Genomic DNA, 416,125 nt, shown 5'->3' with positions numbered 1-416,125 from the left:
CTGAAGGTCACAGGTTCAAATCCTGTCCCCGCAACCACCATTACAGAACTCGACCTCACGCCGGCTCCTGGGGCGGCGTTGTCGTTTGTGGCCCAGGCCAGCAGGTCCGATACTTTGGCGACAACCTCCGCCTCCGGGCCGCCGGGTTCGTCGGGGCAGATCGTCACGCTTTCGATGAGCGTCGCCATCACTGCCGCAGCCTCGGTCCGGATCGCTTCGTCGTCGAGCGACTGGCGGAGTGCCGCAACCTTGCTGCGGAAGCGGTCCACAAGCACCGGGTGGGGCAGGGAGACTACGATCGGTTTCCCGGTAGTTGTTGCAACTCTTTGTGCCTCCAGCCGCTCCTTCTCCGCCTCTCGCTCCGCGATCATCGCCAGGAGCATGCGCTGTCAGCTAGCCCGGCCCGCCGTCATCCTCGATACGCGCCATGAGCTTGGGCATCCGTATACGGGTGTTGGCCAGATTGGTTTCGGTGCGGCTTCTTCATTTGCAGGTCGTGATCGGGCCGTTGGCGCACTGGCCCTTACGGTGACCGTTGCAGCGCTGGCGTGCCCTACTGTCGCGAGGAGCGGCGCGCCGCACCCTCGCACCTCACCAGCCTGCAAGCAGATGCCTGAGCGGTTTGGCACCGCCGGTTAGCAGATTGCCCGTCTGCTTGAACTTCGTGTCGCGTGTGGTGCGGGATCCGATATGTTAAAGCTTCACGCTGCGCTACCGAGCATCGTCGACAAGCAGTCCTTTCCATTCTTCTTATCGTTTCAATTCGGAGCCCAAGTGAGCCGCATGGGCTAACTGTTCGATGTGCATTCGGGTCATGAATGGAATTGCTGTTTGGGCCAGAGAGCGACATTAGTCATGAGACGGCGCGTCATTGGAATAGGTTCGGCTTAGTATGCGTCAAATGCATCCGGTAGCCCCGGGTATCGTGTAGAGGGGCGGGTGAAGCAAAGGGCGGATTCAAATTTTCAACCTTAGTCTTTGCTTTTGAGTTCCGTGGCGAACGCTACTGAGGTGCGTAGCCGAGTGAGAAATGCGGCCGCGCGGTGACAACGTGGACGGACAGGGCGGCAAAGACTTGTCTGGTATCATCCGCCTGCTGCGATAGGACAAAATAATGCTGAAATACGATGTGCTGATCGTCGGGGCTGGCCACGGCGGCGCGCAGGCCGCGATCGCTCTCCGCCAAGCGAAATTCATCGGTAGCATCGCAATCGTCGGCGCCGAACCGGACTTGCCTTATGAGCGACCGCCGTTGTCGAAAGACTATCTTTCCAGGGAGAAATTCTTCGAACGTCTTTTGATTCGTCCGCCCGCATTCTGGGACGAGCGCGACGTGACGATGCTGCTCGGCCGCGAAGTCGTGTCCGTCAATCCCACCGAGCATCTTGTCGAGACGGATCGCAGGGAGAAACTTGGCTATGGCATCCTGATCTGGGCGGCTGGCGGCGACGCCCGACGGCTTGGCTGCGGTGGAGATGATCTGGCCGGCGTTCATACCCTGCGAACCCGCGCCGATGCCGATCGGCTGATTGCCGAGTTGCCGAACGTATCTCGGGCAGTCGTTATCGGAGGTGGCTATATCGGGTTGGAGGCGGCGGCGACACTGACCAAGCTCGGTAAGCGTGTCGTGGTGATAGAAGCGCTGGATCGCGTCTTGGCGCGGGTCGCGGGCGAACCGCTATCGCGCTTCTTTGAAAACGAACACCGCGCGCACGACGTCGATCTCCGATTGAACACCGCGGTTGACTGCATCGAGGGAGTCGGAACTGTATCCGGTGTGCGGTTGGCAAACGGAGAGGTCGTGTCTGCGCAGATGGTGATCGTCGGCATCGGCATCGTGCCTTCGGTTGGTCCGCTGATTGAGGCTGGCGCTGAAGGAGGAAACGGCGTCGCGGTCGACGCACAATGCCGCACGAGCCTGATAGATGTCTTCGCAATTGGCGATTGCGCACTGCACACGAACCGTTTTGCCGACAATTTACCGATACGGCTTGAATCGGTGCAGAACGCTAACGATCAGGCGACGGTAGTGGCAAAGGCGATTGTCGGTAACGGCGCTCCCTATGATACGGTGCCGTGGTTCTGGTCCAATCAATACGACCTTAAACTTCAGACTGTCGGTCTATCTATGGGATATGACGACTTGGTAGTGCGTGGCGACATGACGACGCGCAGCTTCTCGATCGTTTATCTGCACAAAGGTCGCGTCATCGCCCTCGATTGCGTCAACGCAGTGCGCGATTACGTGCAGGGCAGGCGCTTGGTCACGGAGGGATTGGTAATCGATCGCTGCCTGTTGGCCGACACTGCCATTCCACTGAAGGATTTGATCGCTTTGTAAGGTAAGGCGTCGCGAGATAAGCCTCGGTGCCGGTCTTGTAGCCAGCTGCATTGGATGACGCCAATTTAAGCTGTATCCCGCGACTGAAGTGGCGCCCCTAAACGCTATGAAGGGTGCCCGCCCTTGTATAAGAGCGCGGCATCTGATAAATGCCGTAAGGCGAAAGGACTATATCGATTTCGGATAGGACTATATAGATTTCGGAAGTAAACCGGATGAAGGTGCTGGTGCCTGTCAAGCACGTGCCTGACTACAACTGGAAGTCCCGCGTGAACGCGAACGGAACAGGCGTCGATCTGGCTTCATCTGGGCGTGTGTTCGACCTTGCACCCGCAAGATCGTCGGCTGGGCAATCCACGATCATATACGGACCGAGCCGCCGCTTGCGGCGCTGATGATGACAGCCCAAGGGCAGCGACCAGCGCCCAGTCTCATCTGCCCCCCGGATTGCCGGTTCCAGTGAGGCTCGCGTTTATGTCAATTACCTCGCCGTGATTGGTGCCACATCGTCGATGGGTCGTACCAATAATTGCTCTGATAACACCCCGATGAAAAGCTTCTTCCCTACCTGAAGGTCGAACTGATCCATCGATGCCGATGGGCGTCACAGGCGAGGCACGACAGGCGCTGTTCGAATATATCGAAGGCTACACGGCGCCGTATGCATTCAGTTTTCTCGCGTCTCATGCCCGAGCAAGCCGAACGAAGCATGGCGGCTAACTCAAACGTGTTCACCGATCCGGCGACGATCAGGACGGCTGTAAACCTTCCTACTTTTCAGCAAGACCGGTCGGTCCATGCTTCTGCTGCGGTCAGAAGGTGTTAGCGGAACCCCGCCAACGAGCATGCGAGCTCCTTCTCGGAAGTGCCCGAGACGTTCGCGGTACCGTCTCGGCTATAGCTATTCCAGTCGGCAGTGTTGTTCGTCAGGTAAACGCGACTGTGCCCGCTTCGACGTGCGGTCGAGCACAGCGATGCAGCAATTTGTCGCCGGCATTACCTTGCGTTGGTGCAGAGTGAGATGCCGGCATGAACGGTCCGGTCCATCGGCGCTCACTCGCCGCACGGTCGATAATGAGTTCACCGTCTTCCGAAGTGAGCACCATCGTCTATATCAGCGGGGGTATGCTTTAGGGTGGGGACAGCGGTGCCTTGGTTTTGGCGAGGCGTCGATTTGCGTCGCGGGCGAGGTTGTCGCGGTTTTGTTGGAGGGTGTTGCGCGACACGGCTGCGAGGTCGAAGCGGAGTTCGTGCATGTCCATGCCCGAGCGGTAGCCGCCGGGCCAGACGCTGGTCAGCTCGAAGTCGCAATGCTGGAAGAACGGCGAGACTTGCGGCGAGGTGTCGACGGTGACGTAGCGGGTGGGCGGTTCGGCTGAGGTGGCGACGTGGAGCAGGCGTTCGAACAGCAGCAGCTTGCCGAGGCCGGTGCCGTGATAGGCGCGCGCGGCCATGCCCCAGAAGAGCAGCGCCTTGTTGTAATGCTCCCAGATCTCGTAGCCGCCGAACGCGCCGGGGACGCCGTCGACGTCGACCACGAATGCCGGGCCGTCGGGCTCGTCGAGTGTTTCCTCGAGCCATTCGCGGTCACCCGCCCCGAAATACTCGGGGAGGTTTGAGTCAAAGATGGCAAGGACGTCGGCGCGGTCTTTCTCTTCGTAGCGGCGGGTCAGGATTCTGGTCATGGCTGGCTCCACTGCGCGACGGTTTCGATCGCGTCGGTGTTGGAACGGCTCCAGCAGCGCGAAGTGCCTTCGAAGGTCGCGGTCGCGTGGGTCGGATTGTTCACGACGGTTTCGATCGCTTCGGGGCGGATGCGGCGCGGTTCGCCGATGAGTTTCGCGTGCGCTTCCTTTATCGTCCAGCGTCGGAGCCAGGCTTGGGGCTGGGCGGGGGCGGGCAAGCGGTGGAGCGCATCGGCTTCGGTCGGGGTGAGCATGTCCCAGAGCGGCGGGTGGTCGTCGGCGACCTCGCGGTCGACCGCGATCGGTGCGCGCGCAACGCCGATCAGGGCGTGTGCACCGCGGCTCGACAGGCTGAGATACCAGCCGCTGGGGGCGGATACGATTGGCGCGCCGGCCGGGCTGCGTGTCAGTCGAACATCGGCTGAGTCGCCGGCGAGTTTGCGGATCAGGGCGGCGGCCAGACCGTGTCGGATCGCGCGCCCATCGCCTTGCAGGCCGGCGGCGTACGGTCCGATCTCGGCAACGCTCCACGCGACTGGCGACTGCCCGTCCCAAGCAAGGTCGGAGAGCGGACCGTCGTGCCAGATCGGCGTCACGTCGCGACGGCGATCCGCGCCGGGCTGCCGTCCCAGCTGGTGCCATCGGGGAGCGTTTCACCCTTCATCACCACGGACAGGTCGCCGAGCTGTGCGTCCGCGCCGATCTCCGCGTCGTACAGCACGATCGCGAGCGAGCCGATCGTCGCGCGGTCGCCGACGCGGATCGCGCCGACCTTCATCACGCGGTCCTCGAACAGGTGCGTCTGCAAGCCGGCGAAATCGTTGAGCGCGACGTCGTCGCCGATGTCGACGAGGTCGTGCTCGGTCAGGTCGGTGGTGTCGATGTAGCAGCGCTTGCCGATCCGCGCGCCCATCAGCCGCAGGTACAGCCCGATCCACGGCGTGCCGCGGAGTGGTTCGAGCAGGTTGGCGACCGCGAGATTCTCGTACGTCGCAGTGACGAGTTCGGTGCGCCAGACGAACGTGCTCCAGAGCGGCGCAGTCGTGACCTTGTAGCGGCCGACGACGAGCCATTTGAGCGCGAGGACGAAAATCCCGCAGGCGAGGCAGAAGCCGACGTACAGGAAGGGGAAGGTCGTCGCGATCAGCAACCCGCCATTGTCGAGGTCGTCGAGGTCGCCGACTACCGACAGCAGCAGGCTGAAGAACACCAGGAACGCGGTCAGTGACAGCGTGGTGCGGACCGCCTCGATCGACAGGCGCGTGGCAATCAGCGCGCGCGACGGATTGAACCGCGCGCCTTCGTCGAACATCGTGTTGACCTGTCGTACCGGCAGCTTGATCGCGGGCGAGCCGAACCAGGTGCTGCCAGCCTCGGTGGCGAGCGCGGGATCGCTCGGTGGCTTCGAGAGGACGCCGACGAGCACCTCGTCGCCGATCTGCGTGCCGCTCGGCAGAAGCGCGGAATTGCCGATGAAGCTGCGGCGGCCGATCTTGGTATGCGCGAGTTCGATCGTGCCGTGGCCGATCCGCGCGGCGCCGAAGATCACCGAGTCGGCGATGAAGCTCTCCTCGCCGATCTCGACCAGATCCGGCACGATTGCGCTGGCGGTCGAGATTTCCGCGCGACGGCCCACCTTCACGCCAAGCGCGCGGTACCACGGCACCACGTACAGCGTCGCGAAGATCGGGTGGAGCAGGCGCAGCGCGAGGTCGTTGATCTGCTGGACGAACCAGTAGCGGACGTAGAACCCGCTGTTCAGCGCGTAGACCGCGGGCGCGACGCGGCCGAGGATCAGGCGCTTGGCCGCCACCGTCAGCACGCACATCATCACGACATAGGTGACCGCGAGCAGCGGCGCGACCGCGACATAGGCATAGCCGCTGGTCGCCCAGTCGAGCTCGATCAGCGCGATCAGGCCCGGCGCGATCGGCAGGATCGCGACCAGCGGCAGGATCAGCGCGCACAGGAACAGGCCGATCGCCGGGCCGGCGTTGCGCGGGGCTGCGGTGGCCGGGCGGCGGGGCGCATCGCCGTCATGCGCGGCGGGCGAACCGGCCCAGCGCTGGCCGGCGGGGATCGTCGTATCCGCGGGCAGCGCGGACAGATCGTCGATCATCGCATCGTCGCCGAGCGCGGCGTTGCGGCCGACCACAGCCATCGACCCGACGAACGCGCCCTTGCCGAGCTTTACCGTGCCGAGACGCAGCAATCCGCGCTCGACCGAGCTGGTCGACAGCACCGACTGGTCGCTGATGATCGCATCGTCCTCGGCGTGGAGCAGGTCGGCGGTGTCGATGATCCCGGTGCCGATATGGACGCGCTGGCCGATCTTCGCGCCCATCATCCGGTAATAACCGCGGATCATCGGCGTGCCCGCGAGATACGGCGTCGCGGTGACGCCGATGATCCGCCGGACCAGCCACCAGCGGAAATAATAGCTGCCCCAGAGCGGGTAATCACCCGCCTTGAAGCGCCCGACGATCAGCCATTTGAGCGCGATCGAGAGGAACATCGACGCGATCGGGACGACCGTGAAGAACAGCCCGCTGAGGATCAGCGCGTCGACCCGCGGCATGTTGCCGGCGAGATGCGTGTAGGCGAGATAGGGCGAGAACCACTGGAGCCCCGCCAGCGTGTAGATCGGCAGCAGCGCGAGCGTCTGCGCGGCGACGCACAGCCGACGCTTCCACGGCGCGATATGATGGAAGCTGCTCTCGTCGAGGATCGCGACGGGCGTGGTGCCGCCGATGCGGAGCGCCAGAGCGCGGATCGTCGGCGCGGCGTAGACGTCCTCGAGCGACAGCCCTTCTAGGCCGCGCACCTTTCGTGCTGCCGAAACGAGCCGTGCGGCCTTCAGCGAATGGCCGCCGAGATCCTCGAACAGGTCGTCGAGCACCGACACCGGCTGCGGCGCGAACGCCTCGGCCCAGACGCGGTGCAGGCTTTCCTCCATTGGGGTGGCAGGCGCGACCATCTCGCGGTCCGACGTCACGGTGATCTCGGGCTTGACCAGCGCCTTGCGGTCGACCTTTCCTGAGGCGGGGAGCGTCGGCATGTGCGAGAGGATCTGGTAGCCCGCGGGGCGCATGTAATTGGGGAGCCGCTCGGCGACGCGGGCCTTGAGGCCGACCATGTCGATCTCCTCCGCCGGACGCGCGATCAGGAAGGCGGCGAGGAATTCGGAGCCGTCGCCGTCGGTGAAGAGCTGGACGACGGTCTGCGCGACGCCCGGCCATTCGCCGATCACCGCCTCGATCTCGGCGAGCTCGACGCGGAAGCCTCGGATCTTCACCTGCGTGTCGATCCGGCCGACGAAATCGATGTTGCCCGCCGCGTCGAGCTTCACCAGGTCGCCCGACCGGTAGATGCGTTCGGGGGCACCGGAAGGCCCATCGAACGGCGTCATGATGAACTTTTCGGCGGTCAGGTCGGGGCGGTTGACGTAGCCGACGCCGACGCCGGGGCCGCCGATGACGAGTTCGCCTTCCTGGCCGTCGGCGACCGGCTGCATGTGCTCGTCGACCACCCAGGCGGTGTAGCCGGGGAGCGGCTTGCCGATCGTGATGCGCTGGCCGGGGAACACTTCGGTCCAGGTCGCGGTCACCGACGTCTCGGTCGGGCCGTAGGTGTTGAGCAGGCGGAGGCCCGGACGCGCGAGCCGGCGTGGCAGGTCTGCCGGGCATGCCTCGCCGCCCATGTTGAGCAGGCGCAGCGTCGGCACCGGATGCTCGACGAGCGCGATCAGCGAGGGGACGACGTGCCAGATCGTCGTGTTCGCCTCGGCCAGCGCGATCGCCACGTCCGGGCCGCTGGTCGCCAGCGCCTCGGTGGCGACCAGTACGACCGCACCGACGAAGAACGCGCTCCACATCGTCTCGACCGACATGTCGAACGCGAGGCTGAAGCCGCCGAAGACGACGTCGGCAGGGGTCAGATCGAGGATCGCGCTTTCCGAGCGGACCAGGTGGCAGGCGTTGCCGTGCGAGATCATCACGCCCTTGGGGCGGCCGGTCGTGCCCGAGGTGTAGATGATATAGGCGAGGTCCTGCGGATCGCTGAGCGTCACGTCGCGGCCGATTGGTTCGGACGGCTCCGCCGCGAGATCGCCCAGCGCAGCGTCGAGCGCGAGGGTTTTGCCCTTGAGGTTGGCGACGCGGCTGGCGACGGTGATCGTCAGTGCGGCTTCGCTGTCCTCGACGATGAAGTCGATGCGGTCCTGCGGATAGCCCCAGTCGACGGGAACATAGGCCGCGCCGGCGCGCAGCACGCCGAGGATCGCCATATACTGGTCGAGCCCGCGCGGCAGGCACAGCACGACGCGGTCGCCGCGGCCGATCCCCATCGCCCGCAAGCGGTGCGCAAGCGCGAGGCTGCGCGTGGCCAGATCGGTATAGCTCCACTCGGTCTTGCGGTCGTATTCCTCGTCCGCGCCGATCAGCCGCAGCGCGGGCGCGTCGGGATGCGCCGCGCGCGTGGCGTCGAAAATTTCGTGCAGCAGCTCGTCGCGCGCGTAGGGTTCGGCCGCCCGCAGCGCCGGCGCGGGGGCGATCGACGCTGTCCTCGCTCTTGGCATTAGCGTGATATCCGAGGCGCTTGGCGAGGTGTCTGGATGCATCGAAGAGCCTTAGCCTATGTCCCGCGCGGTTTGCTATATGTCAGACACGCCGCGGGGCGTGTCGGGTATCCACGAGGTCCGCTTATGCCGTCGCGGCCGGGACTGCGGCGAGCGCGGGGGACGGGAGCGCCTCCACCGTGGGCCGCGCGAGCAGATAGCCCTGGCAGAGGCGGACGCCGATCTCCCGCAGCGTCTGCAATTCCGCCGCGGTCTCGATCCCCTCGGCGATACAGCGGATGCCGAGGTCCGCGGCCATGCGGACGACGCTCGCGACGATCGTCCGGCGCGAGGCCGAGCGGTCGATCCCGCGGATCAGCGCCATGTCGATCTTCAGCATGTCGGGGCGCAGGTCGGCGAGCAGCCCGAGCCCCGCATAGCCGGCGCCGAAATCGTCGATCGCGGTGGTGAAGCCGCGCGCCTGATATGCCTCGATGATGTGGCGGACATGCGCGACGTCGACCATCTGCTCGTTCTCGGTGAATTCGAACATCAGCCGGCCGGGGTCGAACCCGACGCGGCGGGCCGCCGACAGCGACGCGCGGATGCAGGCGTTCGGCTCGTAGACGGCGTTGGGCATGAAGTTGATCGACAGCTTCGCGTCGCCATCGGCGGCGAAGAGCGAACCCGCGAGTTCGATCGCCTTGACCCGGCACGCCTGGTCGAACTTGTAGATCATGTCGGGCTCGATGCCGGACAATACCTCGCCCGCCGACTGGCCTTCCGTCCCGCGGACCAGCGCCTCATAGGCGAAGATCGACCCGGTCCGGATATCGACGATCGGCTGGAACGCCATCGTGATCGCGGTCCTGAGCGGCGCGCCCGTCCGGCATCCCTGGCAGGTGGCAAGTGCGGCGACGGGGGCGACGGCGGGCGCGGGGACGGGGGTGGCGGTCGCGGCATCGGCCGGCGTGATCGGTGAATGCATCATGCCCAGTCTTCCAGTTTTCCCATCGCGTTGCGCGGCAGGGCGGGGCCGAAGCGCAAGCTCTTCGGGCGTTCGGGATCGGTCAGGCGAGGCGTCACCAGCTGATCGATGCGGGCCGCGAGCAGCGCGGTATCCTGGTGCTCGGTCGGCACGACGAACGCCTTCAGTCGTCCGTTGACGTGCAGCCGCACCGCGGCGTCGGCGATTCCGTCGACCGACCGCAGCACCCGTGCGATGCGCGCCGGCCAGACATTGTGGCCGGCGACCTGGACCGCACCGTCACGCCGGCCGATCGGCCGCAGCGTGCGTTCGCCGATCCGCTCGATATGGTCGGGCAGGTCGAAACGGCGGCCGGTGCGGTCGACGAGCCGCCAATCGCCATCGCCGTCGGGGAGCAACTGCCAGCGCGGCAGCAGATCGTACGCGGGCGCGGTCGCCGTGGTGGGGGCGTCGCGCAGCGCGATGCCGCCCGTCTCCGAGGCGCCATAGATATCGACCAGTCGCGACAGTCCCGCCACCAGCAGTCCCGTCGCGACGTCGTCATCGAGCGATCCGCCCGAGCTGACGCCGACGATATCCTCGGGAAACCGGCGGATCAGACGCCGCAACGCCTGCCACTGGTCGGGTACCGCGACGACGAGATCCCCCGCGGCGAGGCCCAGCGGCGTGCCCATCGTGCGCACGACGACGGGTACGCCCAGCGCGTCGGGAAGCAAGCCGGTCCAGACGATCCCGTACAGATGATGCGCCGGCACCAGCGCGACCACCCGACGGCGCCCTGCGAACCGGCCTGCGAAAAACGCGGCTTCGTCGAGCAGGTCGGCGACGGCATGGACGCAGGGGCGTGGGTGGCCGGTCGACCCCGACGTGACGACCGTCATCCGGCCATCGCCCGCGGCGTGCGCGTGCAGGACCCAGTCGACCCAGGCACCGACGGTGCGCGGCGGATCGTCGCTCAGGACGCTGTCGTCGAGGTCGAACGCCTCCGCCAGCGCCCCGAGCGCGCCGAGCTGTTCCATCGAATCCAGTCCGAGCCCCGCGTCGTCGATCGGCGTCGAGTCGAGCCAGTCCTCGGGCGCGGTCGGCCGGGAGTCGGTATCGCGCAGGCGGCGCAGTTCGGCGGCGACGATCGCACAGGCGATCCGGCGCGCCCCAGCGCGCTGCAACCCGCGCTGCAAGCCACCCTGCAATCGGGGCGTCGTCACGCGGCGCAGGCCTGGCGATGGCAGACCTGATTCCGTCCGGCATGTTTGGCGGCGTAGAGACGCTTGTCGGCGAGCGCGATGAGCGCGTCGATCGACCCGTCGGCCTCGTCCAGCGTCGCGCACCCCAGGCTGGCGGTGACGGTCAAAGGCCCGCTCGGCGTTTCGACTTCGAGCGCGGCGATGGTCGTGCGCATCTGTTCGGCGAGCAGCACCGCCTGGTCCTTGGCATAGCGCGGCAGGAGGACGCCGAACTCCTCGCCGCCCAGTCGCGCGAAGATACCGCGCGGCGGCAGCAGCAGCTTGCAGGCGTCGGCAACGCGGCACAACAGCGTGTCGCCGACCGGGTGGCCATAGGTATCGTTGACCGTCTTAAAGTGATCGAGATCCATCACGACCAGCGACAGCGACTGCCGCAATTCGCGCCAGTGGGTCAGCTCGCGCTCCATCACCTGGCCGAAATAGCGGCGGTTCGATGCGCCGGTCAGATGGTCGCAGGTCAGCAGCCGGCGCATGTCCTCGGCGGCCTCGCCACCGCGCGGCACGTCGCGCAAGACGACCGAGAAACCGGACGGGCGCAGATCGTCGGGGCCGGACCTTGCGACGACGAGGCGCTGGCACCAATAGCGCTCGCCGTCGGCGCGCTGCTGCCACCCCTCCTGCAGATGCCACCCCTCGCGCGTTGCGATCACCAGCTGCTCGTCGAGCCGCAGGTCGCCACCGGGCGCATCGGTATTCAGGATGTCGGTGAGATCGCGGCCGATCACGTCGGCGGCCGGATGCCCGGTCTGGCGCGTGAAGCAGGCGTCGGCGGACTCGATCCGGCCGTCCGGCGTGATCGTCAGCGCGGCATAGTCGTTGACGCCGTCGAGCATCGTCGCGAACCAGGTGTTCGCTTGGCGCAGACGCTCCTCCTGGACGACCTGCTGGCTGATATCCGCCAACGTCGCCATCAGCCGGTTCGCGCCCAGTTTGACCAGCGTACAGGCGAGCACCTTGGCCGGCGCGGCGTGCCGACGCGCGCCGAGGTCGACGAAGATGCGATGACCGTCGCAGATCCGCCCCGTCGCCGGCGCAAAGGCGGCGACGATGCTGCGCAACTCCGGCGCGTGCTGTTCGAACGCCGCGAACAGGTTGCCGGGATCGCGGGGCCCCGCGAGCGGCAGCAGGTGCTGCATCGCGTGCGGGTTCATCATCCCGATCTCGCCGGTGGCGTCGCATTCGATCAGCCCGACCGGGCAGGCATACAGGAACTCGAGAAGTTGTTCCTCGCTGGACGTGTCGCTCATGATCGCGGTCTTACCGAGCGATGAGGATGTAGCGGCGCGGCGTGCCTGCACTGGCGAGCAGGCGCAGACGCACGCGCGTCGGGCGCATCCGCAAGGTCAGGACATAGGGCACGATCTCGTCGATCTCGGGCTCGTCCTCGAACCGCTGGGCGACCATGAAGTTGTTCATGCACTGGCCGACCGCGTCGAAGAACGGGACGCCGAGGACCGCGGCAGGATCGAGCCCGGCCATCCGCGCTTCGGTTGCGTTGTAGACCTGGACGATCGTGTCCGCGCCGAAGCCGACCACCCCGAACGGCAGGGCATCGCGCGCGTCCGCGCTCATCGCTTCGAGGTCGCGCAGGGCAACCGCTTCAAAACCCGACTCATTTGGCGACACGGCTGTAACTCCCTTACAACGGGCTTATGCCTCCGAGAGCGTTAAGCATCGGCTAAAATGGCGCACGATCCGGCGAGCTCGATCGGGCAGGATCGAGCGTGATCCGGCGGGGTCTGCCTCGCCGCTATGCCGGCACTATGCGAAGGACGGAAAACGATCTCGAAATGCTACGGCGCGCGCGATAGCTGGAGGGCCACGAAGGGACGTGTGGCATGGCAGCGTGGCATCGAGACTGGCGGACCGACCTTGGTCTTCGCGGGGCGGGGGTGATCCTGTGCGCGGTGGCGTATCTGGCGATTGCGCAATTGGTGGCGCTGTGCCTGTCGTCACGCGGCGGCGAAATCCTCGCGCATGGATCGGCGGTGTATGGACCGGCGACGTTTGCGCTGGCGACGATCGGGTTCCTCGGCGCCAGCGCGGGCAGCGTCCTTGTCCTGTGCGGCACGCATATCTTCGACGAGATCGTCATCAGCGCGCGGTGGCGGGCCAGCCGCATGCCGCACGATCGAGCCGGCGAGTCATGCAACTCGGATCAGGTTTATGAGGATCTGGTCTGAAGGCTGCGTCGAACGCGCGACCATCCGATTTCGGCTTATGAGGCGCGCGTACGGGCTGATGGGCCAAGTCCTACTCGGTAAGGCGCGCGCCGACGGCGGCGAACAGGGTCAGAAACCCAGAACCAGTGAAGCCCTCTCGGTTTTCAACGACATAGGCAGCGATAGCCGATCTCGCGCTGCCGCCGCCTTTCCCGCAGCGGGTCGAGAATTAGGACGGCCGATCAACGGCGCCGAAAGGTGGGAGTGGGAGAGGAAAGCGGACAGGCGGCTTTCGGATTTGCATGCTGGAAATTCGCCATCGAACGTGCCCGCCAAATGCATCAGATTTTTGCATCGGCGGATACCCAGCTTTACTGCCGTCCTTTGGCCGATGCGAAATCCGTCAGTTTTGCATCAAAACCGCGAATGGTGGGCTAGGTGACGTTGACGAGTTTGCGCTTCTCGATAGGTTCGGGCGATGTTGAAAGCAGCGCCTCTTTCTCTCTTGGTAGCATGTGCGCCTGTGTCTCAGGAGAGCGTTCGTACCGTCGCAGCGATAGAGGTGGTGTTGCGTACGCCTGCAGATCGCACCGAGCTTCTTTCAGTAATACGCCAACAAGCCGCGACTGACCCGGCTCTCCATGTCGATGACGTCAGCGACCGCGGGGAAGAATGTCCGGGATGAGAGGGTCGCGGACATCATCACCGGTCGTTGCCAACGCCCTTCAGGGAACGCCAAATACTTCGCAAACTAATGAAGTCGCTGAAGAACGACCTCACTACAATTGGCATGCCGACCAGCAGGTAGACGGGCAAAAACCATTGCCATGTCCTGTCTGTTGCTCCCGTAGAGAGCATCGCAAGGCACACGACGGTTAAAGACAATGCGGGCCACAGCGTCCATCGCGCCCAGCGCTCGATCTTCCCTACGTTTGCCTTATCACTGGTGTTCATTCGGCATCCTCCGAGAATCACCGAATGACTGCAAGGGGGCGTAAGCATCGGGGGTATCGATGACCCGAAATCGGGGTAGCACTCGCGCCGAAAGTCTCGGAAAAGCGTGGTTCCCGCGGCGGGGTTATCCGCCGTCCGTGAATGTCGGGAATGGGCAGGAAAGCGGACTGGCCGCTTTCGCTGAGGCAGGCCGCGATAGCAGACATTGGGCAGCTGTCGCCTTTCCCAAAAAGGATCGATTCCGAGAACGATTGCGAGATCTCGACCATTCCCGATCGGGATTGCTTGTTAGGTAAGAGTGCCAGCATCGCACGATCAGTATTAAACAATCTCAGCCACACGGCGCTCATCACGCGACGCTTCCAACCCTTCTTGAAGAAGATCGATTAGATACCGGCCAGTCGATGACACAAAGTAGTTGGAAAGGTTCGTTATATCCGCCGATATATTCCCGCCCCAGGGCGGTGTCTTGGTGCGATCTTCTATGTCCCAAATCACACAGTCCGGCGCAAAATCCGTTAGGCCCGTGCGAACAGCAGCGAGTTCGGCAAGCGCCATCGATGCCTGTTCGTAGGGGAGGCTGCCCGCGTACAGCTTCATAAGCGATGGGAAACGCTTACCCCATTCATCTTCTAGCGTGCCGCTCACCGTCGAAAAGAAGGCGTGCAGGAAGTCGCCAGTGCCAATTTCATCGATAATGCTGCCGACCTTGATAACTACACCCATGCCCCATCCTCATTTAGTCACCCGACTATCGGGGCCGAGGTTCAATTACGAACCGAATCCGGCCATTCCCGTTTTCCGATGCTCATTCGAGAACGTCGCCATGCCTCACGTACGCAGCCGACCCTAAGCCTTGAACACCTGGTGTCTCAAAAGCGCTCTTGATGCGCAGAATTAAAGCGCTTGCTCCTGCCCTCAAGGAAGAGCAAAAAGGCCACCCCACGCATCGCATCGATTGAATATCAGGCGCATAAGCTTACAACTTACAAACTGTCTGAGAAAATGGGGTGGAAGATGCTAGGAATACGCTCACTATGGATTGGATCAATGGCGTTCCTCTCTGCAACCACTGCTTTGTTAGCGATTTCGACCTTCCTCCTCCCTGCACCCGCCGCGTCTAAGGCTTTGCGCCGACCGGCAAGACCCTTTTTTCTTACTTATGACCCCCGCACGACTGCGCCATCCGCGATGATGAGCGCTGAAGGCATATTAACGACCCTAGGTAATTGCGTAATCTTACAGGAGCGAAATACGGTTCGATTCTTGATCTGGCGTGAGCCAACGACGCTTAGAAAGCAGCGTAACGGGTACGTCGTCCGACACATGGGGAGGGTCGCACGCTTCGGCCAACGCATACAGCTGACTGGCACGCTGGGAGGTCCTGTAGCGCCAAGCTACGCCCGCGAAAATAAGATGCCTAACCGCTGCGCGTCCCTCAACTCGATGATGGTGAACGGCATCCTGCTACAGCAACCGTAAACGCCAAGTCGTAGCAGGTGGGCTGCTGCCGGCCTTTGTCGCAGAAGTCGATACGGCACCCTTGGGCGACCGCGGTCTACGGTCGCCTCACACCCAGAAAAAAATCCTCCCTTTCGAGATCGCGCTTAACGAATGGCCGTTATTGGGCGCCCGGATCGCCAGCCTGAACGTCCGGATGTGGGCGAAAGCGACATGGATATCCTCATCGTGCGGTCGCTCCGAGCGTTGCTGCTTGCGGCAATCGGGTCGGCGTGTCGTTTCGGATCGTAAGGGTGACGTGCTGGATTATGCGGGGCATAAGCCGCCGCATGACCAGTATGATCGCCGTCGATAGCCCGGTTCCCGCGCCTGCTCCCGCGTCAGTCGCAACGTCGGTCACCGAGTTCGGCGCGGAATCGGTGAGGGCCCGGCCATGGCACGCATGACCAAAACGCGCGTGCGGATCCTGTTGCAGCGGCATGCGCCGAGTGCGCTCGTCTGGCGGCGGCGCGTTGCGATCCTCGGCGGGGCGATCATGATCGGTATCGTCGCGCTCGGGTTCGCGGCGGCAGCGGATCGTGCGGGCGAGGCGTTCACCGACATCGTCGCGCGCTGGTGGTGGGCGCCGCTGCTGATGACGCCCGTGGGCTATGCAGCGATCGCGTGGATCACGCTGCGGGTCGCCCCGGCGGCGCGCGGATCGGGCATCCCGCAGGTCATGGCGGCGACGCGCGATCCCGATCATGCGATGACCGGGCTGGTCTCCGCGAAGACGGTCATCGTCAAGCTGGTGCTGACGATCGGGACGCTGTTCGTCGGCGCCTCGACCGGGCGCGAGGGGCCGACGGTGCAGGTCGCCGCGTCGATCATGGGTTACGCACACCGCGTGATGGCGATCCCATTGCGTGCGTCGGTGTTCATCGCCGGTGGCGCGGCGGGCGTCGCCGCGGCGTTCAACACGCCACTCGCCGGGGTCGCCTTCGCGATCGAGGAACTGGCCGCCGCGTACGAACAGCGGATGACGCTGCTGGTGATGACCGCGGTGCTGATCGCGGGAATGGTCAGTCTCGGGCTGTCGGGGGACTATGTGTATTTCGGGGTGATGCGGCAGACGCTGAACGTCCGCGAGACGCTGCTCGCGGCGCCGGTCGCGGGTATATTGGGGGGCCTGGCGGGGGCGCTGTTCTCGCGGTCGGTGATCGCGACCGGGCGGACGCGGCTGGCGCCGGTGGCGTGGCTGCGCGCGCATCCGACGCTGTTCGCCGGCGGGCTCGGGCTGATCGTGGCGATCATCGGCGTCGCGAGCGGGCTGACCTGGGGCACCGGATACGGCGCGGCGCGCGGAATCATTACTGGTGGCGACGTGCCGCACTGGTTCGGCGCGGCGAAGTTCGTCACGACGCTGGCGACCGCGGTGTCGGGCATGCCGGGCGGGATCTTCGCGCCGTCGCTGTCGGTCGGGGCCGGGATCGGCGACATGCTCCGCAGCATCTTCCCCGATTATCCGCCCGGCGCGATCGTGCTGCTGGGGATGGTCGCGTATTTCACCGGCGTGGTCCGCGCACCGCTGACCGCGGTGATCATCATCTCCGAGACGACCGCGAGCCGCGGGCTGATGATGCCGCTGGTCGCTTCCGCGCTGATCGCCGATTTCGTCGCGCAGGCGGTGTCGAAGGAGCGGCTGTATCATGTGCTGTCGGCAGGATTTTTGCGCAAGGACGGGGTTGCAGTGGCGGTCGCAGGGCATGAAGGTCCGACCGCCGACCCCGACGATCGCGGGCGCTGAGCGCCGCGCCGTCGTGGACCGACAGCGCCGGTTCAGGCCGCACGGTCTAGGCGCGCATCCGAAGCTCGAAATCTGGAATCACGTCGCGCATGGTCAGGAGTTGGATAGGGCGGGTGGTGGCCTGTGCGGCGCTTTCGCTGATCGGCGCGCCGGCGGCGGCTGAAAAGGCCGCGGCGCCGTCTACGCAGGCCGCCGCGCCAGTTGTGCAAGGCGCACCGGTCACGCCAGCCGCGCCGGGCGTGCAATTGCCGGTCGACGCGGCGATGCAGGACGCGGCGGTCTATGCGCAGCGGTTCGGCGTGCCGCTCGATACCGCGATGCATCGGTTGCGCGCGCAGGCGGAGAGCGTGGCGACGACCGATGCGCTGCGGACGGCGTTTGCGGATCGTTGGGCGGGAGTCGCGATCGAGCACCAGCCGGACTATCGAATCGTCGTGCTGCTGACCGGCACCGATCCCGTGCCCGATCGCACGATCGCGGCGGGTGGTATCGTCGTGCCGATCGTCTTCCGTACCGGCGCGGGCGCGACGCGGGTGGCACTGCTCGCTGCGCTGTCCAAATATCAGGCGACGATCCGCCAGTCGCTGCCGCATCCGCCCGGCATGGGTGTCGATCAGCGGACCGGCGAGCTGGTCGTGGCGATCTCGTCGGGCGATGCCGATCTGAACCGCGACGGCACGCTGCGCGCGCGGATCGCGGCGCTGACCGGGGTGCCCGTCCGGATCGATGTGCTCGACCAGCAGGCAACGACGATGGCCGAGCACATCGGTGGTCCTGCGACTTTGCCCGACTCGACCGTTGGCGCGATCGCGGACGAACCGATCCGGGGTGGGGCGCGCGTTATCGGCACGGTGGATGGCAAGCGTTACGCGTGCACGACCGGGTTCACTGTGACCGATGGCACGCGCTACGGCGTGGTGACCGCGGCGCATTGTCCGGACACGCTCGCCTATGTCGATGCGGAACGGCACGAATGGCCGCTCGACTATGTCGGGCAATGGGGGTGGGGCTATCAGGACGTGCAGGTGAACGTCGCGAGGGGTGCGCTCGGGCCGTTATTCTATGCTGATACCGCCAAGACGCTGGCACGCCCGGTCGTCACCTGGCGCTATCGGACGAGCACGCGCGCGGGCGACTTCGTCTGTCATCGCGGCGAGCGAACCGGCTATAGCTGCGCGCTGATCGCGATGGTCGATTTCGCCCCCGCGGGCGACCTGTGCGGCGGCGCGTGCCTGCCGACCTGGGTGGCGGTGGAGGGGCCGAGTTGCCGGGGGGGAGATAGCGGGGCGCCGGTGTTCGAGGGGACGACCGCGCTCGGGATCGTCAAGGGCGGGACGTATGCCAAGAACGGGACGTGCCTGTTCTATTATTACATGTCGACCGACTACCTGCCGCCGGGGTGGACGCTGGTCCATCAGCCCGCGGCGGCGCCCCTCATGGTTCAGCCTTTGCCCACGGTCGCCGACACTGCGCGCTGATCGGCGGGGAGCAGCGCGCACGCGGTCTTGTAGCAATCCTCGACATGCGCGTTGCCGATCAGCTTCATCGCGCCGAAGCTGATCGTCGCGGCGACCGCCGAGCCTGCGAACGGCACGAACTTGGCGATCGAGCCGGCGGCGACCCGCCTCACGATCCGGCGCAGCAACGATGCGACGATCCGCTTCGTGACCATCCGGCCGATCATCGTGTTGCCAAGGCTCGACGCCATCACCAGCGCCTGCTGCGCGAGATGCGGCTCGAGCTTCTGCACCTGATCGTGATCGAGCCCGAAGCGGTTGCTGATCTGCGGCAGCAGCTTGGTCAGCAGGCCGATATCGGCGACCAGATCGGCGCCGGGGATCGGCACTACCGCGGCCCCCGCCGAGAGCATCGAACGTGTCGTGACGAGGCGTTTGCAGTCGTCGCGGACGCGGTCGAGTTCGGCGATGGTGTCGATCATGATGGTATGTTCCTGACAATAGTGGCCCGACAACGCACCGCACCCGTGCTGGTGCCATCGGCGGGCCATCAGAGGGCGATCGGGACTGGTGGTGCGCGCAAAAGCCGGTAGGACCGGCGCAAACAACGGCACAAACGAACGGTGGAGACGGATATGGCTGGGCAGACAATAGGCGTGATCGGCGCGGGGCAGATGGGTGCGGGGATCGCGCAGGTGTCGGCACAGGCGGGGTACCGCGTGCTGCTGGCCGACGTGTCGATGGAGGCGGCGGAGAAGGGCAAGGCGGGGATCGCCAAGGCGCTCGGCCGGCTGGTCGAGAAGGAGAAGATCGCGGGCGAGGCGCGTGATGCGGCGCTCGCGCTGATCGAGCCGGTCGCGAGCGTGGCGGACATGGGCGACTGTGCGATCGTGGTCGAGGCGGCGACCGAGCGCGAGGGCGTGAAGCGCCAGATTTTCGCCGAGGTCGGCAAGGTGCTGGGGCCGGATGCGATCCTGGCGTCGAACACGTCGTCGATCCCGATCACGCGCCTCGCGCAGGCGGCGCCCGATGCGGCGCGGTTCATGGGGGTGCATTTCTTCAACCCGGTGCCGGTGATGCGGCCGATCGAGCTGATCCGCGGCCTCGCGACGTCGGACGCGACGGTGGCGGCGGTCGAGGCGTTTGCGGAGAAACTCGGCAAGCAGGTGGTGCATGCGAACGACGCGCCTGGCTTCATCGTCAACCGCGTGCTGATGCCGATGATCAACGAGGCATGCTTCGCGCTCGGCGAAGGCGTGGCGAGCGTGCGTGACATCGATCTGGCGTGCCAGCTCGGGCTGAACCATCCGATGGGGCCGCTGACGCTGGCCGATTTCATCGGGCTGGATACGTGCCTGGAGATTACGCGGGTGCTGTTCGAGGGGACGGGCGATCCGAAGTTCCGGCCGGCGCCGGTGCTGGTGAAATATGTCGAGGCCGGGTGGTTCGGGCGCAAGACCAAGCGCGGGTTCTACGATTATTCGGGCGCGGAGCCTGTGCCTACGCGGTGAGGGCGGGGCGCAGCCGCTTCGGTGGGGGCGGCTGCGGTTTGCTGCGGGATCGGTCGTCTTTGCAGGGGCAGATGTGCTGCGAGTGGAGTTGCCAACCGTGCGACTAGGTTTGGCAAAGTGCTGCCGCTGGTGGAGCCGAGGGGGATCGGTTAAAATCCCCGTAAGCATTGAAAAACAAAGCATAATTATTTCGGCGTCGGGACGCTCGTGTTAGCCCTTTGTACCAGCGGGAGCAAGGCCGGAAGTCCGACTGTCTAGCAAGAGTTTGAAAGCGCTCGCTGCCTCGAAGCACTCGTCCCAGCGCGCTTTATCCTTGAATGCTGATGCGACAAACGCTGAGCTAATTAGGCCCCGATAGAAATAGTTCCCTGCATCCCGCGCATGCTGATCGTGTATAGACCCTTCGATTATCCCCGATAGTACATACAACGGAGGATCACCCCGGCACGTTTCCATAATGGCGAACGATGTAGCGTGCACAAAAGCCGAATAGTTTTGGTAGAGCCTCTTCCCGTTTTGGTTCGCAGTAAATGTATCCTTCTGTCCACCTACACGGTTTACGTAAGAACGTATGGCATCACGCTTGTAGGTAGAGGGACCTGCCTCCTGTGACCAGAAGTGGGCGAGATACTTTTCGTGATTAGGGGTCCATTCCTGCCGGTTAAGACCTAGAGACAGGAAAATAATGTCTTCGCCAATGTCGTCTAATGTCCGCTGGATCACCGCTTGCTCTTGGCCAAGGCCAGTACGAACAAGCACGTCAATGGCATATAGGCCGCTTATCTGCCGGGCGAGCTTCATGACTAGCGCTTGCTGAACTGATTGCTCCTTATAAACCAGCATGTACCCGTTTTGGTAAGGGACCGGCCCGGGCGGCGGAACGGCTCGCTCCATTGCCCTGAACGTATCCTCCATAACTGATAGGGCCTGCCGAAATGCCTCGATCATTGTTCACCGTCCGCTTCAGCCCTGCCGATCCTGACCAGAAGCTAACCCCCTACGGCTAAAAATTGATAGAGATTTGCGAGAGGGCAATTCAGACAAGAGTGAGCCCGATTTACCCCGTATGCCCGGTCCCAGCCTCAGGCGATTATGACACGCCTAGCGCGACCTGCATTATCGCGCGTGGTTCTCCATCCCTGCATGACGTGTCACAGTCGCCAAGTGATCCACTATCGGCACTGTCCAGAATAACCTAACGAGGGATTGGTCAATGCCCGTGAGATAATCGCTAGCATCCTCTTGTTCTCCCGCGAAGGCGGGAGCCCAGACTGGGTCCCCGCCTTCGCGGGGAAACATGCTGTCGATCCGCGTCTGTTGTGCCAATTTCTAACCAGATCGGTTAAATGGCTTGACATCGTCACGCTCGTTTGGTACATAACAGGAACGCTGCAGAATTGCGGGTCGGGCTGGTTGGTCCGGCGCGACGAGAGCCGGGATGGTCGGGGTGGGAGCCTCGGACGTCGCCGGCTTTTTTGCGTTCTGGCGGCGGGGCGGTTGGTGACGCCGGTTGGCGGCGGGGCGGCTGGCGACGAAGCGGGGAGGGCAGGCGGTATGGCGACGCGGGTGGGGGTGGCAGTCAAGCAGACCTATACGGTGGTGACGGGCGGGAGCCACCGGGTCGTGCAGGTCCGGAAGGTTCGGCCCAACGGGTGGACGCCGGCCAAGCGGAAGAGGTTTCTCATCGCGCTGTCGATGACGTGCAACGTTACCTCGTCGTCAGCCGCGGTGGGCATGAACCGCCATAGCGCCAGCGAGCTCAAGCGGCGTGATCCGCTGTTCGCGGCGCAGTGGGCGGAGGCGCTGACGAGCGGGTACGAGCGGCTCGAGGAGGGGCTGCTGGCCGCCGCAATCGCGGGGCTGCACGAGGCGACGGCCCTGCGCGAGGGGCGCACGGCGATACATGACGACGAGCGTGTCGACATTCAGGATGATATCGATGCCGGCGTCGGCACCGATATAGGCGACGGGTTCGGGGGCGGGTTCGGGTCCGGCCCCGGGTCCGGCATCGTTGCAAGCCTCGAGTCGGCGACGCGGCTGGTTCCGCTTGCGGGCATGCAGGCGGTGCAGGTGGCGCTGGCCTTGCTGGCACGTCGCGCGGCGGCCGGCCTCGGCAGCGGTGGTCAGCGCGGGCGCGGGCGCAAGCCGTATCGGCGCGCGACACAGGCGGAAACCGATGCCTCGATCGCGAACAAACTCGATTCGCTGGCACGACGACTGCGCGCATCGGCGCAGGGCGGTGAGGCGTGATCGACGATCGATGCGGCGATCCGGTGGGTCCCGACGAGGCGGAGGCGCCGCCGCATTCGCCCGACGCCGCCCCCTCGGACACATCGGACGCGGAACCCCGCGCGACATCATGCGGGGAGCCAAGTGGGGAGTCGGATGGCGCGCGCGACGTGATCGCCGAACTGGCGGTGCTGCCGGCGGCGCAACGGGCGATGCTGATCGGGTCGCTGAGCGCCGCCGAGCGGTATGAACTGCACGATCGCTGGGAACGCTGGGCGCATCCCGGGCAGCATCTTGCCGACCGGGGGGCGGAGAATACAGCCGATGACTGGCGGATCTGGGTGATCCTGGCGGGACGCGGGTTTGGGAAGACGCGCGCCGGGGCGGAGTGGGTGAGCCAGGTGGCGCGCGATAATCCCGGGGCACGGATCGCGCTGGTCGGGGCGACGCTCGAGGATGTGCGGCGCGTGATGATCGAGGGAGAGAGCGGGCTGCTGGCGGTGGCGCGCGACGACGAGGATCCGGTGTGGCGGGCGCATGTCGGCGAGGTGCACTTCGGTAACGGCGCGCTGGCGTCGACCTATTCTGCGGAGGCGCCGGAGGGGTTGCGGGGCCCCGAGCATCATGTCGCGTGGTGCGACGAGATCGCGAAATGGCGCAACGGCGCTGCGACGTGGGACAATCTGATGATGGGGCTGCGGTTGGGGACGCTGCCGCGGATCGTGGTGACGACGACGCCGCGGCCGGTGGCGTTGCTGCGGCGGATCCTGGCGTTGCCGGGGGTGGTGCGGTCGCACGGGCGGACGCGCGACAACCCGCATCTGCCGGCGAGCTTCGTCGCGGCGGTGACGGCGACCTATGCGGGGACGCGGTTGGGGCGGCAGGAGCTGGATGGCGAGCTGATCGAGGATGTCGCTGGGGCCTTGTGGACGCGGGAGTTGGTGGAGTCTCGGCGGGTGGCTTTTGCGCCTGAAGTGAGGCGGGTCGTGGTGGGGGTGGATCCTCCCGCTGGCAGCGTGTCGGGGGGGCCGGGGGATGCCTGCGGGATCGTGGCGGTTGCGCTTGGGGGCGATGGGTTTGCGTATGTCTTGGAGGATGCGAGCGTTTCGGGGGCGAGTCCCGAGGGGTGGGCGCGGGCGGTGGCCGAGTGCGCGGCGCGGCATGGCGCGGACCGCGTGATCGCGGAGGCCAACCAGGGGGGGAAGATGGTGGGGAGCGTCCTTGCCGGCGCCGACCGGGCGATGCCGGTGAAGTTGGTGCATGCGTCGCTCGGGAAGGTGGCGCGGGCGGAGCCGGTGGCGGCTTTGTATGAGTCCGGGCGGGCCTGGCATGTGGGGGCGTTTCCGGATCTGGAGGATGAGCTTTGCGGGCTGATCGCGGGCGGGGGGTATGAGGGGCCGGGGCGGTCGCCGGATCGGGCTGATGCTCTTGTTTGGGCGATGACTGAGGTGATGCTGGGGCCGCGGGCGCGGGTTTCTGTTCGAGTGCTTTAGGTTTGGCCCTCTCCCCGACGGGGAGAGGGAAGGAGGAGCGCTTGCGACGGGAGGGTGAGGGGTGGTTGGGATTTTGGTCCCGAGCCTCACTCCCCTCTCCCTCCCACGCGCAAGCGCGCGCGGGCCCCTCCCTCTCCCCGTAGGGGCGAGGGAAATTCAGGAGGACATCATGAAATTGTTCGGGTGGAAATCCGGGCGCGATGAGTCGCGGCCGGTGTTGTCTCGGTCTTCGGCGGGCGCGATCGGGGGTTCGGCGTTTGGCGAGTGGCCGCGGAGTTACGAGGCGCAGGTGCGCGAGGCGTATCTGGATAATCCGATCGCGCAGCGGGCGGTGAAGCTGGTCGTTGAGGGGCTGGGGAGCGCGCCGATCGTCGCGTCGGATCCGGCGTTGCTGGCGCTGGCGACGGTGCGGTCGGGCGGGCACCCTCCCACGCGCAAGCGCGCGCGGGCCCCTCCCTCTCCCCGGAGGGGCGAGGGAATAGGAGGATCTTATGGCGCATTGGCTTTGCTCGGGGCGGACTGTGCAGGTCGAGGGGCTTGTTTCTCGGTTCGATCCTCGGTTCTGGACGGTGGATTTTCCGCGGCCGATGATGGCCTCCGTTGTGACCACCGGTCCTGACGCGCTGCGGGTGGATGCGGTGTTCTACAAGGCGGACGATCTGGCGGGGGTGATCTGGGCGGCGGAGGATCGGTTCGATCATCCGCTGCTCAAATACGAGACGTCGCGGGATTTTCGGGACTGTCGGCTGCGCTTTCGGTGGCGTTCGAACGGCGTGATGGCGCTGGATGCCATCAATGGCCCGACGCTCACTATCGAGGGGCGGGATGCGGCGGGCGTGGCGCGCGCGTGGTATGTGCGGTTGTGGAATTATGCGGTGGGGGCGCCGGAGGATGCGGTCGTTTCGCTCGATTTCGGGGCGATGGTGGGCGGGTATGCGCTGCCCGAGGATAGCGATCCGGTGTGGGCGGGGGATATCGATCGGATGTTCGTGTCGCTGGTGCCGCCGGACTATACGAAGGTCGATGTGCCGCTGGCCGCGCCACGCGAGGGGTGGGTCGAGTGGACCGATATGGTCTGCGAGGGGCCGGGGTCGGTGCTGGCGATCGGCGATGCGGTGGTGCCCGAGCACGAGTTCCGGATCGCTGGGGGGTATGACGATAGCTATAATCTGACGCCGGCGCGGTTGCTTAGGAATGCGCTGCATCTTGGGTATCGGGGGAGCATCACGCATTATGTCGGGATGATCTGGGCGACCGACCTGATCGAGAGCCGGTCGACGTCGCGGGGCGGCAAGGGGCAGCCGAGCACCTCGACCTATTCCTATGCGGCGTCGTTCGCGGTGCTGCTGTCGGCGCGTGCGATCCTGGGGGTGGGGCGGATCTGGGCGGAGGGGAAATTGCTGCGCGGGGCGGGCGGCGATTTCAAGACCGCGACGGGGTTCCGGCTGCATCTCGGCGGCGAGGACCAGGCGGTCGATCCGCTGATCGCGTCGGCGGAAGGCGGCGCGACACCGGCGTATCGCGGTGCGGCGTATGCGGTGTTCGAGATGCTGCAGCTGGCGGATTTCGGCAATCGGATCCCGTCGCTGACGTTCGAGGTGATCGCGGATCAGGGCGCGGTGCTGGTGTCGACGATCGCAAGGTCGCTGGCACCCGAGGTGTCGGGGACTGCGGCGTTGTCGGTTGGTGGGTTCGCGGCGTCGGGCGGGAGCGTCCGCGCGGTGCTGGACCTGCTCGGACAGGCGAGCGGGGCGTGGTTCGCGCCGGTCGGCGACGGGCTGGCGATGCGTGATGCGGCGGCTGCCGTCGTGCAGGTCGCGGACGAGGGTTTCGCGGTCGGCGACAAGGGCGCGCGGCGGACGCGCGCGGTCGCGGCGATCGAGACGGTGCCGCGGACCGTGACGCTCGGCTATTACGATGCGGCGCGCGACTATCAGACCGGCGTGCAGCGCGCGCGGCGGCCGGGTGCGGGCGTGCGCGACGAGCGGATCGAGGTGCCGGCGGTGCTCGATGCGGGAGCGGCGAAGACGGTGGCGGAGGCGATGCTGGCGCGGGCCGAGGCGGGGCGCGTGCGGCGGACCGTGACGGCCGGGTTCGCGGCGATGGCGATCGCGCCGGGCGCTTGCGTGACGATCGTAGGCGAGGCGGGCGTCTGGCGGGTGACCGACACCGCGATCGAAGGAATGGTGACGACGCTCGGCCTCGTGCCGGTGACGATTGCGTCGATCCCGGCGACCGCGACCAGCGGCCGGGTGGTCGGCGCGGTCGATGCGGTGGTCGGCGCGACGATCCTCCAAGCGTTCGAGATACCGGGGCTCGACGACGCGCCGTTGTCGATGCCGCGGATGACCGTGGTCGCGGCGGGCGCAGGCGCGGGGTGGCGGCAGGCGGCCTTGCTCTACAGCGTCGACGACGGGATCAGCTGGACGGCGGCGGGCGCGAGCGCGGCACCGGGTGTGATCGGTGTGGTCGAGGCGGTGGTGGCGGGCGGGCTGGCGACGATGATCGACCGGCGTGGTGCGTTCGACGTGCGGCTCGCGCATCCCGCCATGATGCTGGCGGATGCCGATGCGGACGCGCTCGACCGGGGCAGCAATCTCGCGCTGCTCGGCGATGAGCTGGTGCAGTTCGGGCGGGCGGAGCCGCTTGGCGGCGGGCGCTGGCGGCTGCGGACGCTGTTGCGGGGGCGGCGGGGAACCGAGGCGGCGAGTCCGCAGGTCGCGGGCGATCGGTTCGTGCTGTTGGAGGCGGATGCCGCGCGGACGATCGACCTGCCATTGTCGGTGCTGGGCCGCGAGGTCCGGGTGATGGCGTCGGGCGTCGGCGACGTGAGCCCGGTCGAGATGCGCTGCGTGATCCGCGGCGCCTCGGTCGTGCCGCCTTCGCCGGTCCACGTCAGCTTCACGCGGGACGGCGACGGCGGCGCGACGGTGCGCTGGGCTCGCCGCAGCCGCGCCGGGTGGCGCTGGATCGACGGGGTGGATGCGCCGCTGGCCGAAGAGAGCGAAGCGTACCGGGTGACGATCGCCGCGGGCGGCGTGGCGCGCACCGTCGACACGACCGCGCCGCTCGTCACGCTGACCGACGCCGATCTGGCCGGAGGCGCGGTCTCGCTGGCGATATCCCAGCGCGGAATCTTCGGCGAATCGCTGGCGACGCACGTGACGATACCGGCCTGAATTCGAACTACAGGGGGAGTGGACCATGAGCGACACGACATCGCGGCTTTCAATGCCATTGCTGCAACCGGGGCAGGCGCAGAAAGAATCGACGCACAACGAGGCGTTGGCGATCCTCGATATCGTGGTGCAGGCGAGCGTCCTTGCGGTCGGCGCGACGGTGCCGCCGGCCAATCCGGATTTAGGCGCGGCATGGATCCTCGGCGCGGCGCCGACCGGCGACTGGGCCGGACACGCGTTCGCGCTCGCAGCCTGGACGGCAGGCGGATGGCGATTCGTCGTGCCGCGCGAGGGAATGATGGTGTGGCATGGCGGCGACCGGCACATCGTGCGGTTCAGTGCGGGAACCTGGGTAAGCGGCGTCATGTCGGGCACCAACGTGACGATCGGCGGGCAGATCGTGGTCGGTGCACGGCGTCCGGCGATCGCGAATCCGCCTGCGCTGCTCGCCGGCGCGACGCCCGCGGATAGCGACGCGAGAAGCGCAATCGTGGCCATCCTGGACGCATTGCGCGGGCACGGGCTGATATCTGCCTGAAACACGGCGAAAACTGTGTCGTTCCTGCCACAGTGGGAACTTTTGTTCGCTTGCGTGGAAACAAGGCCGAGGATAGGGAGTTTGCGATGTCCGTGTGACACTCATGAAAGGGGATTTAGTATGCGGAAGCTTGCCGTCGTTCTGGCACTCGCCTCCACCGCACTCGCCACTCCCGCCCTCGCCCGCGACAAGTCGTGGTACGTTGGCGTTGATGGCGGTGCGATGATCGTTGAAGACATCAACTATGACATCGGTGCTCTCAAGAGCGCTGGGTCGGTTGATCATAACTATGGCTATGACGTCGATGGCGTCATGGGCTACGATTTCGGTGGTTTCCGTCTGGAAACCGAAGTCGGCTATCGTCGTGCAACCGTTGACGGCTACACGTCGTCCACGACCACGCCGACCTTCACGCAGGCTGGCGTTCGCGGCAATGCCGCAGCTGGCAGCTACGACGGTGCCGGTGGTTCGTCGTCGGCGCTCAGCTTCATGCTGAACGGCCTTCTGGACTTCGGTCCGGATGACGGCATCCAGGGCTTCGTCGGCGGCGGTGTCGGTGTTGCTCGCGTCAAGGCGAAGTATGGCATCACCAGCGGTGGCGACTTCCTGAACGACTCGGACACCGTGTTCGCGTATCAGGGTCTTGCCGGTATCCGTGCACCGCTCAGCAACCACGTCGACGCAACGTTGAAGTATCGCTTCTTCAATGCTGAGAACGTAAAGCTGGTAGACGTGTCGAACCGCGTGTTCGACGGTCGTTACCGCTCGCACAGCATCCTCGGTGGCCTGACGTACAACTTCGGTTCGCCTGCCGAGCCGGTTGCTCCTCCTCCGCCGCCGCCGCCGGAGCCAGTTGCTCCGCCGCCGCCGCCGCCGCCAGCAGAAGTCGTCTGCTCGCCTGGTCCGTTCATCGTGTTCTTCGAATGGGACAAGTCGGACATCACGCCAGAGGCAGCATCGATCCTCGACAACGCCGTCACGCAGTACCAGTCGTGCGGCAATGCCCAGGTCATGATCGCGGGCTTCACCGACAAGTCGGGTGCAGCATCGTACAACGTCGGTCTCTCGCAGCGTCGTGCAGACGCCGCCAAGGCGTACCTGTCGTCGCATGCCATCCCAGAGGGTGTCATCTCGACGGAAGCGTTCGGCGAGACCCGTCCGCGCGTCGAGACCGCCGATGGCGTTCGCGAAGTGCAGAACCGTCGCGTGGAAGTCACCTACGGTCCGGGTTCGGGCCAGTAAGACTTCCGCCAGTCGACCCTCGGGTCGGCTACGGAACGAAGATCGGGGAGGTCGGCGCAAGCCGGCCTCCCTTTTCTTTTGTGCGCGATGGCGAGCAGTAGCTCGGGCTTGGTCGAGACGGCTTTGATCGAGGGGGCTTGAGATTGGCGTGGCCTTGCCTGTCGCCGTTGCAGCGTCCAGCATAGCGCTTTGCCCCAGGGGACATGACATTGGTCATCGCGCATATCCTGACGATCGGTGCCGCCGTTCTGCAAGGCGCGACCGGTCCTCGCGAACTCGCCGTACCCCAGTAAAATGAGGCGTCATCTGCCGGTTCGGTAGCATTGCCGCCCACGCCGGGCAGCCCGATGCCAAGCAGCCCCACTCCGGGCGGGCCGTCCGACGCTCGGCGTATCGCGCAGGCGGCAAGGCTCGGATCGCTGCTCTATACGTTCGATCGGGCGGCGTGGGTCAGTTCGGATGCGTTGACCGCGGCGATCCCGAAAAACGCGCTGAGTGGTACCGGCGGGTATGTCGTCGAGCAGCCCGATCCGCGGACGTTGCACGTGACCTATTACCGTGGGGCGGGCACGGCAGCGCAGGCGTTCTTCGTGGCGGACGTGCGCGGCGGGAAGGTCGTGTCGCAGGAGGTCCTCGTGCGACCGGCCGCGCTGACAGCCGCGCAGACTCTTCTGGTGCGCGCCCGCGAGGTGGCGACACAGGCGGCCGTCGCGCGCGGCTACAAGCCCTGCACGCCGTTGCCGTTCAACAGCGTCGTGCTCCCGCCGCAAAACGACGGGGTGATCGCGGTCTACCTGCTGTCGGCGCAGAAGGAAGCGACGACGTTTCCGATGGGCGGCCACTACCGCGTGCTCGTCGATCGCGATGGCAGAGTGGTGGCATCACGCCCCTACACGCTCGGCTGCCTCGCCATGACCGCGCCGAAGCTGCCGCCGGGCGCGACGCCGATCGGGTTCGTGGTCAATCACCTGCTCGATCCCGTCCCGACCGAGATCCATGTGTTCGCCTCGTACAGCCTGCATATGCCGGTGTTCGTCGCCACGCCCGACAAGCGCGTGTGGCGGGTCAAGGGCAGCGAGATCACGCCATCGAAGGCGAAGTGACCGCGCGCCGTCGGTCGGTCGTCAGTCCGAGGCGGTGTCCGCCAGCGCCGCGGCCAGCCACTCCGGGACGATCGCGTCGCCCAGCGCGTCGATGCGGCGGTGCTCGACCATCAGGCCGAGGTCCGGATACGCGGCGCGGGTGCGCGGTCCGGTTTCGGTGAGCGGTGCGACGACGAGGCGGCGGTTGACCTTGGCGCGGTGATGCATCCGCGCGGTGTTCTCCTGCCCGACGTAGCACCCCTTGGTGAAGCTGACGCCGTTCAGTTCGCGGGCGTTGCATTCGAGCCACAAGGTCTCGCCTTCGCCGAGCTCGCCGGCACCCTCGGTGACGCCGAGCGACAGGCGATGCGCGTGCCAGTCTCGCGTCGGCTCTGACGCCGGGGCGAGCCAGCGCCGGCCGAGCGCGGCGAGACGCGGGTCGGGGGTGCCTGGGCCATCCCCGGGCCAATCCGCCGACCAATGCACCTTGCGGTCATCGGGTTGGATCGTGATCGCGCGACGTAGCCGGTACATCGACAGGCGTTTCGCGAGCGCATCGGCCTGCGTCGCCTCGGCATCGATCAGCACCGCATCGCCGTCTGCCCAGAGGATGAAGTCGAACAGCGCCTTGCCCTGCGGCGAGAGCAGCGCGGCCCAGGCGGGGGCGTCTGGCATGAGCGCCGCGGTATCGGCGGTGACGAGGCCTTGCAGGAAGCCGCGCACGTCGTCGCCGGCGACGCGGATCACGCTGCGATCGGCGAGCATCGTTGCGGAAGGTTGCTGGTCCATAGCCATCACCTAGTGCGCGGGCGGCGATTTCCAAGCTGGATCGCACCACAGGGATATCACCACAGGGATATGGCGCCGACGCGCCCGCGCCGATAGGAGGAGCGCATGACCGAGCGCCTCACGATCCGCCGCCCCGACGACTGGCACGTCCACCTGCGCGATGGCGCGATGCTGGAGGCGGTCGCGCACCACACCGCGCGGCAGTTCGCGCGCGCGATCATCATGCCGAACCTGACCCCGCCGGTGACGACGATCGACGCCGCGAGGGCGTATCGCGAGCGGATCATGGCGGCGCTTGGCGGAGACGTCGGTTTCACCCCGTTGATGACGTGTTACCTGACCGACGGGACCGATCCGGCGGAGATCGAGCGCGGCTATGCGGAGGGCGTGTTCGCGGCGTGCAAGCTGTACCCTGCGCATGCGACGACCAACTCGGCGCACGGCGTCACCGATATCCGCGCGCTGACCGAGGTGCTGGAGACGTTGCAGCGAATCGGCATGCCGCTGCTGATCCACGGCGAGGTGACCGACAAGTCGATCGACATCTTCGACCGCGAGGCGGTGTTCGTCGAGCGCGTCCTGACGCCGCTGACGCGCGACTATCCGGCGCTCAAGATCGTGCTCGAGCACATCACCACCGCCGAGGCCGCGGCGTTCGTCACCGAGGCGGCGCACCCGATCGCCGCGACGATCACGCCGCAGCATCTGCTGATCAATCGTAATGCGCTGTTCGACGGCGGGCTCAGGCCGCACGCCTATTGCCTGCCTGTGCTCAAGCGCGAGACGCACCGCCTCGCGGTCCGCAAGGCGGCGGTATCGGGATCGCCGCGGTTCTTCCTCGGCACGGACAGTGCGCCGCATGTCGTCGGCGCGAAGGAATCGGGGTGCGGGTGCGCGGGGATCTTCAACGCGCCGTTCGCGCTCGAGGCGTATCTGCGCGTGTTCGAGGAAGAGGGTGCGATCGACAAGTTCGAGGCGTTTGCGTCGGAGCATGGCGCGCGGTTCTACGGGCTGCCGCTGAACGATGGCACGGCGACGCTGGTGCGCGATGCGGTCGAGGTGCCGGCGTCGATCGGCGAGGGCGCGACCGCGGTGGTGCCGTTCCTGGCGGGGACGACGGTGGGGTGGCGATTCGAGGGGTGAGTCTTGGGGGGCTTTAGGGCCGCTGGAGTCTTGCGCCGGCCGTTGCGGGCGTAGGACCGTTCGCCATCCTGCTGGTCTGGGTCTTCGCGTACCCGGTCCTGCCGGTTTGGATCGTCGACGGTCTATTTCGCTGGTCGATCCCGGGCTTGGCGCTGGCCGCGCTGTTTGGCGGGATTCATCTGATGCCCGTGCCGTCCCGGGTGCGTATCGGCGTTGCGATGTTATGCGTGCCGGCGATGGCGACGGCGTGGTTCTTCGGCATGGTGACGATGGTTTGCGCGGTGAATGGCGATTGCCTCTGAGATCTAATGCCGGGGTTTATCCCGCGAAGACGTGCCGCATCAGCGTGCAGGATCCGCTGCGTTCAGCCGGTCGATCCATAACCGCGCCTCCTTCTGTTCGCCGACCGCGCTGGCGCTGACCGGGCCCCGTGCCGCGAAGAAGTCGTGGTGGAGCGCGAACGGTTCGAGCAGCAGGCGGTCGCGCATCGCGTCGATGTCCGCGCCCATCTCGTTGAGCGCGTCGATCGTCGGCGCGATCGCGGCGCGGACGCGGCGGTCGGCGCTGCGGTCGAACAGCCCGAGCGATCCCGACGCGGTCTTCTCCAGCGCGGCGATCAGGGTGTCGCGGTACTCGGTTTCGAGATCCTCGCGCTGAGCGTCGAGGCGGGCGAGGCGGTCGGGTTTTGCCATTGGCCTGGGGTAGCGCGTGGGGAGGGGGCGTCAACTCGTCGCCTGGATTTGCCGCGCTTCGGGATGAGGGTGGGGGCGTGAGCGGCTTAGGCGTGTCGCGTGTGGCGCGCGGCATGGGCAAAGCCCATGCCGTCGGACGGGCTTTGCCCGCCGGCCGGGCTTGGCGGAGTCGGCCGGACGTGGCCGGCAGCCCGCCTGCGCCTCGCCGGCCGGGCTTGGCGGAGTCAGCCTAACGTGGTCGGCTGCCCGCCTCCGCCTAAAACGGTAGCCACCGGCTCTTGTGCGTGATGTTCATATAGCCGACGTTGACGCCCGCGCGCCAGCCGACGCCGAGGCGGATCGGGATCAGGACGACGTTGCCGCGCCGTAGATAGGTCGCGGCGAACCCGCCGACCAGGTACAGACGGCCCTCGACCGCGGGGAAGCGCTTGTAGAGCTCCTCGGTGTCGTAGAGGTTGTAGACCAGCACGAAGACCTTGTTCGCGTCGCCGCCGACGTCGAAGCCGACCGACGGGCCGGTCCAGTAGACCGGCTGCTGGCCCTCGACCTTGTGGCTCATGATCCCCGAGCCGTAGCGCACCCCGAGGATGAACGCGCCCGACGCCTCGCGGCCGGCGATGTACGCGTTGGGCTGGCCCTGATCCTTGAGGATCTTCTCGAGGATGCCGCCGAGCCCCGCCGCCCCCTTGCCGAACACGCCTTCGCCCGCCGCCAGCAGGTCGTCGCGCTGATAGGTGTCGGCGGCCTGCGTCGTCGCTTCCGCGCGGGCGGTCGGCGAGGCCGGGTCCGCCGCTGGAGTTGACGCCGAATTCTGCGGCGGAGGCGGGGAGGGCGTCGGGTCGGATTGGACCTGCGTATCGATATCGGCCGGTCGCGACGGCTGCGTGGTCGTCTGCGCGCGCGACGGCGCGGTATAGGCGCGCGGCGCGAGGTCGCCATCGATCGCCTGGTTGGGATCGATCGTGCGCACCTGCGCGGCGGCACCGCCAGTCCCTCCACACATCGCAGCGGCGAAGGCACCCAAGCCGAGCCAGAAGTCACGCATGATCATTGTCCCCAAACCGGCGTCCGCAAACGGGGCACCAAACGATCGACCTTGAAACCATCGACCCCGACATGGCCGATCCGATCGAACCGGTCGACCCGGTCCTTTCGCTCGGCCAGCGTAACCAACCTCGGCCTTGCCGCGCAATGAACGAACCGCCTAGCCGTGTCGAATTTGGGCGAATTCGCGATGAATGACACGAAGAGAGCGAATGACGCGAAGACAGCCGTTGCCCCCCGCGACGACCCTCGCTATAGCCCCGCATCTGCTGCAGCCGGAGACGTGGGTGAGTGGCTGAAACCAGCGGTTTGCTAAACCGCCGTACCGGGTTTACTGGTACCGAGGGTTCGAATCCCTCCGTCTCCGCCATTTTAGTGTCTCACAGCATCCCAAACCATCTCAGAAGCCTTGGATTTGCCTCGCTTTTAATAGCGCGGTAGTCTCACACGATCCCATAGTTTCCCACTCAAGCGCACGCCTGTTGGGGGTATTTTGGGGGTACGCTGACGACTTCCTGGGGGTATCGAGTGCTGACCGAATTACGCTGCCGACAGGCCAAGGCAGCGGAGAAGAGCTACAAGCTGTCCGATGCCCGTGGGCTTCATATGTTCGTGACGACCACCGGTTTTCGCTCCTGGCGCTGGAAATACCGAATCGCTGGCAAGGAAAAGCTGCTCGTGCTGGGCAGCTATCCCGACGTAAGCCTCGCGCTGGCACGCGAGCACCGGGACGCAGCCGCACGGCTTTTGAAGGCAGGGACCGATCCGGGCGTCGACCGGAAGCAAACCGCGGCGGTTCGGCATATCGAGCATGCAACGACGTTCGAGGCAGTAGCGCGGGAATGGCACGCCCAGCAGGTGTCGAGCTGGGTCGCTGTGCATGCGGCCGACGTTTTGAACAGCCTCGAGAAGGATGTCTTTCCGTACATCGGCTCGACGCCCGTTGCTGCGGTGACCTCGCCCATGGTGCTTCAACTCGTGCGGCGGATCGAGGATCGCCCGTCGGTCGAGACGGCACGTCGCGTTCGGCAGCGCATCTCGGCCGTGTACGGCTTTGCGATAGCGTCGGGATACGCGACGAGCGATCCGGCTGTATCGATTCGAGGAGCGATGAAGCCGCTCATCAAGAAGCGGCAGCCAGCGTTGGCGTCGCTGGAGGATGCGCGAGCGCTACTGACGGCGGCCGAGGCATCGGCAGCGCATCCCATGACCAAGCTCGCTTCGCGACTGCTCGCCCTGACGGCGCTGCGGCCGGGTACGCTTCGGACGACCGGTTGGGCCGAGCTGGAGGCCTTGAGCGAGGATGCGCCTGTCTGGCGCATTCCGGCGGACCGCATGAAATTGAAGGTCGCGCGCAAGCAGGACGAGCGTTTCGACTTTCTGGTGCCACTGTCCAGACAGGCGATGGAGGTTCTTCAGGCGGCGCGTGCCTTCGCGCCGCGCGGCCCGCTGGTCTTTCCGAGCCAGCGGCACGCTCACAAGCCGATCAGCGAGAATGCGATCGGGTATTTCTACAATCGTCTGGCGGTCCGGGCGCGGCATGTGCCGCACGGCTGGCGATCGACATTCTCGACGGTGATGAACGAACGCGCGCAGACGTTAAACCGACCGGGCGATCGCGCGATCATCGATCTGATGCTGGCGCACATTCCCGAAGGGGTGGAGGCGACCTACAACCGAGCCGCGTACCTGCAGCGGCGCACCGAGATCGCGCAGGAGTGGGCGGACCTTCTCCTCGATGGGTTTGCGCCGGCAGCGCAACTGCTCGAAGGACCGCGGCGCTAGGCGTTGCCGCTCAGGGAGCGGTGGTATGACCGCGCGCTCGCTTCACGAGATCATCGGCGGCAAGGCCAGCCATCACGGCTTGTTCCGCAATCGTGTTCGGCGCGACAGCCGTCCCAAGGGCTCGTGCGAGGCCCGGTTGTGGCGACCGGTCAGCAAGCGTCAGATGGGGCACGCCATGATCGCGGCAGAAGGGTATGACCGTCAGCACAAGCAGCCTGGCAAGCGTAACGGACCGCTAGGTCATGTCGGTCTGGAAGTCCTGCGCGCGCTGTATCGCATCGTATGTCACCGGTCAGGCCGGCTCGAGCCGTCGATCGACTATCTCATGGGAAAGCTGCGGCGTTCGCGTGACGCTATCGTGCGCGCATTGAAAGCGCTCAAGGATCACGGCTTTCTGGATTGGGTCCGCAGGACCGAACGGATTCCGGAGGCAGAGGGTGCCGGACCAAGGATTCGCCAAATCAGCAATGCGTACCGGCTCTGCATCCCGGCGTTTGCACGCGTGATCGTGGAGCGCATCATCGGTCCCGCACCGATGCCCGCCGACGTGGTCCAGCACCTTGAGCAACACCACACCGAGCAGGCGGAAATGGTGGCTCAGCTACCGTTGCGCGAAGCGGTGGGCGTTAGTGTCCAGAACGAGGCGCTGGCGGCCGCGCTAGCCCGACTGGCGGACGCGCTGGAAGAGAATGAGCGCGAGTCCGCCTAGCGGTCTGAAACCAGCACCATTCATTTATAGAAAGGGAAGATCGCCGATCGACAACCGCGACAGGCTTCTCAAACGATCCGATGTTCGGGCATCGTCGACGGGGTGTGTCGGACGCTCATCGGTCGTCCCCTGTGACAGTGCTCCTGCGCCGACCCGCGGTGGCAGGATCGCGCGGTTTGGCGTGTTTGAACATTAGACATGGACTTGGTGTATGCGGTTTCGCCCAATCGCCTATTAGTGCACCCAAACGCACCGTCGATGCTGCCGTGATATCGGGCCAAGAACGGCGGAATACCGCGGGGCTGAGCGTTGCCCGGTAATGCACCGGAACCGACACGAAAAGCTCGCGGGCGAGGCGGGGGGAATAGCGTGTAATTTGGGGGCACAGGATCGGGGGCGGGGAGTTGGGCCCCTCGGCCCGGCGGGGTCAGAAGCGATCAAGGGGGCGGCGGCATGGCTGATCGCATCGATCGTTGGCTTGCCACCACAGGAGGCTGCTATCCGCATAGAGGTGCAGCAATCTGCATCCAGCGGGAGTGCTTAATACCGCCATTCAAGGCTAGATTTAGGCGGGTCTGCAGCAGGCCAGCCACTGCATCCAAATCCACCTGAAAAGCTCGCGGGCGAGGCGGGGGTTCTTGCACCGTATTTGGGTGCACAACATGGAACCGACGAACTTGGTGGAAAGCGGAACGGCGGCTTTCGGGTCGCGGTCGGAGATAAAACGGACGTTTGTTCATGCGGCAGGGCGCGGGGGCGTGAACGCCCGTGTTGGACCGAAGCCGAGTTCGCCGCTTTCGGGGGGCTATCGGCGTAAGCTAACGTTCGTTCGGTTGAGCCAAAGTCGCTGTTCATGCCAATAGCCGTCGCAGCGTTCGGCTATCCTTCTCACGAGCTAATACCCTTGGCTAAAGGCGAGCGCTTAGGGTCTCATCCCCCCGGCCGGAACTGACCCGTTGTAACCAGATGTTTAGGGTGGGCGGCTATCCCCGGACTATGGCCGATCGATCATCAAAACCCGAATATCCGTCGTGGCGGGCAGAGGACGGACGTAAGGCCGTCCGGATAGCCGTAGATTGGTCGGCAACTGTCACAGCAGACAAGTTTGATACCCAAGCCGTGCGGATCAGTGACTGCACGCAATTGGGTTGTCGGATTGAGACCCGCTTGGCGGTTTCGGTTGGCACGTTCGTGGACGTTGCCATCCCGAATTTCGCCGATGTACCGGGCTGGGTTGCTTGGAGCAGTCCGGAAGCTATCGGAATCGATTTCTGCCATCCCCTCCCAAATCGCGTTCTCGAGTATATCGTAGAACGAAATGAGGCGATCTGACGGACAGGAAACGCCTGGCTTAGGCAAGAAAGGGGCCACAAAAGCCCCATCAGGCGATCAACCCCACCGCCCTCTCTTGGTCAGCGGCACCGATGGACTGACGTGGGCCCGCGGGACTTCGTCCATACTCAGGATAGGAGCGGGCAGATCCTCACGCGTAGCGTAGAGCCGACGCAGAATTATCGCGAGGTCCTCCTCCGTCAGCCCTGATGCGGGATCGATCACCAGGCCTTCAGGCATCGGCTCGACCCAAGCAGCGAGGCGATTGCACGCCGCGCCGAGTTCAGGATCTGCGCAATCATCAAAATCTGCCGTGCCATGAGCATATTCCGGCTCCGCTGATTCGAGCAAGCTGAGCATGAACCAGCTCATCCCCCTTCATTGTCGGCATAGACTTGCAGAACGAGCTCGAAGCTCGCCAGCGCCTGCCGTGCCAGCGCTTCGACACGGTTCATAATTATTGCAGGGGTGTTGCGAGGATATCGTCGACTGCTAAGGCGACCCGGCGCCAATCCTCAGCTCCATCGCCCGAGGATAAAATATCTCCAAGCGATCTCAGCACATATCGTGCGGAATCGCTTCCATGAGCTGCTACGATTTCGCCTGCCTTCAACCAAGCCTCGCGATCGGTCATATTTGCCCTCATCAAGATCACCATTTCAGCTAAGAGCGCAGCAATTACGCCTCAACCTGTCCTAGCCCCTTTATCGTCGCTCGATACAATTTAGCCCGAGCCTGTATCAGAGCCGCAGCTTGGTCGGCGCCCTGTCCCACGACGATGCCGGCCGAGCCGGTCACCATTCCGATCCACTCCCCGCTTCCGCGTAATTTTAGGCGCCTGGTCGCGAATGCTGCAAGGACCTCCTCTGCAAGTAAGCGGGCGTTCGCCAGCGCGACATCGGTAACCACGACCATGAACTCGTTGCCGGTCCAACGGATGATCTCTTCGTTTTTTAAAACCTGCCGCAGGTTGGCGACGAATGCGCTCAGCACATTGTCACCTACAGGGTGACCGAAACGTTCGTTGATATTGCTGAGATCAGCGACGCTGAATATCATCATGACGTACGCACGATTTTGTTCGCCGAGCCGCGCAAAAAGAGGACGAGCCCCTTCGGAGGTCAATGCCTGCGTAGCTGTATCGCGTGTAGGATCTGTGCGTTGCTCGCTTAGCGATCCCAAGTTGGCCTGTAGTTTAGCTACATCCCTGCGCAGATCGGCGAGTTCACGTTCAGCGTCGGTCAGTCGTGCCACTAGAGCGTTTGAATCAGGCCAGTCTTGGACCTCCACCGCCATGGCGGTGACGTCATCACTCAGGGATTTCGTCAGTAATTGCGCATCCGATGTCAATGATCCCAACTGGGTCGCATGGCTCTGGACAGCGTCTTCCATGCGCGCCGCGGTCCCGGATTTTGTTGCCAAGAAGCGCTGACTTAGTTCGTTTAGAGACCTCGGCGTCAGCCTCAGTCCGCCATCCGTTTCAAGCGCTACAGCCCGCGCTAATGGTCCGTCTAGGTCGCTGACGACCTCTAGAGCGAACGCGTAATTGGCCGTCGTGGGCTGAAGATGGTGGGATTCCAGAAACGCCAAGGCGGCGTGTGCAGTACCAAATGCATCTGACACTATTAATCACGCCCCTCTGTCGGCCATATCGACTTAACGCTGTATGATGCGGCCCGTTGCATACTTGGCATCATAGATACGTTAATACAACTGACCTAGATAAAGAGGTGCCAGAGGTCGATTAGGAAGTCTGCCAGTGATCTTGAGCCCTTGATTGTCGAAATAGCTCCGCTAGGCTCTGAAAGCTCTGGGCCGAGGAGTATACGATGGGAAAGTTTATGATGCTGCCGGTGGCAACCATATTAATGGCTTCGGGTGCGGCGGCTCATCAAACTGCGCCTACCACGCCCCCTTCTGTCGTGGCAGCTGCCAAGCCGGTGACTGCGGAAAAACTGATCTGTCGATCTAAAGAGACTACCGGATCGCGCTTTTCTAAAAGGGTCTGCCATACCAAGGCGGAGTGGAACGCGATGGCCGCAGATGGTGTCGCAGCCCTGGAGGCAAGTCGGCGTCCACACTAATGAGTTGGTGAGGTCCGTATCGATGCCTGGGGCCCCCATCCTCAATCACTATAAAAGGGGCATTCAAAGGGGTATGATTGTAGCGGTAGAACAGCTTCTCAACCGTGCAATGATGTTTTTTAGCCGGTGCTACAGGCGCTCGTTGGCACGAAACGGGGGGAATGGAAACCGGCCGGCCCTGCTGCAGCGATGTTGCTGGCAAATTCTGGCTGCAACCCTAACGTCCGTCAATGCTCATTCTCTACGCCCTGATGCTCGCCGCGATGCTCCAGCAGACCGCCGCGGAGACCGACCCGGCTGATGTCTCCGAGATCGATGCCGTTAGCTGCCGCCTGGACGTTCCCGGTTACATGCGCTTCGCCATGGCGATCGATGGCGAGGAGCAGCTCGCGCGGACGCGGGGATGGAAGAAGATCGCCTCGCCCAATTCGTTCATCGCCGAATATGACCTGCCGAAGCTGATTACCGTCGCGGGGTCATACAGCACGCGCCGGGTCGCGTTTACCGGCGATGCCATCCTCGCGGTGCTCGACGTCGCGGACCCCGCCATCGTGGCGCGTGCCGAAAAGATCGACAACAGCATGTCGGCTCAGCCGATGATCGACGCGATGGCCGCCTCGGGTAAGGTGACCCGCGCCCAGGCGGAAGCCGAGTTCCCCTTTCGCAAGTTCCTGGGCGAGCGGATCATGACCGACGTCACCGAACCCGCGGGCAAGGACGGCTATGGCAGCCGCATGGTAGTCGCCCGAACGATCTCCAACGTCACCACGCACCCCGGCAAGACACTCTACGGCTGCGCATATCGGTTCGATATGCTGGACAAGGATGGGACATCGCTGTGAGACGGAATTGGCACCGCGCGATCGTCGTCTCGCTGGCACTGGTCGCGCCGCTGCCGGCGTATGCGCAACTCTCCGGCATGGACAGCTTCATCGGTACTCTGTCAATCGAGCGAGGCGAGGTCATCCTCACGCGGTGCGATCTGGCGGCGTCGCGCTACCTGCTGCGCGATGTGTCGGGAGGTCAGGCGGTCGCCCGCTATCGCAAGGATGGCCGGCGCGCGTCTGCCGACGTGATGGGCAGCTATAGCGAGGAGGGTGATCGTAACGTCCTGACCGTTGCCGAGTTTCTCGACTATCAACCGGGCAAGTCGTGTCACCTGAGCGACGCACTGGATGCGCTCACTCCTGCCGATGCCCCCTCGACGCAGGGCACGCCTGCCGACGCGCGTGCCAACGGCGGCCACGCTACACCTGCCGTGCTCGTTGGCCATTATTACCTCATGGGTGTGATGGAGACCGGATCCGAGCTGTTGCTGCGGCCAGACGGCCAATTCGACTGGGCGTTGAGTTACGGTGCGCTGGACCAGGAGGCGCAGGGCATGTGGCACGTCGAGCGCGACGAGGTCGTGCTCGTGGCGTCCGCACCAAGCGCGCAGAAGCCGCTCTTCTCCTACTTGTCCACCGCGCCGTGGGATGAGGAGACCGAAAACGAACGTCGGCGGTACCAGCGCAGCGAGATCGAGGCCACGATCCGCGCCCGCTGCCCGATCTTCCCAGAACCATTTGTTTCCGCGACGCCTCTGACGACCGCCGACAATGCCCCCGCGCCGTCCACGACAATCCTTCAACAGCGCGCCGCCACGGCATTGCGCGCTGCGAACGTTGCCAGGACGAATGCGGAGCTCCTGGCTGCTCGACTGATGTCAGATGGTCCGTCGACCGGGGCAGAGCCAGCTGCCCCGCAGGTGCGACAGGCATTGTCCGATTGGCAGGATGCGCGCGCGCTGGCGATCGAGGCCGCACGTGCGGCGGGCTTGCCGGAACCCACGCTAGCCGATCCGACGCTGCCCGCGGCGTGCACCATGTCGCCAGCCGACGCGGCCGAAAGCGGTACCGTGCGAACCTCCCCGGGCGTGGCGATCAGGATCTTCGATCCCGCGTCGGACCAGCCCGCGCGCAACCTCCCCGTCACGCTGCACTTTGCGAATGGCACTAAGGAGAAGCTGGTCACCGGCAGGAGCGGCTTTGCGTTCGCCCCGCGCGGCGCAACGAAGGCCGTCAGCCTTACCATTCACACCGAGGCGCCGATTGCGAGTGACATGACGATCACCTTCGCACCCCTGCAACACGGGATCGTCCGGATCGGCTTCGATCGGCAGCAACTAATGGCGCGGCCGTTCGACACGTTGCGCCTGCGCATCGCGGGTACCGCGCTGTTTATCGAGGGCGCCAAGGGACGGTACGAGCGCCAGCCGTAGAGCAAAATGGCGGTGAATTGACCCTTGCCTAGCTCGGTTCGTGCTGAGCCTGTCGAAGTACCGTTTTCCTATGCTGCTGCGGCGAAGATAAGGGCATGGCTTCGACAGCATAGGCGCGAACGGCTCATCGTAATATCATCATGCTCTAAGCGGTTCTCCGACCACGTTGCATTACCGGCATCGCCCTTCGGGCGCCCGCTTTGCGGCGGGCCGCTTTCAACACAGTACAGCGTTGCTCGTCGATGATTCAGCATCGCGCCCTCCTCCCGCCTCGTACCGTGCCGAAATCGCCTCCGTGCCAGTGATCCAACCTGATCGGAGATCGCTCTAACTGTTGAATTGACAACCGAACGACCGTGACACCGGGAACAGTCGGCTTTCGACCGGTCCCATCCTAAAAGCGCCTGGCATCAAAGCTCCCGATGTCGGCCACTGCGGATCACATGAACGAACGACCGGTTTCGGGAAGGCGTCGGTGCCAACTACATAACAAGGATTGGACGTATTTAACTTCAAAAAAGTACCCATCGGGGCGGAGGTCAGATCATTTAACGTTCGTTATTTCGGGGAGATCTGAAATGATCGGCAGTTCCATTTTTGCGTCAAACTGCGAAGGCTACCTGGCGGAAAAAGCTTCGGTCCGCGTTCGTTCTCAACATTTTATGAACCCTTTGTTGCTAATGACGGTCGTTAAGGGACCGAAATAATGTTCGAGTGGCTACCTGAATTCAGATTGCGCCGAATGCCGGCGTCGGACACGTTTCTTCTTGAGCAATATGCCGCGTTGCGCCGCCAGATTCCCTTAATGTACGGGCTGATGTTCATCAACGTCCTGTTTCTCGGCATAGAGTCTTTTCGTGACGTACCATTCGGGATGAGTTTTGGCATACCGATCCTGTTATCGGTTGCGATTGCTGCGCGCGCGCTTCTCTGGGTCCGACGCAGATCGATTATCGCGCAACCTGACCAGATTCGGCGCTATCTTCGCGGCACTATCATCACGGCTACACTTTTGAGCCTAGTTTTCGGAACGTGGGGGTCGTTGCTGTTTTCTGAAGCTGAACCCATCCGCAGCGTATCAATTTCGCTCTACGTTTTTGTAGGAGCGATTAGTTGTTGCTTCTGTCTGCAAGCACTTCCGAGTGCCGGCTATATGGTCTTGCTGTTCGGCGTGATGCCTGTCACGACTCGTCTGTTTATAGCGTCGGATTGGTCGCTGTTCAGTGTTGGCGCAAATTTCCTGATCGTCGCCATACTGATATTGCGGACATTGGCTACGAACCACGCAGGCTTCAGGCAAGTGCTACAGTCTCGCGCTGACATGCTGGTCGAGCAACAGCGCGCGCAAGCCGCAGAGCTTGCGGCGCAGAAAATGGCCTACGAAGATGTGCTGACTGGCCTAGCAAACAGGCGTGCGCTTACCGAGCATCTTGATGGATTTCTCTATCACAGTGCGCCGCGGAGTCAGATGTATCTTTTCATGATCGATCTGGACTTGTTCAAGGGCGTGAACGATGCGTACGGGCATGGTGCTGGAGACCAACTTTTAGTTGCAGTTGCGACGCGGCTTCGCATGCTCGTGATCCCTACCGGTAATGTCTACCGACTTGGTGGCGACGAGTTTGCCGTCACGTTCCAGCTTGATGGTGACGGCATCGGTCCCGCGAACGTCATGGCGGATAAGCTCGTCCGTGAAATGGCTGCATCGTTTCCGATCGACCGGTTCTTCCACCATATCAGCGCTAGCATCGGGATCTCCTGCTTCCCTACCGACGCCGCGAGCCGTGAAGCGTTGATGCAGCACGCGGACATCGCCTTGTATGAGGCAAAATCGGGTGGTCGTTCGCAACATCGCTTTTACAAGCCGGTCATGGGAGAGGCGCTGGTGGCTCGCGCTGTGCTTGAGCGTGAGATCCGCGTGGATTTTGGTACAGAGGCCTTCCGTCCATATTATCAACCGATCGTAGATCTGGCGTCTGGCAATATCGTTGGTTTCGAAATGCTTGCTCGGTGGAACCGCGCCGACGGCATTATGGTTGAGCCCGGTCGCTTCATCCCGATTATTGAGGAGTGCGGGCTGATCGATGAGCTCATGTTGCAACTCCTCGAACGGGCGTGCCTTGACGCCAATAAATGGCCGTCCGAACTGACTATCGCGATAAACCTATCACCGATCCAGTTTCGCGACCCGTGGCTGTCGGAAAAGATATTGGCAGTGCTAACACGGCAGGGCTTCCCGGCGCGCCGTATTTGCCTCGAAATCACCGAAAACGCCCTCATTTCTGATCCTGCTTCGGCCCAGCGGATCATCGAGTCATTGAAGAACCAGGGAATTTCTCTTGCTCTGGACGACTTCGGCACCGGGTTTTCGTCTATTCAGCATCTCCGGATGCTGCCTTTCGACAAACTTAAGATCGACCGTTCGTTCGTTTCCAACGTCGATACCGATAGCGCCGCTCACCGTATGGTTTCGGCGATCATTCGGTTGGCAGAAAGCTTAGAACTACGTGTGGTCGCTGAAGGCGTCGAAAACGCCTCCGTGCGTGATATCCTGCGCGAGCTCGGCTGCCAGGAAGCGCAAGGGTACCTGTTAGGCATGCCGTTGAGTGCAAGCGAGACCGATGAAATACTCAATCACAGGAGGGGCTTGGCCTTAGCGATATCTGACAAGCGCGAGTTTAGTAAGCACGCCTTACGAGGGCCCAAATTAACATGGATAGATGTTTGAAGCCGGTAGGCGGAGCGCTTTTTAACAGTCGATGATGGATCACGGCATGCGCGAAGCAGGTTGCCGGCTCCCGCTGGTGCCGCCCCCCGTTTTGTCAATATGAACGACCGGCAAAAGTTGGGACGACTGGCGAGCGCGTTGAACGACCGATTGTGGGTCACTCAGCTGCCCAGAGGCCAGATCACTCAGAGCCGTTTCGCGGCGGGTTCGGGGCCAAGATAGGTTTCCGGCACAGACGCCGTACTGAGCACCAACTTCTGCGGCACGACGTTATCATCCAATCGCCAAAGCTTGATAGTATGCCTGCCGCGGGTCAGTTCGCCCAGGCTGGCTGACACGACGATGGCGTTGTTTCGTACGGCGTCCGCCCACTGAACTTTGCCGGGAGTGTCCTGCGCCCCGCCGGTCGCTTCCAAATTTGAGGCGAGTATCTGCACAGCGCTGTTGTCCACCGATACACCGATCCGGACGCCGCCCTTGCCAAGCGTGTTCAGCGTCGGAGCCAAGTACAGGGAGAGGCGAGCCGCACCCGGCTTATTCACGCGAACGTCGTACTCGACGCAGACCTGGTCCGCTACGGTGGTGGGGCCTCTGCCTTGCGGCAGCGGGACCAAGGCGCCGCCGGTGCGGCCCAGGTTCGGAATCGCTGTCCAGGCCAGTCCCTTGGCGTCGCGCTTCCTGCTGAACGCGGTTGCCTCGATCGCGATGACGCCCGCCGGCGATGCTGCCCGGGGCACGAACCGTGCAGGGCGGTTACGCTCTTCCTCGGGCACGTCGCCGCCCACCCTCGTGATGCTGGGCATGCTCTGCCGGACCGGGTCGTTCCAGATCACATAATTCATGTGGACCTGAGCCATCATCCCGTTCCACTTGCCGCCCTTCATCGAGTGATAGCGGTCGGTCAGCTCCTGGTCGCGCCGGAAGGTTGCTTCGACTTGGTCAGCGAAGGCGTTCGCTCTCGGGTCGTTGCTCGACGCGAGGCGCGCGTTCCACGCGGCGGCGTAGTAGAGCCGATAAAGATTGGCGAGCGCCGAGATCGGATGCTCTACGAGTTGGTAGTAGGCGTCGCGCTGCTCAGGCCCAAGCCGGCCGCGTACGTCCGCCATGCGGGCTTCCAGCGCATCCCATTCCGCCACCATCGCGCCGAACTCGCCGCCATCGAGTGGCCCGCGGCCGGTGCTCGCACCAAGCGGAAAGCTGTCTTGGTCGATCAGCTCCGGCTTTCGGCGTGCGGCATAGCGGCCATAGGTCGCTAGCAACTCACCTATTCCCCTGGCGTGTTCGGGGCCGAACACTTCGGTCGCCCAGTCTTCGGGGTAGGCAGCCAGCGCGGCAGGCGTCATTGCCTCAGGGTCCCAAGCCTGCCGCATGAAGAAGCTCAAGGGGAACTCCAGGGGCTTGATGTCGCCGACGTTGACGATCCAGATGTTGCGTGCGCCCCGCTGGTAGGCCAGGTCCATCTGCTGCCAGACCTTCTCGATCTGGTTGGTGTTGATCCACTTGTAGTTGCGGGGAACCCCGACGTAGTCAAAGTGATAGTAGACTCCGTAGCCGCCCGTGCGTGGCGGGGCGCCGGCGGGCGGCAGCCGCCGGATCTGCCCCCAGTTATCGTCGGAGAAGAGCAGGGTCACATCGTCCGGCACCTTCATGCCGTGGTCGTAATAGTCCTGGACCTCCTTGTAGAGCGCCCACATCTGCGGAGTCTGCTCCGCCGGGCGGCCGGTGACGTCGGCGATGATCCGGCGCTGATCCGCGACGATTGTCTCGAGTAGCTCGGTGGCAGTGCCCTCTGCCATCGCCTCGTCGCCGTCGCCACGCATGCCGACCGTCAGCAGGCTTTCATAACCGCGGCCGTCGCCCTTGGACATCATCCGCTCGACGCCCCCGCGCCAGAAGCGACGCAGGTTGTCCCGGTTCGTCGTATAATCCCACTTGCCCCCGGTCACCCCACCGGCGGTGTTACGATGCCATTCGTCCTGCGCGCGCGTCAGCGGCTCGTGATGCGACGTACCCATGACGACGCCCATCGCGTCGGCCAGCACCTTGTTCTGCGGATCGTCGTCGTTGAACGCCCGAGGCGCCCACATCGCCGGCCACAGGTAATTGCCCTTCATTCGGAGCAGGAGCTCAAAGACGTGGGCGTACATCTTGGAATTGGCGCCACCGAACTTCTCTAATGCCCAATTGCTGAAGGCTGGCGCCTCATCGTTGATGAAGAAGCCGCGATACCGCACCTTGGGCTGGTCACGGCGTGGTTCGGCGGAAAGGAAGACGCTGCGGCGGCGGGCAACGGGCACGTCGGCGAACCAGTGCCAGGGCGACACGCCAATCCGCTCAGAAACGTCATAGGTGCCGAACACGGCGCCGCGGCGGTCGGATCCGACGATCACCAGTGCGCGAGGCACGCCCGGCATCGGCCGATCGACCACGACTTGGCGGAAGGCTTCCCACTCGCCTTTCAGGTCGGATGCGTCAAGCCGGCCATCTGCGACCAGGCGGTCGATGATCGCGCTCCCGCCGAGTACGCCGATGATTACCAGCGGGCCGCTCGCCTCCTCGGGACGGGCCGGACGCGGCGCTGCCTGCCCGCTGACCCGTTCGAGGTCAGCCGCGAAGCTGCTCGCGACATGCTTGACGGCGCTGTCAGCCCCGGCGTCGATCAGGACACCGGCTGGCCGACCGTTGGCGATAAGGCCAAAAGAACCACGTGCCGGCCGCCTCCGCTTGGGCGCTGCGTCTGCTGTTGCCGGGTTCGGCATCCAAGTCGCGATGCCAGCCAACGCGGCGGTGCTCATCAAGGTTCTGCGGTCAAGTCTCATCGTTGCCTGTCCTAAGCCTGCTTTTTCTTGCTTCGTAGGCTAACGCTTTCCTGAGGTCAGCCGCCTGCGTCCTCATTGCGATGAACGAGCGGCTGCTTTTACGATAGGTCCGAGTGCCACCGAATGACCGGTAGTGGGTCCTGCCGTACTCGCCATTCTCAATCGCTCCCGAGTATCCGATCCGCGGTGCGCAGGCTCAGCGCCATGATCGTCAGCGCAGGGTTGGCGGCGAGTGAGCTCGGGAAGACCGAATTGTCGCAGATCCACAGATTGTCGATCGCGAAGCTGTGACCCCACGGATCGACGACCGCGGTGTCGCCGCTCTCGCCCATCCGGCAGGTGCCGATGGTATGCGCGGCGCGCGGCAGGGTGACGATGTCATGCGCGCCGGCCGCCTGCCAGATCGCGGTCATCGTCGCCACTGCATGTGTGTCGATCGCCTGTTCGTTGGCGCCGTAACCGAACGTCACGCGCGCCTTGGGGACGCCGAACGCATCGGTCTCGTCGGCGAGCACAAGCCGGTTGTCGTCGCTCGGCAGGCACTCGCCATTGATACCGATCCCTGCCAAGTTAAGATATTTGTCCATCACGTCGACCAGCCCCTGGCCCCAGCGCCCGCCACTGCGCGCGAACGACGTCGCCAGCGTGACGGGCTGAACGCCGAGGCTCTGCATAAGGTAGCCGCCCACGAAATCGGCACCGTCGGGGCGCAGCATGTCCTCGCTGATCAGCGACGAGGGATAGCCGCGGTTGCAGCGCATCTCGGCATCGAATCGACCCCAGACCTGTGTCGCGACATGCGCCATGAAGTTGCGGCCGACCTGACCGCTCGCATTGCCGATCCCCATGTGGAGCAGCAGGCGCGGGGTCTCGACGCCGCCTGCGCTGAGCACCACCGCCGCGCACCGCTGACGATGCTCCTGCTGGCCGTGGCGATAGATCACCGCGACAATCCGGCCGGCGGCGTCGCGCTCGACCCCGGTCATCCGGCAGCCGGGGCGGATCTCGGCGCCGGCGGCGACCGCGAGCGGGAGATAGGTGGTATCCATCGACGCCTTCGCGCCGTTGCGGCACCCCTGATGGCAGGCGCCGCAATTGACGCAGGCCTGACGCAACCCGCAGCCTTCCTGCCGCCAGTCGCGCGAGACCAGCGCAGCGGGGGCGTCGGTCGCGGTGATGCCGACCGCGGCGCACCCCGCCGCCATCGCATCGGCGGGCGCATTGCGCTTGACCGCAGGCAGTTGATAGCGGCGGGCCGCGTCCCACGGGTAATTGGCGGGGCCCGAGACGCCAATGAACGCCTCGACCTGTTCGATGTAGCGGATCAGCTCGGCGTGCTCGATTGGCCAGTCCTCGCCTTGGCCGGTCAGCGTCTTTAGGCGCAGATCGCGCGGATCGGGACGAGGGCAGAACGCGCCCCAGTGCAGTGTCGACCCGCCAACGCCGGTGCCGCTGTTGTTGCCGCCGAACGCCTGCGGCATTGCGCCGTCGCTCAGCCTCTCGTCGATCCAGTAGATGTCGCTCGCCGCGAGTTCATCCGGCGTGTGCCGTTGGGGTTCGCCGTTGGGGCCGGCTTCGAGCGCGACCACCTTTAGCCCGGCCTTGGCGAGGCGGGCCAGCAACGGTGCGCCGCCGGCACCGGTGCCGATCACCACGACATCGACAATATCGGTCTCGGCATACGCGCGCATCTGGTCGAGGTTCATCGTGCGGGCTCCCAGCCTTCGCGTTCGTCGGCGGCGGTCAGCGCATAGCCCTGCTTGCGGATGCCATCCCCGCCGGTAGCAAAGCCGTCATAGCCGACCCGCGCCATTGTCGCCGGATGTGCGAGCCACAGGCGGACGGCATCGGCGCGGACGTCCTCGAACCACAAACTCATCTGCTCGGGCGTGAGCGGAGCCGCGGCGGACCAGTCGGCGGCCTCGATCTTATGGAGCAGGGCGTCGCGGTCTGCGCCTTCGAGCTTGGCGAATGCCCCATCCGTCAGCGCGTCGAGCGTGTCGAGACCGGCGCGATAGGCGTCGGCGTCGACGGGCAGCACGGCGAACCGCCAGCCATCGCCTTCGCCGGTTGCGAGTTGCGTGTCGATGCGGGCGGCGAGGTCGATTCCGTGCTGCGGGATAACGCGGTCGACGAGCGCGCGCAGAGTTTCGAGCTGCTGCATCGTCACGACCTTGGGCTGATAATCGGGGTCGTCGGCGATCGCGCGTTCGGCGAGCGTTGCACGGGTGCGGGCGCTGACGCGATCGGAGGCGATCAGGCGGGCATAGTCGGCGGGGACGCTTGCCGCGCCGACCGCGCCCGCATGGTCGCGGATCAGGCGGGCGACGCTCTCGGGCTGTTCGAGCGGGAGGAGATGCGCGGCACCCGCGATGCTCTCGAACCGAGCGTGGGCGTAATGCGGCATGTTGAGCTTGCGCTGGTTCGCCTCACCGAGATCGCCGTCCTTGGCACCGGCAACGATGACGGCCGGTGTGGCGAGCGTGCCGACCTGATCCGACCAGTCCTCGCGGCTGCCCTGTTCGAGCCAGGCGCGCCATGCCTGGGGCGCGGCACGCTGCACATCGGCGACTGCGGCCTCATAGATGGCCGGCGGTAGCCGGGCGGCGATGTTTTGGTCGACGAATTCGCGCGCATCGTCGGCACCGACCGGGCCCTGCTTCACCCAGCCGATCATCGTCGCACGGCGGTCGTCGTCGATCGGCTCGGGCGAGGGGGGCGACGCGGCCGTCAGGACGACGCCGACCAGTCCGGCGAGACGTCCTTCTTCCGATCGATGCGCTAGAATGGTCGCGATCTTGCCGCCCATGCTGTGGCCAACGAGCATCCAGCGGTCGGCATCGTGCGCGCGGATCTGCGCAGCGATGGTGTCGGCCATCGCCTCGACCGAGAACCCCGTCGCGTCCGACGCGGCGCCGAAACCGGGCAGGTCGAGCGGTCGGCAGTCGAACTCGCCGAGCTGCGCGATCACCGCGTCCCACGATCGGGCGCTGCCGCCCAGCGCGTGCAGGAAGAACAACGTTGGGCGCGTCATGCGGCGTCCCATGCGGCCTCCTTTTCAAGCGCGATCTCGTCGCGGTCGCCGCAGGTCATCACGGCCTGCTCCTTGCCGTCTTCCTTCAGGAATACCGCGAAGTCGCCTGCCTCGACGTCGCCTTCGATCCGGCGATCGTCGGGCTTGGCGACGTGGCCGACATAATGAAGGCTGGCGTCGTACTGCCCGGTCCAGAAGAACGGCGTGTCGCCATAGCCGCCGGTCACCGCGCCGAGCAGCGAACGGGCGAGCCATTGGCCCTGGCGTTGCGCATGGACCCAGTGCTCGACGCGGATCGGGTGGCCGAGCCGAGGGTCGGGATAGCTCGCGATGTCGCCGATCGCGTAGATCCCGGTGGCCGACGTCCGGAGCTGCGCATCGACGGCGACGCCGCCTCCTCCTGCGTCCTTGTCGGCGAGCCTCAGCCCGGCCGCCTTGGCGAGGTCGATACGCGGTTCGACACCAACACCTATGACGAGCAGGTCGCCTTCTAGCGTGGTGCCGTCGTCGAGCGTCGCGGTGTGACCGTCGAACTGCTTGAGGCCGCGGTCGAGGTGAAAGGTGACGCCTTTACTCTCGTGCAATGCCTGCACGAACGCACCGACTTCGGGTCCTGCGACCTTGGCGAGCGGCACGCTGTCCCTGGCGACCACGGCGACGTTGAGCCCGGCTTGGGTCAGCGATGCGGCGGCCTCGAGCCCGATGAAACTTGCGCCCAGCACGATCGCGCGCCTCGCATCTTTCGCTGCGGCTTTCAGTGCATCGGCGTCGGCGAGTGTGCGCAGGACGAAGACGTTTTTCGCGGACTTCAACGAGTCCGGCGTGACCGGCATCGCGCCGGTGGCGAGGACGAGGATGTCGTAGGGGACGTGGTCCTGATCGTCGGTGACGACAGCGTGACCTTCGACGTCGATCGACGTGACAGCAACGCCGGTCCGGACGTTCGGCGCAGGACCGCGACCCAGGCCGGGTTCGGGGAGTGCGGTATCGTCGCGCTCGGCATCGCCCGCGAGATAGTCCTTCGAAACCGCGGTCCGGTCATAGGGCGCATCGGCGTCGTCGGACAGGATCGTGACGTCGCCGCCGAGACCCGAGCGTGCGAGCATGTCGGCGCAGGCGTGCCCCGCCGCACCGCCGCCGACGATGACGACCTTGCCGATCGACCGGGTCGACGGGGTGGCCCGCGTCTGCTCCTCCTTGCCGGTAACGGTGACGACGCCGTCCTTCTCGACGACGGTGAACTTGTCGAGCGGCGCGAACGCAGGGGCGGCGACAGCCTCGCCGTCATTGAGCGAAAAGCGCGCGTGGTGCCACGGGCAGCGCACTGTCCCGTCGATCACGAGGCCGGTTTCCAGCGGTGCGCCCTGATGGGTGCATTTGCCAGCGAACGCGCAGACCTTGCCGCGATGCCGGACCAGAATGACGTCCTCGCTGCCGAATGATCCTGCGACCGGTTTGTCGTCGTGCAGGTCCGCTGCGGGCATGCCCTTGCCGAGATCGATCGTTGCCATGTGCCAAATCTCCAAAATTCCGGAGTGAACGATGCAAATCGACATCCGGTGCCGTGGAAATTCTTTCTCGGTCAGCATCCTCGACTGCAAAGGTGCTTTGCATCAACGATTACCGAGTTCGCCAAGTAAGATGGTTCGCGCTCGGAAACCGTCTGCTACAACAAGCGTGCTTAGAACCGGTTCTGGGCCTGCTAGCTTGGGCAAGCGGGATCACCGACCCCTCTGCTCTGGTAATAGCGGCTGACGCTGGCCCAATCGTGGTGTCCTGCAAGCCTTGGTGCACTATAGATCCTATGGCCACCTCAGCTGACTGCGGACGTGCAGCCGGCTGAGGTTTAGCCATCAGAATCAGGAAATTGGAACCCCGCCGGTCACGGCCACGACATTACCGGACATGTAGCTCCCCTCCGCCGACGCGAGCATCACATAGGCGGGAGCGAGTTCGCCCGGCTGTCCAGCGCGGCCGAGCGGCGTGTTCTGACCGAGCGTTTCCAGTTCCTCCGGTGACTTGGCGATCGGCTGGATTGGCGTCCAGATCGGGCCTGGCGCCACCGCGTTCACGCGAATGCCTTCGCCGGATAGAAGGTTGGACAGGCCCACCGTCAGGCTAGAGATAGCGCCCTTGGTTGCGGCGTAGACAATCATGTTCTTGCCAGCGACCTTTGCCTGTTCGCTGGTCGTGTTGATGATCGCCGAACCCGGCTTCATGTGCGGCGCTGCTGCCTTGGCCAAACGGATCATGGCAAAGACGTTAGCGGCGAACGCGGCCTGCATCTCGTCGTCGTCGATGCTATCAAGGGCCTCGTTCATTGTCTGAGCGGCAGCGTTGTTGACGAGCACATTGATGCCACCGAGTTCCGCGATCGTACGCTCAACCAGGGTTATGCAGTGATCCCGGTCGCGAAGATCGCCCGGAAGCAAAACACAACGTTGCCCCGCCTTTTCTACCCACGTCAGTGTCTCTTTGGCGTCGGCTTGCTCGTCGGCAAGGTAGGAGATCGCAACGTCGGCTCCCTCACGGGCATAAGCAATCGCCACTGCCCGGCCGATACCTGAGTCCCCTCCGGTTATCAGCGCCACCTTGCCCTTCAGCAGGCCCTTGCCGACGTAGCTCTCCTCGCCGTGATCGGGCTTGGTTCGCATCTTCGCCGTCAGGCCGGGTCTTTGCTGCTGCGGTTCACCAGGAAAACTTGTCGGCTGGCTGGTACGCGGATCGTCGGTCATACTGGTTCCTGCTGGTGGATATCAGCAGCAAACGGCTCAGGAGGGATAACGTGCCGGGCGGCCGCACGTGACGATGGCATCCCGTCGGTGTCAGCGTTTCACCGGTTGCCAGCGATAAGCAGTGCCGGCCTTGACGATCTGGCCGAGCCCTGGGAACGGAAAGTGTGGGCTGAACACATGTTCGCCGCTCGCTGCCAACTTGGCCAGCTCTACCGTCCGCCGCTGGCGGCCCTGCTCGCCGTCGGTGTCGTAGCCAATAATCCATTCGGGCCTGGAGAGAGAAACGATAGCGCTATGAGCAGTGTCGCCCATGTCGAGTAGCTTTTGGCTGTTTGACGTGATCTCGTAGCCGCTATGGCCGGGCGTATGCCCCGACAGCGGTACCGCCCGGATACCTGGCATAACCACCGCCCCAGGATCAAATGGCGTTACCTTCGGCGTGATCGTCGCGATGAGCGCCGCGTTATCGGGCTGGTTCTGCATGAACGCCCATTCGGCGTGCGTCATACGGATCGTCGCATTGGGAAACGCCAGTTTATCGTCGGCGCTCGACAGCCCGCCGACATGATCACCGTGTGAATGTGTGATCAGGACGTCGGTGATGTCCGCCGGCGATACCTTAGCGAGCGCTAGGCTCTGCATCAGGACGCCACCAACCTTGGGGCCAAGGCCAGTGTCGATGAGGACCATACGGCCCGGCATGCGGACGAGCAGCGCATCGACGCCGAGCGATAACGCGTCGGTCGGCGCACCTGCTTTCCGCAATATGTCCGCGACAGCTGCCGGGCCTTCCTCTTTGCCGAGCACGCTGCCGTCGTTCGGAACGCGGTTGATCATGTCCCGCAAGGCCACGGCGCGCACCGAGCCGATGCTGAACGGCACCGCGGCAGGCCCGATCGGCACCGGCTTCGCCAGCACCGTCGACCCCAAGAATACGGCAAATCCGGGCGCGGCTATCGAACGAAGGTTCATCTACAGTCCCATGGTGATTGTTGGATATCGTAAGGAACGTGGCGGGTTCGGTGACCTGAGACAACTTGATGAAGTACCCGGTCTTACTGGTAACGCGGATGGGGCGACTGCTTCACTGACCGTCGGCGATCGCTGACTCAGGCGGGCGCCAGGCTTTGGAACGCAGCGATAAGAGCCTGTTCGTTGATTGGCTTGTCGAGAACAACCATCGATGGGCGACTTACGTGGCATGCTTCGCGCGTGCCGGTCACGAAGATCACGGGCGTCGGCCCATGCTCCAAGATGATGGCTTCCACAGCGGCAGGACCTGTACCGCCTGAGAGATTGACATCGGACATGATGATGGAGGGAGGCCGCAATCTCGCGGCATCGATTGCCTCATCTTGCGAGGCAGCCTGATCAAAGGATGTGCCGCCAGCCCGCTCGATCAGCTGAATGATGTGATCGGCGATGAGGAAATCATCCTCGATGACGAGCACATGGCACATATGACAGATCCCGATAAGCTGAGCTCTTAACCAATGTGGTCACGCGATGGGCCCGCCACGGGGTTAATAAATGTCAGACAAGGTCGAAAGCTTAGATCGGCGCTTCGATTGCGAAGCGAACACCTTCCGGCAGATATTGAATTTCCGCCTTGCCGCGGATGTGGCGTGACAGGACGCGCTCAATCATTCTCGTACCAAATCCAACACGTGTTGGCATAGCAACGATAGGACCATCCTGCTCCGTCCAGGAGAAGGTAAGCCGGCGTTCCGTTGCATTGCCGTTCAGGTCCCAGCGTATGCCCACCTGACCCTCCGGTACCGAGAGCGCTCCATATTTGATCGCATTGGTCGCCAGCTCGTGCAGCGCCATCGACAACGCAAGTGTGATTTCCGGGGTCAGCCGTATCGTCGGGCCGACAGCGGAAAACCGTCGACCGTTGCTGTCCATGAACGGCGCGAGCACCCGCTCGACGATCTCACCGATCGCCGCGCCTTCGATCTCGTCCTTGAGCAGCACTTCGTGCGCAGACGCTAGGCTGGCGATGCGGCCCGACACAGCATCCCGAGCCTCAGCGAGGGACGCAGCATCGCGTAGCGTCTGACTGACAACGGCACTGACTGTCGCAAGCGTGTTCTTCACGCGGTGTGTCAGTTCATGTGCCAGAACCGAACGTTGCTCCTCGGCAAATTTGCGAGCTGAAACATTGCTCGAAAAGCCCGAAACCGCCAACGGTGTGCCGTCCGCGCGACGCTGCAGCGAGCCTTGGGAATGGATCCAGCGTTGCTCGCCTTCAGGGGTTAGAATGCGGTATTCGACGTTATAACGCGTGCCATGCTCGATAGCGCTGTTCAGCGAAGATCTGACGAGTTCGCGATCCTCTGGGTGCACGCAAGCCAACAAGCCTTCCGCCGATAATATCTCTCCGGCCGGCCTCCCAAAGTTTGCAAGACAGCTTGGCGAATAGCTAAGCCGCCATTCTGGCAGGTCGATGGTCCAAGTGCCCAGTCCGCCAGCATCGAGCGCAAGCGCCAGGCGCGCTTCTCGTTCAGCCAAAGCGACTTCGCGCTTCGCAAGCTCGGCACTCAGCGTGTCGCGGTCGCGTTCCAACTGCAACAGCCCGTGCCGCTCGAGCGTGACATCGAGCTGAGATGCCACGAAGTAGCGTAGGCTGCCGGTCGCGTCATGCACGGGCGCGACCATGAGGCGGTTCCAGAACGGCGTACCATCACGACGATGATTCAGGAGGTCGATATCGATCGGCTCGCGGCTAGCGACCGCATCCTTCATACGTCGGACGTCGGCTTGATCGGTCAACGGTCCCTGCATGAAACGGCAGTTCCGGCCAACGACCTCGACCGCCGAGAACCCCGTCAGAGCCTCGAACGCACGATTGACGTAAACCAGCGGGTTATCCGGTAGGGTTGGATCGCTGACGACCATCGGCGTAATGCAATGATCGAACGCTGCAACAAAGGGGTCATGCTCGTTGAGGCGGGACGCAAATGCGTCGACAGCCTCGCGTACGACCCCTGAGGCATCGTGCGGTCGAATAGGCGAAGGTGGGAGTGGCTGACGGTCCAAAGCAGGAACGTCTTAGCGGTAAGATGTTGATGGATCAACGTAATCGGAATTTTGCAGAACTTCTGTCATCTGTCGTCCCACCTCGTGAGGCCACGCGATTGTCGGTTATCACCCGGAAATCAGGGACTGGTCTGGGACCACTCTGCGGCAAACGCGGGCGCCGCAATGAAGCTCGCTGGCTGCGGGGATACGGGCGGTGGATCGCAGACACCCTCTTCGATGTAGCGCATTGCGGACATCAGACCATTCCGGGAGAAGGGCTTGGGTATGACGCCATGGCCACCGGCAAAGTCGGCTGGGATCTTAAGTGGGTTTGCAGTGACGAAGACGACTATCGCGTCCGCCCATCGCTTCCGGATCAGTGCACAGACATCCAGGCCGCTGGTGCCTTTCGCAAGCTGTATGTCGACAAAAGCCAGGTCCGGATGGAGATCGCCTGCCAGGTCTTCAACTTCGTAGAGAGACGCGGCCTCGCCGACGACACGGTGACCTGCGTCTTCGATCATCGCTTCAATATCCATCGCCAAGAGAGCTTCGTCCTCGACGATCAGCACATTCAACGGCGGTTGGGCGCGTATATTCATTAATCGTCCACCGGGAATGAGAGAGATACACGAACACCGGGGGCGGCGTCGGACCACACAACGTCGGCCCTGACTTGCTTGGCGAGGCGGGAGATAAGCATTTTGCCAATGCCGTCCGGCTGAACGTCATTGCTGGCTAGTCCATGCCCATCATCGGTAATTTCGATCAGGGCATTATTGCCTTCTAGGGCGGTGCGGACGGAAATCGTACCGGCGCGCCCGTCGGCAAATGCATGCTTGATGGCGTTGGTCGCTATCTCGTTGAGGATCAACCCAAGCGATGTCGCCTTACTGGACGGCACCTCTATTTGCGAAATGTTCGAAACCAGCTTGATGTTGTCGCGTCGGCTGGCACCAACGACGTCGCTGATCAGATTTTCGGTAAACGCCCCGACATCGAACCGGGTGACGTCGTCCGACTGATAAAGGCGGCGATGCACTGTCGCCAGCGCATCAACCCGTTCGAGCATGGTTTCAAGTTTTGATGAAACGGCCGGGTCTGATATGCTACGCGCCTGCAAACGCAGAAGTGAACCGATCATCGTAAGGTTGTTCTTTACGCGATGGTCGACTTCGTGAAGCAGCAGAGTTTTTGCATCTAACGCGGCCTCCAAGTCTGACGTGCGCGCCTCGACCTCCTGTTCGACCAACAACTTTTGCTTTGAAATAATAGTCTGCGCTTTGACGCGGTCAGTAACATCAAGCTGAGAGGCGAAGAAGAATACAACCTTACCGGCGTCATTGCGCACAGGACTCAGATACAGCGCGTTCCAGAACGCAGATCCATCCTTTCGATAGTTTAGGAGGTCCACGGCAATGTCGGTCTGGTCGTCGATTGCCTGACGGACCTTAGCCACCTGCTCTCGGTCGGTGTCGGGACCCTGCAGGAAGCGGCAGTTACGGCCGATGATTTCACTTCGGTCATAGCCCGACAACATTTGAAAGGCTTCGTTGCAGAAGACGATCGGGTTATCGATCTGCGCGGGGTCCGTAATCACCATAGGCATTCGGGTAGCCCGAACAGCCGCGGCAAAAGGGTCCGCTCGTCCGTGCTCGTAATCAAGCGCTTCCGTCAGATGCCAATCGTCCCGCTGCTTCATCACGCCTCCGTGGAGCGTGCCGACCAGCCGAACTCCGTGCCGGGTACTAAATCGTTCTGATCGTTTTCCGTTCCGCTGAGAGATCGAGTTCGTCCCACTAAGGCATGACCATTGGGCGGCATGGCTTGCGCGTACAAAGGCTCTTCGAGGTAGCAAATCGGGGATATGTCGTGCAGGCTGGGAGCTGAACGAACGGCAGAAATGGGGATAGAGGAAATGTCTCGTGAGTGTCCGCTTGTGGGCCTCCCGCGCCAGGATCTCGATCTATCAACTGCGTCGGTGCCGGTTGCGGCTCTTTTTGTAGGCGACCTTGCCGGCATGTCGGCGGATCGCAATCGCTGCGACTGCACTCTTCAAGGCGAGTTCATCGATGTTGAGCGGGTCGAAGGGCCCGCCGTACCATTCGCATAGCTGTTGATGTTCCTCGTGGGCCACGTCGCCCAGGGCCTAGAGGAAGCGCTCAAAGCCGGGGAGGCCGCCGATATCCTCGGGTGGGCATCGTCGCTCTCCGGTAACGAAGCAGGGATATTTGATTTCGTGCTCATCCAGTTCGACTGCCTCGACGACTACGGTGTGCCGCCAGTCATCGCCCATGTCGTAGGTATACCGCTTCGCATCCAGGTACTCCGCTGCCGGTGTTGCGTATCGTCGCAATTAGCATAGTTTGCCGAGCGAACGACTCGCCAGGAGATGCATATGCTGAAGATCGCACTAGCCGCATTCGCCGTCATGACGCTCGCGGCTTCGCCAGTCGCCGCGGCGCCATGCCGGGACGCAAAGGGCAAGTTCATCAAATGCGCGACGGTCACCCCGAAAAAGCCCGTGCGCTGTAAGGATGCCAAGGGCAAGTTCGCGAAATGCGGTGCCGCCGGCGCGAAACCAGCGTGATGCGCTTCAGTATCGCGGCGGCGGTTCTCGCAGGGTTGGCAGTGATCGCGGCACCCGCCTCGGCCAGCCGGCGGTACTCGTCGCGTTCATACACCCCACGTGTTTCGTATGGCGGCGGGCATCACACGAGTAGCCACGGCGGCAGTTACTCGGGCAGCTATAGCGGATCGAGCCATCGCGGCGGATCCTATCGGAATGTTCGAACGTCGAATCGATATGGGCGGCATAAATAATGTGCCGGGGCGGTCGTGCCGGCCGCCCCGAACCCAGGACCGATAGTCGATAGCCTATCCTTCGGTTTTGGACTTTCGCCATTGGCGGAGAGCAGTGTCATACGCTCGGCGCTCGTCCTCGACAGCAGTTTCAGCCTCCCCAATCTCGTCCGATTTTTGTTTTTCCAGTTCCCGCCGCTCGCGGTCTAGTTCCGCCTCCCGATCCGCCAAGGCCTTCATTCTGGCATCGTAATCTATGCTCACCGTTTCCAGCTGGGACTCCGCCGCCTCGAGTTTGGCGCTGCTCGGCTTTGGTTTAGGGGCAGGCTTTACGCGCGCGGCCGGCTTTGATTTGCCCAACTGTCCAGGCGCAACGGCGCTGTCCGATCGGTCTTCCCGCGGCGACCGCGACTCAGGATCGGGCATATCCTTGATCTGTTCGGCCGTCGTGCCGCGGGAGTGCTTTATGACCACGCCCGGCGACGCCAAGGGTTCGGCAGTCAATGCCGGGTTTGTGACGATCTCCGCTATGCCGCGCGCGAAGAAGTCCTTGTCACTTCCCCATGCCGCCAGGGCCGCCTTCTGACTGGGCGCGGCGACGTAGGCGTCGTTAAAGCCCGCAGCCGTCCGATACACTTTCAACTTTTGCGCACGGGCCATGCCGACCGATACCGCGCTATGACGGTCAGCGGAAGTTAGCGGCACTCACCCATGCGATACTGCTCCCAATACCGATCCCACCGTACGGCCGCACCCGAGGCGATTGCGGCGCACGACAGCGACCGGCCGTCAGGTAGTGTGCACCGAGCGACGACGCGACTGTAGCTCTTGCCGGTCGCTTCACATTGCAGCGTCTTGCGCAGGACAATGCGCTCGACGATTTGTTGGCTGCGCTTCGCGGCGACGTTGTCGCAACGATAATTTACCCGGCGGGGGTCCGTGGCGCGGCAGGGTGACGCGCTTTCGAAGTCGGGCGCTTGGACACCGGCGATCCGGACCTTAATGCCGTTCGAGCACCACAGCGGCCCGTCGCCGTCGTGCACGCGTGTGACCGTGCAGGAGAACGTCGTCGCTGGTACGAGCGCGATCACCGAGCCACCCGCCGCATCAGTGCTTAGTCCGGCTGGCGTCGGCCACGGCGTTCAGACAGTCGGCTAAGACATCCCACTGCCGGAACTGCTCCGGTTGATCTGACGGCGTCTTCTGCATACCCGCAGCCACGAGCTGGCACGCTCCACACTGCCCATGGTCTGCCATCAGCGCGAACGCCTGCTCCCAAGCGTCCCGCATCACGCGGACAACCAGTCGGACTCGGCATCGTCGACTGCGGCGAACATGTCGCCCTCGGCCTGCATGGCGCTGAGATGCTTCCGCACGGCTTCTGGATCCCCGTTGCGGGGGAAGCGTCGATCAGCAATGGCGCCCACCGCCAGCTGACCGACAAGGTCGCCTCGGTCCTTCTGAGTGACAAGCCAATGACCGAACGCCGGTTTTGACTCGTGTTGGTCGTCGTTGTGCTCGGTCATCATCGCGTCCCTCGAATCGTTGGTTCGCCAATCGCATCAGATTGATGTTCTTGCAATGTTCTTGCGAATCGATCCAGATCACGCCTAGCTAGAGCACCCCGCCCGACGGCGATTCGACATTGATGGAGCAACGAAATGCAGCACGATTTGCAGCTGAGAGCGGCTGCCCGCGTGATATACGACAACGTCTACCCGCCTGCGTATCCGGCGCCGTTCAGCTTCGACGAAGCAGAACGGTTCGGGACCGTCGAGTATCGGCAAGCGGTCGGCGTCGCTCAGGATGCACGGTCCGACCTGGCTGCTCAGCACGACCAGCTCCTGTTCGCCGCGATCCTATAGGCCATGCCCGCAACCCACCTGGGCCGCCCGGTCGTCGTCCCGCTGAACCGTCGTGACGATGCGCTACGACTTCACGACGTCCCGTTCAAACTGGTGCCGTGCGAGGTGCCGTTTTTTCTCGTCCACACCCAGGCTGGGTTTCCGTCGCCTGCGCAGGACGACATGCAGGAACCTATCGACTTGGGCGCGTGGCTCGTCGAGCATCCAGCCGCGAGTTACATCATGCGCGTCGATGGCCGATCGATGTCGGGCGCCGGGATCAACGATGGTGATATGATCGTCGTGAACCGCGCCAAAAAGCCGAAAGCCGGTTCGATCGTGGTGGCGCTGGTGCACGGCGACCGGACGTTGAAACGGTTGCGCTATGTCGATGGCAGGCATTGGCTTGTGCCCGAGGCCGAAGGGTTCGCGGACATCCTAGTCGATGAGCATGTCGAGATCTGGGGCACAGTCGTCGGCGTGGCGCGTAAGATGACATGAGCACGCCGATCGCCCTGATCGACTGCAACAACTACTACGTGTCCTGCGAGCGGGCCTTCGACGCCAGCCTGGTGGGCGTGCCCGTCATCGTGCTTTCGAACAACGACGGGTGCGCCATTGCGCGCTCGGCCGAGGCGAAAGCGCTGGGCATCAAGATGGGCGATCCGATCCACCACCTGCGCGACAAGGTGCGCCAACACGGCATTCAGGTCCGGTCATCAAACTACGCACTCTACGGTGATATGCAGCGCCGGGTGATCGCCGCCTGCGAGCCCTTCGCCAGCGACTTCGAGATCTACTCGATCGACGAGACGTTTCTGGATCTAGCCGGATTTGAGGGGCGCGATCTTGTAACGCACGCCAATGCAATGCGCGCTCAGGTCCAGCAGTGGACGACGATCCCCACGTGCGTCGGCATCGCGGAAACCAAGACGCTGGCGAAGCTGGCGAATGCCGCGGCCAAGAAGGACCCGCAGTTCGCAGGCGTGGCCGATCTTCGTGACGATGACGTGCGGCGCGATGTGATGCACGCCTTCGCGGTCGCGGATGTGTGGGGCGTAGGCGGTGCCACTGCACGCAAACTGACCGACTTAGGAATCCATACCGCCGGCGCGCTGCGAGACATGCCCATGAAGCAGGCGCGTGCAGTCGGGACAGTCGTGCTCGAGCGGCTGGTGGCCGAGTTGCGCGGCGTCCCGTCCAATGCGGTCGAGGCTGTCGAACCCCGGCGCAAGGGCATGGCCGTCACCCGGTCGTTCGGCACGCCAATCTGCGACTTCGAAAAGATGATGGGCGCCTTATCGCAATATGCACTGCGAGCCGGCGAAAAGCTGCGGTCGCACGGGTTGGTCGGCGCCCGTTTGACCACGTTCTTCCATACCAACAAGCACAAGCCCGACCGACCTCAGTACGGCGCATCGCGCATGACGACGCTGCATCCGATGACGAACGACAGCCTCGAGCTGATCGCGGCGGCCAGACGCGGCGCGGAGAAGGCGTGGCGTGATGGCTACGCCTACACCAAGGCCGGCATCATGCTCGACGATCTGCTTCCCGAGGACGAGCGGCCGCGCACGCTATTCGAACAGGATACAGCTAAGCGCGACCGACTGATGGGGGCGCTTGACGCGATCAACGGCAAGTTCGGCACATGGACCGCGGTGACGGCCTCGCAGGGGTTCAAGCGCGAGTGGAAGATGCGATCGGAGATGCGGTCACCGGCATGGACGACCGACATCGCGGAGGTGCCGACGGTTCGGGCTTAGGGCAATACCGTCCGCCAGGAGGGCTCGACCAAAGTGCATCTACGGGCGGCGCCTTGCTGCACGCTCTTCAGTTGACGAATTCCCAGATTCGCTCAAACACGCGTCATTTAGGAGACCAGCCGTTAGCGGCGTCGGAGACTCAATGCTCGTCCTCAATTGTCTCGCAATTGCCCTCGCTTTGGCGGTGTGCCCCACAGCATCACCAGCTCAAGAAACAGCCTTAGAAGATTTTCCAAAGAGGCTATTAAGGGCCGGAGAAGCAGCCGCAGCGGGTGATTGCCGCACCGCGCTCCCTTTAATTGCTGAGGAACTCCGACAGAACAACGCCATTCCAGAAGACGTGCACAACGCGACCTTGGAAACAGCGGCGAACTGTGCTGGCGAAACAGGAGATTATGTTCTTGCGTATAAATACGCCGTCGCTGGCACTAAATTTTCACGATCTAGCGATAAGTTATGGAGGTTGAAGCTCCAGCTTGAGTTGCATGACCATCGCAACGATTTAGCTCTGGATACGGTAGAGTCGCTGATTAATGGTAGGAGCGCCGCCCTAAATGGAATTCCAACTAACATATTCACACAATGGGACGCAGGACTTGCATCTGAGAAGGACGATACCTCGCGGCGAAGGCTATTCGCAGTTTTAACATCTTCAGCGTACCAGCCAGAAAATTCGCCAACTGCCGTTGATAATTTTCGCGAAGAATACGCAGGTTTGCTGATTAAGGCGGGTGCTATGGGCGCCGCGGCAACCGTCATTAGCGAGATCGAAAATCCTTCGATAAAAGCGGCTGCAAGTCTTGATCCGAGGCTGCATGGTATGATCCCAGCAACATCGGATCCGCACGCAGAAGCAACTCCGCTGGCCGCGCCCCCTGCCGCGAACGAACGCTGACCCCTACAAGATCAGGCAGACTAAGCGGCACGGCATCGGAGCTGTTCGCCGGTGCTGCTGGCATCATGAAGTGGCAAAGGTTTAACGGTGTAGCCCCCGCGTCGGAAACACCGGCCCCCGCACCGTCATCCGGTCTGCTGGGTATGGTCGCTGCAATGACAGGACATCGTCATAGCTGGCAGTCAGCCAGCGCTCTTGATCGTCCGGCCGGAGGATCGTGATCATTGCCTTCGGGTGAATCGGAGCCACCAGTTCGTTTGCGTCGCAAGTGACCATCGCGAAGTAGCGCTGATCGCCGACCTGCTGCCAGAAACCTGCGATCGCGAATACGGGTTGGTCGGTAACGGCAAACCACATCTCCCCCTTGATCGGCTTCTTGCCGTCGCCGAGGTCGGTAGGCTCCCGTGCCCACTCGCAGAACTCCGTCAGCGGGATCAGGCAGCGGTTAGCCCGATTGCTGACGAGCGAGCGCCATTGCGGCAGATGGAGAGTGCGGACGTTCGTCTGTGCAACCTTCCGACCGGCCTGCTTGGCCTGCCCCGCCAAAACGTCCCATTCCATCACGTCGAGCCCGCGGCGGTCGCCTTCGTTCCGCACGACATATGCCCGACCGAACGGACGTAGCTCCTTCGGGTCGAACCGGTTGTCCATTGGCTTATGAGCGAGCCACTCCGCACCAAACCGTTCGGTGATCGTCTCTGGCTCGCCGTCGAACCTGGCTCGGTTGCACATCGATCAGATTCCGAGACCGCGACGCTTGATCTCGCCGAGCAGCGCTTCAGCTACCGGGTGGCCCACCTCGCCGCCCGACTGCTCGTAGGCGTTGGTCAGATCCGCGTCCGATGCATCATTCAACAAGCCCCTGACTTCGGCGTTGAATTCGTCGACTTCTCCGGCCGCTGCATCCGCCGCGTCGTCGCTGGTGATGGTCAGGTCCTCGCCGGGTGCCGGCGCATGTGCCATCACGGCATCCTGCTTGAACATATTGAAGGCGTTTGCGGCTTCATTGCGTTCCTTGAGGGCGATCTCGAGGCGGGTGAACAGGTCGAGCGACGGCGCTGTGTTTTCCATCGCGGAAGCCTAAGCCCGCTTCGTTGTTCCACGCAATATGCCGCTACCGCACGCCGCTGGTTCAGGTGTTCATTCGCCCCACAACGGTGCCGAGCGCGATCACGGAAACGATGATGCCCATCCCCCCGGTTCGCGGCGTCCAGCCAAAGCCTACGACTTTGGGCTGGAACCATTCTCGAGGGTGGTTCATCCCAGCTCCGATACGGGCGCGCAAATCGGCCACGCCTTTCTCTTCCCGGTCCCGACGAATACATGGCACGGACGGAGGACGCCAGTATGCGCGGAAGCCCAAAGCGCCTTAATGTCGTAATGCACTCCGTCGAGCAGGACATACTAGTTATCCGAGCCGAGGCCGTTGGCTTGCACATCGAGAAACGGCTGGCGTCCGAGCCCTCGCGCCTCCGTCATCCGCTGTTGCATGGATTGCATGGATTGCATGGATTGCATCGATTGCATCGTTGGCAGCCTTGGCATCGCTCACCCTTTTTCGCGACTTCTATTGCGAGTCGATCGCTTCGGATCAAGTCGGTCTCGGCGACGATCGCGCGTACGCCTGGTCGCAGCCGGTTTGCCGCGAGGCGGTGTTTCGATGGTAAACAGCTCACATGAACGAGCGTCCGGGTTTAAGAAGCCGCAAGGTGCGCCCGAACGTCTGCAAGTGGGTCTTGCCAGCCTTCTGCTGGCGGGGAGTTTCGCCCATTTGCGGACATTCCCTTTGGTCAGTACAGGGAAGCAACTCGCCGGAGGTACGATGACCGTCGTCCGCATCATCTTAGTTATAGCCATAGGACTCGGCGTGGACTGGGCCGTATTTGAGAGGTTGAAGATGCTGCTCTGGCCCCTTGGGTTCAGATCGGAAGTCAGGTACCGCGATCTTCCGCCCGCTCGTTTGTTCGTGGTGATTGTCGCTTCTGGGGCAGTTGGGTTTAGCCTGACACCGACAGGACCACTGCCCCTCTCGTTCTGGGCGGGGATAGCGATGTTCCTGCTTGCGACCTGTTACGCCGTGTTCTTCGCTTTCCGACGCTAAGCCAGCCTCAGATCGGCGGGATACGAATGTCCGCTCTCCTCCCATCCCGGACGCTCATTGATGCAAAAATCAAAGGTTTTGCATCAACATCAGTACCCGACCTCTAGCGTGACGACTGTTAGCTGACCTTTGATTTTGCCAACCAGCGTCACATTGCCGCCCGGTGAGTCAGGGCTGTTCATCGCCATGATGGCAGTGGACGTCATTTGAGCCGTAAAAAGAGGTTGGAAGGTCGTTGCTCCCGGCGCTGTAATAATGGTGGTCTTCGCCCGATCATCGGCCCACGCGCCATAGCCCCACGCTGTTCCGATGAAGCGCAGTGAGCGGCCGGGAGGTGGCGGCGGGGACGGTTCGTCGGACTTCCGCTGTCCCTCGCATCCCGATTTGCTCAGCCGGCCATTGGAGAGGGTGCCTCCCTCATAATCGGCTTGCAGTATGTAGCAGCGGCCATCGCTCAACGAGAGGGTGACTGGCAAAAAACCGGGCGACCATGCCGCAACGACATGTGCTTTGCTCGTTTCGGCTATCGCAAATGCACCAACAACCTCGGCATGGCCCACAGCCGAGCCGCGCATGTAGAGTGGATCGACGTGGATCAGGCTCCATAACGCCCTATCAGGGATGCGGGTTAATGGTGGCGCACTGGGGTCCGAGGGCACCGCGGCACCTGGTCGTGACCCGCCGCTACTGTATCCAGCGGACGGGACGAACTGCGCATGAGCTCCGATCGCTGCGGCTGCTATCGTGATACCCAGAATAACGCGGGTACATACTGATGCCTTGTTCTTCATCTGTGGCTCCCTGACCCGCATAGCTTACGACATTGACGGCAAAGAGCGAGCTAGCATGCCAATTGCAGCGTGATGCAAAATTCACGGATTTCGCATCAGCCAAAGAACGGCAGCAAACCGGGGGCGCCGGCGATGCAAAATACCGATGCATCTGGGATACCCGTTCAGTGGTCGGTTTCCCGGGGTGTGTCCTCCAAAGCGGACGGCCCGCTTTCCTTCCCTACTCGGCCGTTCCGCTTGCGCTCAGTCTTGGCCATTCGCGACGGCACTGCCTCTGCCTCCGCAAAACGGGTGTGCCGTTGCCATGGTGCAGGGCAAGGCGGCGGACACCCTACTTGCGTGGAACCTTTGTCGGTCGAGGCGAAATAGTAGGGAGATAAAAAGAAAAAACCTTTCTTTGTTGAAATTTGTCCTCCAATAGCGTGGTTATGGTGCTGCCCGACAACCACTACGCTCTTCAGATGACGCGTCAGCAACTCAGCGTCGCGATTGGCCTACCGGGTGATACGATCGCCTACTGGCTTAAAGAAGGGCTGATTTTCGCGTTAGGTGATCAGAAGCACGGACGCGGCAACCATCGTCGCTTCGGGTACGAGGCTGTACACATCGCTGCAATTCTTGCCGAACTAAGTCGTTACGGCATGAATACGATGGGACTGCGTAATCTTTCATCGCGACTGTGGGACGCGGTGAATTTAGGTCGCCTCCACCCCGATTTTACACCGCTTGATTTTATGTGCTGTAAGAATTTGCTCATAGGAAAAGAGCTCGCCGCAAGGGGTGAGGATGTTCCGGAAATAATGAGCATTGGTTCAGCATTAGCGCGTGATGATGATCATGGAGAGAGAGAAGGCACTCCAGGACCGCGCCACGTAACGATGATGGAATGGTTTAGCATTGATGCTGCCCGGCTTCTGACTGCTTACGCAGATCTTATGAGTCGAGACATTTTTTTGCACGATGTGCCAAAGTGGTTTGTAAGTGCAAGCCCGAACGGATCGATCGAGTTCATATTGGAGGACGATCCGTCTGGGGAAGATGTTGAAGGGCGGGCTAGCTATATATGCCTCGATATCAAAGAGATCGTGAACCGGGCTTGGTTTAGCTTAACTGATCAATGAACCGGGCTGACAGGGTGGTCGAAACACGCCTGTCAGCCCTCACCACGGAAAACCCGAGAGGAAACCCAATGGCTAACAGTGCTTCTAGCAGTTTTTATACAGATCTGCAGCCTTCAACATCATTCGCCGGCTTGGACGCTTCACTGCCTGCGACGGTCATCCTTCGGCTGCCCGCCGTCAAACAGCGCAAGGGGCTGAGTCGCGCTACCATCTACCGCAAAATGCAATCACTCGAGTTTCCCGCTGCGAAACGGCTGAGCGCAAATGGCGTTGGGTGGGTTGATGCCAAAGTGGAGGCTTGGCCGACTGATCGCGCTCCCGACGGAGTACGGCCATGAAGCTTTGCATGGGGGGTACCGTAGGGGGTATCGGCGCTGATGATGCGCTAAAATGCCACGGCAAATCAGTAGTATGGGGGCATGAATTCGGCGGGCTCCGTCTCCGCCATTTTAATGTCCCACAGCAGCTCACACCATCTCGGAAGCCTAGGACTCGCGTCGCTCTTCATAGCGCGGTAGTCTCACACGGTCCCATTGTGCCTCACACAAGCCCGCGCATGTTGGGGGTACGCCGAAGACGTTCTGGGGGTATCGAGTGCTGACCGAATTACGCTGTCGTCAGGCCAAGGTGGCAAACAAGAGCTACAAGCTGTCCGATGCCCGTGGGCTTCACATGTCGTGACGACCACAGGCTTCCGTTTCTGGCGCGGTCCGGCCGACTTATATTAACAAGGGTGATCCAGGTGAGCCACGCGCCAAGATGACTGAGATTACTCCCGGAAGTGTCCGCGCATGAACGTCTTGACCGATCATGCCGAATTTGATGGCCATGACCAGCTGGCAGCCTTGATGGCAGCCAATATCCACCCGCCGATCCACGAGACGCTGGATATCGGTTTGGTCGAACTCGAGCGTGGCCGTGTGGTGTTCGAGGGTTCGCCGTCGCGCAAGGTCTACAACCCGATCGGATCGGTGCATGGCGGCTATGCGGCAACATTGCTCGACAGCGCCTGCGGCGCTGCTGTCCATTCAAGCCTGCCGGCGGGTCAGGGTTTTACGACACTGGAACTCAAGGTGCCATATCATCGGACGCTGAGAGAGGCGAGCGGACCAGTGCGTGCCGAGGGCAAGATGACTTCCTTAGGACGCCGCGTTGCTTTTTCCGAAGCTCGACTACTGGATGCACAGGGACGACTATGCGCATCGGCGACATCGACCCTCCTGATTTCCCGATGACAGCTCCCGCTGCGTGAACCAATCGAGCGTGGACCAGTTGTGCCAGCATTCGACTGTAGCCGGCCTGCCTCATTCGAAAGCAGCCGTTCACGTTCGGGCCATCGTTCGATGGCAATGATCGGCAACCATCCATTCGAGGCGTTGGAAACAGCATGACCATCAAGCCTATCGCGGTCGTCTTCGCCGCAGCTCTGGCACTTTCAATCGCGGCCCCTGCAATGGCCGTGGGCGATCTTCCAGGTAAGCTCAGTCAACGACAGGCGGCAGCGATATACAAAAAAATCCGCCCCCTACTTGCGGCTGAGGGTGCGACCTGTCCGGCCGGTCAAACGGTGGAGACAGGTATCGTGACAGGCGGTTCGAGCCCTTCCGGTGGTTCTCAGACAACAACGATCATGTTCAATCGTGGCGGGAAGGTCGTTATCAGCCGCACGTGGGATTCAAACGTCGGCAAAAAGCTGACGATATCAACGAAGATTGATTGTTCATGAGCATGGAGCCGAGCAGGCGGCATTGATGTCCCCATCCCGCGATTCGCTGGATACCCCCTCCGCAACACCCACGCTTTTCTGTGGCTTTCGGCTCGGGCCGCATCCCGATTTCGCGATGCTGGACGGTGAAACGATTGGGCATGGACAGACCTTCGATCGGTGCGGGGATCAAGAGCGCGGGCGACGCGCGGCGCGATGCGCCCGCACCTCGCGCAGGGTCGCGTTCGGGGTAAGGCCGGTCGTGGGCACCTTCGGCACGGCGACGCGCTGCGACAGGTAGATGCCGTTGTGACCCGAGCAGAGGTAGGCGACGAAGCAGGCCACTGCGATCGGCACCGCATAGGCAGCGCCGAACAGCTCGATGCCCATGAAAGTGCAGGCGAGCGGTGTATTGGCGGCCCCGGCGAAGAGCGCGACGAACCCGATCGCTGCGAACACGTCGGTCGGCACGCCGAACATAGGGGCAAGTGCATTGCCGAGCGCCGCGCCGATGAAGAACAGCGGCGTGACCTCGCCGCCCTTGAAGCCGGCACTGAGCGTGATGACGGTGAACAGCAGTTTGAGCGCCCAGCTCCACGGATGCGTCTCAGCGCCGAAGAAGCTGGCGAGGGTGAGGCCGTCAGGCATCGCCGCCAGCGTGCCGAGACCGAGATAGTCGCGCGTGCCGAACAGGTGAACGAGCGAGATGACTGCGATCCCGCCAAGGACCGGGCGCAGCGGGCCATAGGGAACGATCCGCTTAAGCCACCCACCCAGCGCATGATTGGCTTCCGCGAAGACGAGACCGACCAACCCAAACGCCACCCCGGCGATGCCGGCTTTGGCGACGAGCAGTGCATCGACCGGCACCAGCGTGGCGATCCGGTACACCCCGTGACGAATGCCCCATGCGAGGCACATCCAGTCACCGACCAGCGCCGCGACGAGGCACGGCACCAGTGCGCGATATTCGACGCGCCCGATCGCCAGCACCTCCAGCGCGAACACTGCGCCCGCGATCGGCGTGCCGAACACCGCGCCGAACCCGGCTGCGATTCCGCCCATCAGCAGGATCCGCGTGCCGTCCGCATCGAGCTTGAGCGCGCGACCAAAGCCGCTGGCGAGACTGCCGCCCAACTGGACGGCGGTGCCTTCGCGTCCGGCCGAACCGCCGAACAGATGCGTCACCACCGTGCCAAGGAAGATGAGCGGTGCCATCCGCAACGGCACCCCGCCACCCGGTTCGTGGATTTGCTCGACGATGAGGTTGTTGCCGCCCTCCACCGAACGACCGGTCAGATGGTACAGTAACCCGACCACGAAGCCGCCCACCGGCAGCAGGTAGAGCAGCCAGGGCGATGCGAACCGCAGGCGTGTAACCGCATCGAGGCTCCATAGAAACGCAGCACAGAGCGTACCAACGAGTGCGGCCATCGGCACCAGAATAAGCGCCCAGCCCATCACCGACACGGCATGATCGCGACGATCGCGGACAAACGCCGCCACATTCAGGCCGGTATAGAGATTGCGAAACGTCGCGTGCACGATTCCTCCTTGCTGCCTTGCGGCGCTTGGTAGGAATCATCGGCCCTTGCGAGGGCGGTTCGGCCGAATAGCCTGGCGGAAATCCATCGCCGTTCCGGCGCATATGTCGTCTGAGGGTAATTTCGTCAACGGCCGGTTTCTTTCAAATTTGCCGTTTCGCCATCCTGGGTGGGAGCGGGCGTTGGCGCGACGTCGATATTGGCGCAGGTTCACTGGATGCCCCAGCGCTTGAACCTGACCGCCCTCCTCGTCGACGAATATGACACCGCTCTCGCCTTCTTCGTCGGCAAGCTTGGCTTCGAGTTGCGTGAAGATACCGCGCTGGCAGATGACAAACGATGGGTGGTGGTCGCACCGTACGGCGCGGCGAGCGGACTGCTATTGGCGAGGGCTGTCGGCAACCGGCAACGTAGGGCAATCGGCGATCAAAGCGGCGGTCGCGTGTTCCTGTTTCTCGAAACAGACGACTTTACCCGGGACTACCTCGCCTATACGGAGCAGGGTATCCGCTTCGTCGAGGCGCCTCGCCTCGAGCCATACGGCACCGTGGCCGTCTTCGAAGACCTCTACGGCAACCGATGGGATCTGATCGAACCTTTCCCCGGCAAACGATGATTCCTGCACACCTACCCAGATGAGCGACAATGACGTCCAGTTCGGTAATGCGCGCTGCTCGGCGGGAGGATCGCACCGAGTTCGACGGAGGCCCCGGCCATCGTCTCGATCTCGCGCGTCGGATAGTGTTGCAACTCGATCTCGTCGTAGAGAATGTCGCGTGCCATCGCGACCTGCTCGACGGGACACACGACGTGTACGCGGTACAGCGCTTCGGTCTTGCCCCTGTCCTGCTGTCCAGAAGCCGAGATCGACGTAGGCCGCCGCCCCTGAGGCGACCAGGACGTTGATACGAAGCCCCGCGGTTTGCGGACGCCATTGCTGCTCCAAGCCAATCAGTGTGGCCGGTACGAAGGCCGTCGCGAGCGATGCGAAGGTGAAACCGTCAGGGCGCGGACATCCAAGTCGAACATCACGGGTTCCGTGGGATGACAGATTCAGCAGCAGCGGGATGTAGCCAATCGCCCCCCATCGCCTGGAACAGCGCGACGGTATTGCTCAGCCGCGCGGTCTGCGCCTGTATGACGCCCAGCCGGGCCTGGAGATACGTCGCCTGCGCCTGGATCAGATAGGTGTTGTCGACGTCGCCGAGCGCCGCCCGGCTCTTTGCGATCGTCAGGCTGCCGGCTGCGGAGGTTTCGGCACGCGTCTGCGCCGCCAGAAGATCGCCGTTCGCGCGGATCGCCTCGAGCGTGTCGGCCACGTTCTGGAACGCCGTCAGCACCGCGCTCCTGTATTGCGCGGCAGCCTGATCGCGCAAAGCACGCGCCGCCCGAGCACGTCTCGCCAACGTGCCGCCATCGAAGATCGGCTGGAGCAGCCCGGCCGTCAGATTATAGAAAAAACCGCCGGGTCCGGTCAGCACGGAGAGCGTTTCACCGGCCAGGCCCGAATCCGCGCTGAGGGTGAGGCTGGGAAGGCGGGCGGCGATCGCGACGCCGTATTGTGCGTTGAGCGCGCGTATATTTGCCTCGGCGAGCCCGATATCGGGGCGCTGCTCCAGCAACTGCGCGGGCAGGCTTACCGGCAACTCGGTTGGCAAGGCGAACGAAGCCAGCGTGAAGATGGCCTCCGGCTGATCCTGGGGTGGCCGCCCAAGCAGCACGGCAAGCGCATTGCGCTGCTGTGCGAGTTGCCGACGCAGATCGGGCAGCAGCGCCTCGGTTTGTGCCAGTGCCGCATCCTGGGCGACAACGTCGCCGCGCGGAATGGATCCGAGTTCGAACTGGCGCTGGATCAGCGCGCGCAGACGGCGTTGCTGGTCCGCCAGATCGAGCGTTACCGCCAGTTGTCCGCGTAATTGCGCCTCCTGAAGCGCCGCGTTCACGACGTTGGCGGCAAGCGTGAGATAGGTCGCCTCTACCGTGAAGCGTTGCGCGTCGCGCTGCGCCGCAGCGGATTCGATCGTCCGTCGGACGCCCCCGAACAGGTCGGGCGTGTAACCAACGCTCAACTGCCCGGTGTAGACATTGAAGATCGACGCGCCGGAGCTTTGCGGCGACGCGATCTCGGATGCCACGCGCTGGCGGTTTGCGGTCGCCCCCGCCGTCACGGTCGGCAACAGCGCACCGCGTTCGGCGCGATAGGACTCCCGCGCCGCTCGCAAGGCTGCTTGGGCTGCCTCGACGTCCGGGTTGGCCGCGAAGGCCTGCGCGACGAGCCGATCGAGGTCCGGCGAACCAAATGCGGTCCACCATTTCGCCTGCGGGCGCGCACCGATCAGAAAGCGTTGCGCGTCGCCGATCGGGACTGCCGTGGCGGTCGTCTGAACGGGGAGCGGGACAGACGTATAGCGGTCCGTCCGCGGCAGTTCGGGCCGCACGTAGCGCGGGCCGACGGCACAGCCCGAGAGAGTGGCCAGCAGCATGACGGGCAGGGGGAAGGATCGGAGTGTCATAGCGAAGGCTCCAGCGCGGGATCGGCGGAAGGACGGGGCGCAGCGGAGGCCTTCGCCTCGACGCGCCGCTCGACCAGGAAATAGAGCGCCGGGATCAGGAACAGCGTCAGGAACGTCGTCAGGACGAGCCCTCCGACCACGACGGTACCGATCCCGCGCTGCACGTCGCTGCCGACGCCGGTGGCGAGCGCAGCCGGCAACATCCCGACGGTTGCCACGGTCGCGGTGGTCAGCACCGGGCGAAGCCGCTCGGCCGCGCCCTCGATCACCGCGTCGATCAGCGCCAGCCCGCGGCTTCGCGCCGCGTTCAGGTTCGACACCATGATGATCCCGTTCTGCACCGCGACGCCGAACAGCGCGATGAACCCTACCGCCGATGCGACATTCAGCGTCACCCCTGTCAGATGCAGCGCGATCAGTCCTCCCAGTGCCGCAAGCGGCACGAGACCCAGCACGAGCAGCGCGTAGCGGAACACGCCGAACAGCGAATAGAGCAGGATCAGCATCAGCGCCGCGACGATGCCGAAGATGATGCGCAACCGCGCCTCGGCCCGACGCTGGTTCTCGAACTGGCCACCGAAGGTCAGCTCGAACCTGCCGTGATCGTATTTTACCTGCGAGGCGATCTTGGACTGGGCCTCGGCAAGGAAGCTGGTCAGGTCACGGTCGCGATAGTCCAGCTTCACGGTGAGATGGCGGCGCGTCAGTTCGCGCGTGATCGTGCTTTCGCCCGCCTGATAGCCGATCGTGGCGACCGAAGAGAGCGGGACATGCGCCCCGCCGGTCGTGGTCAGGACGAGGTCGCCCAGATGCTCCACCGTATCACGTGCGGCAGCCGGAAAGCGCACGGCCAGGTCGTACACCCGCTCGCCGACGAAGATCTGCGAGAAACCCTGTCCACCGACCGCGGTCGCCAGCAGGTCGTTCACGTCGGCGATGCTGATGCCGTAGCGGGCCAGGGCGCTGCGATCGACCTTGACGACGACCTGGGGCAGGGGGGGCTCCTGATCGATCGCCACGCCGTAGGAGCCGCGCACCGACTGCAGCACGCCGACGATGTCCTGCGCGATCCGCCGGCCTTCCTTCAGGTCCTCGCCGAAGACCTTGACGACCAGTGCGCTGTGCGCACCGGAGATCTTGTCGTTGACGCCATCGATCATCGGTTGGCTGAAACCGATCTGATAGCCGGGCAGCCGCGAAAGCCGCGCGTTCATCCGTCGAACGAGTTCGTCCTTGCTCTCATGGTCGGGCCAGGTGTCGTATGGTTTCAGACCGACGCTCGACTCGATATGCGACGGCGTGAAGGGATCCGTGCCGTCGTCGTTACGTCCGGTCTGCGTGACCATGTAGGACACTTCGGGGAAGCTCAGCACCTCGGCACGCAGGTCGCCCGCCATCCGCTTTGCGGTATCGAGGGAAATCCCCGCGGGCATCGAGACCTGGAGCCAGAGCGATCCTTCGTCGAGTTCGGGCAGATATTCCCGACCGACCGTCGCGCCGAGCCCGACCACCGCAACCGCGGCGACCAACACGGTCGCAACCGCGATCCGCGGGCGCGCGATGAGCGCGGCGAGCGACCGGCGATAGCCCGTCTCGGCGCGCATGAGGACCGGGTTGTGGACGATCCGCCGGGGCTTGCGCAGCATCATATAGGCCAGCGCCGGCACCAGGGTCAGCGACAGAACGAGCGCGCCGAGCAGCGAATAGCCGACCGCATAGGCCATCGGCGAGAACAGCTTGGCTTCGACGCGCTGGAACGCGAACAGCGGGAGATACGCCGCGATGATGATGAGCGTCGCGAAGAAGATCGGCCGCGCGACGGATACTGCGGCGTGGCGGACGTCCTGTTCGCTCAGCACCGCGTCGGGGTCCGCCTCGCGACGGCGCAGGATCGCTTCGGTCATCACGATCGCGCCGTCCACGAGGATGCCGAAATCGATCGCGCCGAGTGACAGCAGGTTCGCAGACACGCCGGTCAGGTACATCAGTGCGAACGCGACGAGCATGGCGAACGGTATGACCACCGCGACGATCAGCGCGGCGCGTGCACTTCCGAGGAACAGGATCAGCACGAAGACTACGAGGCCGATGCCCAGGAAGACGGTGTGCGAGACCTTGTGGATCGTCGCGTCGATCAGGTTGCTGCGATCGATATAGGGCACGATCCGCACGTCCTGCGCCTTCAGCGCGGCATTGAGCTGATCGACCTTGGCGTGGAGCGCATCCAGCACCGGCCCGGCATTGGCGCCCTTCAGCAGAAGCGCGATTCCCTCGATCGAGTCGTTGTTGTAGTCCTTGCCGAGGATGCCGTGACGTTCCTGGTTGCCGAGTTTCAGAGTGCCCAGATCGGCGACATGGACGGGCGTACCGTCCTTCGTCTTGACGGTGATCGCGCCGATATCGTCGAGCGTCCGGAGCCGGCCGATACCGCGCACGACATAGCCGAGCTCTCCGCGGTTCACGACGCTGCCGCCCGCGTTCCCGTTGTTGGCACCGATCGCATCGGTGACGTCCTTCAAGGCGATCCCGTAGCGCGACAGCGCCGCTGGATCGATCTCGAGCTGGTACTGCGTGGTGATACCGCCGAAATTGTTGACGTTGGCGATGCCATCGATGCCGCGTAGCGCGGGGATGACCGTCCAGCGCTGGATCTCGGACAGCTCGCGCAGCGACTTCGTGTCGCTCTCGAGCGTGTAGCGATAGACCTCGCCGATCGGCGACGTGAAATCATCGAGTCCGGCCTCGACGCCCTCGGGCAGATCGGCTGCGGCGATCCGCTCCTGCAGCCGCTGACGCGCCCAATAGCCTTCGACGCCGTCCTTGAAGACCACCGTGATGAGCGTCAGGCCGAAGGCGGTGCGGGAGCGCATCATCGCGAGGCCGGGCGTGCCGTTCAACGCGCGCTCCAGCGGCACGGTGACCTGCTGCTCCATCTCCTCCGCGGCGAGCCCGGGAGACTGGGCGATCACCTGTGAACTGGTATCGGCGATGTCGGGATAGGCCTCGACCGCGAGCTGGGACCAGGAATAATAGCCGAAGATCGCGATCAGGATCGCCAGCAGCGCCATGATGAAGCGCTTCGCGAGCGCGAAGCCGACGAGCCGATCAATCATTGATCAGCACTCCGCCGCGTACGATCACGCGCTCGCCGGCCTTCAGGCCCTTCGATATCGTCGTTCGCGCGCCGAGACTGTACCCAGCCTCGACCGTACGGGGCACGAAGGTCCAGGGTGCGACTTCGACATAGACCTGGCTGCCCTCGTCCTTCAGGAACAGCGCGCCGGTCGGAACGGAGACCGCCGGTACCGCTGCTGCCTGGAACGAGACGGTCGCGAACATGCCGGGCTTCAATCGACGACGGCCGTCGGGGAATGCGAGACGCACTTTCATGCGCCGTGTCTCGGGATCTAGAACATCGCTGACCGAGCCGACTCGGCTCTGTACCGGCGCGTCGGGATATGCGGCAAAGCGCACGCTCGCCGGCTGGCCGACATGAACCGATGCGAGATCCTTCTCGGGGACTTCGACCGTGACGAAGACACGGTTGAGATCGGTGATCGTCATCAGCGACTGGGTCGCGTCGTTCCACACCGCCCCGCGTGCTGCTGCAAGATCGGTGACGCTGCCGCTGCTGGGCGCGACGATGGTCAGGACCTGCGCACCGCCTCGCTGGCGCAGCGGCGCGCCGACGATCCGCAGCTTCGCGGTGGCGCTCCGCAGATCGGCCTGCGCGGTGGCATACTCGTTCTCGGCCTGGAGCACGTCCTTTTGCGCTCCACCACCAGCATCGAACAACGCGCTTGCTCGCGCCTTGCTGCGGGTCGCGAGCGCCATCGCGGCGGTCGCACGCGCCTGGTCCGCATAGGCCTGGGCCAGATCGGAGGACACCATGGTCGCAAGCGGTTGTCCCGCTCGGACATGGTCGCCGAGCCCGACGCGCAGTGACACGATCCGGCCCGTCAGTGCGGGCGCGACCTTCGACTGAAGTGCAGGATCCGCCTCGACTGACGCTGGCAGGTCGAGCGTGCGGCCTTCGGTCGAAGTGCCTACCGCGGCGACTGCGATCCGCGTGCGAAGCGGCGATCCCGCCGGCACGAAAATCCGGTCGCCCTTGCGTTCGACGATCGGCGCCTGGCGTGCAGGCTCGTGCGACTGCGCGCCACCACACGCCGACACGGTCAGGATCAGGCAGCCGAGGAGCATCGAGCGCAACGCCGGCGCGCTCGCCGGGACCTGGGAAACGAAAACAGGCATTTGAACAACTCCGGAGAGGCGTGGTGCTATCGGCGGCATGGGACGCGCGATGCGGATCGGGTGAGGAGTGGGCAGGCGACCAGAAGTCGGCGTGTTCGCTGGTCAGCGGAGGACTGCGGCTCGCGCAGGGCGGCGATTGCCCCAGCGACGGTTGCGGCGTTCGAAAAGCGGCGACCGATTGCGCAAAGCCTGCGCCTGATACCGGTGGCAAGCTGCACACGCCGGGTCACAACCATGCCTCGAACCGCGCGATGTACCAGCGCTTCACCCCTTGCGTGAGCACGAGGTAGCTGAGATGCGCCGACGTTGACGCCGCGGCGGGATTACCACCGACGTGCGGCAGTGGTTCGAGGCGCACGTGGCGCCAAGAATATTCAAGACGGCCATAACGACCTCCTTCGTTCCGGACATGATTGATCGGGTCCGGAACGAAGCGTTTCAGGACGGCGTCACCGTTCCCGGAAGCCTCTTCCGTACCCGATGCCGGTCGACGTGATCAGGGGAGCACCAGCCCGCCTGTCTCCGTCGCCGGCAATGGGAGTAGATCGTGGTTCGATACGTCACCTGTTGCGGTGTTAATCCAACAAACCCTGGCCGTCCTAAAGCAGGAGTAGCAGGATGTGCTTTGTAAGTTTTGCCGCTATGCTCTGAAAAAGGCGTTTGCAAGCATATAATCGTCAGATTTGTTATGAGTAGCTGTAATGATATCAGAGCAATATACTATGGTATATCCGATATATAGATAGGTATACGAGCAAAATATCGGCGTATACTTGGGAAGATAGGATTTGGGAGGAGCGGGGCGATGTGGCAATTGCATTTCATGGATAACGGTAATCATCAGGGGCGGCGATCCTACATTCGTGAATCGGTTTCCGTGATTGCTCGCGAAAACGAACGGGTGGTGGGTCTCGGTGGAACCGCCCACGCCCGTCCGGTCGCGAATGCCGGGGGACCGTCGTGATGCAGCCGCATCGCACCGGACCGCGGGCCTGGCCGAAAGCCATCATCGCCGCGACGATCCTGACCGTCTTCGTAAGCGATACGGTGACCGATCTCGAGATCGCGGCAGCGGTCTTCTACGTCGTCCCGATCCTGATGTCGGTCCGTCTGCTGAACCGTCGCGATGTGATCCTGCTGGCGGCGACGTGCGTCGCGCTGACGATCTTGAGTTCGGTGCTCACCGCGTCGGGCTCGCGTGAAGCGGGGTTGATCAACCTGGCGATCAGTACGGCGGCGATAATCGTCACGACCTACCTCGGCCTGCGGATGATCGCCTCCGAGGCGGCTTATCACGAAGCGCGCGCCCAACTCCTTCGTCTGTCCAGGATCAGCAACCTGGGCGAACTGGTCACGTCGATCGCCCACGAGGTCAACCAGCCCCTCGCGGCCGTCACGGCCAGTGCCGGCGCGTGTCGTCGCTGGCTCGATGCCGATCCGCCGAACATCGCCAAAGCCCATGAATCCGCGGGTCGGGTAGTCGACGCCGCGAACCTGGCCAGCGAGGTGATAGCGCGCGTCCGTCGCCTGTCCCGCCGTCACGCGCCGTTGCGGGAACCGATCGCGATAAATACCGTGATCACGGAGTGCGCGGCGTTGGCGCAGGGCGAGGTGGAGCGGAGCGGGACGACTCTGGTACTGGATCTGAAGTCGAACCTGCCGGCCATCGTTGGGGACCGTGTGCAGATCCAGCAGGTCGTCAGCAACCTCCTGCTCAACGCGCTGGAGGCCTTGGAGACGGTCGATCCGGCAACAAGAACGATCGAGGTTTCGTCGAGACTGCAGGCGGACGGCATGATTGTGATCGCCTGCGCCGACAATGGAAGCGGACTCGGCAAAGAGGCCAAGGAGCGCCTGTGGGAGCCGTTCTGGACAAGCAAGGAAGGTGGCACCGGTCTCGGTCTTACCATCAGTCAGACGATCGTGGAGGACCATAACGGGCAACTCGACTATCTTGACACGCCGGGTGGCGGCACGACGTTCAGAGTGTTGTTACCCGGTTCGAATGGAGAGTGACCTGACTTCCGCTCCGCCTGGCCTCGATGATGTCGAGCCCCCCACGGTTCGGCCACTGGTTCGGATCGTGGACGACCATGCGCCGATCCGGGCGGCCGTCGACGACTTGCTCACATCGGTCGGATTCGAATCCGTGTCCTATGCGTCGGCGCGCGATTTCCTGCGCGACGATCCGGTGGAGCGTCCTGGTTGTCTGATCCTCGATGTGCGGATGCCCGAACTCGGCGGGTTTGATCTGCAGGCCGCGCTGGGACGGCGCGGCATCAGGCTGCCCATCATATTCGTGACCGGGCACGGCGATATTCGTATGTCCGTTCGTGCCTTGAAGGCGGGAGCCGTCGATTTCCTCGCGAAGCCGTTCGATGATCAGATGCTGATCGATGCTGTGAACGCAGCGATTTTAGAAGATATCGAACACCGTCGCATACACAATCATGTCGCGGCGGTGCGCGCGCGCGCGGATCTACTCGCTCCCGGAGAACGCCTGGTCATGGATATGGTCGTGCAAGGCCGTACCAACCGGGAGATTTCTACGGCCCTGAATGTCGCGGAAATTACGGTTAAGGTCCGGCGCGCTACGGTCATGCGAAAGATGCAAGCCGAGACATTGCCTGACCTCGTACGAATGTCTGACGAGCTCCGAGAGGCAGCCGTTTGACGATCTGACGTGAGCAAGGCGGCCGGTGTGTTTTCGATTAGGACCCGGAAACGGGAAAGCGCATGCTCCTTGCCCGGGAGTAGCGGCGCGATCCGCGTCGGCTGCGCCGCGTTCGACTCGTATCGCCTGATCCCCATCGCTCCGCGCCGCGCCGCACAAGGTGCATCATGGGTCAGGCATCATCCGCTTCGGGACTTTGAAGGTCGATCCGTCCTGATCGGGTTTCGAGAACGCTCGCGTTTGCCAAGCTCGATCCCCGCCTAGACGGCACCGGTCGCGCCGATCGCCAATCGATTTCGTGATCGCCAATGCCTTCTCGCCCGCCATTGGAGTGGTGGGAATGTCTCGGCGCAAGAGGGCGCAGACCTACAGGCTCCGTGACGGGCTTGTCATTTGCCGACGCTTCGACATGACCTTAGCCTAGAAAGGGAAAGTTTTAAGGCTGCAACGGGTCGGCAACGACCGCCGAAGGGACTGTGACGTGATCAGAATTTTGCCGGCTATTCTGCTCGTTGCTTCGTTCCCTGCCCACGCGTCGGTGTTCTATGTTGCCCCCGATGGCAACGACCGGGCCTCCGGGGTTTCGCCGGGAACACCGTGGCAAACCGTCCAGCGCGCGCAGCAAAGTGCGCAAGCCGGCGATACGGTCTACTTTCGTGGAGGACGCTATGTCGTCACGTCAGGCGTCAACCGCTGCGCCACGCGCACCGACACCGTGAATGCCGTGATACTGGACAAAAGCGGCGGCGAAGGAAAACCGATCCGCTACTGGGCCTATCCCGGCGAGACACCCGTGTTCGATTTCTCTGCGATGAAGGACGACTGCCGCGTCAAGGGATTCGACGTCACCGGGAGCTGGCTTCACCTGAAGGGGCTGGAGGTCACTGGCGTCCCGCAGCAGCCGGACAATCACCTGAACCACGAGTCATGGGGCGTCTGGAACAGTGGCAGCCACAATATCTACGAACGGCTCAACCTCCACCATAATATGGGACCCGGGCTTTTCATTCAGGATGGGAGCTATAACCTGGTGGTGAACACCGACTCGCACCACAATTATGATCCCTACACCTCCAACGGCGCCGGGCAGAGTGCCGACGGCTTCGGCGCCCATATCAAGGCCGGCCGCCCGGGCAACGTCTTCCGCGGTGACCGCGCATGGGCGAATTCGGACGACGGCTTCGACCTGATCAACGCCTTTTCGCCGGTGACGATCGAGCAGTGCTGGGCGTGGCAGCAAGGCTATCTGCCCGGTACGCGCAGTCCTCTAGCGGCAGGCAACGGCAACGGTATCAAGGCGGGCGGTTATGGCGGACGCTATACCCCGAATGCCGTCAAGCACATCGTCCGCTTCTCGGTCGCCTTCGACAACAAGGCGGCGGGATTCTACGCCAACCACCACCCGCTGGCCTTGGACTTCATCAACAACACCGCCTTCTCCAACGGTGTCCAATACGACATGTTGGGGATATCGGCCGACGGCTCTCCCATTTCGCTTGGCAATCTGCGTAACAACATTGCCTATGGCACCGTCCTGACCTCGCATACTGACGGGCTGAAGATGCCGCACAATTCCTGGACCTTGCCGACTCGCGTGACGCGCGCAGATTTCCAGAATGTTTCGGACCGTCATTGGGACGCGCCACGGCAGGCCGATGGCAGCCTCCCGATACTCCATAGCTTCCACCTGCGCCCCCAAAGCCCGCTGAGGGGTTTGGGCGCGTTCAACGAATAATAGCCGGCCGTGCCTGCGAGTATCGTACGCACTCGAAGCGTGGTGGCATAGTAAAGGGCTTCGCCATTCGTTCCGCGATGCAACGGCGCCCATTTGCTCCAAATAGTTCGGCAGAAACGTGTTTCCACCAGTTTGCCGCGGACCCGTAGTCCGCCCCGGAAGCTTCCGCCTCGTTAAGCGCTCCATTCAAAATGGCGGGCGAAATCGCTGTGCAGGCAACAAGCTGCCGACGGATAAAGGGTTGGAGATCGTACCAGTTTTCGCTTCTACTCGGCTGGGGATCGTATCCAACGAGCAGGCCCCGACTAAGGCAGAGTGTCCGACCGTCTGCGCTTTTGGCCTCCGCTTTGAATCGAACGCTTTCGCCGTTATCGACAAATGAGAAGCCGATAGCCCCCGAACTGTCATGCCATTCGAGTCTGGCCTCTTTCGTCAGCCAACAGCCAAAATCAAGCATAGGAACGTCGCGACAGTCCTCGACAGATCGCACCACGGTAAATCGGCCAAAATGGTCCTCGCTCTTTTCGTAATGCGTTTCGCCATCGTGGTAGCTCGGAGGCTCATACCCACGGCTGGAAGTCTGGCCGTATCCGACCTGCGCGCTCAGTAACGCGCTTAGGACAGCCGCACAGGCGGACATTCGGCCTACTGCCGATAGCGATAGTCTTTCCGCCATTTGTATCTCCCCGCCCGCTTTACTAAATTAGTTCCGGAAGGTTGATCCGATCCTAACGCTCGAGCGCAGAGCCGCGTCGTTCATCTGGATCTGACCGCAATCCAGGCGCCAGATCGCGACGTCCGCCTTGGGCGCAGCGGCTTGAGCCGCGGTGCGCAAGGTTAGCGACATGCACCCCGCGAGCGGGCGGGGCCATAGTCGCCGATCGGCGGATTGCGGTTGGTCGCCATCAATGCCGCCAACTGGTCATGGCCATCGCGATCCGCATGATCGTTCGACACATTCACGTGTGCGCGTCCTCTTCGTGATCGGCATGGACGGTGGGCTGCGTCGCCGCGATCCACGCCCGGGTTTCCCGCAACACCTCATCCGACAACGCGGTGTCGTCGACGGCGCGTGACAGCACGACGGCGCCGACCATCGCCGCCCACCGGCCGATCGCGGCCTGGCGGCGTTCGGGATCGCCGTCGCCTGGCAGACCGCGCGCGAAGCGGTCGATGTGCGCGTTCAGCCCGTGCGTCATGGCCGCACGCGCCTCAGGCGTCTGGTGGCGCATCAAGCCGGCGAGACTGGCCATCGGGCATCCCTGGTCGGGGTTCTCCCGGTGCAACGGCGATAGATAGGCGTCGGTCCACGCATCGATATCGGCCATGCCGGCGCTCTCGCCCGCTAGTGTATCCGCGATCGTCGCGGCGATCAGGTCGTCCTTCGAAGCGAAGTGACCATAGAAGCCGCCATGAGTCTGCCCCGCCGCCTTCATGACATCGGCAACCGTCACCGCCGCAAAGCCGCGGTCGCGGAACAGCCGGCTGGCCTCCTGGAGGATGCGGCGACGGTTTTCGACCATCTGCTCGCGACCGACCTTCATCGAAATAATCTCCCGCTCTCTGTTGACGTTTCATGATGGTTATCACATTTAGCTATTCATGACGCCTGTCATTAATATAGCGATCCGTTTCGAAAAGGGCAATCCGATGACCAAGCCAGCCATTCTCATTACCGGCGCCTCCACCGGCATCGGGGCGACCTATGCCGATCGTTTCGCCCGCCGCGGCCATGACCTCGTTCTGGTCGCCCGCGATGCCGCCCGCCTCGATGCCCTGGCCGCGACGTTGAGCGGCGAGACCGGCGTCGCGGTGGACGTGCTGCCAGCCGACCTGACGAACCTCGACCAGATGGCCGTCGTGGAGACGCGGCTGCGCGACGACGACAGCATCGGCATCCTCATCAACAATGCCGGCGCGGGGCTGGGGGGCAGTTTCGTCGATCAGCCGACCGAGGCCATCGATCGCCTGATCGCGCTGAACACCACCTCGGTCGCGCGGCTCGCGAGCGCAGTGGCACCGCGGCTTGCCGCACGCGGCGATGGCGCGATCATCAACATCGGTTCGGCGGTAGGGCTAGCACCCGAATATGGCATGACCGTCTACGGCGCGACCAAGGCGTTCGTGCTGTTCCTGTCGCAGGGACTGGCGTTGGAACTGGGGCCGAAGGGCGTCTACGTGCAGGCGGTGCTGCCAGCGGCGACGCGGACCGAGCTTTGGGGCCGCGCCGGTGCCGACGAGGCATCGCTGCCGCCGATGATGGAGGTGGGCGAAATGGTCGACGCGGCACTCGCCGGCTACGATGCGCGCGAAGCCGTGACGATCCCGCCGCTGCACGATGGCGATCTGTGGGACGCGTTCCAGACTGCGCGACGGGCGATGTTGCCGGGCTTCGGGGAGATCCGTCCCGCACCGCGCTACGCCGCCTGATCGCCTCTCAAGCCTCCACACGAAAGATCCGCACCATGTCGGAATCCAGCCTCTTCTCGTCTTATGATCCGGCATGCGTCAGGCTCGCCAATCGCTTCGTCCTGGCGCCGCCGATCCGCAATCGCGCCGGTGTCAGTCCGGTGTCGACCGACCTAGCGCCTCTTGCGCAGATCGATCCGCAGACGCTCTATGGCGGCGGCGCCAAGGGCTATACCGATCATCCCGTCGCGGCGGCCACCCGGGAGTGCGCAGCATGAAGGCATATCAGCTCGAACGGTACGGCAAGGGGCAACGGCTGATCTTGGTCGAACGGCCCGATCCGGTACCCGCATCCGACGAGGTGCTGGTCGAGATCCACGCCACCGCGATCAACCAGCTCGACGGCAAGATCCGCGACGGCGCGTTCAAGCCGATCCTGCCCTACAAGCCGCCGTTCGTCCTCGGGCATGATCTCGCCGGCATCGTCACGGCGGTCGGGGCGGGCGTGCGTCGCTTCAAGGTCGGCGATGCGGTCTATGCCCGCCCGCGCGACGGGCAGATCGGCACCTTTGCCGAGCGCATCGCGATCCACGAAGCCGATCTGGCCACCAAGCCCGCCGGCCTGTCTATGGCGGAGGCGGCGTCCATTCCGCTCGTCGGCTTGACCGCATGGCAGGTGCTGATCGAGCGCGCGGGCCTGAAACGCGGCCAGAAGATCCTGATCCACGCGGGCTCGGGTGGCGTCGGCACGATCGCGATCCAGCTCGCCAAGCATCTCGGCGCGACCGTCGCGACGACCGCGAGCGCCGCCAATGCCGATCTGGTCAGGCGCCTCGGCGCGGACATCGTCATCGACTACAAGACGCAGGACTTTTCCGAGCTGCTGTCCGGCTACGACGTCGTCCTCAACAGCCTGGACGCGAAGACGCTCGAAAAGTCGCTCGTGGTGTTGAAACCGGGCGGCAAGCTGATCTCGATATCGGGACCGCCGGACCCGGCATTCGCCGAGGCGCAGGGATTGAACCCGGTCATACGGCTCGTCCTGCGCCTGATGAGTGCGGGGATCCGGCGCAAGGCGAAGCGGCAAGACGTCGCCTATTCGTTCCTGTTCATGCACGCCGATGGCGAGCAGTTGGGCAAGCTTGGCGCGCTGATCGATCAGGGGGCGATCCAGGCCGTCGTCGATCGCACGGTCCCGTTCGAAAGTCTCAACGACGCGGTGGACTATGTCGATTCCGGCCGCGCCAAGGGCAAGGTCGTCGTGACGGTCCGCCCGTGACGGCCCGCTCGTGACGGGACGGCGACCCGCACCCAGCCCATGCTCCCGACTAAAACCAAGGACTCCACGATGACCAAGACGCAATCGTCCCGGGGCGCGTGGGCCAGCGTCGCCACGAGAACGGTAGTGGCTGCGGGCACCCGCTTTGCCTATCGGCAGCTCGGCGGGGGAGGCGGCGTTCCCCTCGTGCTGCTCAACCATTGGGGCGCCAACCTCGACAATTTCGATCCTTCGATCGTCGAGGCGCTGGCCGCCGACCGGCCGGTATTCGCGTTCGATTACCGCGGTGTCGGCGCGTCGGGCGGCGAGGCACCGCTCACGGTCTCGGCCATGGCGGACGACATGCTCGCGGCGATCGACGTGCTCGGGCTCGATACGATCGACCTGATGGGCTTCTCGCTGGGCGGCTTCGTCGCGCAGGATATGGTGCTGAAGCGCCCGGCGCTTGTCCGCCGGCTGATCCTCACCGGCACCGGGCCGGCGGGCGGTACCGGCATCGATAAGGTCGGCTCGGTATCCTGGCCGCTGATCGTCAAGGGCATGCTGACGTTCCGCGATCCGAAGATGTTCCTGTTCTTCACCGCGAGCAAGCCCAGCCGTCGCGCGGCGCAGGCGTTCCTCGCGCGTCTGAAAGCCCGCAAGGTCGACCGCGATGCCGCCGTCACGCCGAAAGTCTTCCTGCGCCAGCTGAAGGCGATCACGGCCTGGGGAGCACAGTCCGCGCAGGATCTGGGCGCCATCCGCCAGCCGGTACTCGTCGCCAATGGAGACCACGACATCATGGTCCCGAGCGAGAATTCGCGGGATCTCGCGCGCCGCATCCCGGGTGCCGAACTCGTCCTTTACCCAGACGCCGGGCACGGCGGGATCTTCCAGTATCACGAACTGTTCGCCGATCGGGCGATCGCGTTCCTCGATACTTGAGCTTTCTTCGCGACGATCGCGGAGGGCGGAAGCTGCGCAGCAGACCTCCCCAATTCACTATCTTTTGGCGTTTGAAACAGTGTGCAGCTACATCGCCGAAAGCGATGAGGATGAATACGATGTGATCGTGGAAATATGAGAAGTGAGGGGTTTCTGATTCATCCGGAAAAAGTAGGATCACTGAAAACCAGGCTGCTATCAATTAGCTGTTACCCGCGTCATATGGCGGTGCATCCTCACCGCACCAGCATACGAGCGTCACAACTCAGTCTCACACCCGCGGCAATCAATCGGTCCCGATCATGCTGCGGATCCGCTTTTCGAAGTCGGCGATGCTGAACGGTTTGGTGAGGACCTCCATGCCCTCGACCAGATGGCCCGCGCCGACGGCGGCGTTGGCGGCATAGCCGGTGACGAAGAGGATCTTGAGGTCTGGCCGGACCGCGCGACCCGCATCGGCGACCTGGCGACCGTTCAGTCCGCCCGGCAGGCCGACGTCGGTGACCAGCAGGTCGATCCGTTCATCGGAGCGAAGCAGTTTTACCCCCGCGGGGCCGGTCGGGGCTTGCAGGACTCGGTAGCCGGCTTCGGACAGGACCTCGGTGACCAGATCCCGGATCGCGGTCTCGTCCTCGACGACGAGAACCGTTTCACCCGGCAATGCCCGGATGACGCCGCTCTCGTCGGGCGCTTGGTCGGCGACCGCCGCCTCGCCGTCGTGGCGGGGGAGATAGAGACACATGATCGTGCCACGCCCGACCTCCGAGCAGATCCGCACCTGGCCGCCCGACTGGCGGACGAAGCCATAGATCATCGAGAGGCCGAGACCCGTCCCTTCGCCAATCGGCTTGGTCGTGAAGAACGGCTCGAAGACGCGCTCGATGGTCTCCGGCGTCATCCCGGTGCCGGTGTCGGTGACGTACAGCGCGACATAGTCGCCTTCGTGGAGCTCCTGATCCGCCGCCGCCTGTGCGTCGAGCCACGTGTTCTGCGTCGCGATCGTCAACCGCCCGCCATGCGGCATCGCGTCGCGCGCATTGATGCACAGGTTGAGAAGCGCGTTCTCCAGCTGCGGCGCGTCGACCAGAACCGGCCAGAGACCGGTGGTCGAGACGATCTTCACCTCGATCTCGGGGCCCAGCGTGCGATCGATGATCTCCGCCATCCCGGCGATCAGGCGATCGGCATCGGTCGGCGTCGGTGCCAGCGTCTGCCGGCGCGAGAAGGCGAGCAGCCGCTGGGTCAGCGCCGCGGCCCGGCTCGCACCGGTCTGGGCCATCGCGACGTAGCGATCGAGCTTGTCGTATTCGCCCTTCGCGACGCGTAGCGCGAGCAGTTCCAACCCTCCGGTCACTGCGGTCAGCAGGTTGTTGAAGTCGTGCGCCAAGCCGCCGGTCAACTGGCCGACCGCCTCCATCTTCTGGCTCTGGCGCAGCGCTTCCTCGGCGCGCATCAGATCGGCGGTGCGCTCGGATACGCGCTGTTCCAACGTCTCGTTCAAGCGGCGCAGTTCGTTCAGCGCACGGTCTCGCTCCGCGGCGACCTTGCGGCGTTCCTCGACATCGATGAGGACCCCGGGGAAGCTCGTCGGCGTGCCGTCCGGTGCGTGATCGACGCGACCATTCGCCTCGAGCCAGTGATATTCGCCGTTTGCGCGCCGCGTCCGATATTGATGCGCGTACCCGCCGCCGCGGGCGATCGCGTCGTTGATCGCCTCGGCCAGACCGGCCTGATCGTCGGGGTGAACGGTGGCGACGATCTGCGCGAGGCTCAGGCCCTCGCGGCCCATCGCCGGGTCCAGGCCGAACGCGCGTGCGAAGGGTTCGTCGACGGTGAAGCGGTCGCTCGGCAGATCCCAGACCCAGGTCCCGATGATCGCGCCCGCCGCGAGCGCAAGCTGCACCCGCTGCGCATCGACCAGCGCCGCTGCTTCGCTGTCCCGCAACGCCTGTTCCGCGCGTCGTCGTTCGGTTTCGTCGCGGGCGATCTTGATGAAGCCGCGCGGCTTTCCCTGTGCGTCGTAGGGCAGGGGATGGACCGATCCCGTGAGGAACACGCGCGATCCGTCGCGCCGGACGTGCCAGCGTTCGTCGTGCGCCGAATTCTGGCGAGCGGCGCTGCCCAGGGCGGGGAGCTTCGGGCCGGTGACGTCGTCCTCGTCCGCCAGGATCATCGCGGACGGCTGGCCGATCGCCTCGTCGGCCGACCAGCCGAGCACGACCTCGGCGCCTGCCGACCAGGTGGTGATGATGCCGACCGGGTCGGTGGTGAAGATCACATGATCCTTGGCCCCTTCGATCACCAGTCGGAGCCGCTCTTCGCTCTGTCGCAGCGCCGCGTCGGCAAGGACGCGCTCGGTGGTCTCGTTGGTGAACACGAACAGGCCCGCGATCGCACCTCGCGCGTCCAGAATGCGCGAGTAGGAGAAACTGAACCAGGTGTCGGCACGCCCGCGATCGGTATCCAGCTTCCACGGCAGATCGACGAACCGCTGGCTCCGCCCCGCGAACGCTTCGTCGATGATCGGCTTGGCCTGCTCCCAGGCATCGGGCCAGACGGTTTTGAACGGCGTTCCCATGGCCCAGTCGAGCCGCGGCCCGAGCAGCGGAAAATAGGCGTCGTTGAAGAAGAAGGTCAGGTCCTCCTCGCCCCACGCCAGGATCATCGATTCCGGCGAGTTGAGGATCGTGCTGAGATTGGACTTCAGAATGTCCGGCCAGCCTTCCGGCGGTCCGAGCGGATGACTCGTCCAGTCGCGACCGAGGATCAGGCGGGCCGCCTCGCCGCCCCCGGCGAGAAACGCCAGTTGGGGCGGTAAGGTATTGGCAGCAGGGCTTACTTCGGCATTCATCGCGGCAATCCGTAGCGATCGTCCAGCCGTTTGGAAATCGGCATTACGGCATTCGACGATACCGCTGATCATCGGGTCGACGGTCGTTTCGGACGAACGCGACGCGTTCTGGGCGGGGGAGCGAGGGGGATGGCGGACTCTCGTCGTCGAGCGCCCCGCCAGCCGGCGATGGTGCGCGACGAACGCCGCGAACACCCGATCGCGCGCGTGATGCGGCGAGGACAATCGAAACCGCGACCGACCGAGCGGACACTATGCCTGCACTATGCGATCGGCGCGGATCGATCTCGAATCCCTATGCCGTGCCTCGTAGATGTTGGGGGCGGGCACGATGCTCGCGTCACGAAAGGCAGCAGGGCGACATGTCGTCTGAACCCATATCGGAGCCCGATCCAACCGGGCTCGTCATCTTCGTCGGCCAGGATCGCGCCGGACACTGGCTCGTCCAGGACAGCAGGCGAACGCTCGAAGGCCGCTTCATCTCCTACGCCGCGGCGATGCACTATGCGCAGGCCGAGCGAGATATCTACCATGCGAGCGTCGAGGTTGCCGCGATGCCGCTTACGCCACTCGTGTCGTTCGCCCCGGTCGGTCGCGACGAGCGCGCGCTGCCCCGTGCGGCATGACGGAGAGATGGCGATGAACGTTCATGCTCTGCCGGTCCGGTCGCGCACCGCGATCACGACGGTGAAGGGGACCACGGCGTCGCATCCAGCGGCGAAGTCGACGCACCACGATCCACGCTGGCTGCAGGTCGCCGCCGCATTGTCGGCATTGCGCGCCGCGGGGCGGCATGCGGTCCGTATCGTCGATGCCGAGTGCGGCGCCGGCACGCTGCTGCTGTCCGCGGCGCATCATGCGCGGATGCTCGGCTTTACCGCGATCGAGGTGCGCGGGATCGATCGATCGGCCAGCGCGATCGGTCGCGCGCGGGCCGCCGCGAACCGCGCCCCGGACGCTGCGATCGGCGCGTCTTTCGAGGTGGCGGACATGGTGACCGCGTTGCAGGCCGAGCACGACCTGCCCGCGGACATCGTCCTGTGCCACGGCGGTGCCGCGCACGATCGCCGGCCTCAGGCGGTTGTCGCGCTGCGGAAAGCGGCGCGGGTCGTCATCGACGACCGGGCGGTGTCCTGCGCGCGGAGTGTCGCGGCATGACCAGGCGCGATATCCTCTGGCGTGCGATCGGCGTCATGCTGACCGTCGGCGCCTGCAGCGTGGCGGCAGCGACGAACGGTGCGGCGCTGGCAATGCTGGTGTTTCCGATCGCGCTGCTCGGATTGACGCTGGCGATCAACGGCAAGCGCGTCGTCGTCGCCCTCCGTGCCGAACGGCATGGCCATTGTCATACCGCCGAAGTGATCCACGCCGTCCGTCTGCGTCGGACGCGCCGGCGGCGCGAACCGCCGCGTGCCTGACCGCGGCAAATCGCCGCATTCCTGACGACGACGCTCCGCCGTACTCCTGACCGCCGAACTGCGAGACATCATGGGCTATTTCGAACCACGGGACGGCGTGCTGTGCGCCGAAGACGTACCGCTGCCGGCGATCGCCGAGGCGGTCGGCACGCCCGTCCACGTCTATTCCGCCGCCGCGCTGCGTGATGCCGCAGACCGGTTCAGAACGGCACTGTCGATCCTTCCCCGCGTGCGCGTCGCGTTTGCGGTCAAGGCGAACCCGAACGGCGCGGTGCTGCAATTGCTGTCCGGGTGCGGCTTCGGCGCGGACATCGTCTCGGGCGGCGAGATGCGGCGGGCGCTCGATGCCGGGATCGCGGCGGCGGACATCGTCTTTTCCGGCGTCGGCAAGACCGATCGCGAGCTTGCCGATGCGCTCGCGGCGGGAGTCGGCCAGTTCAACCTCGAGCTGGAGGAGGAGGGCCAGGTGCTCGGGGCGCTGGCGTTTGCGCGGGGGATGCGGGCGACAGCGGTGCTCCGGGTCAATCCCGATGTCGACGGCGGCACGCATGCCAAGATCTCGACCGGTCGCCGCGGGAACAAGTTCGGGGTCGCGATCGCCGACGTGCCCGCGATCTACGACCGGCTGTCGCGCATCGACGGTCTCGACCTGGTCGGGGTCGCGCTCCACATCGGCAGCCAGCTTCGCGATCTGGCCCCGCTCGAAGTCGCGTACGCCCGCATCGGTGCGCTCGTGGCGGACCTGCGCGCACGGGGGCACGCGATCGACCGCGTCGATCTCGGCGGTGGTCTCGGCATCCCCTACCGCGCGGACGACATCGTTCCGTCGCTCGACGACTATGCGACCATGGTGGCCCGCGTCACGCGCGACTGGGACGTCGAGCTCACGTTCGAGCCGGGCCGGGTCGTCGCCGGGCTCGCCGGGGTGCTCATGACGCGCGTGATCTGGGTGAAGCCGGGCGCGGACGAACCCTTCGTCATCGTCGACGCGGCGATGAACGACCTCGCCCGACCGGCGCTGTACGATGCCTTCCACCGGTTCGAGGCGGTCGTCCCCGATGGCGCGCGGATGGTCGCGACCATCGCCGGCCCGGTCTGCGAAAGCGGCGACGTGTTCGCGGTCGCCCGCGACATCGATCGCGTCGGTCGCGGCGATCTCGCCGTGCTGCACGCCACCGGCGCCTATGGTGCGGCGATGGCGTCGACCTATAATTGTCGCGCGCTGAGCCCGCAGGTGCTGGTCGACGGCGATCGCTACGAGATCGTCGCCGATCGGTATCTGCCCGACGAGTTCGCGGCTTAGCGGATCGCGGCGAGCATCGGGCGGCCGTATTGCCGGTTCGAACGGTATCGGGCTAGGACGCGGGGCATCCGACCGGCTTTCGGGTGCGCGGTCGAATGGCCACCAGGGCGTTTGCCCGGCACCGGTATGAGGAAGAACGGATGATCCTGCACGGCGACGAGATCCAGGATGTCGCGATGCCCGACGGCGGTTCGATGCGGATGCACCTGTTCCGGCCCGCGGGCGAGCGACGCTTTCCCGGCATTCTTCTGTATTCGGAGATCTATCAGGTCACCGCGCCGATCCGCCGGCTGGCGGCGATGATCGCCGGCAACGGCTATGTCGTGGCGGTGCCCGAGGTCTATCACGAGTATGAGCCGGCGGGCACGGTATTGCGCTACGATCCGACGGGCACCGACCGGGGCAACGCGCTGAAGATCGCCAAGCCGGTTGCCGCGTTCGACGCCGATGCGGCGGCGGGCGTCACCGCGCTGCTGGCGAACCCGGCGTGCAACGGCAGGATCGGGACGTTCGGGGTCTGCCTCGGCGGGCATCTCGCCTATCGCGCCGCGCTCGATCCGCGCGTGTCGGCGGCGGCGTGCTTCTATCCGACCGATATCCATTCGGGCACGCTGGGCGCGGGGCGGTCGGATGACAGCCTGATGCGTATGGCCGAGCTGAAGGCGCAGGCAATGTTCGTGTGGGGGCGGCAGGATCCGCATGTGCCCTTTGCCGGTCGCGAACGTATTCGCGCGCGGCTCGAAGAGGTCGGTGCGACCTATGCGTGGCACGAGTTGAATGCACAGCACGCATTTCTGCGGGACGAGGGGCCGCGCTACGATCCCGCGCTGTTCCTTCAGGCGATGACGCTGACGCTGGATTTCTACCGAGGCGCCCTGGCGTGATGCGGTGACCTGGCGATAGCGGCCTGCCGACAGGGCAGGCCGCTATCGGACCAACGCGCGCGGCGTTTAAAATGTCGACCCGCGTGGCCGCGCAGCCATCGCTGCAGGCCGACAGACGGGGGAAGACGACCTTCCCCCGACCGTGCTTCAGCCCTCGTTGCCGAGCGTCTTCTTGGCCGCATCGAGTGCTGCCTTGCCGGTCTTGCGCACCGTCGTTGCCGCCGAACCGGCAGCCTTTTCGACGGTCGAACCCGCCTTGCGGCCGAGGCCGATCGACTTGGCCATCGCGCGACGCGCTTCCGAATAGGTTGCGGCGACCATCGGATAATCGGGCTTCAGGTTGAAGCGCTCGCGATACTGTTCCGGCGTCAGGCCATTGGTCGAAAGGTGACGACGCAGCGTCTTGTACTTCTTGCCGTCGAGCATCGAGATGATGTGGTCGGGCGAGGCAAGCGACTTGCGCGCCGATACTGCGGGCTCTGCGGTCGAAACCGGCGCGGCCTCAGGCTCTGCGTCACCCGCATCGACGAGCTTGGCGACAGCGGCATGCATCGCAAGCAGAAAAGCCGGAACGTCGTCTGCCGCGGTCCGCGTGTTCGGGTTCGCGAGCCATGCCGCGGTCAGTTCGGCGGCGAGTTCGACGGTATTGAGTGTATCGGTCACGAGATATCCTTGAAGTGATAATGGCCCCTGTGCGGCGCGCCTACAATGTTCATCTATAAATTGGCAATCCTTACAATGCGCAAATGTTGGATAAAGTTTCGATCAGCATGATCGAGTGCTAATCGTCCTGATTTCGGACGGTCGGCCGAAGAATGGCTCGGATCATCGAAAAGCGGTGCCGACCGTAAGATGAAAAATCTATCATGCGGTCTTTAAGTCGAACGGCGTCATACCGGAGGCCGTAGATTCTGTTATGCAGAATGCGGCGATCCCGTCGCGGCGAATTTCGACGTATCGCCGGCCTGTCATTTCTGTTGCTCAAACCCGCGGGGCACTTATGGTGAGGTGACAATTAAGGCGAGGATCACTGACGCATATGGTTTCGAAAAAGACGGTTCTTGCCGGTGTCGCCGCAACAGCGTTTCTGTCAGCCGCGCCGGGTTGGGCACAAGCTCCCGTTGCCCGCGCTCTTCCAGCTGCAAAGCCTGCGCCGGTCGCCGATCTCGTCAAGTCGGTCGATATCCCCTACCAGCAGTTCACGCTGAAGAACGGCCTGCGCGTCGTCGTGCACACCGACCGCAAGGCGCCGGTGGTGGCGGTGTCGGTCTGGTACAATGTCGGATCGAAGTTCGAGCCGAAGGGCAAGACCGGGTTCGCGCATCTGTTCGAACATCTGATGTTCAACGGGTCGGAGAACGCACCCGGCGACTTCTTCGAGCCGCTGAAACAGGTCGGCGCGACCGACTTCAACGGCACGACCTATTATGATCGCACCAATTACTTCGAGACGGTGCCGACCGCCGCCCTCGACCGCGCGCTGTTCCTCGAATCCGACCGCATGGGCTATCTCACCGGCGCGATCACGCAGGGCGTGCTCGACGAACAGCGCGGCGTCGTCCAGAACGAAAAGCGCCAGGGCGACAACCAGCCCTATGGCCTGACCCAGTACAAGACCACCGAAGGGCTGTTCCCCGCGGATCACCCCTACGGCCACACCACAATCGGTTCGATGGCGGATCTCGACGCCGCCTCGCTGCAGACGGTGAAGGACTGGTTCAAGGATCATTACGGCCCGAACAACGCGGTGCTCGTGCTCGCCGGCGACGTCGATCCCGCCACCGCCAAGCGTCTCGCCGAGAAGTATTTCGGCGGCATCCCGAAGGGGCCCCAGAGCATCGTCCCGCCGGCACCGATCCCGACCTTGCCGGCCCCTGTCAGCGAGACGATCAAGGACCGCGTTGCGGCGGTGATGATCAGCCGCAACTGGGTGGTGCCCGGCCTGAACGACAAGGACGGCACCGCGCTGGAGGTTGCGGCGGGCGTGCTCGGTGGCCTCGCCAGCAGCCGGTTCGATACCGCGCTGGTCAAGAAGGAGAAGCTGGTCACGCGGATCTCGGCGAGCAACAGCAGCTTCAGCCAGCTCGGCATGTTCGAGATCGAGGCAATCGTCCGGCAGGGGGTCGATCCTGCGCTGGTGTCGAAGCGGATCGACGAGATTCTCGCGGATTTCCTGAAGAACGGCCCGACCGCGGACGAGGTCAGCCGCGTCGCGACGACGACCGCGGCCCGGACGATGGAAGGGCTGGAATCGGTCGGCGGGTTCGGCGGCAAGGCGGTGACGCTGGCCGAGGGCGCGCTGTATTCGAACGATCCCGGCTATTACAAGAAACAGCTGTTGCAGCTGGCGGCCGAGACGCCGGCGAGCGTGAAGGCTGCGGCGGCGAAGTGGCTGTCGCGCCCCGCCTATTCGCTGACCGTCGTGCCCGGGCCGCGCGACGCCTATGCCAACGCGGTCGTGCCGCCCAAGGCCAACGTCGTCCCCGCACCCGAAGCGCCGCCGAAGGGGACGCGGGGGCCGTTGCCGGGAGTCGGCACGGTCGCCGGCCTGAGCTTCCCGACCGTCGAGCGGACTCGCCTCGCGAACGGTATCGAGGTGGTCTACGCGCAGCGCACCGCGGTGCCGGTGACGCAGGCGGTGTTGAGCTTCGATGCGGGCACCGCGGCGGACGTCGCGGGCAAGCTCGGCACGCAGCAGCTGACGCTCGCGATGATGGACGAGGGCACGCCGACGCGCGATTCGGTCGCGCTGGCCGAAGCCAAGGAGCGGCTGGGGGCGGATATCGGTTCGGGTGCGTCGAGCGACCGGACTTTCCTGTCGTTGCAGGTGCCGAGTGCGAACCTCGCGCCGGCGGTCGACCTGTTCGCCGACATCGCGCAGAACCCGGCGTTCGCCGATGCCGAGGTCGCGCGGGTCAAGAACCAGCAGCTCGCGCAGATCGCACAGGAGCTGACCAGCCCGGGCGGGATCTACGCCCGCGTCATGCCGCCGCTGATCCAGGGGCCGACATCGCCCTATGCCAAGGCGATCGGCAGCGGCGATCCGAAGGCGGTCGCGGCGCTGACCCGATCGGACCTGATCGCGTTCCAGCACGCATGGCTGCGGCCCGACAAGGCGAAGATCTTCGTCGTCAGCGATCGTCCGCTCACCGAGGTGAAGGCGGCGCTCGACGGTCGGTTCGGTACGTGGAGGCCGACCGGCGCGGCGGGCGCCAAGGTCTTCCCGGCGACCGTCACGCCGTCGGGGCCGAAGATCGTGCTGGTCGATCGGCCGGACAGCCCGCAATCGGCGATCTTCGCCGGCATCCCGACCGGCCTGAAGGGTACGCAGGACCTGTTGCCGATCGTCACGGCGAACGATGCGCTCGGCGGCAGCTTCCTCGGTCGCGTCAACATGGATCTGCGCGAGAGCAAGCATTGGTCCTACGGCGTGTCGGGGCGGTTCCAGCAGGTCGAGCACGCCGCGCCCTACATCCTGTCGGCACCGGTGCAGGCGGACCAGACCGGCCCGTCGATCGCTGCGTTGCGCACCGATATCAGCGCGTTCCTCGGCAAGGAGCCGATGACGCAGGCCGAGTTCGATCGTGCGATCAATGGTGCGATCCGTTCGCTGTCGGGCAATTTCGAGACGTCCGACGCGGTGCTCGGCGCGATGCAGCAGAACGACCTGCTCAAGCGGCCCGACGATTACTACGCAACGATCACGCAGCGCTATCAGGGACTTAACCTGCCGCAACTCAACACCGCGATCCAGCAGGCGATCGATCCGAAGAAGACGATCTGGGTCGTGGTCGGCGATGCGAAGACGGTGCGACCGCAGCTTGACAGCATCGGCCTGCCGGTCGAGGTCATCTCCGCGGCGTCGGTTGCCGGCGCCAATTAATTGCAGAGCCCAGGCGTCCTGGGTGGTGCTTCAGGAGAGAGTGCAATGGCAAACGTCGATGGCAGCTGGGATTGCGTGGTCAAATCGCCGCTGGGCGATCAGAAGATGACGCTGACCGTCAACAGCGCCGGCAGCACCTTCACGGGTGCGGTGTCGGGCGCGATGGGTGGCATGGACGTTACCGGTGACGTCGATGGCGACACGATCACCTGGAAGCAGAGCATGACCGTGCCGATGCCGATGACGCTCGACTGCAAGGCGACCGTCGAGGACGACGTTCTCAAGGGCAGCGTCGCCGCCGGCGCGTTCGGCAGCTTCCCGCTGACCGGTACGCGGACGGCCTGATCGGCTAAATTGCTACGAAAGGGGCTCGTCTTTCCGCAAGGGAAGGCGGGCCTTTTCTTTTTCGGTCCGGGAGGGAAGGAAGAAGACAATGAAATCAACGACCCGTTTGTTTGCCGCCTGCGCGATCGCCGCGCTGGCTACCGCTACGACCGCCCCCGCGACCGCGCAGAATTACGACGAACGCCCCGCCAAGATGGCGCCGCGCGACGTCGGCTACGACTATGTGCGCAAGGTCGTCGAGATCCCGATGCGCGACGGGGTCAAGCTGCACACCGTCATCATCGTGCCCAAGGGTGCGAAGGACGCGGGCATCCTGATGACGCGCACGCCCTATGACGCCGACGCGCAGACCAAGGTCGACAGCGGCACCTATGCGGGCATCCTCGAGCACGGCGACGGCGCGGGCGACGTGATCGCCGCGGCACGCTATATCCGCGTGATCCAGGACGTCCGCGGGATGCACGGATCGCAGGGCATCTACATGATGAACCCCGCGCGTGCTGGCACCGCGCAGAACCCGACCAAGACCGACGATTCGACCGACACCTACGACACGATCGACTGGCTGGTGAAGCACGTGCCTGAGTCCAACCGCCGGGTCGGGATCAGCGGGATCAGCTATGACGGCTTTCTGCCGCTGATGGCGCTGATCAATCCGCATCCCGCGCTCAAGGTGTCGGTGCCGATGAACCCGATGGTCGATGGCTGGCGCGGCGACGACTGGTTCCACAACGGCGCCTTCCGCGAGGGCATGATGCCGTACGTGCTCGGCCAGGAAGCGACCAAGGATGCCGGCACGCCGTGGATCACCGACACCGCCGACGATTACGACTATTACCTGAAGGGCGGCTCGGCGGGGGCGATCGGCAAGGCGCAGGGGCTCGAACAGCTCGGTTTCTGGCGCAAGATCACGCAGCATCCCGCCTATGATTCGTTCTGGTCGAGCCAGGCGATGGACACCGTGCTCGCCGGCCAGCCGCTGAAGGTGCCGACGCTGATCGTCGGCGGATTGTGGGATCAGGAGGACATCTACGGCGCGCCCGCGGTCTACCGAGCGCTGGAGCCCAAGGACACCGCCAACGACATGGTCTATCTGTCGATGGGCCCGTGGTATCATGGCCAGGAGGTGCGCGACGGCAGCGCACTGGGCGCGATCAAATGGGATGCCGACACCGCCAAATGGTGGCGCTGGCACGTCCTCGCGCCGTTCCTCGCGCATTACCTGAGGAGCGACCAGCCGGCGATGGACGTCGCGCCGGTGACGATGTTCCAGTCGGGGCGCAACGAGTGGCAGCGGCTCGACAAATGGCCGACCGCGCAAACCGCGGGCACGCCGTTGTATCTCAAGCCGGGCGGCACGCTCGGGTTCCAGGCGACCGGCGGCGCGGCGACGACCGCGGACTATATCTCCGACCCGGCAACACCCGTCAGCTACCGCGTGCGCCCGACCGTCCCGACCTATGCGACCGGATCGACCTGGAAACAGTGGCTGGTCGACGACCAGCGTGCCGTCTCCGGCCGCCCCGACGTGTTGACGTTCACCACCGACGCGCTGACGACGCCGACGACGATCGCGGGCGTGCCCGAAGTGAACCTGACCGCTTCGACGAGTGGCACCGACAGCGACTGGGTGGTGAAGCTGATCGACGTGTATCCCGACGTGACGCCGGGCGACAAGGCGATGGCGGGGTATCAATTGTCGGTGGCGATGGACATTTTCCGCGGCCGCTATCGCGAGAGCCTGGCGGTCGCCAAGCCGATCGCCGCGAACGTGCCGCTCAAATACAAGTTCGCGCTGCCGACCACCAACCATGTGTTCCTGCCGGGGCACAAGATCATGGTGCAGGTCCAGTCGAGCTGGTTCCCGCTCTACGATCGCAATCCGCAGACCTTCGTCCCGAACATCTTCTTCGCGCAACCAAAGGATTACGTGAAGGCGACGCAGAAGATCACCGTCGCGGGTGTCGACGAAAGCTATATCAGCCTGCCGCTGGTGCGCTGAAACTGCTGCACCACCCCGGACGCGATCCGGGGTGGTGTAAGGAAAGAACTGTCTTGCCCCTCTTGGCGTTTGCCCGCGTAACTGGTTCTTAGGAGCCGATGGGTCATAGACCTGTCGCACAACAGACCGGACCGCCGATGAAACGCCTCCCCCTGATCGCGCCCAATCCGCCGCGGCTGAGTGACCATCTCGATGCACTGCGCCGCGTCGAGGCGTCGGGCGTGTTCAGCAACAACGGACCGGAGGTTCGCGCGTTCGAGGCTGGCGTGACCGAACAGCTGTTCGGCGGCTACGGCGCGTGCCTTGCGGTCGGCAATGCCACGCTCGGCCTGATGCTCGCGATCCGCCACGCGTCGGGGATGCGGACGGGTGGGCTGAACCCCAAGCAGGGGACACTCGCGCTGATGCCGGCGCTCACCTTCGCCGCGACCGCACAGGCGGCGGCGTGGGCGGGGCTGACGCCGCTGATCTGCGATATCGATCCCGACGACTGGGGTGCGTGCGCGATCGAGGAGGAGCGGTTGCTGCAGCGACACGGCGAGCGGATCGGCGTGATGGTACCCTATGCGACGTTCGGCAACGCGATCGACCTCGACCGCTATGTGCATTTCCAGCGGCGCTACGGCGTCGGGGTGGTGATCGATGCGGCGTCGTCGCTGGGGACGCTCGACGAGGCCGGGCTCGGCTTCGGTGCGCGCGCGCCGTTCGCGGTGGTGCATTCGATGCACGCGACCAAGACGTTCGCGGTGGGCGAGGGCGGACTGATCCATAGCGGCGACGTCGATCTGATCGCGACGCTGCGGTCGATGGGGAATTTCGGGTTCGAGGGCAGCCGCAGCGCGACGCTGCCGGGGATCAACGCCAAGCTGCCCGAGATCACCGCGATCATCGCGCAGGCCAAGCTCGCCGAGATCGACGCGATCGCCGACCACCGTGCGGTGCTCGACGAGACCTACCGCGCGACATTGCCCGATTTCCAGTTCCAGGCGGTGACGGGCCGGCGTCGCTCGATGCAGTTCATGCCGGTGCTTCTCCCCGAACACATCGCGCATCACCGCGACGCGATAGTCGAGGCAATCGAGGCGGACGGGGTCGGCTGCGGCCGCTATTTCAGCCCGCATCTCGGCGAGCAGCCCTGGTTCCAGGCGACCGCGATGATCGAGCCGACCCCCGTCGCGGACAGGATCGCGGGGCGGATGCTGTCGCTGCCGATCACCGACGCGATGTCGGTTGCAGACGCGCGACGAGCCGGCGAAGCGCTTGCGAACGCCTGCGCCGCGATCGTCCGACCGCGCGACCGGCGCGCGTCGGTGCGCGGCGGCGCCGGTGCGATCGCCTCGGTGATCGTGATCGGTGGTGGCCCCGCGGGGACGGCGATGCTGACCTCTGCCACCAAGCGCGGCCTGCTCCCCGATCTCGCGGCCTCCGGGCTGATGGTGATCGAGCGCGGCAATGCAATCGGCGGCGGGCGGCTGGGGCGCTATGCGATCACCTCAGATTCGACCGCGCAGACGTTCCTGACAGCGGTGCGCGACAATGTGCATCCCGAACTCGCGCGGCTGGTCGATCATCCCGCCGGGCGTGCGGTCGCGGCGCACGAGGGCGCGCTCGGCGTGCCGCTGACCGAGGTCGGGCCGCTGTTGCGCGCGACCGGCGACCGGCTCACCGATATCGTCCGCGCGCACGGCGGCACGGTTCTGACCGGGCACGAGGCGCTGGGCGCGAAACGGGTCGGCGAGGGCCTGTGGAACGTCGAGCTTCGCCGGCTGGCCGACGGCCATGTCTTCGAACAGCTCGCGCGCAACGTCGTCGTCGCGACCGGCGGTCATCAGCCGCTCGAACGGCTCGCCGCGCAGAGCGTGGCAGGCGCGCCGTTGATCGAACTCGCGGCCGGGCGGTTGCTCCAGTCCGACGACGTCCTGACGATCGGTGGGTTCGAGAAGGTCGCCGATCTGCTGACCGGCCGGCGCGCGCCGAAGATCGCGGTGATCGGCGGATCGACCAGCGCGCTGACGACGATCGCGCTGCTGCTGAAAAGCCAGCCGGCGCTGCCGTTCGGCGCGGGCGCGATCACGCTGCTCCACCGTCGGCCGCTGCGGCCCTTCTATCATTCGGTCGAGGCCGCGCATGCCGAGGGCTTCACCGATTTCGGCCCGGACGACATCTGCCCGGTATCGGGGTTCGTCTACCGGCTGGCCGGGTTCCGGCTCGAAGCGCGCGATCTGGTCCTGCGGATGCTGGAGATCGATGGCCGCAAACCCGATCCGCGCGTCGCGCTGCACCGGATCGCGGGCGACGAGGACGCGGCGGCGCGCGCGCATATCGAAGACGCGGACCTGGTGATCGCGGCGCTCGGCTATCGCCCCATCGGTATGCCGATCGTCGGACAGGACGGCGCGGCGATCGCGTTGGCGGCGGACGACGGCAGGCCGATGGTCGACCGCCATTGCCGGATCGTCGATGCGGAGGGCGTGCCGGTCGCCGGTCTCTACGGGCTCGGGCTGGCCGCAGGGTTCGTGCCGTGGGGCCCGCTCGGCGGCGAATCGAGCTTCTCGGGGCAAGCGAACGGGCTCTGGCTCTGGCAGAACGATGTCGGACTGATGATCGTCGAGCAGGTCCTGCCGTCCAGGGCCCGGGCGGCGGCGTGACCGCGGCCGATGCCGCTCCGCTGGTGAGCGTGGTCGTGGCGGCCTATAACGGCGCCGCGCTGATCGAGGAGACGCTGGCCAGCGTCACGGCGCAAACCCTGACCGATTTCGAGCTGATCGTGGTCGACGATTGTTCGACCGACGATACGCGCGCGGTGGTGAGCGCATGGCCCGATCCGCGCGTGCGGCTGGTGACGATGGCGAAGAACGGCGGCCCGGTGAGGACCCGCAACCGCGGTTTCGCCGAGGCCCGCGGACGCTACATCGCCGCGCTCGACCATGACGACATCTGCCGCCCCGATCGTTTCGCGCGGCAGGTCGCCTATTTCGAAGCGCATCCCGACACCGTGTTGCTGGGAACGTCCGCCGAGATCCTGTGCGACGGGAAGGTCACGCCGTCGCGCTATGCACCGACGACCACGCCGGCATTGGTCGCGTGGCTGACCTGTATCGAGAACCCGCTGGTCTGGTCGTCGACGATGATGCGGACCGATGTCGCGCGGCGGCTCGATCCGATCACCCGACCCGATCTGCTGTTTGCCGAGGATTTCGACCTGTATCAGCGGATCGGCCATTTCGGCGCGATCGCCCGGCTCGATGCGCCGCTGGTGCTGTACCGGGTCCATCCGGGTGGCGTGTCGAAGCGGTTCGAGGATACCATGGAGGCGTCGGCGGTCCGCGTGCTGACCGAGCGCTATGCCCGTTTGTTCGACGACCGTGCCGAGACGATCGCGCGGCTGATGGTGTCGCACAACATGGCCAAGCGGCCGGTGGCGGATCGCGCGACGCTCGCGGTCCTGGGCAGCGCGCTGAGCGTGATCCAGGCCGACTTCCTGGCGACGCATCGGTGCGATTCGCACGACATCAGCCTGATCCGCTGGGAAACCGCGCGGCGGTGGGGCGATATCGGTCGGGTGGGGCTACGCGCGGGGACGATCCGGCTGGCCGATGTGCTCGCCGTGCGGCCCGACCATCTTGGCCTCGGCTATGCCAGCCTGGAGGCGTTGCTGTGGTCGGGGCTGATAGGCGGCGCGCGTCGTGCGCGCCACCGGATGGAGCAGAGCCGGATGGTCCAGACCGCCGTTTAGACGCCCGGTATCAGACCTTGGCGGCGTAGATCATCCGGCCGGCACCGAGGCGTGCGAACACCTGGTCGAGATCGCGTTCGCCGACCGCGAAACAGCCCTGGCTGCGGCCGAGCATGCCGTGCGTTTCGATCATGTCCTTGTTCGCGTACCATGCCGAATGCACGACGATCGCGCGATCTAACGCGTTGTCGTTGGTCGGGTCGAGCCCGATCAGGCGCTGCGAGCGGCCATGCTTGCCGACATAATAGTCGTCGGTCACGAACGCGCCTTCGGACGAGGCGTTCGAGCCGAAGCGGTTCGAGAAGCGCTCCAGATAGCCGGTATGTGCCGGATCCGACCCGCTGCCGTGCGCGACCAGCAGCGACGTGCTGCGCCCGCTGGCGAGATCGATGAAGTGGAACCGCGGCTTGCCCGACGGTGCCGCGAAATCGGCGATCGCGATCCGGTCGTGATGCTGGATGCGGCTGCCGTGACGGCTGAGCGACGCCATCGCCTGCCGCAGCAGATCGGGACGAACCACCTTCGGCGAGGTCAGCGCAACCGTGGTGCGCGGCAGCGGTGGCTGCATCATCGGCTTCAGATCGCGCGCGGTGAGCGGGCGTCCGAGACGTGTCGTCGCGGAGACGGCACCCGGTACCGCCAGAGCCCCCGCCAATACCAGACCATTCTTCAGAAGCGCGCGTCGCTCGCGCACAGGACCTTGCTCGTCGTGCATCGATTTTCCCGAAATTGCCCCGTTTCTTGGACCATCGTATAGCCGATTTTCAGTGAATATTCTGCAACCATTTCCACTGGTTGTGGGTCCGTTCCCTCTGACTACCCCGGCTTGGGGTCGGTTCGTCGACTCCCTCGTCTCGCGGCACGATTCGAAGAATCGCGCGTTGAGCGGGATATCGGGATTCGAGAACGGGTGTGATGATGATCGGGATGATGCGGCCAGTGACGGCAATCGGGCTGGCCGTCGCGCTGTTCGCGGGCGCGAGTCCTGCGCTGGCGGCGTCGGCCGGCGCACTCGCCGCGATGCCGATCGAGCAGGCCGCGACCGAACTCTCGCCCAACCAGTTCGTCTGGAAGGACAATGGCGCGAGCGAGCCGGTCAGCATCGTCATCAGCCTGCTGGAGCAACGTGCGTTCGTCTATCGCGGGGCGTCGATGATCGCGGCGACGACCATCTCCAGCGGCAAGGACGGCAAGGATACCCCGCTCGGGACCTACCCGATCCTGCAGAAGAACGCGGTCCACAAATCGAGCCTGTACGACGATGCGTCGATGCCGTTCATGCAGCGGCTGACCTGGGATGGCATCGCGATCCATGCGGGCCGCAACCCGGGCTTCCCCGCGTCGCACGGCTGCATCCGCGTGCCGCTCGGCTTTGCGAAACAGCTGTTCGGGGTGACGACGCTGGGGACGACCGTGACGGTAACGGACGATTTCGAGGGCGGGGTCGAGCCGGAGACGCCCGTCGCGGATCAGGAGACGGCGGTGGCCAACCTGCGCCAGTCGGTCTCGCTGGACCGGTAAGCTACGCCACCCCGTCATCCTGACGAAAGTCAGGGTCCAGAGTCACAGGCCTCGACGCTAATGGCTCTGGATCCTGACTTTCATCAGGATGACGGGTGTTGGGCGATCGGGAGCCCAAGCTCGACCAATCGCGCGCGGAAATCCGCCGCATCGGTAAACAGCACCGATTCGATCCCCAGCGCCTGCGCGCCCGCCACGTTCGCCGCATTGTCGTCGACGAACACCGCATCCGCCGCCGCCAACCCGAATCGCTCCAGCGCCAGCCGATAGATCGCCGCATCCGGCTTCACCATCTTCTCCTCGCCCGACACGACGATATCGCGGAACCGGTCGAACAACTGCGCTTCACGCGCGCGGAAGGGTGGCCAGAACTCGTGGCTGAAGTTCGTGATCGCGAACAGCGGTACGCCGGCCGCGTCCAGCTCCTCGACGATCTCGTGCATGCCGGCGATTCGCGCACCGATGCTCTCGACGAATCGCGGCCCCCAGGCGGCGATCAGGTCGGCATGCTGCGGATGCAACACGGCCAGCTCCGCCGAGGTGTCGGCGAAGTCGCGGCCAGCGTCGTGCTGGAAGTGCCAGTCGATCGTCACGACGTCGCGCAGGAACGCGTCGAGCGCCCGATCGTCGTCGATCAGGCGCTCGTACAGGATCCGCGGATCCCAGTCGTAAAGAACGCGACCGACGTCGAAAATGACGGCGGTCTTCAGGAGTTTAGCCCTGGCGTGCCTTGAAGCGACGGTTAGTCTTGTTGATGACGTAGGTACGGCCACGACGACGGATCACGCGGTTATCGCGGTGACGATCCTTGAGCGACTTCAGGGAATTGCGGATCTTCATGATCGATTCGCTTCTTTTCAATTCTAGGTGTGCGGAAAGACGGGATCGCCTAATGGCGGGGTGTGTCCAAGTCAAGCAACGGACACACTCCTGCCATCCGGGAACCCACTCGGCTGGTCGGAGCGTTACTATAGCGCAACATTCTAAGGAAGTCCCGATGGCGGTTCGTTCGATCCTGGTCCTGGCGCTGGCAAGCGCATCCCTCACCGCGTGCGCGACCGGCCCGTCGCTGCCGCCGACCGAGGTGTTGCGCTATCATCTCGGCGAGCCGATCGACCGCGGAACGATCGCAGTCCAGCCGCTCACCGGCGGCGGCCCCGCGAGCCTCGAGTTCAAGACCTATGCGGCTGCCGTACAGGGCGAACTTCTGAAGGCCGGCTATAGTGTGCCGACACCGGGCGCGAAGCCGTTGCTGGTCGCGACCGTCGGCTTCACCCGTACCACGCAGGCAGGCCCGCCCAAGCCGGCGCCGTTCAGCATCGGTCTCGGCGGCGGGGGCTTCAGCGGCGGTCGTGGCGGTGGCGGCGTCGGTCTTGGCGGCGGTGTCGGCTTCCCGATCGGTGGCGGTGGGCGCACTGCGATCCTGGTGTCCGAGCTGTCGGTGACGATCAAGCGCAGCGCCGACCAGTCGCCCGTCTGGGAAGGCCGCGCGCAGACCTTCGCCGATGCCCGCAAGGCCGACGCGACGACCGATATCCAGGCCGGGAAGCTCGCCCGCGCCTTGTTCATGGGGTTCCCCGGTGAGTCCGGTCGCACTATTCAGGTGAAATGACCGTACAGACCATGAGCCCCGTCACCATCAATGCAGCCTTCGATGGCGGCAACATTCGCGTTGTCGCCATCGAGGGAGACCGAATCGACCTGGAGATCGTCACCGATTTCCAGTCCGATTTCTTCCAGTGGTTCTATTTCCGCGTGGCGGGGGCGGCCGGCCGCACGCTGACCTACCGCATCCTGAATGCGGGGAAGTCGGCCTATCCGTTCGGCTGGCCGGGCTACAAGACGCGCGCCAGCACCGATCGGCAGGCGTGGCGGATGATCGAGACGCGCTATGACAATGGCGTGCTGGAATTCGACTTCACCGCCAATACCGATCTCGCCTGGTTCGCCTATTTCGCGCCGTACACGATGGAAATGCACGAGGCGCTGGTGGCCCGCACTGCGTTGCTGCCGGGTGTCGCGCACCGCGAACTCGGCCAGTCGCTCGACGGCCAGGCGATCGATTGCTTCACGATCGGGTCGGGGCCGAAGCAGGTCTGGATCTACGGTCGCCAGCATCCCGGCGAATCGATGACCGAATGGTGGATGGAAGGCGCGCTGGAGCGGCTGACCGATTCGGGCGACCCGATCACCGCCGCGCTACTGGCGAAGGCGACCTTCAACGTCGTCCCCAACATGAACCCGGACGGCACGCGCCGCGGTCACCTGCGCACCAATGCGGTAGGGGTGAACCTCAACCGCGAATGGCACACGCCGACGCCGGAGAAGAGCCCCGAAGTCCTGTGCGTGCGCAACGCGATGGACCTCACCGGCGTCGACGTCGCGATGGACATCCACGGCGACGAGGCGATCCCTGCGAACTTCATCGCCGGCTTCGAAGGCATTCCCTCCTGGACCGACGCGCACGGCGAGAAATTCTACGAATACGGCCGGCGGCTTGCGGCGCACACGCCCGATTTCCAGACCGAGAAGGGCTATCCCAAGTCCGCACCGGGCTCGGCGAACCTGTCGATGTCGACCAACCAGCTCGCCGAGCGCTTCGGCGCGGTGTCGATGACGCTGGAGATGCCGTTCAAGGATCACGACGCCAACGCCGATCCCGAGTTCGGCTGGTCGCCCGAGCGCTCGAAACGGCTCGCGCATGCGATGCTCGAGACGCTCGCCGGCATGATCGACGAAATCTGACCCGATAACAACGGCTTGGCATGGTCTGGAGGCTTGGGTTCAAGCACCGCGGATCGTGCCTGGGTGTAACCTTATCCTAACCTTTGAACCCTTCCGTTCAGTCCCGCCATCGCAGGAGCCCGAATGCCGACCCTAGTCCTGATCCGCCACGGCCAGTCCACCTGGAACCTCGAGAACCGCTTCACCGGCTGGTGGGACGTCGACATGACCGCCAAGGGCGAGGCCGAAGCCAAGGCCGCAGGCGAGCTGATGGCCGCCAAGGGCCTCGACTTCGACCAGACTTTCGTCAGCCTCCAGACCCGGGCGATCAAGACGCTCAACATCGCACTGGAGGCAATGGGCCGCCTCTGGCTCCCGGTCGAGAAGGACTGGCGCCTGAACGAGCGTCACTATGGCGGCCTGACCGGGCTCGACAAGGCCGAGACCGCCGCCAAGCACGGCGATGCGCAGGTCCATATCTGGCGCCGCAGCTTCGACGTCCCCCCGCCCGTGCTCGACGACGGCAGCGAGTTCGACCTGTCCAAGGACCGGCGTTACGACGGCATCGCGATCCCCAGAACCGAGAGCCTCAAGGACACCATCGCGCGCGTCCTCCCCTATTGGGACGAGCGGATCGCGCCCGCGCTGAAGGACGGCCAGCGCATCCTGATCTCCGCCCACGGCAACTCGCTCCGCGCGCTGGTGAAGCACCTCTCCAACATCCCCGACGACGAGATCACCAGCCTCGAGATCCCGACCGGTCAGCCGATCGTCTACGAACTCGACGCCGACCTGAACGCGACGGACCGCTACTACCTCAGCGAGCGCTGACACCGTCCTGAAGGAGCACCACCCCGGCGAAGGCCGGGGCCCAATTGGAAAGGTGGCAGTAACGGAGCGCCGCCATCGGTTAGCTCGGTTTCCCAATTGGACCCCGGCCTTCGCCGGGGAGGTGTAGTTTCAAGAGGGTAGCTACCCACCAACAACATTGCCCTAGCCCCCCCACGTCGCTAGGCACGGCGCTCCTTGAATCAGGGGGCGATCGTGGCTCTAGTCGGCATCATCATGGGCAGCACCTCCGATTGGGAGACGATGCGCCACGCCGCCGAGACGCTCGACGCGCTCGACGTCGCCTACGAGACCAAGGTCGTCTCCGCGCACCGCACCCCGCAACGCCTCTACGACTACGCGACCACCGCCGCCGATCGCGGCCTCAAGGTGGTGATCGCCGGGGCAGGCGGCGCAGCGCACCTCCCCGGCATGGCCGCCTCGATGACGCACCTCCCGGTACTCGGCGTCCCCGTCGAATCGAAGGCGCTGAAGGGCATGGATAGCCTGCTCTCGATCGTCCAGATGCCCGGCGGCATTCCCGTCGGCACGCTCGCGATCGGCAAGCCCGGCGCGATCAACGCCGGCCTTCTGGCGGCCGCCATCCTCGCAACGTCCGACGATGCGCTGGCCGAGCGCCTCAAAGCCTGGCGCGCGGCACAGACCGACGCCGTCGCCACCGACCCCGCCTGAAAGACGCTGACATGACGCCGCTTCCTCCCGGATCGACCATCGGCATCCTCGGCGGCGGCCAGCTCGGCCGCATGCTCGCGACCGCCGCAGCGCAGCTCGGCTATCACACGCACGTCCTCGCGCCCGACCAGGAAAGCGTCGCCGCACAGTCCGCGTCGACCATGACGCGCGCCGATTATCACAACCGCATCGTCCTCGCCGACTTCGCCGACGCCTGCGACGTGATCACCTACGAGTTCGAGAACATCGCAGTCGAGCCCGTGGAATGGCTCGCCGACCGCGTCCCCGTCCACCCGAGCCCTCGCGCGCTTCGCGTGGCACAGGAACGGATCGGCGAAAAACGCTTCGTGGAGAGCGTCGGCGGCCGCCCGGCACCCTGGGCCGCGGTCGACAGCCTCGAAAGCCTGCAGGCGGGCCTGAAAGCGATCGGCACCCCCGCCATCCTCAAGACCGCGCGCTTCGGCTATGACGGCAAGGGGCAGGTCAAGATAGACACGCCCGAAGGCGCACAAGCCGCCTGGGACACGATCGGCGGCCCCGCAGTGCTCGAAGCCTTCGTACCGTTCGAGCACGAGTTCTCGATCCTGATCGCCCGCGGCCTTGACGGCAGCATCGCGCGCTACGATCCGCCGCTCAACGTCCACCGCGACGCGATCCTGCGTCACTCGACCGTCCCCGCGCCCGCCGCGGTGCTGGCGCAGGCCGACGAAGCCGCCGCGCTGGCCGAACGGATCGCCGCCGAACTCGACTATGTCGGCGTGCTGGCGTGCGAGTTCTTCGTCGGCGCCGACGGCCCGGTCTTCAACGAGATGGCGCCCCGCGTGCACAATTCCGGCCACTGGACGATCGAAGGCGCCGAATGCTCGCAATTCGAAAATCACATCCGCGCGATCTGTGGCCTGCCACTGGGCGCAACGACGCTGACCGGGCGTGAGGCGACGATGGAAAACCTGATCGGCGACGACGCGGATCGCTGGGCGGCGCTGCTGGCCGAATCAGGCGCGCATCTGCACCTGTACGGCAAGGGCACCGCACGGCCGGGGCGCAAGATGGGTCACGTCACCCGGGTCGTCCGCTAACGGCTCCCCATCAGGGGGATACCCCCAATTCCGTTCGAGACTCCCTCCGTTCGCCCTGAGCGAAGTCGAAGGGTGTGCCCCAAGCGAAGGTGCTTCGACTACGCTCAGCACGAACGGATTTTGGGGTCCAAGCTCGCGGTCTTGCGGATGATCCGGCAGCTTAGATCACAATATAAGAAAATGGTGCCCGGAGACGGGGTCGAACCGCCGACACTGCGATTTTCAGTCGCATGCTCTACCAACTGAGCTATCCGGGCACGTCCGGTCTGGGACCGGAGAAGCGTCCGACCTTGCGATCGGAAGGGCGCGTTTAGTCGGGGTCTTCGGCGCTGTCCAGCCCCGTTTGCGAGATTGCGCGGCCGGGAATGCGATAGCCTTCGCCAAGCCACTGCAACAGGTCGCGGTCGCGGTGGCGGCTCGAGCAGAACGGCTTGTATTCGGGCACCGCAGGCTGGTCGCAGATCGGGCATTTGACGGTCGAGGCGGTGGGGGTCATCGGGCACTCTCCAGTTCGTGGACGACGCCGGTGCGGCGCGCGAGTTCCGCGAGCCAGTCAGGACGCGCCACGAGACGTGCATGGACGGCTGCAGGCAGGGTGTGACGGCGCGAGGCGGTCGGCGGCGTGCGTTCGAGCGTGCGGAGCGTCGCGCGAGCCATTGCGCCGACCGAATCTGCGCGAAGGATCTCGGGGATCGACGCACGCGGACGGGGGCGGACGATCTGGAGGAAGCCGAAACCGTTCATCGCGGTGCGCTCGAACGGTTGCGGCAGGGACTCGTCGATCGCAACCGCGACGGCGTTGCGCTGCGCCTTGCCGGCGATCGTCGGGAAATCGATCCCGATCGAGCCGCCGATACCGTGTCGGCGGATCGCGCGCGCTACGACTTGCGCGGCGGCGATCGCGAGCGTGTCGAGTGGTGGCGCGCCGTCGACGTCGAACAGCGTCATCGCCGGCGTCGGCGAAAGCCGCAGTGCGCCGAGCGGGAACACGATCTCGCCGCTCACGGCCTCGTCAAGGAGTTCGGACCAGCCCGCCGCCTCCAGCGCGTCGGGTTCGTGTGCGCGCGGACTGCGGACGGGCAGGCCGGTCGCCACGAGGCGCTCGTACAGCGTCGGCGCGGGGCAAGGCGGCAGGTCGCTGGGCACGGCCTTCGCGAGCTTTGCGCGGCCCGCTTCGGGCAGCGCCTCGCGGACGATCTCGACGGTGAGGCTCGCACCCTGCGTGATGCCGGGGGGTAGGTGGTTGATCAGCGCCTCGCCGCCGTCGAGCGTGACGCGACCGCGGCGTCCCGGCAGCAGTTCGACGAGCCGCGCTCGGGCGACGAGGCCGACCTTCAGTGCCTCGGTGTCGAGTTCGATCGCAGTTTCGACAATCTGATCATCGTCCACCAGAGCCGCGCGCGCTTCGCCGATGCCGGCTTCGTAGAGCCATGCAGGCCCCGAGTCAGGCAAGCGCGACGCCTGCGGTCTTCAACAGCGCGCGCGTTTCGAACAGCGGCAGGCCGACGACGCCCGAATGACTGCCCGACAGGAAGCGGACGAACGCCTCGGCGCGGCCCTGGATCGCGTAGCCGCCGGCCTTGCCCAGCCCTTCGCCGCACGCGAGATAATCTTCGATTTCGGCGGGGGACAGCGGCTTGAACGCGACGATCGTATCGGCGATCCGCGTCCGCACCTTGCCCGCCGCGTCGATCACGCAGACCGCAGACAGGCAATGGTGGCGGCGGCCCGACAGCTTGCCGATCAGGTCGCGCTGGATCTCGATCGTGTCGGCGGGGGGCAGGATGCGGCTGCCGAGCGCGATCGTGGTGTCGCCGGCGAGGACGATCTCGCCCTCCGCACGTGCGACAGCGCTGGCCTTCTCGACTGCGAGGCGAAGAGCATAGGCGCGGGGCGGTTCGGCCTTGCGCGGGCTCTCATCGATGTCGGGAGATGCCACGCGCGACGGCACGACGCCGAGCCGTGCGAGCAGATCGCGGCGGCGGGGCGAGGAAGAGGCCAGGACCAGCATTGGTGCCTCGTCTTGAAAAGCGGCGGGCGCCGGAGCACCCACGGGCTTATTTGAAGCGGTAGGTGATGCGACCCTTGGTCAGATCGTACGGCGTGAGTTCGCACAGCACCTCGTCGCCGACCAGCACGCGGATGCGGTTCTTGCGCATCTTGCCGGCGGTGTGACCGAGAATCTCGTGGTCGTTTTCGAGCTGAACCCGGAACATCGCGTTGGGGAGGAGTTCCACCACGCGGCCGCGCATCTCGAGCAGTTCTTCCTTGGCCAAATATAATCTCTGAATTGGGGGAATTTCGGGACGAGCGCCCTTACCGCAGGTTCGCGAAAAAGGAAAGCACGGCCGAAGGCGGATACGGGCGTGATGCCCGAACCCGCTTGCTCGATCCCTATATCGGCCATCAAGTGGCGTTGGACAAGAGCACCGGTCGAGGACGACGGACGCGGAATGTCACAGCAGGCTCGGCTGAAACGCGTTGGCTTCGCGTGCCGCGCGCCGGAACGCGGCGCGATCGACGTTGGGGATGCGCGGGCGCTTGCCCTGGAACAGATCGGCAAGCGTCAGGATCTGGAGTTTGGGAAACGTCTCGTCGACGCCGGCACGGTAGATGCCGACCGCGGCGGCACGGCGCTCCATCTCGCGCGTCGGTTTGGCGTTCATGATGAGGATGCCGATCGGTGCCTTCTCGCGCGCGATCGTCGCGGCGAGCGTCTCGACCATCGCGGTGTCCGGATTGAGCCCACCCTTGACCGATACGATCGCGCGGTGCGTCACCATCTTGCCCGATGCCGGGTCATGATCGTTGAAATAGATCAGTCCGTCGATGCCGCCGTCCGCACCCTTTTTCCGGCCGCCGAACGGCAGCGCATCGACCATCGACACCGCCCACCACTGGAACTGGTATTTGTCGCGTAGCGCGAGGTTACAGGCGGAGGCGAGGTCCTTCGGCGTGCCTTCGACGGTGAACGTGACGGCGGGAAACGCATCCTTCATTCGCTTCTCGATCAGCGAGATGGCAAGATGCGTGACGTCGATGCCGATCCATTGCCGCTTGAGTTTCTCCGCGGCATGCACCGCAGTGCCGCACCCGCAGAACGGATCGAGCACGACGTCGCCTTCGTTCGACGAGGCGGCGATGATGCGCTCCAGTAGGGCCACCGGCTTCTGCGTCGGGTAGCCGAGCCGTTCCTTCGAGACGGGGGCGATGATCGGTATTTCCCAGACGTCGTTCATGGCGACACCCAGCGATGTGCCCGATTCCCGGGTCGGGTTGCGCATGCCGTCGGCCGTGAACGTGACCTTCTGCATCGATCCCTTCCACCGTTTCAGCGAGCTCGCCGACGGCGGCACGGTGAGCGTGTTGAACAGATTGCCGCTCTCGCTCTTGGTGTAGAACAGCAGGCAATCGTGTATCCGCTGGAACCGGTGCGAGACCGATGGCCAACGGCGATAGCTCCAGACGATCTCGTTCTGGAAATGCCGCTTGCCGAAGATCGCGTCGAGCAGCAGCTTCAGGTAATGGCTCGCGGTTGGATCGCAGTGGAGATACAGGCTGCCGGTCGGCTTCAAGACGCGGTGCAGTTCAAGCAGGCGGACCGCCATCATCGCCAGGTACGCCATCATGTCGTTATCGCCGAGAAACCCGCGCATCGCGTTCAACAGGTCGAACGTCTTGGTATTGCCGCTGCGGGCAACCTGGTCGAAGGCGTCCTCGGCGGTCTCGTTCCAATGCCATGTATCCTCGAACGCCTCGATCTGCGCGCTGGAGGATTTGCCGTCGGGCTCCTTGAACAGGATGCCGTAGTTCGCGTTCGAATTGAACGGTGGGTCGAGATAGATCAGGTCGACGCTTTCGTCGGCGATCTCCTTGCGAAGCACGGCGAGGTTGTCGCCATAGAACAGGTGATTTTCGGGGCGGTTTCGCATTGCGGGAAGATGCGGGTACAATTCCAGCCGCGTCCAAGTGAGATGCATCCGTAGTCGGCGGATATGATCCGCTATGGAGTTTCCTGCCGTAGAACGCTCGCATCCAGCAGAAATATACTATGGTGATCCGACGCAATTGTTCTTCAGAAATAGCGATAGTCACTTCGGGGCGTCGAAAGACGATCGCCGAGCGGCCAGCATGACCTAGCCGCTCAGCGATCAGGTAATCACCCCACCCCGCCGCCGGCCAGTGCTGCCAGCAGCAGCAGCGCGACGATGTTGGTGATCTTGATCATCGGGTTGACCGCGGGGCCTGCGGTGTCCTTGTACGGGTCGCCCACGGTGTCGCCGGTGATCGCGGCCTTGTGCGCTTCGGACCCCTTGCCGCCGTGATGGCCGTCCTCGATGTACTTCTTGGCGTTGTCCCAGGCGCCGCCGCCGCTCGTCATCGAGATCGCGACGAACAGCCCGGAGACGATCACGCCTAGCAACATCGCGCCGAGCGAGGCGAAGCCCGCGGCCTGGCCTGCGACCGTGGTGATGATGAAATATACGGCGAGGGGGCTCAGGACGGGTAGAAGCGAAGGGACGATCATCTCGCGGATCGCCGCCTTGGTGACTAGGTCGACCGTCCGTGCGTAGTCGGGGCGGCTGGTGCCGAGCATGATGCCGGGATTGTTGCGGAACTGCTCGCGGACTTCCTCGACGACCGCGCCGGCTGCGCGACCGACGGCGGTCATGCCGAACGCACCGAACAGATACGGGAGCAGCGCGCCGAGCAGCAGACCGACGATGACGTACGGGTTCGACAGGCTGAAATCGACCGTGACATCGGGAAAATACGTCGCGAGATCGGTTGTGTACGCCCCGAACAGGACGAGGGCGGCGAGCCCGGCCGAGCCGATCGCATAGCCCTTGGTGACCGCCTTGGTGGTGTTGCCGACCGCGTCGAGCGCGTCGGTCCGCTGGCGGACGTCGTCGGGCAAGCCGGCCATCTCAGCGATACCACCGGCGTTGTCGGTGACGGGGCCGTAGGCGTCGAGCGCGACGACCATGCCGGCCTGGGCGAGCATGGCGGTCGCGGCGAAGGCGATGCCGATAATCCCGGCGAGCTGGTACGCGACGATCACCGCGACGACGATGACCAGCGTCGGCAGCGCGGTCGATTCGAGGCTGATCGCGAGGCCTTGAATGACGTTGGTGCCGTGACCGGTCTCGGATGCCTTGGCGATCGACTGGACCGGGCGGTGGTTGGTGCCAGTGTAATATTCGGTGATCCACACGATCAGCCCGGTGACGACGAGCCCGATCATCATCGACCAGAACAGGTCCATGCCGGTGAAGCTCTGCGTCAGCGACGGCGCGGCCTGCGTCGTCAGGTCGTCGGTCGCGGGATCGAGGAAGCCTGCGCCGCCGATGACGCGGTGGAGGTCGCCGAGCACGTACTGGGTGGCGAGATAGATCGCCGGGATCGACAGGATCGTCGAGGTGAAGAAGCCCTTGTAGAGCGCGCCCATGATGCTGCCGCCGCCGAGCCGGACCATGTAGGTGCCGATGATCGAGGTGACGATGCACACGCCGCCAACGAGCAGCGGGAGAGTCATCAGCCGCATCAGTTCGGCGCCGCTCGCCTGGATCAGCAGCGCGATCGAGATCATCGTGACACCCAGCGTGACGACGTACGTCTCGAACAGATCGGCGGCCATGCCCGCGCAGTCGCCGACGTTGTCGCCGACGTTGTCCGCGATCACGGCGGGGTTGCGGGGGTCGTCCTCGGGAATGCCGGCCTCGACCTTGCCAACCAGATCCGCGCCGACGTCCGCCGCCTTGGTGAAGATGCCGCCGCCGAGCCGTGCGAAGATCGAGATCAGCGAGGCGCCGAACGCGAGTGCGGTGAGCGCCTCGACGATGATCCGGTCGTTGGGCGCATGGCCCGCGGGTCCGGTGAGGTACCAGAAGAACGCGCTGATCGCGAGCAGGCCGAGACCCGCCACGAGCATGCCGGTGACCGCGCCCGATCGGAACGCCAGCGTCAGGCCGGCCTGCAGCGACGTCCGCGCGGCCTCCGCGGTGCGGACGTTGGCGCGGACCGAGATGTTCATGCCGACATAGCCCGCGACGCCCGACAGCACCGCACCGATGACGAAGCCGATGGTGGAGATGTAGCCGAGCGTAAACAGCAGGATCGCCGCGACGATGACGCCGACGATCGCGATCGTGGTGTATTGGCGGCCGAGATAGGCCTTGGCGCCTTCCTGAATGGCGGCGGCGATGTCTTGCATCTTTGCGTTGCCGGGGGAGGCGGCGAGCACCTGTCGACTGGTGACGAAACCATATAGGACGGCGATGACGCCGCAGATCATGGCCAAATAGACGGTCGTCATACGGCGCTATCCCTCTTGTCAGGTCCTCTCCGGTCTCGACTTTGCCGAGTCCCGATACAGCGAACCTATCAGTGCGGGGGTATTGCGCAAGTTATCCTCGGGGGCGGTGCTCATAGCCTAGACTTGGGGGGAGCGGGACGGGGGTGCCCGAGTCATAAAGGGTGAGGCCCGAGCCGGCTGAGAAAGCGCCGATCAGAGTGGCGTCGGTGGCGAAATCTTGCGGTGCAGCAAAAAGGAGTTGGTAGTCGTCGCCGGCGGTCGCGGCGGCGAGCCGATCGCCGGAGAAGGCGCGGTAGGCGGCCGACAAGGGTATGCGCGAGAGGTCGACGTTGACGGCGAGGTCGCTGGCCAACGCCATGCGGGATGCGTCTATGAGGAGGCCGTCGGATACGTCCATCATCGCATGGACCTGCGGGGCAAGTATGCGACCGTCGGCGAGCCGTGGCTGCGGGCGTCGGTATGCGGCGAGGAGTTCGGCTGGGCCTTGCGCGCCGAGTGCGATCGCGAGACCCGCGCCCGCGTCGCCGATCGTGCCAGTTACATAGAGCGCATCGCCGTCGCGTGCACCGCTACGGGCGGGCGCCGCGGCGTTGCTGCCGAACGCGGTGAGGGTCAGGACTCGCGGCGCATTCGGCGGAACCGTCACGGTGTCGCCGCCGATGATCCTCGTGTCGAGGGTGGTCAGGACGTCGGCGAGCCCTTCGAGAAAGGCACGGTCCCACGCGTCGTCGCTGAGCGGATAGTTGAGGAGGACCCCCTCGGGTCTGGCCCCCTTTGCCGCGAGATCGGAAAGGTTGGTCGCGACGAGCTTCCAGGCGACGTCCTGTGCGGGGTCGGTCGGGAGGAAGTGAATGCCTTCGACCAGCGTGTCGGTCGTGACGACGAGCGGGCCTGCGTCGAGCAGCGCGGTATCGTCGTTGAGGCCACGCGCCGCCGGGTGCAGCGGGAGCCGGCGAAGAGCGGCAATAAACTCGGCTTCGGTCACTCTCTGCTCCCTCTCCCCTCCGGGGGGAGGGCTGGGGTGAGGGGCTGCCACACAGCGCACCGCTCGGTACAGCCCCTCACCCCGACCCTCTCCCCAGAGGGGAGAGGGAGATTACGCCCGCACCTCTTTCGCGATACCGTCGAGCAGCCCGTTCACGAAGCCGGACTCGCGCTTGTCGTAGAACGCATGCGCCACATCGACATATTCGCTGATCACCGCGGCGACCGGCACGTCCTTGCGGGCGAGCAGTTCATACGTGCCGACACGGATGATTGCCTTCATCGGCTTGTCGAGCCGCGCGAGCGTCCAGCCCTTGGCGAGCTTGCCCTCGATCAGCACGTCGATCTCGCCGGCACGCGCGTTGGCGCCGGTCACCAGGTCGTCGAAGAAGTCGACGTCGGCCTCGGCATATTCGACGTCTTCGATCGTCGCGCCGAGCCGGTGCTGGTGGAATTCGTTGAGCAGGACGGGCATCGCGGTGCCCTCCATCTCGTGCTGGTAAGTCGCCTGGACGGCGGCGAGGCGAGCGGCGGCACGCGCCTTGGTGCGGGGGGCGGTTCGAGTCATAAGCGGTTGCCTGTAGGCGCGGGGGGCGTGTGTGTCAGCCCTTTGCGTTTCGGTGCGGGGAGTCGAAGAAGATTGGTTCACGCGGAGACACGGAGACGCGGAGGTGTCGACCCTGCCGCGCAGCGGCCCTGCAATAACCGGCCAAGGAGGCGATCGAAGCGGCTGCGCCGCCCGCAACACCTCCGCGTCTCCGCGCCTCCGCGTGAACCAATCTAACTGTTGAGCCGCAACCGCAGCGCCACTGATTTGGCGTGCGCGGGTAGCCCTTCGGCGTTGGCCAGCGCAACGGTTGCAGGCCCGAGTTCGCGGAGGGCCGCTTCGTCCAATGCCAGGAAGCTGGTGCGTTTCATGAAGTCGAGCACCGACAGCCCGCTGGCAAAGCGCGCGCGGCGGCCGGTGGGGAGGACGTGGTTCGGGCCGGCGACGTAATCGCCGATCGCCTCAGGGGTGTAGCGGCCAAGGAATACCGAGCCAGCATGGCGGATACGGTCGAAGAATCCTTGCGGGTCAGGGATTGCCAGCTGGAGATGCTCGGCGGCGAGGCGGTCGACCAGCGGGATCGCGTCTGCCAGCGTTTCGACGACAACGATCGCGCCGTTGGTGTCCCACGCGACGCGCGCGACCGCTTCGGTGGCGAGATCGCGCAACTGACGGTCGACGGCTTCCGCGACCTTGTCGGCGAAGGCTGCGTCGTCAGTAAACAGGATCGACTGCGTGGTCAAGTCGTGCTCGGCCTGGCTGAGCAGGTCGGCGGCGGTCCATTCGGGGTCGTTGAGCGCGTCCGCGACGACGACGATTTCGGAAGGGCCCGCGACCATGTCGATGCCGACGACGCCGTAGACCTGGCGCTTGGCTTCCGCGACCCAGGCGTTGCCGGGGCCCGTGATGACGTCGACCGGCTCGATCCGGCCCGCGCCGTACGCGAGCGCTGCGACAGCCTGCGCGCCACCGACTCGCCAGACTTCATCGACGCCCGCGAGATGTGCGGCGGCGAGGACCAGCGGGTTGATCTGACCGTCGGGGGTGGGCGTGACCATCGCGAGGCGGCCGACACCGGCGACCTTGGCGGGGATCGCGTTCATCAGCAGCGACGAGGGATAGGCGGCGCGTCCACCTGGGACATAGATGCCGGCGGCGTCGACGGGGAGCCAGCGTGCGCCGAGCCTTACGCCCGCGGAGTCGACCGAGTCGCTGTCGAGCGGCCGCTGTTTCTCGTGATACGCGCGGATCCGGGTCGCGGCGAGTTCCAGCGCGGTGCGCAGGTCCGGGTCGAGTGCATCGAACGCGGCCTTGCAGTCGCTCGCGTCGATCTGCCAGCCGGTGGTTTCGAGGTCGTGGCGGTCGTGCTTCTGCGTGAGGTCGCGGAGCGCGGTCTCACCGCCGCGGCGGACTGCAGCGATGATCGCGGCGACGTCCTGCGTCACGCCAGCGTCGGACTCGCGGCGGTCCTCGACCAGCGCGGTGAAGCGGGTCGCGAAGTCCGCGTCGGATGTGGAAAGGCGGATCACTTGCCCCCCTCCCGCATGCGGGAGGGGCTGGGGGTGGGCACGCGTTCACCGCGAGCGTTTCGGTCGAGGATAGCGAGAGCCCAACACCCGGCCCCTTCCCGCTTGCGGGAAGGGGAGCAGAAGAGGGTGGTCATGCTGCGATCTCCTGCTCGACCGCACGACGGAACGCTTCCACCAGTGGCACCACCCGGCTGCGCGTCTTCATCGCGGCGCGGTTGACCACCAGGCGGCTGGTGACCTCCATGATCGTCTCGACCTCCACCAGGCCGTTCTCCAGCAACGTCCGGCCCGACGAAACCAAGTCAACGATGCGCGGCGCGAGGCCGAGCGTCGGCGCCAGTTCCATGGCACCGTTGAGCTTCACGCACTCCGCCTGCACGCCCCGCGAGGCGAAATGCGCCGCTGTCACATGCGGGTATTTGGTCGCGACGCGAACATGGCTCCAGCCGCGTGGATCGTCCTGCGCGGCCATCTCGGCGGGCTCGGCGACCGACAGGCGGCAATGGCCGATGCCGAGGTCGACCGGTGCGTAAAGCTCCGAATAGCCGAACTCCGCAATTACGTCCGACCCGACGATGCCGAGTTGCGCCGCCCCGTGCGCAACGAAGGTCGCGACGTCGAACGCGCGCACCCGGATCAGCGAGATCGCCGGATCGTTTGTCGCAAAGCGCAACGCACGCGAATTTTCGTCCGAGAAGGACGCTTCGGGATGTACCCCGGCGCGCGCGAGCAGCGGCAGGGCCTCGGCGAGGATGCGTCCCTTGGGGACGGCGATGATGATCTGGGAGTCAGGCACGCGTCGGGCTTTACGGGGGGGGCTGAGCGGGTGCAACAACCTGCACATGGCAAATGAACCGGCTAACCGTGCGGCGTTCGACATCCAGGCGGGCTATTGCACCGCGATGGACGCGCCCATTACCGCGCGGGTCTGCACTGCGCTGGCGACCGCAGTGGATCGCGAAAGCGAGACGGGGCGGCGGGTGCTCGACTGGATGGGCGAGCCTGTCGCGGATGCGCTGGCGTTGCGGTTGGTCGGCGGATTGCATGCGCTGCACCGCGCGGGCGTCGATCCGGCGCTTTCTGCCGTGTTCGCCGGGGCGGAGACCGACCCGGTACGCGTGGCGGCTGCTCTGCGGGCGACGCTGGTCGCGCAGGATGCGGCGTTGCTGCCGTGGCTCGATGGGCCGCCACAGACCAACGAGGCGGCGCGGTCCGCGGGGATGATGACCGGGATCCTCCATTTGGCCGAGCGATACGGGCCGCGGTTCGAGGTGCTGGAAATCGGATCGAGTGCCGGGTTGAACCTGCTGATCGATCGCTATCTGTTCGATCTGGGCGGCGTGAATGTCGGGCCGGATACATCGCCGGTGACGATCCGTCCTGAATGGCGGGGGCCGCCGCCGCCGAACGCGCCCGTCGAGATCGGGTCGACTCGCGGCGTCGATATCCACCCGGTGGACGTCGCCGATCCGGACGCTGCGGCACGGCTGGAAGCGTATGTCTGGGTCGATGCGGTCGAGCGACAGGCGCGGCTCGCGGCGGCGATCGCGATGGTGCGGGACGGCGGCGTCGATCTGGTCGAAGGCGATGCGGCCGACTTGGTCGAAGCGCAATTGGCCGAGCCGCAGCCCGAGGGCGTCACGCGCGTGCTGATGCATTCGGTGGTGTGGCAGTATCTGCCGGCGACCTCCCGCGAGCGGATCCGGGTCGCGATGGAAGCTGCGGGTGCGCGTGCGACGGTGGAACGACCACTCGGCTGGGTGATGATGGAGCCGAACCGTGATCTCCACCGGCATGAGGTCCGCGTGCGCGGCTGGCCGGGGGAGCGGGCAATGGAACTGGTCGCGCTGACGCATGCGCATGGCGCCTGGGTCGAAGGATTGGCGCTGCCGTACGAGACGCGCGACTACGTCATGCGGCGTGGCGCGTACGAGAAGGATTGAGGTGCCCCGTCATGCCGGACCCGTTCCGGCATCCACCGTTCCGCGCATCGATGGCTTCGAGTTTGCGGACCGGTGGACCCCGGAACAAGTCCGGGGTGACGGAGGGGCCCGTCCGGCTCAGTAGAAGAAGCCGTTGTTGACCTGGACCACCTGGCCCGAGCGCGTGTCGACCAGGACGACGTCGCGGCCGTAGCGGACCCACCGCTGATAGCCGTACGCGGGGCGCGACAGGCGGTAGGTCTGATAGTCGTTCACCCAATAGTTACGGCCGTAATATTCGGGCGCGAACCGGTAGCCGACGTTGACCGGGCGATAGCGATAGCCGCGTGGGCCAACATAGGCGGGACGGCGATAGACGTTACCATGCGTGCGGCGATAGTCGCGCCAGTCCTCGCGTGCCTCGCGGCGGTCTTCGCGCAGTTCCTGGCGGGCTTCGCGGACGTCGTGGCGGTCGCCGTAGCGGCGCGCGCGCTGGAGGTCGCGCTGGCTTTCGCGGACCTCGCGCTGGTCGCGGCGGACTTCGCCGTAGCTCTGTGCGGTGGCGACGGTTGGGACGAGGGTGGCGGCGGCGACGGCCGCGAGGATCATCTTGCGCATGACTGCTCTCCTGTGTTCGACGCCGAATCGACGGCATGGACAGGGTTTTGCGCCCGTCGCGCTGAACGATCGCAGAATGCGGTCGTCAGGATTCAGACAGGTGCGCTGGTCAGAGCGAGCACGGTTCGATCAGCGAGTTTTCTGATCCTCCCCCGCCAGGGGGAGGTGGCTGGCGCTTGCCAGACGGAGGGGGCGGTCGGCGCCAACTTCTGTTCCGTGACCTTCCCCTCCGACGCCTTCGGCGCCACCTCTCCCTGGCGGGGGAGGATCGATACGGCTGTCAGATACCCCAGCGGCGCATGGCGGCGATCACCGCATCGGGCTTTTGCCACGGTACGAAATGGCCCGCATCGATCTTCTCGATCGTGAGGTCTGGCACATACGCGCCAAGGTCGAGCTGGCTCGGCAGCAATGCGCTGTCCTGTATTCCCCAGATCACCAGTACCGGCATCGCGGTCGGCGGGAACGGTGCGTCGAGAAAGGCCGGGCGGGGCGGAGTCTCGTCCATCTCGGGAACGACGATCGCGCTCGCGCGGTACCAGTTGAGCATGCCGGTGATCGCGCCGGGCTGGCCCCATTCGTCGAGATAGGCGGCCTTGTCCTCGGCCATCGCGGCAAGGTCGGCGTGCTTGGAGAAACTGGTGTCGAAGAAGGTTTCGAGGCCGATCGCGGCGATATGCTTTTCGAGATCGGGGTTGCGGAAGGCGCGGATATACTGGCTGGCGGCGCGCTGTTCGAGATCGTCGAACATGGTGCGCTGGAAGACGAGCGGGTGGGGGGCGTTGATGATGACGAGCTTCGCGATGCGCTCGGGGTGGCGGAGCGCCGCCATCCACGCGACCGCGCCGCCCCAGTCGTGGCCGACCAGTGTGAAGCGGTCGATCTTCAGGTGATCGGCGAGCGCGATCAGGTCTGCGACGATCTTGTCGGGGGTGTAGCTGTCGACGCCCTCGGGCTTGGCGGAGCGCGCGAAGCCGCGCTGGTCGGGGGCGATCACGTAATGGTCGCGGGCAAGGTCGGGGGCGATGTCGCGCCACGTACGGTGCGATTCGGGGAAGCCGTGGAGCAGGATTACGGGCGGGTTCGCGGGGTCTCCGCCGATCGCGACGTCGAGTTCGATTCCGGTAGATAACGCGATGCGTTGCAGTGTCATGATTCCCCTCCCGCTTGCGGGAGGGGTCAGGGGAGGGCCTGCCCGTCGCGCTGCCCTTGGAAGATGCCCTCCGCCGACCCCTCCCGCAAGCGGGAGGGGAGGAGTCACGGATAGCTGACCGTCTTCGGCACCGCCGGGATCTCGATCCATTCCTTCTCGTCGCCGGGCACTTTCGGGAAGTTGCCCGCGTTCCAGTCGCGTTTCGCCTGTTCGATGCGGTCGCGGCTGGAACTCACGAAGTTCCACCAGACGTGGCGCGGCGTCGTGAACGCATCGCCACCGCACAGCATCGCGCGGCCGCCGTGGGCGGACCGCAGCGTCGCGGAGATACCGGGCCTGAGCACGTACAGCACCTGCGGCTCCAGTTTCACACCCTCCAGCGTCGCCTCGCCCATCGCGAGGTAGATCGCGCGCTCTTCGGCCGCCGCGTCGATCGGCACGCCCGCGCCCGGATCGAGCGCGATGTCGGCGTAGATCGTCCCCGAATAGGTCGTCGTCGGCGCGGTCTGGCCCCACAGACTCCCCATGATGATTCGCGAGCGTGCGCCGTGCGCCTCGATCGTCGGCAACTGCGCCTTGGTGACGTGCTCGAACGCCGGGTCGATCTCCTCGACCGCCTCGGGCATCGCCAGCCAGGTCTGGATACCCGACAGGTTCGGCCCTTCGGCACGCTCGTCGCCGGGCGAGCGCTCTGAATGGACGATGCCGTGGCCCGCCGTCATCAGGTTCACCGAGCCCGGCTCGATCCGCGCCTGCGTGCCGAGCGAATCGCGATGATCGATCGCGCCGTCGAACAAGTAGGTGACGGTCGACAGGTTGATGTGCGGGTGCGGGCGCACGTCGATGCCTTGCCCCACGCCGAGATGCGCCGGGCCCATCTGGTCGAAGAACAGGAACGGGCCGACCATCGTCCGTTCCTTGTTCGGCAGCGTGCGGTGAACCTTGAACCCGCCGAGATCGTGCGTCGAAGGCAGGATGGTCTGGAGGACGAAATCATCGAGCATGGCGTTATCCCTTGGCAGGTTCCGTGGCGTCGAGGAGTTCGACCAGGTCTGCTGGATAGAGCGTTTCGTCATGCGCGACGATGTCGTTTCGGGAAAACCAGCGGTGACCGACGAGCAGTTGCTTCTCCTGTTCGGTGAGATTGCCGGCCTTTACGTCGCAAGTGTCGACGTCGATCCGGAAATAGCGTTCGTCGGCGGTGACCTCGACACCTTCGAAGGTGCGGAAGTCGACGACGCGGCGCGCGACTTCGGGGCCGCAGTCGATGTCGAGGCCGACTTCCTCCCACAGTTCGCGACGTGCGGCCGCGGCGTAGCTCTCGCCGGGATCGACTGCGCCGCCGGGCGTGCACCAGAGCGGCGGGCGGTCGGTGGGGGTGAAGCGGAACATCAACACGCGGTCTTGGCCGTCGACGAGCAGGATACGCGCGGCTGGGCGTGGGGCGCGCTCGCTCATCGATCCTCCCCCGTCAGGGGGAGGTGGCGCCGAAGGCGACGGAGGGGGAGGACACGGAGCAGCGGTCATCGCTTCCCGCCCCCTCCGTCTCGCTGCGCGATCCACCTCCCCCTGGCGGGGGAGGATCGAGAGCGGCTCATGCCGCGTCGAGTTCCGGATACGCGCGGAAGATGCCGTCGGTGTTGAAGGCAACGCGCCGGTCGCTCTTCAGATACGCCTTGATACCGGGAAGCGCCGCGACCTGATCGTGGATGCGGATCAGGTTCGGATAGTCGGGTTCGAGGGTCTTCATCCGCTGCGGGAACATGTAGCGCAGCCCCTCGATCACCTGGAATAGCGACGTATCGGCATAGCTCCATTTGTGATCGATCAGCCAGTCGCCGGTATTGGCTTGCGCCGCATCCTCGAAATGGCCGAGATACTTCGGCATCCGCGCCTCGCGGAACTGCTTGGCGGCACGCGCGGCCTCCGGCTTCTGGTCGTCGTAATAGTCCATCATCGCGACCGGATGATGGACGTTGTGAACCTCCGCGACGATGTCGGCGATCGTCAGCTGGAGCTGGTTGAGCCACAGCCGGTCCGCCATGTTCGATGGTGCAAGGCCGTGGCGCTCGCCGAGATACATCAGGATGTTGGCGACCTGCGCGATCACCAGACCGTCGAGCTCCAGATACGGCGGCGCGAACGGCGTGCGGCCGGTGCGATCGTTGAGGTTCGCGAGCAGACCCTCTTCGCCGACTGTCCGCGCGCAATCCTCATACGCGATCTCGGCGCCTTCGAGCGCAAGCCGGACGAACTCGCCGCGCCCCTGCAGCGACGGCCAATACCAGAGCTTGTAGGACATCGATCACTCTCCCGGCGCGCGGGCCTTGATGGCGAGCGCATGAATGTGCGTACTCAACAGATCGGCGAGCGCTTGGTTCACGAGCCGCTGGCGCGCGACGCGGGTAAGACCTTCGAAACGCGGCGTTTCCACCTCGACGCGGAAATGCGTTTCGCCGGTGCCGTCGTCGCCCATATGGCCGGCATGGAGCTCGCTCTCGTTGACGACGGTCAGCTGCGTCGGGCTGAGCGCGGTGGTGAGGCGGGCGGTGATCTGGTCCTGCATGGAGCCGGTGGCGAGGTCTGTCATGCTTCCTATATAGCCCGTTTTGGAAGCGCGGGGAGCCGGTGGCGGACGACGATCGAAAAGAGCGTAAGGAACGCCCCAGCCCACGGTTTCACGGCCGTGTGGAAGGGACGGGTCGCGTCTGCATGTGGCGCGATTGCGAGGAGCCCGGTGAATTCCGCGCACCACCGCTCGAAGGGCCGAGCGACGGCGGCCCGCCGCAATTTCGCTGGTTCTGCCTCGAGCATGTCCGCGCGTTCAACTCCGGCTATAATTTCTTCGACGGGATGACCGCGGACGAAATCCACTATGCGCAACGCCCTATGGCGGGCTGGGAGCGCGAGACGCGCGCGTTCGCGCATGGCGGCGGCGATACCCCGCCGAAATGGGCGGACTTCGCCGATCCGATCGATGCTATCGGCGCGCGGTTCGGCGAGCGGATGGCGGCGGCGCGCAAGGACGGCCGCGTGCTGTCGGACGGCGAGCGCCGCTCGTTGCGCGTGCTGGGGCTCGGCACGGATACCGATCGGACGGCTTTGCGCAAACGCTACAGCGAACTCGTCCGGCGCTATCACCCCGACCGCAACGGCGGTGACCGCGCGCATGAGTCGGAGTTGCAGAAGGTGATCTCGGCGTATCAGCATCTGAAGGGCGCCGCAGCGTTCGCATGATACGCCGGCACCTCGTTCGCCGTCCGCATAGGCCGCCCGCCGGGTGATGACGTTGCTACATCCTTATAGTCGCCGGACAACCTCTTCGAGTTGATCGGCTGCCGCGTTCCAGCCCGTTTCGAAGCCCATCGCCGCATGGCTGCCGCGCGCCTCGGCGGTCCAGTGGCGGGCGGTGGCGGTGTAGCGGGTCTTGCCGTCTTCCTCGAAGAACTCGTCGAGGCGCGTCATGAACGGGGTTTGTGGCACCCAACCCGCTGTGAACGCGTCGGTGGAGACGATGCGGATGTACGGCATCACCTCGAGATAGACGCCTTCGAGCGCGTTTTCCTCGTCGTTCGGGCCGCGAAGGATCAACGCGCAGCGGCCGCCAGCGCGCAGGTCGAGTTCGACGATCTCGGTCGTCCAGGGGCGCGGGCAGAACCAGTCGGCGAGATGCTCGGTCCAGGCACGCCACACCGTCTCGACGGGGGCGTCGATCAGGCGAGTGATCGACAGGTCGTACGCGTCGGTCATTCAGTCTCTCCCTGTGCCGCCAGCCATGCGGCGAACGCCGGTGAACCCGACCATCTGATCGGCGAGTGCCCTCGCGAAGGCCGGACGCGCTTCGACTCGCGAGACATACTCGGTCAGTTTCGACTCGCGAGACATACTCGGTCAGTGTCGGATGCGCGTCGAGCAGCGGCGTGCCGCCGAGCATGCGCAATACCGCCACCGTCATCAGGTCGCCCGCCTCGTACGTGGGCACCCTGCCCGAAGGGTTGACGATCGCGGTGCAGCGGCTGTTTCTGTTCGCCCTGCTGGAGATACAGCACGTCATAGGCCTGGCCGACCTGCTCGAGCGCCCAGCGGACGCGCAGGTCCCGCACTTGGCCCTTGGCGAAATCGGGAACCCAGTCATAGGCCGTGATGATCGGTCGCATCGTTTCCCTTTCCGGATGTCACGAGGTCGGCGCAGTCTCCCCGGCTGGATCAGGTGGCGGGATCAGTCCGGCTGGGTCTCGCCCATCGCCTGCGTCGCCGCGGCCATGTCCATGAAGAACGGTCCCCAGCCATGCCCGTCGAGATCCTCGAAGGCGCGGCTGTACATGAAGCCGATGTCCTCGGGATCGTGCAATTCGCGCCCGCCGGCCGCTAGTGCGGCTTCCGTGATCGCATCGACGTCGGCCGGGCTGTCGAACGACAGCGCCAGCAGCACGCCGCTCGTCGTCTTCGCATCGATGATCTGCTTGGCCGTGAAGGTGGCATAAAAGGCGCGGTCGAGCAGCATCACCATGATCGTGTCCGACCACGCCATCGCCGATCCCTGATCGTTCGAGAACATCGCGTTCCGTTCGAACCTGATCGCCGCGTAGAACGCCGTCGCGGCCACCACGTCGGCGACCGGCAGATTCACGAAGATGGCTTTGCTCATGGCTGCTCTCCTGGTTCGACTCGGTTTCACACCGTATTTGCATTGCATGCTCGCGATGGTTACCTAAAACAACTATGAAGTTAGAAAATGTAACCAGCGCATCGTCGAAGCGGTGGTATGACGATGCGTGCGGCACGGCGATGGCGCTCGAACTGGTTGGAGAGCGCTGGTCGTTGCTGGTCGTGCGCGAACTGATGTTCGGTCCGCGGCGGTTCGGCGAGCTGAAGGCTAACCTCGGCGGGATCAGTGCGAACGTCCTGACGCAGCGGCTGGAGGGACTGGCGCGCGCCGGTATCCTGATCCGGCGCATGCTGCCGCCGCCCGCTAGCGTACAGGTCTACGAGCTGACGCCGTGGGGGTATGAGAGCGAGACCGCGATCCGCGAACTCGGTCGATGGGCGGCGCGGTCGCCTGCGCACGATACCACCCTGCCGCTGAGCGCGGCCTCGCTGATGCTGTCGTTCCGGACGATGTTCTCGCGGCAGCGCGCCGATGGCTGGATCGCGGTCGTCGGTTTTCGGCTGGGCGGCGAGGGGTTCGTCGGCCGGGTCGATGGCGACTGGATCCATGTCGTGCGCGCCGACCCCTCGGTCGCGGACGTCACGTTCGACGGCGATCCGATGACGATCGCATCGCTCGTCTATGGCGCAAGGCCCTTTCGCGATGCGGAAGCCGCGGGCACATTGCAGATCACCGGGAACCGTGCGCTTGCCGAGCGGTTCGTCACACTCTTCCCGCTTCCGGACAAGGTCGCGGTTGAGTAACGCCCCTCGCTTGTCCTAGAGCGGTGGGGAACACGAGGCCAACATGACCGATATCCCGAATACCCAGCCCGACAGCCGCGAGACCACGATCCTCGACGCACCCGACCGCATGGTGAAGGTGCGCGAGATGTTCGGGATCGATTCCGACATGGAAGTGCCGGCCTTCTCCGAAGCCGACGAGCGCGTCCCCGATCTCGATCCGGCGTACGTCTTCGATGCCGACACGACGCTCGCCGTGCTGGCGGGTTTCGCGCATAACCGTCGCGTGATGGTCCAGGGCTATCACGGCACCGGCAAATCGACGCATATCGAGCAGGTCGCGGCGCGACTGAAATGGCCGTGCATCCGCATCAACCTCGACGCGCACATCAGCCGTATCGACCTGATCGGCCGCGACGCGATCGTCCTCAAGGACGGCCAGCAGATCACCGAGTTCCGCGAAGGCCTGCTGCCCTGGGCATTGCAGACCCCAACTGCGCTGGTGTTCGACGAATACGACGCGGGCCGCCCGGACGTGATGTTCGTGATCCAGCGCGTGCTGGAGACCGAAGGCAAGCTGACGCTGCTCGACCAGAACCGCGTGATCCGTCCGAACCCGTGGTTCCGCCTGTTTGCGACCGCCAACACGGTCGGCCTCGGCGATACGAGCGGGCTGTATCACGGCACGCAGCAGATCAACCAGGGCCAGATGGACCGCTGGAACATCGTCGTCACGCTCAACTACCTGCCCGCTAAGGTCGAGGCGCAGATCGTGCTCGCCAAGTCCGGCGAATACGACAAGCCCGAGGGCAAGAAGACCGTCGAGAACATGGTCCGCGTCGCCGACATGACGCGCAAGGGCTTCGTCAACGGCGACATCTCGACCGTGATGAGCCCGCGTACGGTGATCACCTGGGCGCAGAACGCGCTGATCTTTGGCGACGTCGGCTTCGCGTTCCGGTTGAGCTTCCTCAACAAGTGCGACGAGGCGGAGCGGCCGCTGGTCGCCGAATATTACCAGCGCGTGTTCGGCAAGGATCTTCCCGAGAGCGTGGTGGGCAAGGCCTAAACCTTTGGCCAACGAAACCCCTCTCGATCGCTTCAAGGCGGTTCTTGCCGGTACCGCGCGTGCGATTTCGGAGGAGCCGGAGGTCGAACTCGCGTTTACCGCCGATGCACCGACACAGTCGGGTAAGCACATCAAGGTGCCGATGCCCGCGCGCGCCCTGCCGCTGGAGCAGGTCGCGGAGGCGCGTGGGTTCGCGGACGGATTCGCGCTCCGGTTGAAGCATCACGACATCGCGCTGCATAATCGTGCGGCGCCGGTCGAGGCGGTTGCGCGCGCAGTATTCGATTCCGTCGAAACCGCACGCGTGGAAGCCCTCGGATCGCGCGGCTATGCGGGGATCACCGAGAACCTAGAAAGCGCGCTCGACGTGCGGTTGCGGGCGGATCCGATCACGCGCGCGCGCAATCGCGACGAGGTGCCTTTGTCGACCGCACTTGGCCTGATGGTGCGCGAGCGGCTGACCGGGCTGGAATCTCCCGCGATCGCCGCGCCCGGACTAGCGCTGGTGCGTGAGTGGATCGAGAGCAAGACCGATCTCGACGCGCTGGCCTATGCGCTCGACGACCAGAAGGCGTTCCAGGGTCTTGCGCGGAAAATGCTGCAGGAACTCGAACTGGTCGAAGGCGATCAGGTCCCCGAGGAAAGCGACGAGGGCGGCTCCGAGGACGAGGGCACCGACGAGCAGCAGCAGGACGAGGGCGACGAAGGCGACGACCAGGGCGAGGACGGCCAGGGCGAAGTCGAGGCGCGGGGCGAACAGTCCGAGCAGCAGAATGAGGAAAGCGACGGCCAGGAGCAGAGCGACGAGTCGATGGACGACATCGACGGCGAGCCCGGCGACGACGGCGAGGAAGGCATGCAGCCGGTCCGCCCGAACCGTCCGTTCGCGGACATGGGCGGCGCGTTCGACTACAAACCGTGGACGACGCAGTTCGACGAGGTGATCGCGGCCACCGAGCTGTGCGACGCCGACGAACTCGCACGCCTGCGCGGCTATCTCGACCAGCAGCTTGTGCACCTGCAGTCGACCGTGTCGAAACTTGCCAACCGGCTCCAGCGGCGGCTGATGGCGCAGCAGTCGCGGTCGTGGGATTTCGATCAGGAAGAGGGCATCCTCGACGCCGCGCGGCTCGCGCGCGTGATCGTCAACCCGACGCTGTCGCTGAGCTACAAGGCCGAGCGGGAGACCGACTTCCGCGACACCGTCGTGACGCTGCTGATCGACAATTCCGGCTCGATGCGCGGCCGCCCGATCTCGATTGCAGCGATCAGCGCGGACATCCTCGCGCGCACGCTGGAGCGCTGCGGGGTGAAGACCGAGATCCTCGGTTTCACGACACGTGCGTGGAAGGGCGGTCAGAGTCGCGAGACGTGGCTCGCCGCTGGCCGTCCGCCGCAGCCGGGTCGCCTCAATGACATCCGCCACATCGTCTACAAGCGCGCCGACGAGCCGTGGCGCCGCGCGCGCAACTCGCTCGGTCTTATGATGCGCGAGGGGTTGCTGAAGGAGAATATCGATGGCGAGGCGCTGATGTGGGCGCACGCCCGGCTGGTTGCACGGCCCGAGGAACGCCGCATCCTGATGGTGATCAGCGACGGCGCGCCGGTCGACGATTCGACGCTCAGCGTGAACTCGGGCTCGTATCTCGAACGGCACCTCCGCCAGGTGATCGGCTGGATCGAGAGCAAGTCGCCGGTCGAGCTGGTCGCGATCGGCATCGGCCACGACGTCACCCGCTATTACGCGCGCGCGGTGACGATCATGGACGTCGAGCAGCTTGGCGGCACGATCATCGAACAGCTGGCCTCGCTGTTCGATACGGAATGAGCGGATCGTGATCGAAGTGCCAGCTGGCGGATTCCACGGACCCGTCAAGCGCTCGATCACGATTGCAGGCCACCAGACCTCGATCAGCCTCGAGCCCGTCTTCTGGCAGGCGCTCGAGGCCGTTGCTGTGCGGCTTTCCCTGCCATTGTCGGCACTCGTCGCCGAAATAGACGCGATCCGCATTGTTGCGGACGATCCACCAAACCTTGCTAGCGCGTTGAGAACATGGCTGTTCAATAATCCAGGTTGAGAATTACTCGCATTAGCGTTGACAGTGCGAACGACTCTCAATAGCGAGCCCCTCAAGAACAAAGGGGTTTGTCCATGTCGCTACCTTCGCCGCGCGCATCTTCGCCGCGTTCGTCCACCGTGCCGGCCTTCCTCGCTTTGTCGTGCGTCGGCGCGTTCGCGACCGCGCCGGCCTATGCCGCGGATGCCGACAAGTCAGCCGCGCCGGTGACCGATGCGCAGCAGCGCGAGGAGATCCTCGTCAATGGGCAGCGCCTGCATGACGAAGGCCCCAAGCAGGTCGCGCCGCTGGTCAACACGCCGCGTTCGGTGATCGTGCTGCCGAAGGAAGTGATCGAACAGACCGGGTCGAACAGCCTCGCCGATGCGCTGCGCACCGTTCCCGGCATCACGTTCGGTGCGGCCGAGGGCGGCAATCCGATCGGCGACCGCCCCTTCATCCGCGGCTTTGACAGCCAGGGCAGCATCTATGTCGATGGAGTCCGCGATCTCGCCGCGCAGACGCGCGAAGTGTTCGCGGTCGAGTCGGTCCAGATCGTTCGCGGCTCGGATTCGACGCTGGGCGGGCGCGGTTCGGCGGGCGGTACGATCAACATTCTGTCGCGCCTGCCGCAGCTCGACAATTTCGGATCGCTCGGCGCCAGCTATGGCGAGGCAGACTACAAACGCATCACCGGCGACGTGAACCTCAAGGTCTCCGATACCGCCGCGTTCCGGATCGAGGGGATGTGGCACGATCAGGACGTCGCCGGCCGCGATGCGATCTGGGCGAAGCGCTGGGGCATCGCGCCGTCGTTCGCGATCGGGCTCGGCACGCCGACCCGGCTGACCGCCAGTTTCTATCATATGGAGAGCAGCGAATTGCCGGACAGCGGCATTCCGTATCTCTACACGATCGCCAACCATCCGGGCGCCGGCAACGTCACGACCGAGCCTGCACTCGGCACTGTGACGACCGCCAGCGGCCAGACCGGCTACGTCTCGCGGAAGAACTTCTATGGCCTGGCGGCGCGCGACTTCCGCGATTCGACCACCAACCAGGCGACGATCCGCGTCGAGCATGATTTCGGCGGCATCACGCTGCGCAATACCGCACGCTACACGCACAGCGACCAGAGCTATATCTTCACACTGCCCGACGACAGCCAGGGCAATGTCTATGGCACGACCGCGACCGCCACGAGTGGGGTCAATCCGATTGCCGGCGGTACGAAGGTGACGGGTGGCGGCTATGTCTGGACGCGCGGCAATACGCGCTACGGCTATAGCGAAAGCATCGTCGACCAGACCGATCTGTACGGCAAGTTCAACACCGGCGGGATCGAGCACAGCTTCTCGCTGGGCACCGAAATCTCGTGGGAGAAGACGCGGCGCGGTACGTTCGTGTCGGCCAACGGCTCGACGATCAGCCCGCGCTGCGACACGGTCACGATCGCGCGCTCCTATTGCGTGAGCCTGTTCGACCCGAACCCGTATGCGCCGTGGGTCAATTACACGAGCGACACGTCGACGACCGCGACGCCGATCGTGAAGGGTGCGACCTCGGCCGAGACGCAGAACGACGCGAATACCAAGGCGGTTTACGCGTTCGATTCGATCACGCTGATGCCGGCGCTGATCTTGAACCTCGGCGCACGCTACGACCGGTTCCAGTCGACCGTCATCCTGCCCGGCGCCCAGCAGACGCGGATCAAGCGCGTCGACAATTTGTTCAACTGGCAGGCCGGCCTCGTGTTCAAGCCGACGTCGGAAACCAGCCTGTACGCAAGCTATGCGACCGCCGCGACGCCGCCTAACAGCCTGCTCGGCGAAGGCCGCGAGGACAATGCGATCACCGCCGCCGTGCTCAACCTGCTGCGCCCGCAAAAGACCAAGTCGTACGAGGTCGGTGCGAAGGCAAGCCTGTTCGGCGAAAAGCTTCAGCTTGGCGCGGCAGTGTTCCAGACCGATATCGCCAACGCGCGCGTGCTCGATGACAACAACACCGCGTCGTTCATCGGCGAGACGCGGATCCGTGGCGTCGAGTTCAACGTCAGCGGGACGATCCTGCCCGGCTGGACTGTGTTCGGCGGGTTCACGCATCTCGATCCGAAGATCATCGACGGCGGCTCGACGATCCTGACCGCGCCGGCGATCACGCGCACCGCGAACGGCGTCACCACCGTCATCCAGCCGGCCCGGACGATCGGCGTCGTGTCGGTCAATACCGGCAAGCAGGTCCCGCAGACGGCGAAGAACAGCTTCACCGCGACCACCAACGTCACCGTGACCAAGCGGCTCCAGATCGGCGGCACGGCTCTGTACATGGACGACCAGATCGGTGGCTATGCCGACAACCGCACCGCGACGCAGACTGCGGCCGGCGTCGTGTCGGTCAACCCGGCGACCAAGGTCCTGACGCGCAGCACCCCCGACTACTGGCGCTTCGATGCACGCGCGAGCTACAAGCTGACCGACAATGTCGACCTCAGCGTCAATGCGCAGAATTTGACGAACAAGACCTATTTCTCGCAGACCTATGCCAGCCACTATGCGACGCTGGCGGCCGGTCGCACGATCTTCGGCACGGTCAACCTGCGGTTCTGAGGATGATATGACGGCGATCGATACCCTCACGCCCGACGCCATCGCCGCGCGCCTCTCCGGAAGTCCGGAGGAGCGCGCGGCGTTCGTGCGCGAGGCAGCGGATGCGGGCGTTGCCGAGGCGCAGGCGGTCTACGGGCAGATGCTGCTCGACGGGGTTGGCGTTGCGGTGGACCGGCAGGCGGCGCTCGGCTGGTTCGTGAAGGCGGCGGCGCAGCATCATGTGATGGCACTCAACATGGTCGGGCGCTGCTACGATCTTGGTTGGGGTACCGCGGTCGACAAGGCGCGCGCGGCGGAATGCTACCGGATCGCCGCCGAGCGCGGGCTCGATTGGGCGATGTATAATTACGCGACGCTTCTCGCGCTGGGGGAGGGTGTCGCCGAAGACAAGCCGGCGGCATTGGCGTTGCTGGAGACGGTCGCGGGGATGGATTCGGGGCTCGCCAGTGCGAAGGCGATCAACTTCGTCGGCAGTTTTGCGGAAGACGGCTGGGCGTGCGAGCGCGATCTGGTGCGGGCTGCTGAATGCTATGCACGGGCAGCGGAGGGCGGCGATTTCCGCGGATGCTTCAATCACGCGCGGATGCTGGGCGCGGCGGGGGATGTCGACGCGGCGCTGGTCTGGTTGAAACAAGCCGGCGCGCGGGGCAACGCGGCGTTTCTGGGCAAGGCCGTAGCATGGCTGGCGGTTAGCGATATCCCCGCGTTCCGCGCTGCTGGCGTGGCCGCATTGCGCGAGGGCGCGGCATGTTGATCGCCGTTCCCGAGGTGCTCGATCCGGCGGAAGTGGCACGAGTGCGGAGCGTCATCGATGCGGCCGAATGGATCGACGGCAACGCGACGTCCGGCCAGCAATCCGCGCTCGCCAAGCGTAACGAGCAACTGCCCGAGGACTCCGCTGCGGCGCGCGAGGCGGGCGGCATGATCCTCGACGCGCTCGGACGGTCGGCGTTGTTCGTCGCCGCTGCGCTGCCCCTGAAAGTCTTCCCACCGCTGTTCAACCGCTACGCCGGCGGCCAGGATTTCGGCCTTCACGTCGACACCGCGATCCGGATCAAGCGCGGCTCCGACTTCCGCATCCGCAGCGACCTGTCGGCGACGCTCTTCCTCGCCGATCCCGACAGTTACGACGGCGGCGAACTCGTGATCGAGGACCAGTTCGGGCCGCAATCGGTCAAGCTGCCCGCCGGCCACATGGTGGTGTACCCAGCGTCCAGCCTGCACCGCGTCGCGCCGGTCACGCGCGGCGTACGCGTCGCGTCGTTCTTCTGGTTGCAGTCGATGGTCCGCGACGACGGCGCGCGACGGATCCTGTTCGATCTCGACCAGGGCGTGCAGGCAGTTGCAGCCGCACAAGGGCAGGGCGATCCGGCGACGGTGCGGCTGACGGGGGTGTACCATAACCTCCTGCGCCGCTGGGCCGATGTCTGAGCACGGCCCGTCATCCCGACGAAAGTCAGGACCCAGGATCACGGGCCTTACGCTGCTTGGCTCTGGGTCCTGACTTTCGGCAGGATGACGGGGAGGGGAAGGATGGACTTGCGTACGCCTGCCATGCCACGCTCCATGAACGGGGGAATTTACGATGGGCAAGATGGCGATGCGGCGAGCGTGGTTTCAGGTCCACAAGTGGATCGGGCTGATTCTCGCGATCCTGATCATTCCGTTGTCGCTCAGCGGCGCGGCGCTGGTGTGGCATGACGCGCTCGATCGAATCGTCGACCCGACGCGCTATGCGGTGTCGGGAACGACGGTGCTCAGCCCGGACGCCTATGTCGCGGCGGCGGCTACCCGGCTGACGTACGACGAGCGGATCGCGCAGCTGACGATGCCCGACGATGGCGGGCCGGTCGTCATTGCCGCCGCCGCCGGGACTGCATCCAAGCGGCCGGGACCGCCGCAGCGGACGATGGTGTATCTCGATCCGCCGACCGCGCGCGTGCTGGAGGTGTCGCCGTCGAACGGTGGGCTCGTGCGGTTTCTCCACGTGCTGCATGGTAGCTTGCAACTGCCCGGCGTCGGACGCTCGATCGTCGGCTGGATCGGCGTGGCGATGATGGTGTCGTGCTTCACCGGGCTCTGGCTGTGGTGGCCGACGGTCGGCAAATGGACGCGCGGGCTGCGGTTTCGGCGGCATCGCAACGTCGATACCAACCTGCATCATCTGTTCGGGTTCTGGATCGCGCTGCCGCTGTTTGTGCTGTCGCTGACCGGCGCGTGGATCTCGTTCCCGCAATTCTTCGGGAAGATTACCGGGGAGGCGTCGCGGCCTAGAGTTGGGCCCGATCGCGGCGCGATGATGCGCGCGAAACCGCTGGCTAAGCCCGCGCAGCCGCTCGACGTCGCGATCGGCAAGGCGCGCGCGCTGGCAGGTGGCGCGCCGCTCCGCAGTGTCGCATGGCCGACCGATCTTAGCGCCGACTGGACCGTGACGTTCGCGCGCGGGACGACGCCGGTCGGGGTGAAGATCGCCGACGACACCGGTGGCGCGACCGCGGCAGCCGCGCGGCCGCAGGGCGGCGTGGCGCGGTGGATGCGACGAATCCACGACGGCACCGACATGGGCGCGCTGTGGCAAGTGATCATTTTCCTTGGGGGGATATTGCCGGCGGTGCTGGCGGTGACCGGGGTGATCATGTGGTGGCGCGCGCGTGGGTGGAAGGCGGAACTGGCGGCGCGGCGGGCGGTCTAGTCCCTCGCCCCTCCGGGGAGAGGGAAGGAGGAGCTCTTGCGACGGAAGGGTGAGGGGCTGTTGGGATCCAGGTCCCGAGCCTCACGCCCCTCACCCTCCCACACGCAAACGCGCGCGGGCCCCTCCCTCTCCCCGCAGGGGAGAGGGGTAAGTTAGCGTCCCAGCAGCACCCGTGCCTGTCCGGCGATCTGCGCGAGCATCGCCGCATTCGGCACCGCCGCATGGCGCGCGCGATCGATTACCGCCTTGAACTGCGCCACGCGTGTTGCGTTCGCGGTTAGCCATTGGTCCACCGCACCCTGCGGATCCTGCGCGCCGCGGCGGGCGAGGAATTCGAGCCGTAGCTGCTGGAAATCTCGTGCGAGGCCGGCGATCAGCAGGCGCTCCCACGGATCGGTCGGGCTGATCCGCGCGGCGTTCGCCTGCGCCCAGTCGAGCCCGAGCGCCTGCCCCAGATGCGTGAACGCGCGCGTGAGGACCGCTTCGTCGAGCGTCATCCGTTCGCCGAGATCGGCCAGACCGACCGCGCCGTCCATCTCGAACAGGCGGACTACCTTGCGCACCAGATCGCCCGGCGCACCGACCGCTTCGAGCTGCCCCGCGATGCGGCTGCTCTGCGCGCTCGCCTCTTCGAGCAGCAACGCCGCGGTCTGGCTGTCTAGCTGCGTGATCCCCTTCGCCAGCCGCGCTAGTACGTCGCCGGGCACGGCGCCCGGTGCAGACACGCGCAACAGGTCGGCGATCTGCGAGCGGGTCGCGACGGCCACCTCGTCGAACAGCGCAATTCGCGCCGCCTCGGGCATCACCGCGGTCTCGATCTCCGCCCACAAGGCCGGCAGGTCGAACAGGCGCTCGGCGACAACGAACATCGCCGCGATATCGCCCATCGCCGCGCCTTCCTCTTCCGCCAGCTCGAACGGGTAGAGGATGCCAAGGCGGTTGACGATCCGATTGGCGAGCTTGGTCGCGACGATCTCGGGCCGCAGCCGATGCTCGTCGATCGCCGTCTCGAACCGCGCGCGCATCGCTGCGGGGAAGGCAGCGTGCAGGTCGGGCTTAAGCGCATCGTCCTTGGCGATATCGCCATGCTCGATCGCATCCTGCAACCCGAGCTTGGCGGTCGCGAGCAGTACCGCCAGCTCGGGCCGCGTGAGCCCCAGACCATCCTGGCCGCGACGCAGCAGGATGTCGTTCGACGCCAGCCCCTCGACCGCACGATCGAGCCGCCCGGTGCCCTCGAAGATCTCGATCACGCGGACATAGCTCGGCATCGCGACCGCGCCATCCGCCTCGGCGATCGACAGCGCCAGCGTCTGGAGGCGGTTGTCCTCCAGCACCAGATGCGCGACGTCGTCGGTCATGCTGGCGAGCAGCGTGTTGCGGTCCTCGTACTCCAACCGCCCCTCGATCATCTCGCGGTTGAGCGCGATCTTGATGTTGACCTCGTTATCCGAGCAGTCGACGCCCGCCGAATTGTCGATGAAGTCGGTATTGATCCGACCCCCGCGTGCCGAGAACGCGATACGCGCCGCCTGCGTGACGCCCAAATTCGCGCCTTCGCCGATCGCGATCACGCGCAGGTCCTCGGCGTTGACGCGCAACCGGTCGTTGGCCGGATCGCCGACCGCGACGTTCGCTTCCGATGCCGCCTTCACATAGGTGCCGATGCCGCCGAACCAGAGCAGGTCGGCCGGCGCCTTGAGGATCGCCGAGATCAGCGCACCCGGCTCCATCTCGCTCGCGGTCACACCGAGTGCAGCCTGCACCTCAGGCGACAGCTTGATGACCTTGTCGGTGCGCGCGAACACGCCGCCGCCCTTCGAGATCAGGCTGGCGTCGTAGTCCGCCCAGCTCGACCGCGGCAGCGCGAACATCCGGTTGCGCTCTTCCCAGCTGGTCGCCGGATCAGGATCGGGATCGAGGAAGATGTGGCGGTGATCGAACGCCGCGATGACCTTCAGCGTCTTCGACAACAGCATGCCGTTGCCGAACACGTCGCCCGACATGTCGCCGCAGCCGACAACGGTGATGCTCTCGCTCTGCACGTCGAGCCCGCGTTCGGCGAAGTGCCGCTGGACGCTCAGCCATGCGCCCTTGGCGGTGATCCCCATCGCCTTGTGATCGTACCCGACCGAGCCACCGGAGGCGAACGCGTCGCCGAGCCAATAGCCGCGTTCGAGCGCGAGCGCGTTCGCCACGTCGCTGAACGTTGCGGTGCCCTTGTCGGCGGCGACGACGAAATACGGATCCTCGCCGTCGAGGATCGTCACGCCGTCCGGATGGACGACCTTGCCCTCGACGATGTTGTCGGTGATCGACAGCAAGGTGCGGATGAAGATCCGGTAGCTCTCGGTGCCTTCGGCCAACCACGCGTCGCGGTTCGACGGGGCAGGGAGTTGCTTGGGATAGAAGCCACCCTTCGCGCCGGTCGGCACGATGACGGCGTTCTTGACGCGCTGCGCCTTCATCAGCCCGAGGATCTCGGTGCGGAAGTCGTCGCGACGGTCGGACCAGCGCAGGCCGCCGCGTGCGACCGGGCCGGCCCGCAGATGGATGCCTTCGACGCGGGGCGAATACACCCAGACTTCGCGCCACGGCACGGGCGCGGGGAGGCCCGGAATCAGATGGCTGTCGAGCTTGAACGCGAGCGCTTCCGACGCGGCCGGCGTGAACGCGTTGGTGCGTAGCGTTGCCGCGATCAGATTGCGATACGCGCGCAGAATACGGTCGTCGTCGATCGCCGTGACTGCGTCGAGCCCGGCTTCGATTGCCTGGTCCGCCTTGATCGCGTTGCCCGGGTGCTCCGGATGATGGACCGCGGTGAACCGCGCGATCAGAGCGGCCGCAACCTTCGGCGCACGCCGCAGCGCGTCGACCACGGTGGTCAGCCCGTACGGCAGCCCCGCCTGACGCAGATACCGGAACCACGCACGGAACAGCACGATCGCCTCGGGACGCATCCCGAGTTCGACGATCAGCCGGTTGAACGCATCGTTCTCGGCCGCGCCTTCGAGCACCGCCGCGATCGCGCCTTCGAGCACGGGCGCGTCGCTCTGCTGCGCCGCGTCGTTCGCCTCCAGCACGAAATCATGCACGAACGGCACGCTGTCATCGCGCAACCGCGTCGGCAGCTCGCCGATCACGCGGAAGCCGAAATTCTCCAGCACCGGGACCGCGTCCGACAACGGCAACGCACCGCCGAGCTTGTAGATCTTCAACTGCGGATCGGCGCCGGCTTCACCCGGTACGAGACGCACGCCACGCGCATCCGCATCGCCGAGCGCGGCGATGCGCTGGATATCCTCGGCGGCCTCGGCGGGCGTGCTGAGGTTGCGGTAGTTCTGCGGGAACGCCGCCGCCCATTTGAGCGCAAGACGCGCCGCACGCGGCGGTGGCAACGTCTCAACCAGTGCCGCCTCGACGTCCGACACCCAACCGCGCACCATCCGCTGCAACCGCAGCGCGAGCGGGGCGACGTCGGGCATCCGACCATCGCCGCGCAGATCGAGCGTGTAGCGGATCATCGCGACCTCGCCGTCCTCCAGCGCGATCGACCAGTTGAGCACGCTCGCATTCGCCGCTTCGGCCAGCATGTCGCCGATCGCGACGCGGCGGCTGGTGGTGACGTCGTCGCGCGGCAGCCAGACGAACCCGAACAAATGACGCCCGAGCGCCGATTCGACGAGCACCAGCGCGGGCCGCGGCCGATCCGCGAGGCTCATCGCGGTTAGCGCCAGATCCTCTAGCGCATCGGGCGCGAACGCAATCACGAGGTCGTGCGGCAATGCGGTGAACGCATGCGTCAGCGCCTTACCGGCATGACCACGCGGATCGAACCCGAACTTCGCCTTCATTGCGGCAAGACGCGTGCGCAATACCGGCACGTCGCGCGGCATCGCGGCCAGCGCGGCGCTGGTCCACAGCCCGCTGTAGATCGACAGCCCGGCGACGGTCGCGCCTTCCATCACCGGCACGACGACGAGGTCGAGCGGCACGGCGCGGTGGACGGTCGAAATCAAGTTCGACTTCAGCAACAACGGCGCGTCGTTGCCTGCCTCGAACCATTCAATCGCCAGTGCGCGCGAGGCTTCGGCGAGGATCGGCACGCGGTGTTCGTTGCGCGCAATACCCAGCGCGGCGTGGCCACTCCCGTCACGATGCCAGATCTGGTGCCCGAGCAACGTCAGATGGCCGCCCAGGAACCACTGCAACAGCGCCGCGCCTTCGCCCTCGGGCAGCTTGGCGATATCGTCGTCGAGCGCGGCTTGCATCGCACGCCAGTCGGTCACCGCCGCACGGACGTCGGCCAATACGGCGGTCAGATCCTCGATCAGCCCGCGACGGTCACGCGCATCGGCGCGCTCCATCTCCAGATAGATCATCGATTCGGGGCGGCCAGCGCCTTGCCCATCGGCGTCGATGGCGTGCAGCGTGCCATCGGGCGCGCGTGTCGTGCGGACGACGGGGTGGATGATTCGATCGACCGCGATGTCCTGCGCGCCGATCGCCGCAGCGATCGAATCGACCAGGAACGGCATGTCGTCGTTGACGATCGCAAGCCGCATCCGCCGCCGCGTGTCGTCCGCGCTGATCGGCTCGATCGCGATCGCCGGCGCACCGTCGTCGCGGTGCGCGGCGGTCGCGGCGACGAACGCCGCAGCCTGCGCGACCTCGCTCGCCCCGAAGTCCCTCAGTTCGCCCGGAAGGGCCCGTTCGGTCAACCGGCCCGCGAGGGTTTCGGTGAGCGTGTTCAACGATTGGTTCGCCATAGATCAGGGCCTATGCGCCCGCTATCCGCCTATCTCAACCCTTGTGGCAGGTGCGAAGGCGAATGCTGCGGCGCACCTAAGATGCGGCGTGTTCGGCGGCTGCGATCGCGACCAGATCGCCCTCGAAACCGCCGAGAAAGCTTGCAAAACCTCCTGCGGGTACCTGATGCCGTTGCGCGTGGCGCAGCACCGCCGCGAACGTCGCCAGCCGGGTCGCCTCGAAATTGACGCCGAAGACCAGCGTGACGATCTGCATCATGACGTCCGTCTGGCCAGGCAGGCAGGCGGCGGCGAACAGCGTGGCGAAATCGCCCTCGTCGTGCTCGGTCGACACCGCGAGATCATGCGCCCGACCCAGCGTCCGGTGCAGCGCCGCACGACTGCGCGCTTCGGCAGCCCGCACCTGCGCCGCACTCTCGCGCGCCATCGCCAGTTGCTCGCCGAGCGGACCGGCCAGCACATACTCGGCCGGCAAGGGATCATCCAGGACAAGCGCCGGAACGGGCGTCGGCTCGGCCGGCATGATATCGAACCCGCCGCTCGGACCATCGGCCCAGACCTGCGCGGCCGCACCCGAGACCCGTGGCGTGCCCTGAACCGCCGCATCCAGTTCGGCCGACAGCGCCGCCTGCAGATCGGCGTCCGCGAGTTCCTTCCAATTGATCACGCCGTAGATGAAGTCGATCGTCACCCCGCCCGATGCGAACGGCATCAGGATGCCGCGGTACAAGGTCGTCCGCCCCCGGCTGCTGACGAATTCCGCCTCGAAACCGATCGGCGCGCGATTGGCGATGATCTGGAGATAATGGTCGGTCAGCCGCGATAGCAGCGAGCGGCTCGGCACGTCGGCGATCGTCGCGATCGGCCCCTCGAGCCCGCATTCCTCGCGTAGCGCACGCCCGAGATACGCGATCCTAGGGTCGCCCATTCCGCGACTGAAATCGAGCAGCACGCTGTGCGGGCCGAAATCGGTGATCGTCTCGGGTTCGAGATCCGCGATCGACGGGTAGGGGCGGTCCTTCAGCAGCGACACCCAGTGGTTGTACGCGCGCACGTGCATCCGCCGCTCGTCGCCGCCGAGATCGAACATCACGTCGTTGACGCCAGCGTCGGTCGGGTGACGCGCATCGCTGGGCGTCCCGCGGTTCGTGCCGTCGAAATCGGAACTCCCGAAATCGGAACCCCCAGAACCCGAATTCCCGAAACCCGAACTCCCCGAACTCACTGCATCATATCCTCCGCGAGCGACCGGACCATCTGGACCGTCGCTGCGTTCGTTGTCCAGGCCGCGTACCGTATCCATGCCCAAGGGCCCCCGTTTTTCAGTCACGCTCTTGCACGCCGTTTGGTAAACGCCCGGTAAAGACGCAAACCGCTTGTCAGCCCGCAAATCCCTTGGTATTCGCCGCGACCTCGACCGGATACGTCCGTTGTCGGGCCGCTTTAGCTCAGCTGGTAGAGCATCGCATTCGTAATGCGGGGGTCACAGGTTCGAGTCCTGTAAGCGGCACCATCGACAACATGTTGAAATTGCTCACATTTTAAGATCTTCCCGCGTAATCGAGGATTTTTCGGCTCCGGTACGGTTCCGGTGCATTGCACCCGGCGCGAGCGTTTCGATCTCCGAAATGATGCTCTCCAGAGCGCGTACGACGCTGGGGAACTCGCCGATCGCGTAGACCTCGGTCTGGCTGCCGGCGCGGTGGCCCATGAAGCCCTCCAGATCCCATTTCTCGGCGCCGCGGTTGCGAACGAGCGTCGCCAGGCTGTGGCGCAGAACGTAGGGGCGCCACTCGCGGCCGTTGGGCATGTCGAGCTTCGTCAGCATCGTGTCCCAAGCGCGGTCCACATCCTGCACGGGGCGGCCGTGATAGTTCACCAGCCAGCCGCGGCCCGAACGCTCGACAGACTTGAGTGCCATGTACGTCGCGTATTCGGCGCGCAGCCAGCGATCGAGCAGCGGGAGTACAGGTAGCAGCGCCCGATGCTTTTTGTTCTGCGTCCGACCCTGCGGGTTCAGGTCGATCGTTGGCGCGCCGGGCCACCATTGCTGGCGTTCGGGGACAACGCTAATCTCCACCACTGCGCCCGGTCGCGCGATCGTGCAGACTGAGGCGACAAGGAATGCGTGGAGCGAGCCGCGCTGGCGATCGGGTTCCGCCGCGTAGGCGAACATCTTCGCCAGTTCCTCAACGCCGATTCGCGTGCGGCGCTGGCGCTGCACTTGGCGGGCGGGAAGGGGCTTATAGATCGGACGCTTGTCGGAGCGCGGCGGCTCGGCGTTGGCGGCGTGGTTCAGGACCGCGATCAGCTGCGCGATCGATGCCTCGGTCGCGGCCGGCGAGCGGATACGCGATACCGTCACCTCGCCTTTGCCGTTGCGCCATTCGACCGGCTGCAACCGCGACCAAGCCCGAAACGCGTGGACGAAGACTGACGAGCAGGCGGCAGCGCAGCTGGTCGCGTGTCCAAATCGGCCTTCCGCCCCCAGTGCCTGCTCGGCGTCGAGGAACCCCACGACGTGCGCTAGGCGCCCGGCGATCGTGTCCGCCGACACACGCGTGTCGCCCCACTCGATTTTATAGTCGGCGATGGCGTCGGTCAGCAGATAGGTCTGCGCCTGCGCCAGCGACTGGCCGCAGGCGTGGCAAAAGGCCGGGGCCTCGCCCTTGTCGGCAAGATAAAGCTTGTCGAGTGCGAGGATCGCCGCGGCTTCGTCTACCGTACCCGTCGACGAGCTGCGCTCGCGTCGCGTGGCGGAATCGTACCACCAGACATAGAAATTGGGGGTCCGCAGGGTTCCGTCTGCTCGTTCGTCATGAGCGAGCCAGTATTTACCCCGTTGATAGACCGGCGGATTGCGTCGCGACATTGTGTTCGTTCTTTCAAATAGTCGGATTTGGCGCGATGCGTCATGTCGAAGAGGCCAAGACTGCCGAGCAGGTCGAGGTCGGCGGACTCCAGCCGGATGCCCTTTCCAAGCTCGGCAGCGCGGGCGAGCTTTTGGTCGAGTCTGACGATCGAGGGGGCCGTCATTGCATCACCTCGCGAAGCTTGCGCCAGTGAGCGAGGAGTCGCTCATCGCGCGAATCCGACGCGGCAGCAGCGTCCGTAAGTTTGGCGTCGGATGCGCCACCTTCCCCACTTATGTTGAAGGACGGTGCACGGATCGGGATGCACAGTTCGGCGACCAGCCGGCCTTTGCTGGGCAATGAGGTGGATCTCTCGAACCCCAACATCCCGATCGCGATCGGAAAACTCACCGGTTCCCACCTTTGGGAACAGGCCGCTAAGTGTGTCGATGGTTCGGGTCGCCGTCTTTGGCTGGGAGTTGCGCGGATCATCATGCTTTTTCCTGCGAGACGATCGAGCTCCCGGCCAGCCGGCACTCTTGTAGAAATGCTTTCTACAAGAGTGCCGGCTGGCCGGGAGCTCGCTGAGCGCACCGTGGCAGATGGCCTCTCCTTGGCGCGCGATGGCTAAGACGATGACGCCAAGCGCATGCTCGTGTGCCCGACTTGCGAGGCGGCGAACGTCCATCGTTTGGAATGCGGCGACCAGCGGCGAAGTGCTCACGTTTGTCCGGGATAAGCGGAGCTTGGTCGTCAACGCCGCAAGAGCGGGCGCGGAAGGCGCTCTCATCTGAGCCCTGGCAAAATTCGCGAGATGCCCGCGGCAAGCTTGCTATCGGTGGAGGAAGGGCAATGGACGGCATCGTGTCCCGTGGCTGCGGTGATGAATCGTGCCAGCGCGAGTTTTGAATGGGTGCGATCGGTATTGGCCAGCGACGCGGCTGGCATTAAGGCCTGAACAGCCATTATCGATCTCCCTTAAGATCGGTTTTGGTTAGAGCCGTCGCGTGGTGTAGGAGCCTTGCGTCGGCTCGCCTTTAGTGGCACCGTAATATGATCATGTCAATTAACGGCACCGCAAAAAAGAGGGGACGCCCTGCCACGGGCTTAGGCGTCTCGATCAACGTTCGCCTACAGCCGGAGCAGCTGGCAGCGCTCGACGACTGGATTGATCTGCACGAACCGCGGCCTTCGCGACCGGAAGCTATCCGCCTTATCGTTCGCGAGAAGCTGGCGACGTAGGTTTGCTCCGATGAAGCGTAAGCAAGAAGTGGCGAAGGGGCTATCGTAGCGCCCGACTCAATAAGAGATAAAGGATCGGAGCGATGCTTTGTAGCATGCTTCAAGCGTGAACATTGCCTACCCAAGGACTACACAAGAAGCGTCAGAATGGAGGTCGTAGCGATTCCTATCATAAAGGGGTAGCCTCTTATCGACGAAACCCACACGACGAACAGATGGCGTATTAGTCTGGAATCCGATCTGCCTAACCGCCACCTACGGGTTCGTTTATCCCGGGCTCGTACTGCAGCCACATTAAAATTGGTGGAAACCGGACTGTCCGGTTTGGAGCAGTGGAATCGGCTAAGCCGCCGTTCGTTCACCATTCAGATGGTGCAGGACCTGCGTATCCGCGAAGTCGAGGCTCAGCGCACCCTTTTACGTTCGCGGCGCCGCAGCGGTGGTGACGGTCGTACGCGCGAGCGGCGCGGTGCGGAGGTGCCTGGGTGCTCGCTTTGACAGCGGCGCAACAGGGTTGGCAGCAGCTGGAACCATCGAGGACACCACCCGGTGATGGGCATGATGCGCATCACCTTGCTCCTATTGACAGGCGTGCTCTATTCATTCGACGGGCGAGCCGATGCTACGGGCATGCCGGAGACGGCAGCAACCCGCTTCGCAGATCTGGGAACCATCCGCCGGCCCTACTCAGGTGCCAATTTTGCCCGGCAAGGTACCGGAGGCGCTGCAGAATCCTAACCAATCACCAAGGAGCGATCCTTAAAATTCCGCTTCTTTCTGACGACCATACGCTGCTGGGTCGCAATAACAGGTAATCTCCCGACTACCGCCGACGAACGCGAAGATTGAGGGCTCAATAGCAGTTTCAGGTTCGTTCGGGCGCGCGACACCCTGCTTTTTACCGTCCCGACTGGAGACCCAATCCGGTCGGCAGCCTCATCGGGTGTCATTCCGGCAATAGCGACGAGATGGAGTGCTTGCCGCTGCCCTTCCGGTAATAATGCCATCGCCGCCGTTACTTTCGCAAGGTCGACTACATTGTCTTGGTTGCTACCGGTGGCAATGATAGCTTGCGACGAAACTTCGTCATATGGCCCATGGAATCGGTCGCGACGGCGTGCGGAGAAAAACAGGTTGCGCATAATCGTGAAGGTCCATGCGCTCAGGCTTGTGTCCGGGACGAACTGCGCCCGCGCTTTCCATGCGCGCAGCAGCGTCTCCTGCACCAGATCTTCCGCCGCATCGGCATTCTGTGCGAGCGACCGGGCGTAGCGCTGTAACCGCGGGCTGATTGCGATCAACGACGACTCGAACGTCGCGCTCGCAGCGGCAACGCTGCTGGCAATGGACACGGGCAAAGAACTTTGCATATCGGTAGTTGCAGAAGCCATGGATGACCTGTGATATCGACGCATAACCGGACAATGTGTCCGGTATATGATGAGTGATAAAACCGGCGCCCACCAATGGTTCCCAATTTCTGGAATAAATGTGGCAAATGGCAGGAGACAATCTTGGTAGGCTCGAAGTGACGAAGTTGACTCATTCCTGTCGCGAAGGCTCGCCGTTCGATGCGGCGTGATGCGAAGGTGCGGCGAGACGCGCTGATCGCTGCGGGCGCAGAGATCTTTACCGAGCGTGGCTATAAGGTCCCGCTTGACGAAGTTGCCACGCGCGCGGGAGTCGGCCGGGGTACCTTGTATCGTAACTTCAAAGACCGCGAAGCTCTTGCGCTGGCGATATTCGAGTCGGAGATAGAACGCATCCAGCAGACCGTGGCGGCAGGGCATGATCTGCGGAAGTCGATGATAGACGTTGCGCTGGTAACCGCCCGCGGCACTTCCCTGTACGCCCGTATCGCGGCGGATCTGGTTGCCGATACCGCGAACATGGCGGCCTTCAGAGCATTGGGTGATCGATTGGCGCAGGCGTTGGCGCCACTGGCGGATCGCGCGAGAGCGAGCGGCGATGTGGGCAGCGACACAGACGGATGGAAACTGAGCATCGCGCTGCGCATGGTGAGCAATGTTTACCATGATTTTGACGATGAGGCGGTGGCGTTACGCAATCTGAACGATGCGCTGGACCTTCTGCTCGACGGACTCCGTCCTCGCTGACGTAAACGGACATCTTGTCCGCTTGCGGAAAATGTCTTAAGTAGCCCTCGACACCGGCATCCGGCCCGGCCGGAGCAGCGACGAGGCAGACCGTGACAGAGCATGAAGACGCGCACCGCGAGCCGGACGCTACGCTTGGCGAGGATGCGAGCGCGCAGCATGACGACGAAGGCGCGAAGAAAGGCCTGAGCCTGGGCGCGAAGATCATTCTGACCGTGCTGGGCCTGGCGGTGTTGGTCGTCGGGGTCATCTGGTACCTGCGGTACGAATCAACCGGGAAATATCTGCAAGATACCAACGACGCGCAGGTTATGGCCGACATGGTAACGGTGTCGCCGCGGGTTGCAGGCTATGTTGCCGAGGTGCTGGTGCGCGATCATCAGGATGTGACGGCCGGACAGCCGCTCGCGCGCATCGATTCCCGCAGCTCAGAGGCGCAAGCAGCTCAGGCCAAAGCGCAGATCGCCGTGGCTGCAGCTCAGGCGGACAACGCTCGTGCGCAGATCCGCGAGCAATATGCGACGATCGATCAGGCCCGCGCCCAATTGGCGGCGGCGCGCTCCAAGGCGGCCTATGACGCTGGGGAGGTCGCCCGGTATCGGCCGCTTGCGGCGTCGGGTGCGGAGAGCCGGCAGCAATTGGTTCAACTCGAAGCGACCGCGCGTCAATCCGCTGAGGATGCGCGCGCGCAGGCGGCCGCTTTGACGATGCAGCAGCGCCGCGTGGCATCGATCCAGTCCCAGGTGCGACAGGGTACCGCGCAGGGGCAGGCGGCGCGCGCGCAGCTCGACGCGGCCGATGTCGACGTCGGCGCGACGCTGATCCGCGCGGCTACCGCCGGCCGGATTGGCGACAAGACCGTCACGGTCGGCCAATATGTCCAGGCTGGAACGCGGCTCATGTCGATCGTGCCGCTCGACCGAATGTATATCACGGCCAATTTCAAGGAGACGCAGCTTGCACTGATGCGGCCGGGCCAGCCGGTCTCGATCGAGGTCGATGCCATCGACGGGATCGCGCTGAAGGGCAGGGTCGAGAGCGTATCGCCGGGGACCGGGGCGCAATTCTCGTTACTGCCGCCGCAGAACGCGACAGGCAACTTCACCAAGATCACGCAGCGTGTGCCGGTGCGTATCTCGATCGAAGCGTCTCCCTCCGCCAAGCGCCTGCTCGTGCCGGGTCTCTCGGTCGTCGTGACGGTCGATACGATCGGTGCCAAGGGTGAGCTCGACCGGATCCGCGACCAGCAAAAGCAGCTCGACCGCAAGGACCGCTGAGGTGACCAGCGCGGTATCCGCTCCATCCGTCGCTCGCGCGGGCGGTCGTTCGGACGAACGCGCCGACCTGTCGGCCTGGCTCGCCGTGGCGGCGGGCACGCTCGGCGCGTTCATGGCAACGCTCGACATCTCGATCGTCAATTCGTCGCTGCCGACGATCCAGGGAGAGATCGGGGCCAGCGGCACCGAGGGGACGTGGATCGCCACAGCCTATCTCGTATCGGAGATCATCATTATCCCGATGGCGGCATGGCTGGAACGGATGCTGGGACTGCGCACGTTCCTGCTCATCGCGGCGGGCTTGTTCACTGCGTTCTCGGTGATCTGCGGTGTTTCTACGTCGCTAGGGATGATGATTGTCGGACGCGTGGGACAGGGCTTCACGGGCGGCGCGATGATCCCGACGGCGCAGGCGATTATCGCGCAACGTCTGCCGCGATCGCAGCAATCCGTCGGCGTCGCCGCATTCGGCGCGACCGCTATTCTAGGGCCAGTCCTCGGGCCGCTGATCGGTGGTTGGCTGACCGAGAATATAAGTTGGCATTACGCCTTCTTCATCAACGTACCGATCTGCGCCGTGCTCGTTACGCTCCTGCTGATCGGTTTGCCGCACGAGAAGGCCAAGCTGCATCTGTTCGGTGAGGCGGACTGGAAGGGCATCGCCGGCCTGGCGCTGGGCTTGGGAGGCCTTACCGTGTTTCTCGAAGACGGCCAGCGCGAGCAATGGTTCGATTCCGGCATGATCCGGGCGATGTTTGCGACAACGCTGATCGGCTTTGCGCTCCTGTTCTGGGGGCAGGCAACCGCGAAGCGCCCGATCATCAAGCTCAAGCTGCTGCTCGATCGGCAATTCGGCTCGGTGGCGCTGATGGGCGTCGTGCTCGGCATCGTGCTGTACGGCACCGCCTATGCGATCCCGCAGTTTCTGTCGTCGGTCGCCAATTACAACGCGCTCCAGTCCGGCAAGGTGGTGCTTCTGTCGGGCGTGCCAAGCCTTTTGATGATGGCGATCGTGCCGCTGATGTTGAGCCGGGTCGATATCCGGCTCGCGGTCGGAGCCGGACTGGCCATCATGGGGGCCTCTGCGTTGATGGACGCGAACCTGACGTTGTCGTCGTCGGGCGGCGACTTTACCATCAGTCAGTTGATGCGCGGCGTAGGCCAGATCCTGGGCATGCTCTTTCTCAGCCAGGCGGTCGTGCGCGCAGTGCCGCCCGACGATGCCGGCGATGCTTCCGGCCTTTTCAATGCGATGCGCAACCTTGGCGGGAGCTTCGCACTCGCGGGCATCTCGATCTTGCAGGAGCAGCGGACATGGCTGCATTCGCGTCGGATTGAGGAGTCGCTGAACGCCAATGGCCCAGCGGTGCAGGACTTTGTCGGTGGATTGTCGCGCCAGTTGGGTGACACGTCGACTGCACTCCGCATCCTCGGCCAACAGGTTCAGGGCCAGGCGGCCATCATGGCCTATAACGACATTTTCTGGATCATGGGCCTCGGTACGCTCGCCGCATTGCCCCTCGTCCTGTTCCTGAAGCCCCTGCCAAAGGACGCCGAACCGGCGATGGTGCATTGATGCGGTATTCCCTGCCTTTTCTGGTTTCCCTCGTGACCAGCATTGCGCTGACGGGGTGTACCGTCGGCCCCGATTATAGCGGGCGCCCCGCCGTCGCGGCGGACGCCATCGCCCGTGGCACCTTTGTGCGGGCGCAGGACACGATGCTGATGGCATCACCGGGTCTCGCCCGTTGGTGGGAGACGCTGGCCGATCCAACCCTGAACGTGCTGGTCGACGATGCGCTGGCGCATAGCCCTTCGATCGAAGAGGCAACCGCGCGCATCCGGGAGGCGCAAGCCGAACTCAAACAGCAGCGCGCGTCGCAACTGCCCAGCGTCAGCGCGAACGCCACATATCTTCACGCGGCGCTGCCGGGAGTCGGGATCGGTCAGAGCAGTAGCGCCGATACGGCTGCATCGGGCGGATCGAACACCCTCGATTTTTACAATCTTGGACTCAATGCATCGTGGGAACCCGATCTGTTCGGTGGCGGGCGGCGAGGGGTCGAGCAGTCACGCGCGACGATCGACGCGCGCGGCGCCGATCTAGCGGATACGCAGGTGACGCTGTCCGCTCAGGTTGCTCAGGCCTATGTCAATCTGCGCGATGTGCAGGCAAGGATCCGGCTGAACGCCGCGTCGACAACCCTGCAACGACGCCAGGTCGAACTGGCGCAGGTGCGCTATGCGGGGGGCACCGTCTCGCTGCTCGCCGTCGAGCGGTTGCGCAATCAACTGGAAAGCACGCAGGCCAACGCGATACCGCTCGGCACGCAGCGTGATGAATATCTGAACCAGCTTGCGGTGCTGACGGGGCGGACGCCCGGTGCGCTCGACGCAACGCTTGCGCCGGTCGTCGCCGTGCCGCTGCCGCCTGCGCAGGTTGCGATCGGCAACCCGGCCGCGCTGATCGCGCATCGGCCAGACATCCGTTCGGCCGAACGCCAGCTGGCAGCAAGCACCGCCGCGATCGGCGTCTACAAGGCGAAGGAGCTCCCGGGGATCCGCTTCCTAGGTATTCTAGGACTTGGCGGCACCAGCCCCGGCGATGTTTTCGATACCGGCAATCTGACCACGCTGCTCGCGCCATCGCTGAGTTGGTCCTTCCTCGATTTCGGTAAGAACCGTGCAGCGACCAGGGCGTCGGAGGCGCGACGTGATGGAGCCGATGCCAAGTATCGCCGCACCGTGCTGGCGGCATTGCAGGATGCGGAGAATGCGCTGTCCGGCTTTGGCAACACGCGTGCGCAATTGCGGCAACTGGTTCTCGCTGAGGCGACTGCGATGCGGTCCGAGCGGCTCAACGCGCAGCGTGTTCAGGCGGGGACAAGTTCGGTCATCGATCAGCTCGATATCGAGCGTCAGCGCCTTGCAGCAACGATCGCGGTACAGCAGTCGCGTGCGCAGCTTTCGCTCAGCTATATCGCGGTCAACAAGGCACTGGGACTGGGATGGTCTGAACCAGCCGGGGCCGCGCGGTGACCGGGCCGAGACGTCACGCTTCAAGCCGCCTGGTATCGCTCAAGCTCGCCTTGGCGGATGCACGATCAGACGGCGGGCAGGACATGCGATCATGAGCATCGCTGCGGCGTTCGAATTGCACGATCGCGACGGTCGGCGCTCGTTGGTCCTGCATGGCGACTGGATCACCATGCGGCTCAACGACGCCGCGGACCGGCTAAGGCGCGATATCACGGGCATGACTGACGATGTCGAGGTCGATATCGACGTTGAAGACCTAGGCCGTCTGGATACTGCGGGCGCGTACGCGATCGTCCGGGCGCTGGGGTTGGTCCGTAAGGTTCACCTCCCGCAATCGCTCCGACCGGACCTCGCGACACTTGCCGATCTCATCAGTCCTGCGCTTGAAGAGCCTCCCCTGGCTGCGCCGCGCGCCGGTGGACTCAGGCAGATTTTCGATCGGATCGGGCGCGCGACGATCGGTATCGGGCAAACCGCCTACCGCAATCAGACATTCTTCGGACAACTCGTGGTTGCCCTCGGCCGAACACTGGTCCGTCCTCACCGGCTGCGCCTTACGCCGTTCGTCGCCACGATCGAACAGGCCGGACTGGGTGGTCTGCCGATCGCCGCGATCATGACGTTCTTTATCGGGGCCGTGCTCGCGCTCGTCGGCAGTACCATGCTCCAGTCGCTCGGCGTGGCGGTCTATTCGGTCGAGCTGGTCGGCATCGGTATCCTGCGCGAGTTCGGACCGGTGATCGCTGCAATACTGTTCGCCGGACGATCCGCGTCGGCTTTCACCGCGCAGCTCGGGTCGATGCGGATGAACCACGAAATCGACGCGATGCGGGTGATGGGGGTCGATATTTTCGACGCTCTGGTCGTGCCCCGCGTTCTGGCGGCGCTGCTGATGCTGCCGCTGATGACACTGGTTGCGGACCTCGGCGGTATCGTCGGTGGCATGCTGGTGGCGCGAACGATGATGGGGATCGAACCAAGCTTCTTCTTTCAGCGGCTCGTGGATGCCGTCGGTGCCCAGCAATTCTGGGTCGGCATGGTCAAGGTCCCGGTATTTGCGCTTGCGATTGCAACGACCGGCTGCCGCCAGGGGCTCGAAGTGAAGGACGACGTCGAGAGCCTGGGCGCCAACGTGACCGGATCCGTCGTCCAATCGATCTTCCTGATCATCATGTTCGACGCTCTGTTCGCGGTCCTCTTCAAGCAGGCCGGACTGTGACGACGGCCCCGCCAGCATCCTCCGATGGGCACGACGACGTCGTCGTTCGCGTCCGTGGCCTGCGCACGGCGTTCGGTAAGGCCGTCATCCACGACAACCTCGATCTCGACGTGAGGCGCGGCGAGATCATTGGTCTAGTCGGTGGATCGGGAACGGGGAAATCCGTCCTTCTCGAAACGATCCTCGGGCTGAAGACCCCCGATGCAGGGAAGGTCGAAGTGCTTGGCTATGACATTCACGACGATGTCGGTCGCCTTGCCGTGGTCAGTCGGATCGGCGTGATGTTTCAGAACGGCGCGCTGTTTTCATCGCTGACGGTGCGGGAGAATGTCGAGGCACCGCTGATCGAGCATACCCGGTTCCCCGCCGACTTCATATGCGGCCTTGCCGAACTGAAGATCCGTCTCGCCGGGCTGCCGGACGATGCCGGTCTCAAGAAACCGTCCGAACTGTCCGGCGGCATGCGCAAGCGCGCAGGCGTCGCGCGGGCGATCGCGCTGGATCCCGAGCTTCTCTTCCTCGACGAACCGACCGCCGGGCTCGATCCGATCGGCGCCGCGGAATTCGATGACCTTATCCGCAGGCTTCGCGATGCGCTGGGCCTCACCGTGCTGATGGTCACGCACGATCTCGACTCGCTGTATGCGATCTGTGACCGTGTGGCGGTACTCGCCGACCGGAAGGTTGCTGCGATCGATACGGTCGCAAGGCTCGAAAAGTCTGACCACCCCTGGATCAAATCATATTTCGGCGGCCCTCGCGGGCGCGCCGTGCAGGAGAAGATCGACTAATGGAACGCCATGCGAATTACGCGTTGGTCGGCGTGCTGACCACGTTTCTCCTGATTGGTGGCATCGTCTTCGTCCTGTGGCTCGGGAACTTCCAGGCCGGCGACAAGAAGGACCCGTACCGCATTATTTTCCAGGGCCCGGTCCGCGGCGTCGGCAAGGGCGGGGATGTGCAATTCAACGGCATCAAGGTCGGTGAGGTCACCAACGTTCGGCTTGCGCCCCAGGATGCCAACAAGATCCTGGTGGATGTCGAGATCGATCACAATACACCGGTGCGGACGGACTCGCTCGGCAGCACGGAAATGCAGGGTATCTCGGGATTGAACGCGGTTTCGATCAGCGCAGGGTCGACCCGGATGCCGCTGTTGCGCGACGTTTCCAAGGACAAGGTCCCTATCATTCCGTCGAAACCCAACGCGCTGGCCTCGTTGTTGCAGAGCGGCGGGCAGATGGTCGAAAGCGCGACGACCGCGCTCGATCGGGTAAACTCGCTGCTGACTGATCGTAACATCGCCAATCTGTCCGGGGCGATAAACGACCTCAAGCAGACTACGGGCGCACTCGCGGCCAACCGCGCGATGTTCGGCAATGCCGCATCCGCGATCGCAAAGCTTGATGCCACCGCGGGCGATGCACGGGTCACTATGGGCAGCGTGCGGTCGCTGGTCGAGGGCGACGGCAAACGCGCGGTCGCCAACACCGCCGATGCCGCAGCCGAACTCAAGGCGACACTGGCAGAGGCGCGTACCATGCTTTCGACTTTGGCCGTGCAGGGCAAGACGGTAGGATCGTCGACGCTCCCGCAGATTACCGACACGATGCGCAGCCTTCAGGAAACCTCAGACGATCTCGACACGCTGGTCCGGAGTATCCGACAGGATCCGCGCGGAACGCTGCTGAAGAGATCGAGCCGGGAACGGGAACTCCAGAAATGACTTATCGAGCTACATCACGTGCGACCCTGGCGATTGCTGCGGCGCTGTCCCTGACCGGATGCGTCGGTGCCTTGCTGGGGGGCGGCAAACCCGACACGCTGTATCGGTTCGGACCAGTGGCGGCGGGGACGGTCCCTCAAGCCACCCCAGCGCCACGCCGGACTTTGGCGTTGCCGGTGCCGCAATTTTCACCCGCAACTGCCGGCGACCGAATCCTGACCACGCAGGGTAGTGAGATATCCTACATCAAAGGCGTTCGCTGGGTATCGCCCGCACCAACCCTTTACGCGGCCGCGCTGGACGCCACCGTCGCGACACGCGCACCCGACATCGCGGTCGCCACGCGTGCGTCCGGGGCGGCCACCGCCATCCTGACGGTTTCGGTCAACAGGTTCGAGGCCAGCTATCCGGGCGCCGGCGCAGGCGCGCCGGTGATCCATGTCGACGGCGTGGCATTCCTTGCTGATCGCGCAACGAATACCATCGTGGGACGACTGCAATTCTCGGGAACGGCGCCCGCCACTGCCGATACCGGTCCAGCCATCGCTGCCGCGTTCGATGCCGCTACGATGCAGAGTGTCACGCAGATCGTCGACTGGGCCAACGTGACGATCCCCGTTGCAAGTAGGTGACGGGACATCCCAACGCGCCTGATGAAATGAGGATACCGGCCTTTTTCGGTCATAACGGCACGTCGATGAAGGCACCGGCCGTTGCGGCAGCGCCCGCTCGACTGCGGGTTACATAAGCTTGATACCCGCGGTTTACCAAGATGAACGAAAGGCCGCAGTTGGGAAGCGGCAAACAGGTCCTGAATGACCGGGAATGGGTCCTCCCAGCAACTGAGCGGTCGATGACAGCATTATTCAGCGTCAGCGGCTTCCTGACAGGCGCCGCCTTCCAGTTTTCTGTCGGCCTCTCAGCGTCGGGAACCCACCCACACTCTGGCCGACGGCGCATCAACCAAGACCGGTAGGAAAACAACGGCTTGAAGCTACAGCCCAAGTTCCTCCAGCCCCGGATGATCCTCGGGCCGTGGCCCGAGCGGCCAGTGGAACAGTCGCCCCTTTTCGGAAATCGGAACGTCGTTAATGCTCGCCATCCGGCGCGCCATCAGGCCATCGAGCGTGAATTTCCAATTCTCATTGCCGTAGGAGCGATGCCACGCGCCGGCATCGTCATGCCACTCATAGGCGAAGCGCACGGCAATTCGATCGCCGTCATGCGCCCACAGGCCCTTGATAAGCCGATACTCGTGCTCGCAACGCCACTTTGCGGTTAGGAAGGTGACGATAGAATCCCGCCCCCGAAGGAAATCAGACCGGTTTCGCCACTGGCTGTCCTCGGTATAGGCGAGCGCGACCCGCGCTGGATCGCGGCTGTTCCAGCCGTCCTCGGCGGCGCGGACCTTTAGCGACGCAGTCTCATGGGTGAAGGGAGGGAGGGGCAGTCGTGGCATCGAACGGATCCTTTCAGTCAAAGGGCGTGGCAAACTCCAGACGGATCCCGCCCGGAATGAGGATCAGGAAGTGGCGCGCCGTTGATCCGGGACGGATGGCGCCCGGCGCTGCGTCGACCACGACTTCTGGATGCGCCGTCACGGCGGCCCACGCCGCTGCCAGTGCAGCATCGTCGGCGACCGAGAGCGAGAGATGATGGAGACCGATATTGGCGCGCCGGTCAAAGGCGCGGGCCGTCACGGGGTCGGCCGCGCGCCACAAGGTCAGCAGGATTGTGCCGTCCGATACGAAGATAGCAGGATAGTCGGGCACGCCGCCTACTTCATCGAATCCGAGCGTGTCGCAGAAGAAGGCGCGTGCCTGATCGAGGTTGGGCACGGTTAGCCCGACATGGTGGACGCCGCGTGTGAGTTTGCTGGTCATGATGCTCCCCGTTCAAGTTGAGCGATGTGCGCTCGAAGCACCGCAATCTCGTCAATGAGCGGCTGGGAAGTGCGGCGCACTTCCGCCTCGGTGAAACGCGGCGTGATATGCTGCGGGCAGTTCCAGTCGAACCCGACGACATCGATCAGAAAGCCACGCTCCGGCTCGGCCGCGTAGCCGGACGGCATGAGCGCTGCGATGACGGCGGGGTCTTTGCTCACGTGGGCATGGCCGATGATCTTGAGGCGCCGGCGGTTCGGATAGTCCATTAAGAACAGCGCAACCCGGTCGTCGGCCGCAATATGCGCGACGGAGAGATATTGTCGGTTGCCGCGAAAGTCGGCGAACCCGAAACAATTGCCCCCGAGGTGTCGGACGAAGCCGGTTGCCCCGCCGCGATGCTGGACATAGGGCCAGCCATCTTCGGACGTGCTCGCCAGGTAAAAGCTGTCGCGGGCGGCGATGAACGCAAGTTCTTTGGCCGTAATCCGGTCGACCGTCTCCGCGCCGGCTTCCATGCGTGCGTAGGACGCTCGCGACCCCGCTGCTTCTTGCAGCGCGCGAGCGCGTGGTCCGAAAAGGGTGTGGAGATATGCCTGCGCCATGGCCACGAGGATGGCGAGTTGCCCGCGATGTGATAATTCGCAATTACTGATACGGACTATTGCGATACGGGGAATAATGGACCGCTTCGAGAGCCTTTCCGTTTTTGTCGCGGTGGCAGAGCAGCGCGGCTTCGCGGCTGCGGCACGCGTCCTCAATCTGTCGCCTCCTGCCGTGACCCGTGCGGTCGCGGCGCTGGAGCGGCATCTGGGCGTGACGCTGTTCCACCGCTCGACGCGAGCGGTGTCCCTGACGGACGACGGGGCAAGCCTGCTCGATCGGGCGCGGCGCATACTCGCGGACATTCGCGAGGCGGAGCAGATCGCCATGGGCGGTCGCTCGGTTCCCCGGGGGCAGCTCTACGTAACTGCGCCGGTCATATTCGGGCGGCTGCATGTGTTGCCGGTCATCAGCGCGCTGCTGGCCAGCCACACCGGCCTCAACGCGCGCATGATGCTGCTCGATCGTAATGTCCGCATCGTCGAGGAGGGTGTCGATGTGGCGGTGCGGATCGGGACGCTGGCGGACAGCACGCTGCGCACCGTGACGATCGGTTCGGTCCGTCAGACCATCGTGGCAAGCCCGGGCTATCTTGCCGAACATGGCTTGCCCATCGATCATGGCGACCTGGCCCAGCATCGGTGTATCATGGGTAGTGGTGTGCGCGCCGGCACCCGATGGTCGTTTGGCGCGCGCGGCGAGAGGCTGTTGGAAATCGTCCCCCGCCTGACCGTCAACGGCATCGATGCGATCCTCGCTGCTGCGGAAGCAGGCGTCGGCCTTGCCAATGTACTGAGTTACCAGTCGGCCGCGCATATCGCGAGCGGGCGACTCATTGAGGTTTTGGCCGATCATGCTCCGTCCGCCATGCCGGTAAGCCTGCTCTATGATCCCGGTCGAGCCGCTATGCCCGCGGTCAGGGTGTTCATCGACGCGATGCGGGAACAGGGGCGGCGGGGCGTGTGGTCCTGACCGGGACCGCCGGACAAGCTATTTCGCGGCGAAGGCTCGGCAGATTTCCATTTCAGCATTCCTCCCGGTGAAGGCTCAAACGCAGGCCGGCGGCGTTCCGGCGGCGTTCGCCCATTGATCGCGGCGTCGCCGGCGCCTGAACGAACTGCAAATGTGTGGATGGGCGAGAGCGGTTCGGCAATGTCGCTTTCTGGGTCGGAGCGGTTGAAGGGCAGACGATCCGCACCTAGCCCACCTGGCGCCATTCACTTAATGCGCTGGCGTAGTCATAAGCGGACAATTGTTCAAAACCGGATCCGGCGTAGGTATGTCTCTCATCGATCGGTTTGAACTCTCGGTGCCCTTGATCCAGGCGCCGATGGCAGGCGTCGCCACACCTTCGCTGGCGGCAGCGGTATCCGAGGCGGGAGCCTTGGGATCGATCGGAGTAGGCGCGACCGACGCCGCCGGCGCACGGGCAATGATCGAGGAGGTGCGCAGCAGCACGACCCGCGCGTTCAACGTCAACGTCTTCGTCCACGCTGGCCCAAAGGCCGATCTGTCGCGGGAAGCGCAATGGCTGGATTGGCTTGCCCCGCTGTTCGCCGAGTACGGCGCACAACCCCCGACGGCACTCATGACCATCTACAAGAGCTTCGCAGATGATCCCGACATGGTGGCGGTACTGCTCGACCTCGCGCCGCCAGTGGTTAGCTTCCACTTCGGGTTGCCGTCCGCCGACGTGCTCTCGGCGTTGCGAGCGCGTGGTATCTATCTCATGGCGACCGCAACCAGCCTCAACGAAGCACACGCGATCGAGGCCGCCGGGATCGATGCGGTGGTCGCGCAAGGGATCGAGGCTGGCGGGCATCGGGGTGTCTTCGACCCCATCGCGCCTGACGACGCGCTCGGCGTATTCGCGCTGACCCGGCTCCTGGTGCGCAAGAACAACCTACCAATCATCGCTGCTGGCGGGATAATGGACGGCGCCGGCATCGCCGCGGCGCTCGACCTGGGCGCATCGGCAGCGCAACTGGGAACTGCCTTTGTCGCGTGCCCGGAGTCGGCCGCAGACGATGCATACCGGGCGGCCCTCACCGGTGAGGGCGCTTACCACACCGTCCTCACTTCGCTAATTTCTGGTCGACCCGCGCGTGCGCTGGCCAACCGGTTCACGGCTCTGAGTCAGTCGGTTGATGAACGCCGACCGCCTGATTATCCTATCGCCTATGATGCGGGAAAGGCCTTGCACGCGGCTGCCAAGGCGCAAGGCGAGCACGGTTTCGGAGCGCAATGGGCGGGGCAAGGTGCGCCGCTTTCTCGTGCCATGCCGGCAGCAGCCTTGGTCAGGGTGCTGCGAGAGGAATTTGAATTGCGACGGATTAGAGGCTCGGTTGAGCGTTGCGACGTTCCTTGATCGGACTGGCCGTTTCCCCACTAGAAGCCGTATAAGCAGACCTTTCAGCGTACTGAAAGCCTCAAATCATGATGAACCAGCGCCCGAAGTTAAGAAGCAAGGTAAGGGGCGCGGGCGTCCTTTTGTTGGTCTCCGCGGCCGCTGGTCGCCTGATCGCTGCATGATCACGCTCGTCTGCTCCCAAGGTCTTTCGCATCTTGGAACTCGCTGCTTTAAAAGGCTCAAAGCCTTTCCGTTTCTCCGTGTCCACCAGCCCATGTTGGGAAAGTGTATGCGGGAAAGGGTTTAGGGAAAGCGGTTTACGATGGTGAACGGTCGCGTGGTAAGCACGGGCGGCATACCAGTGAGAGGGCAGTAATGACGGACGCCACAAACGTAATTGCCGTGGACCACACAGGCTTCGCTGTGTCTTCTTTGGACGAAGCCGTTCGGTTCTGGACGGGAGCGCTCGGTTTCACACTTGAGCGGCAATCGGAGATGGGGGGCGACTTCCTGCATCAGGTGACAGGTGTCGATGATCCGAAAGTGAGAACGGCAATCGTCAAGGCACAAGACGGCTACGTGGTCGAACTGTTGGAATATTCAAACGGGCTCCAGAACGGGACGGTGCCCAGCGGCGCGGGATCGATCGGAGCGGCCCACCTGGCTCTGACCGTAAAGGACATTCATGTCGCCATTGCCCGTGTCGAGGCAGCAGGATGGAAGGCGAAAGGTAATCCGCTGCCGATCCCAGGTGGTCCACGGAAGGGAACGTTGGTGGCCTACGTTTCAGGCCCCGATCATATCACGATAGAGCTTATGCAGCCGACAGCCCGTTAATGGGCCGGCAAAAGCTTTGCCGCCTCATCATCCTTTGAAAGCTGGCGAGTCAGCGTGCAGGGCCGAGGCTCAGCACCTTCTCTGCTGCAATACTGAATGGATGGCAGAAGTTGGGGAGCCAGAAAGAGGCCGCGAATGACCGCAAGTGGGTCGTAACGCTAATGGCGGTACATGTGAGGTAATCACCGGTTGATCGGCGTAAGCCCACTAAGATTAAGCCGATTATGCGTCATTCCTAGGGCGTGACGAATTAGGCGCGCTTGCACAGGCGTCACCTGCCGCTGGTGTTCCTTGACGAGGTTGTATCCAGGGATACGGCTACGCAGCGGCACATTACGATATGGCACTCCAAGCATTTTATAGAATATGCGGTCATCGGCGAAGCAGAACTTGTCTAAAGTGATGAATTTTTTGCCAGCTAGTTGACCCGCTGTTTGGGGACGCTCTAGACTGCCGTGGGAGCGGTTGGCGGTTTGGTCAAGCCGCGTTATTAATATGTAGTCGAAGCCTTGCTGCTTGCAAAGCGCTCGGCCAAGGACGTGATCGTAATCATATGTGACATCGTCTTTGTCAAAAACTCGTCGAGCGACAGCCGCATAGTTTCCGTAGTCGCGATGGACATATAGTAGACGGAGGTTTTCCTGCACGACAACGAATGCGCGATTGGCCCAAACACGTCCTATTCGATAAACTTGGCCATTCAGCTGAGCGCCAAAGGAACGTCGTTTGGTGCCTGCCACCGGAATCTTTCCTAGGGATAGGCCGTCCAGCACATCACTCATGATTTATTCATCTCAAACATAGTGTGCAACAGAGCATGATTCCGCCGCAGCGAACAACCTCAAAGCTCCATGTTCCGCACTCTAGTGGCATTTTGGCAGCGCATATAGCGCTGAGCGGTAAACGTGAACGAGCGGCTAAATCTAACTAGCGGAAGAGAGCTGGTGAATGGCCATAAGGGGGTCACGGCTGCGCGGCAGCTCACGACCAGAAGGCATCGTACGCCGATCGCGCTTTGAACAACAGCTTCTGCCGAAACCTGCCACTCTTTCGCTGTCACATCGTCTGGCAGCAACGCGTCTCATAATCGGCCGTTGCGCCTTCCAGCCACTTATCCTGAGACCGGTCGTTCGTTCACCTTACTCTCGGCATATGTGTGTCAACTGTCGAGGTTAAAGTAAAGCTGTCTAGGCACGCTTCTCTACCAGCCTAGATGACAGTCATCGGTACACCTGCAAGCGCCAATAAATGATATCACGCGAGACCCATACTGGATTACGTGAAGGCGGCAGCTCGAGCGCAAAGCGCTATTTAATGCTTCCCCCAAAGTGGACTGCACCGGCTCCAACAAAGCCTTCCATGACACCTGTCGCGTCCACGACGTCATCGCCGACTCGTCCAACCGGGCAGGCGGCAATACCCAGCGCGGTTGCAACCAAGCACATCGTCGCGACCAGCGCACCAGCATCTCGCCAGAGGATGCTGCTCGCATTGTCGTAGCAGGCATCGAGCAAAGCCCGGTCAGCAGCGAACTGAACAGTTGTTCCCCGGCTATGGCCCAGTATCGTGGAGATGCTCTTCCGGTTCATCGCTATGGCCGCCGTCGCCACGGTACCAAGGCCATGCTGACGGTCATCGTAAAACCCGGCGATGCTGTCCTCCAACGGTAAGACGAGCAATTTTATGGGGTGAAGCCCGCCCCCCGATGGAGAGCTTCTGCTCTCGGCAGACACACCAAACCGCCCTGGTGTCCGGCTGCGCAAAGCGGTCGAATGCCATAAGAGAGCAGAGAGATCGTCAATGCCCAGCGGGCCGCCGACGCCAGACCGCCGAGATCCCAACACATCCAAAAAGTTCGTATCTGGCGCACGCACGTCGCGGGGAAGGAGCTGCACCGATTCGAAAGCAATCAATCGCCGGCTGGCATTCCCGTCAAACCGGGGAGCCGGTTCTGGATCAGTATGGCTCGCCATACAGGTCTCGCATCACCTCGTAGTGCTTCACGCACCCGCGACAGCCGCCACACGCCAAGAGGCCCGTATGGCAGGAATGTGCCCAACCGATGATCTCGCGCGGTGCACCAGAACGCTGCACAAGCTCGACCGTCGACATGCCCACCGCGGGTGCCGTCACGCGAATCGCGCCTTCCTGCATCGCCATGAGAGTATCGACCTGAGTGTAAAACTCAGGCCTGCCGTCAGCATGAGAACCGTCAGATGCCACCGAGCCAAGCATCAGCTCGTTGACGCCTATGGCCGTCGCTCGCATGCCCGCCAGCGTCAAGAGCAACTGATTTCGAAATGGCCACCATTCTGGAACCGGGGCGTGGACGGAGGCTGGCTGAGCGGCCATGTCGCCTGACCCCAGCGAACTGCAATCGACCTGGATGATCTCATGTTTGGTACCAAGCAAACCGGCGATGTGAGCCGCGGCGGCGAGTTCAGTCTCGGCCGCGCGCTGGCCATAGTCGATGGTGATCGCAAATTCAGGCCGCTGCCAATATGTCAGCGCAATCGAATCCACACCGCCCGAAAGCAGCACCGCTCTCATCGCAGCGCCCATACAGCGTGGTAGATTGCTGACACCAGATCACCCACGATGCGACAGCCGCTGCCCGCTGGCATCTTCACATCCTCGGGACGCATATTTTGCGCCAAGCCCACGACCGGAATGCCGCGCGCGACCGCATAACCAATCTCGAAGATCGTCCCGGCGTCCGCGCCATTGAGGATGGCCAATACAGCCTGGCATTCATCGAGCCCCTGCAAATCTAGAGGGGCCACCACCTCCCCGGGGCCTTCGCCGACGTCGTGTAGCGGTGAAAATACCGGGACATTCATAGCGAGCAACTGGTTGCGAACCTCCTCAACCACCCAACGCTCTGCCAGGTTGAAGAACGGTGCAGCGATGTAGATCTTGCCAGTGCCTGGGATGACGGGCTCTGCTGCGAGAGTCATCAGGGCGTCTGCCGACGGGATGGGCAGTCCATGCGTGTTCACATAATGACAGGTCGCGCGCGAAGCCAAGTCAGCGGCCTCCGCCGGCGAACGCTGCTCAAGCGCCCAGAACTGCGTGAAAGCAGCCGAAAATACGTCTCCCGAGCCAATCTTGAATACGGTCTCACTGCGGTATGCCGGCACCTGCCACTGACCGTCTCGCGTGGCGACAAATGCGCCATGGCCGCCCATCTTGAGAACTACGACGTCCGCTTCGTTTCGCTCCAATAGCGCTGCGACACCCTCTCGAGGGTCATCCTCGCCGGAGAACTGGCGCGCCTCCTGGCGGTTCAGAATGACAGCGAGCTTGTCCGCGCGCGATCCATTCTCCGCAAACGGACGGGGATCGAACGCTGACTGCGGATCATAGACCGCGACCTTCGCCGATACCTTCGCGTCGCCTTCCAACATTCCGAAGCGCAGCACTATATCGTCGCTGACCTCGAAGTGCGGATGGCGCGCGATCGCGTCTGGTCTGGGTGTAATAATGGGTGTCGCCAGCGAGTGGAAATAATCGAAGGAGATCTCTCGATCCGCCATCGGTCCATCGACGAAGATGCCATAAGCCGACTTCAAGCTGGCTTCTGCATCTTCGAGACTAGTGTTTCGATAAGTGTGGAGCTTAATGCCCGGAACCGCGCCGCTCAGTGCAGCCGCTGCTCGGCCACCCGAGCCATAGGCGTCATCCCACCGCGGTTCGATGCACCGCTCAACGTAAAGCCCGCCGGCAACCGTGATCACGCAGGCTCGATCCGAACCTCAACGGCGCCACCCCGGATGGACAACACCACCGCCACATAGGCCCGACCCTGATCGATGCACCCGATGATACGTACGTGTCCGCGATGGGTCAGTGCGCCGACCCTCTGACCGCCCGGTCCCAAGACCTCCACGACGGGGTTCGGACCTGAGCGATTTAGGTTGATCGTCAGAATGTCGCCCACACTCAACGAGCCGAAAGCAGCGGGTTGAAGGCTATTCAATGCTGCAGTCTCGACAATGTCGCAGGGGTCTGGTGCGCCGCCCGCTCCACCACCGCCGCCACCGGTGCCTAGCTTGCTTGGGGTTACCCGAGCAGGAGTTGCCGAATATCCATCGTCACGCGAACTGCCACTTCCTGACACGAGACCTCCGATCGAACATCAACGTCCGATCGGAGCTATATCAATACCGCCTGACGAATGTCGACCGCCTTAGACGCCCTATTCTTCTGAATACGCACATCTTTTGCAACTAAACTCGCAACGATATCTTGTGGGAGCTGTCGCATTGTCATCCAAATGACAGAATCCAGTATGGACGCCCGCGCGCCGACAGCCTTCGCGAAGGCAAGATAGGCCGCCTCCATCTGCGCGTAATGGCGTTCGACCCGCCAGGCAGGGTCGAACAACTCGAGGGAATGGCATGCACGGATGATGTGGATGTCGAGGATCGACACATCGTCGCTATCTCGCCAGTTACGCACGATCCACGATGCGGTCTTAAGACCGATGCCCGATAAGCCCACCAGCGCGTCACGCAGATCGCGATCACCAGCTGCCGTGTCGATATCTGCCAACCCCGCCACGCAACGCGCAACATGGCGAGCTTTCTGGCGCGCAAAGCGGTAGCGCACTGGACGGCCTTTTACTTCGAGCGGGGTGGTCAGCATTTCCAGGACAGACTGTTCGTTCTCCAGCGCTTCTGCCGGAGCAGCACGCAGACGATCATAAGCGGCCAAGCCAACTTCGGCCGGTATCCCATAGCCACCAAGCAGACAGGCGAGCATCTCTTCGCGCAAGGTACGGCCCAACCGGTAGTGGTCCGGGTCTTCGGCTTCCCACATCCACGTCTGTGCCGTCCAATAGGCCGGAGTGCCGATCTCCTCTGCTCGGCCCCATCGCAGATGATGTCCAAAGACGTGCGTCGTCGCGGCAGGGAGCATCAGTTCAACCAGCTCGCCATCGCGATACGACAGAACCTGCTGCATTGACGGGCGTTGCGATGAATGCATATATGCATAATATGATGCATTTTACTCTTTTGCAATGATTGAAGTGATTCATGAGATCGAACGAATCCGGCTTGCTGCACGGATTTCGCAGGCTGAAATCAGCTTGGCGCTTGGCGTGACGCAGGGCCACTACAGCAAGGTAATCAACGGAAAAGCCGAGCTTTCATCAAAGCTGCAGGAGCGGATGCAGGCCTGGATCGGCGCTCAAGACAACGCAGGGCACGAGACCACAACTGCCCGCCGTATGAGGCAGCTTGCTGTCTCGATCCGCCAGCAATGCATGGAACTTATGCATTTGGCTGGGCTCCCGGGTGAGATGATCGACGGATCCCATAGGTCTTAAGATGCTGGATAGTCTCGCCGGAGCGCTTTCCCTAAACGCTGCTCACCGCAGCGGTCTGGAACACCGTCTTTCAAGTCGGTCGGCTTCTCCGCCAGGTCGCGGGGGAAGATCACGACCCGCCGCAGACCGGGAAGCGCCCGGGCACTGTGGTGCGCGAATCGGCTGTATGTCCGGAAAGATTTCAGCGAGAAGGCTCATCGGGTGTCGACGATGCAGGGGGCATGTTTGAGCGGATCGAAGAATTCGAGCGGTAACAGGCAGCGCCAGGCAAAGCCGGGCGAGATCGCGTCGTCGCATACCCTCGGACACGAGCCACTTTTATATGCGCTCGGCTCGTTCGACAGCCGGGTCACCGTCCTCAGCCAGCAGACCCGCGCGCTCAACCTAGTTTGGTCGATGATTGAGACAGGCGTGGTGCCTGTTGAGAAGCGCGATCCTCCATTCAAGATTGCGGTTGTGGGGGCAGGATTTGCGGGCCTGACCTTTGCCGCCGGGCTGCTTCGAAAAGGTGCTGCCTGCGAACTCTATATCTTCGAGCAGCGCGACACGCTGCTTCCGCTACAGCAGGGCAGTGACACCCGCTGGCTACACCCGCACATATATGATTGGCCTGCAGACGGCAGCGAGGCCAGTGCAGCCATGCTTCCCGTCCTCAACTGGACGGCCGCTCGCTCTTCCGATGTTGTGGTCCAAGTCCTGAGCGAATGGGCTCAGATCGTGGAAGGGCGCGATTCGGTCCATCTTTTCTGCAACACCAGGCACCTGCAATTGACGCAGTGCATCGATGAGCGGCAGAGAGCGCGTATCGAATGGGTCGGCGAGAAACGTCGCGCATCAGACGGGACCATCCGCGAATCAGAAGGCTCGGCGCGGGGGGCGTCCGAGACGTTCGATGCGGTGGTGCTTGCCGTCGGCTTCGGCCTGGAGGCCAGTAAGGCCTCGTATTGGCGAAACGAAACCTTCGGTCAGCCCAGTCTGAACGAACCGCGGCGGACTTTCCTGCTTTCGGGGCAGGGGGACGGCGCGATGATCGATCTCCTCAGGATCCGCATTTCGCAATTCCGTCAGGACCGCATTCTCGAAGAACTCTTCGGGTCGCGGTCGGCCCTCGTCGCCGAGCTGAAGCTCATGCGGGAGGATTTCCTGAAGGATGCGACCGGCCTCTTCGAGCGGTTCGAGGGGCTGCTTGCAGAGGGCTCCCCGCATCGTACGGACATGGTCGATGTTATCGCCAAGCTCGACCGTCGCCTGCGGCGCGACACTGACGTCGTATTGCAGCTTCTTGTTCGCAATGTGGCTGAGTTGCTGGAGCCGGCGACGAGCCGGATGTCCTTCCAGAACGCTCTGCTGGTCTTCCTGTTGTACCGGTGCGGCGGTTTCGCGCCGTCCACCGAGAAAGCGCCGGCACTCAAGGCGCGCTTTTCGATCGAAAACGATACGGTCATCGAACGACACGGCGTCCGGCCGCTGGAGCAACTCAGGCGAATGATACCGGAGGGTTTGTTCGGCCTGATCGAGCAGCAGCGCAAGAACGACCCCAAGGGCTTTGGCCTGCAGACCGCCTCGCCGATGTGGTCGGGGGGCTATTTTGGATATACCGGCCGTGAAGAAGACACCGGCAAGATCGGTGACGAACAGCGTCGGGAATGGCGAAAGGAATATCTGCCGGGCCCAACGGCGCTCGTCGCGACGAGCCTGTGCGGCGCCATTGCCGGAGTTATCGAGCGCATGCACCCGCAGGCGATGCACTTTCGTGTGACGTTGCACCGTGTACTCTCGATACATGGGGAGGACCTCCTCCAACAGGCCTGCGACTATCTCGGCCGGGGGCTGGAGAAAGCCAGCGCGACCGCGGGAAGGACCTTTCCCGCCCACGCTGCGACGATCGGCGCTGCCTATCGCACGCGCCGGGTTGTGCGGACCCCGCGCAACGTGGAAAATGCCGACCTGCAGGCGGGCATGACGCAGCTTCACCTTCACCAGGCCGCGCGAACGATGATGCCCGAGGTGCGTTTCGTCCTAGCGATCCCGATCCTTCAGCCCGAAGCCAGCCATTATGCCCCAAGCCCGGTCGCAGCGATCCTCTATCTGGACAGCCGGGACGATGATTTCTTTCTCGACGACAATCAGGTCCAAGAGCTCTGCAATATTCTGAAGACCGCGGCGCGCTCGATCGTAGCTCCAAGCGGCGCCGCTCTCGGGCGGCTGCGCAACGTACAGCTCGAGCCGGTCCGCAAAACCCCGCGCGAGCCGGCCACCGCATCGACGGGGACATCGGCACTGGAAATTCTCGGGAAGGTCGAAGCGCCTTTGGTCACCCGCGAGTTCGTGCTAAACTTCGATCATACCGATCTCGCGCCCGCTACGACCGATGCAACCACTCCGCCGGGCGCATGAGGAAAGAAACTTGATGCTTGCACAGCGCTCCGCAACCCCAGCGGCAGTCAAACGTGAGTTGATCCGTGAGGCAGCGACGCACGAGCTGAAATGCTGGACCGCGTTCTTCACGGAAATCGCCGAGGGCCGCAAACGACATGATCTGCGCCGGGCGACCGATCGCGACTTCCACGTCGGCGACCGGCTCGTCCTGCGCGAATATGATCCCGCCCGCGAATGCTATACCGGTCGCGTGCAAACCGTCGTCGTAACCTATGTGACGTCGGCGGACCTGCCGTGCGCGCTTTCGGAAGAGGCGCTCAATCACGATTTCTGCATCCTGAGCATCGCCCGTCTGGCTGACGCTTGAGCAGGATATGCTGATCGGGTTGTGCGGCCTTGCCGGTGCTGGGAAGACCACCGCCATCGAAATACTCCAGCAGCACGGGCATGGCATGCGCGTGTATGTCGGCGCGATGGTCACAGCCGAGGTCAAGCACAGAGGCTTGCCGCGCACGCCTGCGAGCGAGAAGCTCGTCCGGGAAGAGCTGCGAAGCGCCGAAGGCATGGGGGCGCTGGCGCAACGTGCCTTGCCCTGGATCCACGCGACGCTCTCCACGCACCGCATCGCCCTCGTCGACGCGATTTACTGCGAGGCCGAGCGTGATATCTATCGCGCGGAATTTGGCCAGAAATTCGCAATGCTTGCAGTCGCCACCTCGGTGGAGAATCGCGCCACGCGTCTGTCGATCCGCAACCTGCGTCCGCTCTCGCCGGACGATCTGGCGACCCGCGACCGCTATGAGATCGAGCGGCTCGGAACGACCCAGGTCATGGACCTGGCCGATCACACGATCTGCAATGACGGCAGCCTAGACGAGTTCGAGCAGGCTCTGGACCATTTTATTGCCGCCGCGGCCTGACGCTGCGCCCGTCAGGCGACCGCGTTTCCTCAGGTAAGGCAGGATCCCGTTCTCGATACTCGGGGCCAGACGCAGGCCGTGGGGAGCCTTGATATCGATCCAGACGAGTTCCTCGATCTCCGAACACGGTTTTGGCTCGCCGACGAGCGTCGCGCTGTAGAGGCGCACGACGACGACCGAACCACTTTCTCCGGCCGCGACATCCTTGAACACGTCGCAAAGGCACGGGTTTGCGATCCCGCATCCCAGTTCTTCGTCAATTTCCCGCGCCAGCGTCTCGAGGTCGCTCTCGGAGCCTTCCGGTTTTCCGCCCGGTAGAATGAAGATATCAGAATTCCGCTTTCGCGCCACGAGCAAGCAGCCATTGCTGATGGCGGCCAGGCCGACCTTGTGAATCCATTTCCTGGCCATTTCGGATCCTCCGCTTCGAGTCTCACGATAGCCTATGCGCTCTGCGCCGAAAAGATGCAGTCTGGTCGGGAAAAATCTAAACGTCGGCTTTTGAGAACACCTGCCATTCGACAATTCTCTGCGGAACGGCCGCTTTGCCCCAAACCAAGCCGTTCCGATCGGCGCTTTTGCGACATGAACGAGCGGCCGAAGTTGAGAAGCCGAAGAGACCCGGCGAGCGTCCGGGAATGGGTCTTGGCAGACTCGCGCTGCCGGACAGTTTCGCCCAAAGCCGGTCGTTCAGGCTGGCGATCCGGGCTCCCGATAACGGCCATTCGTTAAGCGCAATCTTTCCCGTTTCTCCGTCTCCGATTGGCCATTTCGGGAAAGAGCAATTGGGAACAGATTTCGGGAAAGCGAAACCCGCAGGCGTCCGTCAACGCGATCGAGGCGGCGAGATTCCGCCAGACGTTCGTTTGTGGGAACGCTTAAACTGGGTTGTGGATGTCCTTACGTCGGAATAAAACAGGCCATCGATGGAGATTGCTATGCCCAGCACAGTTAGCGTCCGTCTGCTTCAGGCCCTCCTCGGTACGGCGTATTTGTTTCTTGCTGCCGTCGCCTTGGCCAAGGCGACGAGTTTGGTAACGCTCCTTGTCGCGGCAGGCGCGATGCTGGTGTCTTATCTAACCGCTAGAAGAATACCCGACGCCTTCGTCTCACCGAATGCCGTGTTTGGAATCTGTGCCATCGGACTTGCGATTATCTGCATCGGAATGGTGGCGGACGCTGTCGGCGGTACGCAAGCACAGGAATGGGTTGCCATCGTGATGGCCTATTGCGCTGGAAACCGGTTCAGGGCGGCAGGGATCGGTCCTACAAGTTAGGTGCGGCACATTCCCGAAAGTCGATCCTTTGCGAGAAAGCTGGCCTGCTCGTTGATGCAAAAATCAAAAGTTTTGCATCATGCGCCATTCAAACCGATGGGGCCAAGCACGGTACGTTGAAAATTGTGGCGCGGTGCTGGCAGCGGCGCAGGAGACGGCTTAGGCTATCAAAATGCGCATCATTTTGCTTGCCCTCTCTTGGTTTCTGATAGGCGCTGCGCCAGCCGATGCGCCGATCGGCACGTTCCAGACATGGGCGTCATACAAAAAGTTGCCGTTAGACTTCACCTCGGGTGGGGTGAGCGTGCACGTGGAGGCGATGCCGTGCTCCAATCCGCCAGCTACCGAAAGTGAGTCCTGCCACTACGATGGTTTCAATAATCAAGCGTTTGTGACCGTGGGTGGGCGGGGAGTGGCACCGATGACGGTTCTGACCGATCGGCAAAGCTCTTATGCCCGAATTGCTATCGTGCGATTTGACCAGAACGATCCGCGACCTGGGGTGATCGTCGAAAGCCAATATGGAGGCTCGGGCGGCAAACTAACGCTGCAGCTGCTGGTTCCCAGCAGCAACAGCTACCGATCGGTGTCGTTGGAGGATTACAAAGGAGCGGACCTTGAAGGCCAGTTGGCAGATTTACCCCAAGACCTATCTGGGGACGGCCGCATCGACCTGAAATTAGAAGATGGCGCGTTTGACTCTGTATTCGGCTGCAATGCCTGCACCCCGCGTCCTCCCATTCTGTTTGCGGTCAAAGAGGGCAAAATCGTTGATGAAAGTCGCGATCCGGCGCTGAGGGGCGTTTTTGCTGCCGACATGGTGCGGTCGGCACCGATGTGTCTGTCCAACAAGCGCTACCGCAATGGCGCCTGTGCCGCATACATCGCAGATGCAGTGCGGGCAGGACAGTTCGAGGCCGCATGGGCTTTAATGCTAAAGCATTATGAGCACGGCAGTGACCTGTGGGAGCCTTGCAACGTGCCCGTTTCGGCTTGGGTGAACCATCGCTGCCCTGAAGGGCATGTTACCCACTTCCGTGATTTTCCAGAATCTTTGCGCGCCTTTCTCGTGCGGGCAGGCTATCTTTCGTCCTAATCACTGACACTAAAACTGATCCAAATTGTCAGCGGGATGATGCAAAACTCACAGATTTCGCATCAGCCCAAGACCGGCAGGAAACCGCGGGCTCCGGCGATGCAAAAGACTGATGCATTTGTGATACCCGTTCAGTGGTCGGATTTTTGCGGTGTGGACCCCAAAGCGGAAGGTCCGCTTTCCTTCCCAAGTGGTCGTCAGGTAACGATAACGATGGCCACGCCTGCGATCGACAGGATGACGCTCAGCGTTGTGAGCCATCGAACTTTTCGCTTGTCCACGGCGGTGCTGGCGAAGTGCACCGCGCCGAGCAGCAGGGCCGTGCTGAGAAGCACGATAACGCTGCCTAGGAGATCGCCTTGGGCTTCGGTCATCTGGTCATCCACGACGCTGTCCTGATGATCGGCCAGCAGCGCGATCGGCTAGCAGCGCTTCCCTATCATAGGTGTGACGGGCGGGTGAAAACGCCCAGTTGCGGACATTGACGCGGTACCCGATGGTGGCGGGATGGACTCGAAAACGACAACGAAGCGCCGCAGGTGGATTTGGGTCGCCATAGCGTTCGCTGCCGCAATATGCCTGTTCTGTGCGGGTGTAATCTATGGGCGCTGGCTGACCGTGAGTGGAGCTTGTGTGCCAAGCGGTTGCCGATGGCCTTAGTCCGCTTTCGCCCAAACTACGACATTCAGGTTCAATCTGCCGACACCCGAAACCGGTCATTGATTAAGTGTACGCAGCCGTGGGACGGAAGGGCATGGCCGAACCCTTAACCCTCATCGCGAACCGCGTTCGCTACTTCCACGAGAGCGACGAAGCATTGTTCTTCGCATGGCTCGACCGGATGAAAGTTGTCTCGGGCTATGAGGGGCGCGGCGATGGACTGCATATCCGACTTGCCCGTCACCCGAATGACGACGACCTTCGTGAGCTCATTGCTTTCCACCAGCGCTATGCCATCGACATGCGCCAGCTCGCCGCGTTCAAAGCGCCGGGGAATGCGTGTTGGTTCGCCGCACCTGGAATGTACTGGTACCAGGCGGTGTTCGGTCCGGTATCGGCTTGAACTGCCCACTTGCGGACGTTCGATCATGCCTTAGACCACCTTCATGGTCACCGTGCGCTTCTCGAACGAAACTGATCGAGCCATTGAATTTATGGTGGAGCCCTGGGGGGCGGTGGAGCCGATCCCGGCAGGCGCGAGGTTCGCCATCCATTACAGTCCACACGTTGATCGAGAAGATACGTCCTACGTAGAGTATCACGCCCGGATGATCCGCTTTTGGGTCGAAGGCAGCGATTATGAGGTGGACGTGGACGGCGAGCCGGTTCCGACCTGACGACCGCTTACGCCCAGTTGCGGCCATTCGCCCAGCGCAGCTACAAATGCGGGATCGGGGGGAATCATGCGGCTATTTGGTAAGAAGGAAACACGGCATCCGTTGGCAGAAATGCCTGTGTGGATTGTGCCGCTTCACGTTCGAGCGGGCGCTGAGCAGCTTCCGGCTCCGCTTATTGGCGCATACGTTCAGGTTTTCTGCCGTGGCGACGATCCGACGACGGCGGCATGGGCTGCGATCCAAGCCGTTGAAGCCATGGGGTATTCAGTTCCGGAAAGTCCCACGACGGTTAATCAGATGCCAGCCGCAGATTACGATACGTTCGTTTCATCGCAGTGGCCGGGGCAACGTGCGGCCATGCCCACCCAAGCGGAGTTCTACGAGAGCATGGCTGAATACCGAACCGTGTTCGGGCCATTTGGCGGATACGACACGCCAGCGTCCAATAGCTGACCAACGTCCGCTCTCCTCCCAAATCGGACATTAAGTGCGGCGGAGATCCCCTCCGCCGCGACCTCCCAAGCTCCGCCGAAAGCCTCGGGTTTCATGCGACAGTAGCCGCGATATACCCCCGCGATACCCCGACCGCTTACGCCCAATGCCGGACGCTTGGGCCACAAATCAGGACTCCCGAACGCGGTCATTCGTCAAGGTTGATTTTCGCATCGGTCACTCGTGATGCGAAAATCAAAAGGTTTGCATCAACTATCGGCTCAAGCTGACGGTCGGCAGCCGCACAACAACGGAAATCTCGAAGGCTTTCAGTTGATCGCGAAGGCGGGCATAGTAGAATGATGTTCATTCTAGCCGCCCTTCTTGCCGCTCAGGTAAGCAGTCCAATGCTAGGCGCCTATGACCAGATAACGCCGAAAGTGGCGGCAACACGAATTGTGCGGTGTGGGGTCGGTCCTGTGACGGTCAGGTCGGACGAGGCGATCGAGGAGGATGTTCTCGTGGTGGTTGCAAAAGGCGCAATCACCGATGAACAGATTGCCTGTATTGCAAAAGCAGCCAGCTTCTATGACGTCGAGCTCCCGCGCGATGCTCAACCGCGACTGGAAGCGATCACAAAGGCGAAATCTTTGGCGCTCGTGAAAGCTGAGGGGAGGAGATGGCTGACCACGCACCACCTCCTTGGCAAGCTGCCCCAGTATGAAGCTGGGGTCACGGACGACGACAGCTTTGCCCGCAGTGTAGAGGAGCTCTGCGGTGCAAGCGGCGCACTGCACTCACAATTTGGCGTCCACGCACTCAACCCCGCGTGGGCAAATCAGCAGCAAGGTCCGCCTAAGGAGGATGGGCCACTCGCTTGCGTAATCAACGCCGCGTGGGCCTCGGGTTTTGAGTTTGCCTTCATCGGAAACGAGCAAGCGAAGCCGTAGCGACTGAGCAAAACCCCGCTTTGCCGGGCAAAGTGGATAAACGGCAAACCACAGTTTTTCGTCGTGCGTCTCCTTTCCAGCGCATCGTCCCGAAAGCGGCTGTTCCGCTTTCCTCCCATTCCGGCCGTTCCGCGGCGGAGACACCCTCCGCCGCAGGCTCCGCCAAGTCGCGGGAATGCGTCGTTCTCGACGTGCTACAGAGGTAGTGTGCCCCAGCGATACCCCTGCTGGGCGGGGCGGATGCGATACATCCATGATGGATGAAAAAAACGATCTCGGACCCGCGTCTTCTTAGCAATTTGATCGTGGCTACAGCGCTACCAACTCGGCGAACGATGGAACCTGCTGTGCCCCACAATATCAATTACGAGCTGCTTACAGAGATTGAGCTGGCTGTCGCATCGCGCGCCAAAACCGCTGGCGAGCGGCGAACCCATTTAGATCAAGCGGCAGTCTACGCGACGCTCGGAGAGAAGTACCGAGATGAACGTGCGCTCTTCGTTCTTGCCGCATAGATGCTCATGCGGCGGAGGAACCCTCCGCCGCAACCGTCCGCGACCCGCACAAACACGCGACTTTTTCGCTGCGTACGTTGCAATGTACCCCAGAGATACCCCGGTTGAAAACGCCCAATAGCGGTCGTTCGTCCCTCACCGTCTCTTGCCCGAAAGCCGCCGACCGTTAAGGTTCCTACAGCGATGGATGCGACTTAGGACGGGATGATCATGCTTGCTCGTTACTGGACCAACAAACTCGGTCTGGCAGGAGTGCTCGGTCTGTATGGCGTTTCCGTTCTCCTTCTTGACCTTTTGGGAGTGAGTGAGTTTGCGGCCGTGGCTCTCCCGTTGGCGCTCCTTCCGCTGGCTAGCCTCCTCCCCGGTTCACGCCGATTGTTCTCCGGAATGATGCTGCCCGGCATCCTGATCTGCGCCACGGTCGCAATAGCTTATGGATCGTTGAACTGGACCGACGCACCGTCCGCCAGACTCGTTTATGCGGCATACTTTCTATTCGCTGCCTCGTGGGGATATGCGATCTATCGGGCGTTCTCGACACCAACTTGATGTCCGCTCTCCATCCATCGCCCGCGAAAGCAGCCTGACCGCTCCCCTTCCGCAAACCCGCCAGCCCGCTAACGCCCAAATATGGACATTCAATCAGGCCGTACCTGCCGTCGAAAGCGGCCGTTCGGTTCGCCCGACCTCATCCAGTATTTACAAATCCTAGATAATTTGGGTCCAATTTCCAGAAAGTAAAATCTAATTTAGGGATTTCAGATGCGGAAAGATATTCTAGGATTTTGCATCGTAGCTTTATTATTTTCGACTAGTGCAAATGCACAATTTGCGGGTCTACTCGGAAAAAGATTTGGACTTCCACCAGAGGGCGAAGTCGGCGGATCGTATCAATCAAATAACCAGATAAGAACGTACATCACGTCAGAGCCATATGATAATTCATTGTTATACGAAAAACTTATAACCAAGACGTCTGAAATGGCGGCAGACCGAGGTTTTTCGCATATTGGTGTCACGAAGAACAGCTGCACAACCGCTATAATTGGGGGAACCCCCCGCTCAACAAGCTGCTATCTGATAGCGATTATGCTAAATGAGCACGAAACCGCTAAATCTCGTGGGGGCCGTGAGGTTCGGTACTATTCTGTGAAAACCGTTAGTAGTGGTGTGATAGCGCCGCTACCCGCATCAAGGTAATAGCGCGACAAGTTGACTCCCGATCAACGGCCCTTTTCTGAAGAGCGGCTGCGCCACGCAGTGTCTGCTAACACCGCCCCCTACCCAATAACGGCCAGTCCGCTTTCCTTCCCATTCCGGCCATTCCGTTTACGCCCAAACGCGGACGATCGAGCCGCCTATTGCCTCTCCCGATAGCGGACGTATCATTTGGCGATGAAGCAAGGCGTTCCGGATGAATTCGCGAGTAAAATAAAGCGCTGGCTCGACGGCAACTCGCCATCTGACAGGGTAGCTCTGGTCCGCCATCTTGCATTGCGAGGCGATCCCGATGCCATCACGGAACTGGACCGGCTCGGGGTTGATCGCCGATCATCAGCGACGGCGCTTTCTGCGGCTGCAATGGCTCACCGGGCAGCTGAGCGAGGCCATCAGCCGGCTGCTTACAATCTAGCTATGCAGCGCTTCAACCAAGGGAATCTGCGAGGCTATAGGTATTGGCTACGCCGGGCGGCCCGGGCAGGCGACAATGATGCAGGCAACCAGCTTGCTCGGTTCGAGGTTCGACGGCCTCATGGCGCAGCCAGAGACATCCATCGGGGGCGACCATACAAACCTTACGACTAGGCGACTCCGCCCAGGTGCGGACATTCGCGCTGAATGAGATATCCGGCACCATGAACTTCGATCGGTATCTCGCTGCCCAGCGGAAGGGGGGCAACGTCATCTCCGTGGTGATCGTCAGCTTTGTAGCGTTCATGTGGGCGGCCACACTCATAGATTCGGCGTTCGACTGCGGGTGGGGTTGGGACAGCCAGATACTCTGGCTTGGGCCGCTGATGGCACTTTTCACGATCCTCGTTCGGTTCTGCGCGATGGCGATCTTCAAGTTCTTCGGCGGCAATCTCTAATGTCCGCTAACCTGCCCCATCACGACATTCGCGGGCGGATAGCCGGGCTTCAAAATCGGTCATTCGCAATGATGAATTAGCGTCCGCAGTTGGGAAGCGAGGGAAGGGGCGTGAACGTCCGGTTCTGAGTCGAAGCTGCCGGCAAGACGGGGGCATGCGTTATCAGCGGTTCAACGCGATAGGGGCGACGGTCACTGTTTCCCTCCTTCGGCTGCCAGTAGGGCTCGTAGGATATCTTGGGACCGTCGTTGGCCATACCCGTGCCCGTAGGCACTCGATGTGATCGCGATGACAAGGTGGCGACTTCGAATGACGTAGATCTTGTTGCCGCCGTTTCCCGAGGCGAACGACACAGGAACGGGCTTGCCATCGACCTGCTGAACCTTGGAATACCAGAAATAGGCGTAGCCGTCGGCGTAAGGGTCGCTGTTCGAAATCGTAACTTTCGGCGTTAGTGCCTCGTGTATCCAGCGGGCACTGACGATCCGGCGGCCGCGATATTGACCCGCACCGCGCACCATTTCTCCGATCGTGGCGAACGCGCGTGTCGTTAGAGAGAGGTTGCCCTGTCCTTTGGTGTATCCCGCCGCGTCCGACGCCCAGTTCCAGTCGCGGATGCCCAGCGGCGTGAAGAGTGATTTTCGCGCGAAGTCCGCCATCGTTTGCCCCGTGGCTTTCGCTATCAAAATACCGGCCGTGTACGCGGTCGCCGAATTGTAGCGGTAGCGCGAGCCCGGTGGGTCAGCGCGCGGCACCGTCAGCAGAAACGCGAGCGGATCGGCCGCTGCGTCGAGCCTGTCTTCGTTACCTGGAGACGCAGGATCCTCATCGAACGCCGCTAGCCCCGAGCGCATCGTCAGCAGGTCCGCGATGGCGACATCGCCGATCGCGCTGCCCCGTGCCGCCGGCCAATGGTCTGCGACGCGGTCATCGATGCCGCGCAGCTTGTGGTGATCGATCGCGATTCCCATCAGCAACGCGGTCACGCTTTTTCCCGCCGACCGGACGTCGTGAAGCGTATCCGCACGCTCGCCATTGTAATAGCGTTCGGCGACAATGCGTCCGCCGCGCATGACGACGACACCGCCCAGGTCGGGATGCGGATCCTGGTCCCAGCGCGCCAGAACCGCGTTCAGCGCGGCATCGGTTCGCGCCAGGGAAGGCGTGCTGGAAAGAGCGCCGAGCAGGACAGCGAAGCGGATGGCGGTGAAGGTCATGTCATGTCTCCGGGCAGCGGTGCGGGCTGCCGACGGCGCTATCGGATCGTCGTCTTGCATCTGCGCAACATTCCGCAGCCGCCTCCACCGCGCGGGTGTCGTATCCAGGCGCGACCGGAAGGTCCTAGTCAGATGCGCCTGGTCGACGAACCCTGCCGATTGCGCGACATCGGCGAGCGATGCCGTGCCGCTGCCCAGCATGGCTGCGGCGCGCTCCAAACGGTGGCCGCGAAGATAGTCGCCTGGAGAACAGCCGAGGAAGCGACGAAACACGCGCGCAAGGTGGACGGGATGGACGCCCGCGTCCGATGCGACCTCGGCGACCGAAAGCTCGGGATCGGAGGATGTGAAGATCATCTCGACGGCGCGCGTCAGCCATCGCGGCGGGGATGATGCCCGTCGTGGCTCGTCGGACGATAGTGGCGATACCGCAGCATGAAGCTGCAACGCACGCGCCTCCAGCGTAAGCGCCGGGGCTTCATCGAGCTCGTGCGCGATGGTCTGCGCCAACCGAAAGGCATAAGGATCGCGGATGCAAAATGCTGCGGCTTCGCTGCCTTCACCCCCGGAAATGGCCATGAAGCGTCCCCGCCCGCCGTGGAACCGGTCCTCATGGGTGGTACCTGGCGGATTGTAGATCAGAACCGGGGTGTTCGACACCAGCGGTGCGCCGACTGCCGACGACATATAGCCACCGGAGAGCACCAGAATGAAATGCGCCTCCTCATGACTGTGTCGCTGCACCTCTTGCTCGGGCGCGTTTGCGTCTAGCGCGTGGAAGCTGAAGCCAGCAGCCTCGCGCCACTCCGGACCGCTTCCCCAAAAATCCGTCCGGCCGCGCCTCAAAACCATATGGGCTGTGTGGACCAGCCGAGCTGGGCACACCAGTCCGCGCATATTCGGCAAACCGAATGCCGTTGCCCGGATTTCGGAATAATACATGAACAAAGATCTGAAGCTGAGAAGGGTAAAGTCCTGTCCAGATGTCCGATTGTGGGTCTGGCTAGCTCTCCGCTACCAAGCGGTCCCGCCCAACCAAGACTGCAATCCGGAGCCCCGACGATAGCCATTGGTTCAGCGTGACTGGCCGGTCGACTGTCCCACAATGTGTGCGTTCGCGGGCAAGGGAAGGATTGTGACTAAGGGCCGATGTCGATCGCCTGCGCTTCCGCCCGACGCGCCGACGACTTGGCAAAACCCAGTTGCTCGGCGATTGGATCGTTCCATCCGTACGGGTCGGTGCGAAAGGCTATCGCCCCGTCGGCACCGACATAGACATTGTGATAGAGCAGCCGGACCGGAATACGACGCGGCAAGGGCACGAAGGTCATCTCGCCCGTCGCCTGCGCGGCCTGCCAGGCGTCCGCGACGCCCTCGTCCTCGGCGAGCATCTGCGCGAAGCCGAGCGCGTCCTCGACGCGGACGCAGCCATGGCTGAGATGGCGCTGGCTGCGCTCGAACAGGGCTGGTGCCGAGGTGTCGTGCAGGTAGATCGCCTGGTTGTTGGCCATGTCGAACTTGACGAGGCCGAGCGCATTGTCGGGCCCCGGCTGCTGGACGATCCAGCCTTCACGCAGCACCATATTGTGCGCCTGCAGATACGCGTCGTCGACATTCGCCATTTCGCCGTTCTGGATCGATTTCGGCACGGTCCAGGTCGGATTGGCGACCAGCCTGAAGATCGGCGATGCGAGCGCCGGCGTCTCGTGCCCGGGTTCTCCGACCACGACCTTTCGCTCGTCCGCCACCGTTCCGTCGCGGTAATAGCGCAACTGTGACGCCGCGGTGTTGACGTCGATCCGCGTGGCCGGTGGCGTGCGTTCGAGCCAGCGCCGGCGCTCCAGGGCCACGCCCAACGCCCGGGCGCGCTCGCCAGCGCCCAGGTTGAGCACCTTCAGCGTCTCGGGACCGACGACGCCGTCGGCGGCAATCCCGTAATCTGTTTGCAATCCCTTCAGCGCGTCCGACAGCGCCTGCGTGTAGAGCGCCGACGTGGGGGAAGGCGCGAGCCGCGACGGCTCGGTCGCTAAATCGGAGTGTACCAGATAGCCGCTTTGCGTCAGCTGATCGGCAATGGCCGCCACCCGCGGGTCTCGATCGCCAACGCGTATCAGGCCACCGGCGATCGGCTGGGTCGGCCCGGCCGCGGCTGCGGCCTGGCTGAAGCGGAGATAGGCGTCGGACAAAGCCCGATATTCTGCGTCCTGCGGTGCTAACGACGCCAGCCACTCGGTGAGTTTACCGGTCGCAAGGGCGACGCTGAGGCCGGCTGTAACGTCGGTTTTCGGGCGGGGCAGGGTATAGACTTCGTGCAACGAGGCAGGATCGATGTGTCCTTTTGCCAACGTTTCGGCATAGGAGAGGGCGGCGCGCGACCACGCTACGTCGGCAACGGCGGAGCTTGAATCCATTGTGTCCGCGTCGGCGAAGGCCAGGTGATCGAGACCGTGCCGGCCGCGGTCGGCGAGCGCGGACTGGAATGCAGCGATGCTCTGCTTGGACCACAAAGCTCGCCATTTCGACTGGGCGTACAAGGTCCGAAGCTTGGGGTCCGTCACTTCGGCCTTGTCGATCGCCATCGCGATGGAGTCCGGACGGGCTACGGCGTCGATCGGAACGGCCTGAGCGTGCGACGCTCCGTGAGTCAGCAGGATCAGCAGCGGGACCGTGGAGTGGTACAATGTCTTCAAGCGCATGCTGATCTAACGAGCCATTCGGCAGTTTGGACCAGGACGACGGCCGGTCGCAGCAGAAATGTGCCGTTCGGCGTGCTATCACTGGTCTAAAATCGATCGCCGTCGCTACTCTTGGAGCGTCGGCCCGGCCTGTCTCACTTGCAGATCGCGCCGTGGCGCTAGCCATGCGCAACGCCCGACAATCACCCTCGAAAGTCAGCGCTCCGTCGGCGCGCGCCGCGGCGTCTTCCACCTGACGGCGTGCAATCGCGCCAAATATAACGGGGATACGCATCGCCAGGCTTTCGAGGGGCGTCCCAATTCGCGCCATCAATGCCGCCCTGTTGGGCAACGATTTGCCTATATGAACAAACGGCCGAAGTTGGGGAGTGACAAGCCGACCCCCAATGTCCGACTATGCCCGCCGGTTATTGCGCGCTGCGCGATAACCGCTTCAACCTCTGTGGAATCCACCCATGGCAGCACTCAGGGGTATGACGGCCGCGGCTACAACAATCTTTCCCGGCGGGTAGCTTTTAGTCCGGCAGCAATCGGGGCTGCTGGCATCGCGAGGGGCGGAGTCGGGGAGGACCCAATTCCGCGACCCCATTCAACACGCTATTCCCCCCACCTCGCCCGCGGTCTTTTCGTGTCGCAAAAGGTGCAATCGAGCGACCTGCGGAAACCGGCCCAGGTCCTAGGCCGCGTTGCTATATTCGGAGGTCATACGCCGGTGCAGTTTGGTGCACTTTCGCGACCGTGCAACGGGGGCAACGCGAATTTTCAGAATGGCACCGAATTTGCGCATCCTCCCCAGGATGCACGTGACGGCGCAAGCCGGCACGCTCACCCGCGGTCGTTGGATGTTGAACCCGTTGGGTTCGGGGCTTCGGGGGCTTGGTGAAGCTTCAAACTGCGCACGCCATAGGCGTTCCTTTTATATTTAGATCTTACAGGGCCTCTGTGTGACCGCTCGGCGGATTTGCACTATCAACAAAGGCGCGGACGCGGGCGAGGATGGCGCGCAGCTCGGGGCTCTGGACTTCGGCGATCACGTCGTCGACCGTCGCAGTGTCCAGCTTCCTCTGCCGCGCAAGCTTCTCGGCGACAGCGCGGACGAACTCGCTCGGCTTACGCAGCATGCGGCGGACGCACTCGCGAACCGTTGGCGGCTGTAGCAGGATGAAGGCGTTCGAGATCTGCTCGCTCTGCTGCTCATCGGGCAGGGCGTCCTCGATCGGTACGCACCGCCGGATCCAGTCGAGGAAGCCGCATGCCTTCAGGCGCGCGACGGCCTCTACAACGGCGCTACGCGACTTGTGTATCTTGTCAGCGATCCACTGGTAGGTCGGATCGAGCCGGCCGTCCTTACGGCCGCGCAGGCGCAGCAGGCAGCGCAGGACGTCGAGCCCGATCGAACCGAGGGCACCGTTGCGCTTCCCCGGCAGCTTGGTCTCATGCTCGAACGCCTCGGCCGCGCGCATACGCGCGTTGTGTTCGGTCTTCGGGAACGTGTTGTGCGTGCGCCACAGGGATACCTCGGAACCGCCAGCGTTGTGGCTATTGCGGCGCACGGGCGAGTTTGAACGTGCGCGGTCGCGGATACCGGTGATAACTTCGCTAAACGAGCGGGCGATGTTGCTCGTGCCGGAAGGAGGGCGGGGGGAAGTGGCGGCGGGCAGTGAATTCGACATCGTGTCGGCTCCCGAAGGAAGTCGATGGCAGGCAATCGGCCGGCGCGAGAGCCGGGATTGCGGGGCTCGATGTCGATGGTCTCGCCTCCGGTGCGTTCCCGGTGCAGTCCGCTTTCAATAACGGATTTCTGCGGGCTAGAAGGTGCGGGGCTCTAGAGTTTACCGAGCAAAAACGTCGGAAGTCCGGGCTAACGGCTTCGTTCGTAATGCGGGGGTCACAGGTTCGAGTCCTGTAAGCGGCACCATTCCAAGCGACAAGTTTTTGGGTTAAATTACGTTTTTGTCGCCTCGGTCTGCGCTGCCGCGTTTTCCTGTTCGGTGCGACTTTGGTGCATTGCACCGGCGGCGAGCTTCTCAAGGTCGACCAGAATGCCGGTCAGTGCAGGGACGACGCTGGAAAAGTTCACCGATCGCGTAGACTTCGGTCTGGCTGCCATCGCTGTGGCCCATGAAGCCTTCGAGATCCCATTTCGTGGCGCCACGGTTCCGAGCGAGCCTCGCGAGGCACTGTCGCAAGAGATACGACCGTTACTCGCGGCCGGGGCGGGCGGTCTGTTCCAGATTCATGAACGTCGTGTATTTAGCGCGCAGCCAGCGATCGAGCGTTAGCAGAACGGGCACAAGTGCACGGTGCTTCTTATTCTGCGTTTTCCCCTGGGGTTCAAGTCGATCGTCGGGGCGCCCGGCCACCACTGCTCCCGATCGGGCGCGACGTTGATGTCTACAAGAGCGCCGGGGCGCTCGAGCGTGCAGATCGACGCGATCAAGAATGCGTGCAGCGATCCGCGCTGGCGACCCGGCTCGGCCGCGTAGACAAGCATCTGTGCCAATTCTTCGATCCCGATCCGGGTGCGTCGCTTCCGCTGCACCTGGCGGGCGGGGGGCTTGTAGATTGGCTTTTTACCGAGCGAGGCGGCTCGGCATTGGCCGCGTGGTTTAGTGCCGCGATAAATTGCGCGATTGGAGCCTCGGTCGCGGCTGGCGACCGAGAGTGCGAAATGATTTCACCTTTATCGTTACGGCATTCGGCAGGTTGCTGCTTGGACCAGGAGCGGAACGCGTAAACGAGCATCGACGCGTATGTCGTCGCGCACGTCTTGGCGTGGCCAAACCGCCCTTTGACACCCAACGCCTGCTCCGCGTCGAGAAGTGCGACGACATAAGCAACGCGGCTTGCAATTGTGTCGGCGGAGGCGCGCGTGTTACCCCACTCGATCTCATAGTCGGCGATCGCGTCGGTCAGCAAGGGCGCCTTCTGGGCGAGAGCTTAGCCGCACGCTTGGCAAAATGCTGGAGCTTCGCCTTTGTCAGCGAGATGCATCTTATCGAGGAATAGGATCGCAACATTCAGTTCTACTGTATCTAGATCTAACATCGCGGTGCGGATCGCCAATCGATAAGGAAGGGCTGATCGGCGTCTCGCCATCCCCGGTAAGACCCCTTCGACGATTGCCCTCAGACTTTGGCTGCTAGCCCCGTTTGCGCGAATGACCGGGTATAGGCCATCTAATGTTCCCTCCGAACCCGTGCGCAGACAGTATAGTCCTGACCGGTATTTGCTCATGGCGCAGCGCAGCAGAGTTATCAACGCGTCAGCGAGCCATGGCCGTAGTGGACTGTACGAACAGCAGTATAAAGGCTGATGGAGAGGGGCCATTGAGTACGACGGCTACAAGCCGTCCAACGATCGAAGTCTCTATCTGATAGATCAGATCAGCGACGGATAGGCCGTGGTCTTCCGGAAACCTTCCCGGACCACCACGGCCTATCCACCCGCTAACGAAGCTTACGTCGCCTGGTTGGACGAAACAGGCTTGGCCGTGATGTCGAAACGGTCGGCGTTCATGACCTTGACCCATGCCTTGACGAAGTCGCGCACGAACTTCTGCTCATGGCCGTTCTCGGCATAGACTTCGGCGGTCGCGCGCAGCTGCGAGTTCGAGCCGAAGATCAGGTCGGTACGGGTCGCCTGCCACTTCTTCTCGCGACCACCACGATCGTAGCCGATGAACTTCTCGTCGCTCGACGTGTCGACCAGATCCCAGAACGTGTCGTTGTCGAGCAGGTTGACGAAGAAGTCGTTGGTCAGCTGGCCCGGCCGCGTGGTGAGGACGCCCTCGGGCGCATCGCCGAAGTTCGCACCGAGCACGCGCAGGCCACCGACCAGCACGGTCATCTCCGGCGCGGACAGGCCGAGTAGCGAAGCCTTGTCGAGCAGCAACTCCTCGGTCTTCACCGGGTGACGCGTCTTCAGGTAGTTGCGGAAGCCATCGGCCTGCGGCTCCATCCACACGAAGCTCTCGACATCGGTCCACTCCTGCGTCGCATCGCCGCGTCCACCAAGGAACGGCACCGACACGTCGTGACCGGCATCGCGTGCCGCCTTCTCGACCGCAGCCGAACCGGCCAGCACGATCGCGTCGGCCAGCGACATGTCGCCGCGCAGTTCGTTGAGCTTGGCTAGGACCTTGCTCAACTGCTCGGGCTCGTTGACCGGCCAGTCCTTCTGCGGCGCGAGCGCGATGCGCGCACCGTTCGCACCACCGCGGTGGTCCGACCGGCGATAGCTCGATGCCGACGCCCAGGCGGTCTTGACCAACTGGCCGATCGTCAGGCCGCTCGACAGCACGGCGTCCTTGAACGCGGCGGCGTCGGCGTCCGACGGCGCGGTGCCCTCGGGAACCGGATCCTGCCAGATCAGCGTCTCTTCCGGAACCTCAGGCCCGAGGTAGCGAACGCGCGGACCCATGTCGCGGTGCGTCAGCTTGAACCATGCGCGTGCGAACGCGTCGTCGAGTGCCGACTGATCGTCACGGAAACGCAGCGCGATCTCGCGGAACTCGGGGTCCATCTTCAGCGCCATGTCGGCAGTGGTCATCATCGTTGGCACGCGCTTGTTGGGGTCGCGTGCGTCGGGTGCCATGTCCTCCGGTGCCGGATTGACCGGCTGCCACTGCTTTGCGCCGGCCGGGCTCTCGGTCAGCTCATAGTCGTACTTGAACAGCAGGCGCAGGTAATCGCCGGTCCACTTGGTCGGGTTGTTCGACCATGCGCCCTCGATGCCCGAGGTCGTGATGTGGCCCTGGCCGATCTCCTCGCTGTCGGTCAGCCAGCCGAGGCCCTGCATGTGCACGGATTCGGAAGACGGCGCCTTGAAATGCGGGGCAGACTTGGCGCCGTGCGCCTTGCCGAACGCATGGCCGCCAGCGGTCAGCGCGACGGTTTCCTCGGAGTTCATCGCCATCCGCTGGAACGTCGCCTTCATGTCGCGCGCCGACAGGAGCGGGTTCGGATCACCGCCCGGGCCTTCCGGGTTGACGTAGATCAGGCCCATCTGGATCGCGGCAAGCGGTCCTTCGAGCTCGGGCAGGTCCTCGCTGATGCGGGTCTGCGCACCTTCGTTGACCCACAGCTCCTCGGCGCCCCAGAACGTATCGCCCTCGGAGGCGAAGACGTCCTTGCGGCCGCCGGCGAAACCGAAGATCGGTCCGCCCATGCTCTCGATCGCCACGTTGCCGGCGAGGATGAACAGATCGGCCCAGCTGATGTTCTTGCCGTACTTCTGCTTAAGCGGCCACAACAGGCGACGCGCCTTGTCGAGGTTGCCGTTGTCCGGCCACGAGTTGAGCGGCTCGAAACGCTGCTGGCCCGACGACGACCCGCCGCGACCATCGGTCACGCGGTAGGTGCCGGCGGCGTGCCATGCCATGCGGATCATGAACGGGCCGTAGTGACCGTAATCGGCAGGCCACCAGGCCTTGCTGTCGGTCATCAGCGCGGTCAGGTCCTCCTTCAGCGCGGCATAGTCGAGCTGCTGGAACGACTCGGCATAGTCGAATTCCTCACCCATCGGGTCGGGGGAGACGCCGTGCTGGTGCAGCATGTCGATCGGCAGCGCATCGGGCCACCAATCCTTGTTCGTACGACCGAGCAGCGAGCGGGCCTTGACCTCGCCGCCACCGTTGGGGCCCATGGGGCAACCGCTGCTCTTGGGCTGTTCGTAATCGGCCATCTTGGCGTCCTCTCTCGATGAGTATTCCGTGCTTGAGCCCAAGATGCAGGATTTGACGGACATTTGTCCAATCGATTATTCGGGCAGGATCAATCACGCCAGTCGATCACAGGCGGGTATCGAGCAAGTCGTCCCGGTACCGCCGCCATGACCCGCGTTCAGAGCACCGATATACAGCGCGAAACAGGCACGCTCACCCGACGTAGGAGATCGTGTCGTTCACCTTGGCCGAGTGATAGCGGACACCGGCCACTACAGCATCGCTAGCACCACGATCCGCGCCCACGTATCGGCACCGGATATAAAAGGGGACTCGTTGACAGGCTCTTGGCCGCTTGCGGGGTGGTTCGCACTTTGGTCGTTCCGATGCGCTACCGAACCACATAAATCGGGTTGCCGATGAGAACCCGTTTTCCGTCGGGCGTGCGCACGTCGGCGCGGAGCCAGCGAAGCTTGTCTCTTGCGGGGATGTTGAAGGTAATCCTCGCGTCTGAGCCCACCACGTATCGGCGTTGGCCACGTAGAATATGCCTGCCGTCGACGATGAGATCGACGACATCGCCATTTGCCCCGGCAACACGGACCGCACCGCGTATCGCCTGTCCCGGACGACGGCGTAACGTGCCGCCCATCACGGCGGTAGATCGCGCGCCCGCGCTTGCCGTCAGATCGAGCACGCGTCCGGGATGTGCGCCTTCAAGGTCGATGAACACCCGCCCCGACCGGACCCCTGCAAGGATGCCCGCCTGCGAAAGCTCCGAGGCGTAGACCACGGTAGTGGGGGTGCCGACGGGGGATTGCGCGCCGACCGGGGAACTGCCCGCACGACCGTCGATCGCATCGTGATTGTCGCTGCCGCCGATACCGGTCAGGTGGTAGCCACGATCGAGCAGCGCCTCCCACCAGGCGGTGCCGGAACCGGCCCCATCGTCGAACGCGCCGCCGTGATCCGCGGCGATGCCGCCATTGGCCACCTCGATCGCGCCGACCCGTGTGTAATCCGTATCCGGCGCCGACCATCCGCACCCGAGGCAATTCTCGTTGGTGAGAATCTCCGGGTGGTTGATCGAGATGACCGCGCCGGTCCCGCGTGCGCCGTCGAACATCGCGTTGACGCTCGGCGCACCGACAGCGCCGATCCGATAATCGACGAAATCGGTAATGCCGAGCAGATTGAAATGCCCGTATTGCGTCGTCATCTCGCGACCGGGGATCACGAGCAGATTATCGAAGAACGGGGCGAGATTGGCGAGCTCGGCGACCTGTGAACGGACGTTGTGATCGGTCACCGTCACGAAATCGAGCCGATGATCGCGCGCGGCCTTCAGCGTGAAATAGACCGGGCAGGGCACTGGATTACGACTCGGCTCGCTCCGGCAGAGCGCGTCGCTTTGACTGGTATGCGTGTGAAAATCGCCGCGATACCAGCCCGGACCGGTTTTCAGCGCCGTCGTCGTGATCGCCTGCGCCGCCGCGCCGCGATCGAAATGCACGGTCACCGTGTAGGGCGACACGGTACCGGGCCGGATCGACGCCACCGCGACGCTCAACCGCCAGCGGCCCGCCGGTAGCGGACCCGGCAAATAGGAGGTGGAGGCGAAGGTCTCGGCGATGACGATATGCGGCTTGATCGCGCCGCCCCAGCCGCGCTCCCGCGTCGGGTCGTAGATGCCGAGCACCAGATACGTGCCGTCCTTGTGATCCGCACCCTGGACGTCGATCGTCAATCTGGTGACGCCTGCGGGCACGTCGAAGGGCAGTTCGCGGTAGCTGCCGCGGTCGCTGTCCCGCATCACCCCGCTTATCACCACGTCCTGCGACGATGCAGGCGCGGTCGTCTGCGCACAGACCGGAAGCGGGGCGACGATCAACGCCGCCGCGATACGCCGTAAACGCATCACCGGTCCGCCCGCTTGGACGGTAGCGCTTCGCAGTGCGCGGCGACCGGGTCGCAGCGGTGCAGGACATCGCCGGGCAGGCTCGCGCGATAGGCATAGCCATGCGGGTTGGGCACGCCGTCGTAATAGTCGCTGCTGACGAACTGCGCGCCCGAGGCGATCGCCGCGGTGAGCCGGGTCGGATCGTCGGCGCGCGCTTCCTTCGTGTCGGCATCGGCGCGGGTGCGCACCAGATAGCCGGCGCGGACGAGGCGAGCGATATGCGCGTCTTCGCCGCGCGGGTCCTGAATGTTGAACACGGCGGCTTCGGGCGATTGCTCGTCATAATAGCCGAACATCGCCCGCCCCCGCAGCGACGGGTGGCCCGCGCGGTAGAGCGCATAATGCCGCTCGTCGCCATCGAGAACGAACACGAACCGCCCTTTCGCGGCGGCCAGCGTCGGCCATGCATGCGCGCGCACGGCTTCCGCCAGCGTCGGGCGATCGCCGCGCACGCTGTCGGGCGCGATCAGCCGATCCTCGCCCATGACGGTGCGGATATCGGTATCGAGCGCGTCGAGATCGCCAGCCTCGAATTTCGCATCGTGCAGCCACGACCCGGCGATCGGCGGGAAGTCGCTGGCGTTGACCAGCACCGTGACGGGCAGGTGGTCTGGGTGCCGGTCCGACCAGCGCCGCAGGATCGCCAGGCACTCGCGAAAGACGAGACAATGGCTTTCGGTATCGATCTGCGGAAAGTGCAGCACCTTCGCGCCCGGTGCCGTCATCGCCTTGCGCGTTGCAGGCGCCGCCATCTGATAGGGCGTGGCATACAGCCCGCCTTGTGGATCGGGCGCGACGTCGATCTCGATCTGACGGATGCCGATCGCGAACTGCGCCTCCAGCGGCGGATGGCCATAGTCGAGTTCGTCCCAATATTGCGGCGCCAGCGTGCGGATCCGCGCCTCTTCGTCGGCCGACGGGTAGCGCTTGTAGCTGTTGTGCGAGCCGAGCAGCTGCACCTGATCGAGCCGCAGCGTCGCCGGCAGCCCCTCGACCCGGTCGTCGTGTCGCGATGCCGCCGAACCAGCCGCAGCGATCGTCAGAAGCGCTGCGGCGGCCAACCGCCAGTCTGGTGTTTGACAGGCGTTCACCACTGGAACGAGGTCGTCAGCTTGAAGAAGCGACCGGTCTCGACATACGAGCCGTTACCGCCGCCGTCCTGCACACCCAGATAGCGCGTGCTCTTGCCCATAGTCTTGTAGAAGCTTTCCTTGTTGAGAATGTTCTGCACCTGGCCCGACAGCGACCATCGGCCGATGTGATAGGTGGCGTTGAAGTTCAGCTGGCGGTTGGGCTGGAGATAGGTGTCGAGCTGGTCGTTGAGGCTCAGCAGCTGACGACCGACATATTGCCAGGCGAGGCGACCCGAAAATGCCGGACGCTCGTAGAACAGCTCGGTATTGTAGATCACGTTGGGCGCGCGCGGCAGCACCGTCGTGCCGCGCCCGGTGACGCCACTGTCGGCACGGCTGTCCTGCAACGTCGCGGACCCCTCGACCCCGAACCCGCCGAAGAATCGCCCGAGTTCGAAGAACTGTTTCCGCGCATGGAACTCGACGCCGTACAGATCGGCGTCGCTGCCGTTCAGCGGCATCGTGTAGACGATCCCGCCGACGGTGTTGGTGCCGCCGCTCGAACTCGGCGTGCTCCCGGTCGCGCTTGCGGTGAACACGAAGTTCGACAGATGCTTGTAGAAGCCGGCCGTCTCGATCACCGCGCTATGATCGGGATACCATTCGACGCCGAGATCGAGGTTGGTCGCGGTCGTCGGCTTCAGATCGGGGTTGGACCGGTTGACGAACGCCAGCGCGCCGGTGACGTCGTTGTAGCTATAGGTCTCGGGACCCGCGACCAGCGCGAAGGCCGGCCGCGCGAAGCTGCGCCGCGCCGCGCCGCGGATGACCAGCCGATCGGTCGGGCGGTAGGCCAGGTTCAGGCTTGGCAGGAATTCGTTGTAGCTGTTGCCGTCCGACGTGAAATGGCCGGTATCGTTCGGCGAGGCGCCGCCGGAATCGGTGACCACCACCCAGTGCGTCGCGGTGAAGTCGGTATGCTCGAAGCGAAGCCCTGCGACCATCTGCACCGGCCCGAGCGCCGCATCCGCCTGCGCATAGCCGGCGACGACCGTCTCGGTGCCGAAGACGGTGTTCCGGGCATAGTCGTTGGTGGTGTAATAGCCGGGGTTCGGGGTGCCGTCGGGCGTGAACTGGTTGGTATAGGCGTAGGGCAGGATGCTCTTTTCGAAATATGTCCGGTCGTAGATCCGGAAGCCGGGATAGTTTCCGCCCATGAAATCGACGTTGCGGCCGGGCAGTGCGGACCCGGTCGAGCCTTGCCCTGCATCGAAATCGGGGCGGCTGCCGTCGGCGGCGGGGATGACGAAATTGTCGCCGTTGTTGCCGAGCAGGCCGCGGTCGTATTGCGAGCGGTCCGAGAGGCTGAGGTCGGCACCCCAGCGGATATGCTTGATCAGCCCGTCGGGGGCGTAATCCATATCGAGCTTCAGTTCGTAGAGGTTGTCGTCGGACTCGACGTCGCGCGCCTGGAATTTCCACGCGCGGATCGAGTCGGCGCTGAAGACGGCGTTGCGCATCGCCGGATCGGCGAACGCGAGACCGATATTGGTCGGATTGCCGGTGTCGATCAGGACGCTGCCGCGGGGATTTTCGGCACTGTCGGTCAACAGGCTCGTGTCGCTGTACAGGCTTCCTTCGACGTAATTCGGACGCCGCTGTTGGCCATAGCCATAGGACGCGCGCAACGATGCTGAGACTTTGTCCGACATCTTGATGTCGCTGCCGGCCTGGATCGTGCCGAGCTGCGAGATCTGGTCGCGGGCCTGGAAGTAGCTGCCGGCCAGCGTGCCGAGCGGATTATAGGCGCCGTTCGCCCCGTAATAGGGCGCGGTACCGAGCAGCTGCAGGATGCCGCCGGTGATGCTGTGCTGTACGTCGACGGACGAGACCTTGTAATGGCCATAGGTGCCGCGGATGAACGCGGAGACCGCATCGCCCTTGAAATCGAGCGAAAAATTGCCGCCGAACCGCTCGATGTTCGAATCGTAGAGATCGTATTTGATCCCCATCGCGGTCAGGTCGCCGGGCCCCGAAGTCGCCGTCGCGGGGATATAGGTGACCGCCTCGACGCTTTCCGCCGCCGAACGGCGCTGTTCGTAATAGCCGGTCGCGTAGACGCCGATGGTGTGGTTCGCGCCGAACGTCCTGGCGAGTTCGATCTGACCGACCCCGCCGAATGCCTTGAAGCCGAGCTTGTCGGCACGGTCGTTGTAATTCGCGCCGCCGGTGACCTTCAGATAATGGTCGCCATATTGGAAGCCGGTCGGCGTCGCGATGTCGACCGTGCCGCCGATCGAGTCGCCGTAGTCGGCGGCGCCGGGGGTCTTCGACACGCTTGCCGAGCGCAGGCCGTAGGGCGCGATCATCTTGAGCGACAGCGCGCGGGTCGCCGGATCGGATTCCGCCACGCGCATGCCGTTGATCGAATAGGCGTTGTAGCTCGAATCGATGCCGCGGATCGAGATGAACTCCGCTTCGCCGGTCGCTGCCTGGCCGAGCCCCATGTCCGCATAGGCGCTGACGCCTGGCAGTACCGCGAGGATGTCGACGATGTTGCCACCCGGACGCCGGGCGATGGTCTCGCCGGACATGACCGCGTTGGTGCCGACCTGCTGTCGTTTCCAGGCGAGCGCGCGCTCTTCCTCGAGCGGCACAGCGCCGGTCACCACGATCTCGTTGCCGGGATCGGCGGCGGGGTCCGGGCCGGGATCGGGCGCTGTAACGCCGGTACGATCGAGGATCGCGGCCCCCGTGGTCAAGGCGACCGGATGGCGAAGGCCAGCGCCGCCTTGCGGATCGGCCGCGCCCAGCACGATGGTCTTCCCGTCGTCGCGCCGCAGCTGGAGCGGGCTGTTCGCGATCAACAGGCGCAAGGCGGCCTGTCGAGACATCGCGCCGCGGATCGCAGCGGACTGGACCTGCGCGATCGTGGCGCGGGGAAAGAAGATCTGCACGTTCGCTTGCCGGCCGAATTCGGTCAGCGCGTTGGCCAGCGATTGGGGAGCGATATCGAAGCTGTGCATGTCGGGCGCGGCGATCGGCGCGGCATGGGCGGCAGGCGTCATCAAGAGCGTCGCGAGCAGCGACGTCCCGGCGAGTGTCGAGCGCATGGAGGAAACCCCGGTTGGAATGGTTGGTCGAGACCGTCTTCACCCCGAAAGACGATCAGCGCGGGACCAACCGCCAACTCCGACAAAACTTTCTCGCGATTTTCAGCTCGACGGCATGAGGGATCGGTCGGAGCGCGTCAGCGGGTCAGCAGATACGCGGTCGGCGAACGCGATACCCGGATGTTCAAGCCGGTCGAAACAGCATCGAGAAAAGCGGTCGGGTCGCTCGTGACGAACCGTCCGCCTACCGGGATGCTGGCGAGCTCGCGATCGACGATCACGATCTTGCGGACCAGAAATCGGTTATACTCCTCGACCGCACTGCCCAGCGTCGCATCGCGGAAGAGGATCTCCTGATGCTGCCAGGCCGTGACCCGGTCGACCTGATCGGCATCGGCCCGACGCACGATCGCGCCGTCGGACGATACCAACAGGCTCGTTGCGCCAGTGCGCGCGTCTATCGTCGAACCGGGTATCGACCCAGCCTGTCCAACGACGCGTGCCATCCCCTTCTGCACCAGCAGATCCAGCGCCCCGCCCCGCGCACGCACGTTGAAGCGCCCTGCCGAAAGGACGACCATGCGCCCGTCGCCGTGAAACAGGGCATCCGGTCCATTCGGAAGACTTAGCGCGACTTCGCCGCGTTCGATCCAGAACGTTCTTTCGGTACTCGACACGCGCCAGGATAACCGGGAATCCGTATTGAGCGCGACGACACCGCCTGCCGGCAGGCGGATCGTTTTGCTCTCGCCGACGGCGGTCGTTTCACTATCCCAGGCATAAGCGCGCGTCGCAGTCGTACCGGCCGCGACGGCGCCGACCACCGCCACCGCGCAGGCCGCTTGCAGGAACATCCGTCGCGAACAGGGCCCTTTCGGTGCGTCGGGAACCGCGGCGGCGGTGCGGCGCCCCGAAAGTTCGCGCACGGACCGCGGAGTCTCGCTGCCGACCCTGTCCCACATCGCCAGAGCACGCGCGAAGGCGATCGCGTGCGCGACATCCTCGTCACGCCACGTCTGGAACGCGACCTCGTCCAGCGTGCCCAGGCGGTGCTGCGCCAACCATGCAGCGGCCTCGGCAGCATCGATATCGGCATCGTTACGAAGAAGACCGCCGAACCGCGTCATGCGCGATCCTCTTTCAGCACATACATACTCCCTTAGACGAACGCCGCATCGCAATCCGCCAAGATGCCGTTCAATGCGGTTTTCGAGATTCGGCGAGCCGGCGGTGTCCGATATCCGGCTCCGGCACCTCGTACGTGTCTCGACGGCGCGGCTCAAGCGCTTGGGTCACCAGGTAAATCGCCCGCGCGAGCCGCTTCTCGAGCGTCGACAGGCTCACGCCTAGTTCGTCGGCGATCCGTCGCGGCGATTGGCCGTCGACCCGACAGCGCTCGAAGACGGTTCGACACTTGTCCGGCAGCGCGCGTATCGCGCGCGCGAGATCATCGAGCTGCTGGCGGTCCTCGGCGATACGGTGCTGGTCGGGGGTGTCGTCGGGAGCGTCGAAGTTCTCGAACTCGACGAAATGGCGAAAATCGATGATCTTGGCGCGGCGCAGCCGATCGATCGCCAGATTGCGCATCATCCGCAGCATATACGTCCTGGGATTGACGATCGCGCCCCAAGCTTCCGTCGCGAGCATCCGCGCGAGCACGTCCTGCACCAGATCGCGCGCTTCGTCCGTACCACGGCACAACCGATACGCCGCATCGAGTAGATCGCGTTCATAGGGGAGAACCTCCTCGATGAACCAGCGATCGATAGGGCGGACGACAGGCACGCAATCTTTCACCGTGGTGGAGGGGAGCGCGTCCTCTAGGCCGCGCTCGTGTCATTCCGACGACAGCCGGATGAGCCGGTGCCCCACAGGGTCGACGTCGCTCCGCTGGCTATACCATCGACGAGAAATGCAGTCCCACGGTCAACGACATCGCTAGCCGCATGGCCGCGGCGGTGGCTTTGGCCAGTCGTTCGACGGCGCCCGGTGCGGACTTTGTTGCGCAGCGTGTACCGGCATTAACCGTCGAGCGCAGACAGCTGCGATGCCGCAAGCATCTTGACATCGCTCAGCGATCTGATCTGATAATGTAATCGGGCATAAGTCCTTGGCTGTGGGCGGGAATATTTCGCTCTGGTTGAGATCTTCGGCGGTGCGGGGAAATTCATCCGCGGGGGAGGGGGGCATGTCCTTGACGGCAGATCAGGTACGGCTCGTGACCGAAAGCTATGTGCTGATCGGACGCTCACCCCGCCCGTATTCCGAACTTTTCTATCATCGACTGCTGCTCGATCACCCTTTCGCACGGGCGCTTTTTCCCGACGATCTGCGCCACCAGGCATTCGTGTTCGAGAAGACGATCGCTATTCTCGTCAGGGAGGTCGGGAATATTGCCGGGTTGCGGCCCACCTTAGCGGACCTTGCCCGAAAACATGTCGGATACGGCGTCAGACCCTATCAATACGAAGCTGTCGGTGCCGTATTGATCGCGACGTTTTCGGAAATACTGGGAAGCCGTTTCACGCCGGAGATCCGCGAAGCCTGGGAGACGGTCTATGCGGAAACAGCAGGGGTGATGATCGCCGAAGCGTATCCCGACGGCTGATAACGGATCGCCCCAGATTGCCGCAAATGCCGGCTGCGGACCGCGCATGGTGGAACCGACGGTCAGGTCAGATAGGTGTGGACGATGTGAACGAGTTCGTCTGCCGCCGCAGCCGCTTGAGACGGTTGAGCAGTTTCTTCTTTTCTTTTGTCGCGAGGATATCGGCGACGGCGGGCCGCGATCACTGCGGTCTGGTGAAGCGCCGGGGGCGCGGGTAAGCGGAGCCATGCTCAGATACGCCGCCGTCGCGCTCATCCTCGCCGCTCCCGCCGTTGCCCCCGCCGCTGATCTACCGACGATCGCGGCGGGGCGCTGGGATATCACATCCACCGTCGCCGAGCTGTCGATCCCCGGTATCCCTGGGTTCGTCATGCGGATGATGCGCGGCAAGTCGAAGTCAGAGCGCAAGAGCATTGCGACCGCGCAGGCGATCGACGCACTGCTCGTGCCGGATCCCAAGGCGCAATGCCGGGTCGACGGTCAGCACGTTGCCGACGGCCACGATGTCCAGGCGCTGACATGCCCGCAAAAGCGCGGCAAGCCGGTCGAGATCGCGCGCGTGGGGACGTATGATCGCACGGGCTTCGTCGGCCAGGCTATCGTCACCGGGGTAACGCCCAAGGGACCGATGAAGATCGTGCTCAACCAGCGTGCCTCGCGCGTTGCAGACTAACGCGAAATCGCCACAAGTCCGGCTGGAATGAACGTAGCGATTCTGTCACGGCGATTCGCCAGCGCAACCGATCACGCTCGTATCGGCTGCACCATGGTCTGCACGCTCCGACGGTCACGGCGCATGACCATCGGAGCGCCCCTAACCGTTACTTCAAGCCACCGCCGAGCGAGCGGTAGAGTTCGACCGCGTTGCTGTCGCGGACGAGGCGTGTCGCGAGCAGGCTCTGTTGCGCGGTGTAGAGCGCGCGCTGCGAATCGAGCGTGTTGAGGAAAGGGTCGATCCCGGCGCGGAAGCGGAGCTGCGACAGATTGTACGCGCCCGCCGCGTTGTCACGCAAAGACGTCTGCGCCTCCAGCTGGCTGTTGATCGTGCCACGACGTGCCAGCGCATCGGCAACTTCGCGGAAGCCGGTCTGGATGCTCTTCTCATACGTGGCCAGCATCGCGTCGCGCGTCGCCTTGGCGTATTGAAGATTACCCTTGTTGCGGCCGAAATCGAAGATCGGCTGCGTGATCGTCGGCGCGACGGACCATTGCTGGCTGCCGCTGCCGAACAGGTTCGACAAGCCGAGGCTGAGCGTGCCGAACGCCGCGGTCAGCGAGATGTTCGGGAAGAATGCCGCGCGCGCCGCGCCGATGTTCGCATTCGCGGCGATGAGGTTGTGCTCGGCCGCTGCGACGTCCGGACGGCGCAACAGCACCTCCGACGACAGGTTGGCGGGCAGATTCTCCAGCGTCGGCGTCTTGTCCGGCATCCGCGCGGGGAGCAGCTCCGGCGTCACGGTCGTCCCGGCGAGCAGGTTGAGCGCGTTCTGGTCCTGCGCGATCAGCGTGGTCGCGTCGGCAATGTCCGAGCGCGCCTGGTCATAGGTCGTGCGCGCCTGACGCACTTCGAGCTCGGAGGCGATGCCGATCCGGAAACGGTCCTGCGTGAGCTTCAGCGTCTGGCCGAACGCGCGCTCGGTATCCTGCGCGATCTTGAGGCGGTCCTGATCCGCGGCCATCGTTAGCCATGCGGTCGCGGTTTCCGAGATCAGCGAGACCTGGGCTGCGTTGCGGTTTTCCTCCGCGGCGAAATACGCTTCCTGCTGTGCCTGCGTCAGGTTGCGGATGCGGCCGAAGAGATCGATCTCCCAGGCCGAAACGCCGACATTGGCCGAGTAGATATCGATACGACCGCTGCCGGCCACCGCGCCTGCACCGGTTCCGCCACCGACACCGCCGCCAACGCCACCACCTGTGCCACCACCTGTGCCACCGCCGGCGCCACCGCCGCCGACCGCGTTGAACGGCGACTTCTGGTAGGTGGCGCTGCCGGTCGCGCCGAGCGTCGGGAACAGGTCCGCGCGCTGGACGCGGTATTGCGCGCGCGCCTGGGCGACGTTCGCGACCGCGATGCGGACGTCGCGGTTATTGTCGAGCGCAAGGCGGATCACGCCGCGCAGGCGGTCGTCGGTAAAGAACGCCTCCCATGCGGTGTCCGCCGGCACGATCGCGTTCACAGCGTTGCCGGCCGAATAGGCAGGTCCAGTCGGTCCGCTCGGTGCCACGGGAAGCTCCGGGCGGACGTATTTAGGGGCGAGGTTGCACCCGGCGAGCGTGAGCCCAGCGGCGAACGTAAGGGCGGTTTTGCGAGAGAACATCTGGATCAGGCCTCCTGCGGCCGCTGGTCGTGGGGCGGATGGCCGCCGTCACGGTTGTCGTCACGGGTGTCGTCGTCGGTGCGGACCTGATCGCGGTCCTGCCCCGAGCCGGCCTTGTCCTGCTTGAAGACACGCTTCACGAGCAGGAAGAATAGCGGCACGAAGAAGATCGCGAGGACGGTCGCGGACAGCATGCCGCCGACCACCGCCCACCCGATCGCGTTCTGGCCGCCGGCGCCGGCACCGCTCGACAGTGCGAGCGGCAACACGCCGAAGATGAACGCGAACGACGTCATCAGGATCGGGCGAAGGCGGAGTTTGGCCGCCTCGACCGCGGCATCGGCCGCGTTCATCCCGTCGCCCATCTTCTCCTCGGCGAACTCCACGATCAGGATCGCGTTCTTCGCCGCCACGCCGATCGTCGTGATCAGCCCGACCTGGAGGTAGATGTCGTTGTTCAGCCCGAAGATCATCGCCGCGCCGACCGCGCCGAGGACGCCGAGTGGCACCACCAGCAGGACGGCGATCGGGATCGACCAGCTCTCGTACAGTGCCGCGAGGCAGAGGAACACGATCAGCAGCGACAGCGCATAGACCGTGGTCGACTGGCCGCCCGACAGGTTTTCCTCGTAGCTGAGGCCGGTCCACTCATAGCCGATGCCGGGGGGCAGCTTGGCCGCCATCTCTTCCATCGCCTTGATCGCGGTACCGCTGCTGACGCCCGGCGCCGGCGAACCCATGATCTCGAACGAGGCTACGCCGTTGTAGCGTTCGAGGCGCGACGGACCGTAGTTCCAGCTCGTCGTCGAGAAGGACGAGAACGGTGCCATCGCGTTGCTGGTCGTGCCGCGGACGTAGAAGTTGCCGAGATCGGCGGGCGTCGTGCGGAACGGTGCGTCGGCCTGCACGAACACCTTCTTCACGCGACCGCGGTCGATGAAGTCGTTGATGTACGCGCCACCGAACGCGGTGCTGACGGTGGTGTTGATGTCCGCCTGGCTGAGGCCGAGTGCGCCGGCCTGCGCCTGGTCGACGTTCAGTTTCAGCTGGGGCGCATCCTCCAGGCCGTTCGGGCGGACCTGCATCAGGCGCTTGTCCTGGCTGGCCATGCCGAGCAGCATGTTGCGCGCCTCGAGCAGTTTCTCGTGACCGACGCCGGCATTGTCCTTCAGCATGAAGTCGAAGCCGTTGGCGTTGCCGAGTTCCTGCACGGCGGGCGGCACGAAGCCGATCACCATGCCGGCACGGACGCCTGCAAGCGCCTGGTTGGCACGCGCCGCGACCGCGGCGACGCCGTTCTCCGCGCCGCTACGATCTTCCCACGGCTTGAGCTGGATGAAGGCGATGCCGACATTCTGGCCCTGGCCGACGAAGCCGAAGCCGCTGATCGTGAAGATACCCGCGGTATTGGCCTTCTCGTCGATCATGAAGTGATCGCGGACCTTGTCCATCGTCCGGGCGGTCTCCTCCATCGGCGTACCCGACGGCATCGAGACCTGTGCGAACATCACGCCCTGGTCTTCTTCGGGGAGGAAGCCCGACGGCAGGCGCAGGAAGATGAAGGCCATCCCGGCGACGATCACGGCATAGACCAGCATCGTGCGGACCCAGCCCTTCTCGACGCGGCGCAGGCCGTTGCCGTACTTGCCGACGCCCTTGTCGAAAGTGCGGTTGAACCAGCCGAAGAAACCCTTCTTCTCGCTATGGCCTTCCTTCGCGGGCTTCAGGATCGTCGCGCAGAGCGCAGGCGTCAGGATCAACGCGACCAGCACCGAGAGTGCCATCGACGACACGATGGTGATCGAGAACTGGCGGAAGATCACGCCGGTCGAGCCGCTGAAGAACGCCATCGGCAGGAACACCGCCGACAGCACGAGGCCGATGCCGACCAGCGCGCCGCTGATCTCGTCCATCGACTTCTTGGCGGCTTCCTTAGGACTTAGCCCTTCTTCCTGGATGAGGCGCTCGACGTTCTCGACGACGACGATCGCGTCATCCACCAGCAGGCCGATCGCCAGCACCATGCCGAACAAGGTCAGCGTGTTGATCGTGAACCCCGCGACCTGGAGCACGGCGAGCGAGCCGAGCAACACGACCGGGACCGCGATCGTCGGGATCAGCGTGGCGCGGAAATTCTGGAGGAACAGGAACATCACGAGGAAGACGAGGACGATTGCCTCGATCAGCGTGTGGATGACCTGCTCGACCGACAGCCGCACGAACGTCGAATTGTCGATCGGGAACGCGACCTTGACGTCGGGCGGGAACTGCTTGGCGATCCGGTTGACCTCGGCCTTGACCAGCTTGACGGTGTCGAGCGCGTTCGCACCCGGTGCCAGCTTTACGCCGAAGCCTGCCGCCTGCTTGCCGTTATAGCGTGCCTGGAAGCTGTAGTTCTCCGAACCCATCTCGACGCGGGCAACGTCCGACAGGCGCACGGTCGCGCCGCTGGTTGCCGAGCGGACGATGATGGCGCGGAACTGTTCCGGCGTCTGGAGGCGCGACTGTGCGGTCACGGTGGCGTTGAGCGACTGGCCCTTCACCGCCGGGAGACTGCCGACCTGACCGGCCGAGACCTGCGCGTTCTGCGCGGTCAGCGCCGACGTGATGTCGGTGACGGTGACGCCGAGGTTCGACATCTTGAAGGGGTCGACCCAGATCCGCATCGAATATTGCGCGCCGAACACCTGCGTGTCGCCGACGCCCTTGATGCGGCTGAGCGGATCCTGAAGCTTCGAGGCGATCATGTCGCCGAGATCGACCTGGTCGTGGTCGCCGTTTTCCGAATAGGCGGCGATGATGAGCAGGAAGTTGGCGGTCGCCTTGGTCACGCGGAGACCGGCCTGCTGCACTTCCTGCGGCAACAATGGCGTCGCCTGCTGCAGCTTGTTCTGCACCTGGACCTGCGCGATGTCGGGGTCGGTGCCCTGCTCGAAGGTGAGCGTGATCGCGAGGTTGCCCGAGCCGTCCGAGGTCGAGGCGAAGTAGCGAAGGTTGTCGATGCCCTTCATCTGCTGCTCGATGATCTGCGTCGTCGTATTCTCGAGCGTCTGTGCGTCGGCACCCGGATAGGACGTCGCGACCGTCACCTTGGGCGCGGCGATCTCAGGGAACTGCGCGATCGGCAGCGACCGGATCGCGAGTATGCCGGCCAGCATCAGGATGATGGCGATGACCCATGCGAAGATGGGTCGATCGATGAAATAGCGTGACATGGGCAGTTACTTCCCGGCCTGCGCGGAACTGTTGCTGGTAGCACCGGACGCGTCGCCGCCTCCGGGTGCCGCGCCGGGCGCACCGCCAGCCGGCTTGGCGACCTGCTGCGGGGCAGCGGGCTTGACGGTCGCGCCGGGACGCAGGTTGAGCAGGCCCTCGACGATCAGCTTGTCGCCGGGCTTCAGGCCGCTGGTGACGATCCACTTGTCGCCGATCACGCGATCGGTGGTGACGGTGCGCTGCTCGACCTTGTTCTGCGCGTTGACGACCAGAGCGGTCGCGCCGCCGCGCGGATCGCGCGTGATGCCGGCGGTCGGCGCCATGATCGCCTGCGCGCGCGTGCCTTCGACCAGCTTGGCGCGGACGTACATGCCCGGCAACAACAGGCCGTTGGGGTTCGGGAAGCTCGCGCGCAGAGTCACCGCGCCGGTGGTCTGGTCGACCGTGACTTCGGAGAATTGCAGGCGACCCTCGATCGGATAGGTGCTGCCGTTCGGGAGGATCAGCTGGACGCGCGCGCTGCCGTCGCCGCGCGTCACGCCGCCGCTTGCCATCGCCTGCTTGAGATCGAGCAGCTGCGCCGCCGACTGGACGACGTCGACATAGACGGTGTTGGTGCGCTGGATCGTCGCGAGCGGATCGGTTTGGCCGGTCTGGACGAGCGCGCCGACGGTCACGAGCGATCGGCCGATGCGGCCCGAGATCGGCGCCTTGATGCGCGTGAAGCCGAGGTTGACGCGGGCCGACTGGACCGCGGCCTGCTGCGCTGCAACATTCGCGCGAGCCTGCTGTGCGGACGCGGTGGCGTTGTCCGCCTCCTGCTTGCTGACCGCGTTCAGCTGCACGAGCTGGCCATAGCGCTGCGCCTGGAGGCGGGTCGCGTTGATCTGCGACTGGGCCGCGCCGAGCTGGCCCTGCGCGCTGGCGAGCGCCGCGCGGTAGGGGGCGTCCTCGATCGCGTAGAGCACCTGGCCCTTGCTGACCATCGCGCCCTCGGTGAACAGGCGATCACGAACGACGCCGCTGACCTGCGGACGGACTTCGGAGGTCTCCACCGCAGCGATACGGCCGGGTAGCTCGGACGTGAGGACGACCGATTCTTCGCCGACCGTGACGACGCCGACGGTCGGTGTGGGCGGGGGCGGCGGAGCCTGCTCCTTGCCGCAAGCCGACAGCAGGACAAGTGCGGCCAGCGCCACAGATCCCTTGAGGTTCAATCGCTGCATGTTGAGCATCCCGACGTCCGTGCAGATAGGTTGACCGGAATGAACGTTCATTCCGCTTGCTTGCCCGCTAGGATTGTGCGAGCGGCCGGTCAACCAAAAAACGCATCGGGAACATGATTTTGAGTGCAGTGCAGCATGAGCTGGGAAGCCGGGAGCGTATCGTCGCCGCGGCCCGTCATCTGTTTGCGACGCAGGGGTTTCACCAGACACCGATGTCCGAACTCGCGGTCGCGGCGGGCGTGTCGGTCGGCCAGATCTATCGTCTGTTCACCGGCAAGAACGCGGTGATCCAGGCGATCGTGATGGAAGACGCCACGGCCAAGATGGCCGAGTTGCAGACGATGAACGACTCGGTGAAATTCGAGGGTTTGTCGATCGAGGAGGGGTTCGTCGAACTGGCTCGCCGCGCGTTGTCGAAGGGTGACGAAGCGCTGTCGTTCGAGATCATGGCCGAGGCACATCGCAATACCGACGTCGCCGACACGATCGCCGATCTGTGCCGCGGATTTCGCCAGATGATCCGCGAACTGGCCTGCGTCGCCAATCCGGATCTCGAGGAAAACGAGCTGGAGGGTGCGGAGGAACTGATCCTCGCCTTCATGTTCGGGCTTGGCCACCGCACCTTGTCGCGTCCGCGGCTGTCGGAAGATCAGACCGCGCGATTGACGGGCCGGATGATCCTGGCAGCGGTTCGCGCGCTTTAGAGCAATGTAGCGCGTCGCGCTGCCTAAGCAGCGCTGCGCACGACGCGCGCAGAAGCCATCCACTCACGCGCTCGATCGTTACGGTCTTGTTTCGGCATGCTGCCAAGCGTGCCGGGTTTCCGTCGCGTTCGTGGTATCGGATTCATTTATTACAAAGTGGATATCGTATATTATATTTGACTTAATCTGGTAGACATGATGGATTGCGCGCAACATCCAAACAGGGGCGCGGGCACTCATGACATTTTTGGTCGGTAAATTGCGAAATCGGTCGAGCATCGGGGCGATGGTTGCGATGCTCCTGTCATCAGGAGCGTATGCGCAGGTTTCGCCTGCACCACAGTCCAGCCCCGATGCGAGCGCCGACGAAGCCATCACGGTCACGGGAACGCGCATCCGCCGCCCCGATCTGGCAAGCAACAGCCCGATCACCTCCGTCACCGACCAGGAAATCAAGTACCAAGGCGCGGTCAACGTCGAGAGCGTGCTGAACCGCCTGCCGCAATTCACGGCGGACGCGAACGAGAACGTTTCGAACGGATCGGACGGCACCGCCAACATCAACCTCCGCAACCTCGGATCGAACCGGACGCTGATCCTTCTGAACGGCCAGCGCTTGCTGCCGCAGCAGGCGATCGATCTGAATTTCGTCCCATCGGCGCTGATCGACCGGGTCGACGTGGTGACCGGCGGCGCGTCCGCGGTCTACGGGTCCGACGCGGTCGCGGGTGTCGTCAACTTCGTACTGAAGGATCATCTCGACGGGTTGCGGATCGACGTGCAGTCGGGGCTCGGTCTGCATACCAACGACAATAGCGCGGTACGGAATATCCTGACCACGCGCGGCTATGCGAACGCGCCGGGCCGGGTCGCCGATGGCGGCAAGCAGGATCTGAACGCGGCGTACGGCAAGAACTTTGCAAACGGACGCGGCAACATCACCGTCTATGGCGGCTATCGCCACACCGATCCGGTGTTGCAGGCCAACCGCGATGTCTCCGCCTGCGCGCTCAACCCGTCGGACTCGGCGGGCAATGGTCTGATCTGCGGCGGATCGAGCAATACGCCGATCGGAACGTTCGTGCCGCTCGGTGGGCTCAATTCGGGCACCACGCTGACCAACAATGCCAACGGCACGCAGACCTGGGTGCCGTACACCTCGGCCTATGCGTACAACTACGCGCCGACCAACTACTTCCAGCGGTCGGACGAGCGCTATACCGGCGGCGCCTTCGCCAAGTTCGAGATCGCGCCGATCGCCGAGATCTATGGCAGCTTCATGTACATGAAGGACCATACTTTCTCGCAGGTCGCGCCATCCGCGCTGTTCCTCGGCACGACCTTCACCGTGCCGTGCAACAACCCCCTCATGAGCGCCGCGCAGCAGCAGTCGTTGTGCGGGGCGACCGCGGGCACGGCCGCGACGCAGGATACGCTGATCGGCTATCGCCTGGGTTCGGGTCAGTCGCGTCGCGACGATCTGCGGCATCAGGATTACCGCTATTCGGCCGGTGTCCGCGGCGATCTCGGTCACGGCTTTCATTACGACCTGAATTACCTTCACTCGCTGGTGCGCTACAACGAGACGTATCTGAACAACGTCGACAACGTGAAGGCGCAGCGCGCGCTCGACGTCGTCACCGTCAACGGCGTGCCGACCTGTCGGTCGGTGATCGACGGCAGCGATCCGGCGTGCGTGCCGGTCAACGTCTTCCAGGCGAACGCGATCACCGACACGCAGGGCGCGTATCTGTTTTCGGAAAGCAACACCGCGTCGCGCAACGTCCTGGACGTGTTTTCCGCGAACCTGACCGGCGACCTCGGCACGTTCGGCATCTCCAGCCCGTGGGCGACGCGCGGTGTCAACATCGCCGTCGGCGCCGAACGCCGCCGAGAGACGCTGAACTTCACCGCCGACGCCATCGCGCAACAGGGCGGCACGACTAATTCGGATGGCCGGATCACCGTCAACGAAGGCTATGGCGAGATCGAGGTTCCGATCCTTCAGGACCTTCCGTTCGCGCACGAACTGACCATCAATGGCGGCCTGCGCTATTCCGCCTATCGCAACGATCAGCAGTCGACCGGACTGAAGTCGAAATACAACGTCTGGACCTACAAGGGCGAGGCGACGTGGGCGCCGTCGAAGGATGCGCGCTTCCGCTTCAGCTATAACCGGGCGATCCGCGCGCCGAACATCTCCGAGCTTTTCGGGTCGCGGTCGATCGGCAACGTGTCCGCGCAGGATCCGTGCTCCGGAACCGCGCCGACCACGTCCGTCGACATCTGCCGGCTGACCGGTGTGACGCAGGCGCAATACGGCAATATCGTCGAATGCCCCTCCGACACGTGTTCGGCGCAATATGGCGGCAATTCCGCGTTGAAGCCCGAAAAGGCCGATACCTACACCGCAGGCCTCGTGTTGACGCCGCGGATGGTGCGCAATCTGACGCTGACGGTCGATTATTACCGCATCAAGGTGAAGGACTATATCAGCTCGGTCGATCCGTCGCTCGCGATCAGCCAGTGCGTCGCGGCGAGCGATCCCTTCTATTGCGGGCTGTTTACGCGCGATCCGCGCTCGGGCGCGCTGTTCGGCAGCAACGGCTATATCGTCTCGACGACGTACAACACCGGTTCGCTCAAGACCTCCGGGATCGATCTCACCGCCGACTACACGCTGGGGATCGGCGCGCTCGGCAAGCTCAACCTCAACATGGTCGGCACGCGGCTGATCTCGCAGGAGTCCGAGCCGCTGAAGGGTCTCGGCAGTTACGACTGCAAAGGTCTGTACGGCTACACCTGCGGCCAGCCCAATCCGAAGTGGCGGCACGTGGTGCGCACGACATGGTCGATGCCGCAGGGCGCGAGCGTATCGGTGTCGTGGCGGCATATCGACCAGGTCAAACTGTCGTCGCTGTCGGACAACAGCTTCCTCGCCGGGACGCCGAGCGTCATCAACCGCAAGATCTCCGCGTATAATTACATCGATCTCGCGGGGACGGTCGCGGTTGGCGAGGGGCTCCAGCTTCGTGCCGGCGTCAACAACCTGTTCGACAAGAACCCGCCGGTGATCGCTTCCGGCATCCTGTCGTCGTTCGGCAACGGCAACACCTATCCCGGCGTGTATGACGTGCTCGGGCGGACGCTGTTCGTCGGCGCGACGGTGAACTTCTGACGCTGGGATGATGGCATGATGAATATGGTCCGCCGCGACGTTTTGAAGACGGGCGGCGTGGCCGCGCTGGCCGCGATCGTTCCCGCTGTGCCGATCGGTGCGGCCGGGGCGGTCTCTGCCAGCCCGCGCGAGATCGTGTCGCTCGGGACCGGGTGGCGGTTCCACCTCGGCCATGCGAGCGATCCGGCGAAGGATTTCGGCTTCGGGCGCTCGCATGACACGTACGGCAAGTCGGGTGATGTCGGTACGCCGGTCGCCGAACCCAAGTTCGACGACAGCGCGTGGACGGCGGTGACGCTGCCACACGATTGGGCGGTCGACCTGCCGTTCGAACGGTTCGGGCCGGCGGGGAGCGAGGCTGACCGCACCGGATCGTTCCAGGGGTTCAAGCCGGTCGGGCGGATGTGGCCGGCGACCAGCGTCGGCTGGTATCGGCGCGTCATTCGCATTGAGAAGGCGGATGCGTGGCGGCGGTTGCTGCTCCAGTTCGACGGCGTGGCGCGCGACTGTATCGTCATCTTCAACGGCTTCGTCGTCGGATCGAACGAGAGCGGCTATGCGCCGTTCGAGATCGACGTCACCGACTTTGCCAAACTTGGCGAGGACAATGTGCTCGTCATCCGCTGCGACGTGAGCCTCGGCGAGGCGTGGTCGTACGAGGGGGCGGGGCTTTACCGCGACGTGCGGCTCGTGAAGACCGCGCCTGTACATGTCCGGCGATGGGGGGCGACCGTGCGGTGCTCGGTCGGCTCGGATGGCGCGATCGTGCGGGTCTCGACCGAGATCGACAATGACGGTCCCGCCGCCGGTGCGCGCGTGCGGTCCACGGTGGTCGGGCCGGACGGAAAGACGGTCGCGGTGCTGTTTGCGGACCCGCTGGACTTGCCGGCCTGGGGGAAGGCGATTGCGGCGCAGGACACGCGCGTCGCTGCGCCCGCGCTATGGTCGCTGGAAACGCCGCACCTCTACACGCTAATCAGTGAGATCCTCGTCGACGGCGCGGTGGTCGATCGCGACACGTCCACCTTCGGTGTCCGCACGATCCGGTTCGATCCGACCCACGGCTTTTTCCTCAACGGCAAGCCGGTCAAGATCAAGGGCACCTGCAACCATCAGGATCATGCCGGGGTCGGCTTCGCGGTGCCCGACAGCCTGCACATCTGGCGGCTCGAACGGCTGAAGGCGATGGGCAGCAACGCGTATCGCTCGACGCATCATTCGCCGTCGCCCGCGATCCTCGACGCGTGTGACCGGATGGGCATCCTGATGATCGACGAGACGCGGCAGATGTCGAGCAATGCCGAGGGGCTCGGGCAGCTCGAACGGATGGTGCGGCAGGGGCGCAATCATCCGAGCATCATCCTGTGGAGCATCGGCAACGAGGAGATCCACCGCGGCACCGAGACCGGCGCGCGGATAGCGGAGACGATGAAGCGCAAGGTCTACGAACTCGATGGGACGCGGCCGGTGACGGAGGCGTTCAACGGCAAGTTCGGCGAGGGGGCGTCGCGCGTGCTCGACGTGATGGGGTGCAATTACTACCTCGACGCGATCGATCCGTATCACGCGGCGCACCCCGACATGCCGATGATCGGCACCGAGACGGGCAGCACGGTGATGACCCGCGGCGAATATGCGCGCGACGACAAGGCCGGCTTCGTACCGGCGTACGACCGCGAATTCCCCAAATGGGCCACGACAGCGGAAAAATGGTGGAGTTTCTACGACGCGCGGCCGTTCCTGAGCGGCGGGTTCGTGTGGACCGGGTTCGACTATCGCGGCGAGCCGACTCCGTTCGAGCGCTGGCCGGAGAACGTCTCGAACTTTGGCCAGATGGACCTGTGCGGCTTCCCGAAGGATAATTTCTATTACTACCGCGCATGGTGGAGTGGAGAGCCGGTGCTGCACCTGTTCCCCCACTGGAACCGGGCGGGGCGCGAGGGGCAGCCGGTGTCGGTATGGGTGCACAGCAATTGCGAGGCGGTCGAGCTAATCCTGAACGGGCGCAGCCTCGGGCGGCAGGCGGTGGCGAAGAACGCGCATCTCGAATGGCAGGTGGCGTACGCGCCGGGGCGGATCGAGGCGCACGGGTATCGCGGCGGCAAGCGCGTGATGCACGCGGTGCGCGAGACGACCGGTGCGCCGGCGCGGATCGGCCTGTCGAGCGATCGGCGGCACTTGGCGCCGGGCGAGGTGGCGGTGGTACGCGTCGCGATCCTCGATACGAAACGGCGGGAGGTGGCGACTGCGTCCGATCGGGTGACGTTCGCGCTGTCGGGCGATGCCAAGTTGCTCGGCGTCGGCAATGGCGATCCGCGCAGTCTCGAGCCCGATCATACGATGTCGCGCTCGGCGTTCAACGGGCTGTGCATGGCGCTGGTGCAGGCGGGTGCGACGGGCGGGCCGATCCGGCTCGAAGCACGCGGTGACGGGTTGGCGCCGGCGATGCTGCCGTTGATCGGCATGACCAAGGCAATCTGATGCTGGTACGTCGTTCGTCGCGGGCGCTCGCGCTGGTGTTGCTGTGTGTATCGGCGGCGGCGGAAGCGGCGCCGAACGAGGCTGCGTTTCGGCGCTCGATTGGCTTGCGCCGCGCGTGGCAGGACTTGACGCGCGAGGTCGCGTGGCCCGCCCACTGGACGCCGGACGGGCGGCGCTTTTCCTATCGCAAGACGGTGGCAGGCGGGTTTGCGTTCGAGACGGTGGACGCGAAGACGCTCGCCAAGTCGCCCGCGTTCGATACGGCCAAGCTTGCGGCGGCGCTGGGCGATGCGCGACACGAGGCGGTCGATGCGATGCACCTGCCTTTCGCCGAGTTCGACTATGCCGACGATGGCGAGGCGATCGCGTTCTCGCTGGACGAGACGCGGTGGCAGTGCTGGATCGTCGTCTATCGGTGCGAGGCCGCTGTCGACCGGAGCCGCCCACGCGGTTTCGGCGTGGTGCGCGACATGGCGGTGCCGGCGGACAACACGCCGAGGGTTTCCCCCGACGGCAAATGGACCGCATTCGTGCAGGGCGAGAACCTCGTCGTGCGCAAGACCGGCGATACGGCGATAGTGCCGCTCAGCGTCGATGGCACGGCAGGCGATTTCTACGATCCCGACACGCTACGCTGGTCGCCCGACAGCCGCCACATCATGATCTACCGTGTCCGGCCGGGCTATCAGCGGCGGGTATTGCGGGTGGAATTGTCGCCGCGCGACCAGCTTCAGCCAAAGCTTCGAAGCCAGTTATACCCCAAGCCCGGCGACGCGATCGATCAGGAACGACCAGTGCTGTTCGATGTCGCCACGCGACGCCAGACGGTGATCGACGACGCGCTGTTCCCCAATGCGTACGAACTCTCCGCGCCACGCTGGCGCAGCGACGGGTGCAGCGTCGCGTTCGATTATGTCCGGCGCGGGTTCGGGCAGGCGCGGATCGTCGCGGTCGATGCGGAGACCGGCGTCGCGCACGCGGCGGTGACCGAGGATGCGAAGACCTTCGTGTTCGCCGACCGCCGCTATGCGCATGAGGTTAACGGTCTCGGCGCCGAGATCGTGTGGGCGTCGGAGCGCGATGGGTGGAACCATCTGTATCTCGTCGACGGGCGCACGGGAAAAGTGAAGAACCGGATCACGACTGGGGACTGGGTGGTGCGCGACGTGGTCGCTGTCGACGACGCCAAGCGCCAGATTGTGTTTGCGGCGAGCGGGATAAACGCGGGTGAAGATCCGTATTTCCGCCACGTCTACCGGATCGATTTCGACGGCCACCGCTTGACCGCGCTGACTCCGGCCAAGGCGGATCACGACGTGCGGTTCTCGCCCGATGGGTCGCTGTACGTCGACACCTATTCTCGGGTCGACCTGCCGACGGTCAGCGAACTGCATCGGTCGAGCGACGGTGCGTTGGTCGCGACGATCACCAGGGGTGACGACAGTGCGTTGCGCGCGGCGGGGTTCCGGCCGCCCGAGGTGTTCGTCGCGAAGGGGCGTGACGGAAAAACCGACATCTGGGGCGTCGTCGTCCGCCCGCGCGATTACGATCCACGCGAGAAATACCCGGTGATCGAGAACATCTACGCCGGGCCGCACGACAGCTTCGTACCCAAGCAATATTGGCCGTTCGGCTATCATTCCGGCGGTGACAAGGTCATCGGCATGCAGGAGCAGGCCGATCTCGGCTTTATCGTCGTGCAGATCGACGGGATGGGGACCGCCAACCGCTCGAAGGCGTTCCAGGACGTCGCGTGGAAGAACCTGGCCGATTCAGGTTTCCCCGATCGTATCCTGTGGCATCGCGCGATGGCGGCGAAGGACCCGTCCTACGATATCGGCCGGGTCGGCATCTATGGGGCGTCGGCGGGCGGGCAGAGTACGCTGAACGCGCTGCTGTTCCACGGCGAGTTCTACAAGGTCGGGGTGGCCTATGCGGGCTGCTACGACAACCGGATGGACAAGATCAGCTGGAACGAACAGTGGCTCGGCTGGCCGGTCGACGCGAGCTATGCCGCGGCATCGGGCGTCGATCATGCCGCGCAACTGACCGGCAAGCTGCTGATGATCGTCGGCGAGCAGGACAGCAACGTCGACCCCGCCTCGACGATGCAGGTCACGGATGCGCTGATCCGTGCGGGGAAGGATTTCGAGCTGCTGGTGGTGCCGGGTGGCGAGCATAGCGTCGGGCGCTCGACCGGGCCGATCGACTATGTCGCGCGGCGGCAGTTCGGGTTCTTCGTGGCGAACCTAGCGGGAGAAGCGGTACCGGAGTGGAATGCGCTTCCGTCATCCTGACCCGACTCACGTCATCCTGACGAAAGTCAGGATCCAGAGCCATCAAACGGTGCGCTGCTTGGCTCTGGATCCTGGGTCGAGCCCAGGATGACGGGGAGGGGGCACCTCCCCGGCGGAAGCAGAGGCGGTGTTCTGGCTATCGCGGCGACAGGGTCAGATCGGTGGGCTTCGTTCCGAGTATGATGGTGTAGCCGCCGTGTTCGATCGTGCTGCCAGCGATAGCGTAAGGCCGACCGGCCTTGGTCGTCGTCTCGACGAACACGCGCGCGGTCGGACTGATCTTCGTCGCCGCATCGAGCGTCAGCGTGACCGCCCCCGTCGCCGGGACATACGTCGCCCGACCAATCTTCCCCGCCTCCAGCGTGATCCACAATCCGGCGGGCGCGATGAAGAGCCGCGTGCGGGCGCCGTCCTTCGGGGTGATGCTCACTGCCCCAGCCGCCTGGTCCACATTGCCGCCGAAACCGAGCCAGCCGAAGATCGGATCTCTCACCAGATAGCTCGCGGCGGTGATCGCGTGGCCGTAGAAGCCCATGCCGTAGTCGCCGCTATATGGGTCCCATTTCATCATGTCGGGCGCGGAGTGGAACGCGGCGGAGGAGAAGCCGTCGCGGTCGATGTTGGTGATGCCGCCCATCATGCCGCCGTACGCGATCCGCAACAGCCGCAGGTCTTTCGGGTCGGCGCGATAGGCGTCGAACAGCGGGACGGCGTTGAGCGTCGAGCCGTAATGGTGGAGCTGGCGTTCGATCCGCGGATATTTGCCGCCATAGAGGAAGTCCCAATAGCGGCGCGCATTGCCGTTATAGCCCCAACTCGGGATCGTCGGGTCATAGGCGAGGATCACTTTCCGCGTCACGTCGGCCTGCGGCTGGTAACCGAAATAGCGCATCCACGCGTAGACCTCGGGCTGGCCGGTCGAATCCCACGCCATCTCGCTGCCGAACGGATAGCGCAGCGTGCGCCAGTGATCGGCGCGCTTTTTCATAAGCCGTTCCATCTCGGTCGCTTCGGCGGTCAGGCCTTCGCGCTTCAGGTCCTTGAGGATATCGACGAACACGTCGCCCTCCATGAGCCCGAACTGCGTGTAATAGGGCGCGTCGCGCATCATCGCGGTGGTCGTCTGGAACGCGTGATCGAGATACCAGCGCCACGGATGCGCGGTGACGAGGCCGGGGTGATTGCGCGCGACGCGGTACAGCACCCAGTGGCCGATCGCGACGTGCGGGTAATTGTACGCGCGACCGAGATCGCCTGCGTCCTTCTTCGACCAGGAGGTCCAGGTCTTCCAGTCGACGGTCGGGTCGTAATAGCCGGGGTGCGCGGCGGGATCGTAGTAGAACAGGCTCTTCCGCACCGCGCCGGCATGCGGGCCATCCGGGACTTGCAGGTCGCCCTGGATCGTCTCGTCGACCAGGCGTTGCAGCTTGGCGATCTCGGTGGGGTCGGGGTTGTCGAGCTGTTTCGCAATCGCCGCGACCCAGCTGCCCGCGCCGCCTTCGTCGCTCATCCCCGAGATCCAGACACGTGGGTCCTGCGTGACCACCTTGCCGGCCTCGCGGTCGTAGGTGAGGATCGCGGGGTTGCGGCCGAACGGGTCGGCCTTGTCCTCGTACCATTGCTTCGTCGTCGAGAACCGGCCGAGGTCGGCCATCGTCTGGTCGAGCGGCTTGGTGATGTAATAGCTGACCGTCTGGACGCTGCCGTCGGCATAGGTGATCGCGAGGCTCGCGCGGCCCCAGCCCTTGCTGCGCACGGTGTAGCGAGCCCAGCCTTTCGCGCTTGCCGCCGGAGTTGCGACGAGTGCGCCCGCGGGGAAGCTCTCGACCTTGGCGATCGGTTGCGGGGTCTTGAGGAACAGCGAGGCGTCTTGGTCGGTCGGGACGACATAACCCGGGATACCCACCGCGACCGGGCGGTGGTTGGCGACGAGCGTGTCCTCGATGGCCGCGATCGACGGCGCGGTGACGAAGCGGACGCCGATCGTGCGCGCCGCGCCGGGGGCTAGCGTGAAGCTGGTCGGGGCGTTCCATTGCTCGCCGGCCTTCGCCCATTCCTTCTCGGCAAAGGCTTTGCTGGCGACGGTCCAGTCGTAGAAGCCTTCGGAGGTCTGGTCTCTCTTGCTGCGGTCGGTGAAGATGTCGCCCGCCGGCGCCTTGGCGGCTTCGAGAATCGGGCGGTAGGCTTCGAGCGGCGTGCCCTTTTCGGGGAGGACGAGGAGCGCCGGACCCGCGCCGTTGAGGCGAGTGACCTGGAGGTAGCCGGCGTCGCGGCCGATATAGGGGTCGACGAAGCTCGCCTGCGCATGCGCCTGTTCGAGGCTGCGGTCGGTGATGATGTTGTCGAACACCATCGGCATGCCGAGCGCGCCGATCTCGACGGGGGCGGTCGTCGTGTTGGTCAGCGTGAAGCGCAGCGCGAGGACGCCGTGGTCGTCGATCCAGCGGCGCTCGACGCGCAAGGGGCTGGCGGTCCCGAGCGAGGCGGTGATGTCGGCGGCGGCGAGCGTCGCGCCGGTCGCGGGTAGGCGGCGGATCGCTCTGCGGTGCTGCGCGGAGGCGAAATCGGTCCAGGCGCCGCCGGGCTGGCGGATGCGGAGGTGGATGTCGCCGATATGGACGTAGCCGTCGGCGGCACGCTCGGCCTCGCGCGCGCCGGAGACGAAGTCGAAGCCGGGCTCGGCGGCGGGGGACAATCGGGCGAGCGTCTGCGTGTCGGTGCGCAGCGCGACGCGGAAGGCGGGGGTGCGGAGCGGGGTCTGCGCGATCGGGCGGTAGCTTGGCTTGGCGGGCTTGGGTTGCGCACCGCCGGGCAGCGTCGCGGTCGTTGCCAGGAGCAGCGTCAGGAGGCGGAAGGCTGTCATGGCGTTACTCGCTCGAAGTCAAAGGTGAGGATAAAGTGTCACTTGCGCTGCCTTGTCGGACGTATAGTATACGATATCCGAATGGAGATAAAGATGTTCGCAAACCGCCGGGATGTATTGATGGGGACGACGGCGGCGGCGCTGTTGTCGGTGGGCGAACAGGCGTTTGGCAAGAGCGCGACTGGCAGGGGGACGACGCTGCTCCCGACCAAGGCCAAGCCTTTGCCGTTGTCCGCGGTGCGCCTGCTCCCGTCCGCCTACGCGACCGCGGTCGAGGTCAATCGCGCGTATCTGCTGCGGTTGAGCGCGGATCGGTTGCTGCACAATTTCATGGCGTATGCCGGGCTGCCGGCGAAGGCGCCGCTCTATGGCGGGTGGGAGAGCGACACGATCGCCGGACATACGCTCGGCCATTACCTTACCGCGCTCGTGCTGATGCATGCGCAGACCGGCGATGCGGAGTGCCGTACTCGCGCGGATTATATCGTCACCGAATTGGCGCGGGCGCAGGCGAAGCGCGGCACCGGCTATGTCGGTGCGCTGGGGCGCAAGCGGAAGGACGGCACGATCGTCGACGGCGAGGAGATCTTCCCCGAGGTGATGCGCGGCGAGATCAAGTCCGGCGGGTTCGATCTCAACGGCTCGTGGTCGCCGCTCTATACGGTGCACAAGGTATTTGCGGGGCTGCTCGACGTGCATGCCGCGTGGGGTAATACGCAGGCGCTGAGCGTCGCGACCGGGCTCGCGACCTATTTCGCGAAAGTGTTCGCGGCGCTCGACGATGCGCAGATGCAGATGTTGCTCGGGTGCGAATATGGTGGGCTGAACGAGAGCTATGCCGAACTGTCCGCGCGGACCGGGAACAAGCAATGGCTCGACGTGGCGGAGCGGTTGTACGACCGGAAGATGCTCGATCCAATGGTCGCGGGCGAGGACAGACTGGCGAACTTCCACGCCAATACGCAGGTGCCGAAGCTGGTCGGGCTGGCGCGGATTCACGAATTGAACGGCAAGCCCGCGCCCGCGAACGCCGCGCTGTTCTTCTGGAAGACTGTCACGCAGCATCACAGCTATGTGATCGGCGGCAATGCCGACCGCGAGTATTTCTCCGGGCCCGATACGATCGCGAACCACATCACCGAGCAGACGTGCGAGCATTGCAACAGCTACAACATGCTCAAGCTGACGCAGCATCTGTACGGCTGGCAGCCGGACGGCGCGCTGTTCGATTATTACGAGCGTGCGCACCTGAACCACATCATGGCGGCACAGAACCCGAAGAACGCCGGCTTCACCTATATGACGCCGCTGATGACGGGCACTGCGCGCGAGTATTCGACGCCGAAGGACGACGCGTTCTGGTGCTGCGTGGGCACGGGGATGGAGAGCCATGCCAAGCACGGCGAGGCGATCTTCTGGGAGGGCGACGGCACGCTGCTGGTCAATCTCTACATCCCGGCGGAGGCGCGGTGGCAGGCGCGGGGTGCGGTGCTGACGCTCGACACGCGCTATCCGTTCGAGCCGGAATCGCGGCTGACGCTGACGAAGTTGGCTAGGCCGGGGCGGTTTCCGATCGCGTTGCGCGTGCCGGGCTGGGCGAGCGGACGCGCGACGGTGACGGTCAATGGCGCGGCGGTCGAGCCGGTGCTGGCTAAGGGCTACGCGATCGTCGAGCGGCGGTGGAAGGTGGGCGATGTCGTCGCGATCACCGTGCCGCTCTACCTGCGGCTGGAGAGTGCCCCGGGCGACGTCGATACGGTCGCGGTGCTGCGCGGGCCGATGGTGATGGCCGCCGATCTAGGCTCGACCGAGGCGAAATGGGAGCAGGCCGATCCGGCGATGGTGGGGGCGGATCTGCTCGCCGCGTTCACGCCGACGGCTGGCGCGGGCTATGCGACGAAGGGGATTATCCGGCCCGCCGACCTCAGTTTCGTGCCGTTCTACAGTCAGTATGACCGGCGTAGTGCGGTGTATTTCAAGCGCTTCAGCGAGGCAGCATGGAAGACCGAGGAGGCGGCGTTCCTGACCGAGCAGGCGCGGCTGAAGGATCTCTCCGCACGGTCGGTGGACGTGATGCACCTCGGCGAGATGCAGCCTGAGCGCGATCATGCGCTGACGTCGGAAATCTCGTATCCGGTCAGCTATCGCGGGCGAAACGGGCGCGATGCCCGGTCGGGCGGGTATTTCGAGTTCGCGATGAAGACGCGGCCGGGGCCGCTGGTGGTGCAGGCGACCTATTGGGGCGACGAGCGCGCGCGCGATTTCGATATTCTGGTAGATAACGTGAAGGTCGCCACGCAGCATCTGGAGGCGGACCAGCCGGGCAAGTTCTTCGATGTCGAGTATCCGCTGCCGATCGGGGTGACCAAGGGCAAGGCGAGCGTGAAGATCCGCTTCGTGCCGCATGACCGGTCGTCGGCAGGGCCGGTGTTCGGGGTGCGGATGGTGGCTGCCAAGCCGGGCCCGACCGCATGAGCGCCGTGTCAGGTTTGGTCCGCAATCCGGCGGCAGCGCTCTCTTCCTTGTTCTCCCGCGAAGGCGGGAGCCCAGTCTGGATCCCCGCCTTCGCGGGGAAACAGGTCTTGCGCGCTGAGTGCGGATGCGACCGCGGAGCCTTTACATGACGGACGCGCAGGCAGACGGCGTTCGCCTGACCCTCGACGAGATCCGCACGCTTGCCCGGCGCGTGTTGCTCGGGGCTTGCCTGTCGCGGGCGCATGCCGAGGCGGTGGCGGAGACGATGGTCGCGGGGGAGCGTGACGGCTGTGCGAGCCACGGCATCTATCGGCTGCTGGTCGCGGCTAACAGTATCGCCAAGGGTGTCGTGGCGGTCGATGCCGAGCCGGTGGTGAGCGAGCCGGCGCGCGCGCTCGTGCGGGTCGATGGCGGCGGCGGGTTCGCGCAACTCGCGTTCGCGCGCGGGCGGCAACGGTTGGCGGAGAAGGCGCGCGCGTATGGGATCGCCGCGATGGCGCTGAACAACGTGGTGCATTTCGCGGCGTTGTGGCCGGAGGTCGAGGCGCTGGCGGAGGACGGGCTGGTCGCGTTCGCGGTCACGCCGAGCCATGCCTGGGTCGCGCCGGCGGGGGGCACCGAACCCGTGTTCGGGACCAACCCGATTGCGTTCGGCTGGCCGCGGTCCGGCCGCGAACCGTTCGTGTTCGATTTTGCGACTAGCGCGGTCGCGCGCGGTGAGATCGAGCTGCATCGGCGCGCGGGGAAGGCGGTGCCCGACGATTGGGGCTATGATGCGGAAGGGCAGCCGACGACCGACGCGGCGGCGGTGCTGAATGGCGCGATGCGGACGTTCGGCGGGCATAAGGGCTCGGCGCTGGCGGCGATGGTCGAACTGCTCGCGGGGCCGCTGATCGGCGACATGACCAGCCGGGAATCGCTTGAGGCTGACGCCGCGCGCGGTGGATCGCCGATCGGCGGCGAACTGATCATCGCGATCGATCCTGCCGGGTTCCTGGGCGATGCGGTCACCGAGCACCTCGCGCGCGCGGAAGCGATGTTCGCGGCGATCGAGGGGCAGGGTGCTCGGCTGCCGTCGCAACGGCGGTATGCGGCGCGGGCGCGCAGTCTGACCGAGGGTGTGGTGATACCCGCCGCACTGTACCGCGACATCATGGCGCTGGTTCCAGGAGAATGACGATGAAGGCGATGATCCTGTTGCTCGCGCTGGGCTCGACGGCGGCGGGGGCGGTGCCTCCAAAGGCTCCTAAGGCCGCGGCGGCGACGTCGGCGGATGCGCGGTTCAAGGCGCTCTACACCGCGGAATATGCGTGGCGGCAACTCCAGTTCGCGCAGGGCGAGGACAATCCGACCGCTGCGGCGCGGCTGCCCGATGTCGGCCCCAAGGCGCAGGCGGAGCGCCTTGCGCGGTGGACCGACGTGTCGCGGCAACTGGCAGCGATCGCGCCGGCGACACTCTCGCCTGCCAATCGCGTCAATTATGCGGTCTATGCGCAGCAGATCGACGCACTGCTCGCCGAGCAACGCTTCCGCGATTACGAAAAGCCGCTGACTGCCGACACGAGCTTCTGGGGGGACGTTACCGAGAGCGCGCGCGGCAATTTCAAGTCGGTGAAGGACTATCGCGATTACATTGCGGTGATGCGCCAGATTCCGCGCTATTTCGACCAGCAGACCGGCAACATGCGCGCGGGACTGGCGCGTGGGTTCACGCCGGCGCGGGTGACGCTGACGGGGCGCGACAACGGCGTTGCGCAGGTCGCCGAGGCGAAGACGCCGCAGGACTCGCCGTTTTACGAACCGTTCAAGAGTTTCCCATCGACGATCCCGGCTGCCGATCAGGCTGCGCTTAGGGCCGAGGGCGCAGCGGCGATCTCGCAGGCGGTCGTCCCCGCCTATGCGACGCTGCTGAAGTTCCTGCGCACCGAGTATATCCCGCATGCCCGCGAGGGACTGGCGGCGTACGACCTGCCCGACGGCAAGGCCTATTATCTGTCGAAAATCCGCGAATACACCACGCAGGATATCACGCCCGAGCAGATCCACGCGCTCGGGCTCGCCGAGATCGCCAAGATCCGCGGTCGGATGGACGGCGTCATGCGCAGCGTGAAGTTCCAGGGCGATTTGCAGGCGTTCTTCAATCACCTGCGCACCGATCCGCAATTCTATCCCAAGACGCCGAACGAGCTGCTGTACCGCGCCGCGTGGATCGCCAAGACGTTCGACGGCAAGGCGTCGTCGTGGTTCGGGCACCTGCCGCGCAGCCGGTTCGCGATTCGGCCGGTGCCCGCGGACATCGCGCCGTTCTACACCGGCGGGCGCGGCGGGCCGGGGATCTATCTGGTCAACACCTACGACCTGCCGTCGCGGCCCTTCTATTCGCAGGTCGCGCTGACGTTGCACGAAAGCGCGCCCGGCCACGCGTTCCAGATGCCGCTCGCGTCCGAGAACAAGACCCTGCCGGCGTTCCGGCGCGACACGTATCTGTCCGTCTATGGCGAGGGCTGGGCGCTGTATTGCGAGACGCTCGGCGAGGACATGGGGATGTACGAGACGCCGTACGATCTGTTCGGGATGCTGAGCTATCAGGCGTGGCGCGCAGCGCGGCTGGTGGTCGATACCGGCATCCATGCCAAGGGCTGGAGCCGGAAGCAGGCGCAGGAGTATCTGCACGACAATACCGCGCTGTCGAACCACGAGATCGAGACCGAGGTCGATCGCTACATCGCGTGGCCGGGGCAGGCGCTGTCCTATTACATGGGGCAGATCGCGTTCCAGACCGCGCGCAAGAAGGCGCAGGACAAGCTCGGCGCGAAGTTCAATATCCGTGCGTTCCACGATGCGATGCTCGAGATGGGATCGGTGCCGGTGCCGGTGATCGAGGCGCGGACCGACCAGCTGATCGCGGCGGGCGGCAAGGGGCCCTATCCTGACGAGGAGTAGGCGCTGGCTCGCGGCGGTCGGGCTGATCGCCTCCGCCGGATTGGCGCAGGATATGCCGCGGGGGACGCGCGTCCATGCGCCGGGCAATCCGATCCTCGCGGACGGGTATTACTCGACCGATCCGGCACCGGTGGTGATCGACGATACGCTGTGGATCCTCGCCGGGCGCGACGAGGCGGCGGCGGACGTCGACGACTTCGTGATGAAGGAATGGCAGCTGCTGTCGACCAAGGATCCGGCGACGGGCGACTGGGTCCATTATCCGGCGATCGCACGGCCCGAGACCGTGTTCGCCTGGGCCGAGTCCGCACGCGCCTATGCCGGGCAGATCGTCCAGGCGCGGAACGGGCGGCTGTATCTGTATGCGCCGGTGGTCGAGAAAGGCAGCGATGCCGAGGATCGGTTCGCGATCGGCGTCGCGGTCGCGGACAGCCCGACCGGACCGTGGCGCGATGCGCATCCGTCTGGGCCGATCGTCTCGCAGCGTGTGCCGGTGGGCAACGATATCCAGAACATCGATCCGACCGTGCTGATCGACGACGACGGCCGCGTGTATCTCTATTGGGGGACGTTCGGCGAACTGCGCGGCGTTGAGCTCGCGCGCGACATGGTGACGCCGATCGGCCCCGAGCGGCGGATCACCGGGCTGACCGGGTTCTTCGAAGCGCCGTGGATCATGAAGCGGCGCGGCGTCTATTACATGCTGTACGCCGGCAATACCGCGGGACCGGGTTCGGACTGTACCCCGGCGATCTATCATGCGTGCATCGCTTACGGGACCGCGCCGTCGCCGATGGGGCCGTGGACGTATCGCCGCGTCGTGCTGAAGCCGGTGTCGTCGACCACCTCGCATCCGGGCGCGGTGGACTTCAAAGGGCGCTGGTATCTGGCGTATCACACCGCCGATGCGGTCGGCGGCGGGCATTTCCGGCGCAGCGTCGCGATCGATCCGATGCTGTTCGACGACAGCGTGACGCCCGCCGCGATCCTGCCGGTGGTGGCGACGCGGCGCGCTCGGCCGGCGCTGTCGCCGTCGCGCAATATCGCCGGTGCGGCGACGGTCGAGGCGTCGAACGAGCCGGTGCCGGTGCGCTATTGGCTGGCCGCGCTGAACGACGGGATCGTGCGGGCGAACCCGCTGCCGCCGGATATGTGGGGAAGCCGGGCAGGGCCCGTGCGGCAGTGGATCGCGTATCGCTGGGATGCTCCAGTGACGCTGGACGGTACGCGCGTGCGCTTCTGGGCGGACCAGCCGGCGGGATCGCGTACTGGGATCGCGCCGCCGAAGCGCTGGTGGCTGGAATATTGGGATCGCGGCTGGAAACGGGTGCGGCGGCCGCACGGGTTCGGCACGGGGGTGGCCGGGTTCCAGGCCGCGAGCTTTGCGCGGGTGACGACGCGGTGCCTGCGCGCGGTGTTCGAGACGTCGGGCGATGCTCGTGGTCATGCCGGCGTCGCGGTGCAGGAATGGGAGGCGCTGGCGCCGCACGCACAGGCGGTCGTGACACGCGATCCAGCCACCAAGCCTGCGCCGCCCTGCGGCTAATTCGAAACAACCGCCTGCTGACTAACCCCGTCATCCCAGCGAAAGCTGGGATCCAGAGCCTCGATCGACGGCATCGGTGGCTCTGGATCCTGGGTCGAGCCCAGGATGACGGGACGGCGGCGCCTCAGCCGAACGGGCGGTCGATCGAGGGTTGCGGTTCGGTGAACCAGGCGGCGCCGGTGTCGGTGACGTGGAAATGATCCTCCAGGCGGATGCCGAAGCGGTCCGGCACGACGATCATCGGTTCGTTCGAAAAGCACATTCCCGGTGCCAGCGGGGTGCGGTCGCCGCGGACCAGATAGGCGGGTTCGTGGATCGACAGGCCGATGCCGTGGCCGGTGCGGTGCGACAGGCCGGGGAGGCGGTAGTCAGGGCCGAGCCCGGCTTTCTCCAGCACCGCGCGGGCGGCATAGTCGATCGCCTCGCACGGCACGCCCGGCTCGACCGTGGCGAACGCGGCGGCTTGCGCCTCGTGTTCGATGTCCCAGATCGCGCGCGCCTCGTCGCCGACGTTACCGAACGCGTAGGTCCGCGTGATGTCGGAATGATAGCCCTCCACCTGACAGCCGGTGTCGATCAGCACGAGCTGGTTCTCCTCGAGCAGCTGGTCGCCGGGCAAGCCGTGCGGGAAGGCAGTCGCGTGGCCGAACTGGACGGCGCAGAAATACGATCCCGACGATCCGATCGCGCGGTGCGCATCGTCGATGAAGCGGATCACCGCGCTGGCGGCGATGCCGGGGTGGAGGATGCGTGCGGCGCGACGCTGGACGTCGAGCGTCATCGCCTTGGCCTGGCGCAGCAATGCGAGTTCGGCGGGGCTCTTGATCATTCGGCATGCGTCGATCACCGACGCGCCATCGGCAACATCGAGCCGGGTGGCGGCGAGCGCGCTGGCCATGCCGTAGGGAAGCTGCGGGTCGAGCAGCAGGCGGCCGCCGACCGCGTCGGCAACCAGCGCATACGGGCTCTCGTCCTCTTCCCAGAGCCGCAGGTCGGCCTCGATCTCGACCGCGGCCTCCAGCGAACCCTGTTCGAAGCGTGGGCAGATCAGGATCGGCTGCCCCTTCACCGGCAGCAGCAGCGCGACCAGCCGCTCGGTCGCGCCCCACGGCACACCCGCAAAATACCGCAGGCTCGCCCCGGCGCCGATCAGCAGCGCGTCGGCGCCCGCCGCCTCGGTCAGCGCGCGCGCCTTGTCGAGCCTCGTGGTGCGCTCGGCCAGCGTGATCGGTGGCGCACGGTCCGCCCAAGGGGCGATGGACGCCAACTCTTCGGGTATCGATGATCCGCCGATGGTCATGCGTCAGGTCCTTTTTTACCGAAGCGGTCGAGGTCGAACGGCGCGAGCGGCACCGCCGGGGTTTCGCCCGCCAGCATCGCCGCGACGAGCGTCGCGGTCACCGGCGCGAGCGTCAGCCCGAGATGTTGGTGGCCGAAGGCATAAGCGAGATTTGCGTGGCGCGTCGAGCGGCCGATCGCGGGGAGATAGTCGGGCAGCGTCGGCCTGGCCCCCATCCAGCGCGTGAACGGCCCCTCGATCGGCAGGCCGAGCGATCGGACGTGATGCTCCAGCCGGTCCCATTTGCGCGGATCGGGCGCACCATCGGGATCGCCGAGTTCGACGAAGCTCGCGGCCTGGACGCAGTCGGCATAGCGCGTGACGATCATCGAGCGATCCTCGAACACGACCGGCGGCAGGTCGGCCGGCCAGCCATCGGCACGCGCGCGGATATGATAGCCGCGCTCGGCGATCATCGGGACGCGGTAGCCGAGCGGTTCGAGCAGTGCGCGAGAGCGGACTCCGGCGGTCACGAGTAGCTGATCGACATCGTGGCCGATGATGACGATCCGTCCTGAATCGTCGGCCAATCGCGCCGCTTGGCGGACGATCCGGCCACCACGTGCCTCGACCGCGGCCTCGAGTGTCGTTGCAAGCACGCGAAGGTCGGCGATCTGGCCGCTGCCGGTGAAGCGGATCGCGCCGCCGACCGGATCGGCAAGGAAGCCGAGGCGGTGCAGCACGTCGGGATCGGCGTCCGCGATACGTGCCGTGCCGATTGCAGCGCGCGACCAATGGGTACGGCCGGCGCGTGCAGTTTCGGGTGTGTCCCAGACGACGATATGGCCGTCCTCGCGGAGCAGGTCGCGTGCGCCGAGCGTGCCGACCAGATCGCGCCACGCGGTCATCGCGCCGGCAAGCAGTGGCGTCAGCGCCGCGGTGCCCGCCGCGAACTTCGCCGGGGTCGACGCCGCGACCAGCCGTGCGGCGAACGGCAGCCAGTGCGCCGCCATCGACACCGGCAGTCCTAGCGCGCCGCCGACGCTGAACAGACGCTTCGGTACCGAGCGCACCGCGGCGGGCGAGGCGAGAGGCTCGACCTGTTCGACCGCGATGTGCCCGGCATTGCCCCAGGATGCGGCGTTGTAATCGGCATCGCGTTCGAACACACTCACGCCATAGCCACGGTCGAGCAGCGCGACGGCGCAGCTGAGGCCGACCACGCCGCCCCCCACGATACCGATCGTTTTCAATCCAATCTCCTGTTGCACGGCGCTTAACGAATTCGTATACGATATATATCTTGAAACGCAGGAAGGTCGATACCGAATGTCTGTCGAATGGAAGGGCGTATTTCCGGCCGTAACGACGCAGATCCGTGAGGATATGAGCGTCGATCTCGCGGACACCCAGCGGGTCGTCGACGACCTGATCCGCGACGGTGTGACCGGGGTGATCGCACTCGGCACGGTCGGCGAGAATAACTCGTTCGACTATGATGAAAAGGTCGAAGTGCTGACCGCGATCGTCGAGGCGGTCGATGGCCGCGTGCCGGTCATCACCGGCGTCTCGGAATACGACACGCGTCGTGCCGTCCGCTATGCGCAAGCCGCCGAGAAGGTTGGCGCGGACGGCCTGATGCTGTTGCCGCCGATGGTCTATGTGCCGAAGCCGCACGAACTGGTGGCGCATTTCAAGGGTGTGGCGGAGCAGGTCGGCCTGCCGATCATGCTCTATAACAACCCGCCCGCGTATCGCACGCTGATCGACAACGATGTATTGGCCGCATTGGTCGATGTCGCGAACATCGTCGCGGTCAAGGAATCGGCGCCCGACACGCGGCGTTTCACCGATGTGAAGACCGCGTTCGGCGACCGCTACGTGCTGTTCGCCGGGCTTGACGACGTCGCGCTCGAGGGGTTGTATCTGGGTGCGCAGGGCTGGGTCTCCGGGCTTACCAACGCATTCCCGCGGGAATCGGTCGAGCTGGTCAACGCGTTCGCGCGCGGCGATCATGCCAAGGCGATGGAGATCTATCGCTGGTTCATGCCCTTGCTCCATCTCGATGCCGAGCATGACCTGGTCCAGTCGATCAAGCTCGCCGAGCAGGTCATGGGGCGCGGCTCCGAACGCGTCCTGCCGCCACGCTATCCGCTGATCGGCGAACGCCGAGCCGAGGTGATCGCGATGGTCGAGAAGGCCGCGGCGACCCGCCCGACATTGACCGCCGCCGAGCCGGCGCTAGCATCCGCCTGATGCGGCACACTTTCTTCTGCATCGACGGCCACACCGCCGGCAATCCGGTCCGCCTCGTCGCGGGCGGGGCGCCGCTGCTCAAGGGCGCGTCGATGTCGGAGCGGCGGCAGGATTTCATGAACCGGTTCGACTGGATTCGCACCGGGCTCTGCTTCGAGCCGCGCGGGCACGACATGATGTCGGGCGGGTTCCTCTACCCGCCGACGCGTGAGGATACCGATATCGGCATCCTGTTCATCGAGACGAGCGGGTGCCTGCCGATGTGTGGGCATGGCACGATCGGGATGGTGACGTTCGGGCTCGAACACGGGCTGATCCAGCCGGCCGTACCGGGCCGGCTGCGGATCGAGGTACCCGCAGGCGTTATCGACGTCGCATACGAGACTGAAGGCGCGATAGTGACATCGGTCAGGATCACCAACGTGCCCGCCTATGTCACGGCGCGTGGTATCGCGGTCGATGTCGAGGGCATCGGCGCGCTCAGCATCGACGTCGCCTATGGCGGCAATTACTACGCGATCGTCGAACCGCAGGGGCGGTATACCGGGCTCGACGACCTCGGCGCGGCGGAGATCATCGCGCTCAGCGGCCGCGTTCGCGAGGCCGTACGGGCACAGTTCGAGCCGGTTCATCCACTCGACCCGACGATCCGCGGCGTCAGCCACGTGCTGTGGGCCGACGTCCCGCGCACAGACGGGGCGGACGGCCGTAACGCGGTATTCTATGGCGACAAGGCGATCGACCGCAGTCCGTGCGGCACCGGCACCTCGGCCCGCCTCGCGCATCTCGCTGACAAGGCACGGTTGTCGGTCGGCGACCGGTTCGTACATGAGAGCTATATCGGCAGCCGCTTCATCGGGCGCGTCGAAGCCGAGACAATGCTGGGCGATACGCCGGCGATCATTCCGTCGATCGAAGGATCGGCGATCGCTACCGGGTTCAACACGATCTGGATCGATCGCGACGATCGTTTTTGGAACGGGTTTCAAGTTTCGTGAGCTATATTTCATGAAGTGTGGGCTATGCAGGGGGCGCAATCCCGTCCCCGGAGCCTTCCGTCTATGAGTATCGTCGTCCGCACCCTGTCCGAGCAGGTGTTCGAGATCGTCCGCGAGCAGATCGTCACCGGCAAGCTCGCCGGTCATACCGCGATCCGCCAGGATGCGCTGGCGACCGAACTCGGCGTCAGCAAGATCCCGCTCCGCGAAGCACTGGCGCGGCTCGAGCAGGAAGGGCTGCTGACCAGCCACGCGAACCGCGGCTATTCGGTCCAGCCGATGTCGGCGGACGAGGCGAACGATATCTTCGCGTTGCGGCTGGCGATCGAACCGCAGGCGGCCGCCTATGCCGCGACGGTCGCCAATGACGACGATCGTGTCGCGGCGATCCTGGCGTTCGAAGAGCTGGACAGCGCGGCGAGCGAGCGGCTGGCCGAGGTCGCGATCCGCAACCGCGTGTTCCACACCGCGCTGGTCCGTCCCGGCCGCCGCCTGCTGACCACGCAGATGGTCGAGCGACTGGCGATCCTGGCGGAACGCTATGTCGTCGCGCATCTGCGCCCGGCGGGACGCGAGGATCGGGCGCATCTGGAGCATCGCCAGATGCTCGACGCGTGGCTCGCACGCGACGACGATCGCATGCTGGTGCTGCTGACGAGCCATATTCAATCGACGCTGACCGATCTGCGCGCGCAGTTCGACACAGCGCGAGACTAGAGACCAACCGGGGATGGGCATGTTTGGACCGCGTAAATCGTTCGAATCGTCTGCCCATAACCGCGAACACAGCCTCGCCAAGACGCTGAGCTGGCCGCATCTGATCGCGCTCGGGGTGGGCGCGATCGTCGGCACCGGGATCTATACCTTGGTCGGCGTCGGCGCCGAACGCGCGGGGCCGGGCGTCATCCTCGCCTTCGTGATCTGCGGCGTGATCTGCGCGTGCGCCGCGCTTGCCTATACCGAACTCGCGACGCTGATCCCCGCCGCGGGGAGCGCCTACACCTTCAGCTACACGGCATTGGGCGAGACCGTCGCGTGGGTGGTCGGCTGGAGCCTGATCCTCGAATATTCGCTCGCGTGCTCGACCGTCGCGGTCGGCTGGTCGGGCTATCTGGTCGGCTGGATCGAGGCGGCGGGGATCCACCTGCCGCACGCATTGCTGGTCGGGCCGCATGGCGGCGGGATCGTCAACATGCCCGCGGTGCTGGTGTCGCTCGCGGTGATGGGGATGCTGATCCTCGGCACGCGGCAGAGCGCGACGCTGAACATCGTGCTGGTGTTGATCAAGCTGGTCGCGCTGACGATCTTCGTCGTCTACGCCGCGCCCGCGTTCAAGGCCGACAACCTCCACCCGTTCATGCCCTACGGCTTCGGCTCGACCGAGATCGGCGGGCACAAGCGCGGCGTGATGGCGGCGGCGGCGATCGTGTTCTTCGCGTTCTACGGCTTCGACGCGGTCGCGACCTCGGCGGAGGAAACCAAGAATCCCAAGCGCGACCTGACGATCGGCATCGTCGGCTCGATGCTGGTCTGCACGGTGATCTACATGGCCGTCGCGGTCAGCGCGATCGGCGCGTTGCCGTTCACGCAGCTCGCCAATTCGCCCGAGCCGCTCGCGCTGGTGCTGCGCCAGTTGAGCCAGCCGTTCGCCGCGCAGATCATCGCGCTGGCGGCGGTGATCGCGCTGCCGTCGGTGATCCTGGTGATGATGTACGGGCAGAGCCGGATCTTCTTTGTGATGGCGCGCGACGGCCTGCTCCCGCGGCGGCTGGCCAAGGTCAGCAAGCGGACCGGATCGCCGACGTTGATCACGCTGCTGACCGGCCTGTCGATCGCGGCGGTCGCGGGGTTCTTCCGGCTCGACGAGATCGCCGAACTCGCCAATGCAGGGACGCTGATCGCGTTCATCTCGGTCGGTGTGTGCCTGATGGTGTTGCGTCGCACCGCGCCGCAACTGCCACGGCTGTTCCGCTGCCCGGCCGCCTATGTCGTCGGTACCGTGACCGTGCTCGGCTGCCTGTATCTGCTCGCGAGCCTGCCGACGTCGACGCTCGTCCGGTTCGTGATCTGGAACGGCATCGGGCTCGCGCTGTACGCGGCCTATGGGCGGCGCAAGAGCGATGCGGGGAAAGCTTCGCCACTTTAAGGCGATAGCGCTTTCCACCGGCACACCGACCGCCTAAGCGAAGCTATCCCCGGGGGGCCGCTGACGCGCGGCTGAGAGGTGGGCAGCAGCCCATGACCCGCTGAACCTGATCCGGCTTATACCGGCGTAGGGAGGGTCCGCGGCTGGCCCGTCGTCCCTCCGATTGGAGTGGACGTGAGCGTTTTCGGTACTGGTTTTCCGTTTTTGAAGTCCGCGTCGCCGTCCTGGCGATCGCGCGTCCGCCTGGGCCGGGTGGCGTTGACCCTGTCGGCAACTTTGCTCGCGTCGTCCGCGCTCGCGCAAGTCGCCCCCGATCCGGCCGAACCCGCGGAGATCCGCGTCGTCGGCACGCCCGATCCGGCAGGCCTCTTACCCGACCAGCGTACGCCGAAAGCGCAAAGCGCGATCTCCGCGGACTTCATCGTCAAGCAGGCGCCGACGCTCAACGCGTTCCAGCTGGTGACGTTGCTGCCCGGCGCGAACGTCGCGTCGAGCGATCCGTATGGCCTCTCGACCAGTTCCAGCCTCACCGTCCGCGGGCTCGGGCAGGACGAGATCGGCGTGCTGATGGAAGGCGCGCCGCAGAACGACATCGGCTATTATTATGCCTATCCCTCGCAGTTCGCGGACCCCGAGAATCTGCGGCGGATCACGCTGGCGCAAGGCGCGGTGGATATCGATTCGCCGACGCTGGGCGGTGCCGGCGGGTTGTTGTCGCTGGCGCTCGACGATCCCAAGGCGCGTCCCGGTGGGCTGGTCGACCTGTCGCTCGGCAGTTACGCGGCGCGGCGTGCGTTCGTCCGCGTCGACACCGGCACGATCGGCAACACCGGACTGAAGGCGTTCCTGTCCTATTCGAACACCCGCGCGGACAATTGGCGCGGCGCCGGTTACGACACGCGCCAGCATATCGATGCGAAGCTGCTCAAGGAATGGAGCGCCGGCAACCGCGCCAGCCTCGCGCTGTCGTATAACGATGCGAACTCGTCGAGTTACCCGAGCCCGACGCTGGCGGAGTGGAACGCGCAGGGGCGCGGCTTCAACTATGACAGGCGCTACACGGCGGGTAATACCAACTATTGGCGGCTGTACCGCGCGCCGTTCCGCAACCTCTATGCCTCCGCACCGGTGCATCTGGTGCTGACCGACCGGCTCGCGCTGGACACCACGAGCTATCTCCAGTTCGGCTACGGCAACTCGCCCTACGGCACACAGCTCACCACCACCGGCAATTTCCTCGGGACCGAAGAGCTGGCCCAGCCGATCGCGCTGCCCGGCGCGGTCGACGGCGTGGCGACCGTGCTCGGCAATTATACCGGCGACCAGATGCGGACCGGCAACGTCAGCAAGCTGACGCTGAAGACCGGCGTGCACACGCTCACCGCCGGGCTTTGGTTCGACTACGGCACCGACCGCGTCACGCAGTCCTACACCTCGATCGACGCAGACGGGCAGCCGTTCGACCGCTGGGGCTACCGCGCCAAGGCCATCCGCACCGCCGACGGCCGCCTGCTCGCCTATGAGAACCAGCGCACCGTCACCGTCACGAAGGGGTTCTTCGTCGCCGACAGCATCGCGCTGACGCCGCGGCTGACGATCGACGCGGGGTTCAAGGGCGTCGACGTGCTGCGCAACGGTCGCAATTACCTGCCGGGACTGCAGACCGACGTGCGGCTCGACAGCTTCGCGGCGCTGCCGCGCGCCGCGGTCCATTACCGGCTCGACGATCGCCAGCAGGTGTTCGCCAACATCACCACCAATTTCCGCACGCCCAACGAGTTCACGCTCTACAACAGCTATGCGGGCGGGGTGGTCGCGACGCAGGGCACGACCGCGCTGAAGAACGAATATTCGATCTCGCAGGAGCTCGGCTATCGCTTCATCGGCGAACAGCTCTCGGCGTCGGTCACCGGCTTCCACTACAAGTTCCGCAATCGCCAGTTGGCGACCGTCATCGACCAGGGCGGTGCGCTGATCAGCGGGACGCTCAATGCCGGGGGGCAGACCTCGTACGGGGTCGATGCGGAGGTCGATTACCGGCCGGTCGCGGGCGTCAGCCTGTATCTCTCGGGCGAGTATCTGCACGCGCGGATCGACGACGATCTGCCGGTCGGCGGAGACTTTCTCGCGACGCGCGGCAAGCATGCGGTGTCGAGCCCGACCGTCCAGTTCGGCGCGGGCGGGACGTATGACGACGGCCGGTTCTTCGGCAGTGTCGCGTCGAAATATCTTGGGCGGCAATATGCGACGTTCGTCAACGACGAGCGCATCAAGGGCTATGCGACGCTCGATCTGTCGGTCGGCGTGCATCTGGCCGAGTGGCTCGACGGCAAGCGCACCGATCTGCGCGTCAATGCGATCAACGTCACCGATCCGCACGTCCTGGCCGGCGTACAGGCGGTCACCACCAACGCGCAGGACTCGATCGGCCGCAACGGCACGGTGATCGCGGGCACCGCGCCCGCCTATTATATCGGCAGCGGCAGGGCGGTGATGGCGACGGTGTCGCGTGCGTTCTGAGATGACGTCGACGGCTTCGCCCGCAGGCCACCTCGTCCACGGAATGGGCACCGAATGGGAAGCGCCGACCTGGCCCGCGATCACCGCTGACGACGCGGGAAAGGCGCTCGCGCTGTTCCCGAGCGCGGGCAAGCTGACGGACTTGCGCTGGCACTCCCCGCGACCGTTTTCCGCCGCCGCGCTGGTGCAGACGACGCATGGTGTATTTTTCCTGAAACGGCACGACCATCGTCTGCGCGCGCTCGACGGGCTGGCCGAGGAGCATGCGTTCATCGCGCATCTGGCGGCCAACGGCGTCTCGGTGCCGGACCTCGTGCCTGCCATCGACGGATCGAGTGCGGTCGCGGTCAGCGATTGGCGGTACGAACTGCATCGCACCGCGCCGGGGGCGGATCTGTACCGCGACCGGATGTCGTGGACGCCGTTCCTGTCGCTCGATCACGCGCATGCCGCCGGCGTCGCGCTCGCGACATTGCACCGGGCGGCGCGCGGCTTCGAGGCGCCGGCACGTCGTCGGCAACCACTCGTCGCCAGCTTCACGATCCTTCCGGCGAGCGATCCGATGGCGGCGACCGAAGACTATGTCGCGGCGCGTCCTGCGATGGCGGCGTTTCTGGCGGATCGGGATTGGCAGCGGCAACTCGCGCCGCTGTTCGCGACCTTGGGTGAGGGGCTGTCGACCCTGCTGGCGGAGCAGGCGCCGTTGTGGACGCATAACGACTGGCATCCGTCGAATCTGCTCTGGGCGGAAGACGACAGCGTGGCGACGATCTTCGATTTCGGGCTCGCCGACCGGACCTGTGCGGTCCACGATATCGCAACCGCGATCGAGCGTACCGTGATCCGCTGGCTCGACCTGGGGCAAGGTGAGGACGACGCGATCGGCGATCCGGCAGCGGCGCGCGCGCTGCTGGCAGGCTATGGGACAATCGCGCCGCTGAGCCGTGCCGACCTGACCGCGATCGTCCGCCTCGTGCCGCTGGTCCATGTCGAGTTCGCGTTGTCGGAGATCGATTACTTCACGAGCGTCGTCGCCGATCCTGCCTCCGCCGCGCTGGCGTGGGACGGCTATCTGATCGGCCATGCCGACTGGTTTCGCGCGGCCGCGGGGCAGGACTTCCTGCGGGCCATCGACGTCGCGGCGAACGATCGATGACCGCGCTCGAGATCGTCGCGGTCGTGGTCAGCTTCGCGGGCATCTGGCTGACCGCGACACGCCGGATGCTGTGCTGGCCGGTCAGCCTGGTCGCCTGCGCGCTGTATTTCAAACTGTTCCTCGACGTCCGGCTGTATGCCGACATGGTGCTCCAGGCGCTGTTCGGCCTGGCCATCGTCTATGGCTGGATCGCCTGGACGAAGGGTCAGGACGATGCGGGCGAAGTCGTCGTCGCGCCGCTACGTCCAGGGCGATTGGCCGCGGGGCTGGCGGCCGGCGCGGTCGGTGCGATCGCGATCGGGTGGTTCACGAGCCGCTATACCGATGCGGCGCTGCCCTGGATGGATTCGGGTCTGACCAGCTTCAGTCTGGTCGCGCAATATTGGACGGCACGCCGCCACGCCGCCAGCTGGCTGCTGTGGATCGCGGTCGACAGCCTCTATGTCGGGATGTTCGTGTTCAAGGGATTGCTGCCGACCGCGGGACTGTACGCGGCGATGATCGTGCTGGCGGTGGTCGGCTATCGGCGTTGGCGCGTGGCGGGCCGTAAGGACGCCTCAATAGCCATAGCCTAAGGTCGCGGTTCCGTTCGCCGGCACGGTCGCTGTCCAGGTCTGGACGCCGTCGACGCGGCGGAGCGCGGCGGTCGGCGCTTCGAACGCCTTCTGTCCGGCACCGCCAATACCGATCTCCGCCGCGACGGGGAACGGGTTGGCATTGCTGAGCGTGACGACGGCGTGGCCCGTGCGGTCACCGACCTGGCGCACGAGGACCCCCGGGCTCGTGCCTGCCGCTAGCGTGAAGCGCTGACCGGTGGGGGTATCGGCGGCGCGACCAAGCCCGATCAGCCCGCGCGCGCCGTCACGCTCGACGTATAACGCGGTCGAGCCGGCGGGGAGGGGCAGGCCAAGCCCGGCGCGCGTTTCGTTTTGCATGCGCAGTTCGATCTGCAGCGGCGTAGCCGCGAGCGTCTGGCCGGGCTGCACCCGGCTGCGATAGCGCCGCTCGAATGGCACGCGATTTCGGCTCAGCAAGGCGACCTGTTTCATCTGGTTCGCGGCGATCGTGACGGGCTCGGGTACGCGGTAGAGTTTCAGGTCGCCGAGGTCCTCCGGCGGCGGCGGCGGCGGCGGTGCTGGCGGAGCTGGTGCGGCTCTCATCATCACCGGCGCTCCCATCAGCGACCCGGTCACGACGATCTCGTCGCGCTCGGGCGCGCCTACGGTCTCGAGATCCGATGTCGTGGTGCCGAGCGGATAGCATTCCAGGCGCAGACGCGCGACGGCGTCGCGGTACGTGCGGATCTCGCGGCGTTCGAGGCGACCCGCGACGACCTGGACATCGGCGTTCGCGAAGCTTTCCGCATTGCCGTTGGCGAGCGTCATCCACGCGAACAGATCGAGCGTGCCACCATCGGCGGCGATCGTCGCGACATAGCTCGCCGCCCAGTCGAACTCGGACGCGAGATACGAGACGGTGACCGTCGCGGTCGTCGCGCGCGGAGTGCGGGTCGTCACGCTGAGTACGGGTTGCGCCGACAGACCCGCTGGAATCTTCGCGTACACCGGTCTTTCGGGAAGACCCGAACAGCCGAGTGCTTCGACGCCTTGCGCGGTCCGCACGACGACCCCGCCTGCGGGGCCAGCGACGATCACCGCATCCTCGCTACGTACCGCGCCGGTCGCGCGCGAGGTGCGGGTCAGTGTGACGTGGCGGCCGAGCGATCCGTCGATCAGCGCGGCCGGCGACAACAGCCGCGCATCGCGGTTCTTCTCGACGGTGCCGCCGGGCAGTCCGGTGACGATCGCGCTGGCGGGAATAATTCCGCCCGCGACCCCTGCGAACGTCACCACCGCTTCGCCCGCCGGCAGTCGTATCGTCCGGGTCTCCGTCACCACCGCGAAACCGCCGAGATACCGCAGATTTGGTGCCTGACCGCGCTCGCGCTGCGGGTTGCGATAGACCGTGACGGATACGTGCCGCGGGGGCGACGCGGCGACGGTCTTCGAGGTTGGTCTATCCGCTTGCGCCGTGGCGGACATGACCGGAACGCCGACCAGCATCGCCAGCAGGGCGACGACACTGCGCATCAGTTGCGGGTGTCGAAGCTGGCCGTGACGACCGCAGTTCCGTTGGCGGGCACCGTCACATGCCAGAGGGCGCTGTCCGCATTCTGGCGCTCGCTCTTCTGGCTCTCGGCCCGAACGCGCGTATCGGTCCACGACCAGTCGAGTCCGGCCTGGATCAGGTCGACCACGACCGGCTTCGCGCGCGCGTTGCTGAGCGTGTAGCGCATCGTCGTGCGCCAGTGATCTTCGGACAACCGGGTATGCGCTTCCACGACCGGCAGCACCTTCACGTCGAACGCGTCGCCGGTACGCAGGCTGATATCCGAGCCTTGCGGGGTATGCTCGATGCGGTTCTCGCCGGTGAATTGCGGCTGGCCGCGCTGATCGCGGACATAGACGCGGACCGTCCCGGCGGGCAGCGCATCGCCGAGGCCGCCGGCGGCCGAATTGGCGAACCGCAGCATGCTGCCCGCGCTTTGCGGTTCGGTCTGCGTGCCGAGCCAGGCGTTGCGATATTCGTAGCCCGCGCTGGCCTTCGCGCCTTTGACGTCGAGAAAGCTGACCTGCTTGGTCTGCTTGTCGGCGATCGTGGTGCGCTCCTTGAGCGGATAGAGGTAGAAATCGCCGAGCTGTTCGCGGTTCGCGCTTTCGGTGCCGGCGCGCCGCATCGGCGCAGAGCGGCGGTTGGGGCGGAAGGTCTGGTTGTCGTCATCGGAGGCGACCTCACCCGCGACGAGTAGCGTCTTCGCGCTGTCGAAGCTGGTGCCGGTCGCGTTGCGCAGCGTGATCCATCCCTGCACGTCGATCGTCCCGGTCTTGTCGTCGAACAGCGTCACATAGTCCGCCTGCCAGCCGAGCCCGCGCGTCAGGTACGAGAGTGTCGCCAGCCGTGACCCGGCGCGCGTGCTCGCGAGCGTCACCGACAGGGTCGGCCGGGCGCGCAGATTCGTCGGGATCTTGTCGAAAATCGCGCGGACCGGCAGGCCGTCGTCGCGCAGCACTTCGATATGGTCGGCGATCTGCAGCACCACGCCGCCGTTGACCGCCAGCACCTTCGCCCGCTCGCGCGTTTCGGCACCGGTCGCGGGATTGGTCCGGACGAGCGTGATCGTCTCGCCGACCGCCTTTTCCATCAGGCTCGACGGGGTCAGCAGGTCGTAATCGAAATTCTGTTCGACGACGGTCGTGTCGGGCGCGCTCAGCGATACCGTTTCGGGGCGGATCGTCGCGCTGACGTCGGGGAAGGACTGGCGCGTGCGACCGGCGGGGAGATCGAGGCGCCGGATATCCTGGATGAGGGCGATATCGTTCGTGTAGATCGTCGCGGACACATCCCCTTGCGCAGACCCGCTGGCCGGCACCGGGGGATCGGATTGCGCGATCGCGGACGCCGACGTCGAGACAGCCAGCAACAAGACTGCGATGCGTACCGTGACCATGTGATCGTCCCCTTTGGCGGCAGCATGACGGAGCGGCGGGACGACGACAATGCATAGCTTTGTCCATTACCGCGAAACCGGTCCAGCGATTTGACCGGATAATATGTACGATCGGGCGAAACATTGCCGTGCGTAACGAGACTGTAGCAAAGCCTTCGCGAAACTGACCCGGAACGGACCTAGTGGCGCCGGTGGTGGCACACTGGCCGCAGGGGACGTCATTTCAATGCGTAGTTTCAAAGGCCTGCTTCGGGCATCGGTTTCGCTCATCCTGGTCGCGGGTTCCGCTACGGCACAGGCGCAAACATCAGCCGCGACGACGCAGGATCAGGCAGCGGTCGATCCGCAGACGGGCACGACCGCGGGCAGCGACGACGCGGGTGAGATCGTCGTCACCGGCACCTATGCGCGCAGCCTGAAGGCGGCGACCGAGACCAAGCGCCGCGCCGATTACGGCGTCGACTCGATCAGCTCGACCGACATCGGCAAGTTCCCGACGCAGAACGTCGCCGAGGCGTTGCAGCTGGTGCCGGGCGTGACGATCACGCGGCCGCGCGGCGAGGGGCTGTATGTCAGCGTCCGTGGCCTCGGGCCTCAGTTCCAGAGCACGTTGCTCAACGGCAGCACCGTCGCGCTGAACGACCTGATCGAGAATGGCGGCGCCAATGGCCGCCAGTTCCGCTTCGAGATGCTGCCCGCCGAATTCACCTCGAGCATCGATGTCGTCAAGACGCCGACCGCGAACATGACCGAGGGCGCGCTGGGCGGTAATATCGACGTGAAGACGTTCCACCCGCTCGATGTCGGCACCAAGACGACGGTCAATCTGCGCGGCACCTATACGAGCCAGACCGACAAGGTGAAGCCGAACGCGACGCTGATCACCAGCTTCGCGAATGCCGCCGGCACGTTCGGTATCCTCGCGGGCGCGCAATATTGGGCGAAGTCGGTTCGCAACGATCGTTTCATCAACTTCGGCTGGAACCTGGACAAGTTCACGTCGGCCGCATCGGGCGGGCTGCCTGCCGGGCTGTACACGCCGACGCGGACCCGGCCGACGATCGAGACCGAGGATCGCAAGCGCATCTCGGGCATGCTGTCCGCGCAGTGGAAGCCGAATGCGGAATTCGAGACGACGTTCGACGTCCTCGCGACGCGGCTCGACGTGGCCTATGACGAGTTCGGTCTCGACGTGTACCCTGACGATTCCAGCGTGTCGGGGCACCGACCCGTCATCGTGCCGTCCAGCGTGAAGCTCGATGGCGACACGGTGATCGCCGCGACGATCAACGACGTGCGGTTCATGGCGTCGCGCGAATACAGCCTCAACCGGCACGACCTGCTCAACATCGGTCTGCGCCAGACCTGGTACTCCGATGCCTGGCACGCCTCGGGTGCGGTCAACTGGTCGAGCGCACACAGCTATCACCCGAACTACGACGAGGGCACGGTGCGCAGCCGGGCGATGTTCTTCGCGCCGCTGACCTATGATGCGTCGGCCGGCTACAAGGCGATCCCGACCTTCACCACGCCGGTCGATCCGACCAACCCCGCGAACTACCAGCTGTACCAGTTCAATATCGCGCCGAAGAACAGCAAGGACTGGGATTTCTTTACGCGCGCCGATCTCGCGCATGATTTCGACGGCTTCATCACCAAGCTGGCGGCGGGCGGCGAGTATCACTGGCGCAAGCGCGACTATGCGCGGCGCGACTTCATCGTCAATCCGGCGCCCAACACCCCGCTGTCGAGCCTCGGCACGGGCGCGTACGAGCAATTGCCGTACGGCGATTTTCTCAAGGGCGTCCCCGGCAACACGCCGCGCAATTTCCTGGTGCCGGTGACGCAGGCCTATCTCGACGCGTTCTTCACCCCGGCGGTGCAGGCATCGGCGTTGACCCCGGGCGATTTGCGCTCGTCGTTCGTCGTCACCGAGAAGGTGCTGGGCGCCTATGCGCGCGCCGATTACGGCTTCGATGCCGGCGCGGTGCCGGTCACCGGCAATATCGGCATCCGCTATGTCCATACCGATCAGGTCGCGAGCGGCACGTTGACGACGGGCAACGTCGCGACCCCGGCGAGCTTTCCCAAGACGTTCAACAACTGGCTGCCGAGCTTCAACCTGCGCGCCGAACTGACGCACGATCTGGTCGGTCGTCTCGCCGCCAGCCGCGTGCTGACGCGGCCCAACGTCACCGACAGCGCGCCGCGGATCACCGTCTCGACCGATGCGCCGACCGCGAGCGGCGGCAATCCGCAGCTGGTGCCGTTCCTGGCCACGCAGTTCGACGGCTCGCTCGAATGGTATTTCAACCGTGCGGGATCACTGACCGGTGCGGTGTTCTACAAGGCGATGGACGATTACATCACGCAGCAGAACGTGAACATCGACATCCCCGGCCGCGGCTCGGTGCTGCTGTCGACGCAGGTCAATGGCGGCGATGCCAAGGTGTACGGCGTCGAGGCGGCGTACAACCAGGTCTTCACGTTCCTGCCGGCGCCGTTCGACGGGTTCGGCGTGCAGACCTCGTATACGCACACCTCGGTCAAGGCGAGCTACACCGCGGGCGCGCGGCCGATCCGCGACGAGCTGATCGGACTGTCGAAGAACAGCTTCAACATCGTCGGGTTCTACGACAAGGGGCCGTTGTCGACGCGGCTGTCCTATGTCTGGCGCGACCGCTATCTGTCGGGCACCGGCAGCACGACGCAGGCGCCGGTCTATACCGCGCCGTTCGGATCGCTCGACGGCAACATCTCGGTCAAGGCGAGCGACTCGGTGACGTTCAGTCTGGAGGGGATCAACTTGTCGGGCGCGCATCTCTACACGTATAACGACGACGAGAACCGCTTCGGCGAGATCAACTATTGGGGCCGGACGATCCTGTTCGGCGTGCGGGCGCAGTTCTGATGCGCGCCCGTCATGCCATGCTCGCCGCGCTCGTCGTCGCCAGCGGCGTCGGTGCGCAGACCGTTAAACCGCTGCGGATGAACGACATCCAGGTCGTCGGGTCGCACAACAGCTTCAAGGCGCAGATCCCGGCGGCGGTGATGGCTGCGTTGCGCCAGCGCGATCCGAAGACCGCGGCGGCGCTCGATTACTATCACCTGCCGTTGTCCGCGCAGCTCGATCATGGTCTGCGGCAGATCGAGATCGACATCTTCGCCGATCCCCAGGGCGGCCGGTACGCGAACCCCAAGGGTGAGCAGATCGCCAAAGCAGCCGGCGAGAGGACCGCGTTCAACCGCGCGGCGATGCTGCGGCCGGGCTACAAGTCGTTTCACGTTCCCGACATCGACTATATCTCGACCTGCGTGACGCTGCAGCGCTGCCTCGGCGAGGTGACCGCGTGGTCGCGCGCGCATTCGCGTCACCTGCCGATCATGATCACGATCAACGCCGCCGATACGCCGCAGTCGCCGCTGGTGGCGGCGCCGTTGCCGCTCGATGACGCGACTTTGCTCGACTCGCTCGATCGCGAAATCCGCCAGGCGATACCGGGACGGCGGCTGATCGTGCCCGACGAGGTCCGCGGTGACGCGGCGACGCTGGCGGGCGCGGTGCACGACAAGGGCTGGCCGACGCTGGAGGCTGCGCGGGGGCGGATCTACATCCTGTTCGACGTGCGGCCCGCGGTATCGAATGCGTACCGGACGGCCCATCCTTCGCTGCGCGGACGGGCGATGTTCGGCTGGTATCCCGACGGCGAGCCCGAGAGCGCGATCCAGATCGTCCAGGATCCGCTGGTCGATGGCGCGCGGATCCGCGATCTGGTCAAGGCGGGCGTGATCGTGCGGACGCGGACCGACGCCAACACCGTCGAGGCGCGGGCGCACGACCTGGCGAAGGCGAAGGCGGCGGCGGACAGCGGCGCGCAGGCGGTCAGCACCGATTATTATCCGGGCGCGCCCGATCCGGCGGGGCTGAAGTTCGCGGTGACGTTGCCCGGCGGCGCGATGGCGCGGTGCAATCCGGTACTGGTCACCACGCCGTGCAAGGTTGCGCCCTGACATGAAGCTTTCGGCCCTCTTCGCCGTGGTGCTCGGCACCGGGTTCGCGCTCACGGGCAGCACGGCGCAATCGCCGGCGCGCCCGGCCTTCGTCACCGAGCGCGCGGTGCTGCTCATGCGGCACGGCATCCGCGCGCCGCTGTCGGGTGAAGTGCCGGACGGGACGCGCACCGCGACGCCTTGGCCGCAATGGAGCGTTGCCGAAAGCCGGGTCACCCCGCACGGCGCGCGCGCGCTCGAGATCGTCGCGGGCGAGGATCGCAAATGGCTCGCCGCGAAGGGCCTGCTCGATCCGCAGGGCTGTCCGACGGCGGGAGCCTTGCGGATCGCGAGCAACAGTTCGGAGCGGACAATCGACAGCGGCGTGGATTACGCGCGCGGCTTTGCGCCAGGTTGCGCGATCGCGGTCGAGCATCGCCCGGTCGGGACGGTCGACCCGATGTTCGAGCCGTTGCGTGCGCACGCGACCGCGTTCGATGCGAAGGCGGCGATCGCCGATATCGAGCGCTCCACCGGCGGCATGACCGCGTTGATGGAGCGGCATGCACGCGAGATCGCCGAGCTCGACCGCGTACTCGGCTGCGGCAGCGGCTGCGTACCGGGCGGGCCGCCGCGCGTGTCGGGCGAGGACGACGGGCACGGCATCACGCTGGAGGGGCCGATCCGCGGCACGTCCGGCGTCGCGCAGGTCCTGCTGCTGCAATATGTCGAGGGTCTGCCCGCGCGCGATGTCGGCTGGGGGCGTGTCGATGCCGCCGGGCTGAAGCGACTGGGCGCGCTGCACGCCGCGTTGTTTGCGGTCTTCACGCGGCCGCCGTACATGGCGGCGCATCAGGCGGCGCTGCTCGGCCGCCGCGTGTTGCAGTCGCTCGAACGCGGACCCAAGCTCGACGTGCTGATGGGGCACGACACCAACGTCACCGCACTGGCGGCGGCGCTCGACGTCGATCTCGTCACGTTGGGCTATGCGACCAACGACGTGCCGCCGGGTGGGGCGCTGCTGTTCGAGCGGGTCCGCGAGACGCGGAGCGGGCGGGCGTTCGTCCGCGTGTCCTACCGCACGCAGTCCCCCGAGGCGCTGCGATCGGGCGGCCATGCGATGACCGTAGCGCCGCTGCGGGTCCCCGGATGCGGCGGCGAGCTTTGCCCAGTCGCAGTGTTCGAACGCGTGTTGTCGGGGCGCCTGGCTGCGGTCCGCTAGAAGTCGTACACGCCCCCCGGCACCGCGGCGACGAACCGGTCCGGGGGAATATCGAAGGCTGCCAGCGCCGTCGCGAGCCCAAGCGGTGGCGCATCGCGCGCCTCGTCGGTGAGCTGGAACGTCCCCCAGTGAATCCCCAATGCACCACGCGCATCGACATCGCGGAAGATGTCGACCGCTTCGGCCGGATCGACATGCTGGTCCGCCATGAACCAGCGCGGCTCATACGCGCCGATCGGGATCAGCGCGACGTCGGGCGATCCCAGCCGCGCGCGCACCTCGCGGAAGATCGCGCCATCGCCGTAGCCCGTATCGCCGACGAACCAGATCGTGCCCGCGGGGGTGTCGAGATGATGACCCGCCCATAGCGCCATCCGCACGTCGTTCGGCCAGCGGTTCGCCCAATGGCTCGCGGGCGTCAGTGTCGTCGCGATGTCGCTGCCGAGCGACAGCCGGTCCCACCAGTCGCCGACGATGCACCTGGCATCAGGGATCGCGGCACGAACGATCGTGTCGTTGCCGAGCGGCATCGCCATCAGCGGCGCGTGGACCGCCTGGATGCGCCGCAGCGTCGCCACATCGAGATGGTCGTAATGGCAGTGACTGAGCAGCACGACGTCGATCGGCGGCAGGTCATCGAACGCGATCCCCGGCGCGGCGACGCGCTTGGGTCCCGCGAACGAGACCGGGCTGACCCGTTCCGACCAGACCGGATCGATCAGGATGTTGCGGCCGGCAACCTGGACCAGCAGCGAGGCGTGCCCGACCATCGTGATCCGCAGGCCATCGACCCGCGGCGATGGCTTCGCAGGGTTTACGGGTACCGAACTCGGCCACCGCGCCGCACCCCGCGCCAGCTTCCACCGAAGCACGTCGCCGAGACCGCGATCGGTCGGCGATTGCCCGGGATTGAAGAACCGCACGCCATCGAAATGGTCGCTCGGCGGGCCCTGGTAATAGCGGTTGCGCGGCATGATCGCGTGGTAGCGACAATCGGGCGTGAACGCGATGCGGTACCCGCACGCCGGACCTGTTCCGCGCCTCAGTCGCAGCGCGGAAACAGGGTTCGGACCGCGTTACCCGTGTGCAACGTAATCGAGGTTATTCGCAGCAAACATGCTTCGAATTGTAATATTGTCTTGCTTGATTGCGTGGATGCGGCATTCTTGGATCATAATGATACACCTGGGGAGGTGGCGTAAGGTTTCACACGGGGGGATTTATGCGAACATCGAAGAGCTTTTTGCGTCTCGGCACCGGCGGATTTGCGCTGGCGGCGATGCTGGCCGCGGCCTCGGCTCATGCGCAGGCCGTGACATCGGTTCCAGCCGATCAAGCGGCGACAGGAACCGCCGAGGCGCCCGGCGAGGACATCGTCGTCACCGGATCGCGCATCCGCCGCAGCCCGCTCGATCAGCCTTCACCGGTCGTGACGGTCGATGCGGAATCGATCCAGCGGACCGGGCTGTCGTCGGTCGCCGACGTGCTCCAGCGCCTGCCCAGCGCGGCTGGCGGTCTCAATTCGAAGGTCAACAATTCGGGTAACATCGGCAATCCGCCCGACGGTGGCGGCGTCGGTGCAGGCTCGGCCGAGATCGACCTGCGCTATTTAACCGCCAAGCGGACGCTGGTGCTGGTCGACGGGCTTCGCTTCGTCAACGGCGCGTCGGCGAGCGGCATCCCCTCGACCGTCGATCTCAACACGATCCAGGTCGGGTCGATCGAGCGCATCGAAGTGCTGCAATCGGGCCAGTCGCCGCTGTACGGCTCGGACGCGCTCGCGGGCGTCGTCAACATCATCACCAAGTCGCAGCAGAAGGGGCTGAAGGCATCCGCGCAGTTCGGCACGTTCCGCCAGGGCGACGGCCATACGCAGGACTATAACGTCAGCTACGGCATCCAGGCGCCGCGCACGAGCGTGGTGTTCGGCGGCAGTTACGTAAAGCAGGAAGCGGTCAGCACGCGCGATCGCAAGATCTCGCAGTTTCCCAATCCCGGCCAGCGCGCCTGCGAGGAGCCGATCGGCGGCTGTTCGGGCGCGACCCCCAACGGATTCTTCCAGGTCGGCGGCCGCAACCTGACGCTGAAGTCGGCGCCTATCCTCGGGCGGCCACGCTACGACGCCGCCAACCCGACCGGCCCGAACAGCGATTTCAAGGAGTTCACCGCCGCCGACCGCTTCAACTTCTCGCCCTACAACTATTTCCTGACTCCGTCCGAGCGGTACGGCTTCTTCGTCAGCGCCAAGCAGGAGCTCACCGATACCGTGAACCTGCGCGTGAAGATGAACTACACGCGCCGCAATTCGCAGAACCAGGCGGCGTTCCTGCCGCTCGTGATCGGGCCGGATGCGGGCAACGGCAATCTGCTCGACACGATCTCGGTGGACGCCACCAATCCGTACAACCCGTTCGGCTACACGCTGTCGGCGGGGGGCGCCGGCAACGGTCCGGCAAACTATTCGACGGTCCGTCGCCGTCTGGTGGAAGCCGGCCAGCGCACCTATTCGCAGACCGTCGATACGATGTCGGCGACCGCCACCTTGGATGGCTCGTTCCATCTTGGCGAGCGCAAATTCTATTGGGACGTCAACGCGGTCTTCGGCTTCAACGACGCCAAGCAGCTGTTCACCGGCAACATCAACGCCGCCAATCTCGCCCAGGCGCTCGGTCCGGTCGCGAACTGCACCGGGGCGTGCGTACCGTTCAACATCTTCGGTGGCGCAGGTTCGGTAACGCCGGCCATGCTTGGCTATATCGCGTTCGACGAGCGTGCGCGCAGCGCGCAGAGTCTCGAGGACTATACCGCCAACATCTCGGGCGAACTGTTCGACCTGCCTGCCGGCGCCGTCGGCCTCGCCGCGGGCTATGAGCACCGCGTCCAGTATGGCAGCTTCACGCCCGATCCCCTGATCACCGCCGGGCTTGGCGCCGACATCCCCGCGCAACCGGCGCGCGGGCATTTCGATTCGGACGAGGTCTATGCCGAGTTGCGCGTGCCCTTGATCCACAACACGCCGCTCATCCAGTCGCTCGAGATCGGCGGTGCGGTGCGGCATTCGAACTATTCGATCAGCGGCAGCAACACGACCTATACCGGCAGCGGCCTGTGGAAACCGTTCAGCGACCTGCTGTTGCGCGCGTCCTATGCGCAAGGCTTCCGCGCGCCGAGCATCGGCGAATTGTTCGGCGCGGAATCGCGATCGGACGCGTCGATCGACGATCCCTGCACCAACGTCGCCGGATCGCCCTACCAGTCGTCGGCGACCGTTCGCACCAACTGCATCGCCAACGGCGTCCCTGCGAGTGGCAGCTATCAGGAGCCCAATGGCGGTCAGCTCAGCGTCCTGACCGGCGGCAACAAGGCGTTGAAGCCCGAGACGTCGCGGACCTGGCTGTTCGGCGCGGTCTATGCGCCGAGCTGGGCACGGACCAGCGGGATCGCCAGCCAGCTGAGCATCGAGGGCAATTACTACGACATCAAGGTCGACGACGCGATCGCCGCGACCGATGCGACGCTGACGCTCAGCCGATGCGCGCAGGCCGCGGACGCACTCAGCTGCGCGGCGATCTCCCGGACGCCGAACGGCCTGATCTCGCGGATCAACGCGCAGTTGCAGAACATCGGCGGCATCCGCACCCGTGGTGTCGACGTGACCGCGGTCTACCGCTCGCCGCAGACCTCGGCCGGGACGTTCGGGCTTTCGCTCAACGGCAACATCCTGCTGAAATACGCCGAGAGCTTCCCCGCGACGGTCGGTTTCACCACCACCAACTACCAGGGTACGACGCGTGGGTCGCCCGAGCAGTCCTATCCGAAGTTCAAGGGCAATGCGGTCGTCGACTGGGACATCGGCCTGGCGCGCGCCTCGTTCACCGGCCGCTACATCAAGAGCGTGAAGGAAGCCGACGGCAAGACGCTCGACAGCACCTTCTATGGTGACGTCCAGCTGACGCTGACGCCCGACTGGCTCGAACGCCGGCTGGGGCTGACGATCGGCGTGAACAACGTCTTCAACCAGGATCCGCCGGCGTGCTTCAGCTGCACCGGGCCGAACTATGATCCGACCACGTACGACGTGCCTGGGCAGTTCGGCTATGTCCGACTGTCCTGGGGACTCTGACCGAAGCCGTTAATAATGCAGGCGAGGGGGGCGGGCGTGGAGCGATCCACGCTCGCCCTTGACCGTTCGGCCCGTCGTCTTCGGGACACGAAGCAGGCCGCGCGCTGCCGGGGGCCGCACACCGCGCATGGTAATCCGCGCCGTCGCCCCCATCTGGCGCACTCGATAGAGTGAGCGATGGAGAAAGACATGAACATCCTGATGGTGCTGACCTCGCATGATCGCCTCGGCGATACCGGCGAGAAGACCGGCTTCTGGCTCGAGGAGTTCGCCGCGCCCTATTACGTGCTGAAGGAAGCCGGCGCGGCTATCACGCTGGCGTCGCCCAAGGGCGGCCAGCCGCCGCTCGATCCCAAAAGCAACGACGAGAGTGCGAAGACGGCCGAGACGCGCCGGTTCGAAGCGGACGACGAGGCCAAGGCGCTGCTCGCGGCGACTCACCGCCTCGACACGGTGTCGATCGCCGATTTCGATGCGGTCTTCTATCCCGGAGGCCACGGCCCGTTGTGGGATCTGGCGGAGGACGCGACGTCGCGTGCGCTGATCGAAGGCGCGATCGCGGCCAACAAGCCGGTCGCCGCGGTCTGCCATGCGCCGGGTGTCTTCCGTCACGTCCAGAACGCGGACGGCAGCCCGCTCGTGGCGGGTAAAAAGGTCACCGGGTTCACCAACACCGAGGAGGCGGCGGTCGGGCTGACCGATATCGTCCCGTTCCTCGTCGAGGATATGCTCAGGGAGCAGGGCGGCGTGTATTCGAAGACCGACGACTGGGGCGTTCATGTCCTGCGCGACGGCTTGCTGATCACCGGGCAGAACCCGGCGTCTTCCGCGGCGGCGGCGCAGGAACTGGTGAAGGCGCTGTCGTAAGTATCGGGCGCTCTTTGGGGTGCCCTTGACGACTTGAGTTCCACCCACGCTAAATCGTCATCCCCGCGCAGGCGGGGATCCATAGTGGCTAGCCTTGCGATAGTGCCGCGAGGTTAGCCTTTATGGGTTCCCGCCTCCGCGGGAATGACGGTTGGGTGGGCGGCAGGGCGCCGCATCGGGCGTTCGTGATCGGCACGCATGGGACAGGATCGCTGCGAGCGGAGCGGCGGTCCGAGGCGGACGATGCCCCGCCGCAGAAACCCGGTATTCGCCCGCCCCCCGACCGATTAAGGCCCTCACGGTAACTCCGTTCGAGGATCGACCCTGCACGCTACCGTCCTTCTGAAATGGGTCCGCCGGCGGGTCCGCGCGAGTGAAGTCGCGTTCGTTGTGCTCGCGGCGGTGGTCGGCGCCGGGGCCGGGCTGTTCAGCGTCCTCCAGGGGGCGATCGCGCGGACGATGCAACGCGTCCTGTTCGACCTGCCGCTCGGCGCGCGTCTCAGCGCGGTACCGGCGTTGCCGATGACGGTCCTCCTCGTGCTGCCGATGGGCGGCGCGGTCCTCGCAGCATTCTCCTGGGCAACACGCGCGCGAACGCGGCGGATGGTCGACGCGGTCGAGGCGAATGCGCTCCACGGCGGCAGGATGTCGGTACGCGACAGCCTGATCATCTCCGGACAGACGATCCTGTCGAACGGGTTCGGCGCCTCGGTCGGTCTCGAGGCCGCCTATGCGCAGCTTGGCGGCGCGGTGGCGTCGGTCGTCGGCAACGCCTTCACGCTGCGGCGCGCCGATCTGCGCAACCTGGTCGGGGCGGGCACCGGCGCGGCGATCGCGGCGGCGTTCGGTGCGCCGCTCGCCGGCGCGTTCTATGCGTTCGAGATCGTCATCGGCGCGTATACGCCGACTGCGCTGGCACCGGTCATCGCCGCCGCGCTGGCCGGCACGCTGGTCGCGCAGCAGCTCGGTATCCATCCCTATGTGATCGATGCGGCGTCGACGATGGCGACCGAATCGCATCACTATCTGATCTATGCGGCGCTCGGCGCGATCTGTGCGGTGATCGGTATCGCGCTGATGCGTGCGGTCGGCTTCGTCGAGGCGGGAACGCGGCGGCTGCGCCTGCCCGACTGGGCGCGACCCGCGGTCGGCGGGATGCTGCTGATCCCGATCGCGCTGATGTCGCCGCAGGTCCTGTCGGCGGGGCACGGCGCGCTCCACGCCGATCTCGCGGTCGGCGCGCCGTTGCTGTTCATCCTGACGATCTTCCTCGCCAAATGCGCGGCGTCGATCGTCTCGCTGGGCTTCGGTTTTCGCGGCGGGCTGTTCTTCGCATCGCTGTTTCTCGGCACGCTGGTCGGGCATCTCTTCGCCGGCAGCATGGCCGCGGTCGTGGGGCATGACGTGATCGATCCGCGCAACGCCGCGCTCGTCGGGATGGCGGCGCTCGCGGTCGCGGTGGTCGGTGGGCCGATGACGATGGTGATGCTCGTGCTGGAGGCAACGCATGATTTCGCGGCGACCGGCGCGGTGCTGGCGGCCGTGCTCGTCTCGTCGACGATCGTGCGCGAGGCGTTCGGCTACAGCTTCTCGACGTGGCGGCTTCACCTGCGCGGCGAGACGATCAAGAGCGCGCGCGACGTCGGCTGGGTCAAGACGCTGACCGCAGGGCGGATGATGCGCCGCGAGACCAAGGTGATGCGCGCCGACCTGACGATGGCGGAGTTCCGCCGGCAGGTCCCGCTCGGTGCGACCAGCCGTGCGGTCCTGGTCGACGATGCCGCGCGCTATGCCGGGATCGTCCAGACGCCCACCGCCTACGCCGAGGGTCATGATCCGCAGGCGCCGGTCGGCGGGCTGGCGATCAACAAAGAGGCCGCGCTCGCGCCGGCGATGGACATCACCGAAGTCATGGCGCGGTTCGACGCCTCGGGCGCGGACGAACTGGCGGTGCTCGACGACGATCGGCGCGTGCTCGGGCTGTTGTCCGAATCGTTCGTCCGCCGACGCTATGCCGAGGAACTGGAAAAGGCGCAGCGCGAACTGTTCGGCGAGCGGTGACCCGGCAATCGTCATGATCGGCGAGAACCATCTGGACTAGTGGCGGCGACGGTACGATCGTGCGCGCAGGCTTGGCGATGGCGTCGGCCGCTGGGAGACGGACAATGAAGGTCATGTTGATGGGCGCGGTCGTGGCGATCGCCGCCGCCGCCGTACCGGTGGCTGCGCAAAAGGCGAATGCGGTCATAACCAAGGCGCTGGCGGACCCTGCACGCGCCGACCAGCAGGGCGACGACGTGCGCCGCAAGGCCGCCGACGTGCTGGCGTTCTCAGGCGTGAAACCGGGCGACGTGGTGGTCGATTACCTGCCGGGCGCAGGCTATTGGACGCGGATCTTCACCGGCATCGTCGGGCCCAAGGGGCATGTCTATGCCGTGTGGCCGGCGGCAGGGGCCAAATATGCCGAGAAGTCGCTGCCGGCGTTGCAGGCACGCGCGCTCGGCAACGTGACCGCCGAGGTCCAGGCGACCAACCTGCCGACCTCGCCCAAGCCCGTCGACCTGTTCTGGACGGTGCAGAATTATCACGACATCCCGAACGATGGCGCGGGCGAGCCCGCGTTGCGCGCGTTCGACACCGCGGTGTTCCGCATGCTGAAGCGCGGCGGCACCTATGTGGTGATCGACCATGCCGACGCGCCGGGCACCGGCATGACCGGCACCAGCACGCGGCACCGGATCGATCCGGCCGCGGTCAAGACGCAGGTCGAGGCGGCAGGGTTCAGGTTCGTCGGCCAGTCGCCGGTGCTGCGCAACCCGGCCGACGACCACAGCAAGGCGGTGTTCGACCCTGCCATCCGCGGCAAGACCGACCAGTTCGTCTACAAATTCAGGAAGCCGTAAGCGGTGCTGTGATGGGGGTGGTCCGCGCTGGTCGACGTCGTTGCGATACGTCGACCAGCCGGGGAATACTGGTGCTGCCGGTGAGGATTGAACTCACGACCTCAGCCTTACCAAGGATGCGCTCTACCACTGAGCTACGGCAGCACTCGTCGGCATCGCTGCCGGCGGAGTGGGGCTAAGAGACGAGGGCGGCGCGGTTGTCAAGGCATCGCGGCCCGATATAGGGCGTATTTATGGACGATCGGGATCGAAAGGCGGCGGAGAAGGCCGAGCGCATGGCGGCTGCGTTGCGCGAGAACCTGCGGCGGCGAAAGGCGCAGGCGCGGGCCGTCGGGGCTGCGCCTGCGACCAAGGACGAGCCGTCTAGCTGAGCGGCGCGCACTTGGCGGTGAGCCAGGCGCGATCCTCCGCGTCGGTCATTTCCGGGGTCAGGACCGCCAGCACTTGCGCGTGATAGTCGTCGACCCATTGGCGCTCTGCCGCGGTCAGCAGCGTCGGCTCGATCAGCGTGCGTTCGATCGGGCAGAAGGTGAGCGTCTCGAAGCCCAGCATCGCGCGGTCGGCGCCGGGGATCGCGCGGGGTTCGATCAGGATCAGGTTCTCGATCCGGATGCCGTATTCGCCGGCTTTGTAGTAACCGGGCTCGTTGGAGAGCATCATGCCGGCGCGCAGCGGCTCCAACGCCGCGCCGCCCGGGTAGTTGGGCGCGGCGATCCGCTGCGGGCCTTCGTGGACCGCGAGATACGCGCCGACGCCGTGGCCGGTGCCGTGGCCGAAATCGAGGCCGGCTTCCCAGAGCGGACGGCGCGCGAACGCGTCGATCTGGCCGCCCATCGTGCCGTCGGGAAAGACCGCGGTGGCGATGCCGATATGGCCCTTGAGGACACGCGTGAAACGGTCGCGCATCTCTTCGGTCGGTTCGCCGATCGGCATGACGCGCGTGACGTCGGTGGTGCCGTCCGCATATTGGCCGCCGGAGTCGATCAGGTAGAGCTGGCCCGGTTCGATCGGCGCGCTCGATTCCTCGGTGACGTGGTAGTGCGGGATCGCGCCGTGCGGGCCGGTGGCGGAGATCGTGTCGAACGACGTGTCCTTCAGGACGCCGGTCTGTTCGCGGAACGCGAGCAGCTTGGCGGCGGCGCTGAGTTCGGTTTGCCCCCCCTTCACGCACTCGGTCTCGACCCAGCGCAGGAAGCGCGCTAGCGCGGCGCCGTCGCGGGCGGAGGCGGCGCGGTGGCCGCTGATCTCGACCGGGTTCTTGATCGCCTTTGCCAGCACGACGGGATCGCGCAGCGGCAGGATCTTCGCGCCGCCCGCCTGCAGCGCCTGCGTGATCGCGGCGACCGCGCGTTCGGGATCGGCGGCGACGCGCTTGCCGGTATAGGTCGCGAGGGCCGCCGAGAACGCGCTGCGATCATGGAGGCGGACCGCGTTGCCGAGATGCTGGCGGACCGCGTCGTCGAGCTTGTCGGGGGCGACGAACAGGTCGGTGGTGCCGTCCGCGCCGACGATCGCGTAGGACAGCGCGACGGGGGTGTGATCGACATCGCCGCCGCGGATGTTGAGCGCCCAGGCAATCGAATCGAGTGCGGAGAGGATGACTGCGTCGGCGTTCTGCTCGGAGAGCCAGTCGGCGATTTTTGCACGCTTTTCGGCGGAAGAGGCGCCGGTGAACTGGTCGGGCTGGACAGTGAGCTTGGCGGGGGAGGGGGCGGGGCGGTCGGTCCAGATCGCGTCGATGGGGTTGGTGTCGACCGCTATGAGGGTGGCGCTGCGGTCGGCGAGGGCTGTGGTGGCTTCCGCGACCCAGGTGCCGGTGTGAAGCCACGGGTCGTAGCCGATGCGGCCGCCTTCGGGGGCGTGCTTGGCGAGCCACGCGGCGGGGCTGGTCTGGGGCACGTCGGCATACGCCCACAGCGCGCCGTCGACCTGGTCGCGGACCTGGATCGTGTAGCGGCCATCGGTAAAGATCGCGGCGCGGTCGGCGAGGACTACGGCGGTCCCGGCCGACCCGCCGAACCCGGTCAGCCAGCCGAGCCGCTGCGCGTACCCGCCGACATATTCGCTCATATGCTCGTCGGTCAGCGGGATCACGAAGCCGTCGAGACGGTCGGTTGCGAGCTGCGCGCGCAGGGCGGCGAGGCGGTCGGTCGGGGTCGGCATGGGGCGGACTCTCTGGTCTGGAAATGGCGCGTGGACGGCAAAGCAGCGCGATAGCATCTTGGTCGGTTCCGGGCGACAGTATCGCGAAACGAGAGGCCGATCCGGACTATCGAGCGTGGTCGGGTATCGTACCCTTCGGTCACGATGCCCGCCGCACGGGCGCCGTTCAGCTTGCCGGGCGTACACGGCGTGCCGCATCGATCCGCGATGCTGCAAGGAGTGTCCGATGAAAGCCGTGTTTGCCGTAGCCCTCGCCGTCGCTGCCCCGATTTTCGCTACTGGCGGTGCCGACGCGCAGTCGTTGAAGCAGACCTATCCGAGCTGCGATATTCGCGCCCAACACACGCTGAAGGCCGAGACCGGCGGCAGCATCAAGGATGCCCGACAGGCGCATATATCGATGCGCGCGAACATCCTCGAAGCGGACCTCGGCACCGCCCGCAAGGCACGCCGGCTGACGCAGCGACAGGCCGACACGCTGTTCAAGCAGGTCGAGGCGGTGCGTCATGCGACCGACCGTTTCGTGAAGAAACAGGGCTTCCTCAGCGCGGCCGAGCGCGCCAGCTACGATCGCGAGCTGGACGCGGTGGCGATGCGGATCTGCCGTTCATGAGCCGTTGATCGAACGGTCGACCGGTTAGGCATAGGCGGCTCGCGACGCGTAGTCCGGTTTGCGTGCGGTCGACCGTGGACCATCGCCGCGCGCTATCTTGAAGCTCGCGGCCTGGGTGGACAGCGATCGCACTTCGTTCGCGAGATTGCGGGCGGCGGCGGAAGTTTCCTCGACCATCGCCGCGTTCTGCTGCGTCGACTGGTCCATCGTGCCGATCGCCGTGGAGATTTCGGTGATCGCCGCCGACTGTGCCTGGTTGTCCGCGGCCATCGTCGCGAGCAGTTCGTGCACCTCGGCGACGTCGTCGACGATGGTGCTCAGCGCGCCATCGACGCGCGTCACGGCCTCGACCGCGGTCACGACTTCGGTCTGCGTCACGGTCAGCTGATCACGCGCCCGCTTGGCTTCTTCCTCGGCGCGCATCGCCAGCGCCGAGACGAGGTCGGCGACCACGGCGAAACCACGCCCTGCATCACCCGCACGGCCCGCCTCGACCGCGGCGTTCATCGCCAGCACGCGCGTCTGGAACGCGATCTTGTCGAGCCCTTCGATCACGCTGTCGATGCCCTTGGCGCTCTCCGACACCCGCCCCATAGCCTGCACGGCTTCTTCCGCCACCGTTCGCCCGCTGCCGACCGTCGCGATGGTCTGGTTCGCGCGCTGGACGGTGCGGGTCGCGGCTGCCGCCGATGCGCGGAGCCGCGCGTCCATCTGCGTCACCGAGGCGGTGGTTTCCTCCAGCGACGCCGCATTGCTCTCGGTACGCCGGGCAAGATCTTCCGAGGCCTGGGCGATCTCGCCCGAGCCGGTCTGGATGCTCGCCGCGCTGTCCGATACCGAACCGATCAGGTTGCGCATCGAGTCGATCGCGGCGTTGAAGTCGGTCTTCAACGGCAGATATTCCGGCATCAGGTCGGCAGTGATGCTGGCGGTCAGATCGCCACGGCCGAATTTTTCGAGGTGGTCGCGGAAGACCGCGATCATCTCGTCCTGCGCAGCGGATTGCTTGAGCCTTGCCGCCGCCGTCTCTCGAAACGAGAACATCGCCTTGGTCATCCGCCCGACGCAATCCCGATACGCGGTGTGGGCGATCGGCGCGTCAAGGTCGCCCTTGGCGAGCGCTTCCATGCGCACGACGGTGGAGACGTACGGATCGCACACGGCCGTTCGGATCCGGGCACCGGCGCAACCCGCAGCGATCGTGATCGCGGCTCCCAGGGCCAGACCGACGATCGGGTAGCCCGCAACCGCCGCCACGAAGGTCGTCATCACGCCAAGCGCGACCAAGAGGGTCATACCGCTAAACGCGATCATCATCTTCTGACGGATCGGCGCAACCTCCTGAAACCACAGCAATCTATTTTCTCCGCTTTGTAAACAACACACATTCTAGGCGAACCTGCGGTGTGTTTAGGTCCACAACGGCAATAAATTCTTCATACTCTGCTTAACGCTCTGTTAGGGGGTTTCGGGTGGCGGACGGGTCCGTATCCCGCACGGGGACGGGCGTTGGCTTCCGTCGGCTGCCCGGCTAACACACCGGGATGACCACGCCCCCCATCGCCGAACAGCGGCCGCACAGCTTTACCACGCATGGCGTGACGATCGAGGATCCGTATGCGTGGCTGAAGGACCCGAACTATCCGGAGGTCGATGACTCCGACGTGCTCGCGTATCTCGCCGCCGAGAATGTGTATTTCGAAGAGCAGATGGCGCCGCACAAAGCGCTTACCGACACGATCTACGAAGAGATGAAAGCGCGGATCAAGGAGGATGAATCCTCGGTGCCGCAGAAGGATGGGGATTGGCTCTATTGGACCGCGTACGAGACCGGCGGGCAGTACAAGAAATGGTGGCGGAAACCTGTCGCAGGGGGTGACGACGAGCTGTTGCTCGACGAGCCGGCGCTGGCGGAGGGGCACGAGTATTTCCGGCTTGGGGCGTTCTCGATCAGCAATGACGGGCGCTATCTCGCCTATGCGATCGACGACAATGGCAGCGAGCGGTTCGAGGTTCGGGTCAAGGATCTGGATACCGGCGAGCATCTGCCCGACGTGATCCCGGGGATGCTCAGCGAGATCGTCTGGACCGCGGACGATGCGGGCTTCCTGTATGGTCTGGCGAACGAGCAGTGGCGGACGGACAATGCGCGGTTCCACCGGTTGGGGACGCCGATCTCCGAGGACGTCGTGCTGTTCCACGAGGAAGACGAGGGCTTTCGCGTCGGCGTCGGCGAGACGAGCTCGCGCAAGTGGATCGTGATTGCGACCAGCGATCATGTGACGAGCGAGCTGTATCTGCTGCCTGCGCACGAGCCTCTTGCGGTGCCGATCCTGGTTTCGGCGCGGAAGGTGGGTCGCGAATATGATGTGGACGAGCATGACGGGACGCTGTTCATCCATACCAACGACGTCGATCCGAATTTCCGGCTGTGCACTGCGCTGGTCGAGGAGCCGGATGCGTGGAGCGAGCTGATTCCGGCCTCGCCGCATTTCTACATGACCGGGGTCGAGTGCTATCAGGACTTCTTCGTCGTCGATGGGCGCGAGGACGGTCTCGATCAGATCGCGATCCACCGGTACGAGACGCCGACCGAGGGCAAGCGGATCGATTTTCCCGAGGCGAGCTATGTCGCCGGGCTGGGGGACAATCCCGAATACGACATGACCGTATTGCGGCTTGGGTATGAGTCGATGGTCACGCCGGGGACGGTGTATGATTACGACGTCGATACCGGCGAGCGGACGATGCTCAAGGTGCAGGAAATCCCGAGCGGCTACGACTCGGCGAGATATGCGACCGAGCGGCTGAAGATCGTCGCGCGGGACGGGACCGAGATCCCGGTCTCGATCGTGTATCCGGCGGGGTTCGTGCGCGACGGGTCGGCGCCTTTGTTCCTCTATGCGTATGGCGCGTACGGCTATGCGATTCCGCCGGGCTTCTCGACCGGGCGGATGAGCCTGCTCGATCGCGGGTTCGCCTATGCGATCGCGCATATCCGCGGCGGCGACGATCTTGGCCAGCAATGGTATCTCGACGGCAAGCTGGAAAAGCGCGCGAACACGTTCAACGATTTCGTCGATGTCGCGAAGGCGCTGGTCGACGCGCAGTGGACGTCGGCGGGGAAGATCGCGATCGCCGGGCGGTCTGCGGGTGGCGAACTGATGGGCGCGGTGGTCAATTCGGATCCCGAGCTTTGGGGTGCGGTGATCGCGGATGTGCCGTTCGTCGATGTGCTGAACACGATGCTCGACGAGAGTTTGCCGCTGACGCCGGGCGAGTGGCCGGAGTGGGGCAATCCGATCGAGGACGAGGCGGCGTTCGAGCTGATCCGGTCGTATTCGCCGTACGACAACGTCAAGGCGCAGGCTTATCCGCCGATGTTCATCAGCGGCGGGCTGAACGATCCTCGGGTGACCTATTGGGAGCCGGCGAAGTGGGCGGCCAAGCTGCGGTTGATGAAGACCGACGATAACGTGCTGCTGCTCAAGACCAACATGGGCGCCGGGCATGGCGGCAAGTCGGGGCGGTTCGAATCGCTGCGTGAGGGCGCGGAGGAACACGCGTTCGTGCTGTGGCAGCTGGGCGTCGCGGGGTGAGCCGGTTCACGCTCTCGATCACGGCGCAGGACGCGGATATCGACGAGCTTGGGCATGTGAACAATGCGGTCTGGGTGCAGTGGATCCAGGCCATCGCGACTGCGCATTGGGAGGCTGTGGCGCCACCTGAGCACAAGCTGGCGTATGTGTGTGTCGTGACGCGGCACGAGATCGATTACCGCGGGAGTGTCGTCGCGGGGGAGACGGTCGTTGGCGAGACCTGGGTCGAGGGGGCGCCGAAGGGTGCTCGGTTCGATCGGCATGTTCGGTTTGTCGGGGATGACGGGCGGGTGAAGCTGGAGGCGGTTACGACCTGGGCTTTGCTGGATCGGGGGACCGGGCGGTTGATGCGGGTGCGCGAAGACGTGGCTGCGCCGTTTTATCCTCCCCGGAACGGGGAGGGGGACCGCGACGCGTAGCGGCGTGGTGGAGGGGGAGCGCCGCAAGCGTTACGGTTGTGTCGGAGCGACGACAGGCGTTGTGCTTAGGCAACGGCGAGTCTCACGGCTGGTACTTTTGCCGCCCGCCCCCTCCACCAGCTTCGCTGGTCCCCCTCCCCGTTCCGGGGAGGATTAGCCGCTGTTGCGCAGGGCGGTGGCGATGGCGTTGATCGAGAGGAGGATGCCTTCGCCTATCCGCGGGTCGTCCTCACCTGCTCGGCGACGTTTGATCAGTTCGATCTGGAGGAGGTTGAGCGGCTCGATATAGGGGAGGCGGAGGCGGATCGAGGCGTCTAGGGCGGGGTGCTTTTCTAGCAGGCGGGACTGGCCTGTTACCGTGAGAAGCCCGTCGTGGGTCTGGTGCCAGCCGTCGCGGATCGTCGTGAAGATCTCGCGGAGTTTGTCGTCCTCGACGAGCCCGGCATAGCGTTCGGCGATGCCGATGTCGGACTTGGCGAGGACCATCTCGAGGTTCGCCAGTGCGGAGGCGAAGAGCGGCCAGCCTTGCGCCATGTCCTTCAACAGCGCCTTGTCCTCGAAATCGGCGATCGCGCGGCCGACCCCGTACCAGCCGGGGAGCATGACGCGCGCCTGCGCCCAGCTGAATACCCAGGGGATCGCGCGGAGATCTTCGATCCGGTCCGACTTGGTGCGGCTGGCGGGGCGGCTGCCGATCTTGAGGCCGGCGATCTCGGCGATCGGGGTCATCTGGCGGAAGAAGGTGCGGAAGCCTTCGGTACCATAGACGAGGTCGCGGTAGCTGTGGAACGCGGTGTCGCTGAGCGTGTCCATTGCCGCAGAGAAGCTTGCGTTGTCGGCGTTCGACAGGCGTTCGGGTTCGAGGCTGGCGAGCAGCGTGGCCGACGCGATCGCCTCGAGGTTGGTCATCGCGGCGTCGCGCGTGCCGTATTTGGCGGCGATGACTTCGCCTTGCTCGGTGATGCGGATGCGGCCCTGGACGGTGCCCGAGGGCTGCGCACGGATCGCGCGGAACGCCGAGCCGCCGCCGCGCCCGACTGCGCCGCCGCGGCCGTGGAAGAGCTGCATGCCGACGCCGGCCTTTGCGAAGACGGGTTTTAGTGCGGTCGAGGCTTTCGAGAGCTGCCAGGTGGAGGTGAGGTAGCCGCCGTCCTTGTTGCTGTCCGAATAGCCGATCATCACTTCCTGATGGCCGCGCGCCTTGGAGATCGTGGCGATCTCGGGGAGCGCGAACCAGGCGGTCATGACGGCGGGGGCGGCTTCGAGATCGCCGATCGTCTCGAACAGCGGGACCGCCATGATCGCTGCCGTCGGCGTGTCGCCGGGGCGGTAGAGGCCGACTTCCTTGAGCAGGAGGTTCACTTCGAGCAGGTCGCTGACCGACTGCGCCATCGAGACGATGTAGTTGGTGATGCACGCCGGGCCATAGGCGGCGTGCGCGTCGGCGGCGGCCTGGACGATCGCGAGTTCGCCGGCGGTTTCCTCGGAATATTCGGCGAAGCGCGAGGTGAGCGGGCGGGCGTTGGCGAGTTCGCGGCGGAGCAGCGCGACACGGGCGTCTTCGTCGAGCGACAGGTAATCGCCCTCGACCCCTGCGACTTTCAGCAGTTCGGCGACGACGCGTTCGTGGACGGTGCTGTTCTGGCGGAGGTCTAAGGTGGCGAGGTGGAAGCCGAACGTCTCGACTGCCCGGATCAGCCGGCCGAGCGCGCCGCCGGTCTTGAGCGCGATGCCGAGGCCGTGCGCGAGCGTGACGAGGTCGGCGCGGAAGTCGGCGGGGTTCGCATAGGGTTCGCCGACGAGGCGGCCGGGGCGGGGGGCGTGCTTTCCGGTGAGTGCGTCGTGCGTCGCGGACAGCCGGGCGTAGATGCCGGAGAGCGCGCGGCGATAGGGCTCGTCGCTGCGGCTGGCCGCGTCGTCGCCGCTGGCATCGGCAAGCGCCTGCACCGCGGCATCGGCGGGGGCGTGTTCGGTCGAGATCGAGAGTTCCGCGCCGAGCGCGTGCACCGCGTCGCAGTAGTAGCCGAGTACGGCCTCGCTCGCCTTCGACAGCGCGGTCTTGAGCGAGTCGGCGGTGACATAGGGGTTGCCGTCGCGGTCGCCGCCGATCCAGCTGCCGGGGCGCAGGAAACTGGGCGTGCGTTCGCCGAGTGCGCGGTCCCAGCGCTGGTAGAGCGCGGGGAGCGCGGGGAGGAACACGTCGCGGAGGTAGCTGAGCGCGGTGTCGACCTCGTCGGTGACGTAGAGGCGGTCACGGCGCAGGACGCGGGTTTGCCAGAGCAAAGCGATCTGGCGGAGGATCGCGTCGCCGACGCTGTCGCCGTCGGGCGTGGTGTCACGGCCGAGATCGCGCAGGCCCATCAGCTCGGCGATGCGGTTGCGGTGGTCGATCATGCTCTTGCGGCGCACTTCGGTCGGGTGCGCGGTGAGTACGGGGGCGATCAGCGCGTGGTCGAGCAGCGTACGGATCTGGGCGCGGTCGATGCCTTCGGATTCGAGTTGTGCGATCGCGGAGGCGAGATCGGCGCCGTCTTCCGCGGCGATGCCCTGGCGGTCCTCGGCGAGGTTGGCGAGCATCGAGAACAGCATGAAGCCGCGGACGAAGTCGAGCGTCTCGTCGAGGCTGAGCTTTTCGAGGCTGAGGTCGACGGCAGTGTTGTCGGCGGCCTTGCCTTCGGAAACGTCGCGGTGGCGCTCGACCGATGCCTTGCGGATCGTCTCGGTCGCCTCGAACAGCGCGTCGCCGCCGTAAGCGCGGATGACGTCGCCCAGCATTTTGCCGAGGAAGCGGATGTCGGAATTGTTCGCGATTGCGGGGAGGCTTGCCATGGGGCCTTGCTGCGCTGCGGCAGGGATCAGGTCAACCGGGTTTGGGACATAAGATTAGGTGATATAGAATGCAGAATTGAACTGTGACGTAAGATAGTTGCCTGCATGCCCGTCCGACTTTTAAATTACCATCATCCCAGCGAAAGCTGGGATCTCAATGTGTGGCGGGCGTCGCGAACCACGAGGAATACCCCAGCTTTCGCTGGGGTGACGGATTTAGGGCTGGAGTGACGGATTTAGGGCTGGGGTAACGGATTTGAGTCTGGCGGGGCGGGACCGGATTCGAGGTTGGCGCAAGGGGATGCCCGCCCGGCACTCAGCACTCAGCACTCAGCACTCAGCACTCAGCGCTTGCGCGACTCTGCGCGTTCTTCCGACGTCACGGTGCCGTCGTGGTTGAGGTCCATTCGGTCGAACCAGGCGAGCGTGCCTTCGCTCCATTCGATCGCTGTGATGACGCCGTCGTGGTTGCGGTCGAACGCCTTGATCCGCGCGTTGGGGGCGGGAAGCTCGTCCTTGGTGATACGGTCGTCGGCGTTGCGATCGAGCGTACGGAAACGGCGTTCCATGCTGGCGCCGAAATCGAGTCGCGAGGTTACCGAGGGGGGCACGAAGCCGACCGCGTTGGCGTCGGCCTGCGCGCGCTGCGCATCCTTGTCGCCGCATGCGGACAGCAGCAATCCTGTCGCGACGAGCGTCGCTCCGACCATTACGCGCATAGTATCTCCCGTCGTATCGAAACAGTCTGGTGGTAGCCGTTACGGCTCCAGTTCGATGTCCCAATACAACCAGTCGTGCCATGTGTCGTGCAGGTAGTTGGGCGGGAAGCTGCGGCCGTGTTCCTGAAGATGCCAGTTGGTCGGGCGGATCGCCTCGATATGGAGCGGCATCGCCGCCTGTTTCGGCGTGCGGCCGCCCTTTTTGAGGTTGCAGGGCGAGCAGGCGGTGACGACGTTCTCCCACGTGGTACGACCGCCTTGCGCGCGGGGGACGACATGGTCGAAGGTGAGATCGCGCAGCTTGCCGCAATATTGGCAGGTGAACTTGTCGCGCAGGAACAGGTTGAAGCGGGTGAAGGCGGGAAATTGCGACGGTCGGACGAACTGCTTGAGCGCGATCACCGAGGGCAGCTTCAGCGCGAAATTGGCGCTGCGCACTTCGCGTTCATAGGTGGCGACGATGTCGACGCGGTCGAGGAAGACGGCCTTGACCGCGGTTTGCCACGGCCAGACGCTGAGCGGATAGTAGGAAAGCGGCGTGTAGTCGGCATTGAGCACAAGCGCCGGACAACCATCCGGGTGACGCATCAGATCGGGGTGAAACACGGCTCCTCCCACTCAGGCTTCGCAGAGCGCCCTATGGACGACAGCGATGACAGCGGCATGACAGCACGCCGCGTGGCGGTCGGTCAAGCATGCTGAGCGACGGACCGGTCGTAACGCGGTTCGCGCCGAGCCCGACGGGGTGGTTGCACTTGGGCCATGCGGTGTCGGCGATCCGCGCGCACGATTATGCGCGCGAGCGGGGCGGGCGGTTCCTGCTGCGGATCGAGGATATCGACGGGACGCGGAGTCGGCCTGAATTCGTGGCGGGGATTTTGGAGGATCTGGCGTGGCTCGGGCTGCGGTGGGATTCGCTGGTGTTTCAGTCGGAGCGGCTGGCTACGTATGATGCTGCGCTGGAGCAGTTGAAGGCACGCGCGCTGGTTTACCCCTGTTTCTGTACGCGGGCGGAGATCGCGGCGAGTGCCTCTGCGCCGCAGGGGGATGTCGGGCCGGTCTATCCGGGGATTTGTCGCGGTTTGAGCGCGGAGGAGGTCGCTGCGCTGGGGGATGTGGCGCATTGCTGGCGGCTCGACATGGCGAAGGCTGTGGCGATTACCGGCGTGCTTGCGTGGCATGATGCGATTGCAGGGACCGTCGTGGCGGATCCGCTGGCGCAGGGGGACGTCGTGCTGGCGCGGAAGGATGCGCCGGCGAGCTATCATCTGGCGGTGACTCTGGATGATGCGGCGCAGGGGGTGACGGACGTGGTGCGTGGGGTGGACCTGTTCGCGGCGACCGACGTGCACCGGGTGTTGCAGGCTCTGCTGGGGTTGCCGTTGCCGCGCTATCATCATCATCCGCTGGTGGTGGATGCGGCGGGGCGGCGGTTGGCGAAGCGGGATGGGGCTTCGTCGCTGGCTCAGATGCGCGCGGCGGGGGAGGATGGGGTGGCTTTGGCGGCTCGGGTGCGGAGTGGGTGATGGCGATTGGCTTGCGCTGCTGATCGTCAACGTCCGAGTCAGCCACAAGGTGTGCTGAGAAACGGATGGCAGCCTATGCCTCGTTGCTCTCCCGCGAAGGCGGGAGCCCAGACTGGGTCCCCGCCTTCGCGGGGAAACATGGTGGAAGCGCGGTGTCCTCCCGGTACCACCACCCCGGCGGAGGCCGGGGCCCAATTGGGGGACGGTGATGATGACGCTTATCGCTTCGTTACCTTGGCTTTCCCAATTGGGCCCCGGCCTTCGCCGGGGTGGTGCTCTTGCTTGGAGGAGGCGCGCTACAGCTCGATCCCCAGCCTTGGCGCCGCCCAGGTCATCATCGCATACAGCGCGATCGTCAGCACGCACCCGGCCGCCAGCGATACCCAGAACGGCACGCCGTGGCGGAGCAGCGCCGGGATCAGCAGGAACATCGGCAGCGACGGCAGTACGTACCAGAAGGTCGCGCCGGCGTGCGCGGCCATCGTCCGCGGGTCGGGCTTGTCGCGCCAGAGCCAGATCATGCCGAGCACCGACACCAATGGCAGCGACGCCACGAGTGCCCCGAAGCCGGGATAGCGCTTGGCGATCTCCGAGGCGGCGGCGATAAGAATGCCGGAAATCAGGGCTTTCAGCGTCAAGTATAACATGCAGCATTTGCACGCATCACGAAGGGTTCCGCAACACTGCTACGGCCATTGCTAGCAGCATCCGGTGCGCTTACATTCCCTTCATGAACACATTCCTCGTCATCCTCCTGATCGCGGCGCTGATCGCGACCGTCGTGGCTCTGGTGCGGGGCGTCGTGTCGTTCCTGCAGGAGGGCACGGCACAAGTCCGCGACGGTAATGGTCCCAGCGCTGCATCGCTTAAGTCGAATCGGATGATGCAGCAGCGGATCTTCTTCCAGGCGCTGGCGATCCTGATCGTCGTCGTGATCCTGTTCGCGGCCGGACGGAACTAGGGTCTAACGCGCTTTTCTAATTACCGTCATCCCAGCGAAAGCCGGAATATCGATGTTAGGCGGATGTCGCGAGCCACCAGGGATACCCCAGCTTTCGCTCGGGTGACGGGTTTGTGGCACAGCATGGTCGGGCAGAAGGAATCGGCCGATGGTCAAGCTCAACAAGATCTACACGCGAACGGGTGACGACGGCACGACGGGGCTGGTCGACGGGTCGCGGGTGTCGAAGGCTAGCGCGCTGATGCAGGCGATCGGCGATGTCGACGAGGCGAACTCGGCGATCGGCGTGGCGGTGGTGGCGCTCGGCGATGATCCGCTCGCCTTCGCACTGGAGCGGATCCAGAACGACCTGTTCGATCTTGGTGCCGACCTTGCGACGCCTGCAACCGACGACGGATTTGCACCGTCGGAGATGGTGCTGCGGATCGTGCCGGCGCAGGTCGAGCGACTCGAGCGCGAGATCGATGCGATGAACGTGCACCTCGCGCCGTTGCGGAGCTTCATCCTGCCGGGCGGGTCGCCGCAGGCCGCCGCGCTGCATCTAGCGCGGGCGATTTCACGACGCGCGGAGCGATCCGCGGTCGCGGCGACGCATGATATGCCGTTGAATCCGGCGGCATTAGCGTATGTTAACCGGCTATCCGATTTCCTGTTCGTGGCGTCGCGGGCGGTGAACCAAAACGGGGCCGGCGACGTTCTTTGGCGACCGGGGGCTACGCGCGCGCAGGCGTGATCGGCGTTCGCGCGTTGCGGTACCGGGCGACGCATTGAAGGATAATCGATGCCGCAGCCTGTTCGTCCAGATATCACTCCCGCTCATTCGTCGGATTTGAGTGAGCGTTTTTCCGCCGTACGCGCGCTGACGCTGGCGCTCGCCGCGCCGCTGTCGGATGCAGATGCGACGGTGCAGTCGATGGACGACGCGTCGCCGACCAAGTGGCATCTGGCGCATACGACGTGGTTTTTCGAGACCTTCGTATTGCGCGATCATGTCGATGGTTATGCGCTGCACGACGAGCGTTTTCCGTTCCTGTTCAACAGCTATTACGAGGCCGAGGGGCGGCGCCATGCGCGCGATCGGCGCGGGATGGTGACGCGGCCGTCGCTCGACGAGGTGCGGGCGTACCGTGCGCATGTCGATGCGGCGCTGCTCGATGCACTGCCCGGCTTGTCGGCGGATGCGCAGACGCTGGTGGCGCTCGGGTGTCATCACGAGGAGCAGCACCAGGAATTGCTGGTGACGGACATCCTCCACATGTTTTCCAAAAACCCGCTGGAGCCCGCGATGTGGCCGGCGCCGCGGAAAGTACCGGTCGAGATGCCGGGGCCGATCGGCTGGATCGCGCGCGAGAGCGGGATCGTCGAGGTCGGGCATGACGGCGATGGGTTCGCGTTCGATTGCGAGGAACCGCGGCACGCCGCCCTGCTGGTGCCGCATGCGATCGCCGACCGGACCGTGACGAACGGCGAATGGGCGGCGTTCATTGCCGACGGGGGCTACACTGAAGCGCGGCATTGGCTGGCGGATGGCTGGGCGTGGGTGAAGGCCGAGGGCATCGTCGCGCCGCTCTATTGGGAGCAGGGCGAGGCGGGCTGGACGCGCTTCGGGCTCGATGGCCGGCGCGCGATCGATCCAGCGGCGCCGGTGACGCATGTGAGCTTCTTCGAGGCGGATGCGTATGCGAGCTGGGCCGGCGCACGGTTGCCGACCGAGTTCGAATGGGAGGCGGCGGCGGCCACGCACGACGCGAACGGTGGCAATCAGATGGACGTCGCGGGGCCGGTTGAGCCTCGGCCTGCGGCAAATGGCCCGGCGTTTTTCGGCGACGTCTGGGAGTGGACCGGCAGCGCGTATCGCCCGTATCCCGGCTTCGTGACCGCGGCCGGCGCGGTCGGCGAATACAACGGCAAGTTCATGAGTTCGCAGTTCATCCTGCGCGGGGGCAGCTGTGCCACGCCGCGTGGACATGCCCGGCCGAGCTACCGCAATTTCTTTTATCCGCACCAACGGTGGCAGTTCACCGGCGTGCGTCTCGCGAAAGATATCTGATGTTGAAGCCTGAGATCGAGGACGGCGAGCAGACGCTCGCCGACCCGCAATTCCGCGCGGACGTGCTGGACGGCCTTGCGCGGCGCCCGCGGGCGATTCCGGCGCGCTGGTTCTACGACCGGCGCGGGTCGGAGCTGTTCGAGAAGATCACGGATTTGCCCGAATATTATCCGACGCGGACCGAGCGTTCGATCCTTGAGACCGCGTGCCCCGAAGTGGCGACGCTTGCGGGCGCCGGGCGTGCGGTCGTCGAGTTCGGGTCGGGATCGTCGACCAAGACGCCGATCCTGCTCGAGGCTGTTGCACCGTCGGTATACGTGCCGATCGATATCTCGGGGGATTTCCTGCGGGAGTCGTCGAAGGTGCTGGGCGAGCAGTTTCCGGATCTGCTGGTGCTGCCGTTCGAGGCGGACTTCATGCGGCCGCTGAGCTTGCCAAAGACGATCGCGGATACGCCGAAGCTGGGCTTCTTTCCGGGGTCGACGATCGGCAATATGATCCCGCTGATGGCGGTCGATCTGTTGCGCGCGATGCGATCGTCGCTCGGTGTCGGCGCGATGTTGCTGATCGGGATGGACCGGATCAAGGGCGAGGACGTGCTGGTGCCCGCGTATGACGATGCGCAGGGCGTGACGGCGGCGTTCAACCTGAACCTGCTCGAGCGGATCAACCGCGAACTGGACGGCGATATCCCGGTCGACGCGTTCCGGCACAAGGCCGTGTGGAACGACGATCGCGCGCGGATCGAGATGCACCTGGAGGCGACACGCGACGTCGCGTTTACCGTCGATGGGCGGTCGTTCGAAATGACTGCCGGCGAGACGATACACACCGAAAATTCGCATAAGTATGGCGCGCGGGATGCGCGGATCCTGCTGCGGTCGGGCGGGTGGACGCCGGTGGCGGCGTGGACCGATCCCGAGGGGCTGTTTGGCGTGTATCTGGCCGAGGCCCAGGTGGAGCGGCCGGCACCCTGAGGCGCGGTTGACCAGCGTTGCCGATCGGGGCGATGTTGGTATCGCCCAATTGTAGACGATCGTTGATCAAACCGGGGCGAACGTCTGTAGCTTAGCTAGAACGCTTGCCCTGCATTTCATGATATTGCAGAAAGACACTGGCGCCGCGAAGAGAGAAGGGTCTCCGCTGGCCGACGGTGAGGAGGGGGGCCTGGAATGATCGTATTGCTCCTGGCCGGGGTGACGGACGTGGATTACCCGCGTCCGCCTATCATTAGTCCGCTACGGCCGTCGCAGATGACCGGCCCTTTCCGTTATGGCTATGATTCGAAGGACGCAGGCGCCACAGCAAGACTCCTCTTAACGGTTGATCCAACCGGAAGAATTATACATTGCGATGTCGTGGTTCCAAGCGGCCATCCCAAGTTGGATACAGCCGGTTGCAAGCTATACCTTGGTATCAAGGGGCAGCCGGCGCTTGGTGGCGATGGGAAGGCGGCATACGGAACAATAAGTGCAGGAGTAACATTTTTCAAAGATGGAGGCCTGATCCCACCATCTGTTGATCTCCAGCTGGTAGTTGAGCGCTTGCCTAACCCAGGCGCTGTCTTTGCTAGGCGGTTCTCTTCACTGATCGTGGATCCAACCGGCAAAGTGCTTACGTGCAGGAACATGCTGTATAGCCGCGCTTCGCCCGATGCGCTCGACCGTGCCCTCTGCAAGGTCGCCGCAACTTCCGTCACCTTCAAACCAGTTTTAGATGTTGCGAACAGACCGACTGAATCTGTCCAGGCTTTTGCTGTCGAGTTTTCCACGAAGAATGCATTTCTCGTGCGACCGGGGCCCTCGCTGCCGCCTGAATAGCCGGGCCACATCCACCCTGCGCGTCAATGTCTGCTCCCGCCCAGTTGCGGACATTGACGCGGTACCCGATGGTGGCGGTATGGATTCGAAAACGACAACGAAGCGCCGCAGGCGGATTTGGGTCGCCATAGCGTTCGCTGCCGCAATATGCCTGTTCTCTGCGGGTGTAATCTATGGGCGCTGGCTGACCGTGAGTGGAGCTTGTGTGCCGAGCGGTTGCCGATGGCCTTAGTCCGCTTTCGCCCATCTCTTGCCGTTTCCGGTCGCGATCACGCTTTCCGATTGCAGACGGTTGTTCAGCAAGGCAGCATGACGCGGTGAAGATCGCACGGCCACTGATGACCCGCATCATTCTATGGTGCCTTGCCTACCTCTGGACGGCCTCTGCTGCGCTCGCCATCAGCAATTTCGCCGGTTGGCAGTATGATGGCGATGCGGGCTGGTGGTTAGTAACAGCCTACAGTTTTCCGGCTCTAACGCTCGCGAGCCCGCTGTTGTGGGTGGCTGGTAATCCTGAGCTTGGCGCGACCTATTGCTTAGTCGCTTTGGCGGCTCTGACGATGGCGGCAGCCGGCGTTATACGTCGCCCGGCCAAACAGCCTACCGGCAGCTAGGCTGCGCGGCTGCCAGAAAGCGGTCGGTCCGCTTTCCTCTCATCTCGGCCATTCCGCTTACCTCTATTTGCAGACATGGGATACCTAGCCGTGATTTGGCGAATATGCCCTCGCCGAACCGCGTGCCAGTACGCGACCAAAGTGCGCCGGGCGGCCACCTCGGCCCCGAGCCAATCGCCGAAATGATCGAACGCTGCGATTAATGGCCGGTTCGGCCGGATGCGCTCCCAGGCGTTGCGCTGTAGAAGCCGTCCACCTGCACGTCTCCGGACGGCCGACCCCGTCTCTGGCAGCAGCGACCAAAGGAATTGCATCTGACATGACCAGCATCCTCAAGAAAATCGAAGCCTATAAGCGCCAGGAAATAGAGGCCGCGAAAGCCACGGTATCGCTTGCCGACCTCCGGGCGATGCAAGCCGATCAGGAGGCTCCACGCGGCTTTCACAAGGCCCTGGTCGCGCGGCAAAGCGCCGGCCTGTTCGGGCTCATCGCGGAAATCAAGAAGGCCAGCCCGTCCAAGGGCCTGATCCGTTCGGATTTCGATCCACCCGCCCTTGCGCGCGCTTACGAAGCAGGCGGTGCCGCGTGTCTTTCGGTGCTGACGGATGCGCCGAGCTTCCAGGGTGCACCGGCGTTCCTCACCGCCGCTCGTGCGGCCTGCAGCCTGCCGGCGCTGCGCAAGGACTTCATGTTCGAAACCTATCAGGTGGACGAAGCCCGCGCCTGGGGTGCGGACTGCATCCTGCTGATCATGGCATCGCTGTCCGACGACGACGCGGTTCGCCTCCAGGACCGGGCTTTCGCGCTGGGCATGGATGTTCTGGTCGAGGTCCATGACGAACCGGAGATGGAGAGAGCGCTGAAACTGTCCTCGCCGCTGATCGGTATCAACAATCGAGATCTGCGCACCTTCGAAGTGAGTCTGGCGAACAGCGAAAAGCTGGCGCCGATGGTACCCGACGATCGCCTGATCATCGGCGAAAGCGGCATTTTCACGCATGCCGACTGTCAGCGGCTCCAGGCTGCCGGCATCACGTCGTTCCTGGTCGGCGAAAGCCTCATGCGAAAAGACGATGTCGAGAGCGCGACGCGCGTTCTCCTGAAAGGCGAAGACGCAAGCTGATCCAGGAATAACCGCGTGCGGAATTCCGACGCGTCATCCGCGCCCTGCTCGTGCCCCTCCCTCGAAGGAGAGGGGGCGGGTCAGGGCCGGATCACGCGGGCGCGCCAGGTGGTGATGAAGTCTGCGTTGCCGCGGCATTCACGCATTTCCGACTGTTCGGAGAGGCGGAAGCGGGTGCCGTCCCAGACGAAGCGCTGGTGGACGCCGCAGTCGCCCAGGCCGCGGCCCTTGGCGTCGCTGGTCAGGACGCCGTTCTCGAACGCGCCGTTGATGACGCTTTTGACGGGGGTGCCGGGGTCGGCGCCGGTCGCCTCGAAGCCTGCGGGGGCGTCGAACTGGGCTGGGGTGATCTCGGCGCCGTCGACGATGAAGAGCGCGCTGATCAGATTGTAGGCACCGGTCGAGCAAGGGAAGATCACCAGCGACTTGCCGCCGCCGAGCGCGTGTGTTTCGGGGGTGAAGCCCTCGGCATTGCAGGTGGCGCGTTTGCGCAGCGTTGCGATCTGGGCGGCAGTGAGCTTGGCAGCAGTGCCCGAGGGCGCGATCCTGGCGATGGCCGGGAGCGACGGCGCGCGCGCGCGTGACGGGGCGGGGCCCTTGGCGACGATCGCGTCGGTGCCGCCGACGCGGCCTTGCTGTGCGTCGATGTAGCGGAGTGCGGCGGCGGCGCCTTTCAGCGATAGCGTCGTGATCGGGCGGCCGTTTGCCCCGCGTACGCTCAACGCCGTGCCGTTCGCCATCGCCGCGGCGAGGCCGGCTGCGTCGCGTAATCCGGTGGGTTTGCTGTCGACCGCAAAGCCGGCGGGTTGGGCCGTGTGCGCGTTGTCCGTTGCGATCTTGACCGAGACTGCGCCGGCAGGGCCGGGTTCGCGCGTGATGTTCACCGTGATCGGCGATCCACTACCCGTTGCGATGCCGGCTTCGGGCAGCAGCGCGGCGAGCGTGCATCGCAAGCCGTTGTCGCAGCCGACCGCCCAGTCGCCGAAGGTCTTCAGCCCGCCCGGCGTCGGCTTGATATGGGTATCAGTGACGGCCGCGGGCGTGGCCGGCGTCGCGCGCGTCTCCGTAGGCGCCGGCGCGGTCGCGTTACGCGTTCCTGACGCGGTGGGCTGCGAGGAGGGTGAGCAACCCGCCACCGCCGCGGCGATGATCGAGACGGGGAGCAGAGCCGAGTGTCGCATCATCTGTCGATCCTAGTATTTCACGAGAGTGCCGGAAAGTCGTCGGGCGACCTTCCGTGCAGAGGCATCGCTCAGGCGACGATGATCGACGCGGCGCGGTTGGCGTCGAACAGCAGGTGGACGAGACCGGGGGCGGGGCGGGCGACGGCGTGGACGCCGAGCGCTTCGAGCGACGATAGCGAGGTGCGGTCCGCGTCGTGCAGGCGGATGCGCAGTCGCGTGCCGTGGCGAGTAGCGGCCTCGATATTGTCGGTGCCGCCGAGTGCCGCGATCGTCGCGGCTGTCAGGCGGATATCCGCCGGGACTTCGGCGGCCGGTTCGGCGACGACCGGGGCTGGTCCGCCGGCGGCGATCGCGTCGCGGATCTCGACCGCGACCGAGTCGGCGATCGGGCCGAGCACGATCTGGAGCGCCTTGTCGGACGGACGGATCAGGCCGCGCGCACCGAGCGCCTTGAGCCGTGCCTCATCCACCGCGCCCTGGTCGACGACGATCAGGCGCAGGCGAGTCGTGCACGCGCCGACGCTGGTCAGGTTGGCGGCGCCGCCGAGCGCTTCGGCAAACGCTGCCCCACGCTCGCTCTTGGCGACCGCCGCAGCGGCGACCGGCGCATCGCGCTCGCGACCCGGGGTCGGCAGGTCGAGCCGCTTGATGACGGTGCGGAACAGCACGTAGTAGATCGCGGCATAGGCGAGGCCGACCGGCAGGAGCAGCAGCGGCTTGGTCGCCTTGCCGTAGTTCAGCACGTAATCGAACAGCCCGGCGGAGAAGCCGAAGCCGAGCTTCACCCCGAGCGCGTTCATGAGCGCCATCGACAGCCCGGTCAGCACCGCATGGATCGCGTAGAGCACCGGTGCCAAGAACATGAAGCTGAACTCGATCGGCTCGGTCACGCCGGTCAGCGCGGACGTCAGCGCGAGGCTGAGCAGCATGCCGCCGACCGCCTTGCGACGCTCGGGCAGCGCCGAATGGTACATGGCGAGGCAGGCGGCGGGCAGGCCGAACATCATGACGGGGAAGAACCCGGCCATGAAGGCGCCGGCGTTGGGATCGCCTGCGAAGAAGCGCCGCAGATCGCCCGTCGTGCCGTGATAATCACCGGCGACGAACCAGACGATGTTGTTGAGCAGATGGTGGAGCCCGGTGACGAGCAGCAGGCGGTTTAGCAGCCCGAACGCGAACAGGCCGAACCCGCCAGCGCCGCTGATCCCGTAGCTCAGGCCGTCGATGCCCGTGCTCAGCGCGCCGAAGCCGAGGCCGACGATGATGCCGAGTGCGAGGCCCGCGACGCCGCTGACGATCGGCACGAACCGGCGTCCACCGAAGAAGGCGAGGTATTCGGGGAGAGCGATCGCCGAGAAGCGGTTGTAGAAACTGCCGCCGATCAGTCCCGAAAGGATGCCGATCGGGACGTCGAGCCGCGCGATCGCCTTGGCCTTCCACGCCGCGGTGGCGAGTGCGATCGTGTCGCCCGAGAACTCCTTGAGTGCGTCGGCGGGGACGGTCATGAGCGCTTGTGCGCCCTGCGTCGTCACGAGGTAGCAGACCACGCCCGCGAGACACGCCGCGCCGTTGCCGTCGCGCGCGAAACCGGTGGCAACACCGATCGCGAAGAGCAGGCCAAGGTGCGAGAAGATCGCGTCACCGGCAGCGCTGAGCACCGCGATGTCGAGCATGTCGGGCTGGCCGAGCCGCAGCAACAGCCCGGCGACGGGCAGCACCGCGATCGGCAGCATCAGCGCGCGGCCGAGCGGCTGGAGGGCTTCGAGCACGGACTTCATGGGCGGAACTCCCGGGCGAGCGTTCGCACGTCCGCGGCTGAAATGCAGTTCATGGCGGCGGCGGCATGCGCGCGACAGGCGTCGATCGTGAGCGTCGCGACTAGCGCCTTGATCTCGGGCACGAGCGCGGGCGCGGACGAGAGTTCGGTGACGCCGAGCCCGATCAGGATCGGTACCGCGAGCGGATCGGAGGCGAGGCCCCCGCACACGCCGGTCCATTTGCCGTGGACCGCACCGCCTTCGCAGGTCCGCGCGATGAGGCGCAGCACGGCGGGATGGAGCCCGTCGAGGTCGCTCGCGACTGCCGGATTGCCGCGGTCCATCGCGAGCGCATATTGCGTCAGGTCATTGGTGCCGATCGAGAGGAAGTCCGCTTCGCTGGCGAGCAGGTCGGCGGTGACCGCAGCGGCGGGTGTCTCGATCATGATGCCGAGCGCGACATGCTCTGTGTGGCCGATCGCGGCGGCAGCGGCGTCGAGCGCGGTGCGGACCGCGCGGAGCTCGGCTAGGCTCGCGATCATCGGCACCATGATGCGGCACTGGCCGGCGGGGCGGACCGCGAGGATCGCGCGCAGCTGGGCGTCGAGCATCTCGGGATGCGCGAGCCCGACGCGGATGCCGCGCAAGCCTAGCGCCGGGTTCTCTTCCGCGGCCATCGGGAGGTAGGGCGCGGGCTTGTCGCCGCCGATGTCGAGCAGGCGGACGATCAGCGGTCGGCCGGCGAGCGTGTCGGCGATGTGCTGGTAATCGGCGGTCTGTTCCTCGACGCTGGGCGCGCTGTCGCGTTCGAGGAAGAGGAATTCGGTGCGGAGCAGCCCGCAGCCTTCGGCGCCGTTGCGAACGGCCGCGTCGGCGTCGTCGGCCGAACCGAGATTGGCGAAGGCTTCGATCCGGACGCCGTCCTGCGTGCGGCATTCGCGCGCGGCGTTGGCGAGCGCGGCGCGGCGGCGTTCGGTCTGCGCGTCGAACGCGGTTTGTGCGGTTGCCTGCGTTTCGGCGTCCGGTGCGACGTGGAGCAGGCCTGCGCCGGCGTCGAGGATCAGCGGCGTATCCGCCGTGATCTCGGCTAGGGCAGGGCCGACTGCGACCAGGGCAGGCAGGCCCATCGTCGCGGCGAGGATCGCGACGTGCGAGGTCGGACCGCCGCGCTCGACGCAGAAGCCGACGATCGACGCGGTATCGAGGCCGAGCAGGTGCGACGGCAGCAGGTCGTCGGCGAGCAGGATCGTGCCGGGCGGGAAACTCAGGCGTTCGTCGAGGTCTTCGCCGGCAAGCGCGCGAAGCACCTGCCGTTCGAGATCGAGCATGTCGTCGGCGCGCTCGGCGAGGCGCGCGTCGCCGGTCGCTTTGAGCGCGTCGGCTTGGCCGCGGATCGCGATGCGCCACGCGTAGGCGGCGCTGTCGCCTTGCGCGATCGCGGCGTGGGCGTCTTCGGTCAGCGTCGGGTCGTCGAGCAGCGCGGTATGCGCGGACAGGATCGCGCGCTCGGCGCCGGTTGCGGTGGCGGATTTGCTCGCGAGACGGTCTGCGACCAGGGCGAGCGCGGCGTCGAGTGCGGCGCGTTCGACGGTTGCGCCTGCACCTTCGCGGGTTACGGCGATCTCGGCGAGGCGGAAGAGCCCGGCCTGGCCGATCGCGATGCCGGGGGAGGCGGTTACGCCGGGCAGACGGCCGTCGGCGGGGAGGGTAACGACTTTAGCTGCCGCGCCCTTCTGTTCCCCCGCGAAAGCGGGGCCCCAGGACCCAGCAGCGCCATCGTTCGTGATTCCTGGGCCCCCGCCTTCGCGGGGGAACTCCGATGTAGCTGCGGGAGCGGGGGCTTTCTCGCCCATGCCGCCGAGGATCAGGTCGCCGATCGCGGCGAGCGCGTCGGCGGCGTCCGGTCCGGTGGCGGCGAGCGTGATCTCGTCGCCGAGCTTTACGCCCAGTGCCATCAGCGCGACCGGGCTGCGGACGTTACCGTCGCGCTCATCCTTCGTGATCTTCACGTCAGACACGAATTTCCGTGCGATCTCGCCGATCCGCGCCGCCGGTCGCGCGTGGATGCCGTGGACCAGCGGCACGACGATCGTGCGGCGGACCGTGTCGCCCTCGACCACCGCCAGGTCGGCAACATCGCGCGGTTCGAGCGTCATAATCGCTTCGCCGACGCCGACCAGCTTGCCGGTTTCGCGGCGGACGATCGTGAAGCGCTCGGGGTTGGTGACGATCACCGGCGTGATGACCGCGCGCGCCTCGCAGACCAGCAGGTCGAGGTCGAAGCGGATCAGCGGGTCGAGCCGCTGGACGCTCGCGCCTTCGGTCACGCACGGCGTAAACCCGCGCCCGCCAAGCGCCACCGTGTCGAGGCCGATGTGCATCAGGATCTCGGCGCCCTCGGGCGTCCGCAGCGTGATCGCGTGGCCGCTTGCGTGGACGCTGAGCACGACCGCGTCGCACGGTGCGTGCAGGCAGTCGCCGGTCGGATCGACGGCGATCCCGTCGCCCATCATCCGTTCGGCGAAGACCGGGTCGGGGACTGCCTCGAGAGGCGATGCCCAGCCCTGGAGGGGCGACGTCAGGATGATAGGCTTCATCGGTTCACGTCCTGCCCGCGACGAGTTGGCCGCCGATCCAGGTGCCCGCGGGCATCAGATCGGCGGTGAGCGCGACCCAGTCGGCGCGCAGTCCGGGCGCGAGCGCACCGCGTTCGTGCGACAGGCCGAGGAAGGCGGCGGGGTTGGTCGCCGCCATCGCCGCCGCGGCAGGCACGTCGGCCTGCGTGCGCGCGACGAAGTTGCGGACCGCGCCGGCCATGTCGAGATCGGAGCCGGCGAGCGTCCCGTCCTCGCCGAAGCACTTGCCGTCCTCGACATGGATCAGCCGCCCTTGCAGGCGGAAATCCTTGTCGACCGCGCCGACCGACGGCATCGCGTCGCTGACCAGCATCAGCCGGTCGTGGGGGCGGGCATTGAGCGCGAGGCGGAGCGCGGCGTCGTGGACGTGCAGGCCGTCGGCGATCAGCCCGCAATAGACGTGGCGATCGTCGAGTGCTGCACCGACCACGCCCGGCGCACGGTGGAGCAGCGGCGACATCGCGTTGAACAGATGCGTGATGCCGGAGAGGCCTGCACCGACCGCGTCGATGATCGTCTCATAATCCGCATCGGTATGGCCCGCGCTGACGATCACGCCGCCCGCGACCAGCCGCGCGATCGACGCCGCATCGGTCAGTTCGGGCGCGAGCGTCACCATCACGCGCCCCTTGCGCGGACGGATCAGCAGTTCGATCATCGCATCGTCGAGCAGCCGGAACTTGGCGGGATCGTGGATGCCTTTCCGCGACGGGTTGATCCACGGGCCTTCGATATGCGCGCCGACCACGCCGGGAACGCCAGCCTCGATCGCTGCGTCCATCGCGTCGAGCGTCGCTGCGATCACCTCGGGCGTGTCGCTGATCAAGGTCGGCATGAACGCGGTCGTGCCGTACGGGACATGCGCCGCACCGATCGCGGCGATGCCGGCGACGGTCGGCTGGTCGTTGAGCAGTACGCCACCGCCACCGTTGACCTGCGTGTCGACGAAGCCGGGGACGAGCCAGCCGCCGCCCAGATCGACGACGCGATCGATCGCATCGGACGGCGTACCGTCGAGCGCGTCGATCGCGGCGATCCGGTCGCCGTCCACGGTGATCGCCGCGCCGTTCAGCAGCGCGTCGCGCGTGACGATCGTACCGTTGACGAAGTGCATCCGAAGACCGTTCCTACCGTCGTTGCTCATAGTCTCGCCGCTCATACCGTCCGCGTGACCTTGCTGAGATGAAGCGGTGCGTCGGGGTTCAGTCCGCGGCGAAGCGACAGCGCATTCGCCATCCGGTAGAAGCTCTGGATCATCAGGATCGGCTCGATCGCGGGGTGGGCGGTCAGCGCGACCGGGGTGCCGTCGGCATCCGCCTTCGCATCCGCGAGGCACACGACCGCACCGCGCGCGCGAAATTCTGCCGCCGCCTCGCGGACGCCGTCGCCGGCCGCATCCGAGGTGGCGAACGCGATCACCGGGAAGCCGTCATTGACGATCGCCATCGGCCCGTGGCGGACTTCGGCGGCGCTGAACGCTTCGGCATGGAGCGCGCAGGTTTCCTTCAGCTTCAACGCGGCTTCCTGCGCGATGCCGTAGCCATAGCCGCGGCCGATCACGAACAGGTTGTTGGCGTTCGCCAGCGCGTCGACGATCGGCGACCAGTCCGCGCCGAACGCGAGCGTCAGCATGTCCGGCAGCGTGTCGACCGCGTTTGCCAGCGCGTCGTTCTGCGACCACGCCGCGGTCAGGCCTGCGAATGCCGCGAGCGCGCAGATGTAGGATTTGGTCGCGGCGACCGACTTCTCCGGTCCTGCCTTCAGCGCGATCAGCGTGTCCGCCATCTCGGCAAGCGGCGACGTCTCGTCGTTGACGAACGCGACGACATAGGCGCCGGCATTCTGATACGCGGTGACGGTGGCCAGCAGATCGGGGCTGCGGCCGCTCTGCGATACCGCGATCACGAGCGCGGTGCCGGGCGCCATCGGCGCGGCATAGACCGACGATACCGAAGGCGCGGCGGATGCGACGGGGACGCCGAGCAGCGTCTCGATCAGGTACTTGCCATAGGTCGCGGCATGATCCGACGAGCCGCGCGCACACGTCACGACCACGGCGGGCGGTGCGGCACGAAGCCGTTCGCCGAGCGCGGCGAACGCATCGCGGTTGGCGGACAACAGCCGCGCGACCGCATCGGCGGATTCGGCAGCCTCGCTGAACATCAGCGTCCGGGTTTCGTCATGCAGCGTTTCGTTTTGAAGCGTGCCGTCTTGCAGAGTGCCGTCTTGCAGAATGGACGCGCGGTCCTGGATAGTCTCGTTCACTTGATGCCCCCCGGCCGACGCGCGCGCGCCGACGTCAGATGTCGTTGAGTTCGGCGACGAGGTCGTACGCGTCGCCACGGTAATAGGATTGGGTGAATTCGGCCGCCCGACCGTCGCGCAGGAACCCGCGGCGTTCGATGAACAGACCCGCATGCCCCGCATCGACGCCGAGCATCTTGGCGTGTTCGGCGCTGAAATGGACCGCGCGCAGGCGCTGCAACGCGCGCACCTGGCGATTGCCGGCCACTTCGAGCGCCTTGTACAGCGAGTCCTGCACCGCATCGATCGATGGCAGACAGTATCCGGCGATGGTGGTGTATTCGAGCGCCATCGGCACGTCGTCGGCATAGCGGATACGCTGGAAGCGATAGACCGCGGAGCCCGGCGACAGGCCGAGCGAGAGCGACTCCTCAGGCGTGACCATCCCCATCGTCCGGCTGACCCAGGCGCTGCTCGGCGTGCGGCCGCGCGAGATCATGTCTTCCGAGAACGACGAGAGTTTCGAGAAGCTCTTTTCGACGCGCGTCGCGACGAACGTGCCGGCGCCGCGACGCCGCGTCAGCAAACCTTCCTCGACCAGTCCGCCGATCGCCTTGCGCACGGTGATGCGCGACACGTCATATTCCACCGCGAGATCGCGCTCGGCTGGAATAGCGTCGTCCTTGGCCAGCACGTTGCGGTTGATCGCGTCGCGGATCAGCTGCTGGAGCTGGACGTAGAGCGGGGCGGGGTTGCCGTCCCGGAATCGGCCGATGCTTGTGGAAAAGGACATGTAGGCGACTTTCGCTGATGCCGGAGCGGGCCTCCGATAGATGCAGCCCGGCAACCGATCTGGGATACGTTATGTATTGGTATTGTTCAAGCGGCTTGATGTAACATGTCTGTAAGAACCGCCTTGAGGGCGCGAACGCGGTCGATATCGGTGCGGCGTTGCCCTGCGGTCGTGAAGCCGAAACGGCGTTCGCGCGCCAGAGCCTCTGCGTCGGCAACCTCGTCGAGATCGGATGCAATCGTACCGCACGAGGCGTGGATCTCGACGATCCCGACATCGAGAAACGCCGCGACATTGTCCGCATCGATGCCGCTTCCCGCGAGGATGACGATCCGCCCGCCGGCGCGGCGCTGCAAGGTGGCAAGCATATCGAGGCCATCGATCGCCTTCGGTGCGCCGCCGGACGTCAGCACGCGGTCGAACCCGAGCGCGATCGCGGCGTCCAGTGCGGCGGGCATGTCGGCGCACAGATCGATCGCGCGGTGCAGGGTCAGTGATAGTGGCGTGCGCCGCGCTGTGCCTGCCGACCGGGCATGCGCGACAAGCGACGCCAGCGTTTCGGTGTCGAGCCTGTGATCGGTGTGGGTGGCACCGATCACGACGCCGGCGAGACCGGCTTCGGCCGCCGCGGTGATGTCGCCGGCGATCATCGCCAGCTCGCGCGCGGTATAGTGGAACCCGCCTTCGCGTGGCCTGGCGAGCAAATGGACCGGGATTGGCGCGCTTGCCGCCGCGGCGATCAGTGACGGTGGTGGCGTCAGTCCGCCCAGCGCCAGCGCGGCGCAGAGTTCGATGCGATCGGCACCCCCGGCAATGGCGGCGTCCAGTCCCGCGATATCGTCGACGCATATCTCCAGCGTCATGGATGCCCTCCCGATCGTCGTAATTATATTACGTTTGGCCGATCGAATCGCCGGGTTCAATCCCGAACCGACAGTTTCTTGTAAGAAGTGGTATTACAATAACTTGGCACCGCTGCCGCGCACGTGTGTCAAAACGATACGGCGGAATCTGCTAGGCTATTGATACGGCTGTATATTATACGATCGGGTGGTTGGTGCTCTGGGGTGGTAACCAAACTGTAATTTCCGATGGATTCTGAAAATGAATTGGTTATACATTACGCCTGCCGAGCCACTCAAAGAGTAACCAAAACAGTACCAGGTGGCAGGTGATCGAAGCGACGCCGACAGCGTCGGGGGAAGGCGCTGCGGCGTCGATTAGGAAGGGGTTTCGACAATGATTTTCCGGAAGCAGATTTTGTTGGCGTCGAGCGCAGCGGTATGCGTCGCGATCATTCCAGCGGCGTTCGCGCAGACCGATCCCGCGCCGTCGGCGACGCCGGTCGCACAGGATGCCGCCCCGTCGGCGACCCAGTCGCCCGCGCCATCCGCGCCATCCGCCGCGGCCCCATCCGCGCCATCCTCCGCAACCGGCGACGATATCGTCGTCACCGGCATCCGCGGCAGCCTGCGCAGCGCGATCGCGGTCAAGCGCAACGCCAACGCGGTCGTCGACGTGATCTCCGCCGAGGACATCGGCAAGTTCCCCGATCGCAACGTCGCTGAATCGCTGTCGCACATTCCCGGCGTCAGCATCGATCGTCGCTTCGGCGAGGGCGAGAAGGTCGCGATCCTCGGTACCGATCCGGCGCTGAACCGCATGCTGCTCGACGGCCACGCGCTCGCGTCGGCCGACTGGGGCGGCAACGACAACGACCCGTCGAGCCGCACCTTCAACTATTCGCTGCTCGCGCCCGAACTGGTCGATCGTCTCGAGGTCTACAAGTCGCCCGAGCCGCGCATCGAGGAAGGCAGTCTCGGCGGCACCGTCATCGTCCGCACGCGCCGTCCGCTCGACCTGAAGGCCAACGCGATCTTCGCCTCGGGCGGCTATTCGTACAACGACCGCTCGGACAAGGGCAACGTCCGCGGCTCGGGCCTGTACAGCTGGAAGAACAAGGACGAGACGTTCGGCTTCCTCGTCGCGGCCACCTACGACAAGCAGAGCCTGACGCGCGCCGGCGTCGAGTTCTTCGGCTACGACAACGTCGCGCCGAATGCCGACGGCACCTACAACAGCCCGTTCGTCAACCGCGCTGCCGATGGCACGCTTAGCCTCAAGAGCCCCGGCGCGACGATCACCGGCGGGACGATTTCGGACCTCTACAAGGCGGCGTCGCCGTTCGGCATCAACTACGCCTATTTCCAGCAGACCCGCGAGCGCAAGAGCGTGTCGGGCACGGTCCAGTACCGGCCGACGTCCGATCTGACGCTGACGCTCAACGGCCTGCACATCAACGGCAACTACAACAACTACAGCCAGTCGATGTACACGATCCCCGGCGCATGGACCGGCGACGTGCTGCAATCGGCGAACATCAGTAACGGCGTGGTCAATTCGGCCTCGTTCGGCGCGGCGACCAACCAGGGCTCGCAGCTCGACACGCTGGTGCGCAAGACCAAGCTGAAGACCGACAACCTCAACTTCTTCGCGGACTATGAAGGCGACGGCGGGGCCAAGATCTCGTTCGCGGGCGGCTGGAGCAAGGCGGTCGGCGGACGTGATCCCGAATATCTGTTCAACGTGCAGACCAAGCTGCCGTACAGCTATGCGTTCACCAACAACACCGCGACGGTGAACTTCGTCGGCGATCCGACCAACCCCGCGAACTATTTCACCAACCCGAACAACAACCCGGCGCAGATCGAAGGGCGCCCGGTGATCGTCAACGGGACTCAGCTGAATGCCGCGCAGATCGGCGGGCAGGACTTCAGCGTCACCACCGATCGCGACATCTTCGGCGGCTATGACGCGACGATCCCGGTCGAGTTCGGTCCGTTCAAGGAAATCCTGCTCGGCAGCCGCGCGACCGACCATGTCAACCAGATCGACGCGCGCGGGATCAATACGTACCTCCAGTCGTCGCAGACCATTCCTCAGCTCGGTGCGACCGCGCTCGTCACCCCCAACGGCACGTTCGACGGCAGCGGCGGGCTCGGCAACGCGACGCAGTATCTGAACCTGCCGCAGCAGTCGGTGATCGACATCCTGTCGGGCGCGATCAACTCGCCGCTGGTGACCAAGATCGGCGCATCGACCAAGGTCCACGAGACGGTCATCGCGTCCTATGCGCAGGCCAATTTCGACCAGGGCGGGTTCCGCGGCAACATTGGCGGTCGCGTCGTCTACACCCGCGACATCTCGAACTATGCGACCACGCCGAGCGCACAGGTCAACCCGCAGCCGGTGCCGACGCGGACCTCGACCGATTACCTGAAGTTCCTGCCGAGCCTCAACATCGCCTATTCGGTCTCGCCGACGGTGATCGTGCGTGGCGCGGTGGCCAAGGTGATCTCGCGGCCGCGCTATCAGGATCTGGCGGCAGCGACGACGCTCAACGACGTCACGCTCGATGGCGGTGGCGGCAACCCCAATTTGAAGCCGTATGAGTCGACCAACTACGAGCTGACCGCGGAATGGTATCCGCGCTCGGGCACGCTGCTGGCGGTCGAGCTGTTCCGTCGCGACATCAAGAACTACATCATCAGCTCGCGCCAGAACGTCGATTACTTCAACGCGCTGCAGAACCGGATCACGACCTACAACGTCAGCCAGCCGATCAATGGCGCCAAGGCCAAGGTCAATGGCGTGCTGGTGTCGGGCCAGGCCGAGATCTGGGGCGGGTTCGGCCTCCAGGCGAACTATTCGTACCAGGACAGCAACACCTCGTCGGTCGATGTCAGTGGTGCGGCGCTCAACCTGCCGTATCTGTCGAAGCACACCGTCAACGTGATCCCGTATTTCGAGAGCGGGCCGTTCCAGGCGCGGCTGAGCTACAACTACCGGACCGCGTATTTCCGGACGATCGGTCGTCTCGGCTCGCGCGAGATGGTGGCGCCGTACAACCAGCTCGACTTCTCGGCCGGGTTCAACGTGACGCCGGCGGTGACGCTGTCGGTCAACGCGCAGAACCTGCTCGACGAGACGTATCTCCAGTATAACGCTACGCCGGATCGTCCGACCGCGTTCTACAAGAACGGCCGTACCTTCTCGGCATCGCTCTCGTTCAGGATGTAGCATCACCGGGTGGCGCGCTCTCGCGGTGCGCCACCCCCGTCCAAAGGGGGCACGATATCGCCGCATGACATCGGAATGGATCAAGGCAGTGCGCAAGCGGATGGGGCATCTCGGTGTCCTGTCCGCGTTTCTCGTTCCGATGGGTCTGGCGACGCCGGCCGCGGCCGAGCGGATCGATCTGGATGCGGGGTGGACGTTCTGGCTGGCAAAGGACGCGCCGGCCGATCCGGCGTGGCTGAAGTCCGATCCCGCGAAAGTCGAAAGCGTCAGCGTCCCGCATAGCTGGCCGCTGTCGCGCGGGGCGAATGCCGAAGGCGTCGGCTGGTACGCGCGGACCTTGGTCGTGCCCGAGGCGATCGTCGGCAAGCATCTCGAACTGCATTTCGACGCGGTGTTCTACGCGGCGCGGGTCTGGGTGAACGGAACGCTCGTCGGCACCCACGAAGGCGGTCATACCGCGTTCGATCTCGATGTTTCGAAGGTGCTGCAACCCGGCGCGAACCGGATCGTCGTCGCGGCCGACGACCGGCCGGGGTTCGTGACGATTCCGGGCTATGCGATGCGCCTCGCTGGCTCTGGGAACGTCTGGTACGACTGGTGGCACAGCGGCGGGATCACGCGCGACGTGTCGCTGCGGATCGCCGAGGGCGGGCTGATCCGCCGCCAGCGGATCCGCCAGGTCCTGAAAGCCGACAGCGCGACCGTGACGAGCGGTGTCGCGATCGAGAATGTCGATGCCACGCCGCACACCTATTCCCTGACGTCCGTCGCGATCGATCCCGATGGCCGCGAGGTCGCGCGCGGTGAAAAAAGCGTGACGGTGGCCGCGTCTGCCGCCGCGACGCCCGACGCTGCGCTGACGATCGCGAAGCCGCAACTGTGGCAGATCGGTGCGGGCAAGCTGTACCGGATCGTCGCCGAACTGCGCGACGAGAAGGGCGTGGTGCTCGACCGGCGCGAGGACACCGTCGGTCTGCGCACGCTCGCGCTGCGTGACCGGAAACTCTACGTCAACGGTGTCGCGGTGCGGCTGACCGGGGTGACGCGGCACGAGGATTCGCCGTGGGAAGGCGCCGCCGAAACGCGCGGCACGATCCTCCACGACATGCGCGATCTGAACGCATTGCACGTCACGCTGACTCGGCCGGTGCATTACCCGCAGCCGCAGAGCGTGTTCGATGCCGCCGACCGCGCGGGGATGCTCCTCGTTCCCGAAATCCCGATCTGGCAGATGACCGCGGCGCAGCTGGGCGATCCCCGGCTGCTGGTACGTGCCAAGGCGATGATGGCCGAGATGATCGCCGAGAGCGGCAACCATCCGAGCGTGCTCGCGTGGAGCGTAATGAACGAGAGCGAGGCCGCGACGCCGCAGGGGTTGGCGTTCGTGAAGGCGATGAAGGCGCATATCAACGCGATCGATCCCGGCCGGTTCGTGACGTTTGCGGATTCGCAGATCGCGGAGCGTGCCGTACGCGTGCCCGCCCTGGTCGAGGCGGATTTCGTGATGGCCAACGCCTATTTCGGGACCTGGAGCGGCGGCGCGGACAAAGTCGGCCCTTGGCTCGACGCGTTCGACAAGGCGTATCCCGACCGGATGCTGGTGATCTCCGAATTTGGCTGGCCGGGGCCGTTCTCGCACGATTCCGCGAGCGCGGACGTCGCGCGCACCGAAAACCTGAAGGACCAGCTCGCGGCGTTCGCGACGCGGCCCTGGGTCGGTGGCGCGATCTTCTGGAGCTATGCGGACTATCGCTCGAACAAGAACCTCTTCGCGGGGCTTGCGGACGGGTATGTCGATCACGGCCTTGTCGATGCGGATCGCCAGCGCCGCCCGAGCTATTTCGCGTGGGAAGCCGCCAATCGCGACGTCTCCGCGAAGGTCGACCTGACGATGGCGGGCGAGACGCCGACCGGCTTCACCGCTACCGTGATGGGCGCTGCGAAGGCTGCGTTGCCGTCCTATCCGCTGATCGGCGCGCGGCTGCACTGGCGCGCGATCGGCGGCGATCGCGTCGTGCTCGGCGAAGGCGAACAGGCGCTTCCGGTCATCGCGCCGGGCGGCACCGCGACGGTGTCCGCGGCCTGGACCGGTCGTCTTACGCCCGTCACGGTGACCGTCGATATCCTCACCGCGGAGGGTGCGCGCGCAGGCGGCGTTGTCCGCGAGTACGAACCGTTCAAGGCCGGCTCCGCCGTCTATCCACCCGATCCAGCGCAATTGCCGAAGGACCCTAAATGATCCGTTTCCGCCCTCTGGTGCTCGCGCTGCTGATGTCCTCGACCGCGGCGGTGGCCGAAGGGCCGAAGCTGATCCCGATGCCTGCCTCGATCGAGACTCATGCCGGCACGTTGACGATCGGCGAAGGTGCCGGAATCGTCGCTGGCGACGCAGGCGCGAAGACCGCGGCCAAACTGCTCGTGCAACAGGTCAAGGTCGTGCGCGGGCTCTCGCTCGCGAGCGACGCCAGCACGGGGCCGATCCGCTTCGTGCGCGACGCGAGCGTGGCGGGTGACGAGGCCTACACGCTGACCGTCGATGCGAAGGGCGTGACGATCGCGGCGAGCGGCGATGCGGGCCTCGTCCACGGCGCGATGACGCTGGCGCAGTTGCTCAGCCCCGATGCGGCGGTCGGCAAGCCGGTGACGCTGGCGGCGATGACGATCCGCGATGCGCCGCGCTTCAAGTGGCGCGGGCTGATGATCGATCCGGCGCGGCATTTCGTGCCGATGCCGACGTTGTACGCAATGGTCGATCAGCTCGCCGCGCAGAAGATGAACGTGCTGCATCTCCACCTGACCGACGATCAGGGCTGGCGCGTCGAGATCAAGCGCTATCCCGACCTGACCCGGATCGGCGCGTGGCGGACGCCGCCGTCTGCGGGCGGTGCGCCGGGCGAGAAGGTCGGCGGGTTCTACACGCAGGCCGAGCTGAAGGCGCTGGTCGCCTATGCGCAGGAGCGCGCGATCACGATCATGCCGGAGATCGATCTGCCCGGCCATGCGCAGGCGGCGGTCGCATCGTATCCGGCCGAAGTCGGCGTGCTCGGCGATCGGCCTGCGGTCGGTCACGACTGGGGCGTGAACCCGTGGCTGTTCAGCCCGGAGGATCGCAGCATGACCTTCATCAAGCACGTGCTCGACGAATTGATGGACGTGTTCCCGTCGCAGTTCATCCATCTCGGCGGCGACGAGGCGGTCAAGGACCAGTGGGAGCGGTCGCCCGCGGTGCAGGCGAAGATGAAGGCGCTCGGGCTGAAGACCGAGATGCAGATGCAGAGCTGGATGATCGACGAGCTCGGCGAGTATCTGGCGAAGCACGGCCGCCGCCTGATCGGCTGGGACGAGATCCTCGAGGGTGGCTTGCCGCCATCGGCCTCGGTGATGTCGTGGCGTGGCGAGAAGGGGGCCGTCGATGCGGCGAACCAGGGGCATGACGTCGTGCTGAGCCCGGCGCCGATAATGTATCTCGACAGCCTGCAGAGCAATCGCAGCGACGAGCCGCCAGGCCGCATCGCGAACGGCGATGCGATCGTGCCGCTCGCCCGGCTTTATGCGTACGAGCCCGAGCCGGCGGGGGTGGCGCCCGACAAAATGAAGTATGTGCTGGGCGCGCAGATCAACGCGTGGAGCGAGTATCTCGTGACACCCGAGCAGGTCGAACACGCGGTCTTCCCGCGGCTGTCGGCGCTGGCCGAGCGGACCTGGTCGCCGAAGTCCGCGCGTAATTTCGATGACTTCGTGGCGCGGCTCGAGCCGCAGATGGGTCGCTATGCCCGCGCTGGTATCGCCGCGGCGGACAGCGCGTTCGCGGTCGACTTCGCGGTTCAGGGCACGCGCGGCGATGCGCTGCGCCGCGGCAAGGTGCCCGTGACGCTCGCGACGCAGACGGGCTACGGCACGATCCGCTACACGCTCGATGGCAAGGCACCGACCGCGCGATCGAAGGCCTATGCCACGCCGTTGTCGCTCAAGCCCGGGACCACTGTCCGCGCGGCGGCCTTCACCAGCGACGGTCGTCCGACCGCGGAACCGCGGCTGTTCGAGACGAGCCGGGTCGCGCTATTGCGTCGGTCGAGTTCGGAGCTGGTCGCGTGTCCCGATGGCGCGATCGGGCTGCGCGTGCCGCTGACGTCGGAGGCGACGGGGAATACGCCGGTATTCAACGTCAACATCTTCGACACGTGCACGATGTACCCAGCCGCACCGCTGGATGTGGCGCGGAGCTTCACCGTCGATGTCGCGCGGTTGCCGCGGCATTACGGGCTGGCGCATGACGAGAAGGCGCTGCGGCGGCATTATGCGGTGACGACGTACGGCGAGCTCGTGGTGCGCACCGGCGGGTGCACGGGCACGATCGCGGCGACCTTCCCGCTGCCGAACCCGGCGACGAGCCCGAACCGCATGAGCTTCCGCGGCACGCTGCCCGAGGGGAAGGGCGACGCGGACATCTGCCTGTTGTTCACGGCGTCGATGGAGTCGCCGTTCTACGCGGTCGAATCGATGCAGCTGTCGGAGAAGAAGTGATGCGGCGCACGGCTCTTCTGCTGCTCGCCGCGATCGCTGCGACGCCCGCCTGGGCGGCACCGCGCACGAGCGTCGTGCTCGACAAGGGCTGGTCGATGCGGATCGATCCAGCCGATACCGCTGCGGCCAAGGCGCATCCGAAGGCGGCCCGCTGGCTGCGCGCGACCGTGCCGGGCAGCGCACAGACCGACCTGATGGCGGCGAAGATCGTCCCCGATCCGTACAAGGGCCTGAACGAAGCGAAGATCCAATGGGTGGGTCTGGCCGACTGGCAATATCACACCGTCGTGAGCGCGACGCCCGAACTGCTGGCGCGCGATCATATCGATCTGGTGTTCGACGGGCTCGACACCTTCGCCGAGGTGCGGCTGAACGGGACCAAGCTGCTGGCGGCGGACAATGCGCATCGGCGCTGGCGCGTGCCGGTCAAGGCGGTGCTGAAGCCGGGGGCGAACGAGTTGCTCGTCACTTTTCGATCGCCGATCCGCACGTTGCAGCCGATGGTGCTGAAGGCGAAGAACCCGCTGCCCGGCGAATATGATTCGATCTACGGCGACGAGCCGATGGGCAAGCAGACCTCGCCCTATATCCGCAAGCCGAAATACCAATACGGCTGGGACTGGGGCCCGCGGATCGTCACGCAGGGGATCTGGCGCCCGGCGCGGATCGAGGCGTGGGACGACGCGCGGATCGAGGCGTTTCGGGTTACGCAGGAAGGGCTGACCAAGTCCGAAGCGCGGTTGTCCGCCGAACTCGACGTGGTGGCTGGCCAGGAGCGCCCGGTTACCGTGCAGGTCGCGGTAACAGGGCCCGATGGTCGCGTGACGCAGGCGTCGCGGACCGTCACCGTCGCGGCGGGCGCGAGCCATGTCGCGGTGCCGGTGAGCGTCGCCAATCCGCAACGCTGGTTCCCCGCGGGCTATGGCGCGCAACCGCTTTACACCGTGAAGGCGACGCTGACCGACGGAACCGCGACGATCGACACCGCGCAGCGCCGCACCGGCCTGCGCACGGTCGAGCTGCGGCGCGACAAGGATGCGACGGGGCGCGGGTTCGCGTTCGTCGTCAACGGCATTCCGGTGTTCGCCAAGGGCGCGAACCTGATCCCGTTCGACATGTTTCCCGCGCGCGTGCCCGAGAGCCAGATTCGCACCGTCATGGCCGGCGCGCGCGATGCCAACATGAACATGATCCGCGTGTGGGGCGGCGGCTATTATCTCGACGACGCGTTCTACGACCTCGCCGACCAGATGGGCTTGATGGTGTGGCAGGACTTCATGTTCGGCGGCGCCGTCACGCCCCCCGACCGCGACTTCCGCGAGACCGTCCGCATCGAGGCGGAGGAACAGGTCGACCGGCTCCAGGCGCATCCCTCGATCGTGCTGTGGTCGGGCAACAACGAAGTGCTCAGCGGCTGGGCGAACTGGTCCGACCGGATCGCCTTCAAGAAGGCGGTCGGCGCGGACGAGCAGGAGCGGATCGGCGTGGGCATGGCGGTCATCTTCGACCGCGTGCTGCGCGATGCCGCCGAACGCCGCGATCCCGACGCGGTCTACTGGCCGGGTTCGCCGAGTAACAATTACGAGGACAAGCCCGACATCGATGGCGATGGCGACCGGCATTACTGGGACGTGTGGGGCGGCAAGAAACCGGTCGAGGCGTATCTCGACAGCTGCCCGCGGTTCATGTCCGAATACGGCCTGCAGTCGATGCCCGAGATGAAGACGATCCGGACGTTCGCGACCGACGCCGACTTCTCGCCGACCTCGCCGGTGATGAAGGCGCACCAGAAGTTCCTCAAGGGCGAGGGCAACGACCGGCTGCTGTTCTACATCCGCGAGAAATACCGCGAGCCGCGCGACTTCGCCGAGTTCGTGTATCTGAGCCAGGTGATGCAGGCCGAGGGGATCGAACTCGCCGCGCTGCACCATCGTGCATGCCGGCCGGTGACGATGGGGTCGCTGTTCTGGCAGATCAACGACGTCTGGCCGGGCGCGTCATGGGCCAGCATCGATTATTACGGCCGCTGGAAGGCGCTGCAATTCCGCGCTCGGCATTTCTACGCTCCGCTGGCGATCGCCGCCGAGCGCAAGGACGGGTCGACCAAGGTGAGCCTGATCTCCGACGCGATGGTGCCGACCGAGGCGAAGTGGCGCGTGCGGACGCTCGACGTCGACGGCAAGGTCGTCGCGACGCGCGAGGAGGCTGCGACATTGGCGCCTCTGTCCGCAACGGCGGTTGCCACTTTGTCGGATGCTGCGCTGTTCGCGGGTGGCGATCCGGCGCGGACGATCGCGGTGGCGGAGTTGCTTGTGGGTGACCGCGTAACGTCGCGCGTGCTGGTGTCGGCGGCGCCCAAGACGATGACGCTCCCCGATCCCGGACTTGCCGCGACGTGGGACGGCGATCGACTGACGCTGACCGCCACCAAGTTGGCGCGCGCGGTCTGGATCGATTTCGGGAAGGTCGAGGCGACGCCATCGGACAATGCGTTCGATCTGTTGCCGGGGGAGAGTGTTACGGTGACTGTTGCTTCGAAGGCGTCGGCTGCGGCGCTGCGGCGTGCCTTGTCGGTCCGGACTCTGGCCGGTGTCGCGGCGGTGAAGTCGTGATGCGCGATTACGCTACCACCGCGCCGTCAGCCCAGCGGAAGCTGGGATCCAGAGTTACGGACGCCGCCGCCCGTGGCTCTGGATCCTGGGTCGAGCCCAGGATGACGGGGGGGGGGAGGGTGCGCCTTTCGACCAGGTTTGCCCGGCTCGCCTTCGTGCCCGGCCTGTTGCTCGCGTCGTCGGCGCTCGCGCAGACGGTCGATCCGGCGGTGCGAAGCATGACGCTCGACGAGAAGGCGGCGCAGTTGCAGAGCGTCGCGCCGGCAATCCCGCGGTTGAAGCTGCCCGCGTACGATTACTGGAACGAAGGGCTGCACGGGCTCGCGCGCAACGGCGTGGCGACGGTGTTTCCGCAGGCGATCGGCCTCGCCGCGACGTGGGACGAGGCGCTGCTCAGGCGCGTCGGCGATGTGGTTTCCACCGAGGCCCGCGCCAAGTCCAACGCGCTGCCGGCGGGGGACCGCGAACGCTATCAGGGGCTGACGATCTGGTCGCCCAACATCAACATCTTCCGCGATCCGCGCTGGGGTCGTGGGCAGGAGACCTATGGCGAGGACCCGTATCTGACGGGCAGGCTCGGCGTCGCGTTCATCGGCGGGTTGCAGGGGCCCGACCTCGCGCACCCGAAGGTGATCGCCACGCCGAAGCACCTCGCCGCGCATAGCGGCCCCGAGGCGGGGCGCGACGGGTTCGATGTCGATATCTCGCCGCACGACCGCGAGGCGACGTTCCTCCCGGCGTTCCGGCTTGCGCTGACCGAGGGCAAGGCGCTGTCGACGATGTGCGCGTACAACGCGATCCACGGCGTGCCGGTGTGTGCGTCGGAGCCGTTGCTGACCGAGACCGTGCGGAAGCAATGGGGCTTCAAGGGGCTGATCGTGTCCGACTGCGATGCGGTCGGGAATATCTCGAACTACCATTATTATCGGCCCGATACTGCGAGCGGATCGGCGGCGGCGATTTCCGCTGGCATGGATTTCAACTGCGGTAAGACCTACGCGGCGCTCGGCGACGCGGTGCGCCGCGGACTGGTGCCCGAGGCGACGCTCGACACGAGCCTGACGCGTACGTTCGCGGTGCGGCGGATGCTCGGCGGCGCGTTCGGGACGACGAGCCCGTGGGACCGGATCAAGCCGACCGAGTTCGACACGCCTGCGCACCGCGCGCTGGCGCTCGAGGCGGCGCGGAAGGCGATGGTGTTGGTCCAGAACAACGGTGTGCTACCGCTGAAGCCGTCGGCGAAGATCGCGGTGATCGGGCCGAATGCGGACAGCGTCGACGTGCTGGAGGCGAACTATCACGGCACCGCCGCGGCGCCGATCACGCCGTTGGCGGCGCTCCGGACGTCATTTGCGGGCGTGCGGTACGCACAAGGGTCGAGCATCGCCGAGGGCGTGCCCGTGCCGGTGCCCGATACCGCGCTGTCCTTGCGCGGCGAGTATTTCCGGGCGACTAATTTCACCGGGACGTCGGTGGTACGCGCCGACCGGCTGATCGACTTCGACTGGGACCGCACCGCGCCTGCGCCGGGGATCGATCCGGCCGCGTTCTCGGTGCGCTGGACCGGCACGATCACCGCGCCGGCTGCCGGCGACTATGTGTTCCGGCTCGACGTGCCGCGCTGTTTCGACTGCAAGGGGCATGATCCCGCGCGGTTGTGGATCGACGACAAGCCGGTCGCCGACGACGATGGCAGCGGCAAGAACGTCGAGGCACCGGTGACGCTCACCGCTGGCCGCCACACTATCCACGTCGAACTGGCGCATAGCGGTGAGGATCAGGGGCTGCGGCTGACCTGGACCGCGCCGGCCGATGCGCAGGTCGCGGAAGCGGTTGCGGCCGCCAAGGATGCCGATGCGATCGTCGCGTTCGTCGGGCTGTCGCCCGCGGTCGAGGGCGAGGCGTTGCAGATCGAGGTGGCCGGGTTCTCGGGCGGCGATCGGACCGATATCGGGCTCCCGGCCGCGCAGGTGAAGTTGCTCGAAGCGGCCGAGGCGACCGGCAAGCCGCTGGTGGTCGTGCTGATGACCGGCAGCGCGGTCGCGATGACCTGGGCGAAGGCGCATGCCGACGCGATCCTGGTCGGCTGGTATCCGGGGCAGGCTGGCGGGCAGGCGATCGCCGATACGCTGGTTGGCAAGAGCAATCCGGGCGGGCGACTGCCGGTGACGTTCTACGCGAAGACGCGCGATCTGCCCGCTTTCATCGACTACAACATGCGCGAGCGGACCTATCGCTACTTCACCGGCACGCCGCTGTGGGGCTTTGGGCACGGGCTTAGCTATACGCAGTTCGCTTATGCCGCGCCGAAGCTCGCGCGCACCACGATTACGGCGGGGGAGAGCGTCTCGGTCGAGGTGCCGGTGCGCAATACCGGCAAGGTCGCCGGCGACGAGGTTGTGCAGGCGTATCTCGTGCCGCCCGAGCCGACGGTAAAGCCGCGTTTCAACGATCCCGTCCTCCAGCGCCAGCTCGTCGGGTTCAGGCGCCAGACAGTGAAGCCCGGGCAGACGGCACGCGTGGCATTTACGATCGATCCTCGCGGCATGAGCAGCGTCGATGCGGCGGGAACGCGCCGCTTCGTACCGGGCGAATATCGGCTGCATATCGGCGGCGGCCAGCCCGGCGACGGGCCCGGTGTCGATACCGTCTTCACCGTGACGGGAACGCAGGATTTGCCGAAATGATCGATCGCCGTTCGCTGATTGCCGGTGCTGCGGCACTGGGGCTCGCGGGACCGCTGCGGGCAGCCGCACCGCCGTTCGTCAGCAAGCGCCCGAAGCTTGGCGATCGTCGCTACACCAGCCGCGCGGTCGAGGCCGAGATTGCGCGCGTATCGGCGAAGATCGCCGATCCCGAACTCGCCTGGATGTTCGGCAATTGCTATCCGAACACGCTCGACACGACGGTGTTCATGGGCGCGGTCGACGGCAAGCCCGACGCGTTCGTGATCACCGGCGATATCGACTGCATGTGGCTGCGCGACAGCTCGGCGCAGGTCCATCCGTATCTGCCGCTGGCAAAGCGCGACCCGGCGTTGCGGACGCTGTTCCGCGGGCTGATCGCGCGGCAGGCGCGGTGCATCCTGATCGATCCGTACGCCAACGCGTTCATGCACGATCCGTCGGCGAAGACCAATCTGAGCTGGTCCCTGGGCGACGACACGGTGATGAAGCCGGGCGTCGGCGAGCGCAAATGGGAGGTGGATTCGCTCTGCTACCCGATGTGGATCGCACACGCCTATTGGCAGGCGACCGGCGATACCGTGCCGTTCGACGCGCTGTGGGCGGACGGTGCGCGCGCGTCGATCCGGACGTTCCGCGAGCAGCAGCGCAAGGACGGGCCGGGGCCGTATCGCTTCCGCCGGTCGTCGCCGATCGTCGGGGAAAGCATGGCGCTCGACGGCCATGGTCCGCCGTCGCGGCCTGTCGGACTGATCCATTGCGGGTTCCGGCCTTCGGACGATGCGTGCGTGCTCCCGTTCCTGATCCCGTCGAACATCTTCGCGGTTCGTGCGCTGCGCCAGTTGGCGGAACTCGCGACGCGCGCACGGCCCCATGCGGCGCTGGCGGCGGATGCGTCTGCGCTGGCGGACGAGGTCGAGGCGGCGTTGCGGCTGCATGGCATGACCAAGGGTGCGGACGGCCAGCCGGTCTGGGCCTATGAGGTAGACGGCTATGGCAACGCGGTCTTCATGGACGACGCCAATGTGCCGAGCCTGTCGGGGCTGGCGTATCTGGGGGCGGTAAAGGCCGACGATCCGCTCTGGCGGCGCACCGCGGCGCGCGCGTGGAGCAAGGACAACGCGTATTTCTTTACCGGCAAGGCAGCGGAGGGGATCGGCAGTCCGCATACCGGCTTGCGCGAGATCTGGCCGATGTCGATCGTGATGCACGCGCTGAACGCGCTCGAGACCGGTGACGACGCGACCGTCGCGCGATCGCTGGCCGGGCTCAAATCGACGCATGGCGGCACCGGGTTCATGCATGAATCCTTCAACCAGGACGACGGCGCGAAATTTACCCGCGCCTGGTTCGCCTGGGCCAACGGGCTGTTCGGTGAGCTGGTCGTCGACATCGCCGCCAAACGCCCCGCCCTTCTCGGAGTCCGCGCATGATCTCCCGCCGTATGCTCCTCGCCGGTAGCGGTGCGCTCGCGCTGACCGCGCGCACGACGTTTGCCGCCTCGCCGCGCACGACCACCGCGCCCGATCTGTTCGTTGGCACGGGCGGCCACGGCCATACCTATCCGGGCGCGACGCTGCCGTTCGGGATGGTGCAGCTCAGTCCCGATACCGATGTCGAGCGCTGGGATGCGTGCTCGGGCTATCACCGCACCGACACGTCGATCATCGGGTTCAGCCACACGCATCTGTCTGGCACCGGGATCGGCGACATGCTCGACGTGCTGGTGGTGCCGACGCGCGGTCCGGTCCAGCTGACCCCCGGCACGCTCGAAGATCCTGGTGCGGGCTATCGCCAGCGGTTTTCCGACGAACATGCGGAACCCGGTTACTACCGCGTGGCGCTGGAAACGGGTGTCCGCGCGGAGCTCACCGTCACCGAGCGGACCGGCATTCAGCGCCATGTCTTCCCGCGCGGCGCGGGGCATGTCCTGATCGATATGTCGCACCTGATCCTCGACGAGTCCGACCGGGGCGTGCTGATCGACGAGGCGTCGCTGGCGATCGACGACAGCGGTACGCTGACCGGCAGCCGCCGCGTGTTCCGCTGGGCCAAGGGGCGCCGCATCCACTTCGCGATGCAGGTATCGCGCAAGCCCGACCGCATCGTCTTCTACGGCGATGGCGACGTCGCGCAGGCGGACGGCGCACGCGGCGTCGCGGGCAAGCGGGTGAAGGCGGTGCTGCACTATGACGACGCCGGCGCCGCGCCGATCGTGATCCGCACCGGCATCTCCGGGGTCGACGTCGCCGGCGCGCGCGCGAACCTGGCCGCCGAGGCCCGGCACTGGGACTTCGACCGGTACCATGCGCAGGCCGCCAAGCGCTGGGCCCCGGCGCTCGCCGCGGTCACCGTCGAGGGCGGGACGCCCGCGCAGCGCACGATCATGGCGAGCGCGCTTTATCATGCGCAGCTTGCGCCGACGCTGTTCTCCGATGTCGACGGGCGGTATCTCGGCCTCGACAAAAAGGTGCACAGGCTGACCGGCAAGGATCGCGCGTACAGCACCTATTCGATGTGGGACACGTACCGCGCGCTGCATCCGCTGCTGACGTTGATCGAGCCCAAGCGGACCGCTGAGCTGGTCGGCGACCTGATCCGCCAGACGCAGCAGAGCCGCTATGGCCCGCCCGTCTGGCCGCTCCAGGGGATCGAGACCGGGTGCATGATTGGCTGGCATTCGGTGTCGGTGATGGCCGAGGCCCGCGCGAAGGGCGTGCGCGCCGACTATGCGGCGGCGTGGCCGAACGTGCGTCGGCGTTCGTTCGATTTCACGATGCCGGATCTCGACAACAGCCTCGGGATCGAACCCTATGATACGATCGGCTATGTTCCCGCCGACAAGGTGTTCGAGGGGGTCTCGCGTACGCTCGAATATGCGTATGACGATTACGCCTCGGCGCACCTGGCCGATGCAGCGGGAGCGACCGCCGATGCCGCACGACTGCGCAAGCGCAGCGGCAATTGGCGGAACGTGTTCGACAGCACGATCAACTTCGCACGACCCAAGCGCGAAGACGGGACATGGATCGAACCGTACGATCCCGTCGCGCTAGGCCATTCCGCCACGTGGCGTGACTATACCGAGAGCAATAGCTGGCAGGCGACGTTCCTCAACCAGCACGACGTCTATGGTCTGATCGCGGCGATGGGCGGCGATGCTAAGTTCGAGGCCAAGCTCGATGCGTTGTTCACCGCGTCGTCGATCCTGCCGAAGGACGCGCCGCCCGACATCAGCGGGCTGGTCGGGCAATATGCGCATGGCAACGAACCCAGCCATCACATCGCGTACATGTACGCGTATTGCGGCGCGGCGTGGAAGACGCAAGGCATGGTCCGGCGTCTGCTGACCGAGATGTACAAGGATGCGCCTGACGGCATCATCGGCAACGACGATTGCGGTCAGATGAGCGCGTGGTTCGTGCTGAGCGCACTCGGACTGTATCCGGTCGATCCGGTGAGCGCGAACTATGTGCTCGGCTCGCCGCTGTTCGACCGGGCCGAGATGCGCGTCGGCAACGGCAGGACGCTGGTCGTCGAGGCACGCGGCAATGCGCCCGACCGACCGTATGTCCAGTCGGTGACCTGGAACCGCAAGCCTTGGACGAAGAGCTGGATCACGCATGCCGATATCGTCCGCGGCGGGCGGCTCGTGTTCGAGATGGGCGACAAGCCTAACCGCAATTTTGGCCGCGCGCCTGCCGACCGGCCGCCAGCAACCACCGGAGTTTCGCGATGACGTTAGACCTGAACCGCCGCGCGTTGATCGCCGGTACGCTCGCTACTGCTGCGGCTGGCCGGGCCAGTGCGGCGGCCCCGGTCGGTGCGCCAGCCCCGTGGGGCGCGACGCCGAGCGTCCGCCAGCTCGCGTGGCACAAGCGCGAGCGCTACGGCTTCGTCCACTTCACGCTGAACACCTGGACCGACAAGGAATGGGGCTATGGCGACGAGGACCCCAAGCTCTTCAACCCGACTGCGTTCGATCCCGACCAGATCGTCGCGGCGGCGAAAAGCGCGGGGCTCACCGGCCTTGTCCTGACCGCCAAGCACCATGACGGCTTCTGCCTCTGGCCCACAAAGCTGACCGAGCATTGCATCCGCAACAGCCCGTACAAGGGCGGCAAGGGTGATATCGTCCGCGAAATGGGCGACGCGTGTCGGCGCGGCGGGATTTCCTACGGGCTGTATCTGTCGCCGTGGGATCGCAACCGCGCCGACTATGGGAAACCTTCGTACGTCGAGTATTTCCGCGCGCAGCTGACCGATCTTTGCACCAATTACGGCGATCTGTTCGAAGTGTGGTTCGACGGCGCGAACGGCGGCGACGGTTATTATGGCGGCGCGCGCGAGGCGCGGAAGATCGATGCGCCGAAATATTACAACTGGCCGTCGATCATCGCGCTCGTCCACAAATTGCAGCCGATGGCGTGCACCTTCGACCCGCTCGGTGCGGATATCCGTTGGGTCGGCAACGAGGACGGCCACGCGGGCGATCCGTGCTGGCCGACGATGCCGAACCATCCGTATGTCCAGTCGGAGGGCAATTCGGGCGTGCGCGGTGCGCCTTTATGGTGGCCGGCGGAGACCAACACGTCGATCCGTCCCGGCTGGTTCTATCATGCCGACGAGGACCTCCAGGTGAAGTCGCCGCAGCGGCTGATGCAGTTCCACGACGAGTCGGTCGGGCGCGGCACCAACATGATGCTCAACCTGCCGCCCGATCGCCGCGGGCTGATCGCGGAGCCCGATCTCGCGTCGCTGAAGTCGTTCGGCGATGCGTTGCGCGCGAGCTTCAAGACCGATCTGGCCAAGGGCGCGGTGGCGAGCGGCCCATCGCGCGGGAGCCGGTTCGCGCCGGCCAATGTGCTCGACGGCAATCGCGAGACGTATTGGAGTACGCCCGATGCGGTGAAGACGCCGTCGCTGGTGCTCGACCTGCCGCCGGGGCGCCGGTTCGACCTGATCCGGATCCGCGAGGCGCTCGACCTCGGCGTGCGCGTGACGAAGTTCGCGATCGACGTGGCGGATGCCAAGGGCGCGTGGCGCGAGGTTGCGGTGCACGAGTGCATCGGTGCGCAGCGGATCATCCGCCTGCCCGAGCCGGTGACCGCGCGGCGCGTGCGGCTGCGGATCGTCGAGGCGCCCGCGTGCCCGGCGATCACCGAACTCTCGCTGTTCCTGAGCGTCCCGCCGGTCGCGATCGCGGCATCGCAGGCGACGGGCAACAAGATCATCTCGAAGACCGGCTGGACGATCGTCAGCGCGATCCAGCACAGTCTGGCGATGAAGGCGGGCAAGCCGGATTTCGCGGGCGAGAAATCGCTGGCGGGTGTGGTGAAGCCCGGATTGCCCGGCGCGGAAGCGGTGCTCGACGACGACCTTGCCACCGTCTGGACGACGCCGGCGCCGACCCCGACGAGCATCGTGATGCTGATGATCGACATGGGCAAGGCGGAGCAGGTCGCTGGCTTCAGCCTGACGCCGACGCGGCAGGCGCTGCCCGACGCGGGCCCGCCGGGGCGCTACAGCGTCGAGACGAGCGAGGACGGCAAGACCTGGACGCCGGCGGACGCGGGCGAGTTCGGCAACATCGCCTACGCCCGGGCGACGCAGCGCATCACCTTCGCGAAGGCCCGGCAGGCGCGATACCTGATGCTGGGGTTCACGACCGTCGCGACCGCGCAGCCGAAGATGGCGATCGCGGGCATCGGCGCGTTCCGGCCGTAAGACGGGGCGACTAAAAGATAGGCCCCACCCCGGCCGTCGCCGGGGTGGGCATACTCGATCGAGAGACACCTCCCGCCGTCACCCCGGACCTGTTCCGAGGTGACGGGGGACTGGGTAGTTTCGCCCCAACCCCGTCATCCTGACGAAAGTCAGGATCCAGAGCCACCAGCGTGTCGTACGTGAACCCGGATCCTGACTTTCGTCAGGATGGCGGAGTTTCGGGATGACGGCTTGCAGGGTGGTGGCCGTCCCATCGCCAGGGGCTGGGCTAGCCGGCTCCGATCGGGCATGGCCTCCCGCGACACTGTGGGTGAGCGTACAGATGGACGAGAAAGCAACTATCGCGCGGATAGCGGGCCCCGAGGATCATGTCGTCGTGGTCGGCGGCGGCTTTTCGGGCGCGTTGTTTGCGGTCAATCTGATGCGGCACGAAGGTCCGCGGGTCACGCTCATCGAGCGCCGCGACCGGCAACTCGCGCGCGGCGTCGCGTATAGCGCGGCGCATCCCGACCACCTGCTCAATGTCCGCGCCGGTAACATGAGCGCGCTCCCCGACGATCCCGATCACTTCGTCCGCTGGCTCGAGGCGCACGGCAAGGGCGGCCGCACGACCTTCGTCCCGCGCACGACCTATGGCGCGTATCTCCGCGAACTGCTCGACGCGGCGATCGCGGAATCGGACGGCCGCCTGGTGCATGTCGAGGGCGAGGTCTGCGCGATCGAGCCGGTGATCGGCGACGGCGTGACGCTCAAAATGGCCGACGGGCGGACGATCGCCGCCGATACCGCGGTGCTCGCGCTCGGCAATCTGCCGCCGCACACCCCGCCGGGCCTAAAGCCCGACGCACTGCCCCCGGGCGTGTATTGCGCCGATCCGTGGGCGGCCGACCTTGCCGAGGGACTGGGCGCGGATGACACGGTCGTGCTGGTCGGCACCGGGCTGACCGCGATCGACGCGGCGTTGCTGCTCGATGCGCAGGGGTTCGCGGGCCAGATTCTCGCCATGTCGCGTCGCGGTCTGTCGCCGCGCCGCCACGTCGACGGCGCGCCCGCGCATCGCGGCGTCGCCGACAAGCCGCAGGGCGGGCTGACCGATCTCGTCCGTCACATCCGCGCGCGCGCCGCGGAGGAAGGCTGGCGTTGCGCGGTCGACGAGCTTCGCCCGGTCACGCAGATGCTGTGGTCCGCCGCCTCGCAGGAGGTGCGCGGGCGGTTCCTGCGTCATCTCCGCCCCTATTGGGACGTGCACCGTCACCGCCTCGCGCCGCGTGTCGCCGAGCGCGTCGAGGCCCTCGTCGCCAGTGGCCAGCTGAAATTCGCGGCCGGCAAGATCGTCTCCGCCGACGCCGATGGTACCGGCGCGAAACTGACCTGGCGACCGCGCGGCACCACCGAACCCGTCGTCACGCACGCCGCGCGGATCGTTAATTGCACCGGTCCGCAGGGTGATCTGTTGCGCTCCGAAGAACCGCTCGTGAAGCACCTGCTCGCGACGGGCGCGATCAGGCCGGATCCGCTCCGGCTCGGTGTCGACGTCGACGCACAATCGCGCGCGATCCGCGCCGACGGCGTGCCCGACGATCGGATTCACTGCATCGGACCTATGACCCGCGGCGGGTTGTGGGAGGTCGTCGCGGTGCCCGATATCCGCGTCCAGAGCTGGGATCTCGCGCGGCGCCTGTCGAACGCGCAATGGGTCGGCGGCGAGGGGCTCTGAGCGCCTGATACCTTTGCTTGAGCCCCGGGGCGGGGCAGGCTGCGCCTCAACCACGGCCTGTCGACGCGCGCGCGCACCCGCTATATGTTACCGCGTCGCAACATGATGATTTTCAAGGGAGCCACGGCATGATCGGTCGACGCGAAGTGATGACCGCGCTGGGTCTGTTGGGGTTCGCCCCGCAGGCCGCCGCCGCGATGGCGCGTACCGCCACAGGCAAGACCGAGCCGTTCTCCTGGGAGGCGCTGCAGGCGCGCGCCGCGACGCTCGCCACCAAGCCGTACCAGGCCCCCGCCAAGGTCGCCGCCGCCGCGGCGATCGATTACGACAAGGTCGGCAGCATCCGCTTCCGCGCCGACAAGACGCTCGCCGGCGGCATCCGCCTGTTCCCGCTCGGCCGCTATGCGCCGATGCCGGTCGCGATCAACGTCGTCGAAGGGGGGCAAGCGCAGCGCATCGAGTTCTCGCGCGCGTTGTTCGAGGCCGAAGAAGGCCACGCCGCCGCGCTCGGCATCGCCGGGTTCCGCGCGATGGCGCCGGGCGGCACCAGCGACTGGATGGCGTTCCAGGGCGCCTCCTATTTCCGCACCGCCGGCGCGCAGGATCAATACGGCCTGTCCGCGCGCGGGCTCGCGATCAACACCGGGCTGCCCGGCCGTGAGGAATTCCCCGACTTCACCGAATTCTGGATCGAGCGCACCGGCAACGATGCCTACACGATCTACGCGCTGATGGATGGCGCGAGCGTCACCGGCGCGTACCGCATCCAGTCGCGGCACGTCGCTGGCGCGGGAGTCGAGCAGCAGGTCTCGTCCGTGCTCAACGTGCGCCGCGACATCGAACGGCTCGGCATCGCGCCTGCTACCAGCATGTTCTGGTACGGCGAAGGCAATCGCGCCGCAGCGGTCGACTGGCGTCCCGAGATCCACGATTCGGACGGTCTTGCGCTGCTCACCGGCGCTGGCGAGCGTATCTGGCGGCCGCTCAACAATCCGCCGCACGATACGCTGGACAGTTTCGCGGACCAGGCACCGAAGGGGTTCGGGCTGATCCAGCGCGACCGCAATTTCGATCATTATCAGGACGACGGCGCGTTCTACGATCGTCGCCCGAACCTGTGGGTCCAGCCGCAGGGCGATTGGGGCAAGGGTGCGGTGATGCTCTACGCGTTCCCGACCAACAGCGAAACGGTCGACAACGTCGTCTCGTTCTGGACCCCCGCCGCGCCCGCCAAGGCCGGGCAACGACTGCAATTCGATTATACCTTGTCCTGGAAATCAGCCGATCCGACCGCTGTCGCCACCACTGCGCATGTCGTCGATTGCTGGCAGGGCGTCGCGGGCAGGCCAGGCGCGGAGCCGGTCAAGGGTGCACGCAAACTGGTCGTGGATTTCGTTGGAACCGGTCTCGCCGGTCTCGATCGGCAGAGCGGGGTGACGGCGAAGATCGACGTCGTCCGTGGGAAGGTGCTCGCCAACGCGGCCTATCCGGTGGTCGGCCAGAAGAACCGCTGGCGCGTCACCGCCGACGTGGCCCCCGATGCGCAAGGACCCGCCGACGTCAGGCTGTTCCTCACGCGGGGCGGTCGTGCGCTCAGCGAAACCGTCCTTACGCCGATCTTCTGATGACCGTGCTTCCCGCCGTGATGCCCTCCATGATGCCGAGCGAAACGCCGATCGAGATGCTCCCGCAGCGTTTCGACGGGCCGCCGCCGCCCTGGTCCGCACCCGAGCCTGGGCCGGGGATGGTCGTGTCGTCGGACGACATGCTCGCGCGCCGGATCATCCTCGTGCTGATGACCGGGCTGCTCGCGACCGCGGCGTCGTCGGCGGTGCAGGAATCGCTGCTCGCGGATGGGCTGAGCTTCTGGGATGTGGCGTTGCTGGCGCTGTTCTTCCCGCTGTTTGCGTGGATTTCGTTCGGATTCATGAACGCCGCGATCGGCTTCGTGCTGTTGATGACCGGCGGCCATCCGGGGTTCGTCCCGACCCCGCGACAATCGGAACCACTCGAAGGGCGCACGGCGATCTTGATGCCGGTCCACAATGAGGACATCGATGCGGTGTTCGAGCGGATCGCCTGGATGGCGCGCGCTATCGCCGCCGGTGGCGTCGCCGACCGGTTCGACATCTTCATCCTGAGCGACTCGGGCGAAGCGGCGGAGGCGGCCGAGGTCGCGGCGTGGGAGCGCCTCGCGCCGACGCTCGACTGCGCGCTCTATTACCGTCGCCGGACCGTCAACGTCGGCCGCAAGCCGGGCAACGTCGCGGAATGGATCCGGCGGTTCGGCGGCGGTTACCGCTATATGCTGATGCTCGACGCGGACAGTTTGATGGGCGGCAACACGATCATCGGCATGGCGCAAGTGCTTGAACGGCGGCCCGCAGTAGCGCTGCTTCAGACCGTGCCGGCGGTGATCAACGGCGTTACCCTGTTCCAGCGCTGGATGCAGTTCGCCAGCCGTCTCTACGGCCCGATCTCGACCGCCGGTCTCGTCTGGTGGTCGGGTTCGGAGGCGACCTTCTGGGGGCATAACGCGCTGATCCGGATCGAGGCGTTCGCGTCGAGTTGCGGGCTACCGGACTTGCCAGGGCGCGCGCCGTTCGGGGGCGTCATCATGAGCCACGACATGGTCGAGGCAGCGTTGCTGCGGCGGCGCGGCTGGCGCGTACACATGCTGATGACCGAGGAGACGTTCGAGGAATATCCGCCGACGCTGATCGACGCGGCCGTGCGCGACCGGCGCTGGGCGCAGGGCAATATCCAGCATCTCAGCCTGCTGACGTCGTCGGGGTTCCACTGGGTCAGCCGGCTGCAACTGCTGATGGGCGCGTCGGCGTTCATCACGTCGCCGGTGTGGCTGCTGATGATCGCGACGAGCGTGGTGCAGGCGCTGATCGGCGAGCGCAACATCGTCGAGGCGCAGACCTCGCTTCAGGTGCTGTTCGTCACGCTGTTGCTGCTGTTCGGGCCGAAGCTGTTGAGCGTGATCTGGGCGTTCTCGAATGCGGAGCGTCGCGAGGGGTTCGGTGGGCGACGTGGGATCGTGCGGTCGGTGCTGGTCGATGTGCCGTTCTCGATGCTGTCCGCGCCGGTGATCGCGTTGACGCAGACGATCGATCTGGCGGGGATACTGATGGGCCGGAAGTCGGGCTGGGCGCCGCAGAACCGCGATGCGCATGAGTTGTCGCTGGCGGACGTTATGCCGCGGTATCGCTGGCATGTCGGGGTGGGCGTGGCGTTGTTGCTGGTGACGCCGTTCGCGCCGGTCACTGCGGCCTGGCTCGCGCCGGTGACTCTGGGGCTGTTGCTCAGTCCGTTTTTGACGATGCTGACGGCGAGCGAGAAGGCGGGGCGGTGGGCGCTGTCGCACGGCATGTTCGTCGAGCCGGGCGAGCATGTCTCGGTGCTCTCGCGGCCGTCGCTGCCGGCGCATTCTAACTAGCCTCCGTCATCCTGACGAAAGTCAGGATCCAGGGTAACTAAGCGTCACCCGTCTTGGCTCTGGATCCTGACTTTCGTCAGGATGACGGCGGGTTACGCCCGGTGCCCGCTCAACTCCGCGCCCGCATCCACCGCGAATCGGCGGTTCCAGATCGTCGCCGACGCGGACACCGCGGTCACCACCAGGAACGCCAGCGTGAAGTCCGCCAGTGCCGGCCTAGTCGCGCCGGTGCCGAGCATGCCGACATGCAGCGACGCCGCGCCGACGCAGATGCCGAGCGAGAGCATGAGCTGCTGGAACGTCGCGTAGAAGCTGGTCGCGCTGCTCATCCGCGACGACGGGATCTCGTCATACGCGATCGTGTTGTACGCCGAGAACTGGAACGACATGAAGAACCCCGAGATCATCAGCACGCCGAAGATCACCGGGATCGGCCAGTCGGGGCGAAACAGCCCGGCGACTGCGTAGCCCGAACTCGCGCAGAGTCCGCCGACGATCAGGCTGTTGCGGAACCCGAAGCGCCGGAGCACGCGCGGGGCGAGGCTCTTCATCATCAGCGAGCCGATCGCCCCGGCAATCGTGATCGCGCCGCTCGCCGCCGCGGTCATCCCGAAACCCAATTGGAGCATCATCGGCAGCAGGAACGGCTGCGCGCCTTGCGTGATGCGGGTCAGCGATCCGCCGATCACCGACAGGCGGAAGGTCGGGATCCGCATCAACGACAGGTCCAGGATCGGATCGCTGCGGTGCTTGGCATGGCGGATATAGAACCCGCCTGCGATCAGCCCGGCGACGATCAGCACGACCGCACGCGACAGTTCGCCGGTGCGGCTGGTCATCTCGAACCCGAACAACAGGCAGCCCAGCGACACGCCCGACAGGATGAAGCCAGGTATGTCGAAGCGCGCCGGCTTGTCCTCGCGCACCTCGCCGATGAAGCGTGTCACCAGGATTACGCCGAGCAGGCCGATCGGCACGTTGAGGTAGAAGATCCAGCGCCAGTCGAGATAGGTGACGATCGCGCCGCCGACCGGTGGCCCCAGGATCGGGCCGATCAATGCGGGCATAATGAGCCACGACATCGCCTGGACCATGTCCTCCTTGGCGACGCTGCGGAGCAGGACGAGGCGGCCGATCGGGATCATCATCGCGCCGCCGAGCCCTTGCAGGAAGCGGGCGGTCATCATGAAGGGCAGGCTGGTCGCCTGGCCGCACAGCATCGACCCGCCGACGAAAATGAGGATCGCCGCGCGGAAAATGGTTCGCGAGCCGAACCGGTCCGCGAGGCGTCCGCTGGCAGGAATGAAGATCGCGAGCGCCAGCAGGTACGACGTCAGTGCCGAACTCATGCTGGTCGCGGGGACGCCGAAATCGCGCGCCATCGTCGGTAGCGCGGTGGCGAGCACGGTCGAGTCCATCTGCTCCATGAACAGCGCGCAGGCGATGATCAGCGCGGTGACGCGGTAGTTGCTCGGCGTGTGCGGCAGCGCGTTTGGGTCCTTGGCGACGCGCGCGATGGTGTCGGCAGCTGGCATGATGCCGTCGCGGATCTCGCTGTTGATCGACGCCAGCCCACGGCGACGCAGCCTCATGCCTGCCACCCCCCGCCGAGCGCCTTAAAGACGTCGACTTGGCGATCGACCAGCAGCGCGTCCGATGCCGCGAGGTTCGCCTGCGCGGTGGTCAGCGCGGCCTGCGCGGTCAGCAGCGAGAGGAAGTCGGTGCGGCCGAACCGGTAGAGCGTGCCGGCCTGGTCCGCGGCGCGCGCGGCGCTGGATTGCGCGCGTCGGAGCGCTGCGTTGCGGTCGTCTTCGCGGGCATAGGCGGACAGTGCGGTCTCGGTCTGGCGGAGCGCCTCGAGTGTAGTCGAATCGAACTGCGCGAGCGCCTGGTCCGCGGTGGCGCCGGCCTGGGCGATCTGCGCGCGGATGACCGGGCGGTTGGGGAAGCTCCAGCTGATCAGCGGCCCAAGCCCGAGATGGAATGCGTTGGTCGAGCCGAGTGACGAGACGGGGCCGGTGAACCCGGCCGAGCCGCCGAGGCTGACCTGCGGATAGAGGTTGGCGGTCGCCACGCCGATCCGCGCAGTGGCGGCGGCGAGCGAGCGTTCTGCCTGGCGGATATCGGGGCGGCGCAGGATCAACGCGGTCCCGTCGCCGATCGGCAGTGGGCGGGTGAGCGCGGGTGGCTTCGCACAGGTCGCGACGTCCTTGGGATAGTCGGCGGGCGTGCGGCCCATCAGCGTCGCCAACCGGTACAGCGCGGCGGTGCGTGTCGCGACCTGCGACGGGATTAGCGCCTCGCTCTGGTCGACTGCGGTCCTCGCGCGCGTCACGTCGAACGCAGTGCCGCGGCCGCCGCGTTGCAGGCGCTGCGTCACGTTGAGCGTCTGGCGTTGTAGCGCGAGGATGCGGTTGTTCGCGGCCAGCACCGAGTTCGCGGTGCAGGCGGTGGCGTAGCTGCGCGCGGTCTCCGCGGCGACGGTCACGCGGACGTTGTCGCGCGCGGCGGCTACCGCTTCGGCATCGCCTTGGGCCGCCTCGATCGCGCGGCGGATGCGGCCCGACAGGTCGAGCGGATAGGCTAGCGTGATACCGAGGTTGTAGTCGAGCGTGCCGGGCAGGTTGCCGCCGGTCGTGTACGGGCGGTCGAGCGAGGTGCCGCCGCCGAGGACGGTCGACAGCGTGCGGCCAGCGGCGACTTCGGCGACGATTGCGTCGGCGCGGCGCAGGTTGGCGTCGGCGGCGCGGAGGTCGGTGTTGGCGGCGAGCGCTTCGGTGACGAACGCGTCGAGGCGGGCGTCGCCGTAGAGTTGCCACCAATGGTCGGGGAGCGGGGTGTCGACGAACGCCTTCTCGTGGCCGCTGTCGAATGCGCCCTGGGCGGAGGGGCGGTTGACGACTGCGGCTTCGGGGAGCGCGTAATTCGGGCCGGCGGTCGTGCACGCGGCGAGAGCGAGCGCGAGGATACTTGCGGCGATACCGCGGCGACCTGTGCGCCCTATTGGCCCCACACCGTCATCCTGACGAAAGTCAGGATCCAGAGCCACGCAGGACATCGCTTGTAACCCTGGATCCTGACTTTCGTCAGGATGACGGCGGGGGGTGGGTCGGATGGAGGCGACCATCATGCCGTCGTCCCCGGCGCGAGACGCGGTTGTACCGTCACCGTCGCGGTGCGGCCCACGATCAGCTGCACCCCCTTCGGCACTTGTGTCAGCTTCACCCGCACCGGGATACGCTGCGCGAGGCGCACCCAATTGAAGGTCGGGTTCACGTTCGGGAGCAGGTTCGTCGTGTTGGTCCGCTCGCTGTCGTTGATCCCCGCGGCGATGCTGTCGACGCGGCCGTGCAGCGCCTGCGGTTCGCCCATCAGGTGGACGATCACCGGATCGCCGAGATGGATGCTGCCAAGCTTGGTTTCCTCGAAATAGCCTTCGACGCGGAGCGAGTCGGTGTCGACCAGCGCCATCGCCTGCGTTCCCGCCGCGATATAGTCGCCGGGGTGGAGATCGAGGTTGGTGACGATGCCGTGCACCGTCGCGCGTACCGTCGTCCGCGCGAGGTTGAGCGCCGCGGTGGAGCGTGCGCTCTGCGCCTGCGCGAGTGCGGCGGACGCTGTGGCGACGCGCGCGACGTTCTGCTCGTGCGTCTCCTTCGCCACCAGATCGCCGAGGGCGAGATCGCGCTGTGCCTCGCGCTTCGCCTGCAATAGCGTCGCACGCGCGCTCGCGATCGAGGCGTCGGACTGCGCCAGCGTCAGCTGGAAGCGGGGGCGATCGACCACGAACAGGATATCGCCGGGCTTCACCGCCTGGTTGTCGTGCACCGCGACCTGCGTGACCAAACCCGCGACGTCGGGCGTCACGCGGACGATGTCGGCGCGGATCTTCCCGTCGCGCGTCCACGGATCGGTCTCGTAGTGCTTCCACAGCCAGATCCCGACGAGCACCGCCAGCAGGACGATCACCAGCGTGACGGCGGAACGGCCGAGCGGCGCGAGCAGCGATTTGAAACGGGCAGCGGTCATGCGGAAGGTCCGGTGAGCAGGGCGAGCAGCCCGAGGATGAGGATGAACAGCGCGAGATCGACGAGCGGGCGATAGGTCACCACGCGGTAGAAACCGGCGAAGGCGAGCAACCGCGTCGCCAGTCCGGTGAGCAGGACGGCGGCGACAGCGAGCAGCAGGATGCTCGGCAGGAAGACGCCGCCGATCGAGATTTCGCCGGTCATGGGGTTGCTCCGTACGCGGGCGCCTGGGGGAACAGGTTGCGCCGGAGCGAGGTCAAAGCCAAGACGCCGGTGCGGCGGCGGTCCGACATGCCGGCGGGCGTGCTGGTCGCGAACCCGGCCATCGCCGTGTCGATCCCGGCGAGCAAATCGGGCTCGGGCGGGGCCGGCCTGTCGGGGCGCAACGCGCGGTAATGCCTGCCGACTCCGCGCAGCACCGGGGTGATCGCCGCAGCCTCGCCGGGCGTGCCGTCGAGCCGCAACTGCTTGAGTTCGCCGACCGCGACGCCGACGCGCAGATCGGTCAGCGCGTCGAGCAACGGTTTGCCCGGGTCCTCGCCCTGCGCTGCGAGCCGTGGTGCCAGCAGCCCGATCCGGTCGAGCATCCGCGCGATCCAGCCGGCGGCGTCGGGGCGGCCGGGCGAGTCGCTCCGCGTCGCGAGTTCGCGCCAGCCCGCGCGGATCAATCGCCGTGCGCTGGTATCCGCGCCGATCGTCTGGAACAGCCCGACCGTGACGACCGCGAACAGCGTGCCGACCAGCTGCGCGATGCCGCCGTTGATGAACGCGCTGAAATCGCTGCCGAAGCGGTCGTTCAGCCCGACCGTGTTCAACCCGCCGAGCAGCGCGCCGAGCGTGACCAGGAGGGTCGCGGGGCGCGCGAGGTACATCCCGCCGATCAGCATCGGGGGCGCGAGGACCGCCATCAGCGTCACGAAATCGGTGACCCGCGGCAGGATCGCGAAGGCATAGACCGCGGAGATGACGAGGCCGATGATCGTGCCGTAGAAGAACGCCATGATCGACGGCGCGGGATCGTCGCTGTTGCCGAACAGCGCGCAGCACACGCCTGCGATCAGCACCGCACCCGCGCCATCCGCCCAGCCGGTGCCGATCCAGAAGATGCAGCCGAGCAGGATGGTGGCGATCGTGCCGAGCGCCGCCCGGAGTGCGATGCCGCGGTCGCGGTGGAGCGGGCGCTTCGTCGTGCGCGCCAGCAGCCGGGTGACGGCGGGCGTGACGGGCGTACGCGACGGCGAACGCATCTGGTCGCGCAGGTCGCGCGCGTTGCGATGCGCGTCGATCAACTCGGCCAGCCGGGCGAGCAGGCTGAGCCGCAACGCGTCGCGCCAGATCAGCGTGTCGCCGACCGGCGGCTCGAGCGCCCTGGCACGGGCGATCAGCGCGTCGGCGGTCTCGCCGCGCTCGGCGAGTGGCAGCGGGTCGCGCAGCCAGTCGCGGACGTCCTCGATCAGCGCGATCGCTTCGGGGCGGGGGGCGTCGGCACCGCGTCGCAGCTCGACGATCCGGTCGTCGACCGCGCTCGCCAGCGGGAGCAGCATCGACAGCTCGGCCTGAAGCGCGCGGAGTGTCCTGACCCGCGGCAACAGGCGGGCGGTATCGAACGGCAGATGGATGGAGAGCTGATGCAGTTCGTTGATGTCGAGCGCGAGCCGGCGGCGGTCGCGGCTGAGGGCCGCATCGGACTCGCCCGCGAGCGAATCGCGTGACCAGCGCTCGGCATCGCCGAGGATCGCGTCGATCCGTCCGAGCAGCACCGCGGTCACGGTCTGCGGAAAGACGAAGCCGTGGATCAGGCTGCCGCAGAGGATCCCGATCGTGATCTCCTGGACCCGCAACGCCGCCGTCGTGAACACCGCGCCGGGCGCCTCGACCGACGGGAAGCCGATGATGCTCGCGGTATAGCCTGCCAGCAGGAACAGGTACGCGCGGGGGGTGCGGTCGAGCAGCGAGATGTAGAGGCACAGGCCGAGCCACAGTGCGAGGCCGAGCGACAGGAGTTCGGGTGCGTTGACCAGATTGGGCACCAGCACCACCGCCGCGACTGCGCCCAGCACGGTTCCGGCGACGCGGAACACCGCCTTCGACAGTACTGCACCCGCCAGCGGCTGCGCGACGATGTACGACGTCGTGACCGCCCAATAGGGTCGCGTCAGGCCGATCCGGAGCGCGATGTAATAGGCCAGCATCGCCGCGACGAAGCATTTGACCGTGAACAGCGCCTCCGTGCTGCCGAACCGCGAGAGCATCATCGCGCGCGATCCGCCTGAAAGCGCGCGCCGAGCTGTTCGGCGACGCGCAGCGCGGTGGCGAGGTCGTCATCGGACACGCCGTCGAGCATCGCGTGGCGCAAGGTCGCAAACTTCGACTCTATCGTGGTGACGAGCGTCCGGCCGCGGTCGGTGAGGCGGATGCGACTGACTCGCGCGTCGTCAGGGTCGCGGTGGCGTTCGACCAGTCCGGCGGCGGTCATCTGGTCGATCGAGCGGACCAGCGAGGCCTGCGTCACGTCGAGTTCGCTCGCGAGATCGGTCTGGCGGACGTCGTCGCCGAGCCGCCCGACCTGGACCAGCGCCCAGCCGGTGGAAGCCGAGACGCACATGTCGCTGAGCGCACGATCCGCCGCCTGCCGCCAGAGACGCGCGAGCGGCATCAGCGTGCGAGCATAGGAGGATTCGAGACGGGCGCGGGCAGAAGTCATTAGCGTGCTAAGTAATGACGTTTGCCGATGCTGCAATGCGGAATTCGCGACCGGAAGGAAAAAACGTGGTGGCGCGCGGGGTTACACGACCAAATCCGTCATCCTGACGAAAGTCAGGATCCAGAGTTACACAGGATATCGCTCGTTACCCTGGATCCTGACTTTCGTCAGGATGACGGAGTTTAGTTCAACAGTGCGACAATCTCTGCGGCGATCTCTGCCGGCAATCGCGACGCGCCGGCCTCAACCGTCGACACCGTCGCCCAGCGCCCGAGCAACCCGGCCCGCGCCATCGCCGCGTAGTTGGTCCGGACGCGGTCCTGCAGTCCGGTATCCGCTTCGTACGCATCGAACGCATCGTCGGTGTACGACCGTTTGCGCTTCTTCAGGATCAGCCCGCGAGCGATCGCGGCGGGGGTGTCGAGATAGACCGACAGATCGGGCGTCGGCAGCGCGAACGATCCCGTCTCGAGATCGGCGATCCACGTCATCATCGCGTCCGCTTCGTGCGCCGGCACCTGCGCCGCTTGGTACGCCATGTTCGAGGCGATGTAGCGATCGAACACGACGACGTCGTTCGCCGCCATCGTCGCGAGCAGGTGATCGCGCGATTCCATCCGGTCGAGCGCGTAGAGCACCGCCGCTGCCTTGGGCGAGGTGCCGCGCGGCAAATTGCCCGCGAGCATTGCACCGAGCGCCCAGCCACCGACCGTCTCGGTATAGCGCGGGAACGACACGACCTCGGCGGTGCGGCCGGCGGCGCGCAACTGCCCGACCACCAATGCCGAAGCGGTGGCCTTGCCCGCGCCGTCGGCGCCTTCGATCGCGAGGAGAAAACTCATAGGCGGGCCCTAGCAAGCCTTACCGACTCACCAAAGCCTGCAAATCGATCAGCCCGCGCAACAGCGACGTGCCGCCCGGCGAGGCGATGTAGCGCGGCGTCCAGTTCGGCCTGAACTTCTCCTTGTATGCGCGCAGGCCCGCGAACCCGTAGAATCGCTCGCCGTGGCGGAACAGGAACGCCGCCACCTTCGACCAGGTCGGCGACAGCCGCCGCGCCTCGATCCCCGACAGCGGCGCCATCCCGAGCGAGAAATTGCGATAGCCATGCTCGTGGCCCCACAGCATCAGCCGGGTGAACAGGAAGTCCATGCCCCCCTGCGGCATGTCCTCTGCGTGACGCATCAGGTCGACCGACAATTCATGGCCGTTCGGGGTCGCCCAGATATTGGCGAAGGCGACGATCCGCCCCTCGATCCGCACCACCGCGCAATCGAACGTCGTCAGGTAGCCGGGTTCGAACCGGCCGACGCTGAAGCTCTTCTCGGCATGATCCTTGTCGGCCAGCCACCAGTCCGAGATCGCCTGCAATTCGGGCAGGATCGCGGGCATGTCAGCGGCCCGCACGACCGCGAACTCGGCGCCGGCGCGCTCGGCGACCCGGCTTGCCTTGCGCACGCTGCGCATATCGGGGGTCTCGAGCGTGAAGCCGCCGAGTTCGACGGTCGCCTCCTCACCGTACTTGACGAGCTTCAGCCCCATCTCGATCGCGATCGGGACGATGCGCAGGCCGATCTGGTACAGCAGCAGTCGCCCTTGCGCGGCATCGGCCCGCGCGCGGATCGCCCAGAGCAGTTCAGACCACGCCTCGGCCGGGCCGACGGGATCGCCGATCACGATCCAGCTCGCGCCCTTGACCTGGTACATCAGGAACGCGTCGCGGCTGTCCGACACCAGGAAGCGCTTGTCGCCGGTGAAGGCGAGCATCGCGTCGGTCCGGTCGGCATGCGCCAGCGCGGCCTCCGCCACGTCGTCGGGCAGCACGTCGTGGACGAGCGGCACGGGGGCCGCCGCGAACAGCCGCCAGATCGCCGCACCGATCAGCAGCAGTCCGACCGCAAGGCTGGTGCGCAGGAACCGCGAGGCGTTAGCGTTGGTCTCGAACTCCCACCACAGATTGCTCGAATAGCCGACGCGGTGGTATGCGAAGAACCCGATCAGCACCGACAGGCCGATCGCCGCGCCGACCCCGACCAGCCATTCGGGCGACAACGGCTCCGCGGTCAGCCGCGTCCGCCGGTAGAACGCGCCGCGCGTCCATTGCAGTGCGGCGGCGGTCAGCAACAGGACGGTCGCCTCCTCGTAATCGAAGCCCTTGGCGATCGACAGCAGCGCGCCAGCGATGAGCAGCGTCCGCGCCGCCCAGAAGGCACCGTCGAGCCGGCGGTAGAGCCCGAGCGCCACGAACAGCAGCATGACGCCGACGAGGCTGGCCGCGACATGCGCCATCTCGCTGATCGGCAACGGCAGGATCGTCGCCAGCGCGTTCATCCGGCCGGGCGCGGCGGGCAGCGCACCCGAGACCAGCAGCATCGCGCCGCTCATGAAGACGAGCACGCCGAGCAGCAACGGCGCCAACGGCAGCGCGATCGTCAGCGGATCGGTGCCGCGGCCTTCCTGATCCGGCGCGCGCGCCCGCTTGCGCCATTGCCGGCCTTCGTGGAACGCGAGCAGCACCGCCGCCAGGATCAGCGGCGCGACGTAATAGATGATCCGATAGGCGAGCAGCGCGGCGAGGATGGTCGCGTTGTTCTGCGGCATCGTCGCGATGATCACCGCCTCGAACACGCCAAGCCCGCCCGGCACATGGCTGATCAGCGCGACGACGATCGCCACCGCATAGCCGAGGAACAGCACCGGATAGAGGTCCGGGGACGCGTTCGGGAGCAGCACGAACAGCGCTGCGCTCGCCGCTGCGAGATCGACCGTCGACACCAGCAGCAGCGCGAGCGCCTGGCGCGCGTCGGGCAGGGGGAGCCGCCAGCCCAGCAGCCCGATCGAACCGCCCTGGCGATAGCGCAGGACGATCGCCAGCATCGCCAGCGGGATGCCGATCCCGATCGCACGCTCCAGCAGTGGCGGCAGCGTCCAGTGGACGATCGGCAGCATTCCCGGATGGATCGCCATCGACAGGCACGCGACGCTGATCACCCCCGCCCAGAACGTCACCCCGGCGATTAGGACGACGCGCGCGACCCCCGCCTCGTCCAGCCCGGCGCGGCTGTAGACGCGATAGCGCGCCGATCCGCCGGTCAGCATCGCGAGCCCGAGATTGTGGCTGATCGTGTAGCTGGTGAACGACGCGACGGCGGCGGTCCGCCAGGGTAGCGGATGACCGATCACTCTGAGTGCGATCGTGTCGTAGAAGGTCAGCGCGATGTAGCTGACGACAGTCAGGCCGATCGACGCCGACAGCGCGGGCCAGCCGAGCGCGGCGAACGCCGTACGCACCTCGGACAGGCGGATTTCCGCGGTCAGCTTGTGGATCGCCGCGAAGCCGAGCACCGCGACGAGCAGCACCGCGAGCGCGATCAGCATGCCGCGGCGATGCGCGATCCAGTCGCGGATCCGGACGAGCGTGGGTCGCGTCGTCATGACCTGCGCAAACCGTGTTTCCGAACCCGAGTCCCGCTACGAGGCGGACGTGTCTGTTCCCCGGCCCCGATAGTGTCCGGCATTGGCAAGCTCATCGACGACCCCTCAGCGCGCGAACACGAACCGCGCGAGGACATCGTAGAGCGCATCGGCGTCGCGGTGAAGCGGATGTCCGCCGGGCAACGCCACGTTTTGCACATTGGGCTGTGTCAGCAAGGGGCACAGGCTGCCGGTTTCCTCCTGGCCATGCACGCACAGCAGCGGCACCCAGGTCAATCGCCGTGCGGTCGGCAGGGCATCGATCGTCGGCGTCCAGAGATCGAAGATCTCGCTCGGCGAGGCGCGGAACTGGACGTTGTCCTCGGGCACGATCAGCGCCACCCGCACGATTTTCGCGCGCAGGTCGGCGGGCAGGTCGATCAGCCCGACGTGCAGCATGTCCGCGCCGAACGACTGGCCGATCAGCACGACCTTGTCGGTCTGGCCCAGCCGCAACGCGCGGCGTTCGGCATCCGCGATCAATCGCGTGATGTCGGCGGGTGTCCGGGTCTTGCGCAGATACGTCAGCGTGTTGACCGCGACTACCGGCACGCCGTTTGCCGCCAGTCGCTGTGCGATTTCTGGCGCCATGCCGATCCTGTAGCCGACATCGCTGGTCAGCAGCACCGCGGCGAACGGGCGCTTAGCAGTGGTGGGGGACGCATTGGTCGCGGGGACGTCCGTGAACACCGGGCCGCCGAAATAGCCCAGCCAGCCCATGAACCCCGTCGCGATCATCGCCAGGACCACGAGTCCGATCAGAGCACGCCGAAGACCCGTCATCATCGCTGCCCTACCAAGGACGGGATGATCGCGAGATGGAGCAGCCGTGACGATTCCGTCACGTCGCGCCTGACGACCGCCGCGGGTGGACCGGCCGGCGAAGCGGGCGCGGTTCAGGCCGGATCGTGCGCAAGCTGCTCGTGGTGACGGATGACCTCGTCGATGATGAAGCGCAGAAACTTTTCCGAGAATTCCGGATCGAGCTGCGCCTCCGACGCGAGATGCCGCAACCGCGCGATCTGGCGCTCCTCGCGGCCGGGATCGGCGGCGGGCAGGCCGTGGGTCGCCTTGTGCCGGCCCACCGCCTGCGTCACCTTGAACCGCTCGGCGAGCATGTGGATGAGGGCCGCATCGATATTGTCGATGCTCTGGCGATATCCGGTCAACAGGTCGTCAGCCACCTAAAACACCCTTTCGTTGGTTCGGCGCGCCTTTTGGGAGGATACGGCCGGATCGGCAAGATGTCCGCGGGGCAAGACGTGGTGGGCCGGGGTGAGCCGAGGGTCGGCAAGGGTTGCTTTGCAGGGGCATAGGCGGCAGAGGCTCGGGGAGATGAGCGCCACCGTCCACCGCCTCGAAACCGTACGTCCCAATCCCGAGTCCCAGCCGTCGCTGGACCCGATGGTCAAACTCGTCACCGGCGACATGGACCAGGTCAATGCGGTGATCCGCGGCCGGATGCAGTCGGAAATCCCGCTGATCCCCGAACTCGCGGGTCATCTGATCGCCGGCGGCGGCAAGCGGATGCGGCCGATGCTGACGCTCGCGAGCGCGCAGCTGATCGGCTATGCGGGGACGCAGCATCACCTGCTCGCCGCCGCGGTCGAGTTCATCCACACTGCGACGCTGCTGCACGACGACGTCGTCGACGGCTCGGACCTGCGCCGCGGCAAGCGCACCGCCAACATCATCTGGGGTAACCCGGCCAGCGTGCTGGTCGGCGATTTCCTGTTCAGCCGCAGCTTCGAACTGATGGTCGAGGCCGGCAGCCTCAAGGCGCTCAAGATCCTATCGTCGACCAGCGCGGTGATCGCCGAGGGCGAGGTCAATCAGTTGACCGCCGCGCGCCGCGTCGATCTCGGCGAGGAGCGCTATCTCGACATCATCGGCGCCAAGACCGCGGCGCTGTTCGCGGCCGCGTGCCGGATTTCGGCGGTGGTCGCCGAGCGCCCCGAGGCGGAAGAGGCTGCGCTCGACGCGTATGGCCGTAACCTGGGCATCGCGTTCCAACTGGTCGACGACGCGATCGACTATGTCTCGGACGCCGACACGATGGGCAAGGACGCGGGTGACGACTTCCGCGAGGGGAAGATGACGCTCCCGGTGATCCTCGCCTATGCACGTGGCTCGGCCGAGGACCGTGCGTTCTGGAAGGATGCGGTCGAAGGCCGCCGCGACAGCGACGCCGATCTCCAGCATGCGATCCGCCTGATCCGCTCGACCCGTGCGATCGACGATACGTTTGCCAGGGCACGGCATTATGGCCAGCGCGCGATCGATTCGATCGGTGGCTTTGCGAACGGTGCCGCCAAGGACGCGATGATCGAGGCGGTCGAGTTCGCGGTCGCTCGCGCGTACTAGACCCTTCCGTTCGCCCTGAGCGAAGTCGAAGGGTCTGACCAAAGCGCAGGTGCTTCGACTTCGCTCAGCACGAACGGCGTTTGTCGGGACACAAAAACGGCGGCCGATCGCTCGGCCGCCGTCGTCGTTTCTAGCGTCGGCTGAAGCTCAGCGGCACTTCACGTTGCCGCGGTCGACCGAGCGGCCGAGCAGTGCGCCACCACCGGCACCCGCCAGCGTGCCGAGCGTGCCGCCACCGATCAGGTTCGCCAGCACGCCACCGCCGAGCGCACCGATCACCAGCCCGGTCGAACCGTCGTTGCGCTTGCAATAGGCGCGACCGTCGCGACCACGATAGATCCGGTCGTTGCGGCCGAGGCGGCGCTCGCGGTACTTGCCGTCCTGATAGCTGCGCGACGGATCCCAGTTGCGGTCGTCTCCACGCCAGTTGCGATCGTTACCGCGGCGGTCGTTGTTGAAACGGCGATCGTCACGATCGCGACGGTCGTTGTTGTCGCGGCGATCGTCGTAACGCTGCGCGGTCGCGGCGGTCGGCAGCATGGCCGGCGCTGCGACGGCGACCGACATCAACGCTGCGATAAGATGCTTCTTCATGAACTTTGCTCCTGATGCGTGACAGAGTAACCCGTGCGGCACCGGAAAGTTCAAACAGCTAGGTTTGGAATCCCAAGTTCAGACGCCGAAGTTCGAACGGCGAAATTCAAACAGTCGCCGAGTCCGCCATCGAACAGTCGTGGCCGTTGCCTGTTTCGACCTGCAACGTCGCGTGGCCGATGCCGAATTTATCATGGAGCATCGTCCTGGCGTCGCTGAGGAACCGGTCGCCGGGGTGGCCGGCGGGCATCACCAGGTGCGCGGTTAGGACGGGTTCGGTGGTGCTCATCGGCCAGATGTGGAGATCGTGGATCTCGGTGACGCCGGGCAGGCTGCACAACGCCTCGTCGACATGGTCGAACTCGATCCCACGGGGGACGGCGGACAGCGACATTTCGACGGTCTCGCGGAGCAGGCCCCAGGTCTGCCAGAAGATCAGGATCGCGATGACGATGCTGACCGCAGGGTCGATCCAGGTGAGGCCGGTGCGCCAGATCACGAAGCCGGCGATCACCACGCCCGCCGACACCAGCGCGTCGGCGGCCATGTGGAGGTACGCGCCGCGGATGTTGACGTCGCCCTTGCGGCCGCGTGCGAACATCCACGCGGTGAACGCGTTGACGGCGATGCCGATGCCCGCGACCATCGATACGGTAAGGCCGGCGGTGGGGGCGGGATCGGAGAAGCGCTGCGACGCCTCCAGCACGATCGCGCCGAGCGCGACCAGCAACAGCAATGCGTTGGCCAGCGCGGCGAGGATCGTCGAGCCTTTCAGCCCGTAGGTGTAGCGCTTGGTCGGTGCGGTGCGCGCGAGCATCGTGCCGCCCCAGGCGACGACGAGGCCGAGCACGTCGCACAGATTGTGGGCCGCGTCGGCGAGCAGCGCGACCGAGTCGATGCGCAGGCCGACAAGGGCTTCGACGACGACGAAGACGATGTTGAGACCGATGCCGATCGCGAACGCGCGGTCGAACGAGGCGGGGGCGTGGCTGTGGCCGCCGTGGCCGTGGCCGCCGCCGCCGTGCGAGTGACCATGCGAATGGTCATGTCCGTGATGATGTCCGCCCAACGCTCGGCACTCCGCTAAATCCGGCCGCCGCCTAGCATCGACGTATCGTGAGATACTAGGACGCGGGATCAAGAACCTACGCTCTGGCTATTCCCGTGTCGTCATCCCAGCGAACGCTGGGATCCAGAGCCGCGAACCGCAACATTCTTGGCTCTGGATCCTGGGTCGAGCCCAGGATGACGGCGTGGACGGGGAGGGGGTTAGCCCTCGTTCGCCAACGCCTTCAACCGGTACAGCGCGTCCAGCGCATCGCGCGGACTCATCGCATCGATATCGAGTTTCGCCAGATCCTCGCGCAACACGTCGCATGCCGCCTCCTCAACCTGCGCCGCCGCAGCGAACAACGGCAGGTCATCCAGCCCGGCGGCCAGCCCACCAGTCTTCGCGCGTCCGGCCTCGAGCTTCGCCAGCACAGCCTTCGCGCGCGCGACCGTCACCGGCGACATCCCCGCCAGCCGCGCGACCGCGAGCCCATAGCTCCGATCCGCCGGGCCGTCGGCGAGTTCGTGGAGCAGCACCAGCTCCCCCTTCCATTCTCGCGCGCGGACATGATGCAACGACAGTGCCTCGCAGCGCTCCGCCAACCGCGTCAGCTCGTGATAATGCGTTGCGAACAGACACCTGCACCGGTTGTCTTCGTGGATCGCCTCGACCACCGCCCAGGCGATCGCGAGGCCGTCATAGGTCGAAGTCCCGCGGCCGACCTCGTCGAGGATCACGAACGACCGGGGCGTCGCCTGTGCGAGGATTGCCGCGGTTTCGACCATCTCGACCATGAACGTCGACCGCCCGCGTGCGAGGTTGTCCGATGCCCCGACGCGGCTGAACAGCCGGTCGACCAGCCCCAGCGTGGCCTTGGTCGCGGGCACGTACGACCCCGCCTGTGCGAGGACTGCGATCAGCGCATTCTGGCGGAGGAAGGTCGATTTACCACCCATGTTCGGGCCGGTGACGAGCCACAGCCGCGACGCCTCCGACAGATTGCAATCGTTGGCGACGAACCGGTCGCCCGACTTCGCGACAGCCGCCTCGACCACCGGATGCCGGCCGCCCTCGATCTCGAAACACGCGTGATCGACCAGCGAAGGCCGCGCCCAGGCGCCTTCCGCTGCACGCTCGGCCAGCCCTGCCGCGACGTCGAGCCGCGCGAGCGCATCCGCGGTCGCCGCAATCGCATCGCGCCCGGCCAGAGCCTGCGCGGTGAGTTCCTCGAGATGCGCTGCCTCCGCCGCCAGTGCATGCGCGCCGGCCTGCGACACCTTCGCCGCGACGTCGTGCAGCGCTGGCGTATTGAACCGGACCACGCCCGCGAGCGTCTGGCGATGCGTGAAGCCGCTCTCGGGCCTCATCAATGGATCCGCGGCCCGCGCGGGGACCTCGACATGATAGCCGAGCACGCCGTTGTGGCGGATCTTCAGCGCGGTGACGCCGGTCGCGGTGCGAAACTCCGTCTCCAGCGCCGCGATCGCCCGCCGCCCGCCAGCGCTGGCATCGCGCAGGTCGTCGAGCACCGCGTCATAGCCTGCCGCGATATAGCCGCCGTCCGATGCCTCGATCGGTGGCGACGGCACCAGCGCGCGCTTGAGCAGGTCGATCAGCGCGCCATGCCCGCGCAATCTGGGCGCGATGTCCCGGAGCAGCACCGGCGGATCGCCGATCCCGTCCATCCGCTCGCCGAGGCTCCAGGCGCCGTCCAGCCCGTCGCGCAATTGCCCCAGATCGCGCGGGCCGCCACGCCCCGCCGCCAGTCGCCCGAGCGCGCGGCCGATGTCGGGCAGCGCGCGCAACGTCGACCGCAACCGCTCGCGCGCCGCCTGGTCGTCATGGAACAGTCGCACTAGGTCGAGCCGCGCATCGATCGCCGCCTTGTCCATCAACGGCGCGCCGAGATCCGCGCCGAGCAACCGCGCGCCGGCGCCGGTCACGGTCCGGTCGACCGCGTCGAGCAGACTGCCTTTGCGCACGCCGCCGGTGGTGCAGGTGAGTTCGAGGCTCTCCCGCGTGGCCGCGTCGATCGCCATCGTCTCCGCTGCGCGACCGATCCGCGGGGGACGGAGAAAGGGCATCGTGCCCTTCGCATTATGCTCCAGATACGCGACCAGGCCTCCTGCCGCGGCGAGCCCTGCGCGGCCGAACTGGCCGAATCCGTCGAGCGTCGCCACGCCGTATACCCGCTTCAGCCGCGCCTCGCCCGCGCCGCTGTCGAAGTCGATCTTCGGTCGCAGCGTGGTAGCCGCCTCCTCGAAGGCGCTAGCCTCCGAAGCCACCACTTCCGCCGCACCGAGCCGCGCGAGTTCCGCCTCGACCGCGTCCCCCGCAACCTCGACGATCTCGAACCGCCCGGTCGACACGTCCGCCGCGGCGATCGCTACCGACCCGCCAGCCTCGCCGATCGCCACGCACCAATTGTCCGAACGCGCGTCGAGAAGCGCCTCCTCGGTCAGCGTCCCCGCGGTCACCACGCGGACGATCGCGCGTGCGACGAGCGCCTTCGATCCGCCGCGCGCCTTCGCCTCCGCCGGGCTCTCGACCTGCTCGGCGATCGCGACGCGGTGGCCGGCTTTGATCAGGCGTTGCAGGTACACCGTCGCCGCATGCACCGGCACGCCGCACATCGGGATCGGCCTGCCCTCATGCTCGCCGCGCGCGGTCAGCGCGATGTCGAGCACGCCGGCTGCGATCCTCGCGTCGTCCATGAACAGTTCGAAGAAATCGCCCATCCGGTAGAACAACAAGCAATCCTGCGCCTCCGCCTTCAAGCCGAGATACTGCGTCATCATGGGGGTAGGGGCGGGGTGCGACATCACGGTGCGGGTAGCGAAAAGCCGCGCCCCATAAAACCCCTCTCCCCTTGGGGAGAGGGAGGGGCCCGCGCGAAGCGTGGGAGGGTGAGGGGGCGTGAGGCCCGGGCGCGCACCCCAACCACCCCTCATCCGGCGCAGGCGCGCCACCTTCTCCCCAAGGGGGAGAAGGAGTTTCTTTCCCCGCACCAGCACCACCCCGGCCTTCGCCGGGGTGGTGCTGGTAGGTGGCGGCCACCCAATAGAGCGAAGTGTCCGGGGTGACGAACGGCGACCACCTGCCTAGAAGGTCCTCCAAACCTAACGACCGCGCGAGGCCCGCCCATGTCCGACGAAACGCTGCAATTCTCCGAACGCGAAGCCTTGCTGTTCCATTCGGAAGGCCGTCCGGGGAAGATCGAGATCATCGCGTCGAAGCCGATGGCGACGCAGCGCGATCTTGCGCTCGCATACTCTCCCGGCGTCGCGGTGCCGGTGCAGGCGATCTACGACGATCCCGCCACCGTCTACGACTACACCGCGAAGGGAAACCTCGTCGCGGTCATCTCGAACGGCACCGCGATCCTCGGCATGGGCAATCTCGGGCCGCTCGCCAGCAAGCCGGTGATGGAAGGCAAGGCGGTCCTCTTCAAGCGCTTCGCCGACGTCGACGCGATCGACATCGAGCTGAAGACCGAGGACGTGAACCGCTTCATCGACGCGGTCGAGCTGATGGAGCCGACGTTCGGCGGCATCAACCTCGAGGACATCAAGGCGCCCGAATGCTTCATCATCGAGCAGGCTTTGCGCGAGCGGATGAACATCCCCGTTTTCCATGACGACCAGCACGGCACCGCGATCATCACCGCCGCCGGCCTGATCAACGCGTGCCTGCTCACCGGGCGGAAACTCTCCGAGGTCAAGATCGTCGTCAACGGCGCCGGCGCCGCGGCGATCGCCTGCACCGAACTCGTCAAGGCGATGGGCGTGCGCGGCGACAACGTCATCCTCTGCGACCGGAAAGGCGTGATCTACCAGGGTCGCGAGGGCGTCGACCAGTGGAAGTCGGCGCACGCCGCGGTGACCGAAACGCGCACGCTGACCGAGGCGCTGGTCGGCGCCGACGTGTTCCTGGGGCTCTCCGCGGCGGGCTCGCTGACGCCGGAGATGGTCAAGGACATGGCCCCCGCACCGATCATCTTCGCGATGGCCAATCCCGAGCCGGAAATCCGCCCCGAACTGGCGATGGCCGCGCGCCCCGATGCGATCGTCGCGACCGGGCGCTCGGATTATCCGAACCAGGTCAACAACGTGCTGGGCTTCCCGTTCATCTTCCGCGGGGCATTGGACGTCCGCGCGACCGGCATCAACGACGCGATGAAGATCGCCGCCGCCAACGCGATCGCCGAACTCGCGCGCGAACGCGTGCCGGAGGAGGTCGCCGCGGCATACGGCGTCAGCCACAGCTTCGGCCCCGCGTACATCATCCCCGCGCCGTTCGATCCGCGCCTGATGGAAGTCGTCCCCGTCGCGGTCGCCAAGGCGGCGATGGCCTCGGGCGTCGCCACCAAGCCGATCCTCGACATCGAAGCGTATCGCCATTCTTTGAGAGCACGCCTCAACCCGACCACCTCGGTCCTGTCGATGGCGTATGAAGGCGCGCGCGCGCATCCCAAGCGCGTGATCTTCGCGGAAGGCGAGGAGGAAGTCGTCCTCCGCGCCGCCATCGCGTTCAAGGAAGGCGGCTACGGCACCCCGGTTCTGGTCGGCCGCGACGACGTGCCCGACCGGTTGCGCGCGCTCGGCGTCACCGATCCGGAGAGCTTCGAACTCCACAACAGCCGCGTCTCGCCGCTCGTGCCGCGGATGGTCGACTTCCTGTATTCACGGCTCCAGCGTCGCGGCTATCTGCGCCGCGATTGCGAGCGGATGGTCAACCAGGACCGCAACATCTTCGGCGCGCTGCTGCTCCAGCTCGGCGAAGGCGACGCGATGATCACCGGCATCACGCGCACGTACGGCGAGACGATGCGCCAGATTTATCGCGTGATCGATCCGGCGGCGGGGAAGACGCCGTTCGGTATCCACCTGCTGGTCGGGCAGAGCCACACGGTGTTTATTGCCGACACGACGGTCAACGAGCGCCCGACCGCCGAGCAGCTGGCCGACTTCGCCGAGCAGACCGCGGCGGTCGCGCGCCGGATGGGGCATGAGCCTCGCGTGGCGTTCCTGAGCTATTCGAACTTCGGCAATCCGAAGGGGGAGTGGCTCGACAACATCCGCGATGCGGTGACGGTGCTGGACGGCCGGAAAGTCGGGTTCGAATACGAGGGTGAGATGGCGCCGGATGTTGCGCTGAATCCGAAGCAGCTGGCGAACTATCCGTTCGCGCGGCTGTCTGGCCCGGCGAACGTGCTGATCATGCCAGGGCTTCAGTCGGCGCATATCTCGGCGAAGTTGTTGCGGGAACTCGGCGGCGACTCGGTTATCGGGCCGATGCTGATCGGCATGGAAAAGCCGGTCCAGGTCGCGCCGATGACGTCGACCGCGAGTGAACTGGTGACGCTGGCCGTTCTCGCAGCAGGCGGCATCGCCCGGTAAACTCCCTCGCCCCTGCGGGGAGAGGGAAGGGGCCCGCCGCACTTGCGGTGGGAAGGGAGAGGGGAGTGAGGCTCGGGACGGTTCGTCCCAAAGCCCCTCTCCCTTCCGTCGCAAGCGCTCCTCCCTCCCTCTCCCCGGAGGGCGAGGGACGCAGAACCTCAGGCGTCGATGCTTGTGCCTAGTGACGCGTGGACCAGGCCTCCATCGACGGTAATCGTCTCGCCGATCACGTAATCCCCGGCGCGGCTGGCGAGGTAGATCGCAGCCCCGGCCATATCCTCGTCCACCCCGACGCGCTTCGCCGGGATCCCCTGCGCCACCGCATCGCCGTGATCGCGCGCGGCCTTGTTCATGTCGCTCGCAAACGCCCCCGGCGCGATCGAGGTGACGTTGATCGAATCCGTCACCAGCCGCGCCGCCATCCGTTTCGTCAGATAGATCAGCGCCGACTTCGACGCGTGATAGCTGTACGTCTCCCACGGGTTCAGGCGCTGGCCGTCGATCGACGTGATATTGATCACTTTCGCCGGCTTTGCGCGCGATCCCGAAGCCTTCAACGCGGCATGCAGCGCCTGCGTCAGGAAGAACGGCGACTTGACGTTCAGGTCCATGACCTTGTCCCAGCCGACCTCCGAAAACTCCTCGAACGGCACGCCCCACGCCGCGCCCGCGTTGTTGACGAGGATATCGAGCTGCGACTCATGCTCGGCGAACTGCGCGGCCAGCGCCTTGCACCCTGCCACGGTGGATACGTCCTGCGGCAATGCGATGCAGTTCGGCCCGAGTTCCGCCGCCGCGGCCTCGCACACATCGGCCTTGCGCGACGAGATATACACCTTGGCCCCCTGCGCGATGAAGCCGGCGGCGATCATCTTGCCGATCCCGCGGCTGCCGCCGGTGATCAGCGCGACGCGGCCGTCGAGCCGGAACAGGTTGGTCGTATCCATCACGCATCCTCCGAATGTTTGCGCGCTTGGTATCGCCGAGCGCCTCTTGCCGCAAACCCGTTTTTCGAACGAGGCGTCATTGACGAGTGCAAAGCCCGTACTATGCTCGCCAAAAATAGGAGAGAGCGTGTGAGGTTTTCAGGCAAGCGTGCCGTCGTGACCGGCGGCGCGTCCGGCATCGGCCGAGCGACCGCGCTGCGACTCGCCGATGAAGGCGCTACCGTTCTGATCGGCGACATCGACGAGGCCGGTGGCCGCGCGATCGCCGACACCTCGGGCGGGCGGATCCTGTTCCAGCGTACCGACGTGCTCCAGGCGGCCGATATCGAGGCGCTGATGCAGACTGCCGACGACGCGGGCGGGCTCGACATCCTGTTCAACAACGCCGGCGCGGGCGGCTCGCGCGACCCGATCGGCGAAATTTCCTCGGAGGACTGGGACCGCACGCAAGCGCTGCTTCTTCGCTCGGTCGCGCTCGGCATCCGCTATGCCGCACCGCTCATGGCGAAGCGCGGCGGCGGCGCGATCGTCAACACCTCGTCGGTGTCCGCGCTCGGCACCGGCTACGCGCCGACCGCCTATTCCACCGCCAAGGCCGGCGTGCTTCACCTTACCAAGCAGGCCGCCGCCGATCTCGCGCAGCACAAGATCCGCGTGAACGCGGTCGTGCCCGGCTTCATCGTCACCAACATCTTCACGCGCACGCTTGAACTCGACGCCGCAAAGACGACGCAGGCCGACGCGATGATCGCGCATATCGCTGCCGACGCGCAGCCGATCCGCCGCCCCGGCACCAGCGAGGACATCGCCGCCGCGGTCGCGTTCCTGGTGAGCGACGATGCGAGCTTCATCACCGGCACGCACATCCTGGTCGATGGCGGCATGACGATCGGCACGCGGCCGAGCTGGGACCCTGCGCAACCCTCGCTGTTCGCCATGCTCGATAAATTGAAATGACGGCACCCGCCCGCCGCCTCTCCAACGGCACGATGGCGAGCTACGGCTTCGGCGCGGTCGCGTATGGGGTGAAGGACGCCGGGTTCGGCACGTTCCTGCTGCTGTTCTACAACCAGGTCGTCGGGCTGCCGTCCGCCACCGTCGGGCTCGTCATCATGATGGCGCTGCTGATCGACGCGTTCGTCGATCCGGCGGTGGGCTTCTTCTCCGATCGCACGCGCACGCGGTGGGGCCGGCGGCATCCGTGGATGTACGCGTCTGCGCTGCCGATCATGATCGGCTGGCTGCTGCTGTGGAACCCGCCCTCGGTGATGTCGGAGCCGCAGACGCTGATCTGGCTGTTCGTCATGGCGGTGATCGTGCGTAGCGCGGTGAGTTGCTACGAGGTGCCGTCGGTCGCGCTGACCCCCGAGCTGACGTCGGGGTATGACGAGCGCACGCGGATCATGGCCTATCGCTATCTGTTCGGTTGGGTCGGCGGGCTGCTGATGTTGCTGTCGGCGTACCAGTATTTCCTCGCGCCCACCGCGGCGTTCCCGAACGGCCTGCTCAACCGCGCCGGTTACGGCGGCTTCGCGCTGGCGGGCGCGCTGTTCATCGGCGTAGCGATTCTCGTCTCCGCGCTCGGCACGCACCACGAGATCAGGCATCTCCCGAACCCGCCGATCGCCAAGCAGACCTTGCGCGAGTCCTTCGCCGAACTCCGCCAGACCGTGAAGAACCGCGCCTTCGCGATCCTGATGGCCGCGGGTGTCTGCGCGTACACGATCCAGGGCATCAGCTATGCGATGTCGAACTACCTCTACACCTATGTCTGGGGCTTCAAGGGGCCGGTGTTCGTCTACCTGACGATCGCGCTGTTCTCGGGCGTGTTCCTCGCGTTTCTCGCCGCGCCCCGGCTCGGCAGGACGGGGAGCAAGCCCAAGGCGGCGATGGGCGCGGTGCTGCTGGGTGCGGCGCTCAATACCTCGCCGTACTGGGTGCGGATGCTCGGCGTGTTTCCCGACGTCGGCGATCCCACGCTGCTGCCGATGCTGTTCGGCTTCTTCATCCTCGGCACCGCGTCGAACGTCACCGGGTTCATCCTCGGCGCGTCGATGATGGCCGACGTGGTCGAGGATTCGGAAGCGAAGACCGGCCGGCGGTCCGAAGGCGTGTTCTTCGCGGGCTCGTTCTTCGTCCAGAAATGCACCAGCGGGATCGGCATCTTTTCCGCGGGGATGATCCTCGCGGTGGCGGGGTTCCCGGCCAAGGCTATGCCGGGGACGGTCCCGGTGGGAACGATCGATCGCCTCACGCTGATCTACGCCGGCCTCTACATCGCGCTGGCGTGCGTCTCGGCGTTCTTCTTCTCCCGCTTTCCGTTCGGCCGCGTCGAGCACGAGGCGCGGTTGGCGCGACTGGCAACGAACACAGTTCACGAGAGCTAGGAGCCACGGCTTCCGATGATCCTCCCCCGCCAGGGGGAGGTGGCTGGCCCTTGCCAGACGGAGGGGGAGGCATGCGAAACGTGCGTTCCGGATCCTCCCTCCGTTACCTTCGACGACACCTCCCCCTTGCGGGGGAGGATGCAAAACCGCGATCGTCTCACCCTTCCAGCAACGGGACCCGCACGTTAGGACCCAAGCTTGGCCGTCCCTATATCGAGGAACGGCGACATCGGAGTTCCCATGCGCATCCCCGCTCTAGCCACCGCCCTCGGTCTCGTCCTCGCATCCCCCGCCGTCGCGCAGACGGTCGCGCCGGTCCTCACCACCCCCGACGGGCACGACCCGCATAGCTACGCCCGCCCCGCCGAGGCGCGCGTCACGCACGTCTCGCTCGATCTCGCCGCCGACTTCGACACGCACGTCATCCGAGGCATCGCCACGCTCGACATCCTCGCGGCCCCCGGTGCTAAACAGGTCGTGCTGGACGACAACGGCCTGAAGATCGTCAACATCACCGACGCCGCCGGCAAACCGCTCCCCTACTCGGTCGGCGCGGTCGACAAGATCCACGGCGCGCCGCTGACCGTCACGCTTAACGGCGCCAGGAAAATCCGCATCGCCTATGCCTCGTCGCCCGACGCGAAGGCGCTGCAATGGCTCACCCCTGCGCAGACCGCGGGCAAGAAACAGCCGTTCCTGTTCAGCCAGGGCGAGGCGATCCTCAACCGCAGCTGGATCCCGACGCAGGACTCCCCCGGCATCCGCCAGACCTGGGAGGCCAAGATCGCCGTCCCCAAGCAACTCACCGCGGTGATGAGCGGGCTCGCGACCGGCAAGCCGACCTGCGCTGCCGATCGCTGCACGTTCCAGTACAAGATGGACAAGCCCGTCGCGCCCTACCTCATCGCGCTTGCGGTCGGCGACATCGCGTTCAAGTCGACCGGCCCGCGCACCGGCATCTGGGCCGAGCCCGCGACCCTGCCCAAGGCCGCGTACGAATTCGGCGAGCTCGAGAAGTTCGTCGCCGCCGCCGAGGGGCTGTACGGTCCGTATCGCTGGGGCCGCTACGACGTGCTGGTCCTGCCGCCGTCGTTCCCGTTCGGCGGCATGGAGAACCCGACGCTCACCTTCGCCACGCCGACCGCGATCGCCGGCGACCGCAGCCTCGTCTCGCTGATCGCGCACGAACTCGCGCACAGCTGGTCCGGCAACCTAGTGACCAACGCGACCTGGGATGATTTCTGGCTCAACGAAGGCTTCACCAGCTATTTCGAGAACCGAATCATGGAGGCGCTCTACGGCAAGCGCCGCGCCGACATGGAGGCCGACCTCGCCTGGACCGACATGCTCGCCGCGGTGAAGGAGGCGGGCGGTCCCGCGGCCAAGGACACGCAGCTCCACCTCGATCTCGACGCCTCGCGCGATCCCGACGACGGCATGACGCAGATCGCCTACGACAAGGGCGCGGCGTTCCTCCGCACGATCGAGAAGCAGGTCGGCCGCGCGCGATGGGACGCGTATCTGCGCAGCTATTTCGACCGCCACGCCTTCCAGCCTCAGACCAGCGCCGGCTTCCTTGCCGACCTCAAGTCGAAGCTGCTGACTCCCGCCGAAGCCAAGACGATCGGCGTCGATGCCTGGGTCTACAGCCCCGGCATCCCCGCGAACGCGGTGCATGTGACGTCCGCCGCGTTCCCCGCAGTCGATTCGGCGGCGAAGGCGTACGCTGCGGGCGGACCGGTTTCGGGCGTTCCGGGCAAGGCGACCACGCAGGAAATCACGCGGTTCATCACGCAATTGCCGCGGAAACTCCCGGCCGAGCGGTTGAAGACGCTCGACACCGCGTTCGGCTGGAACACGACGGGCAACTCCGAGATCCGCTTCGCCTGGCTGCAACTCGCGCTCGCCAATCACTATGCGCCCGCCGACGCCTCGGCCGAGCAGTTCCTGACTTCGCAGGGCCGGCGGAAGTTCGTCGCGCCGCTGTTCCAGCAGATGATGGACTCCGGCGACTGGGGCCACAAGCTGGCGATGCAGATCTACGGCAAGGCGCGGCCGGGCTATCATGCGGTCACGCAGGTCACCGTCGACCGCATAACCGGTTGGAAACTCATGAACTGAGCCTGTCTGGACGCCATTTCGGGCGTTGGTCGGCGCGGTAACACGCTTCGTCGGATATGGTTCCCGCACGGCTTCCAATTAAATCGAACCTCCCGTAGCCAGACTGCGACAAACGGGTTTTGGCCGGGGGGTCTCGATGAATTTCAAGGCGTTAGCAGCGCGTTTTGCGCTGGTGGTATCGTGCGGCCTGATGACGGCCACCCCTGCTGCGGCTCAGTTTTGGCAGTGCGTGACGTTCGCTCGCTCGGTGTCGGGCATCGAAATTCGCGGCAACGCCAACACCTGGTGGAGCCAGGCCGAGGGTCGCTACGAGCGTGGCCACACCCCGAAGGCCGGCTCGGTCCTCGCCTTCTCGCCGACCTTGCGGATGCGCGTCGGCCATGTCGCGATGGTCTCGAAGGTCGTCAGCGACCGCGAAGTCCTCCTGACGCATGCCAACTGGTCGCGCCCAGGCGCGATCGAGACCAATGTCCGCGCGGTCGACGTGTCCGACGCCGGCGACTGGAGCATGGTCAAGGTCTGGTACGGTCCGCAGGGCGACCTCGGCACCTCGGCCTATCCGACCAAGGGCTTCATCTATTCGGGCCACGCGCCTGCTGGTGATACGTTCGATGCGCCGGCGCAGCCTTCGTTCCAGATGGCGAGCCGCACTGTCTCCGCAGCTCAGCGCGCCAACGCTACGCAGCTTGCGACGATCCAGCACGGCCCGACCGATCCCCGCGGCATCTTCACGCTGGTGAACGAGGCGAACTGAGGGTTGTCTGGGTGTGGTGGCGGTTGCGTCAGTCCGCGCTCTACATCCAAAGTTTCGCTACTGATCGCTCCCCGACGGTCCAATTAGGCGACCACTCCGGCGAAGGCCGGGGCCCAGTTGGAAAGGTCGCAGTAACAGCTCGCCACCTTCGTTAGCGACGCCGCCCAACTGGACCCCGGCCTCCGCCGGGGAGGTGCCATAAGGCCGAGCACTGATCTGCTAGCTTCTTGATCTCCCGCGAAGGCGGGAGCCCAGTCTGGACCCCCGCCTTCGCGGGGGAACATTCTACTTGCTCAGCAGTGTGATGCGTCGAACACGTTCAACTGCACCCCCTCATGCAGCCTTGAACGTCAACGCATCGCCATTCATGCAGTACCGCTTACCCGTCGGCTTCGGCCCATCGTCGAACACGTGCCCCAGATGCCCGCCGCATCGCCTGCAATGGACCTCGGTCCGCCCCATCCCCATCGTCGAATCCACCCGCGTCCGCACCGCGTTCGGCAGTGGCTGCCAGAAGCTCGGCCACCCCGTCCCGCTCTCGAACTTGGTCTTCGACGAGAAGTTCGGCAGCGCGCAGCCGCCGCACGAGAAGATCCCCGCCCGATGCTCGCCGTTGAGCGGGCTCGAATAGGGGCGCTCGGTGGCATCCTTGCGCAGCGTATCATACGCATCCGGCGACAGCTTCTTGCGCCACTGCGCGTCGGTCAGCGTGACCTCGAACCGCTCGGCGGCCTGCGCGGGCTGCGACGTGCACCCCCAGAGCGCGAAGCCGGCGACGCCTGCTCCGGCGAGCGTGAGGAAAGCGCGGCGGTCTGAAGAGGCATGGGTCATGGTCATGATATAAGTACGATTCCGTCGGCGAACAGGAGGCGGCCGAAACACCCTGTCATCCTGATGAAAGTCAGGATCCAGAGTATCAGGCGGGCCGTGCGGGACTCTGGATCCTGGGTCGAGCCCAGGATGACGGGGGGTGAGCCTCAGTATTTGCTGATTTCCACCGGCAGCGTGCGATACCCGTGGACGAAGCACGCGGCGACCCGCGTCGGTTCGGCGAGCACGTTGATCCGCATGCGGCGGGCGGCCATCTCCTCCAGCAAAATTGCGATCTGCATCTCCGCCAGCCGCGCGCCGACGCAGCGGTGGATGCCGTGGCCGAAAGCCAGATGCCGCCGTGCGTTCGGCCGATCCACCACGATCGCATCCGCATCGTCGCCGAACACGCTCTCGTCGCGGTTCGCCGAGATGTACCAGAGCGCGAGCTTGTCCCCCGCCTTGATCTGCTGCCCCATCAGTTCCGCGTCCGCGGTCGCGGTGCGCCGCATGTGCGCGAGCGGGGTCTGCCAGCGCAGGATCTCGCTGACCGCGTTGGGGATCAGCGTCGGATCCGCCTCAAGCTTCGCGCGCGACTCGGGGAACTTGTCGAGGCCATAGGCAAGCGCGGACATCGAATTGCGCGTCGTGTCATTGCCGCCGACGATCAGCAGGATGAGGTTTCCAATGAATTCGTTGTGATCCATGTGGCTCATCGCGTCCGAATGGATCATCATCGAGATCAGGTCGGGCGTCGGCGCCTTGTCGATCTTCGCGTCCCACAGACCTTTGAAGTACGACCCGCATTCGAACATGTATGCGAGCCGCTGTCCGCGCAGTTCCTCGTTCTTTACGATCTCGATATCGCCCGCCCAGTCCGACCACAACGTCAGTTTCCGCCGGTCCGCCCAGGGGAAGTCGAACAGGATCGCGAGCATCTGCGTGGTCAGTTCGATCGCGACGGTATCGACCCAGTCGAACGGCGTGTTCCACGGCAGGCTGTCGAGCATGTCGGCGGTCCGCCGCCGGATATCGCCCGACATCCGCGTCATCTCGCTCGGCGTGAAGGCCGGCGCGACGGTGCGGCGCTGGCCGGTATGCACCGGGCGATCGCGCGCGATGAACATCGGCATGCGGACGTCGCGCTCGGCGACGAAATCGGCGATCGTGATCCCGCCGGCTTCGGAGGAGTAGAGATCGGGGAGAGACTCGACCTCGACGATGCCCTTGTAGCTGGAGACCGACCAATAAGGGCCGTAGTCGGACTGCTCGACGTAATGGACGGGGGCTTCGGCGCGGAGTTGCGCGAACGGCGCCTGCCAGAGGTCGTCGCGGTAGAGTTCGGCGCGGCTCACATCGAGCGGATCGACTGTGTGTTGCGCCACGTCTCTTGCCAGAGTCGCCATCGTCTCTCTCCCGTGTTTTGCAGCAGGAGAAGCTTTGCTAACACTTATGTCAATAGGCGCTGTTCTCCTGCGAATGCAGGAGTCCAGGGTAACAAATACCATCCCTCGCGGTCCTGGGCTCCCGCGTTCGCAGGAGAACGGTTAAGCTACTGCCTTCGCCTTGCGCCGCCAGAACGGCCGCGCGCTTCCGGACTGCAGCACGCCCCTTCGGAACAGCCGTGCGCCAACCGTGATGAAGATCGTCACCCACAAGGCCTGCCACGCCAGCGCCGCGACGTGCGGCCACAATTCCGGCGAGTTCGCTGCGTGCCCGGCCATCGCGAATGGCGACGACAGCGGGAACAGCTCGGCGGCGGTGGCGATCCAGCTGCCCGGCCGCGATGCCGCTGCCGAGGACAGCCCGAACATCGCAACCTGAAGGATCGTGATCGGTAACGACAGCATCTGGATCTCGCGCATCGTCGTCGCCTGCGCGCCTACGCCGAGGAATACCGACCCGAGCAGCAGATACGCCATGCTGAAATACGCCGCGAACAGGACCGCGAACATCGGAGCGCCGACCGCCGGCGTCAGGTCGCCCAGCGCGACCGCGGCTGCTGCTGGCATCAACGACGTGATCTGGCTGACGACGGTGCCCCAGAACGCGACGAACAGCACCGCCACGCCGAACATCCCGATCAGCTTGCCGAAGAATACGGACTCCAGCGGCACCGCAGCGGCGAGCACTTCGATCACCTTGTTGTTGCGCTCCTCGGCCATCGTGCCGACGACCTGGCCCGACAGGAACAGCGTCAGGAAGAATATCCCGAATACCGCGAAGAAGGCGGATTGATGCTGCCCACCGACCGACGTGGTCGAGCGCGTGACCGGCGTCTTGGTCGCGGCGATCATCGGCAGCGTGCCGCCGAGCTTCTGCGCGGCGAGCGTCGTCTGTGCGAGCAACCCGAGATAATCCGCCGAACGCCGCCCGCGCGGTCCGTACAGGATCTGCGGCGCATCGAGCGGGCCGTACAGTACCGCGGACGCATCGACGTCCTTGGTCTCGAATGCAGCCCGGGCTTGCGCCGCGGGATCGGCGGTCGGCGCGACGATCGACAGTTCGGGAGGCGCTTCGTCTTCGCGGAACATGCCACGCAGGCGCGTGTCGGCTTCGTCGATCGGCCGCGCGGTAGTGGTGGGGACGATCGCGATGATCCGCGTCTTGTCCTGCGCGCCGCCGCTGACGCTTGCCGCGCCCAGTCCGCCGATCGCGCCGAACGATCCCATGATGACCGGCGCGAACAGGAACAGCAGGAAGATCGGCGTGAACACCGTGGCAATGAAATCGCGGCGCGCGATCGTGAAGGTCTGGCGAAGGGTGCGACGGAACCGGCTCATGCCGCGTCCTCCATAGGCGCGATGCCATGCTGACCGACGATCCGGACGAACGCCTCGTGCAAGCCGGGCCGCTCGATCGACAGCCCTGAAATCCCGTATCCCGCGTCGATCAGTCTCACGAGCAAGCTCTCGATTCCTTCGTTCGGCAGCTCGAACCGCCAGCTATCCCCGTCCGCCACCGCATCCACCGGCAGCACGCCGCGGATCGCCGGATCGGGGCGGTGCGGCGTGTAGTGAACGCGTTGCGGCAATATACCTCGCGCGTCCGCGACCGTGCCTTCGAACCGTCGCTTCCCGCCGGCGATGATCGCCAGTCGATCGCACAGTCGCTCGGCATGGCTCATGATATGCGTCGAGAACAGGATCGTCGCGCCGCGATCGCGCTCGGCGAGGATCAGCTTCTCGAGCCGCTCCTGGTTGACCGGATCGAGCCCCGAAAACGGCTCGTCGAGCACCAGCAAATCGGGCTGGTGCACCACCGAGCCGAGCAACTGCACCAGCTGCGCCATGCCCTTCGACAGCTTCCGGATCTTCTCGTCGACCGCATGGCCGAGTCCTGCCGCCTCCATCAACACCACCGCCCGCTCACGCCCGGTCTTCCAGTCGAGCCCACGCAATGCCCCTAGGAACGCGATCGCCTCGCGCGCCTTCATTGCCGGATATAGCCCGCGCTCCTCGGGCAGATAGCCGACCCGGTCGCTCGCATCGCGCGGATTGTCGTAGCCGAGCAGCGTGCGGCTACCCTCGTCGGGCTCGATGATCCCGAGCAGCATGCGCAGCGTCGTCGTCTTGCCCGCGCCGTTCGGCCCTAGCACGCCGTACACCGAGCCGCGCGGCACCATCATGTCTACCCCGTCGACCACGCGCCGATCGCCGAACCGCTTCACGATCCCGTTCGCGGTGACCGCCCATTCATCGTTCACGCGCAATCTTCCTCCCGAGGGTGGCGTCGTGGTAGCGGGCGGATGTGGCGCAAGACAAGCTGGAACACAGGCTCAAGGCCAAAGCGGCGGAACTGGGCTTCGTCGCGTGCGGGATCGCGCATGCGGACGCGGCGCCGCGCGCGGGCGAGCGGCTCCACCAATGGCTGGCGGACGGGCGTCACGGCGACATGATCTGGATGGAGGAGCGCAAGCACCACCGCGAAAGCCCCGCCGGCCTGTGGCCCGAGGTGCGCAGCGTCATCGCGCTCGGCATGAGCTATGCGCCGAAGGACGATCCGCTCCGGCTGGCGGACGAGGGCGGGGTAGGGCGGATCTCGGTCTATGCGCAGGGGCCGGATTATCACGATGTCGTGAAGCGGCAGTTGAAGGCGCTCGGGCGATGGCTGGCGGCGGAAGCAGGCCGCGACCTGCCGCCGTTCGACTTGAAAGTGTTCGTCGACACCGCGCCGGTGATGGAAAAGCCGCTCGCCGAAGCCGCCGGGCTCGGCTGGCAGGGCAAGCACACCAACTTGGTCAGTCGCGAGCATGGCAGCTGGCTGTTCCTCGGCGCGATCTACACGACGCTCGATCTGGAACCGGACAAGGGCGGCGTCGACACCTGCGGCAGTTGCGACGCGTGCCAGACCGCATGCCCGACCGCCGCCTTCCCGCGGCCGTACCAGCTCGATGCCCGCCGCTGCATCTCCTACCTGACGATCGAGCATGCCGGCCCGATCCCGCATGAATTTCGCGCCGCGATCGGCAACCGCATCTATGGCTGCGACGACTGCCTCGCCGTTTGCCCCTGGAACAAGTTTGCCGCCGCGGCGAACGCGAACCTGGCCTTCCACCCCCGCGCGGAACTGGTCGCGCCCGAACTCGCCGACATCCTCGCACTCGACGACGCGAGCTTCCGCACGGTCTTCGCGGGCTCCCCGATCAAGCGCATCGGCCGCGACCGGATGGTCCGCAACGCCCTGATCGCAGCCGGCAACAGCGGCGATCAGGCGTTGGTCGAACTCGTCGTAAAACTGCTAGCCGACGAGTCCCCGGTGGTTCGGGGTGCGGCAATCTGGGCGCTCCGCCGGCTGGACTTGGCGCGCTGCCACAGCGAGCACGCGCGGATCGCGACCCTTGAGCGCGACCGCACCGTCGTCGCCGAGTGGGACCGCATATCGTAGCCGGCAGCAAGCCTGGTTATCGGCCTGTCCGCGGAAGGGAGGACAGCGGAGAGGCGGCGTTCCAGCGCCAAGGGGCGTTAGCCGTTTTGCAGAACGTGATCCTCAATCGAGAAGGTCAGGCCCGAATGATACGAGCGGCGTAACACCCTCGTTTTGCGTAATGCGCGTGCAGATATGCGACGTCGGGATCGCTGAAGAACCGTTCGATCAGCGGAACCAGGACTTCACCGTCTGAGATGTCGGCGTCTACCATCTCCCCGTGCTCATTGAAGGCACGCAGCGAGATGGGTCGAATGCGGATCACCTCCGGAATGGCATCGATCATGTCCAGCGCGACCTTTGCGCCTTGGCGAACGAAAATTGCGTGCCGCGACCGATATGGCGTGTCGGCTGGCTGATGCTCGTAGTTGAGCAGGATGGCACACTCGCCGATCTCCATATCGCGGACCTCGATGCGGTCAGGAAAACCGGGTTTTGCATTCACGACATACCGCTTCGCCCCGACGGCCGCCAGATCGTCATCGGCCAGTTCGTAGAGATGGCTGAACTGGTCCGGATCAATTCCCAGTACGCGAAACGACATGCCGAACTCCTACAGTGCAGCCGCCATCCTGGCGCGCTCGGTGAGCGTCGGCATCCCGTTCATTGCTCTCAAAATGGACGTCGCCCTTTTTTGATCGAATTTTGGCGATGTCCGTATTGCGGCGCCTTCTAAGGCTATTTGCCCCCCTCGCGCCGGGTCAGTGCGGCGACGCAACTGGCGCGGTCGATCGTGCTGCCGTCGGGTTCGCGTGCGTCGAGATAGGTGACGCGGGGGGCGTCGGATCCCTTGGGATAGAGATACGCGTCGAGCACGCAAATCCCGCTCTGGAACTGAAGTTTCCGCGCGCTGCCCTCGCGGACGTCGGCGTCGGGCTGGCCGAACAATTTGGTCAGGCCGGCGGCATCCTGGCCAAGGACGCGTTCCAGGCCGACGCTCGTATAGGGGATTGCGGGGCGGCCTACCGCGGGTTTCGCGACCGGGGCGGCGCAACCTGCCAGCCCGCCACTCAGCGCCAGAGCGATCCCTATCGTCGTCAATCGCGTCATGCTCGGACCTTACGGGAATACTGGCTGTGGAAATAATGCGTCGCCATCGCGGCCCCCAGCACGGGCGCGGCGATGTTGAGGATCGGAACCACGAACAGCCCGGTGTTCGCAAGCCCCAGCGCGAACCGGCTCCCCTTGGTCGTCGCACGCCAGCCCCGCATCGCCGCCGCATCCATATGCCGCGCCGCGACCATGTCGCCAAGATCGCGCCCGAGCAGCCAACCATTGACCACGAAGAACGCCGCAGCGGTGCCGACCCCAGTGACGAGCAGCGCGATGTAGACCGGCAGCATCACCAGGTTGACGAGCACGACGCGAGCGGCCGAGCGGAGCCCCATTGCTAAGCTGCGCGCCAACGCGACGGGGCGGGCGGTCTTCAGCGCGTCCGGATAATGCCGCGCCTCGACCGCTTCGACGACTTCGTCCGCGAAGATCCCGACGACCGCGATCGCGACCGCGCGGAACAGCAGCCATAGCGCGAGGATCGTGACGAACAGCGCGAACGCCGCCGCGAGTCCGTCGGCGTGCCAGTCGAGCCACGCGGCCAGTGCGGCTTGCGTGCCCCACCACGTGCCAACGCCGAGCAACGCGAAGACGAGTAGCGTCACGACCATCGACTTGACGAACACGCGCAGCACCGGCGGATCGGTAAGCTGGCCAAGCGAAAGCAGGAGGGCGCGGAGCATCGTCTCGGGATGCCGCGCGGTCGCGCGAAGGTCAACGCGGCTTTCGATAGCGCGACTCTCGAGACTAACGGATAATCAGTTCCGCGAATACGGCGAGCCACCGATCCTGGATCCACGACGACTAGCAAACATCGGCCCGATCCGGCACCAGTTTGGGCATGCACCTACCTTGCCACCGCGCAGGATAGCCTGCGTCACGACGGCGATAGAACGGAGACCATCATGCCACGTACGATCGTCGATCTGTCGGTATTCCTCGAGAACGACGTGCTGTCGGACCCTCCCGGTCATGGTCCTCATATCGAGTATATCGATCACAAGGCGTCCATTCCTGGCCTGCTGGGATTTTTCCCAGGGTTGCAGGCTACAGACCTGCCCGATGGCGAGGCCTGGGCGATCGAGCGCGTGACGCTCATCACGCATAACGGCACGCATCTCGATGCGCCGTATCATTATGCCTCGACGATGGATGGCGGAAAGCGGGCGATCACGATCGACGAGGTTCCGCTCGACTGGTGCTTCCAGTCCGGCGTGAAGCTGGATTTCCGGCATTTCCCCGATGGCTATGTCGTCAGCGCTGCCGACGTCGAGGCGGAACTGCAGAGGATCGGGCACACGCTGTCGCCACTGGAGATCGTCGTCGTCAACACGCGTGCGGGCATGCGGTTCGGGCACGACGATTATGTTGCGTCGGGGTGCGGCATGGGGCGCGACGCCACGCTGTACCTGACCGAGCGGGGCGTTCGCGTCACGGGAACCGATGCGTGGAGCTGGGACGCGCCGTTCGTGCATACCGCCGCCCGATACGCCGAGAGCGGCGATGCGACGCTGATCTGGGAAGGTCACAAGGCCGGGCGTGACATCGGATATTGTCACATCGAGAAGCTGCACAATCTGGAGCAATTGCCAGCGACCGGATTCACGATCGCCTGCTTTCCAGTCAAGATTCGCGCCGCGTCGGCGGGCTGGACCCGCGCCGTCGCGATCCTGGACGGCTGATCGCGTCGGGTATCTCGGTCTCCCAAGATACCGGCTGACCTTTAGCCCCAACAGGGATCCGGGTTTCGCGTGAGGTCTTGGCGTGTACCTCTGGTCGCGGCCACGCTTGCCGCGCCGGTTGCGCCAATCCCTTCCGCGATTTACGGCAACGCTTTCCCGTCCGCCCGGAGACTTCCCCTTGTCCACCCCCACCACCGACGCTCCCACCTACGACGTCGTCGCGATCGGCAATGCCATCGTCGACATCCTCAGCACCGCCGATGACGCGTTCATCGAAGAGATCGGCGTCGCCAAGGGCTCGATGCAGCTCATGTTCTCGTCGGAAGAGGCCGACGCGCTCTACGCGAAGATGGGCCCGGGCATGGAAATCTCCGGCGGCTCGGCCGCCAACACCGTCGCCGGCATCGCCGCGCTCGGCGGCAAGTGCGGGTTCATCGGCCAGGTCGCCGACGACCAGCTCGGCCAGGTCTTCGCGCATGACGTCCGCAGCATCGGCATCGAGTTCGCCACGCCCGTCCGCGCCGGCGACCCGACAACCGGCCGCTGCCTGATCTTCGTGACGCCCGACGGCCAGCGCACGATGAACACCTTCCTCGGTGCAGGCCAGTTCCTCCCCGCCGCCGCGATCGATACCGCGATGATCGCCGACAGCGCGATCCTGTATCTCGAAGGCTATCTCTGGGATCCCGAAGAACCGCGCGCCGCGATGCGCGCTGCGATCGATTGCGCGCGCGATGCCGGCCGGAAGGTCGCGTTCACGCTCAGCGACGTGTTCTGCATCTCGCGCCACGGTGGTGATTTCCGCCAGCTGCTCTCGGACGGCCTGATCGACATCCTGTTCGCCAACGAAGGCGAACTTGCCGCTCTCGCCGAGACGGAAGACTTCGACGCAGCGGTCGCCAAGATTTCCGCACAGGTCCCGACGCTGGTCGTCACCCGCGGCGAGCACGGCGCCTGCGCGCTTCAGAACGGCAACCGCGCCGAGGTCAAGGCCGAGCCGATCGCCAAGGTCGTCGATACCACCGGTGCGGGCGATCTGTTCGCGGCGGGCTTCCTCCACGGTCAGGCGCAGAGCTACGACCTGCAGGCATCGCTGAAGCTCGGTGCGGTCTGCGCGGCCGAGATCATCAGCCATGTCGGCGCCCGTCCAATGGTCGACATGAAGGCACTCGCCGCCAAGCATATCGGCTGACCTGAGCTTGTGTCCCCGCGAAGGCGGGGACCCAGACTGGGCTCCCGCCTTCGCGGGAGAACAAGCTTTGGTGCAAAGACAAAAAAAAGGGCCGCGGGAGTTTCCTCCCGCGGCCCTTTTTTCTTGGGCTCGATCAGTGGCTGCCCGGCGCCGCGGTATCGACGTCGTCGACATCGATCCCCAGCCCGACATGGCTGCGCGAGCGGCTGTAGAGGAAGTAGATCGCCAACCCGATCGCGCCCCAGCCTGGCAAGACCAGCTTGGCGGTCAGCGGCAGCGACAGATACAGCCCGATGCAGCCGATGATCGCGAGTGGTGCAACGATGTACACCGCCGGCGTGCGGAACGGACGCTTGCGGCCGGGGTCGGTCTTGCGCAGCACCATCACGGAAATCGCCACCATCATGAACGCGAACAGCGTGCCCGCGTTGGAATAATCGGCGAGCTTGCCGACGGGCAGGATCGCCGCTGCGACAGCCGCGGCGATGCCCGTCACGATCGTGACGACATGCGGCGTGCGGAACTTCGGATGGATCGACGCGAGCCGCGCCGGCAACAGGCCGTCGCGCGCCATCGTGAAGAACACGCGGGTCTGGCCGAACATCATCATCAGCACCACCGACGGCAGCGCCAGCACGGCGGCGAGGCCGACCAGCCGGCCCATGATCGGCCAGTGGATTTCCTGGAGCACATGCACGAGCGCTTCCTTCGAGCAGACCAATGGCTCCATCGCGCCCCCTGCGACGATCGCCGCGCAACGCCCCGCCATCTCGGCCGAGCCCGGTGCCAGGATGCCGCCATCGGCGGTCGTCACCGGGTTCGCGCCGATCGCACCGATCGCGCCCGATGCGACCAGCAGGTAGAACAGCGTACAGATGCCGAGGCTGGCGATCAGCCCGATCGGCACGTTGCGTTGCGGATTCTTGGTCTCCTCCGCCGCCGTCGAGACCGCATCGAATCCTACATAGGCAAAGAAGATCGACGCCGCCGCACCGAGCACGCCGACGCCCGACGAGCTCAGCGGATTGCCGACGCCGTAGGGCAGGAAGGGGTGGAAATTGTCCGCCTTGAGGACCGGGATCGTCAGCGCGATGAACGCGGTCAGCGCGGCGATCTTGATCAGCACCAGCACGGCGTTGACGCGTGCGCTCTCGGTCGTGCCGACGACCAGCAGCCACGTGACGAGGCCGATGATGATCACCGCGGGCAGGTTCATGAAGCCGCCGACCGTCATCGCGGTCTGCAGATCGACGTTGGGCGTGGCGCCGAACGCGACCTGCACGTGCGCCATCAGCGCGTCGGCGTTGCGTAAGGCATTGGGGATGTGGAAGCCGATCCCGTCGAGCAGCCCGGCGAGATGGTTCGACCAGCCGACCGCAACCGCGCTCGCGCCGACCGCATATTCGAGGATCAGCGCCCAGCCGACCATCCAGGCGAGCAGCTCACCCGTGACCGCGTAGGTATAGGTATAGGCCGAGCCCGACACCGGCACCATCGACGCGAGTTCGGAATAGCACAGCGCCGCCACCGCGCAGACGAAGCCTGCGACGACGAAGCTCAGCAACATGCCCGGGCCGGCCTTCTGCGCGGCTTCGGACGTCAGCACGAAGATACCCGTGCCGATCACCGCGCCGACGCCCAGCAGGGTCAGCTGAAACGCGCTGAGCGTTCGCGCCAACCCCTTTTTCTCTGCCGTCGCCAGAATGGCGTCCAGCGATTTTACGCGACCAAAAATCAACGCGGTGTCCCCCGGGGATAGCGAGGGCCGGGTCAAAAGGCCCCCTTGCTCAAGCGCCCGAGCCTAATGGCAATTTTATTACGTGCAATCCTTTAGTGCGGTGAAGCTGCCCTATCGCGCCAGCATCGGCCCGAGCGGACGCCCGCCGAAGACATGAACGTGCAGGTGCGGCACCTCCTGGTGTCCGTCCTGGCCGATGTTCGCGAGCAGGCGATACCCCGGTTCGACCAGCCCCGCCGCACGCGCCACTTCGCCGACCGCACGGATGAAGCCGGCGATCTCCGCATCGGGCGCCCGCGCGGAAAAGTCGTCCCACGACACGTACGCGCCCTTGGGGATCACGAGCAGATGCGTCGGCGCCTGCGGGTTGATGTCGTGGAACGCGATCGCGAACTCGTCGTCGTACACCCGCTGCGACGGGATCTCGCCGCGCAGGATCTTCGCGAAGATGTTCTGGTCGTCGTAAGGCTGGGTGGCGTCGATCGGCATCGCTTACTCCTGCGAAATTTCGGCCGCGGCGGATTTGATACGCGGCCGCAGCGTGTTGACGAAGTCGTTGGTGCGGCCCTGAAGCCAATGGATTGCGCGCGTCCGTTCGGCAGGATCGGACAGCGACGTCACCACGAACTCGTCGGCGATCAACGGCCGACTATATTTGTCGGGTTGGCAGGTTACTGTGCCGCCCAGTTCGCAGCGGATGACCGTCCAGTCCTCGACGACGCGGCGCACCAGCCGCTCGCCGAGCGTGTTTCGGGTAAATGACAGGAAGACACCGACCTTGCTGGTGCGAAGGCTGCGGTATGCGGTCAGCCAGCAAGAGCCGTTCGGCACCGGCATCGCGATCCAGATATAGCCCTGTTTGCTCACTTTCGGCCTCGGCTGGTCAGGATCGTCGAGCATCAGCCCCTCGGCAAACTCGGTCCAGAACCGCAGGCGGTCGGCGCCCATATCGTCGAGGCCGTCGTCCGCCGCCTGCTGGACGTCATCGTCGTCCACGACCTGCAAACCATCGGGCACGGCGACGACGGTGCGTGTCACCACATGCGTCCGTGCCAGTACGCGCGGCACGACGAGCTTGGCGCCATCGGGCATCACGTAAATCGGCAATTCCACCAACCCGAGCGTGAAATGCAGCCCCGCCTGCGCCTGGAGATATTGTGCGATCGCCTCGACGCCCTCGCGGATACCGTCGCCGACGATGAGCAGCAGAAAGCGACCGCGCCGTAGGTTCGCGGTCAGCATGTCTCCGAACGCGATCTCGTCGACCTCGTGCCCGGCTGCCCGGACGAGCTCCAGCACCGGATCGCCGCCGCACTGCAACGCCCGCCGCACTTCGCGCTGGAGATCGGCGGACGACCAGCGGCCAAGTTCCTTCGCGTAATCAAGAATCTGGCCGACCACTTCGCGCCGGCTCTCCGGATTGCGCCACAGCTTGCACTCGACGATGATCGGCAGGCCCGAAGGGGTGACTAGCAGATTGTCGATCGATCCAGCCGGCGTCATGAGTTCGGTGCAGATCGCGACCGCATCGCCGAACAACGGATCGATCTCGGTGATCGGCAGGCAGCCGGGATGTTCATGGACCAGCACCTGAATCTCGGCCTCGCTGACCTGCCCGACCCCCGCGCCCATCGGCAACGGTACGAGCGGCGTAGAGCAGACCGATTCCGCATTGATCAGGATGGGAGTGGCATGCTGGCGACTCACGCGGTCCGACCCGCTTTTTCGACCAGGCCGCCAACGCCCTCGCGCCGCTCCAGCTCGGCGCGCACGTCGTCGAGACTCAACCCTGCATCCGCCAGCAACACCGCCAGATGGAACATCAGGTCCGCCGCTTCCGGCACGATGCTTGCCTCGTCGCCCGAGCACGCCGCGATCACCGTCTCGACGGCTTCCTCGCCGAGCTTCTGCGCGATCTTCGGGCGACCCTTGGCGAACAGGCTCGCAGTATAGGAGGTGTCGGCGGGCGCATCGCGGCGGGCGCGGATGGTCGCCTCGAGGCGGTCAAATACGGGGTCCATGCGCGGCGTGCTGACGCACGCGGGCAGGCGGGTCAATCCTTCTCGCGCGGCTTGGTCTTCGCGAACCGCTTGCGCAACGCCCGCCGCACCAGCCACACGCCGATCGCCGCAAACCCGAACAGCGCGATGTCCGACATCTCGGGCCCGGTGCGCGGGTGGACGACGCCGCTATGCCCGGACTGGACCGAAAGAATGGCAAGCGCGGGCATGCGCTCAGGCCGTCGAACGAACGGGGGTCCGCACCGGAATCCCGGCTGCCGCCAGCGCGGCATGCGCGTCGCCGATCGACGCCTGCCCGAAATGGAAAATCGACGCCGCCAGCACTGCGCTCGCATGCCCGTCGCGGATCCCGGCCACCAGATCGTCGAGCCCGCCGACCCCGCCGCTCGCCACCACCGGTACGCTGACGCGGTCCGAAATCGCCCGGATCAGGTCGAGATCGTAGCCACTCCGCGTCCCGTCACGGTCCATCGACGTGACGAGCAACTCGCCCGCGCCCAATTCGGCAAGCTTCAGCGCATGCGCGATCGCGTCGATCCCGGTCGCGCGGCGGCCGCCATGCGTGAACACTTCCCAGCCTTCGCCCGACCGCCGCGCATCGACGCTCGCGACGCAGCACTGGCTGCCAAACCGCTCGGCGATATCCGCCACCAGTTCCGGCCGCTCCACCGCCGCGGAGTTCACGGCCACCTTGTCCGCCCCCGCCAGCAACAACGCCCTTGCATCGTCCGCCGTCCTCACGCCACCGCCAACGGTAAGCGGCATGAAGCACACCGCCGCGGTCCGCCGCACGACGTCGAGGATCGTCCCCCGACCCTCATGGGAGGCACCGATATCGAGGAAACACAGCTCGTCCGCCCCGGCCGCATCATACGCCCGCGCCTGCTCGACCGGATCGCCGGCGTCGCGCAGTTCGACGAAGTTCACGCCCTTCACCACGCGCCCATCGGCAACGTCGAGACACGGAATGACGCGCGCGCGGACCGTCATGCGCTGCGCCGAAGGTTTTGTTCACGCGGAGACGCGGAGACGCGGAGACGCGGCGGAGCCGCTAAGAAGAATATTTCGCGCAGAGGCGCAGAGGCGCTGAGAGAGAGAAGGGGAGCCGGGCGTAACTTCTTACTCTCCGCGCCTCTGCGCCTCTGCGCGAACAAGTTTCTGCCTGCGGCGCTCAACTTCTCTCCGCGTCTCCGCGTCTCCGCGTGAACCATCATGCAGCCTTCGCCACGCTCAATGCCGCCGCAAGATCGAGCCGGCCGTCGTACAACGCCCGCCCGGTAATCACGCCCTCGACGCCATCCCGCACATGCAAAGCCAGAACGTGGATCTCGGCAATCCCCTTGACCCCGCCGCTGGCGATCACCGGAATGTCCACCGACCGCGCCAGATCGACCGTCGCGTCGACGTTGCACCCCTTCAGCATCCCGTCGCGCCCGACATCGGTAAACAGCAACGACGCCACCCCCGCATCCTCGAACCGCCGCGCCAGATCGACCGCGCTCGTGGTCGACACGTCCGCCCAGCCCTTGGTCGCGACCATGCCGTCCTTCGCGTCGACCGCGACGACGATCCCGCCCGGAAAATCCTTCGCCACGCCGCGCACGAACTCGGGGTCCTCCAGCGCCGCCGTCCCGATCACCACGCGGGAGACGCCCAGATCGAACCAGCCCTCGACGCTCGCCCGCGTCCGGATGCCGCCGCCAAGCTGCACATGCCCCGGAAACTGCGCCACGATCGACCGCACCGCGTCGCCATTGACCGAAGCCCCCGCGAACGCACCGTCGAGATCGACCACATGCAGATGCTCCGCACCCGCCTCGGCGAACAGCATCGCCTGCGCCGCGGGATCGTCGCCGTACACGGTCGCCCGGTCCATATCGCCCTCGGCGAGACGCACCACCTGACCCGCCTTGAGGTCGATTGCGGGGAAAATGATAAGGCTCGCAGGGGTATTTATGGCCGCCACTCCAGGAAACGTTCAAGCAAGGCCAGGCCGTAGCGCTGGCTCTTCTCAGGATGAAACTGCACGCCGATCATCGTGTCGCGACCGATCGCCGCGGTGACCGCGCCGGCATGTTCGGTCGTCGCTAGAACGTCGGCGCCTTCGAAGGCAAAGCTATGCAGGAAATACGCCTCGCCCGGCTCGATCAGCGGATGCGCGACGGACGGAACGACATCGTTCCACCCCATATGCGGAACCTTGGCTTCCATCGTTCCCGGTTCCAGCCGCCGCACGCGCCCTGAGACCCAGCCAAGCCCGGCATGAGTCCCCATCTCTTCGCCCGCATCGGCCATCAACTGCATGCCGACGCAGATGCCGAGAAACGGCGTACCCTCGTCCCGCACCCGCCGGTTAAGCGCCTCCACCATCCCCGGCACCGCGCGCAAAGCCGCCGCACAGGCGCCGTACGCGCCCACACCCGGCAGCACGATCCGGTCAGCCTTCGCAACGACATCCGCATCCGAAGTCACGATCAGATCGACACACCCAGCCGTCCGCAACGCGTTCTCGACCGAATGCAGGTTCCCAGCACCGTAATCGATAAGGGCTAACATAACCCCCCTCCCTGGAAGGGAGGGGTAGGGGGTGGGTCGGCCGGTTGGCCGGCATCGTGCTTCCCCAGCAGCCAACCCACCCCCGGCCCCTCCCTTCCCGGGAGGGGGGAAGTCACAGGATCCCCTTGGTCGACGGGATCGCATCGGCCTTGCGCGGATCGATCTCGATCGCGGTCCGCAGCGCCCGCGCGACACCCTTGAACGCCGCCTCGGCGATGTGGTGATTGTTCGACCCGTACAGCGTCTCGACGTGCAGCGTGATCCCCGCCGCCTGCGCGAAGCTGTGGAAGAAATGCTCGAACATCTCGGTATCCATCCCACCCAGCCGCTTCTGCGAGAACAGATCCTTCCACACCAGCCACGGCCGCCCGGAAATATCCAGCGCCACCCGCGTCAGCGTCTCGTCCATCGGCGACAGCGCATCGCCGTACCGCACGATGCCGCGTTTATCGCCGAGCGCCTGCGCGAACGCCTGGCCGATCGCGATGCCGGTATCCTCGACGGTATGGTGCTCGTCGATATGCAGATCGCCCTTGGTCCGCACGCGGATGTCGATCAGCGAGTGACGCGACAATTGTTCGAGCATGTGATCGAAGAAACCGACCCCGGTCTCGACGTCGTACACGCCGGTCCCATCGAGGTTCACGGTGACGTCGATCGCCGTCTCGGCGGTGGAGCGGGTGATCGTGGCGGTGCGCATGCCACCTCCCATAACGTGCGCCACGACGCATGCAATCTTGACCGGCATCCGAATGGCGCTACCCAAGGGATATGACCGATGGACTGCCCGATAGCCTGATTCCGTACGACGAGATCGTACAAGAAGCCCTGCGTGCCGTGGTCGGCCGCGTGCTCGGTTCGGTCGCGGAGGCCGGCGGGCTTCCCGGCGAGCATCATTTCTACATCACCTTCAAGACGCAGGCCCCGGGAGTCGACATCCCCAAGCGCCTGATCGAGCGCTTCCCGGACGAGATGACGATCGTCATGCAGAACCGCTACTGGGACCTCATCGTCGACGACGAGCGCTTCTCGATCGGGCTGTCGTTCAACCAGGTGCCCTCAAAGCTGGTGATCCCATACTCGGCGATCACCGCGTTCCAGGATCCCGCGGTAAGCTTCGAACTCCGCTTCCAGGCGCAGGAGGGTGCGGAGGACGCGCTCGGCGATCACGACGAAGCCGAAAACGACGGCCCGACCGCGGTGCCGATCGAAGACGGCTCGAATGTCGTAGCCGTGGATTTCAAACGGAAAAAGTGACCCTCTAAACTCCCTCGCCCCTACGGGGAGAGGGAAGGGGCCCGCGGCACTTGCCGTGGGAAGGGAGAGGGGAGTGAGGCTAAGGCCGCTTCCTCCCAAAACCCCTCACCCTTCCGTAGCCTGCGGCTCCTCCCTCCCTCTCCCCGAAGGGGCGAGGGATCCCACGCAAGCCCCGGAAGGTTCTTTCCCCATGACCACCCGCACAGAAACCGACACGATCGGCCCGATCGAAGTCCCCGCCGCCGCCTATTGGGGCGCCCAGACCGCACGCTCGATCGAGAACTTCCCCTTCGGCACCCGCGAACGCATGCCGATCGAGATCGTCCATGCGCTCGCCCTCGTCAAACAAGCCGCCGCCCGCGTAAACCGGTCGCACGGCCTCGATGAAACCATCGCCACCGCGATCGACTCCGCCGCGCAGGAAGTCATCGACGGCAAGCTCGATGACCAGTTCCCCCTCGTCATCTGGCAGACCGGCAGCGGCACGCAGTCGAACATGAACGCCAACGAAGTCATCGCCGGCCGCGCCAACGAGGTCCTCACCGGCACCCGCGGCGGCAAGTCGCCCGTCCACCCCAACGACCACGTCAACATGAGCCAGTCGTCCAACGACAGCTTCCCCACCGCGCTCCACATCGCCGCCGCGATCGCCACCACTAACCGCCTGATCCCCGCCCTCGACAAATTGCACGCCGCGCTCGACGCGAAGGCCAACGCCTGGGACGATATTGTCAAGATCGGCCGCACGCACCTTCAGGACGCGACGCCGCTGACGCTCGGCCAGGAATTCTCCGGCTACGCGAACCAGCTCTACCGCTGCCGCCACCGCATCGAGCCCGCGATCAGCCACGGCATGGTCATCCTCGCGCAGGGCGGCACCGCTGTCGGCACCGGCCTCAACGCCCCCGCCGGCTTCGGTGACGCGATCGCGCACGAACTGGCGGCAATCACCGGCCTGCCGTTCGTCAGCGCGCGCAACAAGTTCGAGGCGCTCGCGTCGAACGATCCGCTCGTGCACCTGTCCGGCACGCTCAACACGCTGGCGGTCGCGCTGACCAAGATCGCCAACGACATCCGCTTGCTCGGCTCGGGCCCCCGTTGCGGCTTCGGCGAGATCGATCTGCCCGCGAACGAGCCCGGCAGCTCGATCATGCCGGGCAAGGTGAACCCTACGCAGTGCGAGATGCTGACGATGGTCGCTGGCCAGGTGATGGGCAACCACGTCGCCGTCACCGTCGGCGGCATGCAGGGCCACCTCGAACTGAACGTCTTCAAGCCGCTGATCGGCGCTAACGTGCTGCGCTCGATCGACCTGCTCGCCACCGCGATGGAAGGATTCGCGGAACGCTGCGTCGATGGAATCGAACCCAATCGCGGGCGGATCGCGGAACTGCTCGACCGCTCGCTGATGTTGGTGACCGCGCTAGCCCCGGAAATCGGCTACGACGCCGCAGCGAAGATCGCCAAATACGCGCACGCCGAAGGCCTGACGCTGAAGGAAGCCGGCCTCGCGCTAGGCCTGGTCGACGCCGAAACCTTCGGCCGCGTCGTCAAACCCGAATCGATGCTCGGCCGCTGACCTCCCCGTCATCCTGACAAAAGTCAGGATCCAGAGCCACGATCGGCCCGCTGAGTAATCCTGGGTCCTGACTTTCGTCAGGATGACGGGTCGGGGTTTGGTGAGGTCGGGAACCCAAACGCCCCTCGCGCGCTAACCCGCCACACGGACAGGAGAAATTACGTGGGCGCAACGACCATAGGCGCGCTGATCGGCGCAGGCATCGACTCGCTCAGCGGCGACGACGGCAACGCGGACGGCGCGATCATCGGTGCGATCACCGCCAACGTACTTAAGATCGTCGTGCCGCTAGCCGTGACCTACGCGATCGGCTGGGCAGTGCTGCGCGGTGCAGCGGAACTCAAGGACCAGGTTTTCGGGGAGTCAGAAGCATGATCGGACGTATTATCAGTGCATTGGTCGGCCGCGAAATGGGCCGTCGCGACGGTTCGGGCGGCGCCTCGGGCGCGGTGAAGGGCGTCGTGGCGATGGGTCTGATGCGCCGCATGGGCCCACTCGGCATGATCCTCGGCGGCGGCTATGCAGCCAAGAAGGCCTACGACCGCAACAAGGCGCGCAAGGCCGGCTATTAATCCGCCTTCGTAATACCACGCGCGGGCCGCGCATGGGTTGACGCCCATATGCGGTCCGCGGCAAGGGCGCGCATGCCCCACACACTTCCGTCCGACCCGCATGGTTTCCGTCGTCGCGGAGTCCTGTTCGTCCTGTCCTCGCCGTCCGGTGCCGGCAAGTCGACCATCGCGCGCAGATTGCTCGCGGACGAGCACGAACTCGAGATGTCGGTCTCGGTCACGACCCGGTCGATGCGACCCGGCGAAATCGACGGCAAGGATTACCATTTCACCGACCTCGAAGGCTTTCGCGACATGGTCGCGAAGGACGAGTTCCTCGAATGGGCGCATGTCTTCAACCACCGCTACGGCACCCCCCGCGCGCAGGTCGAAGAATTGCTCGCAGCCGGTAAGGATGTGCTGTTCGATATCGACTGGCAGGGCGCACAGCAGCTCTTCCAGATCGCCGGCGGCGACGTCGTCCGCGTCTTCATCTTCCCGCCATCGATGGAAGAACTCCACCGCCGCCTCACCAGCCGCGGCACCGATTCGGAAGAGGTGATCGAAGCTCGCATGTCGCGCGCGGCGAACGAGGTCAGCCACTGGGACGGCTATGACTACGTACTGGTCAACGACGACGTCGACAGCTGCATCCGCGGCGTGAAGACGATCCTGGCCGCGGAGCGGTTGAAGCGCTCGCGCCAGACCGGGCTGATCGGTTTCATCCGCAGGTTGACGCGCTAACTTCACCCCTCCCTGAAAGGGAGGGGCCGGGGGTGGGTTGGCCGCTGGGGGATCGTCGCGTTAGCCAACAAGCCGATCCACCCCCAACCCCTCCCTTCCAGGGGGGGGGGGCTAGAGTAGTTCTAGAAACTCGACGCCCAACCCGAACTCGCGCCGCTTCAACGCGCGCAACTCCGCCGCCTGCCAGTCCTCGCCCCACATCTCGACCGACCAGTCCTCGTCGATCCCCGCCGCTGCCCAGGCCGCATCCGCGTCGATCTCGCCCTCGATCAACGCCAGCCCGATCACCAGCGACCCGGTCAGCGTCACCACCGGCGACAACCCGGCTAATCGAAAATCGTCATACGCCACGACCGCCTCATGCAGTCGCGCGATCGTCGCGTCCGGTTGCGCGACGTGCATCACGCCGGTGGTGACCGCGAACGTCACGTCATATCGCCCCCGCGCCCACGCCAGCAGCGGATCCCAGGACGCCGCCTGCCGCTCGACCAGCAACGGCGGCCCCTCCGCGCGGTAACATAGCAGGTCGCTCTCGCCATACGCCGCCAGCCGCGCGGCGAACTGCGCGGGGTCGTTCGCGATCGGATCGGTCGCCGCATTGGCGAGCCCGGTCAGCGGCATCGTCCGCGGATCGATCGTCTCGCCGACCGCGCGCCATTCCGCCGCGACCGCCTCGGCCAGCGCATCGCTCGGCAACGCCAGCGGTCGCCGCCCGGGCGTCCGCACCGGCTTGCCGTCCAGCGTCACCACCCGATCCGCATCGATCGCGACGTCTTTCCAGAACCGCTTCACGCGTCAGGACTCCGCCAGCGATGCGCCAGACTGCGCGGCACGATCGCGATCATCGCCATCGCCGACAGCACGATCGCCGTCCCGAGAATCTTGGGCCCCAGATCATGCGCGCGCGCGATCAGGATCAGCCCGAGCAACGCGCCCGCCACCCCTGCCAGCCGAACTGCGACCAGCACGAACCAGCGCCGCTGCGCCAGCTTGTCCGCATCGGTCATCGTGGCGCCACCATATGCAGCAGGTCCGGCACCTTTGTCGCAACGACATCCGCGCCCGCATCGGAAAGCTCGTGTACGTCGTGATACCCCCACGCGACCCCAACGGCGCGCACACCGGCCGCGCGGGCCATCGCCATGTCGAAGCTCGTATCGCCGATCATCGCGGTCGTCTCCACGCTTGCACCTGCCTCCGCGATCGCCGCGAGCAGCATCGCCGGATCTGGCTTCGACGGATGCCGGTCCGCGGTCTGCAGCGTCACGAACCGCTCGGTGATCCCGTGCGCCGCGAGGATATGCGCGAGACCCCGGTCCGACTTCCCCGTCGCCACACCCAGCAGCCAGCCGTCGTCCGCAAGCGTCTCGATCACCTCGGCAATCCCCTCGAACAACGGCTCGTCGGCAAGCTCGCCACTCGCCCGCATCGCGTGAAACGCATTCTTGTAGTCGGTAGCGAGCGACCGGTGCAGCGCCTCGTCCGCCTCCGGCAGCAACACCTGCATCGCCTCGACGAGGCTAAGCCCGACGATCCGCCGAATGTCGGCGCGCGGCGGCGGGATCAGCCCGGCGCCCTCGAACGCACGCTCGCACGCGACGCAGATATTCGCCTGGCTGTCGACGAGCGTCCCGTCGCAATCGAACACGGCAAGACGGGTCATGAGATTTTCCAAAGCATCGCCGCCTCGTAGATCACGCGTGCACGCGTGGGAACGCCAAACCGGAACGCGCGCGCCCGCGAACGGTTCGTGTCGGATATCTCTGGAGACACAACGATGGCGCACGCACAGACCGACACCCCGAACATCTGGGCCGCCGCCGCTGCGGGACTCGTGGCAGGGCTCGCCGCCTCGTTCGTGATGGACCGCTTCCAGGCCGGCGTCGCCGCGCTGTCCTCGTCGGAGAGCGATGCCGAACCCGCGACGGAGAAGGCGGCGGACAAGGTGTCGCAGGTGGTGGTCGGCCACGACATCCCCGACGATCGCAAGCCGCTCGCCGGACAGGTCGTGCACTATGCGCTCGGGGCAGGGCTGGGGATCGCCTATGCGGTGGCGGCGGAATACCGGCCATCGGTGACCGCGGGCTATGGTACCGCGTTCGCTGCGGCGACGACGGCGTTGCTCGATGAGGCGGCGGTGCCGGCGGTGGGGCTTGGAGAGGCGCCGTGGAACACTGCGCCGACGACGCATCTGTACAGCGCGGCGTCGCATATCGTGTTCGGGACGGTGACGGAGGGTGTGCGGCGGTTGCTGCTGGGGTGGCTGAAGTAGGGCGCGACTAGTTCCCCCGCGAAGGCGGGGGCCCAGGAATCAAGCAGCGTTACGAACGTGGCCTCTGGACCCCAGCCTTCACGGGCGAACGGCTTCTGGCAAGGCGCCTTCAACCAACTCAAACCCCACCCCGGCGAAGGCCGGGGCCCAATTGGGGGACGTCGGTAACGGAAGTCATTGCTCCGTTACCTCAACCTTTCCAATTGGGCCCCGGCCTTCGCCGGGGTGGTGTGAAAGGTAAAGATCGCCTTCTGCATCTCTCCCTCTCCCCTTGAGGGAGAGGAAAGGGGCCCGCGGCCGTTTGGCCGTGGGGAGGGTGAGGGCACGCGTCAGGCGATGAGTGTTACCGAGTCCCAGGCCCACTCCGAGGCCCAGGTTTCCCTGCTCCACCCGGACGCCCACGCCCAGCCGGCTTGGCCCCCTCAACCCGAGGCCCGCTCCGAGGCGCCCCGAACTTCGACCCAGCCCCGGTCCGAGGCCCACCCGTCTTCGGCGCAGGCTTGCCCGTCGCCTTCTCCTCGACAACCCCACGCCCACGCCGCTCACCCTTACGATCTTTCCGCACCGACTTCGCATGCGCCTTCGCCCGTGACTTCATCTGCTCGCGCGTCGGCGCGGTCTTCTCGTCGAGCACCAGGTCGTCGCCCAGCTTCTCCTCGAAGCCCAGCTGCTTCAAGCTCTCGGCGAAATGCGTCGGCAGCTCGGCGGTCACGTCGATCGACCCGCCATCCGGATGATCCACCTTGATGCGGCGAGCATGCAGATGCATTTTCCGCGAGATCCCGCCGGTCAGAAACGCCGCCGCCCCGCCGTACTTCCCATCACCAACGATCGGATGCCCGATCGCCGCCATGTGCACGCGCAACTGATGCGTCCGCCCGGTAAACGGCTGCAACTCGACCCACGCCGCACGGTTGCCCGCGCGCTCGATCACCCGGTACCGCGTCCGCGCCGGCGCACCCTCGGCCTCGTCGACATGCATCTTCTCGCCGCCGGTGCCCGGCTGCTTCGCGATCGGCAGCTCGATCATGCCGTCCTCGATCGACGGCACGTCGACCACCAGTGCCCAATAGACTTTTCGCGCAGTCCGCCCCGAAAACGCCTTCGCAAAGAACGCCGCCGCGCGTGACGTCCGCGCCACCAGCAGTGCGCCGGACGTGTCCTTGTCGAGCCGGTGGACCAGCTTCGGCCGACCCTCGTTGTCGTACTGCAACCCGTCGAGCAGCCCGTCGACATGCTGCGTCGTCTTGGTCCCGCCCTGCGTCGCCAGGCCCGGCGGCTTGTTCAGCACGAACGCCTGGAAATCCTTGTGGATGACCATGGACTGCGCGAGCTCGGTTTCCTCGTCCGACAGGATCACGCGTTCGCGCACCCGCCTTGGCTTGTCGACGTCGGCCGCGGCCTTGTCGGCCTCGGGCGGTGGCACGCGCAGCATCTGGCCCGCCGCGATCCGGTCGCCCGGGGTCGCGCGCGCGCCGTCGATGCGGAGCTGGCCGGTGCGCGCCCACATCGCCACCGTCGTGAAGCTCGTGTCGGGCAGATGCCGCTTGAACCACCGGTCCAGCCGGATGCCGTCATCGTCGAATCCGACGTTAAACTCGCGGAAACCTGTATCGCTATCGCTTTTGCCCGCAGTCATGCGACGGCCCTTACTGCGGAGAGACCCGCGAACAACGCGGCGACCGAACCGATCACCGACACCAAAACATACCCGAACGCGACGCCGATCGCGCCTCGCTCGATCATCGTGACGACGTCCAGCGAGAACGCCGAAAACGTCGTGAATCCCCCTAGTACGCCAACGCCAAGCAACAGCCGCCACGTTTCCGAAGCGGCATTGCGCGCGAGCACGCCAACCAGCACCCCCATCAGCAACCCACCGATCAAATTCACGGCGAGCGTACCAAAGGGATAGTCAGCGCCGAGCAACGACAGCATCGCACGGCCGGTCAGATAGCGCGCGCCGGATCCGACCGCACCACCGACCATGACATAGAGAAGGGGAAGCATTCTCGCGCCCTAGCGTGAATCGGGCAAAACGGAAAGGTGGGGTTGGAGGGTAGGGGGCGCGCGTTATCCGGGTCAGTTCAAGATCAACGAGCCAGTCCTGTCGCAAAGCTTGTTTCTCCGCGAAGGCGGGGACCCAGTCTGGGCTCCCGCCTTCGCGGGAGAACAAGGAGAGGAGGGTAACGTCACCCCAGCATACCACCACCCCGGCGAAGGCCGGGGCCCAGTTGGAAAGGTGGCAATAACGAAGGACCGCGCTTAGTTAGCGACGTTCCCCAACTGGACCCCGGCCTCCGCCGGGGAGGTGCACGTGTCGCAGTGTATTCCAGAAAATGCTGCTCCGTGGAACAGACCCGGCGCCCGTCACCGCCCAGCGTTGGACACCATATCCACATCGCTCCCGCCACCAGCGCGCGCCGTCACATACACGACATAAGCGTCGTTCCCGCGAACCCCGCCCAGCACATGCTGCTTGCCATCCGTGCTATGCCCAGCCGAATACCCAGCCCCCGTCGCCTTGGTGAAATACCAGTCGAGCATCTTCTGCATCGGCGCAGCGCTCGCGAAACTCACCACGCGCAAGCGGCACCCGTCGCGATCCGCCCCCGCAGCCTCGGTCAACCGCGCCGCCGGATACAGCGGCAGGTCCGCCGGCAGCCGGTTAGCCCATCCCGCCGAATAGCCGATCTTCCGCGCGCAAACGCCAGCGTCGGGCGTCTTCTGCCGCTCCGCGAGCGCGCCCAGCGTCAACGCGCCATCCGCGGATTTGCACTCGGGGCAGTCGTTCGAGGCCGCCGGTGCTCGCTTCAGCGTCGCCGGATCGACCGGATCCTTCTGCAACGCCACGTCTGCGGGCACCGCTCCCGGTCCGGTCTGCTGCTGCGGGCGCGTTCCACCGGTGTTCGCCGATTGCGCCAGTCGCGGATCGACCATGATCTGCGCGCCAAGCGACTCGCCGACCGCCGGATCACGCGTCCCATTGGTCAGCTCGGCATCGAGGCTGTTGAGATCCTGCTGGTCGGTCGACGACCGTCCACACGCGGCCAGCGCAAGCGGCAAAAGGATTAGGGCGGGGCGGAAGGGAAAAGTCATCACCGCCATCCTATGCGCGAAAGACGGTGAAGAAAGCGTTTTCCGCATGTCCCCGGTCGGGTGCGAGGCGCCGATCTTGCCGGATCCGAAACGACTCGCCATGTTCACCCCATGCTGAACATCGTCTCGATCCTCATCGGCCTCGTCACTCTGGTGCTTGGCCTTGTCGCGTTCATTCCGTTGCTCGGCTGGATGAACTGGCTCGTCATCCCGATCGGCATCGTCGGCGCCGCGGTTGGGGCGCTGTCGTCGAGCAGCGGCGGCCGCAACCTCAACATCGTCCTGATCATCATCTTCGCGCTCCGCCTTAGCCTCGGCGGCGGGATCATCTGACGCAAGAAGGGCCCGGCGTTTCCACCGGGCCCTCCTGATTGCGAAAATCACCCGCAATTATGCGGCGAGATTGTGCTCCAGCGTGATCTCGGCGTTGAGCACCTTCGACACCGGGCAGTTCGCCTTGGCGTCCGCGGCGATCGCCTCGAACTCTTCCTTCGAGATGCCGTCGACCTTCGCGTTGAGCGTCAGCGCCGACTTGGTGATCTTGAACCCGTCGCCATCCTTGTCGAGCGTCACCTTCGCCGACGTCTCCAGCGTGCCGGCCTCATAGCCCTTGCCGGCGAGCGCAAAGCTCAGCGCCATCGTGAAGCACGATGCATGCGCGGCTGCGATCAGCTCCTCGGGGTTGGTGCCGGGCTCGTTCTCGAACCGCGTGTTGAAGCCGTACGGGTTGTTCGACAACACGCCCGACTGCGTCGAGACATGACCCTTGCCATCCTTGCCGAGGCCTTCATACTTTGCCGAACCGCTGCGTGTGGTCATCGTTTTGATCCTTCACCGGACAAGAAAAAAGGCGTCGCGGTTTCCCACGACGCCCTTCCACAACGCGCAACTACCGAAATAGCGACATTGATTTAGCCGATGAGTGTCAGCGGCAACGACGGTCGTTGTTGCTCGTGCCCTTGTCGATCGCGCGACCGGCGAGGCCACCAAGGACGGCGCCGCCCAGCGTGCCGACCGTGCGGTCGCCGCGGGTGTCGACCGTGCGGCCGAGCAGTGCGCCGCCGACGCCGCCGATGATCGTGCCGGTCGTGCCGTTGTTCTTCTTGCAGTAGACGCGGCCGTCGCGACCACGCCATTCGCGACGATCGCGCGCGTCTGCCGCCGACACAGGAACGAGGACGGTCGGCAGGACCATCGCGCCAAGGCCGAGTGCGAGGATGAACTTACGCATGGATAAACTCCCGTATTGATTGATCTGATGACGTAACGAGGGGACTATACCGACGGTTTCATGAACCGAAAACAACACCGCGTTCATGTTTGTTCGGCGTATTGCGTCGCGGCTCGCACTTCCGCTTTACCGTCTTGGGTCAGGCGATTACGCCGCCCCGATGCTGCCCGTTCCGCTGCCCGTCGAGATCCTGCCCGTCGCCGCGCCGTGGTTCGACCTCGCCGGCCTCGCGGTGTTCGCCGCGTCGGGTGCGCTTGCCGCAGCCAAGCGAGGCCAGACGTTCGTGACGCTGGTGTTCTTCGGGCTGATCACCGGCGTCGGCGGCGGTACGGTGCGCGACCTGCTGATCGGCGCGCCGGTATTCTGGGTGCACGACGCGCGGGCGGCCAGCGTGTGCCTCGGCATGGCGCTGCTGATCTGGGTGACGCCCGAGCGGTGGTGGAAGGGCGAAGCGCTCGGCTGGTTCGACGCGGTCGGGCTCGCGGCGTATGCGGTGTACGGCGCGGCCAAGGCGCTCGGTTACGGCGTGCCGCCGGTGCCGGCGGCGCTGATGGGCGTGATGACCGCATGCGTCGGTGGCATCATCCGCGACGTGCTGGCGGGAGAGCCGTCGATCCTGATGCGGCCGGAGCTGTACGTGACCGCGGCGGCGCTCGCGGCGGCGAGTTATGTCGGGCTGGTGTTGGTGGGCGTGCCGCTGGTGTGGGCGGCGGTGATCGCGGCGAGTGCCGGGTTCACGTTGAGGGCGGCGGCGATCCGCTTCCATCTGGCGCTGCCCGCGTATGGTGGACGCCGCTAACCTCGCCCGCGCCAAGTATGTATCCCCGCGAATGCGGGGACCCAGTCTGGGCTCCCGCCTTCGCGGGAGAACAAGGAGGAGCGGGCGGTCGGTTGAGCTTGAGCCGAAGGTTATCGCTCGTCGGCCTGATCTCTACTCATTGGAGAAAGCACCTCCCAACACCGCCACCACCCCGGCGAAGGCCGGGGCCCAATTGGGGGACGTTGCTAACGACGGACCGCGCGACGTTACTACAGCCTCACCAATTGGGCCCCGGCCTCCGCCGGGGTGGTGTGAGTGTTCGCGCAAGCCTTCTATAAATGAGGTGCGGAAGCTTTACCCCCGTACAAGCCCAACATCCGCAAACCTCTTCGGCTCCACCGGCGGCACCGAAGGCCCGGTCAGCGCGCACTGCCAATGCCCGACATCGATCCACTGGCCGTTCTTGTACCCGACCTCGCGGTACACGCCCGCCCGGCGAAACCCGACCGCCTCGTGCAGCTTGATCGAGCCGTCGTTCGGCAACGCGATCGCGCCGATCGCCTGCGTGAACCCTTGAGCCCGCAGCGTATCGATCAGCGCCTCGTACAACAGCCGCCCCGCACCCTGGCGCTGCGCCGCGTCCGCGACATAGATCGTGGTCTCGCACGCAAACCGGTACGCCTCGCGCTTGTGGAACGCCGAGGCATAGGCGTAGGCCAGCACGCCACCCTCGGTGCCGCCCTCTACCCTGATCGTCGCCACCAGCCACGGGTACAGCCCGTCCGACACCGCCATCCGCGCGCGCATCTCGCCCGCATCCGGGGCCTCGGTCTCGAACGATACCGTCCCGACCAGTACGTGCGGCGCATAGATCGCCGCGATCGCCGCGGCATCCTCGGGCACCGCCGCCCGAATGACGATCCCGCCGCCGTTGCCAACTGCCCGAGAGGCGGGGACCACCATCAGAACCCGATCCGTGCCAGCAGCAGGTCGAGCAGCTTGGCATCGCCGATGTCCGCGGTCGTCGGCCCCATCCCGCCGCACTCCAGGCAGCGGACCTGGATCGAGCCCGACGTCGCCAGCCGCTTCATGTCGCCGACCGCCCGCGCGAGCATCTGGCGCCGGTCCGCCGCGACATGCGCGAACGCATCGCCGCCGCCGGCATCATCGTCGCCGTCATTGCCGAAATCCTGCGCGATCGCCGCGAGGAAGCCCGGCTTCTTCTCCAGATACTCGGCGTGGACCTTGGCGGGATCGAGCTTGGCGCGCTTGGCCGCCTCGTCGATCGCGTCCTGCAGCGTCCCGAACCGGTCGACCAGTCCGATCTGGCGCGCGGTGCCGCCATCCCAGACGCGGCCCTGGCCGATCTCGTCGACCCGTGCCGGCGTCATCTTCCGCGACGCGGCGACGCGGGCGAGGAACTCGCGATAGCCGTTCTCGATGCCGGCCTGTGCGATCGCGTCGAACATCGGCGTGGTCCCGCCGGTGACGTCGGGCTGGCCCGACAGCGGCGTGGTCTTCACCCCGTCGCTGGTCACGCCGATCTTGGCGAGCGCGTTTTCGAACGTCGGCACCACGCCGAAGATGCCAATCGAGCCGGTGATCGTGCCGGGCTCGGCGAAGATCACGTCGGCCGGCGTCGACACCCAATACCCACCGCTCGCGGCCATGCCGCCCATCGACACGACCACAGGCAGCTTCTGGCGCTTGGCTTCGAGGATCGCGAGTCGGATCTGCTCCGATGCCATCACCGATCCGCCCGGAGAATCGACGCGCACCACCAGCGCCTTCAACGTCTTCTTGGCAAGCCCGTCGAGCACCGCCTTCTCGATCGTCTTGCCCGCCGCCTTGCCGGGGCCGCCCTCGCCGTCGACGATATCGCCGGCGATCGTCAGCACGCCGATCGCGTCGCCCGCCGTGGGGAGGGGGTTCGCTTTCACCCAAGCGTCGTACTTGATCGCGGTGTAGTTGCCCGCCGGCTTGTTCGCGTCGCTGCCGGCGATCTCCGCCACGCGCCGCCCGAAACTGGTGCGATCGCCGAGCTTGTCGACGATGCCCGCGCGCAAATTCGCCTCGGCGATGTTGCCGTTAGACGCGAGGATAACCTTGTCGGGGGCGCTCATGAACTGCGCGATCTGCGCCTTGGGGCGTGCTTTCGCGACGGCCTCGCGCCACTGCGCGAACAACGTGCCGTACAGCGCGGTGCTGGCGGCGCGCGCGTCGTCGCTCTGGTCTGCGCGCGTGTAAGGCTCGACGAACGACTTGTAGCGGCCGACTCGGTAGACGTGCGCGTTGACGCCGAGCTTGTCGATCAGGCCCTTGTAATAGAGCTGGTTGCCGCCCGGCCCCATGAAGATCGTGCCACCCAGCGGGTTCACCCAGATCTCGCTAGCATTCGCCGCCAGGCGATAGCCGCCATCGGTGTACGCGGTCGCATAGGCCAGCACCGGCTTGCCGCTCGCACGAACCCGCGCCAGCGCATCGCTGACCTCGCCGAGTGCCGCAGGATACGCGCCGCCGAAGCTGTCGAGATCGAGCACGACCACCTTCACGCGCGCATCAGTGCGTGCGGTGTCGATCGAGCGCACCACGTCACGCAGGCGAAACTGCCGCGTCCGGCTCTGCCCCGAAAGTGCTGCGAACGCGGCCTGCTCCTCGGGCTGCTCGACGATCGAGCCGTTGAGGTCGAGCACCAGCGCGCCGTCCTTGATCGCCGTCGTGCTCTGCCGCGCGTTGAGCGCCGCGAAGATCAGCCCGAAGAACAGCAACATCGCGATCAGGACGAGCGCGTCCTTGATCGCCACAAGGAACTTCCACACGCCCCGCACGAGCCGCCATTTCTTCCGCGGCGGGCGGGCAGGGTCGACATAGGAGGGGGCGTAGGACGGCGCAGCGGTATCGGTCATGGGACGAGAGCTAGAGCAACGGGGCGCACAGGTAAATGCCCTGTATTACGCGTCCAACACAGGAAGCGTTCTAGCGCGCCCATCTACCGCAATCACCACGCAGTTCCCCTCCCGCTTGCGGGAGGGGTTAGGGGAGGGGAGTCCTACGAATGCTCCGCCCAAGAAACCCCTCCCCCGACCCCTCCCGCAAGCGGAAGGGGAGCAGAAGGCAGCATCGACCCAACTCTCCTAGTTCTCCTGCGAACGCAGGAGCCCAGGATACCAAGCACCGCCCTCCGTCACCCTGGACTCCTGCGTGCGCAGGAGAACGGCAGTGCTGCCGTTCACGACCTCAGCCACGATGCCCGAATACCACGCCCGCCCGAAAAAATTTCACCCCCGGAACCTTTGACATGCCGCACCCCGAGGCACATATGCCGTCCGTTGGCACTCGATAACCTCGAGTGCCAGAAATCTGTCACAATCCAAAAGGACATGGATCCCATGAACTTTCGTCCATTGCATGATCGCGTGCTGGTGAAGCGCCTCGAAGCCGAAGAGAAGACGGCTGGCGGCATCATCATCCCCGACACCGCCAAGGAAAAGCCGCAGGAAGGCGAAGTCGTCGCCATCGGCACCGGCACTCGCGCCGAGAACGGCACGATCACCCCGCTGGACGTCAAGACCGGCGACAAGATCCTGTTCGGCAAATGGTCGGGCACCGAGGTCAAGGTCGACGGTGAGGACCTCCTCATCATGAAGGAATCGGACATCCTTGGTATCGTTGGCTGACGCCGACGGGCTCGGCATCGTCAGGTATCACTGACGTGAACGGGCCAGGGAATGCTGGCGGCGAAAACCGCGCCAGCGTCTGCACTTTGTGAACTTCCACTTTTTGAAAGGGCAGCTGACATGGCTTCCAAGGACGTAAAATTCGGTCGTGACGCGCGTGAGCGCATCCTCCGCGGCGTCGACATCCTCGCCGACGCAGTCAAGGTGACCTTGGGCCCCAAGGGCCGCAACGTCGTCATCGACAAGAGCTTCGGCGCACCGCGCATCACCAAGGACGGCGTCACCGTCGCCAAGGAGATCGAGCTCAAGGACAAGTTCGAGAACATGGGTGCGCAGATGCTGCGCGAAGTGGCCTCGAAGACCAACGACATCGCCGGCGACGGCACGACCACCGCGACGGTTCTCGCGCAGGCGATCGTCCGCGAGGGCATGAAGTCGGTCGCAGCGGGCATGAACCCGATGGACCTGAAGCGCGGCATCGATCTCGCCGTCATCAAGGTCGTCGAGGACGTCAAGGCGCGTTCGAAGCCGGTTTCGGGTTCGAAGGAAGTGGCGCAGGTCGGCATCATCTCGGCCAACGGCGACCGTGAAGTCGGTGAGAAGATCGCCGAAGCCATGGAGAAGGTCGGCAAGGAAGGCGTGATCACCGTCGAGGAAGCGAAGGGTCTCGAATTCGAGCTCGACGTCGTCGAGGGCATGCAGTTCGACCGCGGCTATCTGTCGCCATACTTCATCACCAACCCCGAGAAGATGACCGTCGAGCTTCAGGATCCCTATATCCTGATCCACGAGAAGAAGCTCTCGAACCTGCAGGCGATGCTCCCGATCCTGGAAGCCGTCGTTCAGTCGGGTCGTCCGCTCCTGATCATCGCCGAGGACATCGAGGGTGAGGCTCTGGCCACGCTCGTCGTCAACAAGCTGCGCGGCGGCCTGAAGGTCGCAGCGGTCAAGGCACCTGGCTTCGGCGATCGTCGCAAGGCGATGCTCGAGGACATCGCGATCCTGACCAAGGGCGAGATGATCTCGGAAGACCTCGGCATCAAGCTCGAGACCGTCACGCTCGGCATGCTCGGCACCGCCAAGCGCGTCACGATCGACAAGGACAACACCGTCATCGTCGACGGTGCCGGCGATCACGACACGATCAAGGGCCGCACCGAAGCGATCCGCCAGCAGATCGAGAACACGACCAGCGACTACGACAAGGAGAAGCTCCAGGAGCGTCTCGCCAAGCTTGCCGGTGGCGTTGCCGTGATCAAGGTCGGTGGTTCGTCGGAAGTTGAAGTCAAGGAGCGCAAGGACCGTGTCGACGACGCGCTGCACGCAACCCGCGCAGCCGTCGAAGAAGGCATCGTCCCCGGCGGCGGTACGGCTCTGCTGTACGCAACCAAGGCGCTTGATGGCCTCGAGGGTGCGAACGACGACCAGACGCGCGGTATCGACATCGTGCGCAAGTCGCTGACGGCTCTGGTTCGCCAGATCGCGCAGAACGCCGGTCATGACGGTGCGGTGGTTTCGGGCAAGCTGCTCGACGGCAACGACTCGAACATCGGCTTCAACGCCGCGACCGACACGTACGAGAACCTGGTGGAAGCCGGCGTGATCGATCCGACCAAGGTCGTCCGCACCGCGCTGCAGAACGCAGCATCGGTCGCAGGCCTCCTGATCACGACCGAAGCGGCCGTGAGCGAGCTCGCCGACGACAAGCCCGCCATGCCCATGGGCGGCGGCGGCATGGGCGGCATGGGCGGCATGGACTTCTGATCCGAAGGGCGAGATCGTAGCCACTTTGGCTACGATCTCGCACAAGGACGGCCGGCGGGTCGGCGGCGCAAGCCACCGATCCCGTCCGACGAAAGCAGCGGCTCCGCCGATGCTCGGTTCCAAGCCAAACACATCGACCAAGGCAAAGGGCCGGGGAGCGATCCCCGGCCCTTTGTACGTCATCCCAGCAACTCGTGACCTTACCGAAGCATGTACCAAGCAACGGGACCGTTTCGGCCAGAAATCGACCAATACGTATACCATTCAGTTTCCCAAAACATCGTTCCGCATCGAACACTCGGCAGGTGCAACCGCGGCGCGATAGCGCTACTACGCGGGCATGACCGGGGGACGCATCGATCAACTGACCGAAGCTCAGCGCGCCTGCTTGCGGCTGGTGCTGACGCATCACAATTCGAAGGAGATCGCGGCGATCTTCGGCGTCTCGCCATCGGCGATCGACAAGCGGATCGAACGCGCAATCCAGATTCTCGGCGTCGGCACCCGGTTCGAGGCGGCGCGTCGGCTCCAGGAGCATGAGGGCGCGGACGGCCATGTCGTCACGCAGGAGCGCCCTGCGCCTGATGCGGCAGACCCGACCGATACACCCATTCTGACATACGAACGGCTCCCATCCGAACCAATCGACGTTCCCATCCCCCCATCCGCAGCCCCAAAGGTCGACCAGATCGAGCCATGGGGGCTCGTTCGCCGCTTCATGGGATTGTCCCAGCAGAGCGGGCCGATCGGCGCAGCGCGGAACCGGGTTTCGAGAGGCGACAGGATCGTCAGACTTATCGGACTCATGGGCCTGATCGCCATCACGTCGATGGCGCTCGTGAACATGGCGATGACGCTGACCAGCCTGTTGCGGGCGAACCGCGACCACGCTGCTCCGATACATGGCCCGTCAACGGCGGCACCACGGGGGAGATAATGATGTTGAAAGAACGCCGCACCGCGACCGACGCGGTCACACAGCAATTCCTGAAGGCGGAAGCCGCGGTCGACGAGGCAGCCATGCTCGCTGCGTCCTGCGTCGCGACGCTGCTGCAACAGCGCGTCGCCGCCAACCTGCCGGTCGGCACGGGCGTCGCCGCCCTGCAGATGATCTCGCAGGCGTCGCTCGACATCATCAACGCCCGCCAGCGGTTCGTCGAAGCGCATCAGGCGCTCGTCCAGGTGCGGACGGACATCGGGCTGGGCCAGTTCTACGGTTACGGCGATACCGCCCAATGCCCGCCCAACGAAGGCGCACTACGCGCCGAGACGCCACTGCGTCTGGCAGCGGTGGCCTGATTGGCCGATTTCGGTCCTGCTTCGGAGGCTAAAGTTGGATCGGGTCTGGATCTTCTATTCGATACAGTTGGCGGCTTCGGCCTACGCGATCCTTCGGGGTGGCGCACCGGAGCGGCTTACGGGTCTGGCACTGCTGCTTGCGGCAGTGTCGACCGGTATCGTCGAGCGCAACGTTCCTTCGCTGTTTTCGGGGCTGGAACTGGGCGTCATGATCGTCGACCTGATGCTGCTTGCGGTGATGATCGGGATCACGCTGAGCGCCGATCGTTTCTGGCCGGCTTGGGTTACCGCGCTGCATGCGCTGGGCACCGGGGCGCATCTGGCCAGGGCGATCAGCCCCGACGTGATCCGGCTCGTCTACGCGCTGCTCTCCGCAGCCTGGAGTTACCCCATCGTTCTGCTTCTCGTGATCGGGACAGCCAGGCACTCGCGACGAATCCGGGCAAGGGGCTGGGATCTCGATTGGAGCCGCCAGGATCCGACGATGCGCTGAAGCGTAATCGGATACAGCGCACATGACCTACGCATCCTCCATCGTTTCCGGCGTCGCGCTGAAACACAGCCCACTGCCTATCCTGCATGACCCGGCCCTGGTCGAGGTCGCGCGGCGGCTCTACGCCATGAGAAAGATCCGCGACGATCTGCTCGGCACTAGCCTGTTCTCCGAACCGGCATGGGATATCCTGCTCGACCTGTTCATCTCCGACGACGACGGCCTGCGGCTGAGTGTCTCGGCAGTGTGCATCGGCGCGCGCGCACCCTCGGCGACGGCGCTGCGGTATTTGACGATGCTGCAGGACTCGGGGCTCGTGGAGCGAACGCGCGACGAACGCGACGGTCGCCGCTCGCATGTCCAGCTTACGACGCTCGGGCGCAGGCGGATGACGGGACTGCTTGCGCGCATGGTCGACGTATAAGCGTGCCGACATGAGGGAATGCTGGAGCGGATGACGGGAATCGAACCCGTGTATTCAGCTTGGAAGGCTGCTGTACTACCATTGTACTACACCCGCTCGGCATGCCGTAGCGAAGCCCCGAACTAGCGTCGCCGCGCGGTCGGCGCAAGCACCGACATGGCAGCCTCCTGGCAGTTACGCCGCGAGGCCTCGCCCGCAAAGGGCCAGATGGTTCACGCGTTGCTCACCATTCCGCGCTACGGACGATAGCGATGGATCATGATGACGCGCTTTCCGCTCGACCCCAGCCCGATCCACGTCCGCGCTCCGCGGTCAGCGGCGGCGCCGGCCTCTGCGGCTTGATCGGCATCTTCGTCTGGCTGGGGATCGCGCGCTGGTATGGGTTGGACGGCCCCTATTCGGCCTTGGTCAACGTCGTCGCATGCGCGCTGCCGATGGTCGCTTGGTCGCTGCTGGTCGACAAGGTCCACCGCAACGCGAGCACGGGGATCGACTGGTCCGCGCCCAGACCGTTGCGCACCACGCTCGACACGAGCCTGACCAAGCTTGCGGGGCTCTGGGCGACATGGGCCGCGATCGCGGTCGTCTACGGGACCGTGCGATCATACTGGCAGGGTAATTTCGCGTTCGCGATGTGGTGCTTCACGAATGCCGCGCCGATCCTGTTCGTCGCATCGATCCCCTATGTGCTCTGGATCGACCGCTATCTGATCGAACCGCGCGATGGCGCCTGGCACCTCGGCGGCTGGATGACCGGGCAGGCGGGTGTCGAGCCCGAAGCGATCTACGGCCATCTCCGCGCCTGGGGGGTGAAGACGTTCTTTCTCGCCTTCATGCTGGCGATCGTACCGCCGGGTTTCGCCACGTTCGTGCGCGGCGATCTGGCGTCGGTGCTGCACGATCCCGTCGCGCTGGCGAACTGGCTGATCACCTTCATGTTCCTGATCGACGTGGCATTCGCGACGGTCGGCTATATCCTGACGTGCCGCCCGCTCGATTCGCACATCCGCAGCGCCAACCCGTTCGCGGCGGCGTGGATGACGGCGCTGATGTGCTATCCACCGTTCATCCTGATGAACGAGGGCGGCCCGCTGGATTATCACCCCGGCACGTCGGATTGGGCGTACTGGTTCCAGGGGCATCCGGTTCTGCTCACACTCGTCGGTGCAGTTCTGGTCGCGCTGACCGCGATCTATGCTTGGGCGACGATGGCGTTCGGCTTCCGCTTCTCCAACCTGACCAATCGCGGCATCCTGACGCACGGACCCTATGCGATCTCGCGCCATCCGGCGTATCTGTCGAAGAACCTGTTCTGGTGGATCTCGACAATCCCGATCCTGACCACCGGGAGCATCGTCGATGCGGCGAGGGCGACGCTGTTGCTGGCCGCCGTTGGAGGGGTGTATTTCTGGCGGGCGAAGACCGAGGAGCGGCATTTGAAGCTCGACCCCGACTATCGCGCCTATTTCGACTGGATGACGCGCAACGGTTTGGTGCCGCGGCTGTTCGCGAGGTTGCGCGGCTGATTCCCCTCCCGTTTACGGGAAGGGGAGGGGTTGACCTCGCCATCGGCTGAAACGTCCGCGGCCAAGCCCTCCCCCGACCCCTCCCGCGAACGGGAGGGGAGCAGTTAGAAGCTCGATTCGTCGTACACCTTCGAGACGTCGCCGCCCCAGACGCCGTGATACTTTTCGAGCAGCACTTCGGCGGGCACCTTGCCGCTCCGCACAATTTCCCGCAGCGGATCGAGAAAGCCGGTCTCATTGTCGCCCGCGCGATTGAACCGCGCCCGCGCCGACAACCCGGCGCCTGCGATGTCGAGAACTTCGCCCGCGATATCGCGCAGCTTGCCGCCACCCGCGATCGGCGCGTTCAGCCCGAGCTTCGGCACCGCATCGCGCAACGCCTGGCGTTCGTCGATCGTCCAGTCCTTGACCAGATCCCACGCCGCATCGAGTGCACCCTGATCGTATAGCAATCCGACCCAAAGGGCTGGCAGCGCACAGATCCGGTTCCACGGCCCACCATCCGCACCGCGCATCTCGAGGAAGGTCTTCAACCGCACCTCGGGGAAGGCGGTCGACAGATGATCGGTCCAGTCGTCGAGCGTCGGCTTCTCGCCCGGCAGCACCGACAATTCACCCTTCAGGAAGTCGCGGAACGACAGCCCGGCGGCGTCGATATACTTGCCCTCGCGGTAGACGAAGTACATCGGCACATCGAGCGCATACTCGGCATAGCGCTCATACCCGAAGCCATCCTCGAACACGAACGGCAGCATGCCGGTGCGGTGCGGATCGGTGTCCGACCAGATATGGCTGCGATACGACAGCATGCCGTTGGGCTTGCCCTCGGTAAACGGCGAGTTCGCGAACAGCGCGGTCGCGAGCGGCTGGAGCGCGAGCCCGACGCGGAATTTCTTCACCATGTCCGCCTCGGACGCGTAATCCAGGTTCACCTGGATCGTGCAGGTCCGCAGCATCATGTCGAGGCCCATGCTGCCGACGCGCGGCATGTGCCGCAACATGATCGCATAGCGCCCCTTGGGCATCGTCGGCAGTTCGGCACGCGTCTTGTCCGGCCACATGCCGAGCCCGAGAAAGCCGATCCCGAGCTTCTCGCCCGCCGCCTTCACCTGCTCCAGATGGCGCCCGGTCTCGGCGCAGGTCTCGTGCAGCGAATCGAGCGGCGCGCCCGACAGTTCGAACTGGCCCGCGGGCTCCAGGCTGATGCTGCCGTCGGGCCCCGACATGGCGATCGCGTTGCCGCCCTCCATGACCGGCTTCCAGCCATATTGCTCCAGCTCGCCGAGCAGTGCGCGGATGCCGCTCGGCTCGTCGTACGATGGCGCGTGATGATCGCCGTTCGCATAGACGAACTTCTCGTGCTCAGTGCCGATCCGCCACGCGTCCTTCGGCTTTTCGCCGCCCGCGAAGCTGGCGATCAACTGGTCGCGCGACTCGATCGTCGGGCTGGTCTTTTTCGGAGCTGGAATCGTCGTCATCGCCGCGCCTTACGCGCCGATGAACGAGGGTGCTAGAGGGTATCCAGACCAATCGGTAGCAATGTCTTCGTAGAGGTCGGGACGCCTACCAGTCGCCCGCCGCCGCCATCCACAAGGCAACGGCCGCGCCTGCCGCGGTTTCCGCGCGGAGGATGCGCGGCCCCAGCCCGATCCCGACCGCATTCGGATGCGCGCGGATCGCCTCGCGCTCGTCGGCATCGAAGCCACCCTCGGGCCCGATCAGGATCGCCGCCGGGCCGGGACGTGCGCGCATCGCCTCCAGCGCCGGTACGCCGCCGGTCTCGTCGGCGAAGAACAGCGCGCGGTTCTCGGGCCAATCGCGGAGCAATGCGGCAAGCTTTACTGGTTCGGCCACCTCGGGCAGCGCGGTGCGCCCGCATTGCTCCGCCGCCTCGATCATCTGCGTCCGAAGCCGCTCGGTATTGGGCTTGTCGACGATCGTCCGCCGCGTGACCACCGGCACCAGCCGCGCGACGCCCAGTTCACAAGCCTTTTCCGCCATCCAGTCGACCCGGCCCTTCTTAAGCGGCGCGGCGCAGAGCCATAGGTCAGGTACGTCCTCGCGCGGACGCAGCAATTCGGTGACGTCGAGCACCAGATCGCGCTTGCCGACGCTCGACGCCACCCCGAGCCATTCCCCAGTCCGGTCGTCGAACAGCTTCACCGGATCGCCGATCTTCATCCGCATCACCCCGACGAGATAATGCGCCGCTGCTCCATCGACCTGGAGCGGACCGGGCGCGAGCGGCGTATCGACGAAGAGGCGCGGCGTGGACTGCGGCGGCCAAGCGGGGGTTGCAGGCATAACTCGCCTCTAGCAAATCCTCCCCGGCACGGGGAGGGGGACCAGCAAAGCTGGTGGAGGGGGGCTTCCGCACGCGTTACACTCGCGTTTCGTCACTCCGTCCGGGCATTCGCGCAGTGCACTTTCACCGCCAGCAATACGCACGCGGCGATCCCCCTCCACCCTTCGCCAGAGGCGAACGGTCCCCCTCCCCGTGCCGGGGAGGATTTGAGACGCGCCTTTGGGGAAGGGGCGCTCACCGCTTCCGCCGCGCCCACATCTTTCGGGCTACCACCCACGCTACAACCACAACTACAACTCCAAGGATCAGCACTCCCGCGACCGCCCCCGCGACCCGAAAGATCCCCCAGAACAACGCCTCGACGAAGCGGCCGACCGCAACCGAAAGGCCGATCATGCTGGAGGGTCCGAACGCGTCACACCCCACCGGTACCCGGCAAAGGCTTGCGCGCCAAACCCCGTCTTCCTACGCCCCCAGCATGCAGACCAAGCCGATGCACGAAGAAATCGTTCCCGACAGCGAGCATAAGGGCTTGGTCGGTCGCCTCCCGCCAACCCTCCGCGGCCTTGCGCTGCTCGCCCGTTTCGACCGCCCGATCGGCTGGTGGCTGCTCTTCTGGCCCGGCGCCTGGGGAGTCGCGCTAGCCGGTGGCGCAGTCGAGCGTTGGGACCTGATCCTCTGGCTCCTCCTCGGCAGCATCGCGATGCGCGGCGCGGGGTGCGTGTTCAACGACATCGTCGACCGCGACCTCGACGCGCAGGTTTCGCGCACCCGCGCCCGGCCGATCCCGAGCGGGCTCGTGTCGATCACGCTTGCCTGGGTCTGGCTCGTCGCGCTGTGCCTGATCGGGTTCGTCGTCCTGCTGCAACTCACCTTCTTCGCCGCGATCGTCGCACTTGCCAGCCTCGCCCCCGTCGCCGCCTACCCGTTCATGAAGCGCATTACGTGGTGGCCGCAGGCGTGGCTCGGCATCGTCTTCTCCTGGGCGTTGCTGGTCGGCTGGAGCGACATCGCCGGCGCGCTCGATACGCCGATGTGGCTGCTCTACGCGGGTTCGATCGCATGGGTGATCGGCTACGACACGATCTACGCGCTGCAGGACCGCGAGGACGACGCGATGATCGGCATCCGCTCGTCCGCGCTCCGCATGGGTACGCACGTCAAGGCCGGCGTCGGAATCTTCTACGTCGCCGCCGTCGCTTTATGGGCCGCAGCGTTCTGGCAAGTCCGCCCCGACCCGCTCGCGATCGCCGCGCTCGTCCCCGTCGGACTCCATCTTGGCTGGCAGGTCGCGACGCTCAGACCGGGCACCAGTCCCGAGGCCGGCACCGCCGCGCTCGCTCGCTTTCGCGCGAACCGTTTCGCCGGACTGCTCATGTTCCTCGCCTGCGTGGTTGTCGGCACGAGCCTGCATCCTTAAGTCGCTGATATGCTGACCCCAGACCAAGCCCGCGACCGCGCCCACGACATCGTCCAGCGCGCGAGGGCGGCGGGCGCCGACGCCGCCGACGCGGTCTTCGCCGCCGATGCCGCGCTCGACGTGTCGATCCGCCTCGGCAAGCTCGAGGATATCGGCCGCTCCGAAAGCGAGGACCTCGGCCTGCGCGTCTTCGTCGGCCAGCGCTCCGCCAGCGTCTCCACCTCCGACCTCTCGACCGCAGCAATGGACGCGCTGGTCGAACGTGCTGTGGCGATGGCGCGCGAGGCCCCTGAAGACCCCTGGGCAGGTCTGGCCTCCGCCGACCGCCTGCTCCACGGCATCACGCCGATGCTCGGCCTCGACGACGGCGGCGAAGCCAGCCCCGAGCAACTCCGCGACGCCGCACTGGAAGCCGAGGACGCCTCGCGCGCCGTCCCCGGCGTCTCGAACAGCGAAGGCGGCGGCGCCAGCGCCTCCCGCAGCGTCTGGGCCTTGGCCACCAGCCACGGGTTCGCCGGCGCCTATGCCGCGACCGGCTACGGCGTCTCGGCCAGCGTGCTCGCTGGTGAAGGCGGCAACATGCAGCGCGATTATGCGCACAGCAGCGCCCGCCTCCGCGCACATCTGGAATCGCCCGAAGCGATCGGCCGCCGCGCCGGAGAACAAGCCGTCGCGCGCCTCAACCCCGGCCGCCTCGTCAGCGGGCCCACCACGATCGTCTACGACCGTCGCGTCGGCGGATCGCTGGTCGGCCACATGCTCGGCGCGATCTCCGGCCAGGCGATCACGCGGAAAACGAGCTTCCTGCTCGACTCGCTCGGCAGCCAGGTCTTCGCGCACGGCATCACCATCCGCGACGATCCGCACCGCCCGCACGGCCTGCGCTCGCGTCCGTTCGATGGCGAAGGCCTGCCCGTCTCGCCGAGCGACATCATCGAGGACGGCATGCTCGAACGCTGGCTGCTCGATTCCGCCTCGGCGCGGCAACTCGGCCTCGAACCGACCGGCCATGCTGCGCGCGGTGTCGGCGGCGGGCCCGGCGTTTCCACCAGCAACGTGTTCATGGAGCCGGGCCACGTACCCCTCGAAACGCTGATCGCCGACATCGAGTCGGGCGTCTACGTCACCGAACTGATGGGCGGCGGCGCGAACGGCGTGACCGGCGATTACAGCCGTGGCGCAGCGGGCTTCCGCATCGAGAACGGCCAGATCACCACGCCGGTCGCCGAGTTCACGATCGCGGGCAACGTCAAGGATATGTTCCTCGCGATGACCGCCGCCAACGACCTCGAGTTCCGCTACGGCGTCAACGTGCCGACCCTGCGCGTGGAGGGCATGACGGTGGCGAGTGGCTGACCGGCGCCACCGCGGGCCGGAACGGTCGCCCGAATGGCTGCGCGCGATGGCCGACGCCGTCGCGACGATCGCCATGGAGGCCGGCGCGATGGCGCACGACCGCTTCGACACCGATTTCCAGCGCTGGGAAAAGACCCCCGGCAGCCCGGTCTGCGAACTCGACATCGCGATCGACCTGATGCTCAAGTCCCGTCTGTCGACCTTGCTCCCGGAAGCCGGCTGGCTCTCCGAGGAGACCGCCGACAACGCCGACCGCCTCGCCCACGACCTGCTCTGGGTGGTCGACCCGATCGACGGCACGCGCGACTATATCCGCGCCAGACCCGGTTGGTGCGTCTCGATCGCGCTGGTCGACCGCGGCCGCCCGGTGATCGGCATCCTCGACGCCCCTACGCGCGACGAGCACTGGCGCGGTGTGGTCGGGCAGGGCGCGACCCGCAACGGCGTGGCGCTCCAGACCGGCACCCGCACGGAATTCGTCGGCAGCCGAACCCCCGTCGACGCCCTCCCCAAAGCAGACCGCGACCTCGTCATGGTCCACAAGCCCAATTCGATCGCCCTCCGCATCGCGATGGTCGCCGCCGACGAAGCCGACCTCGTCGCGACGCTCCGATGGGGCAACGAATGGGACATCGCCGCCGCGGTCCTCGTTGCGAGCGAAGCCGGGGCGACGGTCAGCGATGCGTTGGGCGCGCCGCTCGTCTTCAACAAACCGCGCCCGCAGGCGTTCGGCGTATTGACGAGCGTGGCGGGCATCCACGCCGCAGCCGTAGAACGGCTTGCCGATCGCGCTCGCGTACAGTTGCAGTAGAGACTGCTCGGCCCCCGGGCTGGCTGACCAACAAGGTTCGAAATCGGCCCAATGTCGTTACCGCGAGGGAACGGCCGGTTGACGCCACGTCGATGTATCCGTCTTATCCTGTGTTGTGCTCCTCTGATAACCGGAGCGGCGGCGGAGAGAAGATATGTCCTTGTCCGTGTCGATCGCGATTCTGCTCCAGGCGATAGCGCCTCAAGCTGCGACCGAACCGGGTCCGGTCAAGCCGGACATCGTCGTCGAGGCGCGCAATGAGGCGGTCATCCGCGACTTCGTCAAGCGTCTGGCGGATCCCATGCCAACTCACCAGTTGCCACGGTGGGATCGGCAAATCTGTACGGGGGTCATCGGCCTCGATGCCGCGCAGGCGCAGATGATGAATGACCGGATCGCGCAGGTCGCCAATTCGGTCCATCTTCGAAGTGGCAAGCCAGGGTGCTCGCCGACGATCCTGATCGTGGTGTCGCCGCAGGCGGACGCGGTTGCCAAAAGCGTGGCCGACAAATACCCGATCACCCTGCGCAGGGAGGGATCGGCGCGTCTCGACCGTTTCCGTCAGCCAAAGCAGCCGGTCCGGTGGATCGGCACGACATACGAGGGTGCGGCGACAAATGCGTCGTCGGCGTTGAATGGATATTTCAAGGATGGGGCACTGCCATCCGCTGCTTCGTCGGGTTTTACAGGCAGCGCGACACGGATCAACGAGATCACGCGCGGTATTGTGTCGTCCATGCTGGTGATTGTCGATCCTGCGCAGATAGGATCGGTCAAGCTGGATGCCCTGTCCGACTATGTGGCAATGGTGGCGCTCGCCCGACCGGGGCTCGGACGTCCCGCGCCGACGACATCGATCCTGTCGCTGTTCGCAGACGCGACCGTCGCGCCGAGGAGCATCACGCGTTTCGATCAGGACTATCTAAGCGGTCTATACACGACATCGCCCAATCATGACGCGTCGTGGCAGGCTTCGAGTATCGCGAGGAGCATGAAAACGACGAAAAAACAGGATGGGCCGAAATAACCTCCGCCGATGAGGCGATTATCTTGCTGCGTGTTCATCCCTGCGCACGAACTTCAAGGATCGGCCTCATACTACAGGCTCGGTCTGTCCCGACCACGCGGTTTCCTCTTCGATCGAAATCATGTCGGCGTCCCGTATACGCGCTTGCCCTTCGTCCGGCTGGTCAGGTGGAACTGGAGGCATCGGTCGCAGCGATAGGCCCTGAGAGGTACGCGTCCGGCTTTCGCTACGACGAGCGCGTCAGCTTCGGAGACGAACCGCGCCTTGCGGCGGCAGACGCTGAGCCGGGTGCGCTTCACCCGATCAGTCCTTGTACTTCATCTCCAAGAAGCGACCGCGGGTGGAGAGGTTGTCGAGGTCGCTTTGCGCGAGGCGGGCGGTCATCTCGCCGATCTCCTGTTCGATCAGCTTGAGGCCGTCGACCAGCTCGGCGTCGGGCGAGCGACCGTTGCGCGGCGTCGTGCGGAGCGCCGCCGGCACCTTCTCGTAATCCTTGACGAAGGCGGGGAGCTGCTCGCCGATCAGCTTCCGCACGTCGACCGCTTCCTGCGTGTTCGCGTCTAGCGTCGCGAGTTGCGGGGTCAGCGTTTCGAGGCGCAGGCCGATCCGGTCGACCAGCGTCATCGCGGGTGCGGGGAGGGCGGGGCGCTGCGCTTCCAACCAGCGTTCGGTTTGAGCCGGGAGCGCGCGGATGTCGACCGCGGCGAGACGCTCGGGCGTGGGCGCACGTTCCGCCGGCCAGACCGCGAACAATACCGTCGCGGCGACCAGCAGCGCCATCACCAGCATCGCGCCGCCGATCCCGAGCGGGACGATCCAGCCGATCACCATCGCCGCGATCAGGATCGACACGTCGGCGACCGCGATCCGGGTCAGTCGCTTGCCGATCGCCTGCGTCTGCCGCGCCCGCCCTCGCGACGGTACGCGCCCGATCACCGTGCCGGTGCGGTCGTCGGAAATGCGCGACCAGGAGGCGCGGGCGCTGGCGATGGCGTCGTCGACTTCGCTCACGGGGGTTACATCGCCTCCAGCTTGAACGGGCTGGCGGAAGGTCCGCCCAACTGGCCCTGGGTGGCCCCTTCAGCCCGCGCGATATAGCCACGGGATTTGTCGACTTCGTTCGACAGCGCGCCGACGGTGACCTTCATCGAATCGAGCGCCTTCAGCTTGAACACGTCGATCGCGTCCATCGTGTCGTAGATATTCTGGAACGCACGTTGCAGCGTCTCCAGCGGGATCGTCGCCGACGCGGCCTGTTCATGGATCTGCGCGGTTTGCGACTTGAGCAGCTTGCCGGTCGAATCGATGATGTTCGCGGTCGTCGTGTTGAGCGCGGTGATCTGTTCCAGCACCAGCTTCTGGTTGGTCAGCGCCTGTGCCACCGTCACCGCGGTCCGCAGTGCCGAGACGGTCGTGGTCGAGGCGCGATCGACGCCCTTCACCAGCTCGACGTTGTTCTTCTTGACCAGGTCGAGCGCGAGATAGCCCTGCACGGTGACCGCCATCTGGGTCAGCAGATCCTGCGTCCGCTGGCGCGTGTAGAACAACGCGGTCTCGCGGATCGCCTTCGCCTTGGCGGGATCTGTGTGGTCGAGATCGTTGGCGACGTCCTCCAGCTTGGCGTCCATCGTCTTCGACAGATGGATCATCTGCTCGAGCCGACCCATCGCCGCCCACAGGTTCGCGCGCTCGGTATCGATCGCGGCATTGTCCATCAGCAGCTCGTCCTTGCCCGAACCGAGGCTCTTCAGGATCTGCGCGATGTGCGTCTGCGAGGACTTATAGCCGTCGAAATAATTGCGCATCTTGCCACCGAACGGGATGATCCCGAACAGCTTCTGCGGCGCGGTGAGGTTGCCCTTCTTGCCTGGATCGAGATCCTCGACGACGCGGCGCAGCTCGGCGAGATCCTTGCCGACGCCGGTCTCCTGATCCATCGCCTTGACCGGACGATCGAGGAAGCGGTTCGACTGGCCGGCGGCGTCGCGGATTTCCTTCGCGCCCATCGCGGTGATCGCATCGACGCGCTTGCCGAATTCGGGGGAGTTGACGTCCTGCGCGACGAGATCGGTGACGAAGCCCGACACGCGCTCCTCGAGCTGCGACTTTACGCCGGCATCGACGGGCACGAGCCCGGACGCCTTCGCGGCCGCGACCGTGGGCACCGGATCGGGCGGGGTCAGCACCAGGCCCGGCTCTTCCGTCAGCGTGTTCGGGGTCGTCGCCATGCTTGTCTCTCCGTTCGGTGGGGCATGGTGGCTGCAACCCGCCCCGCGTTCAAGTGGCGTATATAGATAATACACTCAGACTTGCCAACTGCTCTCCTTGAAACCGGGCGGCCGCGTGGACAGCTTGTCGGCGACATCACAGGAGTTCCAGCATGCGCGCCATCGGCTATACCAAGTCGCTCCCGATCGACGATCCGCAGTCGCTCGTCGACCTCGACCTCCCCAAGCCCGAGGCTATTGGCCGCGACCTGCTGGTCGAGGTGAAAGCCGTTTCGGTCAACCCGGTCGACACCAAGATCCGCCAGCGGCGCGAAGATCCCGACGGCACGGCACAGGTGCTCGGCTGGGACGCATCGGGCGTCGTCGTCGCGGTCGGCCCGGACGTGACCGGGTTCAAGGTTGGCGACGAGGTATTCTACGCGGGTGCGATCGACCGGCCCGGCACCAATTCCGAATATCACATCGTCGACGAGCGCATCGTCGGTCACAAGCCGGCATCGCTCGACTGGGCGCAGGCCGCGGCGCTGCCGCTGACGTCGGTCACCGCGTGGGAGACGCTGTTCGACCGGCTCGACGTGCGCAAACCCGTCCCCGGCGCGGCGAACGCGATCCTGATCATCGGCGGGGCAGGCGGGGTCGGCTCGATCACGGTGCAGTTCGCACGGCAGCTCACCGACCTGACCGTGATCGCCACCGCGTCGCGCGACGAGACGCGTGGCTGGGTCGAGGAGCTCGGCGCGCATCACGTGATCGACCACCGCAAGCCGCTCGCCGCGCAGGTCGAGGCGCTCGGGCTCGGCGCGCCGGGGTTCGTGTTCTCGACGACGCACACCGACGAGCACATCGCCGAGATCGGCGAACTGCTGGCGCCGCAGGGCCGGTTGGCGCTGATCGACGATCCCAAGACGCTCGACATCGTGCCGCTCAAGCAGAAGTCGATCTCGGTACACTGGGAGCTGATGTACACGCGCTCGCTGTTCCAGACCGCGGACATGGGCGAGCAGGGGGTGTTGCTCGACGAGGTCGCGCGGCTGGTGGATGCGGGGACGATCCGGACGACGCTGGCGGAGAATTTCGGGAAGATCGATGCGGCGAATTTGCGCAAGGCGCATGAGCGGATCGAGAGCCATACGGCGAAGGGGAAGATCGTGCTGGAGGGGTTCTGACACTTCCGACTTTCCAGAGCGTCCCGTTAACCTAGGCCACCACCCCGGCGAAGGCCGGGGCCCAATTGGGGGACGTCGCTAACGGATGGCGGTGCTCCATTATTAGCACTTTCCAATTGGGCCCCGGCCTCCGCCGGGGTGGATAGAATGGAGGGTGGGGCGTTGCAGGTCGCCGCCACCTCACGATCCTCCCCCGCAAGGGGGAGGTGGCAGGCTCTTGCATGACGGAGGGGGAGGCACACGCTAACCTCTGCTCCGTGTCCTCCCCCTCCGTCCCCTTCGGCGACACCTCCCCCTGGCGGGGGAGGATTGCAATATCCGCTCTGGCGCCTCGGCAAACACACGATACTCTGCACCATGCTCCGCCCGCTGATCCTCGCGCTCGCCCTCCTCCCCGCGGCCGCCACGAATCGCCCTCCACCAGCCGACCCGCTCACCGCCACGATCCACACCGAAGACGCCGACCGCTTCGCCGCGCTCTTCGCCAAGACCAAGGGCAAGCCCACCGCCGCGCAACTCAAGCGCGACTATCTCGACAAGGGCAGTTTCGGGATCGGCGTCTTCACCCCCGGCCGGATCGTCGACGCGGAGACGCTCGCGCGCGCCATCGCCGCCAACCCGACCCGCTACGCGCAGGCGATCAAGACCTGCCTCCCCGCCGCCAAGGCCGCCACCGCCGATCTCCGCGCGATCTATCTCGGTCTCCACGGCGCACTCCCCGACGTGAAGCTCCCGCAGGTCTATATAGTCTTCGGCGCGAACACCTCCGGCGGCACCGCAAAGCCCGGCGCGCAGGTGCTCGGCCTCGAAGTGCTGTGCCGCATGTCGCCGACGCCCGAGAAACTCCGCCAGACACTGCGGCATTTCTTCGCGCACGAGACGGTGCATTCGTTTCAGGAAGACGCCGGCATGACGCTCGCCCGCGACCCGCTGCTCACCGCGATCCTCGTCGAGGGCGCCGCGGACTTCATCGCCCAGCTCGTCACCGGCGAGGAGCCCGACGCCGCCCGCGCCGCCTGGGCCACGCCGCGCGAGGCCGAACTCTGGCGCCAGATGCAGGTCGACATCGCGCTCACCCGCAAGCTCACCGACAAGGACGACCCCGAGGACGGCTCGCCCGAAGCCAAGGCGTACGCCCGCTGGATCGGCAACTACTCCACGCCGCCTGCCGGTTGGCCGCCCGAACTCGGCTATTGGCTGGGGCTGCGGATCTGGCAGCGTTACTATGCCGCCGCACCCGACAAACACGCCGCGCTGAGGGCAATGCTGGCGGTCCGCGATCCTCGTGCTATTCTCGCCGCCGGAACATACAAGCGCCGCGGAGGTTCCCTCTAAAGGCGACGAAATGCCGCTGCGTCTTCCCGCGGCGCAACAATTACGCTATGGCGCGCGCCAACCCCGTTCCTCGATCAAGAGAATACATTCATGAGCCTCCGCAACGTGGCGATCATTGCGCACGTCGATCACGGCAAGACGACGCTGGTCGACCAGCTCTTCCGCCAGTCCGGCACCTTCCGCGACAACCAGCGCGTCGAAGAGCGCGCAATGGATTCGAACGACCTCGAAAAAGAGCGTGGCATCACCATTCTCGCCAAGCCGACCTCGGTCGACTGGACTCCTCCCGGCGAGTCCGAGAGCATCCGCATCAACATCGTCGACACGCCCGGCCACGCCGATTTCGGCGGCGAAGTCGAGCGCATCCTGTCGATGGTCGACGGCGTCGTCCTGCTGGTCGATTCGTCGGAAGGCGCGATGCCGCAGACCAAGTTCGTCACCGGCAAGGCGCTGGCACTCGGGCTGAAGCCGATCGTCGTCGTCAACAAGGTCGATCGCAACGACGCGCGCATCCAGGAAGTGCTCGACGAAGTGTTCGACCTGTTCGTGTCGCTCGACGCGAACGACGACCAGCTTGACTTCCCCGTGCTCTACGCATCGGGTCGCAACGGCTATGCCTCGACCGACATGGACGCGCGCGAAGGCACGCTGATCCCGATGTTCGAGACGATCGTGAAGCACGTGCCCCCGCCCGCCGTGGAAGTCGCCGGCGTGCCGTTCACGTTCCTCGTCACGCTGCTCGACCGCGATCCGTTCCTCGGTCGCGTCCTCACGGGTCGCGTCAATTCGGGTACCGTGAAGACCAACCAGGCGATCCACGCACTCGATAACGACGGCAAGATCATCGAGACCGGCCGTGCGTCCAAGATCATGTCGTTCCGTGGTCTCGAGCGGGTTCCCGTCGACGAAGCCAAGGCCGGCGACATCATCTCGCTGGCAGGTCTCTCGGTCGCTACGGTTGCCGACACCATCGCCGACATCACGGTGACCGAGCCGCTGCACGCGCAGCCGATCGATCCCCCCACGCTGTCGATGCGTTTTGCCGTGAACGATTCGCCGATGGCGGGCCGCGAGGGCAGCAAGGTGACGAGCCGCATGATCCGCGAGCGCCTGTTCCGCGAAGCCGAGTCGAACGTCGCCGTGAAGGTGACCGAGGCGGCCGACAAGGACAGCTTCGAAGTCGCCGGTCGCGGCGAGCTTCAGCTCGGCGTGCTGATCGAGACGATGCGCCGCGAAGGCTTCGAACTGGGCATCTCGCGTCCGCGCGTGTTGTTCGGCGAGGACGAGAACGGCAAGAAGACCGAGCCGTACGAGACCGTCATCATCGACGTCGACGAGGAGCATTCGGGTACCGTCGTCGAGAAGATGAACACGCGTAAGGCCGAGTTGACCGACATGCGTCCGTCGACCGGCGGCAAGACCCGCATCACCTTCTCGGCACCGAGCCGTGGGATGATCGGCTATCATGGCGAATTCCTGTCCGACACGCGCGGCACGGGGATCATGAACCGGCTGTTCGAGAAGTACGGTCCGCACAAGGGCGCGATCGAAGGCCGCAAGAACGGCGTGCTGATCTCGAACGGTTCGGGCGAGGCGAACAACTACGCACTGGGTCCGCTCGAAGAGCGCGGCATCCTGTTCGTGGGCCACGGCGAGGCACTCTATGAGGGCATGATCGTCGGCGAGAACGCCAAGCCGGACGACCTCGAGGTCAACCCGATGAAGACCAAGGCGCTGACCAACTTCCGTGCCTCGGGCGGCAAGGACGACCAGGTCCGCCTGTCCCCGCCAAAGCGCGCGACGCTGGAGCAGGCGATCGCGTACATCGACGACGACGAGATGGTCGAAGTCACGCCGAAGTCCATCCGCCTGCGCAAGCGCTTCCTCGATGCAAACGAGCGCAAGCGCGCTAGCCGGGCTAAGCAGAGCGCGTAAGCCTGGCACGGCGAAGCCGGCCAAGCTTACAAGCTCGGCCGGCCTCGCTAAAGCGAGGTCCGACGACGCGGCTTTGCCGTGTCGCGCTGGGCAAGAAATGAAGACGGGCCGGGGGGAAACCTCCGGCCCTTTTTCTTTGTGCATTCGTGTCGATCACCCAGCTACACGCCGTCATTCCCGCGGAGGCGGGAACCCATATTGGCTAGCCTAGTGGGTACCTTGCAGGCGTCAGAGGATATGGATCCCCGCCTGCGCGGGGATGACGGACGTTGATGGTGGGGGGGCGAAGGGCGGCACGAAGCAGCAGTTGACGCGATTGCCATCATGCTCGCTACCGTCATCCTGACGAAAGTCAGGATCCAGAGTAACGGCTGGCGACCTTCGTGGCTCTGGATCCTGACTTTCGTCAGGATGACGGAGGAGACGATCCGCGGCATCACCCTGCACCACCACCCAAAACCGCCCACCCTCAAGCAGCAGTAATCCGCCCACCCCGCGCCAACATCTCCCCACTCGTAACGATCACCCGATCCCCCAGCTTAACCTGCTCGAAGATCAGCTTCGCAAACGCCGTAGGCACACCAACACACCCATGCGTCGCGTACTTCCCATCCATCAGCGCACTGCCATGAATCGAAACCCCATCATTGGTCAGCCGCATCATGTACGGCATCGGCGCCCCGTAAAGGTTCGACACATGATGCGCGTCCTTCTGCGTGATCTTGAACACGCCGAGCGGGGTCGGCTTCTCGTCCGCGCCATAGATCACGGCCGCCGTCCCGATCTCGTACCCACTGCGAAAGATCGACAAGGTCTGCGCCACCAGATCGATCGTGATCACGATCGGCCCCTCCGGCACGCCCTCCGTATCCCAGTAATACGCGCCATGCCGCAAAGGCTCGGGAACGTTCAGCACCCGCTTCACGACATACGCATCGGCCGGTTCCTCAGCAGCGACCGCAGCCGGCTTCGGCGCCGGCTTCGCAACCGGTACAGCGACCTGAGCCACCCGCGCAGGCGCCTCGACCGCCCGCACCTTCACCGGCGACCCGGACAGGGCCAGCCCCCCGATCAGCACCGCACTCCCGCCGAGCACGGCAAAGGCGATCGCTCGCGTCGTCATCATCCTGCGCATCACCGCACCCTATCCGATATTCATGAACATTGCCCGGCCCGCCGCGCCGGCAATGTCCCCGCCCGGGACTGCTCCAGCTATACCGTGGGTTAACAAGCCGTTCCGAACCAGTTCAGACCGAATCGCCTAAATCCTGAAACACGGTCGGACACTTATGCGTTTGTCCCAAGCGGACCGGGCGTAACTAGTAACGGAGTTCGGAAGATGAACGGGTTTTTCAAGAAGGCAGGTTTGGGCGTCGCTTTGGCGGCTACGGCACTCACTGCCGCCGCGCCGGCCGATGCGCAGCGCTGGGGTGGGTATGGCCGTGGCTACGGCGGCGGCTGGGGTGGCTATCATCATCGTGGCGGCGGCAATGTCGCGGGCGCAGCGGTGCTGGGCGGTATCCTCGGCCTCGGCGTCGGTGCAGCGATCGCCAGCAGCAACCGGCCGCGCTATTACGATCGCGGCTATTACGACGCGCCCCCGCCGCCCCCGCGGGTCTATTACGAGGCGCCGGTGGCGACCTATTATGCGCCGCGGTGCTGGAACGAATGGCGGGTCGACCCCTATTATGGCGACCGGGTTTCGGTGCGGGTCTGCAACTGATCCGACCACGAGATCGACAGGCGGCGTCGGGAGCAATCCCGGCGCCGCTTTTTCGTCAGGTGCCTTTTTTGTGGCGCGCGCCCGGTGCTTGCCGCTAGACGCGCGACCATGACCGACACGCCCCACACCCCCGAGACCGAAGCCGCCGCCACCCCGGCCGCAACCGGCGACACGCCCCCCGATCGCCTGTCGATCAACCAGCGCAGCCCGTTCTTCCAGCAGGACCTGCTCGAGCGCGGCATCGGCATCCGCTTCAAGGACAAGGTGCGCCACGACGTCGAGGAATATTGCATCTCGGAAGGCTGGATCCGAGTCGCGCTCGGCAAGAAGGTCGACCGCAACGGCAACCCGCTGACGCTGAAGCTGGTCGGCCCGGTCGAGGCTTGGTTTGAACGTGCGGCAGCAGGCGCGGACACCGACGAGGGCTGATCTCGACGAGGTCGAAGCCTGCCTCCGAACCAAGGCAAGCATGTTTCCCCGCGAAGGCGGGGACCCAGACTGGGCTCCCGCCTTCGCGGGAGAACATAGAAGCGCGGACTGTCGCCGCAATACAGCAGCAACCCAAAGTCCGTCACCCCAGCGAAAGCTGGGGTATCCCGCTTGGCGGACGCCGCGGCCCGAACGGGGAGATCCCAGCTTTCGCTGGGATGACGGCGAGGGGCGAATGAGGTTACGCGGGGCGGGGGCCTTAAGCCTCCACGCCCTCCAGCGCCTCGCTAGCCTCGAGCCACTTCGCCTCGCTAGCCTCGAGCTTCGCATGCACCTCGGCGCGACGCTTGCTCAGATCCCCCATCGACATCCGCGAGAACCTTGGCTCCGCACTAGCCGGATCGACCATCGCGCGATCCAGAGCATTACGCTCCTTGGTGAACTTCGCGGTCTGCTCCTCGATTTCGCGCAAGGCCTTCCGCAGAGCGGCATCGTTGCTCTTCGCCTCGGCCGCAGCCTTCTTGCCGGCCTTCTTGTCCGCCTTCGACGCAGCATCGCCCTTGCCGCCATCGCCCTTCAGGACGAACGCGATGTAATCGTCGAGGCTGCCGTCGAATTCCTTCGCGGTGCCATCGTCGACCAGCACAAGCCGATCCGCGGTCAGCTCCAGCATGTGTCGGTCATGGCTGACCAGTACGACAGCGCCGGTATAGGCGTTGAGCGCCTGCACGAGCGCCTCACGCGCATCGACGTCGAGATGGTTGGTAGGCTCATCGAGGATCAGCAGATGCGGCGCATCGCGCGTGATTAGCGCGAGCGCCAGACGCGCGCGCTCGCCACCCGACAGCTTGCCGACCCGCGTCGTTGCCTTGTCGCCCGAGAATCCGAATCGCCCCAATTGCGCGCGCACCGCGGCCGGCGTCGCGCCCTTCATCAGGTGCGACATATGCTCGATCGGCGAATCGGTCGGATCGAGTTCCTCGACCTGATACTGCGTGAAATACCCCACCTTCATCTTGCCCGACGACGACATCTCCCCGTCCATCGGCGTCAACTGCGCCGCCAGCAGCCGCGCGAGCGTGGTCTTGCCGTTGCCGTTGCGCCCGAGCAGCGCGACCCGGTCGTCGGGATCGAGCCGCATGTTGAGCCGCTTCAGGATCGGCACGTCGGCATAGCCCACCGTCGCCATGTCGAGCGTGATCAAAGGCGGCCGCAGCTCGGTCGGGTTGGGGAAGCCGAACGACAGCGTCGGATCGTTGTAGCTCTCGGCGATCGGCTGCATCTTCGACAGCATCTTCTGCCGCGACTGCGCCTGCTTCGCGGTCGAGGCGCGGGCGGAATTCTTGGCGATATATTCCTGCAGCTTCTCGCGCTGCACCGCCTGGTTGGCACGCGCCGCCTCGATCTGCGCGAGGCGCTCGGCACGCTGGCGCTCGAACGCGTCGTAGCCGCCGGGATACAGCGTGATCTTGCCGCCCTGCAGATGCAGAATGTGATCGACCACGTTGTTGAGGAAATCGCGCTCGTGGCTGACCACCACGATCGTCGCCTTGTAGCCTTTGAGGAAGTCCTCGAGCCACATCACCGCCTCGAGATCGAGATGGTTCGAAGGCTCGTCGAGCAGCAGCAGGTCCGGCTGCGAGAACAGCAGCGCGGCGAGCGCGACGCGCATCTTCCAGCCACCCGAGAAGCTGTCGAGCGTGCGCGCCTGCATGTCTTCGTCGAACCCGAGCCCGAGCAGGATCTGCGCGGCGCGGGCGGGTGCGGTGTAGGCGTCGATCGCGATCAGCCGCTCGTACACGTCGCCGAGCCGGTCGGGATCCTCGCTCGTCTCGCTCTCGATCATCAGCGCGGCGCGCTCCAGATCGGCTTCGAGCACGGTTTCGAACGGCGTCTTCACGCCGTGCGGCGCTTCCTGCGCGAGGTAGCCGATGCGGGCGCCCTTCGGCATGTCGGCGGAACCGTCGTCCGGCTCCAACTGCCCTGCGATCACGCGCACCATCGTCGACTTGCCCGCGCCGTTGCGCCCGATCAGCCCGACGCGCGAGCCCGGCGGCAACGCAGCGGTGGCGCCATCGAGGATAACGCGTCCGCCCAGGCGCACCGTGATATTGTTCAGGTTCAGCATGCGCGTGCCGTTAGCAGATGCAGCATGGTTTTGCGAGGGGAGGGGAAGGGGCGGCGATCGATCGGTGAGCGATCGATCAAAGAAGAAATAGTTCCCCCGCGAAGGCGGGGGCCAAGGATCACAAACGCCACCGCCCGATACCCTCGGCCCCGCCTCCGCGGGGGAACAAGAAGGGGCATATTGAGGCCCATGACCACTCCGCAAGGCCACCACCCCGGCGAAGGCCGGGGCCCAGTTGGGGGACGTGGCCAACTGCGGACTGCGCTTCGTTACAACGACCTTTCCAACTGGGCCCCGGCCTTCGCCGGGGTGGTGGCCTTAGAGTGGTCAGGTTTCGTCCGAGACGACCGCATCGTCCCCGGTGCCGCTGCCGATCATCGGAGCCGCTCGCCCACCAACATGGATCCGCACACCAGAAACCAGCGGCGTCTGCACCAACGCCGCACCCGCAATCGTCGAACCGGAACGCGACACCCCCCGGTGCACCGTCACCCCATGCAACGTATCAGCCGGCGCCAATCCCGAGTCCGCAACGTCGTCCCGGTTACCATAATGCACCGAAACCCCAGCAACCTGCGCCGCAACCGCCGCCACGCCACCACCGCTCGCCAAACCAACACCCCGAACTCCAGGCTCGACCCCAGCATAAGCCTGCCGAAACGTCAGAGCCCGCTCCAACGCCCCCTGCCAACGATAGAACACATGAGCCCCAACCGTCGTGATCCGCGCAAGACTAGACGCCCACCACGGCAAAATGCTCGTCGTATGAAACGACGTCGCCGCCCCGACCGGCGCATACACGCTCCCCCCAAGCGCCGCGCTCGCCACCGCCCGCGCGCGATCCCAAGCCCCCGGCTCGCGCGCACGGTTCATCGAGCCATCGCAGGTAAAGCTGAACTGGCACCCGGTCCGCCGCTCGGCCCCCTGATACACGACCCCGCAAACGCTGTTCGGAAAGGCCCGGTCGCGCACCCGGTTCAACACCACCTGCGCCACCGCCCGCTGCCCATCCTCCGACTGCGACCGCGCCTCGTAATACACCGCCGCAGTCAGGCAGTCGGCTGCACGGCTAGCATCATCAACGGAGTTCGAAGTCAGAAACGGCGGCGCGACGAAAGGTGCTGCAGCCGCAAACGGCACATCAGACGTGGCCGTCGCAATTTTAGCGGAGATGTCGTCGGGCACATGCAACGCCATCCGCTCCAACAGCGCGCGCGAGTTCCGCTCCGGCTGGACCCGAGCGATCGCCGCCGGCCGATCCGCCGGCACGCACGACGTCGCCATCACCAGAGCAGGCAGGCTGATCAGCACATGGGGGTAAAGGCCGTAACCCGACGTCTTCATCCCCCCGCTCTAGGCCGCGGGGTTTAGGGACTGGTTAATGGGGTGCGGGAACGAGGAAAGCGCTCGCTAACGGAGCGCACCCCCGTCATCCCGACGAAAGTCGGGACCTCGATCGGCAAGGACGGACGTGGAACGGCGCGCTCCCGAAAGCGCGCCCCGACCACACCCCCGCCGTCTGTCATCCTGACTTTCGTCAGGATGACGGGGAGGGGCAGGATGACTGGACGTGGATGGCAAGGTCACGCCCCCAGCCTCGCCTCAGTGAACGAACCGCGCCACCACATCGCGATACGACCGCGACACCTTCACGCTCGCCCCCGAATTCAGCACCAGGAAACACTCGCCGTTAGTATGCGGCTTAACCTGCTTCACCAGATCCAAATTCACGATCGTCGACCGATGCACCCGCTGGAACCGCCGCGGATCGAGCCGCTTCTCCAGATCCTTCATCGTCTCGCGCAAAATCAGCGTATTATCGCCGGTATAGATGCACATGTAATCGCCCGCGGCATCGATCCGCTCGATCGTATCGACATCGACGCGGAAAATCTGCCCGCGATCCTTGATGTTGATGAGCTTCTCGAACCGGTTCGCCGACACCGCGTCCCCATCCGGCATGTCCGCCGCCGCATCCGGCGCGACATCGGCCAGCACTTCGCGCAACCGATCGACTTCCTCGACCCCGCGCTTCTCGGACAGACGCTGCCGAACCCGCTCGATCGTATCGGCCAGCCGCGATTCCTCGACCGGCTTCATCAGATAATCGACCGCTTGAGCCTCGAACGCGCGCAACGCATGGTCCGAATAGGCGGTGACGAACACGAACAGCGGCGGCTCGACCTCCATCAAGCCCTGCACGACGGAGAACCCGTCGAACCCCGGCATCTGGATATCGAGGAAGACCAGGTCGGGCTTGTGCGTCTTGATCGCGCGGATTGCCTCGCGGCCGTTCGAGCATTTTTCGATGATCTCGACGTCTTCATGGGCCTGGAGTCGGAGTTCCAGCCCCTGGATCGCCAGCGGCTCGTCGTCGACGAGAATGGTACGGATGGTCATGAGGCCTCTCTGTTCACGTCTTCCAGCTGATACGGTATCTCGATTTCCACCGAGAAGCCGCCAGCCGGCGTGGAGCGGGTTTCGAAACGGTGGTCGGGCCCATATGCCTGAGCCAACCTGTCTCTAATATTAGCGAGCCCCACGCCGGTCGAATGGCTTGAACCGATCCGGCCCTCGATCAAGCCCGGACCGGTATCGGATACGGCGATCTGCACGCGTTCCCCGGCGAGCCGCACTTCGACGTGGATATCGGCGCCTTCCTCCTGCGGGGTGACGGCATATTTGATCGCGTTTTCGACCAGCGGTTGGAGCAGCAACGATGGCAATCTCGCGCGTTCAGCACGCGGATCGATGTCGAACTTGGGCCGCATCCGGTCTTCGAAGCGCATCTTCTCGATCTCCAGATACAGCTTCAGCTGGTCCACCTCCTGCGCAACGGTGACATGCGCGGTCGGCTCGTTCGCCAGCGTATAGCGCAGGAACGACGACAGCCGGCTGAGCATCGCATTCGCCCGCTCGGTCTGCTTGAGCAGCACAAGGGTCGAGATCGAGTTCAGCGTGTTGAACAGGAAATGCGGGTTGAGTTGATAGCGCAGCATCGCGAGCTGCGCCGACGACGCCTGGTTCTCGAGATGCTCCATCTGGTCGATCTGCTGCTCGACGATCAGGTAGAAGTTGATCCCGAAATACAGCGCCGACCAGCCGAACAGCACCGTGAAGGTGATGTAGATCGATACCAGCAGCCGGCCCAGCGTCACCCCCGGCGTCGCGCTCGCGATGAACGAGAAGGTGAACGCGTCGAGCACCGCGTACAGGAACGTCGCGGCAGCGAGCGTCGCGATCGTCAGGAATATCGCCACAAGGCGCGGCAACCCGCGATACATCCCGTAGAAGGTCGAGAGCAGCAGCGTAATGCAATAGCCGAGGATCGCCTCGACGATCACCGGGATCACGACGTCCAGCGTCACCCCGTTCGAGATCGACACGACGCCGCGGAGCAGCAGGTATCCGCTCCACCCCACCGCCTGCAACGTCCAGAACGCGCGGCTTTTATTCTCGAAGAACGGCCGCGCGGTGAAGGGCAGCGATCGGGTGCCGCGGACGGATCCGGCCGCGCTCGATCCGTGCGTGCTGGGTGCGGTCGGCGGGGCAGGAACGGGAAGCGTAGCCATGATGGCATCGGCTCTTACACGCCGAGGCTAGCCCACGCAAAACCAAGTCTTGGGCCGGCAACCGATCTTCCGCGCGGTCTTAACCTGCGTGGACTTGTGAGGGTGGACTGTCGTTGGCGATCGCGTGTCGGACAAAAAAGACCGCCGCTCCCGGTGGGAAGCGGCGGTCTCGTCATTCCATCACGTCAGGCGCGGATCAGAACGTGAAGCGAGCGCCGATACGGATCGAGTAGAGCGACTGGTTCACGTAGATCTGGTCCTGCTGGGCGGCAAAGCTCGTACCGCCGCCGACCGGCGAGTAACGATACTGCGCGCACGGCTGACCGGCGGTGTTGGCAACCACGCCGGCGATCGACGCACCGGTCGGGGTCGGCGTCGCGATGCACTGCACGCGGACGACCGCGGTGTTGTACGGGAACGCGTATTCGCGCTGCTGGCCCCAGTTCTTGCTGATGAAGTTGGTGAAGTTCTCGATATCGGCGAAGAGCGTCACGCGCGACCCGCTCAGGAACGTCGGGATTTCCTGCGCAAGGTGAAGGTCGAGACGCGTGAACCACTTGGAGTGGAAGGCGTTGCGCGGCGCGACCTTGCCGCGATACTTCGCCAGACCCGACGAGTCGATGAACGCGTTGACCGCATTCTCGACCGCGGTGCTGCTATACGACACGCGCGCATCGTTCACGGTCGGGACGTACATCAGATAGCGGTTGCCGCCGACACCGGTGCCCGAGCTGACACCCGTCGTACCGAAGACCGACGACCGGTTCGCGCCGAAATCCTGGAACGTGTAGCTGAACGGATGACCGATCCGCGATTCGCCGAACAGGCCGAACGTGGTCTTGTAATCGCCGAAGAACGCGTGGTCGTAGTTCACGCCGTACTTAAAGAAGTACTTAACCTGGTCGTTCGAGATGCCGTACTGAACGTTGTTGGGATCGGCGAACGCACCGTTGCTATAGTTCGACCCGGCAGTCGACGAGGTCGCGGGGGCCGCGTCCTTGACGTCCTGATAGGTGAAGCTGCCGTTGATGTTCAGGCCGAAGTCGAACGTCTTGTCGAACCGAGCGACCGCGATATAGGCGCGGCCCTTGTTGGTGTTGGTCAAGAGGATGTCGGTGTTCGTGTTGGTGCTGTTCGGACCGTCGATCAGGTTCTGGTAGCGCTGGCGGCCGTCCGGCGTCAGCGAACCGGTGATCGGCACCGAACGGATGTCAGTGAAATACACCTGCTCGCGAACCTTCGAATACAGCAAGTCCGCACCGAACACCCAGTTGTCGCCGAGCGGCCCGAGGTTGGCGGTATATTCGCCGGTCAGCGTGGCGCGCCACTGCGACGGGATCTTGAAGTTCGGATCGAGCGCGTTGGTCGTCGAGGCGGTCGAGACCGTTGCGTTGGTCAATAGCGTGTTGACCGCGGTCGGGATGCTGGTCCCCGTAACCCCGTTGAGTGCGGCCGCGCCGGTCACCGCGTTGGTGGTCGCGCCGGTGAAGCCCGATGCCGAGCGGTTGATCGAGATCGAGTTGCTCAGCACGCCGGTGTTGGAGAAGCTGTTCGACACATAGACGTCGGGGGTGCCGCCGCCGAAGATGCCGCCGCCGCCGCGAATGCTGACACGGTTGGCAGGCTTCCAGTCGAACCCGGCGCGCGGCTGGAACAGCCCGAACCCGGAGATGTTGGCGGTGTTGGTGCCGATCTGGACGACCTTGCCGTTGACGATCGCGCCGTTCGCATAGCGCGACGCGAACGCGGTGTTGAGCGTCGGATTGTCATCCATCGCATACAGGTCGTAGCGTGCGCCGTAGCTGACGTTCAGCGTCGGCGTCACCTTCCACGAGTCCATCACGCCGAACGTGTAGCTCTGATAGCCGAAGGTCGCCGCGGCATCCTCGGGCACCAGCGACGGGATCGCGTTGCCATAGCCGAGCGAGTTCGCACGCTGCGCCTGGAAGTCCGCGATCGAGTCGAAGTAGTAATTGCCCGACGAGTTCTGCAGGAACGAGTTGAAGATCGAGACGCTCGAAATCTCGGTGAACACGCGCACGTCGTGGTCGTTCATCGTCAGGCGTGCCTGCGCCAGGCCACCCCAGGTCTCGGTCTTGAGCGCATTGGTCTGGCGCGAGCTGTCCGGACCGAACGATACGACGCCGCCGTTGTTGTCGCACGCCGTCAGCGAACCGCCGACCGGGTTGGTCGGGTTGGTGCAGACGCGGAACTGCGCGAAGCCGCGGCCGAGCACCGGTTCCTGGATACGCGTGTAGTTCTTGTAGAAGCCGCGGACTTCGGTCGAGAAGCTGTCGCTCCAGGTCGAGTTCAACTGCGCCACGCCGGTGTGCAGGCGGTTGCCCGAGACATAGGCGTTCGATGCGAGGCCAAGGCCGGTCGGCGCGGTCAGGAACGTGTTGTTGAGCAGGTTGATCGCGTCGTTGGCGTAGGTGTAGGTCAGCGACAGCCGCTGGGTGTCGGTGATGTTCGCATCGATCTTGGCGACGACGCGGTCGTCCTTGTCCCCGAGGTTACGCAGCACGCCGCCGGTGTCGTAATTATAGACCGACTTGGCGATCGCGCTGATCTGATCGACCGAGTTCTGCAGAACGCCGGGAACGCCGTTGCCGACATTGTTGTCGATCGGACCTTCCGCGATCGGACGACCGCCACGCAGGCGCTCGCCGGCGACCATGAAGAACACCTTGTCCTTGATGATCGGGCCGGACAGCTCGGCGCCGAAATTCTCGACCTTGAAGTTGGGGACGCTGACCGTCAGGTCCTTGGTCTTCTTGCCGACGAACTCGTCGCGCGACTGCGAATAGAAGCCGGTGCCGTGGAAGTCGTTGGTACCCGACTTCAGCACGATGTTGACCGCGCCGCCCTGGAAATTGCCCTGGCGGACGTCGTACGGCGCGACCTGCGCCTGGAACTGGCCGATCGCATCGAGCGGGATCGGCGAACGGCGGCTGGGAAGGCCATCGCTGTTGAGGCCGAAATTGTCGCTGACCGACACACCGTCGACGGTGAAGCGGTTGAAGCGCGCGTTCTGGCCGGCGAACGAGACCGAACGGCCACCCGAGGGGCTATCGTCGAGGCGGGCGAAGGGATCGCGACGCTCGAGGTCGCGGATGTCGCGGTTGACCGAGGCGATGTTGGCGATCTGCACCGCGTTCAGCACGGTCGTCGGACCCTGCGATATCGAGCGGGCGTTCGGCAGGCGGGCGGCGGTCACGACGATCTCGTTGCCGCCACCGGCTTCCGAATTCAGTTCGATCGGCACGTCGAACGCCTGCGCGACGGTCGTGGTGATGTCGGTGACCTGCGTCGCCGAATAGCCGGTCGCGTTGACCGCGACGGTGTAGGGACCGCCGGCGCGCAGGCCGTTGACGTTGAACGAGCCCGAGTTGTCGGTGGTGGCGGTCGCGCGGCTGCCAGCCAGGGTGTTGGTGATCTCGACGGTCGCGCCGACGACGGGCGTTCCGGCGGACGTCACGGTGCCGCGGATCGACGAGGTCGTCTCCTGCGCAGAGGCCGCCATCGGTGCGACCAGCGCAATCGCTGCCACACCCAGGAAAAGGTTGTTCCGCATCAGTAATACCCCTTTTGAGCCTTCGGCTCTGGATTTCGCGACTTCATGTCGTGTTAATCCGGCCCTGCACGTGGAATATTTCGGATATGTGACATTGGCGAGTCGTCTATTGTCACATCCGCACTCGGTCATGCCGCGTTGCAAAAAAGCCACGGAGTCGAACCGTTTCGGTCGCGCTGGAACCGTTTCGAAACAGGCCGTTACGGAATTCAGCTCGCGGCGACGATCTCCGCCCATTCGGCTTCGGTGATGACGCGGATGCCCAGTTCGGTGGCTTTTTTCAGCTTGGAGCCCGCCCCCGGTCCGGCGATCACCAGCCCGGTCTTGCTCGATACCGACGCCGCGACGCGTGCGCCGAGCGCTTCCGCCTGCGCCTTGGCTTCGTCGCGGCTGAGCGTTTCGAGGCTGCCGGTGAAGACGAGAATCTGGCCGGTGACCGGCGACTCGCGGGTTTCGTGGACGACGTCCGCGGGTTTCACTTCACGCAACAGGTCGAACACGACCCGGCGGTTGTGCGGCTCGGCGCAGAAGCCGATCAGCGCGCTCGCCACCTCGGGGCCGATGCCCGCGGTCTCGATCGCGCCGACCAGCAACTTGTCGCGGCGGAGGACGAATCTCCGCTCGGGTTCGCCGATCACGGGCTCGATCTGGCTGCGGAGGAACACCGCGTGGCGGAGCACCGTGCCGAGCGCGCGCGCGGACACATAGCGTCGCGCGAGGTCACGCGCGGTAATCTCGCCGACGTGGCGGATGCCGAGCGAGAACAGGAACCGGTCGAGCGTGATCGTCCGCTTGGTCTCGATCGCCGCGATGACCTTGGCCGCCCACACGCGTCCGTCCTTTTTCCGCGCGGCGAGTTGTTCCTCGGTCAGGCGGAAGATGTCGGCGGGCGATTCGATCAGCCCGTCGCGGAAGAACGCCTCGATCAGCGTCTGGCCGAGTCCGCCGATGTCGAACGCGTGGCGCGAGGCGAAGTGGATCAGCCGCTCGACACGCTGCGCCGGGCAGATCAGCCCGCCGGTGCAGCGATAGACGACCTCGCCTTCCTCGCGCTCGGCGGCGGACCCGCATTCGGGGCAGACATGCGGAAAGACATACGCCTCGCGCTCTGCCTCAGGCGTGAGGTTCTCGACGATCTGCGGAATCACGTCGCCGGCGCGCTGGACCAGCACGCGGTCGCCCGGCCGCACGCCGAGTCGCTCGATCTCGTCGGCATTGTGCAGCGTTGCGTTGGTGACGACGACGCCGCCGACCGTGACGGGTGACAGTCGCGCGACCGGGGTCATCGCGCCGGTCCGGCCGACCTGGATGTCGATCCGCTCCAGCAGCGTCTGCGCGCGTTCGGCGGGGAATTTGTGCGCGATCGCCCAGCGTGGTGCCTTGGCGACCTGACCGAGTCGCGCCTGCCAGTCGAGCCGGTCGACCTTGTAGACGACGCCGTCGATGTCGAACGGCAGGTCGGCGCGTTCGGCCTCGATCTTTCGATACACGTCGAGCGCCGCGGCCGTTCCTTCGACCCGCGCGAACCCTTCGGCGATCGGGAAGCCCCAGCCGCGCAACGTGTCGACGACCTCGGCCTGTGTTTCGCCCGGTACGACGCTGGCCTCGCCCCAGCCATGCGCGAGGAACCTGAGCGTCCGGCTCGCGGTGACGTTGGCGTCCTTCTGGCGGAGCGACCCGGCGGCGGCGTTGCGCGGGTTGGCGAACTGCCGCGCGTCCTTGCCGGTTTCCTCGGCTTCGGCGAGCAGGCGCGCGTTCAAGGCGGCGAAGTCATCCTTCGCCATATAGACCTCGCCGCGAACCTCGAAGACTGCCGGCGCTTCGCCGTGCAATTGCTGAGGAATATCGCCGATCGTGCGAACGTTAGCGGTGACGTCTTCACCGACCTGGCCATCGCCGCGCGTCAGCGCCTGCACGAGCCGCCCGCCTTCATAGCGCAGCGAACACGATAGCCCGTCGATCTTCGGCTCCGCGGTAAGCGCCACCGGCGCGTCGTCCGCCAGCTTCAGGAACCGGCGCACGCGCGCGACGAACTCCTCGACCTCCTCGTCCGCGAACGCGTTGTCGAGGCTCATCATCGCCTTGGCATGCGCGACCTTCGCGAGATGCCCCGCTGGTGCAGCACCGACCGTACGGCTCGGCGAATCGTTTCGCACGGCTGCTGGAAATGCCGCTTCGATCGCCGCATTGCGCCGCACCAGCGCGTCATAGTCGGCGTCGCTGATCTCGGGCGCATCGTCGGTATGATAGCGCGCGTTATGATACGTGATCTGCGCAGCGAGCGTCTCCAACTCGGCGGCGGCTTCGATCTCGTTCGCGGGAAGGTCAGGCATCGCGCCGGGTTAGGGGAGACCGCCACCTTTCTACAAGACATGGATCAACTTGGCGTGAACATTCGCCCGATTCGAGCGCTGACATTCCAAGACAATCTTTGGGACGTGCCATCATGACAGACACCAATCGCCGCGACCTGTTCAAGGGCGCCGCCGTCACCGGCCTCGCCGCCGCTGCCGCGCCAGCCTTCGCACAAGGCGCCGCGCCGCTCGCCGATCCGCAGACGCGCTTCGTCTCGACACCGTTTCCCGAACAGCGCCAGAAATGGCCCGCGCTCCAGCGCGACATGCGCCCCGTCCCCGATTGCGGCGAGGCGAGCTATCGCGGCTCGGGACGCCTCGCGGGGCGGAAGGCACTGGTCACCGGCGGCGATTCTGGGATCGGCCGCGCGGCGGTGATCGCGTTCTCGCGTGAGGGCGCCGACGTCGCGATCAACTATTACCCGACCGAGGAACCCGACGCGCAGGACGTCGCCAAGCTGCTCCGCGCCGAGGGGCGGAAGGTCGTGCTGATCCCCGGCGACCTGACCGATGCGAAGTTCTGCACCGACCTGATCGCGCGCGCCAATCGCGAACTCGGCGGGCTCGACATCCTCGTCAACAACGCGGCCTACCAGCAGTCGAAGGAGTCGATCGCCGAGATCAGCTTCGAGCAGTTCGACCGGACGATGAAGACCAACGTCTACGCGATGTTCCACCTCTGCAAGGCGGCGATCCCGCTGATGAAGCCGGGCGCGTCGATCATCAACACCGCCTCGGTCAATTCGGTCAGCCCGGAAAAGGAACTGCTCGACTATGCCTCGACCAAGGGCGCGATCCTGATCTTCACCAAGGCGCTGGCGAAACAGCTCGCCAAGCAGGGCATCCGCGTCAACGCGGTCGGACCCGGTCCGATCTGGACGCCGTTGCAGGTCGCGGGCGGCCAATTGCCCGGCAAGATGGGCGAATTCGGGCAGGATACGCCGATCGGCCGTGCGGGTCAGCCCGCTGAACTGGCGGGGCTTTATGTGGCGCTTGCGGATCCGAACGACAGCTACACAACCGGCAGCTTCTTCGGCGCGAACGGCGGCACCGGCGCATCCTGACCTCGGTACGCCACGACCGCTCATTCCCCCTAACTCCACCCCGGCGAGGGCCGGGGCCCAATTGGCACGGTCGCAGTAACGGAGCGATGCGCATCGTTATCACCGTCCCCCAATTGGGCCCCGGCCTTCGCCGGGGTGGTGGTATCCATCAGCGGCGAGCTACCCCGCACCCCATCGCCGCAGACCTTCCGCATCCAACACCCTGATCCGCGCATATTCCAGCGCGATCACGCCTTCGCGCTCCATCGCCTTCAACGCCTTGTTGAGCGTCTGCCGAGACACCCCGATCATTGCCGCAATATCCTCCTGGCGGAGTGCGACGCTGTCACCCCCTGCCGCGCGCACCATGCCGCCCAGCATCCGCGCGAGCCGGACCGGGATCGGCTGCGCCAACGTGTTCATCATGAACGCCAGCGACGCGCGCTGGTGCGCACACGCCAGCAGCGCGATGTCCCACCAGAGTTCCGGCGTCTCGCCGGCCAGCCGCCGGAACGCCTCGATCCCGATATGCAGCACGCGCGCCGGTCCGAACGCGATCGCGTCGTGCGGCCTTGGCCCCGCGTCGAGCGTCGACAGCTCGCCGAACCACGTCCCCGGCCCCATCATCAGCACCACCATTTCCGCGCCGATCGCGGGATAGCCGATCAGCCTGACCTGCCCGTCGAGCACCGCCCACAGCCCGTCGGGCGGATCGCCGACGCCGTAGAGTCGCGTGCCCGCTGGCACCGATCGCACGCTCGCCTCCCGCAACAGCAGCGCGCGCCGCGCGGCCGGTACCGCGCCGAACCACTGGTCGGCCTCGAGCAGCGCAGGATCGATCGAAGACATGGCGGAAGTGTCGGCCGATCGCCGGGATTGTCAATCCAGCGACATTTCCGCGATCCGCGCCATGCTATGCGACACGCATAACAAAAGGAGATGGATGATGGCGACCGCACTCAGGACCGAGCCGACGATACGCGATCTCGTGTCGCCCGAGGAATGGGCGCTGCGCGTCGACCTCGCCGCGGCGTATCGCCTGATCGCCCATTACGGCTGGGACGATCTGATCTTCACGCACCTGTCCGCGCGCGTGCCGGGGCCCGAGCATCATTTCCTGATCAACCCCTACACGCACATGTTCGAGGAGATCACCGCGTCGTCGCTCGTCAAGATCGACGTCGATGGCAACAAGGTCATGGACACGCCCGCACCGGTCAACCGTGCAGGGTTCGTGATCCACTCCGCGATCCACGCCGCGCGCGAGGATGCGGTCGCGGTGCTGCATCTGCATACGCCGCACGGCCAGGCGGTGTCGGCGATGGCGGAGGGGTTGCTCCCGCACACGCAGACCGCGATGATCGCCGGGCACGACGTCGCGTATCACGACTTCGAAGGCATCGCGACCGAGCTCGAGGAGCGCGAGCGGCTTGTCGCGGATCTCGGTACGAAACACAGCATGATCCTGCGCAACCACGGCACGCTGACGGTCGGCGAATCGATCCCGCAGGCGTTCCTCCGCATGTATTTCCTCGAACGCGCGTGCGAGGCGCAGGTGTTGATGCTCAGCGCCGGGCGGCAGAATCTGAACAATCCCAACCAGGGCGTGGCAGAGAAGGTCGAGGGCCAGTCTAGCGGTCCCGGGATGCGGATGCTGGCCGACGGCCTCGCGTGGCCGGCGTTGCTGCGGAAACTCGACCGGATCGACCCGAGTTTTCGCGACTGAGCGAGCCCGTAAGGAGACGCATCCGAATTTTTGTCACACGCCAGACAGGCCCACCACCCCGGCGGAGGCCGGGGCCCAGTTGGGAAGGCCGCTGTAACGGTTGGAGGCATTCGCCAAATGCTGTCACCCAACTGGGCCCCGGCCTCCGCCGGGGTGGTTAGACGCGAGGGTGCCGAAAACGTCGCCGGTATTCGCGCTCGCGCTCTTTCCGGCCGCCCCCATCCGCGGCAGGCGATGCCCTGATCGGATCGACTTCAGACGACCGCGCCCCAGACTATGTCGGCTCCCCTCCCTTTCAGGGAAGGGAAAGAAGTCGGTGAAACTCAGGCTCGCTCCAGCAACCGCTCCGCCTGCGCGCGCGCTTCGTCGGTTATCTGCGCGCCGGACAGCATCCGGGCGATCTCCTCGCGGCGTTCGTTTTCGGACAAGGCCCGCACGCCGGTCCGCGTGACGGTGCCGTCGCTGCTTTTCGCGATCAGCAGATGCTTCGCCCCCCGCGCCGCGACCTGCGGGCTGTGCGTCACCACCAGCAGCTGCGTGCTCTGCGCCAGCCGCGCGAGTCGTTCGCCGATCGCGCTCGCCACCGCGCCGCCGACGCCGCGGTCGATCTCGTCGAACACCATCGTCGACGCGCCGCCTTCCTCCGCCAGTGCCACCTTCAGCGCGAGGATGAAGCGCGACAATTCGCCACCCGACGCGATCTTGGTCAGCGCGGCGAACGGCGCACCCGGATTGGTCGAGATCTCGAACTCGACGCGGTCCTTGCCCGCCGCCGACCAGCCCTCTTCACCCAGCGGCGCCACGACGGTCTGGAACCGCGCGGCGTCAAGCTTCAACGGCGCCAACTCGCCCGCCACCGCCACGTCGAGCCGCTTGGCAGCCGCCAGCCGTCGCTTCGTCAAAGCATCCGACGCCGCGTCGAATGCCTTCCGCGCCGACGCCACCCGCGCCTCGATCTTCGCGATCCCGCCTTCGCCCGCATCGAGTCGCTCCAGCCGCGCCCGCATCTCGTCCGCCAGCGCCGCAAGGTCATCCGGCTGCACGCGGTGTTTGCGCGCCATCGCCCGAAGCTCGAACAACCGCGCCTCGTCATCCTCCAGCGCGCGCGGATCATACGCCATCTCGGCGCGCGCATCGCGCAGGCTCTCCTCGGCGACCGACGCCTCGATCACCGCGCGATCGACCGCGGCGAGCGCATTGCCCAGCGCGACATGATCCTCCGCGATCCGCTCGAGCACGCGCGCGGCCTGGCGCAGCTTCGCCATCCCGCCGTCCTTGCCCTCGAGGAAATCGTCGATCGCCGCGAGATCGTCCGCGATCTTCTCCGCGCGCTGCATCGATCGCCGCGTATCCGCCAGCGTCTCCTCTTCGCCCGCGACAGGCGCCAGCGCGGTCAGTTCGGCGACCGTATGCTCCAGCCATTCGCGATCGCGCGCCGCCGTCTCGATGTCCGCACGAGCGGCGGCAAGCTCAGCCTCGGCAGCACGAAACGCCGCATACGCCTTGCCCGTCGCGCCCGGCTCGGTCCGCCCGAAAATGTCGAGCAACGCCCGATGCCCCCGCGCATTCAGCAGCCCGCGCTCGTCATGCTGTCCGTGAATCTCGACCAGATGCGGTGCCATCTCGCGCAGCAGCCCCGCCGACGCCGGTTGGTCGTTGACGAAGCCGCGGCTGCCGCCATCCGCCTTGACGATCCGCTTCACGATCAGCGGCTCGCCGCGCTCGATCTCCACCCCGTTCTCGTCGAACAGCAGCGCGAGCGGCGACTCGGGCGCAGGGGCATCGAACGTCGCGGTCACCACCGCCTGAGCCGCACCATGCCGTACCAGGCCGCTGTCGCCACGTCCGCCGAGCGCGAGGCCCAGCGCATCGAGCAGGATCGACTTGCCCGCCCCGGTCTCGCCGGTCAGCACACCGAGCCCTTCGCCGAATCCCAGATCCAGCGCTTCGATCAGCACCACGTCGCGAATGGAAAGTTCGGTCAGCATAGGATGTCCGCCATAGACGAACGGGCGCGCAATGCGATCCCCCTATGTTCCAACCGAACGGCCTGGACTCGCGTCAGCTGCCGGTGTTGGACGGCTGGCCCGCCGAACGCGGCTTGTCGGGCGTACGCACCGAAGGGCCGGTCGGCGTCGAGCCCGGCTCGTCGAGCTCGACCATCACCGACGGCGTTCCCTTGGTCCCGACCGGCACCACCTGTTCGCCGGGCTTCAGCGGCGGCACGGCCGGCACCTGCTTCTTCTTCAGCAGGTCGTACGCATGCTGGTACCAGTCGGTGCCGGGATAGTTGCGCCCGAGCACGGCGCCGGCCTTTTCGGCCTCGACGGGCACGCCGAGTGCCAGATAGGTCTCGGTCAGCCGCATCAGCGCTTCCGGCGTGTGCGTGGTCTGCTGGAATTTGTCGATCACGGTACGGAACCGGCCGTTCGCCGCGAGCCACTGGCCGCGCGTCTCGTAGAACCGCCCGATCTCCATCTCCTTGCCCGCAAGATGGTCGTTGACCAGATCGATCTTCAGCCGCGCGTCCGATGCGTAACGCGTGTTCGGATAGCGGCGCATCAGCTCGCCGAGCGAATCGAGCGCCTGCCGCGTGATCTTCTGGTCGCGCGTCACGTCGGTGATCTGCTCGTAATAGCCGAGCGCGATCAAATAATAGGCGTAAGGCGCATCGCGGTTGCCCGGATGGACCGCGAGGAAGCGCTGCGCCGAGCTGATCGACGCGGTATAATCCCGCGCGAGGTAATAGCTGAACGCCGACATGATCTGCGCGCGGCGGGCCCAGATCGAATAGGGATGCTGGCGCTCGACCTCGTCGAACAGCTGCGCTGCTTCCTTGTAGCGCGCCTGGTCGAGCCGCCGCTTGGCGGTCGAGTACAGCGTACCCACGTCGCGCGCGACATAGGGCAGATCGCCCTTTGCGGCACGACCGCCCGCGCAACCAGCCATGGGGAGCGCAAGCGCGGCGACGAGCGTGACCACAAGGGCACGGGGCATGCTCGGAAAGGACTGGGGGATACGCATTGGCGTTGTCCTTAGCGTAACCGGGGCTTCGCGAACAATCCCTTTCGCCAAACACCCAGGGAGGCTCTCGGGCGGGCGACTTTCATGGGGCAGGGGGGCTTTCGCTGGCGCGGATCGCACGGCAAAGGTCGTGCGTTGGCGAAACGCCATTCCAATCGAGGACGATCCCATGCCCGCCACCCTGTTGCACACCCACCGCGTCGAGAAGCCCTGGGGTCGCGACACGCTCTGGCCCGGTTTCGAGGACGCGGCCGCGGGAACGCCGCCGATCGGCGAAGTCTGGTTCCAGGAGCCCGGCAACACCACGCCGGACCTGTTGATCAAGTACCTGTTCACCAGCGAAAAACTGTCGGTGCAGGTCCATCCCAACGACGAGCAGGCGCACGCCCGCGGCCTGCCACGCGGCAAGGACGAGTGCTGGACGGTCCTCGCCGCCGAGCCGACCTCGACGATCGCGGTCGGCACGAAGCAGGCGATCTCGAAGGACGAGCTCCGCCAGTCGGCGATCGACGGCACGATCGAGGACAAGCTCGACTGGAAGCCCGTCAAGCCGGGCGATTTCATGTATTGCGCCTCGGACACGATCCACGCGATCGGCGGCGGCCTGACGGTGATCGAAGTCCAGCAGAATTCCGAGACGACCTATCGCCTGTACGATTACGGCAGCGATCGCGAACTGCACCTGAAGGACGGTATCGAGGTCGCGGATCCCACGCCGTACGTGCCGGTCGCGCCGCCGGTCGAGATCGAGACGGGCCGGACGATCATGGTCGAAGGGCCGAAGTTCGTGCTCGAGCGCTGGAAGGGCGGCGACCATGTCGTCAACCTGCCCGATGGCACGACCGGTTGGGTGATCCCGATCACCGGCTCGGGCGATGTCGCCGGCGTTGCGTTCAAGGCCGGCGAATGCGCGACGATGACGGGTAGCGAGACGGTCTCGACCAGCGCGGACGCGGACGTGCTGTTCGCGTATCCTTTGGCGAAGCGGATCTGAGCGAGGGGTAGGTCGAACGAGGGAGGAGAGGAGAGCGCTTCCTGCCCTTGTTCTCCCGCGAAGGCGGGAGCCCAGTCTGTGTCCCCGCCTTCGCGGGGAAACATCGTGGTGCAGACGCGCGCCAACCCAACGGCAACCACCCCGGCGAAGGCCGGGGCCCAATTGGGGAACGTCGCTGATGAAGCGTGGCACACTGTTATTGCCACCTTACCAATTGGGCCCCGGCCTCCGCCGGGGTGGTAAGCGCGGATGGCACGGCGCCTCGTTCGCCGCCAATTAGCCCTTCATCATCTGTGGCACATGTCCTGCACTCCGCCCTTCGCCGGGGTGGTAGGAGGGGACGACTCACCACCCATTAACCGCCGCGCTATACCCCCCGCGCAATGCTGCGCGTTCTCACCCTCTCCACGCTTTTTCCCGACGCGACCCGTCGGAACTTCGGCGGCTTCGTCGAACGGCAGACGCTGGGGCTCGCTGCGCATCCCGACGTCGACCTGAAAATGGTTGCGCCGATCGGTCTTCCGCCCGGCATTCTGCGCAATGTCCGCCATTACGCGCCGCTCGCCAAGCTGCCGCACCGCGAACGCTGGAAGGGCCTCGACGTCCACCGCCCACGCTTCACCGCGGTTCCGTTCACCAAGGGCCGCCATCATGCCGCCGCGCTCGAACGCGCGCTCGTGCCGGTGCTCGACGCGATCCGCGCCGACTTTGCGTTCGACGTCATCGACGTGTCGTTCTTCTTCCCCGACGGCCCCGCCGCGGTCGCGCTCGGCAAACGCTACGGCGTGCCTGTCTCGATCAAGGCGCGCGGGTCGGACGTCCACCATTGGGGCGAAGCGCCCGCGACCGCATCGCAGGTCCGCGAGGCCGGGCAGGGCGCCGCCGGCCTGCTCGCAGTCAGTGCGGCGATGAAGGCCGACATGGTCAAGCTCGGCATGCCGGGCGAGCGGATCATGGTTCATCATACCGGAGTCGACCAGGACCGCTTCCGCCCCATCGACGACCGTATCGCCGCCAAGGCCGAGCTCGGCGTGCGCGGTCCGCTGGTGATCGCGATCGGCGGGCTGTTGCCGCGCAAGGGTCACGACATCGTCATCGACGCGGTCGCTGCGTTGCCGGGGGTGACGCTGCTGATCGCGGGGCACGGACCGGCGCGCGTAACGCTTGAGGCTCAGATCGCGCGACTTGGTGTCGGCGACCGTGTCCGGCTGCTGGGTGCCGTCCCGCATGCCGACGTGCCGGGGTTGGTCGCCGCCGCCGACGTCAGCGCGCTCGCCTCCAGTTCGGAAGGCCTCGCCAATGTCTGGGTCGAGTCGCTCGCGTGCGGGACGCCGATCGTCATCACTGCGGCTGGCGGCGCCTGCGAGGTCGTCACGTCCCCCGACGCCGGACGCGTGACGATCGGCGATCCCCTCGCGTTCGCCGGCGCGATCAGTGATATCCTAGCCGATCCCCCATCCCCCGAAGCCACGCGGGCGATGGCAGCCGGTTTCACCTGGGAGAGAAACACCGCAACGCTGTACGCGCACCTCGCGGCGCTGGTGACGAATTACCCTTCTAGGGGGTAGAGCGCCGCGACGATCCAGCGACCTTCGCCGCGCAGCACTGCCCAGGCGCGGGCGGCGGCGCGGCTGTCCATCGCCTCGATCCCGAACCCGCGCGCCTCGACCGCACGCTTGAACGCGAGCGGCGGTTGGCGCAGCGCCGAGCCCGTCCCCAGCAATAGGAACTCCGGCGGCGGATCGAGCGCGAGCAATGTCGCCACGTCCGCCTCGCCGAGCGCCTCGAACGCCGGCGGCTCCCAGCCGTCCGCGCGCTCGGGGCTGATCGACAACGCGGTATAATAGCCGTCGTCGACCTTGAACCCGGCCCGACCGATCGCCGAGATCATCGGCCCATCGGTCTTCTCGCGGTCCATCCTCATGATGCTTCGTCATCCCCGCGAAGGCGGGGACCCATAATGGCAACCGCCAGCGACTCGATCGCGAGGCCAGCCAGTATGGGTTCCCGCCTGCGCGGGAATGACGGGGGGAAGGTCAACGCTCGACCTTCGGACCAACCCGCTCGGCGCCGTCCTGCACGCCGCCCTTGCGCGGTGCAGGATCGGCCCGCAGACCCAGCGTGATCAGCAGCGACGACGACACGTAGATCGACGAATACGTGCCCACGACAATACCCAGGATCATCGCCGCGGTGAACCCGCGCAGCACGTGGCCGCCGAGCACCAGCATCGCGACCAGCGCGAGCAGGATCGTCACCGACGTCATCACCGTACGTGGCAGCGTCTCGTTCACCGACAGGTCGATGATCTCGCGCATGTCCATCTTCCGGTACCGGCGCATGTTCTCGCGGATACGGTCGTCGATCACGATCTTGTCGTTGATCGAGTACGAGATGATCGTCAGCACCGCCGCGACGATGTTGAGGTCGAACTCGAACTGCGTCAGCGCGAAGAAGCCGAGCGTCATCAGCAGATCGTGGACGATCGCGACGACGGTCGACACGCCGAACTGCCACTCGAACCGCACCACCGCGAACAGCGCGATGCCGAGGATCGCGAGGCCGACCGCGAGCAGACCCTTGCTGATCAGCTCGTCCGAGACCTTGCCCGAGATCGTGTCGTACTTCGAGAAGGTCGCGCCGGGGAACTTCGCGGCGAGGTCGTCCGACACCTTCTTCACGAGGCGGTTGGTCGCGCCTTCGTCGCCGGCGGGCACCGGCAGGCGGATCGACAGCGTCTTGGGATCGCTGAACGATTGGATCGAGGCTTCGCCGACGCCGAGCCGGTCGACTTCGGTGCGAACCGCGTCGATCGACGGCGTAGTCGCGAACTTCTCTTCGATCAGGACGCCGCCGACGAAGTCGACGCCCATGTTGAGGCCCTTCGTCACGACCAGTCCGATCGCCAGCAACGACAGCAGCAGGGTCAGCCCGAACGCCCATTTGCGGAGCGAGACGAACTTCAGGTTCGTGTTGTCGGGTACGAGTTTCAGCAGGCGCATGGTTATCTCCCGCCTCAAATATTGATCGTGGTGGGGCGGTTCTTCCGCAGCCACAGCGCGACCATCATCCGCGTGAACGTGACGGCGGTGAACACCGACGTGCAGATCCCGATCAGCAGCACGACCGCGAAGCCCTTCACCGGACCCGAGCCGAGCAGCAGCATGATCACGCCGGTGATGGCGTGCGTCACGTTGGCCTCGAAGATCGTCCGCGAGGCTTCCTTGTAGCCGAGCTCGACCGACTGGATCACGCTACGCCCGCGCCGTCGCTCCTCGCGAATACGCTCGTTGATCAGCACGTTGGCATCCACCGCGGTACCGATCGTCAGCACGAACCCAGCGATACCGGGCAACGTCAGCGTCGCGTTCAGCATCGCCATGACCGCGACGATCACCAGGATGTTGATGACCACCGCGAGGTTCGCATACAGCCCGAACCGCCCATAGGTCACGAACATGAACACGATCACGAGCAACGCGGCGACGATCGACGCCAGCACGCCGGCGCGGATCGAATCCTTGCCGAGATCGGGGCTGACGGTGCTCTCGGCGATCGTCTTCAGCGCGACCGGCAGCTTGCCCGATCGCAGCGAGATCGCCAGCGAGTTCGCCGATTCGACCGTGAAATTGCCCGAGATCGACGCGCGACCACCAAGGATCGGCTCGTTGATATTGGGCGCGGAGATCACCGAATTGTCGAGGATGATCGCGAACGGCTTGCCCGTGTTCTCGGTCGTGACCTTGGCGAAGCGACGCCCGCCGACCGCATCGAACGTGATCGCCACCTGCGGCGCGTTGGTCTGCGGCTCGAACTCCTGGCGCGCATCGGCGAGCTGGTCGCCCGAGATGATCACCGATCGCTTGACCGCGATGAACGGCACGCCGCGCGGATTGCCCGGGTAGGGGAGGACCTGGCTGCCGATGGGCGCAATACCCTTGACCAGGTCGGCCGGGTTCGCGGTCTCGTCGACCAGTTTGAATTCGAGCTTGGCGGTCTTGCCGAGCAAATCCTTCAGCGCCTGCGGGTTCTTCAGCCCCGGCACCTGGACGACGATCCGGGTCGCGCCCTGGCGAACGATCGTCGGCTCCTTGGTGCCCAGCTCGTCGATGCGGCGGCGGACGACTTCGGTCGCGTCCTTCATCGCCGTGTCGACCGCCTGGGTCAGGCCGGCCTCGGTCGGCTTGAGCACGAACCGGCTCGTGTCGACGACGGTGATGTCCCATTCGCGCTGGCCGCTCATCCCGGCGCCACCGCCGGTGATCGCCAGCAGGCGCTCGCGCGCCGCATCGACCTGCGAAGGATCACGCAGCAGGAAGCTAAGCTGCCCGCCGCGCGTCGAAATGTCGCCGATCTCGATCCGCGGCGTCCCGTTGCGCATCGTCCCCGCGACGCTGTCGCGCATCGCCTCGATCCGCGTCGCGGCGAGGTCGGCGGTATCCGCCTCAAGCAGCAGATAGCTGCCGCCGGCGAGATCGAGCCCGAGGTTGATGTGCGGATGCGGAATTCGCCCCCATTGGCTCGTGGTGCTCTCGGGGAGGAAGCTCGGGATCGCCAGCAGGCAGAGTGCCGCCAGCAGCCCGATGATCGACCCGATCTTCCAGCGCGGAAAATCCAACATCAGTCGTTTGCCGGCTTCGTGTTCGGGCTGGTGATGTCGGTCAGCGTCGCCTTGACGACGCGCACGCGGACATTCGGCGCAATCTCGACCTCGACGACATTATCCTCGACCTTGGTCACCTTGCCGAGGATCCCGCCCGAGGTCACGACGCTGTCGTTCTTCTTCACCGCGGCGACCGACGCCTGCAACGCCTTCATGCGCTTTTGCTGAGGGCGGATCATCAGGAAATAGAACACGACGAACACGAGGAAGAGCGGCGCGAGGCTCAGGAACGAGGCGATCCCGCCCCCCGCCGTCGTGGCGCCGTCTGCGGCCTGGGCATAAGCTGGTGAGATGAACATGAAGGTCCGTATCTGGCTGGGCCGTGGAAGGCGCAAGGTTGGGTCGGGCCGGACGTCGCGCGTCGCGCCCGCATTGGTCCGCCCGCTATCATCGCTTGGAACCTCGCGCAACAGATCGCCACAGGATGAGACGTGGGCGTCGCGCGACCGGGCGCATCCGAGATGGCTGCGGACATCGCTGCGGTGTTCGGGCTTGCATCGGGCGCGGACCCCGCGTAGTGCGCCCCCCTCGGGTCGCCTTGCGGCCCGTTCGGTCGGAGCGTAGCGCAGCCTGGTAGCGCACCACACTGGGGGTGTGGGGGTCGCAGGTTCGAATCCTGTCGCTCCGACCATTTTCTTATAGCGATGATATGCGTCAGCCGGGAGCGGAGCTTCGTGCTCTTGATTGTCGATCCCAACGACACATCGTCATCCCCGCGGAGGCGGGGACCCATAAACTCGACCGTTGCCTGTAACCAAGCAACGCCAGCCGGTATGGATCCCCGCCTGCGCGGGGATGACTGAACTTGGAATAGGGCCGACCCTGACGCCGGCCCGGTCCACTGACCTTAGGCCGTCTCGCGCACCGTCGCGGCATGCCCCACAGCGATCGCGCTCAGATTGACGATCCCGCGTGCGGTCACGCTCGGCACCATCATCTGCAGCGGCTTGGCCAGCCCCAGCAGCATCGGTCCGAGCGGCGCCGATTCGGTCGACGCCGACAGCAGCGATACCGCGATGTTCGCCGCGTCGATGTTCGGCATCACCAGCAGGTTCGCCGACCCGGTCAGCGGGCTGTCGTCGACCAGCCGCCGCCGCAGCGCCTCCGACAGCGCCGCATCGCCGTGCATCTCACCATCGAATTCGAACTCCGGCGCCATCTCCTTCAGCAACGCATGCCCCGCGCGCATCTTCTGCGCCGAGGGCGACCGCGACGCGCCAAAGCTCGAATGCGACAGCAACGCCGCCTTCGGCTCGATCGCGAACGCGCGCACCGCCTCGGCCGCGAGCATCGTCATCTCCGCGATCTGCTCGGCGGTCGGGTCGATCGTCACGTGCGTATCGCAGAAGAACAGACTGCCGGTCCGCAGGATCACCGCCGACATCGCGTACAGCCGCGACACGCCCGGCTTCCGCGGCAACAGCGGCATGACGTACGTCATCTGCGTCCACCAGTCGCCGATGCCACCGCACAACGCCGCATCGACTCGCCCCTCGCGCAACAGCATCGCCGCCGCCACGCTCGGCCGCGTCCGCAGCGCACGCTCGGCGCTGTCGGGCGGCGTGCCGCGCCGGCCGACCAGCGTGCTGTAGCCGGCGAGCAGGGGATCGAACACCTCGCGGTCGGTCCCCGGATCGAGCACGTCGACGTCGGTGCCGATCGTCATGCGAAGCCCGCTCGCCTCGATCCGCTCGGCGATGACCTCGCGCCGCCCGATCAGCACCGGCCGGCCGATACCCTCGTCGATCACCGTCTGCACCGCGCGCAGCGTCCGCGGGTCCTCGCCCTCGCCGTACGCGATAGAGCGCCCCGCCTGCTTGGCGCGCGCGAAGATCGGCCGCATCAGCTGGCCCGAGCGATACACGAACACTTCGAGGTCACGCAGATACGCGTCGAAATCCTCGATCGGCCGCGTCGCCACGCCCGACTCCATCGCTGCCTTCGCCACCGCCGGCGCGACGTGCAGGATCAGTCGCGGATCGAACGGCTTGGGGATGATGTAGGTCGGCCCGAATACCGGCGTCGCGCCGCCATAGGCCGACACGACCACGTCCGAAGCCGTAGCGCGCGCCAGCGCCGCGATCGCGTCGACCGCCGCGACCTTCATCGCCTCGTTGATCTCGGTCGCGCCGACGTCGAGCGCACCGCGGAAGATGAACGGGAAGCACAGCACGTTGTTGACCTGGTTCGGAAAATCCGAGCGGCCGGTCGCGATGATCGCATCGGGCCGGGTCGCATGCACCAGCGCCGGCTGGATCTCCGGCTCCGGGTTCGCCAGCGCCAGGATCAGCGGATCGGGCGCGAGCAGGTGCAGCCATTCCTGCTTCAGCACGCGCGGCGCCGACAGGCCGAGGAAGATGTCCGCTCCCTCGAGCACATCCGGCAAGGTCCGCGCATTGGTGGTGCGGGCATAGCGCGCCATGTTCGGCGGCATGTTCTCGTCGCGCCCGGCGTGCACGACGCCCTTGATATCGGTCAGCGTCACGTTCTCGGGGTTGAGCCCCATCGACACCAGCAGGTCGACCGTCGCCAGCGCCGCCGCGCCTGCGCCCGACGTCACCAGCTTCATCTGGTCGAGCCGCTTGCCGCGCAGTTCGAGCACGTTGCGGACCGCGGCCGCACACACGATCGCGGTGCCGTGCTGGTCGTCATGGAACACCGGGATGTTCATGACCTCGCGCAGCTTCGTCTCGATCTCGAAGCATTCGGGCGCCTTGATGTCCTCGAGATTGATCCCGCCGAACGTCGGCTCGAGCACGCGGACCGCCTCGATGAACGCCTGCGGATCGAGCTGGTCGATCTCGATATCGAAGCAATCGATCCCGGCGAATTTCTTGAAGAGCACCGCCTTGCCCTCCATCACCGGCTTCGACGCGAGCGCACCGATCGCACCGAGCCCGAGCACCGCGGTGCCGTTGGTGATGACCGCGACCAGATTGCCCCGCGCGGTATAATCCCGAGCCTTGTCCGGATCGGCGGCGATTTCCTCGCACGCAGCAGCGACGCCCGGCGAGTACGCGAGCGCGAGATCGCGCTGCGTCGCCATCCGCTTGGTCGCCTCGACCGAGAGTTTCCCAGGCTTTGGATAGCGATGATAATCGAGCGCGGCTTTGCGGAAATCGTCTTCCATGGTCTTCCTAACCTGTCGGCCGCGGCGGCGACCGGGTTGAGCGCGCAGACAGAGCCCGCGGCGAATGTTCAAGGGAGCGCATAGCCGCAGGGGCACCGATCCGCCAACCCCGCGCGGACGTAGCGTCGGTTTGGGTAGGGCGGGTGCTGCCACCCGGCACCTCACGCCACAGCATCACCCCGGCATAGCACCACCCCGGCGAAGGCCGGGGCCCATTTGGAACGTCGGACCTAACGAAGCGCGGTCCTCAGTCAGCACCGTTCCCCAATTGGACCCCGGCCTTCGCCGGGGTGGTGCAGAGGATGAAAAGCACTTCTCGCCCCCCCCCCTGGAAGGGGGCAGGGGGTGGGTCGGCTTCCGCATACGAACGCACCAGACCCAAGCAGGCCGACCCACCCCCAACCCCTCCCTTCCAGGGAGGGGGCAGGTTGTGCCTCAGCGACCACGGTGAGCGCGCAGCGGGAGAGGCGACCAATTTCCCCTGTCCTACAGCGAACCGATATGGTTCGCTCCACCCCCAAACAGGGCGGGACCCACATCATGACCATCGACCACCTAATCGACGCCGTCATCGACCGCGAAGGCGGCTACACCAACCACCCCGCCGATCGAGGCGGCCCCACCAGATACGGCATCACGCAACAAGTAGCCCGCACCAACGGCTACCCCGGAGACATGCGCAATTTCCCCCGCGACCAGGCCGAAACCATCTACCGCCGCCTCTACTGGACCCGCCCCGCCTTCGACCAGATCGCCACGCGAGCCCCGAAAATCGCCGAAGAACTCTTCGACACCGGCGTCAACATGGGCCCCGCAGTCGCCGCCACCTTTCTCCAGCGCGCCCTCAACGCGCTGAACCGGGGCGCCACCGACTACCCAGACATGACTCTCGACGGCCGCATCGGCCCCGCCACACTCACCGCGCTCGAAGCCTTCCTCGCCCGCCGCAAACCCGGCGGAGAATCCGTGCTCCTGAAAGCGATCGAGGCGCTTCAGGGCGAACGCTACGTAGCGCTCGCCGAGACCCGCCCCGCCAACGAAGCCTTCCTCTACGGCTGGCTCGCCAACCGCACCTGACGCCCGCGGGCAAAACGCTCCCAGCGTCTACACTTCCTATACTTCACTTTTGCCGGAGGCAGCCAATGACCCCGCAACCCCTTGATCCAGCACCAGACCCCTGGATCACCCGAGCCCGCCCGACCTTCCTCTACGTGATGTACACCTTGCTGCTCGGCGCGATCCCTACAGGCCTGATCGCCGCCGTCCGCCCGCAAATGGCACAAGCGATCGCGGCCGGCATGGCGGCGTATCTCAACGCGATCCCCGAACCGCTCTACGCGCTCTTCGGCACGGGCTACCTCGGCTACACGGTGGCAAGGGAGTGGGGGAAGGGGCGGTAATCTTCTTCTCCCGTCATCCTGACGAAAGTCAGGATCCAGAGCCAAGAGCGACGACGCCCGTTACCCTGGATCCTGACTTTCGTCAGGATGACGGCGGAAGGGGAAACGCGCGGACCAACCGTAGACGTGTTCGTAAGCCGCATCGCCAACGCCCCACCGTTGCACCCCCAAAACCAAACCCTACATCGCGCCTATGAGCAACGACCCCCACGCCATGCCGACATGGCACGGCACCACGATCCTCTCGGTCCGCCGCGGCGGCAAGGTCGTCGTGATCGGCGACGGCCAGGTCTCGATGGGCCAGACCGTCATGAAACCCAACGCGCGCAAGGTGCGTCGCCTAGGCGACGGCAGCGTCATCGGTGGATTCGCCGGCGCCACCGCCGACGCCTTCACGCTGTTCGAACGCCTCGAACGCAAGCTCGAAGCGCACCAGGGCCAACTCCTGCGCGCCGCGGTCGAGCTCGCCAAGGACTGGCGGACGGACAAGTTCCTCCGCAACCTCGAAGCGATGATGATCGTCGCCGACAAGGACGTGACGCTGATCCTCACCGGCAACGGCGACGTGCTCGAACCCGAAAACGGCGTCGCCGCGATCGGCTCCGGCGGCAACTACGCGTTGGCGGCGGCCCGAGCGCTGGTAGAATACGAGACCGACGCCGAAGTCCTCTGCCGCAAGGCGATGGGCATCGCGTCCGAACTCTGCGTCTACACCAACGACCGCCTCACGGTCGAAACTATGGATTCGACCACGTAATCCCCCTCCCGCTTGCGGGAGGGGTTAGGGGAGGGGCTGAAATACACCCACCCACGCCTTTCGCTGCGGCCACGCCCTCCCCCGACCCCTCCCGAGCGGGAGGGGAGAAGGTAACAAAATGAACGACCAGCTCACCCCCAAGGCCATCGTCGCCGCGCTCGACGCCCACATCATCGGCCAGGCCGCCGCGAAACGCGCAGTCGCGGTCGCGATGCGCAACCGCTGGCGCCGCCAGCAGCTCAGCGAAGACCTCCGCGACGAGGTCACGCCCAAGAACATCCTGATGATCGGACCGACCGGCTGCGGCAAGACCGAGATCAGCCGCCGCCTCGCCAAGCTCGCCGACGCGCCGTTCGTGAAGGTCGAGGCGACCAAGTTCACCGAAGTCGGCTATGTCGGCCGCGACGTCGAACAGATCGCCCGCGACCTCGTCGAGGAAGCGATCCGCCTCGAAAAGGAACGCCGTCGCGTCGCCGTCAAGGACAAGGCGGAGGAGGCGGCGATGGGACGTCTGCTCGACGCACTGGTCGGCAAGGATTCGAGCACCGCGACGCGCGAAAGCTTCAAGCAGCGCTTCCTCGACGGTCATCTGAACTCCGCCGAAGTCGAGATCGAGGTCGAGCAGGCGCCGACCACGCCGTTCGAAATCCCCGGCGGTGCGCCGCAGATGATCAATCTCGGCGAGATGATGAAGTCGTTCGGCGGCGGCCAGCAGTTGAAGCGCCGCAAGCTCACCGTCCACGCGGCGTGGGACAAGCTCGTCGAGGAAGAGGCCGACAAGCGCCTTGACCAGGACGAGGTCAGCCGCGCTGCCTTGGCCGACGCGGAGGCCAATGGCATCGTCTTCCTCGACGAGATCGACAAGATCGCCGTCTCCGACGGCCGCGGCGGCTCGATCAGCCGCGAAGGCGTCCAGCGCGACCTGCTGCCGTTGATCGAAGGCACCACCGTCGCGACCAAATACGGCCCGATGAAGACCGACCACATCCTCTTCATCGCCAGCGGCGCGTTCCACGTCGCCAAGCCGAGCGACCTGCTCCCCGAACTCCAGGGCCGCCTGCCGATCCGCGTCGAACTGAAGGGTCTTACCGAAGCCGATTTCGTCGCGATCCTGTCGGATACGAAGGCATCGCTGCCGCTGCAATACAAGGCACTGATCGCCACCGAAGGCGTCGGCATCGAGTTCACCGAAGACGGCATCGCCGCGATCGCGCGCATTGCCGCCGAAGTGAACTCGGAGATCGAGAATATCGGCGCGCGGCGTTTGCAGACGGTAATGGAAAAGCTGCTGGAGGAGGTGAGCTACAACGCCGAAGACCGTGGCGGCTCGAACCTCGTCATCGACGGCGCCTACGTCGACAGCCAGCTGAAGGAAATCGCCCGGAACACCGACCTGAGCCGGTTCGTGCTGTAAGGGCCAAGCCTAACCGTTTTCCTGCGAACGCAGGAATCCAGGGTACAAAAGGGCATCGCTCGTAACCCTGGGCTCCTGCGTTCGCAGGAAAACGGAAATGCGCAGGAGAAACCATGGACGTGACCGAAGCCATAGCTGCTCGCCGCTCCGTCCGAGGCTTCCTCGACACCCCCGTCGATCCCGTACTCCTCCGCGACCTCGCGATAAAAGCGTCCCGAGCCGCAACCGGCGGCAACCTCCAACCCTGGCACATCGCCATAGTCCAGGGCGACGCGATGACACGGCTCAAGACCATAATGGCCGACAAGCTAGCCACCAGCGCAACCGAAACCCCAGCCTACGACGTCTACCCGAAAGACCTCACCGCCCCCTACCGAGACCGCCGCTACGCCGTCGGCGAAGCGATGTACGCGCACCTCGGCATCCCCCGCGACGACAAGCCGGCGCGGCAGAAATGGTTCGCCCGAAACTTCGAATTCTTCGGCGCCCCCGCCGCCTATTTCTGCACCGTCGACAAGCGCATGGGCCCGCCGCAATGGTCGGACCTCGGCATGTACCTGCAAAACCTGACGCTGCTCGCGGTAGACGCCGGCCTAGCCACCTGTCCGCAGGAATGCTGGGCGATGTATCCGGAGACGGTCGGGAGGTTGTTGCACACGCCCAACGACCGCATGCTCTTCTGCGGCATGGCGATCGGCTACGAAGACAAGAGCGCGCCTGCCAATGCGTTGCGCACGGAGCGCGCGAACGAAGCGGAATGGCTGACAACGATGGGTTAATCTAAGCCGTCACGACGTAACAGCGCACCACCCCGGCGAAGGCCGGGGCCCAGTTGGGGGACGATTGTAATGGATAAAAGCGCTTCGTTACGCCGGCCTTGCCATCTGGGCCCCGGCCTTCGCCGGGGTGGTGTATATGGGCCGGGTGCGTCGCCCCCATTTTGTTCACCCGCGAAGGCGGGTGCCCAGACTGGGTCCCCGCCTTCGCGGGGAAACAAAAATTAGAGGACCACCGTCACCGGCTTGGCGCCCTTGATCCCGGCGAGGATCATCGCTTCCCAGACCGCAGGATCGCCCGCCGCGGCCATCGCCTTGTCAGGCTCGCGCAACGTCTTCAGCACCGCCAGCGCATCCGGCAGATAGTCCGCCCACGCATCGTCGATCAACCGCGACGCCGACTCGGCATCGCCGCCGGCGTTCGCGCTGATCCGCTGTCCCGCCAGCACGCGTGCGACGCGTTCGGCGACAGGTGTAGTGGAAACGTCCATGAGCATTCTCCTCGCGGGACCGGTCTACACCAAACCCGCGAGGCGAACGAATGCTCCTTAGCGCGCCGAGCTCGGACCCGCGCCGCGGCTCGGACCACGGCCCCCACCACCATTACCACCGCCACCACCAGCCGGACGACCACCGCCGCCCTGACCACCGGGACGACCGCCACCCTGGGGGCGACCGCCGCCACCCTGGCCGCCGCCGCCACCCTGGCCACCACGGCTAGCACCCGCATAGTTACGACCAGTCGTACCGGTCGCCCGCGGCGAATGCGTCGCACGCGGCCGTGCCGGATCGCGCGGACGATCGATCCGGACCTCGGGATCGGCACCCATCGTCTTGACGCGCGTCTGCTTGATCTGGTTCGAGAGGTTGACGAAATCCTCCGGCAGCGACCGGACCTGGACCTTCTGGCGGGTGATCCGCTCGATGTCGCGCAGGTACGCCTTCTCGTCATCCGCGCAGAACGCGACGGCGATGCCGCTGGCGCCCGCACGCGCGGTACGGCCGATGCGGTGGACATACTGCTCGGCGACGTTGGGCAGTTCGAAGTTGATGACGTGGCTGACGCCCGAGACGTCGATGCCGCGTGCGGCGATGTCGGTCGCGATCAGGACCTTGACCTTGCCCTGCTTGAACTCGCCAAGTGCCCGCTCGCGCTGGCCCTGGCTCTTGTTGCCGTGAATCGCGTTCGAGGCGATGCCGTTGCCGGCCAGCAGCTTCACGACACGGTCGGCGCCATGCTTGGTGCGCGTGAACACGAGCGCACGGTCGATCGCAGGATCGGCCAGCGTGATCGTCAGGAGCGCCTGTTTTTCCGACTGGTTGCAGAAGGTGACATACTGGTCGACGCGCTCGGCGGTCGTCGCGGCCGGCTTCACCGACACCGTCTTCGGGTCGAGCAGGAACTGGCTGGCCAGCTCGCGGATCGCGACCGGCATCGTCGCCGAGAAGAACAGCGTCTGGCGCTTCTTCGGCAGCATGCGGACGATCTTCTTCAGCGCGTGGATGAAGCCGAGGTCCATCATCTGATCGGCCTCGTCGAGCACGAGGATCTCGATCATCGAAAGGTTCACGAAGCCCTGCTCGATCAGGTCGATCAAACGGCCCGGCGTGGCGACGAGGATGTCGACGCCGCGGCTCATGTCCTGGCGGTTCTTGTTGATGCTGGTGCCGCCGAACACGGTCGTCACCGACATCTTGCTGAACTGACCGTACGCGCGGGCACTGTCTGCAATCTGGCTCGCCAGCTCACGGGTAGGTGCAAGCACCAGCATGCGGCAATGCGTCGGCAGGACGCGCTTCTGGTTTTCGGTCAGGCGCTGGATCGACGGCAGCACGAATGCGGCGGTCTTGCCGGTGCCGGTCTGCGCGATGCCGAGCAGATCGCCGCCCTCGAGCAGGATCGGGATCGACTGCGCCTGGATCGGCGTCGGCTCGGTATAGCCCTTGGCTTCGAGCGCACGGACGAGCGGCTCGGCAAGGCCGAGGTTTGTAAATGACATGAATAGTCTCTCAAATAGATGCCGGGCTCGCGAATCCACACAAGGACGCGCGAGGGGCGGTGGTGTTTTGACACCCCGCGTGAAAAGGGAAGCCCGTTGGAAACGACCGAGGCGGAGCTAAGACCGTAAAGGTCCAATCACGCTGCATTACGCTTCGATGAGCGCCATCTGGCGTATCATCGTCGAAAAGTCAACCTGTGGCGCCGATCGGACCCGTGGCGGTGTCAGCTCCGGATCTGTCCCAGGTGCAGATAGCGTTCGTTGAACTCGGCGGCATCACGCAGGCGAGGCCAGTCGGTGACGCTGACCTGGCGTTTCTTGCGCGCGATCAGGCCGTCCGATTCGAGTGATTTCAGCACGCGGTTGACGTGCACCGGGGTCAGCCCGAGCGCATCGCCGAGTTGCTCCTGCGTCATCGGCAGCTCGTACGCCATCCCGCCTCCCAGGGCCGATGTCTTGAACCGCACCGAGAACTCGCAGAGCAGATGCGCCAGTCGACTGCGCGCGTTGCGCCGCCCGACATTGAGTAACCATTCGCGGTGGATCGACGCCTCGACCAGCGCATCGATCCACAACGCCTGACCCGCCGCCGGACACATCTCGATGAACTGCCGCAACGCCACGATCGGCACCTCGGCCAGCGTCAGCCGGGTCAGCGCCTGGATATCGTGATCGGATTCATCGAGGAACAGGTTCTGCAGGTCGACGAATTCGCCGGGCATCAGGATCGAGACGATTTCGCGCTCGCCATTGGGCGTCAGCTTCTGGCGATAGGCAAGGCCGTCGAGGATGAACGCGCACCGTGTCGGGCGTTGGCCCTCGCGCAGCATATACGTCGACGCATCGAGCGTCCGAACCTTGAACGGCAATGCGGCGATTTGAACGCGATCGTCCGCACGCAGCGTCGTTCGCGACTCGAATTTCCGTATAACCTGTTCAGTCACGGTGGACATATCCACGTGCACTCTCCGCATCCAGGGCAGGAGCACTCGTTTCTCGCTGTCACCCTCTCTGGGATAGCGCGTCGCAAGGGAACGCACCTTATCCCAGGATTGAGAAGCATGACAAAACCCATGTTATAGTATCGCGAGGTCATCGCGCGGTGCGTCGAGTCGGCCCCGCGCGGCGATATCCGCTCAAGACATGGGACGATTTGGGGTCAGAGCGGCGCGCTGTCGCCGGGTTCGTCGATCGTGACGGCAACCGCCAGCAGCACGCTGCCCCGATCGTTGCGGACCGCAACACGGAAGCGCGCGCCGTGACGGGCGATCGCCGGATGGTCGCTGAGATAGTCGCCCGCGAAGATCACCGCCTGCACGCGGGCTTCCTCGTCGTCGGCCAGCTCGGTGCCGTCGTCGTCGTTGACGTGTTTATGGTTGTCGATGTCGAAGAAGTATCTGGGCATGCTCGACTTCCTCAACCGTTACGCAGGCCTGTTTGTATCAGGCCGGAAATCGCTCCGCTCTTACTAAAATCAGGTTTGTCGGGCGCGGCGTGCTCGACTTGAACTCCGTCACGGGCGTAGGATGCGTACAAACATATAGAGGATCCGCACCATGAAACTGGCCAGCTTGAAGCATCCCGACGCCATCCGCGGACGAGACGGGAAGCTCGTGGTCGTCTCGAACGACCTCGCCTGGTACGCTGATGCGAGCCACATCGCGCCGACGTTGCAGGCGGCGCTCGATGACTGGGATCGGCTTTCGATCGACCTTAAGAACCTGTCGACCGATCTCGAGCACGAGATGATCCCGATGCGGCGCTTTCACGAGCACGACGCCGAGTCGCCCTTGCCGCGTGCGTATCAATGGGCGGATGGCTCGGCATACGTGAACCATGTTGCGCTCGTGCGACAGGCGCGAGCGGCGGAGATGCCCGACAGTTTCTGGCACGACCCGCTGATGTACCAGGGCGGCTCGGATGGGTTCCTCGGCCCGCGCGATCCGATCCCGCTCGCCGACGAGTCCTGGGGTTGCGACATGGAGGGCGAGGTCGTCGTCGTCACCGGCGACGTCCCGCTCGGCGCGAGTCGCGACGAGGCGCTGGCGGCGATCCTGCTGGTCGGGCTGACCAACGACGTAAGCTTGCGCAACCTGATCCCCGGCGAACTCGGCAAGGGCTTCGGCTTCTTCCAGTCGAAGCCGGCCAGCGCGTTCTCCCCTGTCTTCGTCACGCCCGATTCGCTCGGCGACTGGTGGAAGGACGGCAAGTTGCACCGCAAGCTGATGGTCGACCTCAACGGCCAGCCGCTCGGACGCGCCGAGGCCGGCGAGGACATGACGTTCGATTTCGGCACGCTCGTCGCGCACGCCGCCAAGACGCGGAAGCTGGGCGCGGGGACGATCGTCGGCTCGGGCACTGTCTCGAACCGCGGTGCCGATGGCGGCCCCGGCAAGTCGGTTGCCGAGGGCGGCGTCGGCTATTCCTGTCTCGCCGAAGTGCGGACCATCGAAACCATCCAGGGCGGCAAGCCCGTCACGCCATTCCTCAAGCAGGGCGACGTCGTCCGCATCTGGGCGGAGGACGACAAGCGCCACCCGATCTTCGGGGTTATCGAACAGACCGTCGGCGGCTGATTCCGAGTAGAGGGGGAGAAAAATCCGCGCGGCACATCGTGAATGCGCAACTCCCCCTCGCAATCTGCGTTGAAATTTAATAACAAGCGTCGGTAAGAGTGTTCCGCGGTCACGGCGGCCTCATGGAGATGGAATCACGATGGCAAGCGAGCATCCGCGCGCCAATTTGCAGCCCCTTACGCTGCATATCCCCGAGCCGAAGTTCCGCCCCGGCGACGCGGTGGACTTCGCCGAAGTCGACGTGCCGCCTGCCGGTCAAGCGCGCCGCCCCGACACCGCTGACAAGGCGTCGGACTTCATCGATCTCGCCTATACGCTGGTTCGCGTGCTCGACGACGATGGCAACGCGGTCGGCCCCTGGGACCCCAAGCTTTCGCCCGACGTGATGCGCCGGATGTTGCGCAGCATGGCGCTGCTACGCGCGTTCGACGAACGAATGTTCCGCGCGCAGCGACAGGGCAAGACCAGCTTCTACATGAAGGCGCTCGGCGAGGAGGCGGTCGCGGTCGCGGCGGCCTATGCGCTCGACTACGAGGACATGTGCTTCCCCTCGTACCGCCAGCAAGGGCTGCTGATCGCACGGGGCTGGAGCCTCGTCGACATGATGAACCAGATCTATTCGAACACGGCGGACCGGCTGGGCGGCAAGCAGTTGCCGATCATGTACTCGGTCAAGGAAGCCGGGTTCTTCTCGATCTCGGGCAATTTGACGACGCAGTACCCACAGGCGGTCGGCTGGGCGATGGCGTCCGCCGCCAAGGGCGACACGCGGATCGCCGCGACGTGGTGCGGCGAGGGCTCGACCGCCGAGGGCGACTTCCACTCCGCCTGCACGTTCGCCGCGGTCTACCGTGCGCCGGTGATCTTCAACGTCGTCAACAATCAGTGGGCGATCTCCAGCTTCTCCGGGTTCGCCGGCGCCGAGGCAACGACGTTCGCGGCGCGTGCGGTCGGCTACGGCATCGCCGGGCTCCGCGTCGACGGCAACGATGCGCTGGCAGTCTATGCCGCGACCGAATGGGCCGCCGAGCGTGCGCGCACCAACCAGGGCCCGACGCTGATCGAGCATTTCACCTACCGCGCGGAAGGCCACTCGACCTCCGACGATCCCGGCCAGTATCGCAGCGAAGGCGAACCCAACGCCTGGCCGCTCGGCGACCCGATCAAGCGTCTGAAGGATCACCTCATCGCGATCGGCGAATGGGACGACGAGCGCCACGCCGCGCAGGACAAGGAACTCGCCGAGCAGGTCAAGGCCGCGCAGAAGGAAGCCGAGAAGAACGGCATTCTTGGCCACGGCCTCCATCAGCCGCTCGAATCGCTGTTCGACGGCGTGTTCGAGGAACTGCCGTGGCATCTGAAGGAGCAGCGCCAGCAGATGCTCGACGAGGAAACGGCCAGCGGCCGTCCATGGGATCGCAAGGCATGAGCGACATGATCGAGGCACCAGGGTCAGAGGCAACGGACGCCGAGCCCACCACCCGCATGAACATGATCCAGGCGATTAACTCCGCCATGGATATCATGATGGAGCGCGACCCCGACGTGATCGTCATGGGCGAGGACGTCGGTTATTTCGGCGGCGTGTTCCGCGCGACCGCCGGCCTCCAGGCCAAGCACGGCAAGACCCGCGTGTTCGACACCCCGATCACCGAATGCGGCATCATCGGTGTCGCGGTCGGCATGGGCGCGTACGGTCTGCGCCCCGTCCCCGAGATCCAGTTCGCGGATTATATCTACCCCGCGCTCGACCAGCTCGTCTCCGAAGCCGCGCGCCTCCGCTACCGCTCGGCGGGCGAGTTCACCTCGCCGATCACGGTCCGCTCGCCGTTCGGCGGCGGCATCTTCGGTGGGCAGACTCACAGCCAGTCGCCCGAGGGGCTCTTCACGCACATGTCGGGGATCAAGACGGTCATTCCGTCGACGCCCTACGACGCCAAGGGCCTGCTGATCGCCGCGATCGAGGATAACGACCCGACGCTCTTCTTCGAGCCCAAGCGCATCTATAACGGCCCGTTCGACGGCTATTGGGACCGCCCGTCGCAGAACTGGTCGAAGCATCCGGCCGGCGAAGTCCCGACCGGCTATTACAAGATCGAACTCGGCAAGGCGAAGATCGTCCGCGCCGGCGAGGCGCTCACGATCCTCGCCTACGGCACGATGGTCCACGTCTGCGCGGCCGTCGTCGCCGAAGCCGGAATCGACGCCGAGATCGTCGATCTGCGCACGCTCGTGCCGCTCGATATCGAGACGATCGAGGCATCGGTGAAGAAGACCGGTCGCTGCATGATCGTCCACGAGGCGACGCGCACCAGCGGGTTCGGCGCGGAGCTGTCGGCGATCGTCCAGGAACGCTGTTTCTACCATCTCGAGGCGCCGATCGAGCGCGTGACCGGGTTCGACACGCCGTACCCGCACAGCCTCGAATGGGCGTATTTCCCGGGGCCGGTCCGCATCGGCGAAGCCCTGAAAAAGATCATGAAGGACGCATAATGGCCCGCTTCACCTTCAAGCTGCCGGACATCGGCGAAGGCATCTCCGAGGCCGAGATCGTCGCATGGCACGTCGCCATCGGCGACCGCGTCGAGGAGGATTCGCCAATCGCCGACATGATGACCGACAAGGCCACTGTCGAGATGGAATCGCCGGTGACGGGCGTGGTCGTCGAACTCGCGGGCGAAGTCGGCGACCAGGTGTCGATCGGCGCTGCGCTGGTCGTGATCGAGACGGACGCGGTCGACGCCGCGGAAGACGTCGTCGCCGCGCCGCTGACGTTGGCGCAGGCCGAGACCGCCGAACAATACGAAGCCGAGAATCCGGGCGTCGAAGAAGTGGTCGAGACACCTCCCTCTCCCCTCCGGGGAGAGGGTCGGGGTGAGGGGCAGCCCCAGGCGGAAACGCCGGCAACTGCCCCAACCCCTCACCCCAGCCCTCTCCCCGCAGGGGAGAGGGAGCAGAAGGGCGCCACTCTCGGTGGCACGGATCAGCAGCCCCACGCGCTCGCATCCCCAGCGGTCCGCGCTCGCGCCCGCGACCTCGGCATCGACCTCGCCTCTGTCAAAACCGACTCCGACCGCGTCCGCCACGCCGACCTCGACGCCTACCTCCGCTACGGCTCGGGCGAAGGCTACCACCCCCCGCACGCGTCGCGCGCTCGCGAGGACCAGCCCATCAAAGTCATCGGCATGCGTCGCCGCATCGCCGAGAACATGGCCGCCTCGAAGCGCGCGATCCCGCACTTCACCTATGTCGACGAGATCGACGTCACCGCCCTGGAAGCGATGCGCGCAGACCTCAACGCCAACCGCGGCGGCCGCCCAAAGCTGACGATGCTGCCGCTGATGATCGTCGCGATCTGCAAGACCATCCCCGACTTCCCGATGATGAACGCGCGCTACGACGACGAGGCGGGCGTGGTCACGCGGCACGGCGCCATCCACCTCGGCATGGCCGCGCAGACCGACGCCGGCCTCACCGTCCCCGTGATCCGCGACGCACAGGACCGCAACGTCTGGCAGCTCGCCACCGAGATCACCCGCCTTGCCGAAGCGGCGCGCGCCG

The 416,125-nt window shown here is 65.4% G+C and carries 356 protein-coding genes, 6 tRNA genes, 4 pseudogenes and 2 riboswitches (1 of these 368 cut by a window edge); of the genes and pseudogenes, 184 read left to right on the top strand and 182 right to left on the bottom strand.

Features of this window, described 5'->3' with window-relative positions:
- Nucleotides 1-383 (bottom strand): annotated as a pseudogene (locus C8J44_RS11880) (hypothetical protein); the annotation flags it as partial.
- Nucleotides 384-1,114: 731 nt separating this feature from the next.
- Between C8J44_RS11880 and C8J44_RS11875 the strand changes: the two are divergent.
- Together C8J44_RS11875 and C8J44_RS18770 are read left to right on the top strand one after the other, a co-directional pair.
- Entirely contained in the window at nucleotides 1,115-2,341 is a 1,227-nt protein-coding gene (locus C8J44_RS11875) for an NAD(P)/FAD-dependent oxidoreductase (RefSeq protein WP_121904607.1), read from the top strand.
- A 215-nt stretch (nucleotides 2,342-2,556) separates the two neighbouring features.
- Nucleotides 2,557-2,646 (top strand): annotated as a pseudogene (locus C8J44_RS18770) (electron transfer flavoprotein subunit beta/FixA family protein); the annotation flags it as partial.
- A gap of 825 nt (nucleotides 2,647-3,471) precedes the next feature.
- On the opposite strand, the gene C8J44_RS11865 reads toward C8J44_RS18770, so the two are convergent.
- From C8J44_RS11865 to C8J44_RS11835, 7 genes are all read right to left on the bottom strand, one after another.
- Nucleotides 3,472-4,026: a GNAT family N-acetyltransferase gene (locus C8J44_RS11865; RefSeq protein ID WP_259466823.1), complete on the bottom strand. Its 555-nt coding sequence runs from the start codon at nucleotides 4,024-4,026 to the stop codon at nucleotides 3,472-3,474.
- Entirely contained in the window at nucleotides 4,023-4,622 is a 600-nt protein-coding gene (locus tag C8J44_RS11860; protein WP_121904606.1) for a 4'-phosphopantetheinyl transferase superfamily protein, read from the bottom strand. The genes C8J44_RS11865 and C8J44_RS11860 overlap by 4 nt, the downstream gene beginning before the upstream one ends.
- Complete coding sequence (locus C8J44_RS11855) at nucleotides 4,619-8,602, bottom strand: Pls/PosA family non-ribosomal peptide synthetase (RefSeq protein WP_220683108.1); 3,984 nt, start codon at nucleotides 8,600-8,602, stop codon at nucleotides 4,619-4,621. The genes C8J44_RS11860 and C8J44_RS11855 overlap by 4 nt, the downstream gene beginning before the upstream one ends.
- A 124-nt stretch (nucleotides 8,603-8,726) precedes the next feature.
- Entirely contained in the window at nucleotides 8,727-9,437 is a 711-nt protein-coding gene (locus tag C8J44_RS11850; RefSeq protein ID WP_183128771.1) for an EAL domain-containing protein, read from the bottom strand.
- Nucleotides 9,438-9,568: 131 nt separating this feature from the next.
- Nucleotides 9,569-10,774, bottom strand: coding sequence for an AMP-binding protein (locus C8J44_RS11845; protein ID WP_147453193.1), 1,206 nt, complete (start codon nucleotides 10,772-10,774; stop codon nucleotides 9,569-9,571).
- Nucleotides 10,771-12,060, bottom strand: a complete 1,290-nt coding sequence (locus C8J44_RS11840) for a sensor domain-containing diguanylate cyclase (RefSeq protein ID WP_060525912.1) — start codon at nucleotides 12,058-12,060, stop codon at nucleotides 10,771-10,773. The genes C8J44_RS11845 and C8J44_RS11840 overlap by 4 nt, the downstream gene beginning before the upstream one ends.
- A 10-nt stretch (nucleotides 12,061-12,070) precedes the next feature.
- The gene (locus tag C8J44_RS11835; protein ID WP_060525911.1) at nucleotides 12,071-12,385 is read right to left on the bottom strand and encodes a hypothetical protein; all 315 of its coding nucleotides are present in this window, start codon (nucleotides 12,383-12,385) and stop codon (nucleotides 12,071-12,073) included.
- Nucleotides 12,386-12,651: 266 nt separating this feature from the next.
- Between C8J44_RS11835 and C8J44_RS11830 the strand changes: the two genes are divergently transcribed.
- Entirely contained in the window at nucleotides 12,652-12,996 is a 345-nt protein-coding gene (locus tag C8J44_RS11830) for a hypothetical protein (protein WP_121904603.1), read from the top strand.
- A gap of 681 nt (nucleotides 12,997-13,677) precedes the next feature.
- Here the strand turns inward: C8J44_RS11830 and C8J44_RS11825 are convergent.
- Nucleotides 13,678-13,929, bottom strand: a complete 252-nt coding sequence (locus C8J44_RS11825) for a hypothetical protein (protein ID WP_121884039.1) — start codon at nucleotides 13,927-13,929, stop codon at nucleotides 13,678-13,680.
- A gap of 321 nt (nucleotides 13,930-14,250) precedes the next feature.
- Nucleotides 14,251-14,655, bottom strand: a complete 405-nt coding sequence (locus C8J44_RS11820; protein WP_121904602.1) for an Imm70 family immunity protein — start codon at nucleotides 14,653-14,655, stop codon at nucleotides 14,251-14,253.
- 1,177 nt (nucleotides 14,656-15,832) lie between these two features.
- Here C8J44_RS11820 and C8J44_RS11815 point away from each other — a divergent pair.
- Nucleotides 15,833-17,176: a chloride channel protein gene (locus C8J44_RS11815; protein ID WP_404969201.1), complete on the top strand. Its 1,344-nt coding sequence runs from the start codon at nucleotides 15,833-15,835 to the stop codon at nucleotides 17,174-17,176.
- Between the two features lie 116 nt (nucleotides 17,177-17,292).
- Nucleotides 17,293-18,654 (top strand): S1 family peptidase, encoded by a 1,362-nt coding sequence (locus C8J44_RS11810; RefSeq protein WP_259466822.1) that lies wholly within the window; start codon nucleotides 17,293-17,295, stop codon nucleotides 18,652-18,654.
- Here the strand turns inward: C8J44_RS11810 and C8J44_RS11805 are convergent.
- Nucleotides 18,618-19,115, bottom strand: coding sequence for a hypothetical protein (locus C8J44_RS11805; RefSeq protein WP_121904600.1), 498 nt, complete (start codon nucleotides 19,113-19,115; stop codon nucleotides 18,618-18,620). The genes C8J44_RS11810 and C8J44_RS11805 overlap by 37 nt on opposite strands.
- Before the next feature lie 153 nt (nucleotides 19,116-19,268).
- On the opposite strand from C8J44_RS11805, the gene C8J44_RS11800 reads away from it, so the two are divergent.
- Nucleotides 19,269-20,144 (top strand): 3-hydroxyacyl-CoA dehydrogenase NAD-binding domain-containing protein, encoded by an 876-nt coding sequence (locus C8J44_RS11800; protein ID WP_121904599.1) that lies wholly within the window; start codon nucleotides 19,269-19,271, stop codon nucleotides 20,142-20,144.
- Between the two features lie 210 nt (nucleotides 20,145-20,354).
- Here the strand turns inward: C8J44_RS11800 and C8J44_RS11795 are convergent, their stop codons facing one another.
- A complete protein-coding gene (locus C8J44_RS11795) occupies nucleotides 20,355-21,092 on the bottom strand; it encodes a hypothetical protein (protein WP_121904598.1) in 738 nt (245 codons plus the stop codon).
- Nucleotides 21,093-21,716: 624 nt separating this feature from the next.
- Here C8J44_RS11795 and C8J44_RS11790 point away from each other — a divergent pair.
- The 6 genes from C8J44_RS11790 to C8J44_RS11765 all read left to right on the top strand — a co-directional run bounded on the left by C8J44_RS11790 (nucleotide 21,717) and on the right by C8J44_RS11765 (nucleotide 29,928).
- On the top strand, nucleotides 21,717-22,394 hold the full coding sequence (locus C8J44_RS11790; RefSeq protein WP_147453192.1) for a hypothetical protein: 678 nt from the start codon (nucleotides 21,717-21,719) through the stop codon (nucleotides 22,392-22,394).
- Nucleotides 22,395-22,585: 191 nt separating this feature from the next.
- A complete protein-coding gene (locus tag C8J44_RS11785; protein WP_121904736.1) occupies nucleotides 22,586-23,866 on the top strand; it encodes a DNA-packaging protein in 1,281 nt (426 codons plus the stop codon).
- A gap of 491 nt (nucleotides 23,867-24,357) precedes the next feature.
- Complete coding sequence (locus C8J44_RS11780; protein ID WP_121904596.1) at nucleotides 24,358-27,045, top strand: phage tail protein; 2,688 nt, start codon at nucleotides 24,358-24,360, stop codon at nucleotides 27,043-27,045.
- A 25-nt stretch (nucleotides 27,046-27,070) separates the two neighbouring features.
- Nucleotides 27,071-27,583 (top strand): DUF2793 domain-containing protein, encoded by a 513-nt coding sequence (locus C8J44_RS11775; RefSeq protein ID WP_121904595.1) that lies wholly within the window; start codon nucleotides 27,071-27,073, stop codon nucleotides 27,581-27,583.
- A 120-nt stretch (nucleotides 27,584-27,703) separates the two neighbouring features.
- The gene (locus tag C8J44_RS11770; protein ID WP_121904594.1) at nucleotides 27,704-28,825 is read left to right on the top strand and encodes an OmpA family protein; all 1,122 of its coding nucleotides are present in this window, start codon (nucleotides 27,704-27,706) and stop codon (nucleotides 28,823-28,825) included.
- A 347-nt stretch (nucleotides 28,826-29,172) separates the two neighbouring features.
- Nucleotides 29,173-29,928, top strand: a complete 756-nt coding sequence (locus C8J44_RS11765; protein WP_121904593.1) for a hypothetical protein — start codon at nucleotides 29,173-29,175, stop codon at nucleotides 29,926-29,928.
- Nucleotides 29,929-29,949: 21 nt separating this feature from the next.
- Here C8J44_RS11765 and C8J44_RS11760 read toward each other — a convergent pair whose 3' ends face one another.
- On the bottom strand, nucleotides 29,950-30,696 hold the full coding sequence (locus tag C8J44_RS11760; protein WP_259466821.1) for a folate-binding protein YgfZ: 747 nt from the start codon (nucleotides 30,694-30,696) through the stop codon (nucleotides 29,950-29,952).
- Nucleotides 30,697-30,801: 105 nt separating this feature from the next.
- On the opposite strand from C8J44_RS11760, the gene pyrC reads away from it, so the two are divergent.
- A complete protein-coding gene (gene pyrC, locus C8J44_RS11755) occupies nucleotides 30,802-31,839 on the top strand; it encodes a dihydroorotase (protein WP_121904592.1) in 1,038 nt (345 codons plus the stop codon).
- Nucleotides 31,840-31,985: 146 nt separating this feature from the next.
- On the top strand, nucleotides 31,986-32,141 hold the full coding sequence (locus C8J44_RS18495; protein ID WP_183128765.1) for a hypothetical protein: 156 nt from the start codon (nucleotides 31,986-31,988) through the stop codon (nucleotides 32,139-32,141).
- A 39-nt stretch (nucleotides 32,142-32,180) separates the two neighbouring features.
- Here C8J44_RS18495 and C8J44_RS11750 read toward each other — a convergent pair whose 3' ends face one another.
- Entirely contained in the window at nucleotides 32,181-32,531 is a 351-nt protein-coding gene (locus C8J44_RS11750) for a hypothetical protein (protein ID WP_056052624.1), read from the bottom strand.
- A 256-nt stretch (nucleotides 32,532-32,787) separates the two neighbouring features.
- Nucleotides 32,788-33,576 carry a DUF1134 domain-containing protein gene (locus C8J44_RS11745; protein WP_404969200.1) on the bottom strand — a complete coding sequence of 263 codons (789 nt, stop codon included), beginning with the start codon at nucleotides 33,574-33,576 and terminating at the stop codon, nucleotides 32,788-32,790.
- A gap of 276 nt (nucleotides 33,577-33,852) precedes the next feature.
- Here C8J44_RS11745 and C8J44_RS11740 point away from each other — a divergent pair.
- The 4 genes from C8J44_RS11740 (at nucleotide 33,853) to C8J44_RS18280 (ending at nucleotide 37,401) form a co-directional block, all read left to right on the top strand.
- A tRNA-Ser gene (locus tag C8J44_RS11740) sits at nucleotides 33,853-33,945 on the top strand.
- Nucleotides 33,946-34,103: 158 nt separating this feature from the next.
- A complete protein-coding gene (locus tag C8J44_RS11735; RefSeq protein WP_121904590.1) occupies nucleotides 34,104-35,360 on the top strand; it encodes a phage integrase central domain-containing protein in 1,257 nt (418 codons plus the stop codon).
- A 25-nt stretch (nucleotides 35,361-35,385) separates the two neighbouring features.
- The gene (locus tag C8J44_RS11730) at nucleotides 35,386-36,069 is read left to right on the top strand and encodes a helix-turn-helix domain-containing protein (protein WP_121904589.1); all 684 of its coding nucleotides are present in this window, start codon (nucleotides 35,386-35,388) and stop codon (nucleotides 36,067-36,069) included.
- Nucleotides 36,070-37,065: 996 nt separating this feature from the next.
- Nucleotides 37,066-37,401, top strand: a complete 336-nt coding sequence (locus tag C8J44_RS18280; RefSeq protein ID WP_133032474.1) for a hypothetical protein — start codon at nucleotides 37,066-37,068, stop codon at nucleotides 37,399-37,401.
- Nucleotides 37,402-37,458: 57 nt separating this feature from the next.
- Here the strand turns inward: C8J44_RS18280 and C8J44_RS11725 are convergent, their stop codons facing one another.
- Together C8J44_RS11725 and C8J44_RS11720 are read right to left on the bottom strand one after the other, a co-directional pair.
- Nucleotides 37,459-37,773 (bottom strand): hypothetical protein, encoded by a 315-nt coding sequence (locus C8J44_RS11725; protein WP_121904588.1) that lies wholly within the window; start codon nucleotides 37,771-37,773, stop codon nucleotides 37,459-37,461.
- 306 nt (nucleotides 37,774-38,079) lie between these two features.
- Complete coding sequence (locus C8J44_RS11720) at nucleotides 38,080-38,793, bottom strand: GGDEF domain-containing protein (protein WP_121904587.1); 714 nt, start codon at nucleotides 38,791-38,793, stop codon at nucleotides 38,080-38,082.
- A gap of 922 nt (nucleotides 38,794-39,715) precedes the next feature.
- Between C8J44_RS11720 and C8J44_RS11715 the strand changes: the two genes are divergently transcribed.
- The 3 genes from C8J44_RS11715 to C8J44_RS11705 all read left to right on the top strand — a co-directional run bounded on the left by C8J44_RS11715 (nucleotide 39,716) and on the right by C8J44_RS11705 (nucleotide 44,473).
- The gene (locus tag C8J44_RS11715) at nucleotides 39,716-40,327 is read left to right on the top strand and encodes a hypothetical protein (RefSeq protein WP_121904586.1); all 612 of its coding nucleotides are present in this window, start codon (nucleotides 39,716-39,718) and stop codon (nucleotides 40,325-40,327) included.
- A 77-nt stretch (nucleotides 40,328-40,404) separates the two neighbouring features.
- Nucleotides 40,405-41,745 (top strand): hypothetical protein, encoded by a 1,341-nt coding sequence (locus C8J44_RS11710; protein WP_147453191.1) that lies wholly within the window; start codon nucleotides 40,405-40,407, stop codon nucleotides 41,743-41,745.
- Nucleotides 41,746-42,451: 706 nt separating this feature from the next.
- Nucleotides 42,452-44,473: a bifunctional diguanylate cyclase/phosphodiesterase gene (locus C8J44_RS11705; protein WP_082444080.1), complete on the top strand. Its 2,022-nt coding sequence runs from the start codon at nucleotides 42,452-42,454 to the stop codon at nucleotides 44,471-44,473.
- Between the two features lie 185 nt (nucleotides 44,474-44,658).
- Here the strand turns inward: C8J44_RS11705 and C8J44_RS11700 are convergent, their stop codons facing one another.
- The 11 genes from C8J44_RS11700 to C8J44_RS11645 all read right to left on the bottom strand — a co-directional run bounded on the left by C8J44_RS11700 (nucleotide 44,659) and on the right by C8J44_RS11645 (nucleotide 58,441).
- On the bottom strand, nucleotides 44,659-47,268 hold the full coding sequence (locus C8J44_RS11700; RefSeq protein WP_259466820.1) for a glycosyl hydrolase 115 family protein: 2,610 nt from the start codon (nucleotides 47,266-47,268) through the stop codon (nucleotides 44,659-44,661).
- Between the two features lie 182 nt (nucleotides 47,269-47,450).
- Nucleotides 47,451-48,998 (bottom strand): GMC family oxidoreductase, encoded by a 1,548-nt coding sequence (locus C8J44_RS11695; RefSeq protein WP_183128764.1) that lies wholly within the window; start codon nucleotides 48,996-48,998, stop codon nucleotides 47,451-47,453.
- Nucleotides 48,995-50,326, bottom strand: coding sequence for an alpha/beta hydrolase (locus C8J44_RS11690; protein ID WP_183128763.1), 1,332 nt, complete (start codon nucleotides 50,324-50,326; stop codon nucleotides 48,995-48,997). The genes C8J44_RS11695 and C8J44_RS11690 overlap by 4 nt, the downstream gene beginning before the upstream one ends.
- Nucleotides 50,323-51,837, bottom strand: a complete 1,515-nt coding sequence (locus C8J44_RS11685) for an FAD-dependent oxidoreductase (protein ID WP_121904583.1) — start codon at nucleotides 51,835-51,837, stop codon at nucleotides 50,323-50,325. Before C8J44_RS11685 ends, C8J44_RS11690 begins: the two co-directional genes overlap by 4 nt.
- A gap of 348 nt (nucleotides 51,838-52,185) precedes the next feature.
- Nucleotides 52,186-53,061, bottom strand: coding sequence for an SDR family oxidoreductase (locus tag C8J44_RS11680; RefSeq protein ID WP_121904582.1), 876 nt, complete (start codon nucleotides 53,059-53,061; stop codon nucleotides 52,186-52,188).
- 90 nt (nucleotides 53,062-53,151) lie between these two features.
- A complete protein-coding gene (locus C8J44_RS11675; protein ID WP_259466819.1) occupies nucleotides 53,152-54,033 on the bottom strand; it encodes an MBL fold metallo-hydrolase in 882 nt (293 codons plus the stop codon).
- A gap of 137 nt (nucleotides 54,034-54,170) precedes the next feature.
- Nucleotides 54,171-54,521, bottom strand: a complete 351-nt coding sequence (locus tag C8J44_RS11665) for a response regulator (RefSeq protein WP_121904581.1) — start codon at nucleotides 54,519-54,521, stop codon at nucleotides 54,171-54,173.
- A 91-nt stretch (nucleotides 54,522-54,612) separates the two neighbouring features.
- Entirely contained in the window at nucleotides 54,613-55,962 is a 1,350-nt protein-coding gene (locus tag C8J44_RS11660; RefSeq protein ID WP_404969199.1) for a PAS domain-containing protein, read from the bottom strand.
- Nucleotides 55,963-56,222: 260 nt separating this feature from the next.
- A complete protein-coding gene (locus C8J44_RS11655; RefSeq protein WP_121904579.1) occupies nucleotides 56,223-56,687 on the bottom strand; it encodes a response regulator in 465 nt (154 codons plus the stop codon).
- Complete coding sequence (locus tag C8J44_RS11650; protein WP_121904578.1) at nucleotides 56,687-57,787, bottom strand: histidine kinase dimerization/phosphoacceptor domain -containing protein; 1,101 nt, start codon at nucleotides 57,785-57,787, stop codon at nucleotides 56,687-56,689. Before C8J44_RS11650 ends, C8J44_RS11655 begins: the two co-directional genes overlap by 1 nt.
- Nucleotides 57,788-58,234: 447 nt before the next feature.
- Nucleotides 58,235-58,441 carry an IS1096 element passenger TnpR family protein gene (locus tag C8J44_RS11645; protein WP_121904577.1) on the bottom strand — a complete coding sequence of 69 codons (207 nt, stop codon included), beginning with the start codon at nucleotides 58,439-58,441 and terminating at the stop codon, nucleotides 58,235-58,237.
- A 42-nt stretch (nucleotides 58,442-58,483) separates the two neighbouring features.
- On the opposite strand from C8J44_RS11645, the gene C8J44_RS11640 reads away from it, so the two are divergent.
- Nucleotides 58,484-58,675, top strand: coding sequence for a hypothetical protein (locus C8J44_RS11640; RefSeq protein WP_121904731.1), 192 nt, complete (start codon nucleotides 58,484-58,486; stop codon nucleotides 58,673-58,675).
- Nucleotides 58,676-58,962: 287 nt separating this feature from the next.
- On the opposite strand, the gene C8J44_RS11630 is transcribed toward C8J44_RS11640, so the two are convergent.
- From C8J44_RS11630 to C8J44_RS11615, 3 genes are all read right to left on the bottom strand, one after another.
- Nucleotides 58,963-59,547: a hypothetical protein gene (locus C8J44_RS11630; RefSeq protein ID WP_121904575.1), complete on the bottom strand. Its 585-nt coding sequence runs from the start codon at nucleotides 59,545-59,547 to the stop codon at nucleotides 58,963-58,965.
- A 35-nt stretch (nucleotides 59,548-59,582) separates the two neighbouring features.
- On the bottom strand, nucleotides 59,583-59,978 hold the full coding sequence (locus C8J44_RS11625; protein ID WP_121904574.1) for a thermonuclease family protein: 396 nt from the start codon (nucleotides 59,976-59,978) through the stop codon (nucleotides 59,583-59,585).
- 198 nt (nucleotides 59,979-60,176) lie between these two features.
- Nucleotides 60,177-60,413, bottom strand: coding sequence for a hypothetical protein (locus C8J44_RS11615; RefSeq protein WP_121904730.1), 237 nt, complete (start codon nucleotides 60,411-60,413; stop codon nucleotides 60,177-60,179).
- Between the two features lie 135 nt (nucleotides 60,414-60,548).
- On the opposite strand from C8J44_RS11615, the gene C8J44_RS11610 reads away from it, so the two are divergent.
- The 4 genes from C8J44_RS11610 to C8J44_RS18275 all read left to right on the top strand — a co-directional run bounded on the left by C8J44_RS11610 (nucleotide 60,549) and on the right by C8J44_RS18275 (nucleotide 63,392).
- On the top strand, nucleotides 60,549-60,752 hold the full coding sequence (locus tag C8J44_RS11610; RefSeq protein ID WP_121904572.1) for a hypothetical protein: 204 nt from the start codon (nucleotides 60,549-60,551) through the stop codon (nucleotides 60,750-60,752).
- A 3-nt stretch (nucleotides 60,753-60,755) separates the two neighbouring features.
- A complete protein-coding gene (locus C8J44_RS11605; RefSeq protein WP_121904571.1) occupies nucleotides 60,756-61,232 on the top strand; it encodes a LexA family transcriptional regulator in 477 nt (158 codons plus the stop codon).
- Entirely contained in the window at nucleotides 61,229-62,497 is a 1,269-nt protein-coding gene (locus C8J44_RS11600; RefSeq protein WP_121904570.1) for a Y-family DNA polymerase, read from the top strand. Before C8J44_RS11605 ends, C8J44_RS11600 begins: the two co-directional genes overlap by 4 nt.
- A gap of 142 nt (nucleotides 62,498-62,639) precedes the next feature.
- Nucleotides 62,640-63,392: a hypothetical protein gene (locus tag C8J44_RS18275; RefSeq protein ID WP_147453189.1), complete on the top strand. Its 753-nt coding sequence runs from the start codon at nucleotides 62,640-62,642 to the stop codon at nucleotides 63,390-63,392.
- 81 nt (nucleotides 63,393-63,473) lie between these two features.
- Here C8J44_RS18275 and C8J44_RS11595 read toward each other — a convergent pair whose 3' ends face one another.
- The 4 genes from C8J44_RS11595 to C8J44_RS18270 all read right to left on the bottom strand — a co-directional run bounded on the left by C8J44_RS11595 (nucleotide 63,474) and on the right by C8J44_RS18270 (nucleotide 66,284).
- The gene (locus C8J44_RS11595; RefSeq protein WP_121904569.1) at nucleotides 63,474-64,124 is read right to left on the bottom strand and encodes an SOS response-associated peptidase; all 651 of its coding nucleotides are present in this window, start codon (nucleotides 64,122-64,124) and stop codon (nucleotides 63,474-63,476) included.
- Between the two features lie 3 nt (nucleotides 64,125-64,127).
- Nucleotides 64,128-64,463 (bottom strand): hypothetical protein, encoded by a 336-nt coding sequence (locus tag C8J44_RS11590; RefSeq protein ID WP_121904568.1) that lies wholly within the window; start codon nucleotides 64,461-64,463, stop codon nucleotides 64,128-64,130.
- Nucleotides 64,464-64,524: 61 nt separating this feature from the next.
- A complete protein-coding gene (locus C8J44_RS18490) occupies nucleotides 64,525-64,686 on the bottom strand; it encodes a hypothetical protein (protein ID WP_183128762.1) in 162 nt (53 codons plus the stop codon).
- A gap of 896 nt (nucleotides 64,687-65,582) precedes the next feature.
- On the bottom strand, nucleotides 65,583-66,284 hold the full coding sequence (locus tag C8J44_RS18270; protein ID WP_147453188.1) for a hypothetical protein: 702 nt from the start codon (nucleotides 66,282-66,284) through the stop codon (nucleotides 65,583-65,585).
- 428 nt (nucleotides 66,285-66,712) lie between these two features.
- Here C8J44_RS18270 and C8J44_RS18265 point away from each other — a divergent pair, with 428 nt between their 5' ends.
- The 4 genes from C8J44_RS18265 (at nucleotide 66,713) to C8J44_RS18260 (ending at nucleotide 69,131) form a co-directional block, all read left to right on the top strand.
- Entirely contained in the window at nucleotides 66,713-67,405 is a 693-nt protein-coding gene (locus C8J44_RS18265) for a MerR family transcriptional regulator (RefSeq protein WP_147453187.1), read from the top strand.
- Entirely contained in the window at nucleotides 67,402-67,743 is a 342-nt protein-coding gene (locus C8J44_RS11580; protein WP_310886167.1) for an AlpA family phage regulatory protein, read from the top strand. Before C8J44_RS18265 ends, C8J44_RS11580 begins: the two co-directional genes overlap by 4 nt.
- 453 nt (nucleotides 67,744-68,196) lie before the next feature.
- Nucleotides 68,197-68,640, top strand: coding sequence for a PaaI family thioesterase (locus tag C8J44_RS11575; protein ID WP_121904566.1), 444 nt, complete (start codon nucleotides 68,197-68,199; stop codon nucleotides 68,638-68,640).
- Between the two features lie 152 nt (nucleotides 68,641-68,792).
- Nucleotides 68,793-69,131 (top strand): hypothetical protein, encoded by a 339-nt coding sequence (locus C8J44_RS18260; RefSeq protein WP_147453186.1) that lies wholly within the window; start codon nucleotides 68,793-68,795, stop codon nucleotides 69,129-69,131.
- 168 nt (nucleotides 69,132-69,299) lie between these two features.
- Here C8J44_RS18260 and C8J44_RS11570 read toward each other — a convergent pair whose 3' ends face one another.
- Nucleotides 69,300-70,655, bottom strand: coding sequence for a voltage-gated chloride channel family protein (locus C8J44_RS11570; RefSeq protein ID WP_121904565.1), 1,356 nt, complete (start codon nucleotides 70,653-70,655; stop codon nucleotides 69,300-69,302).
- Between the two features lie 23 nt (nucleotides 70,656-70,678).
- A riboswitch (Fluoride riboswitch) is annotated at nucleotides 70,679-70,755 on the bottom strand.
- A gap of 116 nt (nucleotides 70,756-70,871) precedes the next feature.
- On the opposite strand from C8J44_RS11570, the gene C8J44_RS11565 reads away from it, so the two are divergent.
- Nucleotides 70,872-71,270 carry a VOC family protein gene (locus C8J44_RS11565; protein WP_121904564.1) on the top strand — a complete coding sequence of 133 codons (399 nt, stop codon included), beginning with the start codon at nucleotides 70,872-70,874 and terminating at the stop codon, nucleotides 71,268-71,270.
- A gap of 11 nt (nucleotides 71,271-71,281) precedes the next feature.
- Here C8J44_RS11565 and C8J44_RS18615 read toward each other — a convergent pair whose 3' ends face one another.
- From C8J44_RS18615 to C8J44_RS18765, 5 genes are all read right to left on the bottom strand, one after another.
- Nucleotides 71,282-71,437 carry a hypothetical protein gene (locus C8J44_RS18615; protein WP_220683107.1) on the bottom strand — a complete coding sequence of 52 codons (156 nt, stop codon included), beginning with the start codon at nucleotides 71,435-71,437 and terminating at the stop codon, nucleotides 71,282-71,284.
- Nucleotides 71,438-71,682: 245 nt separating this feature from the next.
- Nucleotides 71,683-73,167 (bottom strand): efflux transporter outer membrane subunit, encoded by a 1,485-nt coding sequence (locus tag C8J44_RS11555; protein WP_121904563.1) that lies wholly within the window; start codon nucleotides 73,165-73,167, stop codon nucleotides 71,683-71,685.
- Nucleotides 73,164-76,280, bottom strand: a complete 3,117-nt coding sequence (locus C8J44_RS11550) for an efflux RND transporter permease subunit (RefSeq protein ID WP_121904562.1) — start codon at nucleotides 76,278-76,280, stop codon at nucleotides 73,164-73,166. The genes C8J44_RS11555 and C8J44_RS11550 overlap by 4 nt, the downstream gene beginning before the upstream one ends.
- Nucleotides 76,273-77,421 carry an efflux RND transporter periplasmic adaptor subunit gene (locus C8J44_RS11545; RefSeq protein ID WP_183128761.1) on the bottom strand — a complete coding sequence of 383 codons (1,149 nt, stop codon included), beginning with the start codon at nucleotides 77,419-77,421 and terminating at the stop codon, nucleotides 76,273-76,275. The genes C8J44_RS11550 and C8J44_RS11545 overlap by 8 nt, the downstream gene beginning before the upstream one ends.
- Before the next feature lie 226 nt (nucleotides 77,422-77,647).
- Complete coding sequence (locus C8J44_RS18765) at nucleotides 77,648-77,779, bottom strand: hypothetical protein (protein ID WP_259466818.1); 132 nt, start codon at nucleotides 77,777-77,779, stop codon at nucleotides 77,648-77,650.
- Nucleotides 77,780-78,384: 605 nt separating this feature from the next.
- Between C8J44_RS18765 and C8J44_RS11540 the strand changes: the two genes are divergently transcribed.
- From C8J44_RS11540 to C8J44_RS11530, 3 genes are all read left to right on the top strand, one after another.
- On the top strand, nucleotides 78,385-79,437 hold the full coding sequence (locus tag C8J44_RS11540) for a sensor histidine kinase (RefSeq protein ID WP_121904560.1): 1,053 nt from the start codon (nucleotides 78,385-78,387) through the stop codon (nucleotides 79,435-79,437).
- A 67-nt stretch (nucleotides 79,438-79,504) separates the two neighbouring features.
- Nucleotides 79,505-80,095, top strand: a complete 591-nt coding sequence (locus C8J44_RS11535; protein WP_259466817.1) for a response regulator transcription factor — start codon at nucleotides 79,505-79,507, stop codon at nucleotides 80,093-80,095.
- A gap of 481 nt (nucleotides 80,096-80,576) precedes the next feature.
- Nucleotides 80,577-81,830 carry a right-handed parallel beta-helix repeat-containing protein gene (locus C8J44_RS11530; RefSeq protein WP_121904558.1) on the top strand — a complete coding sequence of 418 codons (1,254 nt, stop codon included), beginning with the start codon at nucleotides 80,577-80,579 and terminating at the stop codon, nucleotides 81,828-81,830.
- An 837-nt stretch (nucleotides 81,831-82,667) separates the two neighbouring features.
- Here the strand turns inward: C8J44_RS11530 and C8J44_RS18760 are convergent.
- Both C8J44_RS18760 and C8J44_RS11525 read right to left on the bottom strand, forming a co-directional pair.
- On the bottom strand, nucleotides 82,668-82,793 hold the full coding sequence (locus tag C8J44_RS18760) for a hypothetical protein (protein WP_259466816.1): 126 nt from the start codon (nucleotides 82,791-82,793) through the stop codon (nucleotides 82,668-82,670).
- Nucleotides 82,790-83,374 (bottom strand): TetR/AcrR family transcriptional regulator, encoded by a 585-nt coding sequence (locus C8J44_RS11525; RefSeq protein WP_121904557.1) that lies wholly within the window; start codon nucleotides 83,372-83,374, stop codon nucleotides 82,790-82,792. The genes C8J44_RS18760 and C8J44_RS11525 overlap by 4 nt, the downstream gene beginning before the upstream one ends.
- A 106-nt stretch (nucleotides 83,375-83,480) precedes the next feature.
- Here C8J44_RS11525 and C8J44_RS11520 point away from each other — a divergent pair, with 106 nt between their 5' ends.
- From C8J44_RS11520 to C8J44_RS11505, 4 genes are all read left to right on the top strand, one after another.
- Nucleotides 83,481-84,260: an SDR family oxidoreductase gene (locus tag C8J44_RS11520; RefSeq protein WP_121904728.1), complete on the top strand. Its 780-nt coding sequence runs from the start codon at nucleotides 83,481-83,483 to the stop codon at nucleotides 84,258-84,260.
- Between the two features lie 35 nt (nucleotides 84,261-84,295).
- Nucleotides 84,296-84,517 carry a hypothetical protein gene (locus C8J44_RS11515; RefSeq protein WP_121904556.1) on the top strand — a complete coding sequence of 74 codons (222 nt, stop codon included), beginning with the start codon at nucleotides 84,296-84,298 and terminating at the stop codon, nucleotides 84,515-84,517.
- Nucleotides 84,514-85,518: an NADP-dependent oxidoreductase gene (locus tag C8J44_RS11510; RefSeq protein WP_121904555.1), complete on the top strand. Its 1,005-nt coding sequence runs from the start codon at nucleotides 84,514-84,516 to the stop codon at nucleotides 85,516-85,518. The genes C8J44_RS11515 and C8J44_RS11510 overlap by 4 nt, the downstream gene beginning before the upstream one ends.
- A gap of 126 nt (nucleotides 85,519-85,644) precedes the next feature.
- Nucleotides 85,645-86,442: an alpha/beta fold hydrolase gene (locus tag C8J44_RS11505; protein ID WP_220683106.1), complete on the top strand. Its 798-nt coding sequence runs from the start codon at nucleotides 85,645-85,647 to the stop codon at nucleotides 86,440-86,442.
- 286 nt (nucleotides 86,443-86,728) lie between these two features.
- Here C8J44_RS11505 and C8J44_RS11500 read toward each other — a convergent pair whose 3' ends face one another.
- Entirely contained in the window at nucleotides 86,729-89,293 is a 2,565-nt protein-coding gene (locus tag C8J44_RS11500; protein WP_183128760.1) for a PAS domain S-box protein, read from the bottom strand.
- Between the two features lie 362 nt (nucleotides 89,294-89,655).
- On the opposite strand from C8J44_RS11500, the gene C8J44_RS11495 reads away from it, so the two are divergent.
- The 4 genes from C8J44_RS11495 (at nucleotide 89,656) to lysA (ending at nucleotide 92,014) form a co-directional block, all read left to right on the top strand.
- Complete coding sequence (locus tag C8J44_RS11495; RefSeq protein ID WP_056052519.1) at nucleotides 89,656-89,919, top strand: hypothetical protein; 264 nt, start codon at nucleotides 89,656-89,658, stop codon at nucleotides 89,917-89,919.
- Nucleotides 89,920-89,932: 13 nt separating this feature from the next.
- Nucleotides 89,933-90,451 (top strand): methyltransferase domain-containing protein, encoded by a 519-nt coding sequence (locus C8J44_RS11490; protein WP_121904726.1) that lies wholly within the window; start codon nucleotides 89,933-89,935, stop codon nucleotides 90,449-90,451.
- The gene (locus C8J44_RS11485) at nucleotides 90,448-90,711 is read left to right on the top strand and encodes a hypothetical protein (protein WP_121904553.1); all 264 of its coding nucleotides are present in this window, start codon (nucleotides 90,448-90,450) and stop codon (nucleotides 90,709-90,711) included. The genes C8J44_RS11490 and C8J44_RS11485 overlap by 4 nt, the downstream gene beginning before the upstream one ends.
- Before the next feature lie 70 nt (nucleotides 90,712-90,781).
- Complete coding sequence (gene lysA, locus C8J44_RS11480) at nucleotides 90,782-92,014, top strand: diaminopimelate decarboxylase (RefSeq protein ID WP_121904552.1); 1,233 nt, start codon at nucleotides 90,782-90,784, stop codon at nucleotides 92,012-92,014.
- On the opposite strand, the gene C8J44_RS18485 is transcribed toward lysA, so the two are convergent.
- On the bottom strand, nucleotides 92,011-92,166 hold the full coding sequence (locus C8J44_RS18485) for a hypothetical protein (protein WP_183128759.1): 156 nt from the start codon (nucleotides 92,164-92,166) through the stop codon (nucleotides 92,011-92,013). The two genes, lysA and C8J44_RS18485, sit on opposite strands and share 4 nt — an antisense overlap.
- On the opposite strand from C8J44_RS18485, the gene C8J44_RS11475 reads away from it, so the two are divergent.
- Complete coding sequence (locus C8J44_RS11475; RefSeq protein WP_121904551.1) at nucleotides 92,155-92,898, top strand: dienelactone hydrolase family protein; 744 nt, start codon at nucleotides 92,155-92,157, stop codon at nucleotides 92,896-92,898. The genes C8J44_RS18485 and C8J44_RS11475 overlap by 12 nt on opposite strands.
- A gap of 147 nt (nucleotides 92,899-93,045) precedes the next feature.
- Here the strand turns inward: C8J44_RS11475 and C8J44_RS11470 are convergent, their stop codons facing one another.
- Nucleotides 93,046-93,561, bottom strand: a complete 516-nt coding sequence (locus C8J44_RS11470) for a MucR family transcriptional regulator (RefSeq protein ID WP_056052510.1) — start codon at nucleotides 93,559-93,561, stop codon at nucleotides 93,046-93,048.
- Nucleotides 93,562-93,937: 376 nt separating this feature from the next.
- On the opposite strand from C8J44_RS11470, the gene C8J44_RS11465 reads away from it, so the two are divergent.
- The 5 genes from C8J44_RS11465 (at nucleotide 93,938) to C8J44_RS11445 (ending at nucleotide 102,864) form a co-directional block, all read left to right on the top strand.
- Entirely contained in the window at nucleotides 93,938-96,781 is a 2,844-nt protein-coding gene (locus C8J44_RS11465; protein WP_121904550.1) for a pitrilysin family protein, read from the top strand.
- Between the two features lie 45 nt (nucleotides 96,782-96,826).
- Nucleotides 96,827-97,126, top strand: a complete 300-nt coding sequence (locus tag C8J44_RS11460; protein WP_060525867.1) for a hypothetical protein — start codon at nucleotides 96,827-96,829, stop codon at nucleotides 97,124-97,126.
- Between the two features lie 88 nt (nucleotides 97,127-97,214).
- Nucleotides 97,215-99,128 carry a CocE/NonD family hydrolase gene (locus C8J44_RS11455; RefSeq protein ID WP_121904549.1) on the top strand — a complete coding sequence of 638 codons (1,914 nt, stop codon included), beginning with the start codon at nucleotides 97,215-97,217 and terminating at the stop codon, nucleotides 99,126-99,128.
- A gap of 137 nt (nucleotides 99,129-99,265) precedes the next feature.
- Complete coding sequence (locus C8J44_RS11450; RefSeq protein ID WP_121904548.1) at nucleotides 99,266-101,776, top strand: DegT/DnrJ/EryC1/StrS family aminotransferase; 2,511 nt, start codon at nucleotides 99,266-99,268, stop codon at nucleotides 101,774-101,776.
- On the top strand, nucleotides 101,773-102,864 hold the full coding sequence (locus C8J44_RS11445; RefSeq protein ID WP_259466815.1) for a glycosyltransferase: 1,092 nt from the start codon (nucleotides 101,773-101,775) through the stop codon (nucleotides 102,862-102,864). The genes C8J44_RS11450 and C8J44_RS11445 overlap by 4 nt, the downstream gene beginning before the upstream one ends.
- A 10-nt stretch (nucleotides 102,865-102,874) precedes the next feature.
- Here the strand turns inward: C8J44_RS11445 and C8J44_RS11440 are convergent, their stop codons facing one another.
- Complete coding sequence (locus C8J44_RS11440) at nucleotides 102,875-103,579, bottom strand: murein L,D-transpeptidase catalytic domain family protein (RefSeq protein WP_056052493.1); 705 nt, start codon at nucleotides 103,577-103,579, stop codon at nucleotides 102,875-102,877.
- 200 nt (nucleotides 103,580-103,779) lie between these two features.
- Between C8J44_RS11440 and C8J44_RS11435 the strand changes: the two genes are divergently transcribed.
- The gene (locus C8J44_RS11435; protein WP_259466814.1) at nucleotides 103,780-104,385 is read left to right on the top strand and encodes a L,D-transpeptidase family protein; all 606 of its coding nucleotides are present in this window, start codon (nucleotides 103,780-103,782) and stop codon (nucleotides 104,383-104,385) included.
- An 83-nt stretch (nucleotides 104,386-104,468) separates the two neighbouring features.
- Here C8J44_RS11435 and C8J44_RS11430 read toward each other — a convergent pair whose 3' ends face one another.
- A complete protein-coding gene (locus C8J44_RS11430; RefSeq protein WP_121904723.1) occupies nucleotides 104,469-105,095 on the bottom strand; it encodes an HAD family phosphatase in 627 nt (208 codons plus the stop codon).
- Between the two features lie 4 nt (nucleotides 105,096-105,099).
- Nucleotides 105,100-105,225 carry a type B 50S ribosomal protein L36 gene (gene ykgO, locus C8J44_RS11425; protein WP_003046794.1) on the bottom strand — a complete coding sequence of 42 codons (126 nt, stop codon included), beginning with the start codon at nucleotides 105,223-105,225 and terminating at the stop codon, nucleotides 105,100-105,102.
- Nucleotides 105,226-105,382: 157 nt separating this feature from the next.
- Between ykgO and C8J44_RS11420 the strand changes: the two genes are divergently transcribed.
- From C8J44_RS11420 to C8J44_RS11400, 5 genes are all read left to right on the top strand, one after another.
- Nucleotides 105,383-105,997: a DUF4136 domain-containing protein gene (locus C8J44_RS11420; protein WP_121904547.1), complete on the top strand. Its 615-nt coding sequence runs from the start codon at nucleotides 105,383-105,385 to the stop codon at nucleotides 105,995-105,997.
- A complete protein-coding gene (locus tag C8J44_RS11415) occupies nucleotides 105,994-107,130 on the top strand; it encodes a M14-type cytosolic carboxypeptidase (protein WP_121904546.1) in 1,137 nt (378 codons plus the stop codon). Before C8J44_RS11420 ends, C8J44_RS11415 begins: the two co-directional genes overlap by 4 nt.
- Nucleotides 107,131-107,253: 123 nt before the next feature.
- Nucleotides 107,254-107,940 (top strand): 2,3-diphosphoglycerate-dependent phosphoglycerate mutase, encoded by a 687-nt coding sequence (gene gpmA, locus C8J44_RS11410; RefSeq protein WP_056052480.1) that lies wholly within the window; start codon nucleotides 107,254-107,256, stop codon nucleotides 107,938-107,940.
- A 234-nt stretch (nucleotides 107,941-108,174) separates the two neighbouring features.
- Complete coding sequence (gene purE / locus C8J44_RS11405; protein WP_120300935.1) at nucleotides 108,175-108,630, top strand: 5-(carboxyamino)imidazole ribonucleotide mutase; 456 nt, start codon at nucleotides 108,175-108,177, stop codon at nucleotides 108,628-108,630.
- An 11-nt stretch (nucleotides 108,631-108,641) separates the two neighbouring features.
- Nucleotides 108,642-109,709, top strand: coding sequence for a 5-(carboxyamino)imidazole ribonucleotide synthase (locus C8J44_RS11400; RefSeq protein ID WP_121904545.1), 1,068 nt, complete (start codon nucleotides 108,642-108,644; stop codon nucleotides 109,707-109,709).
- A gap of 181 nt (nucleotides 109,710-109,890) precedes the next feature.
- Here C8J44_RS11400 and C8J44_RS11395 read toward each other — a convergent pair.
- From C8J44_RS11395 to hisG, 11 genes are all read right to left on the bottom strand, one after another.
- A tRNA-Phe gene (locus C8J44_RS11395) sits at nucleotides 109,891-109,966 on the bottom strand.
- 53 nt (nucleotides 109,967-110,019) lie between these two features.
- Nucleotides 110,020-110,205 carry a DNA gyrase inhibitor YacG gene (locus C8J44_RS11390; protein ID WP_121904544.1) on the bottom strand — a complete coding sequence of 62 codons (186 nt, stop codon included), beginning with the start codon at nucleotides 110,203-110,205 and terminating at the stop codon, nucleotides 110,020-110,022.
- Nucleotides 110,202-111,161: a ribonuclease gene (locus tag C8J44_RS11385; RefSeq protein WP_121904543.1), complete on the bottom strand. Its 960-nt coding sequence runs from the start codon at nucleotides 111,159-111,161 to the stop codon at nucleotides 110,202-110,204. Before C8J44_RS11385 ends, C8J44_RS11390 begins: the two co-directional genes overlap by 4 nt.
- The gene (locus C8J44_RS11380; protein WP_121904542.1) at nucleotides 111,154-111,720 is read right to left on the bottom strand and encodes a nucleoside triphosphate pyrophosphatase; all 567 of its coding nucleotides are present in this window, start codon (nucleotides 111,718-111,720) and stop codon (nucleotides 111,154-111,156) included. The genes C8J44_RS11385 and C8J44_RS11380 overlap by 8 nt, the downstream gene beginning before the upstream one ends.
- Before the next feature lie 46 nt (nucleotides 111,721-111,766).
- A complete protein-coding gene (gene infA / locus C8J44_RS11375; RefSeq protein ID WP_031441079.1) occupies nucleotides 111,767-111,985 on the bottom strand; it encodes a translation initiation factor IF-1 in 219 nt (72 codons plus the stop codon).
- 180 nt (nucleotides 111,986-112,165) lie between these two features.
- Entirely contained in the window at nucleotides 112,166-113,641 is a 1,476-nt protein-coding gene (locus C8J44_RS11370; protein ID WP_121904541.1) for a DNA methyltransferase, read from the bottom strand.
- Between the two features lie 227 nt (nucleotides 113,642-113,868).
- Nucleotides 113,869-116,025, bottom strand: a complete 2,157-nt coding sequence (locus tag C8J44_RS11365; protein ID WP_121904540.1) for a sodium-translocating pyrophosphatase — start codon at nucleotides 116,023-116,025, stop codon at nucleotides 113,869-113,871.
- A 91-nt stretch (nucleotides 116,026-116,116) separates the two neighbouring features.
- Entirely contained in the window at nucleotides 116,117-117,010 is an 894-nt protein-coding gene (gene thiL, locus C8J44_RS11360) for a thiamine-phosphate kinase (RefSeq protein ID WP_121904539.1), read from the bottom strand.
- Between the two features lie 111 nt (nucleotides 117,011-117,121).
- Nucleotides 117,122-117,577, bottom strand: a complete 456-nt coding sequence (nusB, locus tag C8J44_RS11350) for a transcription antitermination factor NusB (RefSeq protein WP_056488135.1) — start codon at nucleotides 117,575-117,577, stop codon at nucleotides 117,122-117,124.
- 212 nt (nucleotides 117,578-117,789) lie between these two features.
- Entirely contained in the window at nucleotides 117,790-119,085 is a 1,296-nt protein-coding gene (gene hisD / locus C8J44_RS11345; protein WP_121904538.1) for a histidinol dehydrogenase, read from the bottom strand.
- Nucleotides 119,086-119,215: 130 nt separating this feature from the next.
- A complete protein-coding gene (hisG, locus tag C8J44_RS11340; protein ID WP_254784345.1) occupies nucleotides 119,216-119,881 on the bottom strand; it encodes an ATP phosphoribosyltransferase in 666 nt (221 codons plus the stop codon).
- 73 nt (nucleotides 119,882-119,954) lie between these two features.
- On the opposite strand from hisG, the pseudogene C8J44_RS11335 reads away from it, so the two are divergent.
- Nucleotides 119,955-120,962: pseudogene (locus tag C8J44_RS11335) on the top strand (DUF2332 domain-containing protein); the annotation flags it as partial.
- A gap of 183 nt (nucleotides 120,963-121,145) precedes the next feature.
- On the opposite strand, the gene C8J44_RS11330 reads toward C8J44_RS11335, so the two are convergent.
- From C8J44_RS11330 to C8J44_RS11305, 6 genes are all read right to left on the bottom strand, one after another.
- Complete coding sequence (locus C8J44_RS11330) at nucleotides 121,146-121,625, bottom strand: RcnB family protein (RefSeq protein WP_121904535.1); 480 nt, start codon at nucleotides 121,623-121,625, stop codon at nucleotides 121,146-121,148.
- Nucleotides 121,626-121,905: 280 nt separating this feature from the next.
- Nucleotides 121,906-122,778 carry an alpha/beta fold hydrolase gene (locus C8J44_RS11325; RefSeq protein WP_121904534.1) on the bottom strand — a complete coding sequence of 291 codons (873 nt, stop codon included), beginning with the start codon at nucleotides 122,776-122,778 and terminating at the stop codon, nucleotides 121,906-121,908.
- 104 nt (nucleotides 122,779-122,882) lie between these two features.
- The gene (locus C8J44_RS11320; protein ID WP_121904533.1) at nucleotides 122,883-123,782 is read right to left on the bottom strand and encodes a pirin family protein; all 900 of its coding nucleotides are present in this window, start codon (nucleotides 123,780-123,782) and stop codon (nucleotides 122,883-122,885) included.
- Between the two features lie 4 nt (nucleotides 123,783-123,786).
- Entirely contained in the window at nucleotides 123,787-124,236 is a 450-nt protein-coding gene (locus C8J44_RS11315) for an NUDIX hydrolase (protein ID WP_121904532.1), read from the bottom strand.
- Between the two features lie 136 nt (nucleotides 124,237-124,372).
- A complete protein-coding gene (locus C8J44_RS11310) occupies nucleotides 124,373-125,080 on the bottom strand; it encodes a glutathione S-transferase (protein WP_121904531.1) in 708 nt (235 codons plus the stop codon).
- 3 nt (nucleotides 125,081-125,083) lie between these two features.
- The gene (locus tag C8J44_RS11305; protein ID WP_121904530.1) at nucleotides 125,084-125,368 is read right to left on the bottom strand and encodes a BolA family transcriptional regulator; all 285 of its coding nucleotides are present in this window, start codon (nucleotides 125,366-125,368) and stop codon (nucleotides 125,084-125,086) included.
- 122 nt (nucleotides 125,369-125,490) lie between these two features.
- Between C8J44_RS11305 and C8J44_RS11300 the strand changes: the two genes are divergently transcribed.
- Complete coding sequence (locus C8J44_RS11300; protein WP_121904529.1) at nucleotides 125,491-126,015, top strand: J domain-containing protein; 525 nt, start codon at nucleotides 125,491-125,493, stop codon at nucleotides 126,013-126,015.
- Nucleotides 126,016-126,078: 63 nt separating this feature from the next.
- Here C8J44_RS11300 and C8J44_RS11295 read toward each other — a convergent pair whose 3' ends face one another.
- From C8J44_RS11295 to C8J44_RS11285, 3 genes are all read right to left on the bottom strand, one after another.
- Nucleotides 126,079-126,528, bottom strand: coding sequence for an SRPBCC family protein (locus C8J44_RS11295; RefSeq protein WP_121904528.1), 450 nt, complete (start codon nucleotides 126,526-126,528; stop codon nucleotides 126,079-126,081).
- A 113-nt stretch (nucleotides 126,529-126,641) separates the two neighbouring features.
- Complete coding sequence (locus C8J44_RS11290) at nucleotides 126,642-126,935, bottom strand: hypothetical protein (protein WP_259466813.1); 294 nt, start codon at nucleotides 126,933-126,935, stop codon at nucleotides 126,642-126,644.
- Nucleotides 126,936-126,997: 62 nt separating this feature from the next.
- Nucleotides 126,998-127,426, bottom strand: a complete 429-nt coding sequence (locus tag C8J44_RS11285; protein WP_121904527.1) for a VOC family protein — start codon at nucleotides 127,424-127,426, stop codon at nucleotides 126,998-127,000.
- A gap of 74 nt (nucleotides 127,427-127,500) precedes the next feature.
- On the opposite strand from C8J44_RS11285, the gene C8J44_RS11280 reads away from it, so the two are divergent.
- From C8J44_RS11280 to C8J44_RS11245, 8 genes are all read left to right on the top strand, one after another.
- Nucleotides 127,501-128,190, top strand: a complete 690-nt coding sequence (locus C8J44_RS11280) for a winged helix-turn-helix transcriptional regulator (RefSeq protein WP_121904526.1) — start codon at nucleotides 127,501-127,503, stop codon at nucleotides 128,188-128,190.
- A 43-nt stretch (nucleotides 128,191-128,233) separates the two neighbouring features.
- The gene (cobS, locus tag C8J44_RS11275) at nucleotides 128,234-129,238 is read left to right on the top strand and encodes a cobaltochelatase subunit CobS (RefSeq protein WP_056052421.1); all 1,005 of its coding nucleotides are present in this window, start codon (nucleotides 128,234-128,236) and stop codon (nucleotides 129,236-129,238) included.
- A 4-nt stretch (nucleotides 129,239-129,242) separates the two neighbouring features.
- Complete coding sequence (gene cobT / locus C8J44_RS11270) at nucleotides 129,243-131,066, top strand: cobaltochelatase subunit CobT (RefSeq protein ID WP_121904525.1); 1,824 nt, start codon at nucleotides 129,243-129,245, stop codon at nucleotides 131,064-131,066.
- A 7-nt stretch (nucleotides 131,067-131,073) separates the two neighbouring features.
- Nucleotides 131,074-131,316, top strand: a complete 243-nt coding sequence (locus tag C8J44_RS11265) for a ribbon-helix-helix domain-containing protein (RefSeq protein WP_121904524.1) — start codon at nucleotides 131,074-131,076, stop codon at nucleotides 131,314-131,316.
- Between the two features lie 74 nt (nucleotides 131,317-131,390).
- Complete coding sequence (locus C8J44_RS11260) at nucleotides 131,391-133,901, top strand: TonB-dependent siderophore receptor (RefSeq protein WP_121904523.1); 2,511 nt, start codon at nucleotides 131,391-131,393, stop codon at nucleotides 133,899-133,901.
- Between the two features lie 7 nt (nucleotides 133,902-133,908).
- Nucleotides 133,909-134,655, top strand: coding sequence for a tetratricopeptide repeat protein (locus C8J44_RS11255; protein WP_121904522.1), 747 nt, complete (start codon nucleotides 133,909-133,911; stop codon nucleotides 134,653-134,655).
- Entirely contained in the window at nucleotides 134,649-135,332 is a 684-nt protein-coding gene (locus C8J44_RS11250; RefSeq protein ID WP_121904521.1) for a Fe2+-dependent dioxygenase, read from the top strand. The genes C8J44_RS11255 and C8J44_RS11250 overlap by 7 nt, the downstream gene beginning before the upstream one ends.
- Nucleotides 135,333-135,486: 154 nt before the next feature.
- Nucleotides 135,487-136,593, top strand: a complete 1,107-nt coding sequence (locus C8J44_RS11245; RefSeq protein WP_121904520.1) for a PepSY domain-containing protein — start codon at nucleotides 135,487-135,489, stop codon at nucleotides 136,591-136,593.
- 152 nt (nucleotides 136,594-136,745) lie between these two features.
- Here C8J44_RS11245 and C8J44_RS11240 read toward each other — a convergent pair whose 3' ends face one another.
- Together C8J44_RS11240 and C8J44_RS11235 are read right to left on the bottom strand one after the other, a co-directional pair.
- Complete coding sequence (locus C8J44_RS11240; protein ID WP_121904519.1) at nucleotides 136,746-141,362, bottom strand: NAD-glutamate dehydrogenase domain-containing protein; 4,617 nt, start codon at nucleotides 141,360-141,362, stop codon at nucleotides 136,746-136,748.
- Nucleotides 141,363-141,438: 76 nt separating this feature from the next.
- Complete coding sequence (locus C8J44_RS11235; RefSeq protein WP_147453185.1) at nucleotides 141,439-142,587, bottom strand: hypothetical protein; 1,149 nt, start codon at nucleotides 142,585-142,587, stop codon at nucleotides 141,439-141,441.
- 212 nt (nucleotides 142,588-142,799) lie between these two features.
- Between C8J44_RS11235 and C8J44_RS11230 the strand changes: the two genes are divergently transcribed.
- Nucleotides 142,800-142,875: transfer RNA gene (locus C8J44_RS11230), tRNA-Thr, on the top strand.
- Nucleotides 142,876-142,896: 21 nt separating this feature from the next.
- Here the strand turns inward: C8J44_RS11230 and C8J44_RS11225 are convergent.
- From C8J44_RS11225 to C8J44_RS11210, 4 genes are all read right to left on the bottom strand, one after another.
- Nucleotides 142,897-144,234, bottom strand: a complete 1,338-nt coding sequence (locus C8J44_RS11225) for a tyrosine-type recombinase/integrase (protein ID WP_121904517.1) — start codon at nucleotides 144,232-144,234, stop codon at nucleotides 142,897-142,899.
- A 160-nt stretch (nucleotides 144,235-144,394) separates the two neighbouring features.
- A complete protein-coding gene (locus C8J44_RS18255; RefSeq protein ID WP_147453184.1) occupies nucleotides 144,395-144,625 on the bottom strand; it encodes a hypothetical protein in 231 nt (76 codons plus the stop codon).
- Nucleotides 144,626-145,000: 375 nt separating this feature from the next.
- Nucleotides 145,001-145,180 (bottom strand): hypothetical protein, encoded by a 180-nt coding sequence (locus C8J44_RS18250; protein ID WP_147453183.1) that lies wholly within the window; start codon nucleotides 145,178-145,180, stop codon nucleotides 145,001-145,003.
- Between the two features lie 1,010 nt (nucleotides 145,181-146,190).
- A complete protein-coding gene (locus tag C8J44_RS11210; protein ID WP_162237226.1) occupies nucleotides 146,191-146,847 on the bottom strand; it encodes an RNA polymerase sigma factor in 657 nt (218 codons plus the stop codon).
- A 180-nt stretch (nucleotides 146,848-147,027) separates the two neighbouring features.
- On the opposite strand from C8J44_RS11210, the gene C8J44_RS11205 reads away from it, so the two are divergent.
- The 8 genes from C8J44_RS11205 to C8J44_RS11170 all read left to right on the top strand — a co-directional run bounded on the left by C8J44_RS11205 (nucleotide 147,028) and on the right by C8J44_RS11170 (nucleotide 155,466).
- Entirely contained in the window at nucleotides 147,028-147,573 is a 546-nt protein-coding gene (locus tag C8J44_RS11205) for a TetR/AcrR family transcriptional regulator (protein WP_060525130.1), read from the top strand.
- 92 nt (nucleotides 147,574-147,665) lie between these two features.
- On the top strand, nucleotides 147,666-148,850 hold the full coding sequence (locus tag C8J44_RS11200; protein ID WP_060525129.1) for an HlyD family secretion protein: 1,185 nt from the start codon (nucleotides 147,666-147,668) through the stop codon (nucleotides 148,848-148,850).
- Between the two features lies 1 nt (nucleotide 148,851).
- Nucleotides 148,852-150,426 carry an MDR family MFS transporter gene (locus C8J44_RS11195; RefSeq protein WP_056050156.1) on the top strand — a complete coding sequence of 525 codons (1,575 nt, stop codon included), beginning with the start codon at nucleotides 148,852-148,854 and terminating at the stop codon, nucleotides 150,424-150,426.
- A gap of 32 nt (nucleotides 150,427-150,458) precedes the next feature.
- The gene (locus C8J44_RS11190) at nucleotides 150,459-151,889 is read left to right on the top strand and encodes an efflux transporter outer membrane subunit (RefSeq protein ID WP_259466812.1); all 1,431 of its coding nucleotides are present in this window, start codon (nucleotides 150,459-150,461) and stop codon (nucleotides 151,887-151,889) included.
- A 91-nt stretch (nucleotides 151,890-151,980) separates the two neighbouring features.
- Entirely contained in the window at nucleotides 151,981-153,108 is a 1,128-nt protein-coding gene (locus tag C8J44_RS11185) for an ABC transporter permease (RefSeq protein ID WP_183128758.1), read from the top strand.
- Entirely contained in the window at nucleotides 153,105-153,899 is a 795-nt protein-coding gene (locus tag C8J44_RS11180) for an ABC transporter ATP-binding protein (RefSeq protein WP_121904514.1), read from the top strand. The genes C8J44_RS11185 and C8J44_RS11180 overlap by 4 nt, the downstream gene beginning before the upstream one ends.
- Complete coding sequence (locus C8J44_RS11175; protein ID WP_060525126.1) at nucleotides 153,899-154,834, top strand: MlaD family protein; 936 nt, start codon at nucleotides 153,899-153,901, stop codon at nucleotides 154,832-154,834. Before C8J44_RS11180 ends, C8J44_RS11175 begins: the two co-directional genes overlap by 1 nt.
- The gene (locus tag C8J44_RS11170; protein ID WP_082444073.1) at nucleotides 154,831-155,466 is read left to right on the top strand and encodes an ABC-type transport auxiliary lipoprotein family protein; all 636 of its coding nucleotides are present in this window, start codon (nucleotides 154,831-154,833) and stop codon (nucleotides 155,464-155,466) included. The genes C8J44_RS11175 and C8J44_RS11170 overlap by 4 nt, the downstream gene beginning before the upstream one ends.
- 362 nt (nucleotides 155,467-155,828) lie before the next feature.
- Here C8J44_RS11170 and C8J44_RS11165 read toward each other — a convergent pair whose 3' ends face one another.
- From C8J44_RS11165 to C8J44_RS11155, 3 genes are read right to left on the bottom strand one after another with little or no spacing between them, the layout of a single operon-like run.
- The gene (locus tag C8J44_RS11165; protein WP_121904513.1) at nucleotides 155,829-156,293 is read right to left on the bottom strand and encodes a nuclear transport factor 2 family protein; all 465 of its coding nucleotides are present in this window, start codon (nucleotides 156,291-156,293) and stop codon (nucleotides 155,829-155,831) included.
- A gap of 13 nt (nucleotides 156,294-156,306) precedes the next feature.
- Nucleotides 156,307-156,717 (bottom strand): VOC family protein, encoded by a 411-nt coding sequence (locus tag C8J44_RS11160; protein WP_056025071.1) that lies wholly within the window; start codon nucleotides 156,715-156,717, stop codon nucleotides 156,307-156,309.
- Nucleotides 156,714-157,322 carry a pyridoxamine 5'-phosphate oxidase family protein gene (locus C8J44_RS11155; protein WP_121904512.1) on the bottom strand — a complete coding sequence of 203 codons (609 nt, stop codon included), beginning with the start codon at nucleotides 157,320-157,322 and terminating at the stop codon, nucleotides 156,714-156,716. Before C8J44_RS11155 ends, C8J44_RS11160 begins: the two co-directional genes overlap by 4 nt.
- 76 nt (nucleotides 157,323-157,398) lie before the next feature.
- On the opposite strand from C8J44_RS11155, the gene C8J44_RS11150 reads away from it, so the two are divergent.
- The 3 genes from C8J44_RS11150 to C8J44_RS11140 all read left to right on the top strand — a co-directional run bounded on the left by C8J44_RS11150 (nucleotide 157,399) and on the right by C8J44_RS11140 (nucleotide 160,507).
- On the top strand, nucleotides 157,399-158,292 hold the full coding sequence (locus C8J44_RS11150) for a LysR family transcriptional regulator (protein ID WP_056025076.1): 894 nt from the start codon (nucleotides 157,399-157,401) through the stop codon (nucleotides 158,290-158,292).
- 307 nt (nucleotides 158,293-158,599) lie between these two features.
- Nucleotides 158,600-159,688: a nitronate monooxygenase family protein gene (locus C8J44_RS11145; protein WP_056025079.1), complete on the top strand. Its 1,089-nt coding sequence runs from the start codon at nucleotides 158,600-158,602 to the stop codon at nucleotides 159,686-159,688.
- Nucleotides 159,689-160,045: 357 nt separating this feature from the next.
- A complete protein-coding gene (locus tag C8J44_RS11140; RefSeq protein ID WP_082441320.1) occupies nucleotides 160,046-160,507 on the top strand; it encodes a VOC family protein in 462 nt (153 codons plus the stop codon).
- A 182-nt stretch (nucleotides 160,508-160,689) separates the two neighbouring features.
- On the opposite strand, the gene C8J44_RS18245 is transcribed toward C8J44_RS11140, so the two are convergent.
- The 5 genes from C8J44_RS18245 to C8J44_RS11120 form a co-directional block, all read right to left on the bottom strand.
- Nucleotides 160,690-161,289, bottom strand: coding sequence for a hypothetical protein (locus C8J44_RS18245; RefSeq protein WP_147453182.1), 600 nt, complete (start codon nucleotides 161,287-161,289; stop codon nucleotides 160,690-160,692).
- A gap of 525 nt (nucleotides 161,290-161,814) precedes the next feature.
- On the bottom strand, nucleotides 161,815-162,480 hold the full coding sequence (locus C8J44_RS11135) for a nitroreductase family protein (RefSeq protein ID WP_121904511.1): 666 nt from the start codon (nucleotides 162,478-162,480) through the stop codon (nucleotides 161,815-161,817).
- Nucleotides 162,464-163,057 carry a 7-cyano-7-deazaguanine synthase gene (locus C8J44_RS11130; RefSeq protein WP_121904721.1) on the bottom strand — a complete coding sequence of 198 codons (594 nt, stop codon included), beginning with the start codon at nucleotides 163,055-163,057 and terminating at the stop codon, nucleotides 162,464-162,466. The genes C8J44_RS11135 and C8J44_RS11130 overlap by 17 nt, the downstream gene beginning before the upstream one ends.
- The gene (locus C8J44_RS11125; RefSeq protein ID WP_220683105.1) at nucleotides 163,054-164,244 is read right to left on the bottom strand and encodes a PfkB family carbohydrate kinase; all 1,191 of its coding nucleotides are present in this window, start codon (nucleotides 164,242-164,244) and stop codon (nucleotides 163,054-163,056) included. The genes C8J44_RS11130 and C8J44_RS11125 overlap by 4 nt, the downstream gene beginning before the upstream one ends.
- 418 nt (nucleotides 164,245-164,662) lie before the next feature.
- Complete coding sequence (locus C8J44_RS11120; protein WP_121904510.1) at nucleotides 164,663-165,472, bottom strand: endonuclease III domain-containing protein; 810 nt, start codon at nucleotides 165,470-165,472, stop codon at nucleotides 164,663-164,665.
- 58 nt (nucleotides 165,473-165,530) lie between these two features.
- Here C8J44_RS11120 and C8J44_RS11115 point away from each other — a divergent pair, with 58 nt between their 5' ends.
- From C8J44_RS11115 to C8J44_RS11100, 4 genes are all read left to right on the top strand, one after another.
- Nucleotides 165,531-165,839: a helix-turn-helix transcriptional regulator gene (locus C8J44_RS11115; RefSeq protein ID WP_121904509.1), complete on the top strand. Its 309-nt coding sequence runs from the start codon at nucleotides 165,531-165,533 to the stop codon at nucleotides 165,837-165,839.
- 225 nt (nucleotides 165,840-166,064) lie between these two features.
- On the top strand, nucleotides 166,065-168,236 hold the full coding sequence (locus C8J44_RS11110; RefSeq protein WP_121904508.1) for an FAD/NAD(P)-binding protein: 2,172 nt from the start codon (nucleotides 166,065-166,067) through the stop codon (nucleotides 168,234-168,236).
- A gap of 58 nt (nucleotides 168,237-168,294) precedes the next feature.
- Nucleotides 168,295-168,585, top strand: a complete 291-nt coding sequence (locus C8J44_RS11105; RefSeq protein ID WP_183128757.1) for a DUF3850 domain-containing protein — start codon at nucleotides 168,295-168,297, stop codon at nucleotides 168,583-168,585.
- A 7-nt stretch (nucleotides 168,586-168,592) separates the two neighbouring features.
- Complete coding sequence (locus C8J44_RS11100; protein ID WP_121904506.1) at nucleotides 168,593-169,138, top strand: AAA family ATPase; 546 nt, start codon at nucleotides 168,593-168,595, stop codon at nucleotides 169,136-169,138.
- Here the strand turns inward: C8J44_RS11100 and C8J44_RS11095 are convergent.
- The gene (locus C8J44_RS11095; protein WP_121904505.1) at nucleotides 169,088-169,549 is read right to left on the bottom strand and encodes an NUDIX domain-containing protein; all 462 of its coding nucleotides are present in this window, start codon (nucleotides 169,547-169,549) and stop codon (nucleotides 169,088-169,090) included. The genes C8J44_RS11100 and C8J44_RS11095 overlap by 51 nt on opposite strands.
- Nucleotides 169,550-170,076: 527 nt before the next feature.
- Between C8J44_RS11095 and C8J44_RS11090 the strand changes: the two genes are divergently transcribed.
- Nucleotides 170,077-170,415, top strand: coding sequence for a hypothetical protein (locus C8J44_RS11090; RefSeq protein ID WP_147453180.1), 339 nt, complete (start codon nucleotides 170,077-170,079; stop codon nucleotides 170,413-170,415).
- 172 nt (nucleotides 170,416-170,587) lie between these two features.
- The gene (locus C8J44_RS11085; protein ID WP_060525119.1) at nucleotides 170,588-171,511 is read left to right on the top strand and encodes a hypothetical protein; all 924 of its coding nucleotides are present in this window, start codon (nucleotides 170,588-170,590) and stop codon (nucleotides 171,509-171,511) included.
- A gap of 197 nt (nucleotides 171,512-171,708) precedes the next feature.
- On the opposite strand, the gene C8J44_RS11080 is transcribed toward C8J44_RS11085, so the two are convergent.
- The gene (locus C8J44_RS11080; protein WP_056052695.1) at nucleotides 171,709-171,897 is read right to left on the bottom strand and encodes a hypothetical protein; all 189 of its coding nucleotides are present in this window, start codon (nucleotides 171,895-171,897) and stop codon (nucleotides 171,709-171,711) included.
- A 368-nt stretch (nucleotides 171,898-172,265) separates the two neighbouring features.
- On the opposite strand from C8J44_RS11080, the gene C8J44_RS11075 reads away from it, so the two are divergent.
- The 7 genes from C8J44_RS11075 to C8J44_RS11055 all read left to right on the top strand — a co-directional run bounded on the left by C8J44_RS11075 (nucleotide 172,266) and on the right by C8J44_RS11055 (nucleotide 176,835).
- Nucleotides 172,266-172,574 carry a hypothetical protein gene (locus C8J44_RS11075; RefSeq protein ID WP_121904504.1) on the top strand — a complete coding sequence of 103 codons (309 nt, stop codon included), beginning with the start codon at nucleotides 172,266-172,268 and terminating at the stop codon, nucleotides 172,572-172,574.
- A gap of 43 nt (nucleotides 172,575-172,617) precedes the next feature.
- A complete protein-coding gene (locus tag C8J44_RS11070; protein WP_060525121.1) occupies nucleotides 172,618-172,848 on the top strand; it encodes a hypothetical protein in 231 nt (76 codons plus the stop codon).
- 66 nt (nucleotides 172,849-172,914) lie between these two features.
- Nucleotides 172,915-173,301, top strand: coding sequence for a hypothetical protein (locus C8J44_RS18240; protein WP_147453179.1), 387 nt, complete (start codon nucleotides 172,915-172,917; stop codon nucleotides 173,299-173,301).
- Between the two features lie 338 nt (nucleotides 173,302-173,639).
- Entirely contained in the window at nucleotides 173,640-174,230 is a 591-nt protein-coding gene (locus tag C8J44_RS11065; RefSeq protein ID WP_060525123.1) for a hypothetical protein, read from the top strand.
- Between the two features lie 260 nt (nucleotides 174,231-174,490).
- Nucleotides 174,491-174,745: a hypothetical protein gene (locus tag C8J44_RS18235; protein WP_147453178.1), complete on the top strand. Its 255-nt coding sequence runs from the start codon at nucleotides 174,491-174,493 to the stop codon at nucleotides 174,743-174,745.
- A 204-nt stretch (nucleotides 174,746-174,949) separates the two neighbouring features.
- On the top strand, nucleotides 174,950-175,294 hold the full coding sequence (locus C8J44_RS11060) for a hypothetical protein (RefSeq protein WP_060526819.1): 345 nt from the start codon (nucleotides 174,950-174,952) through the stop codon (nucleotides 175,292-175,294).
- A gap of 1,307 nt (nucleotides 175,295-176,601) precedes the next feature.
- Nucleotides 176,602-176,835, top strand: coding sequence for a hypothetical protein (locus tag C8J44_RS11055; RefSeq protein ID WP_121904503.1), 234 nt, complete (start codon nucleotides 176,602-176,604; stop codon nucleotides 176,833-176,835).
- 191 nt (nucleotides 176,836-177,026) lie between these two features.
- On the opposite strand, the gene C8J44_RS11050 is transcribed toward C8J44_RS11055, so the two are convergent.
- The 3 genes from C8J44_RS11050 to C8J44_RS11040 form a co-directional block, all read right to left on the bottom strand.
- Complete coding sequence (locus C8J44_RS11050; protein WP_121904502.1) at nucleotides 177,027-178,994, bottom strand: serine hydrolase; 1,968 nt, start codon at nucleotides 178,992-178,994, stop codon at nucleotides 177,027-177,029.
- 197 nt (nucleotides 178,995-179,191) lie between these two features.
- Nucleotides 179,192-180,742, bottom strand: coding sequence for a L,D-transpeptidase family protein (locus C8J44_RS11045; protein WP_259466811.1), 1,551 nt, complete (start codon nucleotides 180,740-180,742; stop codon nucleotides 179,192-179,194).
- Between the two features lie 935 nt (nucleotides 180,743-181,677).
- The gene (locus tag C8J44_RS11040; RefSeq protein ID WP_147453177.1) at nucleotides 181,678-182,421 is read right to left on the bottom strand and encodes a hypothetical protein; all 744 of its coding nucleotides are present in this window, start codon (nucleotides 182,419-182,421) and stop codon (nucleotides 181,678-181,680) included.
- Between the two features lie 369 nt (nucleotides 182,422-182,790).
- On the opposite strand from C8J44_RS11040, the gene C8J44_RS18230 reads away from it, so the two are divergent.
- Complete coding sequence (locus C8J44_RS18230; protein ID WP_147453176.1) at nucleotides 182,791-183,030, top strand: hypothetical protein; 240 nt, start codon at nucleotides 182,791-182,793, stop codon at nucleotides 183,028-183,030.
- Here the strand turns inward: C8J44_RS18230 and C8J44_RS11035 are convergent.
- From C8J44_RS11035 to C8J44_RS11005, 7 genes are all read right to left on the bottom strand, one after another.
- Nucleotides 183,027-183,251 (bottom strand): hypothetical protein, encoded by a 225-nt coding sequence (locus tag C8J44_RS11035; protein ID WP_147453175.1) that lies wholly within the window; start codon nucleotides 183,249-183,251, stop codon nucleotides 183,027-183,029. The two genes, C8J44_RS18230 and C8J44_RS11035, sit on opposite strands and share 4 nt — an antisense overlap.
- Nucleotides 183,252-184,207: 956 nt before the next feature.
- On the bottom strand, nucleotides 184,208-186,433 hold the full coding sequence (katG, locus tag C8J44_RS11030; protein WP_121904498.1) for a catalase/peroxidase HPI: 2,226 nt from the start codon (nucleotides 186,431-186,433) through the stop codon (nucleotides 184,208-184,210).
- Between the two features lie 371 nt (nucleotides 186,434-186,804).
- Nucleotides 186,805-188,331, bottom strand: coding sequence for a CehA/McbA family metallohydrolase (locus tag C8J44_RS11025; protein ID WP_147453174.1), 1,527 nt, complete (start codon nucleotides 188,329-188,331; stop codon nucleotides 186,805-186,807).
- The gene (locus C8J44_RS11020) at nucleotides 188,331-189,464 is read right to left on the bottom strand and encodes a phosphatidylinositol-specific phospholipase C1-like protein (protein WP_259466810.1); all 1,134 of its coding nucleotides are present in this window, start codon (nucleotides 189,462-189,464) and stop codon (nucleotides 188,331-188,333) included. Before C8J44_RS11020 ends, C8J44_RS11025 begins: the two co-directional genes overlap by 1 nt.
- Nucleotides 189,461-192,559: a TonB-dependent receptor gene (locus tag C8J44_RS11015; protein ID WP_121904495.1), complete on the bottom strand. Its 3,099-nt coding sequence runs from the start codon at nucleotides 192,557-192,559 to the stop codon at nucleotides 189,461-189,463. The genes C8J44_RS11020 and C8J44_RS11015 overlap by 4 nt, the downstream gene beginning before the upstream one ends.
- A 137-nt stretch (nucleotides 192,560-192,696) precedes the next feature.
- Entirely contained in the window at nucleotides 192,697-193,842 is a 1,146-nt protein-coding gene (locus tag C8J44_RS11010) for a FecR family protein (RefSeq protein WP_147453173.1), read from the bottom strand.
- Nucleotides 193,757-194,344 (bottom strand): RNA polymerase sigma factor, encoded by a 588-nt coding sequence (locus C8J44_RS11005; protein WP_183128756.1) that lies wholly within the window; start codon nucleotides 194,342-194,344, stop codon nucleotides 193,757-193,759. Before C8J44_RS11005 ends, C8J44_RS11010 begins: the two co-directional genes overlap by 86 nt.
- Nucleotides 194,345-194,747: 403 nt before the next feature.
- Here C8J44_RS11005 and C8J44_RS11000 point away from each other — a divergent pair, with 403 nt between their 5' ends.
- Both C8J44_RS11000 and C8J44_RS10995 read left to right on the top strand, forming a co-directional pair.
- Complete coding sequence (locus C8J44_RS11000; RefSeq protein WP_121904492.1) at nucleotides 194,748-195,167, top strand: globin domain-containing protein; 420 nt, start codon at nucleotides 194,748-194,750, stop codon at nucleotides 195,165-195,167.
- A gap of 226 nt (nucleotides 195,168-195,393) precedes the next feature.
- Nucleotides 195,394-195,840 (top strand): DUF3617 family protein, encoded by a 447-nt coding sequence (locus C8J44_RS10995; RefSeq protein WP_121904491.1) that lies wholly within the window; start codon nucleotides 195,394-195,396, stop codon nucleotides 195,838-195,840.
- Nucleotides 195,841-195,988: 148 nt separating this feature from the next.
- On the opposite strand, the gene C8J44_RS10990 is transcribed toward C8J44_RS10995, so the two are convergent.
- From C8J44_RS10990 to C8J44_RS10980, 3 genes are read right to left on the bottom strand one after another with little or no spacing between them, the layout of a single operon-like run.
- The gene (locus tag C8J44_RS10990) at nucleotides 195,989-197,485 is read right to left on the bottom strand and encodes an efflux transporter outer membrane subunit (protein ID WP_121904490.1); all 1,497 of its coding nucleotides are present in this window, start codon (nucleotides 197,483-197,485) and stop codon (nucleotides 195,989-195,991) included.
- A gap of 5 nt (nucleotides 197,486-197,490) precedes the next feature.
- A complete protein-coding gene (locus C8J44_RS10985) occupies nucleotides 197,491-200,700 on the bottom strand; it encodes an efflux RND transporter permease subunit (RefSeq protein ID WP_121904489.1) in 3,210 nt (1,069 codons plus the stop codon).
- 6 nt (nucleotides 200,701-200,706) lie between these two features.
- Complete coding sequence (locus C8J44_RS10980; RefSeq protein ID WP_121904719.1) at nucleotides 200,707-201,927, bottom strand: efflux RND transporter periplasmic adaptor subunit; 1,221 nt, start codon at nucleotides 201,925-201,927, stop codon at nucleotides 200,707-200,709.
- A gap of 113 nt (nucleotides 201,928-202,040) precedes the next feature.
- Here C8J44_RS10980 and C8J44_RS10975 point away from each other — a divergent pair, with 113 nt between their 5' ends.
- The 4 genes from C8J44_RS10975 (at nucleotide 202,041) to C8J44_RS10960 (ending at nucleotide 210,587) form a co-directional block, all read left to right on the top strand.
- Nucleotides 202,041-202,631: a TetR/AcrR family transcriptional regulator gene (locus tag C8J44_RS10975; protein WP_310886165.1), complete on the top strand. Its 591-nt coding sequence runs from the start codon at nucleotides 202,041-202,043 to the stop codon at nucleotides 202,629-202,631.
- Nucleotides 202,632-202,917: 286 nt separating this feature from the next.
- Nucleotides 202,918-205,809, top strand: coding sequence for a TonB-dependent receptor (locus tag C8J44_RS10970; protein ID WP_121904488.1), 2,892 nt, complete (start codon nucleotides 202,918-202,920; stop codon nucleotides 205,807-205,809).
- A 15-nt stretch (nucleotides 205,810-205,824) separates the two neighbouring features.
- Nucleotides 205,825-208,290, top strand: a complete 2,466-nt coding sequence (gene galA, locus C8J44_RS10965; RefSeq protein ID WP_220683104.1) for a beta-galactosidase GalA — start codon at nucleotides 205,825-205,827, stop codon at nucleotides 208,288-208,290.
- Nucleotides 208,290-210,587 (top strand): DPP IV N-terminal domain-containing protein, encoded by a 2,298-nt coding sequence (locus tag C8J44_RS10960; protein WP_121904487.1) that lies wholly within the window; start codon nucleotides 208,290-208,292, stop codon nucleotides 210,585-210,587. Before galA ends, C8J44_RS10960 begins: the two co-directional genes overlap by 1 nt.
- Nucleotides 210,588-210,723: 136 nt before the next feature.
- On the opposite strand, the gene C8J44_RS10955 is transcribed toward C8J44_RS10960, so the two are convergent.
- Nucleotides 210,724-213,450, bottom strand: a complete 2,727-nt coding sequence (locus tag C8J44_RS10955) for a DUF5695 domain-containing protein (RefSeq protein WP_121904486.1) — start codon at nucleotides 213,448-213,450, stop codon at nucleotides 210,724-210,726.
- A 120-nt stretch (nucleotides 213,451-213,570) separates the two neighbouring features.
- Here C8J44_RS10955 and C8J44_RS10950 point away from each other — a divergent pair, with 120 nt between their 5' ends.
- From C8J44_RS10950 to C8J44_RS10935, 4 genes are all read left to right on the top strand, one after another.
- Entirely contained in the window at nucleotides 213,571-215,925 is a 2,355-nt protein-coding gene (locus tag C8J44_RS10950) for a glycoside hydrolase family 127 protein (protein ID WP_259466809.1), read from the top strand.
- 145 nt (nucleotides 215,926-216,070) lie between these two features.
- Nucleotides 216,071-217,102, top strand: a complete 1,032-nt coding sequence (locus C8J44_RS10945; protein WP_121904485.1) for an Ldh family oxidoreductase — start codon at nucleotides 216,071-216,073, stop codon at nucleotides 217,100-217,102.
- 2 nt (nucleotides 217,103-217,104) lie between these two features.
- A complete protein-coding gene (locus C8J44_RS10940) occupies nucleotides 217,105-218,868 on the top strand; it encodes a DUF885 family protein (protein WP_310886164.1) in 1,764 nt (587 codons plus the stop codon).
- 52 nt (nucleotides 218,869-218,920) lie between these two features.
- On the top strand, nucleotides 218,921-220,414 hold the full coding sequence (locus C8J44_RS10935) for a family 43 glycosylhydrolase (RefSeq protein WP_121904483.1): 1,494 nt from the start codon (nucleotides 218,921-218,923) through the stop codon (nucleotides 220,412-220,414).
- A 124-nt stretch (nucleotides 220,415-220,538) separates the two neighbouring features.
- Here C8J44_RS10935 and C8J44_RS10930 read toward each other — a convergent pair whose 3' ends face one another.
- Both C8J44_RS10930 and C8J44_RS10925 read right to left on the bottom strand, forming a co-directional pair.
- On the bottom strand, nucleotides 220,539-221,714 hold the full coding sequence (locus tag C8J44_RS10930) for a Xaa-Pro peptidase family protein (protein ID WP_121904482.1): 1,176 nt from the start codon (nucleotides 221,712-221,714) through the stop codon (nucleotides 220,539-220,541).
- Nucleotides 221,711-222,946 (bottom strand): FAD-binding oxidoreductase, encoded by a 1,236-nt coding sequence (locus C8J44_RS10925; RefSeq protein ID WP_121904481.1) that lies wholly within the window; start codon nucleotides 222,944-222,946, stop codon nucleotides 221,711-221,713. The genes C8J44_RS10930 and C8J44_RS10925 overlap by 4 nt, the downstream gene beginning before the upstream one ends.
- A 76-nt stretch (nucleotides 222,947-223,022) precedes the next feature.
- On the opposite strand from C8J44_RS10925, the gene C8J44_RS10920 reads away from it, so the two are divergent.
- The 7 genes from C8J44_RS10920 to pnuC all read left to right on the top strand — a co-directional run bounded on the left by C8J44_RS10920 (nucleotide 223,023) and on the right by pnuC (nucleotide 231,344).
- Nucleotides 223,023-223,949 carry a dihydrodipicolinate synthase family protein gene (locus tag C8J44_RS10920; protein WP_121904480.1) on the top strand — a complete coding sequence of 309 codons (927 nt, stop codon included), beginning with the start codon at nucleotides 223,023-223,025 and terminating at the stop codon, nucleotides 223,947-223,949.
- Nucleotides 223,949-224,947, top strand: coding sequence for a 4-hydroxyproline epimerase (locus C8J44_RS10915; RefSeq protein ID WP_121904479.1), 999 nt, complete (start codon nucleotides 223,949-223,951; stop codon nucleotides 224,945-224,947). Before C8J44_RS10920 ends, C8J44_RS10915 begins: the two co-directional genes overlap by 1 nt.
- A gap of 63 nt (nucleotides 224,948-225,010) precedes the next feature.
- Nucleotides 225,011-225,664 (top strand): GntR family transcriptional regulator, encoded by a 654-nt coding sequence (locus C8J44_RS10910; RefSeq protein WP_056052308.1) that lies wholly within the window; start codon nucleotides 225,011-225,013, stop codon nucleotides 225,662-225,664.
- Between the two features lie 13 nt (nucleotides 225,665-225,677).
- The gene (locus C8J44_RS10905; protein WP_121904478.1) at nucleotides 225,678-227,093 is read left to right on the top strand and encodes an amino acid permease; all 1,416 of its coding nucleotides are present in this window, start codon (nucleotides 225,678-225,680) and stop codon (nucleotides 227,091-227,093) included.
- A 40-nt stretch (nucleotides 227,094-227,133) separates the two neighbouring features.
- A riboswitch (TPP riboswitch) is annotated at nucleotides 227,134-227,243 on the top strand.
- 54 nt (nucleotides 227,244-227,297) lie between these two features.
- Nucleotides 227,298-229,613, top strand: a complete 2,316-nt coding sequence (locus C8J44_RS10900) for a TonB-dependent receptor (protein ID WP_404969209.1) — start codon at nucleotides 227,298-227,300, stop codon at nucleotides 229,611-229,613.
- A 1-nt stretch (nucleotide 229,614) separates the two neighbouring features.
- Nucleotides 229,615-230,769: a phosphotransferase enzyme family protein gene (locus C8J44_RS10895; RefSeq protein WP_259466807.1), complete on the top strand. Its 1,155-nt coding sequence runs from the start codon at nucleotides 229,615-229,617 to the stop codon at nucleotides 230,767-230,769.
- A complete protein-coding gene (gene pnuC, locus C8J44_RS10890) occupies nucleotides 230,766-231,344 on the top strand; it encodes a nicotinamide riboside transporter PnuC (RefSeq protein WP_121904477.1) in 579 nt (192 codons plus the stop codon). The genes C8J44_RS10895 and pnuC overlap by 4 nt, the downstream gene beginning before the upstream one ends.
- Here pnuC and C8J44_RS10885 read toward each other — a convergent pair.
- Nucleotides 231,327-232,859 carry a DUF4139 domain-containing protein gene (locus tag C8J44_RS10885; protein WP_121904476.1) on the bottom strand — a complete coding sequence of 511 codons (1,533 nt, stop codon included), beginning with the start codon at nucleotides 232,857-232,859 and terminating at the stop codon, nucleotides 231,327-231,329. The two genes, pnuC and C8J44_RS10885, sit on opposite strands and share 18 nt — an antisense overlap.
- Nucleotides 232,859-234,277 carry a DUF4139 domain-containing protein gene (locus C8J44_RS10880; RefSeq protein ID WP_121904475.1) on the bottom strand — a complete coding sequence of 473 codons (1,419 nt, stop codon included), beginning with the start codon at nucleotides 234,275-234,277 and terminating at the stop codon, nucleotides 232,859-232,861. Before C8J44_RS10880 ends, C8J44_RS10885 begins: the two co-directional genes overlap by 1 nt.
- A gap of 226 nt (nucleotides 234,278-234,503) precedes the next feature.
- On the opposite strand from C8J44_RS10880, the gene C8J44_RS10875 reads away from it, so the two are divergent.
- Genes C8J44_RS10875 through C8J44_RS10865 form a run of 3 tightly spaced genes read left to right on the top strand, consistent with a single transcriptional unit; the run spans nucleotide 234,504 to nucleotide 239,489 of the window.
- Nucleotides 234,504-237,188 carry a TonB-dependent receptor gene (locus C8J44_RS10875; protein ID WP_121904474.1) on the top strand — a complete coding sequence of 895 codons (2,685 nt, stop codon included), beginning with the start codon at nucleotides 234,504-234,506 and terminating at the stop codon, nucleotides 237,186-237,188.
- On the top strand, nucleotides 237,188-238,288 hold the full coding sequence (locus tag C8J44_RS10870) for a phosphatidylinositol-specific phospholipase C1-like protein (protein WP_259466806.1): 1,101 nt from the start codon (nucleotides 237,188-237,190) through the stop codon (nucleotides 238,286-238,288). Before C8J44_RS10875 ends, C8J44_RS10870 begins: the two co-directional genes overlap by 1 nt.
- 1 nt (nucleotide 238,289) lies before the next feature.
- A complete protein-coding gene (locus C8J44_RS10865) occupies nucleotides 238,290-239,489 on the top strand; it encodes a histidine-type phosphatase (RefSeq protein ID WP_259466805.1) in 1,200 nt (399 codons plus the stop codon).
- Here the strand turns inward: C8J44_RS10865 and C8J44_RS10860 are convergent.
- Nucleotides 239,486-240,463, bottom strand: a complete 978-nt coding sequence (locus C8J44_RS10860; RefSeq protein WP_121904473.1) for an MBL fold metallo-hydrolase — start codon at nucleotides 240,461-240,463, stop codon at nucleotides 239,486-239,488. The two genes, C8J44_RS10865 and C8J44_RS10860, sit on opposite strands and share 4 nt — an antisense overlap.
- 248 nt (nucleotides 240,464-240,711) lie before the next feature.
- Here C8J44_RS10860 and C8J44_RS10855 point away from each other — a divergent pair, with 248 nt between their 5' ends.
- From C8J44_RS10855 to C8J44_RS10840, 4 genes are all read left to right on the top strand, one after another.
- Nucleotides 240,712-243,612 carry a TonB-dependent receptor domain-containing protein gene (locus C8J44_RS10855; RefSeq protein WP_259466804.1) on the top strand — a complete coding sequence of 967 codons (2,901 nt, stop codon included), beginning with the start codon at nucleotides 240,712-240,714 and terminating at the stop codon, nucleotides 243,610-243,612.
- A 189-nt stretch (nucleotides 243,613-243,801) separates the two neighbouring features.
- Nucleotides 243,802-244,479, top strand: a complete 678-nt coding sequence (locus tag C8J44_RS10850; RefSeq protein ID WP_121904710.1) for a type 1 glutamine amidotransferase domain-containing protein — start codon at nucleotides 243,802-243,804, stop codon at nucleotides 244,477-244,479.
- Between the two features lie 390 nt (nucleotides 244,480-244,869).
- The gene (locus tag C8J44_RS10845; protein WP_404969198.1) at nucleotides 244,870-246,540 is read left to right on the top strand and encodes a chloride channel protein; all 1,671 of its coding nucleotides are present in this window, start codon (nucleotides 244,870-244,872) and stop codon (nucleotides 246,538-246,540) included.
- A 104-nt stretch (nucleotides 246,541-246,644) separates the two neighbouring features.
- The gene (locus C8J44_RS10840; RefSeq protein ID WP_121904471.1) at nucleotides 246,645-247,382 is read left to right on the top strand and encodes a class I SAM-dependent methyltransferase; all 738 of its coding nucleotides are present in this window, start codon (nucleotides 246,645-246,647) and stop codon (nucleotides 247,380-247,382) included.
- 69 nt (nucleotides 247,383-247,451) lie between these two features.
- Here the strand turns inward: C8J44_RS10840 and C8J44_RS10835 are convergent.
- Nucleotides 247,452-247,526: transfer RNA gene (locus C8J44_RS10835), tRNA-Thr, on the bottom strand.
- Nucleotides 247,527-247,615: 89 nt separating this feature from the next.
- On the opposite strand from C8J44_RS10835, the gene C8J44_RS18480 reads away from it, so the two are divergent.
- Complete coding sequence (locus C8J44_RS18480; protein WP_165899554.1) at nucleotides 247,616-247,753, top strand: hypothetical protein; 138 nt, start codon at nucleotides 247,616-247,618, stop codon at nucleotides 247,751-247,753.
- Here C8J44_RS18480 and C8J44_RS10830 read toward each other — a convergent pair.
- The gene (locus C8J44_RS10830) at nucleotides 247,746-249,545 is read right to left on the bottom strand and encodes an aminopeptidase P family protein (protein ID WP_121904470.1); all 1,800 of its coding nucleotides are present in this window, start codon (nucleotides 249,543-249,545) and stop codon (nucleotides 247,746-247,748) included. The genes C8J44_RS18480 and C8J44_RS10830 overlap by 8 nt on opposite strands.
- A gap of 226 nt (nucleotides 249,546-249,771) precedes the next feature.
- Between C8J44_RS10830 and C8J44_RS10825 the strand changes: the two genes are divergently transcribed.
- The gene (locus C8J44_RS10825; protein ID WP_060525761.1) at nucleotides 249,772-250,158 is read left to right on the top strand and encodes a hypothetical protein; all 387 of its coding nucleotides are present in this window, start codon (nucleotides 249,772-249,774) and stop codon (nucleotides 250,156-250,158) included.
- A gap of 24 nt (nucleotides 250,159-250,182) precedes the next feature.
- Here the strand turns inward: C8J44_RS10825 and C8J44_RS10820 are convergent, their stop codons facing one another.
- Complete coding sequence (locus tag C8J44_RS10820; RefSeq protein WP_082444239.1) at nucleotides 250,183-251,475, bottom strand: methyl-accepting chemotaxis protein; 1,293 nt, start codon at nucleotides 251,473-251,475, stop codon at nucleotides 250,183-250,185.
- 227 nt (nucleotides 251,476-251,702) lie between these two features.
- Between C8J44_RS10820 and C8J44_RS10815 the strand changes: the two genes are divergently transcribed.
- Together C8J44_RS10815 and C8J44_RS10810 are read left to right on the top strand one after the other, a co-directional pair.
- Nucleotides 251,703-253,757 (top strand): S9 family peptidase, encoded by a 2,055-nt coding sequence (locus tag C8J44_RS10815; protein WP_060525759.1) that lies wholly within the window; start codon nucleotides 251,703-251,705, stop codon nucleotides 253,755-253,757.
- Nucleotides 253,754-254,176, top strand: coding sequence for a thioesterase family protein (locus C8J44_RS10810; RefSeq protein WP_121904469.1), 423 nt, complete (start codon nucleotides 253,754-253,756; stop codon nucleotides 254,174-254,176). The genes C8J44_RS10815 and C8J44_RS10810 overlap by 4 nt, the downstream gene beginning before the upstream one ends.
- Before the next feature lie 153 nt (nucleotides 254,177-254,329).
- On the opposite strand, the gene ppc is transcribed toward C8J44_RS10810, so the two are convergent.
- From ppc to C8J44_RS10795, 3 genes are all read right to left on the bottom strand, one after another.
- A complete protein-coding gene (gene ppc, locus C8J44_RS10805; protein ID WP_121904468.1) occupies nucleotides 254,330-257,005 on the bottom strand; it encodes a phosphoenolpyruvate carboxylase in 2,676 nt (891 codons plus the stop codon).
- A 344-nt stretch (nucleotides 257,006-257,349) separates the two neighbouring features.
- Nucleotides 257,350-257,724, bottom strand: coding sequence for a hypothetical protein (locus C8J44_RS10800; RefSeq protein WP_259466803.1), 375 nt, complete (start codon nucleotides 257,722-257,724; stop codon nucleotides 257,350-257,352).
- Nucleotides 257,725-257,763: 39 nt separating this feature from the next.
- On the bottom strand, nucleotides 257,764-258,330 hold the full coding sequence (locus C8J44_RS10795; protein ID WP_121904466.1) for an HNH endonuclease: 567 nt from the start codon (nucleotides 258,328-258,330) through the stop codon (nucleotides 257,764-257,766).
- An 89-nt stretch (nucleotides 258,331-258,419) separates the two neighbouring features.
- Here C8J44_RS10795 and gluQRS point away from each other — a divergent pair, with 89 nt between their 5' ends.
- Nucleotides 258,420-259,250, top strand: coding sequence for a tRNA glutamyl-Q(34) synthetase GluQRS (gluQRS, locus tag C8J44_RS10790; RefSeq protein WP_121904465.1), 831 nt, complete (start codon nucleotides 258,420-258,422; stop codon nucleotides 259,248-259,250).
- A 296-nt stretch (nucleotides 259,251-259,546) separates the two neighbouring features.
- On the opposite strand, the gene C8J44_RS10785 is transcribed toward gluQRS, so the two are convergent.
- Nucleotides 259,547-259,897, bottom strand: coding sequence for a DUF3147 family protein (locus tag C8J44_RS10785; RefSeq protein ID WP_121904464.1), 351 nt, complete (start codon nucleotides 259,895-259,897; stop codon nucleotides 259,547-259,549).
- Between the two features lie 83 nt (nucleotides 259,898-259,980).
- On the opposite strand from C8J44_RS10785, the gene C8J44_RS10780 reads away from it, so the two are divergent.
- The 7 genes from C8J44_RS10780 (at nucleotide 259,981) to trpC (ending at nucleotide 265,818) form a co-directional block, all read left to right on the top strand.
- Entirely contained in the window at nucleotides 259,981-260,211 is a 231-nt protein-coding gene (locus C8J44_RS10780) for a twin transmembrane helix small protein (RefSeq protein WP_121904463.1), read from the top strand.
- A 148-nt stretch (nucleotides 260,212-260,359) separates the two neighbouring features.
- Complete coding sequence (locus C8J44_RS10775; protein WP_121904462.1) at nucleotides 260,360-260,944, top strand: cob(I)yrinic acid a,c-diamide adenosyltransferase; 585 nt, start codon at nucleotides 260,360-260,362, stop codon at nucleotides 260,942-260,944.
- A 48-nt stretch (nucleotides 260,945-260,992) separates the two neighbouring features.
- Nucleotides 260,993-262,261, top strand: coding sequence for an ergothioneine biosynthesis protein EgtB (gene egtB, locus C8J44_RS10770; RefSeq protein WP_121904461.1), 1,269 nt, complete (start codon nucleotides 260,993-260,995; stop codon nucleotides 262,259-262,261).
- The gene (gene egtD / locus C8J44_RS10765; protein WP_121904460.1) at nucleotides 262,261-263,238 is read left to right on the top strand and encodes an L-histidine N(alpha)-methyltransferase; all 978 of its coding nucleotides are present in this window, start codon (nucleotides 262,261-262,263) and stop codon (nucleotides 263,236-263,238) included. The genes egtB and egtD overlap by 1 nt, the downstream gene beginning before the upstream one ends.
- A gap of 276 nt (nucleotides 263,239-263,514) precedes the next feature.
- Nucleotides 263,515-264,081, top strand: a complete 567-nt coding sequence (locus C8J44_RS18225) for an energy transducer TonB (protein ID WP_147453172.1) — start codon at nucleotides 263,515-263,517, stop codon at nucleotides 264,079-264,081.
- Between the two features lie 338 nt (nucleotides 264,082-264,419).
- Nucleotides 264,420-264,695, top strand: coding sequence for a hypothetical protein (locus C8J44_RS18220; protein WP_147453171.1), 276 nt, complete (start codon nucleotides 264,420-264,422; stop codon nucleotides 264,693-264,695).
- A 319-nt stretch (nucleotides 264,696-265,014) separates the two neighbouring features.
- Nucleotides 265,015-265,818: an indole-3-glycerol phosphate synthase TrpC gene (gene trpC, locus C8J44_RS10760; protein WP_121904459.1), complete on the top strand. Its 804-nt coding sequence runs from the start codon at nucleotides 265,015-265,017 to the stop codon at nucleotides 265,816-265,818.
- A gap of 80 nt (nucleotides 265,819-265,898) precedes the next feature.
- On the opposite strand, the gene C8J44_RS10755 is transcribed toward trpC, so the two are convergent.
- The 7 genes from C8J44_RS10755 to C8J44_RS10725 all read right to left on the bottom strand — a co-directional run bounded on the left by C8J44_RS10755 (nucleotide 265,899) and on the right by C8J44_RS10725 (nucleotide 275,295).
- On the bottom strand, nucleotides 265,899-267,002 hold the full coding sequence (locus C8J44_RS10755; protein ID WP_121904458.1) for a DUF1176 domain-containing protein: 1,104 nt from the start codon (nucleotides 267,000-267,002) through the stop codon (nucleotides 265,899-265,901).
- A 68-nt stretch (nucleotides 267,003-267,070) separates the two neighbouring features.
- A complete protein-coding gene (nagE, locus tag C8J44_RS10750; protein WP_121904457.1) occupies nucleotides 267,071-268,780 on the bottom strand; it encodes an N-acetylglucosamine-specific PTS transporter subunit IIBC in 1,710 nt (569 codons plus the stop codon).
- Nucleotides 268,777-271,356 (bottom strand): phosphoenolpyruvate--protein phosphotransferase, encoded by a 2,580-nt coding sequence (gene ptsP, locus C8J44_RS10745; protein WP_121904456.1) that lies wholly within the window; start codon nucleotides 271,354-271,356, stop codon nucleotides 268,777-268,779. The genes nagE and ptsP overlap by 4 nt, the downstream gene beginning before the upstream one ends.
- A 4-nt stretch (nucleotides 271,357-271,360) precedes the next feature.
- Entirely contained in the window at nucleotides 271,361-272,509 is a 1,149-nt protein-coding gene (nagA, locus tag C8J44_RS10740) for an N-acetylglucosamine-6-phosphate deacetylase (protein ID WP_121904455.1), read from the bottom strand.
- 41 nt (nucleotides 272,510-272,550) lie between these two features.
- A complete protein-coding gene (locus tag C8J44_RS10735) occupies nucleotides 272,551-273,558 on the bottom strand; it encodes an SIS domain-containing protein (RefSeq protein WP_121904709.1) in 1,008 nt (335 codons plus the stop codon).
- A 136-nt stretch (nucleotides 273,559-273,694) separates the two neighbouring features.
- Nucleotides 273,695-274,432 carry a GntR family transcriptional regulator gene (locus tag C8J44_RS10730; RefSeq protein WP_056052211.1) on the bottom strand — a complete coding sequence of 246 codons (738 nt, stop codon included), beginning with the start codon at nucleotides 274,430-274,432 and terminating at the stop codon, nucleotides 273,695-273,697.
- An 86-nt stretch (nucleotides 274,433-274,518) separates the two neighbouring features.
- Complete coding sequence (locus C8J44_RS10725; RefSeq protein WP_121904454.1) at nucleotides 274,519-275,295, bottom strand: copper homeostasis protein CutC; 777 nt, start codon at nucleotides 275,293-275,295, stop codon at nucleotides 274,519-274,521.
- A 376-nt stretch (nucleotides 275,296-275,671) separates the two neighbouring features.
- Here C8J44_RS10725 and C8J44_RS10720 point away from each other — a divergent pair, with 376 nt between their 5' ends.
- From C8J44_RS10720 to mdoH, 11 genes are all read left to right on the top strand, one after another.
- Entirely contained in the window at nucleotides 275,672-278,512 is a 2,841-nt protein-coding gene (locus tag C8J44_RS10720) for a TonB-dependent receptor (RefSeq protein ID WP_259466802.1), read from the top strand.
- Between the two features lie 64 nt (nucleotides 278,513-278,576).
- Entirely contained in the window at nucleotides 278,577-280,751 is a 2,175-nt protein-coding gene (locus C8J44_RS10715) for a glycoside hydrolase family 2 protein (RefSeq protein WP_121904453.1), read from the top strand.
- Entirely contained in the window at nucleotides 280,748-283,036 is a 2,289-nt protein-coding gene (locus tag C8J44_RS10710) for a beta-N-acetylhexosaminidase (protein WP_121904452.1), read from the top strand. Before C8J44_RS10715 ends, C8J44_RS10710 begins: the two co-directional genes overlap by 4 nt.
- Nucleotides 283,036-285,648: a glycosyl hydrolase 2 galactose-binding domain-containing protein gene (locus C8J44_RS10705; RefSeq protein ID WP_121904451.1), complete on the top strand. Its 2,613-nt coding sequence runs from the start codon at nucleotides 283,036-283,038 to the stop codon at nucleotides 285,646-285,648. The genes C8J44_RS10710 and C8J44_RS10705 overlap by 1 nt, the downstream gene beginning before the upstream one ends.
- Nucleotides 285,649-285,767: 119 nt before the next feature.
- A complete protein-coding gene (locus C8J44_RS10700) occupies nucleotides 285,768-288,335 on the top strand; it encodes a glycoside hydrolase family 3 C-terminal domain-containing protein (RefSeq protein ID WP_310886163.1) in 2,568 nt (855 codons plus the stop codon).
- Entirely contained in the window at nucleotides 288,332-289,765 is a 1,434-nt protein-coding gene (locus C8J44_RS10695; RefSeq protein ID WP_121904449.1) for a glycoside hydrolase family 125 protein, read from the top strand. The genes C8J44_RS10700 and C8J44_RS10695 overlap by 4 nt, the downstream gene beginning before the upstream one ends.
- Nucleotides 289,762-292,071 carry a GH92 family glycosyl hydrolase gene (locus C8J44_RS10690; protein WP_121904448.1) on the top strand — a complete coding sequence of 770 codons (2,310 nt, stop codon included), beginning with the start codon at nucleotides 289,762-289,764 and terminating at the stop codon, nucleotides 292,069-292,071. Before C8J44_RS10695 ends, C8J44_RS10690 begins: the two co-directional genes overlap by 4 nt.
- On the top strand, nucleotides 292,068-294,059 hold the full coding sequence (locus C8J44_RS10685; protein WP_121904447.1) for an alpha-L-fucosidase: 1,992 nt from the start codon (nucleotides 292,068-292,070) through the stop codon (nucleotides 294,057-294,059). The genes C8J44_RS10690 and C8J44_RS10685 overlap by 4 nt, the downstream gene beginning before the upstream one ends.
- A gap of 322 nt (nucleotides 294,060-294,381) precedes the next feature.
- Complete coding sequence (locus C8J44_RS10680; RefSeq protein ID WP_121904707.1) at nucleotides 294,382-295,776, top strand: FAD/NAD(P)-binding protein; 1,395 nt, start codon at nucleotides 294,382-294,384, stop codon at nucleotides 295,774-295,776.
- A gap of 128 nt (nucleotides 295,777-295,904) precedes the next feature.
- A complete protein-coding gene (locus C8J44_RS10675) occupies nucleotides 295,905-297,401 on the top strand; it encodes a glucan biosynthesis protein (protein WP_121904446.1) in 1,497 nt (498 codons plus the stop codon).
- Nucleotides 297,401-299,221: a glucans biosynthesis glucosyltransferase MdoH gene (gene mdoH / locus C8J44_RS10670; protein WP_259466801.1), complete on the top strand. Its 1,821-nt coding sequence runs from the start codon at nucleotides 297,401-297,403 to the stop codon at nucleotides 299,219-299,221. Before C8J44_RS10675 ends, mdoH begins: the two co-directional genes overlap by 1 nt.
- A gap of 92 nt (nucleotides 299,222-299,313) precedes the next feature.
- Here the strand turns inward: mdoH and C8J44_RS10665 are convergent, their stop codons facing one another.
- From C8J44_RS10665 to C8J44_RS10620, 10 genes are all read right to left on the bottom strand, one after another.
- Entirely contained in the window at nucleotides 299,314-300,813 is a 1,500-nt protein-coding gene (locus C8J44_RS10665; RefSeq protein WP_121904705.1) for a DHA2 family efflux MFS transporter permease subunit, read from the bottom strand.
- Nucleotides 300,810-302,201: an efflux transporter outer membrane subunit gene (locus C8J44_RS10660; RefSeq protein WP_259466830.1), complete on the bottom strand. Its 1,392-nt coding sequence runs from the start codon at nucleotides 302,199-302,201 to the stop codon at nucleotides 300,810-300,812. Before C8J44_RS10660 ends, C8J44_RS10665 begins: the two co-directional genes overlap by 4 nt.
- 146 nt (nucleotides 302,202-302,347) lie before the next feature.
- Nucleotides 302,348-303,250, bottom strand: a complete 903-nt coding sequence (locus C8J44_RS10655; RefSeq protein ID WP_121904444.1) for an efflux RND transporter periplasmic adaptor subunit — start codon at nucleotides 303,248-303,250, stop codon at nucleotides 302,348-302,350.
- The gene (locus C8J44_RS10650; protein WP_056052175.1) at nucleotides 303,247-303,453 is read right to left on the bottom strand and encodes a DUF1656 domain-containing protein; all 207 of its coding nucleotides are present in this window, start codon (nucleotides 303,451-303,453) and stop codon (nucleotides 303,247-303,249) included. Before C8J44_RS10650 ends, C8J44_RS10655 begins: the two co-directional genes overlap by 4 nt.
- Nucleotides 303,450-305,504 (bottom strand): FUSC family protein, encoded by a 2,055-nt coding sequence (locus C8J44_RS10645; RefSeq protein ID WP_121904443.1) that lies wholly within the window; start codon nucleotides 305,502-305,504, stop codon nucleotides 303,450-303,452. The genes C8J44_RS10650 and C8J44_RS10645 overlap by 4 nt, the downstream gene beginning before the upstream one ends.
- Nucleotides 305,501-305,953, bottom strand: a complete 453-nt coding sequence (locus tag C8J44_RS10640; protein ID WP_183128755.1) for a MarR family winged helix-turn-helix transcriptional regulator — start codon at nucleotides 305,951-305,953, stop codon at nucleotides 305,501-305,503. Before C8J44_RS10640 ends, C8J44_RS10645 begins: the two co-directional genes overlap by 4 nt.
- Nucleotides 305,954-306,135: 182 nt before the next feature.
- Nucleotides 306,136-306,795 (bottom strand): thymidylate kinase, encoded by a 660-nt coding sequence (locus C8J44_RS10635; protein WP_121904441.1) that lies wholly within the window; start codon nucleotides 306,793-306,795, stop codon nucleotides 306,136-306,138.
- Between the two features lie 19 nt (nucleotides 306,796-306,814).
- Nucleotides 306,815-309,388, bottom strand: a complete 2,574-nt coding sequence (gene mprF / locus C8J44_RS10630; RefSeq protein WP_220683102.1) for a bifunctional lysylphosphatidylglycerol flippase/synthetase MprF — start codon at nucleotides 309,386-309,388, stop codon at nucleotides 306,815-306,817.
- 105 nt (nucleotides 309,389-309,493) lie between these two features.
- Nucleotides 309,494-310,210 (bottom strand): virulence factor, encoded by a 717-nt coding sequence (locus C8J44_RS10625; RefSeq protein WP_259466800.1) that lies wholly within the window; start codon nucleotides 310,208-310,210, stop codon nucleotides 309,494-309,496.
- Nucleotides 310,211-310,323: 113 nt separating this feature from the next.
- Complete coding sequence (locus C8J44_RS10620; RefSeq protein WP_060526366.1) at nucleotides 310,324-310,611, bottom strand: chorismate mutase; 288 nt, start codon at nucleotides 310,609-310,611, stop codon at nucleotides 310,324-310,326.
- Nucleotides 310,612-310,762: 151 nt separating this feature from the next.
- Between C8J44_RS10620 and C8J44_RS10615 the strand changes: the two genes are divergently transcribed.
- A complete protein-coding gene (locus C8J44_RS10615) occupies nucleotides 310,763-311,791 on the top strand; it encodes a polyprenyl synthetase family protein (RefSeq protein WP_056052161.1) in 1,029 nt (342 codons plus the stop codon).
- Nucleotides 311,792-311,938: 147 nt separating this feature from the next.
- Here the strand turns inward: C8J44_RS10615 and C8J44_RS10610 are convergent, their stop codons facing one another.
- The 3 genes from C8J44_RS10610 to mutS all read right to left on the bottom strand — a co-directional run bounded on the left by C8J44_RS10610 (nucleotide 311,939) and on the right by mutS (nucleotide 316,234).
- Complete coding sequence (locus C8J44_RS10610) at nucleotides 311,939-312,385, bottom strand: glycine zipper 2TM domain-containing protein (RefSeq protein ID WP_183128754.1); 447 nt, start codon at nucleotides 312,383-312,385, stop codon at nucleotides 311,939-311,941.
- 106 nt (nucleotides 312,386-312,491) lie between these two features.
- A complete protein-coding gene (locus tag C8J44_RS10605; RefSeq protein WP_121904439.1) occupies nucleotides 312,492-313,454 on the bottom strand; it encodes a cation diffusion facilitator family transporter in 963 nt (320 codons plus the stop codon).
- Between the two features lie 200 nt (nucleotides 313,455-313,654).
- Nucleotides 313,655-316,234 (bottom strand): DNA mismatch repair protein MutS, encoded by a 2,580-nt coding sequence (mutS, locus tag C8J44_RS10600; protein WP_121904438.1) that lies wholly within the window; start codon nucleotides 316,232-316,234, stop codon nucleotides 313,655-313,657.
- Between the two features lie 345 nt (nucleotides 316,235-316,579).
- Between mutS and C8J44_RS10595 the strand changes: the two genes are divergently transcribed.
- Nucleotides 316,580-318,835 carry an NADP-dependent malic enzyme gene (locus C8J44_RS10595; RefSeq protein ID WP_056052149.1) on the top strand — a complete coding sequence of 752 codons (2,256 nt, stop codon included), beginning with the start codon at nucleotides 316,580-316,582 and terminating at the stop codon, nucleotides 318,833-318,835.
- A 158-nt stretch (nucleotides 318,836-318,993) separates the two neighbouring features.
- Here the strand turns inward: C8J44_RS10595 and C8J44_RS10590 are convergent, their stop codons facing one another.
- Complete coding sequence (locus tag C8J44_RS10590) at nucleotides 318,994-319,782, bottom strand: SDR family oxidoreductase (RefSeq protein WP_121904437.1); 789 nt, start codon at nucleotides 319,780-319,782, stop codon at nucleotides 318,994-318,996.
- A gap of 129 nt (nucleotides 319,783-319,911) precedes the next feature.
- Here C8J44_RS10590 and C8J44_RS10585 point away from each other — a divergent pair, with 129 nt between their 5' ends.
- The 4 genes from C8J44_RS10585 (at nucleotide 319,912) to C8J44_RS10570 (ending at nucleotide 325,044) form a co-directional block, all read left to right on the top strand.
- Complete coding sequence (locus tag C8J44_RS10585; protein ID WP_121904436.1) at nucleotides 319,912-320,739, top strand: SDR family NAD(P)-dependent oxidoreductase; 828 nt, start codon at nucleotides 319,912-319,914, stop codon at nucleotides 320,737-320,739.
- Nucleotides 320,736-322,169: an MFS transporter gene (locus tag C8J44_RS10580; RefSeq protein WP_259466799.1), complete on the top strand. Its 1,434-nt coding sequence runs from the start codon at nucleotides 320,736-320,738 to the stop codon at nucleotides 322,167-322,169. Before C8J44_RS10585 ends, C8J44_RS10580 begins: the two co-directional genes overlap by 4 nt.
- A gap of 240 nt (nucleotides 322,170-322,409) precedes the next feature.
- The gene (locus C8J44_RS10575; RefSeq protein ID WP_121904435.1) at nucleotides 322,410-324,290 is read left to right on the top strand and encodes a M1 family metallopeptidase; all 1,881 of its coding nucleotides are present in this window, start codon (nucleotides 322,410-322,412) and stop codon (nucleotides 324,288-324,290) included.
- A gap of 136 nt (nucleotides 324,291-324,426) precedes the next feature.
- Nucleotides 324,427-325,044 (top strand): CHAP domain-containing protein, encoded by a 618-nt coding sequence (locus C8J44_RS10570; protein ID WP_121904434.1) that lies wholly within the window; start codon nucleotides 324,427-324,429, stop codon nucleotides 325,042-325,044.
- 333 nt (nucleotides 325,045-325,377) lie between these two features.
- On the opposite strand, the gene msrB is transcribed toward C8J44_RS10570, so the two are convergent.
- From msrB to C8J44_RS10550, 4 genes are all read right to left on the bottom strand, one after another.
- On the bottom strand, nucleotides 325,378-325,875 hold the full coding sequence (msrB, locus tag C8J44_RS10565; RefSeq protein ID WP_121904702.1) for a peptide-methionine (R)-S-oxide reductase MsrB: 498 nt from the start codon (nucleotides 325,873-325,875) through the stop codon (nucleotides 325,378-325,380).
- A gap of 146 nt (nucleotides 325,876-326,021) precedes the next feature.
- Nucleotides 326,022-327,260, bottom strand: a complete 1,239-nt coding sequence (locus tag C8J44_RS10560) for a cytochrome P450 (protein ID WP_121904433.1) — start codon at nucleotides 327,258-327,260, stop codon at nucleotides 326,022-326,024.
- Nucleotides 327,261-327,401: 141 nt separating this feature from the next.
- Nucleotides 327,402-328,637: an ABC transporter permease gene (locus tag C8J44_RS10555; RefSeq protein WP_121904432.1), complete on the bottom strand. Its 1,236-nt coding sequence runs from the start codon at nucleotides 328,635-328,637 to the stop codon at nucleotides 327,402-327,404.
- A complete protein-coding gene (locus C8J44_RS10550) occupies nucleotides 328,634-329,566 on the bottom strand; it encodes an ABC transporter ATP-binding protein (RefSeq protein ID WP_404969197.1) in 933 nt (310 codons plus the stop codon). Before C8J44_RS10550 ends, C8J44_RS10555 begins: the two co-directional genes overlap by 4 nt.
- Before the next feature lie 38 nt (nucleotides 329,567-329,604).
- Between C8J44_RS10550 and queG the strand changes: the two genes are divergently transcribed.
- Entirely contained in the window at nucleotides 329,605-330,741 is a 1,137-nt protein-coding gene (queG, locus tag C8J44_RS10545; protein ID WP_121904430.1) for a tRNA epoxyqueuosine(34) reductase QueG, read from the top strand.
- 115 nt (nucleotides 330,742-330,856) lie between these two features.
- Here queG and C8J44_RS10540 read toward each other — a convergent pair whose 3' ends face one another.
- The 3 genes from C8J44_RS10540 to C8J44_RS10530 form a co-directional block, all read right to left on the bottom strand.
- Nucleotides 330,857-331,324 carry a DUF1203 domain-containing protein gene (locus C8J44_RS10540; RefSeq protein ID WP_121904429.1) on the bottom strand — a complete coding sequence of 156 codons (468 nt, stop codon included), beginning with the start codon at nucleotides 331,322-331,324 and terminating at the stop codon, nucleotides 330,857-330,859.
- 134 nt (nucleotides 331,325-331,458) lie between these two features.
- Nucleotides 331,459-331,830, bottom strand: coding sequence for a hypothetical protein (locus C8J44_RS10535; RefSeq protein ID WP_121904428.1), 372 nt, complete (start codon nucleotides 331,828-331,830; stop codon nucleotides 331,459-331,461).
- Nucleotides 331,827-332,516: an EI24 domain-containing protein gene (locus C8J44_RS10530; RefSeq protein WP_121904427.1), complete on the bottom strand. Its 690-nt coding sequence runs from the start codon at nucleotides 332,514-332,516 to the stop codon at nucleotides 331,827-331,829. Before C8J44_RS10530 ends, C8J44_RS10535 begins: the two co-directional genes overlap by 4 nt.
- 222 nt (nucleotides 332,517-332,738) lie before the next feature.
- Here C8J44_RS10530 and C8J44_RS10525 point away from each other — a divergent pair, with 222 nt between their 5' ends.
- Together C8J44_RS10525 and C8J44_RS10520 are read left to right on the top strand one after the other, a co-directional pair.
- Nucleotides 332,739-333,515 (top strand): cyclase family protein, encoded by a 777-nt coding sequence (locus C8J44_RS10525; protein WP_121884183.1) that lies wholly within the window; start codon nucleotides 332,739-332,741, stop codon nucleotides 333,513-333,515.
- A 178-nt stretch (nucleotides 333,516-333,693) separates the two neighbouring features.
- The gene (locus C8J44_RS10520) at nucleotides 333,694-334,707 is read left to right on the top strand and encodes an adenosine kinase (protein WP_121904426.1); all 1,014 of its coding nucleotides are present in this window, start codon (nucleotides 333,694-333,696) and stop codon (nucleotides 334,705-334,707) included.
- A 133-nt stretch (nucleotides 334,708-334,840) separates the two neighbouring features.
- Here C8J44_RS10520 and C8J44_RS10515 read toward each other — a convergent pair whose 3' ends face one another.
- The 9 genes from C8J44_RS10515 to hisB form a co-directional block, all read right to left on the bottom strand.
- Nucleotides 334,841-336,445 carry an amino acid permease gene (locus C8J44_RS10515; protein ID WP_121904425.1) on the bottom strand — a complete coding sequence of 535 codons (1,605 nt, stop codon included), beginning with the start codon at nucleotides 336,443-336,445 and terminating at the stop codon, nucleotides 334,841-334,843.
- A gap of 111 nt (nucleotides 336,446-336,556) precedes the next feature.
- On the bottom strand, nucleotides 336,557-336,934 hold the full coding sequence (locus tag C8J44_RS10510) for a histidine triad nucleotide-binding protein (RefSeq protein WP_121904424.1): 378 nt from the start codon (nucleotides 336,932-336,934) through the stop codon (nucleotides 336,557-336,559).
- Between the two features lie 3 nt (nucleotides 336,935-336,937).
- On the bottom strand, nucleotides 336,938-338,152 hold the full coding sequence (locus tag C8J44_RS10505; protein ID WP_121904423.1) for a hypothetical protein: 1,215 nt from the start codon (nucleotides 338,150-338,152) through the stop codon (nucleotides 336,938-336,940).
- Complete coding sequence (locus tag C8J44_RS10500) at nucleotides 338,149-338,466, bottom strand: phosphoribosyl-ATP diphosphatase (protein WP_121904422.1); 318 nt, start codon at nucleotides 338,464-338,466, stop codon at nucleotides 338,149-338,151. Before C8J44_RS10500 ends, C8J44_RS10505 begins: the two co-directional genes overlap by 4 nt.
- 32 nt (nucleotides 338,467-338,498) lie before the next feature.
- The gene (locus C8J44_RS18475; protein ID WP_183128753.1) at nucleotides 338,499-338,675 is read right to left on the bottom strand and encodes a hypothetical protein; all 177 of its coding nucleotides are present in this window, start codon (nucleotides 338,673-338,675) and stop codon (nucleotides 338,499-338,501) included.
- Between the two features lie 4 nt (nucleotides 338,676-338,679).
- The gene (hisF, locus tag C8J44_RS10495; protein WP_121904421.1) at nucleotides 338,680-339,456 is read right to left on the bottom strand and encodes an imidazole glycerol phosphate synthase subunit HisF; all 777 of its coding nucleotides are present in this window, start codon (nucleotides 339,454-339,456) and stop codon (nucleotides 338,680-338,682) included.
- Nucleotides 339,457-339,676: 220 nt separating this feature from the next.
- Nucleotides 339,677-340,423 (bottom strand): 1-(5-phosphoribosyl)-5-[(5-phosphoribosylamino)methylideneamino]imidazole-4-carboxamide isomerase, encoded by a 747-nt coding sequence (gene hisA / locus C8J44_RS10490; RefSeq protein ID WP_121904701.1) that lies wholly within the window; start codon nucleotides 340,421-340,423, stop codon nucleotides 339,677-339,679.
- Complete coding sequence (hisH, locus tag C8J44_RS10485; protein WP_121904420.1) at nucleotides 340,420-341,022, bottom strand: imidazole glycerol phosphate synthase subunit HisH; 603 nt, start codon at nucleotides 341,020-341,022, stop codon at nucleotides 340,420-340,422. The genes hisA and hisH overlap by 4 nt, the downstream gene beginning before the upstream one ends.
- Nucleotides 341,023-341,134: 112 nt before the next feature.
- Nucleotides 341,135-341,722 (bottom strand): imidazoleglycerol-phosphate dehydratase HisB, encoded by a 588-nt coding sequence (gene hisB / locus C8J44_RS10480; protein WP_121904419.1) that lies wholly within the window; start codon nucleotides 341,720-341,722, stop codon nucleotides 341,135-341,137.
- Between the two features lie 71 nt (nucleotides 341,723-341,793).
- Between hisB and C8J44_RS10475 the strand changes: the two genes are divergently transcribed.
- The 5 genes from C8J44_RS10475 to gmk all read left to right on the top strand — a co-directional run bounded on the left by C8J44_RS10475 (nucleotide 341,794) and on the right by gmk (nucleotide 345,153).
- Entirely contained in the window at nucleotides 341,794-342,279 is a 486-nt protein-coding gene (locus tag C8J44_RS10475) for an SspB family protein (RefSeq protein WP_056489744.1), read from the top strand.
- Nucleotides 342,280-342,469: 190 nt separating this feature from the next.
- Complete coding sequence (fumC, locus tag C8J44_RS10470) at nucleotides 342,470-343,858, top strand: class II fumarate hydratase (RefSeq protein WP_121904418.1); 1,389 nt, start codon at nucleotides 342,470-342,472, stop codon at nucleotides 343,856-343,858.
- Between the two features lie 162 nt (nucleotides 343,859-344,020).
- On the top strand, nucleotides 344,021-344,233 hold the full coding sequence (locus C8J44_RS10465) for a hypothetical protein (RefSeq protein WP_056052081.1): 213 nt from the start codon (nucleotides 344,021-344,023) through the stop codon (nucleotides 344,231-344,233).
- Nucleotides 344,230-344,430, top strand: coding sequence for a hypothetical protein (locus tag C8J44_RS10460; protein ID WP_056052077.1), 201 nt, complete (start codon nucleotides 344,230-344,232; stop codon nucleotides 344,428-344,430). Before C8J44_RS10465 ends, C8J44_RS10460 begins: the two co-directional genes overlap by 4 nt.
- A gap of 72 nt (nucleotides 344,431-344,502) precedes the next feature.
- Nucleotides 344,503-345,153, top strand: coding sequence for a guanylate kinase (gmk, locus tag C8J44_RS10455; RefSeq protein WP_121904417.1), 651 nt, complete (start codon nucleotides 344,503-344,505; stop codon nucleotides 345,151-345,153).
- 111 nt (nucleotides 345,154-345,264) lie between these two features.
- Here gmk and C8J44_RS10450 read toward each other — a convergent pair whose 3' ends face one another.
- Genes C8J44_RS10450 through C8J44_RS10440 form a run of 3 tightly spaced genes read right to left on the bottom strand, consistent with a single transcriptional unit; the run spans nucleotide 345,265 to nucleotide 346,816 of the window.
- Nucleotides 345,265-345,945 carry an ATP12 family chaperone protein gene (locus tag C8J44_RS10450; protein ID WP_121904416.1) on the bottom strand — a complete coding sequence of 227 codons (681 nt, stop codon included), beginning with the start codon at nucleotides 345,943-345,945 and terminating at the stop codon, nucleotides 345,265-345,267.
- Nucleotides 345,942-346,160 carry a hypothetical protein gene (locus C8J44_RS10445; RefSeq protein WP_121904415.1) on the bottom strand — a complete coding sequence of 73 codons (219 nt, stop codon included), beginning with the start codon at nucleotides 346,158-346,160 and terminating at the stop codon, nucleotides 345,942-345,944. Before C8J44_RS10445 ends, C8J44_RS10450 begins: the two co-directional genes overlap by 4 nt.
- Nucleotides 346,157-346,816: an HAD-IA family hydrolase gene (locus tag C8J44_RS10440; RefSeq protein ID WP_121904414.1), complete on the bottom strand. Its 660-nt coding sequence runs from the start codon at nucleotides 346,814-346,816 to the stop codon at nucleotides 346,157-346,159. Before C8J44_RS10440 ends, C8J44_RS10445 begins: the two co-directional genes overlap by 4 nt.
- Before the next feature lie 114 nt (nucleotides 346,817-346,930).
- Between C8J44_RS10440 and C8J44_RS10435 the strand changes: the two genes are divergently transcribed.
- Nucleotides 346,931-347,425, top strand: coding sequence for a DUF1440 domain-containing protein (locus C8J44_RS10435; protein ID WP_121904413.1), 495 nt, complete (start codon nucleotides 346,931-346,933; stop codon nucleotides 347,423-347,425).
- A 343-nt stretch (nucleotides 347,426-347,768) separates the two neighbouring features.
- On the opposite strand, the gene C8J44_RS10430 is transcribed toward C8J44_RS10435, so the two are convergent.
- The 3 genes from C8J44_RS10430 to C8J44_RS10420 all read right to left on the bottom strand — a co-directional run bounded on the left by C8J44_RS10430 (nucleotide 347,769) and on the right by C8J44_RS10420 (nucleotide 350,524).
- Nucleotides 347,769-349,064, bottom strand: coding sequence for an RluA family pseudouridine synthase (locus tag C8J44_RS10430; protein ID WP_121904412.1), 1,296 nt, complete (start codon nucleotides 349,062-349,064; stop codon nucleotides 347,769-347,771).
- A complete protein-coding gene (gene crcB / locus C8J44_RS10425) occupies nucleotides 349,061-349,435 on the bottom strand; it encodes a fluoride efflux transporter CrcB (protein WP_183128752.1) in 375 nt (124 codons plus the stop codon). Before crcB ends, C8J44_RS10430 begins: the two co-directional genes overlap by 4 nt.
- Nucleotides 349,436-349,795: 360 nt before the next feature.
- Nucleotides 349,796-350,524 carry a hypothetical protein gene (locus tag C8J44_RS10420; protein WP_147453170.1) on the bottom strand — a complete coding sequence of 243 codons (729 nt, stop codon included), beginning with the start codon at nucleotides 350,522-350,524 and terminating at the stop codon, nucleotides 349,796-349,798.
- 111 nt (nucleotides 350,525-350,635) lie between these two features.
- On the opposite strand from C8J44_RS10420, the gene C8J44_RS10415 reads away from it, so the two are divergent.
- Nucleotides 350,636-350,857, top strand: coding sequence for a hypothetical protein (locus C8J44_RS10415; protein ID WP_056052052.1), 222 nt, complete (start codon nucleotides 350,636-350,638; stop codon nucleotides 350,855-350,857).
- Nucleotides 350,858-350,914: 57 nt separating this feature from the next.
- Here C8J44_RS10415 and C8J44_RS10410 read toward each other — a convergent pair whose 3' ends face one another.
- The gene (locus C8J44_RS10410) at nucleotides 350,915-351,343 is read right to left on the bottom strand and encodes an OsmC family protein (RefSeq protein WP_056052049.1); all 429 of its coding nucleotides are present in this window, start codon (nucleotides 351,341-351,343) and stop codon (nucleotides 350,915-350,917) included.
- 106 nt (nucleotides 351,344-351,449) lie between these two features.
- Nucleotides 351,450-351,755, bottom strand: coding sequence for a glycine zipper 2TM domain-containing protein (locus C8J44_RS10405; RefSeq protein WP_121884198.1), 306 nt, complete (start codon nucleotides 351,753-351,755; stop codon nucleotides 351,450-351,452).
- Between the two features lie 160 nt (nucleotides 351,756-351,915).
- On the opposite strand from C8J44_RS10405, the gene C8J44_RS10400 reads away from it, so the two are divergent.
- A complete protein-coding gene (locus C8J44_RS10400) occupies nucleotides 351,916-352,554 on the top strand; it encodes a trimeric intracellular cation channel family protein (RefSeq protein ID WP_056053081.1) in 639 nt (212 codons plus the stop codon).
- A gap of 315 nt (nucleotides 352,555-352,869) precedes the next feature.
- On the opposite strand, the gene C8J44_RS10395 is transcribed toward C8J44_RS10400, so the two are convergent.
- Both C8J44_RS10395 and sppA read right to left on the bottom strand, forming a co-directional pair.
- A complete protein-coding gene (locus tag C8J44_RS10395; protein WP_121904410.1) occupies nucleotides 352,870-353,478 on the bottom strand; it encodes a GNAT family N-acetyltransferase in 609 nt (202 codons plus the stop codon).
- On the bottom strand, nucleotides 353,478-355,421 hold the full coding sequence (gene sppA, locus C8J44_RS10390; protein ID WP_121904409.1) for a signal peptide peptidase SppA: 1,944 nt from the start codon (nucleotides 355,419-355,421) through the stop codon (nucleotides 353,478-353,480). The genes C8J44_RS10395 and sppA overlap by 1 nt, the downstream gene beginning before the upstream one ends.
- Nucleotides 355,422-355,904: 483 nt before the next feature.
- On the opposite strand from sppA, the gene groES reads away from it, so the two are divergent.
- The 6 genes from groES (at nucleotide 355,905) to C8J44_RS10360 (ending at nucleotide 360,172) form a co-directional block, all read left to right on the top strand.
- Complete coding sequence (groES, locus tag C8J44_RS10385; protein ID WP_056052039.1) at nucleotides 355,905-356,192, top strand: co-chaperone GroES; 288 nt, start codon at nucleotides 355,905-355,907, stop codon at nucleotides 356,190-356,192.
- A gap of 120 nt (nucleotides 356,193-356,312) precedes the next feature.
- Nucleotides 356,313-357,956 carry a chaperonin GroEL gene (gene groL, locus C8J44_RS10380; protein WP_121904408.1) on the top strand — a complete coding sequence of 548 codons (1,644 nt, stop codon included), beginning with the start codon at nucleotides 356,313-356,315 and terminating at the stop codon, nucleotides 357,954-357,956.
- A 340-nt stretch (nucleotides 357,957-358,296) separates the two neighbouring features.
- The gene (locus C8J44_RS10375; RefSeq protein WP_121904407.1) at nucleotides 358,297-358,893 is read left to right on the top strand and encodes a sigma factor-like helix-turn-helix DNA-binding protein; all 597 of its coding nucleotides are present in this window, start codon (nucleotides 358,297-358,299) and stop codon (nucleotides 358,891-358,893) included.
- A 2-nt stretch (nucleotides 358,894-358,895) separates the two neighbouring features.
- The gene (locus C8J44_RS10370) at nucleotides 358,896-359,255 is read left to right on the top strand and encodes a hypothetical protein (RefSeq protein WP_056052029.1); all 360 of its coding nucleotides are present in this window, start codon (nucleotides 358,896-358,898) and stop codon (nucleotides 359,253-359,255) included.
- A gap of 34 nt (nucleotides 359,256-359,289) precedes the next feature.
- On the top strand, nucleotides 359,290-359,748 hold the full coding sequence (locus C8J44_RS10365) for a hypothetical protein (RefSeq protein ID WP_056052025.1): 459 nt from the start codon (nucleotides 359,290-359,292) through the stop codon (nucleotides 359,746-359,748).
- A 22-nt stretch (nucleotides 359,749-359,770) separates the two neighbouring features.
- Complete coding sequence (locus C8J44_RS10360) at nucleotides 359,771-360,172, top strand: winged helix DNA-binding protein (protein ID WP_121904405.1); 402 nt, start codon at nucleotides 359,771-359,773, stop codon at nucleotides 360,170-360,172.
- Between the two features lie 22 nt (nucleotides 360,173-360,194).
- Here the strand turns inward: C8J44_RS10360 and C8J44_RS10355 are convergent.
- Nucleotides 360,195-360,268: transfer RNA gene (locus tag C8J44_RS10355), tRNA-Gly, on the bottom strand.
- Nucleotides 360,269-360,423: 155 nt separating this feature from the next.
- Between C8J44_RS10355 and C8J44_RS10350 the strand changes: the two genes are divergently transcribed.
- The gene (locus C8J44_RS10350; RefSeq protein ID WP_121904404.1) at nucleotides 360,424-361,698 is read left to right on the top strand and encodes an isoprenylcysteine carboxylmethyltransferase family protein; all 1,275 of its coding nucleotides are present in this window, start codon (nucleotides 360,424-360,426) and stop codon (nucleotides 361,696-361,698) included.
- Between the two features lie 104 nt (nucleotides 361,699-361,802).
- Here the strand turns inward: C8J44_RS10350 and C8J44_RS10345 are convergent, their stop codons facing one another.
- Together C8J44_RS10345 and C8J44_RS10340 are read right to left on the bottom strand one after the other, a co-directional pair.
- The gene (locus C8J44_RS10345; protein ID WP_121904403.1) at nucleotides 361,803-363,176 is read right to left on the bottom strand and encodes a glutamate--cysteine ligase; all 1,374 of its coding nucleotides are present in this window, start codon (nucleotides 363,174-363,176) and stop codon (nucleotides 361,803-361,805) included.
- Between the two features lie 85 nt (nucleotides 363,177-363,261).
- A complete protein-coding gene (locus C8J44_RS10340) occupies nucleotides 363,262-364,002 on the bottom strand; it encodes a 16S rRNA (uracil(1498)-N(3))-methyltransferase (protein WP_121904402.1) in 741 nt (246 codons plus the stop codon).
- 494 nt (nucleotides 364,003-364,496) lie between these two features.
- Here C8J44_RS10340 and ubiA point away from each other — a divergent pair, with 494 nt between their 5' ends.
- From ubiA to C8J44_RS10320, 4 genes are all read left to right on the top strand, one after another.
- Nucleotides 364,497-365,423, top strand: coding sequence for a 4-hydroxybenzoate octaprenyltransferase (gene ubiA / locus C8J44_RS10335; protein WP_121904699.1), 927 nt, complete (start codon nucleotides 364,497-364,499; stop codon nucleotides 365,421-365,423).
- 9 nt (nucleotides 365,424-365,432) lie between these two features.
- Entirely contained in the window at nucleotides 365,433-366,779 is a 1,347-nt protein-coding gene (locus tag C8J44_RS10330; protein WP_121904401.1) for a TldD/PmbA family protein, read from the top strand.
- A gap of 46 nt (nucleotides 366,780-366,825) precedes the next feature.
- Entirely contained in the window at nucleotides 366,826-367,590 is a 765-nt protein-coding gene (locus C8J44_RS10325) for a 3'(2'),5'-bisphosphate nucleotidase CysQ (RefSeq protein WP_121904698.1), read from the top strand.
- A 154-nt stretch (nucleotides 367,591-367,744) separates the two neighbouring features.
- The gene (locus tag C8J44_RS10320) at nucleotides 367,745-368,617 is read left to right on the top strand and encodes a hypothetical protein (RefSeq protein ID WP_121904400.1); all 873 of its coding nucleotides are present in this window, start codon (nucleotides 367,745-367,747) and stop codon (nucleotides 368,615-368,617) included.
- A 303-nt stretch (nucleotides 368,618-368,920) separates the two neighbouring features.
- Here C8J44_RS10320 and C8J44_RS10310 read toward each other — a convergent pair whose 3' ends face one another.
- Nucleotides 368,921-369,628, bottom strand: coding sequence for a hypothetical protein (locus C8J44_RS10310; protein ID WP_121904398.1), 708 nt, complete (start codon nucleotides 369,626-369,628; stop codon nucleotides 368,921-368,923).
- 5 nt (nucleotides 369,629-369,633) lie between these two features.
- Nucleotides 369,634-370,845: a toxic anion resistance protein gene (locus tag C8J44_RS10305; protein ID WP_121884211.1), complete on the bottom strand. Its 1,212-nt coding sequence runs from the start codon at nucleotides 370,843-370,845 to the stop codon at nucleotides 369,634-369,636.
- 152 nt (nucleotides 370,846-370,997) lie between these two features.
- Between C8J44_RS10305 and C8J44_RS10300 the strand changes: the two genes are divergently transcribed.
- The 3 genes from C8J44_RS10300 (at nucleotide 370,998) to typA (ending at nucleotide 375,281) form a co-directional block, all read left to right on the top strand.
- Nucleotides 370,998-372,011, top strand: coding sequence for a zinc-binding alcohol dehydrogenase family protein (locus tag C8J44_RS10300; RefSeq protein WP_121904397.1), 1,014 nt, complete (start codon nucleotides 370,998-371,000; stop codon nucleotides 372,009-372,011).
- Between the two features lie 357 nt (nucleotides 372,012-372,368).
- Nucleotides 372,369-373,346: a hypothetical protein gene (locus tag C8J44_RS10295; protein ID WP_121904697.1), complete on the top strand. Its 978-nt coding sequence runs from the start codon at nucleotides 372,369-372,371 to the stop codon at nucleotides 373,344-373,346.
- Between the two features lie 90 nt (nucleotides 373,347-373,436).
- Nucleotides 373,437-375,281: a translational GTPase TypA gene (gene typA / locus C8J44_RS10290; protein WP_056051990.1), complete on the top strand. Its 1,845-nt coding sequence runs from the start codon at nucleotides 373,437-373,439 to the stop codon at nucleotides 375,279-375,281.
- Nucleotides 375,282-375,750: 469 nt separating this feature from the next.
- On the opposite strand, the gene C8J44_RS10285 is transcribed toward typA, so the two are convergent.
- Nucleotides 375,751-376,416: a L,D-transpeptidase family protein gene (locus tag C8J44_RS10285; protein ID WP_121904396.1), complete on the bottom strand. Its 666-nt coding sequence runs from the start codon at nucleotides 376,414-376,416 to the stop codon at nucleotides 375,751-375,753.
- 204 nt (nucleotides 376,417-376,620) lie between these two features.
- On the opposite strand from C8J44_RS10285, the gene C8J44_RS10280 reads away from it, so the two are divergent.
- Nucleotides 376,621-377,004 carry a hypothetical protein gene (locus C8J44_RS10280; RefSeq protein ID WP_056051987.1) on the top strand — a complete coding sequence of 128 codons (384 nt, stop codon included), beginning with the start codon at nucleotides 376,621-376,623 and terminating at the stop codon, nucleotides 377,002-377,004.
- 108 nt (nucleotides 377,005-377,112) lie between these two features.
- Nucleotides 377,113-377,433 carry a DUF3297 family protein gene (locus C8J44_RS10275; RefSeq protein WP_121904395.1) on the top strand — a complete coding sequence of 107 codons (321 nt, stop codon included), beginning with the start codon at nucleotides 377,113-377,115 and terminating at the stop codon, nucleotides 377,431-377,433.
- Between the two features lie 259 nt (nucleotides 377,434-377,692).
- Here the strand turns inward: C8J44_RS10275 and C8J44_RS10270 are convergent, their stop codons facing one another.
- The 6 genes from C8J44_RS10270 to ligA all read right to left on the bottom strand — a co-directional run bounded on the left by C8J44_RS10270 (nucleotide 377,693) and on the right by ligA (nucleotide 389,040).
- A complete protein-coding gene (locus C8J44_RS10270) occupies nucleotides 377,693-379,561 on the bottom strand; it encodes an ABC-F family ATP-binding cassette domain-containing protein (RefSeq protein WP_056489932.1) in 1,869 nt (622 codons plus the stop codon).
- 327 nt (nucleotides 379,562-379,888) lie between these two features.
- A complete protein-coding gene (locus tag C8J44_RS10265) occupies nucleotides 379,889-380,905 on the bottom strand; it encodes a cell wall hydrolase (protein ID WP_121904394.1) in 1,017 nt (338 codons plus the stop codon).
- 258 nt (nucleotides 380,906-381,163) lie between these two features.
- Nucleotides 381,164-381,961: a LytTR family DNA-binding domain-containing protein gene (locus tag C8J44_RS10260; RefSeq protein ID WP_031393111.1), complete on the bottom strand. Its 798-nt coding sequence runs from the start codon at nucleotides 381,959-381,961 to the stop codon at nucleotides 381,164-381,166.
- Complete coding sequence (locus tag C8J44_RS10255) at nucleotides 381,958-383,133, bottom strand: sensor histidine kinase (RefSeq protein WP_121904393.1); 1,176 nt, start codon at nucleotides 383,131-383,133, stop codon at nucleotides 381,958-381,960. Before C8J44_RS10255 ends, C8J44_RS10260 begins: the two co-directional genes overlap by 4 nt.
- A gap of 196 nt (nucleotides 383,134-383,329) precedes the next feature.
- Nucleotides 383,330-386,707 (bottom strand): TonB-dependent receptor, encoded by a 3,378-nt coding sequence (locus C8J44_RS10250; RefSeq protein WP_121904392.1) that lies wholly within the window; start codon nucleotides 386,705-386,707, stop codon nucleotides 383,330-383,332.
- Nucleotides 386,708-386,916: 209 nt separating this feature from the next.
- Nucleotides 386,917-389,040 carry an NAD-dependent DNA ligase LigA gene (gene ligA, locus C8J44_RS10245; protein WP_121904391.1) on the bottom strand — a complete coding sequence of 708 codons (2,124 nt, stop codon included), beginning with the start codon at nucleotides 389,038-389,040 and terminating at the stop codon, nucleotides 386,917-386,919.
- A 113-nt stretch (nucleotides 389,041-389,153) separates the two neighbouring features.
- Here ligA and C8J44_RS10240 point away from each other — a divergent pair, with 113 nt between their 5' ends.
- Nucleotides 389,154-390,125, top strand: coding sequence for an SDR family oxidoreductase (locus tag C8J44_RS10240; protein WP_121904390.1), 972 nt, complete (start codon nucleotides 389,154-389,156; stop codon nucleotides 390,123-390,125).
- A 159-nt stretch (nucleotides 390,126-390,284) separates the two neighbouring features.
- Here the strand turns inward: C8J44_RS10240 and C8J44_RS10235 are convergent, their stop codons facing one another.
- Nucleotides 390,285-390,953: a Crp/Fnr family transcriptional regulator gene (locus C8J44_RS10235; protein WP_121904389.1), complete on the bottom strand. Its 669-nt coding sequence runs from the start codon at nucleotides 390,951-390,953 to the stop codon at nucleotides 390,285-390,287.
- Nucleotides 390,954-391,050: 97 nt separating this feature from the next.
- Here C8J44_RS10235 and C8J44_RS10230 point away from each other — a divergent pair, with 97 nt between their 5' ends.
- Nucleotides 391,051-391,830, top strand: coding sequence for a class II aldolase/adducin family protein (locus C8J44_RS10230; RefSeq protein ID WP_121904696.1), 780 nt, complete (start codon nucleotides 391,051-391,053; stop codon nucleotides 391,828-391,830).
- Between the two features lie 323 nt (nucleotides 391,831-392,153).
- Here the strand turns inward: C8J44_RS10230 and recN are convergent, their stop codons facing one another.
- Nucleotides 392,154-393,818 (bottom strand): DNA repair protein RecN, encoded by a 1,665-nt coding sequence (recN, locus tag C8J44_RS10225; RefSeq protein ID WP_121904388.1) that lies wholly within the window; start codon nucleotides 393,816-393,818, stop codon nucleotides 392,154-392,156.
- A gap of 73 nt (nucleotides 393,819-393,891) precedes the next feature.
- Nucleotides 393,892-394,854 carry an outer membrane protein assembly factor BamD gene (locus C8J44_RS10220; protein WP_056051853.1) on the bottom strand — a complete coding sequence of 321 codons (963 nt, stop codon included), beginning with the start codon at nucleotides 394,852-394,854 and terminating at the stop codon, nucleotides 393,892-393,894.
- 169 nt (nucleotides 394,855-395,023) lie between these two features.
- On the opposite strand from C8J44_RS10220, the gene C8J44_RS10215 reads away from it, so the two are divergent.
- Together C8J44_RS10215 and C8J44_RS10210 are read left to right on the top strand one after the other, a co-directional pair.
- Nucleotides 395,024-395,848, top strand: coding sequence for a class I mannose-6-phosphate isomerase (locus C8J44_RS10215; RefSeq protein WP_121904387.1), 825 nt, complete (start codon nucleotides 395,024-395,026; stop codon nucleotides 395,846-395,848).
- Nucleotides 395,849-396,231: 383 nt separating this feature from the next.
- Nucleotides 396,232-397,416: a glycosyltransferase gene (locus tag C8J44_RS10210; protein ID WP_121904386.1), complete on the top strand. Its 1,185-nt coding sequence runs from the start codon at nucleotides 396,232-396,234 to the stop codon at nucleotides 397,414-397,416.
- On the opposite strand, the gene C8J44_RS10205 is transcribed toward C8J44_RS10210, so the two are convergent.
- From C8J44_RS10205 to yajC, 4 genes are all read right to left on the bottom strand, one after another.
- Complete coding sequence (locus tag C8J44_RS10205; RefSeq protein ID WP_121904385.1) at nucleotides 397,398-397,772, bottom strand: MTH938/NDUFAF3 family protein; 375 nt, start codon at nucleotides 397,770-397,772, stop codon at nucleotides 397,398-397,400. The two genes, C8J44_RS10210 and C8J44_RS10205, sit on opposite strands and share 19 nt — an antisense overlap.
- A 112-nt stretch (nucleotides 397,773-397,884) precedes the next feature.
- Nucleotides 397,885-398,850 (bottom strand): protein translocase subunit SecF, encoded by a 966-nt coding sequence (secF, locus tag C8J44_RS10200; protein WP_121904384.1) that lies wholly within the window; start codon nucleotides 398,848-398,850, stop codon nucleotides 397,885-397,887.
- Between the two features lie 14 nt (nucleotides 398,851-398,864).
- A complete protein-coding gene (gene secD, locus C8J44_RS10195; RefSeq protein WP_056051835.1) occupies nucleotides 398,865-400,469 on the bottom strand; it encodes a protein translocase subunit SecD in 1,605 nt (534 codons plus the stop codon).
- Nucleotides 400,469-400,810 carry a preprotein translocase subunit YajC gene (gene yajC, locus C8J44_RS10190; protein WP_055875282.1) on the bottom strand — a complete coding sequence of 114 codons (342 nt, stop codon included), beginning with the start codon at nucleotides 400,808-400,810 and terminating at the stop codon, nucleotides 400,469-400,471. The genes secD and yajC overlap by 1 nt, the downstream gene beginning before the upstream one ends.
- A gap of 255 nt (nucleotides 400,811-401,065) precedes the next feature.
- On the opposite strand from yajC, the gene C8J44_RS10185 reads away from it, so the two are divergent.
- Nucleotides 401,066-401,142 (top strand) — tRNA-Pro (locus C8J44_RS10185).
- Nucleotides 401,143-401,358: 216 nt separating this feature from the next.
- Here the strand turns inward: C8J44_RS10185 and C8J44_RS10180 are convergent.
- Nucleotides 401,359-403,641 carry an NADP-dependent malic enzyme gene (locus C8J44_RS10180; protein ID WP_121904383.1) on the bottom strand — a complete coding sequence of 761 codons (2,283 nt, stop codon included), beginning with the start codon at nucleotides 403,639-403,641 and terminating at the stop codon, nucleotides 401,359-401,361.
- A gap of 540 nt (nucleotides 403,642-404,181) precedes the next feature.
- On the opposite strand from C8J44_RS10180, the gene C8J44_RS10175 reads away from it, so the two are divergent.
- From C8J44_RS10175 to C8J44_RS10155, 5 genes and pseudogenes are all read left to right on the top strand, one after another.
- On the top strand, nucleotides 404,182-404,718 hold the full coding sequence (locus C8J44_RS10175) for a glycoside hydrolase family 108 protein (protein ID WP_121904382.1): 537 nt from the start codon (nucleotides 404,182-404,184) through the stop codon (nucleotides 404,716-404,718).
- Nucleotides 404,719-404,807: 89 nt separating this feature from the next.
- Nucleotides 404,808-405,041, top strand: a pseudogene (locus C8J44_RS10170) (3TM-type holin); the annotation flags it as partial.
- Nucleotides 405,042-405,255: 214 nt separating this feature from the next.
- The gene (gene hslV, locus C8J44_RS10165; protein WP_056066793.1) at nucleotides 405,256-405,798 is read left to right on the top strand and encodes an ATP-dependent protease subunit HslV; all 543 of its coding nucleotides are present in this window, start codon (nucleotides 405,256-405,258) and stop codon (nucleotides 405,796-405,798) included.
- Between the two features lie 118 nt (nucleotides 405,799-405,916).
- A complete protein-coding gene (gene hslU / locus C8J44_RS10160) occupies nucleotides 405,917-407,212 on the top strand; it encodes an ATP-dependent protease ATPase subunit HslU (RefSeq protein WP_121904380.1) in 1,296 nt (431 codons plus the stop codon).
- Nucleotides 407,213-407,325: 113 nt separating this feature from the next.
- Nucleotides 407,326-407,991 carry a nitroreductase gene (locus C8J44_RS10155; RefSeq protein ID WP_121904379.1) on the top strand — a complete coding sequence of 222 codons (666 nt, stop codon included), beginning with the start codon at nucleotides 407,326-407,328 and terminating at the stop codon, nucleotides 407,989-407,991.
- A 221-nt stretch (nucleotides 407,992-408,212) separates the two neighbouring features.
- Here the strand turns inward: C8J44_RS10155 and C8J44_RS10150 are convergent, their stop codons facing one another.
- The 4 genes from C8J44_RS10150 to C8J44_RS10135 all read right to left on the bottom strand — a co-directional run bounded on the left by C8J44_RS10150 (nucleotide 408,213) and on the right by C8J44_RS10135 (nucleotide 411,393).
- Entirely contained in the window at nucleotides 408,213-408,479 is a 267-nt protein-coding gene (locus C8J44_RS10150) for a hypothetical protein (protein ID WP_056051816.1), read from the bottom strand.
- A gap of 57 nt (nucleotides 408,480-408,536) precedes the next feature.
- Nucleotides 408,537-409,988, bottom strand: a complete 1,452-nt coding sequence (locus tag C8J44_RS10145; protein WP_121904378.1) for a DEAD/DEAH box helicase — start codon at nucleotides 409,986-409,988, stop codon at nucleotides 408,537-408,539.
- 224 nt (nucleotides 409,989-410,212) lie between these two features.
- The gene (locus C8J44_RS10140; protein ID WP_121904377.1) at nucleotides 410,213-410,941 is read right to left on the bottom strand and encodes a Crp/Fnr family transcriptional regulator; all 729 of its coding nucleotides are present in this window, start codon (nucleotides 410,939-410,941) and stop codon (nucleotides 410,213-410,215) included.
- A 206-nt stretch (nucleotides 410,942-411,147) separates the two neighbouring features.
- Nucleotides 411,148-411,393, bottom strand: a complete 246-nt coding sequence (locus tag C8J44_RS10135; protein ID WP_121904376.1) for a DUF6894 family protein — start codon at nucleotides 411,391-411,393, stop codon at nucleotides 411,148-411,150.
- Nucleotides 411,394-411,544: 151 nt separating this feature from the next.
- Here C8J44_RS10135 and C8J44_RS10130 point away from each other — a divergent pair, with 151 nt between their 5' ends.
- From C8J44_RS10130 to C8J44_RS10115, 4 genes are all read left to right on the top strand, one after another.
- On the top strand, nucleotides 411,545-412,564 hold the full coding sequence (locus C8J44_RS10130; RefSeq protein WP_121904375.1) for a fumarylacetoacetate hydrolase family protein: 1,020 nt from the start codon (nucleotides 411,545-411,547) through the stop codon (nucleotides 412,562-412,564).
- 139 nt (nucleotides 412,565-412,703) lie between these two features.
- Complete coding sequence (locus C8J44_RS10125) at nucleotides 412,704-413,993, top strand: thiamine pyrophosphate-dependent enzyme (RefSeq protein ID WP_056066799.1); 1,290 nt, start codon at nucleotides 412,704-412,706, stop codon at nucleotides 413,991-413,993.
- A 56-nt stretch (nucleotides 413,994-414,049) separates the two neighbouring features.
- On the top strand, nucleotides 414,050-415,057 hold the full coding sequence (locus C8J44_RS10120) for an alpha-ketoacid dehydrogenase subunit beta (RefSeq protein ID WP_056053047.1): 1,008 nt from the start codon (nucleotides 414,050-414,052) through the stop codon (nucleotides 415,055-415,057).
- Nucleotides 415,057-416,125: the 5' portion of a dihydrolipoamide acetyltransferase family protein gene (locus C8J44_RS10115; protein ID WP_121904374.1), read on the top strand. It continues 290 nt past the right edge of the window; only the first 1,069 of its 1,359 coding nucleotides appear in the window; it begins with the start codon at nucleotides 415,057-415,059; its stop codon lies beyond the right edge, outside the window. Before C8J44_RS10120 ends, C8J44_RS10115 begins: the two co-directional genes overlap by 1 nt.

The organism is Sphingomonas sp. PP-CE-3A-406 (assembly GCF_003688625.1).
In the GTDB taxonomy this organism is placed as follows: Bacteria; Pseudomonadota; Alphaproteobacteria; order Sphingomonadales; family Sphingomonadaceae; genus Sphingomonas.
Note: the sequence above shows the minus strand (reverse complement) of the source record. Positions and strands in the feature narration are given on the sequence as shown.

Excerpts from the sequence above, each read along its gene's own strand:
- C8J44_RS11875 (WP_121904607.1), top strand. The coding sequence starts at position 1,115 with ATGCTGAAATACGATGTGCTGATCGTCGGGGCTGGCCACGGCGGCGCG.
- C8J44_RS11865 (WP_259466823.1), bottom strand. The coding sequence starts at position 4,026 with ATGACCAGAATCCTGACCCGCCGCTACGAAGAGAAAGACCGCGCCGAC.
- C8J44_RS11855 (WP_220683108.1), bottom strand. The coding sequence starts at position 8,602 with ATGCCAAGAGCGAGGACAGCGTCGATCGCCCCCGCGCCGGCGCTGCGG.
- C8J44_RS11850 (WP_183128771.1), bottom strand. The coding sequence starts at position 9,437 with ATGGCGTTCCAGCCGATCGTCGATATCCGGACCGGGTCGATCTTCGCC.
- C8J44_RS11840 (WP_060525912.1), bottom strand. The coding sequence starts at position 12,060 with ATGAGCGACACGTCCAGCGAGGAACAACTTCTCGAGTTCCTGTATGCC.
- C8J44_RS11835 (WP_060525911.1), bottom strand. The coding sequence starts at position 12,385 with ATGAGCGCGGACGCGCGCGATGCCCTGCCGTTCGGGGTGGTCGGCTTC.
- C8J44_RS11830 (WP_121904603.1), top strand. The coding sequence starts at position 12,652 with ATGGCAGCGTGGCATCGAGACTGGCGGACCGACCTTGGTCTTCGCGGG.
- C8J44_RS11825 (WP_121884039.1), bottom strand. The coding sequence starts at position 13,929 with ATGAACACCAGTGATAAGGCAAACGTAGGGAAGATCGAGCGCTGGGCG.
- C8J44_RS11820 (WP_121904602.1), bottom strand. The coding sequence starts at position 14,655 with ATGGGTGTAGTTATCAAGGTCGGCAGCATTATCGATGAAATTGGCACT.
- C8J44_RS11815 (WP_404969201.1), top strand. The coding sequence starts at position 15,833 with ATGACCAAAACGCGCGTGCGGATCCTGTTGCAGCGGCATGCGCCGAGT.
- C8J44_RS11805 (WP_121904600.1), bottom strand. The coding sequence starts at position 19,115 with ATGATCGACACCATCGCCGAACTCGACCGCGTCCGCGACGACTGCAAA.
- C8J44_RS11800 (WP_121904599.1), top strand. The coding sequence starts at position 19,269 with ATGGCTGGGCAGACAATAGGCGTGATCGGCGCGGGGCAGATGGGTGCG.
- C8J44_RS11795 (WP_121904598.1), bottom strand. The coding sequence starts at position 21,092 with ATGATCGAGGCATTTCGGCAGGCCCTATCAGTTATGGAGGATACGTTC.
- C8J44_RS11785 (WP_121904736.1), top strand. The coding sequence starts at position 22,586 with ATGCTGATCGGGTCGCTGAGCGCCGCCGAGCGGTATGAACTGCACGAT.
- C8J44_RS11780 (WP_121904596.1), top strand. The coding sequence starts at position 24,358 with ATGGCGCATTGGCTTTGCTCGGGGCGGACTGTGCAGGTCGAGGGGCTT.
- C8J44_RS11775 (WP_121904595.1), top strand. The coding sequence starts at position 27,071 with ATGAGCGACACGACATCGCGGCTTTCAATGCCATTGCTGCAACCGGGG.
- C8J44_RS11770 (WP_121904594.1), top strand. The coding sequence starts at position 27,704 with ATGCGGAAGCTTGCCGTCGTTCTGGCACTCGCCTCCACCGCACTCGCC.
- C8J44_RS11765 (WP_121904593.1), top strand. The coding sequence starts at position 29,173 with ATGCCAAGCAGCCCCACTCCGGGCGGGCCGTCCGACGCTCGGCGTATC.
- C8J44_RS11760 (WP_259466821.1), bottom strand. The coding sequence starts at position 30,696 with ATGGACCAGCAACCTTCCGCAACGATGCTCGCCGATCGCAGCGTGATC.
- pyrC (WP_121904592.1), top strand. The coding sequence starts at position 30,802 with ATGACCGAGCGCCTCACGATCCGCCGCCCCGACGACTGGCACGTCCAC.
- C8J44_RS11750 (WP_056052624.1), bottom strand. The coding sequence starts at position 32,531 with ATGGCAAAACCCGACCGCCTCGCCCGCCTCGACGCTCAGCGCGAGGAT.
- C8J44_RS11745 (WP_404969200.1), bottom strand. The coding sequence starts at position 33,576 with ATGCGTGACTTCTGGCTCGGCTTGGGTGCCTTCGCCGCTGCGATGTGT.
- C8J44_RS11730 (WP_121904589.1), top strand. The coding sequence starts at position 35,386 with ATGACCGCGCGCTCGCTTCACGAGATCATCGGCGGCAAGGCCAGCCAT.
- C8J44_RS18280 (WP_133032474.1), top strand. The coding sequence starts at position 37,066 with ATGGCCGATCGATCATCAAAACCCGAATATCCGTCGTGGCGGGCAGAG.
- C8J44_RS11725 (WP_121904588.1), bottom strand. The coding sequence starts at position 37,773 with ATGAGCTGGTTCATGCTCAGCTTGCTCGAATCAGCGGAGCCGGAATAT.
- C8J44_RS11720 (WP_121904587.1), bottom strand. The coding sequence starts at position 38,793 with ATGGAAGACGCTGTCCAGAGCCATGCGACCCAGTTGGGATCATTGACA.
- C8J44_RS11715 (WP_121904586.1), top strand. The coding sequence starts at position 39,716 with ATGCTCATTCTCTACGCCCTGATGCTCGCCGCGATGCTCCAGCAGACC.
- C8J44_RS11710 (WP_147453191.1), top strand. The coding sequence starts at position 40,405 with ATGGACAGCTTCATCGGTACTCTGTCAATCGAGCGAGGCGAGGTCATC.
- C8J44_RS11705 (WP_082444080.1), top strand. The coding sequence starts at position 42,452 with ATGTTCGAGTGGCTACCTGAATTCAGATTGCGCCGAATGCCGGCGTCG.
- C8J44_RS11700 (WP_259466820.1), bottom strand. The coding sequence starts at position 47,268 with ATGAGCACCGCCGCGTTGGCTGGCATCGCGACTTGGATGCCGAACCCG.
- C8J44_RS11695 (WP_183128764.1), bottom strand. The coding sequence starts at position 48,998 with ATGAACCTCGACCAGATGCGCGCGTATGCCGAGACCGATATTGTCGAT.
- C8J44_RS11690 (WP_183128763.1), bottom strand. The coding sequence starts at position 50,326 with ATGACGCGCCCAACGTTGTTCTTCCTGCACGCGCTGGGCGGCAGCGCC.
- C8J44_RS11685 (WP_121904583.1), bottom strand. The coding sequence starts at position 51,837 with ATGGCAACGATCGATCTCGGCAAGGGCATGCCCGCAGCGGACCTGCAC.
- C8J44_RS11680 (WP_121904582.1), bottom strand. The coding sequence starts at position 53,061 with ATGACCGACGATCCGCGTACCAGCCAGCCGACAAGTTTTCCTGGTGAA.
- C8J44_RS11675 (WP_259466819.1), bottom strand. The coding sequence starts at position 54,033 with ATGAACCTTCGTTCGATAGCCGCGCCCGGATTTGCCGTATTCTTGGGG.
- C8J44_RS11665 (WP_121904581.1), bottom strand. The coding sequence starts at position 54,521 with ATGTGCCATGTGCTCGTCATCGAGGATGATTTCCTCATCGCCGATCAC.
- C8J44_RS11660 (WP_404969199.1), bottom strand. The coding sequence starts at position 55,962 with ATGGTCGTCAGCGATCCAACCCTACCGGATAACCCGCTGGTTTACGTC.
- C8J44_RS11655 (WP_121904579.1), bottom strand. The coding sequence starts at position 56,687 with ATGAATATACGCGCCCAACCGCCGTTGAATGTGCTGATCGTCGAGGAC.
- C8J44_RS11650 (WP_121904578.1), bottom strand. The coding sequence starts at position 57,787 with ATGAAGCAGCGGGACGATTGGCATCTGACGGAAGCGCTTGATTACGAG.
- C8J44_RS11640 (WP_121904731.1), top strand. The coding sequence starts at position 58,484 with ATGCTGAAGATCGCACTAGCCGCATTCGCCGTCATGACGCTCGCGGCT.
- C8J44_RS11630 (WP_121904575.1), bottom strand. The coding sequence starts at position 59,547 with ATGGCCCGTGCGCAAAAGTTGAAAGTGTATCGGACGGCTGCGGGCTTT.
- C8J44_RS11615 (WP_121904730.1), bottom strand. The coding sequence starts at position 60,413 with ATGACCGAGCACAACGACGACCAACACGAGTCAAAACCGGCGTTCGGT.
- C8J44_RS11610 (WP_121904572.1), top strand. The coding sequence starts at position 60,549 with ATGCAGCACGATTTGCAGCTGAGAGCGGCTGCCCGCGTGATATACGAC.
- C8J44_RS11605 (WP_121904571.1), top strand. The coding sequence starts at position 60,756 with ATGCCCGCAACCCACCTGGGCCGCCCGGTCGTCGTCCCGCTGAACCGT.
- C8J44_RS11600 (WP_121904570.1), top strand. The coding sequence starts at position 61,229 with ATGAGCACGCCGATCGCCCTGATCGACTGCAACAACTACTACGTGTCC.
- C8J44_RS18275 (WP_147453189.1), top strand. The coding sequence starts at position 62,640 with ATGCTCGTCCTCAATTGTCTCGCAATTGCCCTCGCTTTGGCGGTGTGC.
- C8J44_RS11595 (WP_121904569.1), bottom strand. The coding sequence starts at position 64,124 with ATGTGCAACCGAGCCAGGTTCGACGGCGAGCCAGAGACGATCACCGAA.
- C8J44_RS11590 (WP_121904568.1), bottom strand. The coding sequence starts at position 64,463 with ATGGAAAACACAGCGCCGTCGCTCGACCTGTTCACCCGCCTCGAGATC.
- C8J44_RS18270 (WP_147453188.1), bottom strand. The coding sequence starts at position 66,284 with ATGAAGAACAAGGCATCAGTATGTACCCGCGTTATTCTGGGTATCACG.
- C8J44_RS18265 (WP_147453187.1), top strand. The coding sequence starts at position 66,713 with ATGGTGCTGCCCGACAACCACTACGCTCTTCAGATGACGCGTCAGCAA.
- C8J44_RS11580 (WP_310886167.1), top strand. The coding sequence starts at position 67,402 with ATGAACCGGGCTGACAGGGTGGTCGAAACACGCCTGTCAGCCCTCACC.
- C8J44_RS11575 (WP_121904566.1), top strand. The coding sequence starts at position 68,197 with ATGAACGTCTTGACCGATCATGCCGAATTTGATGGCCATGACCAGCTG.
- C8J44_RS18260 (WP_147453186.1), top strand. The coding sequence starts at position 68,793 with ATGACCATCAAGCCTATCGCGGTCGTCTTCGCCGCAGCTCTGGCACTT.
- C8J44_RS11565 (WP_121904564.1), top strand. The coding sequence starts at position 70,872 with ATGCCCCAGCGCTTGAACCTGACCGCCCTCCTCGTCGACGAATATGAC.
- C8J44_RS18615 (WP_220683107.1), bottom strand. The coding sequence starts at position 71,437 with ATGGCACGCGACATTCTCTACGACGAGATCGAGTTGCAACACTATCCG.
- C8J44_RS11555 (WP_121904563.1), bottom strand. The coding sequence starts at position 73,167 with ATGACACTCCGATCCTTCCCCCTGCCCGTCATGCTGCTGGCCACTCTC.
- C8J44_RS11550 (WP_121904562.1), bottom strand. The coding sequence starts at position 76,280 with ATGATTGATCGGCTCGTCGGCTTCGCGCTCGCGAAGCGCTTCATCATG.
- C8J44_RS11545 (WP_183128761.1), bottom strand. The coding sequence starts at position 77,421 with ATGCCTGTTTTCGTTTCCCAGGTCCCGGCGAGCGCGCCGGCGTTGCGC.
- C8J44_RS11540 (WP_121904560.1), top strand. The coding sequence starts at position 78,385 with ATGCAGCCGCATCGCACCGGACCGCGGGCCTGGCCGAAAGCCATCATC.
- C8J44_RS11525 (WP_121904557.1), bottom strand. The coding sequence starts at position 83,374 with ATGAAGGTCGGTCGCGAGCAGATGGTCGAAAACCGTCGCCGCATCCTC.
- C8J44_RS11520 (WP_121904728.1), top strand. The coding sequence starts at position 83,481 with ATGACCAAGCCAGCCATTCTCATTACCGGCGCCTCCACCGGCATCGGG.
- C8J44_RS11515 (WP_121904556.1), top strand. The coding sequence starts at position 84,296 with ATGTCGGAATCCAGCCTCTTCTCGTCTTATGATCCGGCATGCGTCAGG.
- C8J44_RS11510 (WP_121904555.1), top strand. The coding sequence starts at position 84,514 with ATGAAGGCATATCAGCTCGAACGGTACGGCAAGGGGCAACGGCTGATC.
- C8J44_RS11500 (WP_183128760.1), bottom strand. The coding sequence starts at position 89,293 with ATGAATGCCGAAGTAAGCCCTGCTGCCAATACCTTACCGCCCCAACTG.
- C8J44_RS11495 (WP_056052519.1), top strand. The coding sequence starts at position 89,656 with ATGTCGTCTGAACCCATATCGGAGCCCGATCCAACCGGGCTCGTCATC.
- C8J44_RS11490 (WP_121904726.1), top strand. The coding sequence starts at position 89,933 with ATGAACGTTCATGCTCTGCCGGTCCGGTCGCGCACCGCGATCACGACG.
- C8J44_RS11485 (WP_121904553.1), top strand. The coding sequence starts at position 90,448 with ATGACCAGGCGCGATATCCTCTGGCGTGCGATCGGCGTCATGCTGACC.
- lysA (WP_121904552.1), top strand. The coding sequence starts at position 90,782 with ATGGGCTATTTCGAACCACGGGACGGCGTGCTGTGCGCCGAAGACGTA.
- C8J44_RS11475 (WP_121904551.1), top strand. The coding sequence starts at position 92,155 with ATGATCCTGCACGGCGACGAGATCCAGGATGTCGCGATGCCCGACGGC.
- C8J44_RS11465 (WP_121904550.1), top strand. The coding sequence starts at position 93,938 with ATGGTTTCGAAAAAGACGGTTCTTGCCGGTGTCGCCGCAACAGCGTTT.
- C8J44_RS11460 (WP_060525867.1), top strand. The coding sequence starts at position 96,827 with ATGGCAAACGTCGATGGCAGCTGGGATTGCGTGGTCAAATCGCCGCTG.
- C8J44_RS11455 (WP_121904549.1), top strand. The coding sequence starts at position 97,215 with ATGAAATCAACGACCCGTTTGTTTGCCGCCTGCGCGATCGCCGCGCTG.
- C8J44_RS11450 (WP_121904548.1), top strand. The coding sequence starts at position 99,266 with ATGAAACGCCTCCCCCTGATCGCGCCCAATCCGCCGCGGCTGAGTGAC.
- C8J44_RS11440 (WP_056052493.1), bottom strand. The coding sequence starts at position 103,579 with ATGCACGACGAGCAAGGTCCTGTGCGCGAGCGACGCGCGCTTCTGAAG.
- C8J44_RS11435 (WP_259466814.1), top strand. The coding sequence starts at position 103,780 with ATGATGATCGGGATGATGCGGCCAGTGACGGCAATCGGGCTGGCCGTC.
- ykgO (WP_003046794.1), bottom strand. The coding sequence starts at position 105,225 with ATGAAGATCCGCAATTCCCTGAAGTCGCTCAAGGATCGTCACCGCGAT.
- C8J44_RS11420 (WP_121904547.1), top strand. The coding sequence starts at position 105,383 with ATGGCGGTTCGTTCGATCCTGGTCCTGGCGCTGGCAAGCGCATCCCTC.
- C8J44_RS11415 (WP_121904546.1), top strand. The coding sequence starts at position 105,994 with ATGACCGTACAGACCATGAGCCCCGTCACCATCAATGCAGCCTTCGAT.
- gpmA (WP_056052480.1), top strand. The coding sequence starts at position 107,254 with ATGCCGACCCTAGTCCTGATCCGCCACGGCCAGTCCACCTGGAACCTC.
- purE (WP_120300935.1), top strand. The coding sequence starts at position 108,175 with ATGGGCAGCACCTCCGATTGGGAGACGATGCGCCACGCCGCCGAGACG.
- C8J44_RS11400 (WP_121904545.1), top strand. The coding sequence starts at position 108,642 with ATGACGCCGCTTCCTCCCGGATCGACCATCGGCATCCTCGGCGGCGGC.
- C8J44_RS11390 (WP_121904544.1), bottom strand. The coding sequence starts at position 110,205 with ATGACCCCCACCGCCTCGACCGTCAAATGCCCGATCTGCGACCAGCCT.
- C8J44_RS11380 (WP_121904542.1), bottom strand. The coding sequence starts at position 111,720 with ATGCTGGTCCTGGCCTCTTCCTCGCCCCGCCGCCGCGATCTGCTCGCA.
- C8J44_RS11370 (WP_121904541.1), bottom strand. The coding sequence starts at position 113,641 with ATGCGAAACCGCCCCGAAAATCACCTGTTCTATGGCGACAACCTCGCC.
- C8J44_RS11365 (WP_121904540.1), bottom strand. The coding sequence starts at position 116,025 with ATGACGACCGTCTATTTGGCCATGATCTGCGGCGTCATCGCCGTCCTA.
- nusB (WP_056488135.1), bottom strand. The coding sequence starts at position 117,577 with ATGACTCGAACCGCCCCCCGCACCAAGGCGCGTGCCGCCGCTCGCCTC.
- C8J44_RS11330 (WP_121904535.1), bottom strand. The coding sequence starts at position 121,625 with ATGCGCAAGATGATCCTCGCGGCCGTCGCCGCCGCCACCCTCGTCCCA.
- C8J44_RS11325 (WP_121904534.1), bottom strand. The coding sequence starts at position 122,778 with ATGACACTGCAACGCATCGCGTTATCTACCGGAATCGAACTCGACGTC.
- C8J44_RS11320 (WP_121904533.1), bottom strand. The coding sequence starts at position 123,782 with ATGCTCGATGATTTCGTCCTCCAGACCATCCTGCCTTCGACGCACGAT.
- C8J44_RS11315 (WP_121904532.1), bottom strand. The coding sequence starts at position 124,236 with ATGAGCGAGCGCGCCCCACGCCCAGCCGCGCGTATCCTGCTCGTCGAC.
- C8J44_RS11310 (WP_121904531.1), bottom strand. The coding sequence starts at position 125,080 with ATGTCCTACAAGCTCTGGTATTGGCCGTCGCTGCAGGGGCGCGGCGAG.
- C8J44_RS11305 (WP_121904530.1), bottom strand. The coding sequence starts at position 125,368 with ATGACAGACCTCGCCACCGGCTCCATGCAGGACCAGATCACCGCCCGC.
- C8J44_RS11300 (WP_121904529.1), top strand. The coding sequence starts at position 125,491 with ATGTGGCGCGATTGCGAGGAGCCCGGTGAATTCCGCGCACCACCGCTC.
- C8J44_RS11295 (WP_121904528.1), bottom strand. The coding sequence starts at position 126,528 with ATGACCGACGCGTACGACCTGTCGATCACTCGCCTGATCGACGCCCCC.
- C8J44_RS11290 (WP_259466813.1), bottom strand. The coding sequence starts at position 126,935 with ATGCGACCGATCATCACGGCCTATGACTGGGTTCCCGATTTCGCCAAG.
- C8J44_RS11285 (WP_121904527.1), bottom strand. The coding sequence starts at position 127,426 with ATGAGCAAAGCCATCTTCGTGAATCTGCCGGTCGCCGACGTGGTGGCC.
- C8J44_RS11280 (WP_121904526.1), top strand. The coding sequence starts at position 127,501 with ATGAAGTTAGAAAATGTAACCAGCGCATCGTCGAAGCGGTGGTATGAC.
- cobS (WP_056052421.1), top strand. The coding sequence starts at position 128,234 with ATGACCGATATCCCGAATACCCAGCCCGACAGCCGCGAGACCACGATC.
- C8J44_RS11260 (WP_121904523.1), top strand. The coding sequence starts at position 131,391 with ATGTCGCTACCTTCGCCGCGCGCATCTTCGCCGCGTTCGTCCACCGTG.
- C8J44_RS11255 (WP_121904522.1), top strand. The coding sequence starts at position 133,909 with ATGACGGCGATCGATACCCTCACGCCCGACGCCATCGCCGCGCGCCTC.
- C8J44_RS11250 (WP_121904521.1), top strand. The coding sequence starts at position 134,649 with ATGTTGATCGCCGTTCCCGAGGTGCTCGATCCGGCGGAAGTGGCACGA.
- C8J44_RS11245 (WP_121904520.1), top strand. The coding sequence starts at position 135,487 with ATGGGCAAGATGGCGATGCGGCGAGCGTGGTTTCAGGTCCACAAGTGG.
- C8J44_RS11240 (WP_121904519.1), bottom strand. The coding sequence starts at position 141,362 with ATGGCGAACCAATCGTTGAACACGCTCACCGAAACCCTCGCGGGCCGG.
- C8J44_RS11225 (WP_121904517.1), bottom strand. The coding sequence starts at position 144,234 with ATGTCGCGACGCAATCCGCCGGTCTATCAACGGGGTAAATACTGGCTC.
- C8J44_RS18250 (WP_147453183.1), bottom strand. The coding sequence starts at position 145,180 with ATGGCTGTTCAGGCCTTAATGCCAGCCGCGTCGCTGGCCAATACCGAT.
- C8J44_RS11210 (WP_162237226.1), bottom strand. The coding sequence starts at position 146,847 with ATGGCTTCTGCAACTACCGATATGCAAAGTTCTTTGCCCGTGTCCATT.
- C8J44_RS11205 (WP_060525130.1), top strand. The coding sequence starts at position 147,028 with ATGCGGCGTGATGCGAAGGTGCGGCGAGACGCGCTGATCGCTGCGGGC.
- C8J44_RS11185 (WP_183128758.1), top strand. The coding sequence starts at position 151,981 with ATGAGCATCGCTGCGGCGTTCGAATTGCACGATCGCGACGGTCGGCGC.
- C8J44_RS11175 (WP_060525126.1), top strand. The coding sequence starts at position 153,899 with ATGGAACGCCATGCGAATTACGCGTTGGTCGGCGTGCTGACCACGTTT.
- C8J44_RS11170 (WP_082444073.1), top strand. The coding sequence starts at position 154,831 with ATGACTTATCGAGCTACATCACGTGCGACCCTGGCGATTGCTGCGGCG.
- C8J44_RS11165 (WP_121904513.1), bottom strand. The coding sequence starts at position 156,293 with ATGCCACGACTGCCCCTCCCTCCCTTCACCCATGAGACTGCGTCGCTA.
- C8J44_RS11160 (WP_056025071.1), bottom strand. The coding sequence starts at position 156,717 with ATGACCAGCAAACTCACACGCGGCGTCCACCATGTCGGGCTAACCGTG.
- C8J44_RS11155 (WP_121904512.1), bottom strand. The coding sequence starts at position 157,322 with ATGGCGCAGGCATATCTCCACACCCTTTTCGGACCACGCGCTCGCGCG.
- C8J44_RS11150 (WP_056025076.1), top strand. The coding sequence starts at position 157,399 with ATGGACCGCTTCGAGAGCCTTTCCGTTTTTGTCGCGGTGGCAGAGCAG.
- C8J44_RS11145 (WP_056025079.1), top strand. The coding sequence starts at position 158,600 with ATGTCTCTCATCGATCGGTTTGAACTCTCGGTGCCCTTGATCCAGGCG.
- C8J44_RS11140 (WP_082441320.1), top strand. The coding sequence starts at position 160,046 with ATGACGGACGCCACAAACGTAATTGCCGTGGACCACACAGGCTTCGCT.
- C8J44_RS18245 (WP_147453182.1), bottom strand. The coding sequence starts at position 161,289 with ATGAGTGATGTGCTGGACGGCCTATCCCTAGGAAAGATTCCGGTGGCA.
- C8J44_RS11135 (WP_121904511.1), bottom strand. The coding sequence starts at position 162,480 with ATGGCGAGCCATACTGATCCAGAACCGGCTCCCCGGTTTGACGGGAAT.
- C8J44_RS11130 (WP_121904721.1), bottom strand. The coding sequence starts at position 163,057 with ATGAGAGCGGTGCTGCTTTCGGGCGGTGTGGATTCGATTGCGCTGACA.
- C8J44_RS11120 (WP_121904510.1), bottom strand. The coding sequence starts at position 165,472 with ATGCAGCAGGTTCTGTCGTATCGCGATGGCGAGCTGGTTGAACTGATG.
- C8J44_RS11115 (WP_121904509.1), top strand. The coding sequence starts at position 165,531 with ATGATTGAAGTGATTCATGAGATCGAACGAATCCGGCTTGCTGCACGG.
- C8J44_RS11100 (WP_121904506.1), top strand. The coding sequence starts at position 168,593 with ATGCTGATCGGGTTGTGCGGCCTTGCCGGTGCTGGGAAGACCACCGCC.
- C8J44_RS11095 (WP_121904505.1), bottom strand. The coding sequence starts at position 169,549 with ATGGCCAGGAAATGGATTCACAAGGTCGGCCTGGCCGCCATCAGCAAT.
- C8J44_RS11090 (WP_147453180.1), top strand. The coding sequence starts at position 170,077 with ATGCCCAGCACAGTTAGCGTCCGTCTGCTTCAGGCCCTCCTCGGTACG.
- C8J44_RS11085 (WP_060525119.1), top strand. The coding sequence starts at position 170,588 with ATGCGCATCATTTTGCTTGCCCTCTCTTGGTTTCTGATAGGCGCTGCG.
- C8J44_RS11075 (WP_121904504.1), top strand. The coding sequence starts at position 172,266 with ATGGCCGAACCCTTAACCCTCATCGCGAACCGCGTTCGCTACTTCCAC.
- C8J44_RS11070 (WP_060525121.1), top strand. The coding sequence starts at position 172,618 with ATGGTCACCGTGCGCTTCTCGAACGAAACTGATCGAGCCATTGAATTT.
- C8J44_RS18240 (WP_147453179.1), top strand. The coding sequence starts at position 172,915 with ATGCGGCTATTTGGTAAGAAGGAAACACGGCATCCGTTGGCAGAAATG.
- C8J44_RS11065 (WP_060525123.1), top strand. The coding sequence starts at position 173,640 with ATGATGTTCATTCTAGCCGCCCTTCTTGCCGCTCAGGTAAGCAGTCCA.
- C8J44_RS18235 (WP_147453178.1), top strand. The coding sequence starts at position 174,491 with ATGAAAAAAACGATCTCGGACCCGCGTCTTCTTAGCAATTTGATCGTG.
- C8J44_RS11060 (WP_060526819.1), top strand. The coding sequence starts at position 174,950 with ATGATCATGCTTGCTCGTTACTGGACCAACAAACTCGGTCTGGCAGGA.
- C8J44_RS11055 (WP_121904503.1), top strand. The coding sequence starts at position 176,602 with ATGAACTTCGATCGGTATCTCGCTGCCCAGCGGAAGGGGGGCAACGTC.
- C8J44_RS11050 (WP_121904502.1), bottom strand. The coding sequence starts at position 178,994 with ATGTATTATTCCGAAATCCGGGCAACGGCATTCGGTTTGCCGAATATG.
- C8J44_RS11040 (WP_147453177.1), bottom strand. The coding sequence starts at position 182,421 with ATGTCGAATTCACTGCCCGCCGCCACTTCCCCCCGCCCTCCTTCCGGC.
- C8J44_RS18230 (WP_147453176.1), top strand. The coding sequence starts at position 182,791 with ATGCCGGTCAGTGCAGGGACGACGCTGGAAAAGTTCACCGATCGCGTA.
- katG (WP_121904498.1), bottom strand. The coding sequence starts at position 186,433 with ATGGCCGATTACGAACAGCCCAAGAGCAGCGGTTGCCCCATGGGCCCC.
- C8J44_RS11025 (WP_147453174.1), bottom strand. The coding sequence starts at position 188,331 with ATGCGTTTACGGCGTATCGCGGCGGCGTTGATCGTCGCCCCGCTTCCG.
- C8J44_RS11015 (WP_121904495.1), bottom strand. The coding sequence starts at position 192,559 with ATGCGCTCGACACTCGCCGGGACGTCGCTGCTCGCGACGCTCTTGATG.
- C8J44_RS11000 (WP_121904492.1), top strand. The coding sequence starts at position 194,748 with ATGTCCTTGACGGCAGATCAGGTACGGCTCGTGACCGAAAGCTATGTG.
- C8J44_RS10995 (WP_121904491.1), top strand. The coding sequence starts at position 195,394 with ATGCTCAGATACGCCGCCGTCGCGCTCATCCTCGCCGCTCCCGCCGTT.
- C8J44_RS10990 (WP_121904490.1), bottom strand. The coding sequence starts at position 197,485 with ATGTTCTCTCGCAAAACCGCCCTTACGTTCGCCGCTGGGCTCACGCTC.
- C8J44_RS10985 (WP_121904489.1), bottom strand. The coding sequence starts at position 200,700 with ATGTCACGCTATTTCATCGATCGACCCATCTTCGCATGGGTCATCGCC.
- C8J44_RS10980 (WP_121904719.1), bottom strand. The coding sequence starts at position 201,927 with ATGCAGCGATTGAACCTCAAGGGATCTGTGGCGCTGGCCGCACTTGTC.
- C8J44_RS10975 (WP_310886165.1), top strand. The coding sequence starts at position 202,041 with ATGATTTTGAGTGCAGTGCAGCATGAGCTGGGAAGCCGGGAGCGTATC.
- C8J44_RS10970 (WP_121904488.1), top strand. The coding sequence starts at position 202,918 with ATGGTTGCGATGCTCCTGTCATCAGGAGCGTATGCGCAGGTTTCGCCT.
- galA (WP_220683104.1), top strand. The coding sequence starts at position 205,825 with ATGATGAATATGGTCCGCCGCGACGTTTTGAAGACGGGCGGCGTGGCC.
- C8J44_RS10960 (WP_121904487.1), top strand. The coding sequence starts at position 208,290 with ATGCTGGTACGTCGTTCGTCGCGGGCGCTCGCGCTGGTGTTGCTGTGT.
- C8J44_RS10955 (WP_121904486.1), bottom strand. The coding sequence starts at position 213,450 with ATGACAGCCTTCCGCCTCCTGACGCTGCTCCTGGCAACGACCGCGACG.
- C8J44_RS10950 (WP_259466809.1), top strand. The coding sequence starts at position 213,571 with ATGGGGACGACGGCGGCGGCGCTGTTGTCGGTGGGCGAACAGGCGTTT.
- C8J44_RS10945 (WP_121904485.1), top strand. The coding sequence starts at position 216,071 with ATGACGGACGCGCAGGCAGACGGCGTTCGCCTGACCCTCGACGAGATC.
- C8J44_RS10940 (WP_310886164.1), top strand. The coding sequence starts at position 217,105 with ATGAAGGCGATGATCCTGTTGCTCGCGCTGGGCTCGACGGCGGCGGGG.
- C8J44_RS10935 (WP_121904483.1), top strand. The coding sequence starts at position 218,921 with ATGCCGCGGGGGACGCGCGTCCATGCGCCGGGCAATCCGATCCTCGCG.
- C8J44_RS10930 (WP_121904482.1), bottom strand. The coding sequence starts at position 221,714 with ATGACCATCGGCGGATCATCGATACCCGAAGAGTTGGCGTCCATCGCC.
- C8J44_RS10920 (WP_121904480.1), top strand. The coding sequence starts at position 223,023 with ATGTCTGTCGAATGGAAGGGCGTATTTCCGGCCGTAACGACGCAGATC.
- C8J44_RS10915 (WP_121904479.1), top strand. The coding sequence starts at position 223,949 with ATGCGGCACACTTTCTTCTGCATCGACGGCCACACCGCCGGCAATCCG.
- C8J44_RS10910 (WP_056052308.1), top strand. The coding sequence starts at position 225,011 with ATGAGTATCGTCGTCCGCACCCTGTCCGAGCAGGTGTTCGAGATCGTC.
- C8J44_RS10905 (WP_121904478.1), top strand. The coding sequence starts at position 225,678 with ATGGGCATGTTTGGACCGCGTAAATCGTTCGAATCGTCTGCCCATAAC.
- C8J44_RS10895 (WP_259466807.1), top strand. The coding sequence starts at position 229,615 with ATGACGTCGACGGCTTCGCCCGCAGGCCACCTCGTCCACGGAATGGGC.
- pnuC (WP_121904477.1), top strand. The coding sequence starts at position 230,766 with ATGACCGCGCTCGAGATCGTCGCGGTCGTGGTCAGCTTCGCGGGCATC.
- C8J44_RS10885 (WP_121904476.1), bottom strand. The coding sequence starts at position 232,859 with ATGCGCAGTGTCGTCGCCCTGCTGGCGATGCTGGTCGGCGTTCCGGTC.
- C8J44_RS10880 (WP_121904475.1), bottom strand. The coding sequence starts at position 234,277 with ATGGTCACGGTACGCATCGCAGTCTTGTTGCTGGCTGTCTCGACGTCG.
- C8J44_RS10875 (WP_121904474.1), top strand. The coding sequence starts at position 234,504 with ATGCGTAGTTTCAAAGGCCTGCTTCGGGCATCGGTTTCGCTCATCCTG.
- C8J44_RS10870 (WP_259466806.1), top strand. The coding sequence starts at position 237,188 with ATGCGCGCCCGTCATGCCATGCTCGCCGCGCTCGTCGTCGCCAGCGGC.
- C8J44_RS10865 (WP_259466805.1), top strand. The coding sequence starts at position 238,290 with ATGAAGCTTTCGGCCCTCTTCGCCGTGGTGCTCGGCACCGGGTTCGCG.
- C8J44_RS10860 (WP_121904473.1), bottom strand. The coding sequence starts at position 240,463 with ATGCCGCGCAACCGCTATTACCAGGGCCCGCCGAGCGACCATTTCGAT.
- C8J44_RS10855 (WP_259466804.1), top strand. The coding sequence starts at position 240,712 with ATGCGAACATCGAAGAGCTTTTTGCGTCTCGGCACCGGCGGATTTGCG.
- C8J44_RS10850 (WP_121904710.1), top strand. The coding sequence starts at position 243,802 with ATGAACATCCTGATGGTGCTGACCTCGCATGATCGCCTCGGCGATACC.
- C8J44_RS10840 (WP_121904471.1), top strand. The coding sequence starts at position 246,645 with ATGAAGGTCATGTTGATGGGCGCGGTCGTGGCGATCGCCGCCGCCGCC.
- C8J44_RS18480 (WP_165899554.1), top strand. The coding sequence starts at position 247,616 with ATGGACGATCGGGATCGAAAGGCGGCGGAGAAGGCCGAGCGCATGGCG.
- C8J44_RS10830 (WP_121904470.1), bottom strand. The coding sequence starts at position 249,545 with ATGCCGACCCCGACCGACCGCCTCGCCGCCCTGCGCGCGCAGCTCGCA.
- C8J44_RS10825 (WP_060525761.1), top strand. The coding sequence starts at position 249,772 with ATGAAAGCCGTGTTTGCCGTAGCCCTCGCCGTCGCTGCCCCGATTTTC.
- C8J44_RS10820 (WP_082444239.1), bottom strand. The coding sequence starts at position 251,475 with ATGATGATCGCGTTTAGCGGTATGACCCTCTTGGTCGCGCTTGGCGTG.
- C8J44_RS10815 (WP_060525759.1), top strand. The coding sequence starts at position 251,703 with ATGACCACGCCCCCCATCGCCGAACAGCGGCCGCACAGCTTTACCACG.
- ppc (WP_121904468.1), bottom strand. The coding sequence starts at position 257,005 with ATGGCAAGCCTCCCCGCAATCGCGAACAATTCCGACATCCGCTTCCTC.
- C8J44_RS10800 (WP_259466803.1), bottom strand. The coding sequence starts at position 257,724 with ATGCGCGTAATGGTCGGAGCGACGCTCGTCGCGACAGGATTGCTGCTG.
- gluQRS (WP_121904465.1), top strand. The coding sequence starts at position 258,420 with ATGCTGAGCGACGGACCGGTCGTAACGCGGTTCGCGCCGAGCCCGACG.
- C8J44_RS10785 (WP_121904464.1), bottom strand. The coding sequence starts at position 259,897 with ATGTTATACTTGACGCTGAAAGCCCTGATTTCCGGCATTCTTATCGCC.
- C8J44_RS10780 (WP_121904463.1), top strand. The coding sequence starts at position 259,981 with ATGAACACATTCCTCGTCATCCTCCTGATCGCGGCGCTGATCGCGACC.
- C8J44_RS10775 (WP_121904462.1), top strand. The coding sequence starts at position 260,360 with ATGGTCAAGCTCAACAAGATCTACACGCGAACGGGTGACGACGGCACG.
- egtB (WP_121904461.1), top strand. The coding sequence starts at position 260,993 with ATGCCGCAGCCTGTTCGTCCAGATATCACTCCCGCTCATTCGTCGGAT.
- egtD (WP_121904460.1), top strand. The coding sequence starts at position 262,261 with ATGTTGAAGCCTGAGATCGAGGACGGCGAGCAGACGCTCGCCGACCCG.
- C8J44_RS18225 (WP_147453172.1), top strand. The coding sequence starts at position 263,515 with ATGACCGGCCCTTTCCGTTATGGCTATGATTCGAAGGACGCAGGCGCC.
- C8J44_RS18220 (WP_147453171.1), top strand. The coding sequence starts at position 264,420 with ATGACCCGCATCATTCTATGGTGCCTTGCCTACCTCTGGACGGCCTCT.
- trpC (WP_121904459.1), top strand. The coding sequence starts at position 265,015 with ATGACCAGCATCCTCAAGAAAATCGAAGCCTATAAGCGCCAGGAAATA.
- C8J44_RS10755 (WP_121904458.1), bottom strand. The coding sequence starts at position 267,002 with ATGATGCGACACTCGGCTCTGCTCCCCGTCTCGATCATCGCCGCGGCG.
- nagE (WP_121904457.1), bottom strand. The coding sequence starts at position 268,780 with ATGAAGTCCGTGCTCGAAGCCCTCCAGCCGCTCGGCCGCGCGCTGATG.
- ptsP (WP_121904456.1), bottom strand. The coding sequence starts at position 271,356 with ATGAAGCCTATCATCCTGACGTCGCCCCTCCAGGGCTGGGCATCGCCT.
- nagA (WP_121904455.1), bottom strand. The coding sequence starts at position 272,509 with ATGCACTTCGTCAACGGTACGATCGTCACGCGCGACGCGCTGCTGAAC.
- C8J44_RS10735 (WP_121904709.1), bottom strand. The coding sequence starts at position 273,558 with ATGTTCAGCGAGGCTGCCGAATCCGCCGATGCGGTCGCGCGGCTGTTG.
- C8J44_RS10730 (WP_056052211.1), bottom strand. The coding sequence starts at position 274,432 with ATGTCCTTTTCCACAAGCATCGGCCGATTCCGGGACGGCAACCCCGCC.
- C8J44_RS10725 (WP_121904454.1), bottom strand. The coding sequence starts at position 275,295 with ATGACGCTGGAGATATGCGTCGACGATATCGCGGGACTGGACGCCGCC.
- C8J44_RS10720 (WP_259466802.1), top strand. The coding sequence starts at position 275,672 with ATGATTTTCCGGAAGCAGATTTTGTTGGCGTCGAGCGCAGCGGTATGC.
- C8J44_RS10715 (WP_121904453.1), top strand. The coding sequence starts at position 278,577 with ATGACATCGGAATGGATCAAGGCAGTGCGCAAGCGGATGGGGCATCTC.
- C8J44_RS10710 (WP_121904452.1), top strand. The coding sequence starts at position 280,748 with ATGATCCGTTTCCGCCCTCTGGTGCTCGCGCTGCTGATGTCCTCGACC.
- C8J44_RS10705 (WP_121904451.1), top strand. The coding sequence starts at position 283,036 with ATGCGGCGCACGGCTCTTCTGCTGCTCGCCGCGATCGCTGCGACGCCC.
- C8J44_RS10695 (WP_121904449.1), top strand. The coding sequence starts at position 288,332 with ATGATCGATCGCCGTTCGCTGATTGCCGGTGCTGCGGCACTGGGGCTC.
- C8J44_RS10690 (WP_121904448.1), top strand. The coding sequence starts at position 289,762 with ATGATCTCCCGCCGTATGCTCCTCGCCGGTAGCGGTGCGCTCGCGCTG.
- C8J44_RS10685 (WP_121904447.1), top strand. The coding sequence starts at position 292,068 with ATGACGTTAGACCTGAACCGCCGCGCGTTGATCGCCGGTACGCTCGCT.
- C8J44_RS10680 (WP_121904707.1), top strand. The coding sequence starts at position 294,382 with ATGGACGAGAAAGCAACTATCGCGCGGATAGCGGGCCCCGAGGATCAT.
- C8J44_RS10675 (WP_121904446.1), top strand. The coding sequence starts at position 295,905 with ATGATCGGTCGACGCGAAGTGATGACCGCGCTGGGTCTGTTGGGGTTC.
- mdoH (WP_259466801.1), top strand. The coding sequence starts at position 297,401 with ATGACCGTGCTTCCCGCCGTGATGCCCTCCATGATGCCGAGCGAAACG.
- C8J44_RS10665 (WP_121904705.1), bottom strand. The coding sequence starts at position 300,813 with ATGAGGCTGCGTCGCCGTGGGCTGGCGTCGATCAACAGCGAGATCCGC.
- C8J44_RS10655 (WP_121904444.1), bottom strand. The coding sequence starts at position 303,250 with ATGACCGCTGCCCGTTTCAAATCGCTGCTCGCGCCGCTCGGCCGTTCC.
- C8J44_RS10650 (WP_056052175.1), bottom strand. The coding sequence starts at position 303,453 with ATGACCGGCGAAATCTCGATCGGCGGCGTCTTCCTGCCGAGCATCCTG.
- C8J44_RS10645 (WP_121904443.1), bottom strand. The coding sequence starts at position 305,504 with ATGATGCTCTCGCGGTTCGGCAGCACGGAGGCGCTGTTCACGGTCAAA.
- C8J44_RS10640 (WP_183128755.1), bottom strand. The coding sequence starts at position 305,953 with ATGACTTCTGCCCGCGCCCGTCTCGAATCCTCCTATGCTCGCACGCTG.
- C8J44_RS10635 (WP_121904441.1), bottom strand. The coding sequence starts at position 306,795 with ATGAGTTTTCTCCTCGCGATCGAAGGCGCCGACGGCGCGGGCAAGGCC.
- mprF (WP_220683102.1), bottom strand. The coding sequence starts at position 309,388 with ATGACGACGCGACCCACGCTCGTCCGGATCCGCGACTGGATCGCGCAT.
- C8J44_RS10625 (WP_259466800.1), bottom strand. The coding sequence starts at position 310,210 with ATGACGGGTCTTCGGCGTGCTCTGATCGGACTCGTGGTCCTGGCGATG.
- C8J44_RS10615 (WP_056052161.1), top strand. The coding sequence starts at position 310,763 with ATGAGCGCCACCGTCCACCGCCTCGAAACCGTACGTCCCAATCCCGAG.
- C8J44_RS10610 (WP_183128754.1), bottom strand. The coding sequence starts at position 312,385 with ATGAAGAAGCATCTTATCGCAGCGTTGATGTCGGTCGCCGTCGCAGCG.
- mutS (WP_121904438.1), bottom strand. The coding sequence starts at position 316,234 with ATGATGACGCAGTATCTCGGCTTGAAGGCGGAGGCGCAGGATTGCTTG.
- C8J44_RS10595 (WP_056052149.1), top strand. The coding sequence starts at position 316,580 with ATGTCCGACGAAACGCTGCAATTCTCCGAACGCGAAGCCTTGCTGTTC.
- C8J44_RS10590 (WP_121904437.1), bottom strand. The coding sequence starts at position 319,782 with ATGGATACGACCAACCTGTTCCGGCTCGACGGCCGCGTCGCGCTGATC.
- C8J44_RS10580 (WP_259466799.1), top strand. The coding sequence starts at position 320,736 with ATGACGGCACCCGCCCGCCGCCTCTCCAACGGCACGATGGCGAGCTAC.
- C8J44_RS10575 (WP_121904435.1), top strand. The coding sequence starts at position 322,410 with ATGCGCATCCCCGCTCTAGCCACCGCCCTCGGTCTCGTCCTCGCATCC.
- C8J44_RS10570 (WP_121904434.1), top strand. The coding sequence starts at position 324,427 with ATGAATTTCAAGGCGTTAGCAGCGCGTTTTGCGCTGGTGGTATCGTGC.
- msrB (WP_121904702.1), bottom strand. The coding sequence starts at position 325,875 with ATGACCCATGCCTCTTCAGACCGCCGCGCTTTCCTCACGCTCGCCGGA.
- C8J44_RS10560 (WP_121904433.1), bottom strand. The coding sequence starts at position 327,260 with ATGGCGACTCTGGCAAGAGACGTGGCGCAACACACAGTCGATCCGCTC.
- C8J44_RS10555 (WP_121904432.1), bottom strand. The coding sequence starts at position 328,637 with ATGAGCCGGTTCCGTCGCACCCTTCGCCAGACCTTCACGATCGCGCGC.
- C8J44_RS10540 (WP_121904429.1), bottom strand. The coding sequence starts at position 331,324 with ATGTCGTTTCGCGTACTGGGAATTGATCCGGACCAGTTCAGCCATCTC.
- C8J44_RS10535 (WP_121904428.1), bottom strand. The coding sequence starts at position 331,830 with ATGACGCGATTGACGACGATAGGGATCGCTCTGGCGCTGAGTGGCGGG.
- C8J44_RS10530 (WP_121904427.1), bottom strand. The coding sequence starts at position 332,516 with ATGCTCCGCGCCCTCCTGCTTTCGCTTGGCCAGCTTACCGATCCGCCG.
- C8J44_RS10525 (WP_121884183.1), top strand. The coding sequence starts at position 332,739 with ATGCCACGTACGATCGTCGATCTGTCGGTATTCCTCGAGAACGACGTG.
- C8J44_RS10510 (WP_121904424.1), bottom strand. The coding sequence starts at position 336,934 with ATGCCGATCGACGCCACCCAGCCTTACGACGACCAGAACATCTTCGCG.
- C8J44_RS10500 (WP_121904422.1), bottom strand. The coding sequence starts at position 338,466 with ATGGACCCCGTATTTGACCGCCTCGAGGCGACCATCCGCGCCCGCCGC.
- C8J44_RS18475 (WP_183128753.1), bottom strand. The coding sequence starts at position 338,675 with ATGCCCGCGCTTGCCATTCTTTCGGTCCAGTCCGGGCATAGCGGCGTC.
- hisF (WP_121904421.1), bottom strand. The coding sequence starts at position 339,456 with ATGACGGTCCGCGCGCGCGTCATTCCGTGTCTCGACGTTGCCGATGGG.
- hisH (WP_121904420.1), bottom strand. The coding sequence starts at position 341,022 with ATGTTAGCCCTTATCGATTACGGTGCTGGGAACCTGCATTCGGTCGAG.
- hisB (WP_121904419.1), bottom strand. The coding sequence starts at position 341,722 with ATGCGCACCGCCACGATCACCCGCTCCACCGCCGAGACGGCGATCGAC.
- C8J44_RS10475 (WP_056489744.1), top strand. The coding sequence starts at position 341,794 with ATGACCGATGGACTGCCCGATAGCCTGATTCCGTACGACGAGATCGTA.
- fumC (WP_121904418.1), top strand. The coding sequence starts at position 342,470 with ATGACCACCCGCACAGAAACCGACACGATCGGCCCGATCGAAGTCCCC.
- C8J44_RS10460 (WP_056052077.1), top strand. The coding sequence starts at position 344,230 with ATGATCGGACGTATTATCAGTGCATTGGTCGGCCGCGAAATGGGCCGT.
- gmk (WP_121904417.1), top strand. The coding sequence starts at position 344,503 with ATGCCCCACACACTTCCGTCCGACCCGCATGGTTTCCGTCGTCGCGGA.
- C8J44_RS10445 (WP_121904415.1), bottom strand. The coding sequence starts at position 346,160 with ATGACCGATGCGGACAAGCTGGCGCAGCGGCGCTGGTTCGTGCTGGTC.
- C8J44_RS10440 (WP_121904414.1), bottom strand. The coding sequence starts at position 346,816 with ATGACCCGTCTTGCCGTGTTCGATTGCGACGGGACGCTCGTCGACAGC.
- C8J44_RS10435 (WP_121904413.1), top strand. The coding sequence starts at position 346,931 with ATGGCGCACGCACAGACCGACACCCCGAACATCTGGGCCGCCGCCGCT.
- C8J44_RS10430 (WP_121904412.1), bottom strand. The coding sequence starts at position 349,064 with ATGACTGCGGGCAAAAGCGATAGCGATACAGGTTTCCGCGAGTTTAAC.
- crcB (WP_183128752.1), bottom strand. The coding sequence starts at position 349,435 with ATGCTTCCCCTTCTCTATGTCATGGTCGGTGGTGCGGTCGGATCCGGC.
- C8J44_RS10420 (WP_147453170.1), bottom strand. The coding sequence starts at position 350,524 with ATGACTTTTCCCTTCCGCCCCGCCCTAATCCTTTTGCCGCTTGCGCTG.
- C8J44_RS10415 (WP_056052052.1), top strand. The coding sequence starts at position 350,636 with ATGCTGAACATCGTCTCGATCCTCATCGGCCTCGTCACTCTGGTGCTT.
- C8J44_RS10410 (WP_056052049.1), bottom strand. The coding sequence starts at position 351,343 with ATGACCACACGCAGCGGTTCGGCAAAGTATGAAGGCCTCGGCAAGGAT.
- C8J44_RS10405 (WP_121884198.1), bottom strand. The coding sequence starts at position 351,755 with ATGCGTAAGTTCATCCTCGCACTCGGCCTTGGCGCGATGGTCCTGCCG.
- C8J44_RS10400 (WP_056053081.1), top strand. The coding sequence starts at position 351,916 with ATGCTGCCCGTTCCGCTGCCCGTCGAGATCCTGCCCGTCGCCGCGCCG.
- C8J44_RS10395 (WP_121904410.1), bottom strand. The coding sequence starts at position 353,478 with ATGGTGGTCCCCGCCTCTCGGGCAGTTGGCAACGGCGGCGGGATCGTC.
- sppA (WP_121904409.1), bottom strand. The coding sequence starts at position 355,421 with ATGACCGATACCGCTGCGCCGTCCTACGCCCCCTCCTATGTCGACCCT.
- groES (WP_056052039.1), top strand. The coding sequence starts at position 355,905 with ATGAACTTTCGTCCATTGCATGATCGCGTGCTGGTGAAGCGCCTCGAA.
- groL (WP_121904408.1), top strand. The coding sequence starts at position 356,313 with ATGGCTTCCAAGGACGTAAAATTCGGTCGTGACGCGCGTGAGCGCATC.
- C8J44_RS10375 (WP_121904407.1), top strand. The coding sequence starts at position 358,297 with ATGACCGGGGGACGCATCGATCAACTGACCGAAGCTCAGCGCGCCTGC.
- C8J44_RS10370 (WP_056052029.1), top strand. The coding sequence starts at position 358,896 with ATGTTGAAAGAACGCCGCACCGCGACCGACGCGGTCACACAGCAATTC.
- C8J44_RS10360 (WP_121904405.1), top strand. The coding sequence starts at position 359,771 with ATGACCTACGCATCCTCCATCGTTTCCGGCGTCGCGCTGAAACACAGC.
- C8J44_RS10350 (WP_121904404.1), top strand. The coding sequence starts at position 360,424 with ATGGATCATGATGACGCGCTTTCCGCTCGACCCCAGCCCGATCCACGT.
- C8J44_RS10345 (WP_121904403.1), bottom strand. The coding sequence starts at position 363,176 with ATGACGACGATTCCAGCTCCGAAAAAGACCAGCCCGACGATCGAGTCG.
- C8J44_RS10340 (WP_121904402.1), bottom strand. The coding sequence starts at position 364,002 with ATGCCTGCAACCCCCGCTTGGCCGCCGCAGTCCACGCCGCGCCTCTTC.
- ubiA (WP_121904699.1), top strand. The coding sequence starts at position 364,497 with ATGCACGAAGAAATCGTTCCCGACAGCGAGCATAAGGGCTTGGTCGGT.
- C8J44_RS10330 (WP_121904401.1), top strand. The coding sequence starts at position 365,433 with ATGCTGACCCCAGACCAAGCCCGCGACCGCGCCCACGACATCGTCCAG.
- C8J44_RS10325 (WP_121904698.1), top strand. The coding sequence starts at position 366,826 with ATGGCCGACGCCGTCGCGACGATCGCCATGGAGGCCGGCGCGATGGCG.
- C8J44_RS10320 (WP_121904400.1), top strand. The coding sequence starts at position 367,745 with ATGTCCTTGTCCGTGTCGATCGCGATTCTGCTCCAGGCGATAGCGCCT.
- C8J44_RS10305 (WP_121884211.1), bottom strand. The coding sequence starts at position 370,845 with ATGGCGACGACCCCGAACACGCTGACGGAAGAGCCGGGCCTGGTGCTG.
- C8J44_RS10300 (WP_121904397.1), top strand. The coding sequence starts at position 370,998 with ATGCGCGCCATCGGCTATACCAAGTCGCTCCCGATCGACGATCCGCAG.
- C8J44_RS10295 (WP_121904697.1), top strand. The coding sequence starts at position 372,369 with ATGCTCCGCCCGCTGATCCTCGCGCTCGCCCTCCTCCCCGCGGCCGCC.
- typA (WP_056051990.1), top strand. The coding sequence starts at position 373,437 with ATGAGCCTCCGCAACGTGGCGATCATTGCGCACGTCGATCACGGCAAG.
- C8J44_RS10285 (WP_121904396.1), bottom strand. The coding sequence starts at position 376,416 with ATGCGCAGGATGATGACGACGCGAGCGATCGCCTTTGCCGTGCTCGGC.
- C8J44_RS10280 (WP_056051987.1), top strand. The coding sequence starts at position 376,621 with ATGAACGGGTTTTTCAAGAAGGCAGGTTTGGGCGTCGCTTTGGCGGCT.
- C8J44_RS10275 (WP_121904395.1), top strand. The coding sequence starts at position 377,113 with ATGACCGACACGCCCCACACCCCCGAGACCGAAGCCGCCGCCACCCCG.
- C8J44_RS10270 (WP_056489932.1), bottom strand. The coding sequence starts at position 379,561 with ATGCTGAACCTGAACAATATCACGGTGCGCCTGGGCGGACGCGTTATC.
- C8J44_RS10265 (WP_121904394.1), bottom strand. The coding sequence starts at position 380,905 with ATGAAGACGTCGGGTTACGGCCTTTACCCCCATGTGCTGATCAGCCTG.
- C8J44_RS10260 (WP_031393111.1), bottom strand. The coding sequence starts at position 381,961 with ATGACCATCCGTACCATTCTCGTCGACGACGAGCCGCTGGCGATCCAG.
- C8J44_RS10255 (WP_121904393.1), bottom strand. The coding sequence starts at position 383,133 with ATGGCTACGCTTCCCGTTCCTGCCCCGCCGACCGCACCCAGCACGCAC.
- C8J44_RS10250 (WP_121904392.1), bottom strand. The coding sequence starts at position 386,707 with ATGCGGAACAACCTTTTCCTGGGTGTGGCAGCGATTGCGCTGGTCGCA.
- ligA (WP_121904391.1), bottom strand. The coding sequence starts at position 389,040 with ATGCCTGACCTTCCCGCGAACGAGATCGAAGCCGCCGCCGAGTTGGAG.
- C8J44_RS10240 (WP_121904390.1), top strand. The coding sequence starts at position 389,154 with ATGACAGACACCAATCGCCGCGACCTGTTCAAGGGCGCCGCCGTCACC.
- C8J44_RS10235 (WP_121904389.1), bottom strand. The coding sequence starts at position 390,953 with ATGTCTTCGATCGATCCTGCGCTGCTCGAGGCCGACCAGTGGTTCGGC.
- C8J44_RS10230 (WP_121904696.1), top strand. The coding sequence starts at position 391,051 with ATGGCGACCGCACTCAGGACCGAGCCGACGATACGCGATCTCGTGTCG.
- recN (WP_121904388.1), bottom strand. The coding sequence starts at position 393,818 with ATGCTGACCGAACTTTCCATTCGCGACGTGGTGCTGATCGAAGCGCTG.
- C8J44_RS10220 (WP_056051853.1), bottom strand. The coding sequence starts at position 394,854 with ATGCGTATCCCCCAGTCCTTTCCGAGCATGCCCCGTGCCCTTGTGGTC.
- C8J44_RS10215 (WP_121904387.1), top strand. The coding sequence starts at position 395,024 with ATGCCCGCCACCCTGTTGCACACCCACCGCGTCGAGAAGCCCTGGGGT.
- C8J44_RS10210 (WP_121904386.1), top strand. The coding sequence starts at position 396,232 with ATGCTGCGCGTTCTCACCCTCTCCACGCTTTTTCCCGACGCGACCCGT.
- C8J44_RS10205 (WP_121904385.1), bottom strand. The coding sequence starts at position 397,772 with ATGAGGATGGACCGCGAGAAGACCGATGGGCCGATGATCTCGGCGATC.
- secF (WP_121904384.1), bottom strand. The coding sequence starts at position 398,850 with ATGCGCCTGCTGAAACTCGTACCCGACAACACGAACCTGAAGTTCGTC.
- secD (WP_056051835.1), bottom strand. The coding sequence starts at position 400,469 with ATGTTGGATTTTCCGCGCTGGAAGATCGGGTCGATCATCGGGCTGCTG.
- yajC (WP_055875282.1), bottom strand. The coding sequence starts at position 400,810 with ATGTTCATCTCACCAGCTTATGCCCAGGCCGCAGACGGCGCCACGACG.
- C8J44_RS10180 (WP_121904383.1), bottom strand. The coding sequence starts at position 403,641 with ATGGAAGACGATTTCCGCAAAGCCGCGCTCGATTATCATCGCTATCCA.
- C8J44_RS10175 (WP_121904382.1), top strand. The coding sequence starts at position 404,182 with ATGACCATCGACCACCTAATCGACGCCGTCATCGACCGCGAAGGCGGC.
- hslV (WP_056066793.1), top strand. The coding sequence starts at position 405,256 with ATGCCGACATGGCACGGCACCACGATCCTCTCGGTCCGCCGCGGCGGC.
- hslU (WP_121904380.1), top strand. The coding sequence starts at position 405,917 with ATGAACGACCAGCTCACCCCCAAGGCCATCGTCGCCGCGCTCGACGCC.
- C8J44_RS10155 (WP_121904379.1), top strand. The coding sequence starts at position 407,326 with ATGGACGTGACCGAAGCCATAGCTGCTCGCCGCTCCGTCCGAGGCTTC.
- C8J44_RS10150 (WP_056051816.1), bottom strand. The coding sequence starts at position 408,479 with ATGGACGTTTCCACTACACCTGTCGCCGAACGCGTCGCACGCGTGCTG.
- C8J44_RS10145 (WP_121904378.1), bottom strand. The coding sequence starts at position 409,988 with ATGTCATTTACAAACCTCGGCCTTGCCGAGCCGCTCGTCCGTGCGCTC.
- C8J44_RS10140 (WP_121904377.1), bottom strand. The coding sequence starts at position 410,941 with ATGTCCACCGTGACTGAACAGGTTATACGGAAATTCGAGTCGCGAACG.
- C8J44_RS10135 (WP_121904376.1), bottom strand. The coding sequence starts at position 411,393 with ATGCCCAGATACTTCTTCGACATCGACAACCATAAACACGTCAACGAC.
- C8J44_RS10130 (WP_121904375.1), top strand. The coding sequence starts at position 411,545 with ATGAAACTGGCCAGCTTGAAGCATCCCGACGCCATCCGCGGACGAGAC.
- C8J44_RS10125 (WP_056066799.1), top strand. The coding sequence starts at position 412,704 with ATGGCAAGCGAGCATCCGCGCGCCAATTTGCAGCCCCTTACGCTGCAT.
- C8J44_RS10120 (WP_056053047.1), top strand. The coding sequence starts at position 414,050 with ATGAACATGATCCAGGCGATTAACTCCGCCATGGATATCATGATGGAG.